The organism is Stenotrophomonas sp. 107298_Sma (assembly GCF_056480345.1).
Genome location: NZ_CM151094.1, coordinates 2419584 through 2871512, shown reverse-complemented (window position 1 = coordinate 2871512; position 451929 = coordinate 2419584). Strand labels below are relative to the sequence as shown.

The following is a 451929-nucleotide window of genomic DNA, read 5'->3' as shown; positions in this document are numbered from 1 at the left end:
GAGCTGCCTGGCGACGACGCGGATGCGGCCGAAGGCTGATCTCAGCCTGTGAGAGGACGCGCGCGAATACTGCGCGCACATCCACTCATGCAGGTGATCCCATGAAGGTCTGGAACCCGGTTGCGATGCGGGCCTACGCCCCGGCGATGGTTGGCTGGTGCCTTGCGCTGGCGGCCTGCCTGCGTCTGGAGGAAGTGCGCGACGATCTGCACGCGCAGGCATTGCTGCCGGTGCTGCAGGGCGGTGCCATCGCCCTGCTGGTGTTCACGCTGTCCTGTATCGGCGGGGCCAGCATCGTGTTGTGGCGGGCGGGCCGGAAGGAGGTACCGCCTCATACTCTTGATGCTCAGGCCCACGCTTCACGGGAAGGCGCAGAGATCACCTGAAGGCAAAGAGATGTTACCTGTCGATAGAACGCCTGCAACACCACCCTTTGCATTGATGCCGTTGCAGTTTCCAACACCCAAGCGACGATTCTGAATGAACCGGTTGGAGCGGAATGTGGCCGTAGTACCACCCGATGTCTCAAACACCGCCCCACCATAGTTCGCACCGCTTACAGCATTGTTTTCTGCAAGAAAGCGCTGTGAACCCTGTACGACGTCGATACCCCATTCACCAGGGCGTTCGATCACCGAGTTCTTGATGGTGCAGTCGATGCAGTTCACCAGATAGATGGCGCTGGCGCCGGAGTCGATGACGCGTGCGCCATCAATCATGACGTTGCTCGAGTTGTAGATGGCCATCTCGCCATCGCCCCCCGGGCCATCCTTTCGGCCGGTCAGCTGTCCATAGAGGATGGTGACGTCGCGGGAATCGGTGATCCACAGATTTGGGTCCGCCACATTGTTGCCTGCTATGCCGTTGGCACGCATGAAGGTGTCCCATATATCCACACCTTTCCCGCCCACGACACCAGTGCTGATCTGGAAGCCGACGATATCGAGGCTCCAAATGATGATGCGGTCCTGATGATAGGCCAGTACACCGAAGTTTCCGCCTGCACCGGTGGACAACGTGAAATTGTGCAGCATGGTGCCGCTGCCGAGCCCGATCGCCTTCTGTGGGGAGCCATGGGCGGAGATCAAGACGTCGGCCATGCTCGCACCCAATCCCTCGATGGTCGTGCCGGAGGGAACTTCCAGTGGTGCAGGGCCAGTGACGTAGGTGCCAGGCCGCAGGCAGATTTTCTTGCCAGGTGCGGTGGCCACTGCGGCAGCAAGGTTACCACCACTGTCGAGAGTGAGATCGCATGCCGAGGCCTGCGCGGCACCGGCCAGGCCTATGGCAAAGAGTACGGCGGAAATGCGTTGTTTCATTATGGGTTCCTTCCGTGGAGTGGTTGAAGTTGCATCCAAGATACCGCAGCCGACCGGCTTGACGTCAACGCAGCACTTCATCCGAACTGACCAGCTGTACGTCGTGCATCAGGTTGAGATAGGCCTCGTAGTAGCCCTTGTGAGAGGCACCGACGATGGTCAGCATGCGGGTGCCCGGCTGTTGGCCGAGTACGTCGCGCATGTTGGCGACCATGCGCAGGTTGCGGGTTTCCCAGTAGCCCACGTAGTTGCGGCCGAAGCCTTCTGGCGAGGGCTCGACCAGCGTCGCGCCGAAGTCGCCGTTGTAGGCCACCATCGCGGTCTCGGGTGTGTTGTAGGCGCGATACATCGCGAGCAGTCCGTCCGGTTGGGCAAGATTGGCTTCGAGCCGTTCATCAGCCGCCCTGCGTGCCTTGACGACGGGATTATCCCAGGCGCCCCGGATGGCCGCTGCATAGGCCTTCTGCTGGGATGCCGGCGTCGGCGAATCCGCAGTGTGGTCGTCGACCGACCACACGCGCTCCAGCCCCAGGCGTGCGGCAAGGACCCCGGCCACCAGGCCGGCCTCGTTGCGGCGGGCCATGCGCGTGTCGAGGAACTGCACCAGCTCCGGTGTCAGGCTGTCGGAGGCACGTCGCTCTTCCTTGGGCAGCCGCAGCCATTGGACGACTGCCGAACTGCTTTCGCCCGCGGCCAGGAACACTGCAGCCAATCGGCGCCGCTGGGCAGCGGTTGGCGCCTTCGGCCAATCTGCAAGCAGGCGTTCCATTTCCACGTTGGCGCTGGGAACGTCCAGGCCGGTGGCGGCCTGTGCCGGCGCCGGATCGACGCAGTAGTCCGCTACGCTCTCTGCGTATCGGGCCGGATTGCGGCGCATGAAATCGCACTGCAGGCCGGAGAGGTTCTCAACCGCGATCGCGGTGGGCTGCCAGGCCTCCAGCCGCTTCAGCAGTGGCTCCAGCATCGCCGGTTCGAAGGTCTTCGGCAGGCTGGACAGATGCGGGCTGCCCAACACCAGCACCTCGTTCGGGCGCCCGGCGGGTGGGCCCTTCAGCTGGTCGGGATGGAAGGTCGGCCGGTAGCTGGCATCGGCAGCCAGGGCGCCGGTACTGCACAGGCCCAGGAAGAGGTAGCTGGCCAAGCGTGGAAGCATGTTGATCTCCGTGTCCGTGAACGTCCTGCAGGTCACTGCATGCTGGCCGTTTCCCTGTATCCGGGGACCTCCCGTTGGTCATGTAAACCCTTTTGCCTTGCGCTGCATCAGTCTGCTGGGCGAGGCTGTGCTCAATGGACAGGTGGTGCATGACATGACATCCGGCAACTGGATGATAGATAGCGCGCGGTTGCGCCTTCGGCCTTTCACGGCCGCGGATGCGGATGAGGCATTCGCAGCGATCACGCCGGGGCTGACCCGTTACATGGCGTTCGAGCCGCCGCCGTCGAAGGAGGCCTTCGCTGTGGTCTGGCAGGCGTGGTTGCCAACCATCGCCTCGGGCACGGACATCACCTTCGTCATCCGCCGGCGTGACGATGGCGCCTTCCTTGGCTTGGCCGGCCTTCATCGCAGCAGAGACGCCGAGCCCGAACTCGGCATCTGGATCAGCGAGGCGATGCATGGGCAGGGCTACGGCCGGGAAGCCGTCTCGGCGGTGTGGTCGCGGGCCTCCGCGCATCTGCGATGCGCGGCATTCCGCTACCCGGTGGCGGAGCAGAACGCGCCGAGCCGGCGCCTGGTCGAATCGCTTGGCGGCGTGCCTGCCGGGCGTGAGCAGGGCGTGAAGTACACGGCGATTGTCTACCGCATTCCTGCGGCAAAGCATGGAGATGCGACGGGCGTCGCGGAATCCGGTTAAAGCCGCCGACTGCATCGCCGATATCCCCTCTGGATCCCGCTCCAGTCACCCGCTGCAGGACCCGGGCTGCCCCCGATGGGCGGCCTGCGCCGTGTGTTCCGCCGCTCCCAGATGCTGATCGCGCCCGCACCAGACGTTCTTGCCAGCCGCTCGAGGGGTGCCAGCCGGCACCTGTAGTCCCAGGCAACTGATGTTGCCGCCGGGCATCCCGCCCGTCGGATCGCAACCGCTTACCGGACACCGAGGATCAGACAATGCTCATTCCAGGCTTCACGGCGGGCGCGCAGGCGCCGGCCGAGCTGCATACCCGTTGGTCTCCCTGGCGCGCGCTGTTGGGTGCGTTGGCTCCCCGGCATCGGCCCAGTACCGAGCTGGCGGCGAACGACCGCGCCGAGCTTGAGGCGCAGGTCGCGGCGCTGCACCGCGTGCAGGCGGTCATCGAGTTCGGGCTCGACGGCACCATCCTGCAGGCCAACGACAACTTCCTGCAGGCAATGGGGTATCGGCTGGAAGAGATCCAGGGCAAGCATCATTCGTTGTTCGTCGATCCAGAGCACGCCGGCAGCACCGAGTACCGCGACTTCTGGGCGCGGCTGGGGCGCGGCGAGTATGACGCCGGGCAATACCGGCGCTTCGGCAAGGGCCAGCGTGAGATCTGGATCCAGGCCTCGTACAACCCGGTGCTGGACCGTCAGGGACGCCCCTACAAGGTGGTCAAGTTCGCCACCGACATCACCGCGCAGAAGCTGCAGGCGGCGGACTCCGCTGGGCAGCTGGCGGCGATCGGCAAGTCGCAGGCAGTGATCGAGTTCAGCATGGATGGTCGCATCCTCTCGGCCAACGACAATTTCCTCGCCACCACCGGTTACAGCCTGGACGAGGTGCGTGGGCAACATCACTCGTTGTTCGTCGAGCCCGACCACCGCAGCAGTGAAGCGTACCGGCAGTTCTGGCAGAAGCTCGGACGCGGCGAATACGATGCCGGGCAGTACCGGCGCCTGGGCAAGGGCGGGTGCGAGGTCTGGATCCAGGCGTCCTACAACCCGATCCTTGACCTCAACGGGAAGCCGTTCAAGGTCGTCAAATACGCTACGGACATCACCGCGCAGGTACATGAAAACCAGGCCATGCAGCGGGCGGTGGCGCAGACCCGTGAAGTGGTGGCGGCGGCCAAAGGCGGCGATCTGACCCAGCGCGTGGCCACGGCCGACAAGCGTGGCCCGATCGCTGAGCTGTGCGAGGGCGTGAACTCGCTGGTCGAGGCAATGGCGGCCATCATCGGCCAGATCAAGTTCGCCGCCGACACCATCGCGGTGGGCGCGACCGAGATCGCGCAGGGCAACAGCGACCTGTCGCAGCGTACCGAGCAGCAGGCGGCCTCGCTGGAGGAAACCGCGGTGTCGATGAAGGGGCTGGCCGAGACCGTGCAGCGCACTGCCACCAATGCGCGGCAGGCCAGCCAGCTTGCCGGTGGTGCTGCCGATGTCGCGGCGAAGGGCGGCAGCGTGGTGCATGAAGTAGTCGAGACCATGGCGGTGATCAACACCTCGTCGCGGCGCATCGTCGATATCATCGGCGTGATCGACGGGATCGCCTTCCAGACCAACATCCTGGCGCTCAATGCAGCGGTGGAGGCTGCACGTGCTGGCGAGCACGGCCGTGGCTTTGCCGTGGTCGCCACCGAGATCCGCGAGCTGTCGCAGCGTTCGGCCAGCGCGGCCAAGGAGATCAAGCACCTGATCGACGAGTCGGTCGCCAACGTCGGCGCTGGTACCGCCCAGGTCGAGAGTGCCGGCCGGACCATGGACGAGATCGTGGTCAACGTGCGTCGGGTCAGCGATCTGATGACCGAGATCAGTACCGCCGCGCAGCAGCAGAGCGACGACATCCAGCAGATGAACCATGCGGTCGACCTGATTGATCAGGGCACCCAGCAGAACGCAGCGCTGGTCGAGGAGGCGTCGGCGGCGGCGCGCAGCATGGAGGAGCAGTCGGCGCAGCTGCTGCACACCGTGGCCGGTTTCCGCGTGCAGGGCGCGGCCGGGCATCTGCACGGGGCAGCGGTGCTGCGCGCGGTCTAGGCGCGCCGGTCGGGCCGTTCGCTCCCGGCCGTGGCGGCCGGGGCGCCGTGCACACGGTTGCGCCCGGCGTGCTTGGCCCGGTACAGGGCCTGGTCGGCGCGGTCGACCAGGTCGCGCGGATCGCCGTTCTCGCCGGCGGCCTGCCAGGCCACGCCGATGCTGATGGTGACGACGGCTTCGGCCGCCGGCAGGCCAGCGGCTTCGACTGCCGCGCGCAACCGTTCACCCAGGCTCAGGGCATGAGCGATATCGGGCGAAGGCAGGGCGGCGATGAACTCTTCGCCGCCATAACGGGCCAGCAGGTCGTCACCGCGTTGCAGGCAGCCATCAAGGATCCCGGCCACCGCGCGCAGCCGGCGGTCACCTTCCGGGTGGCCATAGGTGTCATTGAGCCGCTTGAAATGGTCGATGTCGATCATCAGCACGGCCAGGCCCAGCCCTTGGCGGCGTGCGCGGCGATGGGCACTGCCGAGGGATTCGTCGAAGTTGCGCCGATTGCCCAACCCGGTCAATGGATCGCGCCGGGCCAGTGCTTCCAGTTCGTCACGCTGGCGCTGGATCTCGACCTGGGTCAGCACGCTGCGCAACGCGTAACCCAACATGGCGCCGATGAAGCCGACGATCGCCAGTGTTGGATGCAGGCGTGAGACCAGCAGTGCCACCATCATCAGCAACAGGGGCAGCATCAATGGAACACCAGCATCGACGACGCGGCGCAGATTGCGCGACACCACTACCGCAGGCGGCCGCCATGGGCTGCCTGCCATCACTGCCAGCAGTACGAACAGGCCACTGATCAGCAGGTCGCCCCAACCGCCGTCGGGCACCTGGGGCTGGTAGTGATTGATGTAGAACGCGAGCAGAAAATAGCCCAGCGCATAGGTCGTCAGGGTACGGAAGAAGTCACGCCGATCGGCATTGTCTTCGGCCAGGAAGCGGATCAGCGCGAAGCAGAATACGAGACCGTTCTGCACGGTGCTCATCGCGTTCAGACCCTGCATCCACAGGGCTGCATCCAGGTGCGCCAGCGCCCGCGTGTGTACGTAGTACAGCAGCCAGAGCAGGGCAATGATCGACAGGTCCACGGCGCGCACGTAGCGGTTGCCGCCCCCAGGGCTGGCCGCCACGTAGGTCAGCGGTATCCGGTAGAACACGTAGAGGATCAGTGACGACAGTGGCATCTGTGCCTGCCCGCCGCCATCCGCGATGCGATACAGCTGGGCCAGCAAGGCGATCGAGAACAGGCCGACGGCGAAGCCGAGCAGCCGCCACTTGCAGGCGGCCCGGCTGTCGCGGGCACGCCGCACACATGCCAGTGCCGCCAGCAGGGGAGCAGCCATCAACAGCAGGAAGGAACCTATCGGGTCCTGAGGGCCGATCAGAGCAATGACAAGCGCGTGCGTGACCAGAAAAAACAGTGCAGCACGCAACGTCATGCATTCCCCCGCCCCCAGGTCCGGCTGCCCTCAAGATAGGCAGATGCACGTGAGGCTTGCAAGAAAAGTGTGCGCTGCGTCCATTGGCAACGTTGTCAGTGGTTGCTGTTGTGTTTCAGCACGATGACGCGGTGTTCTCGATGTGCGCGTACATCCAGAAGTCAGCGGCCTGGCCGCGGACCTGGCGATAAGCGCGGAGCAGTCCCTCGCGCTGCATGCAGATGCGTTCCAGCACGGCGATCGAACGGGTATTGCTGTCCAGCACCGTGGCCTGGATGCGGACGAGCGCCAGTGTAGTGCGTCCCCAGGCCAGCACGGCACGCGCCGCGTTCGTGGCCAGTCCCTGGCCCTGCCAGCGGGGATCGAGATCGTACGCGAGCTCGGCGCGGCGATGCTGAAGATCGATTCCGTTCAGGCCTACGGTGCCGATCAGCAGGTTGTCTGCATCGACCAGTGCCCAGCGCCGGTCGACCGGCGAGGCTGCGTAGCTGTTGATCAGGTGGCGTAGTGCTTCTGGAGAAACGTCACCCCAGCTGGTGTGTTCGGTCACGCCGGGCAGCGAAAGATAGCGCGACCAGGCGACAGCATCATCCGGCTGCAACGAGCGCAGGCGCGTGGGCGGGGTGTCGGGAGGCGAGGGGTACAAAGGGGCGGGCATGGCTGCCAGTGTCGGCGTTCCAAACCCGGAAATGCAAAAAGGCCAGGTCGGAGACCTGGCCTTTGATGCAGTGGTGCCGGTGAAAGGACTCGAACCTTCATGGGGTCACCCCCGGCTGATTTTGAGTCAGCTGCGTATACCATTCCGCCACACCGGCAGGCAGCGTGCGAGTGTAACCGAGGTCGGCAGGGCTTTCATAGGGGGAGAGGCGATCAGGGCGCTTCCTGTCGGCTTCGACCCCATGGTGGCTATACTGCGGCGGCATGTATCCCTCCAGGAGCGGTAGCCGATGACAGTGTTGCAGGACCTGAGGGTGCTGGTGGTCGAGAACGACGAGATGAGTGCCGCCTTGCTGCAGATGCAGCTGGTGCATGCCGGCGCGACCGTGGTCGGGTTGGCGGCGGGCGTGGCCGAAGCGCTGCGCCTGCTGGAGGATTCGGCGCCGGACGTGGCCCTGCTCGATTATCGCCTTGCCCGCAATGAAACCAGCGAGCCGGTCGCAGCTGCGCTGTCGGCGCGTGGCGTACCGTTCGTGCTGGCCACGGGGATGCTGGCCGAGCAGCTGCCTGAGTCCATGCTGGCTGGTGTGCTGCTGGTCAAGCCGTACCTGTCGGCGGATCTGAGCCGGGCGCTGGCGCGCGCGGTGGGTCGTTCCAGCGCGAAGGCCTGATTGGTCCTGATGGAATCGGCGGGCGTATGCTGCCCGGGCCTGAATGCTCAGGCCTACAAGGAGAGTGGCATGAAGAAGTGGATCAAGCGCGTGGTTGCTGCGGGTGTCCTTTCGATGGCTGTCTTCGGTGGTACGGCCTCTGCCGCGTGGTGCGGCCAGCCTTGTTACCAGCTCTACAAGAGCTGCATTGCGCGGGGTGGCGAGGTTGAGCAGTGCCTGCAGGAGCAAGCGTTCTGCGAAGAGGCGATGTGCGGCGGCAACCCCTGATCCAGGAACCCCGCCCAGGCGGGGTTTTTCATTCGCGCGCCATGTTCAACCTGCTTCCTCATACACGTAGCGGATGTCCTCGCGGTCATCGAGAATTCGGTACTGCCGCGCCAGGTCGTCCGGATCGGGATTGAGCCAGGCATCGAGGTATTCCTTGCGGATAGGTACCACGCCGCGATCATGACCAGCCGCAGCAACGTCGCCGGGCGGTGTGTCGGTGATGGTGGCGAATGACAGCAGGCGGCCCTCCGGGCCCTCCCATTCCGCCCACAGGCAGGCCAGCAGCAGGTCGCGCGGTGGATCGGGACGGAACTCCAGCACCACGTCCTGTTCCTTTTCGTCTGCGCCGAGCGTGCGTCCCGCGATGGCATGGCGGGGCACGTGCTCGTAGAACGCCTGCACCACCACCACGCCATGGCGCAGGCCGAACGCACCACGCCAGTAGCCTTCCAGACTGTCGCGTCGTGCGTTGTAGGTGCCGGGATAAAGCACGTCGTTGCGTGCGGGCTTGTCAGGAAGCCGGCACTGGTAGCGCATCGGCTTGATCACCCGCTCACCGTTCTCGCTGATCATCACCGGCGCATAGGTGCCAGGGAAAATCCGGTTATCGCGTGGCAGCAACTGCACCCGGTGCAGGTCTTCAAGCCGGGCTTGCGCGCGCTCGATGCGGTTGCCGGCCACGCGCAGGTCATTGCGTGCTTTCTGGGTAGGGCGGGTCGCCAGCGTGGCGTTGGCGATATCACGCCGCTCGCACTGGCGGGCCAGGTCCGCTTCCAATTCGCGTTGCTCCTGCGCATGCCACTGCTGGATCTTCGCCACGATGTCGCGCCCCAGCTCGGTGCGTGCAGCAGCGAAGCCGTCATCCATCGCCTTGGGTGTCTTCGGTCGCTTCTTGCCCGGATCGTGCGCGTACAGCTCCGCGAAATCTTCCAGCGACAGGATGGCGCCGAACTCGCGCACCAGCTTGGCGTAGTCGGCGCGGATCAGGGCGGAATAGCACATGGTAAATCTGCCGGGATGGATCGCAGCAACTGCGACGGGGATGAGGCAGGATAGCTCGACCTATAGGGAGATACCGCATGAATGATTCCGCCACCTGCCAGTTCCGCGAGACTGTGCCAACCGTCGAGGGCTACTGCCGGTTGCGTGTGCTGGCCGGCCTGAGTGCCAAGACCGAGGAGGCCGCGGCGCGTGCACTGCCCAATACCTTGTTCGGCGTGTGTGCCTACCAGGGCAACGAACTTGTGGCGATGGGACGGATCGTTGGTGATGGCGGATGTCACCTTCAGGTCTGCGATATCGCGGTGTTGCCGCGCCTGCAGGGGCAGGGTCTGGGCAAGGAAGTGATGCGGCGCCTGAGCGAGTGGATGCAGGGCAACCTGCCGCCGTCGGCCTATGTGAGCCTGTTGGCCGATGGCGAGGCGCATCGGCTGTACGCGCAGTTCGGTTTTGCACCGACGGCACCGGCATCGATCGGGATGTATCGGCGGTTCTGAGGCGCGGTCCAGCGTTTTCCATCCACGCATGGCATGGATCTACTGCAGAGTCGGGGTAGATCCACGCCATGCGTGGATGCGTTCCACCAGCAGATCGCAGGCAAAGAAAAACCCCGGTCGAAACCGGGGTTTTCAAGAATTGGCGTCCCCACGGGGATTCGAACCCCGGTCGCCACCGTGAAAGGGTGATGTCCTAGGCCTCTAGACGATGGGGACGCACGAAAACTTCAAGTTGTAGATTCTTCGACGGCCTAATGTCGAAGTGGTGGAGCCAAGCGGGATCGAACCGCTGACCTCCTGCATGCCATGCAGGCGCTCTCCCAGCTGAGCTATGGCCCCATGAAACGTCGGAATTCTGCTGGGAGCAGAGTCCGTTTGAAACTGGCGTCCCCACGGGGATTCGAACCCCGGTCGCCACCGTGAAAGGGTGATGTCCTAGGCCTCTAGACGATGGGGACGCACGAAAAACTTCAAGTTGTAGAACCTTCGACGGCCTAATGTCGAAAGTGGTGGAGCCAAGCGGGATCGAACCGCTGACCTCCTGCATGCCATGCAGGCGCTCTCCCAGCTGAGCTATGGCCCCGTGTTACCGAGCCGCCCATCATACCTGCGTGTTCACATTTGTGGAAGCTTTTTTTTAAGCTTTTTTCGTTCCGGATCAACCGCAGCCATGAGGACAGGGGAACCGCAACGCCACAACCTGAATGCCGGTGGGCGGTGAACAAAAAAGACCCGGTTATCGGCCGGGTCCTCGTTGTTCATGATGAGTGGCGTCCCCACGGGGATTCGAACCCCGGTCGCCACCGTGAAAGGGTGATGTCCTAGGCCTCTAGACGATGGGGACGCAATTCTCATCAATGTTCTTTAGCGACCTTTCGACGGCCTAATGCCGAAAGATTGGTGGAGCCAAGCGGGATCGAACCGCTGACCTCCTGCATGCCATGCAGGCGCTCTCCCAGCTGAGCTATGGCCCCACGTCGCTGAGGAGCGAAATAATAGCCTTGCCCCAGGGGGTTGGCAAGCATTTGTTGCACTTTTCTTCACGTCGATTGCGAGGTGGATCTCGCTCGCCTGGGCTCATGCAGTGTCGTCGGTCAGCGCGGCCAGGATCGGGCATTGATCCAGCGTGCCGTGCCCCGGGCAGGCATCGACCAGTTGTGACAGCGCGTTGTGCATGCGCTGCAGTTCGGCCATCCGCTGCGAGATATCCAGCAGGCGTGCCTGGGCCGTGTCGCGGACGCTGCCCATGTCCTGCTGGTGGCGATCACTGAGCGCGAGCAGCTCGCCGATTTCTTCCAGGCTGAAGCCCAGTGATTTGGCCCGGCGGATGAAGCGCAGCCGGCGCAGGTCCCGCTCACCGAAGATGCGGTAGCCACCGGCCGAACGTGCGGCCGTGGGCAGCAGATGCTGGCGCTCGTAGTAGCGGACCGTATCGATGGGCACGCCAGCCTGGCGGGCCAGTTGTCCAATGTTCATGGCGGATTCCTGCGGATGCTGCCGCGCATTGTGAAGCCTTGAGTCTGGTCAAGAGTCAAGACTTTCTGCCGAGCCGCGTATTCAGCGCACTTTGCAACTTTCTTCATAGCCCTGCCGCTGGACCAGTTCCTACCCTTCGCCTGAACCGGCCATTCGATGGCCCGCAACGAACCGAGGAGGTGGTGTGTGGAAGGATTCAGGAACGAAGGATTCGTCGAGGTCGCGGTGGTCGAGTACCCGGGAGGCGATCCCTCGGCCGCCTCGGTGCTGGCAGAGATGGCGCACGTGGCCAATCGCCTGGCCCAGCAGCAGCGCCGGCCGTTCAAGCGCGTGTTGGTTACCCGCTGGATCGTGCCGGCCAGTCAGACCGGCGTGCATCGCATCGCCGGTGCGGAAATGCTCGATGCCGCCATTCCCGCAGTGATCGCGGTGCCGGGCCAGATCAGCCCCGGAGCCTGCCTGCGTGCCGACGAGATCCTGCTGGACTGGCTGCGGGCTCATTACGACGGCGGCAGCCTTCTGGCGGCCGCCAGTGATGGCGTAAGCGTACTGGCACGCGCCGGATTGCTGGCCGGGCGCACCGTCAGTGGACCTGATCTGGCGCGGCATCCCGGGCTGCAGGCACAGGCTGCCAGCTGGGTGCCGAGTGAACGCGCACTGGTCGATGACGGCGACCTGTTGACCGTTGGCGGTTCGCAGGCCTGGCGCTTCCTGGCGCTGCGCCTGCTGTACCGGTTGCACGGGCAGGGCGTGGCCAGCGCGGTGGCACAGCAGTTGGGAATCACCGTGCCGGCGACGATCCAGCAGGATCTGGAGCGTTTCAGCGCCAACTTCGCCCATGGCGATCGCGATGTGCTGAAAGCGCAGCGTTGGTTGCATACCACAGCAGCACGCGGCGCTACTCTCGCCGCGATCTGCGAGATTGCCGGGCTTGAGCCGCGGACGCTGCAGCGACGCTTCCTGCGGGCCACGGGGCTGCGCCCCATCGAGTACTGCCAGCGGCTGCGCATCGCCAAGGCGCAGACCCTGCTCCAGCAGGGGGCAGGCATCGATGAAGTGGCCTGGGGCGTGGGCTACGCGGATCAGAGTGCCTTCCGGCGTCTGTTCCTGCGCATTGTCGGCATGACGCCGGCCAATTATCGCCGCCATGTCAACAGCAAGCGGCGTGAACGGCCGTTGATGCCATCGGTGGCGGGCAGCCTGCGCGGTCTGCAGGTCCCCTCGGCACTGCAGTTGGGACGCAGTGCGGCCTAGCGCATGATCAGATGTCGCGCTTGCAACGTGGGCGTGACCCTTCGACCATGCAGCCAGTGAACGAATGAGGCAGGTGGGCTGATGTCGAGTGTTGGACCGGTGCCGATGCCGGTGGTATTGATTCTCGCGTGCGTGTTGCTGGCGATGGCCGTGGCCCATTTATGGCCACGTCGGAAGGACGGGGGGCCGTTACCCTCGGCGGCAAGCATGGTGCTGGACATGTTGCTGATCGGCCTGCTCTTTGGCCGCATCAGTTTCGTTGCCTTGAACCTTGCCTTGTATCGCGAGGCACCCTGGAGCATTCTGCAGATCGCAGACGGCGGCTACCACCTGCCGGTAGTGCTTGTTGCCGGGCTGGCGTGGGGGCTGTGGCGATTGCGGCGTTGGCGCCCACTGCGCGCGCCGGTACTGGTCGGCGCGTTGATTGGTATGTTGCTATGGGCAGGTGGCAGCCAGCTGCTGTCAGCCTGGCAGGAACGGCAGATGCCGCTGCCGACGTTGCAGGTGGCTGATCTGCAGGGCGGGAAGGTTGATCTGCAGCAGTTCAAGGGTAAACCGCTGGTACTGAATCTCTGGGCGACCTGGTGCGGGCCCTGCCGGCGCGAGATGCCGGTGCTGGCGGCGGCACAGCAGGCACACGCGGATGTGCAGTTCGTATTCCTCAACCAGGGCGAAACCCTGGGCGAGGTCCAGGGTTTCATCGCCGGCGAGCGGCTCATGCTCGGCAACGTGTTGCTCGACGATGACGCTGCAGCATCCACCGTGCTCGGCGTGCAGGCCTACCCGTCGACCCTCTTTTTCGATGCCGAAGGACGCCTGCGCGAACTGCACCTCGGCGAACTGACCGCAGCCGGTCTTGAACACAAACTGCGCCGGCTGCGGTAGCCTGCGCGGGCATCTCACTACGGAGTTCCCATGTTGTCGACTTCCCTGCGCACCGTCCCTGCGGTGCTGTTGCTGCCGGTCATGCTGGCATTGGCCGCCTGCAGCCAGGCACAGACACCGCCGGGCAAGGCTGCCGCGGCACCGGCAACAAGTGCTGCGGCCTCCGCCGCCAAGGGCGACCGCCCCGCTGTGCTGAAGGGCATCGAGAAGCATGGCTTCGAGGTTGTTGCCGAATTCGACGCCCCCGGTGGCCTGCGTGGCTTTGCCGGCGTGGTCGGTGGCCAGCAGCCGGCCGCGGCTTACGTCACTGCCGATGGCAAGCATGTACTGGTTGGCAGCCTGTTCGATGCCGAGGGCAACGACGTGGCCGCCGAGGCCGTTGAGAAACTGGTTGCGCAGCCGATGTCGGCCAAAATGTGGACCAAGCTGGAGGCCAGCGCGTGGGTGCGCGATGGCAAGGCCGACGCGCCGCGGGTGGTCTACACCTTCAGCGATGCCAACTGCCCGTACTGCCACAAGTTCTGGGAAGCGGCGCGTCCGTGGGTCGATGCGGGCAAGGTCCAGCTGCGTCACATCATGGTCGGTGTGATCCGCGAAGACAGTCCGGCCAAGGCGGCCGCCATCCTTGCTGCGCGTGATCCGAGTGCAGCGCTGCTGCAGAATGAGCATGAGTTCGATCGCGGTGGCATCAAAGCGCTGCCGAACATCAGTCGCGAGATCGCTGGCAAGCTCGACGCGAACCAGGTGCTGATGATCGAGATGGGCTTCCAGGGCACGCCAGGCATCCTGTTCCAGGATGCGCAGGGCCAGGTGCAGCGTCGCGCCGGCCTGCCGCAGGGTGCCGACCTGCAGACGGTGCTGGGCCCGCGCTGAGCCGCGACTCTCATCGTGAATGACCCACGGGCCCGCATGGCAGCATGCGGGCCTGTTGCTTTTCGTGATCAAAACCGACATTGCGGCCTGCGCATGACTTGTTCGTCATCACGTCTGAATAGTGACTGACATCAAGCCTCGCGCCTTGATTCCAATCAAGGCCAAAAACGACAGGTGAATTAGCCTGTGACGCATGGAATACAGCGTCAATGCGCGATGGATGCCGCGCTCGCCACGCCCTGATCAGGGTCGGCCGGCTCAGCCATTCACGACAACCTCACCCCGTGCTTGTTACCCAGACCGCTGCGGCCGCCACCTCTCTGGCAGCGCGGCCTTGTTGGCGTCGACATTGGTGTGGGCAGGACAGTGTCATCGTCCTGTGGCCTGCGATGTGCAGGCTGACTGGTGTCGTCAACGCAGTATCCGCATTTCCAACAACGGTAACGTGAGGCCGGAGCGGCGCATGCGTGCGTCCCGCCATCGCGCTGCGAGTGTTTTTCCAGGGAGGATGCAATGCGCTTGGCGGTAGTGAGTCTGGCCTGTTTGACCGCGTTGGTGATCACACCGGCGTATGCGCAGCAGGATGACCGGGAGGACGCGCAGGCCCTGCGCCGTGAGATCGCGGCCATGCGGCAGGCACTTGAAGGCATGCAGCAGCGCTTGGACCGTCTCGAGCGGCACGATGGGGCTGCTGTACCCGCCAGCGCATCGCTGCCAGCTCCCGTGATCGCACCCACCGGTACCGCCAACCTGCTGCACCCTACCCAGGTGCCGGGCGTGGCGCCGCCGGTGCTGCCACTGCGCGAATCGGTGGCCGATCCGTCCACCGCTGCGTCGCGTCCCGACAGTGCCGCTGGTCCGACCGATCCCGATCTGAAGGGCTTCTTCGCTATTCCAGGTACCGACACGGTGATCCGTATCGGCGGCTACGCCAAACTCGATGCCATCGCCGATTCGCGTGGAGCAGGTGACGAGGATCAGTTCATCCCCTCGTCGATGCCGGTGGGCGGCAATCATCGCGATGTCTCCAACTTCAACATCCACGCCAAGCAGACCCGTTTCAGCTTCGAGGCACGGCGTCCGACCACGCATGGCAACCTGCGCTTCTACCTGGAGAATGATTTCTTCGGCAGCAGCGATGGCTACGAATTCCGTCTGCGCCATGCCTATGGCCAGCTCGGCAATACCTACGCCGGCTATGGCTATTCCAGTTTCATGGATCCGGACAGCCTGCCCGATACGCTGGACTTTGCAGGGCCCGGCGGCGCCGGTTACCTGCTGGTGGCAGGCATCCATCACAGCTTTGCGATGGGCAAGGGCAACACCCTGACCGTCGCTGCAGAAGATCCGAAGACCGAACTTGCCGGTGCCAGCGATGAGCGCGCCGCCGTGAACCGGCTGCCGGATGTGACGGTGACCGCGCGCATGGAGCGCGATTGGGGCCACCTGCAGCTGGGCGCGGTGGCACGTAGCCTGGCCTACGACGGTGACGATGAGCGCGACCGGCGCATGGCCGGTGGCCTGCAGCTGAGCGGCTCGGCATCGGTAGGCGAACGCGACCTGCTGCTGTTCGGCGCTTTGGGTGGGCGCGGCCTCAGCCGCTACACCGCTGACCTGACCGGCTCCGGACTGGACGCGGTGGTCGGTGCCGATGGCCACCTCGATGCACTGGATCTGCACGGCGGCTTTGTGGGTTACACCCACTACTGGTCCGAGTTGTGGCGTTCGAACCTGATCTTCGGCCAGCTGACCCTGGAGCGTAATGCCGCACTGGCGGCCGACGCGTTCCGGCAGAGCCGTTACGGCGTGTTCAATCTGATCTGGAGCCCGGCGCCGTCGTGGACGATGGGCATGGAGCTGCTGTACGGACGTCTGGAACAACAGGGCGGTGCGCGCGGCGACACGGTCCGGGTGCAGGGCAGCCTGCAATACAACTTCATCAAATAGGCGCCAGCGGTCGTACGCCAGCGTAACCGTCCCCACGCCCGGTTGTACCGGGCTCATGCCAGTACAGGAGATTGTCATGGCAGAAGCAAAGAAAATCGGGGTGGTCGGAGCCACCTTCCTCGTCGCCGGCAACATGATGGGCTCAGGCGTGTTCCTGCTGCCATCCAGCCTGGCCAAGATTGGTACCGCCTCTATCTGGGGCTGGCTGATCACCACCGCGGGCGCGCTGCTGCTGGCCTTCGTGTTCGCCAAGCTGGGCAAGCTGGCACCCAAGGCGGGCGGCCCCTACGCCTATGCGCGTGACTGGTTCGGGCCCTACATGGGCTTCCAGACCAACACCATCTACTGGTTCGCCAACTGGATCGGCAACGTCGCCATCCCGATCGCGGCGGTCGGCTACTTCAGCTACTTCTTCCCGATCCTGTCCGAGCCGCTGGTGCGCTGCATCGCGGTGCTGGTGCTGGTGTGGGCGCTGAGCTTCGCCAACATGATCGGCCCGGCGTTCGTCAGCCGCGTGCAGACGGTCACCACCAGCTTCGCACTGGTGCCGATCCTGGGTATCGCCATCTTCGGCTGGTTCTTCTTCGATGCCGACATCTTCAAGGGCGCCTACAACGTGTCCGGTGAATCCAACTTCGGCGCGATCTCCAGTGCGGCGGCACTGACCCTGTGGGCCTTCATTGGCGTCGAATCCGCTTCGGTCACCGCCGGCGTGGTGGAGAATCCGGAAAAGAACGTGGCCCGCGCCACCCTGGCGGGTGTGTTCCTGGCTGCCATCGCCTACATCGCCAGTTCTTCGGTGATCATGGGCATGGTGCCCAACGGCGAGCTGCAGACCTCCGATGCTCCGTTCGCACTGGCGGCGGCCAAGGCCGTCGGTGGCTGGGGTGGTGCGCTGGTCAGCCTGTGCGCCTTCATCGGCGCTGCCGGTTCACTGGGCGGCTGGATCCTGCTGACCGCGCAGAGCGCCAAGGCGGCCTCCGACGATGGCCTGTTCCCGAGCATCTTCAGCAAGACCAACAAGGATGACGTGCCGGTCAAGGGCGTGCTGATCGTAGCGGTGCTGATGACCCTGGCGGTGCTGGTGACCTCCACCTCGAAGACCGCCTCGGCCCAGTTCGACGTGATCACTTCGGCGGCGGTGGTGCTGACGCTGCTGCCGTACATCTATTCGTGCGTGGCCTGCTACTTCGTGGTGGAGCGGTCGCACACGCTGGTGCACACCGGTGCGTTCTGGACCCTGACCAGCCTGACGGTCGTGTACTGCCTGTGGGCGATCTACGGCTCGTCGGGAACGATCGTGCAGTACGCCTTCCTGTTCGTGCTGTTCATCACCGTGTTCTATCCCTTCTTCAGCGAGGAGCGTCGCCAACAGCGGCAGCGTTCCCGCGAGGCGGCGGCAATTTCGTCCGGCGCCCAGCGTTCCTGAGTTAGACAAGGAGAATCAACGTGTATTTCAAGTCTCTGGATTATCCGGTCATCGTCATTGACGGTGACTACGACTCGCCGCGCATCGGCGGCATCCTCATCCGTGCGCTGGTGGAAGAGCTGCGCAGCAATGACCAGCGCGTGCTGTGCGGCCTGAACCTGGATGACGCCCGTGCCGGCGCCCGTACCTATGTGGCTGCTTCGGCGGTGCTGATCTCGATCGACGGCAGCGAGGAGGTCGATGGCGAGTTCCAGCGCCTGACCGCCTTCCTGCGCGAGCAGAGTGCGCGCCGGGCCAACCTGCCGGTATTCCTGTACGGCGAGCGCCGTACCATCGAGAAGGTGCCGAGCAAGCTGCTCAAGTACATCCATGGCTTCATCTTCCTGTTCGAAGACACCAAGAGCTTCATCTCGCGTCAGGTGATGCGTGCGGCCGAAGACTACATGCAGAACCTGCTGCCGCCGTTCTTCAAGGCGCTGATCCACCACGCGGCGGAGTCGAACTATTCCTGGCATACGCCTGGCCATGCCGGTGGCGTGGCCTTCACCAAGTCACCGGTCGGGCGCGCCTTCCACCAGTTCTACGGTGAGAACACGCTGCGCAGCGATCTGTCGATTTCGGTGCCGGAGCTGGGCTCGCTGCTGGACCACACCGGCCCGATCAAGGAGGCCGAGGACGAGGCCGCGCGCAACTTCGGCGCCGACCACACCTTCTTCGTCACCAACGGTACGTCGACGGCCAACAAGATCGTGTGGCACGGTACCGTGGCCCGTGGCGACGTGGTGTTCGTCGACCGCAACTGCCACAAGTCGCTGCTGCATTCGCTGATCATGACCGGCGCGGTACCGGTGTATTTCACGCCCAGCCGCAATGCGCACGGCATCATCGGCCCGATCAGCCTGGACCAATTCACCCCGGAATCCCTGCAGCAGAGCATCGCGGCCAATCCGCTGGCCAGCCAGGCCTACCAGGCCGGTTCCAAGCCGCGTATCGCGGTGGTGACCAACTCGACCTACGACGGCCTGTGCTACAACGCCGAGAAAATCGCGGAGGAGATCGGCAGCGCGGTCGACTTCCTGCATTTCGACGAGGCCTGGTACGCCTATGCCGCGTTCCATCCGTTCTACGAGAACCACTACGGCATGGCCAAGGGCAAGCCGCGCGAGCAGGATGCGATCATCTTCACCACTCATTCCACGCACAAGCTGTTGGCTGCGTTCTCGCAGGCCTCGATGATCCACGTGCGCAATTCGGCCAGCCGCGACCTGGACGCTGAACGCTTCAACGAATCGTTCATGATGCATACCTCGACCAGCCCGCATTACGGCGTGATCGCGGCGTGTGATGTTGCCTCGAAGATGATGGAAGGCGATGCGGGTCGTTCGCTGGTACAGGAAATGCACGACGAGGCCATCGCCTTCCGCCGCGCGATGCTGCACGTGCGCGATGACCTCGGTCGCGACGACTGGTGGTTCAGCGTGTGGCAGCCGACCCAGGTCGAGCGCAGCCTGGACAAGGGCGATACGCCGGCACCGCTGGTGGCCAAGCGCGAGGAGTGGTACCTGCAGCCGGACGCGCACTGGCACGGTTTCGAGAACCTGGTCGACGACTACGTGCTGATCGACCCGATCAAGGTGACCCTGCTGACCCCGGGCCTGGCGATGGACGGCAGCATGGGCAAGCTGGGCATCCCGGCGGCGGTGCTGAGCAAGTTCCTGTGGGGCCGCGGCATCACCGTGGAGAAGACCAACCTGTACTCGGTGCTGTTCCTGTTCTCGATGGGCATCACCAAGGGCAAGTGGAGCACCCTGGTCACCGAACTGATGGCGTTCAAGGAGCTGTACGACCGAAACGCGCCGCTGACCCAGGCGCTGCCGACGCTGGCCGCCGATTACCCGGTGGCTTACGCCGGCTGGGGCCTGCGCGACCTGTGCGATGCGCTGCATGCGTTCAACCAGGAGTTCGCGGTGGCTAAGGTGATGCGTGAGATGTACGTGGATCTGCCGACGCCGGTGATGACTCCGGCCGATGCCTACAACCACTTGGTGAAGGGCGAGATCGAGCGGGTCGACATCGAGCAGATCAGCGGCCGCATTGCCGCGACCATGCTCGTACCGTACCCGCCGGGCATTCCGACCATCATGCCGGGCGAGCGCTTCGGTGACAGCGACGAGCCGATCATCCAGTCGCTGCGCATCGCCCGCGAGCAGAACGCGCGCTTCCCCGGCTTCGAGTCGGACGTGCACGGGCTCATCATCGAGCAGGAGGATGGTGCGGTTTCGTACAAGGTGGAGGTGTTGAAGGCCTGACCGGCAACGGTCGTCCGTTCGGCGAACGATGGATACCGCGCGCGAGCAACGCATCCTGACGTTCTCGATCGGAGTCACCCTTGCGGTGAGTGCGGTCGGTTTCAGTGGCGGCCTGCTGGTGGGATCGCAGGCCATCCTGTTCGACGGCGTGTACAGCCTGGTCGACGTTGCCCTGACCCTGGTGTCGTTGTCGGTGTTGCGGCTGGTGGCGCGGGAACAGAGCCCACGCTTCCAGTACGGCTATTGGCACCTGGAGCCGATGGTCGAGGCGCTGGGCGGTGTGATCCTGTCGCTGGCCTGCGTGTACGCGCTGGCCAACGCCGTGATCGGCCTGACCACGGGCGGGCACGAAGTGAAATTCGGGCCCGCGCTGTGGTGGGCAGCGCTGCTGAGTGCCAGCAACCTGGCGATGGCGGCGTTCGTCGCGCAGCGGGCGCGGCATCTGCGCTCGGCGCTGCTGTGGCTGGACGTGCGTGGCTGGCTGTTGGGTGGGTTGATGAGCCTGGCGGTGGTACTGGCCTTCGTGCTGGCACTGGCGCTGCATGGCGGTGAGTGGCACCACTGGGTGCCGTACCTGGATTCGATCGTGCTGGCCTTGATCAGCCTGGCGGTGCTGCCGGTGCCGGCACGCAGTGCATGGAAGGCCATGCGCGAAGTGCTGCAGGTAGCGCCGGATGATCTGGACGGTCGCGTGCAGCAGGTGATGCAGGCCTTCGTGGCCGAACGTGGCTATACAGGCTTCACCAGCCACGTGGCGAAGATGGGGCGGATGCGCTTCATCGAGATCCATGTGCTGGCCGACCCGGCCACGCCATTGGGTTCGGTCGGTGATGTCGACGCGATGCGCGATGAGATCGCGGTGCGATTGGATGCCCGTGCCAGCACGTTCTGGCTGACCATTGATTTTACTGCCGACCCGGCGTGGACGTGACCCCGGAACTGTAGAGCCGGGCCCATGCTCGGCTGCTCCACGCGAACGGCAGCCGAGCATGGGCTCGGCTCTGCAGGTGGACGCAATCGTTGCGCATGGCGGACTACTCTGTTGCGCCAGTTCCATTTGACCTCAACCAGAGTTGAGGTTGCAGACTGCCTCGCAATCCCCGACATCAAGGCGGAGGCTTGGATCGTCTAGCGCAGGTAGTACTCCACTGGCACCACCAGTTCCTGCGGCGCCTTCAGCTCGGCGGGAATGGGCGGTAGCGGCTGCGCACGACGGAAGGTCTGCAGCGCGGCGTCATTCAGCATCGGCTGGCCACTGGACTGCTCCAGCCGCAGCGCCAGCAGGCGGCCCTCACGGTCGATGCTGGCCCTGACCCACGCCGTACCCTGCTGGCGACGCGAGCGCGCGGCGGCGGGGTAATAGCGGTAACGCTCGAGCCGCGCCATCAGGCGGGCTTCCCACTGGTCGCTGGCGGCGCCGGCCTGGAAGTCTGCCGGTGGCGCGTCCGGAGCGGGCGGCGCGGCCGTGATCGATGCCGGTGCGGGACTTGCATCGGTCGCGGCCGCAGGCGGGGCGACCGGCAGCGGTTGCCGGCCACGACCGCCGGTTTCACTGGCAGCCAGCTCGCCTTGGCGTGCGGCGGTGGGCGTGGGCGGCGGAGGCGACTTCGTGGCTTGTGACGCCCGTGCCTGTTGTGCCTGGCTGGGCGTATCGGCCTGGCGTTCCTCTACGGGCTGTGGCGGAGTGGCCGGTGCCAGCAGGCGCAGGCTGATGCGCACGTCCTGTTCCGGTGGCGGCAGCATGGGCGGCGTGGCGACCCAATGCACCAGCAGCAGCAAGGGCAGCAGGTGAAGCCCGATGGTGATCGCGATGGCCTGCCAGTGTTGGCCGCGCTCACTCATCGTCCAGCACCCACAGCAGATCGGCATCGGCGGCGTCGACGGATTCGCCGGGTGACGCGAGTGCGATCACCAGGGACGGCGCCTCTGGCGGCAGGTAGCCCGGCACGCCGGTCCCGCGCAGTACATGCCAGCGGCCGGCAACCAGCACCGCCGGTGCTGGTGCACGGGTCAGCACCTGCGCCATGCGGCTGTCGCGGGCCTGCTGCACGGCCAGCATGCCGTCCAGCATCGGCGCGGCCTCTGCATGCTGGGCCAGCACCACCGCCGAAAGGCGTTGCCGTGCAGTGGCAACCGGGAACCGGACTGCCTTGGTCGAAGCCAGCAGCGTGTTGACCTCGGCGCGCGACAGGTTGCCACCGAACAGGGCCGTACCCGCAGCGGTGGCGTCCTGTACCAGCCCGCCATAGGCCGTCCACGGCCAGCGCGCATCCCAGTCAAGCAACTCCTGCAGGCGCGTGCCGTCGGCGTGGTTGCCCTTGGCCAGCCAGCGCTGCACCCGCTGCAGGCGTGGCTGGCGCTCACTGGCGATCATCTCCAGCACCAGGGCAGCCTGCGGCCGCTGCTGCTGCAGGACCTGCAGCAACCAGCGCTGGGCGGCATGGTCGCCGGCCAGGTCATGGCGCTCGCCCAGCAGCATCCGTTGGGCCGTGGCCGCGCGCCTCACGAACGCGGCCTCGTCCAGGGGCTGGCCACTGGCCAGGTCGATCACCGTGCCGGGCATCGGCTGCGCGCTGGTCACTGTCGCCAGCGCGAGCAGGCACACGGGCAGCCAGCGACGGCTAGAACGCCACATTGATGCCCATCGAAACGGTGCGGCCACGGCCGTTGCCGCGGTCCAGGATCGGGCTGAAGATGCTGTCGATCGAGGCATTGTTGTCATAGGCCTTGTTCTGCAGGTTTTCGATGTTCAGCCACAGGGTGGTGTTGGCCTGGGGCTTGAAGCTGGCGTAGAAGTCCAGCAGCACGCCGGTGCCGCCGGTCTTGCGGGTCTGGAAGAAGTCGTAGCCTTCCTCGGTCGGCCCGGAGTACTCGGCACGCAGGCCGGCCTGCACGCGCTGCTGCCACCAGCGGCCACCCACGTCCAGCGTCCAGTAGCGGTCGGGCAGCGCGGTGATGTCTTCCAGGTTGACGAACTCGATGGCCGGCGCGCTGGTGCGCGAGCGGGTCCAGCTGAGCGTGGCGTGGTAGTGCTCGCTGGCGTAGTGCGCCTCAAGCTCGATGCCGCGCATGCGCACGATGCCTGGGTGGTTCATCCAGCGCGTGGTGGTGCTGAAGTCGTCCACGTCCAGTGCATCGGTCCAGGCGTTGAGCTGCGGATCGCTGTCGATCGGCACCACGAACGGTTCCACTTCCGGCGGATGCACGATCAGCAGGTACTGCGGCTTGATGTAGTCGCGGATGCGGTTGTCGAAGCGGGTGATCCGCAGCTGTGCCAGGTCACCCTCGACGAGCAGTGAGTCGGTGCTGAGGTTGGCGCCGAACTGCAGGTTGCGCGAGCGCTCGCGGTGCAGGAACGGATTGGCACCTACGCCGTCGGCATCGCTCATGCCCTCCAGCGGAATCTTCTCGAAGAACATCTCCTGCACCCGCGGCGGCCGCGAGGTGCGCGAGGCTTCGGCGAACAGCTGCAGCCAGTCGGTGGCCTGCAGCGAGACCGCCAGGCTGGGGCTGAGTGCACGCTCGGTGCGACGCACGTCGATGTCGCCGCCATTGATCTCCGTGCATTGGCCCGGCACATCCGAGCACACCGGAATATGGCCGCGGATGCCGTAGCGGTCCTGGCGCAGGCCGGCGGTCAGGGCATAGATGTCGTACTGCAGTTCCAGCGTACTGAAGACGCTGTCGAGCTGGCTGCGGCCCTGCGGATTGGCGCCGCGCAGGGTGGGAGTGTCGGCGACGTAGATGTCCGACTGGTGCTTGATGCCGGTATTCCAGCGCGCCCGCAGCGCACCGATGTCGAAGTGGCTGGTGTTGTCTACGGTCCAGCTGCTCAGGCTGCTGTGTGTGCGGCGGCCGATGTAGCTGGAATCCTCCACCGGCGGATAGAACAGCCGGGTCTTGTTGCTGGCGAAGGTCGCGCGCAGGTCGATCCACGGCGAATAGGGCGTGTAGTGGTAGCTGGCCCGCTGGTTGCGCGCGGAAATCTGCCACGGGTAGTTGTGGTAGAAGTCGTTTTCGTAATGCATGTGGCTCAGGTCGAGCCGATGCTGGTCACTCGGCTGCAGGCGCGCTTTCAACAGCCAGCTGCTGGGCTGCTGGCTGCCGGGGTCGGCACTGTTCTTCTGCCCGCGTGCGGTGGCGTACTCGTTGCTGCGGCTGCTGCTGGCAGCGGCCAGCAGGCCGAACTGGCGGTCACCGCCGTCCTCGCTGTGGCGCCACGCACCGGCGAAGGTGCGGCCGCTGCCATAGCCGTTGTTGCCATGGCGATAGCCCGCACGCAGGCCCCAGTCGCGGCCTTCGCCGAGCAGATCCTCGATATCCAGCGTGCGGAAATTGGCACTGCCGGTCAGCGTACCGGCGCCATCACCGCCGGCAACCGCGCCGCGCTGCACGTCCACGCCGGCCAGCAGGAACGGGTCGACATAGGCGAACGGGCCACCCGAGCCATGCCCGGCGTTGTTGCGGAAGGTCTGGGTGACTCCGTCGATCATGGTGTTGACCCGGCCGGCGCCGGTCATGCCGCGGATGTTGACCTGCAGGCCAGGTTGGCTGCGCGAATGGAAGCTGTGGGTGCCGGGCATCGAACGCAGCAGGCTGTTGCCTTCCTGGCGTTCGGCCATCGCCACACGCTCGCTGCCGACCGTGGGCGCGAAACCATCACGGGTGGCCGGTACGTACTGGCTGGCGCCGGCGCCCGGTGCATGGCCGTGCGCGGTATCGCCCTGCACCCGCAGCGGCCCGGTGCGGCGGCTGCCATCACCCCGTTCGGCGGGTGCCGGTTCCAGGGTGGCGCGGCGTGCATCGATGAAGCGCGGGCGCAGGCCGCTGCCTGTGAGCAGATGGGACAATGCCTGGGCGTCGTCGAAATCACCGCGCAGGGCAGGGGCGGCATGGCCGGCGGGCAGCGCCGCACCGATCACCAGATCGACGCCGCTCAGGCGGCTGTAGGCATCCAGTGCGGCAGCCAGTGGCTGTGCGGGCAGATCGTAGTGGCGGGTGGCCGCCTGCGCCTGCGCACTGGCAGGCAGCAGTGGAATCGCGCTGGCACAGGCCAGCGACAGGGCGAGGACAAGGGGGCGGTGGCACAGCATCGGGGGCTCCAGGAGGTGACGCAGAGCGTCGTCATCCTGGGTAGACGCGGCCGCGGACCGGATGTCAGGGTGCATCACGCTGTTCCCTGCGCGGCGGCAGCCACACCTGTATGCCTGCACCGAAGTGCAGCACGCGCACCTGCAGCTGGGTGGCCAGCTGGTCGCGGTTGCTGGCCGCACCATCGGCCCTGCCGAGCAGGGTGACCGGCTGCTGGCGCAGGCGCTCGCCGACGACCCATGTGTGCCCGCCATGCCAACGGTCCAGACCCTGGGCGACTTCAGCCAGGGGGGCCGACACCCAGTGCAGGCGCCGTTCGCGCCAGGCCAGGACACTGCTGTCTGCGTCTGTCGCGATCGCCGGTGTGTTTCCATTGAAGCGCAGCTGCTGACCCTCGCTGGCCTGCACGCTGCTGGCGCCGCTTTCCACGCGGACGCTGTGTTCGGTGACTGTGACCACGCTGCTGCCGCCCTGCACGGCCAGATCAAATGCGGTTCCCAGTGCGGTGACGGTGCCCTGTGGGGTGTGTACCTGGAATGGCCGGTCGGCATCGGCGGCGACCTTGAACCAGGCTTGCCCTCGCTGCAGCTGCAGCTGGCGGCGCTGTGCGTCGACGCGCACATGCACTTCGCTGCCCGGCGACAACAGCACATGCGAGCCGTCCGGCAGGGCTTCATCACGGATCTCGCCAGCGGCGGTGCGCAGTACCTGAGCAGCAGGCGGCGAGGCGTGGCGGCTGTACAGACCGAGCGCGCACAGCAAAAGGACCGCAATGCCGGCTTCGCGGAGGCGGCGGCGTTGCCTGCGTTGCTGGTGCCGCTGCAAGCTCGGCAACGCTGCACCGGCCTGCCACAGCTGCTGCAGATGCTGGTAATGCGCGGCATGTCGCGGATCGGCCTGGTACCACTGTTCGAACGCGCTCTCGTCGCGGTCACCGTCGTGCCCGTCCAGCCACCAGCGTGCGGCTTCGCGCGCGATCGCGTCCTGGCTCATGCGCCCGGTACCTGCTGCAGGGCGACCAGAGCACGCAGCAGATGGCCATGCGCGGTCTGCCGGCTGATGCCGAGCTGGCGGCCGATCTCGGCCAGTGCCAACTGCTCCACCCGGGCCAGCAGGAACACCTGGCGTGATCGCGGCGGCAGCGCGGCGATGATTGCATCGAGATGGCGCAGCTGTTCGGCGTCGAGCAGGCGTTGCTCCGGCAGCGGTGCAGGATCGGCGATGGCGTGCAGCTGCGCGTCATCCAGCGCCTCTTCGCGACGGCGCTGGCGTTGCCGGTAGTGGTCGGCGATCAGGTTGTGGGCAACGCGGTACAGATAGGCGCGGCCATTGTTCAGCAGGCCGCTGGTGGCGACCTTGACGACACGCAGCCAGGTTTCCTGGACGACGTCATCGGCGTCGCTGCGTTGCGGGAGTTTGCGGCGGACATGGGCGTGCAGCGGCCGGTAATGGGCCGCGCACAGATGCGCGACATCCGTCGGTTCGACAGGCGTGGACACGGGGCGGGCGACAACTGGGAAAGGGAACAGCCCGCGGCGGCAAGGGCAGCGGCTGCACCTTACAGCAAAAGAGAATCATTTGCATCAACGAGTGCGGGCGGTGAACGACGCACGGCCGCCGGTGGGGTTACCGTGGTGGGTAATCGCAGTGGATCTGCAACGATTCGGTCGGGTTGTGATGCAGCACGAATCCGCAGTGCTGCAGGCTGCGCTTCACCCGCGTGACCGCCTCGGCATGGCGGGCGACGCGACGGCGTTGCCAGCGCAGCGGAGTAAATACGCCCAGGGGCAGCAGTCGTAGCCGCTTGCCGCGCAGTACCAGTGAGACATCGACATGGCAGCCATCGATGTCGTGACCATTGGCCCCGAAGATAGCGTCGACCTCATCGTGACGCTGAGGGTAGCAGGTGCGGAAGAGGGTGATGCCGAACCGCCGCACGAGGCGGCGGAAACCACCGAGGCGGCTGTGGCTGGGTTCGAAGCCGCGGGTGAGCAGCAGGCGCAGTTCGGCAGGTAGCAGCGCCTGGGCATCGAGCAGGCGCTGCAGCACCTCTGTTTCGATCTGGATATGGGTAGAGGGCCAGCGCGGGGCGATGAGCAGCCCGTGGTGGCTGCCGCGTTGCAGGGTCAACATGGCGGAAGATTGGCATGCCGGAATGCCGTCGGGTAGTGCCGGCCGCTGGCCGGCACTACCATCGTCGGGTCAGAGATCGCGGTACTGGATCTGTGAAGCCAGCACGCGCAGGCCGTCAGCATTGCTGGACAGGATGCGTTCTTCGCCGACACCTTTCTGCCGCTTCAACTGGAAGCCCTGATCCGCAGGCAGCTGTGCGGCGATGGCGTCCATGCGTTGCAGGGCATCAGGGCCGCTGCAGTCGAAGTGGCCCCAGTGGGCGCCATCGCGGTGGATCTGCAATCGGTAGTTCATCGCGGCATCTCCGGCAGGTCCTGTAGCCAATGGTCGAACATCGCGGTGGCGGCAGCGGCCAGTGGTGCACCGTAGCGGCGTGCCTGCGCGCGCAGATCGTTCGGATCGATGCCGGCCTGGGCCAGCTCCAGGGTGTGGCCGATCAGCCAGCGCTCGAACTGGCGCGCGTCCAGTTCCGGATGGCATTGCAGGGCCAGTGCGTGGCTGCCGATGGCGAAGGCCTGGTGACGGCAGGCCGGCGTGCTGGCCAGGCGGCGTGCACCGGCCGGAAGTTCGAACGCCTCGCCATGCCAATGCAGTACCGGAATGCCCTGCAGGGCCTGCAGCGGGGAACGCTGGCCTTCATCGGTCAGCAGCAGCGGTGCAAAACCGATCTCTTTGCCACCACTGGGAGCGACGCTGGCACCAAGCGCGTGGGCCATCAACTGCGCGCCGAGGCAGATGCCCAGGGTCGGCCGCTGCTGCTGCAGGCGACGCTGCAGCACAGTGATACTCTCGGCCAGGAACGGATAGGTATCCACATCGTTGACACTGATCGGCCCACCAAGCACTACCAGCAGGTCGGCAGAGTCGACCGGATCGAGCGCATCGATACCGGCCTGCAGCACCTGCAACTGCCAACCCTGCGTCAGCAGCAGCGGCTGCAGGGTGCCGAGGTCTTCGAAGGCGACGTGTTGCAGAACGACTGCGTGCTTCATGCCGGGGCTCCGCTGTTCGGCCAGTAGAAGCTGTCCGGGGTGGCGCGGGCGCCGAAGATGGCTTGGCCGACACGAACCACGGTGGCGCCTTCCTCGATGGCGACTTCGAAATCGCCGGACATGCCCATCGACAGCTGCGACAGGTCGAGACCGGGCGGGGCGGTGTGTTGCAGTTGGTCGCGCAGTTCGCGCAGGCGCACAAAGCAGGCGCGCACGCGCTCGACGTCGGGGGTGAAGATGGCCAGGGTCATCAGGCCGCGCACGCGCAGGCGATCGAAGGCCGGCAACTGCTGCACGAAGGCCTCGACCGCGTCGGGTTCCAGTCCGTACTTGCTCGGCTCGGCCGAGGTGTTGACCTGCACGAACACATCCAGCGTGCGGTCTTCCAGCTGCAGGCGCTGCTGCAGGGCCTCGGCCACGCGCAGGCTGTCCAGCGCCTGGAACTCGCTGGCAAAGCGCGCCACGTAGCGCGCCTTGTTGGTCTGCAGATGGCCGATCACCGACCAGTGCACGCCAAGGTCGGCCATTGTTTCGGCCTTGCGCTGTGCTTCCTGCACCTTGTTCTCGCCCAGTTCCTGGCAGCCGGCGGCCACCGCCATGCGGATGCGGGCGTCATCGACGGTCTTGCTGACCGGAAGCAGGCGCACGCTGGCCGGATCCCGGCCGACACGCGCGCAGGCATTGGCGATGCGTTGGCGCACCGTGACCAGGTTGTCGGCGATCTGTTCAACGGACTGGGCGACGGGCCAGTCGGCAGCGGCAAGGGGCATGCGGGCACCTCCAATGCAGGGTGGCCAGGGTGGGATACACTGGCACAGGACAAGAGATATTTTGGCATAGGACAAAATGAAAATCACCGGGCATAGCGCCGAGTCGATCTTCGACAGCATCCGCGACGGCATCGGCAAGGGCCGCCTGCCGGCCGGCAGCGTGCTGCCGCCGGTGCGTGAATTGGCCGAGCAGCTGGGCGTGAACCGCAACACCGTGGCCGCTGCCTACAAGCGCCTGGATGCGGCGGGCCTGGCCAGCACGGCGGGCCGCCGTGGCACGGTGGTGCGCGGATTGCCGCCGACGCTGGCGCGCGAGGGCAGTACGCCGGGGCTGGCGCTGCAGGACCTGGCCGGCGGCAACCCGGATCCTCGCCTGTTGCCGAACCTGCGCCTGGCCCCGGCGGCGCCGCGCTTGTACGGCGTGGGCACGGTCGACCCGAGGTTACAGGCGCTGGCACGGGCCTCGCTGGATGCGGACTGCCCCGAAGGCTATGCGCTGGAGCTGACCCATGGCGCGGTCGATGGCATCGAGCGCCTGCTGGCGGCGTGGCTGCTGCCGGGCGATCGCATCGCGGTGGAGGATCCGTGTTTCCTCGGCAGCCTCAACGTGCTCAACGCGGTGGGTCACGCGCCGTTGCCGGTGGCGATGGACGCGCACGGCATGCAGATCGAATCGCTGCGGCAGGCGCTGGGGGCCGGTGCACGCGCGGTGCTGCTGACCCCGCGGGCACACAACCCGACCGGGGCCAGCCTGGATGCGAAGCGGGCGCGGGCGTTGCGCCAGCTGCTGGCGGCCTATCCGCAGGTGGCGGTGCTGATCGATGATCACTACGCGCTGCTCTCGCAGCAGGCCTATCACTCGGTGCTGCCGCTGGATGGTCGTCGCTGGGCTGTGCTGCGCTCGTTGTCCAAGCCACTCGGTCCCGATCTGCGGCTGGCGTGGTTGGCCTGCGATGAAGAGACCGCGTCGCGGTTACGGTTGCGGTTGGCGTCCGGTACCGGCTGGGTCAGCCACCTGCTGCAGGATGCGGCGACTTCGGTGCTGGCATCGGCGACGCAGCAGGCGAAGATCGCGTCGGCAGGTGAGCGCTACCAGCAGCGGTTGCAGTCGCTGCAGGAACTGCTGCGTGCACGTGGCGTGCCGACACCGCAGCCGATGGAAGGATTGAACCTGTGGCTGCCGTTGCTGGCGGACAGCCATCCGCAGGTGCTGGCGCTGGCTTCGCGCGGATGGCATGTGCGTGCGGGCGAAGTATTCGCGGTGGCGGCACCGGGCCATGGTCTGCGCATTACCTGCGCGGCGCTGGGGTCGGCGCAGTTGCGGCAGCTGGCCGATGATCTGGCGGCGGTGTGTGGTTTGTAGCGTCGAGCCATGCTCGACTGCCGTGCGCGTAAAGCAGTCGAGCATGGCTCGACGCTATAAAAGCAGATCAGGGCGCGGCGTTGGCACCCGGGCGCACGTAGTAGGACTGGCCGCTGTCATCGACGAACATCAGTTCCGGCTTGCCCTGCCAGGAGGTGAGCATGGCGCCAGTGTTGTTCTGGTGCTTGACCATCAGGCTGGCGCCACGGTCCGGATTGGCCACCACCTTGAACACTTCGGTGGTGCCGGTGGCATCGTCCAGGGTCAGCAGCGCTTCGCCGCCGCGGTCGCTGGTGCCGTAGCCGCCGCGTTCGGAGCCGTCGGGGCCGAGCAGGATCAGGCCGGACAGGGCGGTGGCGCGCGGCCCCTGGGTACGGCCCTGGCTGAGCGGATCGGGAACCGGTGCGCCGAGGATTACCCGCGGTTGGCCGCTTGCATCGTGGATGATCAGCCCGCGTGCCTCGATGATGCGCTGTGGCGATTGGCTGCGATGCAGGTTCCAGGCGGTCCAGCCGGAAACAAGCAGGGCGAGGGTCGAGACCACCAGTGTGGTCAGCAGCAGTGCACGGGGCATCGGGTCGTCCTTCCTTGGATGTGCCGACGATAGCGGATGCGGGCCGGCAATGGCCAGTTCGTTGTGTGACGTTGTGTATCGTCAGTGGAAATCGCGGCTGTGGCTGCGCAGTCCCTGCAGCAGTTCATCCAGGCAGTGCATGCGTTGCACGATGACATGCTGCACGCCATCGACGCGTTCCAGGCGGCCATCGATCTGCATCAGCTGGGTATCGACCAGCACCCGGTGCTGGCGATCGGCCAGGTGCCGCCAGACCACGGCGTTGACCATGCCGGTCTCATCTTCGAGCGTGAGGAAGGTGACGCCGCTGGCGGTCTGCGGGCGCTGGCGCATGCGCACCAGGCCGGCGACGCGCACGCGCCGACCATGGCCGTGGCCCGCCAGCTGTGCTGCGTCCAGGCAACCGCGACTGCGCAGCTGCGTACGGAGGAACCAGATCGGATGGCGGCCAAGGGTGGTACCGGTGCTGCGATAATCTGCCTGCATGTCCTCCCAGGCGCTGGGCAGGGGCAGTGGCACGCGGGCTTCGGCGGTGGCGCGGGCCTGGTCGAACAGTGGCAGCCGGTTTTCCACGCCGGAGATATCCCAGCGTGCACGATGGCGATGGCCGCTGATCCCGCGCAGTGCACCGGCATCGGCCAGCAGGCCCTGCTGGCGGCGGTCCAGTGCGGCGCGCTGACACAGGTCGCCCACATCGTCGAACGGGCGCCGCGCACGTTCGCGCATGATGGCCTGCACGGCGGGCTCGTTGCAGCCATCGACCAGGCGCAGTCCGAGGCGGATTGCCGCCGGCCCCTTGCTGAAGTCCAGGGTGCAGTCCCAGTCGCTGTGGCGCACGTCCACTGGCAGCACGCGAATGCCGTGTCGGCGCGCGTCCTGCAGCAGCTGGTCGGGGCTGTAGAAGCCCAGTGGCTGGCTGTTGATCAGGCTGGCAGTGAACGCGGCGGGGTGATGGCACTTCAGCCAGCAGCTGTTATAGGTCAGCAGGGCGAAGCTGGCAGCATGGCTTTCCGGGAAACCGTAATCACCGAAGCCCTTGATCTGCTCGAAGAGGTGTTCGCCGTACTCACGGCTGAAGCCATTCTTCAACATGCCGGCCAGCAACTTCTCGCGATGCGGTTCCAGGCCGCCACGACGCTTCCATGCTGCCATCGAGCGGCGCAGGGCATCGGCTTGGCCAGGTGTGTAACCTGCTGCTTCCACTGCCAGCTGCATCACCTGCTCCTGGAACAGTGGTATGCCCAACGTGCGTGCGAACACGCGCTCCAGTTGCGCTGGATAGAGCGGATTGTCAGGGTCGTTCAGTGCATCCGGGCCTTGCTCGCGCAGGATCCTCCGCCGTTCCAGATAGGGGTGCACCATGTCGCCCTGGATCGGGCCGGGGCGCACGATCGCCACTTCAATCACCAGATCGTAGAAGCTGCGCGGTTGCAGACGTGGCAGCATCGCCATCTGCGCACGCGATTCGATCTGGAACACGCCGATGGTGTCGGCGGCGCAGATCATGTCGTAGGTCTTCGTATCCTTGGCAGGGATCGCATCCATGCGCCCTTCGTGCAGGCCATGCTGTTTCAGCATCGCCAGGCACTTGCGGATGGCGGTGAGCATGCCCAGCGCCAGGCAGTCGACCTTCATCAGGCCGGTGGCATCCAGATCGTCCTTGTCCCATTGGATGACGGTGCGGTCGGCCATCGCCGCGTTTTCCACCGGTACCAGGGTCGACAGGGGATGCTCGGAGATCACGAAGCCGCCCGGGTGCTGCGACAGGTGGCGCGGGAAGTCGATCAGCTCGGCCGTCAGCGCCAGCAGCCGCCGCATCAGCGGGGTTTCCGGATCGAAGCCGCGCTCGCGCAGGGTTTCCGGCAGCGGTACGTGGCCACCCCAGTGGTCCATCGCCGCGCCCAGTTCGTTGACCTGGTCCATCGGCAGGCCGAGCGCACGGGCCACGTCGCGGATCGCGCTGCGACCGCGGTAGCTGATCGCTACCGCGGTCAACGCAGCGCGCTCGCGTCCGTAGCGGTTGAACACGTACTGCAGTACTTCCTCGCGGCGCTCGTGCTCGAAGTCGATGTCGATATCCGGTGGCTCGTCGCGCTCGGCGGAGATGAAGCGCTCGAACAGCAGGTTGCTGCGCGCCGGGTCGATCTCGGTCACGCCCAGCACGAAGCACACTGCCGAGTTGGCCGCCGAGCCGCGGCCCTGGCAGAGGATGTCCTGGCTGCGCGCGAAGCGCACGATGTCCTGCACGGTGAGGAAGTAGGAGGCGTAGTTCTTCTGCCTGATCAACGCCAGTTCGTGCTCGATCTGCGTGCGTTGCGCTGGTTCGATGCCGCCTTTCCAGCGCCACGGGATGCCACGCTCGACCAGCACGCGCAGCCAGCTGTCCGGATCGTGGCCCTCCGGCACCAGTTCGCGTGGATAGGTGTACTGCAACTGCTCCAGCGTGAAGTGGCAACGCTCGGCGATGCGCAGGGTCTCGGCCAGCAGTTCGGGCGGATACAGTTGGGCCAGTGCGGTACGCGGACGCAGGTGGCGCTCGCCGTTGGGGAACAGGCGCCAGCCGGCTTCGGCCACGCTGCAGCGGTGGCGGATCGCGGTCAGGGTGTCCTGCAGGGCGCGGCGGCGGCGCACGTGCATGTGCACATCACCACTGGCGACCAGCGGCAGGCAGTGGCGTTCGCCGAAGGCCTGCAGCAGCTGCAGGCGGCGCGCGTCGTCGTGTTCGTGGTGCAGTTCCACCGCCAACCACAGCCGATCATCGAAGCCGGCGCGCAGCAGTTCCAGATCGGTGGCCGCCGGTTGCCGGTCCAGCCACAGGCACAGCAGGCCGTCGGGCAGGCCGAGCAGGTCCTCGCGCAGGCAGCGGTATTCGCCCTTGGCCGCGCGCCGCCGGCAGGTGGTGATCAACTGGCACAAGCCGGCGTAGGCGGCCTGGTCGGAGCACAGCAGGGCCAGCTTCGGCCCGTCCTCGACCTGGAATTCGGCGCCGACGATCAGCGCCACACCATGCGTCTTGGCGGCCTGCCAGGCGCGCACGATGCCGGCCAGCGAGCATTCGTCGGTGATCGCCAATGCGCGGTAGCCCTGGCCAGCGGCGCGCGCGAACAGTTCTTCGGCGATCGAGGCGCCACGCTGGAAACTGAAGGCCGACAGGCAGTGCAGTTCGGCGTAGCCGGGCAGTTCGTTGTGCATGACGGCTCAGCCGAACCAGCCGTGCAGCATCCACGGCGCATGCGGATCATTGCGCTCACGGAAAGCCCAGCCGCGCTGGCCATGCGCGGTTTCCACCACGTAGTAGTCGCGGCGCGCGTCGGCCTGGTCCCACCAGCCCGATTCGATCCGCTCCGGCCCGGTGACGATGCGCAGGCGGGGATCACGCAGCGGTTGCGGCGTGTCCAGCAGCCAGCCCGGACGCAGCGGCCAGTACGACGGAGGCTTGACCGCAGGCTGGGTGCCACTGGCGCGTTCGGGGCGATGGTCGGCCTGTACCGCCAGCGGCTGCACGGCTTCATCGCCCAGCCGCGCGCGCAGGCGCTCGCGCAGCTGGTTCCAGGGCATTGCCTGTGCCGGCCGGGTGTCGAACAGGTCACGCGCGGCGGGCACGAACGGTGGCAACTGCTCGGCCTGCAGGCGCAGTGCGCGGCTGCCGGCCGGCAGGGCGAAGGCTTCCATGCGGTTGCGTGCGATCTCGAACAGCAGCGTGGGATCACGCTCGGGCGCCAGCAGGCCGATGGTCAGTACGCTGGCCGGCAGCAGGTCGTGCTCGAAATGCAGGTCGAAGCGCTGCACGCCGCCATCGCGCGAACACAGGAACGCAGCCAGATCCAACAGCAGCCGGCGCAGCGGGAACAGCAGGGCCTGGCTGGATTCGATCTCGTATTCGAATTCGATGCGCGCATCGAAACGATCCGGTGGCTGGTAGTAACGCAGTGGCGCAGTAGGCAGGCCACGCAATGCGTCCAGCTGCTGCAGCACCTCGGGGGCGAAGCGCCGGGCCAGACTGTCACGCGGCAGTTCGAGCACCGCACCCAACGTGCGCAGGCCGGAACGGCCGAGCACGGTCACCGCTTCGCTGGGCAGGCCGCAGCGCGGCAATGGCAGCTGTGCCAGCGCCGCCGGCAGCTGCTGCGCATCGATGCCGAGGCCGTCGTGGACGTTGGCCAGCACGCGTGCAGCATGCGCGGTGGGTGCAGCCACCAGGCGATGGCGGAAACCGAGTTCATGCAGTTCGTTGCGCAGGCGCTTTTCGATTGTCAGCCAGTCGCCGAACAGGGCGCGGCTGGCACCGATCTCCATGACCAGCGCATGCGGAAAATCGAGGCTGACCTGCGAGCTGTAGGCATAGGCCCAGCTGGCCAGCAGCTGCCGGGTGTGCTGTTCGGCGGTGGGTTCGTAGTCGTGCAGGTGCATGTCCTGCACCAGTACCTGCGCGGCCGACAGCAGCATGCCCGGGCGCAGTCCCACCGCACGGGCGGCCGGGCTGACCGCACGCAGCACGCGACGCTGTGCCGGCCCCTGCAGCAGAACCAGTGGCCGCTGCGGGTCCGGCTGCAGGCGCAGCACGCTGTCCAGCGCCAGCTGCGGCAACAACAGGCAGGCCCAATGCATGGCGCGGCCTCAGTGGGTGATGGCCAGTGGCAACGGCTGCGCGGGTGGCAGGCCGCCACGGCACTTCAGCACCCGTACCTGGCCGTGGTCGAGCTGCAGGCGCAGGCTGGCCGGGGAGGGGTTGCGCGCTGCCTGCGCCTCGCGGAACACGAAGCCCAGGCACTGGCCGCTGTCGGCAGCCACCTGCAGCCGGCGCAGGGCGCGATCGTCGGCCTGGTGCGGCCAGCACAGCACCGCCGCGCAGGCCGCAGAGCGCAGGCACTGTTCGGCGGCCCACAGCGCCTGTTTCGGTGCGGCGTGGATGATCTGCAGCTGGGCCAGGTCCAGTCCGGCGGCGGCCCAGGCCGGGGCATGCGGGCGATAGGGCGGGGCGACCAGTACGATCGGGCGTTCGCGCTGGCTCAGCCTGGCCAGTGCCGGCCAGACCAGCGCCAGCTCGCCGACGCCGGGCGCTGCCTGCAGCACCTCGCACAGCCCGCTGGCCGGCCAGCCGCCGCCGGGGAGGCGTGCGTCCAGTGCCGGGTGGCCGCTGGCCAGGTGGTCGCTGGCCGGGCCCTGGCGGGCCGGGCCGCGCCACAGCTGGCGCCCGTCCAGCAGCCGGTCGAGGGCGACGACGGCACCCATCAGCCGATCCTCCAAGAGAGGCGCCGGGTTGGCTTGAAGCGGCAGGAACGGGCGGAAACGGCAGGCATGGCGCGAGTATCGACGGGCCGGTATCAGGGGCTGAGACCGGACATGCTACTCGCCTTGTGAGTAGAATTACTAATGAAATTGGCGGGCCGGGTTTCAGGTTGCTGAAGGGGTAAAGGAGTGCCGACCAAGGTCGGCACCCTCCGGGTATGGGACGGAATGCCGACCAAGGTCGGCACCCTCCGGGTATGGGACGGAATGCCGACCAAGGTCGGCACCCACAGGCCCCGGTTACGGGCGGACCGGCAACGCCACCGGGCGCAGCGGCGCGGCATCGCCGCCGCGGATCTTCAGCGGGCCGCCGATGAAGGCGAACTCATAGACCTTGTCGCGGGCCAGTTCGTCCAGCGCCACCAGCTCGATGATCGGCGCGCCCTGCTGGGCCAGCAGGTAGGTGTGCAGCGGCACGTAGTCGTCGGACACCTCCGAGGGGAAGGTCTCGAAGCTGAGGTTGTCGGCGCCGACAATCATCGCGCCGCTGTCCTCGACCAGGAAGCGCGCGGCATCCAGGCCCATGCCCGGCGGGTTGGCCATGTAGGCCTTGGGCTGCTCGAACAGGCGCATGCGGCCGGTGCGGATCAGCACGATGTCACCCTGCTGCAGCTTCACCTGCTGGCGTGCCAGCGCATCCTTCAGGTCCTGGCGGGTGACGCGGTAGCTGTCCGGCAGCATGTCCACGCCCTTGGCGCCGGCCACGTCGATCAGCACGCCACGCGCGATCAGCGGTGGGAATTTCTCGATGCCGGTGACGTTCCAGCCACGGTCGCCGAGGTGCTTGTCGGCCTCGAAGCCGTTCCAGATCTTTCCGTGGATGCCGAAGTGGTTCAGTGCATCGATGTGGGTGCCGGTGTGGCTGTACATCGAGAACGCGGTGCCGGTGTAGCTGCGGGTGAGGTTCATGGTTTCACCCACGCCCATCGGATCATCCATCACCGTGCCGCGCGGGGTATGGGTCATCCAGAACTGGTAGTGCGGGTCACCGGCGTCCTGCCAGCTGGGCATGCCGACGTAGTACTCGGTGGCCAGGTCATAGGCCTTGCCGCCACTGACCCGCGACAGGATCGCTGCGCGCGAGGCGTCGGTGATCAGGTTGAGGCGGCCGATCTCGTCCTTCGGCCCCCAGGGGCTGGTACCGACCTGCTGGCCGGAGGGAACGCGTTCGTGTGCGGAAACGGCGGTGGAAGCGGCGGTGCCGGCCAGCAGCAGGGCCAGCGCGGTGGCCAGGGTACGTGAGGTCATGGGGAATCTCCTTGCAGGGTGGGGGACGGTGCGGCTCAGGCCGCGACCAGGTGCGCCAGGGCTTGGCGCAGTTGCGGCAGCGGCAGGGTCTGCAGGCGCAGGCCGTTGCCGCTGATTACGGTGGGAATGGAGCGGATGCCGAGGGCCGCGGCTTCGGCACGGTCGGCCTGCACGCGCTGGCGCACTGCGTCGCTCCGCATGTGGTCAGCGAAGGCGCCACGTGGATGCCCCAGCGACTCGGCGATATCCAGCAGTACTTCGGCGTCGCCGACGTTGCGGTGCTGGTGCAGGTGCGCCCACTGCACGGCATCGAACATCGCGCCATGGGCGTCGTTGCCGCCGAGCATGCCGGCAGCCTGGCAGGCCAGTGCACCGGGCCAGCCGGACGGATACTCGAAGTCCTGTGCGCGCATGCCTTCGATATCGATGCGCGCGGTGTCTTCATGCGCGGCGCAGTCGGTCCAGTGGCGCAGGATGATCGCTTTGGCGCGCTCCATCGAGCCGAACACCTCGACCATCTGCGCGCGCGAGTCCTGCAGCACGAAGCTGCGATGTCGCACCTGGATGCTGAGTTCGGCGGAGACCTGCTGCAGGCGCGGGGCGAGCACGAAGCACCAGCCGCAGACCACGTCGTGGAAGAAATCGACCACCGGCGCGGTGGTAGCGGGGGAAGGAACGGAAGACATCTGCCTGCCATCGGTGAGAGGGGAGGCGGCAGATTAGGCAGCGCGGCGCGTCTGAAACAGTACGCCGCGGGCAGCTCAGTTTTCGCTGGCGGTTACGAATCCAGGCCGGCGCAGCCTGGCAGTTCGGCGTGCAGGAAATCGATGAAGGCACGCACCTTGGGCTGCAGGTGGCGTGAGGTGGGATAGACCGCATGCACGAAGCGCGGTGGATAGCGGTGGTCGGGCAGCACCTGCTGTAGTTCGCCACGGGCCAGTGCCGGTGCGGCCAGGAACGAGGGCAGGGCGCCGATGCCCATGCCGGCTACCAGCAGATCGCGCAGCAGCAGGCTGTTGTTGACGGTAGCGCGCGCCGGCAGGGTGATCGTTACCTGCCCATCAGGGCCGAGCAGCGGCCAGCTGCCAGGCGAGTCAGACAGGCTGTAGGCCAGCACGCTGTGCGCCTGCAGATCGTCCACCGCCTGCGGTGCCGGATGCTGCCGCAGGTAGGACGGAGCCGCGCACAGCACCTGCTGCAGCGAGGCCAGGCGGCGCGCTACCAGTCGCGAGTCGTCCAGCTCGGCACGCAGCCGCAGCGACACATCGAAACCTTCGCCGACCGCATCGAGCAGGCGGTCTTCCATCACAAGGTCCAGCGACAGCTGCGGATGCTGCTGCAGGAAGCGTGGCAGCAGCGGCGACAGCGTGCTCAGCGCGAATGATTGCGGTGCATTGACGCGCAGGCGTCCGGCCACGTCGCCGCGCTGTTCGGCGATGCCGCGTTCCAGCGCCTCCAGCTCGTCGAGCAGGCGGCAGCATTCGCGGTAATAGGCGTGGCCGGTTTCGGTCAGGCTCATGCGCCGCGTGGTCCGCTGCAGCAGCACCACGCCCAGATGCGTTTCCAGCGTGCGCAGCTGCTTGCTCAGCCCGGCGGGCGACATGCCCAGATCTTCGGCGGCACGGGCCAGCCCGCCGCGTTCGACGATGCGGCGGAAGGCACGCATCAGGTTGAAGGAATCCATGCCGGTCTCGGGCGCGATGAGGCCGCCATTGTAGATCCACGCCATGCGTGGATGCGGGAAACGTGGTGCCGTCCACGGTGGTCATCCACCAGGGGCGCGCCGGGTTGCGCCGTTTGTTCAAGCCGGCCACCCGCATGCCGCGCCAGCATGCAGGCCCCTTACTTTCCGGATTGCCCATGAAGCACTGGATGCTCCGCCTGTATGCCCCGCTGTTCCTGCTGGGTTTCGTTGCCGCCGCCATCGTCTGGGTCGGCCACTGCCACGGTGACCCGTTGTGGCTGCTGGCCCTGCTCGCGGTTGCCATCGCGGTTTCGTTCGCTGCCGAACGTACCTGGCCGTATGACCCCACGTTCAACCACGACCAGGGCGACAGCCTGCGTGACACCCTGCATGCGCTGGTCAACGAAAGCCTGAACCTGCTGTCGATCGCTGCGGTTCCGCTGCTGGCAGCGCTCATTCCGTGGCAGCTGTGGCCACTGCAGTGGCCGTTCGCGCTGCAGGTGCTGATGGCCATCGTCTGCGCCGACCTTGGCATCACTCTGGTGCACTACGCCAGCCATCGCATTGGCTGGCTGTGGCGGCTGCATGCGGTTCATCACAGCGTGACCCGCATGTATGGTTTCAACGGTCTGATGAAACACCCGCTGCACCAGGCGGCCGAAGCGGTGGGTGGTGTGCTGCCGCTGCTGGTGCTGGGCCTGCCGATGCCGGTAGCCGCGGTGCTGGCGTTCGCCATTGCCATCCAGCTGCTGCTGCAGCATTCCAACGTGGACATGCGTCCCGGCGTGCTGGGTCGGGTGATGGCATGGGCACCACTGCATCGCTTCCACCACATGCGCTACGGCACCGCCGGCGATGTCAATTTCGGTTTGTTCCTGACCGTGTGGGACCACGTGCTGGGGACCGCCTTCGATGCACCGGGCTATCGCCTGGGCCGGCCTGACCTGGGCATCGGCAGCCAGCCGGACTATCCGCACGATTATCCCGGGCAGCTGATGGCACCGTTCCGTGAACTGCCGCATGGCGAGGTGCCGGAGCTGCCGGAAGGCCTGCGCAGGCGTGGGTGATCGAGCGTGTCAGGTCGCGTGCAGCTGCAGGCCCTGAAGCTGCGCGGCACCGATGCCGAACATGCGGCGCAGGCTGCGTGACAGATGGGCGAGGTCGGCAAAACCGGCCGCATGCGCGCTGTCGGTCAGGTTGTGTCCGCGCAGATGATGCATGAGCGCGTTGCGCAGCCGTTGCCACAGTACCCAGCCGCGAAGGGTCACCGCCAGCTCGGACTGGAAACGCCGGTGCAGCTGGCTGGTCGACAGGTGCGCCGCTTCGGCGATATCAGCAGCCGGCACCGGGCCGGGCAGGTGCTCGGCGATACGGGACAGCGCGGCCTGCACGCGGCGGTCCAACGGCTGCGGGCGACTCAGCCTTGGCAGCCAGTCGTGCAGCTCCAGCGCGTTGCCCGGCAGCGCGAGCAGGTGCTGCCGGATCTGGTTGGGATCGGCATGCGCCGGTTCCAGGAACACCGTGCAGCCCGCTTCCGGCGCCGACAGGATGGCGTGCGGCTGGAATGACGGCAGCCACAGCCGTTGGCCCTGCTGCCGTACGCCGTCGATCTCGACCTGCCAGGGAGCGGCTTCGCTCAGCAACAGTTGATGGGCGTAGTGCGCGTGCGTATCGCTGCCACCAGCGTGGCCTTGCAGCACAGCCACGTGAGCATCCAGCAGCAGCGTGCCATTCCAGGGCAGGGCGGGAGAGGACATGGAGGGATTGTAGATCCACGTCATACGTGGATGAATCTCCATCGAAATCGAATATTCCGACAGTTGAACGAAGAGCAGCCGAGCATGGGCTCGGCTCTACAGCAGGCTGTGCAGGGAATTGTCGAAGGCGGGGTGGGTCCGGTTGCGGGGGCGTGAGCGCCATGGATGGCGCGACCGAGGCTACATGGACGTACTTGCGCCGTCCCCCGCAACCGGACCCACCCCGCCACCCCACAGGAGCCCAGCTTTCGCTTCTGCTGTTGCTTCGGCCGTTGCCTCTGCGGGTGCCGGGCGCAGCCCGGCCGTGCGTACCCTCACCGCCCGTGCGGGTCGGGCCGGTGATGCACGTACTCGACCACGGTGCCATCAGGATGCACCGCGTTGAATGCCGCCCCGGTGGGCACCACCTGCAACGGGAAGATGATCTCGGCGCCGGCCGCCACCAGCTTGTCGTGATAGGGCCGAACGTCGTCGACCAGCAGCGTCCCCGTGGTCGAAGTGAACGGCGCCAGCGCCTCATCGCACCCTTCGATCAGCAGGAATGCACCGACCATCGCCAGGCGCAGGCCGGCATCGGGAAACGGAAAGCCCGCATCGGCCACCACGTCCTGCAGCTGCTCGTAGAAGGCCACGCTGCGCTCCAGCTCGCCCGGGGCAACGAATACCCGGATCAGCACGCGGGGACTGCGCTGGCTGGAGGTATCACAGCGGTCGCGCCAGAGGTGATCGAAGTCGCGGTGTATGTTCATGGGCGGGGTTCAAGGCCGGTGACAACCCATTATCGGCAGCCTCGCGCGGCGCGCTGATGACTGCCGGTGATGGCCTGATAACCGACCGTCGCGGTCGCCCTGTGACTTAGGTCCTGTTGACAGGTGTGAACGCCCTCGCACAATCTTCACATGATTGGGTCGCCCTGCGCGGCCCGGACAGGCAGGTTGTCACGCCGGGAGGAGGGTCCCAGGCGCAGACCGGCCCGTCCTTCGGCCTGCGGGACGTTGCCTGGCAACCCCTGCGCGGCATGAACGCTGCACCCTTCGGCGGCACTTTCCCTGGACCGATTGCCTTGGCAACGGAATTACGCCTGTCGATGAAAACGTTTACAAAGCCGCTTGCACTGTCCCTGGCCCTGTCTGCCGCACTGGCCGCCCCGGCCTGGGCCGACCCAGCCGCGTTCACTGTGTTGACCCTGGAACAGGCCCCGACCGCCGAGGCGATGCCGGCCCTGGCCGCCCAGCTGAAGACCCTGCAGGTGGACGCGGTGAGCGTGCGCCAGGTGCAGCGTGGCATCGGCCAGGTCGATCCGCTGCAGCTGCTGGCCGATGGGCTGGGCTATGAGTACCGCTTCATTTCCACCGGCAAGGATGACGGCCAGACCCAGCACGGGCAGGCGGTACTGACCCGGCTGCCGATCGCGGCCGAATCCGGTCCCGACCAGCCGGGCCTGAACTACCTGCGCCTGGACGATGGTCGCCACACCGTAGCCGTCTACACCGATGCTGGTGCAGGCGCCGCACAGCTTCCGGCACTGGTCACGCGTTCGCGGCTGGGCGCGCCGGCGGTGCTGCTCGGCGCGGTGGCCGGTGAATCGGCCAAGGCCGCAGGCTTCGATCCGGCGCGTGTCGCGTTGGAGGCCGATGCCAGCTACTTCAGCGATGGTTTCCAGGCCGCCAGCAGCGCGCCGTTCAAGGTGGAAGGCAGCGCCCTGCGTGCCACGTTGCTGACCCTGGCCTATGCCGCCGACAAGGGGGGTGAACGGCCATGGATGGACACTGCGCTCACCGCCGACGCGCGCGCTGCGCTGCTGCTGAAGGCGATGACCGAAGACGAGAAGTTCCAGATGCTGCACAGCTACTTCGGGCTGGGCAAGGATGGCGGCAAGCTGCCGGAAGGTGCGGTGGGTTCGGCCGGCTTCGTGCCGGAAGTAGCGCGCCTGGGCATTCCGTCGCAGCAGTCGGCCGATGCTGGCGTCGGCGTGACCAATCCGGGTGGCATCCGCCCGGGTGATTTCGCCACGGCAATGCCGTCGGGCCCGTCCACCGCCTCCACCTGGAACCGTGCGGTTGCCTTTGCCGGTGGCGCAACCATGGGCCGCGAAGCGTGGCAGCAGCGCTTCAACATCCTGCTGTCCGGCAGCGTCAACCTGCAGCGCGACCCGCGCAACGGCCGCAACTTCGAATATGCCGGTGAAGATCCGCTGCTGGCCGGTTCGATGGTCGGCGCGCTGATCCAGGGCGTGCAGAGCCAGCACGTGATCTCGTCGATGAAGCATTTCGCGCTGAACGACATGGAGACCCGCCGCAACTTCCACGACGTGCGCATCGGCGAACAGGCCATGCACGAGTCGGACCTGCTGGCCTTCGAGATCGCGCTGGAGGCTGGTCGCCCGGGCGTGGCGATGTGCTCGTACAACAAGATCAATGGCACCTACGGCTGCGAGAACGGTTACCTGATGAACCAGGTGCTGAAGCAGGAATGGAAGTTCCCCGGTTTCGTGATGTCCGACTGGGGCGGCGTGCACAGCGGCTCGAAGGCAGCGCTGGCCGGCCTGGACCAGCAGTCGGCCGGTGAAGTGTTCGATGCAGCGGTGTTCTTCGATGAGCCGCTGCGCCTGGCCGTGCACGGTGGCGTGGTGCCGCAGGCGCGCCTGAACGACATGGTGGCGCGCATCCTGCGCACGATGTTCCTGCACGGCAATTTCGACAACCCGCCGCAGCACCAGAAGGTGGATGCCGAGGCCGGTTTCGCCGTCGCCCAGCGCACGGTGGAAGAGGGAAGCGTGCTGTTGCGCAATGAAGGCAGCCTGCTGCCGCTGGCCGACAGCGTGAAGCGCATCGTCATCATCGGCGGCCACGCCGACAAGGGCGTGATCGGTGGCGGTGGTTCGTCGATGGTGGGTGTGACCGCCAAGGGCACCAACGCGGTGCCGGGCGTGCTGCCGACCACCTGGCCGGGGCCGGTGATCTTCCACCCGTCCTCGCCGCTGGAATCGCTGCGTGCGGCGCGTCCGGATGCAACCATCGAGTATGTGGATGGCACCAATGCCGCCGCTGCGGCCAAGGCAGCAGCACAGGCCGACGTGGCCATCGTGTTCGCCACCCAGTGGGCGGCCGAATCGGTGGACCTGCCGGACATGCAGTTGCCGGACAATCAGGATGCCCTGATCTCGGCCGTGGCCAAGGCCAACCCGAAGACCGTGCTGGTGCTGGAAACCAACGGCCCGGTGCGCACGCCGTGGCTGGCGCAGGTGCCGGCGATGCTGCAGGCCTGGTACCCGGGCATCCGCGGTGGCGAAGGCATTGCCGCGCTGTTGACCGGCCAGGTCAATCCGTCCGGCCGCCTGCCGGTGACCTGGGTGACGGATGAATCGCAGCTGCCTCGCCCGCACATCGACGGCCTCGGCTTCAAGCCGGCCAAGCCGTTCGGTGATGTGTTCGATTTCGATATCGAAGGCGCCAACGTCGGCTACAAGTGGATGGCGGCCAAGGGCCTGACCCCGACCTTCGCCTTTGGTCATGGCCTTTCCTACACCTCCTTCGCCTATGAAAACCTGAAGGTGAGCGTGGAAGGTTCGCGCTTGGTCGCCAGCGTGGACATCCGCAATACCGGCAAGCGCGCCGGTGCCGACGTGGCCCAGCTGTACCTGAAGCTGCCGGCCGGCAGCACCACGCCGATCCGCCTGATTGGCTATGACAAGGTGCAGCTGCAGCCGGGCGAACAGCGCCGCATCCGCATCGAAGCCGAGCCGAAGACCCTGGCCCACTACGATGCACAGGCCCGCCAGTGGAAGATCGACGGCGGTACCTACCAGGTGCAGCTGTCGCGCAACGCCGCCGAACCGCTGCAGACGGTGGACGTACAGCTGGTGGAGCAGGTGCTGCGCTGATACGCCGGGTTGTTGAAGCATGAAGACACGGCCCCACATGGGGCCGTTTCTGTTTGGGGGCTGCCAATCTCATCTACCTGACAAGTCAGGATGCGTGGATTGTAAAAAGTGTCACCGCATGCCAATTTTGCGGTACGCCGAGCAAGAGGCCACGTTCTTGTTGAATAGCCTGTTCTCGGGGGAGATTATGGAGTTGTGTGGATCCAGACTTGTGTTGCTTGAGGCTGGGCTGGAATGTTTAGGGTGCTTCTAGACGTGGGAAACTGATGCGCGGCGGGCGGGCGTGGAGAGTGGAGGTTGACGCTTTTGATTTGGTGTCAACTGGAGTGCGCAGGGTTTAGCGATTATGATCTAAAATTTTGTTAATAGTTTTTAATAAATTGCTACTTTTCAGTTTAGAGGGGGGTGTCGTGGATGATGTAATTGTTGAGCTTTCAAAGCCGGCGTGGTGGGTTAGTGTTGTTGTTTTTGGGGTGCTCGTAAATATTGCATCTTCTTATCTAAAAAAATCCTTGGATGGTTCGTTTAGTAGGGCCTCGGCCTGGTGGCGAGATAGATCCATCAAGCGCAAGGTCGCTTGGCAGCAGCGAGTTTTGGAGATTAAGTCTAGTGACAAGGTGCGGTTAAAGGTGGAGCGGCAGGAAATGCGGTGTAGGCTGCAGGCGATTCAGCTCGCAGTTATGTCGGTAATAATGATGCTGCTGCCAATTTATGTGGGATCTTTGGGTGCGCCGTTTGGCAAGGTGGTTGAGGTTACTGCTCTTGGCTTTGTTTTGATCATATTCCTTGCTTCTTTCTATGCATTTCGAGATGCGGCAAATTGTGCGGCGCTACTCCATGACGCTGCTGGAGATTAGTTGAAATTTTTGACTTTGATGTGTGGAGATCTGGCTGTTTCGTGTATTTGGTGGTGCGGGGAGTAGGAATCAGTGTCGGCAATGTGGTGACAATACCGAAGGGCCGCATTCGGGGTGGGTTGGGTAGTGGCAAGGCCGCTATATCTTTAATGCTAAATAATTTTGTTAATTATTTATTTTCAATTAAGGGGTTTCCCCGGATGCGGAGGCGTTAAGCCCAATGCGCAGGAAATCGATCAGCTGCCGCACCTTCGGCGAGGGCTGCGTGCTGTGCGGGTAGACGGCGTAGACGCTCTGATGCGGGAAGCGGTGTAGACGCAGGACCGTGCGAAGCCTGTCGTGGGCCAGATCGTCTTCGATCAGCCAGCGTGGCAGCACGGTGACCCCGGCACCGGCCACGGCAAACGCGCGCAGGCTGCTGGCGCCATCCACGCGCACCACGGCATTGGCCGGGTTGGTGGCAAACAGGGCGTCGCTGCCATCCGGTGCAACCACCGGCACGTCGGCCAGGCGCGGGTAGCCAAGGCGGGGCAGGGTGCCCAGCTGCACGGGGTCGTCGGCAGCATCGGCATAGGGCAGGCGTGCCAGCAGGGACGGAGCCGCCACCGCGCACAGCGGGTGCCGTTCCAGCTCGCTGGCGTGCAGGCCCGAATCGGGCAGGCGGCCGAGGCGGATGGCCAGATCGAAGCGTTCGGGAATCAGGTCGGCCGGTGCCGGTGAGGTCGACAGGTGCAGCTGCAGGGCCGGATGCTGGGTGCGGAACGCTTCCAGTGCCGGGATCAGACGCAGCTGCGCGTACTCCGGCGTGGTGGTCAGGCGCAGCACGCCCTGCAGCTGGTGCTGGTCGCGGCGCGCGGCATCGATCGCCGCTTGTGCGGCGTCCAGCGCTTGCACGCAGTGCTGCAGGAACTGCTCGCCGGCATCGGTCAGCGCAAGGTGGCGGGTACTGCGCAGCAGCAGGGTCACGCCCAGCTCCTGCTCCAGCCGCTTCAGGTTGAAGCTGACCACCGCGCGGCTCAGGCCGAGCCGATCAGCCGCGGCAGTCAGGCTGCCGGCCTCGACCACGGCACGGAAGATATCGAAGCGATCGAGGCTGACCATGATGATCGATTGTCAAAACAGGTTTGACAGTGTTGCAGCTGTCGTCGTGTTTTTCCAACAAGGCCCGGGCGGCATGCTGGCGGCTTCTCTGCTGGAGCGCCGCCGATGCCGTCCCCCCGCCTGCGCCATGAGGCGATCTTCCTGCTGGTGTTCGCCCTGGATCTGGTCAACATGTTCATCGCCACGGTGGCCTATCCGGCATTGGCAGCGGAGCTGCACGCCGATATCAGCACCCTGGCCTGGGTGGGCACCGCCTACATGTTGGGCCTGAGCGTGGTGATTCCGCTGGCGCCCTGGCTGGCCGCGCGCTGTGGTGAGCGTCGCCTGCTGCTGGTGGCGTTGCTGCTGTTCGCCACCGCAGCGGGCCTGGCCGGTGCAGCGCCCAGCATCGGCTGGCTGCTGGGTTGGCGCCTGCTGCAGGGCCTGGCCGGTGGCCTGCTGATTCCGGTGGCACAAGCGGCAGCGTACCGACAGTGCACGCCCGACCAGCGTGGTGCGCTGACCCGCCGCATCCTGCTGGTTGCGCTGCTGGTACCGGCACTGGCGCCCGCGCTCGGTGGGCTGCTGGTGCAGTGGTTGTCCTGGCGCGGCGTGCTCTGGGCCAGCCTGCCCTTGGCGGTGGTGGCGATCGGGCTGGTGCTGGCGTGGATGCCGGCCGATGGCGCGCGCAGTGCGCCGCGCCTGCAGGCCTATGCGCTGTCCACCGCGATGCTGGCGCTAGGCGCGCTGCTGCTGGCGCTTACATGGCTGGGCGAGTCCGGACACCGCGGCGCAGGTGCCGTATTGCTGCTGGTCGCGCTGCTGCTGGCGGCGGCCCACCTGCGGCATGCACGGCGGCAGGCGCAGCCACTGCTGCGCTGGTCGCTGCTGTCCCATCGTGGGCTGCGGCTGGCGATGCTGGTCTATCTGGCAGTGCCCGGTGTGTTCATCGGCAGCCAGCTGGTCAGTACCCTGCAGCTGCACCAGGCGGGTTACAGCGCGGCACGCATCGGTGGGTTGATGCTGCCGTGGGCGCTGGCCTCGGCCATTGCGATCACAGCCAGCAAGCGCCTGCTGGCCCGTTTCGGCGCAGCCAGGGTGTTGCGTGCAGGTATGGTCCTGCAGGCCAGCGGCCTGCTGTTGATGGCGCTGCTGCCGCAGCCGCACGTCGCCTTGGCCGGGCTGCTGTTCGCGCTGATGGGCGCCGGCGGCAGCCTGTGCAGCAGTACGGCGCAGACGCTGGCCTTCCATGGTGTGGAGGGTGAGGCGCTGGGTGACGCAAGTGCCCTCTGGAATCTCAATCGCCAGCTCAGCTTCTGCCTCGGTACTGCCGCCATTGCGCTGCTGCTGGCACTGGCCATGCAATGGCTGCCGTCCCACGCCACCGGCGTGGCGCTGGGTCTGGCCGCGGTACTGACACTGTTGCCGATGGCGCTGCTGCGCCGACCGCAGTTGCTCACTCTTTCACAACCGGAGAACACCTGATGGCTACCACCGCAGAACAAGAAGTCCACCTCCTGCACGACAAGCTGCAGACCTGGTTCCGTGCCGACGTCGGCAGCGACGCGCTGGAGGATCTGATGGCGCATTTCTGCGCGGACTTCAGCATGGTCGGCATCGCGGGTCGCAGGCTGGACCGGAATGCCGTGCAGGCGCTGTTCGCGGGCGGCCATGGCGCGCGTCCAGGGCTGCAGATTTCCATCGACGCCGTACAGGCGGTGGATGCGCCTTCGCCGCTGGCGGTGCTGCGCTATCGCGAAGGGCATTCGATCGATGGCAGCAAACCCGTATGGCGGGAATCGCTGGCGGTGCTGCGCCAGGAAGCAGGGCGCTGGCGCTGGCTGGCGCTGCATGAGGTTCAAGCGGGTTGATGGATCCGCCGGACATGGCCCGGCGAGCGCAGCGGCAGTGAGGGGCACATGTGCCATCAGTCCTGCCTGCATCCACCGCAGAATGCAAAGCCCGCCCACACTTCACGGCTCCAGGCAGGAGTAGGCTTGATGCTTTCCTGCCGGGAGGGGTTGTCCATGCGTGTGCGTGCCGTCGCTGTAGCCATTGCCCTTTGCCTGTCCAGCACCGTGCTGGCCACCGAAACCCCGCCGATGACCCCGGACATCAGCGGCAAGCCCTTCGTTGCCCCCGATGTCGGTCGTGACTACGACAAGCGCGTGGTGATGGTGCCGATGCGTGATGGCACCAAGCTGTATACGGTGATCGTGGTGCCCAAGGGTGCGCGCAATGCGCCAATCCTGCTCACCCGCACGCCCTACGACGCTGCCGGTCGCGCCAGCCGCAGTGATTCGCCGCGCGTGCGCGACCTGCTGCCGCAGGGCGACGAGGTGTTCGTCGACGGCGGCTATATCCGCGTGTTCCAGGACATCCGTGGCAAGTACGGCTCCGAAGGCGATTACGTGATGACCCGGCCGCTGCGCGGGCCGTTGAACAACACCAAGGTGGACCACTCCACCGATGCCTGGGACACCATCGACTGGCTGGTGAAGAACGTGCCGGAGAGCAATGGCAAGGTCGGCATGCTCGGCTCGTCGTACGAGGGCTTCACCGTGGTGATGGCGCTGACCGACCCGCACCCGGCGCTGAAGGTGGCTGCGCCGCAGAGCCCGATGGTCGATGGCTGGATGGGCGATGACTGGCTCAACTACGGCGCGTTCCGCCAGGTCAACTTCAACTACTTCGCGATGCAGACCGAGAAGCGCGGCAAGGGCACGCCGTTGCCCAGTCTCGGCTACGACGACTACAGCACCTTCCTGCGCATCGGTTCGGCCGGGGACTACGCGCGTTTCACCGGCGTGGACCAGCTGACCTGGTGGAAGAAGCTGGTCGAGCACCCGGCCTACGATGGCTTCTGGCAGGGCCAGGCGCTGGACGCGGTGATGGCGAAGACTCCGTTGAAGGTGCCGACCATGTGGCTGCAGGGCCTGTGGGACCAGGAAGACATGTGGGGTGCCAACCACGCCTACCAGGCAATGGAAGGACGCGACAGCGGCAACAACCGCAACTACCTGGTGATGGGCCCGTGGCGGCACAGCCAGGTGAACTACAGCGGCAGCGAGCTGGGCGCGCTGAAGTTCGATGGCGATACCGCGCTGCAGTTCCGCCGTGACGTGCTCAAGCCGTTCTTCGACCAGTACCTGGTGGACGGTGCGCCGAAGGCGGACACTCCGCCGGTGCTGATCTACAACACCGGCGAGAACCATTGGGATCGCCTCAAGGGTTGGCCGCGCAGCTGCGACAAGGGCTGTGCCGCCAGCAGCAAACCGCTGTACCTGCGTGCCGGCGGCAAGCTGGCGTTCCAGGCGCCGGCGGCGGGCGAGGGTGACTTCGAGGAATACGTGTCCGACCCGGCCAAGCCGGTGCCGTTCGTGCCGCGCCCGGTGCGTTTCGGTGACCGTGACATGTGGACCACCTGGCTGGTCAAGGATCAGCGTTTCGTCGATGGCCGCCCGGACGTGCTGACCTTCATCACCGAACCGCTGACCGCGCCGCTGCGCATCGGCGGCGCACCGGTGGTGCATCTGCAGGCGTCGACCAGTGGCACCGACAGCGACTGGGTGGTGAAGCTGATCGACGTGTATCCGGACCAGGAAGCGTCGACGCCGGAGATGGGCGGATACGAGCTGCCGGTGTCGCTGGCGATCTTCCGCGGCCGCTACCGCGAGAGCTTCAGCGATCCGAAGCCGCTGGCCGCCAACGAAGTGCTGCCGTATCGCTTCGACCTGCCCAACGCCAACCACACTTTCCAGAAGGGCCACCGGGTGATGGTGCAGGTGCAGTCCAGCCTGTTCCCGCTGTATGACCGCAATCCGCAGACCTACGTGCCGAACATCTACCTGGCCAAGCCGGGCGATTACCAGAAGGCCACGCAGCGGGTCTGGCACAGCGCGGCGCAGGCGAGCTACATCGATCTGCCGGTGTATTGAGGTTGATGAGGTACGCCGGGTGCGCGATGCCTGGCGGCTGCGGTAGGGCCGGCCGCTGGCCGGCATCCGCGGTGGTGTGAAAGCGTGTCGACCAAGGTCGACACCTGCCAGGGCACGGGCCTTCAGCCTACCTTCGACGGACCGGTGCGCCAGCGGCTGGGTACCAGTCCGAAACGCTTGCGGAACGCGGCAGCGAAGTTGCTGGGGTGGCGGTAACCACTGGCGGCCGCAGCCTGCTCGACGGTCCAACCGTCCTCGCGCAGGCCTTGTTCGGCGTGGCGCATGCGCTGCTCGTGCAGGTAGTCGAACACCGAGCAGCCATATTGCTGGGCAAAGTGGCGGCGCAGCGAGCTCGGGCTCATGCAGGCCAGCTGGGCCAGTTCGACAAGGCTGTGGGTGTGGCTCGGATCGTCATGCAGGTAGGCGCGTACGCGTTCCAGTCGCTCGCGCTGGCCCGCGCGCAATGCGCGCACCTGGTCGGTCTGCAGATCTTCGGCTTGCAGGCCAACGGCCAGCAGCTGCAGGGCCACGCCTTCGCGCCACAACGCGTCGATGCCGTCCTGCCAGGGGCTGTCGAACAACTGTCCCAGCACCGGCAACAGGGTGTGCGGAATCGCCCAATGACGGCACTCCAGGTGAGTGCTGAGCGCAGTCTCCAGCTGCGGCAGCTGGAACAGGTCCGGATCGATCTTGGCCGGCACCATGACGCTGACCCCGCGCATTCGTGTCTCACCCGGATGTGCACCGGTCATTTCGACCTGCTCGCGGTGGTGGGCAGTCATGGCGGTGCCGGCGCGCAGGGTAAATCCGGGGCGGCGCGGAACACGTACATCGACCTGGCCCTGCAACATCACGCGGATGGCCAGGCCGGGACTCTGCTGGGCGGTTGCCACATACGGGAAACGATTATGGACGTCGGAGGCGATCAGGCTCATGCCACCGCGCAGGAACTGTTCGTTGACCTCGCCGTGGCCGGCCCACTGGTCATCGCGCAGGTGTTCCGGATCGGCGCGGTAGTCGAAGCCGTGGCGGTGGCCGAAGCGGCGGTAATCGGCAAAGGTGAAGTATCGGGACATTGCTCGGCACTTGCATTGGAGGTGGACACTGGCAGCACCTGACCCATGCGCATCTGCAATGCAGATGCATTTCCGATCGATACCTGCGTGGACACGCTGCGACGCGTCGGAGGCGGTATCTGGAAGGGCTGGGGAAACGCCAGATTGGAATGAATGTGTCAAAGAAACTGGAAGCGTTTCCCATTGTCGCCGCGATTCACCCACATTTGATTTCGAGATGGTCAAAACCATTGATCAATACGGCCAAGTTGAATGCTTCGTAGAACATACGGCGGCGTTTTGCCTGCATATCCGTACGTAATTCCATACATCAACTTGGGTTGAGGTTTTATCGATGGAACGATCGCCTGTGGACACGCTGTCTGCTGGGCCATCACAGGCGGAGGCGTAGCGTGAGGGGTTAACGGCGACAGGCCGCACTGATCCCCCACAGATGGAGAGCACAGATGATTGATTACCAGCTCACCGGCAAGACCGCGATCGTGACCGGCGGTGTATCCGGCATCGGTCTGGCGGTCGCGCAGACCCTTGCCGCATCCGGTGCGCGTATTTCGGTATGGGACCTGAAGCAGGAGGCAGTTGATGCCACGGTGGCGCAATTGCAGGGCAGCGGCGTGCAGGCGATCGGCATCGCGCTGGACGTGACCGATGATGCGGCCGTCGAAGCGGCGGTGCAGCGTACGGTGAAGGAACTGGGCGGTGTGCACATCGCGGTCAACAATGCGGGCATCAGTGGGCCGGCTGCCAGCAGTGGTGACTATCCGGTGGAGGGATGGCAGCGCGTGATCGACGTCAACCTGACCAGCGTATTCCTGTGCCAGCGTGCGCAGATCCAGGCGATGCGTGCGGCAGGTTCCGGTGGCAGCATCATCAACATGGCCTCGATCCTGGGCCAGGTGGGCTATGCCGGTTCCACTGCGTACGTGGCGGCCAAGCACGGCGTGGTGGGGCTGACCCAGACCGCTGCCTGGGAACATGCCGCCGACGGCATCCGTGTCAACGCGGTCGGCCCGGGTTTCATCAGCACGCCGCTGCTGGACAAGATGGATGCCAAGGTGCGCGCGACGCTGGAAGGGCGCCATGCGTTGAAACGGCTGGGCACGGCCGAGGAAGTGGCGGCGCTGGTTGCCTGGCTGGCCAGCGACGATGCCTCGTTCGCGACCGGCGCGTACTACGCCATCGATGGTGGCTATCTGGCGCAATGATGCGGTGATCGCAGGCGACAGTGACGCCGGGCATGGCCCGGCGATACCGGGTGAACGGGCTGTGGTGTGGCCTTCACCGCTGTGCCACGGCTGCTGCGCAACGCTCCGGAAAACTCCCGGAGCTTGCCCATGGAACTCACCCAGGATGTCTCGATCCTGCTGCGCGTGGCCGCAGCGATGCTGTTCGGCGGGGTACTCGGCGTCGAGCGCGAAATGGGCAAGCACGCCGCCGGCCTGCGCACCCACATGTTGATTGCCGGTGCGGCCGCACTGATCGTCGGCCTCGGTGATTCGGTGGCCGAGCACTTCCAGCAGGAGCGCTACCGTGACCTGCTGCAGGTCGACCCGGTGCGCCTGATTGAAGCAGTGGTTGCCTGTGTGGGCTTCGTCGCCGCCGGCACCATCCTGCGCGGCTCACGCGAGGACCAGGTCAGCGGCCTGACCACTGCCAGCTCGCTGATCATGGCCGCGGCCATCGGGATTGCGGTGGGTATCGGCAAGTATGTGATTGCCATTGGAGTGAGCGTGCTGTGCGTGCTGGTGCTGGCGGTGATGCGGCGGCTGGAGAAGAAGATCTGACTGGCGAGGTGGTCTGGGGATGGACCAGAGCCCCTTCGGGGATCCGATCCCGGGTGCCTGGCAGGGTCGGATCCCCGAAGGGGCTCTGACCCTGATGTTGTGCTAATGGTAAGACCAATATGGCATCTAGCTCTATGGTCTAATAGGCGCATCGCCGGAGTGGCGGTTAAATCCGCTCCACGTGGTTCGCTGATATGACTTATTGGTACGACCAATAAGTATCGGCCACGGCGACCCACCGCCTGCGGTGGAGCACATCCCGCCCCAGTCGAGAGCCTTCATGCAGCCCTGGCAACACCTGTACGACCCCGCCGGCAACCTGTGGTTGTCCAGCCTGATCGCGCTGCTGCCGATCGCGTTCTTCTTCATCGCCCTGGCGGTGCTGCGCATGAAGGGCTGGCTCGCCGGCACGATTACCGTGGCCATCGCGCTGGGTGTGGCCCTGCTGTTCTATCGCATGCCGGTGGCGCAGGCGCTGGGCGCGGCCGGCTTCGGCTTCGTCTACGGCCTGTGGCCGATCGCCTGGATCATCATCGGCGCGGTGTTCCTGTACAAGGTTTCGGTCAAGACCGGCCAGTTCGACATCATCCGTGCCTCGATCCTGTCGGTCACCGAGGACCAGCGATTGCAGATGCTGATGGTCGGCTTTGCCTTCGGCGCCTTCCTGGAAGGTGCAGCCGGGTTTGGTGCGCCGGTGGCAATCACCGCCGCGCTGCTGGTCGGGCTGGGCTTCAAGCCGCTGTATGCGGCCGGCCTGTGCCTGATCGTCAACACCGCGCCAGTGGCGTTCGGCGCAATGGGCATCCCGATCATCGTGGCAGGGCAGGTGACCGGCCTGGATGCCTTCGAGATCGGCCAGATGGCCGGCCGCCAGCTGCCGTTCCTGACTGTCATCGTGCTGTTCTGGATCATGGCGATCATGGACGGCTGGCGCGGCATCAAGGAAACCTGGCCGGCGGTGCTGGTGGCCGGCGGTTCGTTCGCCATCGCCCAGTACCTGACCTCCAACTTCATCGGCCCGGAACTGCCGGACATCACCGCCTCGCTGGCGTCGCTGGTCTGCCTGACTCTGTTCCTGCGCCGCTGGAAGCCGGTACGGATCTTCCGCTTCGATACCGAAACCAGCGCTGAGGCGGCCGCACAGGCAATGGAGGCGCCGCGGCACAGCGTCGGCCAGATCGCCAAGGCATGGTCGCCGTTCCTGATCCTCACCGCGATGGTCACGCTGTGGAGCATCAAACCGTTCAAGTCGCTGTTCGCGGCGGGCGGCCCGCTGGAAAGCTGGGTGCTGAAGATCCCGGTGCCGGGCCTGGACCAGATGGTGCAGAAGATGCCGCCGATCGTGGATGCACCGCTCAGCTACGAGGCGGTGTACAAGTTTGATTGGTTCTCGGCCACCGGTACCTCGATCATCCTGGCCGCGGTGATCGCGATCATCGCGCTGCGCATGCCAGCCCGTTCGGCGCTGCAGACCTTCGGCGAAACCGTGCGTGAGCTGCGCATGCCGATCTACTCGATCGGCATGGTGCTGGCCTTTGCCTTCATCGCCAACTATTCGGGCCTGTCGGCAACGCTGGCGCTGGCATTGGCGCACACCGGCGACGCATTCCCGTTCTTCTCGCCGTTCCTGGGTTGGCTGGGCGTGTTCCTGACCGGTTCGGATACCTCGTCCAATGCGCTGTTCTCTGCACTGCAGGCCACCACCGCGCAGCAGATCGGCGTATCCGACGTGCTGCTGGTGGCCGCCAATACCACCGGCGGTGTCACCGGCAAGATGATCTCGCCGCAGTCGATCGCCATTGCCTGCGCGGCGGTCGGCCTGGCCGGCAAGGAATCGGACTTGTTCCGTTTCACGGTCAAGCACAGCCTGATCTTCACTACGATGGTTGGCCTGATCACCCTGGCCCAGGCCTACTGGCTGACCTGGATGATTCCCTGAGCCATGCCGCGTGGTCTGACCCTCTGTTACGCGCTTCGGGCCACAATGGCGCCATGAGCACGCAACGTATTTCGGACAAGGTGGCCGCGCAGCTGCGCGGCCTGGTGCAGGAACAACGGCTGCAACCGGGTGACCGGCTTCCGGCCGAGCGTACCCTGGCGGTGCAGCTGGGGGTCTCGCGCACGGCGTTGCGCGAGGCCATCGCGCAGCTGGCCAGCCAGGGCCTGCTGACCGCACGGGTTGGTGGCGGCACCTACGTGGCCGAACCCGCGGCACGCGCACGGCAGGCGCTGGATGAACCGCTGGCGCCCTATCTGCCGCTGTTCCAGGGCGACCCGGAATACCGTTTCGACGTGCTGGAGATCCGCCACGCGCTGGAAGGTGCCACCGCCTGGCATGCAGCGCTGCGTGCCACCGACGAGGACCGCACGCGTATCGCGCAGGCCTTCCAGACCATGATGGACGCGCACGGCAAGGACGACCCCACCGGTGAAGCGGAGGCTGACGCGGCCTTCCACCTGTCCATCGCTGAGGCCTCGCACAACCTGGTGCTGCTGCAGGTGATGCGCGGCCTGTTCGAGCTGCTGCAGACCAACATCTCGCAGAGCCGCGAAAAGCTCTACACCTCGGCGAGGACCTTCTCGCCGCTGTCCGACCAGCACCGCGAGATGATGGATGCGGTGCTGGCAGGTGATCCCGAACGCGCGCGCGCCGCGGCGCATGCCCACCTCGAGTTCGTGCACACCACGCTGCGCACCCTCGATGACAACGAAGCCCGGCGTGCGCGGGCCTCGCGTCTACCTTCCCCACACGGTTGACCCCATGATCATCTCCGCCTCCACCGATTACCGTGCCGCAGCGCAACGCCGGCTGCCGCCGTTCCTGTTCCACTACATCGATGGCGGCGCGTATGCCGAGCACACGCTGAAGCGCAATGTTTCCGACCTGTCCGACATCGCGCTGCGCCAGCGCATCCTGCGCAACATGTCCGACCTGAGCCTGGAAACCGAGTTGTTCGGCGAAAAGCTGGCGATGCCGGTGGCGCTGGCGCCTGTCGGCCTGACCGGCATGTATGCCCGACGCGGTGAAGTACAGGCGGCGCGCGCGGCCGACAGCCGCGGCATCCCGTTCACCCTGTCCACCGTGTCGGTGTGCCCGATCGAGGAAGTGGCACCGGCGATCCAGCGACCGATGTGGTTCCAGCTGTATGTGCTGCGCGACCGTGGCTTCATGCGTAACGCGCTGGAGCGCGCGCAGGCCGCCGGCGTGACTACCCTGGTGTTCACTGTGGACATGCCGGTGCCGGGCGCGCGCTATCGTGACGCGCACTCGGGCATGAGCGGCCCGAACGCCTCGCTGCGCCGTATCGGCCAGGCCATCACCCACCCGCACTGGGCGTGGGACGTGGGCCTGTTCGGCCGCCCGCACGACCTGGGAAACATCTCCACCTACCGTGGCAACCCGACCGGGCTGGAGGACTATATCGGCTGGCTGGGCAGCAACTTCGATCCCTCGATTTCGTGGAAGGACCTGGAGTGGATCCGCGAGTTCTGGAAGGGCCCGATGGTGATCAAGGGCATCCTTGACCCGGATGACGCGCGTGATGCGGTCAAGTTCGGGGCCGATGGCATCGTGGTTTCCAACCACGGTGGCCGCCAGCTCGATGGCGTGCTGTCCACCGCACGCGCACTGCCGGCCATCGCCGATGCGGTGCAGGGCGACCTGAAGATCCTCGCCGATTCCGGCATCCGTACCGGCTTGGACGTGGTGCGCATGCTGGCGCTCGGTGCCGACACCGTGCTGCTGGGCCGTGCCTTCGTCTACGCTCTTGCCGCGCAGGGCGAGGCCGGCGTGGCCAACCTGCTGGACCTGATCGCCAAGGAAATGCGCGTGGCGATGACCCTGACGGGCGCGCGCCGCATCGCCGATATCGGCCGCGATTCGCTGGTCAGCCTGCCATGAGTGGTCACGATGCCATGCTGGCGCAGTTGCGCGACGCAGTCGGCAGCGGCCACGTACTGACCGGCGACAAGGCCACGCGCCGTTTCCGCCGTGGCTATCGTTTCGGTGATGGCCCGGTGCTGGCGGTGGTGCGCCCGGGCACGCTGCTGGAACTGTGGCGTGTGCTGCAGGCGGCGGTGCAGGGCGGAGCGGCGATCATCCTGCAGGCAGCCAACACCGGCCTGACGGGTGGCTCAACCCCGGATGGCAACGACTACGGGCGGCCGATCGTGCTGGTCAGCACGCTGCGCCTGACCGGCATCCAGCTGTTGAACGAAGGCCGGCAGGTGCTGTGCCTGCCCGGCGCCACGCTGGACCGGCTGGAGCAGACGCTGGCGCCACTGGGCCGCGAACCGCATTCGGTGATCGGTTCGTCCTGCATCGGCGCCTCGGTGCTGGGCGGCATCTGCAACAACTCCGGTGGCGCGCTGGTGCGCCGTGGCCCGGCCTACACCGAGCTGGCGCTGTATGCGCAGGTCGATGCGCAGGGCCAGTTGCAGCTGGTCAATCATCTGGGTATCGCGCTGGGTGATACACCCGAGCAGATCCTGCAGCGCCTGCAGGCCGGCGACTATGCTGCTGCCGACGTGGGTGACGGCGACGGCCGCGCCGCCTCCGATCCACGCTACGCCGACGAAGTGCGGCGGGTCGATGCCGATACCCCGGCGCGCTTCAACGCCGATCCCAGCCGCCACTTCGAAGCTGCCGGTTCGGCCGGCAAGCTTGCGGTGTTCGCGGTGCGCCTGGATACCTTCGAGAAGGAGTCCGCCGAGGTCTTCTATATCGGAAGTAACCGCACCGACAGCCTCACCGCGATCCGGCGCCAGCTGCTGACCGGGTTCGAACGCCTGCCGATTGCCGGCGAATACATCCACCGCGATGCCTATGACATCGGCGAGCGCTACGGCAAGGACAGTTTCCTGCTGATCGACAAGCTCGGTACCGCGCGCGTTCCGGCCGCATTCGCACTGAAGAGCCGGGTTGATGGCTGGTTCGAACGGCTGGGCCTGCGCGGTATCACCGACCGCATGATGCAATTGCTGACCGGTCTGTTGCCCTCGCACCTGCCCAAGCGCATGGGCGAGTTCCGCCAGCGTTACGAGCATCATCTGTTGCTGAAGGTCTCCGCGCAGGACGCAGCGGAAACCGAGGCCTGGCTGCGCGGCTTCTTCGCCGACCATGAGGGCGGTTACTTCCACTGCACGGCCGAAGAGGGACGCAAGGCGTTCCTGCATCGCTTCGCCGTGGCCGGTGCCGCGGTGCGCTACCGCGAAGTGCATCGCGATCAGGTGCAGGACATCGTGGCGCTGGATATTGCCCTGCGCCGGGATGATGCCGACTGGTTCGAGCAGTTGCCGGCCGATATAGACGGCCGCCTGCTGCACAAGCTGTATTACGGGCACTTCCTGTGCCACGTGTTCCACCAGGACTACATCGCGCGCAAGGGCGAAGACCCGATGGCGATCGAGCATGCGATGTGGGCACTGCTGGACCAGCGCGGTGCCGAGTATCCGGCCGAGCACAACGTCGGCCACCTGTACCCGGCCAAGCCGGCGCTGGCGGGGTTCTACAAGCAGCTGGACCCGAGCAACACCTTCAATCCCGGCATCGGACAGACCTCGAAAGCGAAGGGCTGGGGTGGCTGCGACTGTAGTGGGCATTGACGGATACAACGTGGCTTTACTGTAGAGCCGAGCCTATGCTCGGCTGCTCTTCCCGACAGACAGCAGTCGAGCAAGCTCGACTCTACCGGAGCAGCGGTTACCATCTGGATTCCACGAGCAGGAATATCCTCCATGCCCACCATCGTTGCCCGCGCGACCCTGTGCGCCACACTGCTGGCTACTCCCGCGCTGGCGTTGGCGCAGGGCTCGATCCTGCCGCATCAGCGCGATGCCGTCGGCAATGTGATGGAGCCGCTGGGGCAGGTGCTGATCGCCAATGAGAAGGGACCGGCGGGGCTCTATGACTGCACGCGGGACGGCAGCTGGTGCGTGCGTGTGCAGCCGGTTGCCGAGGATGGTGATCGGCCGGCTGCGCTGGAAGTGCTTGAGAAGGTGCCGGGCCAGGGCACGCCGCACACCTACCACGTCAGCATCGACGTGCCGCAGGAAAGTGATCTGAAGCTGTGGCCTTGGATCGTGCGACTGGCTCCGGGTGTTGGCAGCGACGCGTCGGTGACCGATCCGCAGCAGCGCGACCGCCAGAACGTGCTGGTGGGCGGCATCGTCTCGTTCAGCAGCATGTATTCCGGCGGTGGTGCCGATGCATCTACGTTGCAGTTGGCACGCGTGCGCCACCTGCAGGACGACATCCAGGTGGACGACGACGTGCTGACCGTGCCATGGCTGGGCAACGCGATGATCCGCGCCTGTTTCAGCGAGCAGGACATCAAGCAGCGCGCAGGTGCCTGCCACGACGAATACGGCTTCTCGGCGAAGCTGGCGCTGGACACGGCTGCCGAGGGCATGCCGGTGCTGCGCTACCAGACCGTGGCGACACGGTTTCCTGCCGGTGTCTCACGCTTCGAGGATTCGCTGGCGAAGGGGCCGCTGAAGAAGAAGGATCTGCGCACCGAGCAGGATCCGGCGTGCAGCTACACGCGGCTGTTCCGCTTCGCGGAGGGGATGTTCCATCCTGACCAGGCGCTGCCGGACTGTGCCGGCTATACCGAACCCTGAACCCTGGACCCTGTAGAACCCAGCCTACGCTCGGCTGGCTTTCCGTGCGGCCTGACCGGAGAGCAGCCGAGCGTGGGCTCGGCTCTACAGAAACCTGCTGAGGCGCTTACTCGCAGCGCGTGGACGTGATGATGTTGTCCTTGTCCACGAACACGCGCAGGCGGTCCGGACGGATGTCCTTGGTGGTGATGGTGCTGGGGCCGATCGGGTTGACCAGACCGGCACCGCTCTCGCTGGACAGGCGGCGGATGTTGGGCTCATTGGCCGGTTGGCCGATCGCCCAGCCGAGCTGGCTGGCGTCGCAGCGGCCGCTGCCCTTGACTTCCGGGCCAGGCGTGCTGACACAGGCCGACAGCAGCAGGGCGGAGGCCGGCAGCAACAGGGACAGACGGAATGCAGACATGCGAGCGCTCCTGCGCAGGGGATGATGGCGGGAACGATAGCACCCGGCGTGCGAAAGACGTCAGCGTCCCGGTCATTGCCGGCACAGCGCGGCCATTGCATAGTGGGAGGGATGGCTGGCAGAACGCCGGCGGGCAGGCCGGGCCGTTCCGGTGCAGGTGCTGGACACGGTATGACGGCAGGCAGTTTCCGCGACAAGGGCAGAACGATGACGGCACTGGCGCTGTCCGTGCTGGGCGCAGCGTTTGCCGCCTCCGCCGCCGAACCGGTGCCAGAGGCGGCGGCCGAAGCACCGATGTTTGGTGCCTGGCGCAATCTGCAGACCGAATCCGGCTACGCGCCGGCCCAGCGCAACCTGGCCTTCGCCATGCTGCCGCAGGCCGCGACCCGCGGCGACCGTTTCGCCATCCTCGACCGCGAAGGCAGGCGCACAGTGTGCTGCCTGCAGGTGGCCAGTCCGTCGCTGGGCGTGGCCGCGCTGCGTGAGCAGTACCACCTGCCGCAGGCCTGGGTGACCGACCTGAGCAACGGTCGCAGCCCTGCACGGCCCTATGTGCCGCACGTCTATGCAATGCAGCGGGTGGACGAACTGGTCGACTACAGCTTTGCCGATGTGCCCGGTGCCTACAGCGACCTGGGCGGATTGTTGACCCCCGAAGGCGCCGCGCTGGAAGCCGATGGCAGCGCCGTGCGCCTGGGTGACAGCCGTTACCCGCTGCAGTTCCAGCGCCAGCCGCATGCCGATGACGATGGCGCGCTGGACCGCTATACCCTGCAGGCGGGCGAGGGCGCGGCCCCGTTCGTGGTTGAAGTTCCGTTCGGCACCTACTGATTGCAGCACTGCACTGGCTAGAATGCAGCGCGGCGCCATCTGCCGCGCCTGTTTCGTGAGCCGTTGCCGTGTCCCTGCGTCCCTTGCTGCTGCCGTCCCTGCTGCTGTTGTCCGCCTGTGCCAGTGCGCCTCCGCCGCCACCGGCCCACTCCGATGCGCTGTGGCGGTTGATCGAGCGTGACTGCCGTGGCACCGAAGGGCCGCGTGGCGACTGCCTGCGGGTGGAAACGGCGGCGGACCGCCGCGATGTGCTGGTCAAGGACGCGCACGGCGACTATCAGTTCCTGCTGATGCCGCTGGACAAGGTCAGCGGTATCGAAAGCCGCAGCCTGTACCAGCGCGGCGCACCCAATTACTTCGGCGCGGCCTGGCTGGCCCGCACCCACACCGAAAGGGCGCTGGGCCAACCGCTGCCACGCAACGTTGCCAGCCTGGCACTGAATTCACCGCATGGCCGCTCGCAGCATCAGCTGCATATCCATGTGGACTGCCTGCGTGCCGATGTACTGCAGGCACTGGATGCCCACGCCGGCGCGATGGGCAGCCGGTGGGCACCGCTGCCGGTGCCGCTGCGTGGCCATCAATACCAGGCACGCCTGCTGCCGGGTGCGGAACTGACCTCCAATCCGCTCAATCTGCTGGCCTACGACCTCGCAGGCGTGGACGACGTGGGCCAGTGGAGCCTGGTCGTGGTGGGCCGGGACGCAGTGCAGGGCGGCCCGGGCTTCATCCTGCTGGCCACCCGCGTGGACGCCGGCACCGGCAACGAGGCCAGCGGCGAAGAGTTGCAGGACCATGCCTGCTCGGTGCTGACCGGTGCCGGCAACGCGCTGGAGCGGGTGCGCTAGTCCAGCACCCTGTGCTGGCTCCGCCACATTGGCGCGGTCAGTGCCAGCAGCTGACGGTCCTGCCAGCCTTCCATATCCAGATGATGGTCGCGCAGCAGGCCTTCCTGCTCGAAGCCGAAGGCCCGCAGCGCGGTGGCGAACGGATCACTGCAGTCCGGTGGCAGCATCACGAACAGGCGATGCAGGCCGACGTCCTCGAACAGGAAAGGACACAGCGCCTGCAGTGCCGCGTCGGCATGCGGGTGCCAATGCTGCAGCGACAGCAGCTCGGCGCTGCGCGCGTGTAGTGATTGCAGGCGGACGTGCAGCTGGTCCAGCACGTTGCCGTGGTCGTCATCGAACACCCCCAGCAGCAGCTGGTCGTTGTCCTGTTCCAGGCGTGAGCGATGCATGTGGGCGAGGAAGCGCGCTTCCTCATCGATGACGGACGGATCGCGGCGGCCGCGCCGCCGGCGGTCATCGAACAGGCGCCAGCGTGGCAGATCGGTGCGTTGGAACGGGCGCAGGGTGACCGGGGCCACCTGCAGTTGCAGCAGATGGCGGCGCAGCACCGGGCGCAGCGGGGGGAGGGGGAAGGTCGGGTACGGGGTCATCATCCCAGCAACGATGGCCGTGCCTGCAGCCCTGCACCATTCAAAACATTGCAAAAGTGTGGTGGATGGCACTGCGGGTCTGATTCGGTTCAGGCATAAGGCCATCAGGCCTGGTCATTTCCGTTGAAACCGCCCATTCAGGACACTTTCGTTACGGGATCGTTATGCGTCGTACAGGCCGCTGCCCCCGTACCACCACCCGCCCAACTCCCCAGGAAGCCCATGTCCGCCTCCCACAAGGCGCTGCGCCCGCGTCCGCTGGTGCTCGCACTGTCGTCCCTGATGCTGGTCTCGCTGCCGGCCTTCGCGCAGGAAAGCGCACCCACCACACTGCAGGAAGTGAAGGTCACCGGCTCGCGCATTCCGCGCGCCAGCGTCGAGGGCCCGTCGCCGGTGACGGTGATCAGCCGCGAGCAGATCGATGCGCAGGGCTACCGCAATGCCTTCGATGCGTTGAGCGCGCTGACCGAAAACACCGGTAACGTGCAGGGCGAGGACTTCGGCAATACGTTCACGCCGGCCGCCAACACCATCAACCTGCGCGGGCTGGGTCCGAACCGCACGCTGGTGCTGGTCAACGGCCGCCGCCAGGCCGACTACCCGCTGGCCTACGAAGGGTCGGTGAACGTGGTCAACCTGGCCAACATTCCCAGCGCGCTGATCGAGCGTATCGAGGTGCTGGCCGCTGGCGCATCGGCGGTATACGGCTCCGACGCCATCGCCGGCGTGGTCAACATCATCCTCAAGGACCGCTTCCAGGGCGTGGACGTGAACGTGCGCGCCGGTGGCACCGAGCAGGGCGGTGGCGACAACCAGCGTGCGCAGGTGGTCGGCGGCAGTTCCGGCGAGCGTTGGGATGCGCTGTTCGGCTTCGAGTTCGATGTGCGCAAGGCGATCCACGCGCGCCAGCGCGACTTCATGGATTCGCTGGACGATGATCCGGCTGGCAAGGCACCGCAGGCGACCGCGATCGCCTATCGCCGCAATGCCGCCACCGGCCGCAACATCGACCCCGGCGTCAATGGCTGCGATGGGGCGTCGGAGATCTACGGTGGCAGCGTGTTCCGTGCCAACAACCCGAGGCAGGGTTGGTACTGCGGCAGCAACGAGGCCGCCGCCAGCTACTGGACCGTGCAGACCCAGAAGCGCAACCTCAACGGTTATGGCCTGCTGACCTTCCACGTCAACGAGACCACCGATCTGTTTGCCGATCTGGCCGTAGGCAGTGCACGGATCTACAACAACACCCGCGCGCCCACCTGGACCTCGGCGCGTAATTACTTCTACAACCAGTCCACCGGCAACCTGGAGAGCTGGTACCGCCGGTTCGCGCCGGAAGAAATCGGTGGCCTGCCGCGCAACGCGAACCGCTTCCTGGAAAACTCATGGTCGTTCAACGTCGGCGCGCGTGGCCAGATCGGCGACAGTGGCTGGGACTATGAGGCGGTCTACAGCCGCTCGCGTTACGAGAACCGCACCCGCCGCCCGGTACTGCTGGCTGGCATCAACGAGTACCTGCTCGGCCCGAAGCTGGGCGTGCGCAATGGCGTGGAGGTCTATGCGCCCGACCCGGCGCGCCTGTTCCAGCCGTTGACCCCGAACGAATACGAGGGTCTGTCGGGCTACCAGGAAAGCCGCAATGCGGCGTGGCTGCAGACCTTCAGTGCCAGTGTCAACGGGCGCCTGTTCGCGCTGCCCGGTGGCGACGCTGCATTGGCGGCGGTGGTTGAAGCCGGCAGCCAGGGCTACCGCAATCGCCCGGACCCGCGGCTGGGCACCGGTGAATTCTGGAACACCAGCGCCGGCATCGGTGCCGGTGGAGAGCGTGACCGCTATGCGGCCGGCGTGGAACTGCAGCTGCCGTTGCTGCAGTCGCTGACCACCACCCTGGCCGGTCGCTATGACCAGTACCGTGCCGGTGGCGAGCACATCGGCAAGGCCACCTGGAGTTTCGGCGTCGAGTTCCGGCCGATCGAGAGCCTGCTGATCCGTGGTACGGCGGCGACCAGCTTCCGTGCGCCGGACATGAACTACGTGTTCGCCACCGAGACCCGCGGCTACAATCCGGGCATGACCGACTACTGGCGCTGCCGCACGGCGGGCCAGTCGTACGACAACTGCGACTACAACGGCCTGTCGATCGACTACAGCAACCGTGCCAACGCACAGTTGCAGCCGGAGTCTGCGAAGTCGTATGGCTTCGGCGTGGTCTGGTCGCCGCTGGCCGGGCTGGATTTCAGCGCGGACTACTACGACATCCGCATCGACAACGAAGTGACCAGCCTCGATACCAGCCGCATCCTGCGTGATGAGGCCGATTGCCGGCTGGGAAAGACGCTGGGCGGCGAGGCGCGTGATATCGGTTCACCGCTGTGCCAGGACGCGCTGTCGCGTGTGATCCGCAACCCGTCCAACGCCACCGTGCAACCGGACCAGGTGACACGTGTGCTGATCAATCCGATCAACGCGGCCTCTGAATCGGTGCGTGGCCTGGACCTGAAGGGCAACTGGCGCTTCGATGCCGGCCGCTACGGCCGCTTCACCACGCGCCTGGCCTACACCGTGGTGCTGGAGCACACGTACCGGCAGTTCTCCGACGATCCGGAGCGTGACATCCGCAATTCGCTGGATGACTACCAGTGGCGCAGCAAGGCCAACGGCAGCATCACCTGGAACCAGGGTGACTGGACCACCACGCTGTATGGCAACCGCTTCGGTTCGCTGCCGAAGACCGATGGCAGTGGCCGCATCGCGCCGTACATGACCTACAACGCCAGCGTGTTCCGCCAGTTCGGCGAGAACCTGTCGGTGGGCGTGATCGTCAACAACCTGCGTGACAGCCGCCCGCCGGCGGACAAGAACGGAGGCGGCTGGCCGTTCTACCCGGTCGGCAACTACGACCCGTACGGCCGCCAGTACTGGGTGCAGCTGGACTACCGGTTCCGCTGATCCGACGGATGAACGAAAGGCCCGGCACTGCCGGGCTTTTCTTTGTGCAGTGCACCCGTGTTGCCGCTGCGCGCGTGGCATGCTGTGGCGCTACATGGAGGGCGATGCGCATGGATGTCAGGGTGTGGAGCGTGATTGCAGTGGTGGCTATTGCGGGTTGCAGTGGCAGGCAGGCGTCCAGCGTGGAGGAAGCCGCGGAGGTGGCCAATGCCGCGCCTGCGCAGTCTCACGCGCAACCAGCGGAGCATGCTGGGCCATCGCGCGCGGCAACGGCATCGAGTGCCACGACGGCTGCCCCTGGGCTCGCGCAACCGGAGGGGCACTTCCTCGAGGGCGAGCGCATGCTGCTGAGCGAGGAGGCCGTGTCCGTGCAGAAGAGCGAGGCGCTGCTGGGTTCCGACAAGGCTTTCGCGCAGGCGATCAGCCAGTTCGAGCGGGATGCCGCCGGCCACCCGGAAGTGCAGGACCTGACCCGGCTGTACAGGACGGCCGCGACCCGGCTCATCGGCAGCGACGGCTCGCTGGTGTCGTTCGCCTGTGGCTACAGCCTGTGTGTCGGCGAGATCCGAAGCCGTACCGATGAGGATTTCAGTGCCTGGTCCGAGGCGATCGGCATGGACAAGGCGGCCCCGGTCTACAGTCTGACCACCGCGCCGATGACACGGGGCAGGGAGCAGCGTGGTGGGCGCTTCGTGTTCTCGGTGGATCCGGCCGCCAACGGCATCACGGGCCCGTAGCGCCGGCGGATGCCCGGCGCCACGGCGCGTTACGGAAGCGCCTGCTGCAGGTACGACTCGATGACGTAGCTGAAAGGCTGCTGCTGGCGGTCGCGCAGCAGGGCACGCACTTCCAGGATCACGCCGTGATCGCCTTCGCCCCGCGGCGGCCAGAAAGTCTGGTCAGCCAGGGTCTGGCGCTGGAAGCCGAGCGGGCCGACCACGCGACCGAACGGTTCGTCGGTGCTGTCCAGCACCTGGTTCATGGCCGGGCTGAGATGCTCCGGTAGATACCAGTTGTCGGCCTCGGACAGCACGCGGCTGCCGCAGACCAGCTGCACGCGGCGATAGCGCAGGTCGGTACCCGGCTTCACGCCCAGCGCCTGCAGCACGTCTGCGGGGGCAGGCTTGTCCTGGCCGTGCACGCGCACCGCGCGGACCCGGGCTTGTTCGGCCAGCCCATGTTCGGCGCACCAGTGTTCCAGCGTAGCGGTGGCGCTCTGCCCGGACAGCACGCGCTGGTGCAGGCGCTCGACCAGTGCAGCCGGGGCGATCCGCTGCTGGCCCGGCGGCGAATGCAACGGCGCGGCGGCCGCAGCATCGGTGGCGGACAGGCTGGCGATCGGGGCGGCGGCAAGCAGGGACGCGGCCTGCCAGCGGCGGAGACGATCGTGGCGGTCGGACGGGCCCATGCGGCATCACAGCGGAAACAGGCGCCCATGTTACCCGTTCAGGGGTGTGCACGGCGTGGCTGCGACCCGTTGTCGCAGGGGGAATCATCGTTCTGGTGAATGCGTGCCATCCAGATATTTCGTTGGCCGATGGCTGTGTCGAGGCGCACGATGGCGCCAGTCTTGCCTTTCCGGGAGTTCCCGATGACCCTGCAGTTCATCCACGGCGGCGTCGACCGCAACGGTGCATCGCTGCACTTCCATATCCGTGATGGCCGTATCAGCGGGCTCAATGGCGATGCCAGGCCCGACGATGGGGCGGAATGCGTCGATCTGAAGGGCTTCGCGGTGCTGCCCGGGCTGGTCGACGGCCACATCCACCTGGACAAAAGCTTCGTCGGCGACCGTTGGCACCCGCATCAGCCGGTGAACAGCCTGCGTGAGCGGCTGGCGGTGGAAAAGGCGGCAGTGGCAGGTGCGGCGCCGATGGTCGATCGCGCGGAGGCGCTGATCCGCCAGTGCAGCGGCTTCGGCACAGTGGCGATGCGCTGTCATGTCGATATCGATGGCAGCACCGGCCTGGGCCACCTGGAAGCGGTGCGAGAGGCCGCGCTGCGCTGCGCCGACATCATGTGCATCCAGCTGGTGGCGTTCCCACAGGCGGGCGTGATGTCCTGCGCTGGTACCGCAGCGGTGCTTGAGCAGGCCCTTGCAGCGGGTGTGGACGTGCTGGGCGGCATCGATCCGACCACACTCGATGGCGATGCCGAAGGCCAGCTGGCGCTGCTGTTCGGCCTGGCCGAGCGCTACGGCGTGCAACTGGACATCCATCTGCATGAGCCCGGCGAAACCGGCCTGGCTCAGCTGCTGCGCATCGCTGCGCGGACCCGGGCCGCTGGCCTGCAGGGGCGTGTTGCGGTCAGCCATGCCTATTCGCTGGGTGAAGTGCCGCTGGCGCGCGCGCTGCAGATGGGCGAAGCATTGGCCACGGCCGGCGTAGCGATCATGAGCAACGCGCCGGGTGATCATCCGTTCCCGCCGCTGCGCGCGCTGCATGACGCCGGCGTGCGCGTGTTCGCCGGCAACGACAACATTCGTGACTGCTGGTGGCCGTATGGCAATGGCGACCTGCTGCAACGCGCGATGCTGCTGGGCTATCGCTCCGGCTTCCATACCGATGCCGACCTGATGCTGGCGCTGGACATGGTCACCAGCCAGGCCGCGCAGGTGATCGGGCTGCCGCAGTACGGTCTTGCGGAAGGGCATCCGGCCACTTTCGTGGCGGTGCGTGCCGACCACGGCCCGGCCGCCGTGGCCGGGGTGCCGGTGGAGCGCCGCGTGGTGGTCGACGGACGCTGGCTGTAGATCCACGCCGCGCGAACCCTTGTAGCGCCGAGCCATGCTCGGCAGTTTTTCAGACGTAATCGTCGGCGCGGGTGGCGACGAATTCCTCAAGCCACACCAGCAGATGGGCGATGTCGATGATCTCGCCCTGCTCGACGCGCTTGAGCAGCAGCGTGCTGGCGCCGATCTGCAGGCTGCTGTCGGCATAGCGCAGCACCGCGTCGATGCCCCACGCATCGGTGACCTGCATCCAGGCCAGGCCCGGCACGCGCTGTGCCAGGGTGTCACCGAACGCCACGCCCAGCGCTTCCCAGCCATCGCAGTCATCACGGTCGATCAGCTCGGCATCGACCACGCGCTGCAGCGTGGCGGCCGGCAGCGGCCATTGCACCGGCAGGGTGGGAAAGCCGGCGGCCACGCGCGCGGCGATCAGCGAGCGCTGGTGCTGCAGATGCGTCTGCAGTGCAGCGGGCAGGGGATCGAAGCGGGTGGGGATTTCGTCGGACATGGCAGAGCGCCGTGGGGCACGGAAACAGCGGTACTGTAACGGGAGGCCAATTGCCTTTGAGCGCTGGAATTGATCAGATTTCGATGATCAATGCGCGAGATCCACGCCGGACAATGTGGCTGTCGAGGTTGCCGGCCAGCGGCCGGCACTACCTCAGGTGCGGTGATCAATCCGGCTCGCGTTGCACCTGCCGCCACAGTTCGCTGGCCAGCGCGCGCACAGCATCATCTGCGTCGGCACGATGCAGCAGGCCGATCTCGTAATTGTCGATTACCGGCAGCTCGCGTTCGCCATCGATGATGCGGTGATCGCGGGTGACCGCGCGGCGTGGCAGCAGGCTGATGCCGATGCCGTCGGCCACCGCACCCTGGATGCCGCTGAGCGAGGAACTGGTGAAGGCGATGCGCCAGCGCAGGCCCAGCGCCTCCACGGCGTGGATCATCTCGTCGCGGTACAGCCCGCGCGGCGGGAAGGTCACCAGCGGCAGTGGGTCCTGCAGCAGGCAGCTGCTGCGCAGGCTGTCGATCCAGTGCATCGGCTCGCGTCGGCAGTGCACTGCCTGGCGGGTGTTGCGGCGTTGCTTGACCAGCACCAGGTCCAGTTCGCCGTGGTCGAAGCCGTGGGCCAGGTCGCGGCTGAGGCCGCTGCTGATCTCCAGTTTCACCTGTGGGTGGCGGCGGCTGAAGGCGGCCAGCATGCGCGTGGTCTGTGCGTTGACGAAGTCCTCGGGGACACCGATGCGCACCGCGGTTTCCACGGTAGCGCCGGCCAGCGCCTGTGCCATTTCTTCGTTCAGGTCGAGCATGCGCCGCGCGTAGCCAAGCAGGGTGTGACCGGCGTCGGTGGGGTGCACGTCGCGGTGGCCACGTTCGAGCAGGCGATGCCCGGCCAGTTCCTCCAGCCGGCGCACCTTCTGGCTGACCGTGGACTGCGTCGAATGCAGGCGTGTGGCCGCCGTGGTGAAGCTGCCGCAGTCGGCCACCATCACCAGCGCCCGCAGCAGGTCCAGTTCGAACAGCGTTCTATTCGATTTGGCACTGTCTTGCATTTGAACATTTCACTTCTGGATGCACGTGGCGACTTCTACCATGCAGGCGAGGGGGCAGCAAGCACCGCGCCCCGGTTGTACCGGCATCGCCCGCTGGGCTCGCCGCACAGGAGAACCGAAGATGCGAATCCATCGTTGCCATCGCTGGCCTGCTCCGGTGGGTCGCCTGTTGCTGCTGTGCCTGCTGGCGATGGTCATTCCAGCCTGTTCTGCCACCGTGTGCTCGGCCGATGCCCGCCTGCGCGATGCCGCCGCCCGCGGTGATGCCGAGGCAGTGCGTGGGGCGCTGGAAGACGGCGCCGATCTGGAGGCGCGTGATGACCAGGGCCGTACCCCGCTGCTGCTTGCCACGCATGGCAACAATGTAGACGCCGCGCGTGAACTGATCGAAGCCGGCGCCGACGTCAATGCCAAGGACGCCATGCAGGACAGCGCCTACCTGTACGCCGGCGCGCGTGGACTGGATGAGATCCTGGCGATGACCCTGGCGCATGGCGCCGATCTGGGCAGCACCAACCGCTATGGCGGCACCGCACTGATTCCTGCCGCCGAGCGCGGCCACGTGGCAACGGTGCGCACGCTGCTGCGCGCCGGTGTTGCGGTGGATCATGTCAACCGCCTGCACTGGACCGCGCTGCTGGAAGCGATCCTGCTAGGCGACGGTGGCGCGCGCCACGTGCAGATCGTGCAGCTGTTGCTGGATGCCGGCGCCGACCCCGAGCTGGCTGACGGCGACGGTGTGACGCCGCTGGCGCACGCGCGCAAGCGCGGCTACACCGAAATCGAGACCCAGCTGCGCCAGCATGGCGCGGCACGCTGAAGACCGTTCCCTTCCACTCCGCACGCTGCGCGTGCCCACCAGGATGCTGTCCATGTTCCGTTCCCGTCCGTTATCGCTTGCCATCCTCCTTGCGGCAGCACCTCTGTCGGCGTCTGCTGCCGAGCGCGCCGACCTGCTGATCCGCAATGCCACCGTGGTCGATGTCGAGAACGCCAGCACCCTGGCCGGGCAGAGCGTAGTGATCCGTGGCGATGACATCGTCGCAGTCGGCCCGGACGCCACGATGCGCAGCCAGTGGAGCGCGGCCCGCCAGATCGATGCCAAGGGCAAGTACCTTATCCCGGGCCTGTGGGACATGCATGTGCATTTCGGTGGTGGCCCGGCGCTGATCGAAGAGAACAAGGCGCTGCTGCCGCTGTATATCGCGCACGGCATCACCACCGTGCGCGACTGTTCCGGCGATCTGCCCGAGCAGGTGCTGCAGTGGCGCGGCGAGATCGCCAAGGGCACGCTGTTCGGTCCGCGTCTGCTCAGTTCGGGCGCGAAGATTGAAGGCATCAAGCCGGTCTGGAAGGGCACGATCGAAGTGGGCAGCGAGGCCGACGCCGACAAGGCGATCAGCCGCCTGCAGCACGACAAGGTTGATTTCGTGAAGATCACCGACAGCACGCTGAAGCCGGAACTATTCCTGTACTCGGCCAGTGCTGCGCGCAAGGCCGGCTTCAAGGCCTCGGGCCACATTCCGATGGCGCTGACCGTGGAACAGGCGGTCGATGCCGGCCTCGCCTCGATCGAGCATCTGGACTATGCATTCAAGGCCGGCAGCAAGGACGAGGCGCAGATTGCCGCCGACTTCGGTGCCGGCCGCATCGACCGTGCCGAAGCCAATCGTCGCCTCGATGCGAGCTTCGACCGTGATACCGCGATGCACGCCTACCGCGATTTCGCCAGGCGTGGCGTGTTCGTGACCCCGACCCTCAATGGTGGCCGCATCCTCGATTTCCTTGACCAGGATGACCACGCCAACGATCCGTACCTGGCCTACATCGGCCCGGGCCTGCGTGCGACCTACCAGTGGCGCGTGGACCGCGCGGCGAAGGCCACGCCGGCGCAGATCGAAGCGCGCCACGCGCAGTACCACCAGGTGGCCGCAGTGCTGCCGATGCTGCAGGAGGCCGGCGTGACGATCATCGCCGGCACGGACGCAGGCTTCCTCAATTCGTTCAACTTCCCGGGCATCGCCCTGCACCAGGAGCTGCAGCTGTTCGTGAAGGAAGGCCTGAGTGCTCCGCAGGCGCTGTCTGCCGCGACCCGTTCCGGCCCGGCCTGGTTCGGCCAGATGGACCGCTACGGTGGTGTTGCGCAGGGCAAGGCTGCCGATCTGGTGCTGCTGACCGCCAATCCGCTGCAGGACATTGCGGCGACCGAGAAAATCGACAGCGTGATCCTGCGTGGCACCGTGTATGACCGTGCAGCGCTGGACAGGATGCTGGCCGATACCAAGGCCAAGGTCGCAGCGTGGAATGCCGAGGCCGCAAAGGCGCAATGATCGGCGGGGTCAGAACCCTTCCGACCGGGAAGGGCTCTGACCCCAGCGTCGAACGGAATCCAGGCACGACGCGGATCCATGGCGGCGGACAGCCCCTTGCTTCCGGCACGGGAATGATTCGGTGCGGGGACCTAGCATGGTGTCCGTTTCCCGTTCGAATCCGTGCATGCTTGTTTCGCCTGCCTTGCTGCTGCCAGCCCATGAGGCGCCGCTTCCGCTGCCACCCCCACACTGGGTGATGCTGGCCCTGTGGGGGTTGTTGATCGCCACCGCTGTGCCGGCCGTGCACCTGAGCCAAGAACCGGGTGGTCTGCTGCCGGCAGCGTTGTTCATCCTTGGCGCAGAGCTGCCCTGGATGCTGGCGACGCCATTGTTGTGGGCTGCGTGCCGGCGCTGGCCACTGTCTGGACGCCGGCATCTGGGCGGATGGTTGGCGCTGTGCCTGCTGCTGACTCCGCTGTTGACGGCATTGGGATGGACCCTGGGCCATATGCTGCTGCAGCTCTGGCAGGGGCAACCCTGGCCAGCACTGCCGCAGGTGCTGCGTGCGATTGGTATCACCGCGCTGTTTGCGTTGCCGACCTTCATTGCGGTGGCGGGCGTGGGCCATGGCCTGGCCGGACTGCAGCGGTTGAGGGCGCAGTCGGAGGTGCTGCAGCAGGCTCGTGAAACAGCCCTGCGCCAGCATCTGCAGCACCACTTCCTGTTCAATGCGCTCAACGCCATCGGCGGCTTGGCGCTGCAACGTCCACGTGCAGCGGACGCGGCACTGGCGCAGCTGTCCTCGCTGCTGCGCGATACCCTGCAATGCCCATCGCAGCGCTGCTTTGCCGATGAACTGGGCGCAGCACAGGACTATGTCGCGTTGCAGTCGCTGCTGCACGATCAGGAGGTGCATCTGCATCTGCAGGCCAGCGCGGATGCATTGGCCTGTACGGTCCCTGGCCTGTTGCTGCAGCCGTTGATCGAGAACGCGGTGTTGCACAGTGGCTGGCAGCCGGATGATGGGCCATTGCGGATCGAACTGCGCGCCGGTGTGGAAGACGGCATGCTTGACGTCGTGCTGTTCAACCCCTGCCTGCGTCCACGCACGAGCGATGGCCTCGGCACCGGCCACGCTGCGACTCAGCGGCGGTTGGCGATGAAGGGCGGCAGGTTGCAGGCCGGAAGCGAGGGTGATGGCTATCGCGCGCGGCTGATCCTGCCGGAGGTCGCGTGACGCGTCCTTTGAGCGTGCTGCTGGTGGACGATGTAGCACTGGCACGTGCCCGCCTGCGCCATCTGCTGGCGGACATTCCGCAGGTCAGGGTAGACGCGGAAGCCGCCACTCTCTCGCAGGCGCGCGATCTGATGCGAGGACGCCGTTTCGATCTGTTGCTGCTGGATCTGGTCCTGCCCGACGGCCGCGGTTGGGAGCTTCCCGAGAAGCAGTCGTCGCTGGCCGCGCACACCATCTTCGTGACCGCGCTGCCGCAGCACGCTCTGCGTGCCTTTGAGCTGGGCGTGGCCGACTATCTGCTCAAACCAGTGGCGGCGCCGCGCCTGCTGGAAGCGATCGAGCGCGTGCGCCGCTTGGCAGGCCTGGCACCGCGTACGGAGGACCGTGCGCAGACACTGGCAGTGCCTGGTAGCGGTGGTGTCCAGTATGTACCGCTGGCGGAGATCGACTACATCGACATGGCGGGCCACTACGCCTGCATACATGTGGGACGCCAGCTGCATCTGCTGCGTGAGCCGCTGGGGCTTCTGGCCGAACGGCTGGCAGATGGAGGACTGTTGCGCGTGCACCGCTCGGCGCTGGTCAACCCGCTGCGGGTGCGATCACTGATCGAGCGGCACAACGGCGATGCGCTGCTTGAACTGGCCGACAGCGTGCAGCTGCCAGTCAGCCGCAGCCACAGGCCGGCGCTGGAGGCGGCGCTGGCTGCACGTACCTGACACACAGCTGGTGCCAGTAGCGGCACGGGTGGTGCCATCTTCGCCCAAGCACGCAATCCACGCTTAGCGACCCATGCACCCTACCGCTTTCCAGATCGAGACGGAGCATACGGATGCGTTGGGGCTTGGGGATGTTGCTGGGCGTGCTGGCGCTGCCTGCGTTGGCCGGTGTGAGGGTCAATGTCGATGACCATCTGGGGCGCGCTGATCGCGTTCCAGCCATTACGGTCGAGGGACTGGCGGCGGCCGAAGTAGTCCAGCTGAGGTTGTCGATGCAGGATGGCCGGGGCCAGCGCTGGCAGTCACAGGCTGCACTGCGCGCGGACCTTCAGGGAACGGTCGGCACCGCACGCAGCGGCTCGGAACAGGGCAGCTATCGGGGAATCGACGCCAATGGTCTGATCTGGTCGATGCAACCACAGGAGGGGAGAGCCAGCGCACTTCCCGTGCAGTGGCAGCGCGCCGATGACGGCTTGGGGTTCCAGTCACAGGCCTTCGAACTGGAGGTGGAGCGTGCAGGATCGGTGGTCGCACGGCGGACCTTGAAGCGCCATCTGATGCTGCCTGGGGTACAGGTGCAGCGGGTTGAGATCGACGGACGCGAAGCGCACCTGTACTTGCCAGCGGATCTGAAAAGCGACGCAATGGCACCTGCGTTGGTAGCACTGGGGGGAGCTGAAGGCGGGTTCGATGGTGGCGACCTCTATGCCGCGTGGCTGGCGAGCAACGGCTACATCGCGTTGTCGGTGGCGTGGTATCGCGGGCCGGGCGTGCCCAAGGACCTGATCGAGGTTCCGTTGGAAACCGTGCGCGACGCAGTGCACTGGCTGCAGCGCCATCCCCGGGTGGATCCACAGCGGGTAGGGCTGATGGGGGGATCCTGGGGTGGCATCGTGACCATGGCCACGGCGGTGCATCTGCCTGAGCTCCGCGTCGCCGTGTCCTGGGTAGGCAGTCCAGCCCCGTTTCGTGGCATCGCCCGTGACGTGGCCCCGGCCGACTTCCGCGCGGTGGACCGCTCGCCGTTGAGCTGGCAGGGCGAACCCCTGCCGTGGCTGCCGTATCGCGAGGATGTTGACTGGGGCAGGCCGGGACCGTACTGGGAACCGGCATTGCGTGCCGCGATGCTGCCCATCGAGAACATTGCCGCACGCACGTTGTGGATCGGAGGTGGTGGAGATCGGCTGGGTGACTCAGGCGTGATGCTGGCCGTTGCGCAGCGTCGGCTTGCAGCGGCAGGGCGTGGTGACCGCGACCGGTTCCTGTACTACTCAGATGCAGGGCATCTGATCACAGCGCTCCTGCAGCCGACCACCCATCGGCATGATGTAGGCCCGTTCATTGAAGTGGGGGGCACGTCCGTAGGTCATGCCCGTGCGGACCGTGAGGTTGGACCGGCAGTGCTGGCGTTCCTCGCCGAGGCTCTATAGCTGAAAGCGCGGACGCCTGTTCATCAGTTGAACTTCCCGATGTTGGATTCCGATCCGATTGAGCTTCATCCATGCATGGCGTGGATCTACCGTGTCGACCAAGGTCGACACCTACCAACAGCCACCGGAATCTGTCAGAGGTGGGGCGGTGTCGGAGTGCGGGGTGTCAGCCGCATGGGCCCGAGGCATGCCTCGGGCGGGTTGGGCAGGACGCCCAACCCCGGTCTTGCCGAGTGCGCAGGACAGCGCACACGAGCATGCGGCTGCCAAGCCTGAAAGGACGTACTTGTGGCGTCCCCGCAGTCCGACACCGCCCCGCCATCTCACGGAAAGCCCGTTTTTGCATTTGCTGTTGAGGTTGCCGGCCAGCGGCCGGCACTACCGAAGGAGCGGCGGCGCCGTGGGGTGCCGCCGCGGGACATCATTAGCGGCCAGCCGTGGGCGAACACGAGCGGCTGGCCGCTGCCCCAGTCCTTGTAGAAGATACGGGTGCCATCGGCGACGGTGACGTAGTTGCTCATTGCAGGTTCCTTGGCGGAAGGGAGGGAAGGCAGCGGCAGTTGTGCCTGTGCCTTCGGAAGAACAGCGCAGCGCACGCTGGGCGGCTTGCACGGCTGTGCTGGATTGCCCGGCTCTGACGCATATCGCTCTGGCGCAACGTGGTCGGCATGTCGACGATGGCCGCAGCCTGGTCGTGGAGCCCGCGATGCCGAGAGTGCGATGCAGCCCCCTGTTGTGCCTGCTGTTGGCCGCAGTGGTGCATGCGCAGACCAATGTCTACAAGTGCGTGGATGGACCGCATCCGGTCTACCAGCAGACGCCGTGCCAGGGGCGTGCGGAATGGCGATGGGAGGTGCCGGCAGAGGCGTCGCTGTCGCGTGGTCCGTTGCCGAAGGCAGCCAAGGCGGCCAGTGCAGTCCCGGCCCGACCACGCAGCGTGCGGTCGGGCCGGGCGCACGCCGCGCTGATACCCATCAGCACCGATCCCACAGCCTGTGAGCGCGCGCGGCAACAACGCGGAAAGGCGCTGGCCAAGGCCGAGCGCCTGGACTTCGTACAGCGGCGGCAGCTGGATGACGCGGTACATGACGCGTGTCGTTGAATCCAGGAGTGCCAGAAACGACAACGGCGCCCGAAGGCGCCGTTGTCAGCAAATGCCAGGTGTCTGACCTCAGCGTCCGTCGCTGGCCGCCGGTGCCGGCGAGGACACGCTGTCCGGCTTGGGCAGGCTCAGTTCCGGGTTGCCCTGTTCGGCCTGCAGGATCTGGATGCGGCGCTGCAGTGCATCCAGCTGGCTGTTGGTGCTCTGCACGTCGGTACTCAGGCTGACCGCCTGCTGCTGGGCCTGCTGCAGGGCCGCGCTGACCTGGGCCGACTGGGCCTGCTGCTGCTCCATTTCCTGCTGCAGGGTGCGCAGGCGTTCCTCGTTGTAGGCCACCAGGCGCTCGGTATAGCGCTTGCCGGCTTCCAGGCGGGTAGTGTCGATATAGACCTGTGCCAGCTGCTCGGACTGCTGCGCGAAGGTTCGGTAAACACGCTCGGCGTTGTCGACGGCGTCGGTCTTGATCACCCGCCAGAAATTCTTTTCCTGGAACAGGGCGACGTAGTAGGTCAGGGTGTTGGCGTTGAACAGCAGGCTGGCGCCATAGTTGCCGTTGTAGGTGGTGCGCAGCTCGGTCAGCTGGCGCGCATCCATCAGCTGCTTGAGTTCGTCAACGGTGTTGCGTACCACCGGTGCAGTGCGCGCGGCCGGCTCTGCGGCAGCTTCGCGGTCGCCTCGTGCAGCCATCGCCGCCGGTGCCACCAGCATCATGGCCACGGCCAGCATTGCCGCGCTGCGCGCGGGCCGGGCGAAGACCGCGCCCCCTGAAGTTTCTCGCATGTCTAGACCATCCACGGATGAGTGTGGGTTGAGATGAAGGTGGTTCCCCGCCGGGAGTCTAGCATGGGCGCGGGCGCCGCCAAGGGCGCCCGTCACGGGTCAGTAGACCAGTTGCGCCGCGCTGCACTGGATCGACTGCACGTTGACGTCGGTACGGCCCAGCTCCAGCCCCAGCACGCTGGCCAGCAGGTTGGTCAGCAGCGAGCCGACGCTGTTGAGCACCGGCCGCAGTGCGGCCAGGATCGGCTTCAGCAGCGTGCACAGCAGGCCGCTGCAGCTGACGCTGCCATCGGGGTTGGCGACGCCGCTGCCGCCGGTACCGTCGAGGAAACCGGCCGGCGCGGTCTGGATGTACGAGGCCAGGTTGTTGCGCACACAGCCGTTGTAGTCGAGCAGGTTGCCGAGCAGGCTGTCGCAGCGGTTGATCAGCAGGCCGCCGACCAGCGAGCCGAGCAGGCCATCGAGCACGCCCAGGCCCTGGCCGGTGACGGTGACCTTGAACGCATCCCAGACCTGGCCATCCTTGTGGCAGGTGGCAAGGTTCAGCAGGCCACAGGCATAGGGAAGGCCATCGGGTACTGTCCAGCTGTTGAGCGGGGCCAGCTGCCGGCTGGGGTCGCCATCGCGCAGCAACGGGATCAGCTTGTTCACGTCGTAGCGCGTGTTGGGTGGGAAGGTCGCCTGCAGGTAGCGGTCGGCGAGCGCCTTGGCAGTGTCGTTCGCGCTCATGCCCTGCTGCGGTGAACTGAGCATGCCCGCCAGCACGCGCAGCAGTTCACTGACCAGATCGGAAACGGCATTGCCCAGCGCCAGTGGATTGATCTGCGTGGAGCCACTCTCGCCGGCAGCCAGGGTCAGGTTCTGTGAGCTGGTCAGGGCGGGCAGGGCGATCTTGTTGGTGATCAGGGGCTTGCCCAGCAGCTTCAGCAGCTGCTCGTTCTGCAGGGTGTTGTCACAGACATTGTTCTTGGAGAAGCGTTGCGCAGGATCGACCTTGCCCACGCAGGCGCGCAGCACCGAGGAGTCGACCTGGATGGTCGCCTTGGGCGGACTGGCGCCGCACTGGATGCCGGTCAGCGTGCCCATCGCGTTGGCGACATCGACATGCAGCGGCAGGTGCAGCTGCGTCCCCAGCAGTTGCAGCAGGGGGCCAAGCGCGAACAGGTTGTTGCTGTCCACGTCCACCATCAGCCGGACCTGCGCGTTGTAGGCACGCGAGCCTACGCCGCCGATGGCGATCGACGGCGGTTCGACCACGCCCGCCTGTACGTTGATGCCGAGCAGGTTCAAGCCTTCGACCGCGATGCCATTGCCTTCATTGGCGATGGAGATGGCCGTGCTGATCAGGTTGAGCACGCTGATCTTCGACTCGAGTGCGCTGCCGGCGGTACCGTCTGGAGAAATGACCTCGGCGAACAGGCCACCGCCGCCGGACTCGCTGCCCAGTGCGATGTTGAGCTTGGTGATGTCCAGCCGGGTGGCGACCAGGTCCGACAGGGCCCGCAGCTGCACGCCAACGGTGGTGTTGCGGCCGACCACTGTGGCCGTGGCATCAACCAGCTGCGCCAGCGAGATCTTGTTGACCGCCAGCAGCCGGTTGAAATCGGCCACGCTCAGGTTGGCGCTGACCGGGATGTTGAGCGCCTTCAACAGGCCCGATGGGGTGATGTTGGCCTGCGCCAGGCCGTCATAGGAAAGCACCGTGGCATTGGTGACATCGAGGCCGATCAGGCGCAGGGTCGACATCAGCAGCGAGTCGCCCCGGGTCCGCAACAGCTGTGAGCCGACCGCGAACACCGCGGTGGGCTCCGAGCGGCGGGCAACGGCCTGCACGCTGACGGTCGGCAGGCTGGTGTTCTGGCCGAAGAACGGCAGCACGCTGCGCTCGGCGACCACCTGGACCGCGTTGCGGGGGTTGCTGGCGTCGACCGTGGTGACGAAACGGTTCACCGTGCCACGGCTGGCGCTCCAGTTGCCGCAGCGGATCTGCAGGCTCCCCGCAAACTTGTTCTGGGTCAGCGCACTCTGCCGCGCCGCACTGTTGTCGCTGTTGTCCGAGGTACACAGCTCCAGTCGTTGCGCGCCGGCCAGTGCGGCCAGGTCGGCGACCTTCTGCGCGTCACGCTTGGCCCAGAACAGATAGCCGATTTCGATCAGACCCAGCATCGCCAGCAATGCCAGCATGACCAGCATCATGGTGATCGACATGCCACCACGCGGGCGGCTGAAACTGAACTGGCGTGGGCGTTTCATGGCCTACCTCAGCGTCCGGATGAGGATGTTCCCTTGGACTTGGCGACATCGGTTTCAAAGAAGTCCGGGATCTCGTGTTCAAAGCTCTTGATGTAGCGGGCATAGCTCAGGGTGGCCTGGTCGCCGAGGATCGGTAGATGCTGCCCGGCCTGCTGTCCTGATGCCTGCAGGCGGAACAGGTTGCGTGCGGTATCACCGATCTGGCTGCGTACCGGGCGCGGTGCTGGAGCGATGCCGTCGGCGGCGACAACCGCCGTGGTAGCGGTTACCGGCGTCGGTGTGGCGGGCGCTGCCAGGTCGACCGTAGGCAGTGGCTCGGACTGCAGTGGCTGCGCTGCCGGGGTGGACGGACTGCCACCGCCGAGCATCTGCCCGGTCAACGGCTGTTGCTGCGCTTGCGCGGCTCCCGCAACCAGCAGGCAGGTCAATACGGGCAGCAGGCGTCGGGACAGGGGCTTCGCGGTCATGGTGTGTTCCCGTTCGGGCGGTCGGAGGCGCTGAAGCGTTCCAGCATCGAAGGCGGCAGGCGCTGCGGATCGCGCGCATCACGGGCATCGCGGCGCGGTTCGGCTGCCAGTCGTGTGCTGCCTGTTGTTTTGCTGCTGGCCATCGCCGTCGCCGTCGCTGGGGCGGGTGGCGCGACCGTTGCCGCAGCAGCGGCAGCAGCAGCGGCATGACGTTGCTGCAGGCGGGCGCGGATCTGTGCGGCCTGCTGTTGGATGCTGTTGCGGGTTTCTTCGTTGAGGTTGGCCTGCTGGGCAAGACGCTCGGCGGTGGCGGTATCGCCACGAAGCACCGCCCACAGCGCCAGGTTGGCGGTGGCCTTGGCGTTGCCTGGTGACAACTCCAGCGCCTTGGCCAGCGGTTCGCGCGCCTGCTCGAAGCGGCCCGCGCGCAGCCGTGCATAGCCGAGGTCACCCAGGTAGCTGGTATTCAATGGCTGCAGCTGGGTGGCCTGCGCCAACGCCTGCTCGCTGCCGGCATCGTCATCGCGCCGCGCAGCGATCAGGCCCAGGCCATGGGCGGCCGCGGCGGCCTGGGGGCCACTGGAAAGATCGCGGTACAGGGTGACCGCGGCATCGGCCTGTCCAGTCTCGCGCAATGCATCGGCCTGCAGCAGGCGCAACGCCGGCGGGTCCCCGTAACGCTGGCGGAAGGCATCGACATGCGCCAGCGAGGCATACCACGCCCCCTGCTGCTGCATGCGCTCGATCAGCTCCAGGTAGGCGTTGCGGCTGTCCTGCGGTGCCGGTTCGGGCGCGGCCAGGCTGGGCGCACGCAGATACTTCGGCGTGGTCGATGAGCAGCCGCCGGCGACGGCGACGAGAGCAAACAGCAGGCAGGTGTTGCGCAGGGCAGGCATCAGGGCGATCCCATCTTGGACATGGTTGTGGCCAGCGCGACCAGCGCGGGGCCGGCAAGGACCAGCATCAGCGCTGGCAGCAGGGTCAGCATCATCACCACGGTCATCTTGACCGAGAGCTTGCCGACCTTTTCCTTCAAGGTATTGCGGCGCTGTTCGCGCAGGCGGACGCTGAACTGCCGCAGCGGCTCCTGTACCGCACCGCCGTGCGCATGCACCTGCAGGATCAGCTGCATCAGGCTGCTCAGGTCGTCGTCGGCATAGACTTCGCTCAAGCGGCGCAGCGACTGCGCGCGGGTTCGGCCGTGGGTATAGGCCACGTTGGCTTCCTGTAGTTCGCCACCGAGTACCGGCAGCGCGTCACGCAGCTTGTCGCCCAGCGTCTGCAGGCTCTGGTCCATGCTGAATCCCACGCCCTGCAACAGCCGCAGCAGGTCGATCAGCAGAGGCAGCTCGTTGTCGACGGCCCGCCGCCGCCGTTTCACCCAGGAAGAGAGAACGAACTTTGGCAGCAGCAGGCCGGCGGCCAGCGCACCGATCACGACCATGATCCTGGCCAGTCCCGTGGCATCACTGAAGGCCAGCGCCAATGCCAGCACGAGCAGCGCCAGAAGCAAGCGCAGGCCGAGATAGATTGCGGTGCCGCGACGCGTGTTCCAGCTGGCCAGGTCCAGCAGCAGGCGATCTTCATTGGCCAGCAGCGCAGCTTCCAGGCGACCGCCACTGAGCGCGCGGCCGAATCGCTCCAGCCAGCCCAGTGAATCGCGTTGTGTGGTCTCGTTGTCACGCGCCTCTTCGCGCGGTTGCAGGGCGGTCTTCAACGTGGCCGAGGTTCGGTGTTCGCGATGGCTGCGCACCCAGCCGGCAATGCCGAGCAGGGCGATGCCAGCCGCAAGCAGCAGCAGGGAGAGGGCGAACCAGGCGCTGGCGCTCATCGGGCATCTCCGGGGTGGCTGCGGCGGTTCATAGTGATTTGGCCAGGCGATACAGCAGGAATGCTCCGAACAGCTCCAGCCCCAGTGCGATCAGCAGGATCTTGTGACCGAGTGGATCGTGCAGGACCGGCTGGAAAAACTCGGGGCTGGAGATTGCCATCAGCACGGCGCTGGCCGGTGGCAGCAGGCCCAGCACCCACGCCGACATGCGCGTCTCGGAGGTGGTCGCGGCCAGTTCCTGCTGCGCCTGTTCCAGGTCGCGCATGAAATCACCCATGCGCTGCAGGATCTGGTCGGAGCGGCCACCAATGCGCACGCTGACCCCGACCACCACCGACAGAACCTTCAGCACATCCATGCGATACGGCTGCGCCGCCAGTGCGAGCGCGCGGTCCAGGTCCATGCCGCTGCGCGCATAGCGCACCGTGGTATCCAGCAGGCCACGCAGCGGTGCGCTGGTCTGCATCGATGCCACCTGGAACGCTGCCTGCAGGCTGTTGCCCAGCGCGGTCAGACGCACAAGGTTGTCGAGGAAATCCGGCAGCTGGTGCAGCAGCTGCGCGCGCAGCTTCGATGTCCGCCGCATCACCCACAGCCAGCAACCCAGAAGGTACAGCAGCAGGGTCAGCGGAAACATCCATGCGGTGCCGAGCCGCAGCATCGCCACCACAGAAAGCACCAGCCCCGGCACCAGCAGCATGATGGGAAGCTTCCAGCCCGTCTGCAGGCCGGCGCGCTGCAGCAGGCCGTCCAATGGCAGCACGCGTCGCCCGCTGCTGGCCGGTCGCGGCGGATCGTTGGCCGCTGCAACGGAGGCGCCAGCGGGGGCGCCAGCACCGGCGCTGCCACGCGCAAGGCGCTGTTCGGCGTGCTGCATCGATGCCTGGCGCTGCTCGCGGCTGCTGGCTGTGCCCCACAGCCAGACCGCCAGAGCCAGCAGCACCGAGATGATGCTCAGTACGCCCAGCAGCAGCCCAGTGCCCATGCTCAGAAGTCCCCGTACAGGGATTCGCGCAGCTGCTGGCGGAATGGCTCCAGCTTGTGCGAATGCGGATGGAAGCCCAACCCGATCCAGCGATCGATTTCCCTGCCGTTGCCGTCGATCTGCAGCTCGTGGCGGAACATTTCCTGGGTGGTGATCAGGTTGTCGCTGACGCCGGTGATTTCTGTGATCGAGACCAGCACGCGGCGGCCACTGCCGAGGCGCGAGATCTGCACGATGAAGTCGATGGCGCTGGCGATCTGCCGCCGCAGGCTGTCCTCACTGCCCTGGAAGCCAGCGAAACCGGCAAGCATCTCGATGCGGTACAGGCAGTCACGCGGCGAGTTGGCGTGGATGGTGGCCATCGATCCGTCGTGGCCGGTATTCATCGCCTGCAACATTTCCAGTACCTCGGCGCCACGCACCTCGCCGACGACGATGCGATCGGGACGCATGCGCAGGCTGTTGCGCACCAGGTCGCGGATGCTGACCGCACCCTGGCCCTCGGCACCACCGATCCGGCTTTCCAGGCGTACGACGTGCGGATGGTTGAGTGATAGTTCGGCGGTGTCCTCAACTGTGATCACGCGTTCGTTGGCCGGCACGTAGCTGGCCAGTGCGTTCAGCAGCGAGGTCTTGCCGGAACTGGTGCCACCGGAGACCAGGATGTTGCAGCGGCCCAGCACCATCGCCTTCAGCAGCGCCTGCATGGGTGCATCGAAGGTGCCTTTGGCCAGCAGCTCATCGGGGGTGAACGGGTCCTTGCGGAACTTGCGGATGGACACCATCGGCCCGTCCACCGCCAGCGGCGAGATGATCGCGTTGAGGCGGCCGCCGTTGGGCAGTCGCGCATCGACCATCGGGTTGGAATCATCCAGGCGGCGCCCCAGCGGAGCGAGGATGCGGCGCAGGATGCGCAGCAGGTGGGTATCGTCGGTGAAGCGCTGGGTGGCGCGCTTGAGCTGGCCGCCCTGCGAGACGTGCACATCCTTGAAGCCGTTGATCAGGATGTCTTCGATGGATGGATCGTGCAGCAGGTCGTCCAGGGGGCCAAACCCGGTCAGCTCCTTGACCAGGCCTTCGGCAACCACCTGCATCTCTTCCTCGTTGATCGGGATGCGCCATTCCTGGATGAAGCCCACGGTCTGCACCTGCACCCAGCGGGCGATGGTGTCCGGGGCCCAGGAATCGATGTCGATGCGCTCGTCCTCGATGCTGTTGAGCAGGTGCTCGTGCGCAGCCGACAGCACCTTCTGGTACTGCTCGGTCTGTGCGAACGGCAGATGGCCGGCGGCGCTCTCGGGCAGCACCGGGCGGGCAGCGGCATGCGGGAACGGAGTTACCTTGTCTTCCATTGCGATCCACCCAGAGCAAGGGAGAGTCTTTCCCGCAGGCCCTGCGCCTGGACCGGGCACGCAGCCGGATCCAATCGCGGGACGAGCGGGGCGAGGGCACGCAGGTAGGGGTCGCGCGGCGCATCCTGCAGCAGCAGATGGCCCTGGCTGGCCGCCAGGCGTACGCGCGGTCGTTCGGGCAACGTTGCCAGCAGCGGCACCTCGAAGCGGCGCGCGATCTGCTCCGGGCTCATGCCGCTGCTGTCGTCGTGGCGGTTGATAACCAGCTGCAGGCGCTTCTCGCGTTCGCGCTGGCCAGCGAGGTGCTTCAGTGCCTGGTCCAGTGACACCAGCGTGGCGATCGAGGCGTCGGTGACCAGCCAGATCTCGTCGGCCTGGTCCAGCAGCAGCGGTGGCAACTGTCGCAGCGGGCAGCCGCCGGCATCGCACAGCACGCTGGCGAACACGCCGCGCAGCCGCTGCAGCAATGCGCCCGGGTCCGAGGGTGGCACCGCATCACTGCCACCTGCACGGTCCAGCAGCACCAGCCCGGACTCATGACGCGCCATCGCGGTGCGGGCAAGGGTAGCGTCGATGCGGCTGGCATTGCGCAGCGCATCCTCGTAGTGGAAGCGGCTGTCGAGATTGAGGTACAGCGCAAGGTCGCCCGAGGGCTGCGCCAGTTCCAGCAGCAGGCCGTCCTGCTGCAGCGCGTCGCCCTGGGCCAGCGCGCGGGTCTGCTGCGCCAGCACCGACAGATGCGCAGCAAGAGTGCTGGTACCGACGCCGGCGCGCACCCCCAGCAGCACGATCAGGCGTGCCTTGTGTGCCAGCTGCGCCGAAGGAGCCGGTCGTGGCGACAGTGCGCGGCGCAGCGCTGCTTCGATGCCGATGTTGTCGCTGTCCAGGTCCAGCACGTCACGCAGGCCCACGCGCAGCGCCATCACCACACCTTCCACCTGGCCGGCACTGGTGGAACCGACCGCGACCAGCATCAGCTCCGGCTCGGTCTGCTGCAATTGCTGTGCAAGCACGCTGGAGGCGGCCGCGTGCTCGGGACGGAAATCGAGAAGCACCAGGCTTTCCGGTCCGCGTTGCAGGTCCTGCGCGGAAGTCGGCATGCTGCTGTCCTGCCAATGCAGGGTGGTGGCCGGCGGCAACTTGGCGGCCAGCCGGGGCAGCAGTTCGCGATCCATGCCGTACAGGACCAGGTTCATCGGTGGTCCTTGTGGATGCAGCGGCTGGGCGGTGGCGTAGGGCATGGTCGTGGTATCGCAGGCATCATGGAGTCAACGCGAGAAGCCGGGCACCGGGTCCTGGCTGATCGGGCCGAGCAGCCACGAACCCCATTCCGGAAGGTTCGGCTTGGCCTCGCGTTCGCCGGGCAGCGGTAGTTCGGTGTTGCGCGCCAGCGGCTTCACCAGCCGCGGCGTGACGATGATCACCAGTTCCTTGTCCTGTCGTTTGTAGTCGAAGTTGCGGAAGAACGAGCCGATGATCGGCAGGTCGCCCAGCAACGGGATCTTGCCGACGCTGGACACCACGTTGGAGCTGACCAGGCCGCCGATCACGAAGCTCTCGCCGTCGCCGAGCTCGACGGTAGTGTCTGCGCGCCGGGTAGTGATCGAAGGGATCTGCACACCGTTGAGGGCGATGGCGTTGCTGTAGTCCAGGTCGCTGGCTTCCGGAGCCACCTTCAGCGCGATGCGATTGGGTGCCAGCACCGTCGGGGTCACGGTCAGGCCGATGCCGAACGGCTTGTAGGTGATGGTGGTGGTGCCCAGCCCCTGCGGTTCCAGGATCGGCAGTTCGCCACCTGCCAGGAAGCTGGCACTCTGGCCGGACAGCGCGACCAGCGTCGGTTCGGCCAGGACACGCGCCATGCCGTTGCTCTGCAGCAGGTCGACATCGGCGTTCCACAGGCCCTTGGTCGAGCCGAACACCAGGCGGAATGCAGAGGAAATGGGCGACTCGGCTTCGTTGCCGGAGTTGCCTTCCTTCATCCCGGGCAGGATGCCGGTGTTGCCAGGCAGCTGGCCGCCTGGACGGGCGAAGCCGTAGGCGAAGTTGCCATTGCGGTTCTGGAAACTGATGCCGATCTGCTTCAGCGCCGTCTTGTTGAATTCGACGACCTTGACCTCGACCTGGACCACGCCGCCGCTGCTGACCGTCGATGTATCAGCAAGCGTGCCGTCCTTGCCCAGCGCCATCGCCGCGGTGCGCTGTTCCTGCATGTGCGAGAGCACGCTGTCGGTACTTCCCTGCAGCAGGCCCTGGTTGTCCTGCTGGGTGAACACCAGCCCGCCCGAGCCAGTGGCGGCCGCACCCTGCACGGCGCTCTGCACCCGCACCTGCAGGCGCTGCGGTTCGGCCTGCCTGCGGTGCCACAGCAGCAGGGTCGTGATGCCTGGCGCCTTGCCGACCAGCAGTGCCTGGCGCTGGCCGCGCAGCATCACGATATCGGCCACGCCGGGGTCGGCGATGGCGACCCGCTCCAGGTCGGCCGGCAGCGTCCACGGCCGTTGCTCACGTGCCTGCAGTACCAGATCGTCGGCCGCCACGCTTGTTGCCGGTGCCAGCAGCACCAGCAGCAGGGCCAGCCAGCGCTGGCGGGGGGAGAGGCGTGGACTGCGGCGACGTTCGGTCATGGATGCGCTCGATGCAGGTCAAAGGGAACCACGGGGAGCAGAGCTGTCCCCGCGGATGATTTCGATGCCAGGCGCGCGCTGGGTCCTGTGGCGCGTCGCAGGTGCGCGTGCCGGCGGCTGTGGATTGGCGCGCGCCGGAGCGGTGCCGCGGCCAGCCAGCGCATCGTCATCGATGCCGGCGAAGGCATGGTTCTCCGGTCGTTGCAGCGCAAGCTGCTGTTCCGCATCCAGGCCGCGCAACGGATCGATCACCCCGCGCGACTGCGGGAACAGGGCGAGGTCGGGCAGGCCGGTATCAGCCGGATTGCGCAGGGCCAGGAACAGCTTGCCCTGCTGCGAACCCAGCAGCAGGCGATTGGCATCGGCCACCGGGACTGCCAGCACCGCACTGCGTGCCGGTTGGGTGGCTTCGTTGCCCGTGGTGTGGCTGCTGCCGCTTCCGGTGATGTCGGCGGCACGCGGGTCGTTGCGGTTGTCGCCGTCGTTGCTGGCGACAGCTTCGCTGGTGGCCGGGGCAATATCCTGCTGGCCATAGCTGAGTACGCGCAGGCGGGACAGCAGCAGGCGCGTCTGTGCAGCCTCGCCCGGGCCGCTGGCGTTGGGCTGGGCATTGCGCAGGTTGAGGAAGACGTCGACGAAGTCGCCGGGCAGGATGCGGTTGCCAGCGCCGACCAGTTCATCGACCGGCACCGCAAGGGCGCGCTCGCCCGGGCGCAGCTGCAGCGAGAATCCCTGCGCCAGTGCGCTGCTGCTGATGGCGGTGCCTTCGGCGATATCCTGCACCGGCACCTTGCCGACGACGGTAGCGATGCTGGTGGCGGCACCGGCGACCGGCGCGGTGCGCTGCGCAAGGCGCAGCCCGTTGGCGGTGATCGGTTCGCCGGCCGGCAGGCGCGCCACCGCTTCCACCACCGTGACCGTCTGGGCCTCGCTCTGCGCGACCGGAGCCGCTGAGGCCGGGGCGTCGGGCTTGCGCCCGATCATGAACGCGACCAGGGCCAGCAGCACGGCCAGCCCGATCAGGGCAACGGCGGCGATGCGGGTCAACTTGAGCATGAAACCGTCTCCTGTACCGATCGTCAGTTACCGCTGCCGAGGTCGAGCTGTGCGACCGCGACGCTGCGGATGGGGGCCTGCATCACCCACTTGTAGAGCGTGGCGGTGCCGGGCAGGAAGGGATGGCTGGCGTAGTCGTAGCTGACGGTCACGGTCATGCACTGGGCCGTGGCCAAGCCCGCGCAGGGCGCCTGCGGCGACACCACCACGGCGTTGCTGCCGCCATTGCTGCAGTCGACGGTCTGCGCCGAGAACTTCAACAGCCATTGCATCGAGTTGCGCGCCGCGACACATGCTGCTGTACGGCGCTCATTGGCATTGCCATAGCGCAACGATGCGCGCGCACCCTCGGCCGAGGCGGTGGCCAGGGTCTGTTGCGCAGCCATGATCATCACGCCGGAAAAGGTGAACATCAGCAGCGGCAACAGTCCAAGCATCAGCATCAGTGCGAACTCGATGCTGGCGACGCCACGCTGCCGGCGGGGGCTGCGGGAGTTCATGACACACCTCCGTAGGCGCTGATGAGGATCCAGCCGATGGCGGAAATCGCCAGGTAGGCTGCATAGGGAATGCCGTGGCGTCCCTGCCGGGCGCTCTGCATGTCACGGTGCGCAGGATGTGATTGCCAGTGCGAACTGGCGCGGTCTACCTGGGCCTGCAGCCCGAACGGCAACAATGAACTCAGTCGGCGCGACACCAGGACGATCGCCGCATGGGCACCGGCAGCGAGGCTGGCCGCGATCCAGATCGGCAGCAATGCCTGCCAGCCCAGCATCAGGCCCAGTACCGAGAAGAACTTGACGTCGCCCGCGCCCATCCAGCGCACTGCATGGAACGGCAGCAGCGCTACCAGGCCCAGCGCCGCGCCGGCGACGTGGGAACCCCACGGCAGGCGCGGCGCGTTGAACTGGCCGGCGATGATCAGGACAACCGTGATCGCGCACGCCGACAGCAGCCAGGTGTTGGGCACCCGGCGGGCATACAGGTCGCTGATCGCGATCCGCAGGCACACGCCGATGGCCAACAGTCCCAGCAGTGTCATCGCACACTCCATTGTCCGTCAGTGGACGGTAGGCAGTTGCTGTCCCTGGTCCAACCTGGAACGCCGCTCAGGTTGCGGGCGTGGAGCCTGATGCCTTGGTAGCAAGATCAGAGAGATTCTTGAACAGCGTCTCGAAGAACCCCTTGATCTCCTTGTTGCCGACCGCGATCAGGATGCCGGCAATCACAGCAGCCAGCAGCCCGTACTCGAGTGCGGTAACGCCGTCTTCTTCCTTCAGGAACCTGCGGATCGATGCGTTCATGACGTTTGTCTCCCTCTACCTGTCTACAACAGGACACCTGCGTTGGGCGGTGGCCCGGCTCCGCCGGGATCGTCCGTGGACCTCCGCCGATCCTGGCGGAGGAGGCATAGCGGGACGGGCCCACTGTGCTCAAGCAGGGTGATCGTTTCCAGGGAGGGCGCCGACTGCGCGGCTACGACCGCACGGCGCCAGGCCGGTGGTCGAAGTATCGTGCGATGCGTGCATGTTCATGCGTTCCCCCTGGATGCGGCCTCTTTATGAAGGACCGGATCACCTTGATATCGACTTTGCCTGAATGGCGGCCCGCTGCAACCGGAACCTATATGCAAATTCGGCAGAAAACACTCGGACCTTAAACTTTCAGATTGTTTCTGTGACGAATATCCGTTCGTGGGCAAAACGGTTCATCCACGTGCAGATAATGTGATTCCTCTAAACTTTCGCATGCGAAAACCGTGCCAAACACGACAACAAACTCTTCACTTGTGTATCGGTTTTCTTCAATGCATTCCGTGGGTTTACCCGCGAAGATTATCGGGCATACTCGCATTCAAGCTATGGAGTTTTTCCGGGTGGGCTGTGCGGCATTGACCGTTCCTCTCCCGGCAACGGCAGCGGTTCCTGTAACGGTGTGCGCCCTGTCAGGCAGTGGGGGCCGCATCGCATGACGGATCAACGGGGGGGACGACACTGTCATGGTCGATGGTGGGGTAGGAGACGGTGACGACAGCGGCCTGCGGTCGATCGACCTGGCGACGCTGAGCGGCGTGCTTCGTGTGTGTGATGTCGAATTGCTTCTGCTCGATGGCAACGGACCACGGGCGGCCTTCGCTTCGCGCGTGCACGAGGAAGCCCTGTTCTGCAGCATCAGCTGTGGTTTCCATTGCCGTGGGCGCTTCATGCTGCCTCCGGACTGGGCGATGCTGGGGTATATCCACGCCACCGATGAAACGCTGAGCTGGTGCCACGGAGTGCCACTCACGCCGGGAATGGCGTTGACCGTCATGCCCGAGGGTATCAGTGAGTTCACGCTGAGCCCCGGCACCCATATGACCCTGATGCTGGTACCGGTGGTACGCGTGCAGCGCAAGCTGACCGAGCTGAGCCTGCGCAGCACGCCGCCCGCAGGCCAGGCGCTGTCCTTGTTCAACCTGGCCAGTGATTCAGCGCCGCTGGTGGGGTATTACCAGCAACTTCACCAGCAGTTGGGACAGGGCATTGCACTGCAGCCAGATGAAACCGAACGCCTTCTGCATGGGCACGTGCAGGCGCTGCTGGGTGCCGGTGCGGCAGACCGCCCGGGATGCAGCCGTGCGCGCCGGACGCACTATCTGATTGCGCAGCGTGCGGAGAACTTCATGCGGCTCAACCTGCGCCGCAATATCTACATGAATGAAATCTGTGATGCCGCTGGCGTCAGCGAGCGCGGCCTGCGCTATGCCTTCGAGGACCTGTTCGGTACCTCGCCCAATCGTTACCTGTCGATGCTGCGCTTGTGCGCGGCCTGCCGCAGCCTGTCGATGGCCGATTCCAGCCGTCGCTCGGTGAAGGCCATCGCGCTCAGCTGCGGCCTGTGGGACCTGTCGCGCTTCGCCGACAATTACCGCAAGGTCTTCGGCGAACTGCCGCGCGATACCTTGATGCGCGCACCGGCGCAGATCGGCCAGCCGGCCTGACCCTGGCGGCACAAGGGTTTCCCCGTCGTTTCTGCCGGAATTGCATATCCGCTTGCCGATATGGTTGCCGCTTCTGCATAACCGGCTGCCGATTCCGACCGTGGATTTGCCGGAATGCGCGATTGCCGTGCCGGAATGAAGTGCGCAGCCACCGTTGCAAGCGCTGAAATGTCAGTCACCTGCCTAACGGCAAGTCCACTGACATTCCAGTTGTTCGCCTACGGGGGAAATGCTCATGAACCGCATCTACCGGCGTGTATGGAACCGCCAGCTCAATGCTCTGGTTGTGGCCTCGGAACTGGCCACCGGCGATAGCGGCGGCGGTGCCGCGCGCGATCCGCGCAGTGTCCTGCTGACGCCCTCTGTGCTAGCGCTGGCGCTGCTGTGTGCGCTGGCCAGCGGCCACGCAGGAGCATCAGAAACCAATCAATCGCTGCGCGACCTGCAGGCATTGGCCGCGAAGTATGCGCAGCCGATGCCGGTGAAGGTCGATGCCGAAGTGGCATTGGCCGCCGCCTCGCGCCAGGCGCAGAGCAGCCCTGCGATCAGCGCCGATGCACGTGTCGGCCTGCAGCTGAGCACTGCCTCGCTGCCGGTGGTGCGCGATGTGTTGCCGGCCAGCGTGCAGGTGAATCTGGCGGCGAACACCACGCCGAAGCAGGTTGCTGTTCCGGCGCTGGCTGCCGATGTCCGCGCCAATATCGGGCTGGGTCATGCAACCTCCAATGCAGCGAAGGTTGATGCATCGCTGGCGGCACAGGTTGCGCCGTCCGCGCATGCGCCGCTCGGCGTGGCTGCGGATGCGCGGGCGAAAGCCAACGTTGGCGTCGCCGGTGCGCAGGTGGCCTCGATCGATACCGGCGCCACGGCGGCGGCCGGCATCAGCAGTACCTCGGCGGGTTCGTTGCCTGGGCTGAAGACCTCGGTCGATGGCAAGGTCGATTCGCAGCTGAAGCTGGCTGGGCACCAGATCAATGGCCAAGGCCAGGTCAAAGCGACGGCAGCGGTCACGCTGCCGGCCAAGGAAGAGCTGCCGGGCGAAACCCATGACCGTGCGATTACTGCAGCCTTTGATACAGGCGTCGCCGGCAACGTGCGCCTGCAGGCGCCGGATGGGCAGGAAGTGGTGGCCGACCGCAATCTGAAGCTGGCCGGCCAGGCAACGGTCGCGGCACAGAACAGTGCGCTGGGTGTGGGTGGCCTGGTGGGCGGCGTGGTCGGCTCCGCGGGTAGTGCGGTGGGCGGCGCGCTCAACGGTGTGGTCGGCACGGCCGGCAGCGCGGTGGCGGGGGCACTTAACGGCACCGTCGGCACCGTTGGTGGCGTGGTTGGCGGCGCACTGAATGGCACCGTCGGCAACGTCGGCGGTGCAGTTGGCGGTGCGCTCAACGGCACCGTTGGTACAGTTGGCAGCGCGGTGGGCGGCACGCTCAACGGCGCGGTCGGTACCGTCGGTGCAGTCGGTAGTGCCGTGGGTGGCGCACTGAACGACACCGTTGGCGCGGTGGGCGGCACGCTCAACGGCGCGGTCGGCACCGTCGGTGCAGTCGGTGGTGCCGTGGGCGGTGCACTGAACGGCACCGTTGGCACGGTCGGCAGCGCGGTGGGCGGCACGCTCAACGGCGCGGTCGGTACCGTCGGCGCAGTCGGTGGTGCCGTAGGCGGTGCGCTCAACGGCACCGTTGGCACTGTTGGCAGCGCGGTGGGTGGCACGCTCAACGGAGCGGTCGGTACCGTCGGCGCAGTCGGTAGTGCCGTGGGTGGCGCACTGAACGGCACGGTTGGCTCCGTTGGTGGAGCAGTCGGCGGTGCGCTCAACGGCACTGTTGGTTCTGTCGGCAGTACGGTGGGCGGCACGCTCAACGGTGCCGTCGGCGCAGTTGGTGGAACCGTCAACGGCGCCGCTGGCGCGGTGGGTGCGGTGGGCGGCGCAGTGGGCGGTACGCTCAACAACACGGTTGGCGCGGTGGGCAGTACCGTTGGCGGTGTGCTCAACGGCGCGACCGGCGGCAGCACCGGTGGCCTCGGCGGCCTGCTGGGCAACACGTTGGGCAACGTCGGCGGTGCCGTGGGCAACCTGCTCAACGGCAACCTCAATGGCACCATCGGCAATCTCGGCAGTGCCGTGGGTGGCCTGGTCGGTGGCACGCTGAGCGGCCTCGGCCTGACCAAGCCCTCGGCGATTCCGCCGACCAGTCCGAAGGCGCCGGCACCGGCCGACCCGAATGCGGGTTTGATCATCGGCACCGGCGGCCTGGTTGGCAACGTCGGCCAGCTGATCGGCCCGACCACCACCAGCCTGTTCGGTGGCAACGGCTACCTGAGCAACGGCAACCTCAAGCTCAGCAACGCCAACGTGATGCAGACCTACTCGACGGTCAACGTGCTCGGCCTGCCGTTGGTCAACCTGTCGCCGGTCGGCAGCACCCTCAATGGCCTGGGTGGCGCCGTTACCGGCGGCAGCTCGCACCTGACCCTGATTGGTGGCGTCACCTCCGACAGCTACATCTACAACATCAACAACGGCAACCCCGGCGGCCTGCTTGGCCTGCTGCTGCCGAAGGATTCGCCGGCGTGGGCGGCCAAGTGCCTGGATATCGCCCTGGCCGACATCTCGTGCTGGGCAGTCAATGCGGCGCAGGACTACCAGGTGCTGATGGGCGACGGCGCCTTCGCCAACGGCTCGAAGGAGGTGGTGATCGGCGCCAATGCCCGCCACGAGCTGCCGAAGGTCGATGCCAACGTGGCCTTCCCGGGTGCCGGCACCAATGATCCGAGCAACCCGACCGGTGTGCCGACCGCTGACTACGCGGCACGCATGGGTCATTCGGTGATCGTCGGCGACAGTGCGGTGGGCACGGCCAACGGGCAGACCCTGCTCGGTGCCGAGGCCACCTCGAACCAGGCGAACTCGGTCGCACTGGGCTACCGCTCGGCCGCGCTGCGCGGCGCCCAGGCCAGCTACAGCGCGTACGGGCTCACCGCTCCGCAGGTTTCGGCCGGTGAAGTGTCGGTGGGCACCGCCGGTGGCGGCGAACGGCAGATCACCAACGTCGCCGCCGGTAGCGTCAACACTGATGCGGTCAACGTGGCGCAGTTGAAGGGCGCGATCAGCCTGATCGATGATGTGGCGGCCGCTGCGGTGACCTACGACCTGGACGGTGCCGGCAATCCGAACTATCGCCGGGTCACGCTCGGTGCCGGCACCGGCACCACCACCATCGGCAACCTGGCCGCTGGTGCGGTCACTGCCGGCAGCCTGGAAGCGGTCAATGGCGGCCAGCTTGCGGCGACCAACGCCGCCATCGCCGGCTTCTTCGGTGGTCGCGCGGCCTTCGATCCGGCCAGTGGTGCCTTCACTGCACCACTGTTCGAGATCAGCACCATCTCCACCGGCGGCGCCATTGCCAAGGGCTTGTATGAGAACGCCACCGATGCATTCGCCGCGGTGGACGGCTCGCTGGTCAACCTCAACACGCAGATCACCGACATCCGCAACGGCGGCACCAAGTACCTGCGGGTGAACTCGACCGGCACCGAAGCCCTGGCCAGCGGCACCGACTCGATCGCCGTCGGCACCAATGCCCGCGCCACCGCCGCCAACAGCATCGCGGTGGGCGCCGGCAGCCTGGCCGACCGTGCCAACTCGGTGTCGATCGGCGCGGCCGGAGCCGAGCGCCAGGTCACCAACCTGGCCGCGGGTACAGCCGCCACCGATGCGGTGAACGTCGGCCAGCTGCAGGCATCGGAGCAGGGAGCCCTGCGCTATGACCTCAACGGCGACGGCAGCGTCAACTATGCCAGCGCCACGCTGGGCCAGGCCGGCACCGCCACCACGCTGCGCAACCTCGGGCCGGGCCAGGTCAGTGCCACCAGCAGCGAGGCCATCAACGGTGCCCAGCTGTTCGCTGCCAACCAGGCCGTGGCTACCCACCTCGGTGGTGGCGCAGCGGTCAACGCCAGCGGTGTGCTGACTGCACCGACCTACTCGATCAACAACGTCGCCGCCAACGGCACCGTGACCAAGGGCAGCTACAACGACGTCGGCACCGCCTTCGACGCGGTCAGCAACTCGCTGGCCAATGTTGCCGACCAGACCGATGAGATCGACAAGCTTGCCGTGAAGTACGACGTCGATGGCAGTGGCAACGTGCTCAACAGCGTGACGCTGACGGGTACCGGCACCGGCGCGGTAAAGATCACCAACGTCGCCGCCGGTAGCATCCTGGCCGGCAGCAGTGATGCCATCACCGGCGACCAGCTGTTCAGCACGAACAGCACCGTCGCCAACTACTTCGGTGGCACCACCGCCTACAACGGCACCACCAACGTGTGGACCGCGCCGAAGTTCAGCATCTCCAGCATCGCCACCGACGGGACCTTCACCAGCGGCGACTACAACAATGTCACCGCCGCATTCACCGCAGTGGACGGCTCGCTGAAGGTCCTCAACCAGCGCATCACCAACGGCGGCGGCAGCGCCTACCTTGCGGTGAACTCGACCGCAGCGGCCGCTACGGCAGCAGGTGCGGAAGCGGTGGCAGTCGGCCCGCAGGCCAGTGCAGCGGGCGCCAACAGCGTAGCGGTCGGCAACGGTGCCAGCGCCAGTGCCGGCAACAGTGTCGCCCTGGGTGCCGGCTCGGTGGCCAGCGTCGGTGCACAGAGTGGCTACACCGGTGCGTACGGGCAGGCCGGTGCCAGCAACTCGGCCGGTGAGGTCTCGGTCGGCAGCACCGGCAGCGAGCGCAAGATCACCCATGTCGCCGACGGTTCCGATACGTACGACGCAACCAACGTCGGCCAGCTGAAGAACGGCGTGAACTACGCCATCGACGAGTCGAAGAAGTACACCGACCAGAAGATCCAGAACATCACCAACGTGGCCGGCAGCTTCCGCGCCAACAACACCAACAACCTGGCCGATCCTTCCGCCAGCGGAGCCAATTCCGCAGCGGGTGGTGCAGGCTCGACCGCAGCCGGTGCCAACTCCACCGCGCTCGGCAATGGTTCGCAGGCACAGGCCGACAACTCGGTGGCACTGGGTGCGGGTTCGGTGGCGAACCGGGCCAACACCGTTTCGGTGGGGGCCAGCGGTGCCGAACGCCAGGTGGTCAACGTGGCCGATGGCTCGCAGGCCACCGATGCGGTCAACGTGCGTCAGCTCCAGGCCTCGCAGCAGGGTACGATCCGCTACGACACCACGGTGAACGGCGCGACCAACTACAACAGCGTCACGCTGGGCAACACCAACAGCGGGCCGACCACGGTGCGCAACGTCGCCGCCGGCACCGCCGGTACCGACGCAGTCAATGTCGACCAGCTGAAGTCGGGCATGGCGCAGACCCTGGACTGGTCGAAGGCCTACACCGACGAGCGCATGGGCGGCTTCGAGCGTGACCTGCGCAAGACCGACAACCGCGCCTCGGCCGGTATTGCCTCGGCGATGGCCACCGCAGCACTGCCGCAGCCCAGTGAGGCGGGTCGCAGCATGGCCTCGGTCGCGGCCGGCAGCTACAACGGCGAATCCGGTGTTGCGGTCGGTATCTCCGGTGTTTCGGAAGGTGGCCGCTGGATCTACAAGTTCAGCGGTTCGACCAACAGCCGTGGCGAGGCCGGTGTGGCCGTCGGTGCCGGCATCCAGTGGTGATCCCCGCCGCCGGGCCGCAACCGCGGCCCGGCATCGCGGAAACGTCCATAGGGGGAATGACATGAAACAGCATCGCATCGCCTGCGCCGGCCAGCTGGCCGCCGCGCTGGGCCTGATCCTGGGGATGGGCCTGCTGGCCGCCTGCCGCAGCCATGCGCCGGCCGCCGAGGGTCCTGCCGAAGCCACCGCCGTGCACTTCCCGGAGGCCTCGAAGGCCTCGCTGAAGGAAGGGATCTATCCCGACGTCGCCGACCTGCGCCGTTTCGCACCGGGCATGAGCAAGCGCCAGTTGTACACGTTGCTGGGTACGCCGCACTTCAACGAAGGCATGTGGGGCGTGCGCGAGTGGAACTACCTGTTCAACTTCCGCACTGCGCAGGGTGCGGAGTACTTCACCTGCCAGTTCCAGGTGCGATTCGACAACAAGGGCATCGCCCAGGGCGGCTACTGGAAGCCTGAATCGTGTGCGGCGGTGCTGGAGCCGCCGCGGCCGCCGGCCCCGCCCGTACCGGCGCCGTTGCCGGAGCAGCCGCTGCGCCTGTCCGCCGACGCGCTGTTCGGTTTCGACAGCGCGGTGCTCAGCGCCGAGGGGCAGCAAGCAGTGCAGGGCGTGCTGGCACAGGTGCGCGAAGCCAGCCAGGTGCAGTCGATCCGGGTGACCGGCTACACCGATCGCATTGGCAGTGCCAGCTACAACCAGAACCTGTCGCAGCGACGTGCCGAAGCGGTACGCATGGCGCTTGTGCAGGGTGGAGTGCCGGCTACCAGCATCAGTGCCGAAGGACGTGGCGCGGCGGAGCCGGTCGTGCAGTGCGACCAGCGCAATCGTCGCGAGCTGATCGCGTGCCTGGCCCCGAACCGCCGCGTGCAGATCGCGGGCGTGGCACAGCCACGCTGAGAATCCTGCGCCGGGGCAGGGCCCCGGCATCCCGAGTCCCCCTGACCGCCGGCAGGACGTGGCCACGTCTCCCCCGTTGTCCCCGCCTGCCGGCGGCTCAGGTTTGCATACGGTGCACGATGAACGCCCAATTCCTGCCTCTTTCCATGAAGACGGAAACCACACTCAGTGTGTATGGCCAGCTCGGCAACCATGCCGTGGTGCGCATTCCCGGGCGTCGCCTGCCGGGGTTGATCCTGCAGGCCGATACCGTGGCCGGCTTCCTCGCCCAGCTGCAGGAAGCCCAGGCCTGCCTGCGCAGTGGCCGCGCCCAACGCACCGACGCCGAGCTGGACATGCTCATCGACGTTCTGCAGCAGTGGTATTCCTTGATCGAATCACGCCTGGCCGACGCCGGCGAGGCGCTGTAGAAGGAAAAGGGGACGGAGGGGATTAAGTCGTTTCCGGCACCGCAGGGGCAAGAACGACTTAATACCCTCCGTCCCCTATCTCTAGGCGCGGGCGCGGACCAGCCAGCAGGCGGCATCCACGCGTACCCGGTCGCCTTCGATGAAGGGCGCGAACGCGGCCAGCGCCTTGCTTCGAAGTGCGTCGGCGCGGTCTTCCGGCATCGCACGCAGGGCCAGTCCCAGCGGGCCAAGTTGGCCGACATAGGTCGGCAGCTCGTCGCGGGCGATCGAACAGGGCAGGTCGACCGCAACCACTTCGACGTCCTTCCAGCCGGCCGCCTGCAGAAGCCGCTGTACCCGGTCACCATCGGCAAAGGCGAACTGGCCCGGCGAGCCAGGCGCACGGGGTGGCAGCTCGAGTTCATCACCAATGGCGCGTTCGGCCGTGGTCATGAACGGGTTCTCGTCGGCACTGCGCCAGGCGATGAAACGCAGGCCCGCGCCTGGCGTTGCGGCACGATGAAGGTTGGCGAAGGCGGCCTGGCTGTCCTCGAAGAACATCACGCCCAGGCGTGACTGGATCCAGTCGAAGTGCGCGGAGGGCAGCGGATGCTGCTGCGCGTCGGCGACGATGAAGTCCGCGTCCAATCCCGCTGTTTCAGCGCGCTGCCGGGCCAGAGCCAACATCGGCGCGGAGATGTCCAGGCCGGTGCTGTGCGCGGCAGGGCGAGCCGCTGCGGCGGCCAGCAGGCTGGCGCCGGTGCAACAGCCGATATCGAGCAGTTGCGTGACGGTTTCCGGAAGTTCGGCCACCAGCAGGTCGGCCATCGGCTGGAACAGGCCATCGAGGATGGCCTGCTGGGCGACCCAGATCTGGCCACCGGGGCCATTCCAGAGCGCATTCTGATCAACGGGGGATGTGCTGGCCATGGCCTTGTCCTGCCGGGAAGTTGCCCATAGGTTGACGCTTGAAGGCGACTTGAGGTCAAGCCCATGCGTGAACTGGATATCGGCGAAGTGGTCAAGCGCAGTGGCGTGCCGGCCTCGACCCTGCGTTACTACGAACAGCTCGGGCTGTTGCAGTCGCTGGGCCGCCGTGGCCTGCGCCGGCAGTACGACGAGCAGGTGCTGGAACGGCTGGCGCTGATCGGTCTCGGTCAGGCGGCCGGGCTGTCACTGCAGCAGATCGGGGTGTCGCTGCCACCTCAACGCGGATGCATCACGCTGGATCGTGAGGCCCTGCTGGCGCAGGCTGACGTGCTGCAGCGGCAGATCAGCCAGCTGCAGCGGATACGCCGTCACCTGCAACGCGCTGCGGCCTGCCCGGAAGCGCAGGATGCACGCCAGTGCGGTTCATTCCGCAAGTTGTTGCGGGCCCAGCAGCGCGTGGCGGGTGGGTGAACCCGCGCAGCCCCCTCAATCGCGGGTACTGACTTCCCAGGTGGCATGCAGCACGCCCGGTACCTGTTCCATCCGTGCCAGCACCACGTCCAGCTCATCGGCACTCACGGCGGTACTGACCAGCACCGCGATCACATCGGTGGGCGCATCGGCATGCTCGACCACCTGCACATCACCGACCGGATACTGCGCAGCTTCCAGCGCATCGACCAGGCGCTCGCGCACGCGCGGCACGGCTTCTGCATCCACGCTCAGGCGCACCTCATAGGTGGCCTCGGTGGCGGTCTCGTTGATCGGGATGCGGTTGATCGCATTGACCAGCGGCCGCAACAGGGTATTGCCGGCGATGATCAGCACGGTCAGCAGGACGCCCTCGGCCAACATGTCCGCACCGGTGCAGCTGCCGACCGCCGCCGAGCACCACAACGTGGCAGCGGTGTTCAGCCCGCGCACGTTCATGCCTTCCTTCATGATCACGCCGGCACCGAGGAAGCCGACCCCGGAGACCACGTAGGAGATCACCCGCACCGCCTCGGCACTGCCGGCGATGCGCATGCCCAGGTCGACGAAGGCGGCGGCGCCGACTGCCACCAGCACGTTGGTGCGCAGGCCGGCGGTGCGTTGCCGGTACTGGCGCTCGGCGCCGATCAGCGTGCCGAGCACGAAGGCGGCCAGCAGGCTGACCACGGTGTCGGCGAAGGGACCGGCCTGGAAGGTTTCAATGAAGCGCATGGCCGCAGTCTACCCCGCCGAAGTGACAGTCTTTCCACGCCAACGCGTGGATATCCAGATGTGCCAGAAACGACTTGATCCCCTCCGTCCCTTTTTTGAAGATCAGTCGGTGTCCTCGACCCGCTCGCCCATCAGTTCGCGCTGGCGCTTGTCCAGTTCCTCGGCGTAGCGCTTGCGCACGAAGGCTTCGGAGACCACGCCCTGCACCTGGCCGTCGGTGCCGACCACGGCCAGTTCGTCGGCCTGGGTGTGGTCGAAGCGCTGCATCACGGTCACCACGTCCGCGCTCGGCAGCAGTGACACGTCGCGGTTCTCGGCCAGTTCGCCAATGGCGGTTTCCGGCTTCACGCCGTCGCCGTACACGCGCGGAATCTGCACGATGCCGGCGTAGTGGCCTTCGCTGTCGATCAGGATCACCCGGCTGCCCGAGCCCAGCGGGAAGCGCTGGCGGAAGGCGGCGGCGTCGAGGTCGGCCGGCGCGGTGGCCACGCCCTTGCGCATCAGCCGGCCGGCGTTGAGGTTCTGCACCCAGCCCACGTCGCGCGCGCTTTTGATGGTCTCGCCGCGCAGGTGCATGCGCCAGGTCGAGAACGAATATCCGAACCACTGCCGCACCAGCGTGCTGGAGACCAGCACCGCGCTCATCACCACGCTGGTCAGCAGGAAGTCGTGGGTGCCTTCCAGCACCAGCATGGCCATGGTCATCGGTGCGCCGACCACCGCAGCGGCCAGTGCGGCCATGCCGGCCAGCGCGGCCGAGGTGGCGTCGATCACCGGCACGCCGGTGGCCATGGCGAGCAGGCCGGCGAACAGGGCGCCGACCAGGGTGCCCATGAACAGCGAGGCGAAGAACAGGCCGCCGCGGAAGCCGAACCCGAGCGAGATGCCCGAGGCAAGGCACTTCAGCGTCAGCAGGCCGCCGATCCAGATCAGTGGCAGGTGCGTGGTCAGGTCCAGATGCAGTGCGCCATGGCCGGACGACAGCACCTGTGGGCTGGCCAGCGCCAGCGGGATCAGCAGCAGGCCACCGACCACCGGCCGGCCCCACAGCGGCAACGGACTGCGCTTGACCGTGCCTTCGATCGAAGCGATCAGCCGCATCACCGCGATGCCGACCATCGCGCAGCAGCACCCCAGCAGGCCATAGATGGCGTAGTCGGCGGCGCGCACATCAATGGTCGAGGCGGCGGGCAGCAGATAGGCCTCGATGCCGGCCTGGTCGGCGACGAATGCGCCAGCCAATGCAGCGACCGCCACTGGGGCCAGCGCGGCCGGGGTGTAGGCGCCGATGACGATCTCGAAGGCATAGAACGCGCCGGCCAGCGGCGCACCAAAGGCGGCGGCGATGGCACCGGCGGCACCGGCCCCGACCAGGATGCGCACATCGTTGCGGCGCAGGCGCATCACCCGCCCCAGCTGCGAGCCGCTGCCAGCGCCCATCTGCGTGTACGACGCTTCCAGTCCGACCGAGGCACCGCAGCCGTTGGACAGCAGAGTCTGGGTCAGCACGATCAGGTTGTCGCGCATCGACATGCGTCCGCCATGCAGGGCGTTGGCTTCCACCGCATCAAGCAGAGGCCGCTTGAGCCGGGTCGCGGCCAGGCTGACCAGCCCCACCAGCAGGCCACCCAGCGGCAGTACCAGCAGCGCAGTCCAGGTCAGCGAGGGCAGGGAGCTCAGGCGCATGCCTTCGTCCAGCCCGTACAGGGTGCCCTGCAGCCAGCGCGCGATGCCGGACTGCAGCAGGGTCAGGTAGCCGGCGATCAGGCCGACCAGCAGGGCCAGCGCGATGAACCACAGGTCGCTGCCGCGCAGCCGCAGGCGCAGGCCCTGGAAGGCCAGATGCAGGCGCGATGGCAAAGCAGACGGTGACATGGTGGCGGCATGATACGCCGCCACCGTGATCGCCACCGTCACTGCATCGGGCGGTTACCCGCTCAGAAGCGGTAGCGGCCCTGCACGTAGAACGTGCGCGGCGCGGCCACCATGCGACCGGCGTTGCCATCGACGTTGCGGGTATACCAGCGCTTGTCGGCCAGGTTGTTCACGCCCAGCGCGATCTCGCTGTCACCCAGTCCCGGCACCTGCCAGGCCACCTGCGCGTTCCACAGGCGCACGCCCGGCACGCGGCCCACGCGCGCATCGGCGCTCTCGGCCCAGGTGTTGGCGGCGTCGGAGAACTGGCCGCTCTGGTGGGTGCTGGAGACATTGAAGGTCCAGCCGGTCAGTGCGTAACGGGCGCCGACGCTGTCGGTGTCGCGCGAGTAGAACGGCACGTCCAGGCCGCGGTTGTCACCGGACTGCTGGATCGCCTTGGTCCAGGTGTAGTTGGCATACAGCTCCAGCCCGGCCAGAGCGCTGTCCTCGGCGAAGCGGTACTCCAGCGCGCTCTCCACGCCCTTGTGGTCGGTGGCGCCGATGTTCTGGAACGTCGGCGGGGTGATCCCCGGTACCTGCAGGATCTGGTTGTCGAAGCGCATCTTGAACACGGTCACTTCCGCGCGCAGCGCACCGTCCTGCCAGCGCGCACCGAGTTCGGTGGTCCTGGCGATTTCCGGGTTCAGCGGGTTGCTGGCGGTCTGCGAATTGAGCTGGATGTTCTGCACCGGCCCGAACGAGGTGGTGTAGTTGCCGAACACGGTCAGCTGCGGGGTCAGCAGGTAGGCGATGTTGAGCGAAGGCAGGGCCTTGTCGTTGCGGCTGCTGAAGGTCGCCGCACCCCCGGCCTGGCGGCGGTCCATGTCGATCCACTCCATGCGCACGCCCGGGGTGATCCGCCACTGGCCGATCGCGATGCGGTCGTCGATGTAGAAGGCATGTGCGTCGGTGGCGTTGTCGAAACGGTTGGTGGCGCTGGCCACGCCGGTACCGCGGGTGACGGTGTAGCTGCGGTCGTTGCCGCGCTCACGCAGGAAGCGGTAGCCGGCGGTGATGTCGTGCACGCTGGCGCCCCAGTGCAGGCGCTGGGTATAGCGCGGCTCGATGCCGAGCACACGGTAATCGCGCGGCTGCACGGTCAGCTGGGTATTGGCGGCGTTGATCAGCGAGCTGGCGCGGGTGCTTTCGTTGTAATAGGCCAACACCTCGAACTCGCTGTTGGCCGACAGCGTGTTGGTGTAGCCCAGGTCGATGCCGGTGCGGTGGCCTTTCCAGAAATCGGTGGGGCGCGTGTTCTGGAACGGGTCGGCTTCGTACTGGGTGCGGGTCAGGCCGCCCGGGGTGAGCGAGCGAACATCGTAGTAGGAGAGCTTGGCGCGCAGTTCCTGCTGTTCGTCGATGGCATAGGCGAACTTCAGCGCAAGGTCGTTGAAGCGGTCATCGCTGCCCTGGCGCCAGCCACGGCCGTCCTGGCCGGAGTACAGCAGGGCCGCGCCCAGGCCGTTGTCGCCGGTGCCGCCGAGGAAGGCGTTGTATTGGGTGCTGTCGCCGCCGCCGTGGTCGTAGGCGGTGTAGCGCATGCCGGCTTCGCCGTGCATGCCGGCTTCGGTGGGAATGGCGCGGGTGCTGAAGTTGATGATGCCGCCCACGTTCTGCGGCCCATAGCGCACCGCGCCGCCACCGCGCACCACGTCGATCGATTCGATGTTGGAAAGGCTGGTCGGTGCGAACGACAGCTGTGGCTGGCCATACGGCGCCACCGCCAGCGGCACACCATCGAGCAGTACGGTCGAGCGCGGCGAGTAGCGCCCGGTCAGGCCACGCACGCCGATGTTCAGCGACACCGAGCTGCCGGCAGTGCCGGAGTTGTCGGTGACCTGCACGCCCGGGATGCGGCGCATGGCATCGCCGATGCTGGCCGCGCCACTGGCCTCGATGCGCTGGCGGTCGACCACCGTGCGTGCGCCGGCAAAGCTCTTGACGCTGTCATGCAGGCCGGTGCCCAGCCAGCTGCCGGAGACCTGGATGCTGTCCAGCGTGGTGGCGCCGTCCTGGGCGAAGGCGTGGGTGGCCGGGAGCAGGCACAGGGCGAGGGCTGCGGCCAGGGGCAGGCGGGCCGGTTGCAGGGCGTGGATGGGCATCGGTGCGGGCTGTGGAAGGTCGTAAATGAGAATTATTGCTGATTCCATTCGCTATTGGAATGCGTCTGCAGTCCATGCCGAGGCCCCGGTGATAGAGTGTCTGATTGCTTCCTGACTCGCTGAGATCCGCCATGTCCCAAGCCGCTTTCTATCCCGTCGGAACCCCTGGCCAGCCGTGGGGAGCGGCGGAACGGGAGCTGTGGCGTGGCCGCCAGCAGCGCCTGCGTCGCTATGACGAGGAGGTGCTGCCGCGCATCGAGGCGCTGGCCTCGCGCTTTGACAAGGTGGCCTATGGCCAGCTCGACTACGCTGGCGAGACCTACACCCTGTTCGCCCTGCGCAGCCGCGACTGGAACCCGGCGCTGCCGGCTGCCCTGGTCACCGGTGGCGTGCACGGCTACGAGACCAGCGGTGTGATGGGCGCGCTGGAATTCCTCGAAAAGCACGCCGCCGACTACGCCGGCAAGGCCAACCTGCTGGTGGCGCCGTGCGTGAATCCGTGGGGCTTCGAGCGCATCAACCGCTGGAACTTCGATGCGATCGATCCGAACCGCAACTTCCGTGTCGACGGCCCGGCCCGCGAGTCGACCGCGTTGATCGAGCTGATCGCACCGATCAAGGGTCAGTTCGTGCTGCACATCGACCTGCACGAGACCACCGACAGCGACGAAAGCGAGTTCCGCCCGGCGCTGGCCGCGCGTGACGGCAAGCCGTTCGAGCCGGGCTTGATTCCCGATGGCTTCTACCTGGTGGACGACAGCGAGAACCCGCAGGCGGCCTTCCAGCAGGCGGTGATCGCTGCGGTGGAGAAGGTCACCCACATCGCGCCGGCCGACGATAAGGGCGAGATCATCGGTTCAGCGGTGGTGGCGCATGGCGTGATCGAGTACCCGCTGGTGAAGCTGGCGTTGTGTGCAGGCATCACTGGCGCGAAGTACACCACCACCACCGAGGTCTACCCGGACAGCCCGCGGGCGACCCCGCAGCAGTGCAATGACGCGCAGGTGGCAGCGGTGTGCTCGGCGCTGGATTACGCGCTCGCCCATCGTTGATCGCTAGTGCCGGCCGCTGGCCGGCAACCACGGGACACTGGGATTGCCGGCCAGCGGCCGGCACTACCTCACCCCAATGCGTCGGCCCACCATAGTGCGGCCGGTCCCGGCGGCGTATCACGGCGCCACAGCAGGTCGCTGTGGATGCGCCGTGGCCAGCCGGGCAGCACCAGTTCCACCAGCCGGCCACGGTCATAGCGCTGCACCAGCGCCCGCGGCAGCTCGGCCCAGCCGAGGCCGTCCTCGGCCATCTCCATCACCATCAGGTAGTCGGTGGCGGTCCAGGCCAGGCCGGTGACCACGCGGGATTGGTCGACTTCCGCGCTCAGGCGCACCTGTCTATGCCGCGCCAGTTGTGCGGCGGTGCGACGGCCGGCGCTGGCCAGTGGGTGCTCGCGCGCTACGTACACTGACACCTCGCTGTGGTGCGCCAACGGTCGGGCCACCAGCCCATCGGGATAGCGTTCCTGCCTGGGCAGCAGGCCCAGCCCGGCGCGACCACTGCCGACCAGATCCAGCACATCCTCGCCCTCGGCATCCAGCCATTCCAGCTCGATCTCCGGGAAGGCTTCGGCGAAGCGCTGCAGGATCCGCTGCTCGGGATCGAGCTGGTAGACATCGGAGAACACCACGGTCAGGCGCGGCTCGACCGGCGCGGCCAGGCGCACGCTCAACTGTTGCAGGCGGGCATCGGCAGCCAGGATTTCCTGCGCGTGCCCAAGTACCTGGCGCCCGGCCTCGGTCAGCTGCGGGTAGCGCCCGCTGCGATCGAACAGGCTCACGCCCAGATCGGCCTCCAGGTGGGCGATGGCGGTGCTGACCGTTGACTGGGTCTTGCGCAGGCGTCGCGCCGCTGCCGAGAACGAGCCCAGGGCTGCGGCTTCCACGAAAGCCTGCAGGGATTCAGGGGAGTAGGGCATTGATCCATCGCTCCTGTCGATGGGATCTATTTTGATACCACCGTAAAAAGCGATGATACTGGCTTCCATCGCCCCCGTCTGCGGGGCGTTCCGGACCCTCCACGCACGGCGTGGATCTATTGAAAAGGCGGCGCGGTCCCCGCCCGCCAAGGAGTTTCACATGTCCCGTACTGTTCCCGCCCGTGGCGCGCTGGTCGCCTGGGCCTGCCTGACCGTGGCGATCATCGCCGAAGTGGTCGGCACCTCGTTCATGGCCCATGCCGCCCGCGATGGCGGCTGGACCGGTTATCTGATCATGGCCGGCGCGCTGGCGCTGTCCTACTTCTTCCTCGCGCAATCGGTGCGCCGCATCGCCGTGGGCGTGGCCTACGCAGTGTGGGAAGGCCTCGGCCTGACCCTGCTGACCGTGGTCGGCCTCACCGTCTTCGGTGAAAGCCTGTCGCTGCAGCAGCTGGCCGGCCTGGTGCTGGCAGTGGTCGGCATCGTCTGCGTCACCCTCGGGGAGGCGCACTGATGAACACCCTGGCCCTGTTTTTCGTGATCTGTTCTGCGCTGATCGACGTCGCCGCCAACATGATGGTCGCCAAGTCGGAAGGTTTCCGTCGTTGGCGCTGGGGCGTCGGTGCGATCGTCCTCGTCTGGATCGCCTTCGCCCTGCTCGGCCAGGCGGTGCGCTACATGGACCTGGCCACCGCCTATGCAATGTGGGGAGCGATCGGCGTGATCGGTACCGCCACCTGCGGCCGCCTGTTGTTCGGCAACCGCCTGCGTCCAATCGGTTGGGTCGGCATCGCATTGGTCACCGTCGCGGTGCTGCTGCTGAGTACCGCGAAGTAACGCGAAGTAACGCGTCGCTGTGCCAACCCAGGTTGGTACCTGCCAGAACGTGAGCCGCCGCAAGCAAGCGCCCCGGGGAGGATAGCTCCGGGGCGTTGCTGTTTCTGTAGCAGTTAAAAACGTGCGGTGAAGTTCAGCCGCGTGGTGCGGCCCGGGCCCGGCATCAGGCTCATCGCCAGCGTGTCCATGTAGTAGGTGTTACGCAGGTTGCTGACCACCAGCTCCACTTCGCTGCGCGGGGTGAACTGCCAGCGCGCATAGAAGTCATAGATCGCGGTCGGCAGGTAGATGTTCTGCAGGCCGGTCGAACCGGTGGTGTTCCAGGGCTTGTCCAGTTCATGGGTGGGGCCGCTGTTGTAGGTGCGGCGGATGCCGGTATCCAGGCGGCGGTCGAACAGGCGGAAGCCCAGCGTGCTGTGGATCGAGTATTTCGGCGGATTCTGCGCGTTGACGAACGAGGTGCCGAAGCCGCCGTCCACGCAGTCCGGGGTGGCGTCCAGCTTGCTCCACTTCGCATACGGACCTTCGCGCAGGCGCTTGGCGGTAGCCGCATCGCAGGTGCGCGCGCGCTGGTAGTAGCTGGCCGACAGGTCCAGGTAGGCGATGCCGGCGTCATAGCCGGACTGCAGCTCGTAACCGGACACTGTGTAGTTGTCGACGTTGTCGACGTAGAAGGCCCAGTTGCTGGAATCGAAGCGGCGGGTGATGGCGTTGTCGATATCGTTCTTGAACCACGCCACCTTGAACGCCAGGCGGTCACCGTCGCGCCACAGGTCCTGCTTGAGCAGGCTGAAGCCGATGTCCCACGAGCGGTTCTTCTCCGGCTTCAGGTCGGCCACCGGTGCCGAGGTGCTGTTGCCCAGCGTCGACTCGAACAGGCTGGGCATCTTCCAGCCCTGCGCGTACTTCACGTAGAAGAACATGTCCTGGTCGAGGTTGAAGCGCGCCTCTGCATACGGCGCGAAGCCGTGGCCGGAACGGCGGATCGCCGGCTTGTAGCCCCAGGCGGTGGGAATCTGCTTGGTATAGAAACCGTTGGCGCCGCGCGGATCAGGAATGAATCCGTCGAAATCGTAGGCCTGGCCCAGCGTGCTGTCGCCATAGGGCGTGGCGCGCAGCGAGTCATAGGTGTAGTTGCCCTGGGCATCCGGGTACCACTCCTTGTACCAGCCCGGCAGCAGCTGGCCGCCCTTGCTCAGGCGCGCGAAGGTGTAGCGCAGGTCACGCGATTCGCTGACGAAGGCGACGCGGTTGCGGTCGCGGGTGCGGTAGTCGGTGAAGCGGCCGCCGGCAGTCAGCGACAGCCAGCCCCACGGGTGCCACTGCAGCGAGGCGACGACGCTGGCTTCGCGGCGCGTGCCCGAGCGCAGGTAGCGGTTGTTGTTGAAATCCACCGGCAGCACCGGCGAATTCGGCGCGGTGTCTTCATGCTGGAAGGCGGCGCCATAGCGCAGCGTCCAATCGCCCAGGCTGTTGCTGAAGCGAGTGGTGTTGCTGCTGTCCACGCCCCAACGCTGGGTCTTCACGTCCGACTGCAGGCCCGGGCCGTAGGTCTCGCCCAGCGTGTCGGGCATCTGGTCCGAGGGCACATCCTTGAACAGCGGCGTGTTGGCGATGTTGCTGTTGAACATGCGGCTGGTGGCGGTGGTGAGCCACAGCGTGCTGCTCAGGTCCAGCCACGGATGTGCCTCGGGCCGGTAGCGGTGGCGCAGCGAGGTGGCATTGACCCGCATTTTCCCCGGCTCGAACTGGAACATGGTGTTGGCCTTGTCCACGTAGGTCACCCATTCGTTGGACTCACCCACGCGTCCGATCGCCGACGGCATGATCTCGCCGAAACTCGAATTGAAGTAGCGGTGGCTCAGCTCCAGGCGCTGGTCGGGGTTGGGTGTCCAGGTGAATTTCAACAACGCCGATTCGTTGTCGGTATGCGTGTTGAGCACTTCATCGCCCGGATGGAAGAGCTTGGACACCGCCTGGCTGGACATGCCGGTGCCGCCGCTGGACAGGTGCTGGTTGTCATAGCGATGCGCACCGTTGCTGCCGGCGAAGAAGTTGCCTTGGCGGCGCCGCGCATAGGCCACGACCAGCTGCCAGTCTTCGCCGCGCTGGGCGAACGCCGCGCTGCCATTCCAGTCGCGCGGGTCGCGCAGGCTGTTGCGGTTGTCGCTGCCACGCGCGATCTGCTTGAAGTTGCGGGTGCGGTCGATGCTGTTGTCGGCCACGCCGCCGCGCACGCGCAGGCCCCAGGTCTGGCCATCATCGAGGATGTCATCGACGTTTAATGTTTCCATGTAGACCACCCCGCCGATCGCGCTGGCGGCGTTGGCGGCCAGGCTTGGCCCCTTCTCGATGCTGATCGCGCTGATCAGGTCCGGGTCGAGGTAGCTGCGCTGCTGCACGCCGGCGTAGCCGCGATAAACATCGATGGCCTGCTGGCCGCCGTCGATGATCACCGGCACCCGGTTCTGGCCTTGCAGGCCACGGATGTTGACGTCCAGCGCACCGCCGTTGCGAATGTCAGCGGTGTGCACGCCCACCGCACCGGCAAGCACGTCGCCGATCGACTGGCCGCGGAAGCGTTCCAGCTGCTGGCGGTCCAGATGCACGCGCGAGCCGCTGTCGCGGTAGACCGCATCGGCATCGGCGAGCCCCCACGGCGAAGCGCCTTCGCTGGCCTGGCCGGCCACGCGCAGGGTGCCGATCTGGCGTACGCCGGCTTCAGCGGCAGGCGCCGCCTGCAGCACCACGCCGCTGGCATCACGCTGGAAGGCCAGGCCGGTGCCGGCCAGCATCTGCGCCAATGCGGCGTCCGTGCCGAGCGTGGTCTGCACGCCTTTGCTGTGGCGGCCGCGGGTCAGGCGCGAATCGGCAGCGATGGACAGGCCCGACTGCTGGCCGAATGCGGTCAGGGCCTGGTCGAGCGGGCCAGCCGGGATCTGCCAGCGAATGGCGGCCGCAGTGTCCTGTGCATGGGCGGCGGCCGGCAGCAGGCACGGGGAGGCCAGGGCCAGGCACAGCGCGATGGTCAGGGGGCGAGGGGAGGGGCAGGGCAGTTTCATGGGGGCGGCAACATCCGCAATGGGTTCCCTTGTATTGCCCGGTGAGCGCACAGAAAGGGAACCGCGATTTCAAAGCGGACGCACGACGGTCCACCACGGCCAGCGCTGCTCGATGCGGATCGGCAGGGCGCGGGCCAACAGTTGCAGTGCCTGCATGCTGTCGAGTCGCGGCAGCACCGCCGTGGCTTTCAATGCAGCAAGCGCCGGATCACAACCGAGATAGCCCTGATGGTGACGGGCCAGCTCATCGATGATCCGTATCATGGGTGTGTCCTGCACCTGCAGGCGTCCCTCCTGCCAGTCACCGCGCAACGGATCCGCAGCCACCGGGGAGAGTCCACCCATCGGGCCGATCTGCACGGCACCGCCAGCACGTATGTTCAGCGCCGCGCCGAACAGCGGCAGGCAGCGCACGGCACCTTCAAATACATCCAAGCGGCTGCCCTGCGCCTCGCGACCGACCGCGAAGCGGGTGCCGATCGGCTGCAGGCGTGCGCCCGGCACATGCACGCTCAAGGGCATGTCGGCGAAGGCGGGGTGATGGCCGGTCTGCAGCAGCAGTTCGCCACGCAGCAGATGCAGGGCGCGGCGGTCGCTGCCGATGTCGATCGTGACTTCACTGTCGGCGTTGAGCCACAGCTGGCTGCCGTCTGCCAGTATCCAGTGCCCGGTATGTCCGGCGGCGGTGCGTTGTGTCTGCAGGCCACGTTGTGCCTGCAGGCCATGCAGGCCCAGCAGCGAGACCGCGCCGATGCCAAGTGCACCTCCGAGGCCGCGCAGAGCCTGCCGGCGGCGACGGCCTGCGGCATCCAGCGCTGTGGCAGCGGCTGCTGCTGACAGGGGGGCAAAGGACTGCCAGACCGACTCGACCCGACGCCACGCATCGGCGTGGCCGGCATCAGCCTGCAGCCATGCGCGCCAGCGGTACTGCTCGTCATCACTCCAGCCCTGCTCGCGCAGCGCGAACCATTCGGCGGCTTGCTCCAGTGCTGGGCTGGCCAGCGCGGTGCTCATGCTGTTGCGCCGCCGGACAGGCGCAGGCAATGCAGCATCGCCTGCGCCATGTATTTCTTGACCATGCGTTCGGACACGCCCAGCTGTTGGCCGATCTCCGCATAGCCCAGGCCGGACAGTCGTGCCATCAGGAACGCACGGCGTGGCCGCTCGGCCAGGTCGGACAGCATGTCGGCGATGGCATGCAGCAGTTGCAGTGCCTGCGTGCGTTCTTCGGCCGATGGATGCACCGGCTCTGGCTGCGCGGCCAAGGCCGTCAGGTAGGCGCGCTCCAGATCCGCGCGCTGCCAGTGGTTGACCAGCAGCGCGTGCGCGATGGTGCTGAGATAGGCACGCGGCAGGCGCAGTTCGGTCGGATCGACGCGACGGCTGAGCAGGCGCACGAAGGTGTCCTGGGTCAGGTCGGCGGCGCAATCGGCGTTGTGGGTGCGGCGCCGCAGCCAGCCCAGCAGCCAGCCATGGTGTTCGCGGTAGAACCCCGCCAGCGCGGTGCTGGAGGCGGCGGGCACGGCCATCGGCATCGATCATTAATGAGAATGATTCCTATTATAGTGTGATCGAGCGGTGTACGACAAACCCTGCGCAGGGGGCAATGGCCAGGGCGTTTGCGATGACCGCCGGGCTCGCCGACACTGCGGTCTTTCCGCAGGGAGTGCCCGCATGTTCAGCCACATCACCGTTGGAACCAACGACATGGACGTCGCCCATCGCTTTTACGATGCATTGTTCACCGCCTTGGGCGCACGACCGGGCGTCTTCGATGACAAGGGCCGGCTGGTGTACTTCAAGGATGGCCGCATGTTCATCGTCACCGCACCGATCGATGGCGAGCCGGCCTGCCACGCCAATGGCGGCACCATCGGCTTCACCCTGGACAGTGCCGATGCCGTGCGTGGCTGGCAGGACGCAGGCGTAAGCCACGGTGGCACCGCCATCGAAGACCCGGCCGGTATCCGCAACATGGCCGGGCGGCAGCTGTTCCTGGCCTACCTGCGCGATCCGGATGGCAACAAGCTGTGCGCGGTGCATGTGATGTCGTGATTGGACAGTACGCGCGTGGCCGCGATGCACGCGGTCCGCGCGCGGCTGCGCTTGCAGGCGCGCTTCGGCGCGCGCGTGATAGCACGGAATGGTGGACCGGGCCTGTGACCGCAGGCTGCAACTTCATGCTCTGTCCACTGCGGTTCAGCCACAATCGGTCGGCTAACCCCTTGATCTACCGGAGAACGCCGCCCCATGGAAGTACTGGAGCCGCAACAATCCCCGGTGCGCACCCTTCGACCTGTGTTCGCCTTCGCGGCGATCGTTGTCGTGGCGTTCGCGCTGTTCGTCAGCCTGTTCCCGCTCGGTGCGGGCCGCCTTCTGGTCAAGGCGCAGGACTGGGCCGCCCTCAATGTCGGCTGGTACTACCTGCTGGCAATGACCCTGTACCTGGTGTTCGTGGTCGGCGTGGCGCTGTCCAAGTATGGCGGCATCAAGCTCGGCGCGGACCATGACGAGCCGGAGTTCAGCTATCTCTCCTGGGCCGGCATGCTGTTTGCCGCCGGCATCAGCATTACGCTGTTCTTCTTCTGCGTCTCCGAACCTCTGACCCATTACATGCAGCCGCCGCAAGGCGATCCGGCGGCCGGTGAGGCCGGTGCGCGCCAGGCCATGCAGCTGCTGTTCCTGCACTGGGGCCTGCATGGCTGGGGCGTGTTCGCGCTGGCGGCGATGGCGATGGCCTACTTCGCCTACCGGCACAATCTGCCGCTGGCACTGCGTTCGGCCCTCTACCCGCTGATCGGCAAGCGCATCAATGGCCCGATCGGCTACACCGTGGACGCGCTGGGCATTGTCGCCACCGTGTTCGGCATTGGCGCCGACATGGGCTTCGGCGTGCTGCACCTCAACGCAGGCCTGTCGCACCTGTTCAACATCCCGCACTCCAACCTGGTGCAGATCATCCTGGTGGTCGCCATGATGGGCGCAGCGGTGGCGGTGGCCGTTTCCGGGGTGGAAAAGGGCGTGCGCTGGATGGCCAACATCAACATGCTGCTGGCGATCGCGCTGGTGCTGTTCATGCTGTGCGCCGGCCCCACCCAGTACCTGCTCAGCACGCTGATGCAGAACCTGGGCGACTACCTCGGTAGCGTGGTGGGCAAGAGTTTCGATGTGTACGCCTATGGCGGCCGTCCCGAATGGCTGGGCGGCTGGACGGTGTTCTACTGGGCCTGGTGGATCGGCTGGGCGCCGTTCGTCGGCCTGTTCATCGCCCGCATCTCGCGTGGCCGCACCATCCGCGAGTTCGTGTTCGGCGTGCTGCTGATCCCGCTCGGCTTCACCCTGGCGTGGCTGTCGATCTTCGGCAACAGTGCACTGGACCAGGTGCTGCACCATGGCCAGCAGCAGTTGGCACAGCTGGCGGTGGATGACCCACCCACCGTGCTGTATGCCCTGCTGGATGGGTATCCGTGGAGCAAGGCGGTGATCGCGGTGACCGTGCTGATCAGCTTCATCTTCTTCGTGACGTCGGCGGATTCGGGGGCGGTGGTGTTGTCCACGCTGTCCTCGCATGGCGGTGCGCCCGAGGACGATGGCCCACGCTGGCTGCGTGTGTTCTGGGGCACGGTGATCGCGGTGCTGACCGCTGGCCTGCTGTTGGCCGGCAGCATCGATGCATTGAAATCGGCGGTGGTGCTGGCGTCGCTGCCGTTCTCGGCGGTGCTGTTGCTGATGATGTGGGGCCTGACCCGCGCCTTCAGCGATGAGTCGCATCGCAAACGCGCGCAGCAATACCGGCCTTCGCCGCTGATCGGCGACGACCGCCACCACCAGGGCTGGCGCCAGCGCCTGACCCAGGCCATGCATTTCCCGGTGCGCGACCAGGTCTACCGCTTCATGGACGACACCGTGAAGCCGGCGATGGAGGCGGTGGCCGAGCAGCTGCGAGGGCAGGGTTGGGATGTGGCCACGCGCTTCGAGGCCGGTGACATGGAGCTGTCGGTGAATCACGGCGAGCAGCAGGATTTCCAGTACCGGGTAATCCTCAGTGGCTACCTGACCCCGTCGTTCGCCGCACAGCAGCTGCGCAACCAGCGCTATTACCGCGCCGAAGTGCATCTGTACGAAGGCAGCCAGGATTACGATCTGGTGGGCTACAGCCGCAAGCAGATCATCAACGACATCATCAGCCAGTACGAACGGCACCTGCAGTTCCTGCATCTGAGCCGCTGATGCGGTGGGTGCGGTGGTAGTGCCGGCCGCTGGCCGGCAACGCGAACGGGGCGGCGCATCACCGCCGCCCCGTTACCGCTTCAGAACCGGTAGCGAGCGCCGAGCGAGACGAACTGCCCGCGCAGGTTGTACTGGCTGATGTCGAAGCCATTGGAGCCGCCGGCCGGATCGAACGGCGGGTCCTTGTCGGTCAGGTTCAGCACCGACAGCGACAGCGTGGTGTTGGCAATGCCTTCGTACGCCACGTAAAGATCCAGTTGGTGATAGGGCTTGATGCGGTCGCGCAATCCCGGGTTGCTGGTCGCCGTCGCTACGCGCTGGTCGTAGCCGCTCACGTACTGCAGGCTCAGCGTACTGCTCCAGTCGCCCACCGCCCAGTTCAGCGAGGTCGTGCCGCGCGTACGCGGCAGTGCGCCGTGGCGGTTGTTGCCGGCCCCTTCGTACGGCGCCTGGCCGGCCACCAGCGGTTGCTTGAAGCTGAGCAGATGGGTCCAGCTGCCGGCCACGGTGAAGTTGCCCCAGCCGTCGGTGCGGAAGGTGCGGCTGGCGTCCAGGTCCAGCCCCGAGGTGGTCAGCTCACCCTGGTTGGCGTACTGGTTGGTGATGAACTGGATGCGGCCGTTCTCGCGCTGCACGCGGCCCGGGAACAACTCTGGGTGATCGACGATGTATTGCGCGCTGTCCGGCTTGACCAGGTTGTCCTGCTCGATGCGGTACCAGTCCAGGCCGATGCTGGTATCGCCATCCGGCGACCACACGGCACCCACGTTGAAATTGCGCGAGCGCTCGGCCTTCAGGTCCGGGTTGCCGGTGCGGATGTTGGTCACGCCACGGCTGCCGCCGGGCTGCAGCGGATCCAGCGGATCGATCACCGAGCCGTAGCTGACGGTCTGGCCCGGCGCGATCTCCGGCAGCGACGGCGCGCGGAAGCCGCGTGAGAACGAGCCGCGCAGCAGCAGGCTGTCCAGCGGCTGCCAGCGCAGCGCCACCTTCGGCGAGAACGCCTTGCCGAAGTCATCGTAGCGGTCGCCGCGACCGGCCAGCTGCAGTTCCAGCGTGCGGTGCAACGGCACGCTCAGTTCGGCGTAGGCGGCACTGACCTGGCGCTCGCCGTTGACCACGTTGATGGCCGGGCGCAGTTCGGTGCCCGACAGCACCTGCGCACTGGTACGCGCATCCAGCGATTCCTTGCGGAACTCGGCGCCCCAGGCGAAGCCGACTGCACCGGCCGGCAGCTCCCACAGCGAGGTCGAGGCCTTCACGTTCAACGCGTGCAGCTTGTACCAGCCCGGGCGCTTGGTCTGCAGGCGCAGTGCATCCAGCGCCCCCGGCGTGCTGGACGGGTTGAGGAAGTTGTAGCTGCCATCGCGCAGGATCTGCTCGAACGCGTAGCGGTTGACGAAGTTATCGACGTACTCGCGCTGCGCGCTCTGCGAGGTCAGCGCTGCCACTTCCCAGTCCCAGCGCTCGCCGCTGCCGCGCACGCCGGCCAGGGCACGGTAGAACACCTGGGTGTTGTCCTTCAGTCGCGGGCCGAGATCGAAGAAGGTGTACTCGAACGGCAGCGGCGTGTTGCCCGGATTGTTCGGATGACCGACCGGCAGCACCGCCGGAACGTCGATCAGGGTGCCGGTGGCCGGGTTGTAGGCGCGCAGGCCGGGGCCAACGGTCAGCGGCGCGCTGAAGATCTGGTCGGCCTTGTTGTGGCTGTACAGGACGTCGGCGAACGCTTCGATGCTGTCATTGAAGCGGTAGGTCGCGCTCAACGAAGCCTGCAGGCGCTCGGCGCCGGGCTGCAGGGTCTTGAACGGCTGGGCATTGAAGGCGCAGGCCTGGCCGGGCAGGGTGCTACCGAAGTCGCTGTACGGACGCAGCTGGCTGCCGTCGGGGCAGTTGGCGAACGGCTGCGGTGCACGGGGGTTGCTCAGCCAGTTGCCACCGGCAGTGGACCAGCCGGCCAGGCGGCCACCGGGCTTGTCGCGGAAGTCACCACTGCGGGTATAGGCGCGGTCATCGCCATCGAGGCGGTCGCGCTTGAGCAGGTCCAGCCCGAACAGCACGTTCCAGCCCTGCTGTTCCAGATCACCGAAGCCGGCCAGCAGGTTGGCCTTGCGCTCGTCCAGTCCACCCTGGGTGGCGGTACCGAAACCACCGCCGACTTCCACGCCCTGGAAGTTCTTTCGCAGGATGATGTTGATGACGCCAGCGATGGCATCTGAGCCGTACACTGCCGAAGCGCCATCCTTCAGCACTTCGATGCGCTCGACCGCGCTGATCGGCAGTGCGTTGAGGTCGACGAAGGTGTCCTGGGTATTGAGTGCAAAGCCGAAGTTGGAGACGCGATAGCCGTTGACCAGCACCAGCGTGTTCTTCGGCGACAGGCCGCGCAGGCCGATCGACGCCGAGCCCGCGGCGAAGCTGCCGGTGTACTGCTCGTCGAAACTGTTGCCGGCGTTGGCCGACAGGTTGCGCAGCACGTCGGTGAGGGTGGAGCGGCCGGTCTGCTCGATCTGTTCGCGGCTGACGATCTGCACCGGGTTGGGCCCAGCGGTATCGCTGCGCTTGATGTTGGAGCCGGTCACAAGCACGGTGCCTAGGGTGGTGCTGTCCTTGCCGGAGTCGGCGGTTTCAGCGGCGCCGGCAGCGCCGGCGATGAGGCCCAGCGCGATGGCGCTGGCAGGCAGGTTCAGGGTGGTGCGGTACATGGAAGCGACAACGCCGAACGGGGGAGGAGCCGTCAGTACCGCACGCAGCCACGTGCGCCTTCCAATGACGAAAGCGCATTCAGTTATACATCACAGGTTCTTAACGAAAGTCTGCACCCTCGATGGGGCGGTCTGCGCTTCGGTGGGTGAGGACCGCTCTTTGGTGGGTGCGGACCGTTGGTCCGCACTCCTCCCAGGGGTCAGATCCCTTTCCAACGGAAAGGGATCTGACCCCGGTTGTCCAGCCCATCAAGGCCGCAGCAACACCTTGCCGTTACGGCCCGAACCCGCGCCGGCCTTCGCTGCCTGGGTGATGTCGTCCAGCGCGAAGATCTGCTCCACCGGGAGGGTCAGTTCGCCGCTCGCCGCACGCTTCAGCAGTTCGCCAACCAACCGCCGCTTGTCTTCCACCGCCATTGCCTGGCTGACCTTGCTGCCCCAGAAGCCCTTCACCGTGGCTTCCTTGTAGATCAGGCCTCCGGCGGGAATGCGCATCGGTTCGCCGCTCATCACACCGAAAGAGACCAGGGTGCCGTGGTGGCCGAGCAGGTCGACCAGGTCGCCGCTGGCATCGCCACCGATGGAGTCGACTGCAGCAGCGGCCTGCGCTTCGCCGGTGGCTTCGCGCACGCGGTCCTTCCAGCCGTCCACCGAGGTATCGAACACGTGATCGATGCCCAGTGCCTGCAGTTGCGCCACGGCCTCGGCATTGCGCACCAGGTTGGCCACGTGCACGCCGCGCGCCTTTGCGAGCATCGCCAGCGATTTGCCGACGGCACCGTTGGCGGTGTTCTGCACGATCCACTGGCCCTGCTCGACGTGCAGGAATTCCAGCAGCATCAACGCGCTCAGCGGCATGGCGATCAGCTGTGCGGCCATTTCATCGGCGATCGCGTCCGGCATCGGGATCACCATCCGCGCCGGTGCGATGAACGCTTCGGCCCAGGTGCCGTGCACCGAGGCGGCGGCAACCCGCTGGCCGATCTGCAGGCCGTCGACGCCTTCGCCGAGCGCATCGACCACGCCCAGTGCTTCGCTGCCGCCGATCGCCGGCAGCGTCGGCTTGTAGCCATACAGGCCACGCACGGTCAGCAGATCGTGGTTGTGGATCGAGGCCAGCACGGTGCGGATGCGTACTTCGCCGGGACCGGGTTCGGGCAGGGGGGCATCGGCAACGGCGAGGACCTGGGCTGGATCGCCGAAGGAGGAGTACAGGGCAGCGCGCATGGGCGGTGTTCCAATGAAAGTTGAAGTTGTACCGAACTGGGGATGCGCTCAGCGTCGACAAGGCCGCGCACGTGCAACACGGCATCCTGCGACCGATGGTCGCGTTGGCGCGCGATCACCGCATCTTGTGTTGACGGCTCGGAACATCCCCACTATGTTGTGTCCGTCACTCCCGGTCAGCCGCCGCCGCCGGACATGCAGCAAACGTCCCGCGGCCCGCCCCTGAAGGCTTGCCGTGTCGACGCGGCCGCCACCGTGCGGACGCAGGTCGCCCCCACGGCCCGGATACCGGCCGCAGGCGCAGGCAGATGCCGACGACCTGTGTTCCCGCCCCTTGGCACTTCACCCGTTCGCCCCGTGCGCCGGTATCGCGTGCAGGGCCGCCATGGCATCGGGCGCCGACGCGCGCACGAGCCTGGAGTTCCACCACAATGACCGACAGTACCTTCCGCGTGGCCGACCTGGCCGGCGCCGGCGACGCCATGCGCGCCAGCGGCGACCGCGTGCCGACCTGGATCACCAAGGAAGCCGGCAATCGTCGCCTGCCGTTCGATGCGGCGCGCCTGCTGCGCAGCATCGATACCATCCACGCCGAGCTGCCGCAGCTGGATGTGGCCGACTATCGCCGCGTGGTGCTGGCGATGGTCGAACGCAAGCCCAGCATCAGTGCCGATGATCTGGTGGATCTGCTGATCCGCGAAGCGGAATCGCGCGTCGACCTTGTCGCGCCGCAGTGGGAACAGTTCGCTGCACGCCTGTACCTGCGCCGGCTGTACAAGCGCGCCAGCCGCAACCGCTTCTACGATGTCAGCCTGAAGTACGGTTCCTACGTGGGCCTGCAGGAAAGCCTGGCCGACCGCGGCATCTACAGCAATGACATCCTGCGCTGCTATTCGAAGGAAGAGCTGCAGCAGGCCGGCGAGATGATCGACCCCGAACGCGATCGTCTGTTCGCCTACAACGGGCTGTACCTGCTGGCCACGCGCTACCTGGCTACCGATCGCAGCCGCGAGGTGTATGAGCTGCCGCAGGAGCGTTGGCTGACCATTGCCCTGTACCTGATGCAGGAGGAAAAGCCGCGTGAGCGGCGCATGCAGTTGGTCGGCGAGGCGTATTGGGCGCTGTCCAATCTGTACATGACGGTAGCTACGCCGACGTTGGCCAATGCCGGCAAGGTGGGCGGGCAGCTGTCGAGCTGCTTCATCGACACGGTGGACGACAGCCTGCAGGGCATCTATGACTCCAATACCGATATCGCGCGCGTGTCCAAGCACGGCGGCGGCGTCGGCGCCTACCTGGGCTACGTACGCAGCAGCGGTGCGCCGATCCGTGGCGTGGCCAACTCCTCCGGCGGCGTGGTGCCGTGGATCAAGCAGCTCAACAACACGGCGGTGTCGGTCGACCAGCTCGGCCAGCGCAAGGGCGCGGTGGCGGTGTATCTGGACATCTGGCACCGCGACATTGAAGCGTTCATGGACCTGCGCCTCAACAACGGCGACCAGCGCCTGCGTGCGCATGATGTGTTCACCGCCATCTGCGTGCCGGATCTTTTCATGGAGGCCGTCGAGCGCCGTGCCGACTGGTACCTGTTCGATCCGCACGAGGTGAAGCAGGCCAAGGGCTGGTACCTGCAGGATTTCTACGACGAGAAGCGAGGGCAGGGCAGCTTCCGTGACCGCTACGCCGAGCTGGTGGCCGACGAGCGCATCAGCCGTCGCACGGTGAAAGCGATCGACCTGTTCAAGCGGATCATGCTCAGCCAGCTGGAAACCGGCAACCCGTTCCTGTTCTACCGCGACGAAGTGAACCGCAAGAACCCGAACAAGCATGCGGGCATGGTCTATTCCAGCAACCTGTGCACCGAGATCCTGCAGAACATGAGCCCGACGCGGATGATCCAGGAGATCGTCAGCGGCGACCAGATCGTCACGACGCGTCGTGCCGGTGACTTCGTGGTCTGCAACCTGTCTTCGATCAACCTCGGCCGTGCGATCAGTGCACCGGATGACCTGTTGGCCACCGACGTGCTGGAACGCCTGATCCCGATCCAGGTGCGCATGCTCGACAACGTGATCGACCTCAACGCACTGCCGGTGCCGCAGGCCACGATCACCAACCGCAAGTACCGCGCCATCGGCCTGGGTACGTTCGGCTGGCACCACCTGCTGGCGCAGCAGTCGATCCAGTGGGAGTCGCAGGATGCCGAAGAGCTGGCCGACCGCCTGTACGAGCGCATCAACTTCCTGACCATCCAGGCCAGCGCGCAGCTGGCCAAGGAGAAGGGCAGCTATCCGATGTTCGCCGGCAGCGACTGGCACAACGGCAACTATTTCCGTGACCGCGATTACAGTGGCGCGGCCTGGGACAGTCTTGCGCGCGAGGTGGCCACCAACGGCCTGCGCAACGGCTGGCTGCTGGCGGTGGCGCCGAACATGAGTACGGCACAGATCGCGGGTTCCACCGCCTCGATCGACCCGATCTACAGCGCGTTCTACTACGAGGAAAAGAAGGACTTCCGGCGTCCGGTGGCCGCACCGGGCCTGTCGCTGGAGACCTGGCCGTACTACGAGAAGGGTGCCTACAAGGTCGACCAGTTCGCCAGTGTTCGCCAGAACGCGCGCCGCCAGCGCCATGTCGATCAGTCGATCAGCTTCAACCTGTACGTGCCCAGCACCATCCGCGCCAGCACGCTGCTGGAGCTGCACCTGAGCGCCTGGCGCGAAGGCCTGAAGACCACCTACTACGTGCGCTCCAACGACATCGATATCAGCGAATGCGAGTGGTGCTCGAGCTGACCAGCCCGACCCCTCGGTGGTAGTGCCGGCCGCTGGCCGGCAACCCGTCAGCAACAGAACGAAGGCAGAAGACCATGGCAACACCCCTCGACCGCATCAAGATCCTCGAACCGCGCCACCCCAACCGCAGCACCGGCATCATCAACGGCCGCACCAGCGGCATCCTGAACTGGAACGACATTCCGTACCCGTCGTTCTATCGCGCCTACAAGGAGCTGTCGACCAACTTCTGGATCCCCGACGAAGTGGACATGAAGGTGGATGCACGCCAGTACGGCGAGCTCAACGCGCGCGAGAAGAACGCCTACGATTCCATCATCGGCCTGCTGGCCACGCTGGATTCGCCGCAGACGCGCTTCATCTACAACGTCGCCGAGTACATCACCGATCCGGCCGCGCACGCCAACGCGGCGATCATCGGCCAGCAGGAGGTGATCCACAACGAGAGCTACAGCTACGTGCTGGCCTCGATCACCGACCTGCCCAACCAGAACCGCATCTTCGAGATCGCCCGCACCCATCCCACCATCATCAAGCGCAACGCGCCGATCATGGGGGCCTATGACGATTTCATGCGCGAGAAGACTGCCGAAACGCTGCTGAAGTCGCTGATCCAGTCCTCGATCCTGGAAGGCATCAACTTCTATTCCGGGTTTGCGTACTTCTACAACATGGTGCGGCAGAACCGCATGAATGGCACCGGCAAGATCATCAGCTTCATCAACCGCGACGAGCTGGCGCATACCAAGTTCATCAGCGAGCTGATCCGCGCCATCATCGGTGAGAACCCGGAGCTGCAGACCAACGAGTTGACCGCCTACGTGCACCAGTCATTCGAGCATGCCATCGAGCTGGAGACGCAGTGGTCGTCGGAGGTGCTGGATGGTATTGATGGCATCGACGTGGACGAGATGGTGCGCTACGTGAAGTACCGCGCCAACAAGATGGCCGGCATGCTCGGCATCGAGCGCCTGTACAGCGACACCACCGACAACGTGATGCCGTGGATCAAGGCCTACGCCGACAACTTCACCGAGACCAAGACCGACTTCTTCGAGATGCGCAATGCAAGCTACAAGAAGACCAACGTCGACAACGGCTTCGACGACCTCTGAGGGCGGCCCGGCGCTGCGCATCCTGATCGTGGTGGCGTCGCTCAGCGGCAACACCCGTGAGCTCGGCCGCCACATCGCCGCGCGTTGCCGGGCCGCAGGCCACGCCGTGCACTGGCAGGAGGCCGACGACCTGCGCCAGGGCCCGCCGTTGCCGGTGGATGAGGCCGACCTGGTGCTGCTGGGCTGCTGGACCGACAACGCCGGGCGCACGCCATCGGAGATGAAGGCCTGGGTGGCAGGCATCGCCGAGCGCGGCCAGCGGCCGCGGCAGGTGGCGGTGTTCGGCACCGGTGAAACGCAGTGGGGGCAGGAGTACTACTGCGGTGCGGTGCACCGGCTGATCCGCTATTTCCACAGTGGCTACCCGCCGCTGGAGATCGAACAGATGCCACATGGCCGGCGGCATGCCGCGGCCATCGATACCTGGACCGATGCGGTCCTGGATCACTACTGGAGTACCACCGATGCAGATCATCGACGCCACCACGCCTGAGCAGTTCCAGCAGTTGCTGGCCGACCATCCACGCGTGCTGGTGGACTTCCACAAGGACCAGTGCCCGGGCTGCCGGATGCTGGACATGTCGCTGCAGCGGGTGGCCAGCGGCACTGCAGGCCAGGGCACGACCCTGCTGCGGGTGCAGCTGGAGGTGGTGGGCGAGGCGTTCTTCCGCGAGCTGGGCCTGCGGCAGACCCCTACGTTGTCGCTGTTCCTGGACGGTGACGAGCGCATGCGCATGCCGGGTTTCCAGTCGCCGCAGCAGATCGAAGCGGCCATCGCGGAGTTCCTGTAGCGCCGGTCATGCCACATCCACGCGTGGCGTGGATCTACTGCAGGTCGCCAGCGGTAGCGCCGGGCCATGCCCGGCGGATTCCCACCGCGCGGATCAACCAGCTGCGAACGTATCCACCAGCAGCTTCACGTTCAGCACCACGATCACCAGCGCGATCACCCACGCAATGCCGCCCAGCCAGCGCGGTGCCACCAGCGCGCCCATCGTCACTTTGTCGGTCACGATGCGTACCAGCGGGATGATCGCGAAGGGCAGCTGCATGGACAGCACCACCTGGCTCAGCACCAGCAGCTTCACCGCGCCCTGGTCGCCGAACAGCATGATGACCACCACCACCGGAATGATCGCCAGTGCGCGGGTGATCAGCCGCCGCAGCCACGGTGGCAGGCGCAGGCGCAGGAATCCTTCCATCACGATCTGCCCGGCCAGTGTCGCGGTCACCGTGGAGTTCAGGCCGGAGGCGAGCAGTGCCACCGCGAACAATGTCGAGGCCAGGCCGACGCCCAGCATCGGTGCCAGCAACTGGTGCGCCTGCTCGATGTCTTCCACGTCGAAACGGCCATTGGCATGGAACACCGCCGCTGCCAGGATCAGGATGCTGGCATTGATGAAGAGGGCCAGAGTCAGTGCAATGGTGCTGTCGGTAACCGCCCAGCGAAGCGCACTGCGGCGGCCCTCATCGGTGCGTGGGTAGGCGCGGGTCTGCACGATCGACGAATGCAGATACAGGTTATGCGGCATCACCGTGGCACCAATGATGCCGATGGCGATGTACAGCGCATGCGGATCGGTCACCACCTGCGCGCGCGGAATGAAGCCGCCCAGCACTGCCATCACCGGCGGCGCGGCCATCGCGATCTGCACCACGAAGCAGGCGAAGATCACCATCAGCAGCGCGATCACGAAGGCTTCCAGTGCACGGAAGCCGCGGTTCATCAGCAGCAGCACCAGCAGCGTGTCCAAGGCCGTGATCACCGCGCCCCACAGCAGCGGCAGGTCGAACAGCAGCTTCAGTGCGATCGCGGTGCCGATCACCTCGGCCAGATCGCAGGCGATGATCGCCGCCTCGCATAGCGCCCACAGCGCCAGGTTCACCGGCTTCGGGTAACGCGCGCGGCAGGCCTGCGCCAGGTCCATGCCGGTGGCGATGCCCAGCCGCGCCGACAGCGCCTGCAGGATCACCGCCATCAGGTTGGAAATGAGGATGACCGACAGCAGCAGGTAGCCGAAGCGCGAACCGCCGGCGAGGTCGGTGGCCCAGTTGCCCGGGTCCATGTAGCCGACCGAGATCATGTAGCCCGGGCCGAGGAAGGCCAGCAGGCGGAACCACCAGTGGCCCTTGTCGGGCACCGCCACCGAGGCGTTGAGCGCACCCAGGCTGGCCGCAGTGGAGGCCGAAGGGTCGCGGGGTGCCAGGGTGCTCATGGGTTCGAATATAGCTCCTGCTATAGTCATTAGCAATGTGAAACAATCGTCTTTATCGCGTTACTGGTCCAGAATTCAGGTTCAACACCGGAACTACCGGAAGGACAGGCGCAGGCGTGGGCAAGACCGACGATTCGACATCGCTGAAAAGCACCCCCTTGATCGAGGCCGAGCGCCAGGTCGAAAGCTTCCGGCAAGTGCGTGAGGCGCACCGTATGGAGCTGGTGGAGGACTATGTCGAGCTGATTTCGGACCTGCTGGCCGACGGCGGCGAGGCCCGCCAGGTCGACATCGCCACCCGCTTGGGAGTGGCTCAGCCCACCGTGGCGAAGATGCTGCGGCGCCTGGCCCGCGATGGCTGGGTGGTGCAGCGTCCGTATCGTGGCGTGTTCCTGACCCCGGAAGGCGAGGCGCTGGCGCATGCCAGTCGCCAGCGTCATCAGACCGTGGAGCGTTTCCTGCTGGCGCTGGGCGTGGACCCGGATACCGCCCGACGCGACGCCGAGGGTATCGAACACCATGTCAGCGAGCAGACGTTGGCGTTGTTCGAGGCGTTCGTGCGCAAGGCCGAGGGCGGGGCGCCGTAACGGCAGCGCCGGGCCATGCCTGGCGGCCGTAATGTGGCGTCACGCATTTCGCCGGGCATGGCCCGGCGCTACCGCGATTGGGTGCCGGCGTTGGGACAATGGGCCTGCTGCTGCGCGCACGCCCGGTTCGTCCATTCTTTCAACACAGGCTGCAGGCCTTGATAGCGTCGCCCGTGCCAGCCATTGGCCAGCACTTTGCCGTCGGCATCGATCAGCACCAGATTCGGCGGTGCCAGCCCGGCCAATGCCTGCAGTGCCGGCATGCGCGCGGCGCGGCGCGGGTCCAGCACCGGCCACGGCATGTCCTGCGCGTGCATGTAGCGGCGCAGCGCGCTGTCGCTCTCATCCAGGCTGACGTAGACCACTTCGGTATCGGCGCCGGCCTCGCGCAACGCGTCACGCACGCTGCGAAGGGTCGGTACGAAGGCATGGCAGGGCGCGCACCAGTCGGCACCGAAGTACAGCGCCACCAGTTTCGGCGGCGGTGACCACTGCATCGGCCGCAATGATCGCTGTTCCGGCCGCATCAACGAGGCCGAGACCTGAGCATGCAGGTCCGCGGCTATCGCCGGTGTGGCCAGCAGCACGGCACAGGCCAGCAACAGCGCTCGTAGTGGATCAGAACGCATAGCGCAGGTTGACGTACCACGAGCGCGCGAAACGCGGCCCGTAGACATAGTCGCTGTCACGCAGCGCGCCCACTTCCAGATCCTTCTGGCGCTGGTCGAATACGTTCTTGACGCCTGCGGCTACCGACACTTCCTGCTGCGCCTGCGCGCCCAGGTGACGGTGCCAACGCGCCCCGAGGTCGGTGACCAGGAACGAGCGCGTGCGGTGCAGTTCGCCCAGCCGGTTGTTCAGCACCGACATCGGGCCGGTGTGGCGCAGCGCGACGAAGGTTTCCCACGGTTCGGCCGGCATCCAGCTGAGCTGGGCCAGGCCGGTCCAGCGCGGCGTCTTCAGGTAGTCGCGGCTTTCGATGACGGTGTCGCCACCGTCGCCGGTGTCATCGAAGATGCGCTGCGGTTCGCGGAAGCGCGAGCGGTACCATGAGGCGCCTGCGGTCAGGCGCCACTGTGGCGATGGCTGCCAGCCGAGGTTGGTTTCCGCGCCCAGCACGTTGGAGCCGGAAGCGTTGTAGCGCAGCTGGCTCAATTGTCCGTCATCGCCGCGCTGGATCTCGCCCAGCGCGAAGGTGTCGCGGATGCGCGCATAGGAGGCAGTGGCATCCCAGCTCCAGACCGGATTCGCCGGGTCCGAGCGCCAGTCGAAGCCGAACAGCGTGGTCAACGCACGCTCTTCCTTCAAGCCGTCGGTATTGCGCACGCGCACCTGTTCCCCGCCAAGGGTATCGACATGCACGTCCTCGACGAAGATCTCCGGCGCACGGAAGCCGGTGGCAATGCCTGCCCGCCATTTCAGGTTCGGCGTGGCCTGCCAGGCCAGCGCGATGCGCGGCGAGAACACCGCGTTGTCCAGCTCCGAGCTCTTGTCCACGCGCGCACCCAATACCAGGTCGACGTTGTCGCGCAGGCTCCATTCGTCCTGGATGAAGGCCCCCAGGTTGTGGAAGGTAGCGTCCTCCAGAACCGCAAGGCGCTGGCCGTCACCGGTGCGGTTGTCGTCGCGCAGCGCCTCGTGCTTGTACTGCACGCCAAAGGCCAGCGCGTGCGCGCCCAAGCGCCAGTTCAACTGGCTGTCGATGTAGTGCAGCGGGTTGTGGGTGCGGCCGTACTGGCGCCACGAACGCGAGGCCGCGCTGCCGGTCACGTTCGGGTCCAGCTGCGACGGGTCATAGCCGGGCACCGACGGATCGGTGACGACGTCACCTAGACCGCCATAGAAACTGTCGCGGTCGATGTCGGCGAAGGCGTAGGCCAGGCGGAAATCGAGGTCGGCATTGATCTCCTGGTCCCACGACACGCTGCCTCGGCGGTACTTCGTATCCAGCGATTCGGCGATGTTGGCCAGATACTCGGGCTGGTCCAGGCGGTTGCCGCCGCGGCGGGTTTCATCGGTTACCTGCAGGTCCAGGCGCAGCCGCGTGCCCGGCGTGGGCGCGTACCAGGCCTGCAGCCCGCCGACCTTGAGGTTCTTGCGGGTGATTTCGGTATAGCCATCACCGTTGTAGTCGATGCCGCTGTTCCAGTTGCGCTGGGCAATCACCGATAGGCCGGCGTCTGCTTCCTTGGCCACCAGGTCCAGTCGCACGTCGGCATTCTTCTGCGGTGTGCCCTTCAGCACATCCACACCGGCCTGCACATGGCCACCGCTGCGCGCCGGCAGCGGGGGAATCAGGTTGATCACACCGGCCACCGCGCCCGGCCCATAGAGTGCCGAGCCGCCGCCCTTGACCACTTCGATGCGGTCGACGAAGCCGGCCGGAATCTGTTCCAGGCCGTACACGCTGCCCAGCGTGGACAGCAGCGGAATGCCATCGAACAACAGCTGGTTGTAGGCGCCGGGCAGGCCCAGCAGCTGTACTTCGCTGGTGTTGCAGTTCTGGCAGTTGCTCTCCACGCGCAGGCCGTTGATCAGCTCGGCGGCGCGCGAGAAGTCGGTAGCCGCGCGCAGCGCGATGTCTTCCTTGCGCAGCACCTCGGTGCGGATCGGCACGTCCGACAGCAGGCGTTCGCTGCGGGTGGCGGTGCTGACTTTGACCTGCACGCGGTCCAGCTCGGTCGGCTTCGGAGTGGCCGCCAGCGCGGGCAGGGGCAGGGGCAGGGAAATGGCGGCGGCCAGTGGCAAGCGGCGGAGGATGAGGGAAGCGGGCATGACGCGTCGTCCTTGGGGAGGGAGGGCGGCGAGGGCGGCCTGGCTGGCGCATATGAAAGCAGTGGCTTATAGATATAGCAAGTGCTATATAACGAAGTCGCAGCAAACCGGTGCGCCGCACAAGTCCAGAGGGATCATGGAGTTGTTATAACATTACATTCAACGCCTGCAACCCTGCCGGTGGTCATGCGCGGGGGATGGCGTTGCTGCGTGGGGCGGGGTGGCTGGGGTCAGAGTCCTTTCCTGAGGAAAGGGATCCGACCCCGGAGCCCTAACGTCAGCCGCGGCGGAATGCGGCCGGGGTGCGGGCGCCGACGATGATCATGCGGATCATCGTGGAGATCTGTTCGACCAGCTCCGGATCCTTTTCCGGCGGCAGGTCCATGGCGGTGGCGCCCATCGCGAACACCAGCCGGGTGATGGCCTTGGCCACCAGCTCCGGGGCGTGCAGCACCGCGCCATCCAATGCGGCCAGGCGCACCAGATCGTGCTGCAGCTCTTCCTCGAAGTAGTGCAGCTCGCGTTCGACCGCGTGCTTGAAGTCGTCCGAGCCGACCGCGCCTTCGCGCAGCAGCACATGCAGCAGCTTGTCGTCGGCGCGCAGCTGCTCCATGAAGGTCTCCACCGAGACCCGCACCACGCTGGTGGCGGTGGAGGTGGCGCGCTGCCGGGCCTCGCCGATGATGGTGCGCAGCGAACGGCCAGCCGCATCGATCAGCGCCACGGCCAGCTCGTCCATGTCGCGGAACTGCCGGTAGAAGCTGTTCGGGGCAATGCCGGCTTCACGTGCCACTTCGCGCAGGCTGAGCGTGGACAGGCTGCGGTGCGGCCCGATCAACTTCAGGGCGGCGGCCAGCAGATCCTCACGGCTCACCGTACGGCGGGCCGGGCTGTTGGCATCTTCGGGCGTCGACAAAGCGGTGGCGGCGGCCATGGGGGTTCCGGTGGGGCGAGGCTGAATCATACCCAATCCGGTTCAATATACACATGTATACACAGGTGTATGTGCGCCCGTATAGTGCGCCCATGAGCGCTGTCGTCCGTCCGTCCCTGTTCTCTCCATACCGCTGGGTCTCGCCGTCGCTGTTCGATTTCTGGGCGGGCCAGCTCAATCCCCTGTGGACCCTGCGCGAGCCGATGGCCCGCCTGGTCCGGCGCGAGCCGGCCGGCGAGGGCGCGGCGAACCTGGTCCTGCGCACCAACCGGCACTGGGCCGGCATGCGTGCCGGCCAGCACGTCACCCTGGGCGTCGAGATTGAAGGGCGCCTGTGGCAGCGCAGCTACAGCCCCACCGCACTGGGTCGGCGCGAGCTGGCGATCACCGTCAAGGCGATCGACGGTGGCCGGGTCAGCCAGCATCTGGTCAACCATGCGCAGCCGGGCGAACTGTTCCGCCTCGATGCCGCCTTCGGCGAGTTCCATATGCCGGCCGCGGCGCCGGTGCTGCTGCTGGCGGCCGGCAGTGGCATCACGCCGATGCGCAGCCTGTTGCGCGAGGCCTGCCAGCGCCCGCTGGCGGCGCCGGTGGACCTGTTCTACTGGGAGCGCACCGCTGCCCATCTGCAGTTCCGTGATGAACTGCAGGCGCTGGCCGCAGCGCATCCGAACCTGCGCGTGCATCTGCTGACCACCCGCGAGGGTGAAGCGCCGGCCGCGCGTATCGATACCCATGAACTGCAGGTGGCCGGCGATGACACGCCGTTGGTGCAGCGCCATGTGCTGGCCTGCGGCCCTGATGGCTTCGTTGCCGCCGCGCGTGAACGCCTGGCGCACCAGGTGGCCGGTTTCCAGGCCGAAGCCTTCACTCCGCCGGCGCCGCTGCGCGATGCCAGCAGCGAAGGCGAGGTGTCGCTGACCCTTGCGCGCAGTGGCCGCCAGCTGAGCGTGCCGCGTGGCCGCTCGCTGCTGGAAAGCCTCGAAGCCCACGGCATCAAGCCCAAGCATGGCTGCCGCATGGGTATCTGCAACAGTTGTAGTTGTGATCGCGTCAGTGGTGCCACCCGCCACCTGCGCACCGGCGACCTGCAGTCTGAATCGGCGCAGCCGGTGCGGATCTGCGTGAGCGCGCCGACCACCGACCTGACCCTGGATCTCTGAGGACCCGTTGCCATGACCCGCGCTACCGACCGTGCTCTGAGCACCACCGAGATGCAAGCCTTCGGCCAGGAACTCGATGCGATCCGCGACCGCGTGATCGGCAGCCTTGGCGCTTCCGATACCCGCTACATCCGCCGCGTGGCCGCCGCAGTGCGCTGGTTTGGCGTGGGTGGCCGTGGCCTGCTGTTCCTGGCGGCGTTCTCGCCGTTGTTCTGGATGCCGCTGCTGTGGCCGGCCGCGATCACTGGCACGCTGCTGCTGGCGCTGTCGAAGATCCTGGAGAACATGGAGCTGGGCCACAACGTCATGCACGGCCAGTTCGACTGGACCGGCGACCCCAAGCTCAACGGCAACACCTACGAGTGGGACATCGTTGCCACCGCCGACAACTGGCGCAAGACCCACAATTTCCGCCACCACACCTACACCAACGTGCGTGGCATGGACGATGACATCGGCTACGGCCTGCTGCGCATCTTCCCGGAACAGCGCTGGAAGCCGTTCTACCTGCTGCAGCCGATCATCGCGCCGATCTTCGCGCTGCTGTTCCAGTGGGGCGTGGCCGCGCAGGACCTGCGCCTGGGTCGTTGGCTGAAGGGCCGCATCAGTGGCCGTGCGATGTGGATGCAGACCCGCCCGGTGGCGCGGAAAATGGCCCGTCAGGTGCTGAAGGACTACGTGTTCTTCCCGCTGCTGGCCGGCCCGTTCTTCCTCACCGTGATGCTGGGCAACATGGTGGCCAACGGCCTGCGCAACATCTGGACCTACGTGATCATCTTCTGCGGCCACTTCACTGCCGAGTCGGAAACCTTCCCGAAGGAGTGCCTGCGCAATGAGTCGCGCGGCCATTGGTACCTGCGCCAGCTGCGCGGTTCTTCCAATATCAGCGGCGGCTTCCTGATCAACGTGCTCTCGGGCAACCTCAGCCACCAGATCGAGCACCACTTCTACCCCGACCTGCCGGCCAACCGCTATGCGGCCATCGCCAAGGAAGTGAAGGACATCTGCCGCCGTTACGGCCAGCACTACAACAACGGTTCGCTGCCGCGCCAGTTCGGCCAGGTGGTCTGGCGCATCCTGCGCCACGCGTTCCCGAGCAAGCCGCGCCGCCTGCCGATGTCGGACATCATGTCCGCACCGGCATCGGCCAACGCGGGCTGATCAACTCAGCCCGTTTTTGCCAGGGCCGCTTGATCGCGGTCCAGGCGCCGCAGGAACACCTGCATTTCCTTGCGTGCCTGCTGGTCGCCCTTGCTGCCGGCCACGCTCAAGCCGCGTTGCCATGCTTCGCGCGCCGCCTGCGGTTGGCCACTGGCCAGCCAGGCTTTGCCAAGCAGCTTCCAGGCCGCCGAGTACTGCGGATCAAGCACCACGCAGCGGCCCAGATGAGTCGCCGCACGCACCGGGTTGCCGGCATCCAGCCAGCCCTTGCCCAGGCCGAAGCGCAGCAGCGCGCCGTCCTTGCCGGTGGCGAGCATGCATTCCAGAGCCTCGATGTTCATCAGCGCACCTCTACCAGCAGCTCGGCCGGTCCCGGCTGGAAGCGGCCCCGATGGAACAGCAGCGGCGCACCACCATTCTCGTGTACCTCGATGATGCGGCCAGCCAGCAGCAGGTGATCGCCGACCGGCCACTGCGCGTGGCGGGTACAGGTGAGGTGCGCTACCGCACCGGCGATGCGCGGTGGGGCGTCCTCTTCGTCATCCAGCAATGCCAGACCGTCGAAGCGGTTGCGTACCTGCGGATCGGCAAAGCGCCGGGCCAGTGCTTCCTGGTCGGCCGCCAGCACGCTGATCGCAAAGCGGGTGGCGCGCTGGAAGGCGGACAGGCTCTGCGCGTGCAACGCCAGGTTCCACAGCACCAGTGGCGGCTGCAATGACACCGGCACGAACGAATTGATGGTCAGGCCGATGGGCTTGCCCTGCGCATCGCGCGCGCAGACGATGGCCACGCCGGTAGGAAAGTGGCCGAGCAGCCGACGCAGTGCCCGCGGCGGCATCTCGACCGACGGCACCGGGGCCGGGGCGGGGAAGACCCCCGCCCACGGCCCGGCGTACGGCAGTGTCTCGCCGCTCATGAGGCCCGGGCCTGGCGGTAGCGCCGGCCGACTTCGGCCCAGTTGATGATGTTGAAGAACGCACCGATGTAGTCCGGGCGACGGTTCTGGTAGTGCAGATAGTAGGCGTGCTCCCAGACGTCCAGCGCCAGGATCGGGGTATTGCCGGACAGGCCGACCGTAGCGCCCATCAAAGGGCTGTCCTGGTTGGCGCTGCTTTCAACCTTCAGGCGGCCGTCGCGATCACTGGTCAGCCAGGCCCAGCCACTGCCGAAGCGGGTCTGCGCGGCCTTGGTGAAGGCATCCTTGAAGGCGTCGAAGCCGCCGAGGTCGCGGTCGATGGCGGCGGCCAGTTCATCATCGGGTGCACCACCGTTGGCGCTGAGTACGGTCCAGAACAGGCTGTGGTTGGCATGGCCACCTCCGTTGTTGCGGACCGCGCCACGCTGCGCCTCGGGCACGGCATCGATGTTGGCGATCAGCGCCTCGACCGGCTGTTCGGCAAGGCCGGCCTGCTCGAGGGCGGCATTGAGGTTGTTGACGTAGGTCTGATGGTGCTTGCTGTGGTGGATCTCCATCGTGCGCGCATCGAAGTGCGGCTCGAGGGCGTCGTAGGCATAGGGGAGCGGGGGAAGCGAGTACGACATCGAAGCAATCTCCGTGGGGAAGGCCAGGTGGCTGGCCGTGGGGAGATCGTTATCGCACCTCAACATTGGTTTAGGTCAAGGGGCGGGATTGAAATGGGTGCGCTGACGGCGCCTTGATTCATTCCGTGTTGCAGGTGCGGAGACGGCGTCAAAGGCAAGCGCAGGAGCGACGTGGTAGTGCCGGCCGCTGGCCGGCAATCAGTGAAGGTCGGGTTGCCGGCCAGCGGCCGGCACTACCAGAACCCGCTTTTCGAACGCTCACCGGCGTGCTGATGTACTGCCCCCGCCCCCTCCCGCACGTATCAACAAAAGCGCCGGCAGGTGAACCAGCCGCCAGCGCTTTCATCAACTCAACTCAACCAATCCTTGCATGCACCATCCACCTGCTCGCCGCACGCCTGCTGCATCCGCTGCTGCAGTCGCGCCAGTGTCTCCGCGCCCTGGTGCTTGCCGCTCCACGCCTTCAACTGCCCGGCCAGGCGCTCGAAGCGCTGGCGGGTGCGCTGGTGGTAGCCCGAAGGCTGCGCCTCCAGCTCGGCGATCAATGAGGCGGTCGCCTGCTCGATGCGTGGCGCATCGTCCGGGGCCAGCCGCAGCAGGCCTTCCACGTACAGCACGCCCCACTGCACACGGGTCGCCGGGCCCTGCGCGCCATCGTAGGCACGCTTCAGCCACTCCAGCGCGCCGGCGGTGTCGCCGCGCTGCTCCGCCAGTTCAGCCAGCTCGGGCATGTAGTAGTACGGCTGCTCGCTGCGCTTCAGCTCGGCCAGCAGCAGCGCCTCGGCACCGGCATCATCGCCGACCTCGCGCAGTGCATAGACTGCGCTGCTGATCGTGGCCTGGCGCGCATGGGCATCGGTGGCGGCGGCATCGGCGGCGGCCGTGCGTTGCTTGACCCGCTCCACCAGCGCCGCCGGAAGCGCGCCCTTCGGCTGCTGCTGGCGGACCAGCGAAACTTCGGTCAGGGCCCGCGACAGGGCATCGTCGGCGCGGTCACCACGCTCGGCGTCGGCGCGTTCCAATGCCACCAGCAATTGCTGGCCCAGGGTGGTGGACGTGGCCGGCCCTGCGCTGGCCTGCTTCACCAGCTTGGCGCCTGCATAGCCCAGCAGCTCGCGGTTGCGGCGCACTTCGACAGGCTGTGCCAATACTGCCTGCAGCAGCTCGCGCACTTCGGTGGGTGCCGCGCTGGGCGTGTCGGTGGTGGCCAGCGCCAGCAGCGCGAAGCGGTGTTGCAGGGCCGCATCCGGTGCGGACCTGGACAGCTGGCGAAGAACGTCTTCACTCTTGCGCTCACCGGCCAGGCGGTTGGCATCCACCTCCCAACCGTAGTCGCCCAGCACCTGCCAGTCTTCCGCCGCCAACCTGTCCGGTGTGGCCAGGGCGGTGGCCAGCGTGGCGGCAACCGCACTGCGGCGGCCCGCCGCCACTGTCAGGGCGCGGGTCAGTTGGGCGGCATCGTTGCCACCGGCGACGCGGGTGATCTCGTTGCGTTGTGGGTCGAGCACGATCAGGGTCGGGTAGCCGCGCACGCCGAAGCGTTCGCCCCAGGCCTGCGCACCTTCCTCGTCGCCATCCAGGTAGACGGGAACGAACTTGCTGGTCAACGCGATGAAGGCCGGGTCCTTGAACAGGCCGGCCTTGAGCTGGTTGCATGGCGGGCACCAGACCGCACCCCAGTACAGCAGCACCGGCTTGCCGCTGTCGGCGGCTTCGGCAAAGGCGTCGTCGACGTCGCCCTGGCGCCAGGCAATGGCAGTGGCCGGCGCGGGCGCCTCGGCGGAGTTGGCGGTGGACACCGGGGCCGGGGAGCAGGCGCTCAGCGCCGAAGCCAGCAGCAACATGGAAAGCGCGACGCGCATCGGCACATCTCGAAGGACAGGGTGATGGACCATTGTAGGAACGACCGGGCCGCTGACTGATGCAGTTTGCTTATGACGGGCATGCGCGAGGGCATGACGCCTTTATTGCACTGCCAGGTAGCGACGGACCGTGCCCGGCGGATGCCGTCAGGGCGCTGCCCGCAGCATCTGCTGGTACACCAGTCCGTTGAACTCGCCGACCTCGCCGTCCAGCACGAAGCCGTAGCGCTCATAGACTGGCACGGCGTTGAGCGAGGCGCGCACGGTCAGCACCGGCTCGCGCACCCGCAGCAGCACTGCCTCGAACAAGGCATGGCCGATGCCCCGGCCCTGGCAGGCGGGGTCGACGAACAGCATGGCCAGATGGCGGCCTTCTTTCAGTTCAACAACGCCGACCACGCGCGCATCCTGCTCGGCCACCAGGATGTGGTTGTCACCTTGCAGGCGCGCGGCGAACGCATCGGCGGCGGCGACGCTGCCGAATGTGGCGATGCCGGCCGCGCTGAGCGAAGGCGCCACGGCTTCGTTGAAGGCGGCCATGCACAGCGCACTGATCGCAGGCACGTCGTCGATGTGGGCGGGGCGGATCTTCGGCATGCAGCGTTCTTTCCTTGGTGGGCGGCGCGTCATCGCAGCCGCATGCCTGCACGCTAAGCTGAGGGCATGAGTGATTTCAATCCCGCGTACGCTTCGTTGTTTCCGCAACAAGGGCTCAGCCTGGGCCTGATGACGCCTGTCGCCGCACATGGACTGGCCGATCCACGCGAAGCGCGGCGCATCGCGCGGCTGGCCGACGATCTCGGCTTTGCCGCGCTTTGGGCGCGCGATGTGCCGTTGATGGTGCCGCAGGGCCCGGATGCGACAGCGAGCGCGCTGGACGATCCGTTCCTGTGGCTGGGCATGCTTGCCGCAGCGACCGAGCGCATCGTGGTCGGCAGCGCGGCCATTGTGTTGCCGCTGCGGCAGCCGTTGCAGGTCGCGAAGTCCGCGTTGAGCCTGGACCGGATCAGCGACGGGCGTTTCGTGCTCGGCCTGGGTTCGGGTGACCGCCCGGAGGAATTCGCCGCGTTCGGTGAGGATCTGGAGGGCAGGGCGGCGACGTTCCGTGAGCGCTGGTCGCTACTGCGTGCCGCGTTGTCCCTCGACACCGACGAGCGCGCTGAGGTCCTGGATGCCACCGGCGGCTTCGAGGTGCTGCCGGCACCGTCCGCGCGCATTCCGATGCTGGTGGTGGGCACCGCGCGGCAGAGCCTGCAGTGGATCGCGCGCGAAGCCGAAGGTTGGGCTACCTATCACCGCGAGGAGGTCGCTCAGGAAGGGCGCATCGGCCTGTGGCAGCAAGCGCTGGCGCAGCGTGGTGGATCGGCAAAACCCTTCGTGCAGTCGATGCTGCTGGACCTGCAGGCGGATCCGCAGGCGCCGCCCGAGCCCTTGCCGTTGGGCCTGAAGGTTGGCCGCGATGGCCTGCGTGATTATCTGCTGCGTGTGCATGCGCAGGGTGTGGCGCACGTGATGTTCAATCTGGTCGAGAACGGGCGGGCAATGGATGAAGTGCTGCGCGAGATTGGTGAGCAGGTGTTGCCGCAGACGCTCCGGTAGGTGTCCACCTGGGTGGACACGCCATATCCCTGCCCCGCTGCGCGCGACGGGCATGGCCCGGCGCTACCCGCCGGTGTCCGGAACGTCCGCATCTGCGTATCATTCGCATTTGATATCCCGATGCCGGAGCTCCGCGTGACCGAACGTTCCCCCATGCACCCGACCGGACGCCTGTTCGCCGCAGTCGCTTTCATCGAGGCTGTGACCTGGGCCGGCCTGCTCATCGGCATGTGGATGAAGTACGGCCCGATGGCCAATGTGGCGCTGGTGAAGCTGTTTGGGCCGCTGCACGGCGTGGCGTTCCTGGTCTATGTGGCAGTCACCCTGTTTGCGGCAGTGCACCTGCGCTGGCCATGGTGGGCGAGCGCGCTGGCCTTGCTGGCAGCGATCCCGCCGCTGGTCACGCTGCCGCTGGAGTGGTGGTTCAAGCGCCGTGGTCTGCTGGGCCTGCGTGCAATGCGCTGAACCCACTGTTGCATGCCCATTCAAGAGAATGGGTATCAAATGCAAATACGAGCCGTTATCATTTAAGGGTGGCATCTGGTCCTGAGCAGGGTCGGTGCCGGGTGGGGCGTGTAGACGCGCCCGGCCATCCTTTCCTGTTACGGCTGGTGTTCCATGCACGCACGTCCCGTCGTTCCCGGCTTGCCGGCGCTGGTGTTGGCTGCCCTGATCGGCACCATGGCGATGATGTCCTTCGTCGCCGTGATCGGCCCGGTGGTTCGCATGCTCGGTTTGTCCGAGTGGCATGCCGGCCTGTCAGTCACCGCCGCCGGCGTGTTGTGGATGCTGGCCGCGCGCCCCTGGGGCCAGCTCAGCGACCGCGTCGGCCGCAAGCGCGTGCTGATGCTGGCGATGAGCGCCTACACCCTGGTCTACATCGCGCTGGCGGTGTTCATCGACGTTGCCCTGCAGGCAGTGCCGCCTGTGTTGGTATCGGTGCTGGTGCTGGTCGGCGCGCGTGGCCTGATCGGCCTGTTCTACGCCGCCGTGCCCCCTACCGCTGCCGCGCTGATCGCCGACAAGGCACCGACCGGCCAACGTGCCAAATTCCTCGCTCGCCTGGGCAGCGCCAACGCGCTGGGGATGGTGCTGGGGCCGGCGGCCGCTGGCTGGCTGGCCTATACGAATCTGTCACTGGCGCTGTATGTGGCCGCATTGTTGCCGCTGCTTGCGCTGGCATTGCTGGCCTGGCGGCTGCCGGCCACACCGCCAGTGGAGAGCGCCTCTGCACAACGCCGCCATCCGATGAGCCGTCTCGACCCGCGCCTGCGCCTGCCACAGCTGGCGGCGTTCATTGCGATGGTCTCGGTGACCATCGCGCAGGTGACGGTCGGCTTCTTCGCGATCGATCGCCTCGGCCTGGATGCAGCGGCGGGCGCACGCATGGCGGGTATCGCGCTCACTGCGGTCGGCGTCGGCCTGATTCTGGCGCAGGCGCTGGTGATGAAGCTGGAGGTGCATCCGCGGCGCTGGATCATCCTGGGTGCGTTGATTTCCGGCATCGGCTTCGCTTCGGTGGCCGGCGTTCAGCAGGCCTGGCAGTTGCCGGCAGCCTATGCGCTGGCCGCGTTCGGCATGGGTTTCGTGTTCCCCTCGTTCCAGGCGCTGGCTGCCGACGCGGTGGAAGCACACGAGCAGGGTGCTGCCGCCGGCACCGTTGCTGCCGCGCAGGGGCTGGGCATGGTGGCCGGACCGATGCTCGGCACGCTGTTGTATCGCGGTGGGCCCAGCCTGCCTTATCTGCTGGTGGGTGCGCTGCTGCTGTTGCTGTGCGCGTTGGCCGCCGCGTATCGGATGAAGGAGACCTCATGAACGATTCCCTGATGCAGGGCGCGTGGCCGGAGGCTGCGCCGCCGGCCCTGGATACCATCGACGACGCCGCACTGTTCCTGTTGCAGCATGCGGGTCAGCATGTGCATGCGCGCGGTTGCCGGGCCGCGCTGCCGAGTGGTGCGCTGGCAACCCTGGCTGAGCGTGTTGCGGATTTCTTCGCCCAGCAGCGTGGCGGCCCCGGCCTGCTGGTCGGCGCGGTGCCGTTCGAGCCGCGTGCTGATGATGCGCTGTACCAGCCCGAGCGGCTGCTGCCGCCATTGCCGTTGCAGCCGCAGGCGGCGCCGCCGCTGGAGGGTGAGCTGCGTGCAGAGCCCGCAGCGGTGGACTATGCCGCCGCCGTGGCCACTGCGGTGCAGGCCCTGCGCGCGCCCGAACAGGATCTGCATAAAGTGGTGCTGGCGCGCAGCCTGCTGGCCCGCACCCGGCAAGCGCTTTCGCCGGATGTACTGCTGGCACGGCTGGGTGCGGACCCCTCGGTGGCCACCTATGCGGTGCCGCTGCCGGTCGAACTGGGGCGGGCCCCGGCCTGGCTGGTTGGCGCAACGCCGGAGCTGTTGCTGCGCAAGCGTGGTGTGCAGCTGCTGTCGCACCCGCTGGCCGGGTCCGCACGCCGCAGCGCCGATGCCACCGAGGACGAGCGTGCCGCGCAGGCGCTGCTGGCCTCGCGCAAGGACCATGACGAGCATCGCCACGTGGTCGAAGCCATCGTCGATGGCCTGGCGCCGTACTGCAGCCACATCGATGCACAGCCGCGGCCGGCGCTGCATGCGACTGCCAGCATGTGGCATCTGGGAACCCGCATCCACGCCACCCTGAAGGATCCGCAGACGTCTGCAGCCGAACTGTTGGCACAGCTGCACCCCACGCCGGCAGTCTGCGGTACGCCACGGCTGGCGGCACTGCAGCGCATCCGTGAGCTGGAACCGGTGCCGCGCGGTTTCTATGCCGGTGCAGTCGGCTGGTTGGACGCGCAGGGGGATGGCGACTGGTACGTGGCGATCCGCTGCGCGCGACTGCAGGGCACGCAGCTGCGCCTGTACGCAGGCGCCGGCATCGTCGCCGATTCGCAGCCCGAGGCTGAAGTGGCTGAAACCGCAGCCAAGTTCGCTGCCCTGTTGAACGCGCTGGGTGTCCATGAATCGGCGCCCGCCATCGAGCCTGCCGCATGAATACCTCCGCTGATTCTTCCCGCCTGCCACTGCAGCAGGTATGGCCTGATGAACTGATGGCGCGCTATCGCGAGGCCGGTCACTGGCGTGGCGAGACCTTCCCGGCGTTCCTGCGCGAGCGCGCGGAACGCTATGCGGATGACATCGCGGTGGTGTCAGGTGACGTCCGCCTGAGCTATGCGCAGCTGTGGTACGAAGCCGGTCGCATCGGTGCCGGCCTGCTGGCACTCGGCCTGCAGCCCGGTGAGCGGGTGCTGGTGCAGCTGGGCAACACCGCTGGCTTCATCACTACGATCTGTGGCCTGTTCCGGGCCGGACTGGTGCCGGTGTACGCACTGCCTGCGCATCGCATCACCGAGCTGGTGCACTTCGCGAACAAGGCCGAGGCCAGTGCCTACATCACTGCCGACCTGCACGACGGCTTCGATCATCGCGGACTCGCGCGGGCGCTGCAGGCAGACGTACCTGCGGTGCGCCACGTGGTCATCGATGGCGATGCAGCGGAGTTCACCGCGCTGGAGTCGCTGCAGGGCGACCGCAGCCAGCTGCCGGCCGACCCGGATCCGCAGTCGGTGGCGTTCCTGCAGATCTCCGGTGGCAGCACCGGCCTGTCCAAGCTGATCCCGCGCACGCACGACGACTACATCTATTCGTTCCGCGCCAGCAATGACATCTGCGGCATCGACCGCGACAGCGTGTATCTGGTCGCGCTGCCGGCCGCGCACAACTTCCCGATGAGTTCGCCCGGCTTCTTCGGTGCGTTGTATGCCGGCGCCCGCGTGGTGCTCAGCCCCGGCCCCGGACCGGATGCGGCCTTCCCGCTGATCGCACGGGAGCGGGTGACCTGCTGTGGCCTGGTGCCGCCGCTGGCGTTGCTGTGGGCGCAGGCCGCCGCCACCAGCAAGCATGACCTGTCCAGCCTGCAGGTACTGCAGGTGGGCGGCGCCAAGCTGGTGCCGGAAGCCGCGCGGCGGGTGATCGACGGCCTCGGCTGTACCTTGCAGCAGGTATTCGGCATGGCCGAAGGGCTGGTGAACTACACCCGCCTGGACGATCCGGAAGAACTGATCGTGGCCTGCCAGGGGCGGCCGATCAGTCCGGATGATGAAGTGCGCGTGGTCGATGACCATGACCAGCTGGTGGCCGAGGGCGAGGTGGGGCATCTACTCACCCGTGGCCCGTACACCATCCGTGGCTACCACAACGATGCGGTGGCCAATGCGCGCTCGTTCACCGACGACGGCTTCTATCGCACCGGCGACCGTGTGCAGCAGCTGCCCGGTGGCTATCTGGTGGTACAGGGCCGTGCGGGTGACCACATCAACCGCGCTGGCGAGAAGATCTCCGCTGAGGAGATCGAGGACCACCTGCTGGCGCACCCGGGTGTGTTCGACGCCGCCGTTGTCTCCATTCCCGATGAGTACCTGGGCGAGCGCAGCTGCGCCTTCGTGATCCCGCAGGGCGAACCGTTCAAGGCCCCGGCACTGAAGGCCTGGATGCGCGGGCGTGGCCTGGCCGCGTTCAAGGTGCCCGACCAGATTGTGTTCGTCGACAGTTTCGATACCACTGCGGTCGGCAAGATCAGCCGCCGCGAACTGCGCGCGCAGCTGCGTGCGCGTCATCTGCAACAGACAGGAGGAACGCGCTGATGGCGCTGCCCCGTATTACCGACTATCCCTTGCCGACCGCCGCCGAACTGCCGCAGGCGCGTGGCCCGTGGCGCCCGCAGCGCGATCGTGTGGCTTTGCTGGTGCACGACATGCAGCGCTACTTCCTGGCGGCATTCGACGCCGGCAGCACGCCCTTGCGGCCGGCGGTGGACAACATCGTGCGCCTGCTGGCGCACTGCCGCGCGCACGGCATTCCGGTGTTCTACACCGCCCAGCATGGTGACCAGGATCGCCGCGACCGCGGCCTGCAGGCCGATCTGTGGGGGCCGGGCATGCGCCGCAGCGCCGACCACGAACCGATCATCGAGGCGCTGGCACCGCAGCCAGGCGAGCACGTGCTGGTGAAGCACCGCTACAGCGCCTTCCAGCGCAGCAACCTGGAGACGCTGATGCGGGTACGTGGGCGCGACCAGCTGCTGGTGACCGGCGTGTACGCCCATATCGGCTGCACCGCGACCGTGGTCGAGGCCTTCCAGCGTGACATCGAGGCCTTCATCGCCGCTGACGCGGTGGCGGACTTCTCGCGTGCCGATCACGATCAGGCGCTGCACTGGATCGCACGCACCAGCGGGGTGCCGATGACCACCGACCAGCTGCTGGAGGTGCTGTGATGGCCGCCACGGGTGAGGTGCTGGATCTGGAGCGGATGCGTGCCGATGTGGCGCGCGTGCTGGAGTGCACACCGGCCGAGATCGGTGACGACGACAACCTGATCGACCTGGACCTGGATTCGATGCGCATGCTCGGCCTGGTCCTGGCCTGGGGCAACACCGGCCTGCCGCTGGAGTTCTCGCAGTTGGCCGAACACACCACGCTGCGCCAGTGGTGGAACGTGGTGCAGACGCTGCAGGCCGCGCAGAGCGCATGAACGCCGTCGCGCTGGCCACGCCGGTGGCATTGACCGAGGCCCAGGCGGGACTGTGGTTCGCACAGCGGCTGGCACCGGACAACCCGTCATTCAATACCGCGCACGCGGTGTGGATCGATGGCCCGCTGGACGTGGCCGCGTTCGTCGCAGCGGCAGACCAGGCTGCAGGCGAGGCCCAGGCCTTAGCACTGCGCTTTGCCGAAGGGGCCGATGGCCAGCCGCTGCAGTGGCATGACCCCGCACACGTGCCGTTGCTTTCGGTGCGGGATGTGTCCACTGAGGCGGATCCCGCCGCTGCGGCACGCAACCTGATGCACGCCGACCGGCTGAGCCCGGTCGATCCCACCCGCGACCGGATCAGTCAGCAGGTGCTGCTTGAGCTGGGCGGGCAGCGCTGGGTCTGGTACCTGCGCGCGCATCATCTGGCGGCCGATGGTTACGGCATGGCGCTGTTCACTGACCGGGTGTGCGCGTTGTATGCCGGTCGTGCCGGTGAGTCACTACCAGGGCTGGCGGGCGTGCTGGCTGATGATGCCGCTTATCGTGCCGATCCGGGCCGGGCGCAGGCCGGGCAGTGGTGGCGCGCGCACATGCAGGGCGCCCCGGCGGGCGTCGGCCTGGCCGGTACGCTCGCTGCCAGTGAGGACGCGCTGCGCTGGGTACAGCCGCTCGATGCGGCATTCCGGGAACAGCTGCTGCAGGCGTCGGTTCGTTGGCTGCAGCCCTGGCCGGACGTGCTGGCCGCGTTGTCGGCCGAGTACCTGCGGCGGATGAGCGCTGCCGATGAAGTGGTGCTGGGCGTTCCTTACATGGGGCGGCTCGGCAACGCGTCGGCGCGGGTGCCTGCGATGGTGATGAATGTGTTGCCGCTGCGCGTGGCGGCCGCCGAGGGCAGCGTCGAGGCCTTTACCCGCGGGCTGGGCCGTCAGCTCAGCCAGGGGCGCAAGCACGGCCGTTACCGCGGCGAGCAACTGCGCCGGGACCTGGGCCTGGTGGGTGCGCAGCAGCGCCTGCACGGTCCGCTGGTGAATGTGCAGCCGTTCTACAAGCCGCTGGTGCTGACTGGCGTGCAGGCGGCGCTGGAGGTGCTGTGCACCGGGCCGGTGGATGACCTGACGCTGGGCTTCCGTGGCGATGGCCAGCGTCTGCTGGATCTGGAGATCGAGGCCAATCCCGCGCTGTACAGTCGCGAGGATGTCGAGGCACACGCGGCACGGTTGCTGCATTTTGTGTCGGCGGCACTGCAGGCTGACGATATCGCAGCCGTACCTCTGGCGACGACCGACGAGGTGCAGCAGGTGCTGCACGGTTTCAATGCCACCGCGCACGCGCTTCCTGAGACCACACTGGTTGAATTGCTGCAGCAGGGCATGGATCGGGATCCGCACACTCCAGCGCTGGTGTTCGGCGACACTACGCTGGACTACGTAACGCTGGAAGCGCGCAGTTTCGCGCTGGCGGCACAGCTGCGGGCGATGGATGTCGGCCCGGGCAGCGTGGTGGCGGTGGCATTGCCGCGCTCGCTGGAGCTGGTGATCGCTCTGGTCGCGGTGCTGCGAGCAGGCGCGGCCTACCTTCCGCTGGACCTGGCCCATCCCGATGAGCGGCTGGCACGTATTTTCGCGTCGGCACAGCCGGTGTGCGTACTGGCTGCGGCGGACGTATCGGCGCGCGTGGCCGGCGTACCGGTGCTCGCGCCGGAGCAGTGGACTGCGCTGAGTTTTGCCGCACCGTGGGCCGATCCGGCACCTGACGATGCGGCCTACGTGATCTATACCTCCGGCTCGACCGGCGAGCCCAAGGGCGTGGTCATCGAACACCGTGCCATCGTCAACCGTCTGCTGTGGATGCGCGAACACTACGGCATCCGTGCCGATGACCGTGTTCTGCAGAAGACTCCGGCCACGTTCGACGTCTCGGTCTGGGAGTTTTTCCTGCCGCTGCTGTGCGGCGCGACGCTGGTGGTGGCGGGCCCGGATGCGCATCGCGATCCGACCGAGCTGGCGCGGCTGATCCGCGCGCATGGCATCACCACCGCACATTTCGTGCCGTCGATGCTCGATGCGTTCCTTGCCGCGCCGGCCTCCGAAGGCCTGCAGCTGCGCCTCGTGTTCACCAGTGGCGAAGCGCTGGACGCGTCGTTGCGTGATCGTTTCCATGCGCGCGTGCAGGCCGAACTGCACAACCTGTATGGCCCGACCGAAGCGGCAGTGGACGTGAGCTACTGGCCGGCTTCGGCGCAGGATCGCTCACGGCCGGTACCGATCGGCTTCCCGGTCTGGAATACCCGCCTGTACGTGCTGGACGCGCGGATGCAGCCGCTGCCGGTGGGTGTGCCGGGCGACCTGTATCTGGGGGGCGTGCAGCTGGCGCGTGGCTACCTCGGCCGCGATGATCTGACCGCCGAGCGCTTCCTGGCCGATCCCTTCCTGCCAGGGGAGCGCATCTACCGCACCGGCGACGTGGCGCGCTGGCGGAGCGACGGCGCAGTCGAATACCTGGGCCGCAGCGACCATCAGGTAAAACTCCGCGGCCTGCGCATCGAACTGGGCGAGATCGAGGCGGCATTGCGCGAGCTGCCGGGCATGGATCGGGTGGAGGTGCTGCTGCGCCAGGACGCTCCTGGCGACGCCCGGCTGGTGGCCTATGTGCCTTCCGCCCTTGCCGAGGCGACGACGCTGCGCAGCCATCTGGCCACGCGCGTGCCGGACTACATGGTGCCGTCGGCCTTCGTCGGCGTGGAGCACTGGCCGGTGACCGCCAACGGCAAGCTCGACCGCAACGCGTTGCCTAAACCACCACAGCATGACGTCGCTGGATTGGCACCGCGCACGCCGCTGGAACAGGAGCTGGCGGTGCTGTTTGCCCAGGCACTCGGGCGTGAAGCGCCAGTGGCGGTGGATGCGGACTTCTTCAGTCTCGGCGGCGACTCGCTGTCGGCGGTGCACCTGCTGCTGGCGATCGAGCAGCGCTGGCGCTGTGACCTCGGCTTGGGTGCCTTGTTTGCGCAGCCCACCGTGGCCGCGCTGGCGATACGCATTGCCGAGCCGCCCGCGCTGGCTGATCACGCGCTGGGGCCGGTAATCGCGCTGGCCGCGACCGAAGCTGCCGGACCCACGCCTCTGTTCGTACTGCACCCGGCCGGTGGCATCGCCTGGAACTACCGCACCCTGGCCCGGGCACTGCAGCCGGCCCGCCCGGTGTACGGCCTGCAGTCGCCGGCACTGGACGCGCGGCAGCCGCTGCCGAGCAGCATCGAGGCGATGGCCAACGACTACGTACAGCGGGTGGTCGCATTGCATCCGAAGGGGCCGGTGCATCTGCTGGGCTGGTCGGTGGGTGGCATCCTCGCCCAGGCGATGGCGGTGCGCCTGCATGAGATCGGTCGCGAAGTCGGCGAGCTGGTGCTGCTGGATGCCTACCCCAGCGAATGCTGGCGCGCCGAGCCGGAACCCGATCCGATTGCGGCGCTGCGTGCGCTGCTGGCCATTGCCGGGCACGATCCGGATGCGCATCCGGAGCTGGACAGCCGTGAGCGCATCCTTGGTTTCCTGCGTCGTGGCGGCAGCGCGCTGGGCAGCCTGCCGGACGTGGTGCTGGATGGTGTAGTGCGTGCGGTGACCGGCACCAATCGCTTGATACGCGAGCATCATCATCGGCCGTTCGTGGGCACGCTGGTGCATGTGCGCGCGGGTCGAGACCATCAGGCACGGCCGCAGCTGCAATCGGCGTTGTGGCGTGCACACGCACTCACGGTGCAGGCACTTGAACTGCCGTTCCTGCATGCTGAGCTGACCGGCCGCGATGCGGTGGCGCAGCTGGCGCCATGGTTGTCGGCGCGCCTGCGCCATTGGGATGAGCAACAGGAGATCGCAACATGCAGTTGACCGGTTTTGAAGGCCGCGTGGCCCTGGTGACCGGCGCCGCCGGTGGCATCGGTGAGGCCCTGGTGCGGTTGCTGGCCGAGGCTGGCTGCACGGTGGTGGCGACCGATCGCGATGCGCCCGTGGTCGCGGATGCACGTGTGCAGGCGTTTGCCCTTGATGTGACCGACAGTGCGGCGGTGGATGCGCTGGTGGATCGTGTAGAAGCCAGCATCGGGCCGATCGGCCTCGCCGCCAGCGTGGCCGGGGTGCTGCACGTGGGCGAGGTGATCGGCACCACCGATGACGATTGGCGCCGGGTTTTCGCAGTCAATGCGGATGGCGTGTTCCATGTGGGGCGTGCGCTGGCGCGGGTGATGTCACCACGTCGGCAGGGTGCGATCGTCACCGTCAGCTCGAACGCGGCGGGCGTGCCTCGGCACGGCATGGCCGCCTACGCGGCATCCAAGGCAGCCGCTACGATGTTCACCCGCTGCCTTGGGTTGGAGCTGGCACCGCTCGGCATCCGTTGCAACATCGTCGCCCCGGGATCGACCCTGACCCCGATGCAGACCGGCATGTGGCAGGACGAGCATGGCGCAGAGCGGGTGATTGCTGGCAACCTGGAGACGTACAAGGCCGGCATCCCGATGCGCAAACTGGCCACCCCGGAGGACATCGCGCACTCGGTGATGTTCCTGCTCTCCGAGCAGGCCGGGCACGTGGCGATGAGCGATCTGTATGTAGACGGCGGCGCCACTCTGCGCGGGTGAGTCCTGCATATTCCGACCACCTGCCGGCAACCCATGGCCCCGGTAGTGCCGTCCGCCGGCCGGCAACCTCATTCAACTTCAGACATCTCCGAACATCCATCGAGGCATGGCCTGACGTTCAACGCCCAATGATCGCTCCACGATGAGGCATGAGCAGCCACCGCCTCCGCCTGGGCCGGCGTTCCATTGTCGGTCAGGTCTACGTTCTGACAACGACCACACATCAGCGCCGCCGGCTCTTTGAAAGCGAAGCTGCAGTGGCATGTGTAATCGACCCGTTTCATTACATCGAGCGGCGGGGGCTGGTGCAGTCACTCGCATGGGTCGTCATGCCGGATCACGTCCACTGGATGTTCGAGCTGCGTGCAGCTCACCTTCCAGACATTGCGCGCCGAATGAAGTCGTCGAGCGCGCTTGCCCTGAATCGCCTGGCGGGTCGTCGAAGTACGGTGTGGCAGCCTGGCTACTTCGACCACGCCGTGAGGGCTGAGGAGTCGCTGGCGCGGCCAGCCCTATACATCCAGGGGAACCCGGTACGCGCCGGTATTGCCGAGCAGATTGGCGAGTATCTGCATGCGTGGTCGGTCTGGGCGTGATGCCGGCCAGCGGCCGGCACTACCAGGCTTTCGAGCGAGACGGTTGCGGCACTACCCGTTGCGGTCAGGGAAGGGTCAGTCGGTACACCAGCACGCGGTTGTCGTTGTCGTACGGGCTATCGCAGCGCTGGCCCTGCATGCGGCAGTGACGGGCGATGAAGTCGTTGTCATTGCCGATCAACAACAGCACGTCGTTCGGATGCTGCGGGTCCAGCGCCGGCAGCACGTCCATGGCTTCCCACTTTTCCGAGAGCAGCCCGGCATGTGGGCCGCGCATCGTGTCCAGATCCAGCCCGGCACGCGCGAGCTGCGGGCGGTCGAGCAGGTTCAGCAGTTCGTCGCTGCGTGCGGGCACGATGCCTGCCTTCAACGTGGTACCGGTGGGATCAGCCAGTACCGAGGTCGTGCCGGTTTCGTAGGTGCTGCCGGCCAGATTGCTGGCATCGGCCACATCCACGAGCAACACCGACTTGTAGACGATCGGGTCGTCGACGTCCTTGCCCAGGCCATTGCCATCCCGGGCCAGCAGCAGGAAGCGATGGTCGTCCAGCACGCGGAGCTCGCTCTGCGCGGCGGTGCGGTCCAGTTTGCCCTTGCCGTCTTGCGCGTAGGCGGGCAGGGCCATCACGTAATGGCCGATAGGTTGCTGTGGCGTCGGCGAGGCCGTCACGTCGTAGACCAGTACGCGGGTGTTGATACGGCCCGCCGCGTTGCCCTGCGCGCTGTCCTGCAGTGTGGCGCTCTGCAGGGCGACGAACAGGCGGGTGCCGTCGGGTGACAGGCCCATGCCTTCCACGCCCTGGTTGTTGCGGCGGCCGGTCTGCGGTGGCGCCAGCGAGCCGAACGCCGGCTTGCCCTCGCGCTGCGGCCTGATCGCAGGGGGCGCCACGATCACGCCCTGCAGCTGACCCTGCGCATCGAAGTAATAGACGTTGGCGGTGTACTCGTCGCCGATGTAGAAATGGCCATCGGCGGTGAACTGCAGCGACTCCGCATCCAGCGAAACCTTGCCGGCGCCCGCGCCGCTGGCCGGCGAGGGCAGCACCACATCGCGTTGGGTGATCGTGTGCTCACCCGGGTCGGCACCGGTGAACGGCTGCCCGTTGAAGTCCTTCAGCACCACGCCCTTGTCCGGGACCATCGACAGCGTACCGAGCGCACCGGGCTTGCCTCGCGTAACGTCGATGCGCAGCTGCATGCGCTCCACGCGTCCAGTGTAGTCGTAGAACAGGCCGGCCTCGGGATCGTTGCGGCCGCGGTCGGGCAGTGTCCACAGCACGCCTTCGTAGCCGCTGGCGGTGCGCTTCCAGGTGCCAGGCTGTACCGCCAGCGACGAGAACGAGCCCAGCGTGTCGCCGAGGAAGTCCACCGTGCCTGCCGGCAGCCGCCCGGCGGCGACCAGGCCTTTATCCACGTAAGTACGACCGCCCAACTGCAGGGTGCGTGGCGGTGCGCCAGCGGCCTCGTGTGGAGCGGAGTATCCGCCGGCGGAGAGGGTGGCCAGCAGCAGGGCGGTCGCGAGCATCGGTGGACTCCGGGTGGTCGATCAGAAGCGAAGGTCGATCGTACCGAACACCTGGCGCGGTGCCGAAGCATGGAACACGTACAGCTTGCCGGCCGGGTCGCTCGGCGCGAATACGCTCGAATCCAGGTTGCTGGCGTAGCGCTTGTTGGTCAGGTTGGTCACGTTGAACGACAGGCGCATGCCCTTGGCGAAGCCAATCTGGCCGAAGTCGTAGCCGCCGGCCAGGTCGAACACGGTGAAGCCGCCGAAGCCCTGGTCGTTGGTGTAGGTGTAGAAGCGTTCGCCGGTGTACTTGCCGCGCAGGCTGGCGAACCAGCCGTTGTCACGCCAGGTGATCTCGGTGGCCAGCAGCTGCTTGGGTGTATCGGTCTGGATCTTGCCCTTGATCTGCTGCTCGACACCGGCCTGCACGTAGTTGGAGGCGTAGGTCGAACGGTTCAGCGAGGCCGAGGTGTACCAGCTGAAGTGCTCGTTCGGGGTCCACAGCACGGTCAGCTCGGCACCGCGGCTGTCGACGCCGCCGACGTTGTAGAAGCGGTTGCCGCAGGTCGGGCCGACCGGCTGCCGCGAATCGCAGGGATTGTACTGCAGCAGGCGGTTGTCGAAGCGCACGCTGTAGGCTGCGATCGAGGCCTGCAGGGTATCGGTGACGAAGCGGTAGCCGGCTTCCAGCGAGCGCGACTCTTCCGGCTTCAGGTTGCCCTGTGCATTCCAGGTGGCCTGGCTGACCGCCTGCGGACCGAGCTTGAAGCCGCCCTGGTACATGGCGATGTTCTCGGCGTAGCTGGCGAAGATCTCGTGGTGCTCGGCCAGGCGGAAGTTGGCGCCGATGCTGGGCAGGAAATTCCTGCTGGCCTTCAACGAGCCGGTGGCGAACTGGTTGTTGGAGGTCGGCGAGATCGGCGTCTTCGCATCGCCCGGCAGCGCCTGTGCATCGGAGGTGGCGTGCGGGCTCTTGGCGCCGAACTCCAGGGTCAGGCGGTCATCAAGCAGGCGCCAGGTGTCCTTCAGGAAGAACTGGTGGGTCTTCCAGCGCGTTCGCTGGGCGAACACGCCGACATCGGAGGGCAGGGTGTTCATGCCACTCAGGTCACGCGGGCCGTCCACGGCGGTCTGGTAGCGTTCGGCGCTGCTGGTGTTGCGTTCGTACCAGACGCCGCCTTCGATGCGATGTGCACCCAGCTCCCAGTCGAACGACAGCGTGCCGCCATCGCGGTCGATGGTGTAGATGGTGTTGCGGAAGATGATCGGAATCTCCTGCGCCGTACCCTTGTTCGACCAGGCGCCGCTGTTCCAGTTGTGGCCTTCGCCGCGGTCATCGTGGTGGTAGGCCAGGGCACGCAGGCTGAAGCCATCGGCCAGGAAGAAGTCGCCGGCCAGGTAGTAGAGGTTGTCATCGCGCAGGATCTGCCCGGCAGTGAATGCACCATCGGCGTCCTTGTCCGGGCCGCTGTTGTCGCACTTCTTCGCGTTGAGGCTGGCGGTATTGCAGTAGGCCTTGGCCACCGCCTTGTTCCAGTCCGGCGCATAGCCACCCCAGTCCCAACCAAGGCCGCGCGACATCTCGTCCTTGGACAGGTAGAAGTAGTCCGCCTGGGTGGTGCGCGAGGTATCGACGAAACCGGTGATCTGGCCGCGGCCGAAGTTCCACACGCCCTTGGCATTGAACTGCTTGGTGGTGGACGTGTTGTAGGCGGTCTGGTCGTTCCACAGATCAGAGACGGCGTTCATGCCGGAAACGTAGCCGGAGAAGCCGTTGTACTCGCCGCTGTCGACGCGCACGAAAGTGCGGCGGTTGGCATCGCTGCCGAAGGTCTGCACCACGCGGCCCCCCAGCTCCTGGGCTGGGCGGTCGGAGGTGTAGGAAATGGTGCCGCCGAGGTTGCTGGTGGACGGCGTGCCGAGGCTGCCGATGCCCACCGCCAGTTCGGCGCCGGCCATGTTCTCGCTGATCAGCGCACGGTTGATGGTCAGGCCGTTGTAGTTGTTGTACGCACCGTCGCCCAGCGGCACGCCGTCCAGCGTGTAGCCGAGGCGAGTGGAGTTGAAGCCGCGCAGGCCCAGGGTCATCGACTGTTCGTTGGTGCCCAGCGCATCGGCCGACTGCGCGTTGACGCCCGGCAGCAGGTTCAGGGTCTTCTGCAGGCTGGTGCCCGGCGGCAGGATGTCGAGGTTCTCGCGGGTGATGCGCTGCACCTGGCGCGCTTCACCGCTGCCGATCACCGAAACCGCATCGAGGTTGGTGGCGGAGGGCGTGCTGGAGGTCGGGGCAGCATCCTGCGCCCAGGCCGCGGGAGCGAGCGCCAGGGACAGCGCAGCGGCCAACAAAGTCTTCGTCATGTTACGGACACTCAGGCAGGCACGAGCCACCGCATGGGCGCGGAGCTCATGGAGTTCGAAAGGAGGGACAGCTGATGCGACCGCGGGCGCTGCGGATGCCGTGGGTCAACGTGAAAATGGTGCGCTAGACAGATGACTGTCTGGTGACACCGCTATGCGCGTGGCATGCCGATGCATGCATTGGTAGATGCCAACCTTGGTTGGCATGCGCGGCGTCGAACAGACGCTGCGCTGCTCTGTCGCAGGAGCGCCAACCAAGGTTGGCATCTACCGGGGCAGGTCAGGCTTGTCGGGTCAGGAGCGCCGAACGAGGTCGGCATCAATGTGCGATCAACCCGTGTTGCGCGGCTTGCGCGTGCGCTTTGGCTTTGCAGTATCACCGCCGCTGGCGGCGCCATCCTGCAGCGCCTGCAGCCAAGACAGGGTGTCCACGTAGTCGATGAAGTGGCGCAGGTAACCTGGGCTGGTCGACTGCATCGTGTCCAGCATGCGTTGCACCAGCACCGCCGAGTTCAACGGGCCGCCATCGGCCGGGGCCTCGGTGCGCAGCGAACGGCGTACCTGCAGTTCGCTGCGCAGCTCCGACCACTCGCGCTGCACCTGCTGCAGCATCGGCACCTGCGGGTAATGCGGCAGCGAACGCGATTCCGCATCGAGATCGCGCACCAGCGCGCGCAGCGCATCCAATGCTGGCGGCTTACTTGGCATCCGCGGCCTTGGGCTTGGGAATCGGTGCGATTTCCACGCGGCGGTTGCGCGCGCGGCCATCTTCGCTGGCATTGGAGCTGACCGGTTGCTCGCTGCCGAAGGCAGCGGCGAATACGGCGTCGGCCGGTACGCCGTCGGCGATCAGGGTGCGGGTCACCGTCAGCGAGCGCTGCGCGGACAGCTCCCAGTTGTCGGCGAAGCGGCGGTTGCCTTCCCGCACCGGTGCGTCATCGGTGAAACCGCTGACCATCAGGATCTCTTCGCGCGTGCCGAGATAGGCCGCCAGCGGCGCGGCCAGGCTGCGCAGCAGTTCCTGGCCTTCCGGCTGCAGCTGGTCGGAGTTCAGCGCGAACAGCACGCTGCCGCTGATGCCGATGCGGCCATTCACCAGCGTCACCCGGCCGGCGGCGAGCGGGCCAGCCAGCGCCTGCTCCAGCGTCTGCAGGCGCTTGGCTTCGGCCTGGCGCTGCTTGACCTCCTGGTCCAGGCGCTGCGACAACTCCAGCTGCACGGCGACCACGCCGACCAGGATCAACACGAACGCGCCCAGCAGCACCGACATCAGATCGCCGAATGCCGCCCAGATCGGGGCGTGTGAGCCGCCGTCGACCTCCAGCTCGTCGCTCATGCGCTGCCGGCCTTGCCGCGGCGCGCGGCCAGCTGCTGCAGTTCTTCCATCACCTGTTTCTGCGACAGCAGGCTGAGGTCGACCACCTCGCGCGCCTGTGCCACGTAGTACGCCAGCTGCTCATCGCTGCGCGCCAGCGAGGCATCCAGCGCACCGCGAATCTGCTCCAGGCGTCCGGAGAGCTCTGCCGAAGCGGTGCCGAACTGCTCGACGGCAGCGCCGAAGGTGCCGGCGAGCTGGCCTACTTCACCGGCACTGCCATTGAGCAACGTGGCGATGCCATCGAGCTTGCCGGTCTCGGCCGCGATATGGTCGCTGAAACGGTTACCGACGCGTTCAAGCAGTTCGGCCGAGCCTCCGACCAGTGCATCCACAGCGGTGCGCTGCTCGTGCGAGGCGTGGTTGATCGCGTCCAGCAGGGTCTGCACGGTGGCCAGCAGGTGGCCGCGTTCTTCCAGCATCTTGTTGTCGCGCACCAGGCTTTCGGACAGGGTGCTGCGCAGTTCGTTGATGACCTCGGCGGCTGCTTTCGGTGCCTCGGCCGCAGTCTGCAGCAGGGTGGACACTTCGGCCAGCGTGGCGCTGGCCTGGGCACGGCCGTTCTCGCCGATCTGCTGCGCGGTCTGTGCCAACGTGTCGCAGACCTGCTGCTGCTGTTCGGCAAGGCGCTGGCCATTGGCCTGCAGGCGCTCGGCCAGATCGGTCGAAACGCTCTGCAACGCATCGCTCCAGCGCTGCAGGCGCTGTTCGTCGCCTGCCAGCAGCTGGGCCTGCAACGCCGCGTGCGCCTGCTGCAGCTCGGTACTTACCGCGTCCCAACGCAGCTGGCGCTGCTGTTCACGTGCATCCAGGCCCGCCTGCAGTTCGGCATGCGCCGTGGCGGTGGCGGCCTGTGCGGCCTGCCAATCCTGCAGGCGCTGTTGTTCGTGTTCCTGCAGCAGCGACTGGCCGGCGGCGTGGCGCTCATCCAGTGCCTGCAGCAGGGCCTGCGCACGGTCATCCAGGTGGCTGCTGGCATGCTGCAGCGCCTGCTGCTGGCGCTCGACCAGTTCACTGTTCAATGCATGCTGCTGTTCGGCAGCAGCGCGCCAGGCCTCGGCGTTGCTGCTGGCATCGGCCTGCAGGCGCTCGCCGATGCGTGCCACCAGGGCTTCACCCTGCGTGCTCTGGCCTTCGCTGAAGAACTGCAGATGCTGGCGCAGTTCGGCAACCAGCGCCTGCTGCGCGCCGGTCTGCTCGGCCACTACCTTGGCCCAGCTCGCTTCGGTCGCCAGGCGGCTGCGCTCGAAGCCCTCGGCCAGACCATTCAACTGCTGCTGCACGGCCTGTTCGACACGCGAATGCAGCGCCTGGCCGTGGCTGGCCAGACCGGCCAAGGTGGTTTCGGCCATCGGTTGCAGCGCGCCACCAATGGCCGCAGCACTGGCTTCGGCCCCCTCGCGCAGCGACTGCTGCAGCGAGGTGGCCAGGCGTTCCTGCAACGCCTGGCTCTGCGTCAGGAACTCGGCCTGACCGGCCAGCAGGCGCTCATTGGCGGCCGCGCTGTGCTGTTCGAAGGTGCTGGTCATCGCCTGCAGGCGATCGATCAGCGTAGGCAGCGCCGCAGACTGCGACTGCAGCAGGCGCAGTGACTCGGCACGCTGCCAGGCCTGCGAATACGGATGCAGGTCAGTGGCGATGGCGCGGTCCAGCTGCTGCACCACCTGCAGGCGGTCGCGGCGCAGCAGTGCCGACAGCAGGCCCAGCATGGCCGAGCTGGCCACGCCGGCGATGGACGTGCCGAAGGCCACCGCCAGCCCCTGCACCGGCGAGGCCAGCGAGCCGCGGATGGCCGCCATGTCGGTGGCGCTCTGCAGCGCCAGGCCGGTGCCGCGCAGGGTGTCCATCATGCCCAGCAGCGTGCCGAGCATGCCCAGCAGCACCAGCAGGCCTACCAGATAGGGCGTCAGCACCGGCGAGGGCAGGGCGGTGCGTTCGCCTTCCACGCGCAGGCGCACGGCATTGCGCAGGCCCATCGGCACGCGCTCCAGCCAGGGGGCAAGGCTTTCCTTCGCGCTGGACAGGTCACTCAGTGCGCTGCGCAGGTCGTTGCTGGCCTGGCGGTAGCGGTACAGCTCCACGCCACCGGCGATGTAACAGGCCGCGATGATTGCCGCCACCGCTGCACCCAGCGGATGCACCGAAACGTAGCCAATGCCGATCCAGCACACGGCCAGCAGGCCGACAAGGAAAACAACGACATGGAAAGCAGTTCTGGACATGGTGTTCCGGTCAGTGGGAGCGCAGGGCGTCTTGCAGCCCTTCGATCGGGTGGAAGCGCAGCTGCAGCTCGGCAAGCAGCAGGGTGCGCATGTCATGGCGGAAGGCCGCGCGCCAGCCGGGCTGGCCGTGCACGCGTTCAAAACGGGCGCCGAGCACCGCCGGCGCGGTGGCCAGCAGGCTGTGCTCGCGCGGGGTGAGGGTCTGTTCCATCACCGCATCGACCTCGGCCAGTCGCGCCAGCTCAGGCGAAACCTGCACGAGTTGGTCGCGCAGGCGCCCACGCAGGCCCCCGGTGGCGGTCTGGATTGCCTGCTGCAGCACCCGGTAGCGCTGGCGCAGCGAGGCAAAGTTGGGCGCAGCGGCAGCTTCGGCCAGGTCCAGCAGACGCTCGGCCTCGGCATCCTCACTGATCGAGGCCAGCAGGCTGGCGTGGGCCTGGGCGCAGTCGGCCAGTACATCCTCGACTGCTTCGGCGGCCTCGCCGGGCTCGGGCAGGCGTCCGCCCAGCGCTCCGGACAGGGCCACGGCACGGCTCCAGTCCACCCACTGGCCGAGGCGATCGGTCAGGGCGGGACTGCTGGCCGGCATCGCGCCGTCGCTGAGACGGGCGAGCAGGCGGAGGAATTCCGGTCCACCCAGGACCGGCTGCGCTGCTTTCGCCATCAAGGGGTGAGGGGCCAAAAACCGTTGATTTTACAGCCAGATGACCCGGCCTGGATGAAGGCGGGGCGGGGGGAGGGAACCCGCAGGCGCGACAAGGCTTAGAATGACCGGCTGCACCCTTTCCGTTCGACCCTTGGAGTACCCAATGACTGTTGCGCAGTTCTACCCGATCGGCACCCCCGGACAGCCCTGGGGCGACGCGGAACGCGCACAGTGGCGGGCCCGCCAGCAGCGTCAGCGCAGCTACCACGACGACGTGGTGGCCGCCCTTGAGCGCCTGGACGACAGCTTCGACGTGATCCAGTACGGCCAACTCGACTACGCCCCGGACCATTACCCGCTGTTCGCCGTGGTCAACCACAACTGGAATCCGGCGCTGCCGACCGCGCTGATCACCGGCGGCGTGCATGGCTACGAGACCAGCGGCGTGCATGGCGCCCTGCAGTTCCTGGAACAGCAGGCCGAGCGTTACCTGGGCCGGCTGAACCTGATCGTGGCGCCGTGCGTCAGCCCGTGGGGCTACGAGCGCATCCAGCGCTGGAATCCGGATGCGATCGACCCGAACCGCAGCTTCCGTGACGGCGGCCAGATCGAGGAAGCCGCCGCGCTGATGCGCTGGGTGGCCGAGCGCAAGCCGAACCTGCTGGTGCACCTGGACCTGCACGAGACCACCGACAGCGACCTGCACGAGTTCGATCCGGCGCGCTGTGCCCGCGACGGCAAGTCGTTTGAGCGCGACACCATTCCGGATGGCTTCTACGTGATCGGCAACAGTGAAGATCCGCAGGCCGAGTTCCAGAAGGCGCTGATCGCTGCCGTCGCCCCGGTCACCCACATCGCCCCGGCCGACGCCGAAGGCAACCTGGTTGGCCTGCCGCTGCAGTCGCCGGGCGTGGTCTGGGGCGAGTCGCGCTCGATCGGCGCCTGCGCCGGTTTCACCGACGCACGCTTTGCCACCACCACCGAGGTCTACCCGGACAGCCCGCGCACCAACCCGCAGGAATGCAATGACGCCCAGGTGGCGGCGGTGTGCGCGGGTCTGGATTTCGCTCTGGCGGCGCAGTAACGCGCTACGTTCCGGGCAGCGACCGGCATCAGCCGGCGCTGCCTTGCTGGCGAGGGGCTCACAGCCGGCGAAGCCGACGCGCGGCAACCGGCGAACGCATCCAGATCGCGCTGGTAGACTGTGCTGTTGACCCCGAACAGGCCCAGCAGTGAGTGGAAGACGTTGTCGTGGCTGTGCGCCCGGTGCAGGGCATTCTCGCGCAGGCAGGCCAGGTCCAGGCCTGCGTTGCGGCTGAATTCCGGTGAGAACCACATCACCATAGGCACCTGGGTCTGCTCACGCGGTGCGATGAAGTACGGTGTGCCGTGCAGGTACATCCCGCGTTCGCCCAGCGACTCTCCATGGTCGGACACATAGATCAGTGCGACATCACGCTGGTCCGCATAGCCTTGCAGCAGGTCGATGGCCTTGCCCAGCATGTGGTCGGTATGGACCAGGGTGTTGTCGTAGGTGTTGACCAGCGCCTCGTTGCTGCAACGCTGGATCTGGTTGCTGTCGCAGGTCGGGCTGAAGGCGCGTGACGTGGCGGGATAGCGTTCGAAGTAGGTCGGGCCGTGGCTGCCCAGCTGGTGCAGCACGACCAGGGCGTCACCGTTCAGGGCGTCAATGCGGGTACCGAGCTGATGCAGCAGCACTTCGTCATAGCAGGTGTCGTCGGCGTTGACACACTGGCCGGGCACCTTCAGCGCGGGCATGTCCTCGGTCAGGACGCGTTCGCACACGCCCTTGCAACCACCATTGTTGTTGTTGCGCCAGAGCACGCCGATGCCGGTGCGCTGCAGGATGTCGAGCACGTTCTCCTCGGTCGCTGCGCGTACATTGTCGTACTGGCTGCGGGTCATCTGCGAGAACATGCACGGCAGCGAGATCGCCGTTGCGGTTCCGCATGAGGAGACGTCACTGAAGCTGATGACGCCTTCCTTGCGCGAGAGCCGGGGATTGGTCGCGCGTGGGTAGCCGTTGAGCTGGAAATTCTGCGCGCGCGCGGTCTCGCCGACGACCATGATCACCAGTTTCGGGCGCGGGCCCGGTATACGCCGTGCGTCCACGCCGATCGGGCGCAAGGGTTGCTGGCGGGTGCTGTATAGGCTTTTCAGGTAGCCGTGGGTGTGGCGCACAACGTTCAACGGCAGCACCTGGTCGCGGATGTAGCGGTTGTTGCGCAGCAGCGAGGAGTAGTCCTTGTAGAACGCGAAGCCGACTGCCAGCAGTACCAGCAATGACGCCAGAACGCTGGCCGGCCACACCAGCAGCGAACGTATCGAGCCCGCCCCGCTGGCGGTGCGCATCAGGACCAGCCCGGTAGCGGGCAGCACGCCCAGCGCCAGCAGCGTGAGCAGTAGCGGCAGCGAGATGTAGGCGTTCAGTTCGGCCTGGTTGGTCTCGAACACGTTCTGCACCATGCTGCGGTCGATCAGTACGTTGTAGTGCAGCATGAAATAGCTGCAGGCGGCGCTGACGACGACGAGCAGCACCAGCAGCGGCCTGCGCAGGAACGGAAGTGCCAGCAGTGGTGTCAGCATCAGGTTGAACAGGCAGAACAGCACCACCGGCAGGCTGGTCAGGAACAACGCGCTGCGCAGGCTGTTGAGGTCGATCAGCCCCCACAGCGTCTTCCAGAGGGCGATGTTTCCAATCGTGGTGAAGAACAGTGCGGCGGCCCAGACCAGAACGATCGGATGGGGCCGTGGAAAACGGAGGCATTGACGCACGAGCAGGTTCCGCGGAACGGGAGTGCGCGCAGTATCGAAACGGCTTTATCAGGAAGTTGTCAGGATTGCCGGACTAGCCCAGCAGGATCACGCCCCACACCGCACCGACCATCAACAACGCGGTGGTCTGCGCGGCGCTGCCCATGTCCTTGGCGTTCTTGGACAGCGGGTGCTGCTCCAGCGAGATGCGATCAACCACGGCCTCAATCGCGGAATTCAGCAGTTCCACCAGCAGGCTGATGAAACAGACCGCCAGCACCAGCGCCCGCTCGACCGCGCTGATGTCCAGCACGAACGCGGCCGCCATCAGCAGCGCGTGCAGCAGCAACAACTGGCGGAATGCAGCCTCGCCGCGAAAGGTGGCGATGAAGCCATCGCGCGAATGGATGAGGGTGTGGAAGACGCGGCTCAGTCCGGTCTTGCCGTGCGGGTACTTGCCGCTGTCCTTGGGGTGCTGCATGCCGTATCCAGAGCGGGGGAGCAACCCGGAGCATGTGCAGCCCGATGTCAGGAATCCGTCAGATGCGGGGGCGGGGCCAGCGTAGAGTGAACCGGCACCCCTGCTCGGAGGATTCCACGGTCATCGTCCAACCCAGGTGCTCGACGATGCGCTGCACGATCGACAGCCCCAGTCCTTCGCCACTGTGCAGGCTGCCGGACAGAAAGCGCTGGAACTGCTGTGGGTCGATACTGGACGGCAGGCCCGGCCCAGTGTCGGCGATGATGAGCGCGGTGTCGTGGAGGGTGACCCGTACTTCGCCCCGATCGGTGTACTGGCAGGCATTGCGCAGCAGGTTCCAGATCACGCTGTGGACTAGATCCTGATTGGCGTGCAGCGTGGCCTCCGGGCCGCGATCAAGGCTGATGCCGACCGGCTTGCCGGTGAGCCAGGGCTGGCAACGCTCGATGCAGGATTCGATCAACGGGCGCAGGGCCACCTCATTGCGCGGCACGGTGCCGGGGGCGCGCGAGAGCAGCAGCAGGCAGGACAGCTGGCGCTGCATCTCCTGGGTGGTGCGCAGGATGCGCTCGGCACTGGGAACCAGGTGGCTGTCGGCCGGAAGCTGGCAGGCGAGCGTCTCTGCGGCGCCTCCGATGATGGCCAGCGGCGTGCGCAGTTCGTGGCTGGCATCTCCACTGAAGCACTGTTCGCGATGCAGGAACCGTTCGAGCTCGTCACTGTGCCGGGCGAAGGCGCGGGCGAGTACACCGATCTCGTCGCGCGCGTCCTGGTAGGGAAAGGGCTTCTGGCCATCCTGCACCGCGTCCGCCAAGCGCGTGATGGGCGCGATGACGTGCGTCGCCACCTTGCGACCGATCAGGAAGGCGCCGAGCACGCAGATCGAGATGACCAGCGCCGCAAAGGCATTGATCAGATGTTCCAGGTAGCCATAGGGGGCAGCGTCCTGCAGCAGGTAGTAACGTCGGCCGCCACCGTCGAACACACGCAGGTGCCACTCGTTGGGTGCTGCTTCGCCGTGGTAGCCGAGGCCATACTGGCGCAGCACCACAGGTGCGCCGTGGTCATCGTACAGTGCGCTGCCGGAGGGCAGGTCGGGACGTCGACCACGGGCCAGTTCGTCCTGCAGGCGGCGTACTTCGCTGTTCTGGGTGCGTGCGACGACGGTGGCCCGCACCTGGTCGTAGTCCACCTGTTCGGCCAGAACGATGAAACCCATGGCACCGGCCATCAGCAGCACGAACGAAATCGTGATGCGGGTACGTAGGGTCAGGCGGCGGTAGAGGGCGGCGGGGCTCACGCCTGCATACGCCAGCCGACGCTGTGCACGGTGGTGATCAGCGCGGTGTCGAAGCTGCGGTCCACCTGCAGGCGCAGCTCATGGATGTGTGTTCGCAGCGCGCCGCTGTCCGGTGGCTCGTCGCCCCAGACCAGGTATTCCATCTCCTGCTTGCGCACCACGGCGGGCGCCGCACGCACCAGGCACATCAGCAGCTTGTGCGACGTGGGCGTCAGCGCAATGCAGCGGCCTTGTCGCCAGGCCTGTGGCGAGCGCGTGTCCACCTGCAGGTCCTTCCACGCCAGCACGCTCTGGACCTGGCGACCCTGTGCGCGACGCACCAGAGCCTTGATCCGCGCATCCAGTTCCATCAGCGAGAACGGTTTGACCAGGTAGTCATCCGCGCCCAGGGCCAAGCCCTGCACGCGGTCTTCGACCGGATCGCGTGCGGTCAGCATCAGGATCGGTACCGGGTTCTGGAACTCCTGGCGCAGCTTCTGGCACAGCGTCATGCCGTCCAGCCGCGGCAACATCAGGTCCAACAGGATGGCGTCGTAGTCGTGCTGCGTGGCCCGGCGCAGTCCGCTGGCGCCGTCGCGGGCGTCGTCCAGTACGTATCCCAGCGGTTCAAAGAAGGCATACAGATTGGCAACCAGCTCGGGGTTGTCTTCGATGATGAGCAGGCGGGTCATGGGGCAGGGCATCCTTGCGCGAGGCCGGGCGGTGGAGGTTCCGCCCGGACTACGGAAACGGGTGGGGCATGCTCAACAGCCCTGGCGCTGTGCCTGGATGGCCTGATCAAGCGCATCCAGATCGTCGGTCGGTGACGCCAGCCACGCCGGGTACGCGTCGGTCTCGACCAGATCGCTGGAGCGCAGTACGTCATCGAAGGCGGGATTGTCCTTCTCAGGATGGCGCAGCAGGCCGGACATCAACCCACAGATGCGGTGCGCGGCCTGGAAGGCCGCCTGCAGCGATCCGGCCGGCTCGGTGACCGTGTTGAGGAAGGCCGCATAGGCCGGCCCATCGAAGACGAAGTCCTCGCGCTGCTGGAAGGCATCGCCGTTGAGGTTGGCTTCGCCGGAGACGTGCCGGGAGAATCCCCACGACCAGATGTCGAGGAAGCGCAGGTTGTCGAGCATCTCGCGTGCCTCGTCGCTCAGCGGCACCGCACCCGACAGGGCGTGTTCCAAGGTCACCGCTGCGAACGGTTCGGTACCCTGGTGGGCGAGGAAATCACTCAGGCAGCGCAGCGCGCCCGGGTGGTCCGGGTCCAGCTGCAACGCGCGGTAGATCACGCGTGCGCCTTCCACGTGGCGGCCCTGGGCGATGAAGATGTTGAGCGCGTGGTGGGCGAGCTGGTCGGCGGTGAGATCGGCAATGCGGGTCATCGGGTTTGGCTGGCGTGGACGAACGGTGTGCACAAGTCTGCCAGATCACTCATCCGGCCGGGCTGCGTGAATCGCGCATGGAGTAGATCACCGAGAAGATTTTCCAACCCCGCTCGGTTCGGACCAGCTGCCACATTTCCTTCCCCCAGTTCGTCTTCATGCCATCGTCGTGGAAACTGTAGTCAAACGACACCGAGGCCACATCACCATCGGTCTCAATCTTCGTGTTGGAGAATTTCTCCTCCGTCGGTTTCGGCGAGGCAACGACGCCGTCGATCAGTGCAATGAAGTTGTTGGAGGGAATTTGCCGTGCCTTGATCGCATCGGGCTTGGTCCTGCGGATGTCCTGCAGGCGCACGTCCTCGGAAACGACCTGCCAGCCGATGTCTTCCGCCTTGTTCGAGAAGAACAGGCCCATGTAGGTCGGCTTGTCCTTGTTGATCAACGAGGTGCGGAAAGATTCGACGACCTGTTCGATGGCCTTGACGTCGGCGGGTGCTTTCTGTACGGCGTAGGCCGGTAGGCATGCAGGGAGGAAAAGGGCAAGGGCGGCGAAGCGTGCATGTGCGATGGACATCGGCGAATCCTGATGGGAAGAATGGCTGCGCAAGCGCATCAGCGCGGGTACGCCCGCCAGAAAAGCACGCGGTCTTCGTATCTGCTCACCGCCACGAAAACCGATTTTCCGAGATCTGGCGTGCAGCGAAAGATCCTGTATGACACGTTGAGTGTCCCCTCACCCGGCCACCAGTCTCGATCGAATGCAACGGGATCGCTGTCGCCGAATGCGGTCGCTTGGCAATCGGCAGGCAACTTCAGGGGCACCACACCGGGCTTGGTGAACGCCAGCGCGCTGGTGTTTGAATCCAAATCGTGCACCTCATGCAGGTCGGTCGCTTCGTGAGGCACCCAGTCGGGAATCCATCCCTTGTTCACCATGTCGGCGTCGATGGCCTGCTGCAGGGTGTCGAACGAACTGTCCATCACCAGTCCGCAGGCGATGAGCGTCGTGCAGACCGTCAATAGAAGGATGGATCGCATCCTGGTCCAGATGGCGAGTGAAAACATATTTCTTGCGGTCCGGTGGAATGCTGTCCGGTCTATCGGGTCAAGGCATCGAACAGGCGATTGCGGTCCGCATCGCTCATCGACCAGCTCTGTCCGAGCGGGGCCATGCGCACGGATTCGATCCGGCCGCAGCCCCGGTATTGCCAGGTTTCCGAGCCATCGGGCTGGGCTGCGACGTCGATGCCCTCCAGGCGCGCGCACTGCAGCCGGGCGAGCGCCATCGGTGCGAAGTGCAGCATGTAGTGCTGCACCCGGTCGGCCGGCATTGCCGTGCCCGCGGAAAGCGGAGGAGCCGGGCCATATTCGGCGAGCAGGCCCTTGCTGTTGGCATAGGCCTCGGCGGCCCGCGACTGCGCCGTGTCCAGCGTCGACAGCCAGTGCTTGCGGCCCTGCTGCAACTGCAGTTCCAGGCCGGGCAGTGTCTTCTGGCAGCGCGCCTCAATGGCCCGTGTCTGCACGAAGTCCTGGCTGCGATCACCAGGGGGTGCGGTGGGTGTCGCCGCCGTTGCAACTGCGGTCGTCGCAAGGGCCACGCAAGCCATGATCAGTCCAGTTCCTGCTCCGCTGCGCATCCATGCACTCCGTGAAGAGATTGTCGGCGCACGCTAGCACGGAGGCCTGGGCCGGAACAGTGCGGCTTCAATGGTGTCAGCACGTTGACGTTGACGTTGGGCGCGGCGTGCATGGATGATTGGTGGCTGTGGCGCAAGGAGGCAGCCGTCCAGGATGATGCGGGAGCTGGGTGCCCCCCTGTCGGCGGGTTGCCCCGTTGCGCTGCCTCTCACACCGGGAAACCGCGGCAAGCCCATGCGTATCCATCGACCTTTCATTTTCTTCGCATGCTTGGCCATGGCGGCGCTGGCGATCCTGTTGGGCGTACTGGTGCTTATCTATGGTCTGGGCCCGACCAGTACGCGGTGTGGAAGGCTCTGTGGAATGGGATTTGCCATCAGCCAGTACTTCGGTTGGCGGGCCTACGAAGTGGCTTCTGCGATGACGATGTTTGGTGGTGCATTGCTGGCCGGGCATACCGCCCTGACAGAAGGTCTGGGCGCGCAACCCGCCGCGAAGCGGGGGCGCAGGCGGCGCCGGAAGAAAAAGTCGCGGTCCTGATAATCCGTCCTGTGGCTATCGGGATGTGCGGGCTGCCTCTGCGATGGAGCGCGTCGATGATCAGCCCGGTGGCAATCGCCACGGGCAGACATTTGGTATCGGGTTGCTGGCCCCAAGGAACTGCTTGCGTGAACGCATTGCCGGGAAGAACAGCGCTCTGCAGCGAGCTGGGTCGCAGTCAGCAGCGCAACCGGCACGTCCGGCATCGTGCGCGGGGTCTCCGCACCGGGTGCATCCAGGTGTCCGGTCAGCACCGCGTAGTCGGCGGCCATCACCGGCGGCAGCTGCCTGCACGCGTGCACTGTCGGCCTGCTTGAACGCGTGGCGCTGTCCCATCGTGGTATGCATGGATACGTTCTGCACTTGTGGCCTGGCAACCCAGTGTGCAATTTGCGGGAATGTTCCATAAGCAGATCAGGGGGAAGACATGCAGTTGATCCTGGCGGTGGCTCTGGCTGTGCTGGCAATGCCGGCTGCTGCGCTGGAGGCGGCAACGCCTGCGCAGTTCGATAGCCATGTGGTACATGACCCGGCCCTGGGTGACATTGGCTGGCACATCGACAACCTCAACCCGGAGGAAAAGGGACCGCTCGTGGTATGGCTGCCAGGCTCAGGTGCCTTCCCGCACTTCCAGCGTTTCAGCGACGGCAGCCAGGGAACCAGTTTTCCCCGCGATCTCTTCGCATTTCGCGACCGCGCGCACTTCCTGCTGGTGGACAAGCCCGGGATCCCGTTCTCTGCTGATATGCGGCTGGACGAGGCAACAGGAAGACCTGTGCAGCTGGATGGGCCCATCTATCGAGCGGGGCTTGCGCGCGACAATCTGATCGCGCGCACGGTGAAGGCCATTGCAGCCGCACGCCGCACGCTGGGGGCCAGGGTCGATCAGGTCGTGATCATGGGCGGATCCGAGGGAGCGCAGTATGTCTTTGCTGTGGCAGGCCAGGCACACGCGGACAAGGCCATGGGATGGGGCGGACTGGCCTTGCCGCAGTACCACGACTTCATCATCGAGCAACGGCTGCGTGCCGAACGGGGCGAGATCACCCGCGCCGAAGCGCAGGCCGCCGTCGAGGAGGTCTTCGCGGCCATCAAGGCTATCCATGCCAATCCGCTCGGCCTGGAGCAACAGTTCATGGGCGAGACCAACCGGCGCTGGTCCGGGTTCGGTGCGCATGCCGTGGTGGACGACATGCTGGCACTGAAGATTCCGCTGCTGTTGGTGCAGGGCGGTGACGATGACAAGGCCCCAATCATCAACACCGATTTTGCGATGGTGGCGTTCCTGTCCCGTGGTCGTAGCAACCTTGACTACTGGGTCTATCCGGAGGCCGACCACGGGATGCGGGTGACTGATCCCGCGCGTCCGGGCAAGCGCATCTCGATCGCACCGGAGATTTGGACACGTGTCTGGGCGTGGGTGACGAAGCAGCCCTGAGCGGGTGATGGTGGCGGCTCCCTCACGGACAGTAGATGAACGGGGGACGAGGCAGCCTGACACTTCTGCCCGTCGACCGGCGCGTCGCACGACGTCACACGTCCACCTGCAGCCGCCCCACCGCCTGCGTGCACAACGACTGGCTGGCCAGTACCAACCCCTCCATCACCCGGTCGCCCACGTACTCTTCCGGTTCGCCGTTCTGGCGGGTGCGTTCGGCCGCCAGCAGCATTTCCAGCACCACCCGCAATCCATTCAACGCACAATCGGCATCGGCCAGGGCCAGGCAGCGCCCGGGCAGCTGGTGACGCTCCGGCCAGGGTTGCCCGTCAGCCGCCGCACCGGAGCCGATACGGTTGAGGTTGGCAATGAAGGTGTTCCTGTCCACTGCGGGCGCAGTCTGTGGCGAACCGTCGTCGTGGGCGGTGCTGCGGTAGGCGTGCAAGTGCGAGAAGTCCGATTCGTTCATGGCAAGGCTCCGTACAGGGCAATCGGTAGCCGCCACCCAAAAAAGTGGCGGACGGTACGTGGTTCGAACACCGGGTTGATGTCAGTCCGGCGGGCCCGAAAGCCCCCACGCACCGCCCGCCATAGCCGGCAGACGGATTGCCAGCCGGCGCCACGGTAAGGTGGCGCCGGCTGGCAAGCGCATACATCAACATCAACTCGGGTGTTCGAAGCCCGGCCACCCTTTTCCGGTGGCACGCCATCTGAGCCCCTGGCGCTGTGCAATGCCAATCAGAAGAGTTGCAAACATCACTCGATTGGAGACGCTTTCGGCATTCTCCCACGCTGTTAAGCACTGCCAGCGCTGGCTGGCGTGGTGATCCGCCCGCACCGTGCAATCTGCGACAGGTGTCGAGTTCGTCACCGTGAACGCGAGGGGCAGGGAGGGTCTATTACGACAGGTGGTGCCAATTCAGGTTGGGCACTTCCCGGGTTGACGCTTTCACCGCCCCAGCGCACTCTGCGCTCTGGGGTCGACAACCCGTTCAGGGGGAAGGCTGCAGGGTGGTATCAGGAGGTGGAACAGCCATGAGCCAACTCACCGACGGTTTCGGACGCAGCTTTCCGTACCTGCGCCTGTCGTTGACTGAAGCCTGCAACTTCCGTTGCAGTTACTGCCTGCCCGACGGCTACCAGGCCGATGGCCGCCCGCGCTTCCTGCAGGTGGATGAAATCGCGCGCCTGGTGCGCGCGTTCGCCGCGCTGGGCATGAGCAAGATCCGCCTGACTGGTGGCGAACCCAGCCTGCGCAAGGACCTGGACGAGATCATCGCCACCGTGGCGGCGGTACCGGGCATCCGCAAGGTGGCCATCACCACCAACGGCACGCTGCTGCCGCGTCGCCTGCCGGGTTGGCACCGGGCCGGCCTGACCGCGCTGAACGTGAGCATGGACAGCCTGCAGCGCGAACGCTTCAGGACCATCACCGGGCATGACCGCCTGCCGGAGATCGAACAGGGCCTGGCCCTGGCGCAGGCGTTGGGCCTGCCGGCGATCAAGCTCAACGCGGTGCTGCTGCGCGGCTTGAATGACGACGAGCTGCCGCAGTGGATGGATTACCTGCGCGACCGTCCCTTCAGCGTGCGCTTCATCGAACTGATGCGCACCGGCGACAACGAAGCCTATTTCCAGCGCCACCACCTGCGCGCCGACGTGGTGATCGAGCAGCTGCTCGCCGCTGGCTGGCACGAGCGTCCGCGCGCGGCCGATGCCGGCCCGGCGCGTGAGTTCGGTCACCCCGACCATCGCGGCAGCATCGGCATCATCGCCCCGTATTCGCGTGACTTCTGCAAGGGCTGCAACCGCCTGCGGGTGACCGCCAAGGGCGACCTGCGGCTGTGCCTGTTCGGCGAGTTCGGCGTGCCGCTGCGCCCGCTGCTGCAGAGCGACGATGACCACGACGCCCTGCTGGCACGCATCACCACACAGCTTGGCCTGAAAGCGGCCGGGCATGGACTGCACCAGGGCCAGACCGGGCTGACCCCGCACCTGGCCTCCATCGGAGGATGAGCAACACGATGAGTGGGGAATTGAATGCGGCCTTCCATATGGCCGATGTCCGCGACAAGCGCATCACCCGCCGCCGCGCGGTGGCGGTGGGCGAGCTGCATGCCGGGCCGGTGGCCTATCCGCTGATCGTCGAGCGCCGCCTGCCCAAGGGCGATGCGCTGGTGATGGCCGAGATTGCCGGCCTGCAGGGCGCCAAGATGGCCTCGATGCTGATGCCGCTGTGCCACCCGCTGCCGCTGGAACTGGTGCAGGTGTTCTGCGCGCCGGTGCCGGAGCGGCAGGCGATTCGCGTGTGGTGCGAGTGCGCCAGCGAGGCGCGCACCGGCGTGGAGATGGAGGCACTGGCTGGCGTCAACGCGGCGCTGCTGACCCTGTACGACCTGAGCAAGCCGGTGGAACCCGCGCTGCGCATCGAAGGCATCCGCCTGCTGTTCAAGGAAGGTGGCAAGCGCGGCGTGTGGCTGCACCCGGACGGCATGGATGATGCCGAGCGCGCGCGCTTCAAGCCGCGTGCGCCGAAGGGCCTGGAGGGCGCGGCCTGCGCGGTGATCACGCTGAGCGATCGCGCCAGCGACGGCACCTACGAAAATATCTCTGGCCCGACCCTGGTTGCCGGCGTGAAAAAGCTGGGCGGTGAGGTCGTGGCCGCCGAGGTGTTGCCCGATGGCATCGAGCCGTTGGCGGGCCGCCTGCAGGCCTTGGCTGCCGAAGGCGTGCGCCTGTGCCTGTGCACCGGTGGTACCGGGTTGGGCCCGCGTGACCTGACCCCGGAGGCGCTGCGTTCCTTGAACGCGCGGCCGGTGCATGGCCTGGCGCAGATGGTGCGGGCACTGAGCGCACAGCACACGCCGATGGCCTGGCTGAGCCGCGCCGAAGTAGTGCAGCTGGGCGGCATGCTGGTGTTCGCACTGCCGGGCAGCCCGAAGGCAGCGGCGCAGTGTCTGGATATTCTGGCGCCGGTCCTGGGTCACGCCCTGGCCATGGTCGATGGTGGTGGTCACGCATGATTACCTACAGCGAGGGCTTGCAGCACCTGCTGGACGCGGCCACGCCGCTGTCGGCCGAGCACCTGCCGCTGCATGAGGCCGGCGGACGCACCCTGGCCAGTGACATCATCAGTGGGCAGTCGCTGCCGCCGTTCGACAATTCGGCAATGGACGGCTTCTCGCTGCGTGCCAACGGCGCGACGTTCGAAGCCGGTACCGAATTCGCGGTGCAGGGTTGGCAGGCGGCCGGCGATGCTGGCGCCGAAGGCGGCGAGGGTGCCTGGGAAATCATGACCGGTGCGCGCATGCCGGTTGGGCTGGATACGGTGGTGCCGGTCGAGAACGTGGACATCCTCGCCAGCGAGGATGGACGCCCGACCCGCATCGCCTTGAAGGGCACGGTGAAGCCGGGCCAGAACGTGCGCCTGCGCGGCCAGGATGTGAGCGACGGGGAACGTGTGCTGCAGGCCGGGCAGGTGCTGGACATCAATGCGCGCACCCTGCTGCATGCCATCGGCGTGGGCCAGGTGGCGGTGGTGGCGCGGCCGAAGGCGGCGGTGATCGCCACCGGCAAGGAGCTGGTGACCGAGGCGGCGCAGACGCTGGAATCCGGCCAGATCCGTGACAGCAACCGGCCGTATCTGGTGGGTCGCCTGCAGGCCGCCGGTGCCGAAGTGGTCTGGCAGGGCACCGTGGGCGATGACGTGGCCGCGTTCAATGCGGTGCTGGATGATGCGCTGGCTGCCGGCGCGCAGCTGCTGATCAGCACCGGCGCGGTGTCGGCCGGCCGCTACGATTTCGTTCCCGATGCACTGCGTGGCCGTGGTGCGCGCATCGTCTTCCACAAGGTGGCGATCCGCCCGGGCAAGCCGCTGCTGTTCGCGGTGCTGCCCAATGGCGCGCTGTATTTCGGCCTGCCTGGCAACCCGGTCTCGGCCGCCGTGGGCCAGCGCTTCTTCGTGGAGCCGGTGCTGCGCCGCCTGCTGGGACTGGCACCGGAAGCCGTGTTGCAGCTGCCACTGCGGGCCGACGTGCGCAAGCCGCCGGGCCTGCGCTTCCACGCGCGGGCGCGGGTGGAAGTGGACGGTCAGGGGCGCCTGAGTGCGCGCGTGCTGTCCGGGCAGGAGTCGTTCCGTTTGATGTCCATGCTGCAGGCCAACGCCTGGGTGGTGCTGGAGGCCGAGGGCGACCTGGCCACCGCTGGCACGCCGGTGCGGGTACAGGGCTGGGGTCACCATGACCCGGTGCAGCTGGCGAGCCAGGAGTCATGATGAAACAGGTGAATCTGCAGTTGTTTGGCGCGTTTTCCGATCTGGATGCCAGCCGCGAGATCGCGGTGGAGGTGGCCGGTGGCACCGTGGCCGACCTGCGCCAGGCGCTGCGCGAGCTGCTGCCGCTGCGCTGGCCAGGTTTCCGCGCGGGCCTGCTGGACTACTCGGCATTTGCCGACCAGCAACGCGTGCTGCGTGACCACGAGGCGCTGCCCGACGATGGCCGGGTGGCGATCCTGCCGCCGGTGAGCGGGGGCTGAGCGATGAGCGAGAAGATCATCGCCAAGGTGGTGGACCGCGCGCAGGCGGCGATCGATCCGGCCGAGGGCATCGCGGCGGTGTCCGATCCGGGGTTCGGTGGCATCGATGTGTTCATCGGCAAGGTGCGTGATGTCAATATCGGTCGGCCGGTGAACGGGATCACCTACGACCTGTTCGAACCGTTGGTGCTGAACGAGTTCACGCGCTTGGCTGCCGAGGTCGAGGCCACGTTTGGTCCGAAGCTGAAGCTGTATGTGGCCCACGCCAAGGGCCGCCTGGGTATCGGCGATGTGGCGGTGGTGGTGGCGGCGGGCAGCCCGCACAGAGACGAAGCGTTCCGTGCCTGCCGCCAGTTGATCGAGGTGGTGAAGCACCAGTGCCCGATCTGGAAGCAGGAGCATTATGAGGACGGCGACAGCGAGTGGAGCGAGGGTTGCAGCCTCTGCCATGCGGAGAGCGAGCCCGCACATGCCCATGACCATGCGCACGACCACCACCATTGAGTCCGCTGCAGCCACGCATGGCGTGGCTCTACCATGAATGGAACCATCAACGGCATCGTGCTGGCCGGTGGCCTGTCCAGCCGGATGGGGCGCGACAAGGCGTTGCTGCCCTGGCAGGGCAGCACCCTGCTGGAACACATGCAGGGCCTGTTGAAGCAGGTCGGCGCGCGTGAGGTCTGGGTCAGCGGCAACTATCCGGCCTTCGGCGGCATCCCTGATCGTGTGCCCCAATGCGGCCCACTGGGCGGGCTCTACAGTGTCGCGATGCAGATGCCTGACGGGCCGGCATGGGTGGTGCCGGTGGACACGCCACGATTGAACGCCGCACTGCTGCAGCGGCTGTGCCTGGCAGAAGACACCGCTTGCGCGGTGTTTGCCGACGAACCATTGCCGATGCGGTTGCAGATCGATGATCATTGCCGCCGCGCGCTGCAGGAGCTGATTGAAGATCCGACGGCGCGTCGTTCGCTGCGCTCTCTGCAGGAACGCCTGGGCGTGACCCGGTTGCCACTGGCGCCAGGGGATCAGGCGTTGCTGCTCAATTGCAACACCCCGTCGGAGTGGGAGTCCATCACACCATGAAGGTCCAGCTGCAACAGCAATCGATGCGCCTGCGCGTGGATGAAGAAGAGCTGGCGCGACTGCTGGCCGGTGAGTCGGTGGAGAACCTGACCCGGTTTGGCGGTAGCGGTGGCTGGGGCGTAGCGCTTTCTCTGCACGCCGGTGATCAGGCCGTGCTGCTTGATGGCGGCACGTTCTGCCGGTTGGTATTGCCACGCGAAGCGGTTGCAGCATTGGCGGGGCGGCTGCCCTGCCGTGATGGCCTGGGCTTCGGTATCGCATTGGACGACGAAAGCATGTTGCAGCTGCAGTTCGACGTGGACGTGCGCGACAGCATGCGCCAGCGTGGCCCGCAGCGGCGTTCGGAGCCTGCGTCGGAGTAGGCGCCGGTTGCGCAGGGCCGGCTGGCACGCTGTCGTATGATGGACGCCTTCGTTCCTGCGTCGCCGCAATGCCCCTGAATCCTTCTGCTCCCTCTCCGCCGCGACCGGCCACGCCCAATCCTGCGGCGGCCGATGACGGTGATGCGCTGCATTTCTGCAGCACCTGCGCGTTCTCCGATGCCTGCATCTCGCAGGGCTACGACAAGACCGCGCTGGGCGAGCTGCATGTGCTGGTCGATCACGTGGGACCGTTCCAGGCCGGTGACTACCTGTTCCGTGCCGGCGATCCGTTCGACTCGATCGCAGCAGTGCGTGCCGGCATGGTCAAGACCTTTGTCGATGACAGCCAGGGCAACGAGCAGGTGCTGGGCTTCAGCCTGCCCGGTGAAGTGATCGGGCTCAATGCCATCCATGGTGCGCGCTTTCCCTGCAATGCAGTGGCGCTGGACACGGTCTATCTGTGCCGCATCTCCTTCCCGCGATTGAGCCTGCTGGCCACCCGCATGCCGGGGTTGCAGGCGCGGCTGTTCAGCCTGCTCAGTGCCGAGATCGGCAAGGTCGCGACGCTGGCCGCCAACCATCGCACCGAGGAGCGCATGGCGGCGTTCCTGCTGGATCTTTCCGAGCGCTATGCACGGCGCGGATTCTCCGCCACCCGTTTCAATCTGAGCATGGCCCGTACCGAGATCGCCAACTACCTGCGGATGGCGCCGGAGACGGTGAGCCGGGTGCTGCGCCGGTTGAGCGACGAGGGTGTGATTGCGGTGAACCAACGTGAGATGCTGTTGCTGCAACCCGAGCGGCTGGCGGAACTGGCCTTGACCCGGGAATCCGGACTGGACTGATCAGACAACCAAGGGGCCGACCATGAAGCGAACGGGGCTGTTGTTGCTGGGAATGCTGGCTGCAGTACCGGCCTGGGCGGCCGACCTGACGGTGTCGGCGGCGTCGAGCCTGACCGAGAGCTTCCGTGAACTAGGCGCGGCCTACGAGAAGGCGAACCCGGGCACCAAGGTCGATTTCAACTTCGCTGCGTCTGGCGTACTGCTGCAGCAGATCAGCCGCGGTGCACCGGTGGATGTATTCGCCTCGGCCGATGAAACCACGATGGACCAGGCGCAGCAGCAGGGTCTGCTCGCCGCCGGGACCCGCCAGGTGTTCGCGGTGAACGCGCTTTGGGTGGTGGTGCCACCGCAGGCCAAGGCGGCGCCGCGCACCCTCAAGGACCTGGCCGGTGCCGCCGTGCAACGCATCGCACTGGGCAACCCGGACAGTGTGCCGGTCGGGCGCTATGCCAAGGGCGCGCTGGAGGCGGCGGGCCTGTGGCCGTCGGTTCAGGGCAAGACCATCACCACGCAGAACGTACGCCAGTCGCTGGACTACGTGGCGCGCGGTGAAGTGGATGCCGGCTTCGTCTATGCCACCGATGCGCAGGCGATGCCTGACCGGGTGCGCCGTGCCTTCGCGGTGCCGGTGGCGGGGCGCATCGCCTATCCGCTGGCGGTGACCAGGGCCAGCGCGCAGCCGGCCGAGGCCAAACGATTCGCCACCTTCGTTCGTTCGACGCAGGGCCAGGCGATCCTGGCCAGGCACGGGTTCGGCAAGCCCTGAGGCATGGATCTCGACTGGAGCGCGCTCGGGTTGTCGCTGAAGGTGGCCGGCTGGGCCACCGCGATCAATCTGGTGCTGGGCGTTGGTCTGGGCGCGCTGCTGGCGCGTCGGCGCTTTCCCGGTCGCGAGCTTCTTGATTCGGTGTTGACCCTGCCGATGGTGCTGCCGCCGACCGTGCTGGGTTACTACCTGCTGGTGCTGATCGGCCGTAATGGGCCAATCGGTGCATGGCTGCAGTCGTGGTTCGGCATCAACCTGGTGTTCACCTGGCAGGCTGCAGTGATCGCCGCCGCAGTGGCCTCGCTGCCGCTGGTGTTCAAGCCGGCACGTGCGGCGTTCGAGGAAGTGGACGGACAACTGGAGCAGGCCGCGCGCACGCTCGGGGTATCCGAAGCGGCGGTGTTCTTCCGCATCACGCTGCCACTGGCCTGGCGTGGCATCCTCGCCGGCCTGCTGCTGGCATTCGCGCGCGCGATGGGTGAGTTCGGCGCCACGCTGATGGTGGCCGGCAGCATTCCGGGCCGCACGCAGACGCTGTCGATCGCCATCTACGAGGCGGTGCAGGCTGGGCAGGATGGCAAGGCCAATGTGCTGGTGATCCTGACCTCGGTGGTCTGCATCGTGATCCTGCTGCTGGCCGCACGGCTGGTGGGCGGGGGGCGCCGGGAGTTGCGTGATGTGGCTTGACCTGCAGGTGCGGCGCCGTCTGCAGGCGGCCGGCCAGGATTTCGTGTTGGACGTATCGCTGCAGTGCACGCAGCGGCAGGTGGTGCTGTTCGGCCCCTCGGGCGCCGGCAAGAGCCTGACCCTGAAGGCGGTGGCCGGGCTGCTGCGGCCGGGGCAGGGCCATGTGCGCCTGCAGGGACAGACCCTGTTCGATGCGGCCACCGGCGTGGATCTGCCGCCGCAGCGCCGCCGGTTGGGTTATGTCTTCCAGGATTACGCGTTGTTCCCGCACCTGAGCGTGCGCCAGAACGTGGCGTTCGGATTGCAGAAGGGGTGGTTGAATCCGCGGACTGGCCAGCGCTTCGATGCGGTGGAGCAGTGGTTGCACGCATTCCGCATCGATACGGTGGGCGATCTGCTGCCCTCGCAGGTATCCGGTGGACAGCGCCAGCGTACCGCGCTTGCACGCGCCTTGGTGACGCAGCCGCAGGCACTGCTGCTCGATGAGCCGTTCTCCGCGCTGGACCATGATCTTCGCCAGCACCTGCGGCAGGAACTTGAGACGGTACTGGACAAAACCGGCATTCCGCTGCTGCTGATCAGCCACGATCCCCAGGATGTGGCCATGTTCGGCCAGCAGGTAGCGCGCGTGGTGGACGGCCGTATCGTCGGCGATTGACCCGTGATGGACGCACTGGCGATGGTTGGCTACATCTGATGGTAGTGCCGGCCGCTGACCGGCAAGCATGGAATCCGGAGCAGCCGGCCAGCGGCCGGCTCTATCGAGCCGAGGTCCATGCAGTCCAGTGGTTGTGGATCAATACAACTCACAGTGCGTGCGGCCTTCGCCCCGCAGCGTGTCCCAGTGCCCCTCGCCACCGATCGCATCGATGGCCTCGCGCACCGCACCTTCCAGGTGGCTCTTGTTGCCGCACAGGTACAGATGCCCGCCACGGGCCAGCACATCGCGCACTTCGTCGGCGCGCTGCTGCAGCACATGCTGCACATAGACCTTTTCGGCGCCATCGCGCGAGAACGCGGTATGCAGGCCGGCCAGCACACCGCGCGCGTGCCAGTCCTGCAGCTGTTCGCGGTACAGGTAATCGTGCTGGCTGTGCTTCTCGCCGAACACCAGGTGCACTTCGCGTTCGCAGGCACCGGCCTGCAGCTCCTGCATCAGGCCCATCAACGGTGCGATGCCGGTGCCGGTGCCGACCAGCAGCAGCGGTGCCTCGCCGGTATCGGGCAGGTGGAAGCCAGGGTTGGAACGGCAGTACACACGGGCATGGTCGCCGCCGTGCAGCAGACTGCCGGTGGCAGTGCCGAAGCGCTCGCGACCGCGCAGGGTGTAGCGCACTTCGCGCACGCACAGGCTCAGCTGGTCGTCGCAGGGGTGCGATGCGATCGAATAGGCACGCGGCAGGCGTGGTGACAGCAGTTCGCGAAGGCGGGCCAGCGGAATGCTGTCCGGGGTGGCGTGGTCCTGCAGTACGTCCAGCAGGTCCAGGCCGTGCAGGTAGGCTTCCAGCTCGCGCTTCTGGCTGACCTTCAACAGGCCCTTCAGTACGTCGCTGCCACCGAGCTTGGCCAGTTCGCGCAGCACGCCCTTGCTCAGCAGGCGCAGCTCCCGATCATGCAGCGCGGCCACGGCGGCGGTGTCGCCGTACCAGGTGGCCAATGCCTGCAGCAGGGCAGGGTCGTTCTCGGGAACCACGTGCAGGGTGTCGCCGGCGCGGTAGGCCATGCCACTGCCGGCAATGCCCAGTTGCAGGTGCCAGGCAGCCGGGTCGCTGCTGTTCAAGCGGCGGCGTTCGAGAATCGGGGTGGCAAAGGCGTTATCTTCGCCATAGGCGGTGACCTGCAGGCGCAGGTCCTGGCCAGCGTTCACGTCGCCATCCAGCACCTGGCCCAGCACTGGCTGCCATTGCTGGAAGAACTGTTCGTAGCCCAGGTCGGCATCCACGCGGTGCAGCAGCGGCTGCGCCTGGCGATCGCTCAGCGCGGCATCCAGCGCCTTGGTGAAGCCGCAGAAGCTGGGGTAGCCGGTGTCGCCGAGGCCGAACACCGCATAGCGCAGGCCGCTCAGCGTCGGGGTCTGGCGCAGCGTTTCGAAGAACTGCTCGCCGTTGGCCGGCGGTTCGCCGTCACCGAACGAGCTGGAGATCGCCAGCAGCACATCGCCGTGGCCGAGGCTGGCCACGTCGATATCGTTGAACGGGAGCACCTGCGGCGCGTGCGGCTGCAGGTCCGCGCCCAGGCGCTGGGCCAGGGCGCGGGCATTGCCCGACTCGGACGCGAAACCCACCAGCAGGCGGCTGAAGGGCGTACTGGTCGGGAGAGCGTTCACGCGGCCTCGTAGAAGTCGTCGAACTTTTCCTTGCTGAACTCGACCAGGTCGTAGTTCTGCATCAGGTCGTTCACCACGCGGCGGATGCTGATGTACGAGGTGATGTTGCCGTCGGCGTCGAACAGCGGCTGCACGGTGGTGTCGACCACGTAGAGCACGCCACCCTTGCCAAGGTTGGGCACGATGCCGGTCCAGGTTTTGCCGGCTTTGATGGTGTCCCACATGTCCTTGTAGACCGCCTTGGGCACATCAGGATGGCGCACGATGCTGTGCGGCTGGCCGATAAGTTCCTCGCGCGCGAACCCGGTGAGCGTGCAGAACAGGTCGTTGGCGTAGTTGATGTTGCCCTGCAGGTCGGTGGTGGAGATCACCATGACGTTCTGCATGGCATTCAGCAGCTGGGCGTTGTCGGGGGTGTAGCTCATCGCAGGTCCTTTGGATGCCGGTGACGCCGGCGTATTGGGTTCCTGCATAGAAATAAGCCCGCGCGGCAGCGGGCGGATTGACATTGATCAAGCGGGTGGCGGGATGGCCTGCGACCGGGTGTCGCAGGGAGCGTTCACTGCTGCAGGGGAAAGCCGATCGTCTCGTGGCAATGCCGCATCAGGTGGCGGCCTCCCTCATTAATGTGCAAGGTGTCCGCGTCACCGAAGAACTGCAGCAGCGCTCCCCCGGTCGTACTGCCTGCATGCGCGGAGCGCCTGGCTGCCGATGGCAGAAACGGATCAGCTCGCGGATCGTGTCCGCCAGGCAGATCCGCACGTGCAACGGCGCCTTCGATCATCAGCTGGGCGCATGCGCCTGCCAGATAGGCGTCTGGCTCCCGCTGCCCACCGCGCCGATGCTGTCCTGCCAATGCGGTGGCGATATGCTGGAACTCATGGGCGGTGGTGGCGATCACGCGCCTGCGCAGCGAGTCGGTGTCGGGACCGGAGGGAAACCAGAAGCTGACCATCTGGCCCGGCGGCTCTGGTCCCGGCAGCTGTCGCCAGATGCCGCCTCCGTCACTTACGATCGTCAACTGATAGCGCATAGGCGTCCGTTCCTGCCCGTTGGCCTGGAGCGGCAGTCCAGCGGATCGTGCGGCGGCCTCGCAGAGCCGTGACGCCTGCATGGCCGAAAGCGCTCGATCTGCCCAGAGAACTCGAGTTGCGACGGATGACCACCCGCACTCGATGGACCGATTGGGGAACTCCGAGCTTTCCGGGCCGGGAAGCATCGACACTGTGCTGATCTTCAGATGTGAGGAAGGGCCTCGCAGCAGGGTGGCATACCCTCCATCGGTACTGACCAGGTTTCGGGGAGGCAGCTGGATGGATTGGCACGCACTTGTGGCCAGAAGGATTGCCGCCAGCCCAGCATCGAGCCCGAGGGGGAGGCCCGGTTGGGCACGCCTGGACTGACGGCGCTGCATCAGGGGGTCAGCCCGCATTGATACGGCGATGGATACTTCGTACAGACTTGAAAGTCCGAGACTGAGGCCGCCTTGGTGGCTCCGCCGTATCGTGAGGCCGCCGCGATGGTGTTTGGTCCAGGGGCTGCACTTACATCGAATGTTGCGAGGTCGTACCTCAACTCGGTCGCAGGACCGGACGAAGCTGCGGCCCATGCGTTCACTCCATCCGGATCGACAAGCCGGAGGATGGTTCCTGTTCGATGCCATTGGAACTGCTTGGCGGCGATGGTGGCTCCTTGCCGGCCATCAAACAGCAGCAGGGTTACAGACCCATTGGCCGGGAAGGCTACGGATGAACCCGAGACGTCGATTTCGAACTGCGCGGCGTCTGGTACTTCTGATGTCGACGCCAGCAGAATCCGCTCGAACCAAGGTAGGCCGTCGCGTTCGCCTCCGCCGATCTTGCCTCCAATCCTGCCTTCCATCCGGCACTTCTTGGTTTCTTCGCACGATGCGCTCAACTGCCACTCCATTGGCCCGCAGCCAGTAGAGGTGAGGGTGATACCGACAGCTGCCACGATAATTCGTAGATTGCTCATTGGTATCCTCCATGTTGGACTTCGATTGACCGATCAGCTCAACCTGCTGTTTCGGCAGTCAATCCGTATCGGCTCAGGCTCGATCAGGCAATCAGAATTGTTTCAAATACCTCCAGTAGTTGGTTCGGAGCCACATTTGACGCGCCAGACAAATGCACAGGTCGTGCCAATGGCGACACTTGTGTCTCCAGCCGCACCACGTGGTGGAGGCGCTTCTGCGTCAGCCCATCAGATAGCGCAGCACACCCGCCGAGACCACGCCGATCAGCACCGTCGGCAGCATCGACAACCGCGTGGCGGCCAGCAGGGTGATCGCCAGCGCGGCAAGATCGGCGGGCTTGTCGGCGACGAAGTCCGGGGCGATCACTGAGATCAGCACGCAGCCCGGCGCGGCTTCCATCACCGTCACCGCGCGCTTGCTCAGTGTGCGGTTGCGCAGCGCGAGGAAGCCGACGATGCGGGTCAGGTAGGTGGCAGCGGCCATCAGCACGATGGTCAGCACCGAGGTCCAGTGGATCAGTCCGTTGAAGATCATGCCGCGTCCTCCGCCAGCAGCCAGGCTGCCGCCAGGCCGGCCAATGCGCCGCTGGCCACGTACCATGCGCCCGGGATCAGCAGGTAGGTGGCCGCGGCCACCACCAGGCTGACCAGCCACGGACGCGCCGCTTTCATGCCCTGCCACATGCCGCGCAGCAGCACCAGGAACACGGCGGGGAAGGCCATGTCGAAACCATAAGCGTGGATGTCGCCCAGCATCGGGCCGACGATCGCGCCGAGTGCCGTACAGGCCACCCAGACCGTGTACAGGCCGGCCGAGACGCCCAGGTAGTAGGAAAGGCTGAAGCCGAGCGCACGGCGGCGGGCGTCGGCCACGCCCATCGCCCAGCTTTCGTCGCACATGAAGAACAGGGCCGGCAGCACGCGGCGGCGCGGCAGGTGCTGCAGCAACGGGGCCAGGCTGGCGCCCATCAGCAGGTGGCGGCTGTTGACCAGCGCGGTGATCGCCACGATCAGCGCGATGTGCGGCGGCGAGCTCCACAGTTCGACGGCGGCGAATTCCGAGCCACCGGCGAAGTTGAGGCCGGTCATCAGCGGCACTTCCAGTGCGCTCAGGCCCTTCTGTGCGGCCTGGGCGCCGAGCACCAGGGCGAACGGAATGAAGCCGATCATCACCGGCACGGCAGCGCGAAGGCCGCGCAGGAATTCGGCACGCGGCGCGGTATCGCAGGTGTCGGGCAGGGGGAGGGTGGTACGGGCGTCCATGGAACGGCACAACGAGGTGGGGGTGGCCCATGCTAGCGGCCCAATCGCGAAATCGGGTTGCGTTGATGCCATCCGATTCGGGAATATTGAGATTCCATGCGGCCAAGGTCGCCAAAGGTGAAATCCAATGCAGTACCAGCTCGACAACCTCGATCGCCGCATCCTCGACGCCCTGCAGCGTGACGGCCGCCTGCAGAACCTGGAGCTGGCACGGCAGGTGGGCCTTTCGCCCTCGGCCTGCCTGCGCCGGGTGCGATTGCTGGAGGAGGGCGGCTACATCGACCGCTACGTGGCCTTGTTGAACGAGGCCAAGGTGGGCCGTGGTTTTACGGTGTTCGTGCGGGTGTGGCTGCGCGGACAGGACGAGGACACCACCAATCACTTCATCAACAGCATCAAGTCTTTCCCGGAAGTGCTTGAATGCCATCTGATGGCGGGTGACTGCGACTTCCTGCTGCGGGTGGCGGTGGCCGATCTTGATGCCTACCGGCAGTTCCAGATGCAGCACCTGAACCGGATTGCCGGGGTGCAGAACACCAAGACCGAGATTCCGATGCAGCGGATCAAGCAGACCACCCAGCTGCCGCTTTGAGGAATGGGTGGTTCCCGGCCGGGTTGCACCCGGCACCCGCGGTAGTGCCGGTCGCTGGCCGGCAACCTCAGAAGCAACAGCCGAAGCAACAGCGTGTATTCCGTGGGATGGCGGGGCGGGTCCGGTTGCAGGGGACGCCGTAAACCCCCAGGCCGGCCCAACCGCTGGCGGCTGGGCGTTCGGGCGCTTGCGAAGCAGTGCTTCGCAAGCAAAGCGCCCTCACCCATGGGGGCTTGGCCGCGGCATCCATGCCGCGGACACCCCTGCAACCGGACCCACCCCGCCTTCGACAGTTCCCCGCGATCTTTCGGGGTCGGATCCCGTTGCTGCGCAACGGGCTCTGACCCCAGGAGCAGATGAAGCAGATGAAAATGTCTGTTCAATTCATTGATGCCTGATGCGTGACTGGCTTCTTGGAGCCCGGCCCGACGTTGGTCGGAGGCAGCAGTCATCGCAATGACATCTGGCACCGGTACGGTTTGAGCCCGCTTGCTGGTCGCGCGCGGGCCGGGGTTCCGGTCGTGGCGCGCGTCCACTGCAGCTGCTGTCGCTGCCGAGGGTCATGTGTTCTACGTCAGGGGGCTGAATGGACACCATGCGGTCAGAACTTGGAAGGTGGCCATCGCCGCATGGCTGCTGCTGTCCTTTGCCGCTGCCGGGCACGACGGTGTTCATGCCTACGACATCCCTGCGCAGCCGCTGGAACAGGCGGTCGAACGCTTCAGTGTCATCAGTGGGTGGTCGGTGATGTACCCGGGTGACCTTGCCGCCGGGCGCAGCAGCCACGCGCTGAGGGCCAACCTGCCGCCACTCCCCGCGTTGCAGGCGCTGCTGCAGGACACCGGCATCGAGGCCGAGATGATCGGCGAGCAGCGCGTGGTGCTGCGCCGGGGCACGCCCTCGGTCGCCGAACCAGGTGTTGGCACCGGCCTTCCCGAGGCCGAGCGTCGGCGTCGCTACGGTGGGCTGCAGCAGCGCCTGCGTGCGGCGTTCTGTGACGACCCCGAGATCGCGCCCGGCCGCTATGCCGCGACGCTGCGCTTCCACGTCGACAGCGAAGGCCAGGTGCATGCGCCCGAGCTGCTCTCAGGCAGTGGCAGCGCCCGCCGCGATGCACGCCTGTTGCAGGCGTTGCAGGGCCTGGTGCTAGCGGCCGAGGCCGCTGCGCTGCCGCAGCCGGTAACGCTGCAGATCCGACCTTCCGGTACCGACCACGACTGTGGCCGGCGCTCGCCCCTTCCATGACTTCAAGGATTCGAACATGAGCAACGGTACGGCTGGGGCAGTAGACCTGATGGACCACCTTCTGGGGGCCTACGACGAGCTGAAGCGCCGTCTGGTGCGCAAGCTCGGCTCGGAAGAACTGGCCGGTGACGCGCTGCAGGACACCTGGATGCGTCTAAGTGCTCGTCGTGACCGGTTGGATGCGGTGCAGAACCCGGCGGCCTACCTGTTGCGCATGGCGATGAACACGGTGATTGATCGCCAGCGGGCCGATCATCGCCTGCTGAGCCTGGAAGAAGTGGATACGCTGATGGACATGGCCGACCCAGGCCCGGGCCCGGCACAGGCCGCCGAGCTCGAGTTCGCGCTGGAGGACATGGTTGGCCTGCTGCAGCGCATGCCCGAGCGCCGCCGTCGCATCCTGCTGGCGATCCGCGTTGATGGCCTGCAGCAGCGTGATGTGGCCGATCACCTCGGCGTGTCGCTGCGGCTGGTGCAGCGTGAACTGAAGGCGGCACAGGACTACCTGGCCGATCGCAGCGGGCAGGGGCGCCAGGTGCGGTTCTGAGCGGCGGCATCCGTCTACACTTTGACGCCGAGCAGAACCCCGCAGCGTGCGGGTCCGGCATGAGCCCCCATGGATCCTGACGATCGCCCGCAACGCCCGCTGGATGCCGTCGAGCGTCAGGCCCACGCGTGGGTGGTGCGCCTGACCTCGGGCGAAGCCACTGCCGCCGACGGGCGCAGGTTCCGGGCGTGGTGCGAGGCCGATCCTCTCCATCGTGAAGCATTCGGCCGTGCGCGCCGGCAATGGGAGCAGGTGCGCCTGGCCGGCGAGCAGCTGCCCGCCGCTGCGCGCCAGCCAATTGCCGCGAGTCCGGCGCAGCGCTGGAGCCGTCGTGCCTTCCTCGGTGCAGCGATTGCCGCCCCGGCCAGTCTGGTAGTGGTGGCGGCGATCCGCCCACCGCTGGGGCTGTGGCCATCGGTGACGTCGATGGCGGCCGACTTCCATACCGGCACCGGTGAGCGGCTGCAGATCACGCCTTCGCCACAGCTGAAGATCGAGCTGGACACCCAGAGCAGCCTGCGCCGCCGTGCGGATGCGCAGGGCGAAGGCTTCGAGCTCGTACAGGGCCAGGCCGCGATCGAAACCCAGCCTGGCCTGCGCCTTGCATTGTTCGCTGGACCGGGCTGCGTGATCGCTGATGAAGGTGCGGTGCGCCTCGACGTACGCAACACCCATGGCCAGGTGCGGGTGACCTGCCTGCATGGCAGCGCCCGCATCGAGCATCCGCAGGGCCGGCTGCAGCTGCAGGCGGGCCAGCAGACCCAGTACGACGAGCGCCTCAGTGGCGTGGTGGCCGAGGCCGTGGCCTCGGACGTGAGCGCCTGGACCGAAGGCATGCTGGTGTTCCGCCGCGCGCCGCTGCGCGAGGTGGTGGACGAGATCAACCGCTATCGCCGTGGCAAGGTAATGCTGGGCGAATCGGCATTGGCCCGCGCGCCGGTCAGCGGCCGCTTCCGCATCGATGATCCCGATGCAGCGCTGGAGCAGCTGCGACTGACGATGTCACTGGATCTGCGTCGCTTTCCGGGTGGCATTGCCGTCCTTGGTTAGATGAAGACGCTGCCCGTGCGTGTCGCGCGGGGCTGTTGCAAGCAAGGAGAAGCCAAGGATGCGCAACGAGACCATCGGTGTGCTGGATCTGCGTCGCAACCTGTCGGCGTTGCTGGAAACCACGCAGCGGCGGCCGTTGATGGTGCATCGCTATGGATCGCCCTGGGTGTGCGTGGTGTCCGATGCGCACTGGCAACAACAAGCAGTGCTGCTGGAGTTCGATCCGCAGTCCCACCCGTTGGCGATGCTGCTGCGCCTGCAACAGCAGGCTGTGCCGTTGCCCGAAAGTGGCGTGTTGCCGCCGGCGGCGATCGCCCGTGCGCTGCTGCTGGCGCACATGCATGGCATCGATGATCTTCCGCAGCTGCACGAGCAGGTTCAGCAGCAGCGCCTGTGGCACTGGTTCGTGGCCGGCGGCCATGGCGTGATGGACGGCTGGCAGCTGCCAGCGCTGCGTGTCGCGATGGCGTCATGGCTGGATGACGCAGGCATGACCGATGTGCTGGCAGCGTTCGCGCAGCGCAGCGACGTGGCGGTGCTGGCGCGGCGATGCGGTGGCGACGCACCACGGCTGGACGGCGAAACCTGCAGGCGGATGACGTTGCTGTGACGCTGCGGATGAAGCGCCACCCAGTGCACAGAGATGCATTCGCGTTGTCGCTTCACCTGCCTTGTCGACGTCTTCTCCAGAGTACGACGCACCACGCGTCGCGGAGCACAGGCGGCGCTGATGGCAGACAGTCGCAGGATCAACATGCTGGAACTGGATCGCCACCTGAGCCAGTCGCTGGAACAGGCGCGGCATGCACCATTGAACGTGCAGCGCTACGGGCATTCATGGGTCTGGGTGCTGTCCAGCGACGCCTGGGCCGACGCCGCGCGCTGGGCTGCACTGGACAGTTCGTCGCATCCGCTGCTGGCATTGCGCAGGGCGCTCGACCCGCAACTGCGGCCCTGGCCCGAATGTGCGGCGGCGCTGCTGCCGCTTGAGGCCGGTGATGTACGCGTGCTGCAACGCGCGGCATTGCTGGTGGTGATGCGCGGCCTGAACAGCGCGCAGCGCGTGTACGACGACCTGCGCTACCACCAGGCCTACCGGCAGTTCATCGGCCTCGACCACGGCACGGCCTGGTCGCCGATGCAGTGCGTACGCCTGTTGCAGGCCTGCGCACATCCACTGCTGCGGGCCTGTATCGACGGCACGCTGGGCAGCCTTCCATCTCCGTTGCTTGAAGCGGCGTGTGCGCCAGCAGTACGTGCTGCACCGCTGCAGGCACAGCCGCAGCGAATAGCAGGCGGATGTTTATCGTACTGACACATGCACCGCTGACCATGGCGCAGCGGTCTCTTCCAGGATGATGAGGGCGGAACAATGGCAAGGCAGGTGGGTGGTCGCAGGGCTCGGCAGCAGGGTTTCAGCCTGATCGAGATCATGGTGGTGGTAGTGATCATCGGCATCCTTGCCGCATTGATCGTGCCGCGTTTGATGGATCGCCCGGACCAGGCGCGCGTGGTTGCGGCGCGCCAGGATATCGCCGCGCTGATGCAGGCCTTGAAGCTGTTCAAGCTGGACAATGGCCGCTACCCCAGTGCCGAGCAGGGCCTGCAGGCACTGGTGAAGCCACCGCAGGGCAGCGGCACGATGCCGGTCACGCCGTACCTGGACCGGCTGCCGAATGATCCGTGGGGTCACCCGTACCAGTACCAGATTCCCGGCACCCATGGCGACATCGATGTGTTCTCGCTGGGTGCGGACAGCAAGCCCGGCGGTGACGCCGGGAACGCGGACGTCGGTTCCTGGCAGCTCTGAGGCGCGCCGATGGCAGCCCGGAAGTGTTCGGTTTCGTGCGCCCGCCAGCGTGGCATGGCGGTGATCGTGGCGATGCTGGTGGTGGCGTTGGTGGCCGTGATCGCTACCGCGCTGCTGACCCGGCAGTCGGCGCAGCTGCGCGCGCTGCGTGGCGACCAGCTGCGCGCCCAGGTGCGCATTGCCGTGGATGCCACGCTGGAGCGTGCCGCGCAGCAGCTGCGTGAGGACGTGCGGGAACAGTTGACCACGGTCCGCAACGGGCGCTGGGCGCGGCCATTGCAGCTGCAGGCGCCGTTGCCAGTGCAGCTGCAGCTGGTCGATGCGCAGTCCATGTTCAACCTGCGCAACCTGCTGGCCTACGGCAAGCCGGACCCGGAAGCGCGGCGCGCGTTCATCGCGTTGTGCTCCGGACAGGGCCTGGGGCAGGGTGTCTGTGCGTCGGCGGCGGACCACATCCAGGCGCGCCTGCGCGATGGCGATGTCCAGGCGCAGGCCCCGCTGCCGCGTGAATCACTGATCGAGCAGGCCTTCGCGGGTTCCGATCCAATGGCCGTGCAGGCGTTGGCACGGCGCACCGTGGTGCTGCCTGCGCAGACCCTGGTCAACGCCAACACCAGCGATCTCAGCGTCCTGCAGGCGGTCGTACCCAGTGTCGAGCCCGGGCGCCTGCAGGCGCTGCTCGGTGAGCGCGATGGTGGCCATTGGCTGCTCAACCGCGGCGACATCGCCAATCGGCTTCAACTGAGCAACGCGCAGATGGCGGTGGTACCGCTTGGCATCCATAGCGAGTGGTTCCTCGCCGTCGGCCAGGTGCAGGCCGATGGCAGTGTGGTCGACTTCCGCGCGCTGATCTGGCGCGAGTACCGCGACGACAGTGTGCGCGTGCAGCGTGTGTGGACGAGGATCGGTGCATGAGCGTGCAGCTGAGGGTGCGCCTGCCGGCGCTGGAACGCCTGCGTGCCGACAGTGCGGTTGAGTGGGCGCAGTTGCACAAGGGTGTGGTGCTGGCCAAGGGCCGCGACGCATTGGCCGTGCTGGGTCAGCGTCATCCGCAGGCAGGGGTGCTGGCCTGCCTCGACCCGCAGGATCTGATCCTGCTGGAGCTGCAGCTGCCGCCGCTGTCGGGCCGCAGGCTGCAGGCCGCGCTGCAGGGTGAAGTGGAGGCGATGCTGCTGGATGACCTGCAGGAGGTCGCGCTGGCGCATGGTGCCCAGGCGGCCGATGGCAGCGTGCCGGTGGCCTGGCTCGGGCAGCAGGCGATCATGCAGGCGCAGCATCTGCTGGCGTCGTGCGGCCTGCAGCTGCAGGCGCTGTATCCGACGCCGCTGCTGCTGCCGTGGAAGGAGGCCCAGGCCACGCTGCAGGCCTGCGGCGAGCACCTGCTGGTGCGCAGCGGGCGCGATCGTGGCTTTGTGCAGTGGTGCGGTGGGCGCGACGTGGGGGCGGTGCTGCAGTCGCTCGCGGCGCGCCTGCAGCAATCCGGGGTGCAGGCCGTGCAATGGATCGACAGCGTGCCGTCGGCGTGGCCGGAGAGTCTGCCGGCAACCGTGGTCGCACATGAACTGCAGGCGTGCGGCCCCCTGCCAGCGTGGTCGTTGCCACTGCCGGGTCGCAGCAGGCAGGCACCGCGGTTGGCAATCGGCCTGGCAGTGGCGGCGCTGGTGCTGGCGGCGCTGGGCCTGCAGCTGCAGGTCTCGCGCTGGCGCAGCGAGGGCGAGGCGCTGCAGCAGGACATGGCGCGGCAGTTCAGTGCGCGCTTCCCGGAGATCACCGATGTGGTGGACCCGGTACTACAGGCGCGGCGCGCGCTGGCGGTGCCGTTGCCGGCGCCGCCGTTGCCACCGGTGCAGCGGCAGGTTGCCACCACTCTGCAGGCAGTGCCCGAGCTGGGTGGTCAGGTGCGTGGTCTGCGTTACACGCCGGGCCAGCTGGAACTGGAGCTGGATGACAACGCACGGATATTGGCCGATGACGCACAACGGCTGGAGCAATGGCAGCAGGCCGTACAGGCGCAGGGTCTGCAACTGGTGCGGGACGCGGGCGGACGCCTGCGCGTGAGCGGGGGCGGGCAGTGACTGCCAGGACGCTGCGCCTGGGCGAAGGTCTGGCCGGCCTGCAGCAGCGCTGGCAGCGCCTGCCGCCGCGCGACCGGCTGATGCTGTGGGTGATGGTGGTGGCGCTGCTGGCGGCGGGTCTGTGGATGTTGTGGCTGGAGCCACTGCTGAAGCAGCGCACGCATTGGCAGGCCGAACTGCCACGGCTGCAGGCGCAGGCGCGCGTATTGGCGCCGCTGCTGCATGCCCGCGAACGCCAGCAACTGGCGCAGGGGCATCAGCCGACGCTGGCTGGGCTGCGCGGACAGATCAAGACCGCCGGCCTTGCCGACGGACTGCATATCGACGCACGCGACGGGCGCTGGCACCTGCAGGTGCAGGCGGTGCCCGCTGACGCGCTGTGGAACTGGCTGCTGCCCGTGCTGGCCGATCCGGCCATCGAACTGCAGCAGCTGCAATTGACACGCACAGGGGACGCGAACATGCCGGCGGCACGGATTTCCGGAGACATCGTGATGGTACCCACCGTGGGTGACCATCCATGAGGGTGATGCACAGCCTTGCCTGCAGCACCGCGCTGGCCCTGGTGGTGGGCATGGCCCACGTTCCGGCGCCGGTGCTGGCGCAGGACGCCCGGGATGAGCCGGTGCAGTTGAATCTGGTGGAGACCGATATCGGTGGTGTACTGCGCATGGCGGCGCGCTTCACCGGTCGCCAGTTCCTGGTCGACCCGCGGGTGACCGGCAAGATGACCGTGGTCTCTGATGGCCCGGTCAGCCGTACCCAGGCGTACCAGTTGCTGCTGGGCGCACTGCGCATGCGTGGCTTTGCTGTGGTCGAGAACGGCGGTGTCAGCCGGGTGGTGCCGCAGGCCGACGCCAAGCTGCTCGGTGGCCGTGTGGGCGCCGGCGGGGCCGGCGGCGAGGTGGCCACGCGCACCTTCGCGCTGCGCTACGAGAATGCCGCCGCGCTGGTAGCGGTGCTGCGGCCGATGATCAGCCCGGACAATCCGATCACTGCCAACCCGGGCAACAACACCCTGGTGATCACCGACTACGCCGACAACCTGGAACGCATCGCGCGGGTGATTTCCAGCGTGGACACACCGGCAGGCATGGACACCGACGTGGTCAAGCTGCAGCAGGGCATCGCTGTCGACGTGGCGGCGATGGTCGCGCCGCTGCTGGATGCGCAGGGTGCCGAACCCAGCCAGAAGGTGGTGGTGATGGCCGACCCGCGCAGCAACAGCGTGCTGCTGCGCTCCAGCAGCCCCGGCCGTACCCGCCTGGCGCGGCAGCTGGTGGAGAAGCTGGACAAGGCGCAGGACGAGTCCGGCAATCTGCATGTGGTCTACCTGCGCAATGCCCAGGCCAACCAGCTGGCCGGTGTGCTGCGCGGTGTGGTGGCCGGGCAGAGCGATGCACCGGCAATGGGCAGCAACGAAGGCGTCACGCCGCTGCCCGGCGACGCCAACCGCGCCACGCCGGCGCAGCCATCGCAGCCACAGCAGGCCAAGACCGGTGGCAATGCACTGGAATCACAACGGCTGGATCCGAATCGCCGTGATCCAATCGACGCTGGCAGTACCGGTTTCAGCCAGAACGGCATCTCGGTGCAGGCCGACGTGGCGACCAACACGCTGCTGATCTCGGCGCCCGAGCCGGTGTACCGCAACCTGCGGCGGGTGATCGACCAGCTCGACCAGCGCCGTGCACAGGTGCTGGTGGAAAGCCTGATCGTGGAAGTCAACCAGACCGACGCGGCCGAGCTGGGCGTGCAGTGGATGTTGGGTAATGGCCGCACCTTCGGCGGCACCCATTTCGGTGGTACAACCGGCGGCAGCGGCCTGAACACCGCCGCGCGCACCACTCTGGACGTGCTGCCCAAGGACGGCCTGAAGATCGGCGTGATCGACGGCACCATCAACCTGCCCGGCGTCGGTCAGATCCTCAACATGAAGGCGCTGGCCAACGCGCTGCAGAGCAAGGGCGGTGCCAACATCCTGTCCACGCCGAACCTGATGACGCTGGACAACGAAGCGGCCAGCATCATGGTCGGCCAGACCGTACCGTTTGTCAGCGGGCGCTACGTGACCGACGGTGGTGGCGGCAGCAACAACCCGTTCCAGACCATCGTGCGCGAGGACGTGGGCCTGAAGCTGCGGGTGCGCCCGCAGATCTCCGAGGGCGGCACGGTAAAGCTGGACATCTACCAGGAAGTCAGCAGCATCGACGCGCAGAGTGCGAACAGCACGGCCGGCATCATCACCAACAAACGCGCCCTGGATACCAGCGTGCTGCTGGACGATGGCCAGATCATGGTGCTCGGTGGGCTGCTGGAAGACAGCGTCAGTCATGGCCGTGATGCGGTGCCGGGCCTGGGCAAGATTCCAGTGCTGGGCGCACTGTTCCGCAGTGACACCCGCAAGCGCGCCAAGACCAACCTGATGGTGTTCCTGCGCCCGCACGTGGTGCGTGACCCGGCTGCCGGCCAGCGCCTGACCCGCGACCGCTACGACTACATGCGCAATGCACAGGCCGGCGCGCAGCCGGTGCAGAGCTGGGCATTGCCGGCGCTGTCGGCGCCGCAGCTGCCACCTCAGGACCTGTCTGTGCTCGGCCAGGGCAATGCGCGCGATGGACAGGGCCAGCCGCTGCAGAACACCAGCCTGGCGGCGTTGTATCCGGCCGGTGAGGGCGATGCCCAGCTGGTGCAGTTCGCACAGGGGCTGGACCCGGCGCGTGCCAGCCAGGGCGTGGCGCAGGTGCGTGCACTGGGCCTGCAGGCCTATGCCGAAGCGGCGCCCGGCGAGAGCGGGCAACGCCTGCGCGTGGGATTGCCACGCGATCCGGCGACGCTGGACCCGGCACTGCAGCAGCTGCGCGGGCTGGGCTACACGCCGGAACTGGTGATCGGGCCGTGAGCGCCGCCGCACCGCTGCCGTATGCCTGGGTGCGCAGCCATGGCGTGATGCTGTCCGAGGCCAGCGGCGAACCCGTGTTGCTGGGCACCGCCGAAACTGCGGCGTGGGCCGTGGCAGAACTGCGGCGCCGGCATGGTCCGCTGCCGTTCCAGGCGCTGGATGCTGCGACCTGGCAGCAGCGGTTGGGTGAGCAGTACCGTGATGGCGGCGATGCCGCTGCCGTGGTCGGGGCTGCTGAAAGTGAAGTGGATCTGGACCGGCTGATGCAGGACATGCCGGAGGTCACCGATCTGCTGGATGCGCAGGACGATGCACCGGTGATCCGCATGATCAACGCGCTGCTGGCACAGGCCGCACGCGATGGCGCCAGCGATCTGCACATCGAGCCGTTCGAGACCCACTCGGTGGTGCGCTACCGGGTGGACGGCACCCTGCGCGACATGGTGCAGCCGCGGCGCGCACTGCACGCGGCGCTGGTATCGCGCATCAAGATCATGGCCCACCTGGATATCGCCGAGAAGCGCCTGCCGCAGGACGGGCGCATCGCGATCCGCGTGGGTGGGCGGCCGCTGGACATCCGCGTCTCCACCGTGCCGACCGGGCATGGCGAGCGCGCCGTGCTGCGACTGCTGGAGAAGGATGCCGGGCGCCTGCAGCTGCAGCGCCTGGGCATGGCCGATGACACCCTGGCCACGTTCACCGGATTGATCCGGCAGCCGCACGGCATCGTGCTGGTCACCGGGCCGACCGGCAGCGGCAAGACCACCTCGCTGTACGCGGCGCTGGGCCAGCTCGACAGCAGCACCAGCAACATCCTCACCGTGGAAGACCCGGTGGAGTACGACTTCGCTGGTATCGGCCAGATCCAGGTCAACGCGCGCATCGGCATGAGTTTCGGTACCGCGTTGCGTGCGATCCTGCGCCAGGATCCGGACACCATCATGATCGGTGAGATCCGCGATCTCGAGACCGCGCAGATTGCCGTGCAGTCGTCGCTGACCGGCCATGGCGTACTGGCCTCCCTGCACACCAACGACGCGATCTCGGCGGTGACCCGCCTGGCCGACATGGGCGTGGAACCGTTCCTGCTGGCCTCGTCGCTGCGCGGCGTGCTGGCGCAGCGGCTGGTGCGGCGGCTGTGCACGCAGTGCCGGCGCGCCGAGGTGGACGACGAGGGCCGTACCGTGTGGCTTGCAGTGGGCTGCGCGGCCTGCGCCAACAGCGGCTATCGCGGGCGAACCGGTATCCACGAACTGTTCGTGGTCGATGACCGGGTACGCGCGTTGATCCATGAAGGGCAGGGTGAGCCCCCGCTGCGCGAGGCGGCACGGCGTGCCGGCATGCGCACGTTGCGGCAGGATGGCCAGCGCTGGGTCGACAGCGGGGTGACCACGCTGGAAGAGATCCTGCGCGTTACCGGCGACGATTGAGGCCTGCATGGCACTGTTCGACTACCAGGCTGCCAACGCGCAGGGCCGCATCGAGAAGGGGCAGTTGGATGCCGACAGCCCGCGCGGTGCGCGCCAGCTGTTGCGCGGGCGCGGGCTGACCCCTGTGCAGGTAAGCGCCGCGCGCAGTGCCGGCAGTGGCTGGGGCGCTCGCCGGCTGTCTGCCAGCGAGCTGGCCTGGGCTACGCGCCAGCTGGCCAGCCTGCTGGCAGCCAGCCTGCCGTTGGAAGGCGCATTGAGTGCGGTGATCGAGCAGGCCGAACGCCCCCATGTTGCGCAGGCGCTCACCGCGGTACGCGCCGACGTGCGCGCCGGCCAGCGCCTGACCGTGGCGCTGGCAGCGCGGCCACGCGATTTTCCGCCGATCTATCGGGCGCTGGTAGGAGCAGGCGAAGACTCCGGCGATCTGGCACGGGTGATGGAGCGCCTGGCCGACTACATCGAAGAACGCAATGCGCTGCAGGCCAAGGTACTGACCGCCTTCATCTATCCAGCGGCGATCAGCCTGGTATCGGTGGCGATCGTGATCTTCCTGCTCAGCTACGTGGTGCCGCAGGTCGTGACTGCGTTCGTACAGGCGCGGCAGACGCTGCCGATGCTCACGCAAGTGATGCTGGCCGCCAGCGCGTTCGTACGCAGCTGGGGCGTGTGGGCGGGGCTGGGCATCGCTGCGCTGGTGGTGGCCTGGCGGTTGGCCCTGCGCAAGCCCGAGCTGCGCCTGCGATGGGACGCGATGCTGCTGCGGGTGCCGATGGTCGGGCGCTTCGTGCTGGGCGTGAACAGTGCGCGCTTCGCCTCGACATTGGCGATCCTGCTGGATGCTGGCGTGCCGCTGCTGCGTGCGCTTGAAGCTGCCCGGCAGACCCTGGGTAATGCGTTGCTGGCGCGTTGTGCAGATGATGTGTCCGCGCGAGTGCGCGAAGGTGCCGCGCTTGGCTCTGCGCTGAAGGTGCAGAAGGTGTATCCGCCGATCCTGGTGCACCTGGTGGCCAGTGGCGAGAAGACCGGTTCGCTGGCGCCTCTGCTGGATCGCGCCGCGCAGACGATCTCGCGCGAGATCGAGCGTCGCGCGATGGCACTGACTGCGTTGCTGGAGCCGACGATGATCCTGGTGATGGGCGGCGTGGTGTTGACGATCGTGCTGGCGGTGCTGATGCCGATCATGGAAATGAACCAATTGGTGCAGTGATGCGCGACGCCCATCACGGGTAGCACCGGGCCATGCCCGGCGGGCGCGCAGCGCGGGACGCTTTCGATTCTCCACACAATCCTCCACACCTTTTTTCGATCTTCCACAGGTTTCTTAAGCGGCCTGTCATCGGCGCAGACCAGCATGGACACGTCGCCGCAGAGTGGGCTGGGAGGCCCTCGGCGGCAGCAGGCGTGTAGTGACCGTTCCTCCCTTGGTGTTTCCCTTCGCAGTAAACCCTTCAGGAGAAGATCATGAACAAGTACAAGACCCTGGCCGCGCTGGTTGCTACCGCGCTGCTGGCCACCGCCGGTGCCGCTTCGGCGCAGACCGCCGTCACCGGTGGCGGTGCCTCGCTGCCGGCCGACCTCTACAAGGGTTCGGCTGACAGCATCCTGCCGGCCAACTTCAGCTACGCCGTGACCGGCTCGGGTACCGGCAAGAAGGCCTTCCTGGAAAACAACTCGGCGCTGTTCTCCACCACCGGCACCGTGCACTTCGCCGGTAGCGATTCGGTGCTGAGCAGCACCGAACTGAACACCTACAACAGCACTTACAACGTGTCCGGCGATGCCAACCGCTACGGCGCCCTGGTGCAGATTCCGTCGGTGGCCACCTCGGTCACGATTCCGTTCAACAAGGCCGGTTCGGCCGTTGACCTGTCGGTGACCCAGATCTGCGGCATCTTCTCCGGCAAGATCACCAGCTGGAGCCAGCTGGCGGGCCTGGGCCGTACCGGTGACATCCAGGTCGTCTACCGTGGCGAAAGCAGCGGCACCAGCGAACTGCTGACCCGCTTCCTGACCAGCGCCTGCCAGCCGGCTGACGTGTCGGGCAGCAACCTGAAGTTGACCAACGGCGTGCCGGCGTTCTCGGTGCAGTCGACCTTCGCCAACCTGTTCACCACCGTGCCGTCGAACTTCATCGCCGCACCGGCCACCGGTGGCACCGCGCTGTACAACGCCGTCTATGCCGTTGACGGCCGCGTTGGCTATGTCGGCCCGGACGTCATCCCGAGCCTGACCGACGCCACCAAGGTCGCCAAGGTCAAGGGCTTCTCGCCGGATGAAGTGAGCGTGCAGGCCACGCTGGAAACCGCTGCGCCGCCGACCGGTGCCGCTGCCGAGAACCCGGCGAACTGGGTGCCGGTGTTCGGCAACCCGAGCGCGGGCTATCCGATCGCTGGCTACACCAACTTCGTGTTCGGCCAGTGCTACAAGAACGCCACCGTCGGCGCCAACGTGCGCGGCTTCCTGACCCGCCATTACGGCAGCACCGTGGTCAACGGTGTCGAGCAGGGCCCGAACGACGTCGCCATCCGCGCGCACAAATTCATCCCGCTGACCAAGGCCTGGCGCGATGCGGTCCGTGCTCGCTTCGCCACCGCCACCAACGCCGGTGCGGTGAACAATCCGAGCACCTGCTCGGGCATCGGCCGTCCGCTGTAACTGCGACATAGAAGTGTTCTCCGCGTGCGCCGGCCGTCAGGCCGGCGCACTGCGGTATGAACGACCGTATCCAGACAAGGCATGGAGTTGCCAATCTCATGAACTTGCTATTGAAGGCTTTCTGGCTCGCCAGTTGCGTGTTGGTCGGAACGCTAGAAGCAGATGCCCAAATTCTTGTCCAGGGCGGTGGCGCGACAATGCCCGCAGCTCTGTACCAAGGCAGTCCGGACAGCATTCTTCCGACCTCGTTCAGCTACGTCCCTACCAGCTCGGGCGTCGGCAAGCGGGCATTCCTGAGCAATGAGCCATCACTGTTTTCGACGACGGGGACTGTCCACTTTGCTGGCAGCGATGCGGTACTGAGCAGCACCGAGTTGTACAGCTACAACAGCACCTTCAACCGGGCTGGTGATCCCACCCGTTATGGGGCATTGATCCAGATTCCGGTTGCGCTGGCTCCGGTGATTATTCCCTTCAACAAGCCTGGTTCAGCAATTGACCTGTCGGTCACCCGGATCTGCGGGATATTCTCCGGCAAGATCACCAACTGGTCGACCATCGACAGCGCCCGCACCGGCACCATTCGGGTTGTCTACCGTGGCGAGAGCAGCGGCGCCACTGAATTGCTGGCCCGTTTCCTGACCAGCGCCTGCCAGCCGGCCGATGTCTCAGGCACCACGCTGAAGCTGACCAACGGCGTGCCGGCGTTTTCGGTGCAGTCGACCTTCGCCAATCTGTTCACTAGTGTTCCCGAGAACTTTGTTGCAGCTCCGGCGTCCGGTGACGCGGCGGTGTACGCCGCCATTTTTACGACCGTCGGAACAATGGGATACACAGGTCCAGACCTGTCTCTTGATCTCTCGGATGCTACTCGAGTTGCACAGGTCAAGGGCTTCTCTCCAAAGGACGTGAGTACTCAAGCGGCACTGGACAACGTGCCACCGCCGGCCGGTGCCGCTGCCGAGAACCCAGCGAACTGGGTGCCGTGGTTCGGCAACCCGAGCTCAGGATATCCAATCGTGGGTACCACCAATCTCCTGTTTGGGCAGTGCTACAAGGATGTACTGTTGGCCGCAAGAGTCCGCGGAGCGCTTTCGCGACTCTACGGCAGTGTCGTGGTCAACGGCGTCGAGCAGGGCCCGAACGATGCCGCCATCGGCGCGCACAATTTCATTCCGCTTAACAAGGCCTGGCGTGATGCGATCCGTATGCGTTTCGTGGCCGCGAGCAACCCCGCTGCTTTGAACAATCCCGGCACCTGCTCGGGCATCGGCCGTCCGCTGTAACTGCAATTGCTTTGGTAGTTGCAGGAAGTGCACAAGGGCGCCGGCAGCAATGCCGGCGCCTTCTGCGTATGTCCGCTGCATGACCGTGATGCGCCTGTCGTCTTCACGCCGCCGCCACCGTCTATGAGGTGCAGGGCGTGCCTCGCGCAGGCCCATCCGTACACACGCCGCCGCCGACGCGGCCCATCAGGTTGACGAGGTCCCCGATGTCGCACCCGCATTCGCCCACCGCCCGTTTCCCTGCTGCCCTGTGGCGCAGCCACCCGATGGCCTGGGCCGTCGCCGTGGCCCTGGGCAGCGTGGTGGCTCCGGCCACTCAGGCCCAACAGGCGTTCAGCCCCGGCTGGTTCGCCGAGCGCGGTGCGGCGCAGGGCGCGGCGGCACAGAGCGGGCGCATGCCCAATGGCGTGCCGATCCAGTTCCAGCTACCCGCGCAGCAGCAGGATGCGGCACGGCAGAAGCTGCAGCAGTCGATCGACAACCTTGGTACGGCCGCGCAGGCCATCGCCCTGCAGCAGCGCCTGCAGGAACAGGCACGGCAGGCGCGCCGCGAGGCGGGCTTCGTGATCGCCGATGGGCTGGGCAAGGATGGCCTGAAGGTCGACGAGAATCCGCTGACCCGCGGCTGGATCAACGCCCGCGAGGCGATCCAGTCGCAGGCCGCCGACGGGCGGGTGCTGGTCAACATCGAGCAGACCGCCGACCGGGCGATCCTGAACTGGGAAACCTTCAACATTGGTGGCAACACCACACTGAATTTCCTGCAGAACCCCGACTGGGCCGTGTTGAACCGGGTCAATGATCCCGCCGCAAGGCCCAGCCAGATCCTTGGCCAGCTGAAGGCCAATGGCACGGTGTTCGTGGCCAACCGCAACGGTGTGGTGTTCGGCAACAACAGCCAGGTCAATGTCCGCAACCTGGTGGCGGCGGCCGCGCGCATCAGCGACGCGCAGTTCCGTGAGCAGGGTCTGTACAGTGCCGAGGCGAACACCTCGGCGCTGACCGACGCCGTAGGCAAAGTCATGGTCGAACGCGGTGCACGCATCACCACGCACGAACCGACCACGGCAACGCGGGGCGGTGGCTATGTGCTGCTGGCTGGGCACAGCGTGGAGAACGCGGGCCAGATCGAGACGCGCAAAGGTCAGACCCAGCTTGCCGCCGGCGACAGTTTCGTGATCCGCCGTGGCGTGGGCACGGCGCAGAACACTGCATCGACCACCCGTGGCAACGAGATCGCATCGCGCTTCGTCGCTGACAGCACGGCCGGCAGCGTTCGCAACAGCGGTCTGATCCAGGCACGCGAGGGCGACATCACCCTGGCCGGCCGCACGGTCGAACAGGCCGGCGTTGCGGTTGCGACCACCACGCTGAATCAGCGCGGCACCGTACACCTGCTGAATTCGGCGTCCGATGCGGCGGGCAGTGTGACCCTGGCCTCCGGCTCGACCACTGCAGTACTGCTGGAAGACGATGGCAAGAGCACGGCGCTGGACAGCCAGCGCGATGCCCTCATCAGGGAATCGGCCGAGCAGGACAAGCTTCGCGGTGGCAGCAACAGTGGCACCTTCGACAATCTCTCGCGCCTGCAGGACCGCCGCGAGCAATCGCGCATCGAAGTCGTCTCCGGCGGCGATGTGAACTTCCAGGCCGGCGCGCTGGCGGTAGCCACCGGCGGCCAGGTAATCGCCGACGCCAGCCGACGCAGCTATCTGGATGATGGCGCGCGCGTGGACGTCTCCGGTGCGGTGGGCGTGCAGGTGGCGATGGAAAGCAACAACGTCAAGGTGAAGGTGCAGGGTAACGAGCTGCGCGATTCACCGGACAACCGTGACAGCGGCAAGCTGATCAGTAGCGAGGTGTGGATCGACCGCCGCCAGTTGATCGAAGTCGCCGCCGGTACCGGCGGCTATGAAGGTACGCGCTGGTATGCCGGCGGCGGCCTGCTGGAAGTCGGGGGCTACCTGGACAATCAGGGGCATTCGATCAGCGAATGGGCAGCGCAGGGTGGAACCGTCCAGCTGGCAGGCAAGGAAGTCGTCAGCCACGTCGGTTCGCGCATCAATCTGGCCGGTGGCAGCCTGGATGTGCAGTCTGGCGTGGTGCAGCAGAGCTGGCTGCGTGGCCGCGACGGGCAGTTGTACCGGCTTGATGATGCACCGGCCGAGATGCTGTACGACGGTCTGTACCAGGGCTATGAAGTGAAGCAGGAGCGTTGGGGGGTCACCGAATCGTTCCGCAATCCGCTGGTGGCACCCACCCAGCGTTTCGACAATGGCTATACCGTGGGACGCGATGCCGGCCGTCTGCTGATCTCGGCGCCCACGGCTGTCCTGCAGGGCCAGGTGGATACGGTGGCCTTTCAGGGACTGCAGCAGACGCGCCGCCCCGACCAGGGGCAGGACGGGTACGCGCAGGCACAGACGGCGGCGGCCCGCAACGCGCAGCTCTGGCTCGGGCGTTTCGACAACAACGGCCGAAGTGCAGTGTTCGATTCGCAGATCCGCATCGGAGCGCTCCAGGCCGACACCCGGTCATGGACGTTGCAGGCGCCGATCGGGGAAACACAGCGCAATACCGTGTGGTTGGACAGTGAGGTCCTGAGCGCTCAGCGTTGGGGGCAGGTGGACCTCGCTTCTGCGGGCCGTATCGACCTGGATGGCACGCTCAGGTTGCAGGAGGGCGGTCGGCTTGGGCTCACTGCAAGCCGCGTCGGCTTCGGCGGAACGGTGCAGATTGCCGGCGGGCAGGTGGAGGCCGGCAACCTGCTTCCGGCGCTCGGCGGGCCCTCGGCCCTGCTGAGGTCCGGACGCGGCGCGGTGGATGTTGCGGCGGGCGCGCGGATCGATCTTGGCGGTGGCTGGAGCAACGCGCTTGCAGCGCCGGAGGGCGGTCCGGCACAGGCGTGGATCGACGGCGGGCAGGTGCGCTTCAACAGCAGCCACGACATCGCTGTGGGCGAGGGAGCGACGATTCTGGTCGATGCCGGCGGCGCGATCGATGCCAGTGGCAAAGGGCGCGTAGGCAAGGGCGGCAGTGTCAGCCTGCTCGCGGCCAGCACCGAGGTTGCCACCGACGGCAGCGGGCGGATCCGTATCGGCGATGGCGCACGCTTCAGCGCGCTCGGCAATGGCAGCGGCAACTTCACGTTGGCAACAGGCGGTGCGGTGTCTATCGGCGCGCCTGGCACGGATGCATCGGCGGCGTCGTTGCGACTGCAGCCAGCACTGTTCAGGAGTGGCTTCGCCGGCTATGACATCGCCGGGCACAACGGTTTGACGGTTGAAGAAGGTACCCGGCTGCAGGTGGAACGACCGGCGCTGCGCCTGGCCGAGGGCGCACAGCAGGCACTGGCCCGCGAGCAGGGCGTGCAGACCTGGACGCCATCGTTGTATGAGGCGGATCCGGCCAGCGGGCGTGTATCGCAGCGCGGCGGCGCGAGCCTGGCACTGCGCGCAGGGCATCTGCTGTCCACGGCCGATCTGCGTGTTGGCAAGGGCGCAAGGATCGAGGTCGATGCCGGCCAGTCGATCGAACTGTTCAGCGCCGGCAACCTGGACGTGGCTGGCAGTCTGAAGGCGGCCGGCGGCCGCATCCGCCTGGACGAGGCATTCGACCCGACCGGTGTGCGTGGCGATCAACGCCGCGAACGTCGCTGGACGATTGCCGAGGGAGCCCTGCTGGACGTGAGCGGCGATAGCGTTTCCCTGCCCGACGCGCGCGGGACATTGCGCGGACAGGTGCGCAAGGGCGGAACGATCGAGATCGGGGGGGCGTTGGACTGGGAAGACCAGGACAACGTACGCCACTTGCCGCCCGATACCTTCGTGGTGGTGGAGCGCGGTGCGCGGCTGGACGCGTCCGGTGCTTCGGCGCTGCTGGACATTGATGGCAGCGGGCGCACCCGGGTGGACAGCGACGGCGGCAGCATCGTGCTGCGCGCCGGCAATGCGCTGTACCTGCAGGGCGACCTGGACGCAGCAGCGGGCGGCGACGGCGCGCGCGGTGGCACCCTCGGCGTTGCCTTTGGTGGCGGCACCTACAGCAGAACGGCAGAAGGCAAGGACGTGCTGGCGCCGCGGGTTATCGCGCTGACCCAGCACGCCGCGCAGGCGGCGGACCTGCCTGCACGCCTTGAGTACGGCCATGCGGCATTGTCGGTGGAGCAGGTCGAGGCCGGTGGTTTCGATCATCTGGCCCTGTTCGGCGACATCCGCGCCCTGGGAGATGTCAATCTGCGCATGGACCAGAGCCTGCGCATCCAGGGCTTGAATGAGCGTTACCTCGGCCTCGTCCCGGGCAACAGCGAGGGCGGCCGCCTGCAACTGGCCGCGCCATATGTCCGCCTTGCGCAGGGGCGCTGGTGGCAGCCGGCCGGGGAAGGCACGTTGCGCCCACTGGAGGCAGCGTTCGACAGCGGCCGGCAGCATCGCCTGGACGTGAGCGCCGATCTGATCGATCTGCGAGACGTCACCTGGCTGGCGGGATTTGACCAGGTCGCGCTGCGCAGCCGCGGTGACATCCGCGTGCTGGCCCCGGTCGCCAGCAGTTCACTCGTCTCCACGCTGGCAAGCCCGGGTTCGATCGATATCAGCGCCGCACGTATGTATCCGGCGGCCCGGGCCAAGGGACGCATCGTGGCGGGCGTCCCCGACATCGGTCCTTCAGGCCTGTCCTGGCAGAACCCCGACGCCGTACTGCGCATCCATGGCATTGCAGGCGGCGCGCAACCGGCACCGGACTCTGCGTTCGGAAGCCTGGAGCTGGTGGCGGCGACGGTGGTGCAGGGCGGCAATGTGCAGGCGCCGTGGGGCCATGTACAGCTGGGTGGCAGGGAATTCAACGCCGATGCGGCCAGCCGCGTCGACCTGCTTGCAGGCAGCGTGACGTCGGTGAGCGGTGCCGGCCTGCAGCTGCCGTTTGGCGGCACCGTGGATGGTGTGGGCTGGCGCCGTAACGGTGCCGACTTCGATGTGCTGGGCCCCGGCTCGACCAACATCCCGATCGGTATCGACATCGTCGCCAACGCTTTCAATGGCGTGGCGGGCAGCGTGCTGGACGTCTCCGGCGGAGGCGAGCTGTCCGGTGCCGCATTCGTGGCGGGGCGCGGCGGCTCGGTGGACATCCTGAGGCACGCGCTGGCGGATGCGAACCCGCGCTACCGCTTCAGCGGCAGTGACAATGCGGTCTACGCGATCATGCCGGGACGCTCGGGCACGCAGGCGCCGCAGGCGGTCGCTGACGGCAGCGCCGATCCGCGCATCGGCCAGCAGATTGTCATTCCTGCCGGGGTTCCCGGCCTCCCGGCCGGAACCTACACGCTGCTGCCGGCAAGCTACGCACTGCAGAAGGGCGCATTCCGCGTCGAAGTCGGCGCCGAAAGCGCCGTCGGCAGCCGCCAGGCAGTGGCGACCGGCACGGGTTCCTGGCGCGTCAGTGGACACCAGGCGCAGAGCCTGGGCGGTGGAGTCTCATCGCTGCTCACCGATCTGGTGCTGACGCCGGCGGATGTGGTGCGCCGCCATGCCAGCTACAACGAGACCTCCTACAGCACTTTCGTACAGGGCGTGGCTGAGCGGCGTGGTGAAGCGCTGCGCTGGCGGCCAACCGACGCCGGCAACCTCAACCTGGTGTTGGGCGATGGCGCCGGACGTTCGAGCGTGCCAGCCGCGATCTTCCAGGGCGTGTCACGCTTCAACGCCGGCAGCAATGACGGACGCGGGGGCACGCTTTCAGTCAATCTGCTCGCCTCCAATGAGGCAACGCTGGAGATTGCCACCCAGGGCGGTAGTGCCGGCAGCGGTAGCGGCGCCACCGTCTTCGACTCGGCGCTCAATGCGTTCCGCCCGGAGACGATGCTGATCGGCGGCGTGCTGCGGCGTGACGCGACGACCCATTCGCTGGAGGGCAGGGCGCAGCACATCGTGGTGCGCAACGGCGTCAACCTGACGGCGCAGGAAGTGCTGCTGTCGGCCGCGTTCGGAGGCAAGGGAATCCTGGTGGAGCAGGGCGCTTCGATCGATACCTTGACCGGGGCAAATACCTCGCGCGTGGCACAGCCCACGGCGCCCTATCTGGTGTCGGGCGGCCTGCTTGCCGTGTCCAACCAGCGCTTGACGGCGCTCAGTGCGCAGGGCGGCAGTGCCGGCGGTCCGGTGGCGATCGACATCGGCGGATGCGTGGTGGACTGCAATGGCCAGACCCGGTTGCTGTCGGCAGGCAGCATCAACGTGGTCACCGACGGCGCGCTGAGCATTGGCGACGCGGTGAGCTACGGCACGCGCCAGCTCGGCCTGGGCATGTCGGCGCTCAATCTCGGCAGCGCCGAAGCCATTGCGGTGGCAGCGGCAGCCGGCGGCCTGCCGGCGGGCATGACCATGAACCAGGAGGTCCTGCAGCGATTGCTGCGTGGAAACACCGCCACCGGCGCGCCGGCGCTGGAGGCGCTGAGCCTGACCGCGCGCGATGCCATCAATGTGTTCGGCAGCGTGGACCTGGATACGCGTGACAGTGCGACCGGCCGCAGCAGTCTACGCAGTCTGGTGCTGGGTGCCCCTGCCATTCATGGTTACGGCACTGCGACCGACCGCGCCCGCATCTTCGCCGATACGCTGATCTGGGACGGTACGCTGGCCGGCACCACGTTGCCCGGCGGTGAGCAGACCCAGCCGGCCGGCGAGGCGATGGTGGGTCGGCTTGGCCAAGGGCAGCTGGAAATCAATACGCGGGTGCTGGAACTGGGGCGTGCGCCCTTCACCCGGCCCAGTTCGTCGGTGGCCGCGGATCGCCAGGTGCTTGGCTTCGCCGGCGTTACCCTGGCAGCGTCGGATCGCATGTTGTTCTCCGGCAAGGGCAGCCTGGATGTCTTCCAGCGCCAGGGCGACTACGTGGCAGGCAGCGGCTGGCAGTTCAGCGGCGGCGCGCTGGATATCGTTACCCCGCTGCTGACCGGCAGCGCGGGCGCGCAGCTGGCAATCCGCAATGGCGGTACGGTGCAGGTGCGCGGTGCTGCGGCAACCGCGGGCAGCGATGCGTTGGGTGCGGAGTTGTCCATCACGGCCGAACGCGTTGTGATCGACAGCCGGGTGGCGCTGGCGTCCGGCCGGTTCGAAGCCAATGCCCGCCAGGGCGTGGCGCTTGGCAGCAATGCAATGCTGGACATGGCGGGGCGGAAGGTAAGCCTGTTCGACGTGGACAAGTACAGTTGGGGCGGCGATGTAGCGCTGTCGAGCCGTGACGGTGACATCGTTGCCGACGCGGCGTCGCGCATCGATCTTTCCGCCCGCAACAACCGCGGCGGCCGCTTGACGGTCGCTGCGCTGGGCCCGCAGGGCGGCCGTGTAGATCTGGCAGGTACGTTGCTTGGCGGAGCCAGCGGCCGCTACGGCGCCGGTGGCACTGAAGTGCCCTACGACGGCGGCGAGCTGGTAGTGCGTGCACGCCAGTTGCAGGACTTCTCCGGCCTGAACACCCGGCTTACCGCCGGTGGCATTACCGGTGGCCGGACGTTCCAGTTGAGCGAAGGCGACCTGGTGATCGGCGATGAAGTGAAGGCGCGCAACGTTGATATCAGCGTCGATGGTGGCAGCCTGCTCGTCAATGGCCGCATTGATGCCAGTGGCGAACAGGTCGGCAGCATCCGCCTGTCCGCCCGCGATGTGTTGCGTATCGACGGAGCATTGGACGCGCATGGCAGCGCCTTGCGCGTCGATAGTTACGGCAAGATCATCGACAGCCCGAACCGGGCGATGATCGAACTGACCTCGGCCAGTGGCAGCCTGCAGCTGGGCGCGATCTCATCGATGGACCTGCGCGCCGGCACCTCGGTGGCCACGGGTAGCAGCCCGGGCCAGAACGATGGCCGCGCACGCGGCAGCGTCAAGCTCAACGTGCCACGCGTGGGCAGCAACGACGCCGCGATCGACGTGGCCAGCGGCATCCGTATCGCCGGTGCCGCCGACGTCCAGGTCAACGCCTTCCGCAGCTATGATTCGGCGCCATTGGCCAGCGCTCCGGACGTGCATGGCCATCGTCCGCAGGTGATCAACCAACACTGGCTGGACACGGTTGTGGACCCGGACAACAGCCAGTGGATGAACGCCGCGCTGACCAATACGGTACTGCAGCAGCGTACTGCCGCACTGGGCAGCTATCGCCTGCGCCCCGGCGTGCAGATCGTGGCGCGGACCAGCAGTGACAACCCGCGTGGCGATCTGGTCGTGGCCGGCGATATCGATCTGTCCGGCTACCGCTACGGACCGCAGTCGAACCGGACCGATCCAGCGCGCCGTGGCTTTGGTGAATCGGCAGCGCTGGTGCTGCGCGCCGAAGGCGATATCAACGTCTACGGCAGCATCAACGATGGATTCGCGCCGCCGCCTGCCAATCCCGATGAGGACGGCTGGGTGCTGCTGGAAGGGCGCAGTGCCGGTACGCCCAACACGGCGTTCGGTGGCGACCTGATCGTGCCCGGCGAAGGTGTACAGCTGCAGCGCGGCACCGAATTCCGTGCTGGCGCGACGCTGAACTATGCACTGCCCTTCGAGGCCGTGACCCTGCCGGCCGGAACCGTGCTGCCCGCGGAAATGCGGTTGTCGGGACCGCTGCTGCTGCCGGCCGGCACCGTGCTGGGCGCAGCAGTGACGACGGCGGGTGGCGAGGTGGTAGCGGCTGGAACCGTGCTGGCCCAGGCATTGACGTTGCAGGCGGGTGCGCGCCTGGGCGCCGGCTTCCGGCTGCGCGCGCCGGCGCCGGTGGCCGCACAGGTGTGGCCGGCCGGCGTCGCGCTGCCGATGGCGATGAAGCTGTCAGGCGCGCTGGACCTGCATGCCGGCGCGATCATCCCGTCGATGACCAAGGTGGAGCTGGCCGGCGATGCGCCGGTGAAACTGCGGCCTGCCGACGCCAGCGGGCGCCAGGGACGCAACTGGGCGCTGGCGGCGATGCTGCCCGAAGGGACCACCTCGTGGGATCTGACTGCAGTGGCCGGTGCCGATACGACCGCTGCCGATCCGCGTACCCGCAGCTGGGGAAGTGACGGCAGCATCGTGCTGGCCGACAGCCACTACAGCACCATCGGGACGGTGACCACGACGACGGAATGGAAGGGTGATCGCGTGATCACCCTGGACGGCTCGCTGAATCTGTGGGGTGACGAATCGTGGGTCGGGAAGCCCGTGGCTGATCTGGCCCGGGAGCTGGGTTTGACCGAGAACGAAGTCTGTGAGTCCGGACCCAATTGCGGCCCCGCCCCGCGACTGGTGGACAAGGAAGGCTCGCTGGCATGGTGGGGCGATGAATCCTGGGTCGGCCGCCCGGCTACGGAACTGGGTGCCGAGATGGGCATGTCGGAGGAAGAGATCTGCGCGGCAATGGGCTACTGCTACGGCGGCGGTACGCTTACCGAAGTCACCACCTACGGCAAGCGCCTTGGCTCGCCGGCTTGGAGCGTGCTGCGTACCGGCAAGGGTGATCTGGCACTGCTGGCCGCGCAGGACGTGCGCATGAAGTCCGGCTTCGGCGTGTACACCGCAGGTGCGCCGACGCTACTGGGCGATGGCAGCGACCCCCAGTTCAATCCGGTGCGTACGGCTGCGCCCTGGCACACCTCGCTGCTGGGCAGGAACCAGGTCTCGGGCAACTATGATGCGGCGCTGGCCAGTTACCGTGCGTGGTATCCCGACCATGGCGGCGATGTCAGGGTTGAAGCTGGACGCGACATCATCGGCGACGCCTGGACCGCCCGGTCCGAATCCGGTACGGCGCAGCGCGACCAGGCCGGGCATTCAAGCGCAGCCGTGGGCGGCTGGTTGTGGCGGCAGGGTACGGGCACCACCGAAGGCGTCCAGGCAACACCCACGAGCTGGTGGATCAACTTCGGCACGTACAGCACCGTGGGCGCCGAAGCGGACGCAGCTCCCCGCATGGTCGGGTTCACCGGCTTCGGCACGTTGGGAGGCGGCAATCTTTCACTGGAAGCGGGCCGCCACGCGGGCGTGCTCGACCCGATGGGCAATGCCCTGGGTCTGTTGACCGCGCCTCATTCCAGCGCGATTGTTGCTGCGGTCGGGTCGACCGGGCGCGTCAGCAACGGTGAGCTGCATCTGACCGGTGGCGGCGACCTGACGCTGCGAAGCGGCGGAGCGCTCAACCCCGGCCTGCGCGCCAGCGCGCAGCAGCCCGAAGGGTTCCTGCAGGATCTGGATCTCAATGGCGCGGTGACCAACCTGCGCGGCAGCACCCTGCTGCAGGCGGCGCGCATCGGTGGCCTCAGCGCGATACAGAGCAGCTACGGAATGCTGGGCCTGAAGGATCCGTTCGTGGCCGACGCCCCGGTGGCGATGGCGGGGCCCCTGCTCATTCTGGGTGATTCCACTGCCCGGCTGCAGGCCCGTGGTGACATTGTTCTCGGTGGCGCCGCAGATGCAGGGCGTGTGCCGACGGCCAACTACAACGACGTGGTTCTGGGCGATGGCCAGCATGCAGCTGGCACGACGTGGTTCTCGCTCTGGACCCGAGGCACGGCACTGGACCTGTTCTCGGTAGGCGGAAATCTCGCACCCAGCCTGGCCGGAAGTCTGCATGCAACCGGTAGCAACATGTTCGCTGAAGGCGTCGCGCTGCGCGAGCAATCCGTTCCCGCCAGCATCAATTACTGGCTGTATCCGTCCAGGTTCAGTGCGGTGGCTGCGAGTGGTGACATCATCAGCGCCACGCTTCGAGGCCTCGGACCGGGGGCGACCACGGGTGATGTGATCCTGCTCGCGCCTTCGGCCAGCGGCCGGCTCGATGTTCTGGCCGGGGGCTCGATCCATGCCGCGACCAATGCCACCGGCATTGCACGTTCCGGTAGCGACGCCCGCCTGCCTGGCCCGCTTGATCCTGCATTCATGGCCCAGCAGGGCGTCAGCCGGACCCGGGTCAGCCACAATCTATCGAACGATGGGGTGCAGGGTCCAGACCCGGCGGCGATGCTGCCATTGTTCGCGTTCGGCCCCAGTACCCCGACTACCGGTGCGCTGACGTCCCGGCCCACATCACCGAGCCGCTTCTATGCCGTTGCCGGTGACATCATCGGCTTGGGCAGCGGCGGGCGCAGGCAATTGAGGCGGAACATCGGCGAGGAGAGCAGGACACTGTTCGACTGGTACGAAGCGGGCTCGGCCGTACAGCTGCGCGCCGGTCGCGACGTGATCAATGCGAACGTCACAGCGCTCAACACCAGCGGTACCGATATCAGCGGGATCGAGGCGGGCCGGGACATCATCCGCAGCAACCTGACGGTGGCCGGCCCCGGCAACGTTGAAGTGAGTGCGGGCCGGCAGCTGCGCCAGGAAGAGGCCGGAAGCATCGTGAGCCTGGGTGGCGTCGTCCAGGGCGATGCCCGTCCCGGTGCCAGCATCGCAGTGACTGCCGGCAATCAGGGCATTGACTTCGATGCACTGCGCACGCGCTACCTGGATCCGGCCAACCTGGCCGATCCGGCGCAGTCGCTGGCATCGCAGCCCGGCAAGGCGGTGAAGATCTATGACCAGGAGTTGAAGCAGTGGCTGCAGCAGCGCTTCGGCCTGACCGTCGACGGCGCCGAGGCGCTGGCTGCGTTCGACCGGTTGCCGAGCGAACAGCAACGGATCTTCCTGCGCCAGGTCTACTACGCCGAACTGCGCGAAGGTGGCCGCGAGTACAACGATCGGAATGGGCCACGCGTTGGTTCTTACCTGCGCGGCCGCGAGGCCATCGCCACGCTGATGCCGGACAAGGATGCAGCGGGTGCGACGATCCAACGCACTGGCGATATCCTGATGTATGGCGGCTCCGGCGTGCGTACCGAAGCCGGCGGCAACATCGAGCTGATGGCACCGGGCGGACAGATCGTGGTGGGTGTGCAGGGCGTGGTGCCGCCGGCCAGTGCCGGGCTGGTGACCCAAGGGCAGGGTGACATCCGGCTGTTCAGCCAGGACAGCGTGCTGCTCGGCCTGTCGCGGGTGATGACGACGTTCGGCGGTGACATCCTGGCCTGGTCGGAGCAGGGTGACATCAATGCCGGACGCGGTTCGCAGACTACGCTGCTGTATACGCCACCGCGTCGCGTCTATGACGGCTGGGGCAATGTGATCCTGTCGCCGCAGGCTCCCGCCAGTGGCGCAGGCATCGCCACCTTGAACCCCATCGCCGAAGTGCCGCCGGGCGACGTCGACCTGATCGCGCCGCTGGGCACCATCGATGCAGGCGAGGCCGGTATTCGCGTCTCGGGCAACATCAACCTTGCCGCGCTGCAGGTGCTCAACGCGGCCAACATCCAGGTGCAGGGTGAGAGCAAGGGCCTGCCGGTGTTGGCCACGGTGAACGTCAATGCGCTGGCGTCGGCCAGTGCGGCAGCGAACAGTGCCAGCCAGGCCGCGCAGGATGTGATGCGCAAGAGCCAGGACGACGCACGGCGTAACCAGCCGTCGGTGATCAGCGTGCAGATCCTCGGTTTCGGCAGTGGCACCAGCAGCATTGCGCCGCCGGCGCGCGGCACGACCGCCAACAGCGGCTACGACGCCAACAGCGCCTTCCAGTTCCCGCAGGCAAGCCACGACGATGGCACGCAGCGCCGATAGGCATTGCATGCCCCGGTAGGTGCCGACCTTGGTCGGCACGCATTGCCCGATGCACCGCATCGGGCTGCAGCATCGGGCCAGCCGCCAGGGAGCGGTGGCGGCCCCAGCCAGGACGGCACGGAGGGCAGGGAGCGGCCATCAGCGGTGAGGACCACCGACACAGCGCCGCCGGGTGCAGGAGAGCACCCGGCGGCAGGAGGGTAGTAGACCCACGCCATGCGTGGATGCCTGGGCCAGCATCAGTGCCGACCAACGGTCGGCACCCACCAGAGGAGGCTCGGGGGTAGATCCCCGCCATCACCAGAGCAGGCTCAGCAGTAGATCCCAGCCACCAGCGGAGCAGGCTCTGCAGTAGATCTACGCCATGCGTGGATGCGGTGCCACGAACGAATCCTACAACTCCAGCACCCGCCGGTAGCTCAATGGCCCACGCCCATCGCGCAGGCCCAGCCGCAGCTCCAGTCCGGTGGCTGGCAGCACCTCGCCCTTGCTCGGCAACACGGCCCATCCCGCGCCGGGCTGCCACGCCCGCAGCTCGAACCGCTGCACATCGCGCGCCACCGCGATGCCCTTCGACTGTTCCGGCGCAGGCAATGGATACCGGTCCGTGGCCGCGCCGCTGGCCCGCCACAGTGTGCTGCCCTGACGCCACCAGCGCACCCGCTGCCAGTGCAGCCCATCGCTGCCCACGCTGCGGGTGATCTCCAGCGCGAAGCTTCCATCCGGGTGCCGTTCACTCACCAGCGACGGAGGCAGCAATCGCTGCGGACGATCAGCCGGACGCACCGCGCCATTCATCAGCGCATCATCCGCACGCATCTCGATATCCCGCTGGAACTGCTGCAGCACGCGCAGTGCGGTGGTGGTCTCGGCATCTGCCTGTCGCAGGCGCTGGTCGCTGCTGGCCACGCTGTCGAGCGCACGCCAGCAGATCAGCGCCAGCACGCCCATGATGGTGATCGCGATCATCACCTCGATCAGGGTGAAACCGCCCACGGCGCGCTTCATGGCGCGGCCGTCCACGGCAGCTGCATCCGCGCCAGCGACTGCCGCGGTGCATCCTCGGCGACCACGCTCAGTTCCAGCTGCGGCTGGCCGTCGCTGCCCGTGCCCAGGTGCTGCAGCACCAGGAAGGTTCCGCGTCCCTGCACGCAGCGTTGCCGTGCATCCTGGGGTGCCTGCCCGGCCAAACGAAGCTCCTGCCAGCGGTCCTGCGCGCACATCAGTGCCAAGCGGCGATCACGCAGCCGTGACTGATCGTCGGTGGCCACCGCCACCGAGCGCATCACCGCCGCCAGCGCAATCGAAACGATCGCCAGTGCGATCAGCACCTCGATCAAGGTGAATCCGCGCATGTTCCGCTTCACTGCACGACCTGCAATTGTCCGCTGCCATCATCACGAAGACGCAGTGTGCGGCCCTCCAGCGACAGCCCCAGCTCCCAGGCGGTACCGATCCATTCCGGGCTTAGTTCGATGGCATTGGCGGGCTGCACCGCGATACCCGTTGCCTGCCACCGCTGCGGCCGCAACAGGTCGTCGCGCTGTACGGTCACCCATTGGCTGCCCTCGCGGCGGCTGAAGCGATAGCCGCTGGCGTCGGCCTGCCAGCGGATGCTGCGGCCGTCGATGCGGGCCTCGTCCCGTGCCGCCTGCAGGCGCTGCGCCAGCCGCTCGGCTTCCTGCCGCAGCTGCCGGCCGGGGTCGAGCAGGCTGCCCAGGCCCAGGCCGATCCCGGCCGTGCAGATGCCGATGATGACCAGCACCACCATCAGTTCGATCAGGGTGAAGCCATGCGGAATGCGTTGCATCGACATCGCCTCCTGTCCTTGCCGATGCCTGCCAGCGTAAGCGCGGATGATGAAACAAAAGCGTCAGCGACGGCTGCTAGCGTGGGCGGACACGAACGTGGCAATGGTGCGGAACATGGATGGCAGGCGCTGGGATCGCAATCAGGTGTTGACCCTGCTGGCGGCGACGCTGCTGCTGGCGGTGGTGGCCTATTGGGGCGTGACCCTTGTCGGCCAAATACCCTCGGTGGCCGCCAGTGAGGCACAGCCGAATGTGCCTGTGCGGCCCGTGTTCGACGCAGCGGCGAGTCTGCCGCTGGTGCGGCTGCTTTCACCCGGTGCGGTGCAGACAGAAGTGGTCGTGCTGGGCGTGATGGCCGGTGACCACGCGCCACTGGCCCTGCTCTCGGTGGATGGCCGCCCGGCGGAAGCCTATGCCCCCGGTCAGCGGCTGGGTCCATCCACGGTACTGGCCGGCATCAGTGCCAGCGCGGTGGAGCTGCAGCAGGCAGGCCAGTCGCGCAGCCTGCCGGTGCCGGAGCTGCCACCGGTGCCGACCGATGGCATCGTGCCCGCCAACTCCCTGTAGAGCCGAGCCCACGCTCGGCGGTCTTTGCATTCATCGGCGATGCCACGCAGAAGCAGCCGAGCGTGGGCTCGGCTCTACAGCTGCGCAGGATCAGCGCGCCGGACGCTGGGGTACCACCGAACGACCAAAGGCATCGCCCATGCGCTGTCGCGTGCCTTCCAGGTTGTACTGCATCAGCTGGTTGCCGGGCTGCCGCATCAGCCGTTCGGCTTCGGGCAACGCCGGTGACTTCGCAGATTTCGCCGGCGGCGCCAGCTTGCGCTGCAGGCACTCCCAGGCGGGAATCCGTTCGCCGTTGACCTGTACTTCAATACACGGTGCAGCGTCCTCCTGTGTTTTTTGTTCGCCGGCCTGCACCGAGGGCAACACCAGCAACACGACGAAGGCGAGCGCCGGACGACGCCATGTGATCAACAGTCCGCTCATTTCCGATCTCCCGCAGCAGCAAGGGCTCTGCAATGCAGACGTATGGCGTGCGCAGTGTCCGCCTGCGCGCGTTGGCGGACCGTCAAAAGATGACAGTGCTGTCACAAAACTGTTGGCGGCTTTGACGCGACCTACACGTCCTGTTGGTAGACCCACGCGCCGCTCCATGGCCACTTCCTTCGATACGACGCGATGCTTTCGATGACTCCTGTTCCGTGCCGAGCCGTCCACCTTCCCTTGCGCCTGCATCCGCTGGTGCTGGCTCTGGCCGCGATGCCGCTGCCATTGTTCGCACAGGACGCGGCGCCTGCGCCCAGCGTGAACATCAATGAATACATCGTGCGCGGCAACACCGTGCTCGATCCGCGCCAGATCGAACGTGCGGTGGAGCCGTTCCTCGGCCCCGGCAAGACCCTGGCTGATGTCGAGAAGGCGCGCGATGCCGTCAATGCGCTGTACCAACAGGCAGGCTACCAGTCGGTCTACGTCGAGCTGCCCGAGCAGCAGGTCAGTGGCGGCGTGGTGCTGCTGAAGGTGCAGCAGACGCCGATCGGGCAGCTGCGGGTCGTAGGCACGAAGCACGAATCGCCCGAACGCATCCGCGAACGCGTGCCGGCACTTGCCGAGGGCAAGGTGCCGGACTTCGACCAGGCGCAGAAGGAACTGACCGCGCTGAATGAAGGCGGACGTCGCCAGGTGATGCCGCTGGTGCGAGAGGGCCAGGTGCCGGGCACGATGGATGTGGATCTGCAGGTCGAGGAGAAGTCGCCGTGGCGTGCCAGCGCGGCGCTCAACAACGACCACAGTGCCGACACCCAGAAGCTGCGCCTGAGTGCGTCGCTGGCCTACGACAACCTGTGGAAGCGCGGCCACAGCGCCAACATCGGCGTGTATCTGGCCCCGGAAGATACCAAGCAGGCCAAGGTGTTCTCGGCCTCGTACATGATGCCGTTCGAAGGCACGCCGTGGAGCCTGGAAGCGTCCGGCTACAAGTCCGACAGCCGCGTACTGAACGCAGGCGGACAGGTCGGTACCGGCACCGGTACCAACGTGATCGGCAACGGTCACTCGATCGGCGTCAAGCTCAACTATCGACTGACCGGCAGCAGCCAGTGGTGGCGCCAGCTCAGCCTCGGTGTGGACTTCAAGGACACCGAGGAAGACACGCAGATGGGCAAGGAGAGCCTGAAAACGCCGCTGAAGTACGCGCCGATCACCCTGGCATTCGTCGGAGTGCGCCAGGGTGAGCAGGACCAGCTGAGCATCAATACCCAGTTGGTCGCCGGCACCCGTCGCCTGTTCGGCTATGGCAGCGATGCCATCGGCTTCGGGCAGAAGCGCTACTGGGCCGATCCGAGTTTCGTGGCCTTCAAGGCCGATGTGGCCAACACCCACACCTTCGGCAGCGATTGGCAGTGGTACGCGCGCGGCTCGCTGCAGGTAACCGATGCGCCGCTGGTGTCGGCTGAGCAGTTCGCCGCCGGTGGCATGTACACCGTGCGCGGCTATCTCTCGGCCGAGGCGATCGGCGACTACGGCGGCCTGGCCAGCCTGGAGTGGCGTACCCCGGCATGGTCGCTGTGGAGCGGCACCGATCTGCGCGTCTACAGCTTTGCCGACGCGGCCTACCTGCGCCTGCGCCAGCCGCTGCCCGAGCAGCGTGACAAGTACAACCTGGCGTCGGTCGGCCTGGGTGCGCAGCTGCGCCTGGGCGAACACCTGCAACTGCGCCTGGACTACGCCTGGCCCTATGCCGATGGCCCGGTCACGCGCAAGGACGACCCGCGCCTGCATTTCAACATCAGCACCAGTTACTGATCCTTTCCTTGAACATGCGTTCTCCGGAGACCCTTCGCATGGACCGTTTGCTTTCCCGAGTGTTGCTGCTGCTGGCCGCGCTGGTTGCGTTGCCCGCCGCTGCGGCCGATGCCAATTGGTGGCAGGCCGAATGGAAGTACCGCAAGCCGATTACCGTCGACGCCGGCCCGCAGGGTGCGGGCCTGGCCGGTGACCCGGGCCGTACGCCGCTGCTGCTGCGCCTGCATACCGGCAACTTCGGTTTCGACGGCACCCAGGATGCGGGCAATGACCTGCGTTTCGTCTCGGGTGATGGCCGCACTGTGCTGGCCCACCAGATCGAGCAGTTCGATCCCAAGCTGGGCCTGGCCCTGGTCTGGGTGGACGTGCCAGCGGTCAGCGCCGCGGCGCCGCAGACGATCTGGATGTACTACGGCAACGAGAAGGCCCCGGCCAGCGGCAACGGTCAGCAGGTATTCGACCCGGACTACACGCTGGTCTACCACTTCGCCGAAGCCAATGCGCCGGCACGCGACACCACCGCCTACGGCAACAATGCCGGTGCTGTGGTGCCGCCGTCCGAAGGTTCGGTGATCGGCCGTGGCGTGCAGCTGGGCGCAGGCCCGTTGCCGTTGCCGGCCAGCGCCTCGCTGGCACAGGAAGCTGGCGCGCCGTTGACCCTCTCGGCCTGGATCAAGCCGGGCAGCAACAATGCGGCGCAGGCAATCTTTGCCCGTCGCGATGGCGCCTCCGAGCTGGTGCTGGGTATCGAGAACCGGGTGCCGTTCGTGCAGCTCAACGGCCAGCGCAGTACGCCTGCGCAACCAATTCCGGAAGGGCAGTGGGCGCACGTCGCGCTGACGGCGGAGAAGGGCGCGTTGCAGCTGTACCTCAACGGCCGTGTGGTGGCCCAGCTGAGCGGCGAGCTGCCGGCGCTGGGTACCGCCCCGGTAGTGGGCGCCGATGCACCGGGCGCGGTACAGCCTCTGGCCAACTTCGAAGGCGCACTGGATGAACTGCGCATCTCGCGTGTGGCACGTCCGGCGGCGCTGCTGCTGGCCGATGCCACTGCGCAGGGTGCCGACTCGCGCCTGATCAGCTACGGCGCCGATGAGCAGTCGGCCGGCCAGAGCCACTTCGGCTTCATTCTCAAGGCGATGCCGTTCGATGCCTGGGTGGTGGTCGCCATCCTCGGCCTGATGATGCTGATGTCATGGGCGATCATGATCGCCAAGAGCCGCCACTTCGGCCGCACCAGCAAGGCCAACGCGGTATTCACCGAAAGCTTCGGCAAGTTGTCCGGTGTGCCGCTGCGCACTCTGTCCGAGATGGACCGCCAGGGCAAGGCGCCGACCGCGATGCATGACGGCTCGCTGTGGCGCATCTACCAGGTGGCCATCGATGAAATGCAGCAGCGCCACCAGCGTGATGGCAACAGTGGCTACCTGAGCGGCGCCACCATCGCCGCGATCCGTGCCTCGATGGATGCGGTGATGGTGCGCGAGCAGGAAGCGATGGCACGGCGCATGAACTGGCTGTCGACAACCATCGAAGGTGCGCCCTACGTGGGCCTGTTCGGCACCGTGATCGGCATCATGCTGGTGTTCGTGGTGGCGGCGATGGCCGGCGCGGTGGACATCAACTCGGTGGCGCCGGGCATGGCTGCAGCGCTGCTGTGTACCGCAGCCGGCCTCGGCGTCGCGATCCCGGCGCTGTTCGGCTACAACTACCTGGGCGCACGCGCCGAGGCGATCGGCGCAGACATGGCGGTGTTCATCGACGAGTTCGCCGCGCGACTGGCCGAAGAGCAGGACGGGCGCGGCCCGGCCGCGGTCCAGGGCTGAGGGGCGCGCCATGGGCCAGAAGGCGAAGTTCGGCATCAAGAAGCGCGAGAAGGGCATCAACGTGACGCCCTTCGTGGACGTGCTGCTGGTGGTGCTGGTGATCTTCATCCTGACCAGCAACGCCTCCATTCCCGGCATCGAGGTCAACCTGCCGAAGGCCAGCAACAGCGTGGCCCTGGAAAAGCCGAAGACCAAGGCGATCACCATCGACCCCAGTGGCCAGGTGTTCCTGGATGCCTACCCGGTGACGATGGCCGAGCTGGAAGACCGGCTGCGTACCGAACGCGCGACCACGCCAGATTTTCCGGTGATCGTACGCGGTGATGCGCAGGTGCAGTACGCCCGCGTGGTCGAGGTGCTGGACCTGCTGCGGCGGCTGGAGCTGGCCCAGGTCGGCCTGGTCACCGGCAAGGCGCAGGGCTGAGGCATGACGGCCCATCAACCCCCTCGGCCGGAGCCCGGCATGCGCGGTCGCCAGTTGCTGGTGACCGTCGCGCTGGTGCTGGCCGCCTTGCTGGTGCTAGGCATCGCGGTGTGGTGGCTGCTGTTCAAGGACACCGCCAGCACCCGTCGGCCGGTGGTGCAGCCGCCGATGCTGGCACTGCCACCGCCGCCTCCGCCGCCACCCCCGCCGCCGGAAAAGCCGCCAGAGCCGGAAACGCCGCCGGAAGAAACGATGCCCGAGCCGGAGCCGCTGGATCAGCCGACGCCCGCTGAAGAGCCGACGCCGACCCCGGACAACGCTGACCCGGTGACGATGAATGCCGATGCCCAGGCTGGCGGTGACAACTTCGGCATCCAGTCCGGCAGTGGCGGTGGCTCGTCGGGCGTCGGCCGTGGCGGCGCCGGCAATGCCACCTACGGTCGCTACCTCGGCTACCTGATGCAGCAAGCGATCTCGCGCGACGACAAGGTCAAGCGCCTGGCGTTCCAGCTGCAGGTGAATGTGTGGCTGGCCACGGACGGTCGGCTGGAGAAGGTCGAGCTGGTGCGTGGCAGCGGTAACGAGGAGGCCGACGCGGCCGTGCTCGACGCGCTGCGACGCATCGGCAAGGTCGACCAGGCACCGCCGCCGTCACTCGATTTCCCCGCCCGCGTCCTGATCCAGGGCCGCCGGCCCGGGGCCTGATTCCCGACTTCCATGATTCCCCTTCTTTCGATGAGAACCGTGATGAACGACCACGTCCGCGCACGAACCGACTCCCGCCGCCCGCGGCCGGCCCGACGGGCGCTGCTGTGCTGCGCCGTGCTGCTCAGCCTGGCCGCACCGGCCGGTGCGATGGCCGCCGAAACCACCATGGTCAAGCTGATCAAGGGCCTGATCGCCAGTGGTGCACTGAAGCCCGAAGACGGCCAGGCGTTGTTGGTGCAGGCCGAAGCCGAAGCGGTGGCCGCACAACGCACCGCAGCCAGCGGCAGCACGGCCGCCAGCGGTGGCGTGGCCCTGGAAGCCGGCGACGTGCGCGTGCCCTACGTGCCGCAGAGCGTACGCGACGGCATTCGTGACGAGGTGCGCCAGGACGTGATGGCGCAGGCCAAGGCGGAAGGCTGGGCGGCACCCAACGAAGTGGCCGAATGGACCAAGCGCATCAAGGTCACCGGTGACATGCGCGTACGCAGCGAGTCGCGCTTCTACTCCGAGCGCAACAGCGACATCGTGAGCAACTGGGCATCGATCAATTCTGGCAACGGCTTCGATACGAACACCAACACCAACCTGCAGCTGCCGCCGCTGCTGAACACCCGACAGGACCGCCGCAACCTGTGGCGCATCCGTGCCCGCCTGGGCATCGAGGCCACCATTGGCCAGCACACCACGGCCGGCGTTCGCATGGCCAGCGGCAGCAGCAATGGCCCGGTGTCGACCACCGAGCAGCTGGGTGGCGGCCTGAGCAAGAAGGATGTATGGCTTGACCAGGCCTGGCTGGCCTACAGCCCGGCCGACTGGGTGACCGTGCGCGGTGGCCGCTTCGGCAACCCGTTCTGGACCAGTGACACGCTGTTCTCCAACGACCTCAACTTCGACGGCCTGGCCGCCAATCTGAAGTACGACCTCGATGGCGGCGACGTCGGTCTGTTCGCCAATCTGGCGGTGGTGCCGTTGGAATACACCTCCGACAGCTCGCCCAGCCAGAGCCGGGTCAAGACCCCGAACGAGAACAAGTGGCTGTCCGGTGCGCAGGTGGGTGTGAACTGGCACTTCAACGACGACAATGCGCTGCGCGCCGCGCTGGGCTACTACGATTTCAAGAACATCAGTGGTCGCCTGTCCTCACCGTGTGCGCTGTATGCGGGTGCGGTGGGCTGCGACACCGACTGGTCGCGCCCGGTGTTCATGCAGAAGGGCAACACCCTGATGCTGATCCGCGACATCGCCCGCAATCCGCTGGATCCGGCCAACACGCCAACCCCGCAGTATGTCGGCCTGGCGTCGGAATTCCGCCTGGCCACAATGAACCTGCGCTGGGATACGCAGCTGGCGCAGGACATCGGCATGCGCCTGGAAGGCGACTTCATCCGCAACCTGGCTTACGACAAGCAGGCGATGTTCCGCCGAGCCAACAGCGGCATCGTCAACAACTACGGCGCCGGCGGTACTGCCAGCATCGATACCTTCCGCAGCGGCGACACCGCCTGGATGCTGCAGGCCACCTTCGGTGCTACCGAGCTGAAGGAGAAGGGCCAGTGGCAGGCACTGCTGGGCTATAAGCATATCGAGGCCGACGCGCTGCCCGACGCCTACAACGATCCGAACTTCCACCTGGGTGGCAGCAATGCCCGCGGCTACTACGTGGGCGGTGCCTACGCGCTCGACGCGCGCAGCTGGATCAGCGGCAAGTGGATGGCGGCCAAGGAAGTGTCCGGCGCGCCGCTGTCGATCGACGTGTTTCAGCTGGAGTTCAACACCGGCTTCTAAGCGGATGGCGTGATGGGCATCACGCGAAGCGTGGCGGGGGCGCAGCGATGCACCCGTCTAAGGAAAGGAGACCACGCGTTGCACAAAGGAGGAATGGATGAGCCGTCGCAAGCTGTTCGAAAGTCCCGAACCGTCCAGCCAGATGCTGGGTGTTGGACCGGCCTATGTTTCAGTGGAGGGCCTGCGCCAGCACCTGGCCGAGTTCCTGCTGTACTCAGGCCGGCCGGTGGTGATCATGCGCGGGCGCAGCGAAGTGGGCTACTTCCTGCCGGCGCGCTGTTGGCGCCAGCGCGACGATGACCCGCTGGCGGCGGCTGCCGCCGACCAGCTGCTGGATGCGGCCGGTTTCCAGGCCGAGGACATCCAGCAGGTGGAGCAGGAGTTCAACGCCATGCGCCAGCGCACCGTGCTGCATTCGCGGCGCTGAGCCTTACGTAGAGCCGAGCCCATGCTCGGCTTTTCGGGTGGTTGCACGCGAGGTTGGCAACAGCCCCTGCCGTTGCCTTCGGCTCTACAGTAGATCCACGCGGTATGTGGATAGGCCACACCCGGCCGCAGCTACAACGCCAGCACCTGTCCCGGTTCCAGCGCCTGCAGAAACGCGTCGTCATGCGACACCACCACCAACGTGCCCGGGAACACCCGCAGCACCTGCATCAGGTGCATCCGCAGCGTCATGTCCAGGTTGTTGGTTGGTTCGTCCAGAACCAGCAGCGCTGGGGGCTTGGCCGCCATCAATGCCATTGAAAGGCGCGCCCGTTCGCCACCGGACAATGCGGACACGGGCGTCTGCGCCGTGGCATCGCCGCGGAACAGGAAGTCGGCCAGGTGCAGCCGGCACTGGGTCTGGCTCCAGTCCGGCATCTGGGCAGACAGCGCCTGGAGAGGCGTGGCCTGCATCGGCAGGTCCCGGTAGTGCTGGTCGAGCAGGGCGATCTGATCAGCTGGCGGCAGCAACCAGTCACCATCACGGTGGATGCTTGGGTCGCCGCACAGCGCGCGTGCCAGCGTGGACTTTCCGCTGCCGTTGTCACCGGTGATCGCCAGGCGATCGCCGACATCCAGGCGCAGATGCAGTCCACCCAGCACCGTTTCCGTGGCATGCGCCACGCTGGCGTCGGTCAGCTGCACCACCACTCCTTCACGTCGCCAGCCGGCCGGCAACGCGAAGGCAGGCTCGATGATGGTCTCCCGCTGCAGGTCATTGCGACGAGCCTCGATGTCTTCCTGCTGCTCACGGATCAGCAGTTGCTTGCTGCCGGCGGTGGTATTGCCACGGCCGAGCTTGGTGGCTGAACGCACGCCGCCCCACTTGCGCTGTTCCACCTTGCGCACACCGCGTTCCCGCGAGCTCGCGGCGCGCTGCTGTTCGCGCATCAACGCCTCATGGGCCTGGCCGCGCTCCTGATCCAGCTGGCGCAGCTGCCGGTCGCTGGCCTCGCGTCGCTGCTGCAGGTCCGCCTGATAGTCGCGGTAGCGGCCGCCGAAGTGGCTCACGCGCCCGCCACGTATGTGCCAGAGGTCATTACAGAGCGCATCGATCAGGGCTTCATCGTGGGTGGCCACCAACAGCGCGCCATGGAACTGGCGCAGGCGCGCGATCAGCGAGCGGCGTGCACTGCGGTCCAGGTGATTGCTGGGTTCATCCAGTAGCAGTACGTCGGGGTCGGCATCAAGCGCGCGGGCGAGCGCATGGCGCATCTGCTCGCCGCCGCTACGAGAGGAGTCATCGAGCACGTGCTGCGGCACGTAGGCGATGCGTGCGCCATTGCGCCGGATGATGGTCCCGCCACTGGGCACCAGAGTACCGGCCAACATCTGCAACAGGCAGCTCTTGCCGCTGCCGTTGTCGCCGATCAGGGCGATGCGGGCACCTGAGGGCAGGTGCAGGTTGATATCGGCCAGCAGGGTGCGGCCGTTGAAATCCAGATCCAAAGCATGGGCACGTAACATCGCGTGCGGTCCTCCTGTTGCTGCGCGCTCACTGCATCCGAACGCGGACGCGCAGCTTGGAACAGGGGCGAGGCCGGAACAAGCGAGGAACCGGCCAAGATCCGCCGCAGGTGGGCCAGACCTGCTTCAGCCGCGCTCGCTGGTGATCCGTGCGCCCTCGCGCATCACCAGGGTCACCGGGGTCTTCTCCACCACTTCCAGCAGACGCTGCCACTGTGCATCGCTCAGTTCAGCGCTGGCGTGCAGCACGCGATGTACGTGGAAGCGCCCATCCTCGTCACGCTCAGAGCGCAGCTCGGCATGAAACTCGCCCAGTTCCCAGCCCTTGCGTTGTGCATACATGCGCAGGGTGATGGCGGTGCAGGCCGCCAGCGAGGCAAGGTACAGATCGAACGGCGCGAAGCCCTTGCCCTGGCCGCCGAGCGATGCCGGCTCGTCCGCGTCCACATCAAAGCTGCCATTGCTGATGTGGTGCAGGTAGTTGTCGCCGGTCGAAACAATGCGTGCGTAGGCCATCGGAGTCTCCATCTGTCTATAGCGTCGAGCCATGCTCGACCAATCCACTGTAGAGTCGAGCCGTGCTCGACTGCTCCAAAAAGGCGGCGCCAGGCAAGGCCAGCGCCGCCACGAAATCACTCGGTACGATCGTACGAGAACTGAATACCCGCCGTACCACCGGTTTCGATGAAGAGGTTCATGAACGCCGGCACCGTTTCCGAACGGGCCCAGTCGCGCTGCAGCTCGCAGAACAGCTGCGGCACGCTGATCAGCTGGCCACCGGCCTGTTCGATGCGGCGCAGCGCGGCATCGTGTGCCGCCAGCGAAGTGCCACCGACGGCGTCGACCACCACATACACCTCATAGCCTTCCTTCAACGCATCCAGGGCCGGGAAAGTCAGGCAGGCCTCGGTCCACAGTGCGGTCATGATCAGCTTGCGGCGGCCGGTGGCTTCCACTGCCTTGCGGAACTCGACGTCCTCCCAGGAATTGATGGTGGTGCGGTCGTAGGTGGGGTAGTCGGTCAGAACCTTGCGCAGCTGCGGAATCGGCGGCTTGTTCAGGCCGGTCTTGACGTTGACCGTCGAATGCACGATCGGCAGCCCGTAGGCCACTGCGGCCTTGGCGGTGCCGACGATGTTGTTGACCAGCAGCTGGCGGTCCATCGAGGCGATGGAGTTCACCTGCACCGGCTGGTAGTCGATGATGATGAAGGCGGAATTCTGCGGGGTCAGCAGGTGGTCGCTGGCCGGGTCGCGGATGGGTTCACTGGACATGGTGGGTCTCCGGTTGGGAGGGGGCCGGCGGCTGGCCGGCACCCCGGGGGCAGCTCAGCTGCGCTGCGAATCCAGCTGCTCGTGGTTCTTCTGCACGTCCTGCGCCTTCAGGTAGCTCTCGATCAACAGCTGGTAGTTCGGGAAGATCTTCGTGTAGACCTCGGCCCACTGCTGGGCATCGTCGCGGTTCCAGGTGCGCTGGATCTCCGAGGCCACCGCGGCGGTGTCCATCGGCACCACGCCGGCCTGCACTACGCGGGCCAGGGTGATCTCTTCGGCCATCTTCGAATAGGTGCCCGAGGCATCGATCACAGCGAACACCTGGTAGCCATCGGCCACGGCGGCCATCGACGGGAAGGCCATGCACACGCTGGTGATGGTGCCGGCGATGATCAGCTGCTTGCGGCCGGTGGCCTTCACTGCAGCAACGAATTCCGGGTTGTCCCAGGCGTTGATCTCACCCTTGCGCGCCACGTACTGCGCATGCGGGGCCGCGTCGTGGATCTCCGGGATCAGCGGACCGTTCGGGCCCTGTGGAACCGAGGCGGTGGTGATCACCGGCATCTTCGCCAGCGTGGCCATCTTCGCTAGCGCAGTGGCGTGGGCGCGCACGCTGGTGAATGGCATGTCACCGATGGTCTGGAACAGGCCGCTCTGGTGGTCGATCAGCAGCATCGCGGCGTTGTCCGGATCGATCACCGGGCGGGCACCGTTGAAGTTGGCGGGGGTACTCATGGTCAGTCTCCTGGGGACGGTGGGCGATGGCCCGCTGGCGCGACGGGTCATCACCCGCCGCGCGGAAGCGCTCAGTGCGCGATCTGGCCGAAGCGGCCGCTGTTGAAATCGTTGACCGCCTGGCTGATCTCGGCCTGGCTGTTCATCACGAACGGGCCGTAGCCCACCACCGGCTCGTCGATCGGCTCGCCGCTGAGCAGCAGCAGGGTGGCGTCGCTGTCGGCGTCGACGAACACGTCCTCGCCGCTGCGGTCGAAGGTGACCAGCTGGGCTTCGCCGACCGGCTGGCCGCCGTTGACCCTGACCGAACCCTTCAGCACCACCAGCGCCAGCGTGCGGCCATCGGCCACCGGTAGTTCGGCGTGTTGGCCCTGCTGCAGGCGGATGTCCCAGACATCCATCGGCGTGTGGGTACGTGCTGGACCGGCGTGGCCGTCGAAGCGGCCGGCGATGACACGGACGCGGCCGGCGCCATCGGGCAGCTCCACCGAAGGGATCTGCGCATCGAGCAGGGTCTGGTAGCCCGGTGCGCCCATCTTGTCGCGGGCCGGCAGGTTCACCCACAGCTGCACCATGTCCAGGGTGCCGCCGCGCTTGCTGAATTCCGGCGTATGGAATTCCTCGTGGAGAATGCCGGAGGCAGCGGTCATCCACTGCACGTCGCCCGGGCCGATGGTGCCGCCGGCGCCAGTCGAGTCGCGGTGGGCGACCTCGCCCTCATAGACGATGGTGACGGTCTCGAAACCGCGATGCGGATGCTGGCCGACCCCGCGCGGGGTATCACTGGGGGCGAAGGTGTAGGGGCCGGCATAGTCCAGCAGCAGGAACGGGCTCAGGTGCTGGCCGTGGGTGTTGTAGGAAAACATCGAGCGGGCGGGGAATCCGTCGCCCACCCAGTGCGGGCGGGGCGCGCTGTAGGTACCGGTGACACGCTTCATGGCGATCTCCTGGCCGGGGCTGCCGGCCGCTGTTCTTCGTTGAGGGAGACGATATCGCCGCGACAATAGGGTCGGTAGACGCCAATATTTGCCGTCATAGTCCTATCTGGTGAACAATGGGTGCGCGCCTTGCGTCACAGGAGATCGCCCCGTGTTCATTGCTGATATCCGCCGCTGCGACCTCAACGACCTGTTCTACTTCGCGATGGTGGTCGAGCACGGTGGCTTCTCGCAGGCCGGCCGGGCGCTGGCCATGCCGAAGTCGAAACTGAGCCGGCGCATCGCGCTGCTGGAGGAGCGTCTGGGCGTGCGGCTGATCCAGCGTTCGACCCGGCGCTTTTCAGTCACCGAAGTCGGCCAGGACTACTACCGCCACTGCAAGGCGATGCTGGTCGAGGCCGAGGCCGCAGAAGAAGCCATCGCGATGTCACGCGCCGAGCCGCGCGGCACCATCCGCCTGGCGTGCCCGATCGCGATCCTGCATGCGCGCATCGGCGTGATGCTGGCTGACTTCCTCGCCCTGTATCCGCAGGTGACGGTGCAGTTGGATGCCACCAATCGCCGCGTGGATGTGGTGGGCGAGGGCGTGGATGTGGCGATAAGGGTGCGGCCGCCGCCGCTGGAGGACAGCGACCTGGTGGTGCGCGTGCTGGCACGCCGGGTCTGGTGTACCAGCGCCAGCCCGACACTGCTGGAACAGTTGGGCACACCGCAGGTGCCGGCCGATCTTGCGGTGATGCCGACGGTGGACCTCGCTTCGGCCAGCCAGCAGCACGCCTGGGAGTACACCGGGCCCGACGATGTGCTGGCCAGCGTGCACCATCGCCCGCGCCTGGTCAGCGATGACATGATCGCGCTGCGTGCGGCGGCGGTGGCCGGGGTCGGGTTGCTGATGCTGCCGCGGATGATGATCACCGATGAGCTGGACAGTGGCGCGCTGGTGCCGGTGTTGACGGAGTGGGTGCCGAAGCACGGCATCGTGCACGCGGTGTTTCCGTCGCGACGTGGCTTGTTGCCGGCGGTGCGAGCGTTGATCGATTACCTCGCCGAACGCTTCGAGGCGCTGGACGAACCGTAGGCCCTTCATCCACGCATGCACGCATGGCGTGGCTCTCCTGTAGAGCCGGGCCCATGCTCGGCTGCATCTGCGCCAAGGGCAGCCGAGCGAGGGCTCGGCTCTAAAAGGCTTTGCTTGCCGCCTGCGGCCGCGCGGCCCACAATCCACGTCCGGACCGTCGCCATCACGCCCATCATTCCCCGGTCCGGCCTTGGCACCTATGTCTCCCAATGCCCTGGCGCTGGTCGAGCTGTTGATCCGCGAGCGCCGTGCGTTGTCTCGCTTCATCGCGCGCTATCTCGACCCGGCCAGTACCGAGGACACCCTGCAGAACCTGTACCTGAAGGCCAGCAGCGTGCCCGGTGATCCACCGATCCTGGAGCCGCGTGGCTATCTGTACCGGATGGCCTATCACCATGCGCTCAACCGCAGCCAGGCCGACGCCCGCGAGCGGCGCGCGATGGCCGAGTACGCCGCCGACATGGCCGAGGCCGGCCACGATGGCGAGGCGCAGGCGTTGGACCAGGCACAACTGCGCGAGATCACCCAGACCATCCTCGCGCTGCCGGCGCAGGTACGCGAGTGCTTCGTGCTCAACCGCTACCTGGGCCTGAGCGAGCGGGAAATCGCCACTCGGCTCGGCATTTCCAAGAGCCTGGTCGGCAAGCATGTGCTGCGCGCGGCGCTGCTGATCCAGCAGCATCAACAGGGAACGCGCCGATGACCGGCGATTGCCGTGGGCAGATCGCGCCCGCCGTTGTCACAACAGGAAAGCGCACCCGTTCGCGGTGCGGCAGGCCACAACCATGACCACGTCCGAACCCTCGCCGCGTCAGGCCAGGCAGGCGTTGCGCTGGGTGATCCGGTGCAGTGCAGGCCCGCTGCCGGAACGCCAGCAACGAATTCTGCAGCGCTGGCTGCAGGCCGACCCCCGCCATGCGCTGGCCTGGCGCCAGCAGCAAGCCTTCTGGCAGGGGTTGGATGCCGCCGGGCCCGAAGTGCTGGCGGCGCTGCCTGAACTGACCGCCGACCGCCAGGGGTTGCGGCCGATCGCACCGCGTCGCCGCCTGCCTTGGCTGCTGGCCAGTGCAGCCGCAGTGGTGCTGATGGTTGCCGCTGCGCCGCACGCGCTGCTGCTGGCACGCAGTGACCTGCGTAGTGGCGATGCGCCACGCGTGGTGCAGCTGGAAGACGGCAGCATCGCCGTGCTCGATGCGGGCACCGCGCTGGCGCTCGAGTTCGACGGCCAGCAGCGTCGCCTGCGCCTGCTGCGCGGCCAGGCCTGGTTCCAGGTGGCGCACGAGGCTCGTCCGTTCCAGGTCGAGGCCGGGGGCGGCCGGGTCCGTGATATCGGCACCGCCTTCAGCGTGTCGATGCAGGACACCACGGTCACCACCCAGGTCAGCGAGGGTGCGGTCGACGTGCGTCCGGGCGATGGCAGCGTACAGCGCCTGCATGCGGGGCAGTCGCGGACGTTCCGTGACGGCCGCTGGCTGCAGCCGGTGCGGCTGGAAGATGCCGAGGCCATGGCGCCGTGGCGGCGTGGTGAGGTCGCGATCGACAATCTGCCGGCCGCGCAGGCCATCGCCGATCTGGCGCGCTATCGGCGTGCACCGGTGTGGGTACTGGGCGGGCAGGGCGCGAACGTGCGGGTCAGTGGCCTGTTCCACCTGCAGCAGCCGGAGACCGCTATTGATGCCGTGGCCACACAGGCGGGACTGCGCGTGCAGCGCTTGCCCGGTGGCGCGTTGGTGCTGTGGTGAGGTGCAGCCGGTTCATGGCGGAATACACGGCATGAAAAAAACATGAAAAAACCGTGGGCAGTCGCCACACGCGGCTGTCTATAGAGGTATAGCCAGAGCGAAACACCGTTTCTTCTCAAGCCAGACACACCACCGGCACCGGATGTGCCCGTGGTCCAGCCACGCTTGAGGAGTTCCTGTCCATGCCGTCCACGGCATCTGCCTGTCATCGCCGCGCCACCGTCCTGGCTCTGGCCATCTCTACTGCATTGCTGCCGCTGGCCTGGGTCCCGGTCGTGCAGGCGCAACCGGCGGTCGTCGCGCCGTTGCGCCAGTACACCATTCCGGAACAACCCCTGGCCGACGCCGTGCGTGCCTTTGGCCGCCAGGCCGATGTGCAGGTGGTGTTCCGCAGCGATCTGGTGGAAGGCCGGCGCTCCAGTGCTGTGCAGGGTGAGTACAGCCAGATGCAGGCCCTGCAGCAGCTGCTGCGCGGCAGCGGCGTACGTGCGCAGCGTGGCATGGACGGCACCTGGAGCCTGCGTGCCGCAGCGGAGGCGGGTGAGGGGGAAGGGGTACGGGTGACCGAAACACTGGATGTAACGGCGCGCGATAAATCGCCCGCCACACGTGAGATAAACGGTGGGGCGCTCATGTTGCGCCCACGGGAATGAAATTGCACGGGGCGGAAACCGCCCCGTGCCCCGGCCTGACTACCAGGTCGTGTAGATCAACTCCCGCCGCTGTACCGCCTGCCGGCCGATCGTGTAGCGAATCGGCACCACTCGGCACCTGAACTGGCCGAACACCTCCCGCATGGCCGGGTGGTCGTTGATCGTCAGGAGGGCAGCGCCGCGCTGCCCGGCCATCTGACGCGCCAGCTCTTGGTACTGCTCCATCCCAAAGGGAGTGCCATACCCCTCAGTCTCCCAGTACGGCGGGTCGAGGAAGAACAGGGTATCGGCGGCATCGTACTTAGCCATGCACTGCTGCCAGGCGAGGTGCTCGACGGTGACCTTGTGAAGCCGGAGGTGCGCAGCGCTCAGATCCTCTTCAATACGCAGCAGATTGAGGCCCTTGCCGCCCCGGCCGAAACCGGGGGTCTGGCCAGTCGCCTTGCCACCCCAAGCCAGTCGCTGCAGGTAGTAGAAGCGTGCAGCTCGCTGGATATCGGTGAGGGTTTCCGGATGCTGGAGCTGGCACCAGCGGAACATTTCCCGGCTCGTCAGGGCCCATTTGAACTGCCGGACGAACTCCTCAAGGTGGTTGGCCACCACCCGGTAGAGGCGCACCAGCTCACCGTGGCAGTCATTCAGTACCTCGGCCTTGGCCGGCTCTCTCGCGAACAGAAGAGCAGCGCCACCGGCGAAGGCCTCGACGTAGGTTCGGTGGGGGGCGTCGGCCACCGGGGGCAGCAAGTGGGGCAGCAGGCGGGTCTTCCCGCCCGGCCAGGGGAACAGCGTGGTCGTCTTCATTCTCAGCCTCTGCGATGGGTCTGGGCGAGGCTTGTCTCCCCCGCGCGGGGAGCAGGGCCTCGGCCAATAGCACGCGGGCTGTACGCGTGTGTTGCGGCGCCAGGCTGACAGTTGCAGCTGCCAGCCTGGCGCCCTGTTCTAATTGCCAGTGACGCCCGGCGGGGACACGCTGGCGGCGCCTGCCGGCAGGGTCGGCGGCACCGGCCAGCCGCAATCAGGAAATTCCGGCTGGGCGGGCAGATCGCGCAGCTTCTGGCGATACGCCGCCAGCGCCGCCTTTAGCTCAGGCGTCAGCTGACAGTCTTCCCCTTGGGTCCAGTCGCTGGCTCGCAGAAGGGCAACCCGCTGGCGCCGAGCCTCGTCGCCTCTGATCGTGACCAGCAGCTGCTGCGGGAGCTGTTGGACTCGCGTCTCGCCGGCGGCCAGGGGCATGCTCTCGTCAATGACGCGGAAGCTGTGGCTGGTGATGGCGTACATGATCAGCGCTCACACGCGAAGCCAACCACGTCGATGTACAGGCCGCCGTTGGGCGTAGCACCGTATATGTAATCAACCTGTTGGTTCGCGCTGGTGGGGAAGGTGATCAGGTTGCTGGACGCCGAGCCACCGGGCGGAACACCAATGATGCTATCCAAGGCAGCTCCAGGCACTGACAGGTTGCAGTAGTAGTCACTGGCGGTGTTGGAGACCTGCAGAATTGCATGGGTGGCGGTGACCGGCATGGCCGGTGCCAGAGAGACAGTGGTCCTGGCCGTTTGTTTGCCATTGCTGAGACAGCGCAAAGGCGGGCTCGGGTTGGAGACAAGCCAGCGCTGCTCTCCCAAGCTGTCGACGATGAACGGAATAAGGGCGGCAGTTGCGGGCAACGTCTTGACACTACCGAGATACCGTCTAGAAGGGTCACCGGTCTTGGCGCGTGCCGAGCCGCTGTATGGAGAAGCTGGGGCCGTGGCCACAGCCTCGATCGCGGGCGTCGCGCCATTGAGGTACAGATAGAGGTGGTACCAGGTGTTGGCCGCAAGCGTCATACCGCTGAGGGTCAGCGCGGCCGGAGCCTCAACCGCCCGCTGCAGCGAGGGAATCCAGGCACTGCCACTGGAAACGCGAATGGAAGCCGGCCCCACATACTCCATGCGCAGACCGAGGATGTGACCAGCCATCGTCCACAGGCCGGCCCCGGCCGCGACCGAGGCCGTACTGGCAGCGGCGAGTTGGGAGAATTTGACGTCAGGCATTGGGGTTACTCCAGGATGATCGGGTCGCCGGCTTCCGTGACGATGCGGTCGCCCGCTTCGGTCACCAGCTGTGCGCGGTAGAGGAAGGTGTGCTGCAAGCGCTGCCAGCTGGTGAAGCCGGCTCGTACGGCCTCAATCTCCACCCGCAGCGTCTTGCCTCCACTGCCGACCGGCGGCAGGAAGCTGTCGGTCGCGGATGTGATGTCCGTCTGAGTACGCACCAGGGTGTTCTCCAGATACCAGCGGGCGGTGTAGGTGGTGCCTGGCTCTGGGCCAATGCTGGATTGCTCGGAATCCACCAGCTGGTCAGCCTGCAGGATGCGATCGCGATGGGCCCAGGTGGCCACCACGGTGCCGTCCGTACCCCAGGCCTCGGCCGGATAGGTGTCGCCGTTGATGCGCAGCCTGCCCGGTGGATACGGCCGGATCTGGCGGCGCTGCAGCGTCAGCGAAATCGTTGTGGCGAGGCCGGGGTTCAGCTCGCCCTGGCTGGTGCGGGTGACCAGCTTTGCCTGGGGAGATTCGTTGGCCAGGTACTCGCGGCCATCGAATCCGACGTATTCGTCGGTGAACCACACCCGCGTGCCCACGGCATGGGGCACCGGCACGGTGTCCACGCAGCCACGGGCCACGGTCAGCGTCGCCGCCACCGGGTCGATCGATACCACCCGGACCAGTTCATCATCGATCAGCGCCTCGGTGCCGACCTCAACCATGTCCAGGCTGACGCCGGCGGACAGGGCGATGGCCGTGGTGGTGGCCGTCATTGCGGTGATCAGTAGGCCGGTGGGGGCGAAGTCGGCCGTACCCGCCTCGGCGAAAGCAGCGTTGCCCAGTCGGGTCTGCAGCGTGTAGCCGAATGCCACCGAGGAAGGCCGCACGCCGATCGAAGTCAGGTAGCCGACGTCCGGCGACAAGGCAGCGAGATCCGGCGCCCCGAGCGTAGTGGCCAGGTCGCGATAGCTGGCCTCCTGCAGGCGCTGCACCGTGACCGGCTTGGGTTTGGTGTCCGGCTCGACCCAGGCGCTATCTGAGGGCTGGATGTAACTGGCGGCGGCCATGCCGGCAACGTCCTGGCCAACAGTCAGCACCACGGCCGTCTCGGTCTGCGTGCCTTCGTCCACGTCCAGGATCCGCACCGGCATGCGCGCTACGCCGCGCCGTGGCCACGACAGGGCGCGCACCTGGCCACGCTTGAAGGGGCCAGCATCGCGCCGCACCCGGATCTTCACCCTGCAGGGCAGACTGCTCACCGCCGCCACCTCGCGCGCCGCGACGCGGCCGGCCAGCGTGGCGTTCCACAGGCCTGGGTAGTTCTTCCGGCTGCTGACCACTCTGCCCTGGGCCTGCACGCTGGCGAGATTCTGATAGGTGACCGCAGCGTCCTTATTGGTGGCGATATCGCGATAGACCACCGTGATCTCGTTGACGCTGTTGTCCAGCATCGGCTGTTGCCACTCCATCAGCTCGATGATCTGGCCAGGACCAATCTCTGCCAGTGCAGCCGGATCGTAGTCCGGGCGCACCAGGACCAGCTCGGTCAACCCCGTCAACGTGTCCTCGATGCGCATGCCGCCGATGTGGTCGCACACCATGTCCATGAACTCACCGGCAGGGACCGACTTGGACCACTTCAAGCACAGGCCAAACCCTTCAGCCTTCAGCACCTGGGCTGCGGCGAGGAAGCTGGCCTCGTTGATTACGTCGACCGGGTGGCCCATACCCTCGGTACGGACCTGATAGATGATGTGGGCCGGATTCATGCCCTCATCGATCTGCACCAGGTCGCCTCGCCATACACCGTTCTTCCACCCTTGCTTCCAGCGGGAGACCTTCTTGGTCCAGTTCTTGATGTAGGGGTTCATGGCCGACACCTGGCCATTGAACACGGTGGTGAACAGGCCGCGCGCCGCCGGCCAAGGCCCAGGCACCAATGACTGAAGGTAGGTGCTGGGCATCTGCGTGGGCTCGCCCATGCGCACCTCCAGCGTGCCGACAATCCCGCCTTCACCCTTGTCACCGCCGAACACCTCGGGGGCGAGAATCGTGATGGATCGCGAGGTGGTGATCGGGCCCGTGGCCGGCACCGTGCGGGGCACATTCATACCGAAGATCTTGGTCCACACCGTCTGTGCGCTGCCGTCCCAGACGGTGCGATCGCCGACGCGGATTTCCCGCAGCGCATCCACCGGACCCAGGCATTCGCCAAAGTAGATGCCCATGTAGTAGCGATAGCCGACGGTCTGCTTCTTGCCACTACCCACGGCTGGCCTCCTCGCGGGCGATCGCGGCCAGGCGCCGGGCGAAGGCATCGTCCAGGGCTTCGAACTGCTCTACCGGCAAGCCTTCGTCCAGGAACTGGCGCAGATCCAGTCCATGCCGGTCCATCCACGTACGGATGCCGGCAGCGCACAGCACCCCGCTGTGCTCGCCCAGCTTGGCGGCGCGCGCGTGCTCAACGGTGACCAGAACGGGGCCGCCCATTACTTCTTACCGCCCTTGACCTTGATCGGCGTAGTGCGCAGATCCCCGTAGAACAGCACGTTGGGGTCATCGATCCAGTTCGTGCCGAAGATCATTGCGCACTCGCGACCATCCTCGACGGTGGGCACGTTGAAGTCCTCCAGCGCCGCTGGCTTGGGCACGGCCGGCTTCGCACGGAACACCACGCTCACGACCAGCGAAACCACCAACGCGGCTATCTGAAACCACATGCTCTATCTCCTCAGAAAATGGGGGCCGGGCCGAAGGGATTCTTCTTCGGGATGGTGTGCTGACCGCCGTAGTTGAGCGCGTTGTTGAACTTCTCGTGGCACACCGATAGCGCGTGGCCGCAGCCGGGGTAAGCCGAAACCAGCTCGCCCGCAGCAAGCGGCGCGGCGGTCAGCAGGGTCAGTACGGGCCCGACATGACCGACGACAAAGCGGTACTCGGTAGCAGCGCCCCTTTTCCACTTGATGAAGCCGCCCACGAACCAGCCATCGGGCTTGGCAGCAAAGGCGTTGGAGGTGACCGTCTGCGTGGAGGCGGCTGATAGCACACCATCGACGCGGAACAGTTCCGGGTTGAGCCCACAGTCGACGTCGAACAGAGCAAACGGGCATGGGCCCTGCCAGCACCGGCGCAGGCCATTGGTGGCGGCTGCGCCGATGTTGCTCTGGCAGGTCAGCACCAGGTCGTTCTGTCGTTCGGTGAAATCGCTTAGCACGCCATTCCACGTGTCGCGGATGACGCCATCGCTCTTGCGCACCCTGCGCCAGCGCACCGTGATGCGCTCGGTCGGCGGGAACGGGCGAAGCACCGATGCCAGGGGCAGCGATAGCGGCACGGTCACCTCCAGATTCGACCGCGCCTCCTGCGCCGACTGCCCCAGGCGGCCACGCTTGATGGCCACGGCGGTGAACTGCTGCGAGTCGTAGACCTCTGCGCTGTCGCTGGAGGTGTAGCACCAGCGCTGAGATCCGCGGCCGAACTCGTACAGCTCTACATGGCGGGAAAACAGGCTCACGATTCACTTTCCTCGGCGCCGATGCCGGCAAAGGACACCTTGCAGCGGGCCAGCCCTTCGCCATCGGTTTCATGGGACAGCTCGACGGTGTCGGAGCTGAGGCGGGCCAGCACCATCCAACTGATCAGGCGAATGGCTGCAGGCTGCAGAGCGATACCGTGGGGCACGTCCAACTGCAGAAACTCGCGCTGCGGATCAAGTTCGGTGGCCTGGACCAGCTGGCGGTAGAGCACCTGGCCATTGAACAGCTCGATGCGCAGATAGCGACGGCCGGGCTGCGCGCGCCCGAAGCGCGACACGCCTGCCCATGCCACCACGATGCCACCGGCGGTGGCCAGGGCGGGCTCGATCAGCTCCAGATCATCGGCCCAGGACGGCAGCCACAGCGAGGACGCCCGACCCTGCAACCAGTACAGCAGGCTGCGCAGATTGACCTGCTCGGCGCGGCCCCACGTCTGCCAAGCATGGGACTGCACCGGCCAGGCCTTGCCGGTGAAGTCATCGACCGCGATCGGACCGATGTCCCCATCGATCACGACCAACTGCCGGCCGAACTCAGCGGTCGGCGATTGATCCAAGTCAGACCGCTGCTCCAGCACAGGTCGACCGCGATAGGTGGCCGCCGGTGCTACGGCTGGCCAGTCGCAGGTTTCCACAGCCGTCAGGCGCACGGTGGAGCGAATAGCCTGGTCGGTCAGGCGCTCCAGGCTGGGCGTCTCTGCAAGACGCGCCGTCCTGCAGGGCAACACCCGCGTGCCCGGCGCCCAGGCGTTGGCCGTGGGCCGAGCCAGTTGCAGGGCATTGCCGGCGATGCCGGCCACCTCGACCAGTTCATAGGTGGTGACGTCTTGCCACAGCATCGCCAGACCGCCCTGCCGGTAGTCCCGCTGTGTGGCGGCCGGTACCGGAATGGATTGCACGCCCAGTGCCAGGCGCGACTGCAGCCAGGACACGTCATTCCAGATGGGCAGTGCCCAGGTGCGCGCCGACCAGTCGAACAGCGCGTGTTCCAGCACCTGGCGCTCACGGCGATCGGCCAGAACGCTGAACTCCCAGGAGCGTCGCGGGGAGCCTCGCAGCGGGAAGCGGGCCTCAGCGCCATTTGCCGCCTGCTGCACATCGGTTGCCCACGCCAGAGTTTCCGACACCGGCCGGGACCAGTCTGGCGGCAGCATCCACGCCGACATGCGATTGCCGGTGATCGTGACGGTGCGCCGCCCCAGTGCCACGAAGTCGTAAGACAGCGTGGCCGCGATGACCGGCGGGCCCTCGGTTGTGATCGACAGCTGCCACCGCCGCAGCTGCAGGGGGGCGAAGGCCAACGGCGGCGCGCCTGGCCCTACCAGCTCGACGCCCTCGCCGTTCTCCAGCACCACCGAGGCCAGCGTCTGCGGCTGCAGGTAGGCATTCCAGACCTGGACGAATCGCACCTGGTTGGTCACCAGATTGCCGAGGTCGATGCGCAGCGGCAGGGTGTGGATCCGGTGGTACCAGTCATCGAACGAAGTGCGCAGCGCGGGCCCGGCCGAACGCTGTTCGGGCTCAACAATTGTGGACTCACGCGCCGGACCGGCCAGAAGGCGAGCGCTGGCCAGCGCGCCACGAAATGGCACGGGAATGCGGGTGCGCGCGATGCCCAGGTTCTGGCTTCGCCAGCTCGGGCCAGTGCTGATGGAGGTGGACAGGAGCAGCGCCATCAGGACTTCCGGATTGCCCAGCCATAGGCGTTGCTGGCCGGAGGCTGATCCGAACCGCTGGCCATCGTCAGCTTGCGCACCCAGGGAATCACCACCCAGGTCTCATCGCCGATAGTGATTTCCTGCTCGGGCTCCAGCTTCTCCAGGTAGCACGCCCGAAGGCCGATCACCTCGCCGATCGGAGACCGGTTGGGTGTCGTTCCAGCACGACGGACCCACAGCTGGATCGGGTGAAGGATGCTGCGGCCGGAGAATACATTCTCGTCTGCATTGCCCAGCGCCCGGCCCAACCATAGGTGGTCGCGCGTTTCGTCATTGGTCGATCCTTGATAGCTCGGACCCACACCGCTGCCGGCCTGGCCCTCAGTTCCGAGCGACCCGCCGTAGGTGTTGCAGATCATGTGGTAGCTGTTGCTACGCCCCTCCTCGACAGAGTCGGCCCTTACCTGTCCACAACCCAGCCCGTTAGTGTTGTATCCGAACAGCACCACCGTGGGGGCGCTGGTACTGATCACGCCGCTGGAGCTGCCGTTCAGTGGCCAGTACGTGCCATCGACATAGGTGCCGCCGTCGTAGGCGCCGGCCTTGGCAAGAACCCCGAACGCGTGATGGCGATACTCGCCTGCAGTGGCTTGGGCGATGGCGACGTGGATCGCGGTGCCATTGGCGAACAGCTTTACACGTGGGAACGGACCGATCAGCCCGAGCGTCGACACGCTCCGTGGAGACTGCAGCGGTTGCGAATTGGGATCGAGCGCGCCGTTGTATCCGATCGAGAGGCGCGACTGCAGGCTCAGCTGGTCAGTGTTGAATAGGTGAACGTAATCCGACACGCCGGGGATGCGAACGGTGGCTGTTCGATTGGCCCCGGCCAGGTTGTTGCGTTCAACGGTCCAGCCATTGGCCTGCGCAAACTGCACGACCAGGTCGATCAGGGTCTGCACGTTGGGAACGTTGCTGAATTCGGCGTAGGCCATCTCTACTTCACTCCAGGGAAAACGCGGCGAACTCGCCAGATCCAGTGCGGTACACGTTGGGCACCAGCAGATGGTCCACACCACCAACCGTTGCAAGCTGCTCAGCTGTTGCACCGAAGGACGGCGTGTAGAAGACGCCGTCGAAGCTGCCGTAGAACTGGCCCCTTTCGGGCATCTGGCTGTAGGGAGAACTCCTGTCGGTGAGGCTGCCCGGCCACGCGAAGCCCGCCAGCTGGCCGCGCTGTACCCATCGCTGACCGTCCAGAAGGTTGCGCACGTTCTGATTGCAGATCCCCTTCGCCCACGGCAGGGTCATGCGTCCTGTGGTCTGAGATCCGTTCAGTGCGAGGTTGCGAATCGGTACCCAAGCCTGTATGGGCGAGAACAGATACGCCTGGCTGCGATTGGTGTTGTCGGTGCCGTCGGCATTGGCGCTCCAAAAATTGGAGTGCTCGTAGCTATCGGAAGAGGCCAGGAAGTTCCTGTCCAGGCACGATCCGCCGATGAAGAGCGGGTAGCTCCAGTCGCCGGGCAGATGATCGGGCAGGATCAAGCCGGCATAGATAGCGTCGTAACGACCGTTGATTCGCGTGATGACCTTGAAGCAACGGCCATTCGCGACGAACCAATACTTGATCGGCGAGTTGACGCCCAGCAATGCGACGGGCTTTGAGTTGGAGCCGGGAGGATCCGGCCTCGGCTGAGCCGGGTTGTATCCGGTGTGACCGATGACCGCTATGTTGTAGTAAGCGCTGGCCGGAACCACCCATGCCTGCAGCGAGAGGTAGATCTCATCCTCGCCCGCAAGGCCTCGGCCCTTCAGGGACACGAAATCGTTGGCGGCGATCGGGCCGCTGGCCACGCCGCCCACCACCTGCCACTGCTGGTTCGCTGCTACCAAGGCAGCGTTGGTGGTCAGAAAGTCCCGCAGGCGGGCCATGAGGTCGGTGATGTTGGCGGCGGTGTCTGTTGCCCAGGCCATACTCAGAGTCCCAATACTTGGCGAATCGCCGCAGCGTTGCGGTCGATCTTGTTGATGATGGTTTTGTCGCTGCCCGGATCCTCCATGTAGTCCTCGAACAGCCCCGACGACACCTGATTGATCAGGCGTAGACCCAGCTGCGTAGGCGAGCTGGTGGGCGGGGCCGCCACTGTGCTGAACACCGGCGAGCGCTGCAGTGATGGCATCTGGCTGACCAGGCCGCCGTCGGCATAGGCGCCCCAGCGGCGCACTGCGTCCATGCCCATCGCGTTGAAGGCATGCAGGAACGCCAGTGCACCTGGCTGGGAGACGACCTTGGCACGGGCGACGAACTCACCATTTGAGAGCCAGGCAGGGATGCTGTCGCTGATGCCGGTGCCTGGACCCCAGACCGGACCGCCTTGCGCCTTCTTGATCGGAACGGGCGTGCCAACACTGACCTTTCCAACCTTGCCGACTGCTCCCAAGAGGCCGCCGGCGAAGTCGGCAACCGCGCCGGAGCTATTTGCCGCAGCCAGTGCGATCGCGGCTTGCTTCAGCTGGACTGCGGCGGCGACCAAAGCGCCAGCGCCGGTGACAAGGCCACCGCCCGCGCTGGCCAGCGCCGACGCGCTGCCGGTCACTGCGCTTGCACCTGCGGTGACAACACCGCCAGCAGAAGACAAGGCCGCCGCTGAGGCCTGAGTTGCGGTCGCGGCTGCTGCCTGCGAGCCCACCTCAGCACCCTTGCCGAACAGCTTGCCGGTCAGTGTCGACGCCAGCTTGGCCGAGAGCTCATCGGCAACGTACCCCGCCAGGCCGCTGGCGATGGACTGGAAGAAGCTGCGCACGATCTCGCCCAGCGTGGCATTGCCATTGGCCAGCGACATCAGGGCATCACGGAACGCGCTTTGGAACGTGGTGCGCACGTTCTGCTGCAGCAGGTTGGTGGTGGCGGCCATCTCCTTGAGCTTGACGGCCATCTGTTCGGCCGCCTGCAGCGCCTCGGGGTTCTTCAGCGCTTCAGCCGTTGCCCGCATGCGATCGGGAAGATCGCCCAGGGCGGACAGTTGCTGCCGGGACAGATCTACCAGCTTCTGGCGGGCCTGCGCCTCGGTGATCAGCCCCGCCTGCAGCTCAACCTGGATGCGCTGCTGGGCCAGGCCCATCTCGCCCATCGCGCGGTTGTAGGTTTCCTGCATTTTCTGCAGGTCCGCCGTCAGCCGCACCAGCTCCTTGGCACGGTCGACCTGAACCACGCCGTCTTGGTTGCCCGCTTCGACCATCTGCCGACGTGTGACCTCCAGCTCGCGCAAGCTCTTGGCCTGCTGCGCATCGGGGCCGCGGCCTTCTAGGTTGGCGATCTGATCCTGCACTTCCAGCAGCTTCTTTGCCGCCTCTACGCGAAGGCGATCGGAGTCCAGCTTCTTGGCAGTGTCCAGCAGCTCCTGCTTGGTCTTTGCCGATGCGTTCTGGAAGTTCCCTTCCTTGATGGCAGCCTCGATCTCTGCGGTCTTGGTGGCCTTCTTGCGGGTTTCATCCAGCGTGCCGACCAGCGCGATCTCTTGCTTCAGACGCTCCAGTTCGCGCTGTGCGGCCGCTTCGTCCGTCTGAGCCTCGGTCTTGGGGCCCTTGGGCTTCTTGGGAAGGCTCTCGGCATAGCGTGCGCGGGCCTCTGCCTCCAGGGCCTTGATCGCCTTATCGTCCAGACGGCCGGCCTTGCCCAGTGCCCGGATATTGGCGATCTCCTCTTCGAGCTTCTTCACCTTACTCAGGTTGCTGATGCGAAGCCGCTCGAACTCCTGCCTGGCCTTTTCTTCCTCCGGCGTGAGGGGGGCGTCGATGCCAGCCATCTGCACCTTCACAGGCGCGTTGGTTCCAGAGGCCGCCCGGATGCGCGCTGCCATCTTGCCGGTCAGGTCGGCAAAGGAGGGAAGCTCAAAGTTCTTGGCCAACGTGCTGCCGACTACACCCATGCCCAGCAGATCCGACAGGCGCGGCAGCTTGGCCAACACGCCCCATTCGCCAGCCAGCTGCACAACCGCGTTGGTGAAGTCGCCCAAAGCGCCCCAAGCGCCACTGACGTCCTTCTTGACGCCCTGCCAGCCGCGGGCGAGCGCCGGCATCGTTTCATCACTTTGTGCCGCGACCTCATCCAGGCGATCGGAATAGATCTTGATCGCCTCGGCCACGGCCTCCTGCTGGTTGCCCTCTTTCACCAGGGCGCGCACCCGCGCCAACTGGGCTTCGGTCAGGAAGTTCTCCGACTCGGTCAGTGCCAACAGGCCTTCGACCGGATCCTTCTTCAGGGTCAGGAACTTGGCGACGGTGGTGTCGATGGCCTGGCCGGCGGAGGCCTGCATCTTGGCAGCGCTGCGCGAGACCAGCTCGAACTGCTCGCCGGTGAAGCGGCCGGTCTGCGCCACCTTCGTCAGTGCCTCGGCGGCGGTGCCGCGGGAGACGCCCTGCAGGCCGGTGAGCTGATCGCGCCGGCCCTGCAGGTTGGCAGTGCTGGTGGCGGCATAGTTGTTGGTGACGATCAGCGCCCGCTGGAACGCCATCTCTTCATCAACCGCTTGCTTCCACGCCAGCGCCAGGCCGCCGACCGCCACGGCCAAGCCACCGACCACCGCCACGGTGGGGGTGATCGCACCGGCCAGCGCACGCGCGGCCGGCACCACGCCGCCGAAGGAATCCTTCAGCTGCCCGCCCTGCTGGATGGCCACCATCCAGATCGGCATGCCGCTGACGATGCTGGTGGTGATATCGGTGATCTGCGCCGGCAGCTGGCGCATGGCCATCTGGTACTGACCGGCCGAGATGGCGCCGGGTCCGCGCCCGCGACTGTTGGCCTCGGCCAGGTTGACGGCATTGCGCTGGATGTTGATGCCGGCCAGGGCGCGGTTGTACTGCTCACGGCTGATCCTGCCGGCGTCCACCGCCGCCTTGAGCTCGCGCTCGTCGCGCTCGAGCTTCTGCAGTTTGACTGAGGCACCATCGTAGCGGCCCAGTGCCCCTTCCACGGCGCGCTGGCGCTGTTGTTCAGTGCGGGTCAGCGCCGCTTCCTGCTTATCCAGGGTCTTGAGCGCGTTGTTGTAGTCCTCGTGGGTGATCAGTCCTCGCGCCATGACCCGATCGAGCATGGCCTCGGTATCGGCCAGCTCGGACATGCTGGCCGCGCCCTGCTGCAGGCGAGCATCCAGCTCGGAGATCGAGCGGATCTCATCGGCCACTGTCTGGCGCACAGCCCCACCGGCGGTGCGAACGCGATTGGCGGCCTCAGCACTGCTGCGGCTGGTCTGATCCAGTGCGCTGGCGGCCTTGTCGGCGCCTTTCGTGGCCGCCTCCAGACCGGCGCCAGCGGCAGTGCCCGCATCCTTGACCGAGGCCAGCCCGCGCTGCAGCACCGGCAGGGCTTTCTGGGCCTGCTCGATGTCCAGGGCGATGCGCATCGCCAGTTCAAGGTTGCGGGTGGCGGCCATTGTTACTCCAGTTCCTTCAGCAAGGTGGTCGCCGGATCACCCCCGGCATAGGCAGCGCTGGTGTCGGTAATGCGCTCCCGCCGCGCTCGCCGCTGCTGGGCTTGGACATGCTCCCAAGCGAGCAGGATCTGGCGCTGCGTCATCCGACCGATATCTGCAAAGCAGCGCCCGTAGCCAGCACAGATCAGGTCGGTGAAGACGCGTCCGTAGCCGACTGGCTCACCTTTTTGCCGACGGCGTTGCGCAGCAGCCGGCGCAGCAAAAAATTTCCATTGGCCTGCCACCACAGCAGCAGCATCTGCTCGCCATCGGTTTCATTGAGCGTTTCCAGCCACGCTTCCTGCGCCCGCACCTCGGCGGCAGCATCCTGGACCTCACCCGATGCAGGGGCGATGGCGCAGGCCAGAAGGTGCCGAATCAGGTCAGGGTGCGAGAGCAGCACATCGGTGACCTCCAGCATTGAAGGTGCGTCGCGCCCCTCGAAGAGCGGCTGCAGGTCGGCCAGCAGCGGCGCGGCGGCCGGCAGGATCCGGGCACCTTCGAAGAATCCGTACTCGCGCACGATGATGGTCTTGCCGCCGACCTGGCGCTGCTGCTGCGCGGCCAGGATGTCCAGTTCGTCGGCAATGCCCTCCGGTTCCGGCGCACCGGATCCGGAGGGCACCTCGGCCTGGTTACCGATTCGGGTGGCCATCAGGCCGCATCCACCAGCATGACGCGGGCGTACAGGCCGAATCGTGGATCGGACTGGCGGACCGGATCGATCTTGGCCTCGCCATTGAGCACGATCTCACCGAAGGTATCGTTGATCAGCGGCAGGGATTCAGCCGCCGGGAACGAAATGCGGTTCACGTCGGCGCGGACGCGCTGGGTGGCACCGTCGACACTGTTGACGGCGTCGAACAGCGCGTAGTACTCCGACTTGCTGCTCTCGAACACCTTGACCACGCTGTGGGCAGCATATTGGTAGGTTTTGGCCACCACCGCGGCCTTGGTGGTCAGGAAGGTGATGATGCCGGTGGCAAGATTGACGGTGTAGTCGGTGTCGAGCACCAGTGGTGCCGCCGGCGTGCCACCCTCCAGCACCAGCGTGCTGATCGCGGCGTACTCCAGTGCGACCACGTCGCCCGGCTTGACGGCACCGATGGCCTCGTTGGCAGCCGAGCCCGAAGCCAGATCCAGACGCGTGCCATCGGTGGCCAGCGCCAGATTTTCGTTGTTGATCTGACCCAACGTCAGCCTCACGCCTAGGTTGCGCTCGGTGGTCATGGTGGCGGCGACGCCGCGCACACCCGACCAGCTCTCCTTCTTGGTTTCACGGGTGCTGGACATAGCCAGCTCCAGGACGCTGCTGTCATACACCCAGCGCGCCGGCGCGCGGCTGCCGTCAGCATTACGCAGGCCCAGATACACGCGGCCCTGAAACGAGAAATATTCGGTCTTGGACATGGCTTACTTCGCCTCCTGGGCGCTGGCAATAGGCGCCTGGCCACCGGCCTTGCGCGATGTGTTGGGGGAAGAATCAGCCTCGGGGGCGTCGATGAACTCGTGCTCGACTGCCCAGGGCACCAGGTCGGCGGGAATGTCGACCGTTTCGCCGGCGGCAATGGGCTTGCGCGACAGCGTCAGGCCCGGCTTCTTGATGGTGTATTTCTGGGTGGTCATCGCGGGATCTCAGGTTGAAGAAGGGCTTGGGTCTTCCATACATCGACCCACAGCGCGATAGCGGCGTCGTAGTCCTCGAGGTTGCCCTCGATGAGCTGACAGGCACGGCCACCGGCAATGGGCGGCGTCCAGCCGAGCAATGGCTGGCGAACCTTGCCCAGCAGGATCCGGAGCTCATCGATCACCTGGGCGCCGCGCTGTTCGCGGTAATTGCGGCACACGGTCACCACCGCGAAGTTCACTTCGACCAGCTGCGCCAGGCGCGCCTGCTGGCCGGGGATCGAAGCGCCAGTCTTGGTCTCCAGCGGCATCTCGCGGGCCAGCAACACGTAGCAGCACGGCGCAGGGAAGTCGCGCAACGCCTGCACGGCGGCATAGTCGGCGCTGCCCTGGATCTGACGCAGGTCCCTGTCGCCGACGCCCTGACGGATGCGATCGCGTACCAGGCCAATGTCGAAGGGCTGCGTGCTCACCGGCCATAGTCCTGCAGGGTGCGGTGGCTGAACTCCCGCGGCGGTGCACAGATCTCGGGGGCGCCACCGCTCGGGGCCGGCAGCGGGTCATCGGCGCCGAGGCTGAACTTGCCATCGCGCACAAGCTCCAGAAAGCGCAGCGCTTCCTTGTAGTCGCGCACCACCGGATCGGTGCGCTCCTCGGTGTTGACCCGGTCCTTGTGCAGCAGGTAACGCGCAATCCACCGTCCCCAGGTGGACACAAGGCCCGGCACCGGCGCCGGCAGTGGCACCGTATAGGGCTTGGGCTTGCGCATGACCAGGTAGCCATTGATCACGCCATCGGCATCGTCCAGGGCACGCTGCACGTGCGCAGCTGCCTCATCGGCGATCGCCACGTCAGCCGGGTCGAAGGCGCTGCGATCGCTGCCGAGCAGCGTGGCATCCATCAGCGCATCGTCCACGATCGGATAGCGCTCCGGCGTGGCCACCTGCGCCAGTTCCTGGGCGAGCTTGGCCGCCGACAGCAGCGCGAGCGTGCAGTAGGACATGGCGGCCGGTTACTCCAGCTCTTCCGGGGTGGCCGGTTCATCACCGAGGACGCCTGCATCCTGGTAGTCCTCCGCATCGTCCCAGGTCATCTCGATCCATGCCGGCGGCTTGACGACCACGCCGTTGTGCTTGAACGGGCTGAGTACTTCGAAGCACCAGGCGCTCGGAGCATCATGGTCCCCAGCTGTGGAGGTGGCAGCCGCAGCGGCAGTCTCGATAGACGCCGCATCAGGCGAAGAAGCATCCGCTTCGGTGCCGGCGTCCTGGTCCGCTTCCGGACCGGCTGGCCGCAGCAGGCCGACGGCAGCACCATCGGCTGCAGAGGCAATGGCCTCGGCGGACTGCAGCTGACCATCGCTTTGCTCTGGTGCCGAGCCGCCCGTCGCCGGTGGCGTGTTGGAAGCCTTCTCTTCCGTGACGGCCAGCACGTCGGCCGGCTTGCCGTCCTGGACGGTCTTGGGTGCGCTGGGCGGCGCGGTGCGGGGCTTGGCCACGACAAGATCTCCGAATAGGTGTGGTGCCGTGCTCTCCGGCTGTCACGCATGGTTTTGCTGTGCTGCGCACGGCCAGGTCCCGCGTTCGCCTGGTGCTGCCGCTCGCTGGGTTGTACGGGTCAGCGGCAGCTGCGCCGGCGATCCTTCGCCGGCGCCCTTCATCACGCTGCGGGCGCGCCTGCGTTCTGGATCAGGTAGCCCGCGACCATGCCGCTAAGCACCGGAGTGCGGTTGTTGTTGACCGGGTGAATCCATGACTGGCGGTTTTCTTCGCGATAGGCCTGACGCACGTTCGGTTCGCCAGCCATGCTGTAGGTGTAGCCATAGCTCGGTCGCGCGCGGTTGCGGCGGTTGCCGCCGCTCGGCGGGGCCACGAACGCCAGGATCACGTCCTGCCCCCAGACATCGCCCAGGTCATCATCCTGACCAGTAGCCACCACCGCCTCACCAATGTAGATGTTCGGGATTTCCCACATCGACGCCAGGATCTGGGTGGTCAGCGCGTTGAAGCCGCGATGCTTGAGGTAGTCCTGGATCTTCGGATTGGCCTTGGCAGCTTCGAATGCCGCCGCCGACAGAATCGCGGTATTCGGCCGCATACCGATGCTGGAACGAATGGCTTCCTTGCCGACGCCAATATCAGCAGTCGGATCACCAGAGGCGCCGCGCCAACGATTGACGCCCACCAGAGCGACCTTGTGTTCGTTGTCGTAGTTGGCCGCGTTGCGCGCCACGTCAGCGCACTCACATTCGTGTTCCAGCTCCATGATGTCCAGGACGATATCCACCGCGTCCTGCGAAGCGTCCAGGCCGGGGCCGTTGGCCGCTTCATTGGCGGTTTCATCCGGAACCACCGCCTCCAGCGCTGCAGGAATGATGGCGTAGGGCTTGCCCTGGTAGCCGAACTGGACGCGCTTGGTGGCTTCGCCCGGTGCGCGCTTGGTGTTGTAGCGACGGAAGCCTTCCTTGCCGAACGTCAAGATCTGGCCGCCAAAGGTGGCCACATCAACGCGCGGGAAAAGGAACTGGCCAACGTTGCCGGGGCGGACGTAGCCGAGTGCATGGGTGGTCAGGATCGGATCGATGATGCGGGCCTGACGGAGAGTCTGCTGGGACATGGAAGGTCTCTCTGCGAGATGGTGAGAACGATGGGCGGCGACAGACGTGGCCGAGATCAGCCAGTGGTCGCCGGTGCGTTGGGGATCAGGAGTACTTCGACGCGGTCACCATCTGCCGTGGCGGGCTGCAGTGCCTGAGCAACGGCAACGCCAGTAGTGCGAGCAATGAGTTTTCCAGCAGACCCCACCTGCAGGTAGGCGCCGTCGGCAAACGTGCCGCCGGCAGTGGCGACGCTGGTACCAACCACATCAACGGGCACCCGGTCGCCCACCGCGCCACTGGTGTTGGTCACGCCGAAGGCGTTGCCACCGGCTGTTGCGTACTTTCCGTCACGGCCGACGATGCGCTCGGCTTCCAGGGCGGCGGCCGCGATGACAGCCAGGGTGAGCAGCGAGATTTTCTGAGTCATGGTTCTGCGCTCCAGCGCGAGGGATGAGTTGAGGAACTGCGTTCGGATGCGTCAGGAAACCGCTTTGACCGCCGTGAGGTAGTCCACCCCCGCGTGGGTACTCTGGTAGTCCAGAGCCTTGTTGTGCAGCGCAAGTCGTGCTGGGTCGACCTGGGTGCCAGCCGGTGCTGCGAAGTTGGCCGCGCCCGCTTCAACACCCTCACCAGCAGACTTCTCGCTGAAGTCCACCGCCTTGGGCAGGCTGGTCAGCAGCTCGCGCAGCACCGATTCGGCCGGCTTGGATACGGTCGTTTCACCCTCGGCGAAGTTCAGCGGCTCCTTGCCATTGGGCTGAGCCAACAGCAGTTCCACCACGGCCGGCTGCTGGCGCGGCAGCAGCTTGCCTTCCTTGACCAGGCCTTCAGCGAACGCAACCGCGTCTTCGCGTCGCGCGGTCTGTTCACGGGCGGCGAGGGCCTTCTCGCGAGCGTCCAGGGTAGAAGCCTGCTGGTCGAGCTGCTGCTGACGCTGCGCCTGTTCGGCGTTGTGCTGCTGGGACATGGGGTCGATCTCCGATTTGACCTGTTCACGTGTGGGAGGCGTTGCCTGGACGGGCGCAGGCGCATCCAGGGCGCTGCGCGGGGACTGGGTGAGCAATGGCGACGCGAAGAGGGCCGACGTGCGCGAGTTTTCGTCATCGCGTGTACTGCTCTCGATGCCGCGGATCTGCCAGTCCGGAATGACCTGGTCAGCCGTCTCCAGGCCCTGGGTATCGATCAGCCAGTCGCGGAAGCGACGGAACAGATCCGTCAGCGTCCAGCCCAACGGGGCCAGCGACATGGCAAAGCAGGCCGCGTCATCGCCGTCGGCGAACGAGGCCGACTTGAGCCCCTTCACTGCCGGCGGCTGTGCGCCCAGGAAGCCGATGTGGCGCAGGTAGTACTTGCCCGGTGTCGGGTTGCCCGGCGAATCGGGCATGAAGATCGACGCGCTGATCTTCTTGAAGCGGCCGTTGTTGGCCAGCTCCGCGAAGGCAGGGTCGACCTGGTGCGGTTCGGCCATCAGGAGGCCATCCTTGGCCAGAAGCGCTTTGCCCCAGCCATAGGCCGGATCGTCGGTCTTGGGATGGCCCACCACGATGGGCGCTTCGTGCAGCGCCGGATCGTAGCTGTCGGCGATCTGCTGCACATCCGCGTCGCTGAAGGTCAGCTCACGGCCGTCTTCGGCAACGTGCGTGCCGGCTTTGAAGATCTGCAGGGTGGCGGCGGGCTGGTTCATGCCGCCAGTTTTCCCGCACAGCCGTCTCATGTATTGGGACCGCGGTCCGCATGAAACTTCCCGCGCTGATGCACATTGCGCATGCAGTGATCGGCTCGCGCACAAACTCGCACCCACGCGGGCCGCTATGGCGTGTCAGACACCATGCGGGTGTGGGTGACGTCCGAGCGTGGCAGCGCGGCTGTAGCGGCGCGCAGAGCGCCGCTTATGCGCGCGCTATTTGAAGGCGCCGCCCACGTGGTCTTGGGCGATATCCAGCAGTTCTTTCTCATCTGCGCGACTGACACCAAGCCAAGGACGAGCCGGCATCGTGATCGTGTAGGCAGGCAGCGTTACCCAACGCCGATAGCGCTCGTTCCGTCGGCTGGCTTTGACGAAACGACCTCCGCCTTTCCCCTTCTTCAAATGCACGCGGGTCGAGCGCGCAGGACGACTGATCGTTCCGCCACCCTGATGGATGGCGCCATAGGGTGCGTTGGTGCCAACAAGGACCGCGTCATTCCCATCCAGCTGCCACGATGCCATGTCGCCGAGCATATGGAAGTCGAATTCCAGGATCGGCCTGCCTGGACGTTTGCGCTGTTTGTAGCGCTTGTATGACGGCGACAGCGCTCGCCACTTCCGACCTGATGGATCGACCTGCTGTTTCCCGCGGCGTCGCGTAGTGCCGAGCAGGTACTCGCCCCAGTCTTTCAGGATCAGCTGCCTCGCTTCGCCCTCCAGTTGGCGCAGTGCATCGGCCAGTGCGGGTGTTGCCGAATCCAGAGTTACTTCCAGACGCGCCATCAGAGCGCTCCCTGCAGCAGCTGCAGTGTGCCGTCGGCGACGCTGCGTTTGAGATCAGAAGGCATCAGCATCTGCAGCTGGGGTTGAATGATGCTGACGCCCGTTTCCGAGATGGCCACGTCGACCACCATGAAGGCCGCGCGCCCCACCGCCAGGACATAGCGCAGGCGACCTGCGGCCACGTCCAGCAGGATGGCCACCGCATCGAGCAGGCGGATCGGCAGCTCGGCCGCAGCGATGGCCACTGCACCAGGACGCGTGATGGGGAGCTGCTCGGCCAGCACAGCGAAGGCGGCCGTCGCTGGGCGAACGTTGGCACGCCGCAGCTGCGACACCAGTCCGGGAGCCAGCGCGCCGGCCAAGTAGCGGGCAGCATGTGCTGTGTCAGCATCAATGCTGGCCAACCAGCTGGCATAGCCGGCCTGCAAGGCATCCTTGGCGCGCGGCCGTGCCAAAGCTTGGGCGGCGCTGGCCGCAGCGGGTGCCGCTGGCAGCCGCGCGCCCGTCTCCAACGCGTTCTGCAGAGCGGCCGTCAGTTGCCCGGTCAGCGATGGAGGTGTTGCCGGACCGCCACGGCCACTGGGCCAGTGATCGGCCGTAGCACCTGGCGCGTAGCCGAAGCCAGGATCGACGCCTGCTGGCGTCAGCACGGTACGCGGCCCGCCCGGACTGCGCTGCCCGACCATCACCGACTGCATGACGATCTCGGGAGCCGTGTCGGGGCCGTCCTTGCCCAAGCGGCGCAGATCGCGCTCGTTGAGCGCATCGACATAGCACTGGCAGCCCCAGCCGTTGGCCGGATAGTGGTAACGCCACCACGGATCGTCGTGGCGCAGCACCAGGCCATTCCAGGACACGTGCAGCGGACGCGGATGTTCGACGGCATCGTTGTGGTTGTAACGCCAGAACGGCCGCACCTTGATCAGCTGCTGCAGCTGGGCCCACCGTCCGGCGTTGTAGCTCTGGCGCAGGTTGGTCTCGTAAATCACCCGCGAGCGCCAGTTCCGGCCGCCGTTGTAGTCCCAGCCATGCGTGGCCACGATGCGGTCGAAGTCCTCGCGGAACTGCTCCAGCGTGCGGCCTTCGGCGATGACCCGGTCAATAGACTGTCGGAAGTCGGCAAGCAGCGCGTCACGATTGGCGCCGGCCACCATGAAGCTGGTGTCGTGCTCGGACTCCCAAACGTCCAGGTAGCTCTCGGTGAGCACGTTCTTCTTGCGACGGAAGAACTCGATCTGCTCTTGGAATGGAAGTTGGGCGTAAGCAACCCCGGCCATTGGTCAGTCTCCTGCGCCCTGGACGTCGGTACGACCAGCCAGCGTCGCTGCCGTCATCGCATCGGCCATCACCGACGCGTAGTCGTCCAGGGTCATGTTCGGTTGCAGCTCGAACAGGCGGTCGCGCAGCTGCTCCAGCGAATCGACCTCATCGACCAGCTGGCGGATCTGCTCGACCCAGCCAGCACCAATGGGCGACAGCCGGCGATCGAGCTGCCGGCCCAGGTCGACAGCGGGATCCGGAGTCCTCGGCGCACCGTCGGCAAAGGCGGCTGGATAGTGCCTGCGCAGCAGGCTGGCCACAGTACCGCCGACATCAGCGAACTGGGCGCCATCGATCGCCGTCGGTAACGCAGGCGGCTGCTGCGGCGCCTGGACAGGCTCGTAGTTGTCGCCGTAGGTCTGATCCATGTAGACCTGCTTGGGCTTGTAGCCCAGGTCGAGGATCTTTTTGTCGCGACTGGCAGTGGCGTCCAGATCCTCCGGCTCTTCGGTGACGCGGTAGACCCGCGGGATGGCCGCGCCGGGGAAGTTCCATTCGGTGAGCCAGCGCGCTGGGCCCTTGTTGAAGGACTCGCACACCAGGTCGGCATCGGAGGTGATGATGTCGCGGCGCACTTCGCGCTGCAGCGCGTCGTTGCCGAGCTTGCCGGGGGTGCCCTGGGTGCTGGCGGTCTGGCCCAGCACCACCTTCTGGATGGTGGCGTCCATGTAGTCCTGCAGGGCCTTGTAATCGGCCGTGCCGCTACGCCCGGCCTCCAGTAGTCTCAGCGCCATGCCCTTGGGCATGATGATTCCGCTGTCGGTCTGGATCGCGCGCGTGGCCTGCAGCAGCTTGGCCTTCTCCGGATCGGTAGCATTTTCGTCGTATTCGCCCACCGCGGTGGGCATGCCGAACTTCTCCAGGAAGATCAGCCAGAACTTGAGTCCATTGCGCTTGAACAGCACCGGCCAATACAGCCAGTGCGCCAGGCCCAGGCCGTAGGGCTCATCGTCATGGTCGGCGCCGGAGCAGAAGTTCCAGAAGTACGGTGCGAGTGCGGGGACACCCTCCGTCATCTGCGTCTGGGTGAGCAGCCGCAGGTCACCTTCCTTGTCGTAACGGAAGCGCCGACGGTTGCGAACCTTGATGTCCTTCAGGCCGATGCGGGTGCCGTCGACCTTGTACAGGATCTCGGCCACACCGTAGCCGTAGAACACGCCAAACAGCATCTTGCGGGTGACGTTGTCCCAGCCGATGCCATGCAGCTGCTCCTTCAAGTACTCCGCAGCCTGGCGGTCGATGCGCTTCTCCCCGCCGGGCTCCACCTGCCATTCGCAGGCCACCACCGAGTCCTGGCGCGATCCGAAGGTGGTCTTCACTTCCGGATCGGACAGTACCTGCTCGTAGATCTGCAGGTCGTAGCCGCCTCGGTTTCGCAACACGCTGTCAAAGGGCAGCAGCAGCGGCCCGGTGTAGCCACGGGTGATGTCGATGCCATCGGCGGTGGTGGCAATCTCGCGGCCGATCTCTGGGCGGGCGATGGTCATGCGAATCCTCCAAAATCATTGCCGCCACTGACCGTGCCGAAGGCATCGTCAGTCACGACGGTGGCCATGCCGTCCGCCCGGCCATCGCCGATGTAGGCGCGGGCGCCAGCTGCCTGAAACTCGATGGGCACCGAGGTGACGTGGTTGAGCGCGGCAAACTGCATCAGCACGCCTGCGATCGCGCCGTCGCCGTGACGCACCAGCTCGGGATCCTGCAGGTCCTTGCGCTCCAGCCGCGGCACCATCGGGATGCCATCGACGTACTCCACGGCGCGGTGGTCATCCTCCAGCGACGCGTCCCCGGGCAGGGTGAGGAACCCGTCTTCGAACAGCGCGATGTACTTGGGCATCCATTCGCTGTACCACGGTCGCGACAGGGTGACCTCGTGGATCGGACCACCGATGTAGCGGCCCGTCTCGGCATCGAGCTCAGCGCGTCCGTAGCGGTCGCCGGTGTATTCCATCAGGGTTTGGCCGGGGCCGGTGGCATCGCCGGCGAACGACCAGCGGCCGGGGAATCCTTCCTTCAGCGCGTCCAGCAGCGCCCACAGGATCTGCTCCTGCTGGCGGGTGGGCGCGTTGGCCATCTCGATCAGGAACGGCACGTCGCGGCGCAGGTCCTGACCGACCTTGGCCGGCTTGATCACTGAGAAGTGGCGGTGGCGAGCGAAGTCCATGCCGATCGCCCAGCGGCCCGTGAAGCCGGCCACGGCAGTGCGCAGCACCGGCAGCAGCGTGGTGGCGATCCAGACCGCACACCAGATCTCGCGCTCCTTCTCAGAGCGCCTGGGGAAGTCATCATCGAAGACCAGGCGCAGAACCGGGCGGACCTCCGGCATGGCCCGATCTATCCAGACCGAGGGGATGGCCGAGCCATCGCCATCGCGCGGGATGACGTCCAGCTCCTCGCGCATAGCGGCCTTGCGCGGGCCATAGGCCGAGCGGATGGCGGTGTACCACTCCTTCTTGCCCTCGGCGGTGGCCACCTTGCCGCGCATGGCGCAGACCCGCTCGTAAAGGCCATTGGACACGGCATCATCGAAGCTGATGCGGATCACCCCGGCCTTCTTGCCGTAGCGACCGGCCTGGACGTCCTGCACCAGCTGGTTGAACGGATTCTTCTTGCCGCGGTGAGTGGACCACACGCGGATCCGGCCACCCCAGATCAGCAGTGCGGTGGCTGATTCGAGCACCTTGGCCACGTCCTTGTGCAGCGCCGCTTCGTCCAGGTCGACCACGCCCTGCAGGCCGTGGATGTTCTCAGGGCGCGAGGAAAGCGCGGTGACACGAAAGCCGCTGGCAAAGCGGACACGGAACGCCTGGATCTGCCGGCTGGTGCCGTCGGGCTGCTGGTCCTGGAAGATGTGCTGCTCGATGCGTGAGGCCTGGCCCTGGGCAATGATCGGTGCGAACTTGGCCACGTAGCCAATGAACTCCAGGCCCTTTTCCTTGGTGTCGGCCATGTACCACACGTTGTCGCCACCAGCGTCCTTGGCAGAGGCGGCGGTGATGGTGTCGCTCAGCGCCTGGGCGAAGGTGATGCCGGTACGACGCCCCTTCTCGCAGACCGCGATATCCAGCCCTTCCTGCATCCGGATCCATTCGGACTGATGGGCCATCAGCACGCCAGCCTTGCTCGGATCGAAGTTGGCCGAGATCGAGCGCACGCTCTCAGGCAGCTCATCCCAGTCCAGGACTCGCTCGGTATCCGGCAGGGAACCCAGTGCACTCACTTAGCCGACTCCATGCAGCACCTTGTTGCGCCAGAACTCCACGCCCTCGGCATCCAGGCCCTTGGCCCGTGCAGCCTCTTCAACCCGGCTGGCCGCGTCGACGAGCGCCTTCTGACGGATCTCGCCGGCAAACTTCTCGCGCACGATGGAAGAGCGGGTCAGCTCGGCAATGGCCTTGGCCGCCTTGCTGTACAACGCAATGCGATCGGCGGGGGAAATACTCTCATCGTCCTGGTCAGCTGCCTCCTGGAACTGCAGCAACGCTTCGAACAAGTCGGTCTGCAGCAGGCCCATCAGCGCACTTCCGCGCTCAGCGGCGCTATCTGGCGCCTGTTCGGCCACCAGCTTCATTGCCTCGGTGCTGGCACTGATCGAAGCCAGGCGGCGTTTGAGCCGCTTGGCCCGCTCGTTGACGGTGGTCTTGCTGATCTCGTAACCCTGCTCGCCCAGCCACTCGGACAGCGAGATGCTCCCGCCGAAGGCATTGGCGACCAGTCGCCGATCCAGTTCGTCGCGCACCTCTTCGGGCAACAGGTCGATCTTGCTCACGGGAGGCATGGCGTCACCAGTACTTGACCGGCCGGGCAATGCCCGGTCCGCAGTCAATGGCGTACTCCACAATGTCCACACCGTGACGGGTCAGCTCCGCCGACCACGGCCCGGAAGGGGATTTGGTCAGCTCGATCAGGCGACGGGTGTCCAGGTAATCCAGTTCCCGGCGCACTTCCAACGCGGTGGCATCCGGGTACATGTCCTGAGCGGCGCCGGCCAGAACCGATTCACCGATCGGATAGGGGCGAGAGCGATCCAGCACCAGCAGCATGAGCCAGCGCAGCTGCTCTCGACGCAACTTGCCCAGATCCGGGCCCTGATTTCCGTGACTCACGACTTGCTCCCCTTGTCCTTCATATTCATGATTTCCTTCGCCACCGCATCGATCTTGGCCTCGATCACGCTCTGCCCGCGGGCGTAGTCCTCACGCCGGACGTAGTCTTTGGCCACTTCGATCCGGAAGTTGTTGAGCTCGCCCTCGACGTCGCGCCAGCGCTTACTGTCGTTGAGCAGGATCGCCAGCTGCTGATCGGTGCGCTGTTGGAGCTGGGCAACGAGCCAGCGACCACCCGCGATCAGCCCGCCGAGCAGGCTGAGCCCGATACCGGCAAACCACACCAGGTAGATCGGCTGCATCTCAACGATCACGGGGCGACCTCGGCGGCTGGGCGTTGTCCGGTGAGGACACCGATGACGCGCTGGCAGGAGCGGACGTGGTCTTCGGCTTCGGTGACGATTTGAAGAGCAGCTCCCGCAATCTCTGGACGTAGTTGGGCGCTCGCATCACGTTCGATGGCGCCAGCGACGGCTTGGGACAGGCGAGCGGTGTGACAGGTGGCGAGGTCGTCGCGCAACTGGAGATCGCCAGCACGCACGCCAGCCACAACAGCAGCAGGGATGGACGCGGACGTCTCCCGTTCGGTTTCATGTTCGTCTCCGATCTGAGCCATTGCCTTGGCTTGGGTGTGCTCGGTGTCCCGAGCACTGCGCTCGCTGTCCAACTGCGATTGAAGCGTGGTCACGCGCTGCTGCGCCGTGGCGTCACGGGCCTTCGCGTCCAGGGCATTGCCTCGATAGAGAAGTGCTGCGGCAATGGCGACCAGTAGAAGCACCAGCAGCAGGGCGACCGCTGCGATCAGGGCGCGGATCATCAGTACCGGCCCTCGCACATTGCGCGCTCAGCCGTGCGCCGGCGCTCCAATCCCTTATAGGACTTGCCGCCGGCATTGGCCCAGTTGCTCAGCTGGGCACATGCGAGGTCCCAGCGGCCTTGATTGGCGTAGACACGGATCCGCGGCTGCTGACCGTTGCGCAGCGTGCACATGCCATCCTTGACCCCGGCGCCGCCGGGACCGACGTTGAAGGCGAACGACGTCAGGGCAGCTGCCTGGTAGTCCGTCATCGGCACCTTGATGCAGCTCTGCACGGTGTTCCAGGCAACACCGAGATCTGACTGGAGCAGGCGCTCGCACTCGGCACGGGTGTAGGTGCGCTGTTCGACCTTCGCCGTATGGCCGTAGCAGACCGTCAGCTTGCCGACGACATCACGATAGGGCTGGGCCGAGTAGCCCTCGAAGGGCTGTACCAGCCCGAGCAGCAACGCCAGCATGGTCGCCAGCATTCCGCCCGCGATGGGCAATGCCTTGTTACCGGGTTGCTCTGCTGCCATGCGCCATCTCCAGGGAAAGATGGCCGACGGGCAGACGAGGATGCCCGTCGGCCAGGTGCGCAACTGCGCGCCAAACCGATGGGCAGAGTTTCAATATCTATTGAGGCAGTGTCTTGGGACCGCGGTCCGGACAATCACCTCGGATCCTGGCGGCAGGCGTGGACCGCTACTCGCCTTTGGGTTTATGCGCCTCCCACCAACTATTGGCAGAGGAGGCCTGTGGCGCAATCACTTTGGCAGGTTGAGCGGCAGGCGCTGCCTCCGAAGGGGGATTCACCGTCGCTGGCGGGGCGTCAGCTCTGGGCACCTCCACGTCGCCGCAGCGCTTGGCAGAAAAAGCACCTTGCAGCTGAGATCGTCTTTCTACTGAAGTCCTCTTGGCTTCATTTCGCTCAATGACATTCCCGATCCCAAAGTCCCCCAGGAAGCTGGCGACGGACATACCACTGAACTTCGCCTGTTGCTCGACCTGACGATCAAAGGCGTCAACCTTCGATAGCTCAATACGAATCTGTTCACAAGAGTAGGTCAACGTCTCGTAACTAGTGATCGGCTGCAGGCGGCCATACCGCTTGGTGGCACAGCCACTGAAAACCAGAATCAGCAATGCGCCAGCAACAACGAATTTCTTTCCCCTCATATCCTTCCCCTGGTTGGTTTTCTCTCACGCCATCTCATTCTGATGAGCCGTACTTCTTCGCTCCGAGCTCCGATTTCGGCTGCGCGAATGCAGCGCTCGTTCTTTCAAGAGCCACCTTCGCGTCCTCAGGACTATTTCGATAGTTGCTCAGCAATATCGCCTCGCGACTTGTCAGCTGCACCCCCTCTCCTGACGTACCCGCGCCAGTGAGAAGCCAGAGCGGCTGAACGCCGAACAGCAGATTCAATTTCACCAGAAGTTCTACGTCTATTGGACGCGTACCTGCCTCGTATCGGATGAGAGTGGTTCGACCGATACCAAGCAACTCAGCGAAGTCCTTCTGGCTTCTATCCCCCCGAATCAACCTAAGCCTCTCGCCGGTGTCTCGCAGGCCGTCGTTCTCAGAGCTTCCTTTAGTCATTTGTTCCCGTCCGGGTATTGACAAGTGTTCCCGCACGGGAACATGATTACTTCCACTGGCAGCGCTTAGAGCAGCCAACCAATGGAACAAGGATCAAAGGATACACGCGATGAGCGAACCCGCCCCCAGCCTGGATCTTCACCTCAAGGTCCGCACCGCCTTCGTTGGCAAGGGCACCAGTCTTCGCGGCTGGTGCATGGAGAACGGCGTTCCGCCGCAGAACGCCCGAGACGTCCTCATCGGACGCTGGAATGGCCCGAAGGGTCAGGCCCTGCGGCGCAGGCTGCTGAAGGCCGCTGGCCTGAGTGCCTCCGCATGAACGCCTCCGGCCGCCCCCTGGACCAAGTGCCCACCCGTGAACTGGAACTGTTGCTCGCCTCGGCCCGCGACCAGTACGCCACCGCTGCGAACAACTGGCAGCGCGCCGTCGAGTCGGACGATCCGTTGGCGCTCACCCTGCCGCTGGCAGGCGCCGTCGACGCAGCCGACCGCCGCGCTGTCCGGATCCTGAAGGAGCTGGCGCGCCGCCAGCAGGGCGCGGCGGCATGAGCGAGCAGAGCATCTTCGCCCGCCTGCTGTTCGCTCTTGCCGGGCACAGCCGCACCGGCTTGCGCCTGAAGCCCATTGCCGATGGCATCGACGAATCACCCAGCACGACGCTGCGCAACCTGCAGCGCCTGGCCGAAGACGGCCTGGTCGAGCGCTCTCCCTTCGACCAGGACAACTGGCGCCTGTCCCCCCGAATTGTCCAGATCGCCTTGGCCCATCAAGCCGAGGTAGCCCGTGAAGAGCGGCAACTGGACGACTTCAAGAACCGCTACAGCCGTAGCCCCAACTGATGACGAGGATCGAAATGGCAGAGAAGCAACCCACCAAGCGCGGTGCCAAGCCGCTCGCACAGGCCGAGCCGGCAGGCACGGAGCTGGACACGGGCAAGTTGGTCGAGCGCAATCAGGAACTGCAGGTGATGGCGCAGGCCGAGGCACAGGTAAAGAGCCTGGCCACCACGCTGGGCTACACAGGCAGTCTGGACACCGACTCGCTGTGGAGCATGGTCGAGTACCGCCAGCGCCGTTCTGTCGAGGACATTCTGGAAATGGGCCGGGGCCTGCTGCTCATCAAAGAGCAGACCGCGCATGGTGAGTTCCAGGAACAGATTGCTACGCGAGGATTCAACTACCGTACGGCGGCGCGGCTGATGACCGTCGCCCTGAAGTTCTCCAAAAGTGACACGGTGTCACTTTTGAAGGCTGCCGGTACCCAGGCCAAGGTGCTGGAGCTGGCGGTACTGGACGACGAGGACCTGCAGGCACTGGAGTCAGGCGAGTCGGTCGCCGGCATCACCGTGGACGACGTGGAGCGCATGAGCGCCAGTCAATTGCGCCATGCGCTGCGTGAAACCCGCGCTGATGCCGACGCGAAAGATCAGCGCATCAACAAGTTGAGCGAGGATCTCAACAAAGAGTCTGAGAAGACCCTCAAGGCCCAGCGTCGCTGGAAGGCGGCCACCCCGGACGAGCAGCTGGTCACCCTCAAGCAGGCCGTCACCGAGGCCGAGCAGAATGTTCTGGCTGCCATCGGCAGCGAGGGCAGCGGCCTACGCGCCTCGTTCCAGGCACTGGCCGACTTTGCCTGCGATAACCACGTCGAGGAAGACGCTGTGCTCTTCCTGGGCGATGTGATCGGCCGTCTCCTCACCGCGGTACGCATCGCCCGCGACGTTGAGGATCTGGCCATCGCCATCCCCGTCACCAACGACGCGGGGATCTGACGTGTCCGAGGTCCTCATCCAGGCTGCGGCCAGCCAGTTGCTGGCGGCGCCGCACGGCAGCAAGGGGCGCATTGCCTCCACGCTGGCCGAGCAGCTGGGATGCTCGGTCCAGACGGCCTACCGTCACCTATCCAAGGTGACGGCAGCCCTCAAACCCCGCAAGCGCCGTTCCGACTCCGGCGATCTGGCCCTTTCCAGGGACGAGGCCGCGGCCATTGCAGCGACGGTCGAAGAAACCCGTCGTTTGACCGGTACCGGCGCACTGCCGGTCGAGGAAGCTGTGGATGCCTTGCGCGCCAACGGCAAGATCGAGGCCATGCGTGTGGACAAGGGCACCGGCGAGGTAGTGCAGCTGAGCACCTCGGCGATCTGCCGCGCAATCCGCTACTACGGCTTCCATCGTGATCAGCTGGCAGCGGCAACGCCAGCTGCACGCCTGTCTTCTCCGCACCCCAACCACCTGTGGCAGATCGATGCCTCGGTCAGCCGCCAGTTCTACCTGGCCGATGACGGCACTCGGGTGATGGACAAGCGCGAGTTCTACCGCGGCAAGCCAGGCAACTTCACCAAGATTGCCGAACGGCGGCTGTGGCGCTATGCCATCACCGACCATGCCAGCGGTGCCATCGAGCTGTTCTACGTGCTGGGCGCCGAGAGCAGCGCCAACCTGCTCTCGGCACTGATCCATGCGATGACCCGGCGCGAGATCGGCACGATGCACGGCGTTCCCAAGCTGCTGATGATGGATCCGGGCAGCGCCATGACGGCTACCAGCACCAAGAGTTTCCTGGCCGCGTGCGGCATCGAGCCGATCATCAACGAGGTGGGCAACGCGCGTGCCAAGGGCCAGGTCGAAAACGCCAATTACCTGATCGAAACGCATTTCGAGGCCCTACTCAAGCTGCGTGCCCCGGTCACCAGCCTGGAAGAAATCAACACCCTGGCCCAGCAGTGGGCGCATGCCTATAACGCCACTCGAACCCACAGCCGCACCGGATACACGCGCCGCGATGGGTGGCTGCGCATCACCCCTGACCAATTGCGCCTGGCTCCAGCCGTGGAAGTGCTGCGGCAGCTGGCCACCAGCGCGCCCAAGCCCTGCACTGTGCGCGATTGCATGATCCGCTTCCGCGCGCAGCAGTACGACGTGCGTGGCGTTCCGGGTCTCATCAACGGTCAGCGCGTGGACGTGGTGGTCAATGCGCTGGATCCGGACGGCAGCGTGCGCGTGCTGATGCGGGGCACGCAGGATTGCGCGCCTGTGCACTACATCGCTCCACGCATCGGACGCGACGATTGGGGCTTCCTGGACAGCGCCGCTGAGGTGGGCACCGAGTATCGGACTGCTCCCGAGACGCCGGCCGACGCAGCTCGCAAGGAACTGGACCGGCTGACCATGCAGGTGCAAACCGATGCCGAGGCAGCTGTGGCACGCAAAGCCAAGCGCGTGGCCTTTGGCGGTCAGGTGGATCCGATGAAGCACCTGCGCGAAGCCAACGTGACGCCGAGCCTGCCTCGCTCGGGCCGCATCGCTCAGGTCGAGGCGCCGCAGGTGCTGGCCGCCCAGCGCATTGAGCCCACGCCTATCCGGGCCGAGCTGCCGCCGCTGAACCACGTGGAAGCGGCCATGCGCCTGAAGCCCCTGCTGGAGGCGGCGGGTTCGGCTTGGACGGCTGACCACTATGCCCGCACCGCCCAGCGCTGGCCCGATGGTCTGCCGGTGGACCAGGTCGAATCCTGGGCACAGGCCTTGGCCACGCCGGAGCGTGGTGGCCTGCACCTGGTGGAAGGAGGTGCGGCATGACGCTGCGTCTGAAGCGCCTGCTCACCGATGCCGGCATCAAGCAGGGCGACTTGGCCAGCGCCGCTGGCCTGAGCCGTCCGGCCCTCAATGCCCTGATCAACCACGGCCAGTTGCCCACTGGCCGCGACCCGGCAGCGGTGCGCGCTGCCATCACTTCCTGCCTGACCCAGCACGGTGTGACCGACGCCGCCTGGCATGAACAGGAGGGGCCGACGTGCGGGAACACGCCGGCCCCGGTTTCCCCACCGCAAGACACCAATAACGACAACGACATCCACGACGAGGAAGATCCCATGCTACTGCGTTTCCAGGCATTGACCCCACAGGCCAAGCGTCACTTCGGCCTGACCACCAATCCTTTCGCTGACCCGGCCAGCGCCGAAGAGGTGTTTCTTTCGCCGGATATCCGCTATGTCCGCGAGAGCATGTACCAGGTAGCCCGTCACGGCGGCTTCGCTGCGGTGATCGGCGAGAGCGGTGCGGGCAAGAGCACCCTGCGCGAAGACCTGGTCGATCGCATCCAGCGCGAGGAGCAGGCGATCATTGTGATCCAGCCCTACGTGCTCGCCAGCGAAGGCAGCGATGCGGTGGGCAAGACCTTGCGCAGCCACCACATCGCCGAGGCGATCATGGCCGCCGTCGCACCGCTGGCCAAGCCCAAGAGCAGCCCAGAGGCCCGCTTCCGCCAGTTGCATGAATCGCTGCGTGACAGCGCTCGGTCCGGGCACAGTCACGTGCTGGTGATCGAAGAGGCCCACAGCCTGCCGCTGCCGACGCTGAAGCACCTCAAGCGCTTCCGCGAGCTGAAGGATGGCCTGCGCCCGCTGCTGTCGGTGATCCTGATCGGCCAGCCCGAGCTGGGCGTGAAGCTCTCCGAGCACAACCCGGAGGTACGAGAAGTAGTACAGCGCATCGAGATCATCACGCTGCCGCCGCTGGACAACGAGCTGGGCGCCTACCTGGCACACCGCTTCAAGCGTGCCCAGGTGCCGCTGGACAAGGTAGTGGAACAAAGTGCCATCGACGCGCTGCGCACGAAGCTGGTTCCTTCGCGCGGTGCTGGCTCGCTGCTGTACCCGCTGGCAGTGCAGAACGCGCTGACCGCCGCGATGAACCGCGCCGCCGACCTGGGCGTGCCGACCGTCACCGCAGACGTCGTGCGGGGGGTGTGACATGGCCGTTCGAACTGAGGGCTGGCCGGCCGTAGAAGGCATGGTGGTCGAGCCGATGACGGCGCAATGGCCGCTTGCAACGCGCGTTGTGGCGGTTCCCTTCGAGATGCAAGACCGTCCTGCACCGGTAAACGTGGACATCCTCCAGGTGGTGATCGTGCCGCGCGCCAACTGGGAGCGCATTACGGCCTACGTTCCGGCTGAAGTGCTTGAGCGCGAGGGGGTGGCTCGTGACTGATCGCACCGCCACCAATGGACTGCAGTACCTACGCGGCTTCGCGCATCAACTGCTGCGCGAGGCCGAGCTGCCCGATCGGCAGGTGACGGTCATGCACCGCGACCTGTTCCGCCGCGCCGGTATCGAGTGGCGCGACGGCCAGAACATGGCCTCGCTGCTGGACAGCCTCACCCTGCAGCAGCTGCGTGCACTGGTCGACCAGCTGCGCGACGGCGATGACGACGAGGAGGAATGATGGCCGTCCCGACCCTCAAGCGCTGCCGCGGTCAGGTACGCAACCGCAAGAGCCACAGCGCCCATCCCAAGCACCGCAGGCCTGTCGGCACGGTCGCATGCAAGCCGCTGTTTCTGGACGATGCTGCGGTGGCCACGCTGTACATGCTGGATCCGGTGACCAACTGCGAATACGGCATCGATCTGCTGCCCGGCTATGGCATTCAGGTCACCACCTCCAGCACCAGCAACCGTTGGTACCTGGATGCCGACGGGATCGTCGACCTGGCCATCGCCGCAGGCATTGATCGGAGGGTCGACTGACATGCAGCTGGCCCTGCTACCGCAAGAGCTGTCCCCACAGACGGTGCTTTTGCAGCTGCAGGGCCGTCGCGGCGCCGTCAACGGCATCACCGCACGCGACCTGGTGCAGCAGATCACCTCACGTACCAGCACTGCCGACGAGCGCCGCCTGCGCCAGATCATCGAGCAGCTGCGGCGCGAGGGGCACCCGATCTGCGCCCACCCGGCTCACGGCTACCACCTTGCCGCCAGTGCGGCCGAACTGGACCGCGCCTGCACCTTCCTGGTCGGGCGCGCCATGACCTCCCTGGAGCAGGTCAGCGCGATGAAGCGCGTTGCGCTCCCGGATCTGTACGGACAACTCGGGCTGGACAAGCCCGCTACCGACGAGGAATCCAACCATGAACCATGAACGCAATTCCGACGTGCTGTATGCCGCCGCCAACACCGCACGCGAGCTGGAGAACAGCGGCGTCGAGATCCTGGGCCTGCACAGCAATGGCCGTCGCGCGGTACTGATCCTGGACCGCCCGCCGACGATGGTGGGTGGCCACCTCAAGCGCCGCCAGCCCAACGGCAGCGGCGGCCAGGACCGCGTGATGGCCGCCGAGTACCAGGGCGTGCAGCTGGAGTGGACCCAGCGTCCGCCGATGCTGAAGGAGGTGGCACATGGCTGACCGTGGCCAGTTCCTGGTAGTCCCGGCCGAGTGGGTGGGCGGTGACGCCTTCACCGATCCGGCCCAGGCCATCGCGGATGCCGAGGCACGCAGCAAGGTCGACGGCAAGCACCGCGCCGTGGTCTGCGTCGTCGCCCGCACCACGCCCAACCCGGCGCCGGTTATCGTGCTGACCCGCTCCGAGGCCGGCGTCACCCAACCGCAGGTGGTTCAGCCATGAGCGCCATCCCCAGCCCCGCGCTGCAGCATGCTATCGCCCTGTCGCTGGGTGGCAGCGTGGTCCGGTCTGACGACCTGATCGACCGGGTGATGGAGCACGGCTTCCAGTACCGCGGCTACGTGTCCAACGCGGTCGCCAAGGCGGTGCGATGCGGAATGATCCTGCGCGTTGGCGAAGGGCTGGCCCGCAACTACCGCCTCAACCCCGACTGGAAGATCGACCCGACGGCGTTGGCCGCCGCGCTGGCACAGCGCGTGCGCGGCACTCGGCCGGGTACGACAGGGACGCAGAAGGCCCAATCCGCTGCTGGCGGCTACAAAGGCCCCGCCTTCGACAAGGGCCCCCTGACGCCGTCCATCGGCACCGTTTGCCAGTCCCTGGAGGATCTGGAAGGTGAGTTGCCGCCCTACCTCGGTGGCCGCCTGGTCGATTCGCTGCACAACCACTTCGATCGCATCTTCGGCGGGGTGGAGTGATGGCACGTACCGGCCGCCAGCGCTACGACCACCTTCGCGCGATGCGCTTTGCGCTGTGGGCCCGTACGCAGAACCCGCGCCAGCTCACCCCACAGCGCATTTCCGGCCTGCTCGGCATCTCACTGGATGCCGCCCGCCGCTGGCGCGCCGACTGGTTCACCGCCACCAGCCCGATCCACGTCGAAGGCGTCCCCGACGTCCTTCGACCCACTCAGCCGTTTGTCACCCCCGCCGCCCAAGGAGGCGCCCAATGACCCCATCCATTCCCGAAGGCTACCGCGAGGACCGTAACGGTCGGCTGGTGCCTGAGGCTCAGATCAAGCCGATCGATCTGGCCCGCGACCAGCTGGTGCAGGAGAAGATCGAGCGCGCCCTGCAGCTGCGCGAAGAACTGCGCACCTTCAAGGCGGACACCTTCGCTGACATTGCGGCCTTCGTGCAGCTCAGTGGCGAGCAGTACGGCGCCAAGATCGGCGGCGACAAGGGCAACGTGAGCCTGTACACCTACGACGGCCGCTACAAGATCCTGCGCGCCTGCCAGGACAGCATCCAGTTCGATGAGCGCCTGCAGGCGGCCAAGGCCCTGATCGATGAGTGCCTGAACGACTGGACGGAGGGCTCCCGTGCCGAACTGCGTACCCTGGTCAATAGCGCCTTCAAGGTGGGCCAGGACGGCAGCATCAAGACCGGCGAGGTGCTCTCGCTGCATCGCCTCAAGTTCGATGATCCGCGCTGGCAGCAGGCGATGAAGGCTATCAGCGATGCGGTCACGGTGGTGGGCAGCAAGACCTATGTGCGGTTCTACGAGCGCGACGCACGCGGCCAGTACCAGCCGATCTCTCTCGACGTGGCCGGGGTCTGACATGCCGAAGATCCGAGACACCTGCACCTTCCGATTCGACGGCGTTCGCGGCGCACTGAACGCCAACACCCTGGCGTTGGCAGTGGCGATCGCCGACCAGGCTGCACGGGCTGACGTGGAAATCCACGCGCCGGCGGTGGAGCTGGACGGGCTGCGCTTCTTCGACGCCAACTGCGGCAACATTCAGGGCGACGACGCGACCGCTGCTCGCTATGCGATCCGCCAGGCGGTGCGGTACATCGAGGCGCGCGGGGATGCACTCCCTTGGCGCCTGAAGCGTCATATCTCCCAGCCGGGCCTGCTGCACTTCGAAGAGCGTACCGAGGTCGAGGTGGCCACCTCCGGCCCGCGCCACGCGTGCGTCAACTGCGACATGCCCACTGGCACGCCGTCTTCGCCCATGTGCGGCCCCTGCGCCCAGCAGGCAGTGACTGAGATGGCTGCCGCGCTGGCCGCCGCCAACCAACGTCTGGATCTGATCCACCAGGTTCAGAAAGCCATCTGCGAGGTGCAATCGTGATCGCCTACTGCTGGGCCAATGGCCAGATCGGGTTCGGCAACAACGTGCCGGACGGTGCGATTTTCATCGCCGAAGGGAGCGACGCACAGCTACGCAAGGTGATCAGCGTCGTAGCCAGGCACGGAAAGGGACTGATGCAGGGGATGCTGGTAGTGCCAGGCGTGCCAGAGGCGCAGACGCAGCGGGAAAAGGGTGACGCACTGGGCCTCTGGTTGGCGTGGTGTTCCCAGCATCCGCGCCGCCTGCGTTGGGGTGCAATGAGCGCCGCCAACGGTGGCACCAACTCAGAGGAGAACCGCCATGTTCGTGCGTAACCTGGTGCTGTTCCGCTTCCCGACCAGCACCGACTTCTCCGAAGTGGAGACGGTGCTGCCGTATGGCGTGCTGAAGCCGGTCGGCCCTCTGGAAATGAACTCTCGCGGCTTCATTTCCCCCTTCGGCCGCGAGGAGCAGGAGCACCTGTCCTGCCGGCAGGGCGACTTCCTTTGGCTGACCGTGGGCGGCGAGGACAAGATCCTGCCCGGCGCGGTGGTCAACCGTGCGCTGGAGACCCGTCTGCAGGTCATGGAACAGGAACAGGGGCGTCGACCGGGTGGTCGTGAGCGCAAGCGCATGAAGGACGACATTCTGCACGAGCTGCTGCCCAAGGCCTTCGTCAAGAACAGCCGCCACGACGCCATCCTCGGACCTCGCCCACGGCTATGTGGCCGTGGATACCTCCAGCCGTAAGGTGGGCGAGGCCTTCGTGTCCGATATCCGAGGCCTGCTGGGCGGCTTCCCGGCGGTTCCGCTGAACGCCCGGTTGCACCGCGCTCGATCCTGACTGGCTGGATCGCTGGCGAGCCCCTGCCGGATGGCTTGTCCCTTGGGGAATCCGCAGAGCTGCGTGATCCGGTCGAGGGTGGCGCCAAGGTGCGCTGCAGCGACCAGGAACTGCGCAGCGACGAGATCGACAAGCACCTGGATGCCGGCAAGCAGGTCACCCGTCTGGCCCTGGTGCTGGATGACGCGCTGTCCTTCGAGCTGGGCGATGACCTGGTGGTCCGGAAGCTGAAGTTCCTGGACGGCGCGCTCTCCCAACTGGAGCAGGCCGATGCCGACGGCCGCCGCGCCGAGTTCGACGCCCGCTTTGCCCTGCAGAGCGGCGAGATTCGCCGCCTGTTCCTGGTGCTGGAACAGGCCTTTCACCTTTCAGCGACCCCGTGAGGACCGGCATGACCATCAAGCACTACAGAATCGAACGTAACTGGGGCGAAGGCCAGGTACAGCTGGAGATCGACCACAGCATCCTGACGCCGGAGCTGGCGACGGAAATCAACAAGTTCTGGACCGGTGCTGATGAGCGCCTCGACGAAGCCGATGGCGACGCAGTGCTCGCCGTCATCAAGATGGCGGGCGCCGAGTTCATGGGCTGGGTGCTGGACGTGAATTCCAGCTACTCGACCGAGGGTATGCAGCGTGAGTTCGATCAGCTGGAGGGCTGGCCGTCGCCCCACGGCATCCGCTTGGTCGATTGGGACGACCGGCCCGATCTCGATTCCTGCCTCATGCAGGTTGAGGAAGTGGAGGTGTCGCATGGCTGAGACCGTGTACGACGCCGCATGGCGGGCCTACAAGGCAGCGCCACGGGCCCTGGCCAATGGTCCCTCGCGCTCGGCAGTGAGGGCCGCGGTGGACGCGGTGCTGGCCTTTGCCCGCACCGAGGGCACGGTCCCTGCCTACTGGCTTGCCAGGTTTCGGCAGTACAAAGAGAACGCCTCCCTATGCCAAACGCTGGTCAAGGGAGACCTGTCCCCGACGTTGGACACCCTTGGTATTACTCCACGCCCATTCGAGCTCGTCAGCATCGAGCCGCTCTACGCTGCCTCGTCTGCGCAGGGATGGGTAGTCGCTGATGGGCAAGGCACCCGCTGGCGGAAGTGGGGCGACTTCGGTCCCGAGTGGACAGCCGACAGGGACGCAGCGCTGCACTTCGCTCGCCGCACCGACGCCGAGGCCTTCGCCAAGGAGGATGAAGACGCATGGCTGATTCAGCCGATCTTTGTGCCGACCAAGGCCCTGGAGCGGCATCACTGTGTACCGCCGATGTGGCTGAGCGAACAGATTGGAGGCCCGCTTGATGACCTGACGCCCGGTCAGGCATGGCGCGACGGCTTCAACGAGTGCCGCGCGAGGACGCTGTTGCTGATCCAGCAGGAGCTGACCGAAACCGGCAGCGAAGAGGAGACCACTGATGCACCGTGATCCGCTGACGAAGAAGAACCAGGTCGCGGAAGTGCTCAAGGCCGGTGGCCGTATCGTGCCTGGCACGCGTCCCGGCCTGCTGCAGCTGCGGGATCATGCCGGGCAGGACGTGCCGGCATGGCAGACCGCCCTCAGCGCCGCCCAGGGCGTACGGAGCAAGGCATGACCCGCACTCGCAAGTCCGGCGACGGCCGTAACCGCGTCCTGGCTGCGATCCATGCCGGCGCCAAGAAGCTCGGCCTCTCCGACGACGTCTACCGCGACCTGGTCGAGCGCGTATCCAAGGAGCACGGGGCTGCCCAGCGCAGCGCCGGCAAGTGCGATCGCCGGCAGCTCGATGCGATCGCCAACGAGCTGCGCCGCCTGGGGGGCATTCCAGCCAAGGCGGCATATGCGGCCAAGCGCTGGGCCGGTCGCCCCAAGGGTGACCTATCCCCTCAGCTGGCCAAGATCGAGGCTCTGCTGGCCGATTCGGGGCGTGAGTGGGAATATGCACATTCGGTGGCCCGCCACATGTTCAAGGTAGGACGCCTGGAATGGTGCAACCCGGATCAGCTGTCCAAAGTGATTGCCGCTCTTCAGATCGACGCCAATCGCCGCGCCCGGCGGGAGGCTCCTTCGGCATGAAGTCGATGGAGGCCCGCCGTCATGAGCTTCTCAGCGAAATCGCCGAAGTGGTGGCGGATCTGCTGAATCGTGAGCATGCCCTGCCAGACAAGGTTGCTGACTTGGTAGGAGCGGCGGTGGCCGACAGCTTGGCCGAACACTGGGGCGGACAGACCATCACATACCCGAAGGATGCACATTTTAAAGCTACTCAGCGCGAGCTCGAGATCCTACGCGCCTATCTGGCCGGTGCATCTACCGCTAAACTGGCCCATGAGACTGGAATGCACGAACGAAGCATTCGCCGGTTGATCCGCCGGGCTCAGGATCGAGCTGGCGGACTGGATCAGCTGGATCTATTCCGCACAGCACCCTGATTGCACCAGGCGCAATGGCCTTTCATATCGATCCGCCATTGCCAGCTTTCTTCCGGGGTCTTCCGGCTAGATATCTCGCATTCCCCCCTGATATATCCCACCCCTGAACAACTGGACGTGGCCGGTCGCCTGCAGTCGGAAGGGGGCGAGGCCCGCGATCGGCGCGGCTACGATGATGTGTTCGCGCTGGACCTGACCACGGCGTATTCGGGGCGCGACCGGGTGGAGCGCTATCGCGGTTCCAATCCGGCCGACGTGGTCAAGGATCTGGTCGGTGTGTTCAGTGGAGACGCCCGCAACAGCGGTGCGCTGGACGTCAACATCCGTGGCATCCAGGGGCCGGGGCGGGTGCCGGTCAGCATCGACGGTGGCGAACAGGCGCTTACGGTCTGGCGCGGCTACAACGGCGTCAGCAACCGCAACTACATCGATCCCAACCTGATTGGTGGCATCCAGGTCATCAAGGGGCCAGGGCTGGTGCGCGATGTGCACAGCGGGATCGGTGGCGCGCTGGTGATCAAGACCATCGACGTTGACGACATTGTTGCTGCCGGCGAACGCTTCGGCGGGGAGCTGAAGATCGAAGGCAGCAGCAATGCGGTGGCGCCACGCCTGCCTCGCCTGCACACCGGCGAGGACTACCGAACCGTAACGGGCTTCCCGCAGGGCTCGCCGAACTCGCCCTATGACGACCGCACCCTGATGGTGCCGGTGAAGTCGCGCAGTAGCAACAACCTCTTCGATGGCGAGGACCAGGCCTGGCGCCTGGCGCTGGGCGTGCGTGGCGACAACGTCGACCTGATGGCCGCCTACGCCTGGCGCAAGCGCGGCAACTACTTCTCCGGGAGCAACGGCAGCGCCTACTACGACCAGGACCGGCGCGAGCAGTACGAGTACCAGGGCATCGACTACATCACCACGCTGGCGCGCTATTTCAAGCCCGGCGATGAGGTGCCCAACACCTCCAGCGAACAGGAGTCGTGGCTGGTCAAGGGAACTTGGCAGATCAATGACGAGCAGCAGCTGAAGGCCACCTGGCGGCGCACGCTGTCGCACTATGGCGAGATCATGCCGTCGCGGATACTGTCCGCGCCGGACTACGGACGAATCCAGTGGCCGCTAAGTCGGGTTGCGTCCGATGCCTGGAACCTGGAGTACCGCTTCCAGCCGGCCGGCAGCCGCTGGCTGGACCTCTACGCCAACCTGTGGCGCACTGAGACGGACAGCGATACCTACACCGCAGGCGGCTTCCCGAACTTCGCTCCCGGCAATCCGGACTGGAATGCCGGGGCCAGCCCGATCCTGCGCAACACCGCGCTGGCGAATGCGAGCAACGACCGAACCGGCCTGACCCTGAGCAACCGCTTCGCCCTGCATTCCACGCTGGACCTGACCGTGGGCGGCAACTGGCAGTACGAGAAGCTGGGTTCGCGTGACCCGTATTTCGGCCCGTCCGATGGCTGGCGCATGTACCCGCGCGCTGGCCGTCGCCAGGAAGGCGAGGGCTACCTCAATCTGGAATGGCGTCCGGTCGACTTCCTTGCTTTCAACGCCGGCGTGCGCTACAGCCGCTACTGGGCCTTCGATGATTTCCTGCAGGCGCATCCGGAGCTGCTGACCAAGGGCGTGGGCAGCAAGGAGGCGACCTACCGGACGAATGAGCTGCCCGAGCGGCCGGCCAGCCTGCAAGCGCAGATCGATGCACTGGAGGCCGAACGCGAGTTCTGGGAGAGCATCGGCATGGGTTCGGTGGTTGACGATGCACTGCATGGTCTGCTGGCGTACTACGAGACGCCGCAGGCGGTGGAACATCGGCTTCCGTGGTTGCCCGATGGCAACGGCAACTATGCCCGTGCGACCAACCCCTGTCTCAACGGCCAGGTGGCGGTCATACCCGGCGTGCTGCCGATCTACCCAGGCAGCGACCTGGTCTGCAATATCGGCAACACCATGCAGTCGCGGCCGGTGGACGGGCGCAATGACCGCCGCCGCGATCACGCGTGGTTGCCTACTTTCTCGGCCACCGTGAACCTGTCCAAGGCCGCGCGCGTCTACCTGCGCTACAGCGAAGCAGTGCGCTTCCCCAGCATGTTCGAAAGCACCATCGCTTTCTCCAGCAGCCTCAACCCGCTGTACACGCTCAAGCCCGAGCATGCCTACAACTACGAGCTGGGCTACGTGCACAACCTGTCGGGCCTGTTCGGCAACACGGCCGATGCCGACGTCAAGCTGGCCTATTACGTGCACAAGACCCGCAACGTGATCGAGCGCGACGCCTACTTCCTGTTCGACAATATCGACAAGCAGACCATCCGCGGCATCGAGCTGCAGGCACGCTTCGACAACCGGCGCTTCTTCACCGACCTGGGTATTTCGCGCACGCTGGAAAACGAGGTGTGCGACGAAAGCACGGCAGTGCTGCTGGATGCCAACCGTGGCCTGGTTCCGAACTGCGTGCAGGACGGTTTCGTCAGCGGCTACCTGCTGACCCAGGCGATTCCGAAGTTGTCGGTGAACCTGTCGCTCGGTACGCGCCTGTTCGATGAACGGTTGGAACTGGGCAGCCGCATCGTGCACTACCAGCGCCACGAAAACCCCGATCTACAGGCCTATCGCGACCGGTTGCTGGCCGGTGGCAGCAGCCTGCTGTGGCAGAACGTGCCGTTCACCTGGGGCAACATCACCACCGTCGATGCATACGCGCGCTGGCGTTTCAACGAGCACGCCAGTGTCGAGCTGGTGGGCAGCAACCTCGGCAACCGCTACTACGTCGACCCGGCCACGCGCTCCACGCTGCCGGCGCCGGGCCGCACCCTCAAGCTCGGCTTCACCGCGCGCTTCTGACCTCCCGCTTTCAAGCGTTGTACCCGTAGTTCCCACAACCCAAGGAGCAATACCATGAAGATGATCTCCCGTTCGGTTCTCGCCGTTGCTGCCACCTTTGCCCTGGCCGGCGCCGCGCATGCCGCTGACATCGTCGGTGCGGCCAGCCCGGTGACCGACGCCGAACTGTACGTCGCCGTCGGCGAATCGCAGGTCAACGGTGGCCCGCACAAGGCAGGCAAGGCCGGTATCGGCGTCGGCACCGTCTCCAACGCCAAGCCGGTCGATTTCCAGGGCCTGAGCCTGTACTCGGGCACCACCACCGTCAATGGTACCGCTGTGCGCACGCTGGCCATGCCGATCACCGGCGCACCGGGCAGCCATGCCGGCATGGGCCACTTCAACTTCGTCAAGGTTGGCAGCGGCGATGTGTGGTTTGGCGAGTGGTCCAAGGATGGCGCCGCTGGTGGCTTCAACAACCGCCAGGTCTACTTCGTCGGTGACCGTGCCGGCACCACGCTTCCGGCCGGTGTGGCCACCTACAGCGTTGCGGGCCTGAACAAGTTCAACGGCAGCAACCTGCTGTCGGGCACCTTCCGTGCGGACTTCGGCAGCGGCAAGCTGCTCGGCGGCCTGACCGGTGGCGGCCTGGCGATCAACGTCAACGCCAACATCAACAGCGCCAATGCGTCGTTCGCCGGTTCGGCCACTGCCAACGGCAGCGTTGCTGGCACCACCCAGGGCCAGTTCTTCGGCGCCAACGCGGACGCCCTGGCCGGTATCGCCACCTTCAGTGGCAACAGCCAGTACGACACCGCCTTCGGCGGCAGCAAGAACTGATTGCCACGCCCCTGACGGGGCAGGGCAGGGGCAAGCCGCGATCCGCCAGTCCCTGCTTCGGCCCGCTGCATGCACCACCACGGATCGACCATGCGCCACTCCATCTTCCTTGTCGTTCTGCTGCTGGCGGCCGCCGATGTGCGCGCACAGCAGGACGATCTTCGCCGCGTGCTCGAACAGGGCACCGACCTGCGTCACCAGCAGCAGGACCAGCAGCGCCTGCAGCAGGCCGAGTCGGAGCGGCCGACCATCACCATCGACGGCCAGACGCTGCGCGTGGAGCGCACCGTCGATGATCTTGGCCAGGCTCTCTACCTGTCACTGCAGCATCAGCAATGGCAGGCCGCCGCTGCGTTCCTCGATGAGTACATCGAACTGCCCGGCCATGACCCACTGCTGCGCCACTATGCGCAAGGGGCGCTGGCGCGGGTGGCGGGCGACCATCGCCGCGCGGCGAAGGAGTACGAAGCACTGCTGGTGGCGCAGCCGGACTTCCTGCCGGCACGCCTTGAACTGGCGCGTGTCTACGCAGAAGACCAGCGCGATCGCGATGCGGTCGCGTTGTTCACGGCCATCGCTGCGGGCATCAATGCCGATGATCCGGCCACGGCCGGCGTCCGCGCTCGCGTGGACGGCTACCTGAGTGCCCTGCAGGCGCGCCAGCGCTGGAAAGGCGCGCTGTCCGCCGGCCCGGCATGGAGTGACAACATCAACCGCAGCTCGGCCAGTCGCACCTGCCTGTTCGGCGTGGGCGACGCCTGCATCATCGAACGGAAACTGCCCGACGCCCAGCGCGCGGCGGGCCTGGACTACGACGCCAGCCTGGAACGGCGCTGGGTGCTCGGCGGGCATCATGGGCTGTACGTGCGCGGTCTCGCCTTCGGTCAGACATGGCGCGGGCAAAGTGCGTACAACGAGCTCAATGCCAACGTGCAGGCGGGTTACAGCTGGCGTAGTGCACGGCAGACCGTGCTGCTTGCCCCCAGCTATGACTACCAGGGCCTGGGCAACCATGCGCTGCAGGGCGGCAGTGGCGTGCACGGGGAATGGCAGTACGCCCTGGATGCACGCAGCCTGCTCAAGCTGGAGGCCGACTGGAAGCGCCAGCGGTATCGACAGCAGGGCCTGGCCAGCAACTACGACGGCGAGCTGGCATCGTTGTATGCCACCTGGTTCCGCGCGCTCAACCCGCGCTGGACGGTTTTCGCCGGGCTGGATGTCACCGACAGCAGCGCAGCCGACCCGGCCAACGGCTACCGCCAGCGCGGCGTGCGGCTGGGCGCGGCGCGGCAGTGGATCGGCACCACGGCCACCGTATTCGTGTCGCTGCGCCATCGCGACTACGACACCTGGAGTCCGCTGCTGGAAGCACGGCGTGAGGACAGCGAACAGAACCTGATCGCCATCGTCCGCAGCGAGCGCCTGGCCGTGGCCGGGCTGGTGCCCAGCCTGAGCCTGCGTTATGCCCGCATCGACAGCAATGTCGACTGGCTGTACAGCCACGACCGCAGCCTGCTCAGCCTGAAGTGGGAGCGGGCCTTCTGAACGCGCCGCTGCAATGCCGCGGTGAACGCGCCGTGGCCGCGACCTTCATCCATCATCACGCGCCCTTGTAGCCCGGTTCGCGCATCCTGCGGGCGTTGCGGCAGAGGTGGGCCGCGTGTATCGAGGAGCGCCGGTCGTGCTGGAAGCGGGCAACAAACCAGAGGGCCTGAAAGGGCTGCGTGTACTGGTGGCGGAGGATGAATTCGCCATCGCGATGTTCCTGGTCGACTATCTGGAGCTGAAAGGCGCACAGGTGGTGGGGCCGGCGGGTAACCTGCAGGCGCTGGGGCAGCTGGTCGATGCCCATCCGATCGACGTGGCCCTTCTGGACATCAACCTCGGTGGCGAACAGGTCTATCCGTTGGCGGACCGCCTGGCCGAGGCCGGTACCCCGTTCCTGCTGACCTCCGGCTACGACGACAACCTGCCCAGCCGCTTCGCCAGCGCGCCGCGCTGTACCAAGCCTTATCACATCGAAGCCCTGGTGCAGCAGCTGGCCGGGCTGGTGGCGACGCCGCAGGTCCCTGCGGGCATCGCCTGATTGCGCGGCATGTCGCGCCGTCCTGAAGGCATTCACGCCGCCGAGCTGCGTGGCGGAATGCCACCCACGCCGCGCCCGCACGCGCGCCACGATGGCATGGCCGCGCGTATCGCCCGCCATGACTGGTCACGCAGCCCGTTGGGCGCGATCGAGCAATGGCCGCCGCACCTGCGCGCCACCGTAGATCTGATGCTGGCCCACGGCTTCCCGATGATCGTGTTGTGGGGCGAGCAGCTGGTACAGCTCTACAACGATGGTTACGCCGAGATCCTGGCCGACAAGCATCCTGGCGGGCTTGGGCAGCCGACCCGTGAATGCTGGCCAGAGGTCTGGCACATCAACGGTCCGCTCTACACCCGTGTATGGCAGGGCGAGACGCTCACCTTCGAAGACAAACTGTACCCGCTGGTCCGCCATGGGCGCCTGGAAGACGTCTGGTTCACCATCACCTACAGCCCCATCCGTGGCGAAGAGGGGCGGATCAACGGGGTGCTGGTGACCATGTTCGAGACCACCGCGGCACACATGGCGCTGGCCGCGCGTGAGCGTGAGGAGCTGCGGCGGCGCGAGAGCGAACGGCGCCTGGAACTGGCCTTCAGGATGCTGCCGGTGGGCCTGTGCATCGTCGATCTGCAGGGCCGCATGCTGCTGTCCAATGATCAGATGCGCGCCTACCTGCCCACCGGCAAGGTGCCTTCCAGGGACGCGGACAACCAGCATCGCTGGCACGGCTGCCATTCCGATGGCACCCCCATTGCGCCGGACGACTTCGCCATTGCGCGGGCGATGCGCGGCGAGACCGTGGTGCCGGGGCTGGAATTCCAGTACCTGCACGATGATGGCCGCGCACGCTGGACGCGGGTCGCGGCCGCTCCGTTGCGTGACGCCGACGGTGAGGTCAGCGGCGTGTTCGCCATCGCCGTGGACATCGATGATCTCAAGCGTGCGACCGAGCGCCAATCGGTGCTGTTGGCCGAACTGCAGCACCGGGTGCGCAACATCATGTCGACCATCCATGCCATCGCCTGGCGTACCCGCGAGTCGGTCGGTAGCGTGGATGAATATGCCGAACGCCTGTGCGGGCGGCTGATGTCACTGGCGCGCACGCAGAGCCTGCTGACCCGTGGTGCCAACGCGGGGGTGTGCCTGCGCGGCATGCTGGATGAGGAGATCGCGGCGCAATCCCCGCCTGCTGCGGTCTACCGCCTGCAGGGCGAGGACGTGCTACTGCCACCGAAGGCCGCTGAAGTGTTGTCGCTGGCCATCCATGAGTTGGCCACCAATGCGCTGCGGCATGGTGCGCTGACCCATGAGGATGGGCATATCGACGTGTCCTGGCACCTGCAGGTGCAGGAAGGGCAGCCGTGGCTGGGTCTGCACTGGTGCGAGCGCCATGCCGAGGTGGAGGACTGGGAGTTGCCCCGGCAGCGGGGCCTGGGCCGGTCCCTGATCGAGCAGCGCGTGCCCTATGAACTGGCCGGCAGTGGCGAGCTGCGCTTTGGCGCACAGGGCCTGGACGCCTGGATCCGCTTCCCGCTGCGCGAGCGCGACAGCCTGTTGCAGACCGACGCTCCCCAGGCTGGAACAGGCAGGTGAATGCCATTAATCCCCAATTTGGCCAAATTGGGTATAGTGGCCATAGTCCACTTCTGTCTGGAGCCGTGCCATGACCCTGCCGCTGGATCTGCCTGGCCTTGAGAAGGCCCCGGCCTCGTCGGTGAAGACCCGGGGCTGGCCGAGCCTGATGCGCACCGTGCGCGAGAAGCAGGCACTGGTCATCACCAACCATAATCATCCCGAAGCGGTGATCGTGGATATCCGCACGTATCAGGAGCTGCTGGCCAAGGCCGCCGGCGGTGATGCGGGTGAGCGCAGCGAGGAGCTGCTGCGCCTGCGCGGTGAGTTTGACCAGACCCTGGCCAGCCTGCAGCGCGGCGAAGGGCTGGGCAAGGTGCTGGGCCAGCCGATCCGTCGCGGCCGCAAGGTCACCCTCGGCCGTCCGCTCTGATCTATGGGGCGGATCCTGGTGCTGGCCGGCGTCAACGGCGCCGGCAAGAGTTCGTTGTTGGGAACCTGGCTGGAAGCGGAGGGCCTGGGCTGGTTCAATCCCGATTCTTTCACCCGGCGCCTGGTCGAGGCCGGCTGGCCGCTGCCCGAGGCCAATGCCGAGGCCTGGCAGGAAGGTACCCGCCGGTTGCGCCAGGCCATGGCCGACGGCACGGACTTCGCCTTCGAGACCACGCTGGGTGGCAACACCATTCCACGCCTGCTGCGTGAGGCCTGCGAACACCATCACGTTGCGATCTGGTTCTGTGGCTTGGCCACGGTCGAGCTGCATATCGCCCGCGTTGCGGCGCGGGTGGCGGCTGGTGGTCACGACATTCCAGTGGAGAAGATCCACGCCCGTTTCGATTCGGCACGCGAGAACCTGCTGGAACTGCTGCCACACCTGGCCGAGCTGCATGTCTACGACAACAGCGCACCGGCTGATGCCGAGGGCTGCGTCGAGCCGCTGCCGGTGCTGGCGATGGAGCGCGGCCAGCTGCAATACCCGGTCTCGGTGGCCGAACTGCTGCATACGCCTGACTGGGCCAAGCCGATCGTGATGCGTGCGATGGAGTTGAACGGATAGGGCCAGTACTTCCTGGCAGAGGGTCACAACAGGGCTGGTACGATTTCGCTACGCTGTTCGCACATTCAAGGAGGGTGTCATGCAGGGATCCGCAACGTTCCGCTCGACCCCGATCCGCCTGACGCTTGCAGCGCTGGCGCTGTCCTGCATGCCGGCGATGGCCGCGTCGCCCGCCGCCAAGCGACCATCGCCGCCCAGCCTGGTGCAGGCCTTCCACGCCGCCGAAGCCAACTTGCGGCTGATTCCCGGCGACGACATTGAATCCGATTTCCGTCCGGTGTGGAGCGCTGTTGCCGACCTCGATGGCGATGGCCGTGCCGAGGTCGTGTATTTCTACACGTCCGACTACAGTGGCGGCAGCTTCGCGCAACGCAATGTGGTGGCGGTGATGACGGTGCTGACGGCGAACGATCCGCGCGGCCAGGAGAACCCGAACAGCCTGTCGCCGGTGGAAGCAGAGGACTATGCCGCCATCCGCAGGTATGGCTATGGTGACGACGCGGCTGAACAGATTCCAGGCGCCATCCGCGCGATCCGCATCCAGGGTGATCGCATCATTGTCGATTTCACCGTCAGTGCCGGGGCGACGGTCTGCGAATGGAAGAGCCCGAATCGCCACGTCTGTCCGCCGGATGGAAACTACACATGGACGCTGCGTTGGACGCCGGGGAAGCTGACCCGCATCAAGAAGTAGCGCCAGGTAGCGCCGGGTGTACGCGCCCGGCGCCACTGGCCCCTTAGATCCACGCCAAGCGAGGATCGCGTTCTGCGCCCAGCCTCAGGCCGGTTTTACCTGCTCAGGCTCTGCAGACTCCGGCAGCGGCGGCAAGGTCGGGTCCACCGTCACCGGCACATCGCTCTTCAGCAGCGCAGCTGCTTCGCTATCGCTGCCCACCGCCGGCGGTGAGCCGCGCAGCGGCAGGCCGGCGGTTTCCTTCACGAACAGCATCGTGATCAGGCCGATCACCGCCGCGCCCATCAGGTAGTAGGCCGGCACCAGCGGGTCGCCGGTACGTTCCACCAGCCATGCGGTGACCAACGGCGTGGTGCCGCCGAACAGCGACACCGAGACGTTGAAGGCGATCGACAGCGCGCTGTAGCGCACCGGTGTGTAGAACAGTGCCGGCAGCGTGGACGGCATCGAGCTGGTGAAGCACACCAAGGCCAGGCCCAGCAGCATCAGGCCGAGGAAGATCATCCAGTCGTTGCCGCTGCCGACCAGCAGCAGGCACGGAATGGCCAGCACCAGCAGCGCGATGCAGGCGCCGATGATCATCGGCCGGCGGCCGAGCCTGTCACTGAACAATCCGCCGACGATGTTCAGCGGCATCATCACCAGCATCACGATGATGATCAGCAGCAGGCCTTTGCTCTCGGCGTAGCCCATGGTCACGCTGAGGTAGCTGGGCATGTAGGTCAGCAGCATGTAGTCGGTGACGTTGAACACCAGCACCAGGCCCATGCACACCAGCAGCTGGCGGCCGTGTACCTGGAACAGTGCAGCCAGCCCGGGGCGATCATGCTCGCGTTTCTCGGCTTCCTCGGCAAAGGCGCGGAACGCCGGGGTCTCTTCCAGCTTCATGCGCATGTACAGGCCGAGCAGGCCCAGCGGGCCAGCCACCAGGAACGGAATGCGCCAGCCCCAGTCCAGCATCTGTGTGTTGCTCAACAGCATGTGCAGTGCGGTGACCGTACCGGCGCCGGCGATGTAGCCGCCCAGCGTGCCGAACTCCAGCCAGCTGCCCATCAACCCGCGGTTGCGGTCGGTGGAATACTCGGCGATGAAGGTGGCCGCGCCGCCATATTCGCCACCGGTGGAAAAGCCCTGCACCACGCGCGCCAGCAGCAACAGCACCGGCGCCCAGATGCCGATGCGCTCATAGGAGGGAATCAGGCCGATCGAGAACGTGCCCAGCGCCATCAGGATCATGGTGAACGCCAGCACTCTCTGGCGCCCGTAGCGGTCGCCGAGCGGGCCGAACACCAGGCCGCCCAGCGGGCGCACCAGGAACGCCACGGTGAAGGTGGCGAACGCGGCGATTACCTGTGCGGTGGGGTTGCTGGACGGGAAGAACACCTGGCCGATGGTGACGGCCAGATAGCCGTAGACACCGAAGTCGAACCATTCCATCGCGTTGCCGAGTGCGGCGGCACCGACGGCACGCTTGAGCATGGGCTTGTCGACGACGGTGATCTCATCGACCTTGAGGTGGCGGCGGCGTTTGAACCAGCCAAAATGGGCATGGGAATCAGGCGTGTCCTGCATGGGGGCTCCCTTGTAGGTATGGAATAGGGGATGGGCGATGTGATGTGTCCCGGAAATCGGAAACGGCGATGCAGGCGCAAGTGGCGCAGGGGCATCGGAGCGCGGCGTGGGGGCCGGGGAATGTGTGCAGGCACAACGCCACGCGCACGGCAAAGCACCGCCGCAGGGGCGGAAACGCAGCAACGGGATCACACCGGCAGCGCAGTCAGCGGCCGGGTGTCACAGCAGCGTGGGGGATGCAGGCAGGGGGCCTGCGGGCGTCAGCCGCCGGGATCCAGCGCGAGGCGATGGAAATTCAGGGCGGGAGCAATCGTGGCAAGCGAAACGCCGGTCGGCAGTGCTTTCCACGTAACAGGTTCGCCCGTCACGTAGTGGGTCGTGTCGATCATCCGTTCATGATAGCGGCATCGGCGTGAGCGTGCAGCGAAGCGGGCTGATCTGCACGCTGTGTTCCACGTCGCCTGTTCAGATGGCTCAGGCCGACTTTGCCATCAATCCAAGCACAGTGCAGACCACCGCCACCGCACCCGGCAACGCCAGCCGCCGCGTAATCAGTGCGGCACCAACCACCGTCAACACCGAGAACATGATGGCGAGTGAGAACAGCGGTTGGCCCTGCAGGAACTGATGGATGCACCCTGCGCAGCCGAGGATGGCCAGGCTGGTGGCGAAGTAGACGTGGAACAGTGAGCCAGCGTGCACAGAGGTTCCTCGCGATGATGGAGGCCATAGCGGCAGGCCGCTGGACAAATTTAGGGGGGATTGCAGATTGCGATGACCGGATCACATCCTGTAGGCGCGCCGGTGACATCGATGTGCATAGGGTGGAGCACACAGCAACTTTTTCTGACTGATGGAGGGTGCAATGGCGCGTACGATTCCCGAAGGAACGTTGATCGTGGTGGCCGATGGTGGTTCGGCAAGGGTGTTCACCAACGTGGGTAGCGCGCACCAGCTTGCGTTGAAGCAGGAAGGCGAGCTGCGCCTGCAGGACATCAGCGAGCAGGGCGTGTCCGGGCAGGGCCCGGCCGGTGCTGTGCCCAAGGACATGTCGATCTCGCAGCTCAATGAAGCGACGTTTGCCAAGCAGGTGGCCGAACAGCTCAACGAAGATGCGTTGAAGAACCGGTATGCGCACCTGGTGTTGATCGCCGACCCGACCACGCTGGGCCGCATCCGCCCGCTGCTGCACAAGGAAGTCCAGGCGCGATTGCTGGGCGACATCGCCAAGGATCTGACCAACGCGCCGCTGGAAGACATCCAGAAGGTACTGGCGGCGTAGCGCTCATGCCGTTCATGCGTGATCACCTGCTGACCGAGCCCACCTCTGCGGAGGTGGAGGCGCAGGCGGGCTGGCAGCTGCTGGAATTCGGGACGGCCTGGTGCGGTCATTGCCAGGCTGCACAGCCGGCGTTGCGAGCCTTCGTCGAGGCGAACGATCTTCCGCACCGGAAGATCGAAGATGGCAAGGGCAAGCCATTGGGCCGCGCGTTCAAGGTGAAGCTGTGGCCGACGGTGATGCTGTTGCGCGATGGCCTGGAAGTGGCGCGGGTGGTGCGCCCGGTCGACAGCACAGATCTGGCAACGTTGCAGGGCGTGCTGCCGGACTGACGCCTATGTAGCGTTGAGACGGCCGATGGACGCCCGCACTGCAACATGCAGCGCAGCAAACCCGGTGCTAGCATCCGGCAACCATCTGAATCGATCCAAACGCCGATGCCCACGCTGGACCGTCGTCTCCTGATCGCCGTCGCCGCCACGGCGATGCTCGCCTCCGGCCTGGCGTCGGCCGCTCCTGCCAGAACGGCCGCCGACAAGGCCTACGCTTCGGTTGACCCCTTCATTGGTACCGGCGGCGAAGGCCACACCTATCCCGGTGCGACGGTACCGTTCGGCATGGTCCAGCTCAGCCCGGATACGCGCATCCAGCCGCGTGAGAAGGCCTACGGCTGGGCGGCCGGCTATCGCTACGACGACAGCAGCATCGTCGGCTTCTCGCACACCCATTTTTCCGGCACCGGCCATTCGGATCTGGGCGACATCCTGCTGATGCCGTTCACCGGCAATCCGGGCCTGGAGCGTGGCGATCCCGAGAAGCCGCGCAGCGGCTACGCCTCGCGCTTCCGTCACGACGACGAGAAGGCCGAGCCGGGCTACTACGCGGTCACCCTGGACGATTACAAGGTACGCGCCGAGCTGACCACCAGTGCGCGCGTGGGCGTGCACCGCTATGCCTTCCCCAAGGGCGCCGAAGCCAAGGTGCTGCTGGACATGCGCACCAGCATGTACGACTACCCGGGCAAGGTACTGTGGTCGCGGGTGCGGGTGCGTGCCGATGGCACGGTGACCGGCTTCCGCGAAACGCGTGGATGGGCGCCCGGCCGCCAGGTGTTCTTCGCGATGCGCTTCTCGCGGCCGCTGGCTGGCCACGAACTGCACAACACCGAGAAGGACATCGCCTACAAGGGCTTCCCGCCGCCGGGCGAGAAGGATCCCGCGCAGCGCGCCCAGATCGAAGGCAAGCAGCTGGTCGGCACCTTCGCCTTCGGCAAGCTGGACGCGCCGCTGGTGGTGAAGGTGGCCATTTCTCCGGTCAGTGAGGCCGGCGCCATCGCCAACCTCGACGCGGAAGTGGCCGATTTCGATTTCGATGGCGTGCGTGCGCAGGCCAAGCAGGAGTGGACGCAGGCGCTGTCGGTGCTGGATATCGAAGCCCCCGAGCATGCCCGCCGCAGCGCCTACACCGCGCTGTACCACACCCTGCTGGGGCCGACACTGTTCATGGATGCAGATGGCCAGTACCGCGGCTCGGACAATGCCGTGCACCAGGCCAAGGGCTATACCAACTACTCCACCTTCTCGTTGTGGGATACCTATCGCGCGCTGCATCCGTTGCTGACCCTGGTGCAGCCTGAGAAGCGCAACAGCGATTTCGTCAATTCCATGCTGGCACACCATGAGCACAGCCCCTACGGCATGCTGCCGGTGTGGTCGTTCCATGGCCTGGAAGACTGGTGCATGATCGGCTACCACGCCGTGCCTGTGATCGCCGACGCCTACGTGAAGGGCATTCGTGGCTTCGACGCCGACAAGGCGCTGAAGGCGATGGTCGAGACCGCCAACTACGGCCCGTACGATGGCATCGCGCAGTACCGCGAACTGGGCTACGTGCCGATCGACGAGGAAGGCGAGGCCGCCAGCAAGACGGTGGAGTACGCCTTCGATGATTGGACCATCGCTCGCATGGCGCAGGCCATGGGCAAGGCTGATGTTGCCGCTACCTTCGACAAGCGCGCCGGCAACTGGCGCAATGCTTTCGACAAGGACACCGGCTTCATGCGCGCGCGCAAGCGTGATGGCAGCTTCCGCACCCCGTTCGATCCCAGCGCCAGCGGCTATGGCACTGACTACACCGAAGGCAACGCCTGGCAATACTCCTGGTACGTGCCGCAGGACGTGGCCGGACTGGCCGCAGCGCACGGTGGCAGTGACAAGCTGCTCGCGCGCCTTGACGAGGTGTTCAACGCCAAGGTCGATCCGTCCATCTTCGAGCACATGGAAGACATCACCGGCCTGATCGGCTGGTATGCGCATGGCAACGAGCCCAGCCACCACGTCGCCTACCTGTATTCGTACGCCGGCCAGCCGTGGCGCACCCAGGCACGCCTGAAGCAGATCATGGACACTCAGTATGCCGACCGCCCCGATGGCCTGGCCGGCAATGATGACGTCGGCCAGATGTCGGCCTGGTACGTGTTCACCGCGTTGGGCTTCTACCCGGTTGCACCGGGCTCGGGCGAGTACATCCTGGGCCGTCCGTTCCTGCCGAAAACCGCGATGCGCCTGCCCAACGGCAAGACCTTCACCATCGTGGCTGATGGTCTGGACGACAAGCACACCTACGTCGGCAGCGTGAGCCTCAACGGCAAGCCGTTGCAGCGCACCTTCCTGCGCCATGACGAGATCCTGGCCGGCGGCGAGCTGCGCTTCAGCATGCAGGCCGAGCCGAACAAGGACTGGCCGGGGCAGGGCGCGCAGGCGCCGTATTCGATGAGTAGATGACGATTGGTAGGTGCCGACCTTGGTCGGCACGCGGAAGGTCAACGGCGCCCACCAAGGTGGGCGACTACCGGATGGCGTGACTGGTAGGTGCCAACCTTGGTTGGTACGCAGGACGTCAGCGGGAACGAAACCGCAGCCCCACCCGCGCGCCACCGATCGGGGCGGTATCGATCACCAGCGCCGCATCATGCCGCTGCGCGATCTCGGCCACGATCGCCAGCCCCAGCCCGCAGCCGTCGCCTTCTGTGCTGGCTCGGTAGAAGCGTTCCGTGACGCGCGCGCGCTCGGCTTCGGCGATGCCGGCGCCGTTATCGTCCACCCACACCCGCACGCCACCGGCATCGTGCTGCAGACCCAGGGTGATCACGCCGCGCACGCCGCCATAGCGCAGCGCGTTGTCCAGAAGGTTGCCCAGTGCCTCGCGCAGCAGCTGCGGATCGCCCTGTACCTGCAGGCCATCGTCGGGCCCGTCATAGCCAAGATCGACGCCTGCAGTCAATGCACGGTCGGCATAGCGCTCCACCACGCCGCGCGCCAACGCGGCCAGGTCCACAGGCTGCAGCGGCAGTGCGCTGCCATGCGGATCTTCGGAGCGGCTGAGCATCAGCAGCTGGTTGACCAGATGCTGCAAGCGGGCCAGCCCGGCCAGCGTGCCGGACAATGCCAGCTGCTGGGCCTGCGGATCATGCTGGCGCAATGAACTCTCCAGCTCCACCTGCATCGCTGCCAACGGTGTGCGCAGCTGATGTGCAGCGTTGCTGACGAAGCGGCGCTGCGCGGCCTGCATCGCGTCCAGCCGCTGCAGCAGCGCGTTGTACGCCTCCACCGCCGGCCACAGTTCGCGCGGCGCTTCCTGCGCAGGATCCAGCGGTGCCAAAGGATCCGGCCGCGGGCTGGCCAGCTTCCGCGCGACCAGGTTGGCATGGCGTGCAGCAGAGCCAGTGCCGGACCAGGCCAGCCACGCTGCCAGTGCCAGGATTGCGGCCTGGAACGGCACGCTGGTCAGCAGCAGCTTGCGCTCCAGCCGGTGGCGCTTGCGCAGTGTCTCGGCCACGCGCAGCCGGATGTCATGGCCCGGGCCGGCGCTGACCACCACTTCAACCATGCGCACGGCCTGCCCGCGTAGCCGCGCGTCGTAGTACACCGCGTCGTCATTCCCAGCGGCGGCCATGGGGCGAGGCAATGCCTCGGGCAGGTCGCCATACAGGCGCCCACCCGCGGCGTCGACCACTTCGCCATGCACTTCGTCGGCGGTGTCCCAGGTGAACATGCGTGATACCGCCGGGGTGATTTCGATGGATGCGCGGCCGTCCTGCACCGTCACCAGTTCGGACAACGACATCGCCGAATCCAGCAGCCAGCGGTCGTAGACCTGGCCGGCATAGAAGCGCGCCAAGGCGAATGAACCCACCGCACTGCACAGCAGCAGCACCAGCAGAGGCAGCCACAGGCGCCGCAGCAGCAGGCCACGCAGGCTGTGCACGCGCTCAGTCATCCATGGCCTCCAACCGGTAGCCGAGGCCGCGCAGCATGCGGATGCCGACGCCGGCGCGGGCCTGTTCCAGCTTGCGGCGCAGGCGGCTGACGTGGACCTCGATCACCGACAGGTTGGCCTCGTGGTCCCAGCTGTACAGCGCGTCGAACAGGCGCTGCTTGGTCACGGTACGCCCGGGGTGCTGCATCAATGCCTCGACCAGCGACAGCTCGCGCGCGGTCAGTTCGATACGCTGGCCGTCCACCTGCACTTCGTTGCGGATGCTGTCGAAGCACAGGCGGCCCAATCGCTTCTGTGCTGGTGCGTCACTGCGGCGGCGCGACAACGCACGCAGGCGCGCTTCCAGCTCTCCCAGCGCGAATGGTTTTGCCAGATAGTCGTCACCGCCACGGTCGAGGCCGAGGATGCGGTCCTCCACGCCATCGCGCGCAGTGAGAATCAGCACCGGCAGGGTGGCGCCATCGTTGCGCAGGCGCGACAGCAGGTCGAGGCCATCCACGTCCGGCAATGAAAGGTCCAGCACCATCACGTCATAGGGTGCACTGGCCAGCGCCGCAGGTGCGTGCAGCCCGCGCGAAAGGTGGTCGCACAGATGGCCGGCGCCCTGCAGGGCGCGGATCAGTCCATCGGCCAGGGCAGCATCGTCTTCGATCAGCAGGATTCGCATTGCAAGCTTCGTGCAAGGTTCGGGCAAGTTTGGCGCAAGTGCATCACCTTACCGTGACGTGCATGAATTTCTCCCCTCGTCATGCGGCCGTGCTGGCCGCTCTATTGTGCGCGCCTGCGGCTTCGGCGCTGTCCCTTGTAGAAGCGCAGCGTGCAATGGAAGCGCACAACCCGGACCTGCGCGCGGCGGCACTGGAACTGCGCGGGGTACAGGGTGATGCGCAGATGGCGGCGTTGCGGCCGGCCACCGAGTTGTCGATCGGCACCAGCAAGATCAGCCCCAAACATGGCATCGGCCCGGGGCGCTGGCAGGACAGGCGCGTGGACAGCACCGTGGGCCTGGGCTGGACCTGGGAACGCGGTGGCAAGCGTGCATTGCGCATCCGACAGGCCGACGCGCTGCTGGAAGTGGCCGGGCTGGAGATGCTCGATACCCGGCGCCGCCAGCAGGTGGCGCTGCATGAAGCCTATTTCGGCCTGAAGGGCGCACAGGAGCGGGCGCAGATTGCCGACGCCAACCGGCAGAGCTCGGCCGAGCAGATGGCGGCGGCGGACAAGCAGGTTGCGACAGGGGCGATGGCGCCGGTGGATCGCGCGCGGCTGGCGGTGGACGACCTCGCTGTGGCGGACGCGGCGCGCGAGGCAGCATTGGATCTGCGTGACGCGCGGCATGCGCTGGGCCTGCTGCTTGGACGTGACGACAGCCATGACCTCAGCGCCGATGATCCGTGGCCAGACCCCGCGGGCAGGGCCGATGAGCGCGCGTTCGATCCGCAGCAGCGTGCCGATCTGCGTGCCGCGCGTTCGCGCCTGGCTGCCGCCGATGCCGGCGTGGCACTGGCACGCAGCGAGCGCCACCGCGACGTTCAACTGGGTGTGGAAGCAGAGCGTGAGCCGACCGACATCAGCGGTGTCACCTGGGGTGTGTCGTTGACCATTCCGCTGGGTGGGCCGTCGCGGGCGCGCGGCGCGATCCAGCGTGCCGAGGCCGACCGCGACAGCGCCGCACTGGAAATTCAGGTGCTGCAGCGCGAAGCACGCGCCGAACTGGACCAGCTGCAGGCCAGTGCGCAGTCCGCCGCACAGCGTCGCACCGAGTACGAGGGGCTGCAGTCAGACGCCGCACGCAAGGCCGTGCAGGGCATCGAGCTGGCCTACCGGCGTGGTGCTGCCAGCCTGACCGATCTGCTGGATGCGCGCCGCAGCTGGCGCGAGTTCGAGGCCGCGCTGATTGAAGCGCGTGCCGACCATGCCATTGCCCTGGCGCGCTGGGAAGCGGCCACATCCGTTGCTGAAGGAGAGTCCCGATGAAGTCCACCGTCACTTATCGCCCGCAGGCGCGACACGCCGTGCTGCCGGCCTTGCTGGCGCTGGCCCTGCTGGGCGGCTGCGGTCGAGAGCCAGCATCCTATCTTGAGGATACGCCGCAGGTCAGCGCCGGCCAGATCCAGTTTCCCGCCGACAGCCGCCAGCTGGACGTGCTGCGCAGCGAGGCGGTGAGTGTCGGCGCAAGCGCCAGCCTGCAGTTGCCGGGCCGGGTGGTCTGGGATGAGACGCGCTCCAGCGCACTCCACACGCCGCTGCCGGGGCAGGTGGCGCGCATCGAGGCACAGCCGGGGCAGAAGGTGAAGGCTGGCCAGGTGATCGCCTGGATCACCTCGCCCGAGTTCGGCCAGGCCCAGGCTGAAGGTGCGCGTGGCCGCGCCGAGCTGCAGCAGGCACGCAAGGAACTGGACCGTACCCGCGAACTGCATGCGGCGGGAGTGGCGTCGGGTCGTGAACTGGACGAGGCCGAGGCCAACTTCGCTGGCAGCCAGGCCGATCATGCGCGCACGACTGCCTTCGCCAAGGCCTATGGCAACGGCCAGCGCGTCGATCAGCGCCTGCCGCTGCGCGCGCCCATCGATGGCGTGCTGGTGGAGCGGCGAATGAGCCCGGGAATGTCGGTCAGCCCGGACAGTGAACAGCCGTTGGCAGTGATCGGTGATCCGGACCGCCTGTGGCTGTTGCTGGACATCCCCGAAAGCCTCGCCGGACGCTTGAAGGCGGGCATGCAGGTGAGCGTGCCCGGCGCCGATGGGCAACCACTGCAGGCGACCCTCCAGCACGTGGATGACTTCGTCGATAGCGAACGCCGCGTGGTGCAGGCACGCGCCGAGCTGGACAATCGTGCACGCGGCTTCAAGGCCGGACAATATGTGCGCGCCCAGGTGGCGTTGCCGGCCGAGGGCGGTGTCTCGTTGCCCGATGCGGCGGTGCTGCTGATCGACGGCAAGCAGGTGGTGTTCGTGGAAGAGGGCAAGGGCCGCTTCGTGCGTCGCGCCGTGCACGCGGAGGAGCTGGGTGACGGCCGGCTGTGGGTACGTGAGGGCCTCGCCGCCGGCAGCCGGGTGGTGGTCGAAGGCGGCCTGCTGCTGCAGCAGCTGGTCGACAGCGCGCCGGCAGCCGTCAGCACCGGTAGCGGGCACGCTGCGCCATGATCGATCGCCTGATTGCCTACTGCCTGCGCCAGCCATTGATGGTGATGCTGGCACTGCTGCTGTTCATCGGCGCTGGCATTGCCGCGTTCCGCGTACTGCCGGTGGAAGCCTTCCCAGATGTGTCGGACACCCAGGTAACGGTGGTGTCGCTGCACCCGGGCCGCGCCGCCGAAGAGGTGGAGCGCGAAGTGACAATGCCGCTGGAAGTGGCGCTGTCCGGCATCCCGCATTCGGTGCGGGTGTTCTCGCATACCCAGTTCGGCCTGTCGATGATCATCCTGACCTTCGACGACAAGGCCGACGACTATTTCGCGCGCCAGCAGGTGCTGGAGCGCTTGCAGGGTGTGAAGCTGCCAGAAGGTGTGACCCCGGAGCTGGAGGCGATGAGCTCTGCGGTGGGCGAGATCTACCGCTACGTGCTCAAGGGCCCGCACATGACGCCGGCCCAGCTGCGCACCGTGCAGGAATGGACGATGGAGCGCAGCTTGCGCACCGTGCCGGGCGTGGCCGATGTGATCAGCTTCGGTGGCTTCGCGCGCACCTTCCAGGTCAAGCCGGACCTGGACAAGCTGCGTGACCGCGGCATCAGCCTGGGTGAGTTCGCTGAGGCACTGGAAAAGGGCAGCTCCAACGCCGGCGGCGGCTACGTGGAGCGCGGGCAGCAGCAGTTCCTGATCCGCGGCGTGGGCCTGATGCGTTCGCCGGCCGACATCGGCAACGTGGTGGTGGCGCAGCGTGGGGGCACGCCGATCCTGGTGCGCGACCTCGCCGGCATCGCCGATACCGGCCTGCCACGGCAGGGCCTGGTCGGCCAGGACGACAATGACGATGCGGTGTTCGGCATGGTGCTGATGCGCAAGGGCGAGAATCCGTCCGACGTGCTCGACGCTCTGCATGCGCGCATCGCCGAGATCGAGGCGAACCAGCTGCCGGCTGGGGTCAGCATCGAGCCGTTCTACGACCGCTCGTGGCTGGTCACGACCACGCTGAAGACGGTCTTCCGCAACCTGCTGGAAGGTGCGGTGCTGGTGTTCCTGGTGCTGTGGCTGTTCCTGTACAACGCCCGCGCCGCGCTGATCGTGGCGGCGATGATGCCGCTGGCGCTGCTGTCGACCTTCCTCGGCCTGCACCTGTGGGGCGTGCCGGCCAACCTGCTGTCCTTGGGTGCGATGGACTTCGGCATCATCATCGATGGCGCGGTGATCGTCACCGAGCACATCGTCTCGCGATTGTCGAAGCTGCCACCTACGGCTGATCGGAAGACGCGGTTCTCGACCATTCTTTCGGCCGCATCGGAAGTGGGCCGACCGACGTTCTTCTCGATGCTGATCATCATCGCCGCGCACATCCCGATCTTCACCCTGCAGCGCCAGGAAGGCCGCATGTTCGCGCCGATGGCGTACTCGGTGACCTCTGCGCTGATCGGTGCGTTGATCCTGGCGCTGACCGTGGTGCCGCTGCTCTGCTACTGGTGGCTGCGACGGGACCGCATGCGCGATGGCAACCCGCTGATGGACCGCCTGACCGACTGGTACCGGCCGATCCTGGAGCGCGCACTGGCCCGGCCACGTGCGGTGGTGCTGACCGCAGTTGCGTTGCTGGTGGGTACGTTGGCACTGGGCACTCGCCTGGGCTCGGAGTTCCTGCCCGAGCTGGACGAAGGGTCGATCTGGCTGACCGCCACACTCGACCCCAGCACCAGCCTGGCCGAAGCGCAGCAACAGTCGCGGCGCATCCGTGAGCTGGTCGGCAGCTTCCCGCAGGTGTCGACGGTGGTGGCCAAGCTGGGGCGCCCGGAAGACGGGTCCGATGCCAAGGGTGCCAACCAGATCGAGGCGCTGGTGGCGTTGAAGCCGGAGAAGGAATGGCCGAAGGGCGTGGACAAGCGGCAGCTGGTGAGCGACCTGCAGCGCACGCTGGAGCAGCGCATTCCGGGGCCGGAGTTCTCGATCTCGCAGCCGGTGCGCGACAACATCCTGGAGAGCATCTCGCAGATCAAGGGCCAGGTGGTGATCAAGGTCAGCGGTTCGGATCTGGACGTGCTGAACCAGCACGCACAGGCCATCCTGGGCCAGGTGCGCGGGGTGGAGGGCGTGGAGAGCGCCTTCATCGACCGCGATGGTTCGTTGCCGCAGCTGCAGATCGAGATCGACCGCGACCGTGCAGCACGCTATGGCCTGAACGTGCGCGACATCGACGAAGTGATCGAGACCGCGCTGGGCGGGCGCCAGGTAGGCGAGCTGTGGGAGGGCGATCGCAAGTTCCCGATCTCGCTGCGCCTGGACGATGCCGACCGCGACCTGCAACGGCTGCGCACGGTGCCAGTGGGTATCGGCGATGGCCACACGGTGACGCTGTCCGACGTGGCCGACTTCCGCATGGCCAGCGGCGCGATCAACATCTCGCGCGAGAACGCGCAGCGGGTGAAGGCGGTCAGCATCTTCATCGCAGGGCGTGACATGGGCAGCGTGGTGGCCGACATGCGCAAGCGCGTGGATGCCAGTGTGCAGCTGCCGGAAGGCTACCGGTTGGAATGGTCCGGCGAGTTCGAGAACCAGCAGCGTGCGATGAAGCGGCTGGGCTGGGTGATTCCGCTGTCGGTGCTGCTCATCTTCGTACTGCTGTTCGATGCCTTCAAGGACATCAGCAGCGCGGCGCTGATCCTGGCCAACGTACCGCTGGCGATGATCGGCGGCATCCTGGCCCTGTGGTTGACCGGCATTCCTCTATCGGTGTCGGCGGCGATCGGATTCATTGCGTTGTTCGGACAAGCGGTGCTGAACGGGGTGGTGATGCTCAGTCGCTTCGCCCAGCTGCGCGAGCAGGGCATGGACCTGCTGCAGTCGGTGGTGCAGGGCTCGCTACAGCGCCTGCGCACGGTGCTGATGACCGCGCTGCTGGCGATGTTCGGCCTGCTGCCGATGGCGACCTCGCATGCGATCGGTGCCGAGACCCAGAAGCCGCTGGCGGTGGTGGTGATCGGTGGCCTGCTGTCGGCGATGCTGCTGACCCTGCTGGTGCTACCGACGCTGTACTACTGGGTGCACCGGCGCCGCGAGGCCCGCGCCGGCTGACGGCGTGTAGGGCCGAGCCATGCTCGGCTGCTTCTGGCCATTGCGCGAAGAGCAGCCGGGCATGGGCTCGGCTCTACAGGGCTCCACGTCTTGCGTGGAGTTGGCAAGCTCACCACGCCGACCCCTGCCAGGCGATCATCATCGGTACGATCAACATGCCCAGGCAGCTCAGGCACAGCACTGTGGTGGAGATGTGGCAGAGCCAGAAAATGCGCGGCCTGTCGGCGCGCCAGACTTTCCTGCCGTGGCTGACGCCCCATATCGTGAAGCCATCGGTGATGCCACCCAGAAAGAAGCAAAGGGTGGCCAGTGCCCAAAGCACCCAGATCAGCGCCATCGCCAGGTTGCGTACGTCGCCACGCAGCGAGGCCCACAGCACGAGCGTCGCCAGCGCCAACAGGCCTCCCAGCAGAAACGTGATCATCCAGAGCCGATACCAGATGCCCGGCCTTTCCATGCGCGTGCCCCCCTCCGTTTGGCCGAGCATAGCCAGTCCGGTGGTCCTTACACCATCCCGCCATTGGCGCGCAGCACCTGGCCGTTGATCCACCCGCCATCGGCACCGGCCAGGAAGGCCACCGCTCCGGCGATGTCCTCCGGCGTGCCCAGTCGCTCCAGGGGATTCATCTTTGCCAGCCGCTCGATCAGCTCCGGTGCCTTGCCATCCAGGAACAGGTCGGTGGCGGTCGGGCCAGGCGCCACCGCGTTCACGGTGATGTTGCGCCCGCGCAGCTCCTTGCTGAGGATCGCGCCCATCGTCTCCACCGCGGCCTTGCTGGCCGCGTACACGCTGTAGTTCTCCAGCTTGATGCCGACCACGCTGGTGGACAGGCTGATCAGGCGGCCGCCGTCACTCACCCGTCGCGCGCTCTCGCGCAGCACGTTGAAGGCGCCCTTCAGGTTGATGCCGATGACCCGCTCGAACAGTGCGTCGTCACTGTCGGCCAGCGTCGCCAGCTGCAGTACGCCAGCACTGTTCACCACCACGTCGATGCCGCCGAAGCGGGCTTCGATGGCGTCGAACAGCTGGCGCACCGCCTGCGGGTCGGCCACATCGGCCTGCAGCGCGATGGCCTGCGCACCAGTGGCCGTGAGTTCGGCTGCCAGTGCCTCGGCATCATCGCGGCGGCCGGCGTAGTTGATCGCCACGGCATGGCCGTTGGCGGCGAGGCGGCGCGAAATGGCAGCGCCGATGCCACGGGAACCACCGGTGACCAGGGCGACGCGGCGGGCGGAAGATGTGGGCATGGTCGGTTCCAGCAGGGCGCGCCGGACTGGCGCAGTGCCATCTTCGCCATCTCATCGATCCGGATAATCATGCATAATCCGTCAACATAATCCGGGTAGCCGAACAATGGACCGTTTCACGGCCATGCGCGCCTTCGTCCGTATCGTCGAGCGCCGCAGCTTCACCCGTGCCTCCGGGGACCTCGGCTTGCCGCGGGCCACGGTGACCGATGCGATCAAGGCGCTGGAGAATCGGCTGGGCGTGCGCCTGCTGCACCGGACCACGCGGCTGGTGGTGCCGACGCTGGAAGGCGAGGCCTTCTATGGCCGTTGCCTGCGCCTGATCGCCGACATGGACGACGCTGAAGCCGCGTTCCGTGACGTGCCACCACGCGGCCCGCTGCGGATTGAAGTGCATGGCACGCTGGGCCGGCACCTGCTGTTTCCGCACCTTCCAGACTTTCTGCAGCGCTACCCTGAGATCGAACTGGAGGTCAGCGAGGGCGATCGCTATGTCGATCTTCTGCGCGAAGGCGTGGATGCGGCGATGCGGGTGGGGACGCTGGCCGACAGCGATCTGGCGGCGCGCCGGTTGACGATGCTGCGCGAGGTCACGGCGGCCTCGCCAAGCTACGTGCAGGCCAGAGGCGTGCCGGGCAGCATCGATGCCCTGCAGGACGGCCACCAGATGGTCGGTTACCGCTCAAGTGCCACCGGCCAGCTGATACCACTGGAGTTCCAGCAGGCTGGCCAGATCCGCTATGTCCCGCTGCCCGCGCGGGTGACGGTTTCCGGCGCCGATGCCTTCCTCGGTGCCGCGCTGGCAGGGCTGGGCATCATCCAGGCGCCGCGCTACCGGATGGCCCCCTACATTGCGCGCGGGCAGCTGGTCGAGCTGTTGCCGGACGCACCGCCGACGCCGAGCCCGTTGAATCTGGTCTACCCGCGCAACCGCACGCCGTCGCCGCGGCTGCGGGTGTTCATCGATTGGGTAGCCGGGATGTTCGACCCGGCCGGGGTTGCCGGCCAGCGGCCGGCACTACCAACCGCTGGCCATGCTGGGTAGTGCCGGCCGCTGGCCGGCAACTGCAATACGCTGGGTGTGCCAAGGCTGCCGGCCAGCGGCCGGTATTACGGCGCTGCGGCGCTCGGCAGCACCAGCTCGAACACGGTGCCGGTTTCATCGGAGGTCACGCTTACCGTTCCGCCATGGGCCTGTGCAATTGCGCGGGTGATCGCCAGGCCCAGTCCAGCACCTTCGTGGCGGCCACGCTCGCCGCGATAGAAGCGATCGAACAGGCGCGGCAGTGCTGCTTCGGCAATCGGCGGGCCGAGGTTGTGCACGCTGACCCTGCACATGCCATCGCCCTCGACCAGCTCCACCCGCACCTCGCTGCCCACGGCTGCGTGCTTCAACGCGTTGGACAGCAGATTGGCGATCGCCCGGTGCAGCATCAAACGGTTGCCTTCCACGCTCGCCACGCCGTCGCGGCACAGGGTCAATTGCCGGTCCTCAGCCAGCAGTTCGTAAAACTCCAGCAGCGAATCCACCACCGCATCCAGCGCCACCGGCTCGCGCGAAGGCAGTGCCCCCGGCGCCTCGGCCTGCGCCAGGTACAGCAGGTCACCCACGGTCTGCGCCAACTGCTGCAGTTCTTCGGCGCACGAGGCCAGCGTCTCGCGATAGGCCTCGTTGCTGCGCGGGTGGGCCAGCACCACCTGTACCTGGGTCAGCATGTTGGTGATCGGCGTGCGCAGCTCGTGGGCCAGATCACCGGAGAATTCGGTCAGGCGCGCGAAGTCCTGCTGCAATCGCGCCAGCATGCCGTTGAGGGTCTGCGCCAACTGTTCCAGCTCGGCCGGCGCACTGCGTGCGTTCAAACGCCGCTGCAGGCGCCCTGCGGTGATCTGACGGGCTTCATCGGCCAGCGTCCGCAGCGGTCGCAGCGTGCGTCGTACCACATAGCCACCCAGCAGGCTGCTGGCCACGGCGGCACCGATGATGGCGATCGCCAGCAGGTGGCGGAAGCGCTGCAGGAAGTCGGCATGGCGGGCATCGTCGATGGCCAGCAGGATCAGCAGCTGGCTGCCGTCGGCCAGGGTCTGGCGCAGGTGCAGCGCATGCATGCACGTTCCGTCGGCAAGGATCCAGTCGTGCCGCCGGAAGGCACTATCGATAGGCTGGCTGCGTGCGTGTTCGCGCAGCAGCGCCGGCGCGGTGGAGAACAGCACGGTGCCGCGCGCATCCACAATATGGAAGGCGATGTCGGGATGGTGGCTCAGCGCCTCTGCCAGTCGTTGCCCGCGAACGGACGCAGGCCCATTGCCGGCCAGGTCACTGATCAACGCGACCTTGTTCTCCAGCTCGGTGAAATCCTGTGCGACCAGATCGTGACGGGCGCTGATATAGATCGCCACGCCGAGTGCCGCCAGCACCAGCGTTGCCACGGTGGCGAACAGCAGCGTCAGCCGCACCGCGATGGAGCGGCGCAGGCTCATCCGTTGCGCGCGGCGCCGTCGTCCGGCGCCTCCAGCACATAGCCCATGCCGCGCACGGTGACGATCAGCTTCTCGGCGAAATCATCGTCGATCTTCGCGCGCAGGCGGCGGATCGCCACGTCGATCACATTGGTGTCGCTGTCGAAGTTCATGTCCCACACCTGCGAGGCGATCAGCGAGCGCGGCAGCACTTCGCCACGGCGCCGTGCCAGCAGCTCCAGCAGGGTGTACTCCTTCTGGCTGAGCGCGATGCGCTGGCCGCCACGCTCCACCCGGCGGCGCAGGGTATCCACCACCAGGTCGGCAATGACGATGCGTTCAACCTGCGGCACGGCCTGGCCACGGCGCAGCAGCGTGCGCACGCGCGCCAGCAGCTCGGCGAAAGCGAAGGGCTTGGCCAGGTAGTCATCGGCGCCCAGCTCCAGGCCCTGCACGCGGTCGGCGATGCTGCTGCGCGCGGTCAGGAACAGCACCGGCAGCGGCCAGCCGGCTCCACGCAGCCGCGACAGCACGGTCCAGCCATCCAGGCCGGGCAGCATCACATCGAGGATGACCAGCTGGTACTCGCCGCTCTCGGCCAGGTGCAGCCCGTCGATGCCGTTGCTGGCGAGATCGACCACATAGCCGGCCTCGATCAGGCCCTGGCGCAGGTAGTTGCCGGTCTTGGGTTCGTCTTCGACGATCAGCAGTTTCATGGTGCGGCCATCATCGCAGCTTGCGGGTGGGTCGGCAGCGGCGGTTCATGCCACCGGGTCCAGGGTGCCGAGTACCGCTACACAGGCCAGCACCAGCAGCGCCAGCACCGCTTCGCAGGCCAGGCTGTGGCGCAGCGAACGCAGTGGCCTGGGTTGCCAGCCGCCGCGGATGGAAACGGCCAGCGCCGGTACCAGCCGCCAGCGATGCAGCGCGGCCAGCCCCAGCATGCCGCCGACCAGGGCCAGTTTGAGCAGCAGCCAGCGCCCATGTGCGGTTTCGGCCAAGGTGTGCAGCGAGCCGCCGAGATCGACATAGGTATAGGTGCCGGTCATCGCCAGCAGGGCGACGATGATCGTGCCGGGCACAGCGAAGCTGTGCGCGGCCTGCCACAGCTCGCGGGTGCGTTCGCGCAGACGCAGGCCCTGCGGTCGCAGCGCCAGCTGCAGGATGGCGGCGATCGCCCCGACCCAGGCGCCGGCGGCCAGCAGATGCAGCATGCCGGCGCCGAGCCGAAGCGTGCCGCCGAACCCGTCGCCGGCGGCGGCATGGCCATTCCAGGAAAGGCTGGCCAATGCGCTGGCAGACAGTGCCAGCAGTGCGAGGCGGCGCAGGCCCTGTACGGGGCGGTTGATGGCCAGCAGCGGCAACATTGCCAGTACGGCCAGGAGGCGCAGCAGGCCCGCTTCCCCCACTGGCGTACCGGCAAGAAACCAGCGCGCGGTCTCGCCGTCGATGTCGGCCGGCGATATGCCAAGCACGCCGGACAACCGGGTCACCGCGTCGGTGATGACCAGTACCAACGCGATCACGGTGAGCGTCAGCGAGACGCCGTGCGGCAGCCCGGGCCGGACGAACAGCATCCGCCCGAACAGCAGCATCAACACGGCATACAGCGAAAGCCGCAGCGCATACGGCGAAAGCTCGGCCACAGCAGCGGCCTTACTTCACGGTGAAGCGGTAGTTGCCGGTGATCGGATGGCTGTCCTGGCCGACCGCGCGCCACTGCAGGGCGTAAGTGCCGGCAGGCAGCGGCTTGGCGAAGCGCGCGCGCAGGGTGTGGCCGTCCTCGGAGATCTGCTGCGCAGTGGTCGGCATCGCCATCTTCATGCGGCCATGGTCCATGCTCAGTTCGATGCGGGTGGCACGCGGCATCACCTTTTCACTGAACTGCAGTTCGATCTGGCTGGCCAGGGCCACGGTGGCGTCGGCGGCCGGCGTTGCACGCACCAGGCTGGGATGGGCCAGCGCCAGCGGTGCGACCGCAAGGCCGGACAGCAGCAGGGCGAGCGAGGTGGGGCGGAGCAGGGCGCGGGTCATGTGCGGGAACGCCTGTCGGGAAGTTGCGCTCAGGGTGGTGCAGCGCGCCTTTCGCTGCCCTGACGCGAACATTACCGGTCTGTAATGTTGGCTGCCGGCCCGCGGCCGGCGCTACCGGGCCCGTGACTGCGCGATCCAGGCCGAAGGCGAACAACCGACCACACGCCGGAAGGCTGCGCTGAACTTGCTGGGATTGGCGTAGCCACTGGCCAGCGCAACCTCGGTGACGCTGCATCCCTGGGCCAGTGCCCCGCGCGCCCATTGCATGCGGCGTCGGGTCAGGAACGCATAGGGCGGCAGACCGGTGGCGGCGCGCAGCGCACGACCGAACGTGGACGGGTCCATCTGCACCGCAGCGGCCAACTGTGCGACTTCAAGAGGCTGGCCGTGCTGTGCATCGATGTAGGCCTCCAGCTGCTGCAGCCGCCGCGTGGACAGTGCCGTGTCCCTGCCGCGTTCCGTGCAGGCAAGCCCGGCAAGCTGGCCCAGGCGGTGGAGCAGGACCTGGGCGCCATGCTCCAGGAAGCCTGGCAGGCAGACATCGGCCTGCGCGCTGCACCACAACGCCTGCAGTACCGAAGTGATCACCGGGTCGTGGTGCAGCCGCGCCGCCAGCGGCTGCAGGTGTTGCAACCGCTGCGGATCCTGCGGATGCAGGCGGGTATCGATGGCGATGCCGAGCAGATCGACTGCGGGGCTGGCATAGGTGCCGGTGTCTCCCGGCAGCACCAGATTGAACTGGCCGGGCCGCCACGGCGCCTGCAGCAGGCCGTTGAGGGTGCGCTGCTGCAGCCGTCCGCCGCCGCCCACGGCCAGGCCCAGGCGAAGCTGGTGCGGATGGCCCATCTCGCCTTCGCTGGCCTCGAAGCGATGGCGCAGCAGCACCACCGCCCCGTCATCGCTGGCGTAGGCAGCAGGGGCCTGCGACCGGGTTTCCTGCAGCAACTGGTCGGTGAGGGCGGGCATCACGGATCCGGGAATGGAGCGGCGCTGCCGGAAATGGAGTGGCGGCAGGGCGCGAATGTTACAGGATAACACTCTTGCCCGCGCTGCCGCCGCCCGCGCGTCCGTCACTCCATCCGTCGAGGTTCCCGCTTTGAAGTCGTCCACGCCTGCTGCCGCGCTCATCGCAGCATCCCTGCTCGTTCCTGCCTTGCCCGCCCTTGCCCAGCAGGCCGACCCGACCACGCTCGACGGTGTCCGCGTCACCGGTTCCAAGCGCGATACGCCTTACCTGAAGAGCGATCTGTCGGTGACGGTGCTCGACAGGCAGGCCCTGAAGGAAGCGGGCGTCACCGAGTTCCGTGACCTCGACAAGCTCGCGCCGAACGTCAAGTTCAATGCGATGGGCCAGCTCAGCAACATGTTCATCTCGATCCGCGGCATCGAGTCCAATCCATTCCTGGTCAACCGCGCCTCGGTCTACATCGACGGCATTCCGTTCCGCGAACTGAGCAATGCCGTGCTCAACCAGGTCGAGTCGGTGGAGGTGCTGCGCGGTCCGCAGGGCACGTTGTATGGCGCCAACAGCGAATCCGGCCTGGTGCTGGTGCGTACGCGTGGTCCTGCGGACAAGCGCGAAGGCGAGGTCAACCTGCGCAGCACCTGGTTCGGCAACGGCAATGGCACCGCTCTCGATGGCTTCCTGGCAGGGCCGCTGAACAAGACGGGCAGCCTGTCCGGCTCGGTGGCGTTCATGGGCTCCGATGAGGACGCCTACCTGAAGAACCTCACGCCTTCCGGTGCGCGCGGCAAGGTCGGCGAAGGCTACCTCCAGGGCAAGCTGCGCTGGCGGCCGAGCGACTACGTTTCGGTGAACGCGCTGGCCTATCACCTGCGCACCCGCGCGCCGGGCATGTTCGAGTATGAATACCTGCCGCTGGATACCGGCCTCTACAACCGCACCTACGGCACATCGCTCAATGGCGGCCGCCGTGCCGGTGACTTCACCTACATCAACGACGCGCCCAAGCGCACCGAAAAGGACGAAACGGTGGCCGGCCTCAGTGCGCAATGGCAGTTGCAGGCCGGCACGCTGGACGTGGCCGCTTCCTGGCGGGACGAGGAGGTGACCTCGGCCGGCTACGACTTCGACATGACCAACAGCCCGGCATTGGCTGGTCGCATCTACGACAGGAAGAAGGAATGGACGGCCGAGGCGCGCTTCAGCTCGCCCAGCGACCAGGCGCTGACCTGGATGGCCGGTGTGTCGACCTACCGCAACAGCAAGGATTCGATCCTCGGCACCTTCGTCGGCCCGGCGCTGCATGGGCTGGACAGCTACAACCTGGCGCCGCGGCAGACCTCCAAGGGCGAGGACTACAGCGTCTTCGCCACCGCAAGCTACACCTTCCCGGCGGTGCCGAAGCTGACCGCCAGCGCCGGCCTGCGCCATGAGCAGGCACGGCGCTCCACCGAACAGCGTGCCGGTGCGCTGGATCTGGGCGCCGGTGGCCGCGTGCTGTACCGCGATGCCGCGCTGGCGCATACCTTCTCGGCCACGCTGCCGCGGGTGTCGCTGCGCTACGACGCCACTGACGACCTTTCCTTCTACGCGGCCTCGGCCAAGGGCTACATTCCGGGTGGCTTCAATCTGGCTGCGGCGCAGAGCGATGTGGTCAACGACAAGGTGCTGCGCTACGAGTCCGAACGCATGTGGAGCCATGAGCTGGGCTTCAAGATGAACCTGGCCGGCGGTCGTGGCCACATCGGTGGTGCGCTGTTCCACATCACCTCGGACAACTGGCAGGAGATCCAGGTGGCCACCGATGCCAACGGCCGCCCGATTTCGTCGGACTACGTAGGTTCGGATGCCTCGATCCGTTCGCGTGGTGCCGAGCTGGAGGGCGTGTTCGAAGTGCTGCCGGGCTTCACCCTGATGGCGAATGTGGGCTACGTCGATGCGAAGTACACCAAGCTGTGGGTCAGCGTGGACCAGAACCTGGATGGCAAGCGGGTCAAGCTGACCCCTCACTACACTGGCTATCTGGCGGCGCGCTATCAGTTCGACTCGGGCATCCATGCACGGCTGGAATCGCAGTTCACCGGCTCCAGTGCACTGGATGAACGCAACCGCGCGTTCCAGCCGGCAGTGGCCGTGCTCGGTGCTCAGCTGGGCTATGAGACCGGGCCGTGGAGCGCGCGGGTGTTCGTGCAGAACCTGACCAACAAGCGGCGCATCAATGGCCTGATCTTCGACAATCTGGCCTTCGGCCGCGACGGCAACTACTACGGCCCGGTCGACAGCCCGCGCATCTTCGGCGCGGAAGTGGGTTACCGCTTCTGAGCAAAGGTAGTGCCGGCCGCTGGCCGGCATCTGCGGGGCGCCGGCCAGTGGCCGGCGCTACCGGTGGACGTGCAACGCCCGCCGGTTGCCGATGTGCGCGCATGCCAGCAGCACGCCACCGCAGGCGGTAGCCACGCCATGCCAGAGCAGCGATTCCTTCAACGGCAGGTACAGCGACGCTGACACCAGCAGGATCGCGCCAACCACGGCCAGCCGCACCGGCAGCCAGCGCCCATGCCGATACAGCCCGGCCGTGGTACTCGCCAGCGCCAGTGCCGAGGCCATCAATGCGAACAACCATTCCCAGCGCGACATCATCAACAGCAGCGTCATCACGCCGTGGCCGGGGTGCTGGAACGAGCGCAGCGCCATCATTGCCGCCGGCACGAAGGCCAGCAGCAGGGGCAGGGCGATGCAATGGGCGGCGCAGGCCAGCGACAGCCAGGCACCGGCCAGATCGAAACGGGGATGCCAGCGTGCCGAAGTTGGCGGCTGGGCCAGAGCCCTTGCGGGGGTCGGGGGGATGTGGTCCATTATGTTACATAGTAACAATTGGAGTCTCCCCCATGAAGCTTCCTGCTGCTCTTTTCCTGCTGCTGGCTGCCAACGCGGCGCAGGCACACGATGTCCGCCAGCACGCGCCACACGTGCACGGCCAGGCCACCGTCGATCTCGCACTCGACCAGGGAACGCTGGAGTTCGCCCTGCAGGCGCCGGGTATCGGCATTCTTGATTTCGAGCGACCGCCCGCCAACGCGACCGAGCAGGCGGCACTGTCGCGCGCCACGGCATTGCTGAAGGGCGGCAGCTGGGTCACCCTGCCCACCGCCGCCAACTGCCGCCTGGCCAGCAGTGACGCCAGTGCCGAAGGCTTCGCTGCGACCGCCGCTGTGCCAGCGGCCGGGCAACATCGCCACGCCGGTTTCAGTGCCAACCTGCAGTATCGCTGCACGAATCCGAGTGCACTGCGCGCCCTGGTCGTGCGCCTGCCGGTGCTGTTCCCCGGGTTGCACGAAGTCATCGTCAACAGTGCGACCGCCAACGGCCAGGACCGCAGCGTGCTGAGTGCCGACAACCTGCGCGTGGTGCTGGCGCCGTGAGCACGCCAGCGGTGATCGCCCTGGAGGATGTGCAGTTCGGCTACGCAACACGCCTGGTGCTGGATATCCCGCAGCTGCTGATAGAGCAGGGCAGCAGCGTGCTGTTGCGTGGAGTGAGCGGTGGCGGCAAGAGCACCTTGCTCGGCCTGCTGGCCGGCGTCCTGCTTCCCGGCAGGGGGCGCGTCGAAGTGGCCGGTCACGCGCTGCAGATGATGCGGGGTGCCGCGCGTGATCGCTTCCGTGCCGATCAGCTGGGCGTGATCTTCCAGCAGTTCAACCTGCTGCCGTTCCTCAGCGTGCGCGACAACATCGCGCTGGGCCTGCGCTTTTCTCCGGTGCGCAGTGAGCGCATCAGCGGGCCGCTGGACGACGAGATCCTGCGTCTGCTGGAAGCGCTGCAGCTGGATCCGGCGTTGTCCAAGCGTGCGGCCGGTACCCTGAGTGTCGGCCAGCAGCAACGCGTGGCCGCCGCACGCGCCCTGATCGGCCGCCCCGCAGTACTGCTGGCCGACGAGCCGACCTCGGCGCTGGATCGCCAAGCCGCGACCGCCTTCCTGCAGCTGATGTCCGCACAGTGCCGGGCCGCCGGTACCACGGTTCTGGTGGTCAGCCACGATGAAAGCCTGCAGCCCTTGTTCGACCGCACCATCGCGTTGTCGCAGATCAATCACGCAGGTGGCACTCATGCTTGAACTTTCATGGGCCAGCCTGCGCAGCCGCGCATTGAGCGTCAGCCTCACCGTGCTGGTGATCGCCCTCAGCGTGGTGCTGCTGCTCGGTGTTGAGCGCGTGCGCACGCAGGCGCACGAAGGTTTCGCCAGCACCGTCTCAGGCACTGACCTGATCGTCGGTGCCCGCTCCGGGCCGGTGAACCTGCTGCTGTATTCGGTGTTCCACATCGGTGACCCGACCAACAACGTGTCCTGGCAGTCCTACCAGGAGCTGTCCTCGCTGCCGCAGGTGAAGTGGGCGGTGCCATTGTCGCTGGGCGATTCGTGGCGCGGCTACCGGGTGGTCGGCACCAGTGGCGGCTACTTCGAGCACTACCGCTACGGCGCGGGGCATGCGCTGGCGTTTGCACAGGGGCGGCCGTTCGACGACCTGTACGACGCCGTGATCGGCGCAGAGGTGGCGCGCGCGCAGAAGGTCGGCCTCGGCGACGAGATCGTGCTGGCCCATGGCACCGGCGCGGTCACGTTGGCCACGCATGCCGACAAGCCGTTCCGTGTGGCTGGCATCCTGCAGCGCACCGGCACGCCGGTTGATTCCTCGGTGCTGGTCTCGCTGCCGGCCATCGAGGCGATCCATGTCGACTGGCGCTCCGGCGTGCAGCTGCGCAGCCAGAGTGTCAGCGCCGAGCAGGCGCGCCATCTGGACCTGACCCCGACCAGCATCACCGCTTTCATGCTCGGGCTGAACTCGCGCATTGCCACGTTCTCGGTACAGCGCAGGATCAACGAGTATCCGGACGAAGCGATGCTGGCGATCCTGCCCGGCGTAACCCTGCAGCAGCTGTGGCAATCACTGGGCACCGCCGAGCGGGCACTGCAGCTGATCAGTGCGATGGTGGTGCTGCTGGGCATGGTCTCGCTGGTGGCGCTGCTGGTCTCGACCCTGCAGGAGCGCCGGCGCGAGATGGCGGTGCTGCGTGCCATCGGTGCACGCCCGGGCTATATCGCCAGCCTGCTGGTGGTGGAGGCGGTGGCGACCAGCGCGCTTGCCTGCGTGCTCGCACTGGCCGCACTGGTGGTGGCCAGCCTGGCCGGGCGTGGCTGGGCGCTGGCCAGCTTCGGCCTGTCGATCACCCACATCTGGCTGGATGGCCGCGAACTGGCGTGGGTCGCGGGTGTGCTGGCGATCAGCGCGGTGGCCGGCCTGGTGCCGGCGCTGCTGGCCTATCGGCGCACGCTGGCCGATGGCCTGTCACCCGGGGGCTGAGCATGCGCTGGTTGCCACTGTTGCCAATGTTACTGGTGCTGACCGCCTGCGAACGCCCGGTCGATACCGGCGTGCAGGCGCTGCCACCGTCACCGGTGGTCGATCGCGATGTCCCGGCAGCTGCCGAGGAACAGGAACTGGACTGGTTGCAGATGATGCCGAAGGAAGAACTGGCGGCGCTGGAGCGCGGCGAGGGCCCGGAGGTCGAGCACAACGGCAACCGGCGCATGCCGCAGTTCGGTACGTTCCGCACCGTGGAGACCGTACTGCAGCGGCCGGTGCGCTTGCCGGGCTACGTGGTGCCGCTGGCCAACGCGCAGGACGGGCGGCTGACCGAATTCCTGTTCGTGCCGTACTACGGCGCCTGCATCCATGTGCCGCCGCCACCGCCGAACCAGATCGTGCACGTGGTGCTGCCGCGCCCGATCGAGATGCCGGACATGTATTCGCCGTTCTTCCTGGCCGGTACCCTGCGCGCCGAACGGCTGGACGATGATCTGGCCGGCTCCGCCTACACCATGCGCGATGCGCAGCTGAGGCCGTATGAACCGTAGCGTCCTGATTGGATTGGCGTGTTGCCTGGGCTTGCTGGGGTGTACGCAGGCGGGTGGGGGCGCCACCACCGTCGCCGCAGCACCGGCAGCGGCGCAGCCGGCCACGACCGAAGCGCCCATCGACCGTTGGGATGCACTGCGGCCCGACGAAGTGACCTACCAGCGTCCGCCGCCGCAGATCGGCCTGTCACGCAATGGCATGGACGGGGTGGGCGGGCTGATCGACGACACAGGCTCGGGCACGCCACCGGGGCAGGAGATCGACCATTCCAGCCCGGACCGCGCCAAGCAGTTCGGTTCATCGCAGGTGGTCGAAACTGCCGATGGCCGCGCCGTTGACCTGGATGGCTACGTGGTGCCGCTGGGCACCAACGACGCAGGACTGGTCGACGAACTGTTGTTCGTGCCGTTCTACGGGGCCTGCATCCATGTGCCGCCACCGCCGCCGAACCAGATCATCCATGTGACCCTGGCCACGCCGATCGCGCTGGGCGACCTGTGGGATCCGTACCGGTTGGCCGGTCGCCTGCAGGTCAAGCGCTTCGATGCGGATATCGCCAGCGCGTCCTACGACGCCGCAGCGGCGTCGCTGACGGCGATCCACAACTGATGCGCGCGCGCTGGATCATCGCTGCGGTGGTGTTGGCGGGAGCAGGCGTAGCGTTGGCGGTGTGCTGGCAGCGGCGCGCCGTAGTCCCAGAGCCTCCGGCGGTCGCGTTTCCGGCACCGGCAGCCGATGCCAGCCAGCGCATCGAGCAACGCCTGGGCGAAGACCACGCCTTTCGCAATGATGTGCTGTTCCTGCTGGCGGCCACGTTGCGCGACCGCTGCCAGCCGGCACAGACGGGGCTGCTGGCGCGCATGGCCAATCGTGCATCGTTGCCGGTGCTGGCGGCGGTCAGTGCGGTGACCCAGCAGGATCCAACGCTGGACCGGCCGATCTACCAGTACATCCAGCATCGTGCAGACGCCACGCGTTGTGGCCAGCCGCTGCAGATGCCGTTGGCCGGTGGGCGCAGCATGCAGGTGGACATCGAACAGTACGCGCGCACCTTCCCGGACAGCTATTTCGATCCGCAGCGCAGCAGCGAACCGCGTGATTTCGGCGGCCTGTCGCTGCAGCAGCGGGCAGGCAACGCCTGCAACAGCGTGGTGTATTCGGTGCTGCCGCTGGGGGGCACCGATTGGCGTTGCAGCAGCCTGCGCGCCAATGCGCGTGCGCGGGTGCGCGGCCTGTGCGAGGACGAACTGCGGCGCCAACATGGGGCAACGGGCGGGGAGCTGGACATGGCCGTGGGGCAGGGCATGCAGGCAGCGGTGGTGTCGGCGATCGTCGCGTTGCCGGAAGACTGCCGGTAGAGCGGGGCCATACCCGGCGGCCTTGTTGCGGGTACCCCGTTCGCCGGACACGGCCCGGCGCTACCGTTCTCCGGAACATGAACATTACCCGGGACGAAATCTGAACGTCTGGCGACCTTCTCATAACTATACAGGACATCCTGTATAGTTATGATGGTACTCCACCCCCATCAGGTTTCCCCATGGCTTTGTCCCAGCCCTTGGCCGGCGCTCCGGCCCTGTCGCGTGCCCGTCGCTGGGCACTGTTGTTCACTGTCGCCGCCGGCCTGCTGCTGGTCACCCTCGACAACTCCGTGCTGTACACCGCACTGCCCACCCTCACCGAGGAACTCTCGGCCAGTGCCGGCCAGGCGCTGTGGATCATCAACGCCTATCCGCTGGTGATGGCCGGCCTGCTTCTGGGCGCCGGTACGCTTGGTGACCGCATCGGTCACCGCCGCATGTTCCTGATCGGCCTGGTGGTGTTCGGCACCGCCTCGCTGGCGGCGGCCTTCGCTGACAGCGCCGCGCAGCTGATCGCCGCCCGTGCGTTCCTGGCGGTCGGTGCGGCGGCGATGATGCCGGCCACGCTGGCGCTGATCGGCCTGAGCTTCCACGAAGAGCGCGAGCGCAACATTGCCATCGCCATCTGGGGCTCGGTGGCCATCGTCGGTGCGGGACTGGGTCCGATCATCGGCGGCTGGCTGCTGCAGCACTTCTGGTGGGGCTCGGTGTTCCTGATCAACGTGCCGGTGGTGGTGGTGGCCTTCGTTGCAACCCTGCTGCTGGCACCGGAAGGCCAGCGCGATACCTCGCGGCCGTGGGACCTGGTGTCTTCGTTGCTGGCATTGGCGGCGCTGTCCGGTCTGGTGCTGGCCATCAAGTCGCTGATCGCCACGCCGCCGTCGTATGCGCTGGGTGCCGGTGCACTGCTGCTGGCCGTCATCAGCGCCGCGGCGTTTGCACGTCGCCAGCGGCAGTTGCCGTACCCGTTGCTGGACTTCGCGATCTTCCGCAATCCGGCGTTCCTGGCCGGCACGCTGTCGGCGGTATTCACCTTGTTCGCGATGGCTGGCCTGCAGCTGGTTACCACCCAGCGTTTCCAGCTGGTGGCGGGCTTCACGCCGCTGCAGGCAGGCCTGCTGGTATCGGTGGCGGCGCTGGGCAGCCTGCCCAGTGCGCTGCTGGGTGGCAGCATCCTGCACCGCGTGGGCCTGCGCCCGCTGATCTGCGGTGGCCTGGCGGCTGGCGCCGTGGGTGTCGGTGTTGTGGCGTTCGGCTTCCCGCACGGCCTCGGCTGGGTGGTGGCCGGCATGGCGATCACCGGTTTCGGCATGGGCTCGGCCATCTCGGTGGCATCCACTGCCATCCTCAACAATGTGCCGGCACACCGCGCGGGCATGGCCTCGTCGGTGGAAGAGGTGTCCTACGAGTTTGGTGGCCTGCTCGCGGTGGCGATGCTGGGCAGCCTGAGTGCGGCAATGTACGGCGCCTTCCTGCCGGTCTCGGCGGACATGCCCGAGCTTGCCCGTCACGGCTTCACCCAGGCGCTGCATGCCGCACGCGAAAGCGGGCAGGGCGAGTGGTTCGCGCTGGCTGCGGCCGCATATGACCGTGGCTACCAGATCGTGCTGCTGGTGATCACGGTGGTGCTGGCAGTGGGCGCGGCGATCATCGCGCGCCTGTTGCGGGGGCGCGTCGGTGGCCGCGAGGGTGCGGCCGATCGCGTAAAATGACGCGATGAGAACCAGCAAGCGCGACCGCATCCTCGACGCCGCCGTCAACGTGATCAATCGTGACGGCGTGCGCGCGGTGACCTTCGAGTCGGTGGCCGCCGAGGCCAAGCTGACCCGTGGCGGCCTGCTGTACCACTTCCCGTCGCGCGAAGCGCTGCTGCGCGGCATCGACGAGCATCTGGTGCAGGCCTGGGAAGCGTCGATGGAGTCGCTGCTGGGCAAGACCGCAGGTGAGGCCACGGCGCTGGAGCGCTACCAGACCTTCGTGCGTGTGTCGGCGCAGAGCGCCACCCGTGCCGAGTTGATGTTCATGCTTGAATCGGCTGACCCGGACGCCGACGAGCGTCCGTGGGGACCGGCAGTGCGGCGCTGGGCGCCGTTGCCGCCGTCGGCCGCGGAACAGGATCCGGCCGCGCTCGACAATTTCGTAGCGCGGCTGGCGGCCGATGGCCTGTGGATCTACGAAGCGATGTACGAAGGGCAGCTGGATGAAAGTGTGCGCGCCCAGGTAGCGGAGCGGATCGCCGGGCTGCTGGCAAAGAACGACGGACTGTCCAGCTGAGCCGTCGACCGACGCGCGGATATCGCTCTTGGTAGAGCCGACCGCTGGTCGGCTGCTCACGAAAATCCCGCGCTTCGCGCGATAGTCGACTCTACCCAGCCTGCGCTGCGCTCGCGGCCAGCCATGCCCGCGGCGACGCTCCCAACCGCTTGCGGAACGTCTTCGACAATGACGCGGTATCGGCAAACCCGACTTCGATTGCCACCTGCTTGACCGCCACGCCCGCACGCAGCTGCGCGCAGGCCAGGCTCAGCCGCCAATCCAGCAGATAACTGGCCGGCGTCGCCTGCATCACCTCCTTGAACACCGCTGCGAACGCACTGCGCGACATGCCAGCGGTGGCGGCCATGCGCGGCAGCGTCCATTCGTCCTGCGGCGCCTGGTGCATCGCCACCAGCGTACGTGCCAGCCGCGCATCGGACAGCCCGCACATCAGCCCGTGGCTGACCCCGGCCGCATCGGGATGATCCACCACCCAGCGCAGGATCTGGATCAACGCCACCTCGAACAGGCGGTTGGTCAGCAGCCGCGAACCGCAGCGTTGGCGGTCGGCCTCGGTGAACAGCAGATGCAGGGTGTCGTCCAGTTCGCTGATCGCGGACAGCGGCACCACCATCACCGGCGGCAGCGATTGCACGATGGGATTGCGCGCGCCGCCATCGAAGTCGAGCGTCGCGCAGGTGAAGTCGGGGCCATCCAGCGGCGCATTGAAGAACACGTGGTGCAGCGGTTGCGGATACAGCAGCAGGCTGGGCGCGTCGATCTTCAAGCGGGGAAGCGCGATATCGCCGTCGGGATGACGGACCTCCATTTCACCCTGGCGCAGGATGTGCAGGAACGCCCGACCGGGCTGCGGCTCGAAGACATGGCGCCCGCACAGCGGACCGCTGTGGAACAGCGCGGCCTGCACTCGGAAGCGTTCCAGAAGGGAGGACAGGCGGTCAGGTGCGGAGGTGTCGGCAGGCATGCTCATGGACGAATGGACAATAGATGCGGCTTATTACGACCAATGCGTCCGTCGAGTCTACCTAGGATGAGCAGGTCGTCCAATCCCGGGCGCTTTCCCAAGGAGATCCACCATGTCCCGTGTCCCCCTGATCGATGCCTCCGCCACCACTGCGGAGCGCCAGGCCCTGCTGGGCCAGGTCCACGCCGCTTTCGGCGCCACCCCAGCCATGTTCCGCGCCGTGGCCAACTCGCCGGCCGCCCTGCAGAGCATGTGGGGTTCGTTCGGCGCGCTGGGCGGCGGTCGGCTGTCGCCGTTGCTGGGCGAGCAGATCGCCGTCGCCATCGCCAATCGCAACGCCTGCGAGTACTGCCTGGCGGCGCACACGGCGTTGGGTCGAAAGGCCGGCGCCAGCAGCGAACAGATGGCTGCCGCGCAGATCGGCCAGTCCAGTGATCCGGCCACCTCGGCGGCGCTCGACTTCGCGCTGAAGGTGGTTGAACAGCGTGCACAGATCACCGACGGTGATGTGCAGGCGCTGCGCGCAGCCGGCTTCGATGACGAGCAGATCGTCGAGATCCTCGCCCATGTGGCGCTCAACCTGTTCACCAACTACATCAACGTGGCGTTCGACGTGCCGGTGGACTTCCCCAAGGTGGCGCTGCGCTGAGGTCCATCAGGCCGGGGGCGTCTTGCTCCCGGCCGTTCTCAGTTATCGTGGCTGTCGTCCGCCTGCAGCCGTTCGGGATGGGTATACACATTGAACCCGCTCTCCCGCGCGAACCCGACCAGGCACAGTCCGGCACTGCGGGCCAGGTCGATCGCCAGCGCGGTCGGCGCCGACACCGCTGCCAGCACGCTGGCACCCGCACGTATCGCCTTGCTGACCATCTCATAGCTGGCCCGGCTGGAAATCACCAGCAACCCGCCGTCGATGGCGTGCTCGTTGTGATGCAGGGCGCCGATCAGTTTGTCCAACGCATTGTGACGGCCGACGTCTTCGCGCACCCAGCCGATCCGCCCGCTGGCATCGGCCCAGGCCGCGGCGTGCGTCGATCCACTCACCGCATTCATCGGCTGATGCTGCGCCAGCGTGGCCAGCGCCCGCAGCAATGCGGCATGCGGATAGGTGCGGCGCTCGCGGATCTGCGGCAGCGGGCGCAGCACATCCTCCAGCTGGCGCGTGCCGCACAGGCCACATCCACCGCGACCGGGCAGCAGGCGGCCATTGGCCGGATCCAGATCGGCACCGGGTGCGTCTTCAGAAACGGTCATCTGCAGCTCGATGCCCTCCAGCTGCGGGCGGACCTCGATCGACAGCAGTTGCGAGGGCGTAGTGATCAGCCCCTCGCTAAGCGAAAAACCCAGCGCGAAGTCTTCCAGGTCGCAGGGCGTGGCCATCATCACCGCGAAGGCGGCGCCGTTGTAGCGCAGTGCAACCGGCACTTCCTCGGCCACCACGTCGACCTGCTGCTGGTGCCCCTCGCTGCGCCAGCGCTGCAACGGGCGCTGGGCCGTGCCGGCAGGCGGGATGTGCGGCGGGGTCGAGTCAGGCATGCAGCGCGTCCGGGCAAGGGAAATACGCAGGTGGTGGACCACCCACGGCTTCGAGAATAGCGCAGTGGCCGGGCGCTGACGCGGGTGTAACCGTTGTCATGGCACGCTGCGCTGAAAACAGCGTCTGCCTCTGGCGAAGCGGCCTTGTCCGTGCTTGACTGCGGGGCTGGCCGCGCTGCAGAAGCCGCATCGGGCCCGTCTCGTGCCGTTGATTGTTGTGTTCCTCCCGCCAGGTTCCCGAACATGTCCGAGCAGAAGCCGCCGCGTTACAAGCCCTACAACCAGCCGGCCGGTGGCTGGGGTGCCGCTGGTGCCACGGCCAAGGTGCTGTTGCAGCAGAGTGTGATCGGCAAGGGCTCGAAGGCGCTGCTGGCGATGAACCAGCCCGGTGGCTTCAAGTGCCCCAGCTGTGCGTTCCCCGATGCCGACGAACGCAAGAAGCTGGAATTCTGCGAGAACGGTGCCAAGGCGCTGGCCTGGGAAGCCACCCAGTTCCGTGCCGGCCGCGAGCTGTTCGCCCAGCACACGGTCACCGAGCTGATGGCGCAGACCGACTACTGGCTGGAAATGCAGGGCCGGCTGACCGAGCCGATGCGCTACGACGCGTCCACCGATCATTACGTTCCCTGCAGCTGGGACGAGGCGTTTGCCTTGATCGGCCGTCATCTGCAGGCGCTGGACAGCCCGCACCAGGCCGAGTTCTACACCTCCGGCCGTACACCCAACGAAGCCGCGTTCCTGTATTCGATCTTCGTGCGCGAGTTCGGCACCAACAATTTCCCGGACTGCTCGAACATGTGCCACGAGCCGACCAGCCGCGGCCTGCCGCCGGCCATCGGCGTGGGCAAGGGCACCATCGTGCTGCAGGATTTCGAGCACGCCGAGGCGATCTTCGTGATCGGCCAGAACACCGGCACCAATTCGCCGCGGATGATGAGCAACCTGGTCGAGGCGCGCAAACGCGGCATCCCGATCGTGGCGGTCAATCCGATGCCAGAGCGCGCGCTGATCCGCTTCGCCGAGCCGCAGGACATGGTGCAGATGGCCACGTTCGGTTCGACCGAGATCACCAGCGAGTTCGTGCACATCCGCATCGGCGGCGACCTGGCCCTGATCAAGGGCATGATGAAGGTAATGTTCGAGCGCGAAGCGCAGGGCGAGCGCGTGCTTGACCACGATTTCCTGGCCGAGCACACGGTGGGCCTGGACGCACTGCGCAAAGATGTGATGGCGCAGGACTGGGACGAGATCGTGCAGGTCTCCGGCATCACGCAGGCGCAGATCCGCCGCTGCGCCGAGATCTACATCCGCTCCAAGGCCACGGTGATCTGCTACGGCATGGGCCTGACCCAGCATCAGTATGGTTCGACCCTGCTGCAGCAGGTGGCCAATCTGCTGTTGCTGCGTGGCAACTTCGGCAAGCCCGGCGCAGGCATCGGGCCGATCCGTGGCCATTCCAACGTGCAGGGCGACCGTACCGTCGGCATCGACGAGAAACCCAAGCCAGCCTATCTGGACCGCGTGCAGCAGGTGTTCGGCTTCGATCCGCCGCGCGAGCACGGTCATCACGTGGTCGAATCGATCGAGGCGATGCTGGACGGCAGCGCCAAGGTGTTCATCGGTATGGGGGGCAACTTCATCCACGCCGTGCCCGATACACCGCGCGCGTATGAGGCCATGCGTGGCCTGGAGTTGACGGTCGGCATCGCCACCAAACTCAATCGGGGTCACCTGGTGCATGGCCGCGATTCCTTGATCCTGCCGGTAGTCGCGCGTTCGGAGCGCATCGTTACGCCTGCCGGCGAGCAGTTCGTCACCATCGAAGACGCGATGTCGAACGTGACCGCTTCGCGCGGCGTGCTCGAGCCGGTCAGCACGGACGTGCTCCCGGAGGTCGAGATCGTCTGCCGCATGGCGATGGCAACACTGCCGCACAGCAAGGTTGACTGGGCCGGGTGCATGCATGACTACGCACCCATCCGCGAGCTGATCGCGGCGGTGTACCCGGATATCTACACCGGCTTCAACGAGCGCATCCAGCAGCCGCACGGCTTCCATCTGGACATTCCACCGCGCCGTCGCGTGTGGCCCACGCCCAACGGCAAGGCCAACATCCTGGTGATGCCGGGGCTGGACGTGGACGCGCCCGTGGATGACCCCGAGATGCTGCGGTTGGCCACAGTGCGCTCGCACGACCAGTACAACACCACCATCTACAGCTACAACGACCGCTATCGCGGCGTCTACAACGACCGCATGGTGTTGTTCATGAACATCGAGGACCGGCTGGCACGCGGGCTGGAGAAGGAAGCACTGGTCAGCCTGGAGACGATCAGCGGCGACGGCGTGAACCGACGCATCGAGGGCCTGACCGTGCTGGACTACCCGATGCCGCGCGGCGCGTTGGCCGGTTACTACCCCGAGTTGAACCCGCTGCTACCGCTGGACTATTACGATCGGGTCAGCGGCACCCCGGCGGCCAAGTCGATTCCGGTGCGGATGCAGGCGATGGCAGCGGCGATTGCGTGATGCGTTCATCGGCTATCATCAACGGGTGAACCTGCCTGGCCTGCTGCTGAGATGGATGCTTCTCCTTGCCCTGGTGCTGAATGCACCGGCGCTTGCGGTTGCCTCATCCTCGTACGCGGCGCAGTCCAGCGCGGACCATTGCGCCGCACCGCATTCCGCTGCCATGCCCGGATGCTGCGACGAGGCAGCATCAACGGTCTGCCAGAGCAATGAGTGCGAATGCCCGCCGGCCAGCCTCGGCATGCTGGCCACCCTGAGCGGAACCCCGGCGTCACCTTGGCGTGAGGCGCCTTTGCCCGCCAGCACCCAGCAACGCGCACCGCCTCCGTTGCCGGATCCGCTACGCCCTCCCATCGTGTGATTCCCTGCAGGCCTCAAGCGCCTGCCGTAGCTGCTCGACTCACTCTCGACTCTGCCTGTGCCTTCGACGCGCAGGCAGCGGGCCGCGTTGCCCGCATCTGCAAAGGAATCAACACCATGAACCGTTCTCTCTCCCTCAGCCTGTTGCTGGGCACCGTGCTGGCCACTACCGCCTGCGCGCGTGCTGCTGAAGAATCGTCTGCCGCGCCGGTTGCCACCGAAGCCCCGGCGGCACCGATCAAGGCCGGCCCGTCGCAGGTGGATCCGGCACTGCCCATCGCCATCGTGCACAAGACCGCCAGCTGCGGCTGCTGCGGCATCTGGGTCGACCACCTGAAGGCCGAAGGCTTCCAGGTGGATGTGCGCAATACTGATGACATGAACCCGATCAAGGTCCGGCTGGGTGTACCGGTCGGCAAGGCCTCCTGCCACACCGCCGAGATCGGTGGTTACGTGGTTGAAGGCCACATCCCGGCCGAGGACATCAAGCGACTGCTGGCCGAGCGGCCGGCCGCGCGCGGCCTGGTGCTGCCGGGCATGCCAGCCGGCTCGCCTGGCATGGAAATGCCGGATGGCTACGTGCAGCCGTACACCGTTGAACTGGTGCGCAACGATGGCACCACCGAGCCGTTTGCCCAGCACGGGCAGGGCGGCTGACAGGCGGCGGTGCCGGTCGTCCTGACCGGCACCCTTCGGCGCGCCCAATGTAGAGCCGAGCCCACCCTCGGCTTGCTCTTTGTGGCGTCGAGCCATGCTCGACTGCTCTGCTTCGGTCGAGCAAGCTCGACAGAATCAGCGGGCGCCGGCTGTTTCCTTGGCCAGCTGTGCGTCGAACTTCTGTTCTGCCGCATCCGCGTAGGCCTTGCAGGTCAGTGCCTTGGCACCGGCCCTGGCACCCGCAGCGTAGTCCCAGTTGCTCGCGCCCGGATGAGGGGTCAGCAACACGTCGCAGGGCAACGCCCGCACCGTCGCGAAGCTGCGCTTGTAGTCCTCGACCAGGCGCGGATAACGGGGGTTGCCCTTCAGCTGGTAGCCCGGTGCACTCAGGCTGTCGGCATAGGCGATGCGCACCGGCTTGCCCTCGCGGGTATCGGTCCAGGTCCAGGTGGTGCTGCCCGGGGTGTGTCCCGGCATGAAGTGCGCGGTGAATTCGATGCCGCCCACCTCGACCACCTCGCCATCCATCACGATGCGGTCTGCATTGGCAGGCGGGTAGGTGATGCCATCGCCGAAGTGCAGGTCATCGCTGCCGCCACGCGCCAGCAGCACTGCCGATTCCGCGTTGGCGACCACGTGCGCGCCGCTGCGGCGCTTCAGTTCCGCCACTGGGCCTGCATGGTCGGCATGCGCATGGCTGAGCAGGATCAGACGCAGGTCCTGCGGGGCCACGCCGCGCGCCTTCATGTTGTCCAGCAGGTGGCCGGCCATCTGTGGCATGCCGCCGTCCAGCAGCACTGCGCCCTCGGCGGTCTGCACCAGCAGTGCGGTCAGGTTCTCGGTGCCGATCTGCCAAGTGTGGTCAGCAATCTGCAGCGGTGCCATCGGCTGCAGCCAGGAAGCATCCACGGTGTAGGCCCGCAACTGCGGCAGTGGTGCCTCGGCGGCGCTGGCGCAGGCGATCGGGAGTACTGCTGCAAGCGAGAGGGCGAGCATGTGCGGGCGCATGTGAAAGGTATATCGGGAAGGTGGATCGAGGCTAGCACGGCGCTTTCCGGTGCCGTTTCTATGATTCCTCATGCCTGCCATAAGCCGGCGTTGCGGGTGCCGGAATATTGGCGCGACAACTGCCGTGAAAGGGCGATGCAGTTCGCAACGTGTTCGCATCGCGCAGGGTAGCCTGCAGCGACCACAAGGAAGGAGCAGGCGCATGTGCATTGTGTGCAATCCAGGAGCCGCAGCATTCCTGCAGGCACGTCGCGAGTTTCTGGGCGGGATGGTCGGATTGGGTGCGGCGGCGCTGGTCGGGTCGGCCGTACCGCTGGCAGCGTTCTCTGCTACGCCGCCGCCGAATCTGGCAGGGCCGGCAGATAGGATCTTCCATGGCGGTCCGATCCATACGCTCGGGCCAAAGGGCAAGGTGCAGGCCATCGCGGTTCGCCAGGGACGCATTCTGGCCACGGGCAGCCGCGAGGAAGTCATGTTGCATCGAGGGCGCCAGACCGACGTGGTCGACCTGCACGGCCGGGCGCTGCTGCCAGGCTTCATCGACCCGCATATGCACTCGGCGATGGCGATGCTGTCCGATTGGGTGGATGTGACGCCGTTCAGTACCCGCACGTTGGCCGAGGCGCTGTCGAAGATTGGTGCCGCCGCAAGTGCGAGCAAACCCGGCGAATGGGTGGTTGCGCAGGGCATTGACCCTTCGCTGATGCCGGGTGAGCCGATCACCATGAAGGCGCTGGATGCGGTCGCTGCGGATAATCCGGTGTTCGTCCTTGAATCCAACGGACACGTCGCCTACAGCAACAGCAAGGGCTTCGCCGCTGCCGGAGTAACCGATGCGACGCCCGATCCGGAGCAGGGGCGTTACGATCGCGAGGGTGGGAAGCTGACGGGCCGGATGCAGGAGTCTCCCGCGATGAAGCCGTTCATGGCGGCGATGCCGGTCCCCGACGAGGATCGCTACGTCGCGTTGATCCAGCAACTGTTCTCGGACGCGGCCAGGGCCGGCTGCACCGGCCTGCATGATGCCGGCATCGGGACCGGAGGCGTGACCGATCTCAAGGTACTCAATCGCGTGATGGCGAAGAATCCGCCGATCCGCTATTCAGGCTTTCTCACCTCGGACCTGATGGACGACTGGGTCGAACTGGGGCTGAAGCCCGGCCACGGTGATGACCGCTTCCGCCTGACGGGTATAAAGTTCTGGTCCGATGGCTCCAACCAGGCGCAGACCGGCTATCAGCGCGAGAACTACCTCGGCTCGGACAAGCGGGGTTCGCTGAACTACACGCAGGAGCAGCTGACGAAAGGTGTGCAGCGCGCCCACGATCTCGGTTGGCAGGTCGGCATCCATGCCAATGGCGATGCGGCCATCGATACCACCCTGAAGGTCTACAAGACCGTACTGGCCAACACGCCACGTGCCGATCATCGCCATCGCATCGAGCATTGCAGCGTGCTGCATGGGGACCAGATCACACAGCTTGCCGAGCTGCAGGTGTCGCCTTCGTTCCTGATCGGGCACGTGTACTACTGGGGAAAGGCGTTCCGCGACAACATCCTGGGTCCGCAGCGCGCCGATCTGTACGATCCATGCCGGTCGGCGCTGGCGGGCGGGCTTCGCATCTCGCTGCACTCGGACTTCAACGTCACCACCATCGAACCGTTGCGCTACATCGACAACGCAGTGAACCGGCGCATGCGTGATGGCGGCGAAGTGTTGAACCCTGAAGAGTGCATCAGTGTCGAACAGGCGCTGCGCGCAGTGACCATCGATGCGGCATGGCAATGCCGGGTGGACGACATTGTCGGAAGCCTGGAGTACGGAAAGTATGCGGACATGGTCATTCTTGATCGCGATCCGCTGACGATCGATCCGGCAAGAGTCCTCGAGCTGAAGGTGATGGAGACCTGGCTGCAGGGTGAGCGACGCTACGCCGCGTGATCCGAGGCTTGAAGCACGGCCCGAGGCAGCTGCGCCCCGGGCCCTGTGCAGGCTTAGTACTGGTACTGCCACCCCAGCGTCAGCACTCGGCCACGGCCCGAGAAATAGCTCGGGTTCGACGGCGTGGTCTGCGAGTAGTAGCTGATGTACTGCTTGTTCGCCAGGTTCTGCACGCCCAGGGTGAAGCTGTGCTTGTCCAGTACATAGCGGGCCACCAGGTCCATCGTGGTGTAACCCTTGAACTCCGCCACCTGCGCGCCACGCAGATCGAAGTCGCGGTCGAAGGCGTGGCTGGCCTGCAGGCGGGTGCTCAGCTGTGGTGTCCAGCTCTGTTCCCAGAACGCGGTCAGCCGGTTCGGCGCGATGTTGACGCCGGCCAGGTCGCTGTCGAGGCGGCCGTCGACGTCGGCATCGTAGCGGCCATTGGCGCGTGCATAACCCAGGCCCAGCCGGCTGTCGCCCAAGCGCAGGCGCAGGTTGCTTTCAAAACCTTCCACGCGGGTGGCCTGGCGCTGCACCGCATAGGCGTCGATGCCCGGATCGTAGATCAGCACCGAGCCCAGCTTGGATTCGGAGGTGTAGTACGCAATATCGCCACTGAAACGGCCATCGTCGTACTCCAGCCCGATCTCGCGGTTGTCCGAAACCACCGGTGACAGGTCAATCAGATTGTCCACGCGCTGGCCGTCGCGGTTGATCGCACGTAGCACGCGGCCGACGTCGGCCACGGTGTAGCCTTCCGAATACGAGGCGTAGGCGTTGAGGCGATCGTTGATGTACCAGACCGCGCCGAAGTTGGGCAGGGTCTCGCTCATGGTCGGCTTGCCGCCTGCCACCTTGCGCGCGCCGTAGCGGGGCAGGGTGGTGTAGTCGCCTACTTCCAGCTCGCCCTTTTCGTAGCGCAGGCCGCCGGAGAGCATCAGGTGGTCGGTTGGCCACCAGTGCAGCTGCAGCAGCGGCGACAGGCTCTGGTAGGTGGTCTGCGGCACCCAGTTCATGCCACTGGCCAGCAGTACCTGGTGGGTGCGGTCGCGCAGGCCGTCCAGGCCCAGGGTTACGTCCAGCGTGGTATCGGCGATGCGGGTCCAGCTCTGGGTCAGCTTGAAGCCACGCTTGTCCGATTCGTTCTGGGTCTGGTCCCAGGCGGCGTTCGCGCCGGTGTTGCCCCACGGATCCCACTGGCTGGCACCATAACGGCCTTCGAAGTCCACCGCGAAGGCCTGCGCCTGGAAGTGGCCACCGAGCAGGTCGGCGGCGCTGTAGTCCAGCGTCAGCGAGCGCGAGCGGTTCATCGGCGGATCGAGCGGGGTATCGCCGGGGACCGAAATGGTCGGGCGACCGGTGCGGTAGTCACCGTTCACCGCCAGGTAGTTGTCCAGCCCGCGCAGCTCGTAGCGGTTGGCCATCAGTTGCAGGCGGTGGCCCTCGGCAATGTTCCAGCCCAGCTTGGCGAACACGTTCGACGATGTCGAATCCATCAGTTCGCCCTGCGCGTTGGTACCGATCGAACGGCCCTCGCCGTCGTGGTACAGGCCCTGCTTCTCATAGGCCAGGCCGGCCACCAGATCGAACCGCTCACCGCGTACGCCGACCAGTGCCGAGCCGCGCTGGCCATTGTCATCGTGGCGGCTGGGCAGGGCCGAACTGTAGGTGACGTTGGTGTCGAGCAGGAAGGCGCCCGGCTCGCTGGGCGCGCTGCGGGTGATGATGTTGACGATGCCACCGGTACCGCCGATGCCCTGCAGTGCGTTGGCGCCGTGGATGACCTCGATGCGCTCGATCATCGCCGGATCGATGGTGTGCGAATCACGTGAGCCATCGCGCAGCGGCGTCGACTGCGGCACGCCGTCGACCATGTACAGGATGCCGCGGCCACGCATGGTTTCGCCGTAGTTGGACATCTTCTCGCGCGCCGGGGCAAACGCCGGGATCTGCGCCGACAGCACGCGCGAGACATCCGAGCCCAGCGCCAGCTGCTGCGCGATGTTCTCGCGGGTCAGCACGGTGATGGTGTTGGGCATCGCGGTCTCGCCCTGCGGCATACGCGCGGTCGAGGCCGATACCGTGACGCGGGCCAGCGAAGTGGTCGTGCCCGGGGACGCTGCCGATGACGAGGCCCGGGCCGGAGCGCGGGCCTTGGAGGATGCCGGCGCGGCACTCACCACGAACACCCCCGGCGAGCGCTCCTGCATCGCCAGGTCTTGCCCGGCCAGCAGGCGCTGCAGGGCGTCGTGCGGGGTGTGGCGGCCGTCGAGGGCCGGCGCGTTGCGGCCACTTACGCTATCGGCAGCGAACAGCAGCTGGATGCCACTCTGCCGCGCCAGTGTCGTGAGCGAAGCCTGCAGCGGGCCGGCCGGCAGGTGTAGTTCGACAGGTGCGGACGCAGCGGTCTGCGCGGTGGCGGGCAGCGCCGCACACAGGCAGGCGGCAAGCAGGGTGGGGGCCAGCCGGCGCAGCGCGGCAGGCGGAACAGGGCGGATCATGCGGGGGTCCTTCGGAAGGGTTCAAGCACTTGCCGGATGGGACGGCGCGCAACCCACCCTCGGCGTGGCAATCAATCGCGGGCACGCAGATGCAGGCTGCCGTCGGCGGCGGTATGCACCTGGACCGGCAGGATCTCCGGCAACAGGGCGACCGCCGTCTCGGCACGGTCGGCATCGAACACGCCCGACACCTGCAGTGGTCCCAGTGCCGGGTCGTCCAGCACGATCGGACGGTCGTGATAGCGCTGCAGGATGCGCAGCACCTCGGCCAGCGGCATGCGGTCGAACTGCAGCCGGCCGGTGGTCCAGTCGGCCCGGTCCGGATCCACTGCTTCCGGCGGAGACAGGGACCCCGGCTGGGCCAGCAGGCGCTGCCCCGGCTTCAGCCGCTGCTCGGTGCCGCCGCCATCCACGCTGACACCGACCTCGCCGCGCCAAAGCGTGACCTCGCTGAGATCGCCCTGGCGGTCAACATCGAACACCGTGCCGTAGTTGCGTACCTGTACCGGCCCGGCATCGACCTGGAAGCGGCGCCACGCCGAATGCTGCACCTCGAAGCGCGCATGGCCCTGCGCCAGCAGCACCCGCCGCGAACGCAGGTGGCGACGGACCTGCAGGTGGGTCCCCGCGTCGAGCAGCACGCGGCTGCCGTCCGGCAGCTCGATGTCGCGGCGCTCGCCGACGGCGGTCTGGTAGTCACGCATTTGCCAGGCCGGGTCGGCCAGCAGCAGCGCGGCGGCCGCCAGCAACAGCACCGGCAGTACCCGTTTCGCGCCAGATCCGCCGCGCCGCCGCTGCAGCTGCTCCGGGCCTGGCAACGGGAAACGCTCCTTCAGTGCCTCCCGGTGCTGATCGAGCGTGTCCTCGGCGGACGGTTCGGCGGGCGGCGACGGCGGTACCGGATCGGGTGATGCAGGGCTCACCGCAGCGCACCGTGCAGCCGACAGTCGGCCATGGCCAGGCGCAGGTGACGTTCCACCGCCTTCAGGCCGATGCCCATCCGCTGCGCCACTTCGGTCTGGGGCAGCTCGTGGATCTTGTGCAGGATGAACACCTGCTGCCGCCGGCAGGGCATGCGCTCGATGCTGGCGGTCAGCCGCTGCAGCGCCTGCTGGCCCTGCGCCTGGCGCTCGGGTCCGGGGCGCTCGCAGGCGCCTTCGGGAAGCTCGGCGCGGGGCTCCACCCAGTGCCGGCGCAGGTCCTCGGCGCGGCAGCGGTCGACCGCTGCGTCGTGGGCGATCCTGCGCAGCAGCGCGATCGGTTGGCGGGCGTCATGCACGGCCGGACGTTCCAGCAGGCGTACACAGATATCGTGTACCACTTCGCGGGCCAGCCCGGGCGAGCGGAACCGGCGATGCAGGTAGTCCACCAGTTCCTCGTAGTGGCGCACCAGCGAGGTCACCAGCGGCAGCGCAGGTGGGCGGGGAAGTGTCGGCTGGGACATCCGGACGGGCAGCAAGGGTGAAAGGCGGGTGCCGGGAGGTCATCCCTGCGTAATGACGCAATACTAATGGGAACTGTTCTCGTTTGCCATGCCGCGATCGCCAGGGCGATTGTTCGCCGCGCCTGGAAAGTGAATCCACGATCATCGGCTGGAGCGCAGAATCGCCCACGGCTAGCCTGCCTGCAGGCTCAAGGAGGTGGACCATGCATGTGCTTCTGGTGATGGTGGGCGGCATTGTGCTGTTGGGAGTGTTCCTGTTGTTCGGACGGCTGTGGAGCGTAGGCACCTCACAGCTGCCCACGGCCCTGATCGCGTTCATTGCCACCTGGCTGTTGGTGACGGTGGCCAACCTGTGGGTGGGTGTCAGCAAGGCCGGCTACGGGATGCGCGAAGAACTGCCGATCCTGCTGCTGGTGTTCGCGGTGCCGGCCCTGCTGGCCGGCCTGCTCTACTGGCGCCTGGCGCGCTGAAGGAAAGCCATGAGTACACGACTGCGATTGCCGGCCCTGCGCCAGCGCGACGGCCACCACGCCCGCGTGACCTACGAAGAACTGTTCTTCGACCTGGTCTATGTGTTCGCGGTCACCCAGCTGAGCCACCACCTGTTGCATCACCTGGACCTGGCCGGCGTGCTGCAGACCCTGGTGCTGTGGTTTGCGGTGTGGCTGGGCTGGCAGTACGCCTGCTGGGTCAGCAACTGGTTCGATCCGGAGGCACCGCGCATTCGTGGCCTGCTGTTTGCCACCATGCTGTTGGCCTTGCTGATGTCGTCGTCCATTCCCGAGGCGTTCGCCGACCGTGCCTGGGTGTTCGCCGGGGCCTACGCCACCATGCAGGTCGGGCGTACCGCCTTTGTGCTGTTCGAGGTCGGCCACACACACCCGCTGGCGCCGAACTTCCGCCGCATGCTGGCGTGGGTGAGCGTATCGGCCTGCTTCTGGCTGGCAGGTGCGGCAGCCGAGGGGAATACGCGGCTGGCGCTGTGGGCGGTGGCGGTGGCGTGCGAATACGTCTCACCGATGTTCGGCTTCGCGTTCCCGGGGCTGGGTCGTTCGCACACCCGCGAGTGGACCATCGAGGGCGGGCACCTGGCCGAGCGCTGCCAGCTGTTCGTCATCGTTGCACTGGGCGAGACGTTGCTGGCCACCGGTGGTGTGCTCAGCGAGGTCGAACAGTGGAGTGGGGCGGTGGTGTCGGCGGTGCTTGCCACCTTCGCCGGCACGATCGCCATGTGGTGGCTGTATTTCGGCATCTCCAGCCGCGACGCCACCGAGGCCATCAGCCATGCTGAAGACCCCGGGCGGATGGGGGCCAACTTCCACTATGTGCACGCGCTGCTGATCGCCGGGATCATCGCTACGGCGGTGGGCAATGACCTGGTCATGGACCACCCGCACGCTGCGGTGACGCCGGTGTATGCGGCCGTGCTGGTTGCAGGGCCATTGATCTACCTGCTGGGCAGCGCGCTGTACAAGCGCGTGGTATACGGGCGCGCACCGTACTCGCATCTGATCGGTGCGGTGGCACTGGTCCTGCTGGGCGTGGTGTTGCCGCAGACCCATCTGCTGGCCGCCGGTTGGCTGACCAGTGCGGTGCTGCTGGCGGTGGGGTTGATGGATACGCGGTTGAAGCACCGTCTGCAACGCGCCTGATCCACACGGCGGCTCGCACTGCTTGCGCAGGCGGGCAATGGGAGTAGCGTTGGCGGTGGGTGCTCTTGGAGCCGGGAGTGGCGCAACATGCAGAGCGTTCCGCAATGGCTCGTCTGGGCCGGGTTGTCAGCCTGCTTCGCCGCTCTGACCGCGCTGTTCGCCAAGGTTGGGGTCAAGGGCGTCGACTCGGATCTGGCCATGGCCATCCGCACCCTGGTGGTGGCGGCGGTGATCCTGCCGCTGGTGGTGATCAGCGGCAAGTGGTCGAATCCATTGCTGCTGCCGGGGCGCACGCAGCTGTTCCTGGTGCTGTCGGCACTGGCCACCGGCGCCTCGTGGCTGTTCTACTTCCGCGCGCTGCAGAGTGGTGAACTGGCCAAGGTGGCGGTGGTCGACAAGTTCAGCGTGGTGCTGGTGATCGTGCTGGCTTACCTGCTGCTGGGCGAACGACCGAGCCTGCGGGAGTGGAGCGGCATCGGCCTGGTGGTTGCCGGGGTGATCGTGCTGGCGACGAAGAAGTAGCGGGATTCAACCATCACACGGAAGTGCAGGATGCAGGGCGAAGCACACGGTAGAGTCGACTCTACCGTCTCCCTCTACCGCCTGGGGTGGCCTGGCCAAGCGCGGCGGCCATTGCCGCAAGTTTGCCGACCGTGTTGAGGTTGCGGGCGGTGCATTGCTGGGCATAGGGAATCCGCAGGCGTGAGTCGGCCATGCCGTCGCCATAGTGGACGAAGATCTCGCGTGTACCCAGCACCAGCTGCTCATCGCGCAGGCCGGTCACCCCGGTCAAGGGATCCGTGGGCAGTGCCTCATCCACGAACAGCGCGACCACACGATTGCCGGCGGCGTGCGGGAACGGATTGCCGGCGGCAACCGCCGCGATCTCGGCTGCCGAGCGCACCAGCACACCCACCGGTTTTCCGGCATAGGCCTGCAGCCGTTGGCCAAGGGCTTTCCGCACGCCGGCTTCGTCAAGTCCGCTGCGGAACACCACGTTGCCGCTGGCGATATAGGTGCGGACGTCGGTGAAGCCTGCGTCCTCGCACATCGCCACCAGTTCAACCATCGGCAGCTTGCCGGTGCCGCCGACGTTGACTGCGCGTAGCAGCGCGACATGCACGCTCATGGGGTGCCCGCCTGCAAGCGGTCGTACATGCGCACCAGGTCGACCAGCGTACGCGCGCCCATCTTGCGCATCACCTGTGCGCGGCGCACCTTCACGGTGATCTCGCTCACCCCGAGGTCGCCGGCGATCTGCTTGTTGAGGCGGCCGCGCACCACGCCGTCGACCACCTCGCGCTCGCCGGGGTTGAGGGTATTCCAGCGCTGCTGCAGGGCGTCCAGTGCCTCGCCGTCACGGCGGCGCTGGCGGTCGATGTCGATCCCCTTGTGGATTGCATCCAGCAGCTCCTGGTCACGGAACGGCTTGGTCAGGAACTCGATGGCACCGTCCTTGATCGCGTTGACACCCATCGCGATGTCGCCGTGGCCGGTGATGAACACCACCGGCAGCTGCAGGCCGTGGCTGCCCATCGTGCGATGGAACTCCAGCCCACTCTGGCCGGGCATGCGCACATCCAGCACCAGGCAGGCCGGTGCATCTTCCAGTTCGTGCTCGAGGAATGCCTGGGTGGAGGCGAAGGCCCGTACCTGCAGGCCCATCGAGGCGAGCAGGTCTTCCAGCGCGGCGCGCACCGACGGATCGTCATCGATCACATAGACGATGGGCGCTGGATCGGCGGCGGGTGCAGCGGGCTTACGCATGAGGAAGTTCCGTGGCGATGGGCAGGTCAAACACAAAGCAGGCACCCCCGCCGCTGGGGCGCTCGGCTCGGATCCTGCCTTCGTTGGCTTCGATCATCGAACGGCTCAGGCTGAGACCGAGCCCCAGCCCGTGTGATTTGGTGGTCCAGAAGGCATCGAACACGCGCTCAGGATGGTCGATTGGCAGGCCGACACCGCGGTCGCGCACGCTGAGGCTGATCCGCTGTCCGTCGCGTTGGGTCAACAGGGACAGGCGTCGATCAGCGGCGGGCACGGCCTCCATTGCGTCCACCGCATTGAGGATCAGGTTGCCGATCACCTGCTGCACCTGCACGCGATCGGCCTGTACCAGCGGCAGGTCGGCATCGAGCAGCAGGGCCACGGCCACGCCGTGCTGGTCCAGCTCGCTGCGCGACAGCGCCAGCATTTCCTCCACCGCCTGGTTCAGGTCGAAGGCGCGTCGTTCCGGTGCCGCACCCTGGGTCAGGCCGCGAATGCGGGCGATCACGTCACCGGCGCGATGTGCATCGTCCAGGATGCGGGACACGGTCTGCCGGGCCTTGTCGACGTTCGGTGGGTCCTGTGCCAGCCAGCGCTGGCAGGCCTCGGCGCTGCTGGCAATGGCCGCCAGCGGCTGGTTGACTTCATGTGCGATGGAGGTGGTCAGCTCGCCCACGGTCGACGCGCGCGCCACCCGCAGCAACCGGCCCTGCGCTTCCTGCACTGCGGCCTTGGCCGCTTCCATCTTCAACGCGAGGTAGGTGGTGATGCCGATCACCAGCATGCCGATCACCGAATTGACCAGGCCGATGCGATAGGTGCCGAAGCGGGTGAGGAAGAAGCTCAGGGCGGTGAGTGCGATGCAGGCGATGGCCAGGCTGATCAGCCCGCGCGCACTCAGCACTCGTGATGCGGCGAGGATGACCGCTGCATAGAAGCAGGCCGCAGCCACGGCGTAGTCGGTGACGGTATCGACCAGGAAGATCGCCGCCATCACAACGATCAGGGCCAGCAGCACCAGCGGGCGGCGGGGCGACAGCGATGGCATCGGGACGTCTCCCTGGCGTGGGGGGGAAGGATAGCAAAGCCGGATTTGGTAGATGCCGACCTTGGTGGGTGCCGACCGTTGGTCGGCACGAACGCCTGGGGCCGGGATTCTGTGGTTTGTGCCGACCAACGGTCGGCACCCACCAGAGCAATGCACGGTTTTTCCGGCGTCCATGAGGTTGCCGGCCAGCGGCCGGCACTACCGAGCGGCTACTCCTCCAGGCTGGCGTTCCAGAACCCCTGCAGCACGCCGGGGGTGGTCGCCAGCGTGGCCAGTACTGCATCCAGTTCGCCGGCATCGACCGTGGTGGCGTACAGCACCGCTTCTATCTCCACGTCGCGCTCGCCGAACGGGCGCTGGTCCACCGCGCGTACCGGGTAGTGCGCCTGTTCCAGCAGCAGCAACAGCTGGTCCAGCACCTCGGCCTGCTGCTCACGTTGGCAGACCACGTTGATCGCATAGGTCGCCTCGCTGAATGCCTCCGGCAACGGCTGCCGCTGGATGCGGTTCACCACCGGCCGCAGCAGGGTGTTGGCGGCCAGCACGAACACGGCCGCCAGTACCGCTTCGGGCAGCAGCTTGATACCCGCACAGGCGCCAACCGCCGCCGAGCCCCAGAGGGTGGCCGCGGTGTTCAGGCCGGACACCTGCGCGCCGTCCTTCATGATCGCGCCGGCGCCGAGGAAGCCGACACCGGAGATCACATAGGCCACCACGTGCAGTGGCGACGGCGGGCCGCCGTACAGGTCGTGGAAGCGCACGGCCAGGTCCACGAACACTGCCGCACCCACCGCCACCAGTGTATTGGTGCGCAGACCGGCGGTGCGTTGGCGCAGCTGTCGCTCCAGGCCGATGACGGTGCCAAGCACGAAGGCCACCGAGAGGCTGATCAACGAGCTCAGGGTCGCGCCGGCGTTGAACGCCGGCAGGTTCGGATTGATGTCCATTGTGCTTCTCCCTGGACCAGGCGGCGGGCGCTTACTGCCAGCCGTAGCGACGGATGTAGATCTTCTTCAGCAGGGTGGTCAGCACCGCGTAGCCGAACAGGATCGCCACCAGGAACGGCCAGTAGCCGGTCGGCAGGGCCTGCAGCTTGAAGTAGCCAGCCAGCGGACTCATCGGCAGGGCCACGCCGATGGCCATGATCAGGCCGGTCATCACCAGCAGCGGCGGCGCGGCGATGCTCTGCAGGAACGGCACCTTCGGTGTACGGATCATGTGCACAATCAGCGTCTGGGTCAGCAGGCCCACCACGAACCAGCCGGACTGGAACAGGCCCTGGTCGGCTGGTGTGCGCGCATCGAACACGTACCACATCAGGGCAAAGCAGCTCAGGTCGAAGATCGAGCTGATCGGTCCGAAGAACACCATGAAGCGTCCAATGTCTGCCGGGTTCCACTTCAGCGGCTTGCGCACCAGCTCCTCGTCCACGTTGTCGAACGGAATGGCGATCTGCGAGATGTCGTACAGCAGGTTCTGCACCAGCAGCTGCAGTGGCAGCATCGGCAGGAACGGCAGGAAGGCCGAGGCCACCAGCACCGAGAACACGTTGCCGAAGTTGGAGCTGGCAGTCATGCGGATGTACTTCAGCATGTTGTTGAAGGTGCGCCGGCCCTGGATCACACCTTCCTCCAGCACCATCAGGTTCTTTTCCAGCAGGATGATGTCGGCCGCCTCCTTGGCGATGTCCACCGCACTGTCCACGCTGATGCCGATGTCCGCCGCACGCAGCGCCGGTGCATCGTTGATGCCATCGCCGAGGAAACCGACCACCTTGCCCTGCGCACGCAGCTCGCGCACCAGGCGCTCCTTGTGCAGCGGGGTCAGGCGAGCGAACACGCGGTGGTGGTGCAGCGCCCGCGACAGCGCGCCGTCATCCATGCGCTCGATCTGCGGACCGGTCAGAATGGTGTCTGCCTCCAGCCCGACCTGCGCGCAGACGCGGGCGGTCACCAGTTCGTTGTCACCGGTGAATACCTTCACCTCCACGCCATGCGCGGCCAGCGCCTGCAATGCCTGCGCAGCCGATTCCTTGGGCGGGTCGAGGAAGGCCACGTAGCCGACCAGGGTCAGGCCGCACTCGTCAGCCTGCGAATACACGGTCTGGCTGGCAGCAGTTTCCTTCATCGCCACTGCCACCACGCGCAGGCCCTGTTCGTTCAGTTCCTCCGTGGTCTGCCGCACGCGCGCCAGCCGCTGCTCATCCAACGCCTTGTCCTCGCCGTTCTCGCGCACGGTGCTGCACACCGCCAGCATTTCTTCCACTGCTCCCTTGCAGATCAGCTCATGGTGGTCCTCGCGTTCGGACACCACCACCGACATGCGGCGGCGCTCGAAGTCGAACGGAATCTCATCCACCTTGTGGTAGTCCTGCGACAGCCGCAGCGAGCTCTGCAGCTCCACGTGCTCCAGCACCGCACGGTCCAGCAGGTTGATCAGCCCGGTCTGGAAATGGCTGTTGAGGTAGGCAAACTTCAGCACATCCTCCGAATCGTGACCGAACACATCGGTGTGCCGTTCCAGCGCGATCTTGTCCTGGGTGAGGGTGCCGGTCTTGTCGGTGCACAGCACTTCCATCGCACCGAAGTTCTGGATCGCATCCAGACGCTTGACGATCACCTTGCGCCGCGACAGCAGCACCGCACCCTTGGCCAGGGTGGAGGTGACGATCATCGGCAGCATTTCCGGGGTCAGGCCCACCGCCACCGACAGCGCGAACAGGAATGCCTCGGTCCAGTCGCCCTTGGTCCAGCCATTGATCAGTAGCACGAACGGCACCATCACCAACGCGAAGCGGATCAGCAGCCAGCTGACACTGTTGACGCCGGCCTGGAACGCAGTCGGCGCGCGGTCGGTGGCGGTGCTGCGCTGGGCCAGGGTGCCGAAGTAGGTACGGTTGCCGGTGGCCAGCACCACGGCGGTGGCGGTGCCGGACACCACATTGGTGCCCATGAACAGCAGGTTGTGCTGCTCCAGCAGACCAGCCAGGCCATCGCCCGGGTGCGCGAACTTCTCCACCGGCAGCGACTCGCCGGTCATCGCTGCCTGCGCCACGAAAAGGTCCTTGGCGGTCAGCACGCGGCAATCGGCCGGAATCATGTCGCCGGCCGACAGCACGATGTGGTCACCGGGCACCAGCTCACGGATCGGCAGGTCCAGCAACCGCGCCGGGCGACGGCTGTGCAGGTGGGCACCGAAATACTGGTCGGCAACGTCTGCCGCCTCGGTGCCCGGATTGCGGCGCAGCACGCGCGCGGTGTTGCCGACCAGTGCCTTCAACCGCTCGGCGGCACGGTTGGAACGGCCTTCCTGCACGAAGCGGATCAGCGTGGACAGCAGCACCATCGCACCAATCACCACGGTGGCCTTGATGTCCTCGGTCAGCCAGGACACCGCCGCCAGCACGGTCAGCAGCAGGTTGAACGGATTGCGGTAGCACTGCCACAGATGGCGCCACCACGGAAGCGGTTTTTCGTGATCGACCTCGTTGGGGCCGAGCGTGGCCAGCCGCTCCTGGGCCTCATGCGGGCTGAGGCCATCGACGTGCGAGTCGAGCGCGGCCAGCAGGCGCGGCTCGTCCAGCTGCGACAGGGTCACCAGGCCGGTGGTGAGCGCGAACGGTGCGGCTTCGGCGCTGCCCGGGCCGAAGCCGGCTTCGGGCATGGCGCGACGGCCGAACAGGTTGCCTGCGCGACGGCTGCGCAGGAAGGCATTGAACCAGGCGTTGAGCAGGCTCATGGGAACTCCTTGAATGTCAGAGCCGGCCGCGGCCGGATTACGAACGGAATGGATGCAACGGATCAGGCGTGGCGCATCGCCAGTACCGCCGGTGACCACGGCTGCATATGCAGGCGCTGGCTGCCACCGATGCACAGCGGCTTCATCGCATCGCGAAGGGGGTAGGGCAGATGGCGCAGCACGTTGATGCGCTCGCTGATCGGCAGCAGCGACAGTGCGTCGGCGACCACGCGCGGCGAACCGAGCGACAGCGAACGGGCGAAAACCACGGGGCCGTGCTGCAGCAGTTGGCTGCGCAGGGCGGCAACATCGCGCTCGCCGATCAGGCGGCGCAGGGTGATGTAGAGGATCTTGTAGGACATGGGGGCGATCTCCAGGCAGGCGGTGCCTGACGATCCCCCGTCACTCAGGCAGGCGGGGACCGGCGGGCGGGCGCCAGGAACAGGCAACAGGCGGGCATACGGGGCGCGGGGCGCCCGGCAGGGTCGGGGTCCATCTGCGTCTCCATGAAGGGAGGGAGCCAGCCAGGGTTGCCCTGGCCAGTGGCGCTATTGTCCGCCCCTGAATGGGGTAGTCCTAGAGGCTCGTGGGTTAGCCCGGCTATACCTTGGTATAGCCGGGCGAGCATCGCGCCAATCGATGGCGCATCAAGGAATCAATGCGAGGTGCTGGTCTGCTTGCACACGTCGTACTCGCCGCGGCTCAACGTCTTGTTGCGATCGGTATCGCAGGCGTGCAGTCGTTCGGCCCAGTCTGGCGCCACCGCATCCACTTCGGCCAGGGTGACGATGCCGTCCTTGTCCTTGTCCAGCGATTCATAGGCAGGGATGAGCTTCACTTCGGTTACGTCCTCGGCTGCGGTGGCCTTGCTGGCTTCCTGGGTCTTGGAACAGGCGCCCAGCAGCAGGCCCAAGGAGATGGCGAGGACAACAGGAACGTAGCGAATACCGGTCATGACAGGCTCCAGGAGTGGGGGCGCGGGCCACGCTTGTGGATGGCCACGGCTGGATCTTCGGTCGGGGTCTGTAAGCGAGCTGCGAAGAACCGGCCCGGTGGACATGTGCCGGTGGGCCGCCATTCACCGGGCCGCATAGCGGCGATCGCGCAGAGATGCCCGGGGAGGCGGTTGGACGGAGTTGGATCGACGGAGTCGGCTCGGTAGAGTCGACTGCTAGTTGACTATCACGCGAAGCGCAGGGTTCTCAGCTTCCCCCCAGCAGTCGACTCTGCCCTCGAACGGTGGGATGCCGGCCAGCGGCCGGCACAACCATTTCCTCAGAAGCGGTCGGCGAACGCATCCGTGGCGCGCACCAGCGCATCGACCGTCGCCGGCTCGTTCGCGCTATGTCCCGAGGTCACCATCTCCAGCTTTGCCTCCGGCCAGGCCTTGGCCAGGTCCCAGGCGCTGCGCGGCGGGCAGATAATGTCGTAGCGGCCCTGCACGATCACGCCGGGCAGATGGCGGATGCGATCTATATCGCGCAACAGCTGGTTCGGTTCCAGGAAGATACCGTTGCGGAAGTAATGCGCTTCGATGCGGGCCTTGGCCAGAGTGTCCAGCGGGTCATCCGTGGAAACAGCATCCACGTCGTGCTGCAGGGTGGCGGCGTTGTCTTCCCAGCCCAGCCAGGCCTGCGCGGCTGCGATGCGGGTGGCCTCATCGGCGCTGTCCATGCGCGTCCAGTAGGCCGCAATCATGTCGCCACGCTCGCCTTCTGGAATGTAGGCCTCGTAGCGATCCCAGCGCTCCGGGAAGATCCAGCGCGCACCGCCGTTGGCCTCGGCGAACCAGCGGTTTTCCATCTCGCGGCCCAAGAAAACGCCACGCACGATCAGGCCGGTGGCACGCTCGGGATGTGCCTGCGCGTAGGCCAGCGACAGGGTCGAGCCCCAGGAACCGCCATAGACCAGCCAACGCTCAATGCCGAGGTGCTCGCGCACCTTCTCGATGTCGGCCACCAGTTCCTGCGTGGTGTTGTCGCGCAGCTCGCCGAACGGCGTGGAGCGACCGCTGCCGCGCTGGTCGATCAGCACGATGCGGTAGCGCGCCGGGTCGAAGAAACGGCGATGGGTGGGCGAAATACCCGCACCCGGTCCGCCATGCAGGTACACCACCGGAATGCCCTCCGGCGTGCCGCACTCTTCGATGTGCAGCGTGTGCAGATCGCTTACCGGCAGAGTGAACTCGCGGTACGGCTCGATGGTTGGGTACAGAGTGCGCATGGCGGGTGTCTCACAAGCAGGGGCGGCCAGCATAGCGCCTCGCGCCGACCGAGGCAGGGGGTGTTGCTTGCGGGACGCTGGAAATGGGCTTGCCGATGCGCATAAGCTTCTGGGATGCACGCGACCACGACAAGGACGTCCACGTTCAGCATCAGCCTCGGCAGTGGCGCCCGCGAGCTGCTGAAGTGGATCGCATTGCTGGCCATGACCGGCGACCACGTGGCCAAGGTGGTGTTCGGTGGCTACGTGCCGGTGGTCACTGAACTGGGGCGCATCGCCTTTCCGCTGTTCGCACTGGTGATGGCCTGCAACCTGGCCCAACCGGGCGCCGACCTTCGCAAGTCGATGCGTCGCCTGGCCCTGTGGGGCGTCATCGCCCAACCGCTGCATGCCTTGGTCTTTGGCTCCTGGCTGCCGCTCAACATCCTACTCACGTTCGCCCTGGCTGCCGTGGCGGTGCACGCGCTGGCCAACAACCGGCCCCTGTTGCTGTTGTTGGCGGCGGGTGTACTGCCGATGCTGGTGGACTACCAGTGGGCCGGAGTCGGCAGTGTCCTGCTGGCCTGGATCGCGTTCCGCCATCGCGCGTGGTGGACGCTGCTGATTGCCTTGGCGGCGGTGTGCTGGGCCAACCGGAACGGCTGGGCCGTGCTGGCAGTTCCCGTGGTGCTGCTGGCCGCACGGGTGCAGTGGCAACTGCCACGCTGGCGCTGGATGTTCTATGGGTACTACGTGGGGCATCTGCTGGTACTGGCGGTGGTGGCGCGCGTGCTTTCTTGATCAATACATGGGTGGTCGTGCCTTGTGTCGGTAGATCCACGCCATACGTGGATGCTTCTGGCGGATTGCCTGGCATTCTGTAGAGCCGAGCCCATGCTCGGCTCATCAAAGGAAACGGAGCCGAGCATGGCTCGGCTCTACAGTACGCCCACGCCGCCCATGGATGCCTTTCAGAAATCCATCGTGGCCGACAACAACACCGTTCTCGGTGCCCCCAGCGCCAGGCTGGAAAGCAACGGCATGCCCCAATACGCCTTGTTGGTCACGTTGTTCACGCTCGCTCTCAGGGCAAGCGGTCGTCCGGCCACGGTGGTGCTGTAGCGCGCACCCACATCGAACAAAGTGCGCCCAGGTACCGACAGGCTATTGTCTGCGCTGATGTACTGCTTCGACATGGCGGTGGCATTGCCGGTCAGGGTAAAGCCCTCCAGTGCAGGCACATCCCATTCCACGCCCAGCTTGGCCTGCCGCTGCGCAACCGCCGTGGCCATGCGGCCTTCATTCACGCCACCGGCCGTGCGGGTCAGCTTGGGCTGCACATAGGCCATGCCACCCAGCAGGCGCACGCCATCCAGCGGTGAGCCGAAGAAACCCCATTCCACGCCGCGGTTCCGTTGTTCACCACCGAACGAGAAGACATTCGTGACCGGGTCGGTGTAGCTGCTCGGGCGCTTGATCTCGTACACGCTGAAGGTGTGCGTGAAGCTGCCAAGGTCCAGTTTCAGGCCGAGCTCCTTCTGCTTGGTGCGGAAAGGCGCGAACACATCGCCGGCGTTGGCAGCAGTCATCGGCGCGGTGGCGCCCTGGCTGAGGCCTTCGATGTAGTTGGTGTAGATCGAAAGCTTATCGGTGGCCTTCACCAGCAACGCGGCGGCAGGGGTGGTGGCGCTCTCGTCATAGCGTGAGGTGCGCGCACCGCTGGCCACGTTGAAGGTCTCGCTGACCACCTGCTGGCGACGCACGCCCAGCGTCAGTTGCGCGCGGTCATCGGCGAAGGACAAGGTGTCGGCGAAGCCGAGGCTGTCCAGCCGCAGCTCGGTGTGCGAGATATGCGGCGCCACGAACGGCGCGGCCGGGCCCCACACCGGGTTGTACAGGTTGGTGGTCCAGTCCCAGCCCGGCACGCTGCGGCGGCCGTAGTCGTTCTGGGTGTGCTGGTAATGGGTCACGTTGGCAGCCCACTGGTGGCCGACGCTGCCGGTACGGAAGCTGCCGCGCAGGCCAGCATCACCGGACTGCTTCTTGATGTCGAACGCCAGCTGGCCGATCACGGTAGTGAAGTCACCGGCTGGGTTGAGGATCTGCGCGCTGATCGATCCGTTGTAGCGGTAGTCGGTCTTGCTGGTGCCGTAGGCCAGGTAGGCCATCAGGTTGTCGATGATATCCAGCTCGCCACGCAGCATCGCGCCCTTGTCCTGGCTGTCCACGTAGGCCCAGTCCGGGTTGATCAGTGTGTCGCCTCGCGGCGGGCGGGGAATGGCGACGCCCGGTGCCAGGCCGACACCACGGGCCGGGCCGTCGACGCGGTCGTCGGCGCTGTACAGATCGGCCGACAGGCGGGCGCGCTCGCCGCGCCAATCCAGCGCCAGCGAGCCCAGCTGCACCTTCTTGCTCTGCTTGCCCACTGCACCGTCGCCATCACGGTAAGCGCCGTTGAAGCGGATGCCGAACTGCTTGTCGGCGCCCAGACGGCGGCCCACATCCACATGGGTGCCGAACTGCGCATCGGAGGCGAAGTTGGCGCTGATCCGCAGCAATGGCTGGTCATCCGCACGCTTGGGCACCAAGTTGACGCTGCCACCGACCGAGCCGCCCGGCGGCATGCCGTTGAGCAGGGCGGACGGGCCCTTCAACACCTCGATGCGCTCGAACATTTCCGGTGAGGTGCGGTAGTACGGCGCGATGCCGCTGAGGCCGTTGAAGGTGGTGTCGCTGCTGCTGGAGGCGAAGCCGCGGATGGCGTAGTTCTCGCTCCAGGAACCGGTGACGCCGTTACTGAACACCGTGGGGTCGGTGGCGGCGATGACGTCGGTGAGGTCCTTGGCCTGGCGGTCGCGGATGAAGGCTTCGGTGTAGCTGACCGTACTGAACGGCGTATCCATGAAGTCCTTGTCGCCGAGCAGGCCGACGCGGCTGCCAGAGGCCACCTGTCCGCCGGCATAGTCGCCGGTCACCCGGCGCTGTTCCTGCACCTGCACCGAAGGCAGGGTGGACGGCGTCGACTCGGCCAGCGCGGCGAACGAGGCCAGCAGGCCCAGCGCCAGGACCGACACCCGGATGCCCAGCGCCTGCGTCTGGCCGCTACGCGCATTGGGGGTGCTCTGGTAGCGCCGGGCCATGCCCGGCGGGAGCATCACCAGGCGGGTCGGATCAGCAGCTGCGCGCTGCAGCAGAGAGGAAAGGTCGTACACGGTCATGCCAGATTCCTGTGAATCGCAGGTGCGAACGCGCCTGGCGCGCTGCCGACGGCAAGCACGGGGGTGGGCGCAGCGCAGGGTTGTCGGCTGGGTGGGAACCTGGCGGGAAGTGAGCCATGGGCTCGATTGCGGACGGCGGCGGGGTTGCGAACCAGACGCATTCCGAATTAGTTGAGTAAATTAAACTAAATTACATGAAGCGGACAAGAGGGTCCCTTTGCTGGCACCCTCGCTACGGTATGAGCATGCAACCTGAGATCCCGGCGCCGGCCCGTGGCCGCCCGCCTACCATCACCCCAGATCGGCTGGCCGACATCGGCATCACGCTGGGCCTGCCGAACCTGACCATGGCCAATGTGGCCGCCGAGCTGGCGGTGACCCAGGCCGCGCTCTACAAGCGCGTGGCCAATCTGGAGGCCTTGAAGCGGCTGGTTGCCGATACGGTGTTCCAGCGCTGGCAGATTCCGCGTGCGTCTGCCGATGCGCCGGGTGGGTTGCAGGCCTACCTGCTGGGGTTCGTGGAATCACTGTGCGAGGTGGTGAAAGCGCACCCGGGGTTGCCGCCTTACCTGCTGCGCCGTTCGGTGGCGACCACGCCGATGCTGGAGAAGATCGCCTCGCACCAGGCGCATGTGGCCGAGGTGTTCGGCCTGCCGCTGGACAAGGCGCGCTGGTTGCTGGCCACGATAGCGTTCTACTGCATTGCCGGTGCGGATACGGTGTACGGGCTGGTGGATGACGAAACCGAAGTGTTGACCGGCCGCCGCGTGCAGGACGAGGAAGTGATCGCCGAATTCAAGCAGGGCATGCGTGCGCTGGTGATAGGTTCGCTGGAGGTATTGGAGCTTCGGTAGATCCACTCCATGCGTGGATGCCGTCGCACGGTTGGCCAAGGCAGCATCCAGGCATGGCGTGGATCTACAATGCGGCCATGCCTGCCACGCCCACCCTCGATGATCTGCGCCGCCATGCGGTGGCGCGCACGCTGTTCAAACCCACCACGCTGATGACCGCGATCCGGCGCCTGGGCTTCGTGCAGGCCGACCCGATCCGCGCGCCGGCACGTGCGCAGGACCTGACCTTGCGCCACCGGGTGAAGGACTATCGCGCCGGTGATCTGGAGCGGCGTTATACGCGTCTGCCGGTGGAAGAAGATTGCCTGGTGAACTACGGCTTCCTGCCACGCGAGCATTTGGCGCTGATGCACCCGCGCGTGTGCAAGCGCGAGTGGGACGCCGAGACCCATCGCCGCGCGGCCGACGTGCTGGCCTTCGTGCGCGAGCGCGGCAGCGTGCACCCGCGGGAGGTGGATCAGGCGTTCGCGCATGGGCGGGTGACCAACTACTGGGGCGGCACCAGCAATGCCAGCACGCACCTGCTGGATGGCATGCATTACCGTGGCCTGCTGCGCGTGCAGCGGCGCGACAGCGGCACCCGCATCTACGCCGTGGCCGACCACGCCGAGGCAGATGCCAGCGAGCAGGCGCAGATTGAACGCGCCGCCGCCCTGATCGATCTGGTGGTGCGCAAGTACGCGCCACTGCCGTCGGCCAGCCTGACCTATCTGGTGCGCCTACTGGGCTATGGCGCACCGCATCTGGCCGAGCAGACCCGGCAGGCGTTGATGCTGGCAAAGCACCAGCTGGCCAGCTGCACGCTGGACGGCACCACCTGGTACTGGCCGGCGGACGAGAACCCGCGCTCGCACCGGCATGCGCCGGACGAACAGGTGCGCCTGCTGGCGCCGTTCGACCCGGTGGTGTGGGACCGCCGCCGCTTCGAGCTGCTTTGGGGCTGGGTGTACAAGTTCGAGGCCTACACGCCTGCGCCGAAGCGCCAATACGGCTACTACGCGTTGCCGATGCTGTGGCGCGACCAGGTGGTGGGCTGGGCCAATCTCAGCGTGCGCGACGGTGAACTGGCGTCCAGCGTGGGCTATGCCGGCAAGTCGCTGGCTCGCGACCGCGTGTTTCGTTCCGCGCTTGAAGACGAACTGCAGCGCATGGCGGCTTTTCTGTAGCAACTGTCTTGTCAGGCGGAGGCCATCTGGGCCTCCGCATCCCTTTTGCGGGCGTTGAGGATCACCAGCATCTTGCGCATCACCGCGACCAAAGCCACCTTGCCCGGCTTGCCCTGCTTGACGAGGGATTCAAAAAATTCCTTGAGCCGAGGCTCATAGCGTTTGGCCGTCAGCGCCGCCATGTAGAGCGCTTCGCGTACAACGGCGCGGCCTCCGGTGATGCATCGTCGCCCTTTCCAGGTTCCGCTTTCGCGGTTCATGGGGGCAACCCCTACCAAGGCCGAGATGGCTTTCCCGCTGAGCTTGCCCAGCTCCGGGAGCTCGCAGGCCAGGGTTGCCATCAACACCGGGCCGGCACCTTTGAGCTTGGCAAAGTCACGCCATCCTTCCTGTTCGGCCAGCAGCGCTGCGATGGTGGCGTCGAGCTGCTTGATGCTTTTCTGGATCTCGCCCAGGTGCTGATTCAGCATGGAAATCAGGCTGGGTTCGCTGAACGCGCGCATGCGCTGATGCTCGCTCACCCGCATCTGGACCAGGTGGCGACGTCGCTGGCACAGCTCACCCAGGCGGCGCTGCCAAGCCGCTGGCGGTACGTAGCGGGTCAGTTTTAGGGCATCGGCCATGTGGGCCAGCACCATGGCATCAATACGATCGGTCTTGGCCTGCTTTCCCGTGGCTGAGGCAAAGCTGCGGCCACGGCCAGGATTGATTCGTACCATCGGCAGGCCTGCTTCATGCAGCGCATCCAGTGCCTTTTGCTCGTAGCCGCCACTGGCCTCGAGCACGACCTGCTTGGCTGGCCACTGCTGCAACCACCGGATCAGGCTATTCCAGCCACGTTTGCTGTTCTTGAACTGGCGAAAGGCCTGTTCATGGACGGCAACATCCAGATTCTCACCACTGACATCGATCCCGATCCCAAACATGAGATAACTCCGCTAGGCTGACAGGGCCGAGAGCTCCCCCCGCTTGCCCAGTCTTATCAGTGCGAGCGCCAACTCGATCAACTGTTCGGGCGGATCAGGGAGAAACCGGCGCGGAGATCCTTGCTACAGAGCGATCGAGAAGACCTAGAGCCGAACGGTCGCCCGCGCCGGGCTCTCGGCACCTAAGGTGCCAGAGTCGCAAGAGATAAGAGCCGAGCGACGCATTGATGCCTGTCGGTCTAGGTAGTCGCCAACCTTGGTTGGCGTCGCTTTCACCGGTGCCCACCAAGGTGGGCATCTACCGATCCCGCCGCCCATGCGCCACCATCGCCACCACCACAACACCTGCGGCCACGCTGGTGTGCCCGGACAACGCGGCCAGACCGAAACCCACTCCCAGCCCGCGCATGGCGAACACGGCACTGAACACCAGCAGCGCCCAGCCGACCGCGCGCAGTTTCTCGGTCGCCTGCGCGCTCAACACACGGCGCAGCACATCGCGCTGATGGCGCTCCATCGCCAGCGCCAGACAACCGAACGCGGCCAGTGACAGCACGAACAGAATGACGTGGATCATGCGCTGGCCTCGGAAACCGCATTGCGTGACGCTGCAGACGGCCGTGTGCGCTTCACCTTCGGTGCATGCCGCCAGGTGCGCCAGGCCAGCAGCGTGTGCAGGGCGGCCAATGCCAGCAGGGTCAGGTCGGTCCCGGCAAAGGCCCAATCGCCTGCGGCCAGCGTGCGCCACAACGGATGTGCCGTAGTCATCGCCGTCAGCACCGGCAGCAGTGCAAGCAGCAACGCCGCCAGCAGGAACTGTTCGATCCACGCTCGCTTGGGTGTCCGCAGCGTGGCGTGCACGAACATGGTCGCCCAAGCCAGGAAGAACACATGCACCTCCCACGCCGCGCGCCCGTCCATGGCAGTGGGCAACAGGCGGTTCGCCCACAGATAGGCCGCCATCGCCACCGACAGGCCGGCGACGGTGGCGATGTTGAGACGCTCGACCAGGCGGAAGCCGAAGTAGGGGCGCTGCGGATCGGGCAGCTGCGCACGGCGTTTGACCGTCCACAGGACCAGCCCGGTGCCGACCATGGCGGTGCCGGCCAGGCTGACGATGAAGTACAGCCAGCGCAGGGCGGCATCGGCGAAGCGGCCCAGGTGCAGGCCATACAGCACGCCCTGTGTATCGGCGGCGACGCCCGAGTGCTCCTTGACCTGCAGCAACTGCCCGCCGCTGCCGTCGAACAGCAGATAGTTCGGGGTGGTCGAAACGCGGCTGGACTGCGCACGCACCACGGCCACGCGTGCGTTCTGGTCGCCGGGGTTCTGCACCTGCACGCTGCCCACCGATCCGGTTCCCCAGCGCTGCTCGGCCTGTTGCACCAGTGCGCCGACGTCGGTGAGCGGGGCAGGCTGGCCCGCGGCTTTCTGCGGTGGCAGGAACAGGCGCATCTCGCTGACCACCTCGGCCTGCTGGCGCTTGTCCGGCAGCTTGGCCAGGCCCCACGGCATGTACAGCACCGCCAGCATCACCAACCCGCTCCAGGTGATCATGAAATGGAACGGCAGGCCGAGCACCGAGAGTGCCGCGTGACCATCCAGCCACGAGCGCTGGCCCTTGCCCCAGCGGAAGGTGAAGAAGTCAGCGAAGATCTTCTTGTGGGTGATCACGCCGCTGACGATGGCCACCAGCATGAACATCGCGCACAGGCCGACGATCCAGCGACCCCACATCGCAGGCATGTAATGCAGGTTGAAATGGAAGGCATAGAAGAAGTCGCCGCCGCCGGTGTCGCGTGCCTGCAGCGGCGCGCCGGTGTTGGCATCGAACAGGCCCGAGTCGAAGCCATGCCGGCCACGCCCACCCGGGCTGGCCCACATCGCCGACACCCATGGCATGCGCGTGCTCGGCAGGCCGAGGTTGATCTGGCTGGCCGCTGGCGTGTCGGCCATGATCGTGGCGACGGTGCGCTTCGTGACGATAGCGGCATCCGGCAATATAGACGGCGTGGCGATTTCCGGGCGGGTATAGCGCGAGAGCTCGTCGCGGAAGTAGCTGGCGGTGCCGGTGAGGAACATCGCGTACAGGATCCAGCCGGCCAGCAGCCCGACCCATATATGCAGGTCGGACATGGTCTGGCGGATGCCGCGTGGCTTCGGGGGGCGATCGACCTTGCTCATGCAGTGCCTCCGTTGCCGACCGTCTGTGCAATCAGCCACAGTGGCAACGCGGCGACGATCAGGCCCAGCCATGCGCGCCATGCCGAGCGCACCGCGAACACCCAGACTACGGCGCCCGCGTACAACAGGAAGCTGGCCAGCATGCCGGTGAACACGGCCTGGCGGCCATCGATGGGCAGCGCCAGTGCGGCGATGCTGCACAGCGCGGCCAGCACATAGCCGCCGAACAACGCGGCGAGGATGCGTGAGACCAGCGGCAGCCAGGCCAGTACGGCGGTGGTACGGGGAACGCTCACATCACTTCTCCGGGGCGCCACGCGCGATGGCGTGGCGCCCGTGCATCAGGCATCAGAAATCGACGGTGGCCGACAGCACGGCGGTGCGCGGCGTGCCCAGCCCGGAGCCGAGGCTGCCTGCCCAGTACGCCTTGTTGGTGAGGTTCTGCACGGTGGCGCGCAGCACCAACGGGTGACCGGCGGCCTGCAGTGCATAGCGGGCACCGAGGTCGAACACGGTGCGGCCGGCTACCCATTGGCTGTTGTCGGCATTGATGTAGCCCTTGGACAGGCTGACTGCATTGCCGGTGAGGGTGAGGCCCGGCACGGCCTGCACGTCCCATTCCACGCCGAGCTTGCCCTGCCATTGCGGGGTGGCGGTGGCCAGGCGGCCCTGATTGATGCCGCCCTGGGTACGGGTCAGCTTCGGCTGCAGCCAGCCGATGCCACCCAGCACGCGCAGCTGTTCGGTGGCCTGGCCGAACACGGTCCATTCCACGCCACGGTTGCGCTGCTGGCCGCCGAACGAGAACACGTTGGTGGCCGGGTCGGTGTAGGAACCGGGCTTCTCGATCTCGTACACGCTCAGCGCACTGGCCAGGCGACCGAAGTCGAACTTGGCGCCGACTTCGCGCTGGCGGGTCTTGTACGGCGGGAACACTTCGCCGGCGTTGGCTGCGTTGACCGGTGCGGTGCTGCCCTGGCTGAGCCCTTCGATGTAGTTGGCGTACAGCGACAGGCGGTCACTGGCCTTGAACAGCAGCGCGCCGGCCGGGGTGTTGGCGCTGGTGTCGTAGCGCGACGTGCGCTTGCCACTGCTGCCGTCGATGGTATCGCTGAGCACGGTCTGGCGGCGGATGCCAAGGGTCAGCTGCACGCGGTCATCGATGAAGGACAGCGTGTCGGCGATACCGAAACTGGTGGTGCGGACTTCGCCGGTCTTCGGCAGCGACGCATTGCTGAAGCTGCGGTCGATGGCCGGGCCCCATTGCGGATTGTAGATATTGGTCACCCAGTCGCGGGCCAGCAGGTTGCGTTGGAAGCCGAACTTGTAATCGTGCTGGTACCAGGCGGCGCTGATGGCCAGTGCATGATCGACCGGGCCCGTGCGGAAGCGTGCCGACACCCCGGCTTCGGCGGTGTCCTTGCTGTAGATGAAACGCTGGTGGGCGAAGTTGTTGCGGAAGTCGCCGGCGGCATTGGTGATCAGCGTGGTGCCGCTGGCGATGGAATCGAAATCGGTATGGCCGTGACCGTAGCTGGCGTGCGCCTGCAGGTGATCATTGATGTCGAACGACCAGCGCAGCGCGGCGGCCTGGTCCTTGACGGTGCTGAAGGTCCAGCCCGGTGCGAACAGCGTGCTGGCCTTCGGCGGGCGCGGCACGGCCAGGCCAGGTGCCAGCGAGACACCACGGTTGAGGCCATCCACGTGGTCGCGGCTGCTGAACAGGTCCAGCGATACCTGCGAGCGCTCGCCGCGCCAGTCCAGGCCGAGCGATGCCAGCTGCGCCTTGTGCTGCTGGTGGTCGGTGGCGGTGTCGCCATCGCGGTGCACGGCATTGAGGCGCATGCCGAACTGCTTGTCCGCGCCGAAGCGGCGGCCGATATCCAGATGGCCACCGAACTGTGCGTCGCTGCCGTAGCTGGCGGTGAAGCGGGTCAACGGCGTGTCGCCGGCACGCTTCGGTACAAGGTTGACGCTGCCGCCGACCGAGCCGCCCGGCGGCATGCCGTTGAGCAGCGCGGACGGACCCTTCAGCACCTCGATGTTCTCGGCCAGTTCCGGGGTGACCCGGTAGTAGGGAATCAGCCCGTACAGGCCGCCGAAGCCGATGTCCGAGGAGGCCACGCCGAAGCCACGGATGTTGAAGTAATCGGTGATGCCGCCACTGGAACCGCTGTTGTAGACGCTCGGGTCGGTCAGCGCGATCACCCGTACCAGATCCGGTGCCTGGATGTTCTCGATGAATTCGGCGGTGTAGCGGGTGGTGTTGAACGGTGTGTCCATGAAATCGAGGTCGCCGAGCAGGCCGACACGGCTGCCGCGCGTCACCTGACCACCGGCGTAGGCATCGGTAGGCGCGGTCTTGTCGGCGCGTACGTTCACCGTGGGCAGCTGGCGGGCGCCATCGGGCGCGTCGTTGGCGTGGGCGGCAGTGGCGATCAGCAGCGCAGGCAGCATTGCCGCGCGCGCGGCGAGGGACAGCGCGGTACGGCGCGGGAGGGGCAGGGTTCGGGCGGGGAGGGACATGGCGGTTCTCGTCGTGGTGGGTCGTGCGATCGGCCAGCACGGCGCCGTCGATGACCTGCACGGGCAGGACGACGCGGGCTGTGGAGTGGCTGGCAGAGGGCACGGCGCTGCCGCTGGGGCAGTGCTGCACGCGAGGTGCGTGGGCGATCTGTGGCTGGGTGGAGCGAAGCGCGGAGCGCGGGTGCTGCGGGGTGGATCAGATATCGTCGGCGAGGTCGTCGAGGTCCTGCAGGCCACCGCCGCGGGCCAGCACGCGCTCGTAGTTGCGGCGGCGGCGCTGGTCGGTGTCGGTGGTGGTCTCGCCACGTTTCCAGTAGCCGGCAACGGCGACGTCGGTCCGTGCCAGGCCGACCGCTTCGATGAAGTGGCGGCGCAGGGCGCGCATTTCCTCGCGCTCGCCGGCCGCCCAGACGGTGTTGTTGGCGTCCGGGTGCAGTCTGCGTGCCTGCTGCAGCAAGGGCGCATCACCGGTGGCCAGGCGCTGCACGCAGACACCATTGATGCGGGGCAGCTCGTCTACCGGGAAGGGATCATTCGAGGCGATCCAGGCCTGCGCATGCAGACCGGCCGGCCATTGCTGCAGCAACGCAGACAGGGCTGGGATGGCGCTCTGATCAGCGAACAGGAGAGCGCTGGCACCTTCACGCTGCGGCACCTGCAGATGCGGGCGCGGGCCGGTCAGATCGAAGGCATCACCGGGGCGCAGCGCACGTACCCAGGCCAGCATCGGTCCTGGTGCTTCGTGCAGCACCACATCCAGCGTGAATCGGCGCGTGTGCGCGTCGACGCAGCGCACGGTGTAGATCCGTGACACATCGCCGAAGGCGGCGCCGAGCTGGATGCGCACGGCAGTGTTTGCGCGCTGCCACGGCGCGAGGGCTGCCTGCTCCGGCAACTGGACCACGAGGCGCAGCAGGCTGGCGCATGGCTGTACAACCGCGACCACCTGGACCTGCAGCGCCTGCAGGCCGCGATCATGGTCGGCACTGCGTAGCGGACCGGGCGGGGTGATTGAAGTGGGGGACGCGGACATCGACAACGATCCTGGGCACTGCGAATGCGAATTAGTTACATCATAGTAAACTAAATTGATCAAGTCGTAACCCAGGCCTGTCCAGCGGCCACGGGATGCGTTGACCACCGCGTCGCTGCGGACCACCATGGCAGCCCTTGCCCGCGCATCGCGCAGGAGCCGTTACCGCATGGCTGCACCGAAAAAGACCGCCACCCGTGGGCGACCGCCCACCATCACCCGCGACCGCATCGCCGACGCCGGCATTGCAATGACGCTGCCGGCGCTGAGCTTCGTGGGCGTGGCGGCGGCGCTGGGGGTGAGCCACATCGCGCTGTACAAGCATGTGGCGAATCTGGCGGCGCTGCGCGAGCTGGTGGCCGAGGCGATCTTCGAGCGTTGGCAGGCGCCGGCGCTGGATGCCGCTGGCCGGCGCAGCATCGAGGAGGACCTGCGCGCATTCCAGCGTTCACTGCGGGCGCTGGTGGATGCCAATCCGGGCCTGGCGCCATTCCTGGTCAGCCACGGCGCGAAGACGCCGGAGATGCTGGCCCGCATCCAGCGCCATCATGCCGAGTTCAGTCGTGCACATGGCCTCCCGCTGGAGCAGGCAGCGTGGTTGCTGTCGACCGTGGCGTATCACGCCGTGGCGTTGGCCGACACCGTGTACTCGCGGAATGCGGTGGTCGATACGTCGCGGCGGCCACTGGATAGGAAGGCACAGCAGGCCGAGTTCGACCGCAGCATGGAGGCATTGATCATCGGTGCGTTGGCGATGTGCGGACGCACGGCAGCCTCTGGGTAACCCCTCAATCCTGGTTGGCACCGTTGCCCCGGTAGTCGCCAACCTTGGTTGGCGCCGCGATACATCGTTGCCCACCAAGGTGGGCATTTACCGGTCAAGCGGCATCCTTGCGCTCCGCATCGTTCATCCCCGGGCTGACGCGGCGGCCGATGTCCTTCAAGCGCGCCAGCTGATCCACCATCGACGGTGCATCGTCCAGGCTGCCGACGAACGTCCACAGGTAGGTCATCACCGCGTACACATGACCCGGGGTAACACCGTCGGTGGTGGCGAGACGGCCGATGGTCACCGCGAACAACACCGCCGCCGCCGCGCCCACCACCACGAAGGCCCCAGCTTCGCGATCAGATAGCAGGATACGCAGCCGCGACAGCGTGGTGTAGTGGCGACGCAGCACCGAGGGGCTGACCCGGTCAACCAGTCGGATTTCATGTTCCAGCCGGTTGTTCAGGCGCCCATGCAGCTGCTCGTTGCGGCGTGCGAACGACGGCATCAGCAACACTGCGCCAAGCAGTGCGATCAGGCTCGCGGCGCCCACCAGCGGTTCGATCACCAGCAGCATCACCGCCGCACCGAACATCGATACCAGCGCGGTGGCGATGATCGGCACGTGCTTCTCGAAGAAGTCGACGAACTCGCGGGCCAGCACCACGCGTGCGGCCGAGGTGGAGGTGGCGTGGCCCAGCCTGCGCTGTGCCTGCACCACATTCACCGCCAGGTCGGCATAGATGCGGGTGAAGGTACGGGTATCGACCGCACGGCGGGCGGCACCGACCAGCCAGAACAACAGCACGACGCCGGCGTACGAGATGGCGTGGCCGATGTCGCCGCGGATGATCGCGTCCACCGCGAAGCCGGCAAACAGCGGATACGCCAGCAGCAGCGCGTTCTCCAGCGCCACCAGCGAGAACGTGCCGGTGAGCTGCCACGGGTAGGTGCGCAGGATGGCCTTGAGGGTGGCGGCCGCGTTTTGCTGGCCGATGCTACCGGCGGCGGCCGCCGGATCGTGAGGGTGTTTCATGGGGATGCCTGGGCAAGGTGGAGACAGGGCAGGGGGTGGATACCTGCCGCCTCCCTGGTCACGCCCAGTATCGGCAGCCCTTTGGAGCGGGCATGGAGGGACGATGGAGATTGCGTGGAGAAATCGGCGCCGTTCAGTGATGCGAATGCCCACCAAGGTGGGCCGCTACCAGAGCAGCGTCTGCCGCAACGTTGCGCCCTCAACGACGTGCATGTACCGGCCAGCGGATCTCGAACGAACTGCCGCCACGTTCGGTAGCCCGGCACTGCGCGGTTCCGTGATGGGCCACGGCAATCGCACGTACTACCGCCAGGCCTAGCCCGGAGCCACCGCTCTGCCGCGAACGCGAGACATCGGTGCGCTGGAAGGCCTCGAAGATGCTGTCGCACAGCTCGTCCGGCACGCCGGGGCCGCCATCCTCCACGGCCACGGTGCAATGGCCCTCGGCCAGGGTGACGGCCACCCGCAGCGGACACGGAATGGCATGCCGCCGCGCGTTCTCCAGCAGCGCCAGCACCGCCTGGCGGATGCGTGCGGGATCGCAGTCGGCCAGTGACGGGCGCGCATCCAGGGTCACCGAGAAGCCACTTTCGGTCAGCGCTTCGGACATCGCTTCCACCACTGCCGCCACCTGTACGCTGACATCGCTGCGCTGCAGACGAAGATCCAGATGACCACTCTCGGCCAGGCTGACCACGCGCAGGTCCTCGATGATCCGGGTCAGGCCTTCCAGCTGGGTGAGCATGCTGTTGAACTGTTCCGGGCCCGGTTCGAATACCCCTTCGGCAATGCCCTGCAGGCGGCCGCGCAGGATGGTCATCGGCGTGCGCAGTTCGTGCGCGATCGCGGCGTTCCAGAACACCCGGTTCTCGGACATCCGGCTGAGCCGCTCGGCCATGGAGTTGAAATCGCTGACCAGCGTGGCCGCTTCGGTCATCGAGGTGTCGCCGCCGCGTGCACGTGCCTCCAGATCACCGCTGGCGACCCGGCGCAGGCTTTCGGCCACCGAGTTCAATGGCGTGATGATGCGGCGGGTCAGGCGCGAGGCGACCAGCGTGGCGAAGATGACGACAACGGAGGCGGTCAAGCCGATCCACAGCCACTCCAGCCCCGATGGCATGATGGTTTCCGGCTCGTCGTACCAACGCGGATAGAACACTTCCATCAGGTAGTAGAACAGGTAGAAGCCGCTGATCGACAGCACCGTCGAGCACAGCGAGGCGACCGTGATGGACAGCGTGATCTGGCGGCCGATGCTCTTGCCTTTGGGGTTCATCATTCAGTCCAGGAAACGGTAGCCAACGCCACGGATGGTGGCCGGAATGCCGATGACGCCGACGTCTTCCAGCTTGCGGCGCAGTTTGCTGACGTGGCTGTCCACCGTCCGTTCCTGCGCATCGCCCTCGGGCAGGCAGTTGTGCAGCAGATCCAGCCGGCTGTGCACCTGGCGCGGTGCGCGCGCCATGTGTACCAGCAGGCGGAACTCGGTGAGCGTGAAGGTCAGTGCGTGCAGTTGCTCATCTGTGCGCACTGTCACCTCATGGCTGCGCAGGTCGATCTCGAACGGTCCCTGGCGGATCACCCCGCTGGGCGCATCGCTGGGTTCTCTGGCACTCCGCCGCAGCACCGCCTGGATACGGGCGACGATCTCGGCCGGATTGAATGGCTTGGCTACATAGTCGTCGGCGCCGACGCGCAGGCCGGTCAACTTGTCCACGTCCTGGTCGAGTGCGGTGAGCATGATCACCGGCGTATTGCCACGCCTGCGCAGTTCGCTCAGCACCTGCCATCCATCCATTCTCGGCATCTGCACATCCAGCAGCACCAGATCCGGGCGTAGCTGGCGATGACTGGCCAGGGCCGCCTCGCCATCGACCGCGCGGACGCTGCGCAGGCCGGAACGCGCCAGGTACGCACCAAGGATGTCGGCGATCTCGCCTTCGTCTTCGGCAATCAGGACCAGGGGCGCCTGGCGCATGCGGGTATCGGGTTTCATTGCGTGATGCGGCTTTGGAAAGTGAGCAGGTGAGGGCGATGTCAGTGGAGAGGTCATCGTCGGCGTTCCATGGCCTGTGCTTCCTCGTTGGCGGCCCAGGCCAGCGTGGCCAGCACCAGCGTGCGACGCAGCGACGGCGCCAGCGGTCGCCCTTCACGCAGATCCCGCGCAGCCAGGGCGGATACCGCTGCCGACAATCGGGCCCAGCGCGATGCCATGTCGGCTGCATCCACCCGTGCCTGCAGGCGGGTGGCCATGCGCAGGATGGCGCGCAGGCGGAGCGTCATCTGGGTGGCGACCAGCAGGGTTGCGAGGGCGAGCAGCAGATGCAGCGTGGCACCGGCGGCGGTTGGCTTCGTCTCCGACCAGACCGCCAGGCCGATCAGCGCCAGCGAAGCGGGCGATCCGAGGCGGCTCGCGTGGCCTGGCCCATCGCTGCGGAACCACAGCAGGGCGGTAGCACCGAAGCCTGCCAGCAGGGGCGCTAGCACATGGGGACTGGCCAGCGTCCAGGCCGTGGTCGATGCCAGCACCAGGGCGAGCAGCCACGGCGAAGGCGCGCACCAGGCCAGGTAGGCGCGGCGCACATCGATCGACGGCAGGTCTGGATGGGGACGGAGCACGGTGGGCAGGCAGTCGGCAAGTTGCCGAGGCTAGCCGCCATTGATGGAGACTCGGTCGAGATTGTGTCGAGATTGCGTGGACACGGATCGCCTGGTTCAGCCGCCGGCGGCGTGCCTGAACGGCTGCCGGATCTCCATGCAATCTCCACAGTGGCTCCAAGAAACGTCCACCCCTCGCTTGCAGACTGCGGCCTCAGCGGTCGCACTGGGTGGCCGCCCGCAGCCGGGCGTTTCGATGAACAACCGCAGGATCTGGACCATCGCCGCAGCCGTGGCTCTCATTGCGGGTGCCGCAGGCTGGTGGGCCTTCGCAGACAGCGATGATGCCGCGTTGATCACCGCGCCGGCAAGAGTGGCGGATCTGGAAAAGACCGTGCAGGCGGTGGGCCGGGTCAACCCGAAGGAGCTGGTGGCGGTGGGCGCGCAGGTGTCCGGCCAGGTCAAGCGCCTGCATGTGGTGCTGGGCCAGCGCGTACAGGCCGGCGACCTGATTGCCGAGGTCGACTCGCAGCCGCAGCGCATCGCCCTGCGCAGCGCTGAAGCGGCCACCAACACGTTGCGTGCCCAGCATGCGGCCAGCCAGGCCCGTTACGCCCAGTCCAGCCGTGTCTACGAGCGGCAGTCGCAGCTGGTGGCGTCACGCCTGGTGTCACAGGAAGGTTTCGAGGCCGCGCGGGTGGCACGTGATACGGCGCGCTCGGAGATGGCCGCGCTGCAGGCGCAGATCGACCAGGCCGTGACCCAGGTCGAAACCGCACGTATCAACCTCGGCTATTCCCGCATCGTCTCGCCCAGCGACGGGTACATCGTCGCTATCGTGACCAAGGCCGGGCAGACGTTGAACTCGATGCAGACCACGCCGACCATCGTGATGCTGGCGCAGATGGATACGATGACCGTGCGCGCCGAGATCGCAGAGGCCGATGTGGAGCTGGTCGCGCCCGGCCAGCCGCTGTGGTTTTCGACACTGGGCCCGAGTGGCCGCCGCTACGAATCCCATCTGCAGCAGCTGGAGCCTGCGCCGTCGACGATTGCCGATATGGCCGGCAGCAGTGCGGGTGGCTCGGCGCAGACGCCCAAGGCGGTGTACTACGCCGGCCTGTTCGATGTGGCCAATCCGGGCCTGAAGCTGAAACCGTCGATGACGGTGAAGGTCACCCTGCAACTGGCACGCGCTGCCAACGCACTGCAGGTGCCGTTGACCGCATTGACCGAATCCGAAGGCAAGGACAGCAACCGCGGCACGGTGCAGGTGGTCGATGCAAAGGGCCGCGTCACCGAGCGTGAGGTCAGCACGGGTTTGCGCACCGCGACGGCGGTGCAGATCCTGTCCGGGCTGAAGGCAGGCGAGAACGTGGTGGTCGGCCAGGCGCCAAGCGGCTCTGAGCCGGAAGCTGCCAGCCTGTTGGGGATCTGAGCATGGCCGATGCTCTGCTGGAACTGCATGGCGTATCGCGCGCCTATCGCTCGGCCGCCGGTGAAGTGGTGGTGCTGAAGGATGTCTCGCTGCGTATCGACGCCGGTGAGTTCATCGCCATCATCGGCCCGTCCGGTTCGGGAAAATCAACGTTGATGAACATCCTCGGCTGCCTGGACCGGCCAACCGAAGGCAGCTATCGCGTGAACGGCGAGGCCACCGAGCAGATGGCGCCGGATGCGATGGCCCGGCTGCGCCGCGAGCACTTCGGCTTCATCTTCCAGCGCTACAACCTGATGGAGAACCTGAGCGCTACCGAGAACGTGGCATTGCCGGCGGTCTATGCGGGCGTGGATGCAGAGACGCGTACCGCGCGTGCCCGCGGGCTGCTGGAAACGCTGGGCCTCGGCGAACGCACCGCAAACCGGCCGAGCCAGCTGTCCGGCGGCCAGCAGCAGCGCGTGTCGATCGCGCGTTCGCTGATGAACGGCGGCGCCATCGTACTGGCCGACGAGCCGACCGGCGCGCTCGATCACGCCAGTGGCCAGCAGGTGATGGCCGAACTGAAGCGCCTGCATGGGCAAGGCCATACGGTGATCCTGGTGACCCATGACGCTGCAATTGCCGCGCATGCCGGCCGGGTGATAGAGATTGCCGACGGACGTGTGGTCGCCGATCGTGGTGACAGGGCGCCGGTGTTGACGCCCGCTGCGTCCATCGCCGAACGCGGTCCGTCCCTGACTGCCGAGCGCCGGGCGCGCCTGGACGCGGTACGCGAGGCCGCCCGGATGGCGGTGCGTTCGATGCTGGCCCATCGACTGCGGACCTTGTTGACGATGCTCGGCATCATCATCGGCGTGGCCGCCGTGGTGAGCGTGGTCGCGCTAGGCAAGGGCGCGCAGGCGCAGGTGGAATCACAGATCAATGAACTGGGCGCCAGCACACTGGAGATATTCCCCGGCGCCGATTTCGGTGACCCGCGCTCGGCGGAGATCGAAACGCTGGTGGTGGGGGATGCCGACCATCTGGCCGCGCTCAGCTACGTGGACAGCGTCAGCCCCAATCTGACGGGTTCGGTGGCAGCACTGCAGGGCAGCCGTCGTGCCAACACCCAGGTGCAGGGCGTGGGCGCGGACTTGCCGCGCGTGCGCGGGCTGCAGCTGAAGGCTGGGCGCTTCTTCACCGATGCTGAAGTAGATGCGCATCGTGCCGTGGGCGTGGTCGATCAGAAGGCGGCCAAGGCGCTGTTCACCGGCAACCCGATCGGCAGTACGGTGCTGTTGGGCGGCATGCCGGTGGAGGTGATCGGTGTGGTCGGCGCCAGCGCCTTTGCCGGCGGTGCGACGCCCACGGTCTACGTGCCGTATACCTCGGCGGCCTCGCGGCTGCTGGGCAGCCAACGGCTGGAGAGCATCACCGTGCGGGTGCGCGACAACGTGCCGACCACCGCCGCCGAAGCCTCGCTGGCTGCCGAACTGCAACGGTTGCATGGGCGGCGGGATTTCTTCATCTACAACGCCGATCAGATCCGCAAGGCGGTGATGAAGTCCAGCCAGACCATGGCGGCCCTGGTCTCCGCCATTGCCGCGGTGGCGCTGGTGGTGGGTGGAGTTGGGGTGATGAACATCATGCTGGTGTCGGTGAAGGAGCGCGTGCGCGAGATCGGCGTGCGTCTGGCAGTGGGTGCGCGGCAGGGTGACATCCTGCGCCAGTTCCTGATCGAAGCGGTGCTGATCTGCCTGCTCGGTGGTGTGCTGGGCGTACTGTTCGCGTTCGGTGCGGGAGCGCTGTCCAGCCTGCTGTCGCTGGGCGTGCCGTTCCTGTTCACGCCGGGGCCGGTGCTGGCTGCATTGGCGTGTTCGTCGGCGATCGGGCTTGGCTTCGGCTACTTCCCGGCACGCAGCGCCGCGCAGCTGGACCCGATCCAGGCACTGGCGGCGGAGTAGGGCCGCACCCGCTGCAGGACATTGTAGAGCCGAGCCTACGCTCGGCTGTTCTCCGGCCAGACCAGGATGAACCCTGCGCTGCGCGCAGCAAGCCGAGCGTGGGCAGGAGCATTCCCGGCAGCAGAGTGGGTGTGTCAGCGCGGCGGAAAGGCAATGACGATGTCGTTCAGCGGCAACTGGTTGTCGCGCGGCACGGTCACGCCGGGTTTCCAGGCGTCACCTTGGCCGAACAGTTGTGCCTCGCTTTCAGGGCCGAAATCGTCGAAGGACTGGAAGACATAGGGAATGCCTTCGGACCCTTCGAACGTGGGCTTGTTGGAAAGCTGGAAATGCAGGTGTGGCGCAGCGGAATTGCCCGACTGTCCCAGCTGCGCCAGCACCTGTCCCCGTTGGATGCGTTGCCCGGGTCTGACCTTGACGCTGCCTGCGCGCAGGTGGGCGTAGCTGGCGAAGACATCCGGCGCGATTTCCACCACCACGTAGTTGCCGAACAAGCCGTCGGCGGTCAGTGACGATGGCTCCGGTTGTGCGGTCAGTGGGGCATGCTCCGGCTGTCCGTCGCGGGTGGCGCGGACGATGCCATCGGCCACGGCCAGCACCGGTGCCGCATAGCCCACCCAGTCCGAGTGGCGGGTGTGCTGCAGATCCTTTGTACCGGGCCGCAACGCGCGGCCTTGTGCGTTCACGCCGACCAGATCGAGGGCGAAGCGCTGTGGAATGGTCAGCTCACCATTGACCGCAACCAGGCTGCCCCAATGGTGCGACTGCGCCGCGCCCGGTCCTTCATGCGCGAGCCAGCGGCCACCCTGCAGCGGCGGTCCCACGGCCAGCACTGGCGCAGGATTGACCTGCACGCTGGCGCCATCCAGCAGCACGTTGCCGTGGTGCTCGGTGCCCAGCAGCATGTGGTGACGGAGGGTGTGTGGAACGGGCGCGCCGGGTGGCAATGACAGCCACAGGAAAACCACCAGCCGCTTGCCGGGCGCAATGCTGAGGGCCACATCCTCGGCCGGCATCGGCCGAACCCAGCCGCGCAGGGCGGGGCCGTCCAGCGTCAGCAGCGATGTTGCAGCGTTGTCGGCGAACACCTGCAGCGACTGCGGCTGCAGCGCGCCGGTATCGCCGTAGAAATTGGTGATGTGCAGTTCATAGGCCAGATGGCGCAGGCCGTCGCTGCCGATGAAGGGCGCTGGCGCGAAGGGCACCCTCGCTTCGACCGGTGCAGGGGCTGGCGCCGCCAGTGCGAGCGAAGGAAGCAGCAACAGCAGTAGCAGGACGAAGCGGATGCTGCGGGTCATGCGGGTTCCCCAGGGGGCCGTTGGTGCCCGCTGACGAGCATAGCGCTACACCGGGGCCACAGACGTACGGGCAGGTTCGGCAAGCCGGCAGCTGCGGCCGATATCAGGCCGACGGCCGGGGATGCCTGCGCACACGTGCCCGCTCGCGGTACAGCCGGCTGTCGGCGCGCTGCAGGGTGTCGGCCACCGTCTCGCCAGGTGCATGGTGGGTCGCGCCCAGCGAGAAGGGCGTGGGTGACTGCCCGGCGTGCTCCGCATACCACTGTTCCAGTGCGGTCAGCCTCCCCGGTTCCGGGCCGGTCAGCACCACCATGAACTCGTCGCCCCCCATCCGTACCACGTTCTCCGCCGCACCCAGCGGAGAGCGCAGGAAGGCGGCGAACTCCACCAGCACCGTGTCACCTCGCGCATGGCCCTGGCTGTCGTTGATCTGCTTGAAATGATCAAGATCGAACATCAGGCAGGCCCATGGCCGCTCGCCCAGTTCGTCCAGGCGGGGCAGGAAGCGGCGGTTGTAGCTCAGGGTGAGCGGGTCCTTGAAGGACATTTCACGCAACTGCTGTTCCTGCATCCGCAATGCGGTGACGTCCTGTGCATGGCCGAGCACGTAGGGTGGATTGGCTTCGCTGTCGAGCACGTTGTGGTAGGCCCAATAGTGCCGGGTTCCATCGGCAGCGATCAGTTCGATGACGCCGGCATCGGTGTGGTTGACCGTGATGCGCTCGAGATAGGCCTTGAAGGCGGCGCGCTTCTCCGGCGGCATCAGGTCACACAGGCTGCGCCCGATCATCTGGCCTTCGTCGAAACCCAACGACTGCACTGCCGCCGGGTTCACCGACGTCAGCGTGCCATCCAGCGTATGCGTACAGATCAAACCCAGGCTGTAGTGGAACAGACGCCGGTAGCGGGTTTCGCTAGCTTCCAGCGCATCCAGTGCGGCGCGCTCCTCAGTGATGTCCTGGATGGCGCCGACCAGCCGAGGGTGACCATCAACCTGCTGCCGGCCACCGACGACCCTCGTCCAGATGGCGCGTCCATCGGCGGTCGTCATCGGCAATTGAACCTCCCACGACGTGCCTTCCTCGATGCAGCGCTGTACCGCTGTGCGGATGATGCTGCGGCTGTCCTCGCGGTAGAACGAAAGCGCGGTGTCGAGCGTGGGCTCGAAGTTGCTGCGCACGCCATGGATCTGTTTGGTTTCGCGCGTCCAGCGCACTTCGTTATTGACCAGGTCCATCTCCCAGCCGCCTACCCGCGCTGCGCGGTTGGTGCGTTCCAGGAAATCCTCACTGCGTTTCAACTCGCGGTGCAGAGCCTTGGCCTGGCCGACCTGGGCCATCAAGGTGCTGCGCTGTTCCAGTACCTGGGTGGTGACCCGCGCCAGATGCACCATCAGTTCGCGCTGTGAGGGCGACAGTACGCCCGGCATCGGATCGAGCAGGCACAGTGTTCCAATGCGAGCGCCGTGCGCCGAGCCCAGCGAGATGCCGGCGTAGTGGCGGATGCGTGGGCCGCCGGTCACCAGCGGGTTGGTGGAGAATCGCGGATCCTGGCGCGCGTCCGGAACTTCGAACAGCTCATCCTGCTGGATCGCATGCGTGCAGAAAGAAATCTCGCGTGCGGTCTCGCTGACACCTTCCAGCCCAATGTTGGCCTTGAACCACTGGCGCTCGTCGGCTACCACCGAAATCAGTGCCATGGTCATGCCGGTGGCGGCACGCGCGGCGGCGACGATCGCATCGAAAACCGGCTCTGGCGGAGTGTCGAGCAGATGCAGACGGTCGAGTTCAAGCAGTCGTTCGGCTTCGTCCATGGCGCGTTTCAGGGCTGGGGTGGCGAGGGCGGCTTCGGCGGCTGTCAGGCACTACGCTAGTGCGTAGCGCGTTATGTATCGCCAGCGTCGGGTGATGCCGATGTGACGCGCCTCGGTCAGCGTTTGCGAAGCGCGCGCGAGGGGCGTACCGAAACGTGACGGTGGTCGCGAACGTGCCAGCGCCAGGGAAAGTCCACCGCACGTGTGATACCGATGCGGGGCCCGACGACCGGGTCGAGCGGCGGTGCGGTGCCGTCGCTGGCAATGATGATCCCTTGGTTCCCGGTCACCAGATCCGCGCCATCGAAGCCGCGGTCCAGTCCGAAAGCCTGCGAGAGCTTGCCGGGGCCGCTGGCCAGATCGTGATCACGCCTGGCCGCCGGGCGCAGTTCGTGCATCCGCTCCAGCCCCGCCAATGGCTCGGCGGCGCGCAGCAGGACGGCGACACCTTCGCCGATTTCACCGCAGACAACGTTGCTGCCCCAGTGCATGCCGTAGGTGAAGTAGACATAGAGATGGCCGGCCTCACCAAACATGCTGGCCGTGCGTGGGGTCTGCCCACGATAGGAGTGCGCGGCTGGATCCACACTGCCGGCATAGGCCTCGACCTCGACGATGCGCGCCGCGCGGCCATCGTCGCGGACCAGCAGCTTGTTGAGCAGCTCAGGGGCAACGTCGGTGGACGGGCGCTGGTAGAAGCGGCGGGGAAGGATCTTCCAGTGATCGGGCAACCAGTCCAGCACGGCGGTGGCAAGCTCTGCAGGAGGAGTCTGCAGTGTGGCGGCGATCAGGTGAAGCCGTTGCGGACGCTGCGTCAATCCTGCCGGGGAGATGCTGCCAACGCCGCACGACGGGCGGCATGAACCTCCGGTGTCTGCGGCTTGATGAACAGAGCTACCAGCTCCGGGTACTCGCGCTTCACGGCGGTCTCGATACGGGTGATGCAGGCCTCGATCTGCGGCGTACGGCGGTCATCCTCGAACTCTGCACTGAGCATGGCCACGACCTGCTCTGGTCCCATCTGCATGGTGGTCACGCCGTTGGCACGGCGCAGGTCCGGATCGGCTTCGGCCACGGCCATGATCCGCTCCGCGACCGCGGGATGGGCAGGCTCACCTACCAGCAGCCCTTTGGTTTCGCGTGCGAGTAGGAAGGCCGTAGCCGCCAGCACGCCAGCAATACACAGGGACGCCACACCATCGAGAACGGGCAGGTCCAGCAACTGGGCGGCGACCAGACCGATCAGCGCAAAGCCAAGGCCGAGCAGCGCGGCGCTGTCCTCCAGCAGCACGGTGAATGTGGAAGGATCCTTGCTGCGGCGGAAGGCTTCGAAGTACCCGAGCGTGCCCTTGGTCCGGCGGAACTCACGCAGCGCCACCCACCACGATGCACCTTCGAACAGCATGGAAATGCCGAGAACGCTGTAGCTCAGCGCATGGTTGGTGGCGGGTTCCGGTCGGCGGATATGCTGGATGCCCTCGTAGGCGGAGACGCCAGCGCCGGCAGCGAACACCAGCAGGGCAACGATGAAGCTCCAGAAGTACAGTTCGCGCCCGTAGCCGAACGGGTGCACCGGGTCCGGCGACTTGCTGGCGCGATGCAGGCCATAGAGCAGCAGCAGCTCATTGGCGGTGTCGACCAGCGAATGCACACCCTCGCTGAGCATGGCCGAGCTGCCGGAGATGCCCGCAGCGATGAACTTGGCTACAGCGATAGCCAGGTTGCCGGCCAGGGCGGCGTAGATGACAAGACGGGAACCGGTGGGGGCGGACATCGCGCAGGCGGTAACGGGCGGTGCGGATCATCTTCCGCGCCCACCCGTGCCCACGGTGTGCAGGGCTGGCGCGCCAGCGTCCTGTGGGGTGGAGATACAGCCGCGTGCCGTCCGATTTCAGCGCGCCCGACCAGCGGCCGCCACCTGATGTGTGAAAGCGGCCGAACACAGTATTGCTGGTGTCGGTCAGCAGCAGCTCATCGCCGGACAGCACCCATCGATTGGCCGGGAAGAAGCCATCCCGACAGCCAGCCGGAACATAGGCGCTGTAGCCGCCGAACCATTCACTGTTCCGCAGTTCGATGGTACAGGTGCTGCCGTTTTCCTGACCCAGGGTCCAGCGGCCGAACAGGTCGTCGTCGCGGACGTCGCGATTGCGATGGCGGCGGTTCTCTCGCCACCACTGGTCGCTATCGTCGTGGGAACTGAACGAGACCTCTGTCTGCGAGCGTTGCCGACGAGGTGAGGGATCGTGTGAGGATCGGCGGTACGCCTCAATTCCCCATCACCCGCCCGATGGCGTCGGCCAACAGGGTGCGAACCCGTGCCGCAGGCAAGTCCGGATCGCGCACGGCACGCATCGCCAGTCCTTCCACCAGAAGCCGCAGCAGCAGGGTTCGGCTGGCAATCCGCTCTTCGTCCACGACGCGGCCCAGGCTGACGTCGCGCTGCCGCAACCACGCGTGGATGGCAGCGCTGGTCTGCCTGTCATGGGTACGCAGTACCTCGGCCAGCATCGGGTCGCGATGCGCCTCGGCATTGATCTCCGCATACAGTGCCACGCTGGCGATGGCGTTGCCGTGGATCGGCAGCACTTCGCCGCGTGCCCATTGCTGGTAGCACTCCAGCAGGCCGTCCACCAGGTCCGATGCTGCCGGCATCTCGCTGATCGAGGCCTGGTCGTGGCGCAGCTGGCGCTCGATCAGCGCCAGGATCAAGGCCCGCTTGTTGGCGAAGTAGCGGTACATCAGCCCTTGGCTGATCTCAGCTTCGGCGGCGATGTCGCCGATCGAGCCGGCATGGAATCCGCGGGTGATGAAGCACTTCTGGGCGGCATCGAGGATGCGCCGGCGCTGGGCTTCGGCATGGGCGACAGCAGGGTCGTTGGCGGATACGGCTACGGCGGCTTTCGGCGTCATTGCGAGAGGTAGGAGCGTCCAGGGGCGGGATAGTACGTCATAAAAGGTGTGAATGAACGGTCATTCATTTGTAATTGCCGCCTTCCAGACTGCGCCGGCCTCCTCCTTCCGCGAATGAGTCCGATGCGCTACCTCCCGCTGCACCGTCCGTTGCTCACCCTCGCCATCGCCGCCGCGCTGCCGGTGCTGGCCCATGCAGAAGACAATCCCAGCGCCGATGCTGCCGCCTCCGCCGAGGTCGCGCGTACTGTCGCCCTCGACCAGGTGATGGTGACCGCGCAGAAACGCGCCACCAACCTGCAGGAGACGCCGATCTCGGTGTCGGTGGTCGATGCTGAAACGCTGAAGGACCGCAGCGCGATTTCGCTGGGCAGCCTGTCTGATGGTTCCATTCCTTCGCTGCGGGTCACGCCGTTTGCCACCCGCAGTTCGGCGCTGAACATCGGTATCCGTGGCATTGGCGCCTCCGGTGACGCAAACCAGCCGGCCCGCGACGCCGGCGTCGGTATCTATGTCGATGGAGTGTTCATGGGCCGTGCGCAGGGCCTGGGCAGCATGCTCTACGACGTGGAGCGCATCGAAGTGCTGAAGGGGCCGCAGGGCACGCTGTTCGGCCGCAACACCGAAGGCGGCGCAGTGAGCATCGTGACCAAGCAACCGACCGGCGAATTCGGCGGCAGCGTCAGTGCCGGTGTGTCCAACTTCAGCGGCTACAACAGCGCGCTGCACCTGGACCTGCCCAAGGTGGGCGATGTCAGCTTCAAGGTCGATGCAGTGCAGGCCAGGCGTGGCGGCACCACCGACAATCCGATGCGTGGCGAGCGTGACTTCAACAGCTACGACAAGCGTGGCGCGCGCTTGAGTGCGCTGTGGCAGCCGAGTGATGACTTCTCGCTGCTGTACGCGTTCGATCGTTCCTACGATGCCACCACGCCGTACCACACCCAGGTGCTGATGCCGGGCGCCTACCTGAGCCCACTGCAGAAGGCCGGCGCCAGCCAGGATCGCCGCGACAGCGCCATCCTCGGCGGCCCGCAGGAAGACAACATCGGGCGGACCAGTGGCCATCTGTTGAACCTGTCGTGGACGCTGAACGACAACCTGGAACTGAAGTCGATCAGTTCATACCGCGAACTCACCCAGGGCCAGTTCGACATGGGCCTGGTCGATGCAATCTCGGCCTATGGTGGCGCAGGCACACCCTTCGGGCGTTACAGCCTGGCGCAGGTCTACCAGCACCAGTACAGCCAGGAGTTCCAGCTGATCGGCAATACCTCGCAGGTGCAGTTCCTCGGCGGTGCGTTCTACTACCACGAGACCGCCGGTGACAATGCGCAGACCCCGAACATGCTGGTCTGGGGCCCAGGCGGCAACAGCTACACGGTGAATGCGGCGACCAACCCGTTGGATCTCTCGCGGGTACGCATCGACCGCGCCAGCAAAGCGTGGACCGACAGTCTGGGTGTGTTCGGCCAAGCCACGTGGACCCCGGAGGCGCTGCAGCGCCTGCACCTGACCGCCGGTGGCCGCTATACCCGCGATGACAAGAAGGGCAGCCTGTACATCGTCAATGGTGCGGCGACCAACCTCGCGTTCAAGGACCGCTGGAGCCGCTTCGACCCGATGGTCAACATCGCCTACGACCTTGGCGGGCACGCGATGCTTTATGCCAAGTACAGCACGGGATTCAAGGCCGGCGGTGCCAACTCGCGCTCGACCAACTACAGCGCGTTCGGTCCTGAAGAAGTGACGGCCTATGAGCTGGGCTTCAAATCGCAGTTCTGGGACAACCGCGCCCGCCTGAACCTCGCCGTGTTCGATTCGACCATCGCCCACAAGCAGATGGACTTCTCGCTGCCGTTCGACCCGAACAGTGGCGAGACCCGCACTACCATGGTCACCACCAATGCATTGAGCGATGGCAAATCGCGCGGCGCGGAGCTGGAGTTCAATGTGATGCCGGTGGACAACCTGACGCTCGGCCTCAACTACGCCTATACGAAGATCGACGCGCAGACCGCGACGGACCCATTCGGTGCGGGGGTGCAGGTAACGGTCCAGCCGCTGCTGGCGCCGAAGAACGCCGGCAGCCTGTCTGCCGACTACCTGGTGCCGTTCGCCAATTTCTCGGCACTGAAGTTCCATGTGGACGGCAACTGGTCCGATGGCTACTACACCAGCGAGTACGACCAGATGCTCACCGACAGCTCGTTCGTGGTGAACGCTCGGGTGGCGCTGGTGGATGTACCGGTCAACAGCACCGGCACCACGATGTCGTTCTCGCTGTGGGCGCGCAATCTTCTGGATGAACAGCATCTGTTCTACAAGATCAACAGCGCAGCGCTGGGCCAGAGCGGCATCTTCAACGACCCGCGCACCTTCGGCCTGGATGTGGCCGTCAACTTCTGATTCGACTGGAGATTCCAATGAAGATCGCTCGTACCGAACTCGCTCTGGCCCTGATGCTGGCTCTTCCGATGGCTGCCGCAGCGGTTGCCGCTGATACGCCGCAGGCCGTCGCTGCCAAACAGGTAGCTACCGCCAACACAAAGCCCGCCGCCGCCGATGCGCAGCGGGTGATCCCGCTGCAGGGTGCCTGGAATGTGCGTACCTTCGCTGGCCTGCAGGGCAGCAAAGGGCCGATTCCAGCCGATGCCTTCGTGCGCACCGCCGACCTTGGCCGCCTGACCGATGCCGACCGTGATGCCCTCGTCGCCGCCGGTGTGAAGCTCGACATCGATCTGCGCACCGCCGATGAGGAAGCACAGTCACCGGATCTGCTGGCCCGCGACGATCGCTTCGACTATCAGCGCATTTCGCTGATGGGCACTGAGAAGATGGACCTGCAGAAGATGATGACCAGCTTCCCGGATACGCTGGGCGAGGCCTATGTGCAGTGGTTGGGCCACAGCCAGCCGCAGTTCAAGCAGGTGTTCCAGCGTATCGCCGCGCAGCAGGATGGCGCGGTGCTGTTCCATTGCACCGCAGGCAAGGACCGCACCGGTATCATCGCCGGCCTGCTGCTGGACCTGGCGGGCGTGCCCAAGGCCGAGATCGTGCACAACTACGCGATCTCGGCGCACTACCTGGAAGGGCAGCCGAAGGACAGCGCGATGAACGCGCAGATCATGGCGTTGATCAAGCAGAATCCGGAGATCGGTCGCAGGATGGCCGGCATGTCCGGTACCGCGCCGGACAACATGGTGCAGTTCCTGGCGGCACTGCACAGCCAGTATGGTGGAGCAGAGGGTTACCTGAAGTCGATCGGGGTCAGCGAACAGGAGATCCAGCAGTTGAAGGTACGGCTGGGGCAGGCAGGCTGAAAACTGCATGCCGAAGGCAGGTGCCGGACAGTGCCGGCACCTGCAGTGCGTCATCACGGCTGCAGCGGCGCAACCAGAATGGCGGCGTCGAGCACCGGGAACGTCTGCGGTGCCTGGCCGGACGATGCAACCAGACGGATCTCCAGCGTGGTCGTTCCACCATCGGCTGCATAGAGTGCCTGCAGGGCCCCCAGTTTCTGAGGCAGCGGCACCGCGAACGTGGTGGGATGGCTGTGATCCATCCCGGCCATGGTGGGCCCGAAGAACGATACGGTGCCGGCGTAGTACGGGCTGTCGGCATCCACGGACGAGGTGCCGGCGGGTGCGTTGATCAGCACGTCGAACTCGCGGGTGTTGTTCAAGCCGCGTGGTCGCTCCAGAGTCACTTCCGCAATCAACTGTCGTGGGCCCGATGCGGCCAGGTGCGCGCGCACCGCCTCATTGGGGACAGCCACGCGGAAAGTGCCATCGGAACGTGTGCCGCGCACCAGCCGCACCGCACCGGCAGCTGCGGGCAGTGCGGCCGCCGTCAGCAGGTCGTTGCGGCCCCCATAGACGTAGTCGTAGTCGAAGGCCGTGGTGGAGAAGAAGGCGCTGGCAGGACGCTCGCCAACGGGCTTGCCCTGTGAATTGACGAAGAACCGGAACGGTTCGTTCATGAACTGACGCCGCTGGTCGACGTTGATGGGCATGATCGGCTTGCCGCGGGATTGCTGCAGCTGGTTCCACACGTCCCACAGGCGGTCCATGTTGGCGTGGTGCAGGTAGAAGATCGGATCGAGCGGCGACAGGAAGTTGGTCATGTTGCCATAGGGGCCGGGGTCGACCGCGCCGACGCCACCGATGCAGTTGTGCACCTTGTTGTGCGGGAAGCCTTCGAGTACCGAGAATTTCGTGGCGCCGTCGGGTTGCACCACGTGTGAGGCCGTACGCGAGCTGGTGAAGCTGCGACTCACATCATCGTTGTAGAAATCGACCGGCGAAAGCCCTGCGTGAATGGTATCGGGAGACACGGCCGAAGCGGTCTTTGCATCGAAGCCGGGATTCTCGCGCCAGAGATAACGGGCGCCGCAGGTGATCGCATAGGCCGCATTGCCCGAGATACCGGTCTTCTCCGCGGCGCTGTAGCCGGTCACATCGTTCCAAACATCGTCCGCAGTGAGATAGCCACGGAGCTTGAGCTGATCGCGTTGGCCTGCATCCAGCGTTTCCCAGTAACGCTGCAGGGCTGGCCGCATGAACCGGGTGAAGACCGCCAGGTTGCGTGTATACGGCGCATAGGCGCTGTCAGTGGGTGTCAGCACGCCGTCGAACATCGCCGGGGGAATCCGTGGCAGCTCGGTCCAGTCCCAGTAGGGCATGGCGAACTGCGGATCGCCGCTGAGCGTGCGGATGGTCTGCTCGAAGTAGCCGACATAGCCACGGTGCCAGACGTAGAACCACCAGTTGCCGTGCGGGCAGTCCATCAGGTGCACGAAGGCGTTGCGGAACCAGTTGCGTGGATCATCCGCCGGCAATGCCAGCATGGCCTTGATGCCGCGTGCGTAGCTGGCCAGCATGCGCTGGCCTTCGGGGCTGGTGACGTTGTAGCGGTGGTAGCGTGCCTGCGCGGCCTTGTCGGCCGGTGCGGCGCCGCTGGCCCAGGCACCGGACGCGACCAGTGACGCCAATGAAGCGCTGGCGGTGGTGGCAAGAAAATCACGACGTGTGTAGCGCATAGCCTTCCCCCTGGTGATTGGTTGAACCGCATTGGGTTACAAATCACTGGCAGGACCGGCGGCAGCGTGGCGGCCGGTCCGACGGGGACATCCAGCCCCGCCGCTTCCACCGGCAGGTGCAACGATGGCCGGGGTGGAAGCGGCGGTAGTATAGGCATGGCAAACAGAGCTGATCTGCGAAGCAGGCCACAGTCGCAGGCGCATACACATCTGCCCGGCTGAAGCTGTTCACCGTCGTCGTCGCTGCGTTGTCGATCAGCCAGGCGTGGCCTGGCTCTACTGATCGGGCTTCACTCTTACCACCCGTTTCCGGTACTCGTACACGTTGTCACCGCGAATGCGCTTCTCCTCGGTGCCGGTGACCCGGCCCACCTGCTGGTCCGAGCCGGTCACCGGCTGGGCTTCGATCTCGGTTTCGTGTTCGAAGGAATGCGATTTGTCGGTGTTGCGGTAATAGCGGTACAGCGCCCAGTACAGCGCGGTTGCGCCGGCCGGGCCTGCCGCCAACAGCCAGAGACCACTGTCATCACTCATGTCGATGCCACCAGGAAGGCAATTGCGAGGGCTTCAATGACGGTGCCGGTGGCCAGTGCCGCCAACAGCATCTTCCACTGTTGCACGGGCACGCTGCCCATGGTTTCGCCGGTGCGGCCGTTCACTGCGATGTAGTGCAGCATGCCGCCGTTCTTGCCGGGCTGGTGGTACGAATACAGCCACACCGGCAGGTACATCGACACCCAGCGGGTGCCATGCACCTCCAGCTGCTCCTGCTCCCAGCGTACGCCGCGGTTGTAGCGCTTCACCGAGCCCTCCACCTGCGCGCGCGCGATCGACAGCAGCTGATCTTCCAGGCGTGGGCGTAGCTTCTCCACGTCCAGGTTGCGCTTCTCCGAGGTGAAGCCGGCCAGGTACGAGGCGTTCCACTTGACCGCGTTCTTGGTATCGAACGGCAGGATGGTGTTGATGATGTTGTTGGTGTTGGCGCGGGTGTCCAGGTTGCCGCGTTCGGCCGAGGATTCCAGCGGCAGGTCATCGACGGTGAAATCCACCTGGCGCTCGACCTGGTAGACGTCGGCGTCGTAGAGGGTGCGCTTGTTCTTCTCGCTGCCGACCGTGTATTCGCGGGTCTTGATCTCGCCCTTGCCGATCACGGCAGCGCTGACATTGCTGTCGACGATCATGTACGGAAGGAACACGCCCACCACGTTCTCCGGGGTGAACTGATCCTTGAACGCCTTCAGCGCGAACATCCGGCGCTTGTCGACGAACTGGCGGATGCGTGCGACCGCATCGTTCTTCTTGATGTGGAAGGGCAGGACGGCATCGGGCACCGCGCCGTTGGCGATCTGCTCGTTGACACCGAACACATGGCGGCACCAGTGGCAGCGCGCCGTCATCGTACTCTCGGTGTTGACCGTGACTTCAGCGCCGCAGCCGGTGCACTTGAACGTCATCAACGCCGAGGTGTCGGCATCGATGTCACGGGCGCCTGAGGCGATGACGGTACCGCGCAGCTGGTCGATGGCTTCGCCCAGCCCGAATTCCTCCTCGACCCGCGCGCCATGCCATTCGTGACGGCAGTAGAGGCAGACCAGGATATCGGTACCGGCCTTGGGCCGGATGTCGGTGGCGCCGCACCTGGGGCAGCGGTTGAGGCCGTCCTTCAGCTCGCTGGCCGAGGTGTCGATGGCCACAGGATCGGGTGCTTCCACTTCTTCACGGATGGCCTGCGGCAGTTTCGAGGTGTCCAGCGGGAAGCTGCCGGGCAGGGGAGGGACGTCCTGCGGCGAACCCGGCCCATCCAACGACGCCGCCGGCAAGGGCGGCGGCGTCGAGGGCGCGGATCCGGGCAGCGGCGGTGGGCCGTTTCGGGGATCGGACATGGTGGTTGTACGTCCTGCCGGTTACAGGCCCAGTGCCTTGGCCTTGAGCGCGTCGTAGTCGCTCTGGGTGATCAGGCCCAGGTCGAGCATTTCCTTGGCCTTCTTCAGCTTGGCCACCGGATCATCGGCAGCCGGCGCGGTCGGCTGCTGCATGCCACCGACACCAAACATGCCCGAAGCCATGCCGACACCGACCAGGCCTGCCGCGCCGCCGTTCTCGCCGGCCGACTGGATGCCCTGGGCAACGCTGGCCTGCAGGTTGGAATTGCCGCGCGAACCGGACAGCGCATCGGCGCGCTGCACGGTCTTCAGCAGCTCGCGGGTGTTGGCGTCGTACTCGATGGAGACGATGGCGGTCTTGACGATGGCCAGGCCGCGATCGGACTTCCACTGGTAACCATGCTCAACTGCCGCCGACAGGCTTTGCGCGAAGCCCAGCGAATCCTGCTGCAGCTTGGTGATGCGGTTGCCCTTGCTCGGATCGTTCGTGTACAGGCTGAAGGCGGGAGCCAGCGAACCGACCACCTCATTGAACAGCTGGCTGGCGGCGGCGTTGTCCAGATCGGTGAAGTCGAACACCTGGCCCGGCTGCAGATAGCGGGCGGGCACGAAGTTCTTCACGAACAGGATCGGATCGACGATCTTCAGCGTGTACGAGCCACGCGTGACCGCACCCACCTGGGTGTTGAGGAAGCCGTCGTCCCAGTAGATTTCCGACTGGGTGCCGAAGCGGTTGTCCGGCAGTTCCTTCAGCGACACGAAGTAAGCCGCCTGCTGCGAGCCCGGCTGGCCGCCGAACTTGAAGCGCTCCCAGCTCTGCTTGATGAAGGTGCTGACCAGGCCGTCGCCGGCGAAGATCGACTGCGAGTTCAGATCGTCCGAGCGCCATTCGTAGCCACCGGGCTCGGCGACGAAGGCGGTGATCGCGCCGTCCTGGAACAGCAGCAGGCCGTAGCCTTCCGGCACCACGATCTTCGAGCCGTTGCTGATGATGTTGGACGAGCCGCTGGTGTTGGAGCCGCGGCCGGCATTGGTGCCCTGCGGCACCGCCGCGAACAGGGCCGCCGTGGACGGCAGGCCCGCCGGCACGGTGTAGAAGTCCTTCCACTGGTCGGCCAGCACACCGCCTACCGCACCCTTGACCGCCTGTATAAGACCCATGTCCAACTCCCTGTGATTCGAGGACAGGCACCATGCCTGCCGAGCTGGACTGAATATAGCAGCGGGCAGGGACTGCTGTGGTGCCGGAAGATGATTCCAGTTCAGGCTCCGCAGGTGGCCTGTGGGCCGCCCCGGATCGCCTGGAGTACCGCGGCCATGTCCAGCCCTCCCAGCCCCATCCGCTGCGCCCGCGCGAACAGTGCATCGCTGGCGTCGATCAGGGGCGCCTGCATGCCCGCCTCGTGCGCGGCACCGGCCACCAGGCCGCTGTTTTTCAGAACATCGGTGATCGAGGCCTGGACCGCGAAGTCCTCGCGGATCATCTTGTCCAGCTTGATCCTCGATACCTCGCTGGCCATCGGCCCGGCGTTGAGTACTTCGGCGAAGCGCTCCAGGGCAATGCCGTGGACCTTGGCGAAGTGGACGGCCTCGCCCAGTGCGGTGACCAGCGTGATCAGATACAGGTTCACTGCCAGCTTCATGCGTAACGCCGCTGGCACCTGACCGCACGCGACGCACTGCCGGCCGAGGGGCGCAAGCAGGTGCGAGGCTTCTGCCACGTCAGCGGCGTCGCCGGCCAGCATGATGACCAGTTGCGCGGCTTCCGCCTGCACCCGCGAGCCGGAGACCGGCGCTTCCACGTAGCGCCCGCCTGCCGCGCGGATCTGTTCGCCCAACGCTTGGGAATAGGCTGCCGAGCTGGTGCCCATGTTGATCACCAGGCGGCCTTTGACGCGGGCAGGGAAGGTCGGCGTGTTCCGATCCAGCACGCTGTCGATGGCCTCGTCGTTGGCCAGCATGAGCAGGATCGTCCCGCACGCGTCGAACACGTCCTGCCGTTGCGTGATGGGCTGCACGCCGGCGGTGCGTGCAGCCTCGTGGTTTCGGCCGGAGCGGGACCAGCCCAGCACGGCGTGCCCGGCCCGTGCGAGGTGGCCCGCCATCGGCGTGCCCATCACGCCCAGGCCGATGAATCCCAATGGCATGGGAGGCTCCCGATCATGGCAAGGCGTCGATCATGCCGCAGATCGGCAAAGGGCGCGCAGGCCGTGCAGGTCGACATTCCCCCGCGTTGCATTGCTGGCAAAGATAATCACCGATATTCACGTGATTATCATCACGATTTTCTCGAAACTCGCTTTCGATAATCCCGGGGCCGAATGCGCGTATCTGCGTTTGAGGCGCCGGGATCCGTCCGACGTCCGCATCGTCGACCTACCGACGGCAACCTCCTGGGGGCATGGGGGCGGACAGTGTGCAGGTTCACCTGCGTGTGCTGCGGCTGGCGCGAGGCGCGGCGGGGGCGTCGCAGCATCACGCAATGAAGCCGCACGGTACCCATTGCGCGATCACCCGCTGCAACGGCAGCGGGTTGCCATTCGAAAGGGGAGTTTCAATGCACAGGCAAGTCAGTGAGATGTTGCAGCGCGCCTATCGACCCCACCGGTCCTTGCCAGACCTGTTGGGCGCGTTCGTGAAGGAGTTCTCGCAACACCATGCATTGCGTGGCGGCAGCGTCCATCTGCGCGGTTCCAGTGCTGGCCATACGGACGTGACTGCGGTGGCGGTAACGGACGACAACACCGCTGCCCGCCAGCGCTTGCCGATCCGCTATGGCAGCGAGGTACTGGGTGAGCTGCATCTGGAAAGTGAAGAGGGCCGGCTGGACGGTAGTGCCCTGGCGCTGGGTGAACAGTTTGCCCAGCGCTGTGCACACCTGATCAAGCGCTACGAGGCCAAGGCCTGGGCCGAACAGGCGCTGAGCCGACCGCTGCTGCTGGTCGGCGCCGGTGAGGCGCTGAAGCAGATGGACGAGTTCGTCGAACGCGCGGCGGCCAGTCCGCTGCCGGTACTGCTGCGTGGCGAGTTCGGTACCGAGAAAATGGAACTGGCCGCCGCCCTGCACAGTGGTGGCCGATACCGGCAAGGCCCGTTTGTCGAGGTGAACTGTGTCCATCCACAGGGCGAAGCCTGCGACTGGTTCGCGCGCGCGCAGGGCGGAACGCTGTACTTCCATGAAGTCGACGAACTGCCGGTGTCGCTGCAGGGCCAGCTGTCACATCGCATGCGTGGGCTGCCCGCCGCGCATGCCGATGCGCAGGCGACCGGTCCGGCACGGGTGATCGCCTCGACCAGCGCGGACCTTGAACAACGGGTGAGGGAGAAGCAGTTCTCGCGCGCCCTGCTGGCCGGACTGGAGTTCCTGACCGTGGATATTCCGCCGCTGCGCGAACGGGTGGAGGACATCGCCGCGCTGGCGGCACGTTCACTGGAGCTGCATGGGTTCAATCCCCATGTGCTGGGTGACGATGTGCTGGAAGTACTGTGTGCGCATGACTGGCCCGGCAACCTGCTGGAGATGGAGCGGGTGGTAGTGCGGTTGGCGGTGATGACCGGTGGCCGCTGCATCCGTCGCGACGATCTGGCACGCCACGCGCCGGATCTGGCAGCGGGCAATGTCGCCATCGATGCCGGGCGCGCGCCGCAACTACCGCCCGGGGTTGAGGAAGCTGCCGCTCCCGAGCCTGGGCAGCAGGACGCGCCGAGGGCTGCGCATGAAGGCCTGCACGATGGCCTGAAGCGTGCCCTGGCCTATCTGAAGGACCACGCTGCCGAGCCGCTCACACTGGGTGACCTCGCCCGCCAGGCCCATGTCAGCCAGTCTCACCTGGGATTCCTGTTTCGCAGCGAGCTGGGTACGACGTTCAAGCTGCTTCTGCAGCAACTGCGCATCGAGCATGCCAAGCAGCTGCTGCGGGATGTGCAACGCCTGCGCATTACCGATGTCGCACTGCAGGTTGGCTTCGGTGACCTGAGCCACTTCGAAAAGAGCTTCCGACGCGCGGTGGGGGTCAGCCCGCGCAGCTACCGTCGAACGCCGGATCAGTAAAGCAAACGCCCCGGTGCAGGCGCGGGCCTGCCCGGGGTGCTGGGATGGCAGATCAGGCGTTACCGTGCGTTTGCTTCAGCAGCGCGCTGCACGGCCTGCTCGGCGGCTTCGTCCGCGCGGCGTGCCGCTTCGGCGGCGGCCTCGACAGCGCGTTGCGAAACCTCCATCGCGGCGCGGATGCCTTCTTCACTGGCAGCCATCGCGGCGTCCGCCAGCTCCTGGGCGATTTCCATCGGGGTTTTGCCCGCCGGATGGGCGGGAGTAGGCTTACCGGGAAGCGGGGTCGGGAAGGTCATCGTCGGTGCTCCTGCTGGGGATGAGGGGAGAACACCGTCGCTGCGTTCCCCCAGGATGTGGCGCAATGCCGCCTGGGCATCGGCCAGGATCTTCTGCGCTTGTTGCCGGGCCGCCATGCGTCCGGCAGCAACGGCCGTGCCTGCCGCCGAAGCGAGGGCCTCCGTCGCTGCCTGCACGCCATCGCCACCCGGCGCCGGAAGCGGGTTCACACCGTATCCGCCTGATAGCCAACCTGTGCTTCATCGCCTAGGTAGCGGCGGGTTCGGCGGTAGTCCTGCAGGGTGATCACATTGTCCTCCACCTGCACCAGCGCCTGCGCCCTGGAGCCATCGATCGCGAACTGGACGCTGGCACCATCCTGGCCGAGCTGGCCACGGGAGACCGGATGCTCGTTGAGGAACTCCTGCGCATCGCGCAACTGCCAACGCGCGGCCTCGCGCAGCCGGCTGTCGTCCAGCAGCAAGTCGGGATCGTTGTCGAAGCATGCGGCCATCTGCTGGGCGGCCAGCGAGATGCGGGCGTAGCCGATCTGCCGGTTCGCGGCCAGGCTTGCGGCGATCGCCTCGCGCACCTGCTCCGGCGACGGCAGCTGTGGCAACTGCGGCCCGTCCAGGAAGCCGAACAGGATCGGCAGCACCTGCTGCAACGCCCGGGTGGCACGCGTCAGCCGATGCTCGCGGCCGCCGCCACCTGCGCTCACCCGCTGGTAGAAGCGGAAGTAGTCGGCAAACTCGATGGGCCTGCGCGCGTGCAGCAGCGCGAAGCTGGCGGCGTCGGCCAGGTCCTCGCGCCCTGCGGCGGACATTCCCACCTCACCGGCGAGCTGGTGGAGCGCCACCGATTCACGAAAATCCAGTTGCTGCAGCAGCGGAGCATCGGCTGCGCCAATCGAGGCCAGGAACGCACGCGAGGCGCCGAGTTCGGTATTGGTCAGCAGCCGATGTCTTGCCAGTACTCCCTGTGCCTCGCTGTGCGACAGGCGCGTGTCATCGCCAAACTCGATGTCGCGCAGGGCACCGAGGTCACTGGTACCGAGACTGAGCAGCTTGATCGGGCCGATCTGCAACCCGATGCGCGGCAACCATGTCATGCGCGAACCGTGCAGACCCTGCTGCACCCCATCGAGCATCGTACCCTCGTCGGAGAAGGCGTAACGGTGCTCATGCGATTCCATGGCCCACTTCAGCCAGTGCTCGCCGCCGTCGATGAACTGAAGGACATGCCTGCAGGATTGACTGATCTGGTTGGCCTGGGGGATGGAACGACCGGCAATGAAAACGCTCATGCGTGGCTCTCCTGGCGGCCTCACTGGGCCGGAAAATCCTTGAGGACGGTCGCAGCGGCACTGCCGACCCGGGTGAAGTCGTTGGTGGCCCCCTGCATCATGGTCTGCGCCTGCGTGAGCACCCTCGCATACTTTTCGTCCCCCGTCGCCAGGTACTGGGCCATTGCCACGCCGGCTGCGGTGGTCGCGATGGTTGAGACATTGCGCAGTGCGTCGGCGGCATCCTGCACGGCGATCGCTGCAGACTGGGCTACCGACTGGTAGGCCTTGCCGGCGCCACTGGTCTTCACCACGGTCGCGGACATGGTGGCCGTCTGCACCTGGTTGATCACATCGATGACCTGGGCGTTGACGTTGCTCGGGTCCATACGGGCTCCTTGATGGGCGGGTGCGGCCGCAGGCGGCCTGTGTAGTGTCAGGCCCCGGCGTCAGTGTTGCCTGTGGCCGGGGAAGAGGGGGATTCTGGCGCGGAATCCTGGGCGGGACCTGCGGCCGGATCCGGACCGGACGAGGGGTCGGGCGCAGGACCGGGCGCGGGCGCTGCCGCATTGCCTGCGAGCGTTTCGAGTGCATGCAGGCTGCTGGTAGCGGCCGCAGCGTCGGCAGTGGCACCGTGGGTCTGTGCCTGCAGGACGCTGATGGCGGTCTTTCCTTCTGCGGTGGCCGCGGCGATCACTGCCGCAGGCGAAGGGGGCGCCGGCACCGGGCCGGGCAGGGGGATGACCTGCGGCGGTGGCGGCGGAGGAGGTTCCGGAGCGGGCGGCGGCACCGGCCAGGGGGCATTGATCATCTTCGCGCAGGTCGCGGTGACCGCTGCGTTGCTGACCATGCCCGCACCCTGCTGGCGCGCGACGGCGTTGTGCATGGCGGTGCCCAACGTCTCCAGCATCACCATGTCCAGCATGCTGAAGGACTGCGCCGGCCCCTGGGCCACCAGCAGGGTCGAGGCGGCGCTGACGCTGTCGACGATCTGGCTGTTGACGGTGTTCTCACTGCTCATGACGGAACGGCTCCCTTCTGGATGATCAGGGCCAGGACCTGGGCCAGGCTTGCCCCGGCGGTCACCTGGCCGCGTTGCTGGTTGGCCACCGCGTTCTGCATTGCCAGGCCAAGACTGTCGGCCATCGCCAGGTACGTGGCGGACATCGCGAACGAGGGGGCGAGGGCGATCGCCATCCCGGAGCCAGTGCTGGTTGCAGCCAGCAGGTAGCCGGTGGCAGGCGATCCGGCCATCGATCAGGGGCCCGACGTGACGCCGCCCTGAGCGGGGGCGCGGCGGTTGGCGTCACGCCGGGCCGACACGTCAGCGCAGACCCAGGATTTCGCGGGTGGCCACGCCGTTGGAGGCGGTGTCGATCGCATACAGCGTGGACACCCCCTGGGTGGTCGACGCCTGCATGGTCACGTAGGACTGCTGCTGGTTGTTGGTGGCGTTGTGCGCCGCGTTGGACAGTGCCTGGCTGGTGGCTACGAACAGGTTGCCCATTGCGATGGCCGGCGCATCACCAAGCACCTTGGTGTTGACCTGCGAGACCGAATCGGTGATCTGGCTGTTGACGGCGGTGGGAAATGCCATGGTGGAAGCTCCTAGGGTGGACAGCACTACAGGAACGGAGATTGCCGGCACTCAATGGAATCAGCCGAGAATCTTCCGGGTGGCGGCGCCGGTGGCGCCGGTATCGACGGCGTAGAGCAGCGCGACGCCCATCGTGGTTGCGGCCTGTGCCGTGACATACATCTGCTGCTGGGCGAGCGTCGCGTTGTGGGCGGCATTGGCCAGCGCCTGCGCGGTGGCCTGGTACAGCGTGCCCATTGCCGTGGCAGGCGCCACGCCCAGCACCTGCAGGTTGGCCTGGCTGACCGAGTCGGTGATCTGGACGTTGACGGCCGTGGGAAATGCCATGGCTCAGCTCCTTGCCTTCCGGCGCATTACGCGCCGAGGATCTGCTTGGTGGCCACGCCGGTGGTGGCAGTATCGATCGCGTACAGGGTGGCCACGCCCATGGTGGTGGCTGCCTGCGCCGTCACATAGGACTGCTGTTGGGCGTTGGTGGCGTTGTGGGCGGCGTTGGCCAGCGCCTGCGCGGTGGCCTGGTAGAGGTTGCCCATGGCCACGGCGGGGCCGTCGCCCAGCACTTTGGTATTGACCTGGGTGACTGAATCGGTGATCTGGTCGTTTACAGCGGTTGGGAATGCCATGTCTATCTCCTTGAGGTTGGCGGGTCAGCTACGGAACGACAGATCAGGAACCCAGGCCGCGGACGCGGGTGCTGAGGATTTCCTTGCTCGCTACCGCCGTGGTGGCGGTATCGATCGAGTACAGCGTGGCCACACCCATGGTGGTGGCCGACTGCGCGGTCACGTAGGACTGCTGCTGTGCGTTGGTGGCGTTGTGCGCGGCGTTGGCCAGTGCCTGGGCGGTGGCCTGGTACAGATTGCCCACCGCCACGGCGGGCGCGTCGCCCAGCACCTTGGTGTTGGCCTGGGTGACCGAATCGGTGATCTGGTCGTTTACCGCGGTTGGAAATGCCATGTCCTGCTCCTGCGAAAAGGTGGAAGTGCGTGGTATCCAGTGTCACGGTGCGTTGCCTGCAGCGGCCTGGGCTTCACCGTGGGGCCAGAGTAGGAAATGGCGTCGCCGCCGGATTGGCGGAATCGACGGAGAATGCGGGGGGATCACCGTGAAGGTGCGACGTGAATGCGGCGGAACTGATGATCAGCGCCGTCATCGCTAGCGCTGGCGCGTTGCCCGGGAGGACACACAGGGCAACGCACGCGGCTGCCGCGATTCGGCGGCGACGGGCAGCGGCCACGTCGTCGCCGAATCGGGCGGGTCAGAGCATGTACGGGATCTTGAACGCCAGGGTGAAGTCCGGCGCATCCGGGGTCAGGCCGATGCCGAGCAGGGTCACCAGGGTGGTGTGCTGGTTCAGCGCATAGGTCACGCCCAGATTCAGTGACGCTGCATTGGCGTCACTGCCGATCACCTTCATCCACTTGCCGCCCTCGAATCGGGTGGAGGCACGGGCGCTGATGCGGTCACTGAAGGACAGGCTGAGGCTGGTGCGCTCGTTGAACGCGAACGCCACGCCCGCGCCGAAGTACACCGAGCCGCCCAGCTTCACGTCACCGGGATTGACCGTGTCCGGATTGCTGTCGATGTCGTTGAACCCGCGCGGAATCGAGTGCACGTAGCCGATGTTGGCGAACAGGATCGCCGGGTCGGCGGTCTTGACCATCGACAGGCCGACATTGGCCTGCCACACGCCATTGCCAGTGGGTTGCTCGCGTGGCACGGCGAAACGGATGTAGTCATCGTCGTCGCGCTCGATGACCTTCCAGTCCAGGCCGTAGGGCGCTCGCCCGGTCGGCGCGGTCACGCCGGCAGTGAGCACGGTTTCCGGGCGCCAGCCGCGCTCGCCGAACAGGCGGTAGTTCGCACTCAGACCGATATCACCCAGGCCGTTGCCATTGGTTTCCTCCTGCGCGATGGCCGCCGCTGCGCCACCGGCACCACCCTTCTGGTAGACCGTGCGTCGCGCCAGGTAAGGCACATCCAGATTCAGCGTCAGGTTGGGGCTGACGCCCCAGCGAGCCGCAACGTTGTAGGTCAACGAATCGGATTCGACGTTCTCGATGGCGATGTTGCCGAGGAAGATCGCGTCCAGGGCAAGGAAGCCGTTGAGGGTGAGCTGCTTGCGGTCGTAGCGGGCGTAGGTAAGGCTGTTCTCGATGGTGAAGCGCCGCGAGAACAGCGCGGATTGCTGCTGCTTGACATCATCCACGCTGCGCCTCGACTCCTGCTTGGCCTGCTGCGCCTCGGCGGCGGTGCTGGCGTAGCCTTCGCTGCTGGGTGGAACGGCTGCGGCGGCTGCCGCGGCCAGCGGCGCGGCGGGCGTCGCTGTGGCTGGGCCCACCCGGCCACTCAATCGTGCCTGCATCGCCTGCACCTGCATATCCAGTTCGCGCAGCCGCCGCACTTCCTGTGCGTAGTTGGCCTTCAGCTGTTCCAACTGGTTGGCCAGCGCCTGCACGTCGGCGCCGTCGTCCCCTGTGGGCGGTGCGGCGAGCGCGGTGCCCGCCAGCGCCGCCAGCGCCAGCGGGGTGATCCTCAGAAGGGTGTGCATGTTCGTGTCCTGCGTTGTGAAGCGCTTCCCCCAATGCCGCGCCGCGCTACTGGCCCGGCCCCATGCCGCGGTTCAACGCAATCGCCTGGGCCACGTTCTGGCTCAACGGCAGGTTGCCGCCCACGGTGTTGCGAACCAGCTCCAGCCGCAGTTGGTTGCTGGCGATCTGGCCATCACCGGCCAGGGCAATGCCCTGGCCGACGCTGCCATTGCGGATCCACTGTTGCACCAGGCCCTGGCCATCCACCTGCAGGAGCAGGCGGGCCTGGTTGCCATCGAGCACCGCGGTCGCGGTTGCGCCGGACTGCTGCGCGCTGACCGAACGCGCACCCTCGCTCGCTGCAGAAGGCACCTCGCCATCACGCACGCTCAGCGTGGTGACATTGCGAGCGGCGTTGCCATCGCCGGCCACCTGTACGCTCTGCACCAGGCCGCTGGCGTTGGCCAGGCCGCTGCTGTCGATGCTGCGGCCGCGGGTGTCCGGCAGTGGCGCATCAGCAGCGGTCACATGCACGCTGGGCTGGAAGCTCAGCTTCGGCGCACCGCCGCCGCGGAAGTCCATGGCCAGGGTCAATGCGCCCTGCAGGGTGGCACCGTTGCCGGCCTGCCACTGCGAAACCATGGTCACCCCGAACCAGGCCACGTTGTTGCCGCCCACGGTGTAGCGGCCTCGCATCAGGCTCAGTTCCGGGTCCGGAATTTCCTTCAGGCCGCGACCGGGCGTGCCCTCTGCCGCCTGCAGGGGCAGGGCAGGGAAGGCCAGCAGCAGGGCCATCATCAGCGGTTGGCGGAACATGGTCGAACCTCCTTCAGAACAGGTCGGCATGGCTGAAGCCGAAGTCGACCAGTTCGGCATCGGTGATCGGCCCCTGCCGCGCATACAGCGCGCGCGCACTGGGCCGTTCGCTGGGTTGCAGCAGGGCGGTGTTGCGGTCGAAGTCGCTGCCGATCACCACGAACACTGCGCGTGATGGCCAGGCCGCAAGGAATTCAGGCAGCGCCAGGCTGCGGTTGCCAAGGATCGGGTCGGCCACCTCGACGATGCCGTTGCGGACCTGCTTGAGCACCACGAAATGGCGGAAGCCGCGCACGTCCATCAGCACCAGGCCGGGGACGCGCAAGGTGCGCAGACGGGATTCGTCGATACGGTAGCCGCGGCCGCGCATGCCCAGCGATTCCACGTAGCGCTTGATGTCGAGCAGCGAAAAACCGCGCTCGGCCACCAGTGCGGGATCGGAGACCCCCATCATCCCCTCGATCACCGTCGCCTCGTCGGTATCCAGGTGGTAGGCGTGGCGCAGGATGGTGGCCAGTGCGGCGGCCCCGCAGCTGTAATCGGTGTGCTGGCGCACCACGTTGCGGTAGCGCCGCTCCTGCATGCTCTCCACCTTCTGCTGCAGCAACGCGCCATTGGGCAGTACGCCGCTGAAGCGCACCTCGCCCGCCCACGCGGAGGCGGTACCCAGCAGCAACAGCATCGCCAGCAGGCGCATCGAGAGGCGGCAACGGATCATCACGTTCTCCGGCAGCAGGGGGGAGCCCCTGTCCCAAGGGGGAGGAGGAACAGGGGCTCCCGGGAACCCGGCCATTGGCGGACGGCCGGGGTGTTGCGCTTACTCGCCGCTGCCACCACCGCCGCCGGTGCTGGGCTGGGCGACAGCCAGGGCCAGGCTGTTGGCCTGGAGGTTGCCGGTACCCGCCGCCACGTTCACGCCGATGTTGCCGGAGGCGCCAGAGAAGGCACTGCCGGACAACGCCGAGGTGTTGGTCGCGTTGACGTTCACCCAGCGCGTGGTGCTGACCGTGCCGCTGAGGCTGGCGTACAGATCGGCCACGCCCAGTTCGACGAACTGGCTGGTACCGCTCTCACGCGTATCGAAGCCCAGGCCGCCCACCCCCGGCCGGTTGGGGTTCATCGTGGCGTTCTGGATCTCGTTGTCCAGGTCGATGTGGCCGGTGCTGTTGCCACCCGGGTGCGGCAGCTCGCCATTCCACGTATCCAGGTAGTAGTTGGCCATCTGGTAGGCGTTGCCGGTGCCGCGGTAGGTGCCCGCGCCATAGGCCAGGGTCAGGCCGCTGACGCCGCCACGCATGCCGACCTGCACGGTGTCCGTGTAGGACTGCACGAAGCCGGCGTTGCTGACCGTGTTGCCGGTGGAGACCTGGTTGGAGCTGATGCTCGACTGCGCCACAGCGGTGGTCGCCACCGAGGCCGCGAGCGCGTTCTTCTGCTCGTTGTTGTTGCCCGAGGCGATGTTCACGCCGATGTTGCCCGAAGCACCACCGAAGGCGTTGCCGCCGAGGCCTGCGGCGTTGGTGACGCCGGAGTTCATGGTGGCGTTGCCGAAACCGGCCTGGTTCACGAACACTTCGGCATCGGCCATGCCGAAGCTGAAGGATGCATCGGCCGCGGACAGCGACGCGGCGTTGTCCTGGGCGTTGTTGTCGCCGGACACCACGTTGAAGCCGAGGTTGCCCGAAGCGCCGGCACCGACACTGTCGCCGATGGAGGCACTATTGGTGACCAGGCTGTTGCTGGTGGCGTTGTTGCTGATCGACTGCCGGTTGTCGATCACCGCGATGGCGGCGGAGTCGAGATCGATGTCGCCGGTGATGTTCGGGTCACCGGAGAAGTTGATGTCGGTGCTCAGGCGCAGGTCCTTCTCCAGGTTCACGTCGACGCCGTGGTTGTTCTTTTCCTTGCGTTCGTCGGCCTGGATGTTGCTGTGCTTCTGCACATTGACGTTGACGGTGCGGTTGCGTACGTCGTTGTCGGTATGGTTGTGGGTGTCGTTGCGGGTTTCGCTGACGGTGTGGTTGTGGTTGATGTTCGCATTGGCGTTCTGGTTGTCCCAGCCATTGGCCGCAGCGGCGGTCGAGGCAGTGGCAATCGCCATGGCGAGCATGGTCTGTTTGACGGTCGCTTTCATGGTGCCCTCTCTCTCATCAGGTGGTGCATCGGTTGGGTGGTTGTCACGGGCGGTCCTGCACGACCAGGCCAAGCACGTTGGCTGTCTCGTTGCCGCTGCCCGCGATCTGATTGAGTTGCAGGACCCCGTCGAATCCCCGTAGTGCGGTGCTGGCTACACCGGCGCTGCGGGTCCCCGTCGCAACGCCGCGACCGGCGTCGTCCCGCCCCCCTGCCAACGCGGAACCTTCGGCGGCCAGGGCCGTGTCGTCGGATTCGCGTATGCCCTGTCGAGCCAGCGTCGCGCTGACGACGTTGAGCGTCGTGTTGGCGATGCCGCTGGCCTGGTTGATCGAAGCGATGCCGCTGGCACCGGCCAACGCGTTGCCGCCGATGAGCGCGGACGCCTCCATCGGCGCCGACAGCACCCGGTTGCCGCGCTGCAGCTGCTGGGCGCTGATGGCTACGTCGGCGAGTCCGCTGTGGGCAATGCCGCGCAGATTGGCCTGCAGGTTGAGGTCGCCGGCGGCCTGGTTCACGGCGATGGCACCGCTGGCGCCGGCCAGTGCGTTGCCGTCGATGCGGGCGACGTCGAGGTAGGCGAGCATGCCGCTGTAGTCATCGGCCAGTGCGCCCAGCGGCGTCGCGCCGAGCAACAGCAGCAGCCAGAGCAGGCGTTTCATTTTCCACCTGCCGGGGCAGTGCCCTGCAGCGGGAACTGGGCCAGTGCGCCGCGCACGGTATCGGCGATACCGCGGGTACTGCTGCCGACCGCGCCCAGCGGGCCGCTCATGGCACCGCCCAGGCTGCTGCCGACCATGCCATCGCCGCCTCGCCCCAGGGTGCCGCCCAGGGCCTGTTGGGTCACGCGCTCTACCGTTGTGCCGCCAGGCGCCGCGACCATGGCCGTGTGGCCTGCACCCATCCCGGCATAGTCGTCGTCGCTGAGCTCGTCCATGCCAGGCGAGGAGCCACCGCTGCCGAGCGCTGCGGCAATCTCGCGCTGCGGCTTCGGGTCGGCAATCAACGCCATCCCCGGTGGCGCCATGCGATAGGCCGGACGTGCCGATACGTCGCGCAACAGGACGATTTCGCCCGGTTGCGGCTTCACCCCTTGGCGGGCGCCCGATGCTGCCGCAACTCCCGGCAGCAGCAACAGCAGGACGGCCACTGAAGGGGCGAGTCTGCGAAGAACTGGGGTGACACCGTCCATGCCGATCTCCCGCGATGGGTGCGGCGGAACCACGCATCAACCGTGCCAACTGCAGAACGCCCACCAGGCAACACGGGGTGGACCCGGTGCCAGGCTTCGCTGCTGCCAGGGTGTTACAGGCACGTCGAAGAAATGTTGCGATTGCGCCGTGCCAAGCGCCGCAGGGCAAGGCGCCCGGTGGACTGTCGCATTGTTGTTACAGGTGTCGGTGCGGACTGCAACGGTGCGGCTTCAGCCGAGCATTCCTTGACGCGGCGCTCATTGCGCTGCCGTTTAGCGAAGCGCTAGGATCCGCCTAACAAAGGCCGCCGCGGTGGCCGTAGAGGTCTCGGCGGAGGGTGGCACGCCGGTGATTGGCTGACAGTCCGCCGACGGTGTCCGGATGCTGGGGGAAGCATGGCAGCGGTCCCGGAAGCTTCTACATCACGTTGCGTGCTGTGGTTTGGTGAGCCGTCGGCCAGCGAGCGCAGTGCGCTGGCTGCGGCAGGCTGGTATGTGCGCAGCATCCATCCTGATCCGGCCATGGCGATCGGCCTGCGCGGACGCGATCGTCTGCTCGCCGTGCTTGATCTACGGCACCTGGATGCAGCCGCGCTGCAACTGCTGCTGCCCTGGATCGAGCAACATCAGCACCTGCCCTGGCTGGCGGTAATGCCGCCGAGTCCAGGTGCCGTTCCGCCCGCGTGGTTGCCGTTGCTGCAGCGCTGCCTGGCACGTTTTACGTTGCCGTTCGGGTTGCAGGACATGGTCAGCGCAATGCGCCAGCAGTTCGATGCTGACGACCCGCCGCCGGATGAAGCGTGCAATGGCAGCACGCCACGTGCACTGATCGGCGAGAGCCCGGCACTGCACGCGGTGCGTACCGTCCTGCACAAGTTCGCACCGGTGGAGTTGCCGGTGCTGGTCACCGGCGAGACCGGCACCGGCAAGGAGCTGGCAGCGCATGCACTGCACGCGCTGTCAGGTCGCGCCGGCAAGCGGTTCATTGCGGTCAACTGCGGTGCGATCCCGGCCAACCTGGTGCAATCGGAACTGTTCGGGCACGAGCGCGGTTCCTTCACCGGTGCCGACAAGCGCCAGATTGGCGTGTTCGAGTCGGCCCATGGTGGCACCGTCTTCCTCGATGAGGTGGGCGACCTGCCCGCCGAAGCACAGACCAGCCTGCTGCGGGTGCTGCAGGAGGGCACCTTCGAGCGTGTCGGCAGCAGCCAGCCCCTGCGCGCCGATGTGCGGGTGCTTGCCGCGACCCATGTCGAGCTGGAGCAGGCGGTGGCGCAGGGGCGGTTCCGCAGTGATCTTTACTACCGGCTCAACGTGTTGCGGCTGCCGATGCCGCCGCTGCGCGAGCGCGGAGGCGACGTGCAGCTGTTGGCCGAGCACTTCCTGCGCTGCTTCCGCCTGCGCCATGCGGTGCGCGCACGTGGCTTCGCCCCGGCAGCGTTGCAGGCCCTGCGGCGCTTCGACTGGCCCGGCAACGTACGCGAACTGCTCAATCGCGTGCAGCGGGCGGCGATCATGGCCGAGGGCGAGCTGATCAGCGAGCGCGATCTGGAACTGGGCGCACCGGCCCCGAGCTTGCCGGGTGCAATGCTGCACGACGCACGCGGCCAGGCCGAGCGCGATGTGCTGCTGCAGACCCTGCGCCAGACCGGCTACAACGTCTCCGAATGCGCGCGGCAGATGCAGATCTCGCGGGTCACGGTGTATCGGCTGTGCCGCAAGCACCGGCTGGAACTGCCTGCGCAGCGCTGATCAGCCGGCCGGCAGGTGCTTGAACAGGCGCAACGGCTTGCCCGCGACGCGCTCGATCACGCCCTTGGCTTCCAGGTCCAGCTGCACCGCCTTCAACCACCAACCGGCGGTGGCCCCAGCAGGGAACAGGGAGGCGGGCAGGTGCGGCAACAGCGCCTGTTTCGCCTGCGCAACCGTCAGGCCCGGCGGTTGCGCAGGCAAGCTCCAGAGCAAGGCGTGGCGCATGGCGAGATACTTAGCGCGATCCACGCGCTGGATGTGACCGGGCGTGGTGATGCTTTCGATCTCGATCCGCTCGGGCTCAGACATGGCTGTCTCCGGCGACGTCGATGCGTGGGCTGCGGAAGCCCATGGCGATCCACGCCTTCATCAACCGGGCATAGAACCGCAGTGACCGGGTTTTCAGGTTCGGCACATCGTCGGGAAGGACAGACGCATCAGGAAGATCACTGACCATCGTCCGCATCTCCACGGCGGGTCTTGTCGATGCTGGCCACAACAGGCCATACAGACTCAGCCAATGGCCGCCGCTGAACTCCAGGAAAAGCGGCGTATTGCAGCAGCTCGCCAGGACGCGGCGGCTGCCGCCCCTGCTGGACAACCGCAACGCGCGCAGCAAGGGATGTCCTGCATCGATGCTGACGCGATCCTTGCGATGCATTACGAAAAGCGTCTGGCCATGCGGGCCCAGTACGTCCGGTGCTCGAGGCATCGACTGCAGCATGGCGCCGACCTTGCGGCAGCTGTCGCAGCAGCATTCGACGGTGGCAATGGGTTGGCCCGTGGCGGTCAGGCGGACCTGGCCGCAGGCGCAGGCGCAGGCGAGGGACTGATGGGAGGGCATCTGCATTTTCTCCTGGGGTGTTCATTCTCTCGACGAACCGGGGCTGCGAAAATCGACAACATCCACCGTCAAGGGCGCTTCATCTGGTAGCGGATGCGGTACAGATCCAGCCCTGTGCCGTCCGCGCGCCGCGCCGAATAGGTCAACGAGCCGGGTTGCGAGCCATCGAGCATTGCGCCGTAACTGTCGCCGGAGGCCTCGTTCAAGGGGGCCGGCAACGCATGGCCCGCGTCATAACGGCCCCCACGAGCGTAGGCAATGAACTGGCGCACCGGTGCATTGCCGAAGTCCAGAGCGCGGGCAAACACTACCGTTCGGCCGTCGCCCAGGAAGGTGGCATCGAACTCCTGTGCCGCGGTGTTGAGGTCGCCGGGCAGCGGCCGCGCGGGCTGCGCCACGCCACGGACCATCGCTGCGACGTAGAGGTCATGGCCGCCCGCACCGCCTGCACGATCGCTGGAGAACAGCAGTGTGCCTGCGTCCGGCGAGAGCATTGGCGCGAACTCATCGGCCGCGCTGTTCACTGCGGGGCCAAGATTGACCGGCTCCCCGAATCGACCCTCGCTACCCATGCTGACCCGATACAGATCGTCGCCGCCCTGGCCGCCTGCACGATCCGAACAGAAGTACACCACACGGCCATTGGCGGAGAACGCGGGATCGAACTCACGTCCCGGCGTGTTGAACGAGACCGGCGTCGCCGGTCGCCAGCGCTGCCCGTCGTGGCGCGAGACCCAGATGTCATACCCACCCGGACCTCCGGGCCGGTTGCGGCTGAACCACAGTGCGGTTTTTCCGTCCGGGCTCAAGGTCAGTCGAATCTCGTCGTACTGCGTGGAGGCAACGCCCGGGGCAAAGCGTTCGCCGGGGCCGACGATCTGCAGCACCCTTGATGGAGACGCGGGAGGCGACGCAGAAACCAGCAGCATCACGGCCAGTAGCGCCTTCATGCCTGTCGCTCGAAATCGCTGACCCAGTTGGTTTCCCAACTGCGCCCACCATCGGTCGAGGCCGCCTGTTCCCAGCGCGCCGAACGCGGTGTGATGCGTGACCAGATCACCCGCGTCTGGATCGCTCGCCCGTCGTGCTGGTCTTCGCCCAAGAAGCAGCCGACTCCGGCCTCGAAACCACCGCGCAGTGGCGCGCCGATCCGCGTCGGCTCCCGGCCATCCAGCCACCAGCTCAGCCAGTGCCGCTCAGCCGCATCCCAGGCGCGGATGCCCATGCCGCGCAGCGGCGCTCCAGGTACGTCCATCAGATTGTCACCGACGTTGCCGAAGCCTCCCAGTACCGGCCAGTTGTGCAGGGTGCCGTTGAACGCGTCCCAAGCATCGCTGCCTGTCAGCCGAGCGCGCAGGCGACGATGGCGCACGTTCCAATGGCCCACCAGGAAATCAAAATCACCCGGTGCATCCGGCAGCCTCGGAAGTGGAGAGGGGGTCGCAGCAGTGCGGCGGAACCAGTTGCGCCAGTTCACTTCCCAATGCGCACCGGCATCGTCGGAGAACGCCTGTTCCCACCACGGCTCCTCGCCGTGGATGTCATGCCAGCGGAACCACACGTCGATCGGGCGCCCGTCGACCCGGTCGGTGCCGCGGAAGCTGCCGGCATCGCCCTCGAAAGCGCCGCGCACAGGGGCTTCGATATGGGCAGGGTTGCGGCCATCGATCCACCAGATCGACCACGTGGAAGACACCGGATCAAACGCACGCACGCCCAGGCCCCTGTAGGGGCCCGAAGGCAGCGCCATGACGTTGTCATCGATGGTGCCGAGTCCGCCCAGGGTCAGCCATACCGCGCTTGAGCCGGTGAAGGACTCCCAACGGGTATCGCCGGCCAGGCGCTCCTTGAGGCGTTGGTGCCGGACCTGCCAGTTGCCCAGCAGCCATTTCCAGTCTTCGCTGTGGCTGGGCAGGGCCCACCCGGAGGGCAGGGCGCTGGACGCCGCCGCAGCGGTCAGGGTAGCCAGGAACTGCCGTCGATCCATGTGCGTGATCCCCTACCGAAGGTGCCTCCATCGTTGCGGGTGCGCGGGGTATTGACCACGCAGATATCGGGGCTCAGGCTAAGTCACACTTATGGTCACCCAACGCCAGCTGCCATCGCTTGCCGCCATCCGCGCCTTCGAGGCGGCGGCGCGGCTGGGCAGCTTCGCGCGTGCCGCCGAAGAGCTCGACACCACTGCGGCATCAGTGAGCTACCACGTGCAGCGTCTGGAGGCCCAGACTGGTACCCGCCTGTTCCTGCGCCACGCACAGCATGTGGAACTGACGGTTGCCGGTGCCAGCATCGCGCAGGAGGCCACACGGGCGTTCGATGCACTTCGTGCCAGTTTCATGCGCGCTGGGGACATGGATGCAGCGCGACTGCGCCTGTCCGTATTGCCAACGCTGGGCACCAGTTGGTTGACGCCGCGACTGGGCGGCTTCCGCGCGCGTCACCGGGAGCTTGTGCTGGAGCTGGATCTATCGGCGGAACCGCAGGACCTGGCAGCGGGTCGCTTCGACGCGGCCATCCGCAACGGGCATGGGGACTGGCCCGGCTTGCAGGCCACGCCCCTGTTTCCCAGCGTATTCACACCGCTGTGCGCACCGTCGCTGCTGCCGGCCGCACGTGACCTGGGTCGTGGCGGGCTGGATGTCGCGCTGCTCGGGCGACCAGACTGGTGGGCAGTGTGGTTCTCCGCTCATGGACAGATTGCACCGCCGGCGCGGGAGAATTTTGTTGCACCATTTGCTGTCGAGCACCTGGACATCGGTGCGGCGATTGCGGGGCAGGGGATCGCCATTGGTTCGCCGATCCTGTTCCAGGCAGAGCTGGACAGCGGGCGACTGGTACAGGCTCATCCAGGTGTGGCCAGTGACGGCCGCAGTTTCTGGTTCGTGGCACCAACTGCGCGCAGCGGCAGCATCAAGGTCAGCGCGTTCCGTGATTGGCTTGGCGAGCAGGCGGCTGAGGCACGGCGTGCAGCACGCCATCATCTGGCCCAAGCGGTGACACCGTGAACCAGAGCCCCGAACTACTGCGACGCCTGCTGCGTGCCAAGGACCGGATGGACCGCGCCAGCCACGAAGAGTGGTCAGTCGCGCGCTTGGCCGAGGTCAGTGCGGTATCGCCGGCGCACTTCGCGCGCTCGTTCAAGCAGGCCTTCGGGCTGCCGCCACACCGCTACCTGCTCAGCCGCCGCATCGAGCGGGCGGTGGCCATGCTGCGCGACACCGATCTGCCGGTGACCGAGATTGCCGCCCAGACCGGCTGGTCCAGCCTGGGTACGTTCGGCCGCATCTTCCGTGACATCACCGGCGATAGTCCGGGCAATGTGCGGGAGCGCGAGCGCGCCGGCCAATCGATACCCGCCACTGTGCCGGAATGCCACGCACGTGCCGCGCAGCGCCCGGACCTCAACATCGCAGTTTTGGAGAAGCGCCGCCGCCAGGCCGTTGCTAACGTGGATCCCACCTGAGGGAGGTCCCATGACAAACACTGTGAACACGGTCGGCCTGTATGTGCGCGACCAGGACGAAGCGCTTGCGTTCTACGTCGACACGCTTGGCTTTGAGGTGCACACCGACGTACGCAATGGCAGCTATCGCTGGCTTACCATACGCAGCCCCGGCCAGGACGGTTTCCAGCTGGGTCTGTTCGTGCCGGGTCCGCCTACCCATGACGCGGCCACGGCTCTGGCGCTGCAGCAGCTGGTGGCCAAGGGCGCGATGCCGCCGCTGGTACTGGCGGTTGAGGACTGCCGGGCACGCCATGTGGAATGGCAGGCGAAGGGTGTCGAGTTCACCCAGGAGCCTATTGAACGCTATGGTGCGGTGGATGCGGGATTCCGTGATCCATCCGGCAATGGCTGGAAAATGATCGAAGCGCACTCCGAGGCGAGGCGCCAGCAATGAATCGCGGCCACTGGGCACGGCCTGTGCACCGCTGGACATCGATCGTTTTCACGCTGGCGGTGATCGCCAATTTCGTGGCGCGCGCGATGGGGCAGGGCGAGCCACCGGCGTGGATTACCTATGCGCCGCTGCCACCCTTGTTCCTGCAGCTGTTGACCGGCCTGTATCTGTTTGCCCTGCATTACGCAGGCAAGCGCCGCAGCGCCTCGCTGGGCGCTGCGGGCTGAGAACGGATCAGGCGACTGCGTCGACCGCGTGGGCGGCAAGCAGGGCGGGCAGGTCTTCCATGCGCTGGAAGATCACCTGCGCACCCGCGGCACGCAGGGCCTCCGGCGTACTGTGGTGCGGACCGCCTTCGCTGAAGCCGAACACGGTGGCGCCGGCGGCCACACCGGCCGTTGCACCGGTAACGGTGTCCTCGATCACCGCGCAGCGTTTCGGGTCCACGCCCAGCGCAGCGGCGGCGGCCAGATAGACATCCGGATGGGGTTTGGTGTGCGGCATGTCCTGGCCGCTGAACACGTGGGCACCGAAGGCGTCGAGGATGCCAACCTTGCCCAGTTGCAGCTTCACCTTGTGCAGGTCCGCACCGGACGCACAGGCAATCCTTCCGCCGGTGGCGACGGCGATCGCACGCACCGCCTCGGGTGCACCCTGGATTGCAACCAGGTCGCGTTCCAGTGCCCGGTTGCGCTGCTGGCGGAATGCTTCCAGCCATTCTTCGGTGAACGGCTTGCCGGTGCGTTCTTCGATCAGTCCGGCCAGGTGGGCCACGGACTGGCCCAGGAACACCTCACCGGCCTGCGCCGGGGTCAGCGGCCAGCCGCGCTCGGTCAGCATCTCCGAGAGCACGCGGGCTACCAGCGGCTCGGAATCAACCAGTACGCCATCGCAGTCGAACAGCACGGCATCGAAGGGGAAACGGGACATCTACAACTCCTGGGGCAATGCAGCGGGGCAATCACCCGTCATTTTCCCACAGCCGCGCAAGCGGGGCACGCGTGGCCATGCCGAGCACCCCGCGTCCTTCCAACAGGATGATCAGCCCAGATCACAGCCCGTCGGCTGCGGCCAGGTGGTGGCCGGCAGCATGTTCTTGAGCGAAGCCGGCGCATTGATGGCCACGTAGCTGGCGCCGAGCAGCTCTTCCAGGTCGGCGATGGTCACCAGATAGTTGTCCAGGCTGCCGAGGTTGGCCTCATTGGGGATGATCCAGCTGATCGCCTTGGCGGTACCGGTTTTCGGGTCACGGGTGATGACGGTCTTCCAGAAGAACTCCGGCGTGGGAATACCGTGGCTGGCCAGGAAGTAGTCATTGGAGGCATCGCCATAGACCACGCCGCCATAGACATCCACCGGCGCGATGTCGCGGTAGCATTCGGCCACGTTCTCGGCCTTCACCCAGATGCCCTGGTTGAAGCTGGACACCTGCGGGACGATGTTGGTCATGTAGTTGGCGCGTCGGATGTAGGTCGCGTCGTAGTCCATGTGGTTGGAGGTCACCAGATGGCCGCGGTCATAGCCGCTGCGGATGCTGGCATACGACGCAGTGCTGTTCTGGCCGAGGCAACCGGCCGGCAGGTCCGGGTCCTTGTAGAAACTGGAAGGGCGCGCGGCGGAGCCGGTGTCGGCGGTGAGCGTGTACTCGTAGCGGGTTGCGCTGTGGATGCTGCAGTCGTAGGTCAGCACGAAGCCGCCCTTGTTGAGAGTAACGACCTGGGCCTGGGCAGCGCCGGCGAAGGCGCTGAGGATGAACACGAAGAAGAAGCTTGCAAGGCGCATTGCGGTTCTCCAGCAGAAGTTCAGGGCGCAGCCGTCCGCCACGACCGTGCCGGGGCGAGGTCATGTGAGGACACTGCGGAGTCGGGTAGTGCGGAATGCGTGGGGCGTAACCGCGATGACAGGGCCGCAGAGGCCGTGCGGTGTCGTAAGCGTCACAAGCTGTCGCCTTTCGGTCAACGACGAAAGGGCGAAGCTGTGACCGCGCGCATGCACCGGACCTGTGTCAGATTTCGTGGCACGTGGATGAAACGCGCGCGTGCTAGGGCATTTCAGCGGTGCAGCGCCGCACTGCTGCTCATGGCATCACCCATACCAGTGCGTATCGAAGGGCGTCATCGCCGTGTCATCAAAAACTGTGCACCACGTCAAATTTTAAGGTAGTGTCGATTCCGCTACCGGGGGGTAGCGGGGTGCACGGCGTCGGGGACTACTCGTCGCACCTGCAATTGAAGCACCAGACATCACAGCGCCGGCGCTGACGCCGGCGTGCATCTCGGGCTTTCAATGGAAGGGGTATTCGATGCGCAATGCATGGATCAAACGAAACAAGTGGATCGCACTAGGCCTGGTCGCAGGTGCGGCATTGGCTGCGGCGGCGGTGAGTGTAGGCGGCATGGCCCCGTCCACGCCGTCAAAGACGGGCAACCCCTCGCTGGATGCGCGCGCCGGTGGTCCTGCTGCGCCCGCTGCCGCCGGGCCAGGAAGCGGACTGGGCGAGCTCTCGCACCGCTACATCGTGGTGTACCGCGAAGAGCCATTGGCCACCTACAAGGGTGACATCCAGGGTCTTCCCGCACCGGAACGCAAACGTCCCTCCGCCAGTGCCGCGCGCGCAGCGGCAGCCACCGGCAGCGTTGCCACCGACCGTATCGCGGTGCAGGGTGCCCGCTCACGTGACTACGTACGGTTTCTGGCTGACCGCCAGAGCCAGCACGAAGCGCGCATCAACTCGGCACTCGGTCGCAGCGTGAAGGTGGAGCGCCGCATGCAGCACGCGATCAATGCATCGGTGCTGCAGATGAATCCGCAGGAAGCCGAGCGCGTACGTGCATTGCCGGACGTGCAGTTGGTGGAAGAGTACCGCGAGTATGAGCAGGACACCGACGTCGGACCGGGCCTGATCGGCGCGTCGGCACTGTGGAGCGCCTCACCCACGCCATTCCGTGGCGAGGGCGTCGTCATCGGCGTCATCGATTCGGGTATCAATTTCGGTAGTCCTGCGTTCACTGCCCGCGCCGAAGACGGCTACGAGCACATCAACCCGCTGGGCGCGGGCAATTACCTGGGCACCTGTGCGCCTGGTGGCGCCGATGAGGGCCGCTGCAACAGCAAGCTGATCGGCGGCTACGACTTTGTCTGCGCCGCACCGGGTAACCAGTGCGGCGTGGCCGATGTCCGCGAGGAACCCGGTTTCGGCGATACCAATGGTCATGGCAGCCACACCGCATCGACTGCGGCTGGCAATCCGCACATGGCGTCGTACCGCGGCAACCAGATCCATATTTCCGGTGTTGCGCCGCGCGCCAACATCATCGCCTACGACACCTGCTACACCGAGATCTCCACAGGCCGCGGCCTGTGCCCGAATACGTCGACACTGGCGGCGGTGAACCAGGCGCTGGCCGATGGCGTGGTCGATGTCATCAACTACTCCATTGCCGGCGGCACTGCACCGTGGGGTGAAGCGGTGTCGCTGGCGTTCCTCAACGCGTCGGACGCAGGCATCTACGTCGCGACCTCGGCCGGCAACTCCGGTCCGGGCCCGAACACGATGGGCCATCTGGAACCGTGGACCGGCAGCACGGCCGCCGCCACCCATGGCCGTGGTGACATCGAACTGTATGCGGCGGTCAGTGGCCCGGGCAGCGTACCGCCCGCACTGGGCGTCATTCTGCTGACCGAAGGTTCGGGTGGCGTACCGTTCAGTACGCCGATTGCAGCGACCACGCCGCTACGCGTCAGTGCCGGCATCGACAGCGCCAACGATGGTTGTACGGCCTTCCCGGCCAGCACCTTCCAGGGTGCGATTGCGGTGATCCGTCGCGGCTCGTGCAACTTCAGCGACAAGGTCAACAATGCCGCCGCCGCGGGTGCGATCGCGGTACTGATCGGCAACAACCAGCCGACGCCGATCCTGCCGAACGTTGCCGGGGCCTCGATTCCGGCCTTCGCCATCGATCAGGCCGACGCCGACGCGCTGCGGACCTTTGCCAGCAGCGTCGGCAACACCGCCACCGCTGGCATCGCCTATCCGGCGACCAAGGTCAGCAACACGCCGGACGTACTGGGCGATTTCAGCTCGCGTGGTCCCGCCGGCATCTTCGATCTGGTGAAGCCAGACGTCACTGCGCCGGGCGTGCGCGTGCTCGCCGTGGTCGCTGGCAATGAAGTGACCGGTTCGGAAAATGCCGTTGGCCTGATGGACGGAACCTCGATGGCCTCGCCGCACCATGCCGGCGCCGCTGCCCTGTTGCGCCAGGCCCGTCCGGGCTGGACCGTGCAGGAAGTACGTTCGGCATTGATGATGACCGCACGCCAGGAAGTGCTGAAGGAGGACGGCCTGACACCGGCCGATGCGTTTGCGATGGGTGCCGGTCGTATCCAGGTCGACCAGGCGCTGCGCGCGGGGTTGGTGCTGAATGAAACCAAGGCCAACTTCTTCGCTGCCGATCCAGGCAACGGTGGCAACGTGGCTTCGCTCAACATCGCCAGCATGGGCAAGCGCACCTGCACCGACAGTTGCACCTTCACCCGCGTGTTCCGCAACGTGCTGCCGACCCGGCAGACCTGGACGGCGAAGGTACAGGGCTTGACCGCCGTTGTCTCGCCGTCGGTCTTCACCCTTGCGCCGGGCGAGAGCAAGGCGGTGCGGGTGATCGTTACCACCGGATCGGTACCCAACGATGGCAGCTGGCGCTTCGCCAGGCTGACTCTGGCACCGCAGGGCGGCGATACCAGTCAGCCGCTGCTGCGCTTGCCGATTGCGGTTTCGGTACCGCCGCCGCAGATCGCAGCCACGCCGCCGTCGAACACGCTGAGCCTGCCGGCCGGTGGCAACGGCCTGTTGAACCTGCAGATCGCCAACACGGGAGGCTCGCCGCTGGAATGGCAGATCGACAACACCGGGTTGGGTACGCGCACCCTGGTCGCACAGGCACCGAACAATGCCAATGGCCGCCGCTCCACGCGTTTCACCGACGCTGCCACGGTCGGCGCACGCGCGCAGCTGTCTGCAGATGACTTCACCCTCGGCGAGGCAACCGGCATCAGGCGCATCGTCGCCGATGGTTTCGTCAACGGTGGCAGCCTGGCCACTTCGACCAACATCAACTGGTCGATCTACCGCGATGTCGCCGGCAATCCGGAAGGCAATCCGGAATCCAGCCCGCAACTGGCGGTGTGGTCATACACCTCATCGGCAACCGGTGTTGGTGTAAGCACGTCCGGCTTTGCCAGCATCAACCTGGACCTGGCGGCAGCGGGACAGAACGTGAACCTGGCGGCAGGGCGCTACTGGCTGGTGGTTTCGGTGCGTGCGCCGCTGGCAACCAGCTGGTTCTGGTTCAATGCCACCAGCGGCGACAACGTCTACCGAAGCGCGATCATCAACCCTGATGGCAGCGGTGCGTGGTCGGCCACCAGTGGTGCACCTGGCCTGGCGTTCGGCCTCGGCGGCAGCAATTCCTGCGGTGCCACCTGGATCGGCGCACCGACCCGTGCCCTGGGCCGCATCGTGGCCGGTGGCAACCAGGCCACGCAGGTATCGATCAGCGCCGCCGGGCTTGCACCCGGCAGCTACTCCGGCTTCGTCTGCGTGGGCAGCAACGACCCGATCACGCCGAAGACCGCCGTACGCGTGGCGTTGACCGTGACGCCGTAGGGCGACGCGGGCACCCGGACCGGCCCTGCGCAGGGGCCGGCCCGGATCCAACTGTTTCCGGCGCTGGCCGGGAACCTTCCTTGATGGACCTTGGGGGTACCGTGAAGACGATGCACAAGCACATCCTTGCCGTGGCGCTGGCCATGGCAACCGCGCCGGCGTGGGCCGGCGATACCTGCCAGCTGGACGATGGTTTCGGCGGCGTGTCCAACGGCGGCGCCAGTGCCGGCGGTGCCGCCTCGATGGCCTGCGGCAATGGTGCCGATGCCAGCGGCGATCTCTCGGCCGCTGTGGGTACCGGTGCCAGTGCCAGCGGCACCGGAAGCACCGCCATCGGCGCTGCCAGCAGTGCCTCGGGCAACCAGAGCGCTGCAGTGGGCGTAGGCGCATCGGCCACGGGTGCCAACAGCAGTGCGATCGGCGACAGTTCGACCGCCAGCGGCGACTTCAGCAGCGCCAGCGGCTCGGGCAGCTCCGCCACCGGCTCGTTCGCCACGGCATCGGGTGCCGGCAGCAATGCCACCGGCGAGAACAGCACGGCCGTGGGCAGCCTGTCCGAAGCCAGCGGCGCCAACAGCAGCGCCGTTGGCAACGGCGCGGTGGCCACCGCCAACGACAGCGTCGCACTCGGTAATGGATCAGTGGCTGACCGTGCCAATTCCGTATCCGTTGGCAGTGCCGGCAACGAACGCCAGTTGACCAACGTTGCTGCCGCCACCCAGGGCACCGATGCGGTCAACCTCAACCAGATGAACACCGCCAACGCCAGTACGCTGTCGTCGGCCAACAGCTATGCCGATGCCCGCGCCACCGCCACGGTCAATTCGGTCAACGCGTATACCGATGCGAGCAGCGCGGCAACGCTCTCTTCAGCCAATGGCTACGCAGATACGAAGGCTGCAGCTGCGGTGACCACCTCCAAGGCCTACACGGACGCCAGCAGCGCCAGCACGCTTTCATCGGCCAACACCTACACCGATACCAAGTCCGCGCAGGCGGTAACCACTGCCAATGCCTACACCGATCAGCGCCTGGCCCAGTTCTCGCTGGACAACAACGGCCTGCGGCAGGAGATGGAGCGTCGCCTGCGCCACCAGGACCAGCGCATCGACCGCATGGGTGCGATGAGTTCGGCGATGTTGAACATGGCCATCAACGCCGCTGGTTCGCAGAGTCCGCGCGGCCGCATCGCCGTCGGCGCCGGCTTCCAGGGCGGTGAGCAGGCGCTGTCGGTCGGTTACGGCAAGCGCATCGGCGAGCGCGCCTCGTTCTCCCTGGGCGGTGCCTTCAGCAACGGCGAGAAGTCGGCCGGCATGGGCTTCGGCGTGGATCTGTAAGCGCACGGTCGGGCAGGGGGCAGGTATCGCCCCCTGTTCAGCCTGCAACCGCGCGCAACATGCCGCGAACGTCATGTTGCGTCGCAAGGTGCCAGTCACCATTCGCACTGGTACGGTCCGACCCGTTGCACCACCAACGACGGGGACAGACGACGATGCGCAAGATATTGCTGCTGTTGATCCTGCTGACAGGGCTGGCGCCCACCGCCTGGGCGGCCACGGTCAAGACTACCCACCGCACCATTCCCAGCTGGGATGGAACGCCTCTCGGGGCCTTCGTCATCGAACCGCAGGACGCGGGCAGCGGCCGCTATCCGCTGCTGGTGATGCCCAGCAGCTGGGCAGTTCCGAGCGTGGAATATGTGGGCGTGGCCCAGTCATTGGCGCGACGTGGCTACGTGGTCATCAGCTACAGTTCGCGCGGCTTCTGGGAATCGGGCGGCGCCATCGACATTGCCGGACCGGCCACGGTCGAAGATGTCAGCGCCCTGATCGACTGGGCGCTGGACAACACCCAGGCTGATCCGGCGCGGATCGGCGTCTCCGGCATCTCCTACGGCGCCGGCACCAGCCTGCTGGCGGCGGCGCGCGACCCGCGGATCAAGGCGGTAGCGGCCCTGAGCGGTTGGGCTGACCTGCAGGCGTCGCTGTACAGCAACGACACCCCCAGCGCACAGGGCATCGCCCTGCTGGTGGCGGCCGGGCTGGCCACGGGGCGCCCAGGTGCGGAGCTGGCCACCATCAACCGCAGCGTGCTGCTCGGCAACTACCAGGGTGCGGTGGATTCGCTGTTGCCGGTTGCGGCTCAGCGCAGCCCCGGCGCCAGCATCGACGAGATCAACGCAAACCAGCCAGCCATTTTCCTGGCCAACGCGTTCAACGACAGCCTGTTCCCGCCGGGCCAGCTGGTGGATTTCTTCAATCGCCTGAAGGGGCCCAAGCAGCTGCAGCTGCGCCACGGCGACCACGCACTCAACGAGGCCTTCGGTGCGCTGGGAATTCCCAATGAGGTCTATGACCAGGTGGGGGCGTGGTTCGATCACTACCTGAAAGGCACGCCCAATGGGATCGAGCGCCAGGCGGCGGTGCAACTGAAGTCGCAGAAGGGCAGCTGGAGCCGCTATCCGGACTGGCAGGCCACCAACAGTGGCGCCGTCAGCTACGGACTGACCGCACCGGGCGGGCTGCTGCTGCCCACCGGTGGCCTGGCAGAGAACGGGCGTACCACGGGCTGGAACTATCGCATCGGCAGTGGCCTGCTGACGGCCGCCAACTCCGGCATCGTGATGGCGTCTGGCGCGCTGCAGATGATCAATCTGCCACCGGGGGCCTACGTGCCGTTCGTCGGACGCAATGCCGCCGGTGTCTGGCAGGGGCCGATCTACTGGAGCGCACAGCGCCTGGATGGTGCCCCCGAAGTGCGCGTAACCGTCACCCCCAGCCGCGCCAACACCACGCTGTATGCGTACCTGTACGCGGAAGATGTGCTGGGCAATGGCCAGCTGATCAGCCACAAGCCCTACACGCTACGCGGTGCCACGCCGGGCCAGCCGAAGACGCTCGACCTGCGCCTGGAGGCGAGCAGCTGGAACATTCCGGCCGGCAGCCGCCTGACCCTGGTGGTCGATACGGTGGATCTGCGCTATGCGGGCATCAGCCAGCTCGGTGGTGCGGTGACCTTCAGTTCGCCGGCCAATGCACCTTCGGTACTGAAGGTGCCGTTGCATTGATGGGGTGCCGCGCCCGTTGCGGCGGGCTCGGCATAGCAGGCCGGAAAGCTGCCAGACTGCAGATTGATCCAGGGCAGGGTTGAATCGATGACGATCACGGGGCTGCTGATGGGTGCGCTGCTTGCCGCTCCGGGCGCGCAGGATGCACCGACCGACTGGTCGGCCACACTGATGAAGGATCTGGATGCCGCCGACGCGGCCATGCGCGGCAGTCATCCAGGCATGGTTGACCGGCAGAATCCCGGTTTCGTTGCACAGCTGGACGATGCGTTGGCGCTTGCACGCTCACGTACGGGCCGTGTCGGCAGTTTCGCCGGGTACTGGTGGGCGATGAAGGGCTATGCGGCGGCGTTCAATGATGGCCATGTCAGCCTCAATGCACTTGCCGGTGCGCCCGAGCTGCCGACACGTTGGCCCGGCTTCCTGACCGGCTTCGACGGCGACAGGCAGGTGGTCATGACCGTGGAGGGTGGCCCGGGCCATCCGCCACTGGGCGCGCGATTGCTGTCGTGTGATGGCATTGATGCACAGACACTGGCTGCACGCCGGGTGGGTGACTTCAGCGGGCGCTGGAATCTGCAGGCCAGCCGCATCCTGACCGGCGGCGAAGTGATGCTGGACCAGGGCAATCCGTTCGTGACTACGCTGCACTCCTGCATTTTCGGAGCGGGTGGGCATGAGAAGGCCTATGCGCTGCAGTGGAAGCCGCTTGACCTGGAAACCCGCAAGCAGCGCCTGGCCGACACCCGCCGCAGTTTCCGCCCGGCCAATGATTGGCACACGATGCCCGATGGCGGCTACTGGATCACTACCAGCAGCTTCAACGCCGACCCGACCGAGCAGAACTTCAGGGAACTGACCGGCCTGCTTGAGCAGCTTTCGCTGAAAACCGAAGCGCTTCAGCAGGCGCCGCTGGTGGTGCTCGACGTACGTGGCAACAGTGGCGGTGCTTCGCAATGGAGCATTGAACTGTCACGATTGATCTGGGGGCGTACCGCCGTGGATGCGCTGCCTGACCACAGCTGGGTCGAATGGCGGACGTCCGATGCCAACATCGCCCAGCTCCGCGGGTTCCTGCAGAAGTTGAAGCAGGCGCCCGACGCATCGCCCGAGCTGCTGCGCATGCTGGAAACCGTGACGGCGGGAATGACGCAGGCGGCTGAGAGAGGGGAGGCGCTGTGGCATGACCCTTCCAGCATCCCGGCGGGTGAGGCATCGAAGCCGGTCCGTGCCGGATCAACGCGCAGCGGCAGGGTGGTGGTGCTGACCGACGCCTCCTGTGGCTCGGCCTGCCTGGATGCACTGGACCTGTGGAAGCAGCTGGGTGCAGAGCAGGTAGGCGTGGAGACCTCGGCCGACAGCCTTTACATGGATGTACGGCCGGAACGGTTGCCCAGCGGGCTGGCCAGGATCTCGGTGCCGATGAAGGTTTTTCGGGGACGGGTGCGTGGTTCGAATCAACCGCATGTTCCCCATCGCCGGTATGAGGGCGACATGAGAGACACTGCGGCACTGGAAGCATGGATATCGGGCAAATGATCCGGGCCTGGCGGCTCGGCAATCAATTGGACCAGAGCGTTAAACCTTTTTATCGGCATCTGCATCCAAGTCGCGATGAGCACAGCGCCCGCTGCGCCACGCTTTGGGAAGGAGCCTTTCAATGCATGCAATTCCCCGCGCAGCATTCCGATGCATGGTGATGATCCTGCTGGGGCCGCTCACGGCCAGCGCTGCGGTCACCGAGATCCCCTTCGAGCTGGGCAAAGACCATCGGATCTACGTCGAAGGCGCAATCAACGGTTCGCGCCCGCTTCGCCTCCTCGTCGATACCGGCGCATCGGCGCTGGCGGTTGCCAGGCACGTTCAACAGGATGCAAAGCTGGTCATTGACGACCAGAGCGAGAATACCGGCTCCGACGGAGTGACTTTTCTCGACTACAGCACGCATAACTCCGTCCAGATCGGCGCCATGCGGCGACCGATGGGAGCCGTAGTGATCGACTACCAGGGGAGACCCTTCGATGCGGTGCTGGGCTGGACCTTCTTCCTGGGAAGGGTTCTGGAGATCGACTACGACCGCAGCGTGCTGCGCGTGCATGACGATCTACCCGAACTCGTCGGGTATGTCAGGGCCAACGTGCGCTGGATCGACAATACCCCGGCCATCCAGGTCGCGCTCAGCAACGGCAGTCGTACCTTCATGCCCTGGCTTGCACTGGACACGGGCAGCAATGGCAGCATCGATCTGGCCTATGCATTCGGTGCTACCCATGATCTGCAGGCGGCGTTCCCGGAGCGGTTGGGAACATCACAGTTCAGCGGCAGCGCGGGCCGCAGGATCAGGGCGGTGGACGTGCGCGTGCCTGTGGCGACCATTTCAAGCCTGCAGCTGAAAGATGCCAAGGCCTCGATCACCCTTGATGACGATGGCTCCGGCGGTGAAGGAATCCTTGGCAGTGAGGCGCTGCAGCAGTTCAATCTCCTGCTCGATACCCGCACCGGCAGCGTCTACCTTCGGCTCAATCAGGGCACTGCGGCGCGGACTGCAGAGTAATCGGGCAACCGGTCCGATCAGCGCCGGACGTCGAACTGCTCGCTTTCCAGCAGCGCCCAGACCTCGGCCTCGCGCACGGGACTGAAGTCCCCGGGAATGGAGTGCTTCAATGCGCCTGCGGCCAGACCGAAACGGACGGTGTTCTCTGCATCAAACCCGGACACCAGGCCATGCAGGATGCCGGCCGCAAATGCATCGCCGCCACCAATCCGGTCAACGATGCCGGGCAGTGGTCGCGAGGGTGCCTGTGCGCGGGTGCCGTCGCGCCCGAGCAGCAGCGCACCCAGTACGTGATGATCGGCGCTGACCACCTCGCGCTGGGTACAGGCCAGCCACTGCAGTTGCGGGAAGCTGGCGAAGGCGGCAGCTGCGGCGGCTTCAACGCGGGCAACTACATCGTCCTGGGCAAAGCGCAGCCCAAGCACCAGTTCGATATCGCGATGATCGGCAAAGATGATATCCGCTTCGGCGAACAGCTCCCGCAGGATGGCGGCAGCGTTGCCACCCCAGCGCTGCCAGAGCGAAGGGCGGTAGTTGCCGTCGAAAGACACACGCACGCCTGCCTTGCGTGCGGCCCGTGCAGCGCTCAATACGGATTCTGCAACATTGGCGCCCAGGGCCGGACTGACGCCGGAAAGGTGCAGCCACTGCGTATCACGTAGCAGCGTCGGCCAGTCATGGTCGGCAAGGGTACCGTTGGCGAATGCCGAACCCGCCCGGTCATAGACCACCTCACTGGCGCGCTGCAGTGCGCCGGTGGCCAGGAAATACAGGCCCATGCGGTCGCGGTCGACTTCGCGCACACCTGCCACGCCCACGCCATGCCGTCGCAGCTCGGCCACCGCATGCCGGCCCAGCGCGTTGCCGGGTACCGCACTGACCATCTGCACATCGTGGCCGAGACAGGCCAGTGAGACAGCTACATTGGCCTCGGCGCCCCCCACGTGGACCTGCAGCAGCGGTGTCTGCAGCAGCAGTTCACGACCGGGTGCGCCCAGGCGCAGCAGCAATTCACCGAAACAAACGACGCGGCTCATCGGTTCTCTCTCACTCGGTAGGGGTGCAGCCCAGCATGCCCAGGTCGATGGCATCGGCCATGCGCCGGTAGCCCTCGTCATTGGGATGCAGGTGATCGCGGGTGATGTCGACCGGCAGTGATTCGGGCGCCTTCCTATCACGCAGTGCGGCATCGAAATCGATGATGCCATCGAACCCGGTCTTCCCGCCGCGTGCCCACTGGTTGATCGCATTCCGGGTCGCTGCGGAGACCGGCTCATAGCGTTCGGAGCCGCCGAATGGCGTCAACGTACCCAACCAGGCGCGGATGGCATGTGCCTGCAATCGCGTCGCCGCCTGCTGGTAACCCAGCAGCATGTCTGCCGCAGTGCGGCCCGGCACCGGCTGCGCACCGCCGCCATGGCGGATATCGTTGATGCCTTCGAACAGGATTACCTGGTCGGCGTCGGCCACCGCGATCACATCGCGGTCCAAACGTGACAGGGCGCTGTGGCTGCGGCCATGGTCGAGCAGTTTGTTGCCGCTGATGCCCTGGTTGAGCACCACGAAGCGATCCGGGCAGGCCTGCTGCAGGCGCTGCGCCAGGCGCTCCGGCCACTGGTTGAAGGTGCCACGGCGGGCGGTGGCACCTTCCGTGATGGAATCACCGAGTGCCACGATCACCTGGGGACGATCAGCGCGCTGCACCATCACTGCCGAGAACACGTTCTGCTGGTAGCTCAGCCGCACGCTGTCAGCAACCGATGTCTGCCTGCCGTCCGCTACCCGCACTTCGGTGCGGCGCACGGCGGGATGGGTAGGCTGCGGGAAGTAGGCCGTCACGCTGATCTCCTGCAGCGGCGCCACCGGCATCGGTACCGGGTCGCTCAGCAGCGCGGCACCCACCGGCACCTCGATGACCGCGCGGCCATCCACCGTTACCGGCAGAGGAGCGGACTTGCCGTTCTTCACTCCTACGCGCAGGTCCTCGACCCGTAACGGCGCAGTGCCGAGTTCGTTGCTGATGCGCAGCCGCAACGCGTCGCCACGGCTGCCGATCCGCATGTCCTGGCGCACGGTCTGCGCGGCGAACTGTACCGGTGCCTCGGGCATTCCGTCCTTGCGGTCGGGTGCCGGTGACGCGGTCCATGCGGTGACCCAGACCGGCGCCGCCCATGCGGCGGGGGCGGTCATGGCGGAACAGAGTGTCAATGAAAGTAGAAGTGTCCAGCGCTGCATGGGCAGGAGTCCGGTCAGGTATCAGGAGAAGTAGGTGCCGCCGTTGACGTCCAGGTTCGCGCCGGTGATGAAGGCCGCCGCATCCGAGGCCAGGTAGACCGCCGCATCCGCCGCTTCTTCCGGCAGGCCCTGCCGGCGCAGCGGAGTGGCGCCCGCCACCGCAGTGCGCACTTCCGGCTTGGTGAACTGGTCATGGAAGCGGGTGGCGATCATGCCGCAGCACAGCGCGTTCACGCGGATGCCCTTCGGACCCAGCTCCTTGGCCATGGCGCGAGTGAAAGTCATCACCGCCGCCTTGGCGGTGGCATAGATCGACGCGCCAGGGCCACCACCATCACGGCCGGCCTGCGAGGCGAAATTGACGATGGCCGCGCCTTCGCGCATGTGCGGCACCACCGCGTGCGTGGTCAGGTAGGTCGAGGTCAGGTTCAGGTCCATCACGGTGTGGAAGAACGCCGGGTCGATCTCGGCCAGCGGTCGACGCTGCACCATGCCACCGGCCACGTTCACCAGCAGGTCAATGCGCTCGCCGAACGCGGCCTGTGCCGAAGCGACCAGGCCGGCCACGGCAGCGGCATCCGTGACGTCGGCGCGATGGGCGATAGCCTGGCCGCCGGCCGCCTCGATGATCGCCAGCGTCTCCAGTGCACTGGCTTCGTCATTGGCGTAATTGAGGCAGACACGGGCGCCTGCAGCGGCCAGCTTGATCGAGACGGCGCGGCCGATATCGCGGCCACCGCCGGTGACAATGGCCACCTTGTCCTGGAACGACATGCGGAAAACTCCTTGGTTTGCGGGGGAATGGATGTACTTGGAAGAGAAGGAGACCCAGGCTCAGCCGCCGCGACGGTCAAGCTTGTGGATCGGCCCGGTCCACCACCACAGTGCAGCCAGCGACAGCGGCACCAGCGCGGCGACGAGGATGAAGATCGGGGCATAGGAGTGCCGGGTCAGCACCGGTACCAGCCAGGTGGTGATCAAGGTGCCGGCGACCGCCGCCAGGCCACCCAGGCCGGCCAGCGTGCCAACCGAGCGACCGTCGAACAGATCGCCGGGCAGGGTCTGGATGTTGCCGATGGCCACCTGGAATCCGAACAGCACCGCAGCGATCGCCAGCACGGCCAGCAGTGGCTGGTTGGCCAGCACCGCGCCCAGCAGGGCGGGGGCCATGATCACGCAGCCCACCGTGATGGCCAGCTTGCGTGCACGGTCCACGCTGTGCCCGGCGCGGATCATGCGACCCGACAGCCAGCCGCCGCTGAGGCTGCCCAGCATTGCGCCGACAAACGGCACCCAGGCGAACAGGCCGATCTGCTTGATGTCGAAGCCGAAGGTTTCAGCCAGGTAGATCGGCAGCCAGGACACGAACAACCACCAGATAGGGTCCAGCAGGAACCGACAGGCGAGCATGCCCCAGCTCTGGCGATGGGCCAGCAGCTCGCGCACGCTGGCCTTCGGCGCCGCCTCTGTCTGTTGCCCGGCCTGGTCTTCCATGATCAAGCGGCGTTCGGCATCGCTCACCCACGGATGCTTGTCTGGCCCGGCTCGGTACACGAACAGCCACGGCAGCAACCACAGGAAGCCGATCGCACCAACCAGCACGAAGGTGCCGCGCCAACCCAGCCACAGGTACAGGCCGGCGATGGCCGGTGCGGAGACGATCGCGCCGATCGACGCACCTGCGTTGAACACGCCTTGCGCCAACGCGCGTTCGCGCGCCGGGAACCACTCGGCATTGGCCTTCACCGCGCCGGGCCACGCGCCTGCCTCGCTGATGCCGAGCATTGCCCTCACCAGGCTGAAGGACAGCATCGAATGGGTGATCGAGTGCAGAGCGATGGAGATCGACCACACGCTGATCGACAGGGCGAAACCCAGCCGAGTGCCGATCATGTCGAACAGGCGCCCGAACAGGAACTGGCCGGCGGCGTAGAACAGCATGAACACCGTTACCAGCAGGGCATAGTCGTCCTTGGTCGCGCCTACTTCCTTGGCGATTTCCGGCCACATCACCGCCAGCGCGTTGCGGTCGATGTAGTTGATGACCGTAGCCACGGCGATCAGGCCAACGATCAGCCAGCGTACGGCCGACCGCACCGGCACCTTGCGCAGATTGGCCACCACCGCAGGGCCGTTCATTTTTCATCACCCTTGCTGCGGTCGATGCGCGCGTGGCTGCCGCTCCAGCGGTAGGCATGGCCGTCCACGGTCACGCTGTGCTCGCCCTTGGCGCTGCTGTCGTCGGCCACGCCCAGCGCGATGCGTGCACCGCTGGCCAGGCGCAGCTCGATCACTTCTGCGTCGCTGCCACGGGTGCGCACCACCTCGCGGATGCGGCTGTCGGCACCGTGCACGTACTCGGCGGTGCCGTTGTACTCGCCGTGGGGTTCCAGCACGCTGAAGAAAGTCACATCCTTCTGTCCTTCCACGCGCTGCAGCAGTGCAGGTTCACGGCGCAGGTTGAATTCGGGATCGTTGGCGCCGCTTTCCACCAGCAGTGCCTGCGATGGTGCGCTGCTGCCGAAACGATAGGTGTAGAAGCGACCATCCAGCAGCCAAGCCAGCGAGCGCGGTTCGCTGCCAGGCTTGCTGCGGGCATCCAGCCACAGGTGCTGGTAACCGTTGTCCGCACCCAGCACCGGGCGCTGTGCGGGGAAATGTTCGGCCTCGAAGCCGGTGCTGACGATATGCCCGTTGAAGTGCAGCGGCAGGTCGTAGCGCGCGGTCTTGTCACCGTGTACCTGCATCAGGTCCAGCACCACCGGAAGGGCAAGGTCCGGGTGGCGCAGCAGTGCCTGGGTACGGGTGAAGACCACGCCAGGGTAGGCGTCGCGCATCATTGCCGAGGCTATCTGGGTATCGGCATCGGCCTGGAAGAAACGCACCTGCGGCGCATGTTCCTCGCCGCGCTTCCAGTCGCCCTTGAAGTGGCTCTGCTCGTCCACCACCAGGGTGTTGTGGGCCACGGTCTGCTTGGCCCAGCTGCGGTTCTCGGCCAGGTAGATGCCGCCGCGCTTGGCTTCCACGTTGAGGAAGCGGGCGGCGCCGTAGTCGGTCACCACCGGGTTGCCTTTGTCGTAGAACAGCCAGTTGAGCTTGTCGAAGTGGCCATGGCCCATGCCCTGCATGGTGTCCTTCTGCACCAGCGCCTGGCCGCGTTCGCCGTTCATGCGCAGGATCGCCAGGCCGCCGCGATCGCCGTCGGGCCCGTCGCGCAGCAGCATCGGTCGATAATCGAAGGGCTTGGCCTTGTTGGCGGCCAGTGCCTGCGCCACTTGCAGGCCTTCGGGCGACAGCAGCAGGCGCTTCTGCTGCTGTGCCACCGACAGCAGGCGATCGTCGCCGGTGCGTGCATAGGCGATGCCGATGCCAGCCACCAGCTCCTCGGTATCGATGCCTTTGTCGAGGATGGCGTCGTTGATCGGGAAGAACAGGCCGCCGTAGCTGGTCTGCACCAACACGTCCACTGCCTTCAGCAGTACGCCATCGCGACGCTGGAAGATCTTCCGCTGCGGCTCGTTGCGCTCGATGGCGTTGGCGAACAGCAGGAACGGCGCCAACGCATAGCGCTGGTAGTAGGGGCCTTCCTCGTAATAGCCATCGGGCGAGAACAGCAGGTCGATCTGGCGCAGGAAGCCAAACTGGTCGTTCTTCTGGCTGCCACGCAGGGATTTCTCCACCAGCTCCGGGTCGCGCAGCACGTAGCCGGTCATGCCGGTCGCAGCCACCGCCCAGGTCGCATGGTTGTGGATCTGGTCGTAGTTCTTCGGCTCGCTCACCAGGAACTCCGCCATCGGTCGCAACACCTTCGATTCGATGGTGTTGCGATCCTCGGTGGACAATGCATCACGGATCGCGTCGTAACCCTGGATGGCGTTGACCAGCCACACCGAATCGTTCAGTACCTGCCAGAACACGCGGCCGGGAATCTGCCCGCGGCCTTCCGGGTGCGGCCCAAGCGTGGGGTAGAGCTTCGCGTAGTGCAGCAGCATGTCGCGCGCGTAATCAACATAGGCCTTGTCGCCGGTCAGCCGGTACAGCGTACCGGCCGCAAGCAGCGCCTGGTAGTTGCGCTTGTGCTGTTCATGGGTGCGGCCACCGCCTTTGTCCCTGGGCACCGGCACGTCGATACCGGCTTTCATCATCTTCTGCAGAGTCTTCTGCGAGCGTGCCTGTTCCTTGGCAAACCACGGGTAACGGCTGCCTTCGCTGGCCATCTGCTGCCATTGCGCGGCAGTCACCAGCACTGGTGCGGCATCGGCCTGGCGCGCTGATGCCGAAGGTGCCGCCAGCAGCGGCGCAGCGGGAAGCAGGGCGAACGGAACGGTCAAGGCCAGGACCAGGGAAACGGACAACGGTTGCAACCTCATCGATCAACTCCGGTGCTGGTGCGTGACAGGGCAACCTCGCCCACCTTGGGATACCAGTCCACGCCGGTCGCCTCGCGCGCGGTCATTGCGAGGCCGGGATCGGCGCCGGCAGTGGGCAGGGCGGGCGCGGGTACCCATAAGTCTTTGGCGGACTGCTGCAGGGTGATCGTGCGGCCTTCGACACCGCCGGGAAACACCGGGCTGGCCTGCGGTGACTGCACGTTGCCGCTGAAGCTGATGCCGGCCAGCGAACTGGCGGCGTTGGGCGGGTTCCTGCTGGTGCGGTTGACGATCAGGTTGCCGGTGAAGCGACTGTTGCTGGCGGCCACCACGATGCCCTTGGCCTCGTCATGGCCCACGCCGAAACTGATCTTCGCCACATCCACGAAGGTGTTGCGGCTGATCGCGGCGTTGACCACCGGCGCATAACCGGACAGCGGCGAATCGGCCTGCGCATCCATCACCGCCAGCGCGGAACGGTTGCTGGAACCGGCCAGCCGTTCGAAGTAGTTGTTGCTGACGGTCTGGTCGGCATTGATGATGCGCACGCCGCCGGTGCCGGCCTTGTCGTCGCCCAGGAACACGTTGTCGATCACGCGGTTGCCGTTGCCATGGCGTAGCGTGAGCGCGCCGGCCGAGCGGTAGAACACGTTGCCACGATAGGTGTTGCCCCCCGACTTGTTGCTGACGATTTCGGTTTCGCCGTCGCATCCCTCGAACCAGTTGTTCTCCACGGTGCTGTTGGAGTCGCTCAGTGAGGTATCGCTGGTGCCGACGCGTATCGTTTCGCCACCGTTGACGCCCAGTGCCGGGCGCGGCCCGAACCAGTTGTGGTCGATACGGTGCTGGTTGTCCAGGCCTTGGGTTGCATCGCGCACCACCACCACGGTGGGGCCGGCATTGGTCTTGCCGCGCAGCTGGCTGTGGTCGAGGCGGTTGTGGCTGCCATAGAAGGAAATCCAGTAGTCCTGGTCGCTGGCATCGGGGTTGGTGTAGTCGTCGATCACCAGGCCGGTGACGCGGCTGTTGCTGGCGACCGCCTTGCTGGATTCGCGGAACGCCACCACCGCGTCGCCGGGTGCGTAGCCGTTGCGGAACACCAGATTGGACACCTGCAGGTAGCTACCCGCCAGGCGCAGGTCCGAGCGTCCGCTGAGGACGACCTTGCCGGCCGTCTGCGCGCGCAACACGATCGGTGCTGCGTCCGTTCCTTGGCCTTTCAGCAGGAGGCGGGCGTCGGTCCAGGTGCCATCCGCCAGCACGATTTCATCCCCTGGCTGCAGGGATGCCGAAGCCGTCGCAAATTCGGCCATGTCGTGAACCAGCCAGCTTGCCGCAGACGCTGTCTGAGTGGTCAGGCAAAGTGCCAGGCCAGTGGTCAGGCACTTTGCGATGAAATAACTGGATCCTGGCTGGTGAGTCGAGCGAATGCGCATGAAATCCTTCCAGAGGCGGCCTTGCCGTCGTTTCAGGGTGGGCTTGCATACCACTTCGGGGTCCTTTGTAAGCCGGATTTGGCGCAAAGTCATGCTGCACAAGCACATTAAATGGCGACCAAGTGGTATGAACCAAAGGCATTTGAACATTCACATACCAATTGGTTGACATTTTCATGTCGCCGTGCCGAAGCTGCGTCCCACGCCTGGCATGCAGGCGATCCTTTGGGAGGAGGAAACCATGCGGCGACCCGCCGGAGCAGTGCATAGCATCTCGTTGTCCCCCACACCGCTGATCGTGGCGCTGCTCGCCGCATTGGCGGGCATACCCACTGCCCAGGCGCAGTCAGGCAAGGACGGGGCGGGGCAGGATCCCACCACGCTGGACCAGGTGCAGGTCACCGGCATCCGCGAGTCCATGCAGAGTTCGATCAACAAGAAGCGCGACGACACCGTCATTGCCGACGTGCTCTCGGCCGACGACATCGGCGACCTGCCGGCGCCGTCGCTGGCCGATGCCATCGAGACCCTGACCGGTGCCGCCTCGACCCGCGACAAGACCGGTGCCTCGGAGATCTCGATCCGTGGCCTGGGCGCCTTCCTCAGCAGCACCAACTTCAACGGTCGCGAGATCACCAACGGCAGTGGCGACCGCTCGGTCAACTTCAACATGTTCCCGGCCGAGCTGATCAACACGGTGGCCATCTACAAGACCCAGCGCGCCGACATCATCGAAGGTGGCGTGGCCGGCACCATCGGCCTGGAAACGGTACGGCCATTGGAGTACGGCAAGCGCTCGGCGCAGATCGATATGCGTGGCAGCTGGGCCGAGTATGACAAGAAGTACCGCGACGACGACGGCATCGGCTACCGCGGCACCGCCAGCTACATCGACCAGTTCGAGTTCGGCAATGGGCAGAAGCTGGGTATATCGCTGGGCTTCCAGCGCCTGGAAGGTTCCGATCCGGAAGAGAGCATCACCAGCGGTTCCACCTGGTATGCCTGCGATGGCATGCAGAACGTGGCCAATGCCAACTGTGGCGAAGTCAGTGCGCAGGCCATCGCCAACGGCGCGCCGTATTACCTGGTGCCGAGCAGTCGCATCTATCGCCTCAAGCAGGAGCGCAACGATCGGCAGAGCGAGTTTGCCGCACTGCAGTGGCGGCCCAATGACGTGGTCGAATTGAATGTCGACTTCGAACACACCCAGCGCAACTGGTACGAGAACCGCAGCGACCTGAGCCTGTCCAATGCGCGCCGCGGCATCACCCAGCGCGAGGTGGACGACGAGGGTATCGTGAGACACCTGCATGGCAGCACTTCGATCGATTCCACCTCCAATCGCTATTGGCGCGGAGAGGAATACACCGGCGGCGGCCTGAATCTGATCCTGCGGCCAAGCGCGGCGTGGGAACTGTCCACCGATCTTTCCTACTCGCACACCAATCGTCTCGACAGCGAGCGCATGACCCGGCTGCGCGCGAACCAGCGCGACGTCAACAACGCTATCGTGCCCGGCATCAGCAGTGGCGCCACCGGGTACGTGGACTACGACTGGGACTGGCATGGCGAAGTGCCCAGTGTTGCCCTGGCGCCGAACTTCGACCCCAACAACTGGGACGCCTACACCGGCGCGGCGCGCGTCACTTCCAGCGCAACGGAGAACGACCACAAGATCAAGGCCGGCCGCTTCGATGCCAGCTTCATGCCGGAATCGGGCTTCTTCACCCGCATCAAGGGCGGCGTGCGCGCCAGCCAGGCCGACTACCGCCTGCGAGACAACACCCTGGTGACCGACTACGACCAGCGCGTGGCGGCCGACAAGGCGAAGATCATCGCCGCCAGCCAGGCCTGCCGCGCGCCGTTCCCGCAGGATGACTTCATGGATGCCGCCAGCGGCAACACGATTTCGTCCTGGGCCTACTTCGATCCGAACTGCCTGTACCAGTCGTTCCGTGGCAGCCTGGACAGCGGCCTCGATCCGGGCTTCCAGGATCCGAACAATGTCGATATCACCGAGAAGACCCGCGCGCTCTACCTGATGGGCGAGTTCAGCAGCTCGTTGTTCGGGCTGCCGGTGACCGGCAACCTGGGCCTGCGCTGGGTGAAGACCGATGTGCGTTCCGAAGGGGTACGTACCGGCCTGCGCATTGAAGACAACGGAGACGGTACGATCCGTCTGCAGCCCACCGGCGACTACAGCACCCAGGTGTTCAAGGCGGGCAACGACAAGCTGCTGCCCAGCCTGAACGCGGCTTTCGAACTGCGGCCGGACCTGTTGCTGCGGGTCGGCGCCTACCGCGCGATGTCGCGGCCGGATATCGCCGCGCTGGGCGCAGGGCGCACCATCAACGTCAGCAGCGATGCCACCTACGGCAATCTGGCCGATGCGCTGGACGACATCAGCGCCAGTGGCAACCCGGCTGCACAACCCCTGATGTCCTGGAACGGGGACCTGTCGCTGGAGTGGTACCCGAACCCGGACACCCTGCTGGCCGGTGCGGTGTACTGGAAAAAGTTCAACGGCGGCACCGCCACGGCGCTGGTGCCGGAGACCTACACCATCGATGGACAGAGCGTGACCGTGCCGGTGCGGCAGCAGGTGACCACCGACGAAGACAGCACGCTGACCGGCTTCGAGCTGGGCGCTACCCATCGACTGTCGTACCTGCCCAAGCCTTTCGACGGGCTGGGCTTCAAGGTCAGCTACAACTACGCCGATGCCGACTACCAGACCCAGGATTCGCGGCTGGGCGAGCAGCTGGCCAGTGATGGCACGATCATTCCGGCCATCGTGCCACCGGCGGGTCTGAGCGGTTTCTCGCGGCACGTGCTGTCCGGTTCGATCTACTGGGACGTTGGGCGCTTCAACATCCAGGCCATCGGCAAGTTCCGCTCGCACTATTACCAGGACTTCACTGGCAATACCGCTCAGCAGAACCGCTACTACGACGACAACACCAGCGTCGACCTGCGCCTGCGCTACCGGGTAAACAAGCAGTTGTCGCTGTCGCTGGAACTGATGAACCTGACCAACGAGCCGCGCGTGGCCTACCAGCCGCTTTATGGGAACTTCCGCGAAGTGGTGACCTACGGGCGGCGTGCGTATTTCGGTGTACGATACAAGTTCTGAACAGGGCGGCGCGGCCAGTGGTCGCGCCGTCGCTCCAACCGGACCCTTGCCGGCCGCGGTGGCAGGGCAGGGACCCGGAAGGAATCGCCAAGGGTCAGCCGCATGTCCGCCAACCGCCTTTACCAGACCATCGCCGCCAAGCTACGCAAGCTGATCGAGGACGGCGAATTTCCGCCGGGCTCGCGCCTGCCGGGCGAACGTGAGCTGGCCGAACGGTTCGGCGTCAGCCGGGTGACCATCCGCGAGGCCGAGATCGCACTGGAAGCACAGGGTTGGATCGCCATCCGCATCGGCTCCGGCGTGCATGTGAAGCCGCGGCCGACGCAGGTCCCGGGTGGGTTGCCGGATGTCAGTGCCTTCGACCTCACCGCTGCCCGCGCGGTATTCGAGGCCGAGGCTGCCGCGCTGGCCGCCAGCAACCTGGATGATGCCGGTATCGCCGAACTGCAGGTGTTGGCCGAAGCGCTGTGCCGTCGCGACCTGAGTGACGAGGAAGCCGGCGAGTACGATCGCCGTTTCCATCTGACCATTGCGCGCCTGTCAGGCAATCCGGTGGTGGAGTACTTCGTGCATCAGATCTGGCGCATGCGCAGCGAGCTGCCGCGCGTCACCGAGGTCTATTCGCGGGTCTGCCATGACGATGGCGCCAGCCGAGCCGACGAGCACATGGCGATCTTCGAAGCCTTGCGTGCGCGTGATCCGGTGGCCGCGCGCAATGCGATGCGCCATCACTTCCAGCGCCTGTTCGAAGCGATGCTGCAGGCCACCGAGAGCCAGGCGCTGGAAGAGATCCGCCGCCGCACGCAGCAGGATCGCGAGCGGTTCATGGCGACGACGCGGATTTGAGTGGCGATTCTTCGCGGGACCGGCAACGACCAGCTGATCAGCCACAAGCCGTACACGCTGCGTGGCGCCACGCCGAGCCGGCGGAAGATGGCGGGCCTGCGCCTGGAAGCGAGCAGCTGGAAAATTCCAACCAGCAGCCGCTTGACGCTAATGGTTGATACGGTGGACCTGCGGTATGCGGGCATCAGCCAGTTGGGTGGCACGGTGACGTTCAGTTCACCGGCAAATGCGCCTTCGGTGTTGAAGGTGCAGTTGTATTGAAGTGGAGAGGTGCGAAATCTCTGAAAGATTTCGTACCTCTTCGCCCGGCAGAACTATTTCCTGATTTCCGCGATGACGGGCGCGATGTCAGCCACCGATACCAATCCGGTTGTAAATACCTGATGGAAGACGCCATTGGTAGTGTCTTCGTGCTTTTCCTGCTTGCTGACAATGCCAGCCAAGCACCCGGTCGCCTCGTCAAATACTGACGCGCCGCTTGTTCCAGGAGCCAGATACGTCGTAACTGAGTGTGATGTCACGACGCCGCGATAAATGCTTGATCTATCAAACGAGCCATGGGTGGGAATTACAACAGCCAGGCCGGATTGATTTGCAGCAGCGACGCTGACTTTCTGTCCTGGTTGCAGAGGCGTCGAGCATAGCTTGAGGGGGGCTGCGCTCCTGCGGGCACTTGCGTTCGCGCTGGGGTCAACTGCAAGTACAGCGAGATCAAGTTCGGAAGGGTGCGAGGCCGTTACCACCTTGGCTGGCAGGTTGCCAAGCGGGGTCACAATCTCGATGGTCAAACGTTCATTTTCCCGAAGATCGTCCGGGAAGAGATGTGACGCAGTGATTACAGTGTTGCCATCCAGCCAGGCCCCGGTTCCAGACACCTCGCCTGAGCGCTCCGGCAGGGCGATCTTGATGTGGACGGCCCGTTGGAATGCTGCCTCCGGTCCTGACTCCTGTGCGTGGCTATGGACAGGCGCCAGCAGGGACGCTGACAGTATGCCTCCATACAGAATGCTGATTTTGCTCACCACTTTCACTCCATTGATCAAGGAAGCGCTGGGTCCATAATGGGCGCAGTCGCAATACTTTATCGGCAGCATGTGTCATTCGTTTAGGCCCAATGTGCACGGCATCAAGAGAATGCCGCGAACTTCGAATCTATTGTCCATGGCGATCAATATGCATAGGTGGCTGATGCGTGGAGGAGTATTCGGAGAACGGGGGAACATCATGAAGGTTCAATCTCCGAGCTCATCCATCTGCTCGCCAGTCAGCGACAGTATACAGGTGGTTACTTTCCGGCAATGGTCAGTCAGGGCGAGAGCGTCGGGCGTCAACTGCGATCGATTGGCGAAAGTGGAGTCGACCGGACAATGGACGACTTCCGGCATCGACCCGCCTTGCACGGCAACGGACGTCGCCCGCGTTCCAGTGAATGCGCTTCGATCAGATGATGCTTGGATCAGACCCCACATCATGCAGCCCCCGCAGCTTCTTCTTATTGATCTTGCCCACGCTGGTGCGCTCGATCGAATCCACGAAACTGACCCGCTCCGGAATCGCATAACGTGAGATATCCCCGGCGCGGCTACGGGCTGCGATCAGTTCGATGATCTCTGTCTCGCTTACTTCACTGCCCGGCTGCCTGACCACCAGCGGCAACGGCCGCTCGCCCCATTTCGTGTCGGCGATACCGATCACCGCGACCTCGCTGACCGCCGGATGCAGCGCGATGATGTCCTCCAGCGCAAGCGATGAGATCCACTCGCCACCGGTCTTGATCACATCCTTGATGCGGTCGGTCACGCGCAGGTAGCCGCCGCTGTCGATGTTGCCGATGTCCCCGGTGTGCAGGTAGCCGCCTGCCCACAATGTCGCCGATGCATCCGGATTGTGCAGGTAGCCCTGGGTGAGCCAGGGCGCCCGCACCACGACCTCGCCGGTGGCGATGCCATCGTGGGCGACATCGTTCATATCCGGATCGACAATGCGCAGGTCCACCAGCGGTACCGGAATGCCGGCTTTGGTGCGCAGCGAAAGAACCTCATCCGTATCGGTCACGGCATCCGCATCGATCTGCGCCAGGGTCAGAAGCGGGCAGGTCTCGGACATGCCGTAGCCACCGAAGATGTCGATGCCGCGTGCCAGTGCCCGCTGCGCCAATGCCCGCGGCAGGGCCGCGCCGCCGATGATCACCTTCCAGTTGCCCAGGTCCGTCTCCGCCGCGAGCGGGTGTTCCAGCAGCATGTGCAGGATGGTTGGTACGCAGTGCGAGAAGGTCACTTTCTCGCGGGCAATCAATGCCAGCAGGTTGGCTGGCAGATAACGGCCGGGGTAGACCTGCTTGATGCCCAGCAGTGTCGCCACATACGGCAGGCCCCAAGCGTGCACGTGGAACATGGGGGTGATCGGCATGTAGACATCGCCGCGGTGCAGGCGTCCCTGGTTGGCCGCGCTGCCCAGCGCCGCCATCCCCGTCAGCGAGTGCAGGACCAGCTGCCGATGGCTGAAGTAGACACCTTTTGGCAGGCCGGTGGTGCCGGTCGTGTAGAACACCGTTGCGCGGGTGTTTTCGTCGAAGTCCGGGAAATGGGTGGTCGCAGTGGCAGCCCGCAGACCGGCCTCGTACTCGGTCACGAAACCGTCTGGCAACGGGCCGCCGGCATCGTCCAGCAGGATGCGCGTGCGCAGGTCCGGCAATTGTCCGTCGATGCCTTCCAGTATCGCCAGGAACTCACGGTTGGCGAGGATAACCCGTGCACCGCTGTGGTTCAGCGTATAGGCGATCTGCTCGGGCGCCAGGCGCACGTTCACCATCATCAGCACCGCGCCGATCATCGGCACGGCGAAGTACGCTTCCAGGTAGCGGTTGCTGTCCCAGTCCATCACCGCAACTGTATCGCCGTGCTTCACCCCCAGCGAAGTCAGCAATCCGGCCAACTGGCCGATGCGCGCCTGCAGGGTGCGGTAGTCGAAGCGGACCGAATCGCCATAGACGATCTCCTGGTCAGGATTGACCGCAAGCGGCGTGTGCAGCAGTTGCTTGATCAGCAGCGGATAGGCAGAGGCATCGGGAGCGAATGGCATGGGGTGACCTCGTGGGCGGCCTGTCAGTGGCCGGTCTTCATTCGTCCACACTAGCAATCCCGCCTGAGCGCGCCAGCGTACCTAGGTACCCCTGTCCAACGGCAGACGATTTGCTACTCTCGCCTTGCCATGCCGACCCTGCTCATCGCCGATGACCATCCCTTGTTCCGCGCGGCACTGCATCGCGCGGCCGAAGAGGCGGTCGCCGATCTGCAGATCAGCGAGGCCGACTCGCTGGACAGCGTGCTCGAGGTCCTGGAACACCAGCAGATCGACCTGATGCTGCTGGACCTGCACATGCCCGGCAACCATGGGCTTGCCGGCCTTGCGACCATCCGTGCATTGCAGCCGGGACTGGCGATCATCATCGTCTCGGCCAACGAAGAGCCGCAGGTGATCCGCCGCGCAGTTGACCTGGGCGCGGCCGGCTACCTGCCCAAAAGTTCCGGACTGAACGAGCTGCAGTCCGCGCTGCGGTCGGTACTGGAGGGCGAACGCTGGATTCCTGCACTGCTGCGTGAGCCAGTGGCGCGGGTGGCGCCCTTCAGCAAGGATGCCGACCTGGCCGCGCGCCTGGCCAGCCTGTCCGCACATCAGTACAAGGTGCTGAGCCTGGTGGCCGAAGGACTGCTCAACAAGCAGATCGCCGACCGGTTGGGTGTACAGCTGCGCACCGTCAAGGCGCACATGACGCGTATCATGGAGCGACTGGGAGTCCGCAACCGTGCACAGGCGATCCGCGTGCTGCACGAAATGGGACTGGCCGATCCGTCCCGGCAGATTGAAGGTACCCAGGACACCTGATCTCTCAGGATGTTGCTGTGCCAGGTGCTGTCAGCAGATGGTTGATCGCCCAGCGCAGCGCCAGTGGCTTGAAGGGCTTGTTCAACAGTGAAAGCCCTGCCGCACGCACCGCCTCGCGCGTGTCGCTGCCGGTATCGGCGCTGAGAATGACCGTTGGCCGCTGCCCATGCTCGGCTTGCAGCCGCTGCCAGAGCGCCACGCCGGTATCGCCATCATCCAGGTGGTAGTCGAACAGCCACAACGCGGCCGCATGCGCTGACGCGCCGACCTCGCTGGCGGCACGCACCGCGACCACTTCGCAGCCCCAGGCCAGCAGCATCTGCCGCATCGCCTCCAGCGCGTCCGCGTCGTTGTCGACCACCAGCACGCGGATGCCCTTGACGGTGCTGGTACCCGCTGCGGCGGGCTCCGTGGGCGGGGCAGCCGGCGGTGCTGCCCGCACCACGCTGATCGAGAACGTCGAGCCGTGATCGAGCACGCTGCGCAACTGCAGCGGCGCATGGAGCAGCTCGGCGATGCGCTGCGCGATGGTCAGGCCCAGTCCCAGTCCCTGGCCGTTGCTGCGGTCGCCGCGATGGAATTCCTCGAACACGATCGCCTGCTGCTCGGGCGCGATGCCGGGGCCACTGTCATGCACGCCAACCAACAGTGCATGGCCATGGCGGCGCACGCCCAGCAGCACTCCACCATGGCGCGTGTAACGGATGGCATTGGCCAGGAAATTCTGCAGCACCCGGCGCAGCAGCAGCGGATCGGTGTGGACCCAGGCACGGGTCCGCAGGTAGCGGAACTGCAGCCCGCGCGCCGCCGCCAGCACCGCGAACTCCTGCGCGAGCGGATCGAGCACGGTCGACAGCGCGAACGCGCGTGGATCGGCCACCAGACCACCGCCTTCCAGCCGGGAGATATCCAGAAGTCCGGATAGCAGGTCATCGGTGGAATCCAGCGCACCGCGGATCTGGCGCAGGAAGCTGTCGAGGAACTCCGATTCGATGTGCTGCGACATCGCATCGGTCAGCAGCTGCGCCGCATGCAGTGGCTGGATAAGGTCGTGACCGACCGCAGTCAGGAAGCGGGTCTTGGCAACGTTCGCGCGCTCGGCTTCGTGCACCGCCTGTTCCAGCCGTGCGGTGCGGTCCTGCACGCGGCGCTCCAGGGTTTCGTTGCTGCGCTTGAGTGCTTCCTCGGCCCGGCGGAACGCAGTGACGTCGGTGAAGGTGGCCACGTAACCGCCGCCCGGCATTGGATTGCCACGGATCTCGACGATGGTGTTGTCGGGGAAAATCCGTTCGGACAGATGCGGCGTGCCGCGCTGCATGTGTGCCACGCGGCGCTGCAAGGCCTTGTCGCGGGAGTCACCGGGTCCTTCGCCGATCTTCAGTTCGTCCAGCGCCCAAGCCGTAAGGTTGATCACCGGCTGTCCTACTTGTAGCAGCTCGGGCGGAAACTTGAACAACGCGGCGTACTGACTGTTCCAAGCCACCAACTGCAGCTGCGCGTCGACCACGCTGATGCCCTGGCTCATGTTCTCCAGCGCCGCCTCCAGCAGGCGCTGGTTGAAGCGCAGCACCTGGGTTGCTTCGCCGACTGCACGGGTCACCGCATCCAGTGGCGCTGCACCGCCGTCGCGAGCGGCCTCCACCAGCAGCCTCGCCATGCCCGCACCGACCACAGCGGTCAGTTCGCGTTCGATGGTGATGACCCGGTCGTCATCCAGCAGCTGTCCGGCATGCCCGTCCATCAGTTGCCGCGCCCGCTCCTGGCCGAGAAAGCGTCCGGCCGTCTTGCGCAGCGAGGCTGCCGCCACCGCATCCCGTCGTCGCGGCAACGAAGGGCGCACCGCGCGCGACACCAGCGCAACCGTCAGCAGGTTCACCGCCAGGCTGGCGCCCATGCTGATGGCGATATGGCCCGGCTGCATGCGCAGCGAGACCACGGCCAGCCAATGCAGTCCGTCGCGGGCGGCCGACGCCGGCGCGGCGGGGATCAGCATCGGCAACAGCACCAGCCACAACCAGGCCAGCGAACCCAGCACGATGCCGGCAATGATGGCCGGGGAGGGCGTGCGTGGGCGATACACCGCAAGCAGCACCGCCGGTGCCAGCTGCGAGAGAGCGGTGAATGACATCAGGCCGAAATCGCTGAGTGCCTCGGTGCCGCTCATCGCGCGGCTGTACAGCCACGACATCAGGAACACGGCAAGGATGCCGGCACGGCGGAAGGCGAGCACGCGCGGACGCAGGTCAGCTGCCGCCGCGCCGCCGGCGATGCCGTCCAGCAGCCTCGAACCGAAGCCATGGTTGCCGAGCATGATCGACAGGGTCAGCCCGGACAGGATCATCATGCCGGTGGCGGCGCTCAGGCTGCCCAGGTAGGCCAGCAAGGCCAGCAGGTGGTGGCCACCGGCCTGCGGCAGCGCCAGCACGTACAGGTCGGGCGACACCGATGCGGGCAGCTGCGCGGCACCGGCCAGCGCCATCGGCACCGACGGCAGCCCGATCAGCAACAGGTAGACCGGGAACATCCAGCGCGCCGTCTTCAGGTCCGAGGTCTGGCGCAGCTCGACCACGCCGACATGGAACTGGTGAGGCAGGGTGAACGCGGAGATCGCTCCCAGCGCGACCATGGTGAGGTAGTCCGGCATGATGGCCGGTGGTGGAAGCTGCGCCATCTTTTCCAGCAGTGGCGTGCCCGCCTGGCGCACCGACAGCGCCGCGTAGAGGCCAATGGCCAGCAGCGCCACCAGCTTCAATAATGACTCCAGCCCCAGCGCGACCACGATGCCACGATTGGGTTCGGTGGCCGACGCCTTGCGTGCGCCGAACAGCAGCGTGAACGCGGCCATGGTCAACGCGAACCAGAACGACATGTCCAGCTGCGCGCCAGCAGGCGCGAAGCGATCACCGAGCAGGGCGCCCAGGCCCTGGCTGACAGCCTTCAGCTGCAGGGCGATATAGGGAATGATGCCGAACAGCGCGACCAGAGTGATGGTGAACCCGAGTCCCCGATCCGCACGCAGCCGCGCGACCACCAGGTCGGCGATGGTGGCGCTGTTATGCTGCTTGGCCAGCCTCCCCAGGCGGAGCAGGAACGGCAGGCCGAAGGCAAATATCAGCGCCATGCCCGCCAGGGTCGGAGGAATCGGGAAGCCCCATTGCAGGCCCTGTGACGCCGCGCCGTAATAGGTCCACGCGGTGCAGTGCACTGCCAGCGACAGCGCATAGATGAGCGGCCACACCTTCGAAAGCCGATGCCCCCGGCGCTCGCCCCAGAGGGCCACGCCGAACAGCAGTACGGTCCACGCAATACAGGCGAACAGAACGACGGAGGGCGTCAACATCGCTCCAGTGTAGGCAGAGGACCGGGCAGGGTGGTGCTAGGGGGCGAGCACGATCAGTGACAGATGCTCAGCGACCAGTGCCAGCTCGCCATCGGCAACGCGTTCGACAGCCTTGCGCTGGGTAAGCAACCATTGCCCGGGCTGCCGCGCCTCCAGTGCCACCAGCTGCGAGCGCACCCGCACCTCGGAGCCGCTGGGCACTGGCGCCAGGAAGCGGACCTTGTTCAAGCCGTAGTTGAGCACGTGGGCGATGCCGGAAAAGCCGGCCAGGGCTGCAACATCGTCTTCCACGGTGAGCGAAAGCAGCAGGAAGCCATGCGCGATGGTCTGCCCGCCGGGCAGCTCGGCCTGTGCCCGAAGCGGATCGACGTGGATCCAGTTGTGGTCACCGGTGGCGTCGGCGAAAGTGTCGATGCGCGATTGCGTGATGGGTGTGCCGGCGCCCAGGCGCTCGCTGGCTGCCCATTGCCGCAGTGCCTGCAAGGCAGCGGGTAGCGCGTCGATCGGAGCGCCGGCACTCACCGCAGACGCTCCAGCAGCGCCAGGATCGCGTCTCGCGCCTCGGGTTCGGACAGCATCGGCGCATGACCGACATCCGGCACTTCGACCAGGCGGGCGCTTTCCGAGGTCGCGGCCATCTGCCGCGCGACATCGGCCGGCAGGATGTCCGACAGCGCACCCCGGACTACCAGTACCGGCACCCGTGCGGTCAGCCCGCGAACCGCACGCCACAGCACCGGCCGCAGCAACCACAGCAGCCACGGCCGCGTGGTACGGATCACCGCCGGGTCATAGTCCAGCTCCAGCAGGCCATCGCTGCGTGGGCGGAAGGTGCGCACCGCCATTGCCCGCCAGTCATCACTGCTGAAACGGGGGAAGGCGGCCTTGCCGATCGACGCTACGTACGCCGTGGCCTGCTCCAGATCCATCGGCGGCACCGGCTTGCCTGCGTATTTGCCAATCCGTGCCAGCGCCTCGCGCGGCACCTTGGGGCCGGCATCGTTGAGCACTGCACCAGCGATCCGCTCGGGCGCGCGCGAGGCGAGGGTGATGGTGACCAGCACGCCCAGTGAGGTGCCGATGAACACTGCCTTGTCGATGTTCTGCGCGCGCAGCAGCGCGACCATGTCGTCGGCATAGGTGCGCGGGTTGTAGCTGGACGGATCATGCGCACGCTCCGAACCGGCGCGACCGCGCAGATCGACCGCGATCACGCGCCAGCCCACGGCGGCAAGCGAACCGGCAAGCACGTCGAAGTCGGCGCCATTGCGTGTCAGGCCGGGAATGCACACCACCGTGCCGCGGGGCGCCTGCCCTGCCTCGGGTGCATGGTCGCGTGCGTGCAGGCGCAGGCCATCGTCGCTGTTCCAATACAGATCTACGTAAGACTGCATCATGCAGGGGCTTCCTGGAAATCGAATCGGATGCTCTAGAAATCGTAACGGACGCTGAGGCTATATTGGCGCGGCGGACCGTAGAAACCAATCAGCGTGCCCACTGCTGGAATGTTGTAGCCAGTGGTGCGGTATTCCTTGTCGGCCAGGTTGGTGCCCTGCAGCGAGAAGGTCCACGCATCATCCAGCCGCCAGATCACGCCGGCATTGACCAGCCCGTAGCCCTGCTGGCGGATCACCGGGCTCAGGTCGGTGGTCGGCCAGACTTCGCTCTGGTAGCTGTAGCTCACCCGTGCCGACAGGTTGCTGCCCTTGGCCAGCTCGGTGCGGTACTCCACGTTGAACGCGCCCGAGAACTCCGGCGCATTGGTGAACTTCATCTGCTTGGCCACATTCATGCCACGGTCCATGTACTCGTCGTACTTGGTGTCCAGCCAGGCGAGGTTGCCGGAGATCAGCCAGTGCTGGCTGGGCAGGTACTGGTACTCGACCTCCAGGCCCTTGACGGTACCCGCGCCGGCATTGGTGAAATCGCCGAAGAAGGAATCGTCGATGCCATCACCATTGGTATCCAGGCCGGTGAACACCGACAGCTGGATGTCCTTGTACTTGTTGTAGAAGGCCGAAAGATTCAGGAACAGGCGCTGGTCAAGGAAGGCCATCTTGCTGCCAACCTCGTAGCTGTCCACGGTCTCGTCGTCGAAGGGCTCAGCTGAGCGCGGCACCGCCACGGCGTTGGCACGGATGTTGTAGCCGCCGGACTTGAAGCCACGCGTGGCCAGACCGTAGACCATGATGTCCGGGGTGATCTGGTAGTCCAGCGAGACCTTGGGCGAGACGTTCTTGAAATTGGTCTTCTTGTCGAAGTCCGCGGTCACCGCCACCGGCCGGCTGAAGCCGGGATCGGCGTAGAGGCGGTTCAGCACGATCGCGCGCTTGTCCTCGTCGGTGTAGCGGGCGCCCACATCCAGTTTCAGCTTGCTGGTCAGGTCGAAGGTCCAGTCCGCATACAGCGCGATGCTGTCGGTCAGCACCTTGCCCTGGTTGTCGGCGAACTGCGCGCTGAAGTAGTTGTTCTGGATCTGCCCACCGGCTTCGCCGCTGAACTGGTACAGGCCGACCACACCGCGCACGCGGCCGCCGGCATCGTAGTTCAGCTGCACCTCGTTGCTGACCTGGTTGTCGCTGTAGGTGCCGCCGACGTCGGCCAGCTTGACCGGGGTGGTGTCGAAGTCGATGTTGGCCTCGCTGTCCGATTCGCGCTTGGCCACCACGTACTTCACGGCGATGTCTTCGTTGGGACGCCAGTTGACCGTGGCCGAGGCACCCTTGGTTTCCACACTGTTGAGGTTGCGCATGCCCGAGCGGATATCGTAGCGGCTGTCCATCGGCGGGTAGGCGCGCAGGAACGGGTTGGGCGCCAGCATCTTCGAACCGCGCATGCCGGACTGGTCATCGATCCAGTCCAGCGCGAACTGCACGTCGAAATCATCGCCCGCATACGCGCCCAGGTTCAGGCGCGCCGCATTGATCTGCTTGTCGCTGACCGGCTGGCCATTGAATGTGTTCTCGCCGAAGCCATCGTTGTTCATGCTGGCAACTGCCACGCGGGCACGCAGGCCGCTGTCGGCACCGCCGATCGGGCCACCGATGGCCGCCTTGGCATCGAGCTGGCTGTAGTTGCCCACGGTGATCTGGGCGAACCCTTCGGTCTGGGTCGGCAGGCCGCGCGAGATGTACTTGATCGCACCGCCGATGGTGTTCTTGCCGTACAGCGTGCCCTGCGGGCCACGCAGCACCTCGATGCGCGAGACGTCGAACACATCCAGCAGCGCACCCTGCGGACGTGCGATGTAGACATCGTCCAGATAGATGCCGACGCCCGGATCCGCGCCCCAGGTGGGATCGGACTGGCCGACGCCACGGATGTAGGCGGTAACCGTGCTGCTGGCGCCGCGTGCGGCGTAGATGGTCAGGTTGGGCACCTGTGCATCGAGGTCGCTGAGATCCTGGACGTTCATCCTGTCCAGCGCTTCGGAGGTAAACGCGGTGACCGCCACCGGTACTTCCTGCAGGGTTTCCTCGCGCTTGCGTGCGGTGACCTTGATGCTGTCCAGATTGGTGGGTGAAGCCGTCCTGCCTGTCGCTGGCGCTGGCTGTGGCGCCTCCTGTGCCAGTACCGGCCCGGTGGCCAGCAGCGCACCGATCATCAGACTCAGACCATTCCGATTCATCCGTTCCTCCCCCAGGGCATGTCCATTGCGGATGGCCCTCTGCCACCCCTGCAGCCAAGGCTAGCGGTGTCACCGGACGCCGGCGAGTGGACCTAGGTCCAGTCGGCAGCGGCACCGGGATGCGGATACTGGGCGCGCCCCCACCTGCAAGCGCTACCGGTACTCCTTCATCCACGAACCACGCATGAGGATCTGGCCATGAAATCCGGAATCGATTCAATCAAGGCACTCGCACTGCTGCTGTGCAGCTGGCTGGCAACGGCGGGCAGTGCCTACGCCGCAGGCCCCGCCGGGCATTGGGACATCGGCCTGTACGGCAATCTGTTCGGCGCCCGCGAGTACCAGGTGTGGGTGCCGGCCGGCTACGACGAAACCCGGCCACTGCCGCTGCTGCTGGTGCTGCATGGCTGCGTGACCGGGCCGAACCTGATGGGCGAGGCGTCCGGCTTCAATGACGTTGCCGACAGTGAGGGGTTCATCGTGGTCTACCCCCGGCAGAACGTCACCTCCAACCCGGCACGCTGCTGGAACTGGCAATTGCCGATCAACCAGGCGCGCGACAGCGGTGAGGCCTCGATCCTGGCTGGCATTGTGGACAAGGTGAAGTCCGGTTACAGCATCGATCCACATCGGGTCTACGTCACCGGCATTTCCGCGGGCGGTGCGATGACCTCGATCATGCTGGCCTGCTACTCGGATGTGTTCGCCGCCGGTGCCATCCATTCCGGCGGCATGTTCAAGGGCGCGACCACGATTTCCGGTAGTGCCTACGCGTTGCTGGCCGGCAGCATCTACTCGCCGGACAGCAATGGGCGGCTGGCCTGGCAGTGTTCGGGCTCGCCATCGCCGCGTCCGATCCCGGTGCTGGTGTTCCATGGCAGCGCCGATCTCACTGTCAATCCGGTGAACGGGCAGCAGGCCGTGCGCCAGTTCCTGCAGACCAATGACCTGGCCGACGATGGCCTGGACAACGATTCGGTGAAGTACCTGCCGACCAGCACCTACCAGGGGCAGGTGCCGGGTGGGCGCGCTTACACCGTGGATACCTATGCCTATGGCGGCAGGACGCTGGTGCAGCACTACGTGGTGCAGGGCATGGGGCATGCCTGGAGCGGCAGCCAGTCCGGCCTGCCGTTCACCGACCCGATGGGACCGGATGCCACGCTGATCACGTGGTTGTTCCTGAAGGACTACCAGCGCTGAAGGGAAGGGCAGTCCTCGCCGGTGCGGGAGCCATGCGCTCCCGCATCCGTCAGCGTGGCTCCTGTGGCCGCTGATCGTCGGCGTCCGATGCCTGCTGCCGAGTGCCTCGTTCCGCCAGGAAGCGTTTGGGGGGCGCGCCCACGGTTTTGCGGAACATGGTCACGAACGCCCCGGCACTGTCGTAGCCCAGGTCATCGGCGATGGCCTGCACCGTCCGGCCCTTGGCCAGCAGCGGCAGCGCGACCACCACATGCAGCTGCCTGCGCCATCGTCTCACGCTCAGGCCGGTTTCGCCGGAGAACAGGCGCGACATGTTGCGCTCGCTCATGCCGATCCGGCTCGCCCAGACCTCAAGCGTTGCTCGTTCGGCTGGCGTGTCCAGCATCGCATTGGCCAGCCGGCGCAACCTTGCATCGGATGGCATGGGTAGATGGAGCCACTCCGGCGGCGCAGCAATCAGCTCATCCAGGAACACGCCCATCAGGCGGTCCTGCGCGCTGCCGGACGCATACTGCTGGGGAAGGTTGGACGCGCGCTCCAGCAGGGCCTGCATGAACGGAGTGATCGCCATCGCAGCGCATTGCGTTGGCAGTTCCGGAGCCGCCCCGGGTTCCACGAACACCACGAAGCCGTGCGGCCGTCCACTGCTGCTGGCGCGATGGGACAACCCACCGGGGATCCAGATCGCGCCCTGTGGCGGAACCACCCACAGGCCAGCCGCGGTCTCCAGCATGATCAAGCCACGCGTGGCGACCAGCAGCTGCGCCTTCCGATGCGCATGGAAGGGCATCTGCCAGGCATCTGGAATGGGGTCCAGCCCAAGCACCATCACCGGAAGATCGACACGGTCCGGATAGTCGGGCCCAACCTCGCTCAGCCCCGCAATCGAAATCTCCACGCTGGTACCTACGCCCCAAAGCCACGCCGGGCAGCACGGTGGCGCTTACTCGTCATCGCGTGCCGATCCCGGTTCGCGCCTGTGCCAGACACAGATCAGCCCCATCAGGACATGGATGATGGGTGGATCCGTCCTTCCTGCTTCGGCAGCCAGTGCTTTCTCGCTCACGTTGGCATCCTCTCTGTTCGAGGATCGGTAGCGTAGGCGGCAAGCCGAAGGGCGTCATTCGACAGTTCCGCCAGGTGATTCACCAATCCAGCCATATCCGCAGCCGGGCCAGGCAATCACCACGTGGGCGCCCGCTACAACGCCGGAACCGTGATCCTTTGCAGGTCGAGCTTGGCCCGCAGGGCGTAGTGCTTGCGGGTAACCGGTACCACGCAGGTCAGGCGCGGGTCGGCATAATCCTTGAACAGCGGCGGCCGCGGCGAAGACAGATAGAACGCGCGATCCTGCTTGACCGCTGCCGGCAGCAGAACCTCGCTGAGATCGCTGTCGGTGGCATCGGTCACGAGGCAGGGTGCTTGCCGGAAGCCGAGCTTGCGCAGCAGGTACAAGCGATGGGAACCGTTGGTCAGGATGATACGGCTGCCAAAGCGCGTCGCACTGATCAGGTTGTCGCTGAAACCCAGATAGATGACGACGGCGTGGCTGGCTGCGCCGAATGGTTCATAGTTGGCGATGCCAGCCGGATCGAGGGTCGCCACGTCGAGGAAGCGCAGGTCGTTCGAGGTGGACGCGAAGGTGTAGCTGCCATCGGACTGGGTGAACCGCACTTCCGGATGTGCATGGCTGCCGCTGCGAGCGACAAGCTGCATGATCTCCTGCGCGGTGGGTGAGGCAGTCACTGCAGCCGCCAACTGGTCGATGTGGCGAAGATTGATGCATTCCTGGAAGATCACCAGTCGATCGATCTCGACCATCTGCCAACGGCGCGGCAGGACACTCGTCATCCGGTGCATCGAGGGTTGTCGCAGCGCCTGCTCAGCCAGCGGCAGCATTTCTTCCGGCAGCGCATGGATACCGATCGCGTCTGCCGCATCGCCTTCCTCCCGCTGCAGCCGCAGCACCTCGGCGCGGGCCGTCCGCCAATCCTCCACGAGCGCGGCCTCGTCGAAGCTTGCCGGTGGGCAGCGCTCCCTGGCGAAGCGGATGAACTTCGGCAGAGGAAACACTCCCTTCAACAGAAGCGTGGGATCCAGGCTGTCGTCACTGATCTCGGTGTTCATCCCTCTTGCCTCTCATGGGTCGTATCGACAACGGGCCGGTGGCGTCGTTCATCACGCCAAAATAATATGTTATATCGTAACATTTGAGTGCCTTGGCGGCAATCGCTGTGCAATATGCGGCGATGGTGGCTTGGCTGCTCCGTATCCAATGCAACGCGATCCAATGCAACGCGTGGATACATCCACTGACTAGAGGAGATGTTCATGAACGAGCTGATTGAGCTGGGTGTAGTGGCAGGACAGCAGAACCCTGAAGAACAGGGCGTGGGTGGTGAACTGATCGAGCTGGGCTCGGTGGTTTCGGAAACCAAGGCGCACAACCACGGCACGTTGTGGGATGGCGTGTTCCCGACCACGTCGCCCTGATCTGCCGCGCAACGTAGTACCTGCGGTGCATGCCCTGCATGCACCGCTTCTCCGGTTCCGGCGCAGGAGCGCATGATGGAGCAGGCTGCCGCCCCTTACTTCCTGTCAAAGCACGCCCACGTCTGCGTCACCGGCGATGCCATGGTGATCCTGGATCAGGCCACGGGTAGGTATCTTTCCCTTGAAAGACGCGGCGCCGCAGGCCTTGGCAACCTCATTCTCGATTGGCCGCTGCGGTCCGATGGCGCAAGCATTCCCACGCTTCTGCAGGCCCTGATCGACCGCCGTTTGATCACAGCAGACCCGCTGCAGGGCAAATCCGCCGCCAGCCCTGCCATTACGCTGCCACGGCATTGGGTGCGCGAGGGCGCGCCTCGTGGCCGTCCACCGATCATGGCGCGGGACCTGCGTCGTTTCATTGTCTCGTGTGCCTATGCCGCCTGCAGCAGAACATTCCTTCCTTTCAGTGCCACGGTGTCTGCCGCGCGCCGTCGAACGGATCACGACCACGACACGCACGTGAGCATCGAAGAACTGGCGTCGCGGGTTCGGGTGTTCGACTGGCTTCGACCCTTGGCCTTCAGGAAGACCGATGAGTGCTTTCTCTACTGCCTGGCGATGCGCGAGTTCCTGTCGAAGTACGGCATCGTTCCGCGCTGGGTGTTCGCGGTCAGAACCCAGCCGTTCGCCGCGCATTGCTGGCTGCAGCATGGCGATCAGGTGCTGACCGACATTCCCTTCAACCTGCGCCGGATGGTTCCCATCCTAGTGCTGTAACGAAACCTGCCATGTACCGATACATCGCCGTGCTCTGGAACACCCACTCGGAATCCGCGACGGCGCAGGCGGAACGAATCGTGGAGAGGATCGGCGCCAGGCTGCCCGGCATTGCCTGCGTGATGAATGGCAATGGCGCAGCGATCCATGCGCAGAGTGACAACCACGGCTATTTCGAATGCCGTCGTGCGAACTCCCTGGTAGTACTCGGCAAGCTGTTCCACAAGGATTTCGGCGCAGGCACCGTGCCTGGTTGCGTGAACCTGGATGCCGAGACAGCGGACGACGCCTGCAGCAGCCAGGGGCGCAGCATCGTCGAACGGTGCTGGGGCCGCTACGTGGCGCTGGGCTTCCAGCAGGAAACTTCGAGCTGGTTCGTCCTGCGCGATCCCACTGCTGAGATCCCGTGCTACATGACCACAGTGGGCCAGCTGACGGTGGTCTTCTCCAACATGGAAGACTGCCTGCTGCTGGGCCTGCGCGATTTCAGCGTCGACTGGTCGTTCCTGTCCTATTCGCTGCTGTATCCGTTCCGTGATGGCCTGCAGACCGGCTTTGAGGAAGTCACTGCCGTCGAAGCCGGTGAGGCGATTTCGATCCGGAACGGCGAACCGGTGGGCCGGCAGTGCCAGTGGGACGTGGTGCGGATGGCCCGCGATGAACCGATCGAGGACATTGAGGAGGCCGTGCAGCTGGCCCGTTCGACGCTGCTGGGCTGTATCGGCGCGCTGGCCAGCCAGCACCGGCGCATCCAGCTGCAGCTCTCGGGCGGACTGGACTCCTCGATCATCCTGGCCGGCCTGTTGCACGCGCCCTCGGCGCCCGAGGTGACCTGCATCCATCATTACGATGACGGCATCGGTGCCGATGAACGGCTGTTCGCACGCATGGCCGTGGCAGGGGTCCGTGAATCGTCGGGCAGGAACTGCGAATTCATCGAGTACCGGCGGCAGCCACACTGCGCGTTGGAAGAGATCATGGCCTTCCCGCGCACGGCCCGGCCGGCGCATTGTTCCGGCTATCTGCTCCATCGCCGTGACGTGGACTTCGACGGCAACACCGTGCAGTTCACCGGCGTCGGCGGCGACGCGGTGTTCCTGCGCTTCAAGGGCAACGCCGCTGCGATCGACTACGCCTGGCGACGTGGCATCGACCGGACGTTCTTTCGCGTGGCGTTCGAAACCGCGCAATCCGGCGATTCTCTGTACGGCGTACTCAAGGATTCGGTCGTGCATGGCCTGCTGAAGCGGCCGGGCAGCATCAATGGCCGTTGGGGCAAGCCCTGCCCATGGGTGCGGGTGGACCGCGCCGAACAGGATGGCATGCAGCCGGCCTGGTTGCGGCATGCGCAGGCGCAGGGCCATCGCGTATCACCCTACAAGCTGGCCCATATCGGCCGGATGGTATTCCCGACCAGCGTCCTTGATCCGTTCGAAGGCGCCGGCCACTGGCATGGTGTATCGCCGATCAGTGCGCAGCCGCTTGTTGAACTGTTCGCGCGCATCCCGCTGCACCTGCTCATCGCGGATGCAGAAGACCGCACCATCGCGCGGCGTGCAATGAAGGGACTGTTGCCGAAAGCGCTGCTGTCGCGGAAGGTGAAATCCTATCTGGATGATCACTCCGTGGCGGTCACCCAGGGGCACCAGCGGTTCATCAGGAGTCTGCTGGTTGACGGCATGCTGGCCAAGCGCGGCTATCTCGACAGCGCGCTCGCCGATACAGGTATCCAGCAGGTCAGTCCGGATCACTCGTCGCAGGTGCTGGGCATCTTCGGCCCTCAGATCAACATCGAGGCGTGGCTGCGGCGCTGGTCCGGCCACGCAGGCGAGCCGGTTGCCGGAGCCGCCTAGGCGCTCCGGCTCATCTCTTCCAGATAGAGATTCTCAAGATCGTTCGCGGTGATCGCGCTGGCATCCAGCGTCCTGCGCAGGCGCCCGGCCTGCATCAGGCCAATCGTGGTCGCGACTTCACGGGCGCGGAACAGATCGTGGGTGGCCATCAGGATCGCCGTGCCGCTATCGCGCTGCCGCACGATCAGCTCATGGAACTCTGCTGACGCCGCAGGATCCAGGCCCGATGTGGGTTCATCGAGAAGCAGTGCCCTGGCTTCCTTGACGATGGCCAGTGCGATGCCGACCTTCTGCCGCATGCCCTTGGAATAGAGACCCACGCGTCGCCCGAATGCGTCGGTTGCCAGGCCGGCGGACCTGAGTGCGTCCTTCAGCCGCGCAGGCGAGCGTTCCTCGACACCGGCCAGGCGGGCGAAATAGTCCAGATTCTCGTAGCCGGTCAGCTCGTCGTACAGCGCCACGGTCTCGGGGATGTACAGCAGCCGTCGGCGTACCTCCTGCGGCCGCTGCTGCGCACTGAGACCGTCCACTTCGGCCGCACCGGAGGTGGGTTTCAGAAAGCCAAGGAACAGCTTGATGGTCGTCGACTTGCCGGCGCCGTTGGCGCCCAGCAGGCAGAAGATCTCGCCGGGCCGCACCTCGAAGCTGACATCAACCAGCGCCCGATGTGCACCGTGTTCCATGACCAGGCTTTTTGCAGACAGCATGTGGACGTCTCCTCAGGGCGTTGCCAGCCGGCTGCGCAGTGCTCCGGCCGCAAGCAGGACAAGCAGGGTGGCGATGATCAAGGCAGCAAGATCGGCCAGGACACCGGACCGGACGACGCCCACGTGCTCGCGGTATTGGAAGCGGGGCAGTGCGTCGTACTCTTCAAGGGTCTGCGGCGCGTCACGGTCCAGATAGGCCTTGTGCAACAGCCTTCGTGCCTGCCAGAAGGTGTGGACCTGATGCTGGAAGTCGAGCGCGCGGTCGGCATCCGAGCCTGCGATTCGGTCAAGCGCGTCCTGCGTTGCCACGGCCGGCAGCAGCAGCCGCAGCCGGTCCAGAAGCTGGCGGTGTGCGGCCTCGGCCTGCGCATGCGAGGCCATCAAACGGGCCAGTTCCCGGTCGGCCGCAACGCGGTCGGCATAGGCCTGGCGCACTGTATCGGGGATGAGGGATGACGAAGAAGCCAGTGGCACCGAGTTCGCATGCTCACGTTGCTGGCGCTTGGCGATATCGGACTGCATCGCTTTCACTTCGGTGGCGAACTGCATCTGTGACGGCGGCGGCGCGATCAGGTTCACCGTGGCCAGGGTCAGCGACGGTGCCATGACCACGATCAGCAGCCACAGCGCGCCAGCGGCGATGGCCGCCTCGGTGGTGCGCCGGGCAAGGCAACCGATCAGCAGTGCAAGGGCCAGCCAGAACGCGCCGTAGAGGAGGACGGTCAGCGCCAGCACGGCCAGGCCCGCAGGACTGTGCGCGCCGGCCCCGATCGCCACCGCGAGGATGATGGCCAGTGCGGGCAGCAGCACCGCCAGGCCACGGGCCAGCAATTTGACCACCAGAAGCCGTGTTGCTGACACCGGCTGCGACAGCACCAGCGCAGCGATGCCACGCTCGCGCTCGCGGGACCACAGATCATGGGTGACGACGAGAATGACCAGCGGCAGCAGGAAGACGATGACGAACGCCAGGTCGAACCGCCCCGCAGCCCGTGCTGCCGGATTGCCGATGTCGGCCCAGACGTGCTTGAGCAGCTGAGTCGGATCGCCCAGCGCGACCACATCGGCGGTGTACGGATAGGCGTCTGCCTGGCCGATCGACAGCGCTGCCATGGCGCCGGGCGGAAGCACCGGCTGGGCGCGGGGCAGCACCGAGGGCGCCTTGCCGACGAATGCCCGGCTGCGCTCCTTCGTCTGTTGCTCTTCCTGCTTGATCAGGGCGATGGCCGCCTCACGCTGGTCCACCCATGCGCGGCCGTTCCACGCGGCGTAGGCACCCAGCCCGAGCAGCAGGACAAGCAGCACCGGCAGCGCTAGATCACGCAGCAATCGGCGGATCTCGTAGCGTGCAATCGACGCAACGCTCATGGCGATCTCCCCAGCCGCCGCGCCGAGAGGGCGACCACCGCGCAACCCAGCAGCAGCCAGGCCAGCAGAATGGCGAGATTCACGCCTTGCGCGGCAGCGATGCCAGCCAGGATCTGCTGTGGTGGCCGGTACTGCACCGACCGGGTGATGCCGGCGATGTCGGCCACGTGCTTCCCGCCCTGTGGTGCCTTGTGCAGCTTTACTTCCTGGTTGAGTGCCTGGATCAACCGATAGCGGTAGTCCTCCACGCCGCGCAGGAATACCAGATGCGCCGGGAAATCCGTGCCGGCGATGGCGCGCGACCAGGACTGCAGCGCCAGTGTCGGCGAGGCAAGGCCAAACAGGCGCTGGATGGCGTCCTGCTGCTGGTAGGTGGCATGCAGGCGTTCGAAATGGCGATTGTAGACGCGCGTCGAGTTGGCCTCGGCAAACTCAAGCGCCACGCCGCGGAAGTTCAGCGGCAGGTCGTCAACGCTGTCGACCCGGTAGCGTGCCATCAACGCTGCGCGCAGGGCATCAAGGCGTTTGTCGGCCGGGTCATGGCCATCCGCGCCGTTCTCCGCTTCCTCGGTCACGCCGGTCCTGAACGTCGGTGCCGAAGGGGTCGGGTACAGGGATTCGGCGACCGCAGGCGCCACCCTCGGCAGCAGCAGTGTGGACACCATCCAGAAGCCCAGCAGCACAACCAGTGACGTTCGTGCCGAGCCGGCAAGTGCCGACACCCCCACGGTTAGTGCACAGAACACCAGCAGATAGAGCAGGTAGGCGGTAGCCAGTGCGAGCAGGGCGGCAAGATCCGTGGCGCCGCCGTACTGGATGGACAGCCCCGGAAGACTGATCAGCAGCATGGCCATCACCAGCAGCAGCGAGGCGGCCGCCAGGGCAATCAAGCGTCCACAGATCAGCACGCCGGTCGAGGCGCCGGTACCGAGTTCCTGGCGCAGCGTCTCGCGGGCCACATCGCCGGACAGTGTGGCGAACCCGGCCAGGATGATCAGCAGCGGCGACACGACCTGCAGCGCCCACGCCGCAGAGAAACCCTCGAAGCGGCTGAGTGCGGTGCCGCCATCCACGGCGCGGTGCCTGGCCGGGTTCCGTGCGTGGCCCTCGATGAACACCGAGGTTCCCAGGTAATCCGTCAGCCCCGGGTCCAGTGCAGCCAGGGGCCGCACCGGGGCAGCAATGGCACGCCCCACATGTGCTGCGCTATGCGGGTCGATCGTGCCCTGGCTGTCCCAGAGCCGCGCCTCTTCCTCGCTCATTGCCTGGCGCTCCTGCGCCTGCAGGGTAAGGCGTGCAGCACCGCTGAGCACCGACGCACCTGCAATGAACAAGAGGGCGAGGGCGAGCCACAGCACGCGCCGCTCTCGCCACATCAGCGTGAGCTGGGTTGCCGCGACAGCGAACGCCTGCTGGATGGCGACTACGAGCCGCGACTGGGCAGGGGAGTCGGCGCGCATGCGGGGCCTACCAGCGGTGGGTCAGCGACATGGACAGGAAGCGGCCCAGCGCTGTCGCATTGGTGGGGTCGTAGCCGGTATTGATGCTGTTGACGACGAACGGCGGATCCCGGTCGAACAGGTTCTGCACGTTGAACGCAAGCGAGGTGCCACGCTGCGGGTCCGCCGATGCACCGAAGTGGTAGGCGAGGTTCAGATCGACCGTCGTCCAGGAGCTGACGTGGGGCCGGGCGACATTGGCGGGGTCGCGGTAACTGTCCACGTAGTTCACGAAGATCCCCGCCGCGGCCTGCTGCCGGCTCAGCGCGACACCGCCACGCATCTTCAGGTCCACCGGGTAGTACACCGAATTCACCGCATCCACCTCGGGTGACGTACTGGTCACACGACGCTTTGATTCGATGATGTACTGCCCGGCCAGGCTCGTCGCGATGTGGATCTGGCCGGCGTCGAACCCATAGGATCCGCTGAAGTCGACACCACGCTGCTGGGTAAAGGCGTTGTTGCGGAAGCGGTTGTCGAGGATCACCTGGCTGTTGGTTTCGTCCATGCCTGGCGGCAACGCGTACGGCCCCACGCGCGAGACGAACAGGCCCAGGCCAGACACGCCCAGCTGGCGTGCCTGCTGGATCTGCTGTTGCGTGGGATTGGTGGTCAGGATGTCTGCATAAGGTGCGGTTGACTGCTGGAACAGCGACGGGAAGCTGCCGCCGAAACCACTGCCGATGCGGTCAGCGTATTCAATGTGGTAGTAGTTCGCGTCGATCTTGAGGCCGGGCACGGACGGCGGCGCGAACGAGAAGCCGCCGGTCCAGGTCTTGGCACGCTCAGGCCCCAGATCCGGATTGCCGTTGGACAGCATCATCAGGATCGTATTGCCACCGGGCGCGCCTGGGTTGGGCACGTTCGCCACCACCACGGTGTTGTTCAGCTGCATGTCCTGGTACACCGGCGCCCGGTAGGAACGGCCATAGCTGGTGCGGAACGAAAGCCCCTGGGTCGCCTCCCACAGCAGGCCGAACTTGGGATTCAGCGTGGAACCGAAATCGCTGTAGTCGTCGTAGCGCGCTGCCGCGGTCAGGGACAGGCTGCGCACGCCCGGCAGATCCTTCAGCAGCGGAACGTTGAGCTCGGCAAAGGCGGACCTCACGGTGCGCTGCAGGTCGAGTGGCTTTTCCAGGCCGCGGTGATCGATCAGTTCATAGCCGTCGCGGCGGTAACCCGCGCCGAATGCCGCGCGGACCCCACCGGCGGGCAGGGTGAACAGCTCGCCGTCGGCGACCAGGTCCAGGTAGCGCGATTCGGAGTTGGTATTGGTGGGCGGTGCGGTACTGGCCGAGCTGCCGGTGATGGTCGTGCGCTGGTAGGACACATCGCTCCTGCCGAACCCCGAATCCAGGCGCGCCTGCCACCCGCGCGGAAGATCCAGCGTGAGTCCGGCGAACAGGTCGAACTGCCGCGTGTGCGGGAACAACCGGGTTTCGTCGGCGGTGCCGGAAATGGTGGTATCCATCTCGCGCTTGGCGAACGAGCCGGTCATGTTCAGGGTCAGCACATCGCTGAGCTGCTGCACACCGTCCACATACAGGCTGTGGCGCTTGGATCCCGGGTTGAGGTCGTACGGCTTGACCCGCACGTTCTTCGAGAAATCCTTGTCGACTGCCGGCAGGTTGCTCTGCTTCAGGAACTCGTAGCTGGCCAGCACATGGCCGCCATCCCATGACCAGCCTGCCGACTGCGATGCCTGGTACTCTTCCATGCCGCCGGCGGTGACGGCGCCATAGCGCACAGCAGTTTCGTACCCGGTGAAGTCGCGGCGCAGGACGATGTTGACCACGCCGCCGACCGCATCGGTGCCATAGATGGCCGAGGCACCATCGGTGAGGATCTCAACGCGTTCCACCGCGCTCAACGGTATCAGCGAGACATCCACGTACTGGTAGCGGTTCGACGAGGTCACGCGATGGCCGTTGATCAGGGTCAACGTGGTGCCGGTTCCCAGGCCGCGCAGGTTGATGGCGGTGCCCTGGCCGAAGTTGTTGCCGGTATCGCGGTCGACGCCAAGGTTGGCGACGTTGGCACCATTGGCGCCACCGCCGAAGTTCTGCGGCAGTTTCTCGAACAGCTGCTGCACGGTAGCCACGCCGGTGCGGTCGATGGCCTCCTTGTCGATCACGATGATCGGGGATGCGCCGCCGCCAATGGCATCGCGGATGTTGCTGCCGACCACCAGCACCTGGTCCAGGGTCGCAGTCGGTGCCTGGGGCGCTGCGCCTGCCGCTTTCGAACCGCGGTCATTGCCGGAGTTCTGGGCCAGTGCGGGCAGGCTGGCCAGCAGTGCAGCGGCAATGCTGAGGGCCATGAGTGCGCGTGGCGCGGCAGCGGATACGTTCGTCATTCCCCGATCCATCGATCCCATCCGAAAGTGGCCTGCGACGTGGCTACGCCGTTCCTGAAGAGATATGTTATAGCATATCATTCAAGGGTTGAATCCACGCCGGAACAAGGCCGATGAAGAAGACTGCTGTCCCGCCACCCGTCGCTGAGATCCTGGGCGCGTACTGGAAGGCTGACCGCAGGCTGCTGCTGCTCATCGCCGGCAGTGTCCTGCTGTCCAGCCTGGCCAGCGTTGCTGCGCCGTACCTTTTCTCGCGCCTGATCGACCGGTTGCCCCTCGACGGGGCCAGCGCCCTGGCGGGGGGATTCCTGCTCTACGCCATCATCCTGGGCGCGGCCAGCGCCCTGCAGAACACGGTGCAGTACCTGTCGTTCCTCAGCGGCGAGAACCTCGGCTTCATCACCAGTACCCGCTACTTCGCCCGTCTGCTGAAGAAGACCAACAGCTTCTTCCTGGACTACAACGCCGCCGAGCTGCAAGTAGCAGGGGAGAAAGGCCGTGGCGCGCTGAAGATCGTGGTGCAGCTGGGGTTGGTGGCCTTCATTCCCAGTGCGCTGCAGATTGTGCTGACCCTGATCACGCTGGGCGCGCTGATCAACCTGCAGGTGGTGCTGATCGTGCTGGTCTACGGCACGGTGGCTGTCACCGTTTCCGCGATTGCTACCCGGCGTGCCCGCATCCATCGCGAAGCGGCGGTCGAGGCCGGGCAGCAGAACGCGCGCTTCGTCGGCAATGCCATGAATGCCATGGAGACGCTGCGCCAGTTCGGCGGCAGCGCCTGGATGGTGCAGCGCTTCGAGCAGAAGGCCCAGGAGGTGCGCGACAGCTGGCGCGCCTATGTACTGCAGCGGATCGGCTTCATTGCGCTGCTGGGCATCGGCCTGGCGGTCGAGTTCATCGTTACCTTCCACCTGTTGCTGCCGCGCTACCAGAGCGGCGGCCTGAGCGTCGGCGACATCGTCCTGTTCAACCTGCTGCTGCTCCAGCTCAACATGCCGTTCGAGATGATCGCCCGTTCGATCGATGACGTCGCGCGCTCGTGGAGCATGCTGGCCCCGCTTTCCACCCTGTGGGCAGCGCCCGAGGAGCGACAGGCAGCCGATGCCCAGCGCTTTGCGGGTGAAAGCGGCCGGCTGGCGTTCGAGCGGGTCAGCTACCGCTATGGCAACGGTCGCGGGGTAAGCGATGTCTCCTTCGAGGCCGGACGTGGCGGCATCAATTTCCTGATCGGGCCGACCGGGGCAGGGAAGTCGACGCTGTTCAAGCTTGCCCTGAATTCGATCGATCCCCAGCGTGGCCGGATCCTGGTCGATGGTGTTGACCTGTCCCGGATCGACCGTGCGGCGTGGCATGCCGCCGTCGCAGTGGTTCCGCAGGATGTCATCCTGCTCAACGAAAGCCTGGCCGACAACATCCTGCTGGGGCGCGCGCGTGACGATGATCGGCTGCGGCATGCCGCACGCAAGGCCTCGATCCTGCCGCTGATCGAGGCGCTGCCCGAGGGCCTTGAAACGACGGTGGGCGAGCGTGGCCTGAAGTTGTCCGGCGGCGAGCGCCAGCGCATCGCGATAGCCCGTGCACTGTATGGCGAGCCAGCGATCCTGTTCCTGGACGAGGCAAGCTCCGCGCTGGATGAAGCCACCGAGCGCGAGATCATGGACCACATCCGCGCACTTGCGAATGATGTAACCGTGGTGGCCATCACCCATCGGCGAGGCATCGTGAGCCCGACTGACCGGGTGATTGATCTCGAGGGTGATCGCTGAGCGGCTTGGTCATGGCGACCGACCCGCGCCTGACCTAGAGCAGCAACAGCGCCCCGATCAGCGCCGGCGGCATCACCAGCGCACCGACGCGCAGGAAGTCGAGCGCGCTGACATGCTCGCCCTCGCGGCGCAGCGCTACCAGCCACAGCATCGTGGCCAGCGAGCCGGTTACCGACAGGTTCGGCCCCAGGTCCACGCCCACCAGCAGCGCGGCGCGGGTCTGCGCCGGCAGGTCGGCCATCTGGCCAAGCGAGCCTGCCGCCAAGCCGACCGGCAGATTGTTGGCCACGTTGCTCAGCAGCGCAGCCGCACCACCGGCCAGCCAGCTGGCCTGGTGCGGGGAAGCCTGCGCAACGGCCTGCAGTGCGCTCGCTGCAGTCTGGATGGCGCCGGTATGGGCCACCGCTTCCACCAGTACGAACAGGCCGGCCACCAGCGGCAGCACGCCCCAGGACACATGGCGCAGCAGCGGCAGCGGGCTGCTGCGCTGACGGATCGCCACCACCGCCACGCTCAGTGTGCCTGCGCAGAACGTGGCCAGGCCGAGCGGGCCATTCAGCGCGGAGGTCACCAGCAGCACGGTGCCGGTGAACAGCACGCCCAGTGCGCTGAGCCGGCCGCCTTCGGTCAGCGGGCGATATTCCGGGGCTGCCACCAGTGGCTGCGCGATCTCGCGCCGATGCACCCAGCGCAGCACCAGGTAGGTGGCACCGATGGCGGCCAGCGACGGCAGCGCGAACTGTGCCAGCCATTGCGTCAACGGGGGCATGTGCTGGCCGTACACCACCAGGTTGGCCGGGTTGGAAATGGGCAGCACGAAGCTGGCCGCGTTGGCGATGAACGCACAGACGAACAGATAGGGCAGGGGGTTGGCGCGGGCGGCCTTGCAGGCGGCGTAGACCGCCGGGGTCAGCACCACCGCCGTGGCATCGTTGGAAAGGAACACGGTCACCAGCGTGCCGACCAGGAACACCAGGTCGAACAGGCGTCGTCCCGAGCCACCCGCATGGCGGACCGCGTACAACGCCAGCCAGTCGAACAGGCCTTCGCGGCGGGCCAGCTCGGCCAGCACCATCATGCCGACCAGGAACAGATAGACATCGCGCCCCTCGGCCACCGCGTGCAAGGTCGTGCCGAACGACACCGCTCCCAGCAGTGGAAGCAGAAGGGCAGCCCCCAGTGCCCACACGTACTCCGGAATGCGGAATGGCCGGAACAGCAGGCCGACGGTGGCCATGGCCACGGCCACCCAGATGAGGAAAGAGGAGTAGGAAGCGAGCATCGGGCGGGGTGTCTAAACGGCGCCGACGCGTACCTCGCAGGAACGCGCCCGCTGCAATCACGGCAGTTCGGGGAAGGCGGCATCATACTCCGTGAGCTGCACCCGAGCTGTAGAGCCGAACCCATGCTCGGCAGCTTGCCGCGCGCCCCTGGCACCGACGCTCCGCGAACGTTCTCTTCGGGCGCTCTTCACCGCCGCTCCGCTTAGAGTGAAAGCCACTCATGGCGCCAAGCGTGGAATCAACGATGTCCGAGTACCGGGACTGGATCTTCAATGCCAACGGCCGAACCCTGGTGGCCCGGGTGGAGCTGGATGACGACGGCGGCGGCACCATCAACCGCTACCAGTTGACTCCGGGTCCCGCGCAGTCCGGGCTGTGCATCAAGGTGGCCTCGCAGGCCGAAGCCGCAAAGAAGCTCGAAACCGAGGTGGCGAAGCTGCTAGGGCCACAGTGGTGAAGAGGCCGTAGCTGGGAGCTGAAGCTGCAGCGTTGCTTCGGCCACCCGCAATCTCAGTCCGTGCGACGGCCAATCGTATTCTTCCGGCCATGCATTCGCCTTCCGACCCTGCAGATTTCATGACGGCCACCAGGCCCTCCGGCTGGGTGCAAAGCGGTGACCGCTGGGATCTGTGGTGGAACGGCCGCTCCGTGGCCATCATCGTGCCGCATGCCGTGTTGGGTTTCCGCCTGCTCCTGGACGTGCGGAAATCACCCCAGCCCAAGGTGGTGGCCGCCGCGAATGCTCGGCAGGCCAAGCGCTACGCCGAGCGCTGGTGCGCCGCCCGGCTCTGCCCGCAGTTGCGGTTGCGCGATGCGGTGGCGCGGCTGGTAGATGCCGTTACTCCACTTCCAATGACGTCCACGCGGCAGCAGCGGCAGCAGGCGCGGCGCCTGGCCGAGGCTGGGTCGCACGAGATGGGCCGGATCAAGGAGGCGCTGGCGTCGAGGCCCTCAGCGATGCTGACCAAGGCCGAGGTGCCGGGGCGGGGTGGAGCCTGGCCGATACCAGGCCAGGCTCCGTCAACCCGACGCCCGGATGGGAGGGTGTTCCCGGCCGGGGCTACGCCGAGAGCTCCTCGCGCACGATCTTCGCCCCTGCGCTGAGCGCCTGCAGCTTGCCCCGTGCCACCTCGCGCGCCAGTGGTGCCATGCCACAGTTGGTACTCGGGTAGAGCTTGTCGGCATCCACGAACTGCAGCGCCTTGCGCAGGGTATTGGCCACTTCCTCAGCCGTCTCCACCTTGCTGGAGGCCACGTCGATGGCGCCGACCATCACCTTCTTGCCGCGTACCAGCTCGATCAGATCGATCGGTACGTGCGAGTTGTGGCATTCCAGCGAGATGATGTCGAGGTTGGAGGTCTGCAGCTTCGGGAAAGACTCCTCGTACTGGCGCCATTCCGATCCCAGGGTCTGCTTCCAGTCGGTGTTGGCCTTGATGCCGTAGCCATAACAGATGTGCACGGCGGTCTCGCACTTCAGCCCTTCGATCGCGCGTTCCAGCGCGGCCACGCCCCAGTCGTTCACTTCGTCGAAGAACACGTTGAAGGCGGGCTCGTCGAACTGGATGATGTCGACGCCAGCGGCTTCCAGCTCCTTCGCTTCCTCGTTGAGGATCTTCGCGAATTCCCAGGCCAGCTTCTCGCGGCTCTTGTAGTGCGCATCGTACAGGGTGTCGATCATGGTCATCGGGCCGGGCAGGGCCCACTTGATCGGTTGCGTGGTCTGCCGGCGCAGGAACTTCGCATCCTCCACGAACACCGGCTTCGGGCGGCTCACGGCGCCGACTACGGTTGGTACGCTGGCGTCGTAACGGTTGCGGATGCGCACGGTTTCGCGTTTCTCGAAATCGACGCCGTTCAGGTGCTCGATGAAGGTCGTGACGAAGTGCTGGCGGGTCTGCTCACCGTCGCTGACGATATCGATGCCGGCGTGCTGCTGCTCCTGCAGGGACAGGCGCAGGGCATCCTGCTTGCCTTCGGTCAGGCCTTCGTCCTGCAGCTTCCAGGGCGACCAGAGCTTTTCGGGCTCTGCCAACCAGGAGGGCTTGGGCAGGCTGCCGGCGGTGGAGGTGGGGAGCAGTTTCTTCGTCGACATTGCGTCTTGTGTCCTGAGGGGCGAATGGGAAATCGATGGATCAGCGGGCAGCCCACTGCTCAAGCACGGCGCGGTACGGCTTGATGAAGTGTTCTTCGGTGAACTTGCCCTGTTTGACCGCCAGCTGGCTGCGCTCTTCGCGGTCGTAGACGATGCGGGTGGACGAATAGTCCTGGTGCTTCAGGCTGGGCTGGTAGACCTTGCCGGCCACGGAATTGGCGTTGTAGATCTCCGGGCGATAGATCTTCTGGAACGCCTCCATCGTGCTGATGGTGCCGATCAGTTCCAGGTTCGAGTAATCCCCCAGCAGGTCGCCCTGGAAGTAGAACGCCAGCGGCGCGACGCTGCCCGGCGGCATGAAGTAGCGCACCTGCAGGCCCATCTTGTCGAAGTACTGGTCGGTGGGGGAGAACTCGCCCTGGCGGTACTCCACGCCCAGGATCGGATGGTGGTTCTCGGTACGATGGTAGGTCTTGCTGCTGGAGACGCTGATGCAGATCACCGGCCCCTTGCTGAAGTTGGCACGGTAGGCCTCCGATTCCAGGAAGTGCTGGAACAGCTTGCCGTGCAGGTCGCCGAAGCCTTCCGGAATGCCGAAGGTGGCCTTGCCCTCGTTGCTGGCCGGCAGCACCACGCTGAAATCGTAGTCACGCACATAGGACGAGAAGTTGTTGCCGACGATGCCCGCGGTGCGAGCGCCGGTACGCGTGTCGACAATGGTCGGGCGCAGCACTTCGATCAGCGGGAACGGATCGCTGCCATCACCGCCATCGATGTGCATCTCCACCGAGATGATGTCCAGCTCAACAGCGTAACGGTCTGCACTCGGGTTGTCCCAGTGCGCCAGATCGTTGAAGCGGTTGTTGATCATGCTGATCGTGTTGCGCAGGTTTTCCCGGCGGGACTCGCCGCGAGCCAGGTTGGCGAAGTTGGTGGTGATGCGCGTGCCGTCAGCGGGCTGGTAGTCCTCGTTGAAGGGGATGCGCGTGATGCTGAAGGTGAAGTTCTCGGTCGTCATGGGCGGCGTTCCGGGTTGCGGGGGTGACATCCGAATGCGGGTCGCTGGCATTCGGCATTCAAAGGACTGCAGCGGCCTCGGCATTGGCAGGCGCTGCGCGATGGGACAGGGCAAGCAGGGGCATCGCCCGCTGCACCGCCAGCCGTGCGCGCTGGATCAGGGCGTCGTTGTGCACGCGGCCATCAGCGAAATCACGGTCGGTGGCGTACACGCCCAGGGGCAGGGTGCGGGCCTGGAAGAAGCTGAAGAGCGGCCGCAGCTGGTGGTCGATCACCAGTGCGTGGCGCTCGCTGCCGCCGGTGGCGGCCAGCAGGATGGGGGTGTCGACCAGCGCATCCTGGTGGATGAAGTCGAAGAAGTGCTTGAACAGGCCGGTGTACGAGCCGCGGTAGACCGGCGTGGCAACCACCAGTACGTCTGCCTGTTCAACGGCCACCAGCTGCCGCTCGACACCCTCGGGCAGCTGCGAGCGCCATAGCGCACCGGCCAGCTGCGGCGCCAGTTCGCCCAGCTCGATCAGGTGCGGCTCGCAGGCAACGTCCTCGCCGATCAGGTCCAGCAGGTGCTCAGCCAGGGTCGCAGCCCTGGAGGGGCGCTGCAGCCCGCCGGAAACGGCGACGATACGGAGGGGGCGGGTCATCTGTTCGCTTTCAGCAGGGGGAGGGAGCTCCTTCGGGCGATCTGCGGGGGCGCAGTCCTGCAGGCCGGCGAGGTGACCGGGCTGGCAGGCAACCGAAGGCATGACCCGATCCTAGTCACGCCCTTCCATGACGTAAAATGGTATTACTTCACCAATCCATGAGCGGTATTCATCGTCATGCTGGAACGGATCCACCTCAGCATCGTGCAGCAGGTCGAGCAGCAGGGCTCGCTCACCGCCGCGGCCGGTGTACTCAACCTGACCCAGTCGGCGCTCAGCCACAGCATGAAGAAGCTGGAGCAGCAGCTGGGCACCGATGTCTGGCTGCGCGAAGGCCGCAGCCTGCGCCTGACCCAGGCCGGGCAATACCTGCTGGCGGTGGCCAATCGGGTGCTGCCGCAGCTGGACCTGGCCGAGGAGCGGCTGGGCCAGTTCGCCCAGGGCGAGCGCGGTGCACTGCGCATCGGCATGGAATGCCATCCCTGCTACCAGTGGTTGCTGAAGATCGTCTCGCCGTACCTGGCCGCGTGGCCGGACGTGGATGTGGACGTCAAGCAGAAGTTCCAGTTCGGCGGCATCGGCGCGCTGTTCGGCTACGAGATCGACCTGCTGGTCACGCCGGACCCGCTGCTGAAGCCGGGGCTGAAGTTCGTGCCGGTGTTCGACTACGAGCAGGTTCTGGTGGTGGCCAGGAACCACGCCCTGGCCAAGGTGGATCACGTAAAACCACGCCAGCTTGGCCAGGAAGTGCTGATCAGCTACCCGGTGCCGTTCGAGCGCCTGGACATCTACAACCAGTTCCTGCTGCCGGCGGGCATCACACCGCGGCGCCACAAGACCATCGAAACCACCGACATCATGATGCAGATGGTGGCCAGCGGTCGCGGCGTGGCTGCCATGCCGCGCTGGCTGGTGGAGGAGTATGCCGCGCGCATGGACGTGGTGCCGGTGCGCCTGGGTGCGAAAGGCATCCCCAAGCAGATCTACCTGGGCGCACGTGAGGCCGATACGGGTATCGACTACCTGCAGGCCTTCGTCGAACTGGCGCGTAACAGCACGCCGGTTGCCAGCAACGCGCGCGGGGGCGGTTGATGTCTGCACGCACGCCTGACCGGGCGGAGGCCTTCATCAACGCGTTTTCGCTGGAAGTGAGCGCGAAGACCATGCCGGCACTGCGCGCCGAGGCGGCCCGCATCGCCCCCGGAACGACGATCTCGATCCCCTATCTGGCGAGCGAGGACGACGATGCCCGGCTGGCGGCGGCACGCACGGTGCGCGAGCTTGGCTTCGAGCCGATGCCACATCTCTCTGCCCGCCGCATCGGGTCGCGTGCAGCGCTTGAGCGGTTCATGGAGCGTGCCGCCAGCGAAGCCGGGGTAGCGAAGTGCCTGCTGATCGCGGGTGATCTTTCCACGCCCGCCGGGCCGTATGCCGACAGTACTTCGATCATCGAAACCGGTCTTCTTGAGCGTTGCGGCATCAAGGTTGTTGCCATGGGCGGGCATCCGGAAGGGCATCCGGTGATGAACGCCGAGGATCGGTGGCGCGTGCTGGAACGCAAGTGCCAGGCCATCGAGGCGCGGGGCATGGCGCCGCTGATCATCTCCCAGTTCGGCTTCGATGCCGGTGTCGTTCTGGCCTGGCTGGATGCGCTGCGTGCCCGCGGCATCACCGCTCCGGTGCTGGTCGGCGTGCCGGGGCCGGCGAGTATCGCGCGGCTGCTGCGCTACGCCGCGATGTGCGGCGTGGGGGCCAGCGCATCGATGCTGGCCCGGTACGGCATCTCGATCGGCCGGCTGCTGGGAACGGCAGGACCAGAGGTTTTCGTTGATAGGCTGGTAAATGGGTTGGAGAACACCCATGGCCAGGTCAGCCCGCATCTGTTCCCTTTTGGTGGCATTGTGCCGTCGCTGGAGTGGATTGAGCAGTACCGGCGGCGTGCCTCTGTCACCGGCCGCTGATGCCGTGCACATGGTTCCGCAACCAGTTTCCCTGTGTTCGTCGTCCAGTACGGGGCCTTGGTCACATGGCCTGCTGAGCATCCACGTGTTCAACTAGGCTTGCAGCAACTGACCGCAAGGACGAGGCTCCCATGGTTCGCTGGCTGTTCCTGGCGCTTGCCGCGCTGCCGTTCGCTGCTGGAGCGGTGGTCATCCGTCACGATGTGGACGATGCCCGATACCGGATCGATGGAACCGAGTTTCCTGCCCTGGCCGACATGCCGGGCGAAGGGCAGGGCGTTCTGATCGCGTCGCAGTGGGTGCTGACGGCAGCGCATGCCGCACCGATGGAGGGGATGGGGCAGACCATCGCCATCAATGGCAAGGACTACAGCGTGGAGCGCGTGGTCGTGCATCCCGGCTACAGGAGAATGCCCGACGCATTGGGCAAGGAGGCGCTGGCGACAGGGAGCCCGGCGAAGATACACGCGTTCCTGGCCACATCGGATGACATTGCACTGATCCGGCTCGCAGCGCCCGTGAACGATGTGCAGCCCGTCGTGCTGTATCGCGGCAGTGCCGAGGTCGCGCAGGTCGCCGCTTTGATCGGAAAGGGCGCCACCGGCAACGGTGCGATGGGACTGGTACCGGGCGGACCGCACCGCACCAAGCTGCGTCGGGCATACAACGCGATTACCGGTGGCAATGATCGTTATCTCTGGTATCGGTTCGATGCCCCGCCGCAAGGTCTGCCACTTGAAGGCGTGTTGGGCAGCGGCGATAGCGGCGGTCCACTGGTGATCGAGGATCACGGCGTCTGGCAACTGGTTGGCCTGGGCTCCTGGATCACCGCTGTTCCCGAGCATGCCCTTGAAGCCGGCTTCTATGGCCAGGTGGTGCACAACGTCCGGGTATCGCGTTATGTGGATTGGATCGAGAGCACCCTCGGTGCGCCCGGTCACCGCCCAGCAACCCCCAATGACTGACAGCTGCCACTGGCTGCAGGGCGCGTGAGTGCGAATAGTGAGCGCCATGGCGATGACGCCGCACCGCCACTTACCAAGGGGACTGGCCGTGAACATGCTGCAGCAACTCGCCTCGCAGACGCCGACCTGGGTCTGGCTGCTTCCCGCCATTCTTGTCACGCGCGGCATCGCCGCCATGAAGCCGGGGGAAGTGTTATTGGCAAGTACTGCCGCATTGGTGCATGGACGAGGGGGATGAACCGTTCACTCCGAGGGCCTACCTGGCAGGCACCACTTGGCGGATACTCAGGATGATCAACCAGAGGGCCGACGCTTGAGCGCCTCGATGCTTCCCAGAATCATCGGCTTCGATGTGCCACAACTACGTGAGCATGTGAACTTGTCCGCGGACGAAGCAATTACCGCTCTGCTGGATCTGGAGCCCGGTGCGCGATGGACGGAGCTGTTCGTCATGAAGTGCGAAGCCCTGGCATCTCAACTCTCACTGGCCGAAGTCCGTGTCGAGGGCTCGAAGATCTTCTTCTATGGGTCAATCAGCGACGCCCGCGGACTGGCAAGCGCAGTCATGTCCATTGTGCACGTACTGAACGACCAGCTGATGCGAGAAGGAAATGATGTGGCTAGTCGACAGGGCGATGCCTGAGGTTGCCATTTCGATTGGAAGGCTCGGTTACGGACAGAAGCATCCAGCATCCAGTGGCGATTTCTGCCGCGCCGGGATTACCGCGCAGGCTTGAACGCTTGGCGAGCCGTTCCTGCAGATCCTCGAGCCATGCTGAGCGTGTTCCATGAGGGTTCCTGACATAGATATCACACGCCAGCCGAATGACCGGGGCAACCTCGTGCCGGAAATTGACTGCGGGTAGCGCGCCCAGGTTGAACGCGGTTTCCCAGTGGGTGAGTTCACGGTCTACGTCGACGTAGTGCCTGCTTCTTGTGCGTTCCATTGCTGTTCTCCTTCAGGGAGATCACTGTACACCCCTTCGCAGGCCAGGCCTGTTCATGGCGCTCGTTCATCCGGGAGGGATCTGCGCACGTCGAAATAACGGATGGATGGGCACTGTCAACCGCAGCAGGGTGACAATGAGCATGACAAGTCAAGTTCCGGGCATGAGAAACCGAGTGATCCCGGCCGTGACATCCGTCACTAAGGCATAGGAAGAGGTCGCGCTCGGCGCGGCTACTTCCGCATTCATTGGGGAATGGCATGTCCTCCCGGTCCCAGGCTGTGAGTCTGATGACGAAGATCATGTTCCAGTGTCGTCCAGAGAAGACGACGACCATGGCGTGTTGCCGATTCTGTTGTGCGCCCAGCCATGGCGGAATGGAGTGTGCACGGTGCTTGACTGAGAAGCTTGGTGCAGCCATCGGGAATCGAGGGGTAGCGTTCAGTTGGTTGGAATCGTTCAGGGCTGTCCAGGAAGAAGAGATGCACGTTTTTCTATGTGCGAGGAAAGTCGACGGGTCAGCGTGGTAGGCGTCGCATTCGGAGCTGACATTGCCTGAGCGTATGCTTGAGGCTTCCAAGGGCACGGATCTACTGTGCTCCTCCAAAGCCGCGCACACTTGTCTGGACCCTGAGTTCTCAGTGATCCATGCAGAGGAATCCGGGAATCGCAATGGCCAGACTGGATCAAGCTCGACCGCCAGGGGTGCGCTGGCTGTTCTTTCGCCTTCGCAGCGGGCAGTCGATCAGTCCCGCAAGGCTGATGTCCGTCTGGTGCGAAGCTGCTGAATCGAACGAGTGCGCTGTACGCCGCGAGACCATTGACGGTGCTGGCTACGTGTATGCCCTTTATGCACCGAACGGTCTGCGCTCACCCCGCGGGGTTGAGCTGCGCATGAGGGCGCTTCTGGAGCAGGCAGGTTACGCCTTTACGATGGGGTCGCTGGCTGGAAGGCATCCGGGCGACGGGTAGATCATTGGCGCCGGCATTGCTCGAGCCAGTGGTGCCATATCTCCATTTCATCCATCAGCCCTGTAGCCCCGCAAGCCGGGCACGTCAGTGTCGTGCCTGTCGGGCCCGCTCTGAGCCCGGCGCTCTCGGTCATTGAGGACCGCAGCCCACAGTTCTTGCATGTTGATCGCACCTGCTCGAGGTGGACGATTGCATCATTGCGCGCGAGAAGAAGTTGGATCGTGTGGATCCTGAAGGCATTGGGAGGATGCATGTGCCGAGCCGTCTGGGGGCTGGACTTGGGGGCGAAGCATTTCGCGCCTGGGAAGAGCCGTGAGACAGGAGTGTGGCACCTGCAGGTTAACGGTTGATCAAACCACGTCCGGCGACCTGCATTGCCAGGCATGCCACTCGGATTGCCATCACATGGATGCATTGGAGCTTTGGCGGCGACGGGGTGTTCATGCGGGGTGTTCATTTTCCGCTCTGAAAGCGACCTGTGAACAACAGGGGTGGGCGCATGCTGCTCATGCGGTGAATCCATCGCGATGGAGTAGACCATGAATGACTTTAAACGTGACGCCTCGAACTCGAACAAGCCCGCGGTTGCCGAACCGGACGCTGGGAAGCAGAAGCAGCAGCAGGCACAGCAACTTCAGGACAAGGAGTCCAAGGACCGCCATGCCAACAAGGATGGATCGCACAAGCCGAACAAGTAATCTCGGCTGCAGGTAGTTGGAGGAGGGCGGCGCAGGCCTGCGTTGCCCCCTTTCTGTGGAAGGAGTAACGGGTGTGAGCAGGTTGAATGACAGAAGCACGGACGCGGAGGCCCTGATGGTACGCATTGCCTATCAGCTCCGAAGTCCCTCGGAGACCACATTGCTGCCTTGCAAGAGATGCCGCAGGCCGAGCCCTGGAGGCTACCTTTGTGCGAACTGTCTGTGTGACGATCTTGCGAGGGCTATCGAGAATCAGGGCGCAGCCAGCAGGTGGCTGTCTTCGGCGAAGATTGCCATGCAGGATGAGGAAACGGTTCTGCGCTACGCACGGAAGGTTTCTACGAGGTAGTTGTTGCCGCCCGCAGCGCTTTGCCAGCATCGCAGGCGGCCTCGAACAGCTGGCATCGCCGCCTGGAGATGAGCAGGTACATCAGGCTGCAACTGCATTTCGGGGCGAACGTTCATCCTGGCGCCGCCCCCAGGTCAAGCGCGATGCGGTAGTGATGACCGTCGTCGCGGAGCAGCACGCTGAGATCCGGTTGCAGCGCGCCATCCACATGCAGCGTCGGCCGGCCCTGCGCACTGCGGGTCACCACGAATTCATAGAAGCTGCGGCCGAAGCGGTAGCTCAATTCGAATGACGGCCAATGATCGGGTAGACACGGTTCAAGCGACAGACGATCCCCCTCGCGACGTATGCCGAGCAGGGATTCGACCAACAGGCGATACATCCAGCCGGCCGACCCGGTATACCATGTCCAGCCGCCTCGCCCGACGTGCGGAGGCACGGCGTATACATCCGCCGCCAGCACATAGGGTTCGACGCGGTAGGTCTGGATCGCCTCCGGGTCCAGCGTGTGACTGAGCGGGTTGATCATGCCGGCCAGCTCCCAGGCACGTACCGCATCGCCCTGCTGTGCGAATGCCATCGCCGCCCACACGGCCGCGTGGGTGTACTGGCCGCCATTCTCGCGCACGCCCGGCACGTATCCACGAATGTAGCCGGGGTCCTCCGGGGTCTGGTCGAAGGGCGGATCGAGCAGCTGGATCAGCTTGGCGTCCTTTCGCACCAGGTGCGTGTACAGCGAATCCAGCGCCTGCGAGGCGCGCTCGGGCGCGGCGACGCCTGACAGCACCGACCAGCTCTGCGAGATCGAATCGATGCGGCACTCTTCGTTCTGTGACGAGCCCAGCGGGGTCCCGTTGTCGAACCAGGCGCGGCGATACCACGCCCCGTCCCAGGCATGGTGTTCGAGGTTCCGTCGCAGGCGTTCGGCCTGCTCCTGGCACCACTGCGCACGGGCTGCATCGCCGCGGGCATTGGCCAGCATGATGAAGCGACGAAGCGTGTCATGCAGGAAGAATCCCAGCCACACACTTTCTCCGCGCTGCTGGTCGCCAACGCGGTTCATGCCGTCGTTCCAATCACCGGTTCCCATCAACGGAAGGCCGCGCTCGCCGAGCAACCGGCAACCACGCTCGAGCGCAACGATGCAGTGGTCGTACAGTGTGCCGCGCTGCGTCGAGGGTGTGGGCATGTCGTAATACCCTTCCTCTTCCGCGGTCACCGCACGCCCCTCGATGAAACCGACCACTTCGTCCAGCACGCTGGAGTCGCCGGTGACTTCCAGATAGCGGCACGCGCCCTGGGGCAACCAGAGATAATCGTCCGAGCAGCGGGTGCGCACGCCGCGCCCTTGCGGTGGGTGCCACCAGTGCATCACATCACCTTCGGTGAACTGGTGTGCAGCGCATAGCAGCAGGTGATCGCGGGTCAGGTCCGGGCGGGCGTGTACCAGGGCGAGCGCGTCCTGCAGCTGGTCGCGGAAGCCGAATGCTCCGCCTGACTGATAGTAGCCACTGCGCGCCAGGTAGCGGCAACCCAGTGTCTGGTAGACCAGCCAGCCATTGGCCAATGCGTCCAACGCCGGGTCCGGTGTACGCACCTGCACCGTGGCCAGCACATTGCGCCAGTGGATGCGTACCGCGTCCAGCGCGTCGATGGCTTCCTGAGCCCCCTGGCGGCTTCGTGCCAGCGCCAGCGCTTCCTCGCGGTCGCGCCCCGCGCCAAGGCGGAATGTTGTTTCACTGCGATCGCCCGGGGCCAGCTCCAGCGGTACCTGGATCGCCGCGCAGGGATCCAGGCCCGCACCCAGCCGTCCATCCAGGCGTTCGCGCCGCAGCGCCGCAGGTGCTTGCAGGCTGCCGTTGCGGCCGATGAACTCCAGGCGATCACAGGTCCAGCCGCAGCCGTCTGCATCGGTGTCGAAGAAGGCCATCCGGCCGCCGAAATCGGTGTTGTAGGCGTTGCGCGCCAGCAGCGCCCCGCTCTGGTGGTCGCGCTCGGTCGCCACGTGCATGCGCGACTTCGCCCGCAGGTCACCCATCACCCATTCGACGTAGCCGATGGCCGACAGCCGCCGTGTACTGCCCGACAGGTTGTGCAAGCGCAGGACCGAGAACTTCAGCGGCGCGGTGACGTCGACAAATACCCACAGCTCGCTGGCGATGCCGTCCTCGACATGCTCGTAGACCGTGTAGCCGAATCCGTGCCGTGTCCGGTACGCCCCGCTGCCCCTTCGCGGCAGCGGCATCGGCGACCAGACATGACCGGTCTCCTCGTCGCGCAGGTAGAACGCCTCGCCGCCCGTGTCCGACACCGGATCATTGAGCCAGGGCGTCAAGCGGAATTCGTGTGCATTCTCGAACCACGTATAACCCGGCGCACTCTCGCTGACGACCGTGCCCAGGCGGGCGTTTGCGATCACGTTTGCCCAGGGCGCTGGCGTCGGCGTCCCTTCCCGCAGCACTACGACGTACTCGCGACCGTCCTCGCTGAAGCTGCCGGTACCGTTGTCGAACTGGCCGGTGCCGCGATGGGGAAGGAAAGGCCACGGGTCGTCCATCTCTTCATCGTGCCCGGCGCCCGGGGGCAAACCGACGTCGGGGCCCGAGTCGGCGACGATGGGCAACCCGGGAGCCGACTCCATCGAGAGCGCAAGTTCCTCCTGCACTGCCTGCGGCAACAGGGGCGGGATCCTTCGCGGGGGCAGCGGTTGTCGGCCGACCTGCGCGGCAAGGGTGCCGTCCTCGTCGCTGATCACCGCCCGCGCCACCGCCTGCAACAGGATGCGGTCCTCGTGGGTCATGTTCTGCACCGGCCGCACGAAAATGCCGCCGGGGCGATCAAGCAGGCCTGTCTCCGAACTGGCGGCCACCATGCCCAGGATCTGGTCCTGCAGTTCCTGCCGATAGCCGGCCTTGCTGTCGTTCCAGATGACCAGGTCGGTGTTGAGTCCCTTCTGGCGCCAATAGGCGTGAGCCTGCACCAGTTGCCTGACCAGTTCCACATTGTCCGCATCGGTGACCTTGAGAAGCACGATGGGCAGGTCGCCCGAGATGGCATGGCTCCACAGCCCGGATTGTCCGCGCTGGTTCTGCAGGAGGACGCCGGCACCCGCGCGCAGCAGGGGGCCTGCATACAGCACGTGGCTGGCAAGGCGCTCGTACAGCGCCGCCTCGGCCTGGCTGGCGTTGATCTGCCGACGCACCACCTGGCTGTGCGTCCAGGCCAGATCGAAGACGCGGTCCGCCAGACGGCGGTCACGGTATTTGTCCACCAGCACCTCGCAACCGGGGCGGTCAGCGCCGACGCCATACACCATGTCCAGCTGCACGGTCTGCTCTGGCTCAAGCACCACGCGGACGCGGATGGACACGATCGGGTCGAGCACCGAGCCATCGGTGCCGGAAAGCTCGGCATCGGAAGTCAATGCCTGCGGCGTCCGCGGTGTGTTGCCACGGCCCAGGAATTGTGCGCGGTCGGTTTCGTATGAGATAGACACCACCTCCGCGTCATGCACCGCGACCAGATGGAACATCCACGGCGGCACCTCGTCGTGCGAACGGGGCCGACGCGTGCACAGCACCGCCTGCTTGGCCGCCAGGATTTCGCTCTGCACGAAGAGGTTGCTGAAGGCCGGATGCGCATCGTCGGCCGCCGCAGGTGCCAGCACCACTTCGGCATAGGTGGTGATCTCCACCGTGCGCGGGCGACGGCTGCGGTTGGTCAGGCTCAGGCGCCTGAGCTCGATGTCGTCCTCGGCGGAGATGGCGACCTGCAGGTGGCTCTCGCAGCCGCGGCGCGAACCACGGAATTCCGCCTTGGCGTCCGAGAAGATCGCCTCGTAATTGTCCACCGCCACGCACGTCGGCTGGTACGCGGCAGACCAGAACTCGCCGCTGTCGACGTCACGCAGGTAGCAGAACGCCCCCCAGGCATCGGTGGTGCCGTCCTCGCGCCAGCGGGTAAGCGACAGGTCGCCGTGGCGGCTGTAGCCGCCGCCGGCGTGGGTCAGCATGCCGTGGTAGCGTCCATTGGACAGCAGTTGCACTTCCGGGCGCGGGCCACCCGGGTCCCGCAGCACGCGCAGCGACGTCTCGTGCTCGGCCACGGTGGAGTGCTCGCCCAGCGCTTCCACTTCGTGCGGATGGAAGACGCCGATGCGCGGGATACGCTCCTGCAGCAACAGCAGGGTGGCCTGGAACTCGGCGTCGGCAAGGAAGCGGCGCTGCATCGGCTGGTCGCGCAACAGGTAATCCAGCGACAGCAGGCCCATGCCCTGGTGGTGGGCCATGAACGAACGCAACAGCACGTGATCCTGCCCGGGTGGCAGGCGGGCAGGGGTGTAGTCGATCGCCTCGTACATGCCGAAGCGCCCGGCGAACCCCAATCCTTCCAGCACCTGAAGGTTCTGGCACGCCGCTTCCGGCGCCACCATCAGCGCCATCATGCTGGCATAGGGCGCGATGACACGGTCCTGGCCCAGACCGCGCTTCAGCCCCAACCCCGGCACACCAAACGCCCGGTACTGGTAGTTCAGGCGCGCATCGACAGCGTTGTAGCCGGACTCGGACACGCCCCACGGCAGGTTCAGGGTGCGGCCGTAGACGATCTGGGCCTCGACCGCATGCCGCGCGGTCTGGTCCAGCAGCGTGTCCGGATAGCTGGGCATCACCAGCTGCGGCATGAGGTACTCGAACATCGAGCCGCTCCATGACAGCAGCGTCGGCATGCCGTTGACCTCGGTGAGCATCCGGCCGAGCGCAAACCAGCTCTCCTGCGCCAACTGGCCTTGGGCGATGGCGACGAAGGCGCACAGTCGTGCTTCGGATGCCAGCAGGTCGTAAAAGCTGTTGTCGAGGCGATGGTCGTCGACGTTGTAACCGATCGAGAGCAGGTTGCGGGTGCGGTAGAACAGGAACCCGTATTCCATCATCGAGAACTGCCCGGCACGGTGCGCCAGGGCATGCATCTGCTGGATGCGCGCGCGTGCATCCGCGCCGGCCTTGCCGGACAGGGCAGCCAGCTGGCGCAGGCTGGGCACCGGCGCTTCGTCGTCTGCAATTACATCGGCAGGGAGATCGGCAAGCGACGCGTGGGCGGCATGGCATTCGGCGGCGAGCAGGGCCGGCCAATGCAGTTCGCCTTCCTCGGGCGATGGCGGTGCCGGCCACAGTGCCAGCACGATGTCTGCCAAGCCGGCCAGCTCCTGCAAGCGGGCGAGAGTCTCCGCCGTTCCGACGGGGCGGTCGATGCGCGTTGACGCCAGACGCTGGCGAAGGTGGTTGAGCGCCCCGACCAGTGGTGCATCGCCGGGGCGATGACGCTGCCGTTCCTCTTCCAGCACGCCGATCGTATCGGCCAGGCCGTCGAACGTGTGCGGTGCCAGCACTGGCGCGTCCACCAGCGCGATCAGGCCCTGGCGCAGTGTCAGCAGATGGCCGGCCAGGTTGCCGCTGTCCACGGTGGAGACATAGCGCGGCGGCAGCGGCGCCAGGGTTTCGGTGTCGTACCAGTTCAGGAAGTGACCGCGATGGCGCGGCAGCTGGTCCAGCGTATCGAAGGTGAGGGCGGTACGTTCAGCAACCGCGTCCCTCTGCAGATAACCTAAATCCCACGCCGACAGATTTGCCAGCAGCGACAGGCCGATGTTGGTCGGCGAGGTGCGCCGCGCCACCACCAGCGACGGATGCTCCTGGATGTTGTCCGGCGGCAGCCAATGATCCTGCTCGCGCACCCAGGCCTGGAAGAATGACCAGGTGCGCCGCGCCAGCTGGCCCAGGAACGCCCGCTGCGTAACGGAAAGCTCCGCCACGCTCGCGGCCGGCGGCCGGCCCAGCCATGCCATCAACGCCGGCGCGAAGGTCCACGCCAACAGCAAGGGCAGGGCGAGCGGCAGCGCCTGCGGACGCACGCTGGCCACCACAGCCACCAGTGCGAGTGCCAGCAGAGAGGCCGGTGCCATCACCCGCCATTCCGCGCCGCGGTCACTACCAAGCCGGCGCTCGACTTCGCTGGAGGGGTTCCACTGCAGCAGATGGCGGCGTGTGACCGCCATGCGCCAGAGCGTGCGCAGCACCGCGTCACCAGCCAGCAATGCTTCGAAGGGCAGGCATGCTACCTGGGTGGACGCGCGCAGCAACGACTGCAGCGTACCGCGCCCGACCTTGATGTAATGCGCCTCCAGCGGCGTGTCGTCGGGCACGCTCAGGGCATCGCGCAGCATTCCTATCAGCGGTGGCGCGAACCACAGCGCCAGCACCCACGCCGTCCATGCGGCGGGGTCTGCGGAATACAGCCAACCCACCAACAGCAAAGCCAGGGCAGCGATCGGCACCAGGCTGCGGCGCAGATTGTCCAGCAGCTTGCCGCGTGACAGCAGACTGAGCCGGTTGCGTTCCCATCCCAGGCCCGGACGCGGGGTCCACGGCATCAACCAGGGCAGCAACTGCCAGTCGCCGCGTATCCAGCGTGCACGGCGCTTGGCGTCGGCGGCGTAGCGCTCGGGATAGTCCTCGTACAGTCGCACATCGCTGACCAGACCGGCGCGCGCATAGCAGCCTTCCAGCAGATCGTGGCTGAGGATGCGGTTTTCGGGCAGGCGCCCCTCCAGTGCATGCTCGAAGGCGTCGACGTCATAGATGCCCTTGCCCACGAACGAGCCTTCGTCGAACAGGTCCTGGTAGACGTCCGATACCATGCGCGTATACGGATCGATGCCGGGCTCGCTGCCGAACATCCGGGCAAAACGCGAGGTGCGGCGCCGGCCCAGGCTGGTGCCGACGCTGGGCTGCAGGATGCCGTAACCCTCCACCACGCGTTGCAGCGTCGAATCGAAGCGCGGGCGGTTGAGCGGGTGCGCCAGGGTGGCGACAAACGCGCGTGCCGCATCCCGCGGAAGTTGCGTGTCCGAATCCAGCGTGATGACGTAGCGGACACCGATCAGCGCAGCCGCGTCACCGACGATGCGCATGAACGCGGCTGCATCGCCCAGACGGAGCAGGGCATTGAGCGCCGCCAGCTTGCCACGCTTGCGCTCGTGTCCCATCCACACGCCTTCACCCGGGTTCCATTGCCTGGGACGGTGCAGCAGGTAGAAGCGATCGCCGCGCTCGGGCGCGTAACGCCCGTTCAATTCCTCGATCCGCGCAACGGCGTGTGCAAGCAGAGTGTCGTCCATCGGCGTCGTGGCTGCCGATGCGTCGAGAAAGTCCGTCAGCAGCACGAAGCGCAGCTGAGGATCGCGGTTGGCCAGGAAGCGGACTTCCAGCGCTTCGACCAGTATGTCGATTCCCTCGATGCTGGACAGCATCGAGGGAACCGCGACCACGGTGGCGCAGGCGGCAGGAATGCCCTCGCCGAAGTCGAGCCTGGGCAGCGGCCTGGGTGCGACCAGCACCGTCGCGGTCCAGTTCACCAGCACGATGCCCAGCTCACTGAACACCAGCAGCCCAAGCAGCGCGGCCAACCAGAGGGGGGCCGAACCACTGCCGGTTGCCAACAGGCCAGCGGTGGCCAGCACCGCCAGCAGGGCGATCGGCAGCAGGTACAGTGCAAGCGGCACGCGATGCGCCAGTTGCCGTGCCTTGCGGTGGCGCGGTGCTGCCTCGGCCACCGCTTCAATAGTCGCGTGCAGGCCTTCGCCGACAAGCCAGTAGCCAACGTGCGTGCGTTGCCCATCCGGCGGCGTAGCCGCCCGTGCCAGGTCCAGCGCGATGGTTGCAACGCGCTCCTCTGCCATGCGGCTCCCGCGGGCGATCTTCTCCACCACGTGGCGATAGGCGTCGCGGGTGGCGAAATCCATCTGGGCATAGACGCCCATCGGGTCTTCCAGCAGCCGCCGCTCCACCACACTCATGTCTTCAACAAAGGTGCGCCAATCCATGGTGGAGAGAAAGCGCAGGCTGCCGATGCTGTTGCCGATGGATACCTGATCGGCCGCCTGCTGCTGCCCTTCAGCGGCGACCAGCTCGTCGACGCGCTGCCCGGCCGCCGCCGCCCACTGTTCCAGCCAGGCGATGGGCATGGCCCACGCGCCGCCGCGCCCCTGCAGCGAGCGCGTCAGCTCGGCGATGAACGCGCCGGTCAGGGGCGGCGCGGACCGTGCCATGTCGGCAACCACCAACACCACATCCGTAGGGGTGTCGGAGGCCGCGAGATTGAGATTGTCAGCCCATTGTGCAGCCAGGCTTCGGTCCGTGCCATCGCGCATCACCCGGGCGGCCATACGCCGCAGATTCTCAAGCAGCGCCAGCCGCAGCATGATGGGTACGGCCCACAGTTCGCCCAGGCTCAGCGGCGCGAGCGACTGGTACGAGGCGATGAACCGGCCCAGCGTGTCGGCGTCAATGCGGCCGTCGCCGTGCGCGATGGCCTGCATCGACAGTTCGTACACACGCGGCAATCCAGCCGAGGGGCCGGAGGCAAGTGACGGCAACTGCCGGCTGTAGCCGCGTGGCAGGTGGCGCCGTGCGGTCTGGATCTGTTCTTCGATCAGGTAGTAGTTGTCGAGCAGCCATTCCCCGGCCGGGGTGACCGGCCGCTGCTCACGCACCACGCTGCTGAGCAGCGTGTTGGCGTCTTCCAGCACACGCTCGTTGGCCTGCAGGCGATCGAGCAGGCGCTCCGCGCCAGGTCGCATCCGTACCCGATGCTGGCGCGCAAGCGCGCGGCCGTACACTTCCATCTGTTCAACGCTGTACAGCGCCGCACGCAGGGGGCCCTCGGTGGCCTCGATGGCCGGTGCTGAAGCCTGGCGCTCACGCCAACGCCAACGCACGCGACGACGCAGGCGCAGCCAGCGGCCAAACAGACGGCGAAGGTGGGTCATGGTTTACCGAGGGGAGGGAGGGCGCGTCCTGCATAGTTGCATTGCAGGTGCCGTGGTAGCCGTGAAGGCCGGGCTGTCGGCCCGTGAGGCCGGAGTTGAGCCCCGAGGACGGAACTCCCTCACCACATTCACCTCGCAGCAGCGAGAATGCATCCCTCGGTTCGCTCTGAGGCGCACCGCTCACTGCCTGCAGGAACGTAACGATGTCCAACAACCCTTTCGGTGAATCCTCATGCGCGGCCGCAGCCAGCGGTTGCGTGGAGGTGCGCGGCGCGCGCGAGCACAACCTCAAGAATGTCGATGTCTCCATTCCGCGCAATGCACTGGTGGTGTTCTCCGGGGTGTCGGGTTCGGGCAAGTCGTCGTTGGCCTTCGGTACGGTCTTTGCTGAGGCGCAGCGGCGTTACTTCGAGTCCGTAGCGCCATACGCGCGGCGCCTGATCGACCAGGCGGGCGTGCCCGATGTGGATGCCATCGACGGGCTGCCGCCTGCGGTTGCCCTGCAGCAGCAGCGCGGCGCCAGCAATGCACGGTCCTCGGTGGGCAGCGTGACCACGCTGTCCAGCCTGGTGCGCATGATGTACTCGCGCGCCGGGGCCTACCCGGCCAACCAGCCCATGCTGTACGCCGAGGACTTCTCGCCCAATACACCGCAGGGCGCCTGCAGCACCTGCCACGGCCTGGGACATGTGTACGAGGTGACCGAAGCGCTGATGGTTCCGGACCCGTCGCTGAGCATTCGTGAACGCGCCATCGCCTCGTGGCCGCCGGCATGGCATGGCCAGAACCTGCGCGACATCCTGGTCACGCTGGGCTACGACATCGATGTGCCGTGGAAGAAGCTTCCGAAGAAGGACCGCGACTGGATCCTGTTCACCGAGGAAACGCCAACCGTGCCGGTCTATGCCGGCTTCACGCCCGCAGAGACCCGTGCCGCACTGAAGCGCAAGCTGGAACCCAGCTACATGGGCACCTATACCGGTGCGCGCCGCTACGTGCTGCACACCTTTGCCAACACCCAGAGCGCACTGATGCGCAAGCGCGTTTCGCGCTACATGGAAGGCAAGCTGTGCCCGGCCTGCCACGGAAAACGCCTGAAGCCGGAGGCGCTTTCGGTCACCTTTGCCGGTGTGGATATCGGCGAGTTCATGCGGTTGCCGCTGGATCAACTGGCGGACCTGCTGGGGCCCATCGCGCAGGGTAATTTCAGCGCGCACAGCCGCGGCGCGCGTACCAGCGGTAGCGCCACGAAACGCGATCGCACGCAGCGGGCTGCAAGCGGCCGCCCTGTCCATGCGGGAGCCCCCGACGTGCGGCTGACCTCGGCCCTGTCGGAGGAGAAGCGCTTGGCCGCACAGCGGCTGGCAGGCGGTGTGATGGCGCGGGTACGCCAGCTGCGTGACCTGGGCCTGGGGTACCTCTCGCTGGATCGCGCCACGCCCACACTGTCGGCCGGCGAACTGCAGCGCCTGCGGCTGGCCACGCAGCTCAGCTCGTTGCTTTTTGGCGTACTGTACGTGCTCGACGAGCCCTCGGCCGGCCTGCACCCTGCTGACAGCCAGGCGCTGTACGACGCGCTGGAGCGGCTGCGCGACGGCGGAAACTCGGTGTTCGTTGTTGAACACGATCTGGAGCTGATGCGCCGCGCGCAGTGGCTGGTGGATGTGGGCCCGCAGGCGGGTGAGCACGGCGGGCGCATTCTCTACAGTGGCGAGCCCGACGGCCTGCGAAAGATCCAGGAGTCGCGCACGGCCCTGTATCTGTTCGAGCAGGTGCCGGCACCCGCCAGCCGGCAGCGCAGCGCCAGCAGCTGGCTGGAACTGAAGGGCATCCACCGCCACAACCTTCAGGGTGTCGACGCGCAGGTACCACTGGGGCTGCTGACAGCCGTGACCGGCATTTCCGGCTCAGGCAAGTCCAGCCTGATGGCGCAGGCGCTGCCCGAGCTGTTGCTGCTGCACCTCGGGCATGAGCCCATGGACGACAGCGCCGACAGCGCGCCCACGGATGGGCCGACCGTGATCGAAACCACGCGGGGCAAGTTGGCAGGCGATGTGGACGCCATCCAGCGGGTGGTGCAGGTCGACCAGAAGCCCATCGGCCGCACGCCACGCTCCAACCTCGCCACCTATACCGGGCTGTTCGACCACGTGCGCAAGCTGTTCGCCGCGACACCCACCGCGCGCCGCCGCCGATTCGATGCGGGCCGCTTCTCGTTCAACGTGGCCAAGGGCCGGTGCGAGACCTGCGAGGGCGAGGGTTTCGTCAGCGTCGAACTGCTGTTCATGCCCAGCGTCTATGCACCGTGCCCTACCTGCCACGGCGCGCGATACAACGAGGCCACGCTGGAGGTGCAGTGGAATGACCGCAACATCGCCGAGGTCCTGCAGATGACGGTCGACCAGGCGCATGCGTTCTTCAGCGAGGAAGATGCCATTGCCCGGCCGCTGCACTTGCTGCAGGAGATCGGTCTGGGCTACCTGAGGCTGGGCCAGCCGGCCACCGAACTTTCAGGCGGTGAGGCACAGCGCATCAAACTGGCAACCGAGCTGCAGCGCAGCCAGCGCGGCCGCACGCTGTACGTGCTGGATGAGCCCACCACCGGCCTGCATGCATCGGACGCGGACAGGCTGCTTGTGCAACTGCAGCGCCTGGTGGACGCGGGCAATACGGTGGTGATGATTGAGCACGACATGCGCGCGGTTGTGCAGGCGGACTGGGTGATTGATGTAGGCCCCGGAGCTGGCGGGGCAGGGGGCACCATCGTGGCGATAGGAACGCCGCAACAGGTGGCGCGCGCCAAAGGCAGCAGGACGGCGCCGTTCCTGGCGCGGGAGCTGGCTTCTCTGTAGAGCCGAGCCATGCTCGGCTATCGATTTCCCGCGCCGGACGGCCAGCCGGTCAACCGATGACTGAAGGCATCGAGTATCGAGATGCAACTGCTTCCGCGGGAATCAGAGTGACGTTATAGGCATGCATATATATCCTCCATGCATTGGTCATATGCACCCCCGCGCTTCTTCCAGGATGGCCCCGAGGGTAGATTTCCCTGACAATCTGTCACGGAGTGACCCATGCAGACTCGCACGCGCCTTCGCACTCTGGTGCCCAGCTTCCCCTCCACACTGCTCTGGATAGCGGTTTCCCTCTGCGCCACGACCGCCATGGCCAACGAGCCACTGCAGATCGATTCGCAAGGCAGCTTCCTCGCTGGGGGCACGACCAAGAAGGAGTCTGGCACGTTCGATCCGTTGAAGCCCTCCAATCCGGATGGCCAGAGCTATCACGGCGATCACGTCTATGCCTTCTACCAGAAGCCGGTGAACGCGCGCACGTTGCCCATCGTGATGTGGCACGGTGCGGGCCAGTCTTCGAAGAGCTGGGAGACGACGGCCGATGGGCGTGAGGGCTTCCAGAACCTGTTCCTGCGTCGTCGTTTCGCTACCTACCTGATCGATCAGCCACGGCGCGGCAAGGCCGGCCGAAGCATGGTCGAGGCGACGCTGAAGCCCGTGGCAGACGATCAGATGTGGTTCAACCAGTTCCGGATCGGCCTCTGGCCGAACTACTTCGCTGGCGGCCAGTTTCCGAAAGGGGAGGCCGCGCTTGACCAGTTCTTCCGCTCGGTCACGCCCAACACCGGCCCCTTCGACCTCGGCATAGTCTCGGACGGGGTAGCCGCCGTGCTGCAGAAGACAGGGCCTGCGATCCTGTTTACCCATTCGCAGGCGGGTGGTCCTGGCTGGATGACGGCCATAAAAAGCCCCAACGTCCGCGCAATCGTCGCGTTCGAGCCTGGCAGCAGCTTCGTGTTCGCAAAGAACGATGCGCCGGCACCCATTCCCAGCGCGTTCGATACCGTCGCCCCGGCGCTGGTTTCGCCCGCGGAATTCAAGGCGCTGACCCGAATTCCGATTCTGGTGCTGTATGGCGACAACATCCCTGACAGGCCCGTTGACCTGCCGGCGCAGGACAGTTGGCGGGCCCGGTTGGAAATGGCCCACGCCTGGCGTGATGCCGTCAATCGGCAGGGCGGTGATGTCAGCCTGATCCATCTGCCGGAGATGGGAATCCGTGGCAACAGCCACTTCCTGTTCTCGGACCTCAACAACGTCCAGATCGCCGATCTGGTGAGTGAGTTCCTGCGGAAGAAGCACCTGGATCGTTGATCCGGACCGTCCCGTGCATCATTCATATCATGCATGCATGAGTGATATCCAGCTCATACCCTGTTTCCATGAGTGCACGGGCGTTAGGTTTACTCCTGCCCCCCCCCAATGTCGGCCCGCAACTCGCGCCGGCAGGGGTACCGTACAAACCCGGAGCACTTGAATGAAGCACATCGTGCGCGCCACGCTGTTGGCGATGTCTCTCGGATTGGCAGCAGGCAACGCGTCCGCTGCCGACTACACGCTCAACCCCTTCAAACTGGCCTACGAAGGTGCGATCACGCGCAATGTGCCCAGTGAGGTCAACATTCACTCGGTGTCCTATCCGCTGAATGGAATCGAGATCGCGGCAAACTTCTACACGCCCGCCAATTTTGATGCCTCGCGGAAGTACCCGACCATCGTGGTTGCCCACCCCAATGGCGGGGTCAAAGAGCAGGTCGCCGGCCTGTACGCGCAACGCCTGGCCCAGCAGGGCTACATCGCCATTACCGCCGATGCGGCCTATCAGGGGGCAAGTGGTGGCCAGCCGCGCAGCGTGGACATGCCTTCCCACCGCATCGAAGACATCCACGGCATGGCGGATTTCATCAGTCGATTCCCCTGGGTAGACACCTCGCGCCTGGGCTTGCTCGGTATCTGTGGTGGCGGCGGCTACTCGCTGGCGGCCGCGCAGACCGACAAGCGCTTCAAGGCCGTCGCCACGATCAGCATGTTCAACTCTGGCCGAGTGCGCCGCAACGGTTATGCGGACTCGCAGCTGGACACCGTCCAGCAGCGCCTGCAGCAGGCTTCGCAGGCGCGCGCACAGCAAGCTGCCGGCGGCGAAGTGCTGTACTCCGGCGATGCCAATCTCAGCGACGAGCAGATCGCCAAGCTCCCCTTCGATCTGTATCGGCAGGGCTATGAGTACTACTGGAAGACCCATGCCCATCCCAATTCCACCTTCCGCTACACGACCAGCAGCCTGCTGGACCTGATGCGCTGGGATGCCACCAACCAGATCGAGCTGATCAACCAACCGCTGCTGATGATTGCCGGCAGCAAGGCGGACAGCCTTTACATGACCCAGGATGCCTTCGCCAAAGCAACCGGTACCATCGACAAGCAGTTGGTGCTGCTGGAGGGGGCCACGCACATCGAGACCTACTGGGTGCCGAAGTACGTGGATGCTGCCGTCGCCTCGCTCACCACGTTCTACGCCCGGACGCTTGCACCATGACCACGCCTCGTAAATCACCGGCGCAGACGGCGCTGCTGGGCGCTGCATTTAGCGTGGTGGCACCGTTCGCCGGCGCCGGCGAAATGCCCATGCAGCAGATCACCAGGCCGGGAACACAATCGTCCGTTGCCGGTCCAGCAGAGACCTTCGTTGGCAACGTGCGCGTGGATCCGCTGTTCCCAGCGGACAAGGACGTGCAGGTCTCATCCGCATACGTCAGCTTCGAGCCGGGCGCGCGTTCGGCCTGGCACACCCATCCCGCCGGGCAGCGATTGGTGGTTACCTCCGGCGTTGGGCTGACCCAGGAATGGGGCAAGCCGGTGCAGCAGATACACGCCGGGGATGTGGTGGTGTGTCCGGCCGGGGTCAAGCATTGGCACGGCGCCGCGCCGCACAGCGCGATGACCCATCTCGCGGTAACCGGTGTGGCAGAGGGAAAATCGGTGGCCTGGCTGGAGCAGGTGAGTGATGACCAGTACCGCCAAGCGTCAGCAGGCATCGAGGCGCCTGTTGCCGGGCCGCTTTCGCCCAGGCAGCAGGCGATCCCGCTGATTGCGGCCGCCGCAGCCAGCAGTGACATGCCCCAGCTCAACGCCGCGTTGGGCCGGGGGCTGGATGCCGGCCTCACCGTGAGCGAGGCAAAGGAAGTGCTCG

At 66.3% G+C, this 451929-nt stretch carries 415 protein-coding genes, 7 tRNA genes and 9 pseudogenes (2 of these 431 running past the window's edge); 203 read left to right on the top strand and 228 right to left on the bottom strand.

What is annotated here, in order from left to right; genetic code table 11:
* Positions 1 to 39 carry the end of a PAS domain S-box protein gene (locus ACZK2G_RS13515; protein ID WP_046986761.1) on the top strand. The gene continues 2151 nt to the left of window position 1, outside the view, so the window shows 39 of its 2190 coding nt (coding positions 2152-2190); the start codon falls outside the window, past its left edge; its stop codon occupies positions 37 to 39.
* Positions 40 to 101: 62 nt separating this feature from the next.
* Complete coding sequence (locus ACZK2G_RS13510; protein ID WP_046986760.1) at positions 102 to 386, top strand: hypothetical protein; 285 nt, start codon at positions 102 to 104, stop codon at positions 384 to 386.
* Here ACZK2G_RS13510 and ACZK2G_RS13505 read toward each other — a convergent pair.
* Entirely contained in the window at positions 360 to 1319 is a 960-nt protein-coding gene (locus ACZK2G_RS13505; protein WP_337302710.1) for a right-handed parallel beta-helix repeat-containing protein, read from the bottom strand. The genes ACZK2G_RS13510 and ACZK2G_RS13505 overlap by 27 nt on opposite strands.
* 64 nt (positions 1320 to 1383) lie before the next feature.
* Positions 1384 to 2472: a DUF5694 domain-containing protein gene (locus ACZK2G_RS13500; protein ID WP_478473588.1), complete on the bottom strand. Its 1089-nt coding sequence runs from the start codon at positions 2470 to 2472 to the stop codon at positions 1384 to 1386.
* On the opposite strand from ACZK2G_RS13500, the gene ACZK2G_RS13495 reads away from it, so the two are divergent.
* On the top strand, positions 2471 to 3172 hold the full coding sequence (locus ACZK2G_RS13495) for a GNAT family N-acetyltransferase (protein ID WP_248298420.1): 702 nt from the start codon (positions 2471 to 2473) through the stop codon (positions 3170 to 3172). The two genes, ACZK2G_RS13500 and ACZK2G_RS13495, sit on opposite strands and share 2 nt — an antisense overlap.
* Before the next feature lie 254 nt (positions 3173 to 3426).
* Entirely contained in the window at positions 3427 to 5253 is a 1827-nt protein-coding gene (locus tag ACZK2G_RS13490; RefSeq protein WP_478473586.1) for a methyl-accepting chemotaxis protein, read from the top strand.
* On the opposite strand, the gene ACZK2G_RS13485 is transcribed toward ACZK2G_RS13490, so the two are convergent.
* The 3 genes from ACZK2G_RS13485 to ACZK2G_RS13475 form a co-directional block, all read right to left on the bottom strand.
* A complete protein-coding gene (locus ACZK2G_RS13485; protein WP_136638187.1) occupies positions 5250 to 6689 on the bottom strand; it encodes a GGDEF domain-containing protein in 1440 nt (479 codons plus the stop codon). The two genes, ACZK2G_RS13490 and ACZK2G_RS13485, sit on opposite strands and share 4 nt — an antisense overlap.
* Before the next feature lie 115 nt (positions 6690 to 6804).
* Complete coding sequence (locus ACZK2G_RS13480; RefSeq protein ID WP_295380415.1) at positions 6805 to 7347, bottom strand: GNAT family N-acetyltransferase; 543 nt, start codon at positions 7345 to 7347, stop codon at positions 6805 to 6807.
* 71 nt (positions 7348 to 7418) lie between these two features.
* Positions 7419 to 7504: transfer RNA gene (locus tag ACZK2G_RS13475), tRNA-Leu, on the bottom strand.
* Between the two features lie 132 nt (positions 7505 to 7636).
* Between ACZK2G_RS13475 and ACZK2G_RS13470 the strand changes: the two genes are divergently transcribed.
* Both ACZK2G_RS13470 and ACZK2G_RS13465 read left to right on the top strand, forming a co-directional pair.
* Entirely contained in the window at positions 7637 to 8017 is a 381-nt protein-coding gene (locus tag ACZK2G_RS13470; RefSeq protein ID WP_046987588.1) for a response regulator, read from the top strand.
* Positions 8018 to 8086: 69 nt separating this feature from the next.
* A complete protein-coding gene (locus ACZK2G_RS13465) occupies positions 8087 to 8284 on the top strand; it encodes a hypothetical protein (RefSeq protein ID WP_046987587.1) in 198 nt (65 codons plus the stop codon).
* A gap of 45 nt (positions 8285 to 8329) precedes the next feature.
* Here ACZK2G_RS13465 and ACZK2G_RS13460 read toward each other — a convergent pair whose 3' ends face one another.
* A complete protein-coding gene (locus ACZK2G_RS13460) occupies positions 8330 to 9286 on the bottom strand; it encodes an SOS response-associated peptidase family protein (protein ID WP_428710398.1) in 957 nt (318 codons plus the stop codon).
* Between the two features lie 77 nt (positions 9287 to 9363).
* Here ACZK2G_RS13460 and ACZK2G_RS13455 point away from each other — a divergent pair, with 77 nt between their 5' ends.
* Complete coding sequence (locus ACZK2G_RS13455; protein ID WP_046987585.1) at positions 9364 to 9780, top strand: GNAT family N-acetyltransferase; 417 nt, start codon at positions 9364 to 9366, stop codon at positions 9778 to 9780.
* Positions 9781 to 9920: 140 nt separating this feature from the next.
* Here the strand turns inward: ACZK2G_RS13455 and ACZK2G_RS13450 are convergent.
* The 7 genes from ACZK2G_RS13450 to ACZK2G_RS13420 all read right to left on the bottom strand — a co-directional run bounded on the left by ACZK2G_RS13450 (position 9921) and on the right by ACZK2G_RS13420 (position 11256).
* A tRNA-Glu gene (locus ACZK2G_RS13450) sits at positions 9921 to 9996 on the bottom strand.
* Positions 9997 to 10043: 47 nt separating this feature from the next.
* Positions 10044 to 10119: transfer RNA gene (locus ACZK2G_RS13445), tRNA-Ala, on the bottom strand.
* A gap of 43 nt (positions 10120 to 10162) precedes the next feature.
* Positions 10163 to 10238: transfer RNA gene (locus tag ACZK2G_RS13440), tRNA-Glu, on the bottom strand.
* A 49-nt stretch (positions 10239 to 10287) separates the two neighbouring features.
* Positions 10288 to 10363: transfer RNA gene (locus ACZK2G_RS13435), tRNA-Ala, on the bottom strand.
* A 185-nt stretch (positions 10364 to 10548) separates the two neighbouring features.
* Positions 10549 to 10624, bottom strand: a tRNA-Glu gene (locus ACZK2G_RS13430).
* Positions 10625 to 10678: 54 nt separating this feature from the next.
* Positions 10679 to 10754, bottom strand: a tRNA-Ala gene (locus tag ACZK2G_RS13425).
* 103 nt (positions 10755 to 10857) lie between these two features.
* Positions 10858 to 11256, bottom strand: coding sequence for a heavy metal-responsive transcriptional regulator (locus tag ACZK2G_RS13420; protein WP_478473583.1), 399 nt, complete (start codon positions 11254 to 11256; stop codon positions 10858 to 10860).
* Between the two features lie 186 nt (positions 11257 to 11442).
* Here ACZK2G_RS13420 and ACZK2G_RS13415 point away from each other — a divergent pair, with 186 nt between their 5' ends.
* From ACZK2G_RS13415 to ACZK2G_RS13385, 7 genes are all read left to right on the top strand, one after another.
* Positions 11443 to 12510: a GlxA family transcriptional regulator gene (locus ACZK2G_RS13415; RefSeq protein ID WP_046984683.1), complete on the top strand. Its 1068-nt coding sequence runs from the start codon at positions 11443 to 11445 to the stop codon at positions 12508 to 12510.
* A gap of 81 nt (positions 12511 to 12591) precedes the next feature.
* Complete coding sequence (locus ACZK2G_RS13410; RefSeq protein WP_046984682.1) at positions 12592 to 13395, top strand: redoxin family protein; 804 nt, start codon at positions 12592 to 12594, stop codon at positions 13393 to 13395.
* Between the two features lie 30 nt (positions 13396 to 13425).
* Complete coding sequence (gene dsbG, locus ACZK2G_RS13405) at positions 13426 to 14268, top strand: thiol:disulfide interchange protein DsbG (protein WP_046984681.1); 843 nt, start codon at positions 13426 to 13428, stop codon at positions 14266 to 14268.
* Positions 14269 to 14781: 513 nt separating this feature from the next.
* Positions 14782 to 16215, top strand: coding sequence for a DcaP family trimeric outer membrane transporter (locus ACZK2G_RS13400; protein WP_478473582.1), 1434 nt, complete (start codon positions 14782 to 14784; stop codon positions 16213 to 16215).
* A gap of 76 nt (positions 16216 to 16291) precedes the next feature.
* A complete protein-coding gene (gene adiC, locus ACZK2G_RS13395; protein WP_426355685.1) occupies positions 16292 to 17644 on the top strand; it encodes an arginine/agmatine antiporter in 1353 nt (450 codons plus the stop codon).
* A 20-nt stretch (positions 17645 to 17664) separates the two neighbouring features.
* Positions 17665 to 19953 carry an Orn/Lys/Arg family decarboxylase gene (locus ACZK2G_RS13390; RefSeq protein WP_046984678.1) on the top strand — a complete coding sequence of 763 codons (2289 nt, stop codon included), beginning with the start codon at positions 17665 to 17667 and terminating at the stop codon, positions 19951 to 19953.
* Positions 19954 to 19981: 28 nt separating this feature from the next.
* Complete coding sequence (locus ACZK2G_RS13385; protein ID WP_046984677.1) at positions 19982 to 20884, top strand: cation diffusion facilitator family transporter; 903 nt, start codon at positions 19982 to 19984, stop codon at positions 20882 to 20884.
* A 197-nt stretch (positions 20885 to 21081) separates the two neighbouring features.
* Here the strand turns inward: ACZK2G_RS13385 and ACZK2G_RS13380 are convergent, their stop codons facing one another.
* The 9 genes from ACZK2G_RS13380 to ACZK2G_RS13340 form a co-directional block, all read right to left on the bottom strand.
* Positions 21082 to 21795 carry an energy transducer TonB family protein gene (locus ACZK2G_RS13380; protein ID WP_478473580.1) on the bottom strand — a complete coding sequence of 238 codons (714 nt, stop codon included), beginning with the start codon at positions 21793 to 21795 and terminating at the stop codon, positions 21082 to 21084.
* A complete protein-coding gene (locus ACZK2G_RS13375) occupies positions 21788 to 22588 on the bottom strand; it encodes a ChaN family lipoprotein (protein WP_046984675.1) in 801 nt (266 codons plus the stop codon). The genes ACZK2G_RS13380 and ACZK2G_RS13375 overlap by 8 nt, the downstream gene beginning before the upstream one ends.
* Entirely contained in the window at positions 22575 to 25046 is a 2472-nt protein-coding gene (locus tag ACZK2G_RS13370; RefSeq protein WP_478473578.1) for a TonB-dependent receptor, read from the bottom strand. The genes ACZK2G_RS13375 and ACZK2G_RS13370 overlap by 14 nt, the downstream gene beginning before the upstream one ends.
* A gap of 64 nt (positions 25047 to 25110) precedes the next feature.
* On the bottom strand, positions 25111 to 26037 hold the full coding sequence (locus ACZK2G_RS13365; protein WP_478473576.1) for a FecR family protein: 927 nt from the start codon (positions 26035 to 26037) through the stop codon (positions 25111 to 25113).
* Positions 26034 to 26543, bottom strand: coding sequence for an RNA polymerase sigma factor (locus ACZK2G_RS13360; protein ID WP_046984672.1), 510 nt, complete (start codon positions 26541 to 26543; stop codon positions 26034 to 26036). The genes ACZK2G_RS13365 and ACZK2G_RS13360 overlap by 4 nt, the downstream gene beginning before the upstream one ends.
* A gap of 127 nt (positions 26544 to 26670) precedes the next feature.
* Positions 26671 to 27177 (bottom strand): hypothetical protein, encoded by a 507-nt coding sequence (locus tag ACZK2G_RS13355; RefSeq protein ID WP_478473575.1) that lies wholly within the window; start codon positions 27175 to 27177, stop codon positions 26671 to 26673.
* Positions 27178 to 27246: 69 nt separating this feature from the next.
* Positions 27247 to 27471, bottom strand: a complete 225-nt coding sequence (locus tag ACZK2G_RS13350) for a hypothetical protein (RefSeq protein ID WP_046984670.1) — start codon at positions 27469 to 27471, stop codon at positions 27247 to 27249.
* Positions 27468 to 28169, bottom strand: a complete 702-nt coding sequence (locus ACZK2G_RS13345) for a glutamine amidotransferase (protein ID WP_478473574.1) — start codon at positions 28167 to 28169, stop codon at positions 27468 to 27470. The genes ACZK2G_RS13350 and ACZK2G_RS13345 overlap by 4 nt, the downstream gene beginning before the upstream one ends.
* The gene (locus ACZK2G_RS13340; protein WP_046984668.1) at positions 28166 to 28939 is read right to left on the bottom strand and encodes a YggS family pyridoxal phosphate-dependent enzyme; all 774 of its coding nucleotides are present in this window, start codon (positions 28937 to 28939) and stop codon (positions 28166 to 28168) included. The genes ACZK2G_RS13345 and ACZK2G_RS13340 overlap by 4 nt, the downstream gene beginning before the upstream one ends.
* A gap of 76 nt (positions 28940 to 29015) precedes the next feature.
* Between ACZK2G_RS13340 and ptsJ the strand changes: the two genes are divergently transcribed.
* The gene (gene ptsJ, locus ACZK2G_RS13335; protein WP_253079081.1) at positions 29016 to 30302 is read left to right on the top strand and encodes a MocR-like B6 salvage transcription factor PtsJ; all 1287 of its coding nucleotides are present in this window, start codon (positions 29016 to 29018) and stop codon (positions 30300 to 30302) included.
* A 67-nt stretch (positions 30303 to 30369) separates the two neighbouring features.
* Here ptsJ and ACZK2G_RS13330 read toward each other — a convergent pair whose 3' ends face one another.
* The 7 genes from ACZK2G_RS13330 to ACZK2G_RS13300 form a co-directional block, all read right to left on the bottom strand.
* Positions 30370 to 30876, bottom strand: coding sequence for a hypothetical protein (locus ACZK2G_RS13330; RefSeq protein WP_046984666.1), 507 nt, complete (start codon positions 30874 to 30876; stop codon positions 30370 to 30372).
* A gap of 81 nt (positions 30877 to 30957) precedes the next feature.
* Positions 30958 to 34068 carry an error-prone DNA polymerase gene (locus ACZK2G_RS13325; protein WP_046984665.1) on the bottom strand — a complete coding sequence of 1037 codons (3111 nt, stop codon included), beginning with the start codon at positions 34066 to 34068 and terminating at the stop codon, positions 30958 to 30960.
* Positions 34069 to 34074: 6 nt separating this feature from the next.
* Complete coding sequence (locus tag ACZK2G_RS13320) at positions 34075 to 35484, bottom strand: Y-family DNA polymerase (protein WP_478473573.1); 1410 nt, start codon at positions 35482 to 35484, stop codon at positions 34075 to 34077.
* A 9-nt stretch (positions 35485 to 35493) separates the two neighbouring features.
* Positions 35494 to 36108: a translesion DNA synthesis-associated protein ImuA gene (gene imuA, locus ACZK2G_RS13315; RefSeq protein WP_046984663.1), complete on the bottom strand. Its 615-nt coding sequence runs from the start codon at positions 36106 to 36108 to the stop codon at positions 35494 to 35496.
* 297 nt (positions 36109 to 36405) lie between these two features.
* Positions 36406 to 37413, bottom strand: coding sequence for a cyclase family protein (locus ACZK2G_RS13310; RefSeq protein WP_478473572.1), 1008 nt, complete (start codon positions 37411 to 37413; stop codon positions 36406 to 36408).
* Positions 37414 to 37448: 35 nt separating this feature from the next.
* Entirely contained in the window at positions 37449 to 38099 is a 651-nt protein-coding gene (locus tag ACZK2G_RS13305; protein ID WP_478473571.1) for a DsbA family oxidoreductase, read from the bottom strand.
* A gap of 92 nt (positions 38100 to 38191) precedes the next feature.
* The gene (locus ACZK2G_RS13300; RefSeq protein WP_295381929.1) at positions 38192 to 39142 is read right to left on the bottom strand and encodes a LysR family transcriptional regulator; all 951 of its coding nucleotides are present in this window, start codon (positions 39140 to 39142) and stop codon (positions 38192 to 38194) included.
* A gap of 131 nt (positions 39143 to 39273) precedes the next feature.
* On the opposite strand from ACZK2G_RS13300, the gene ACZK2G_RS13295 reads away from it, so the two are divergent.
* Positions 39274 to 40164, top strand: a complete 891-nt coding sequence (locus ACZK2G_RS13295) for a sterol desaturase family protein (protein ID WP_478473570.1) — start codon at positions 39274 to 39276, stop codon at positions 40162 to 40164.
* Positions 40165 to 40173: 9 nt separating this feature from the next.
* Here the strand turns inward: ACZK2G_RS13295 and ACZK2G_RS13290 are convergent, their stop codons facing one another.
* Both ACZK2G_RS13290 and ACZK2G_RS13285 read right to left on the bottom strand, forming a co-directional pair.
* Positions 40174 to 40878: an AraC family transcriptional regulator gene (locus ACZK2G_RS13290; protein WP_046984660.1), complete on the bottom strand. Its 705-nt coding sequence runs from the start codon at positions 40876 to 40878 to the stop codon at positions 40174 to 40176.
* A 290-nt stretch (positions 40879 to 41168) separates the two neighbouring features.
* Positions 41169 to 41603: a VOC family protein gene (locus ACZK2G_RS13285; protein WP_295380692.1), complete on the bottom strand. Its 435-nt coding sequence runs from the start codon at positions 41601 to 41603 to the stop codon at positions 41169 to 41171.
* 338 nt (positions 41604 to 41941) lie between these two features.
* Here ACZK2G_RS13285 and ACZK2G_RS13280 point away from each other — a divergent pair, with 338 nt between their 5' ends.
* Positions 41942 to 44737: a beta-glucosidase family protein gene (locus ACZK2G_RS13280; RefSeq protein WP_478473569.1), complete on the top strand. Its 2796-nt coding sequence runs from the start codon at positions 41942 to 41944 to the stop codon at positions 44735 to 44737.
* 410 nt (positions 44738 to 45147) lie between these two features.
* Positions 45148 to 45594, top strand: coding sequence for a hypothetical protein (locus tag ACZK2G_RS13275; protein WP_478473568.1), 447 nt, complete (start codon positions 45148 to 45150; stop codon positions 45592 to 45594).
* 183 nt (positions 45595 to 45777) lie between these two features.
* Here ACZK2G_RS13275 and ACZK2G_RS13270 read toward each other — a convergent pair whose 3' ends face one another.
* Complete coding sequence (locus tag ACZK2G_RS13270; protein WP_478473567.1) at positions 45778 to 46695, bottom strand: LysR family transcriptional regulator; 918 nt, start codon at positions 46693 to 46695, stop codon at positions 45778 to 45780.
* Between the two features lie 105 nt (positions 46696 to 46800).
* Here ACZK2G_RS13270 and ACZK2G_RS13265 point away from each other — a divergent pair, with 105 nt between their 5' ends.
* The 3 genes from ACZK2G_RS13265 to ACZK2G_RS13255 all read left to right on the top strand — a co-directional run bounded on the left by ACZK2G_RS13265 (position 46801) and on the right by ACZK2G_RS13255 (position 50612).
* Positions 46801 to 48159, top strand: a complete 1359-nt coding sequence (locus tag ACZK2G_RS13265; protein WP_046986514.1) for an MFS transporter — start codon at positions 46801 to 46803, stop codon at positions 48157 to 48159.
* Complete coding sequence (locus ACZK2G_RS13260; protein WP_337302727.1) at positions 48159 to 48545, top strand: DUF4440 domain-containing protein; 387 nt, start codon at positions 48159 to 48161, stop codon at positions 48543 to 48545. The genes ACZK2G_RS13265 and ACZK2G_RS13260 overlap by 1 nt, the downstream gene beginning before the upstream one ends.
* A gap of 156 nt (positions 48546 to 48701) precedes the next feature.
* Positions 48702 to 50612, top strand: coding sequence for a CocE/NonD family hydrolase (locus tag ACZK2G_RS13255; protein ID WP_478473566.1), 1911 nt, complete (start codon positions 48702 to 48704; stop codon positions 50610 to 50612).
* A gap of 122 nt (positions 50613 to 50734) precedes the next feature.
* Here ACZK2G_RS13255 and ACZK2G_RS13250 read toward each other — a convergent pair whose 3' ends face one another.
* On the bottom strand, positions 50735 to 51688 hold the full coding sequence (locus ACZK2G_RS13250) for a helix-turn-helix transcriptional regulator (protein WP_046986516.1): 954 nt from the start codon (positions 51686 to 51688) through the stop codon (positions 50735 to 50737).
* 446 nt (positions 51689 to 52134) lie between these two features.
* Here ACZK2G_RS13250 and ACZK2G_RS13245 point away from each other — a divergent pair, with 446 nt between their 5' ends.
* The 7 genes from ACZK2G_RS13245 to ACZK2G_RS13215 all read left to right on the top strand — a co-directional run bounded on the left by ACZK2G_RS13245 (position 52135) and on the right by ACZK2G_RS13215 (position 60093).
* Positions 52135 to 52893, top strand: a complete 759-nt coding sequence (locus ACZK2G_RS13245) for an SDR family NAD(P)-dependent oxidoreductase (protein ID WP_046986517.1) — start codon at positions 52135 to 52137, stop codon at positions 52891 to 52893.
* A gap of 129 nt (positions 52894 to 53022) precedes the next feature.
* Positions 53023 to 53472: an MgtC/SapB family protein gene (locus ACZK2G_RS13240; protein ID WP_032129616.1), complete on the top strand. Its 450-nt coding sequence runs from the start codon at positions 53023 to 53025 to the stop codon at positions 53470 to 53472.
* Between the two features lie 280 nt (positions 53473 to 53752).
* Positions 53753 to 55411, top strand: coding sequence for an L-lactate permease (gene lldP / locus ACZK2G_RS13235; RefSeq protein ID WP_046986518.1), 1659 nt, complete (start codon positions 53753 to 53755; stop codon positions 55409 to 55411).
* Between the two features lie 53 nt (positions 55412 to 55464).
* A complete protein-coding gene (gene lldR / locus ACZK2G_RS13230; protein ID WP_012480578.1) occupies positions 55465 to 56229 on the top strand; it encodes a transcriptional regulator LldR in 765 nt (254 codons plus the stop codon).
* 4 nt (positions 56230 to 56233) lie between these two features.
* On the top strand, positions 56234 to 57373 hold the full coding sequence (lldD, locus tag ACZK2G_RS13225; RefSeq protein ID WP_010485059.1) for an FMN-dependent L-lactate dehydrogenase LldD: 1140 nt from the start codon (positions 56234 to 56236) through the stop codon (positions 57371 to 57373).
* Complete coding sequence (gene dld, locus ACZK2G_RS13220; protein WP_136638108.1) at positions 57370 to 59076, top strand: D-lactate dehydrogenase; 1707 nt, start codon at positions 57370 to 57372, stop codon at positions 59074 to 59076. Before lldD ends, dld begins: the two co-directional genes overlap by 4 nt.
* Before the next feature lie 132 nt (positions 59077 to 59208).
* Positions 59209 to 60093: a hypothetical protein gene (locus ACZK2G_RS13215; RefSeq protein WP_136638107.1), complete on the top strand. Its 885-nt coding sequence runs from the start codon at positions 59209 to 59211 to the stop codon at positions 60091 to 60093.
* 106 nt (positions 60094 to 60199) lie between these two features.
* Here ACZK2G_RS13215 and ACZK2G_RS13210 read toward each other — a convergent pair whose 3' ends face one another.
* Positions 60200 to 60496, bottom strand: coding sequence for a hypothetical protein (locus ACZK2G_RS13210; protein WP_046986524.1), 297 nt, complete (start codon positions 60494 to 60496; stop codon positions 60200 to 60202).
* A 171-nt stretch (positions 60497 to 60667) separates the two neighbouring features.
* Between ACZK2G_RS13210 and ACZK2G_RS13205 the strand changes: the two genes are divergently transcribed.
* Positions 60668 to 61327 carry a decarboxylase gene (locus tag ACZK2G_RS13205; RefSeq protein WP_253079065.1) on the top strand — a complete coding sequence of 220 codons (660 nt, stop codon included), beginning with the start codon at positions 60668 to 60670 and terminating at the stop codon, positions 61325 to 61327.
* 68 nt (positions 61328 to 61395) lie between these two features.
* A complete protein-coding gene (locus tag ACZK2G_RS13200) occupies positions 61396 to 62175 on the top strand; it encodes a CDP-diacylglycerol diphosphatase (RefSeq protein ID WP_478473563.1) in 780 nt (259 codons plus the stop codon).
* On the opposite strand, the gene ACZK2G_RS13195 is transcribed toward ACZK2G_RS13200, so the two are convergent.
* Entirely contained in the window at positions 62172 to 62771 is a 600-nt protein-coding gene (locus ACZK2G_RS13195) for a GNAT family N-acetyltransferase (protein WP_253079063.1), read from the bottom strand. The two genes, ACZK2G_RS13200 and ACZK2G_RS13195, sit on opposite strands and share 4 nt — an antisense overlap.
* Positions 62772 to 62990: 219 nt before the next feature.
* On the opposite strand from ACZK2G_RS13195, the gene ACZK2G_RS13190 reads away from it, so the two are divergent.
* Complete coding sequence (locus tag ACZK2G_RS13190) at positions 62991 to 65717, top strand: TonB-dependent receptor plug domain-containing protein (RefSeq protein ID WP_295376332.1); 2727 nt, start codon at positions 62991 to 62993, stop codon at positions 65715 to 65717.
* A gap of 110 nt (positions 65718 to 65827) precedes the next feature.
* The gene (locus ACZK2G_RS13185; RefSeq protein ID WP_478473561.1) at positions 65828 to 66454 is read left to right on the top strand and encodes a hypothetical protein; all 627 of its coding nucleotides are present in this window, start codon (positions 65828 to 65830) and stop codon (positions 66452 to 66454) included.
* A 29-nt stretch (positions 66455 to 66483) separates the two neighbouring features.
* On the opposite strand, the gene ACZK2G_RS13180 is transcribed toward ACZK2G_RS13185, so the two are convergent.
* Complete coding sequence (locus tag ACZK2G_RS13180) at positions 66484 to 67125, bottom strand: hypothetical protein (protein WP_253079060.1); 642 nt, start codon at positions 67123 to 67125, stop codon at positions 66484 to 66486.
* A 183-nt stretch (positions 67126 to 67308) separates the two neighbouring features.
* Here ACZK2G_RS13180 and ACZK2G_RS13175 point away from each other — a divergent pair, with 183 nt between their 5' ends.
* Complete coding sequence (locus ACZK2G_RS13175; protein ID WP_478473559.1) at positions 67309 to 68469, top strand: amidohydrolase family protein; 1161 nt, start codon at positions 67309 to 67311, stop codon at positions 68467 to 68469.
* A 49-nt stretch (positions 68470 to 68518) separates the two neighbouring features.
* Here ACZK2G_RS13175 and ACZK2G_RS13170 read toward each other — a convergent pair whose 3' ends face one another.
* The gene (locus ACZK2G_RS13170) at positions 68519 to 68956 is read right to left on the bottom strand and encodes a DUF3806 domain-containing protein (RefSeq protein ID WP_136638100.1); all 438 of its coding nucleotides are present in this window, start codon (positions 68954 to 68956) and stop codon (positions 68519 to 68521) included.
* Positions 68957 to 69122: 166 nt separating this feature from the next.
* Positions 69123 to 70004, bottom strand: a complete 882-nt coding sequence (locus tag ACZK2G_RS13165) for a LysR substrate-binding domain-containing protein (protein WP_100434859.1) — start codon at positions 70002 to 70004, stop codon at positions 69123 to 69125.
* 121 nt (positions 70005 to 70125) lie between these two features.
* Between ACZK2G_RS13165 and ACZK2G_RS13160 the strand changes: the two genes are divergently transcribed.
* The 5 genes from ACZK2G_RS13160 (at position 70126) to ACZK2G_RS13140 (ending at position 75702) form a co-directional block, all read left to right on the top strand.
* The gene (locus ACZK2G_RS13160; protein WP_478473558.1) at positions 70126 to 70824 is read left to right on the top strand and encodes an ankyrin repeat domain-containing protein; all 699 of its coding nucleotides are present in this window, start codon (positions 70126 to 70128) and stop codon (positions 70822 to 70824) included.
* A 52-nt stretch (positions 70825 to 70876) separates the two neighbouring features.
* Positions 70877 to 72334 carry an amidohydrolase family protein gene (locus tag ACZK2G_RS13155; RefSeq protein WP_136638097.1) on the top strand — a complete coding sequence of 486 codons (1458 nt, stop codon included), beginning with the start codon at positions 70877 to 70879 and terminating at the stop codon, positions 72332 to 72334.
* 166 nt (positions 72335 to 72500) lie between these two features.
* Positions 72501 to 73553, top strand: a complete 1053-nt coding sequence (locus ACZK2G_RS13150) for a sensor histidine kinase (protein WP_248298414.1) — start codon at positions 72501 to 72503, stop codon at positions 73551 to 73553.
* Entirely contained in the window at positions 73550 to 74272 is a 723-nt protein-coding gene (locus ACZK2G_RS13145; RefSeq protein WP_295376353.1) for a LytR/AlgR family response regulator transcription factor, read from the top strand. Before ACZK2G_RS13150 ends, ACZK2G_RS13145 begins: the two co-directional genes overlap by 4 nt.
* A gap of 113 nt (positions 74273 to 74385) precedes the next feature.
* Positions 74386 to 75702, top strand: a complete 1317-nt coding sequence (locus ACZK2G_RS13140; RefSeq protein ID WP_478473556.1) for an acyl-CoA thioesterase/bile acid-CoA:amino acid N-acyltransferase family protein — start codon at positions 74386 to 74388, stop codon at positions 75700 to 75702.
* A 425-nt stretch (positions 75703 to 76127) separates the two neighbouring features.
* Here ACZK2G_RS13140 and ACZK2G_RS13135 read toward each other — a convergent pair.
* A pseudogene (locus tag ACZK2G_RS13135) lies at positions 76128 to 76223 on the bottom strand (alpha/beta fold hydrolase); the annotation flags it as partial.
* A 185-nt stretch (positions 76224 to 76408) separates the two neighbouring features.
* Between ACZK2G_RS13135 and ACZK2G_RS13130 the strand changes: the two are divergent.
* Positions 76409 to 76804 (top strand): hypothetical protein, encoded by a 396-nt coding sequence (locus tag ACZK2G_RS13130; protein ID WP_337302736.1) that lies wholly within the window; start codon positions 76409 to 76411, stop codon positions 76802 to 76804.
* A gap of 69 nt (positions 76805 to 76873) precedes the next feature.
* Here ACZK2G_RS13130 and ACZK2G_RS13125 read toward each other — a convergent pair whose 3' ends face one another.
* The 13 genes from ACZK2G_RS13125 to ACZK2G_RS13065 all read right to left on the bottom strand — a co-directional run bounded on the left by ACZK2G_RS13125 (position 76874) and on the right by ACZK2G_RS13065 (position 89459).
* Entirely contained in the window at positions 76874 to 77584 is a 711-nt protein-coding gene (locus tag ACZK2G_RS13125) for a DUF2968 domain-containing protein (RefSeq protein ID WP_478473555.1), read from the bottom strand.
* A gap of 99 nt (positions 77585 to 77683) precedes the next feature.
* Positions 77684 to 79837, bottom strand: coding sequence for a TadG family pilus assembly protein (locus ACZK2G_RS13120; protein ID WP_478473553.1), 2154 nt, complete (start codon positions 79835 to 79837; stop codon positions 77684 to 77686).
* Positions 79838 to 79845: 8 nt separating this feature from the next.
* Positions 79846 to 80304, bottom strand: coding sequence for a DUF3613 domain-containing protein (locus ACZK2G_RS13115; protein WP_337302738.1), 459 nt, complete (start codon positions 80302 to 80304; stop codon positions 79846 to 79848).
* Positions 80301 to 81200: a tetratricopeptide repeat protein gene (locus tag ACZK2G_RS13110; protein WP_426355709.1), complete on the bottom strand. Its 900-nt coding sequence runs from the start codon at positions 81198 to 81200 to the stop codon at positions 80301 to 80303. Before ACZK2G_RS13110 ends, ACZK2G_RS13115 begins: the two co-directional genes overlap by 4 nt.
* Positions 81200 to 82135: a type II secretion system F family protein gene (locus tag ACZK2G_RS13105; RefSeq protein ID WP_136638088.1), complete on the bottom strand. Its 936-nt coding sequence runs from the start codon at positions 82133 to 82135 to the stop codon at positions 81200 to 81202. Before ACZK2G_RS13105 ends, ACZK2G_RS13110 begins: the two co-directional genes overlap by 1 nt.
* Before the next feature lie 28 nt (positions 82136 to 82163).
* Positions 82164 to 83120: a type II secretion system F family protein gene (locus ACZK2G_RS13100; protein ID WP_136638087.1), complete on the bottom strand. Its 957-nt coding sequence runs from the start codon at positions 83118 to 83120 to the stop codon at positions 82164 to 82166.
* 2 nt (positions 83121 to 83122) lie between these two features.
* Positions 83123 to 84472, bottom strand: coding sequence for a TadA family conjugal transfer-associated ATPase (locus ACZK2G_RS13095; RefSeq protein ID WP_136638086.1), 1350 nt, complete (start codon positions 84470 to 84472; stop codon positions 83123 to 83125).
* Positions 84457 to 85713, bottom strand: a complete 1257-nt coding sequence (locus ACZK2G_RS13090; RefSeq protein ID WP_136638085.1) for a CpaE/TadZ family protein — start codon at positions 85711 to 85713, stop codon at positions 84457 to 84459. The genes ACZK2G_RS13095 and ACZK2G_RS13090 overlap by 16 nt, the downstream gene beginning before the upstream one ends.
* A 27-nt stretch (positions 85714 to 85740) precedes the next feature.
* Positions 85741 to 87099, bottom strand: coding sequence for a type II and III secretion system protein family protein (locus ACZK2G_RS13085; protein ID WP_478473551.1), 1359 nt, complete (start codon positions 87097 to 87099; stop codon positions 85741 to 85743).
* Between the two features lie 18 nt (positions 87100 to 87117).
* Positions 87118 to 88155, bottom strand: coding sequence for a Flp pilus assembly protein CpaB (gene cpaB / locus ACZK2G_RS13080; RefSeq protein WP_478473550.1), 1038 nt, complete (start codon positions 88153 to 88155; stop codon positions 87118 to 87120).
* Between the two features lie 23 nt (positions 88156 to 88178).
* Positions 88179 to 88655 (bottom strand): TadE/TadG family type IV pilus assembly protein, encoded by a 477-nt coding sequence (locus tag ACZK2G_RS13075; RefSeq protein WP_136638082.1) that lies wholly within the window; start codon positions 88653 to 88655, stop codon positions 88179 to 88181.
* Positions 88652 to 89197, bottom strand: a complete 546-nt coding sequence (locus ACZK2G_RS13070) for an A24 family peptidase (protein WP_295381496.1) — start codon at positions 89195 to 89197, stop codon at positions 88652 to 88654. The genes ACZK2G_RS13075 and ACZK2G_RS13070 overlap by 4 nt, the downstream gene beginning before the upstream one ends.
* A 67-nt stretch (positions 89198 to 89264) precedes the next feature.
* Positions 89265 to 89459, bottom strand: coding sequence for a Flp family type IVb pilin (locus tag ACZK2G_RS13065; RefSeq protein ID WP_136638080.1), 195 nt, complete (start codon positions 89457 to 89459; stop codon positions 89265 to 89267).
* Positions 89460 to 90154: 695 nt separating this feature from the next.
* Here ACZK2G_RS13065 and ACZK2G_RS13060 point away from each other — a divergent pair.
* The 4 genes from ACZK2G_RS13060 (at position 90155) to ACZK2G_RS13045 (ending at position 98090) form a co-directional block, all read left to right on the top strand.
* On the top strand, positions 90155 to 91135 hold the full coding sequence (locus ACZK2G_RS13060; protein WP_478473549.1) for an AraC family transcriptional regulator: 981 nt from the start codon (positions 90155 to 90157) through the stop codon (positions 91133 to 91135).
* 235 nt (positions 91136 to 91370) lie between these two features.
* The gene (locus tag ACZK2G_RS13055; RefSeq protein WP_478473547.1) at positions 91371 to 96782 is read left to right on the top strand and encodes an ESPR-type extended signal peptide-containing protein; all 5412 of its coding nucleotides are present in this window, start codon (positions 91371 to 91373) and stop codon (positions 96780 to 96782) included.
* Positions 96783 to 96843: 61 nt separating this feature from the next.
* A complete protein-coding gene (locus tag ACZK2G_RS13050) occupies positions 96844 to 97680 on the top strand; it encodes an OmpA family protein (RefSeq protein WP_295379864.1) in 837 nt (278 codons plus the stop codon).
* 146 nt (positions 97681 to 97826) lie between these two features.
* Positions 97827 to 98090, top strand: a complete 264-nt coding sequence (locus tag ACZK2G_RS13045) for a DUF6959 family protein (protein ID WP_248298412.1) — start codon at positions 97827 to 97829, stop codon at positions 98088 to 98090.
* 81 nt (positions 98091 to 98171) lie between these two features.
* On the opposite strand, the gene ACZK2G_RS13040 is transcribed toward ACZK2G_RS13045, so the two are convergent.
* Positions 98172 to 98999: a class I SAM-dependent methyltransferase gene (locus ACZK2G_RS13040; protein WP_478473545.1), complete on the bottom strand. Its 828-nt coding sequence runs from the start codon at positions 98997 to 98999 to the stop codon at positions 98172 to 98174.
* A 63-nt stretch (positions 99000 to 99062) separates the two neighbouring features.
* On the opposite strand from ACZK2G_RS13040, the gene ACZK2G_RS13035 reads away from it, so the two are divergent.
* Positions 99063 to 99470 (top strand): MerR family transcriptional regulator, encoded by a 408-nt coding sequence (locus ACZK2G_RS13035; protein ID WP_478473543.1) that lies wholly within the window; start codon positions 99063 to 99065, stop codon positions 99468 to 99470.
* A 15-nt stretch (positions 99471 to 99485) separates the two neighbouring features.
* Here the strand turns inward: ACZK2G_RS13035 and ACZK2G_RS13030 are convergent, their stop codons facing one another.
* From ACZK2G_RS13030 to ACZK2G_RS13020, 3 genes are all read right to left on the bottom strand, one after another.
* Positions 99486 to 100202: an MgtC/SapB family protein gene (locus ACZK2G_RS13030; protein WP_046986984.1), complete on the bottom strand. Its 717-nt coding sequence runs from the start codon at positions 100200 to 100202 to the stop codon at positions 99486 to 99488.
* Positions 100203 to 100304: 102 nt separating this feature from the next.
* Positions 100305 to 102077, bottom strand: a complete 1773-nt coding sequence (locus ACZK2G_RS13025; protein ID WP_253079516.1) for a chloride channel protein — start codon at positions 102075 to 102077, stop codon at positions 100305 to 100307.
* 62 nt (positions 102078 to 102139) lie between these two features.
* Positions 102140 to 104221 (bottom strand): TonB-dependent receptor family protein, encoded by a 2082-nt coding sequence (locus ACZK2G_RS13020; RefSeq protein ID WP_478473541.1) that lies wholly within the window; start codon positions 104219 to 104221, stop codon positions 102140 to 102142.
* A gap of 131 nt (positions 104222 to 104352) precedes the next feature.
* Here ACZK2G_RS13020 and ACZK2G_RS13015 point away from each other — a divergent pair, with 131 nt between their 5' ends.
* The gene (locus ACZK2G_RS13015; protein WP_136638072.1) at positions 104353 to 105273 is read left to right on the top strand and encodes a M14 family metallopeptidase; all 921 of its coding nucleotides are present in this window, start codon (positions 104353 to 104355) and stop codon (positions 105271 to 105273) included.
* A gap of 68 nt (positions 105274 to 105341) precedes the next feature.
* On the opposite strand, the gene ACZK2G_RS13010 is transcribed toward ACZK2G_RS13015, so the two are convergent.
* Positions 105342 to 106193 carry a LysR family transcriptional regulator gene (locus tag ACZK2G_RS13010; RefSeq protein ID WP_136638071.1) on the bottom strand — a complete coding sequence of 284 codons (852 nt, stop codon included), beginning with the start codon at positions 106191 to 106193 and terminating at the stop codon, positions 105342 to 105344.
* A 160-nt stretch (positions 106194 to 106353) separates the two neighbouring features.
* Here ACZK2G_RS13010 and ACZK2G_RS13005 point away from each other — a divergent pair, with 160 nt between their 5' ends.
* Positions 106354 to 106707 carry an SMR family transporter gene (locus ACZK2G_RS13005; protein WP_136638070.1) on the top strand — a complete coding sequence of 118 codons (354 nt, stop codon included), beginning with the start codon at positions 106354 to 106356 and terminating at the stop codon, positions 106705 to 106707.
* Positions 106707 to 107030 carry a DMT family transporter gene (locus ACZK2G_RS13000; protein WP_136638069.1) on the top strand — a complete coding sequence of 108 codons (324 nt, stop codon included), beginning with the start codon at positions 106707 to 106709 and terminating at the stop codon, positions 107028 to 107030. Before ACZK2G_RS13005 ends, ACZK2G_RS13000 begins: the two co-directional genes overlap by 1 nt.
* A gap of 113 nt (positions 107031 to 107143) precedes the next feature.
* Here the strand turns inward: ACZK2G_RS13000 and ACZK2G_RS12995 are convergent, their stop codons facing one another.
* From ACZK2G_RS12995 to ACZK2G_RS12985, 3 genes are all read right to left on the bottom strand, one after another.
* Positions 107144 to 110092 (bottom strand): TonB-dependent receptor, encoded by a 2949-nt coding sequence (locus ACZK2G_RS12995; protein WP_478473540.1) that lies wholly within the window; start codon positions 110090 to 110092, stop codon positions 107144 to 107146.
* Positions 110093 to 110161: 69 nt separating this feature from the next.
* Positions 110162 to 111106 carry a FecR family protein gene (locus ACZK2G_RS12990; RefSeq protein ID WP_136637853.1) on the bottom strand — a complete coding sequence of 315 codons (945 nt, stop codon included), beginning with the start codon at positions 111104 to 111106 and terminating at the stop codon, positions 110162 to 110164.
* Entirely contained in the window at positions 111103 to 111621 is a 519-nt protein-coding gene (locus ACZK2G_RS12985; RefSeq protein WP_478473538.1) for a sigma-70 family RNA polymerase sigma factor, read from the bottom strand. Before ACZK2G_RS12985 ends, ACZK2G_RS12990 begins: the two co-directional genes overlap by 4 nt.
* Before the next feature lie 145 nt (positions 111622 to 111766).
* Between ACZK2G_RS12985 and ACZK2G_RS12980 the strand changes: the two genes are divergently transcribed.
* Both ACZK2G_RS12980 and betT read left to right on the top strand, forming a co-directional pair.
* Entirely contained in the window at positions 111767 to 112147 is a 381-nt protein-coding gene (locus ACZK2G_RS12980) for a VOC family protein (RefSeq protein WP_006372781.1), read from the top strand.
* A 195-nt stretch (positions 112148 to 112342) separates the two neighbouring features.
* Positions 112343 to 114322 carry a choline BCCT transporter BetT gene (gene betT / locus ACZK2G_RS12975; RefSeq protein ID WP_046987060.1) on the top strand — a complete coding sequence of 660 codons (1980 nt, stop codon included), beginning with the start codon at positions 112343 to 112345 and terminating at the stop codon, positions 114320 to 114322.
* 80 nt (positions 114323 to 114402) lie between these two features.
* On the opposite strand, the gene ACZK2G_RS12970 is transcribed toward betT, so the two are convergent.
* Positions 114403 to 117027, bottom strand: a complete 2625-nt coding sequence (locus ACZK2G_RS12970; protein WP_478473537.1) for a TonB-dependent receptor — start codon at positions 117025 to 117027, stop codon at positions 114403 to 114405.
* A gap of 249 nt (positions 117028 to 117276) precedes the next feature.
* Positions 117277 to 118254: a zinc-binding dehydrogenase gene (locus ACZK2G_RS12965; RefSeq protein WP_046987062.1), complete on the bottom strand. Its 978-nt coding sequence runs from the start codon at positions 118252 to 118254 to the stop codon at positions 117277 to 117279.
* Positions 118255 to 118736: 482 nt separating this feature from the next.
* Here ACZK2G_RS12965 and ACZK2G_RS12960 point away from each other — a divergent pair, with 482 nt between their 5' ends.
* The 4 genes from ACZK2G_RS12960 (at position 118737) to ACZK2G_RS12945 (ending at position 122955) form a co-directional block, all read left to right on the top strand.
* Entirely contained in the window at positions 118737 to 121049 is a 2313-nt protein-coding gene (locus tag ACZK2G_RS12960; protein WP_295381366.1) for a ribonucleoside-diphosphate reductase subunit alpha, read from the top strand.
* Between the two features lie 74 nt (positions 121050 to 121123).
* Positions 121124 to 122164: a ribonucleotide-diphosphate reductase subunit beta gene (locus tag ACZK2G_RS12955; protein WP_046987064.1), complete on the top strand. Its 1041-nt coding sequence runs from the start codon at positions 121124 to 121126 to the stop codon at positions 122162 to 122164.
* 13 nt (positions 122165 to 122177) lie between these two features.
* Positions 122178 to 122657, top strand: a complete 480-nt coding sequence (locus tag ACZK2G_RS12950) for a flavodoxin (protein WP_046987068.1) — start codon at positions 122178 to 122180, stop codon at positions 122655 to 122657.
* On the top strand, positions 122629 to 122955 hold the full coding sequence (locus tag ACZK2G_RS12945) for a thioredoxin family protein (protein WP_032975313.1): 327 nt from the start codon (positions 122629 to 122631) through the stop codon (positions 122953 to 122955). The genes ACZK2G_RS12950 and ACZK2G_RS12945 overlap by 29 nt, the downstream gene beginning before the upstream one ends.
* A gap of 93 nt (positions 122956 to 123048) precedes the next feature.
* Here the strand turns inward: ACZK2G_RS12945 and ACZK2G_RS12940 are convergent, their stop codons facing one another.
* A complete protein-coding gene (locus ACZK2G_RS12940; protein WP_046987065.1) occupies positions 123049 to 124380 on the bottom strand; it encodes an Nramp family divalent metal transporter in 1332 nt (443 codons plus the stop codon).
* Between the two features lie 116 nt (positions 124381 to 124496).
* On the opposite strand from ACZK2G_RS12940, the gene mntR reads away from it, so the two are divergent.
* Entirely contained in the window at positions 124497 to 124967 is a 471-nt protein-coding gene (gene mntR, locus ACZK2G_RS12935; RefSeq protein WP_014037494.1) for a manganese-binding transcriptional regulator MntR, read from the top strand.
* Between the two features lie 68 nt (positions 124968 to 125035).
* Here mntR and ACZK2G_RS12930 read toward each other — a convergent pair whose 3' ends face one another.
* From ACZK2G_RS12930 to fabR, 3 genes are all read right to left on the bottom strand, one after another.
* Positions 125036 to 125596 carry a thioredoxin-like domain-containing protein gene (locus ACZK2G_RS12930; RefSeq protein ID WP_136637858.1) on the bottom strand — a complete coding sequence of 187 codons (561 nt, stop codon included), beginning with the start codon at positions 125594 to 125596 and terminating at the stop codon, positions 125036 to 125038.
* Positions 125586 to 127742: a TonB-dependent receptor plug domain-containing protein gene (locus ACZK2G_RS12925; protein WP_046987067.1), complete on the bottom strand. Its 2157-nt coding sequence runs from the start codon at positions 127740 to 127742 to the stop codon at positions 125586 to 125588. Before ACZK2G_RS12925 ends, ACZK2G_RS12930 begins: the two co-directional genes overlap by 11 nt.
* 277 nt (positions 127743 to 128019) lie before the next feature.
* Positions 128020 to 128676 (bottom strand): HTH-type transcriptional repressor FabR, encoded by a 657-nt coding sequence (gene fabR, locus ACZK2G_RS12920; protein WP_005409961.1) that lies wholly within the window; start codon positions 128674 to 128676, stop codon positions 128020 to 128022.
* Positions 128677 to 128768: 92 nt separating this feature from the next.
* Here fabR and ACZK2G_RS12915 point away from each other — a divergent pair, with 92 nt between their 5' ends.
* Both ACZK2G_RS12915 and ACZK2G_RS12910 read left to right on the top strand, forming a co-directional pair.
* Positions 128769 to 129839, top strand: a complete 1071-nt coding sequence (locus tag ACZK2G_RS12915; RefSeq protein ID WP_478473534.1) for a ferredoxin reductase — start codon at positions 128769 to 128771, stop codon at positions 129837 to 129839.
* 12 nt (positions 129840 to 129851) lie between these two features.
* Entirely contained in the window at positions 129852 to 131000 is a 1149-nt protein-coding gene (locus ACZK2G_RS12910) for a fatty acid desaturase family protein (protein WP_046986157.1), read from the top strand.
* 5 nt (positions 131001 to 131005) lie between these two features.
* Here ACZK2G_RS12910 and ACZK2G_RS12905 read toward each other — a convergent pair whose 3' ends face one another.
* The 5 genes from ACZK2G_RS12905 to ACZK2G_RS12885 all read right to left on the bottom strand — a co-directional run bounded on the left by ACZK2G_RS12905 (position 131006) and on the right by ACZK2G_RS12885 (position 135001).
* Positions 131006 to 131341, bottom strand: a complete 336-nt coding sequence (locus ACZK2G_RS12905; RefSeq protein WP_046986158.1) for a tetratricopeptide repeat protein — start codon at positions 131339 to 131341, stop codon at positions 131006 to 131008.
* On the bottom strand, positions 131341 to 131916 hold the full coding sequence (locus ACZK2G_RS12900) for a flavin reductase family protein (RefSeq protein WP_295381218.1): 576 nt from the start codon (positions 131914 to 131916) through the stop codon (positions 131341 to 131343). Before ACZK2G_RS12900 ends, ACZK2G_RS12905 begins: the two co-directional genes overlap by 1 nt.
* On the bottom strand, positions 131913 to 132542 hold the full coding sequence (locus tag ACZK2G_RS12895) for a superoxide dismutase (RefSeq protein ID WP_337302751.1): 630 nt from the start codon (positions 132540 to 132542) through the stop codon (positions 131913 to 131915). The genes ACZK2G_RS12900 and ACZK2G_RS12895 overlap by 4 nt, the downstream gene beginning before the upstream one ends.
* Before the next feature lie 350 nt (positions 132543 to 132892).
* On the bottom strand, positions 132893 to 134404 hold the full coding sequence (locus ACZK2G_RS12890) for a thioredoxin family protein (protein ID WP_136637863.1): 1512 nt from the start codon (positions 134402 to 134404) through the stop codon (positions 132893 to 132895).
* A 147-nt stretch (positions 134405 to 134551) separates the two neighbouring features.
* On the bottom strand, positions 134552 to 135001 hold the full coding sequence (locus ACZK2G_RS12885; protein WP_046986162.1) for a GNAT family N-acetyltransferase: 450 nt from the start codon (positions 134999 to 135001) through the stop codon (positions 134552 to 134554).
* 66 nt (positions 135002 to 135067) lie between these two features.
* Between ACZK2G_RS12885 and ACZK2G_RS12880 the strand changes: the two genes are divergently transcribed.
* From ACZK2G_RS12880 to ACZK2G_RS12835, 10 genes are all read left to right on the top strand, one after another.
* Positions 135068 to 136003 carry a TIGR03571 family LLM class oxidoreductase gene (locus ACZK2G_RS12880; RefSeq protein WP_136637864.1) on the top strand — a complete coding sequence of 312 codons (936 nt, stop codon included), beginning with the start codon at positions 135068 to 135070 and terminating at the stop codon, positions 136001 to 136003.
* A 153-nt stretch (positions 136004 to 136156) separates the two neighbouring features.
* Positions 136157 to 136468 (top strand): DUF3817 domain-containing protein, encoded by a 312-nt coding sequence (locus ACZK2G_RS12875; RefSeq protein ID WP_136638053.1) that lies wholly within the window; start codon positions 136157 to 136159, stop codon positions 136466 to 136468.
* Positions 136469 to 136621: 153 nt separating this feature from the next.
* Entirely contained in the window at positions 136622 to 137818 is a 1197-nt protein-coding gene (locus tag ACZK2G_RS12870) for an MFS transporter (RefSeq protein WP_426355724.1), read from the top strand.
* Entirely contained in the window at positions 137815 to 139008 is a 1194-nt protein-coding gene (locus ACZK2G_RS12865; RefSeq protein ID WP_046986166.1) for an isochorismate synthase, read from the top strand. The genes ACZK2G_RS12870 and ACZK2G_RS12865 overlap by 4 nt, the downstream gene beginning before the upstream one ends.
* Complete coding sequence (locus ACZK2G_RS12860; protein WP_478473533.1) at positions 139005 to 140657, top strand: (2,3-dihydroxybenzoyl)adenylate synthase; 1653 nt, start codon at positions 139005 to 139007, stop codon at positions 140655 to 140657. Before ACZK2G_RS12865 ends, ACZK2G_RS12860 begins: the two co-directional genes overlap by 4 nt.
* A complete protein-coding gene (locus ACZK2G_RS12855) occupies positions 140657 to 141289 on the top strand; it encodes an isochorismatase family protein (protein WP_241888130.1) in 633 nt (210 codons plus the stop codon). The genes ACZK2G_RS12860 and ACZK2G_RS12855 overlap by 1 nt, the downstream gene beginning before the upstream one ends.
* Positions 141289 to 141546 (top strand): phosphopantetheine-binding protein, encoded by a 258-nt coding sequence (locus ACZK2G_RS12850; protein WP_010485231.1) that lies wholly within the window; start codon positions 141289 to 141291, stop codon positions 141544 to 141546. Before ACZK2G_RS12855 ends, ACZK2G_RS12850 begins: the two co-directional genes overlap by 1 nt.
* Entirely contained in the window at positions 141543 to 145433 is a 3891-nt protein-coding gene (locus ACZK2G_RS12845; RefSeq protein WP_478473532.1) for an enterobactin synthase subunit F, read from the top strand. The genes ACZK2G_RS12850 and ACZK2G_RS12845 overlap by 4 nt, the downstream gene beginning before the upstream one ends.
* Positions 145424 to 146182 (top strand): 2,3-dihydro-2,3-dihydroxybenzoate dehydrogenase, encoded by a 759-nt coding sequence (locus ACZK2G_RS12840; RefSeq protein WP_478473531.1) that lies wholly within the window; start codon positions 145424 to 145426, stop codon positions 146180 to 146182. The genes ACZK2G_RS12845 and ACZK2G_RS12840 overlap by 10 nt, the downstream gene beginning before the upstream one ends.
* Positions 146183 to 146331: 149 nt before the next feature.
* On the top strand, positions 146332 to 146778 hold the full coding sequence (locus ACZK2G_RS12835) for an REP-associated tyrosine transposase (RefSeq protein WP_046986172.1): 447 nt from the start codon (positions 146332 to 146334) through the stop codon (positions 146776 to 146778).
* Positions 146779 to 146842: 64 nt separating this feature from the next.
* On the opposite strand, the gene ACZK2G_RS12830 is transcribed toward ACZK2G_RS12835, so the two are convergent.
* The 6 genes from ACZK2G_RS12830 to ACZK2G_RS12805 form a co-directional block, all read right to left on the bottom strand.
* Positions 146843 to 148303, bottom strand: a complete 1461-nt coding sequence (locus ACZK2G_RS12830) for an esterase-like activity of phytase family protein (protein ID WP_478473529.1) — start codon at positions 148301 to 148303, stop codon at positions 146843 to 146845.
* A gap of 21 nt (positions 148304 to 148324) precedes the next feature.
* The gene (locus ACZK2G_RS12825; protein ID WP_478473527.1) at positions 148325 to 150643 is read right to left on the bottom strand and encodes a TonB-dependent receptor; all 2319 of its coding nucleotides are present in this window, start codon (positions 150641 to 150643) and stop codon (positions 148325 to 148327) included.
* A 330-nt stretch (positions 150644 to 150973) separates the two neighbouring features.
* The gene (locus ACZK2G_RS12820) at positions 150974 to 151411 is read right to left on the bottom strand and encodes a DUF2894 domain-containing protein (RefSeq protein WP_136637872.1); all 438 of its coding nucleotides are present in this window, start codon (positions 151409 to 151411) and stop codon (positions 150974 to 150976) included.
* Positions 151341 to 151979: an OmpA family protein gene (locus tag ACZK2G_RS12815; RefSeq protein WP_478473525.1), complete on the bottom strand. Its 639-nt coding sequence runs from the start codon at positions 151977 to 151979 to the stop codon at positions 151341 to 151343. The genes ACZK2G_RS12820 and ACZK2G_RS12815 overlap by 71 nt, the downstream gene beginning before the upstream one ends.
* Positions 151976 to 154240 (bottom strand): DUF802 domain-containing protein, encoded by a 2265-nt coding sequence (locus ACZK2G_RS12810; RefSeq protein WP_478473523.1) that lies wholly within the window; start codon positions 154238 to 154240, stop codon positions 151976 to 151978. The genes ACZK2G_RS12815 and ACZK2G_RS12810 overlap by 4 nt, the downstream gene beginning before the upstream one ends.
* 10 nt (positions 154241 to 154250) lie before the next feature.
* Complete coding sequence (locus ACZK2G_RS12805) at positions 154251 to 154904, bottom strand: DUF3348 family protein (RefSeq protein WP_046986178.1); 654 nt, start codon at positions 154902 to 154904, stop codon at positions 154251 to 154253.
* Between the two features lie 145 nt (positions 154905 to 155049).
* On the opposite strand from ACZK2G_RS12805, the gene ACZK2G_RS12800 reads away from it, so the two are divergent.
* Entirely contained in the window at positions 155050 to 155970 is a 921-nt protein-coding gene (locus ACZK2G_RS12800) for a M14 family metallopeptidase (RefSeq protein ID WP_046986179.1), read from the top strand.
* Here the strand turns inward: ACZK2G_RS12800 and ACZK2G_RS12795 are convergent.
* From ACZK2G_RS12795 to ACZK2G_RS12760, 8 genes are all read right to left on the bottom strand, one after another.
* Entirely contained in the window at positions 155874 to 157682 is a 1809-nt protein-coding gene (locus ACZK2G_RS12795; protein WP_478473522.1) for a phosphoethanolamine transferase, read from the bottom strand. The genes ACZK2G_RS12800 and ACZK2G_RS12795 overlap by 97 nt on opposite strands.
* Before the next feature lie 73 nt (positions 157683 to 157755).
* Complete coding sequence (locus tag ACZK2G_RS12790; RefSeq protein ID WP_478473520.1) at positions 157756 to 158142, bottom strand: diacylglycerol kinase; 387 nt, start codon at positions 158140 to 158142, stop codon at positions 157756 to 157758.
* A gap of 58 nt (positions 158143 to 158200) precedes the next feature.
* Positions 158201 to 159442 (bottom strand): sensor histidine kinase, encoded by a 1242-nt coding sequence (locus ACZK2G_RS12785; protein ID WP_478473519.1) that lies wholly within the window; start codon positions 159440 to 159442, stop codon positions 158201 to 158203.
* Complete coding sequence (locus ACZK2G_RS12780; protein ID WP_142806147.1) at positions 159439 to 160113, bottom strand: response regulator transcription factor; 675 nt, start codon at positions 160111 to 160113, stop codon at positions 159439 to 159441. The genes ACZK2G_RS12785 and ACZK2G_RS12780 overlap by 4 nt, the downstream gene beginning before the upstream one ends.
* Before the next feature lie 72 nt (positions 160114 to 160185).
* Positions 160186 to 160812, bottom strand: a complete 627-nt coding sequence (locus ACZK2G_RS12775) for a hypothetical protein (RefSeq protein WP_478473517.1) — start codon at positions 160810 to 160812, stop codon at positions 160186 to 160188.
* A 49-nt stretch (positions 160813 to 160861) separates the two neighbouring features.
* Positions 160862 to 161389, bottom strand: a complete 528-nt coding sequence (locus ACZK2G_RS12770; protein WP_478473515.1) for a Cif family virulence factor — start codon at positions 161387 to 161389, stop codon at positions 160862 to 160864.
* Between the two features lie 38 nt (positions 161390 to 161427).
* Positions 161428 to 161853, bottom strand: a complete 426-nt coding sequence (locus ACZK2G_RS12765; RefSeq protein WP_478473514.1) for a YbbD-related protein — start codon at positions 161851 to 161853, stop codon at positions 161428 to 161430.
* 59 nt (positions 161854 to 161912) lie between these two features.
* On the bottom strand, positions 161913 to 162422 hold the full coding sequence (locus ACZK2G_RS12760; RefSeq protein ID WP_478473512.1) for a hypothetical protein: 510 nt from the start codon (positions 162420 to 162422) through the stop codon (positions 161913 to 161915).
* Between the two features lie 265 nt (positions 162423 to 162687).
* Here ACZK2G_RS12760 and ACZK2G_RS12755 point away from each other — a divergent pair, with 265 nt between their 5' ends.
* Entirely contained in the window at positions 162688 to 162993 is a 306-nt protein-coding gene (locus ACZK2G_RS12755; RefSeq protein WP_478475587.1) for a hypothetical protein, read from the top strand.
* 155 nt (positions 162994 to 163148) lie between these two features.
* Here the strand turns inward: ACZK2G_RS12755 and ACZK2G_RS12750 are convergent.
* Positions 163149 to 163332, bottom strand: a pseudogene (locus ACZK2G_RS12750) (alpha/beta fold hydrolase); the annotation flags it as partial.
* An 88-nt stretch (positions 163333 to 163420) separates the two neighbouring features.
* Between ACZK2G_RS12750 and ACZK2G_RS12745 the strand changes: the two are divergent.
* The gene (locus ACZK2G_RS12745; protein ID WP_136637886.1) at positions 163421 to 164431 is read left to right on the top strand and encodes an alpha/beta hydrolase family protein; all 1011 of its coding nucleotides are present in this window, start codon (positions 163421 to 163423) and stop codon (positions 164429 to 164431) included.
* Between the two features lie 94 nt (positions 164432 to 164525).
* Here ACZK2G_RS12745 and ACZK2G_RS12740 read toward each other — a convergent pair whose 3' ends face one another.
* A complete protein-coding gene (locus ACZK2G_RS12740; protein ID WP_478473510.1) occupies positions 164526 to 164900 on the bottom strand; it encodes a hypothetical protein in 375 nt (124 codons plus the stop codon).
* 566 nt (positions 164901 to 165466) lie between these two features.
* On the opposite strand from ACZK2G_RS12740, the gene moaA reads away from it, so the two are divergent.
* The 11 genes from moaA (at position 165467) to ACZK2G_RS12685 (ending at position 173368) form a co-directional block, all read left to right on the top strand.
* Positions 165467 to 166447: a GTP 3',8-cyclase MoaA gene (gene moaA / locus ACZK2G_RS12735; protein WP_008265266.1), complete on the top strand. Its 981-nt coding sequence runs from the start codon at positions 165467 to 165469 to the stop codon at positions 166445 to 166447.
* 8 nt (positions 166448 to 166455) lie between these two features.
* Positions 166456 to 167454: a bifunctional molybdenum cofactor biosynthesis protein MoaC/MoaB gene (gene moaCB / locus ACZK2G_RS12730; RefSeq protein ID WP_046986189.1), complete on the top strand. Its 999-nt coding sequence runs from the start codon at positions 166456 to 166458 to the stop codon at positions 167452 to 167454.
* Positions 167451 to 168704: a molybdopterin molybdotransferase MoeA gene (locus tag ACZK2G_RS12725; RefSeq protein ID WP_478473508.1), complete on the top strand. Its 1254-nt coding sequence runs from the start codon at positions 167451 to 167453 to the stop codon at positions 168702 to 168704. Before moaCB ends, ACZK2G_RS12725 begins: the two co-directional genes overlap by 4 nt.
* Complete coding sequence (locus tag ACZK2G_RS12720) at positions 168704 to 168964, top strand: MoaD/ThiS family protein (protein ID WP_005416856.1); 261 nt, start codon at positions 168704 to 168706, stop codon at positions 168962 to 168964. Before ACZK2G_RS12725 ends, ACZK2G_RS12720 begins: the two co-directional genes overlap by 1 nt.
* Before the next feature lie 3 nt (positions 168965 to 168967).
* Positions 168968 to 169468 (top strand): molybdenum cofactor biosynthesis protein MoaE, encoded by a 501-nt coding sequence (locus tag ACZK2G_RS12715; protein ID WP_478473507.1) that lies wholly within the window; start codon positions 168968 to 168970, stop codon positions 169466 to 169468.
* Between the two features lie 33 nt (positions 169469 to 169501).
* Entirely contained in the window at positions 169502 to 170050 is a 549-nt protein-coding gene (gene mobA / locus ACZK2G_RS12710; RefSeq protein WP_478473506.1) for a molybdenum cofactor guanylyltransferase, read from the top strand.
* On the top strand, positions 170047 to 170412 hold the full coding sequence (locus ACZK2G_RS12705) for a hypothetical protein (RefSeq protein ID WP_428708755.1): 366 nt from the start codon (positions 170047 to 170049) through the stop codon (positions 170410 to 170412). Before mobA ends, ACZK2G_RS12705 begins: the two co-directional genes overlap by 4 nt.
* Positions 170413 to 170480: 68 nt before the next feature.
* Entirely contained in the window at positions 170481 to 171257 is a 777-nt protein-coding gene (locus ACZK2G_RS12700; RefSeq protein WP_428708757.1) for a helix-turn-helix domain-containing protein, read from the top strand.
* Positions 171258 to 171279: 22 nt separating this feature from the next.
* Positions 171280 to 172023 carry a molybdate ABC transporter substrate-binding protein gene (gene modA, locus ACZK2G_RS12695; protein ID WP_478473504.1) on the top strand — a complete coding sequence of 248 codons (744 nt, stop codon included), beginning with the start codon at positions 171280 to 171282 and terminating at the stop codon, positions 172021 to 172023.
* 3 nt (positions 172024 to 172026) lie between these two features.
* The gene (modB, locus tag ACZK2G_RS12690; RefSeq protein ID WP_253077772.1) at positions 172027 to 172710 is read left to right on the top strand and encodes a molybdate ABC transporter permease subunit; all 684 of its coding nucleotides are present in this window, start codon (positions 172027 to 172029) and stop codon (positions 172708 to 172710) included.
* The gene (locus ACZK2G_RS12685) at positions 172700 to 173368 is read left to right on the top strand and encodes a sulfate/molybdate ABC transporter ATP-binding protein (protein ID WP_046986198.1); all 669 of its coding nucleotides are present in this window, start codon (positions 172700 to 172702) and stop codon (positions 173366 to 173368) included. Before modB ends, ACZK2G_RS12685 begins: the two co-directional genes overlap by 11 nt.
* Before the next feature lie 138 nt (positions 173369 to 173506).
* Here the strand turns inward: ACZK2G_RS12685 and ACZK2G_RS12680 are convergent, their stop codons facing one another.
* The 6 genes from ACZK2G_RS12680 to ACZK2G_RS12655 form a co-directional block, all read right to left on the bottom strand.
* On the bottom strand, positions 173507 to 175036 hold the full coding sequence (locus ACZK2G_RS12680; protein ID WP_478473503.1) for a diflavin oxidoreductase: 1530 nt from the start codon (positions 175034 to 175036) through the stop codon (positions 173507 to 173509).
* A complete protein-coding gene (locus ACZK2G_RS12675) occupies positions 175033 to 175461 on the bottom strand; it encodes a PAS domain-containing protein (RefSeq protein ID WP_478473501.1) in 429 nt (142 codons plus the stop codon). Before ACZK2G_RS12675 ends, ACZK2G_RS12680 begins: the two co-directional genes overlap by 4 nt.
* A gap of 134 nt (positions 175462 to 175595) precedes the next feature.
* The gene (locus ACZK2G_RS12670) at positions 175596 to 176069 is read right to left on the bottom strand and encodes a hypothetical protein (RefSeq protein ID WP_253077768.1); all 474 of its coding nucleotides are present in this window, start codon (positions 176067 to 176069) and stop codon (positions 175596 to 175598) included.
* 380 nt (positions 176070 to 176449) lie between these two features.
* A complete protein-coding gene (locus ACZK2G_RS12665) occupies positions 176450 to 177031 on the bottom strand; it encodes a hypothetical protein (RefSeq protein WP_478473500.1) in 582 nt (193 codons plus the stop codon).
* 220 nt (positions 177032 to 177251) lie between these two features.
* Positions 177252 to 177566: an AzlD family protein gene (locus ACZK2G_RS12660; protein ID WP_005409898.1), complete on the bottom strand. Its 315-nt coding sequence runs from the start codon at positions 177564 to 177566 to the stop codon at positions 177252 to 177254.
* Positions 177563 to 178294 (bottom strand): AzlC family ABC transporter permease, encoded by a 732-nt coding sequence (locus ACZK2G_RS12655; protein ID WP_136637903.1) that lies wholly within the window; start codon positions 178292 to 178294, stop codon positions 177563 to 177565. Before ACZK2G_RS12655 ends, ACZK2G_RS12660 begins: the two co-directional genes overlap by 4 nt.
* A gap of 127 nt (positions 178295 to 178421) precedes the next feature.
* Here ACZK2G_RS12655 and ACZK2G_RS12650 point away from each other — a divergent pair, with 127 nt between their 5' ends.
* From ACZK2G_RS12650 to ACZK2G_RS12575, 16 genes are all read left to right on the top strand, one after another.
* The gene (locus tag ACZK2G_RS12650; RefSeq protein ID WP_005409896.1) at positions 178422 to 178886 is read left to right on the top strand and encodes an Lrp/AsnC family transcriptional regulator; all 465 of its coding nucleotides are present in this window, start codon (positions 178422 to 178424) and stop codon (positions 178884 to 178886) included.
* 564 nt (positions 178887 to 179450) lie between these two features.
* A complete protein-coding gene (locus ACZK2G_RS12645) occupies positions 179451 to 180131 on the top strand; it encodes an STN domain-containing protein (protein ID WP_136637904.1) in 681 nt (226 codons plus the stop codon).
* Positions 180132 to 180147: 16 nt separating this feature from the next.
* A complete protein-coding gene (locus ACZK2G_RS12640) occupies positions 180148 to 180678 on the top strand; it encodes an RNA polymerase sigma factor (RefSeq protein ID WP_478473497.1) in 531 nt (176 codons plus the stop codon).
* Positions 180679 to 180747: 69 nt separating this feature from the next.
* Positions 180748 to 181728: a FecR family protein gene (locus ACZK2G_RS12635; protein ID WP_337302773.1), complete on the top strand. Its 981-nt coding sequence runs from the start codon at positions 180748 to 180750 to the stop codon at positions 181726 to 181728.
* 58 nt (positions 181729 to 181786) lie between these two features.
* Positions 181787 to 182338, top strand: coding sequence for a hypothetical protein (locus ACZK2G_RS12630; RefSeq protein WP_295381342.1), 552 nt, complete (start codon positions 181787 to 181789; stop codon positions 182336 to 182338).
* Between the two features lie 120 nt (positions 182339 to 182458).
* Entirely contained in the window at positions 182459 to 183043 is a 585-nt protein-coding gene (locus ACZK2G_RS12625) for a hypothetical protein (RefSeq protein WP_136637907.1), read from the top strand.
* A 57-nt stretch (positions 183044 to 183100) separates the two neighbouring features.
* Positions 183101 to 183538 (top strand): type II secretion system major pseudopilin GspG, encoded by a 438-nt coding sequence (gene gspG, locus ACZK2G_RS12620; protein ID WP_006370834.1) that lies wholly within the window; start codon positions 183101 to 183103, stop codon positions 183536 to 183538.
* A gap of 9 nt (positions 183539 to 183547) precedes the next feature.
* The gene (gene gspK, locus ACZK2G_RS12615; protein ID WP_337302774.1) at positions 183548 to 184453 is read left to right on the top strand and encodes a type II secretion system minor pseudopilin GspK; all 906 of its coding nucleotides are present in this window, start codon (positions 183548 to 183550) and stop codon (positions 184451 to 184453) included.
* Positions 184450 to 185613 (top strand): type II secretion system protein GspL, encoded by a 1164-nt coding sequence (gene gspL / locus ACZK2G_RS12610; protein ID WP_136637910.1) that lies wholly within the window; start codon positions 184450 to 184452, stop codon positions 185611 to 185613. Before gspK ends, gspL begins: the two co-directional genes overlap by 4 nt.
* A complete protein-coding gene (gspM, locus tag ACZK2G_RS12605) occupies positions 185610 to 186137 on the top strand; it encodes a type II secretion system protein M (protein WP_136637911.1) in 528 nt (175 codons plus the stop codon). The genes gspL and gspM overlap by 4 nt, the downstream gene beginning before the upstream one ends.
* Positions 186134 to 188515: a type II secretion system secretin GspD gene (gene gspD, locus ACZK2G_RS12600; protein ID WP_478473493.1), complete on the top strand. Its 2382-nt coding sequence runs from the start codon at positions 186134 to 186136 to the stop codon at positions 188513 to 188515. Before gspM ends, gspD begins: the two co-directional genes overlap by 4 nt.
* Positions 188512 to 189945 carry a type II secretion system ATPase GspE gene (gene gspE, locus ACZK2G_RS12595; protein ID WP_136637913.1) on the top strand — a complete coding sequence of 478 codons (1434 nt, stop codon included), beginning with the start codon at positions 188512 to 188514 and terminating at the stop codon, positions 189943 to 189945. Before gspD ends, gspE begins: the two co-directional genes overlap by 4 nt.
* Before the next feature lie 7 nt (positions 189946 to 189952).
* Positions 189953 to 191152, top strand: a complete 1200-nt coding sequence (gene gspF / locus ACZK2G_RS12590; protein ID WP_107379712.1) for a type II secretion system inner membrane protein GspF — start codon at positions 189953 to 189955, stop codon at positions 191150 to 191152.
* Positions 191153 to 191406: 254 nt separating this feature from the next.
* Positions 191407 to 192600, top strand: a complete 1194-nt coding sequence (locus ACZK2G_RS12585) for a substrate-binding domain-containing protein (RefSeq protein WP_049403384.1) — start codon at positions 191407 to 191409, stop codon at positions 192598 to 192600.
* A gap of 98 nt (positions 192601 to 192698) precedes the next feature.
* Positions 192699 to 193886 carry a substrate-binding domain-containing protein gene (locus ACZK2G_RS12580; RefSeq protein ID WP_478475586.1) on the top strand — a complete coding sequence of 396 codons (1188 nt, stop codon included), beginning with the start codon at positions 192699 to 192701 and terminating at the stop codon, positions 193884 to 193886.
* A 206-nt stretch (positions 193887 to 194092) separates the two neighbouring features.
* Positions 194093 to 206488, top strand: a complete 12396-nt coding sequence (locus ACZK2G_RS12575) for a filamentous hemagglutinin family protein (protein ID WP_478473491.1) — start codon at positions 194093 to 194095, stop codon at positions 206486 to 206488.
* 393 nt (positions 206489 to 206881) lie between these two features.
* Here the strand turns inward: ACZK2G_RS12575 and ACZK2G_RS12570 are convergent, their stop codons facing one another.
* The 3 genes from ACZK2G_RS12570 to gspH are packed head-to-tail and all read right to left on the bottom strand — an operon-like array spanning position 206882 to position 208298.
* On the bottom strand, positions 206882 to 207496 hold the full coding sequence (locus tag ACZK2G_RS12570; RefSeq protein ID WP_426353388.1) for a prepilin-type N-terminal cleavage/methylation domain-containing protein: 615 nt from the start codon (positions 207494 to 207496) through the stop codon (positions 206882 to 206884).
* Positions 207493 to 207843, bottom strand: a complete 351-nt coding sequence (gene gspI / locus ACZK2G_RS12565) for a type II secretion system minor pseudopilin GspI (RefSeq protein ID WP_248298391.1) — start codon at positions 207841 to 207843, stop codon at positions 207493 to 207495. Before gspI ends, ACZK2G_RS12570 begins: the two co-directional genes overlap by 4 nt.
* A gap of 8 nt (positions 207844 to 207851) precedes the next feature.
* Positions 207852 to 208298 carry a type II secretion system minor pseudopilin GspH gene (gene gspH, locus ACZK2G_RS12560; RefSeq protein WP_136638057.1) on the bottom strand — a complete coding sequence of 149 codons (447 nt, stop codon included), beginning with the start codon at positions 208296 to 208298 and terminating at the stop codon, positions 207852 to 207854.
* A gap of 115 nt (positions 208299 to 208413) precedes the next feature.
* Between gspH and ACZK2G_RS12555 the strand changes: the two genes are divergently transcribed.
* Positions 208414 to 208866 (top strand): general secretion pathway protein, encoded by a 453-nt coding sequence (locus ACZK2G_RS12555; RefSeq protein WP_295377827.1) that lies wholly within the window; start codon positions 208414 to 208416, stop codon positions 208864 to 208866.
* A gap of 90 nt (positions 208867 to 208956) precedes the next feature.
* Here the strand turns inward: ACZK2G_RS12555 and ACZK2G_RS12550 are convergent, their stop codons facing one another.
* Positions 208957 to 209292, bottom strand: coding sequence for a hypothetical protein (locus ACZK2G_RS12550; RefSeq protein WP_012511246.1), 336 nt, complete (start codon positions 209290 to 209292; stop codon positions 208957 to 208959).
* Between the two features lie 201 nt (positions 209293 to 209493).
* Between ACZK2G_RS12550 and ACZK2G_RS12545 the strand changes: the two genes are divergently transcribed.
* The 6 genes from ACZK2G_RS12545 to ACZK2G_RS12520 all read left to right on the top strand — a co-directional run bounded on the left by ACZK2G_RS12545 (position 209494) and on the right by ACZK2G_RS12520 (position 216277).
* Positions 209494 to 211110, top strand: coding sequence for a ShlB/FhaC/HecB family hemolysin secretion/activation protein (locus ACZK2G_RS12545; RefSeq protein ID WP_478473488.1), 1617 nt, complete (start codon positions 209494 to 209496; stop codon positions 211108 to 211110).
* 38 nt (positions 211111 to 211148) lie between these two features.
* The gene (locus tag ACZK2G_RS12540; RefSeq protein WP_295377834.1) at positions 211149 to 212933 is read left to right on the top strand and encodes a DUF2341 domain-containing protein; all 1785 of its coding nucleotides are present in this window, start codon (positions 211149 to 211151) and stop codon (positions 212931 to 212933) included.
* A gap of 10 nt (positions 212934 to 212943) precedes the next feature.
* On the top strand, positions 212944 to 213357 hold the full coding sequence (locus ACZK2G_RS12535; protein WP_005409874.1) for an ExbD/TolR family protein: 414 nt from the start codon (positions 212944 to 212946) through the stop codon (positions 213355 to 213357).
* A gap of 39 nt (positions 213358 to 213396) precedes the next feature.
* Positions 213397 to 214062, top strand: a complete 666-nt coding sequence (locus tag ACZK2G_RS12530) for a TonB family protein (protein ID WP_136637921.1) — start codon at positions 213397 to 213399, stop codon at positions 214060 to 214062.
* 42 nt (positions 214063 to 214104) lie between these two features.
* Positions 214105 to 215850 (top strand): putative porin, encoded by a 1746-nt coding sequence (locus ACZK2G_RS12525; RefSeq protein ID WP_478473487.1) that lies wholly within the window; start codon positions 214105 to 214107, stop codon positions 215848 to 215850.
* Between the two features lie 97 nt (positions 215851 to 215947).
* On the top strand, positions 215948 to 216277 hold the full coding sequence (locus ACZK2G_RS12520) for a hypothetical protein (RefSeq protein ID WP_046986976.1): 330 nt from the start codon (positions 215948 to 215950) through the stop codon (positions 216275 to 216277).
* 131 nt (positions 216278 to 216408) lie between these two features.
* On the opposite strand, the gene ACZK2G_RS12515 is transcribed toward ACZK2G_RS12520, so the two are convergent.
* The 5 genes from ACZK2G_RS12515 to ACZK2G_RS12495 all read right to left on the bottom strand — a co-directional run bounded on the left by ACZK2G_RS12515 (position 216409) and on the right by ACZK2G_RS12495 (position 220750).
* The gene (locus tag ACZK2G_RS12515; RefSeq protein ID WP_136637923.1) at positions 216409 to 217803 is read right to left on the bottom strand and encodes an ABC-F family ATP-binding cassette domain-containing protein; all 1395 of its coding nucleotides are present in this window, start codon (positions 217801 to 217803) and stop codon (positions 216409 to 216411) included.
* A gap of 126 nt (positions 217804 to 217929) precedes the next feature.
* Positions 217930 to 218319 carry an OsmC family protein gene (locus ACZK2G_RS12510; protein ID WP_032129425.1) on the bottom strand — a complete coding sequence of 130 codons (390 nt, stop codon included), beginning with the start codon at positions 218317 to 218319 and terminating at the stop codon, positions 217930 to 217932.
* Between the two features lie 116 nt (positions 218320 to 218435).
* A complete protein-coding gene (locus ACZK2G_RS12505; protein ID WP_046986975.1) occupies positions 218436 to 219077 on the bottom strand; it encodes a hydrolase in 642 nt (213 codons plus the stop codon).
* A gap of 54 nt (positions 219078 to 219131) precedes the next feature.
* Positions 219132 to 219812 carry a hydrolase gene (locus ACZK2G_RS12500; RefSeq protein WP_478473485.1) on the bottom strand — a complete coding sequence of 227 codons (681 nt, stop codon included), beginning with the start codon at positions 219810 to 219812 and terminating at the stop codon, positions 219132 to 219134.
* 71 nt (positions 219813 to 219883) lie between these two features.
* Positions 219884 to 220750, bottom strand: a complete 867-nt coding sequence (locus ACZK2G_RS12495; RefSeq protein ID WP_046986974.1) for a pirin family protein — start codon at positions 220748 to 220750, stop codon at positions 219884 to 219886.
* 151 nt (positions 220751 to 220901) lie between these two features.
* Between ACZK2G_RS12495 and ACZK2G_RS12490 the strand changes: the two genes are divergently transcribed.
* The 4 genes and pseudogenes from ACZK2G_RS12490 to ACZK2G_RS12475 all read left to right on the top strand — a co-directional run.
* Entirely contained in the window at positions 220902 to 221828 is a 927-nt protein-coding gene (locus tag ACZK2G_RS12490; protein WP_046986973.1) for a LysR family transcriptional regulator, read from the top strand.
* Between the two features lie 199 nt (positions 221829 to 222027).
* Positions 222028 to 222531, top strand: coding sequence for an RNA polymerase sigma factor (locus ACZK2G_RS12485; protein ID WP_006370408.1), 504 nt, complete (start codon positions 222028 to 222030; stop codon positions 222529 to 222531).
* An 82-nt stretch (positions 222532 to 222613) separates the two neighbouring features.
* Positions 222614 to 223570, top strand: a complete 957-nt coding sequence (locus tag ACZK2G_RS12480) for a FecR family protein (protein WP_478473484.1) — start codon at positions 222614 to 222616, stop codon at positions 223568 to 223570.
* A 182-nt stretch (positions 223571 to 223752) separates the two neighbouring features.
* Positions 223753 to 224169 (top strand): annotated as a pseudogene (locus tag ACZK2G_RS12475) (STN domain-containing protein); the annotation flags it as partial.
* A gap of 93 nt (positions 224170 to 224262) precedes the next feature.
* Here ACZK2G_RS12475 and ACZK2G_RS12470 read toward each other — a convergent pair.
* The 33 genes and pseudogenes from ACZK2G_RS12470 to ACZK2G_RS12310 all read right to left on the bottom strand — a co-directional run.
* Entirely contained in the window at positions 224263 to 225024 is a 762-nt protein-coding gene (locus tag ACZK2G_RS12470; RefSeq protein ID WP_478473483.1) for a DNA adenine methylase, read from the bottom strand.
* A 138-nt stretch (positions 225025 to 225162) separates the two neighbouring features.
* Entirely contained in the window at positions 225163 to 225501 is a 339-nt protein-coding gene (locus tag ACZK2G_RS12465; protein WP_478473481.1) for a tail fiber assembly protein, read from the bottom strand.
* A 2-nt stretch (positions 225502 to 225503) separates the two neighbouring features.
* A complete protein-coding gene (locus tag ACZK2G_RS12460; RefSeq protein ID WP_478473479.1) occupies positions 225504 to 226259 on the bottom strand; it encodes a hypothetical protein in 756 nt (251 codons plus the stop codon).
* 5 nt (positions 226260 to 226264) lie between these two features.
* On the bottom strand, positions 226265 to 228523 hold the full coding sequence (locus ACZK2G_RS12455) for a hypothetical protein (protein WP_478473478.1): 2259 nt from the start codon (positions 228521 to 228523) through the stop codon (positions 226265 to 226267).
* Positions 228516 to 228743: a hypothetical protein gene (locus ACZK2G_RS12450; protein WP_478473477.1), complete on the bottom strand. Its 228-nt coding sequence runs from the start codon at positions 228741 to 228743 to the stop codon at positions 228516 to 228518. Before ACZK2G_RS12450 ends, ACZK2G_RS12455 begins: the two co-directional genes overlap by 8 nt.
* Positions 228743 to 228973 carry a hypothetical protein gene (locus ACZK2G_RS12445; protein WP_478473475.1) on the bottom strand — a complete coding sequence of 77 codons (231 nt, stop codon included), beginning with the start codon at positions 228971 to 228973 and terminating at the stop codon, positions 228743 to 228745. The genes ACZK2G_RS12450 and ACZK2G_RS12445 overlap by 1 nt, the downstream gene beginning before the upstream one ends.
* An 11-nt stretch (positions 228974 to 228984) precedes the next feature.
* Positions 228985 to 229767 carry a phage BR0599 family protein gene (locus ACZK2G_RS12440; RefSeq protein ID WP_478473474.1) on the bottom strand — a complete coding sequence of 261 codons (783 nt, stop codon included), beginning with the start codon at positions 229765 to 229767 and terminating at the stop codon, positions 228985 to 228987.
* Entirely contained in the window at positions 229764 to 231464 is a 1701-nt protein-coding gene (locus ACZK2G_RS12435) for a hypothetical protein (protein ID WP_478473473.1), read from the bottom strand. The genes ACZK2G_RS12440 and ACZK2G_RS12435 overlap by 4 nt, the downstream gene beginning before the upstream one ends.
* A complete protein-coding gene (locus tag ACZK2G_RS12430) occupies positions 231464 to 232441 on the bottom strand; it encodes a hypothetical protein (RefSeq protein WP_135273065.1) in 978 nt (325 codons plus the stop codon). Before ACZK2G_RS12430 ends, ACZK2G_RS12435 begins: the two co-directional genes overlap by 1 nt.
* A gap of 7 nt (positions 232442 to 232448) precedes the next feature.
* Positions 232449 to 233423, bottom strand: coding sequence for a hypothetical protein (locus ACZK2G_RS12425; RefSeq protein WP_478473471.1), 975 nt, complete (start codon positions 233421 to 233423; stop codon positions 232449 to 232451).
* A gap of 2 nt (positions 233424 to 233425) precedes the next feature.
* Positions 233426 to 236884 (bottom strand): phage tail length tape measure family protein, encoded by a 3459-nt coding sequence (locus ACZK2G_RS12420; protein ID WP_478473469.1) that lies wholly within the window; start codon positions 236882 to 236884, stop codon positions 233426 to 233428.
* Positions 236885 to 236886: 2 nt separating this feature from the next.
* The gene (locus ACZK2G_RS12415) at positions 236887 to 237027 is read right to left on the bottom strand and encodes a hypothetical protein (RefSeq protein ID WP_447384212.1); all 141 of its coding nucleotides are present in this window, start codon (positions 237025 to 237027) and stop codon (positions 236887 to 236889) included.
* 41 nt (positions 237028 to 237068) lie between these two features.
* A complete protein-coding gene (locus ACZK2G_RS12410; RefSeq protein ID WP_478473467.1) occupies positions 237069 to 237578 on the bottom strand; it encodes a DUF6631 family protein in 510 nt (169 codons plus the stop codon).
* The gene (locus ACZK2G_RS12405) at positions 237578 to 238333 is read right to left on the bottom strand and encodes a phage tail tube protein (protein WP_478473466.1); all 756 of its coding nucleotides are present in this window, start codon (positions 238331 to 238333) and stop codon (positions 237578 to 237580) included. Before ACZK2G_RS12405 ends, ACZK2G_RS12410 begins: the two co-directional genes overlap by 1 nt.
* A gap of 3 nt (positions 238334 to 238336) precedes the next feature.
* Positions 238337 to 238549, bottom strand: a complete 213-nt coding sequence (locus ACZK2G_RS12400) for a hypothetical protein (protein WP_099605493.1) — start codon at positions 238547 to 238549, stop codon at positions 238337 to 238339.
* The gene (locus tag ACZK2G_RS12395) at positions 238546 to 239022 is read right to left on the bottom strand and encodes a phage tail terminator protein (RefSeq protein WP_478473464.1); all 477 of its coding nucleotides are present in this window, start codon (positions 239020 to 239022) and stop codon (positions 238546 to 238548) included. Before ACZK2G_RS12395 ends, ACZK2G_RS12400 begins: the two co-directional genes overlap by 4 nt.
* The gene (locus tag ACZK2G_RS12390) at positions 239019 to 239552 is read right to left on the bottom strand and encodes a gp436 family protein (RefSeq protein ID WP_478473462.1); all 534 of its coding nucleotides are present in this window, start codon (positions 239550 to 239552) and stop codon (positions 239019 to 239021) included. Before ACZK2G_RS12390 ends, ACZK2G_RS12395 begins: the two co-directional genes overlap by 4 nt.
* Positions 239553 to 239561: 9 nt before the next feature.
* Entirely contained in the window at positions 239562 to 240047 is a 486-nt protein-coding gene (locus ACZK2G_RS12385) for a hypothetical protein (protein ID WP_099605495.1), read from the bottom strand.
* Positions 240048 to 240208: 161 nt separating this feature from the next.
* A complete protein-coding gene (locus ACZK2G_RS12380) occupies positions 240209 to 241165 on the bottom strand; it encodes a hypothetical protein (protein ID WP_478473461.1) in 957 nt (318 codons plus the stop codon).
* 56 nt (positions 241166 to 241221) lie between these two features.
* Positions 241222 to 241575 (bottom strand): capsid cement protein, encoded by a 354-nt coding sequence (locus tag ACZK2G_RS12375; RefSeq protein ID WP_478473459.1) that lies wholly within the window; start codon positions 241573 to 241575, stop codon positions 241222 to 241224.
* 51 nt (positions 241576 to 241626) lie between these two features.
* Positions 241627 to 242832, bottom strand: coding sequence for a hypothetical protein (locus ACZK2G_RS12370; RefSeq protein WP_478473457.1), 1206 nt, complete (start codon positions 242830 to 242832; stop codon positions 241627 to 241629).
* A gap of 216 nt (positions 242833 to 243048) precedes the next feature.
* The gene (locus tag ACZK2G_RS12365) at positions 243049 to 243618 is read right to left on the bottom strand and encodes a phage virion morphogenesis protein (protein WP_478473456.1); all 570 of its coding nucleotides are present in this window, start codon (positions 243616 to 243618) and stop codon (positions 243049 to 243051) included.
* A complete protein-coding gene (locus tag ACZK2G_RS12360; protein ID WP_478473454.1) occupies positions 243618 to 244895 on the bottom strand; it encodes a phage head morphogenesis protein in 1278 nt (425 codons plus the stop codon). Before ACZK2G_RS12360 ends, ACZK2G_RS12365 begins: the two co-directional genes overlap by 1 nt.
* Before the next feature lie 3 nt (positions 244896 to 244898).
* Positions 244899 to 246425, bottom strand: coding sequence for a DUF935 domain-containing protein (locus tag ACZK2G_RS12355; RefSeq protein WP_478473453.1), 1527 nt, complete (start codon positions 246423 to 246425; stop codon positions 244899 to 244901).
* Positions 246422 to 248158: a hypothetical protein gene (locus ACZK2G_RS12350; RefSeq protein ID WP_478473452.1), complete on the bottom strand. Its 1737-nt coding sequence runs from the start codon at positions 248156 to 248158 to the stop codon at positions 246422 to 246424. Before ACZK2G_RS12350 ends, ACZK2G_RS12355 begins: the two co-directional genes overlap by 4 nt.
* A complete protein-coding gene (locus ACZK2G_RS12345; protein ID WP_478473451.1) occupies positions 248159 to 248716 on the bottom strand; it encodes a DUF3486 family protein in 558 nt (185 codons plus the stop codon).
* A 4-nt stretch (positions 248717 to 248720) separates the two neighbouring features.
* Complete coding sequence (locus tag ACZK2G_RS12340) at positions 248721 to 249044, bottom strand: hypothetical protein (RefSeq protein WP_478473449.1); 324 nt, start codon at positions 249042 to 249044, stop codon at positions 248721 to 248723.
* Entirely contained in the window at positions 249041 to 249346 is a 306-nt protein-coding gene (locus ACZK2G_RS12335) for a hypothetical protein (protein ID WP_478473448.1), read from the bottom strand. The genes ACZK2G_RS12340 and ACZK2G_RS12335 overlap by 4 nt, the downstream gene beginning before the upstream one ends.
* Positions 249347 to 249354: 8 nt before the next feature.
* Positions 249355 to 249861, bottom strand: coding sequence for a lysis system i-spanin subunit Rz (locus tag ACZK2G_RS12330; RefSeq protein ID WP_478473446.1), 507 nt, complete (start codon positions 249859 to 249861; stop codon positions 249355 to 249357).
* The gene (locus ACZK2G_RS12325) at positions 249861 to 250379 is read right to left on the bottom strand and encodes a lysozyme (RefSeq protein ID WP_478473445.1); all 519 of its coding nucleotides are present in this window, start codon (positions 250377 to 250379) and stop codon (positions 249861 to 249863) included. Before ACZK2G_RS12325 ends, ACZK2G_RS12330 begins: the two co-directional genes overlap by 1 nt.
* Positions 250380 to 250545: 166 nt before the next feature.
* On the bottom strand, positions 250546 to 251019 hold the full coding sequence (locus ACZK2G_RS12320; protein ID WP_478473443.1) for a hypothetical protein: 474 nt from the start codon (positions 251017 to 251019) through the stop codon (positions 250546 to 250548).
* A gap of 34 nt (positions 251020 to 251053) precedes the next feature.
* A complete protein-coding gene (locus tag ACZK2G_RS12315; RefSeq protein ID WP_478475617.1) occupies positions 251054 to 251272 on the bottom strand; it encodes a hypothetical protein in 219 nt (72 codons plus the stop codon).
* Between the two features lie 3 nt (positions 251273 to 251275).
* Positions 251276 to 251440: pseudogene (locus tag ACZK2G_RS12310) on the bottom strand (helix-turn-helix domain-containing protein); the annotation flags it as partial.
* 109 nt (positions 251441 to 251549) lie between these two features.
* Here ACZK2G_RS12310 and ACZK2G_RS12305 point away from each other — a divergent pair.
* The 31 genes and pseudogenes from ACZK2G_RS12305 to ACZK2G_RS12155 all read left to right on the top strand — a co-directional run bounded on the left by ACZK2G_RS12305 (position 251550) and on the right by ACZK2G_RS12155 (position 271998).
* Positions 251550 to 251759 carry a hypothetical protein gene (locus ACZK2G_RS12305; RefSeq protein ID WP_024957605.1) on the top strand — a complete coding sequence of 70 codons (210 nt, stop codon included), beginning with the start codon at positions 251550 to 251552 and terminating at the stop codon, positions 251757 to 251759.
* Positions 251760 to 251785: 26 nt separating this feature from the next.
* The gene (locus tag ACZK2G_RS12300) at positions 251786 to 251989 is read left to right on the top strand and encodes a hypothetical protein (RefSeq protein WP_478473442.1); all 204 of its coding nucleotides are present in this window, start codon (positions 251786 to 251788) and stop codon (positions 251987 to 251989) included.
* Positions 251986 to 252279: a helix-turn-helix domain-containing protein gene (locus ACZK2G_RS12295; protein WP_478473441.1), complete on the top strand. Its 294-nt coding sequence runs from the start codon at positions 251986 to 251988 to the stop codon at positions 252277 to 252279. Before ACZK2G_RS12300 ends, ACZK2G_RS12295 begins: the two co-directional genes overlap by 4 nt.
* A complete protein-coding gene (locus ACZK2G_RS12290) occupies positions 252279 to 253211 on the top strand; it encodes a hypothetical protein (RefSeq protein ID WP_478473439.1) in 933 nt (310 codons plus the stop codon). The genes ACZK2G_RS12295 and ACZK2G_RS12290 overlap by 1 nt, the downstream gene beginning before the upstream one ends.
* Before the next feature lies 1 nt (position 253212).
* On the top strand, positions 253213 to 255015 hold the full coding sequence (locus tag ACZK2G_RS12285) for a hypothetical protein (protein WP_478473437.1): 1803 nt from the start codon (positions 253213 to 253215) through the stop codon (positions 255013 to 255015).
* Complete coding sequence (locus tag ACZK2G_RS12280) at positions 255012 to 256187, top strand: AAA family ATPase (RefSeq protein WP_099605511.1); 1176 nt, start codon at positions 255012 to 255014, stop codon at positions 256185 to 256187. The genes ACZK2G_RS12285 and ACZK2G_RS12280 overlap by 4 nt, the downstream gene beginning before the upstream one ends.
* A gap of 1 nt (position 256188) precedes the next feature.
* On the top strand, positions 256189 to 256425 hold the full coding sequence (locus tag ACZK2G_RS12275) for a hypothetical protein (protein WP_478473435.1): 237 nt from the start codon (positions 256189 to 256191) through the stop codon (positions 256423 to 256425).
* Positions 256418 to 256660, top strand: a complete 243-nt coding sequence (locus ACZK2G_RS12270) for a hypothetical protein (RefSeq protein WP_099605513.1) — start codon at positions 256418 to 256420, stop codon at positions 256658 to 256660. Before ACZK2G_RS12275 ends, ACZK2G_RS12270 begins: the two co-directional genes overlap by 8 nt.
* A complete protein-coding gene (locus tag ACZK2G_RS12265) occupies positions 256660 to 256962 on the top strand; it encodes a hypothetical protein (RefSeq protein WP_478473434.1) in 303 nt (100 codons plus the stop codon). Before ACZK2G_RS12270 ends, ACZK2G_RS12265 begins: the two co-directional genes overlap by 1 nt.
* 1 nt (position 256963) lies before the next feature.
* Positions 256964 to 257353: a hypothetical protein gene (locus ACZK2G_RS12260; protein WP_024957596.1), complete on the top strand. Its 390-nt coding sequence runs from the start codon at positions 256964 to 256966 to the stop codon at positions 257351 to 257353.
* The gene (locus ACZK2G_RS12255) at positions 257343 to 257618 is read left to right on the top strand and encodes a hypothetical protein (protein ID WP_111111857.1); all 276 of its coding nucleotides are present in this window, start codon (positions 257343 to 257345) and stop codon (positions 257616 to 257618) included. The genes ACZK2G_RS12260 and ACZK2G_RS12255 overlap by 11 nt, the downstream gene beginning before the upstream one ends.
* Entirely contained in the window at positions 257611 to 257838 is a 228-nt protein-coding gene (locus ACZK2G_RS12250) for a hypothetical protein (protein ID WP_088611135.1), read from the top strand. The genes ACZK2G_RS12255 and ACZK2G_RS12250 overlap by 8 nt, the downstream gene beginning before the upstream one ends.
* Positions 257835 to 258314: a hypothetical protein gene (locus tag ACZK2G_RS12245; RefSeq protein WP_478473431.1), complete on the top strand. Its 480-nt coding sequence runs from the start codon at positions 257835 to 257837 to the stop codon at positions 258312 to 258314. Before ACZK2G_RS12250 ends, ACZK2G_RS12245 begins: the two co-directional genes overlap by 4 nt.
* A complete protein-coding gene (locus ACZK2G_RS12240) occupies positions 258314 to 258568 on the top strand; it encodes a hypothetical protein (protein ID WP_049397737.1) in 255 nt (84 codons plus the stop codon). The genes ACZK2G_RS12245 and ACZK2G_RS12240 overlap by 1 nt, the downstream gene beginning before the upstream one ends.
* Positions 258565 to 259176: a DUF3164 family protein gene (locus ACZK2G_RS12235; RefSeq protein ID WP_111113888.1), complete on the top strand. Its 612-nt coding sequence runs from the start codon at positions 258565 to 258567 to the stop codon at positions 259174 to 259176. Before ACZK2G_RS12240 ends, ACZK2G_RS12235 begins: the two co-directional genes overlap by 4 nt.
* Before the next feature lies 1 nt (position 259177).
* Positions 259178 to 259696, top strand: a complete 519-nt coding sequence (locus ACZK2G_RS12230; RefSeq protein WP_478473429.1) for a hypothetical protein — start codon at positions 259178 to 259180, stop codon at positions 259694 to 259696.
* Positions 259693 to 260010 (top strand): hypothetical protein, encoded by a 318-nt coding sequence (locus ACZK2G_RS12225; RefSeq protein WP_478473428.1) that lies wholly within the window; start codon positions 259693 to 259695, stop codon positions 260008 to 260010. Before ACZK2G_RS12230 ends, ACZK2G_RS12225 begins: the two co-directional genes overlap by 4 nt.
* Positions 259997 to 260902: pseudogene (locus ACZK2G_RS12220) on the top strand (recombination-associated protein RdgC). The gene ACZK2G_RS12225 and the pseudogene ACZK2G_RS12220 overlap by 14 nt, the downstream one beginning before the upstream one ends.
* 8 nt (positions 260903 to 260910) lie before the next feature.
* A complete protein-coding gene (locus ACZK2G_RS12215; protein ID WP_478473426.1) occupies positions 260911 to 261279 on the top strand; it encodes a DUF2528 family protein in 369 nt (122 codons plus the stop codon).
* Entirely contained in the window at positions 261272 to 261940 is a 669-nt protein-coding gene (locus tag ACZK2G_RS12210) for a hypothetical protein (protein ID WP_478473424.1), read from the top strand. Before ACZK2G_RS12215 ends, ACZK2G_RS12210 begins: the two co-directional genes overlap by 8 nt.
* On the top strand, positions 261930 to 262106 hold the full coding sequence (locus tag ACZK2G_RS12205) for a hypothetical protein (RefSeq protein WP_478473423.1): 177 nt from the start codon (positions 261930 to 261932) through the stop codon (positions 262104 to 262106). The genes ACZK2G_RS12210 and ACZK2G_RS12205 overlap by 11 nt, the downstream gene beginning before the upstream one ends.
* Positions 262103 to 262567 carry a phage protein GemA/Gp16 family protein gene (locus ACZK2G_RS12200; RefSeq protein ID WP_478473421.1) on the top strand — a complete coding sequence of 155 codons (465 nt, stop codon included), beginning with the start codon at positions 262103 to 262105 and terminating at the stop codon, positions 262565 to 262567. The genes ACZK2G_RS12205 and ACZK2G_RS12200 overlap by 4 nt, the downstream gene beginning before the upstream one ends.
* Positions 262564 to 262923 (top strand): Mor transcription activator family protein, encoded by a 360-nt coding sequence (locus tag ACZK2G_RS12195; protein ID WP_478473420.1) that lies wholly within the window; start codon positions 262564 to 262566, stop codon positions 262921 to 262923. The genes ACZK2G_RS12200 and ACZK2G_RS12195 overlap by 4 nt, the downstream gene beginning before the upstream one ends.
* A gap of 105 nt (positions 262924 to 263028) precedes the next feature.
* Positions 263029 to 265767, top strand: a pseudogene (locus ACZK2G_RS12190) (TonB-dependent receptor domain-containing protein); the annotation flags it as partial.
* Positions 265768 to 265821: 54 nt separating this feature from the next.
* Positions 265822 to 266586 carry a Slam-dependent surface lipoprotein gene (locus tag ACZK2G_RS12185; RefSeq protein ID WP_478473419.1) on the top strand — a complete coding sequence of 255 codons (765 nt, stop codon included), beginning with the start codon at positions 265822 to 265824 and terminating at the stop codon, positions 266584 to 266586.
* A 90-nt stretch (positions 266587 to 266676) separates the two neighbouring features.
* Positions 266677 to 268131 (top strand): surface lipoprotein assembly modifier, encoded by a 1455-nt coding sequence (locus tag ACZK2G_RS12180; RefSeq protein ID WP_136637928.1) that lies wholly within the window; start codon positions 266677 to 266679, stop codon positions 268129 to 268131.
* A gap of 136 nt (positions 268132 to 268267) precedes the next feature.
* Complete coding sequence (locus tag ACZK2G_RS12175; protein ID WP_046984629.1) at positions 268268 to 268672, top strand: response regulator; 405 nt, start codon at positions 268268 to 268270, stop codon at positions 268670 to 268672.
* A gap of 9 nt (positions 268673 to 268681) precedes the next feature.
* Positions 268682 to 270268: a sensor histidine kinase gene (locus ACZK2G_RS12170; RefSeq protein WP_046984630.1), complete on the top strand. Its 1587-nt coding sequence runs from the start codon at positions 268682 to 268684 to the stop codon at positions 270266 to 270268.
* A 70-nt stretch (positions 270269 to 270338) separates the two neighbouring features.
* Positions 270339 to 270680, top strand: a complete 342-nt coding sequence (locus ACZK2G_RS12165; protein ID WP_005413623.1) for a type II toxin-antitoxin system prevent-host-death family antitoxin — start codon at positions 270339 to 270341, stop codon at positions 270678 to 270680.
* Between the two features lie 3 nt (positions 270681 to 270683).
* Complete coding sequence (locus ACZK2G_RS12160) at positions 270684 to 271304, top strand: ATPase (RefSeq protein ID WP_136637931.1); 621 nt, start codon at positions 270684 to 270686, stop codon at positions 271302 to 271304.
* A 79-nt stretch (positions 271305 to 271383) separates the two neighbouring features.
* The gene (locus tag ACZK2G_RS12155; RefSeq protein ID WP_478473417.1) at positions 271384 to 271998 is read left to right on the top strand and encodes a hypothetical protein; all 615 of its coding nucleotides are present in this window, start codon (positions 271384 to 271386) and stop codon (positions 271996 to 271998) included.
* Positions 271999 to 272082: 84 nt separating this feature from the next.
* Here the strand turns inward: ACZK2G_RS12155 and proP are convergent, their stop codons facing one another.
* From proP to ACZK2G_RS12140, 3 genes are all read right to left on the bottom strand, one after another.
* Positions 272083 to 273570 (bottom strand): glycine betaine/L-proline transporter ProP, encoded by a 1488-nt coding sequence (proP, locus tag ACZK2G_RS12150; protein WP_478473416.1) that lies wholly within the window; start codon positions 273568 to 273570, stop codon positions 272083 to 272085.
* A 260-nt stretch (positions 273571 to 273830) separates the two neighbouring features.
* Entirely contained in the window at positions 273831 to 273959 is a 129-nt protein-coding gene (locus ACZK2G_RS12145) for a hypothetical protein (RefSeq protein ID WP_282567735.1), read from the bottom strand.
* Positions 273960 to 274044: 85 nt separating this feature from the next.
* Positions 274045 to 274272 (bottom strand): hypothetical protein, encoded by a 228-nt coding sequence (locus ACZK2G_RS12140; RefSeq protein WP_046984635.1) that lies wholly within the window; start codon positions 274270 to 274272, stop codon positions 274045 to 274047.
* A gap of 163 nt (positions 274273 to 274435) precedes the next feature.
* Here ACZK2G_RS12140 and ACZK2G_RS12135 point away from each other — a divergent pair, with 163 nt between their 5' ends.
* From ACZK2G_RS12135 to ACZK2G_RS12125, 3 genes are all read left to right on the top strand, one after another.
* Positions 274436 to 274852 carry a baeRF12 domain-containing protein gene (locus ACZK2G_RS12135; RefSeq protein WP_136637933.1) on the top strand — a complete coding sequence of 139 codons (417 nt, stop codon included), beginning with the start codon at positions 274436 to 274438 and terminating at the stop codon, positions 274850 to 274852.
* Between the two features lie 5 nt (positions 274853 to 274857).
* On the top strand, positions 274858 to 275181 hold the full coding sequence (locus ACZK2G_RS12130; protein WP_295381417.1) for a thioredoxin family protein: 324 nt from the start codon (positions 274858 to 274860) through the stop codon (positions 275179 to 275181).
* A 105-nt stretch (positions 275182 to 275286) separates the two neighbouring features.
* The gene (locus ACZK2G_RS12125; protein ID WP_478473413.1) at positions 275287 to 277632 is read left to right on the top strand and encodes a GH92 family glycosyl hydrolase; all 2346 of its coding nucleotides are present in this window, start codon (positions 275287 to 275289) and stop codon (positions 277630 to 277632) included.
* Positions 277633 to 277747: 115 nt separating this feature from the next.
* Here ACZK2G_RS12125 and ACZK2G_RS12120 read toward each other — a convergent pair whose 3' ends face one another.
* Both ACZK2G_RS12120 and ACZK2G_RS12115 read right to left on the bottom strand, forming a co-directional pair.
* The gene (locus tag ACZK2G_RS12120; protein ID WP_046984639.1) at positions 277748 to 279127 is read right to left on the bottom strand and encodes a sensor histidine kinase; all 1380 of its coding nucleotides are present in this window, start codon (positions 279125 to 279127) and stop codon (positions 277748 to 277750) included.
* Positions 279120 to 279794 (bottom strand): response regulator, encoded by a 675-nt coding sequence (locus tag ACZK2G_RS12115; RefSeq protein ID WP_426353397.1) that lies wholly within the window; start codon positions 279792 to 279794, stop codon positions 279120 to 279122. The genes ACZK2G_RS12120 and ACZK2G_RS12115 overlap by 8 nt, the downstream gene beginning before the upstream one ends.
* 62 nt (positions 279795 to 279856) lie before the next feature.
* Between ACZK2G_RS12115 and ACZK2G_RS12110 the strand changes: the two genes are divergently transcribed.
* The 3 genes from ACZK2G_RS12110 to ACZK2G_RS12100 are packed head-to-tail and all read left to right on the top strand — an operon-like array spanning position 279857 to position 285347.
* Complete coding sequence (locus tag ACZK2G_RS12110; RefSeq protein ID WP_478473411.1) at positions 279857 to 281104, top strand: TolC family protein; 1248 nt, start codon at positions 279857 to 279859, stop codon at positions 281102 to 281104.
* Positions 281101 to 282273, top strand: a complete 1173-nt coding sequence (locus tag ACZK2G_RS12105; RefSeq protein WP_478473409.1) for an efflux RND transporter periplasmic adaptor subunit — start codon at positions 281101 to 281103, stop codon at positions 282271 to 282273. The genes ACZK2G_RS12110 and ACZK2G_RS12105 overlap by 4 nt, the downstream gene beginning before the upstream one ends.
* A complete protein-coding gene (locus tag ACZK2G_RS12100) occupies positions 282270 to 285347 on the top strand; it encodes an efflux RND transporter permease subunit (protein ID WP_478473407.1) in 3078 nt (1025 codons plus the stop codon). The genes ACZK2G_RS12105 and ACZK2G_RS12100 overlap by 4 nt, the downstream gene beginning before the upstream one ends.
* Positions 285348 to 285456: 109 nt before the next feature.
* On the opposite strand, the gene ACZK2G_RS12095 is transcribed toward ACZK2G_RS12100, so the two are convergent.
* Positions 285457 to 285834, bottom strand: coding sequence for a hypothetical protein (locus tag ACZK2G_RS12095; protein ID WP_478473406.1), 378 nt, complete (start codon positions 285832 to 285834; stop codon positions 285457 to 285459).
* A gap of 17 nt (positions 285835 to 285851) precedes the next feature.
* Entirely contained in the window at positions 285852 to 286595 is a 744-nt protein-coding gene (locus ACZK2G_RS12090; RefSeq protein ID WP_046984644.1) for an SDR family oxidoreductase, read from the bottom strand.
* 106 nt (positions 286596 to 286701) lie between these two features.
* Here ACZK2G_RS12090 and ACZK2G_RS12085 point away from each other — a divergent pair, with 106 nt between their 5' ends.
* Positions 286702 to 287640: a LysR family transcriptional regulator gene (locus tag ACZK2G_RS12085; RefSeq protein WP_136637940.1), complete on the top strand. Its 939-nt coding sequence runs from the start codon at positions 286702 to 286704 to the stop codon at positions 287638 to 287640.
* Between the two features lie 65 nt (positions 287641 to 287705).
* On the opposite strand, the gene ACZK2G_RS12080 is transcribed toward ACZK2G_RS12085, so the two are convergent.
* The 5 genes from ACZK2G_RS12080 to ACZK2G_RS12060 all read right to left on the bottom strand — a co-directional run bounded on the left by ACZK2G_RS12080 (position 287706) and on the right by ACZK2G_RS12060 (position 292052).
* Positions 287706 to 289073 (bottom strand): heavy metal sensor histidine kinase, encoded by a 1368-nt coding sequence (locus tag ACZK2G_RS12080; protein ID WP_046982525.1) that lies wholly within the window; start codon positions 289071 to 289073, stop codon positions 287706 to 287708.
* On the bottom strand, positions 289070 to 289768 hold the full coding sequence (locus tag ACZK2G_RS12075; RefSeq protein WP_046982526.1) for a heavy metal response regulator transcription factor: 699 nt from the start codon (positions 289766 to 289768) through the stop codon (positions 289070 to 289072). The genes ACZK2G_RS12080 and ACZK2G_RS12075 overlap by 4 nt, the downstream gene beginning before the upstream one ends.
* Before the next feature lie 45 nt (positions 289769 to 289813).
* The gene (copD, locus tag ACZK2G_RS12070) at positions 289814 to 290698 is read right to left on the bottom strand and encodes a copper homeostasis membrane protein CopD (RefSeq protein ID WP_337302791.1); all 885 of its coding nucleotides are present in this window, start codon (positions 290696 to 290698) and stop codon (positions 289814 to 289816) included.
* Between the two features lie 10 nt (positions 290699 to 290708).
* Positions 290709 to 291086 carry a copper homeostasis periplasmic binding protein CopC gene (gene copC / locus ACZK2G_RS12065; protein ID WP_478473405.1) on the bottom strand — a complete coding sequence of 126 codons (378 nt, stop codon included), beginning with the start codon at positions 291084 to 291086 and terminating at the stop codon, positions 290709 to 290711.
* A gap of 111 nt (positions 291087 to 291197) precedes the next feature.
* Positions 291198 to 292052 (bottom strand): helix-turn-helix domain-containing protein, encoded by an 855-nt coding sequence (locus ACZK2G_RS12060; RefSeq protein WP_046982529.1) that lies wholly within the window; start codon positions 292050 to 292052, stop codon positions 291198 to 291200.
* Between the two features lie 187 nt (positions 292053 to 292239).
* Between ACZK2G_RS12060 and ACZK2G_RS12055 the strand changes: the two genes are divergently transcribed.
* Positions 292240 to 294372 (top strand): TonB-dependent receptor, encoded by a 2133-nt coding sequence (locus ACZK2G_RS12055; RefSeq protein ID WP_478473404.1) that lies wholly within the window; start codon positions 292240 to 292242, stop codon positions 294370 to 294372.
* A 57-nt stretch (positions 294373 to 294429) separates the two neighbouring features.
* Here ACZK2G_RS12055 and ACZK2G_RS12050 read toward each other — a convergent pair whose 3' ends face one another.
* On the bottom strand, positions 294430 to 294906 hold the full coding sequence (locus tag ACZK2G_RS12050; protein ID WP_154354749.1) for a MerC domain-containing protein: 477 nt from the start codon (positions 294904 to 294906) through the stop codon (positions 294430 to 294432).
* Positions 294907 to 294938: 32 nt separating this feature from the next.
* Here ACZK2G_RS12050 and ACZK2G_RS12045 point away from each other — a divergent pair, with 32 nt between their 5' ends.
* The 8 genes from ACZK2G_RS12045 (at position 294939) to ACZK2G_RS12010 (ending at position 301600) form a co-directional block, all read left to right on the top strand.
* Entirely contained in the window at positions 294939 to 295472 is a 534-nt protein-coding gene (locus ACZK2G_RS12045) for a ZrgA family zinc uptake protein (protein WP_049462652.1), read from the top strand.
* A complete protein-coding gene (locus ACZK2G_RS12040) occupies positions 295469 to 296164 on the top strand; it encodes an ATP-binding cassette domain-containing protein (RefSeq protein ID WP_046982533.1) in 696 nt (231 codons plus the stop codon). Before ACZK2G_RS12045 ends, ACZK2G_RS12040 begins: the two co-directional genes overlap by 4 nt.
* Positions 296157 to 297410, top strand: a complete 1254-nt coding sequence (locus ACZK2G_RS12035; protein ID WP_478473402.1) for an ABC transporter permease — start codon at positions 296157 to 296159, stop codon at positions 297408 to 297410. Before ACZK2G_RS12040 ends, ACZK2G_RS12035 begins: the two co-directional genes overlap by 8 nt.
* A gap of 2 nt (positions 297411 to 297412) precedes the next feature.
* Entirely contained in the window at positions 297413 to 297964 is a 552-nt protein-coding gene (locus ACZK2G_RS12030; protein WP_295381386.1) for a DUF3299 domain-containing protein, read from the top strand.
* A complete protein-coding gene (locus ACZK2G_RS12025; RefSeq protein WP_136637946.1) occupies positions 297954 to 298574 on the top strand; it encodes a DUF3299 domain-containing protein in 621 nt (206 codons plus the stop codon). The genes ACZK2G_RS12030 and ACZK2G_RS12025 overlap by 11 nt, the downstream gene beginning before the upstream one ends.
* Positions 298574 to 299323, top strand: a complete 750-nt coding sequence (locus ACZK2G_RS12020; RefSeq protein WP_032970599.1) for a hypothetical protein — start codon at positions 298574 to 298576, stop codon at positions 299321 to 299323. Before ACZK2G_RS12025 ends, ACZK2G_RS12020 begins: the two co-directional genes overlap by 1 nt.
* Before the next feature lie 182 nt (positions 299324 to 299505).
* Positions 299506 to 301038 carry an MFS transporter gene (locus ACZK2G_RS12015; RefSeq protein ID WP_478473400.1) on the top strand — a complete coding sequence of 511 codons (1533 nt, stop codon included), beginning with the start codon at positions 299506 to 299508 and terminating at the stop codon, positions 301036 to 301038.
* Positions 301039 to 301042: 4 nt separating this feature from the next.
* Entirely contained in the window at positions 301043 to 301600 is a 558-nt protein-coding gene (locus tag ACZK2G_RS12010; RefSeq protein WP_046982539.1) for a TetR/AcrR family transcriptional regulator, read from the top strand.
* Between the two features lie 91 nt (positions 301601 to 301691).
* Here the strand turns inward: ACZK2G_RS12010 and ACZK2G_RS12005 are convergent, their stop codons facing one another.
* The gene (locus ACZK2G_RS12005) at positions 301692 to 302573 is read right to left on the bottom strand and encodes an AraC family transcriptional regulator (protein ID WP_478473398.1); all 882 of its coding nucleotides are present in this window, start codon (positions 302571 to 302573) and stop codon (positions 301692 to 301694) included.
* 106 nt (positions 302574 to 302679) lie between these two features.
* On the opposite strand from ACZK2G_RS12005, the gene ACZK2G_RS12000 reads away from it, so the two are divergent.
* Positions 302680 to 303216, top strand: a complete 537-nt coding sequence (locus tag ACZK2G_RS12000; protein WP_046982541.1) for a carboxymuconolactone decarboxylase family protein — start codon at positions 302680 to 302682, stop codon at positions 303214 to 303216.
* A gap of 38 nt (positions 303217 to 303254) precedes the next feature.
* On the opposite strand, the gene fdhD is transcribed toward ACZK2G_RS12000, so the two are convergent.
* Positions 303255 to 304103 (bottom strand): formate dehydrogenase accessory sulfurtransferase FdhD, encoded by an 849-nt coding sequence (fdhD, locus tag ACZK2G_RS11995; RefSeq protein WP_046982542.1) that lies wholly within the window; start codon positions 304101 to 304103, stop codon positions 303255 to 303257.
* 243 nt (positions 304104 to 304346) lie between these two features.
* On the opposite strand from fdhD, the gene ACZK2G_RS11990 reads away from it, so the two are divergent.
* Both ACZK2G_RS11990 and ACZK2G_RS11985 read left to right on the top strand, forming a co-directional pair.
* Entirely contained in the window at positions 304347 to 306632 is a 2286-nt protein-coding gene (locus ACZK2G_RS11990) for an FdhF/YdeP family oxidoreductase (RefSeq protein ID WP_295381511.1), read from the top strand.
* A gap of 477 nt (positions 306633 to 307109) precedes the next feature.
* Positions 307110 to 307649, top strand: coding sequence for a DUF411 domain-containing protein (locus ACZK2G_RS11985; protein ID WP_295381509.1), 540 nt, complete (start codon positions 307110 to 307112; stop codon positions 307647 to 307649).
* A 135-nt stretch (positions 307650 to 307784) separates the two neighbouring features.
* Here the strand turns inward: ACZK2G_RS11985 and blaL1 are convergent, their stop codons facing one another.
* Complete coding sequence (blaL1, locus tag ACZK2G_RS11980) at positions 307785 to 308657, bottom strand: L1 family subclass B3 metallo-beta-lactamase (RefSeq protein WP_478473396.1); 873 nt, start codon at positions 308655 to 308657, stop codon at positions 307785 to 307787.
* Positions 308658 to 308727: 70 nt separating this feature from the next.
* Between blaL1 and ACZK2G_RS11975 the strand changes: the two genes are divergently transcribed.
* Complete coding sequence (locus ACZK2G_RS11975; RefSeq protein ID WP_478473395.1) at positions 308728 to 310599, top strand: amidohydrolase; 1872 nt, start codon at positions 308728 to 308730, stop codon at positions 310597 to 310599.
* 53 nt (positions 310600 to 310652) lie between these two features.
* On the opposite strand, the gene ACZK2G_RS11970 is transcribed toward ACZK2G_RS11975, so the two are convergent.
* The 3 genes from ACZK2G_RS11970 to ACZK2G_RS11960 all read right to left on the bottom strand — a co-directional run bounded on the left by ACZK2G_RS11970 (position 310653) and on the right by ACZK2G_RS11960 (position 314526).
* Positions 310653 to 313082 (bottom strand): TonB-dependent receptor, encoded by a 2430-nt coding sequence (locus ACZK2G_RS11970; protein ID WP_478473394.1) that lies wholly within the window; start codon positions 313080 to 313082, stop codon positions 310653 to 310655.
* Positions 313083 to 313153: 71 nt separating this feature from the next.
* Complete coding sequence (locus tag ACZK2G_RS11965; RefSeq protein ID WP_478473393.1) at positions 313154 to 314005, bottom strand: FecR family protein; 852 nt, start codon at positions 314003 to 314005, stop codon at positions 313154 to 313156.
* Entirely contained in the window at positions 314002 to 314526 is a 525-nt protein-coding gene (locus ACZK2G_RS11960; protein ID WP_136637954.1) for an RNA polymerase sigma factor, read from the bottom strand. Before ACZK2G_RS11960 ends, ACZK2G_RS11965 begins: the two co-directional genes overlap by 4 nt.
* A gap of 203 nt (positions 314527 to 314729) precedes the next feature.
* Here ACZK2G_RS11960 and ACZK2G_RS11955 point away from each other — a divergent pair, with 203 nt between their 5' ends.
* From ACZK2G_RS11955 to ACZK2G_RS11945, 3 genes are all read left to right on the top strand, one after another.
* Positions 314730 to 314996 (top strand): hypothetical protein, encoded by a 267-nt coding sequence (locus tag ACZK2G_RS11955; protein WP_006369821.1) that lies wholly within the window; start codon positions 314730 to 314732, stop codon positions 314994 to 314996.
* 9 nt (positions 314997 to 315005) lie between these two features.
* The gene (locus tag ACZK2G_RS11950; RefSeq protein ID WP_253078053.1) at positions 315006 to 316178 is read left to right on the top strand and encodes a low temperature requirement protein A; all 1173 of its coding nucleotides are present in this window, start codon (positions 315006 to 315008) and stop codon (positions 316176 to 316178) included.
* Between the two features lie 87 nt (positions 316179 to 316265).
* Positions 316266 to 316700 (top strand): EamA family transporter, encoded by a 435-nt coding sequence (locus ACZK2G_RS11945; RefSeq protein ID WP_136637956.1) that lies wholly within the window; start codon positions 316266 to 316268, stop codon positions 316698 to 316700.
* A 61-nt stretch (positions 316701 to 316761) separates the two neighbouring features.
* Here ACZK2G_RS11945 and ACZK2G_RS11940 read toward each other — a convergent pair whose 3' ends face one another.
* The 8 genes from ACZK2G_RS11940 to pip form a co-directional block, all read right to left on the bottom strand.
* On the bottom strand, positions 316762 to 317307 hold the full coding sequence (locus ACZK2G_RS11940; RefSeq protein ID WP_478473392.1) for a DUF1697 domain-containing protein: 546 nt from the start codon (positions 317305 to 317307) through the stop codon (positions 316762 to 316764).
* Positions 317304 to 317945, bottom strand: coding sequence for a response regulator transcription factor (locus ACZK2G_RS11935; RefSeq protein ID WP_046982553.1), 642 nt, complete (start codon positions 317943 to 317945; stop codon positions 317304 to 317306). Before ACZK2G_RS11935 ends, ACZK2G_RS11940 begins: the two co-directional genes overlap by 4 nt.
* A complete protein-coding gene (locus tag ACZK2G_RS11930) occupies positions 317938 to 318993 on the bottom strand; it encodes a sensor histidine kinase (RefSeq protein WP_046982554.1) in 1056 nt (351 codons plus the stop codon). Before ACZK2G_RS11930 ends, ACZK2G_RS11935 begins: the two co-directional genes overlap by 8 nt.
* 209 nt (positions 318994 to 319202) lie before the next feature.
* Positions 319203 to 319940 carry an MgtC/SapB family protein gene (locus ACZK2G_RS11925; protein WP_012511185.1) on the bottom strand — a complete coding sequence of 246 codons (738 nt, stop codon included), beginning with the start codon at positions 319938 to 319940 and terminating at the stop codon, positions 319203 to 319205.
* A 31-nt stretch (positions 319941 to 319971) separates the two neighbouring features.
* A complete protein-coding gene (mgtA, locus tag ACZK2G_RS11920; RefSeq protein WP_478473390.1) occupies positions 319972 to 322731 on the bottom strand; it encodes a magnesium-translocating P-type ATPase in 2760 nt (919 codons plus the stop codon).
* Positions 322732 to 322793: 62 nt separating this feature from the next.
* Positions 322794 to 323093 (bottom strand): hypothetical protein, encoded by a 300-nt coding sequence (locus ACZK2G_RS11915; protein WP_046982556.1) that lies wholly within the window; start codon positions 323091 to 323093, stop codon positions 322794 to 322796.
* Positions 323094 to 323386: 293 nt separating this feature from the next.
* Positions 323387 to 323686, bottom strand: coding sequence for an EF-hand domain-containing protein (locus ACZK2G_RS11910; RefSeq protein ID WP_337302803.1), 300 nt, complete (start codon positions 323684 to 323686; stop codon positions 323387 to 323389).
* A gap of 320 nt (positions 323687 to 324006) precedes the next feature.
* Positions 324007 to 324954, bottom strand: a complete 948-nt coding sequence (pip, locus tag ACZK2G_RS11905; protein ID WP_426353412.1) for a prolyl aminopeptidase — start codon at positions 324952 to 324954, stop codon at positions 324007 to 324009.
* Positions 324955 to 325068: 114 nt separating this feature from the next.
* Here pip and ACZK2G_RS11900 point away from each other — a divergent pair, with 114 nt between their 5' ends.
* On the top strand, positions 325069 to 325734 hold the full coding sequence (locus tag ACZK2G_RS11900) for a TraX family protein (RefSeq protein ID WP_046982558.1): 666 nt from the start codon (positions 325069 to 325071) through the stop codon (positions 325732 to 325734).
* A gap of 170 nt (positions 325735 to 325904) precedes the next feature.
* Here ACZK2G_RS11900 and ACZK2G_RS11895 read toward each other — a convergent pair whose 3' ends face one another.
* On the bottom strand, positions 325905 to 328151 hold the full coding sequence (locus ACZK2G_RS11895; protein WP_208043482.1) for a TonB-dependent receptor: 2247 nt from the start codon (positions 328149 to 328151) through the stop codon (positions 325905 to 325907).
* Between the two features lie 239 nt (positions 328152 to 328390).
* On the opposite strand from ACZK2G_RS11895, the gene ACZK2G_RS11890 reads away from it, so the two are divergent.
* Positions 328391 to 329005: a TetR/AcrR family transcriptional regulator gene (locus tag ACZK2G_RS11890; protein ID WP_046986479.1), complete on the top strand. Its 615-nt coding sequence runs from the start codon at positions 328391 to 328393 to the stop codon at positions 329003 to 329005.
* A gap of 53 nt (positions 329006 to 329058) precedes the next feature.
* Positions 329059 to 330171, top strand: coding sequence for a DNA glycosylase AlkZ-like family protein (locus ACZK2G_RS11885; protein ID WP_478473388.1), 1113 nt, complete (start codon positions 329059 to 329061; stop codon positions 330169 to 330171).
* An 11-nt stretch (positions 330172 to 330182) separates the two neighbouring features.
* Here the strand turns inward: ACZK2G_RS11885 and ACZK2G_RS11880 are convergent, their stop codons facing one another.
* From ACZK2G_RS11880 to ACZK2G_RS11855, 6 genes are all read right to left on the bottom strand, one after another.
* The gene (locus ACZK2G_RS11880) at positions 330183 to 331097 is read right to left on the bottom strand and encodes an IS110 family transposase (protein WP_478473386.1); all 915 of its coding nucleotides are present in this window, start codon (positions 331095 to 331097) and stop codon (positions 330183 to 330185) included.
* 298 nt (positions 331098 to 331395) lie between these two features.
* Positions 331396 to 331674: a DUF3325 domain-containing protein gene (locus ACZK2G_RS11875; protein ID WP_046986480.1), complete on the bottom strand. Its 279-nt coding sequence runs from the start codon at positions 331672 to 331674 to the stop codon at positions 331396 to 331398.
* The gene (locus ACZK2G_RS11870; RefSeq protein WP_478473384.1) at positions 331671 to 333281 is read right to left on the bottom strand and encodes a PepSY-associated TM helix domain-containing protein; all 1611 of its coding nucleotides are present in this window, start codon (positions 333279 to 333281) and stop codon (positions 331671 to 331673) included. The genes ACZK2G_RS11875 and ACZK2G_RS11870 overlap by 4 nt, the downstream gene beginning before the upstream one ends.
* Positions 333278 to 333577, bottom strand: coding sequence for a DUF3649 domain-containing protein (locus tag ACZK2G_RS11865; protein ID WP_478473382.1), 300 nt, complete (start codon positions 333575 to 333577; stop codon positions 333278 to 333280). Before ACZK2G_RS11865 ends, ACZK2G_RS11870 begins: the two co-directional genes overlap by 4 nt.
* A 52-nt stretch (positions 333578 to 333629) precedes the next feature.
* Positions 333630 to 335807 carry a TonB-dependent receptor gene (locus ACZK2G_RS11860; protein ID WP_478473380.1) on the bottom strand — a complete coding sequence of 726 codons (2178 nt, stop codon included), beginning with the start codon at positions 335805 to 335807 and terminating at the stop codon, positions 333630 to 333632.
* A gap of 196 nt (positions 335808 to 336003) precedes the next feature.
* Positions 336004 to 336840, bottom strand: a complete 837-nt coding sequence (locus ACZK2G_RS11855; RefSeq protein ID WP_430766107.1) for a siderophore-interacting protein — start codon at positions 336838 to 336840, stop codon at positions 336004 to 336006.
* 169 nt (positions 336841 to 337009) lie between these two features.
* Here ACZK2G_RS11855 and ACZK2G_RS11850 point away from each other — a divergent pair, with 169 nt between their 5' ends.
* On the top strand, positions 337010 to 337624 hold the full coding sequence (locus ACZK2G_RS11850) for a TetR/AcrR family transcriptional regulator (protein ID WP_208043486.1): 615 nt from the start codon (positions 337010 to 337012) through the stop codon (positions 337622 to 337624).
* 94 nt (positions 337625 to 337718) lie between these two features.
* Here ACZK2G_RS11850 and ACZK2G_RS11845 read toward each other — a convergent pair whose 3' ends face one another.
* The 4 genes from ACZK2G_RS11845 to ACZK2G_RS11830 form a co-directional block, all read right to left on the bottom strand.
* Positions 337719 to 338645 carry an ABC transporter six-transmembrane domain-containing protein gene (locus ACZK2G_RS11845; protein ID WP_046983356.1) on the bottom strand — a complete coding sequence of 309 codons (927 nt, stop codon included), beginning with the start codon at positions 338643 to 338645 and terminating at the stop codon, positions 337719 to 337721.
* A 199-nt stretch (positions 338646 to 338844) separates the two neighbouring features.
* Positions 338845 to 339921: an ATP-binding protein gene (locus tag ACZK2G_RS11840; protein ID WP_208043488.1), complete on the bottom strand. Its 1077-nt coding sequence runs from the start codon at positions 339919 to 339921 to the stop codon at positions 338845 to 338847.
* Between the two features lie 3 nt (positions 339922 to 339924).
* Positions 339925 to 340641: a response regulator gene (locus tag ACZK2G_RS11835; protein ID WP_208043489.1), complete on the bottom strand. Its 717-nt coding sequence runs from the start codon at positions 340639 to 340641 to the stop codon at positions 339925 to 339927.
* A 53-nt stretch (positions 340642 to 340694) separates the two neighbouring features.
* Entirely contained in the window at positions 340695 to 341264 is a 570-nt protein-coding gene (locus ACZK2G_RS11830) for a hypothetical protein (protein WP_248298395.1), read from the bottom strand.
* Positions 341265 to 341499: 235 nt separating this feature from the next.
* On the opposite strand from ACZK2G_RS11830, the gene ACZK2G_RS11825 reads away from it, so the two are divergent.
* Positions 341500 to 342681, top strand: a complete 1182-nt coding sequence (locus ACZK2G_RS11825; protein ID WP_478473377.1) for an efflux RND transporter periplasmic adaptor subunit — start codon at positions 341500 to 341502, stop codon at positions 342679 to 342681.
* 2 nt (positions 342682 to 342683) lie between these two features.
* On the top strand, positions 342684 to 344627 hold the full coding sequence (locus tag ACZK2G_RS11820; RefSeq protein WP_478473375.1) for a MacB family efflux pump subunit: 1944 nt from the start codon (positions 342684 to 342686) through the stop codon (positions 344625 to 344627).
* Between the two features lie 134 nt (positions 344628 to 344761).
* On the opposite strand, the gene ACZK2G_RS11815 is transcribed toward ACZK2G_RS11820, so the two are convergent.
* The 6 genes from ACZK2G_RS11815 to ACZK2G_RS11790 all read right to left on the bottom strand — a co-directional run bounded on the left by ACZK2G_RS11815 (position 344762) and on the right by ACZK2G_RS11790 (position 350651).
* A complete protein-coding gene (locus tag ACZK2G_RS11815; RefSeq protein ID WP_136637972.1) occupies positions 344762 to 345925 on the bottom strand; it encodes a M23 family metallopeptidase in 1164 nt (387 codons plus the stop codon).
* 103 nt (positions 345926 to 346028) lie between these two features.
* A complete protein-coding gene (locus tag ACZK2G_RS11810) occupies positions 346029 to 347738 on the bottom strand; it encodes a sensor domain-containing diguanylate cyclase (RefSeq protein WP_478473373.1) in 1710 nt (569 codons plus the stop codon).
* A 116-nt stretch (positions 347739 to 347854) separates the two neighbouring features.
* A complete protein-coding gene (locus ACZK2G_RS11805; RefSeq protein WP_136638063.1) occupies positions 347855 to 348481 on the bottom strand; it encodes a DNA-3-methyladenine glycosylase in 627 nt (208 codons plus the stop codon).
* A 71-nt stretch (positions 348482 to 348552) separates the two neighbouring features.
* Positions 348553 to 349452 carry a cation diffusion facilitator family transporter gene (locus tag ACZK2G_RS11800; protein WP_478475585.1) on the bottom strand — a complete coding sequence of 300 codons (900 nt, stop codon included), beginning with the start codon at positions 349450 to 349452 and terminating at the stop codon, positions 348553 to 348555.
* Positions 349361 to 349846 carry an AprI/Inh family metalloprotease inhibitor gene (locus tag ACZK2G_RS11795; protein WP_478475583.1) on the bottom strand — a complete coding sequence of 162 codons (486 nt, stop codon included), beginning with the start codon at positions 349844 to 349846 and terminating at the stop codon, positions 349361 to 349363. Before ACZK2G_RS11795 ends, ACZK2G_RS11800 begins: the two co-directional genes overlap by 92 nt.
* A 160-nt stretch (positions 349847 to 350006) precedes the next feature.
* Entirely contained in the window at positions 350007 to 350651 is a 645-nt protein-coding gene (locus ACZK2G_RS11790; protein WP_478473371.1) for a TetR/AcrR family transcriptional regulator, read from the bottom strand.
* A gap of 123 nt (positions 350652 to 350774) precedes the next feature.
* Between ACZK2G_RS11790 and ACZK2G_RS11785 the strand changes: the two genes are divergently transcribed.
* Positions 350775 to 353060: a TonB-dependent receptor gene (locus ACZK2G_RS11785; protein ID WP_478473369.1), complete on the top strand. Its 2286-nt coding sequence runs from the start codon at positions 350775 to 350777 to the stop codon at positions 353058 to 353060.
* Positions 353061 to 353077: 17 nt separating this feature from the next.
* Positions 353078 to 353974, top strand: a complete 897-nt coding sequence (locus ACZK2G_RS11780) for a tyrosine-protein phosphatase (RefSeq protein ID WP_046983347.1) — start codon at positions 353078 to 353080, stop codon at positions 353972 to 353974.
* A gap of 53 nt (positions 353975 to 354027) precedes the next feature.
* Here ACZK2G_RS11780 and ACZK2G_RS11775 read toward each other — a convergent pair whose 3' ends face one another.
* From ACZK2G_RS11775 to ACZK2G_RS11755, 5 genes are all read right to left on the bottom strand, one after another.
* A complete protein-coding gene (locus tag ACZK2G_RS11775; RefSeq protein WP_478473367.1) occupies positions 354028 to 355692 on the bottom strand; it encodes a tyrosinase family protein in 1665 nt (554 codons plus the stop codon).
* A 276-nt stretch (positions 355693 to 355968) separates the two neighbouring features.
* The gene (locus ACZK2G_RS11770) at positions 355969 to 356226 is read right to left on the bottom strand and encodes a hypothetical protein (RefSeq protein ID WP_046983345.1); all 258 of its coding nucleotides are present in this window, start codon (positions 356224 to 356226) and stop codon (positions 355969 to 355971) included.
* Positions 356223 to 357575, bottom strand: a complete 1353-nt coding sequence (locus ACZK2G_RS11765; RefSeq protein WP_478473366.1) for a TFIIB-type zinc ribbon-containing protein — start codon at positions 357573 to 357575, stop codon at positions 356223 to 356225. Before ACZK2G_RS11765 ends, ACZK2G_RS11770 begins: the two co-directional genes overlap by 4 nt.
* A gap of 21 nt (positions 357576 to 357596) precedes the next feature.
* On the bottom strand, positions 357597 to 358736 hold the full coding sequence (locus ACZK2G_RS11760) for an SPFH domain-containing protein (protein WP_478473364.1): 1140 nt from the start codon (positions 358734 to 358736) through the stop codon (positions 357597 to 357599).
* 101 nt (positions 358737 to 358837) lie between these two features.
* A complete protein-coding gene (locus tag ACZK2G_RS11755; protein ID WP_478473363.1) occupies positions 358838 to 359722 on the bottom strand; it encodes an NAD(P)-dependent oxidoreductase in 885 nt (294 codons plus the stop codon).
* Positions 359723 to 360132: 410 nt separating this feature from the next.
* Here ACZK2G_RS11755 and ACZK2G_RS11750 point away from each other — a divergent pair, with 410 nt between their 5' ends.
* Positions 360133 to 361626 (top strand): helix-turn-helix domain-containing protein, encoded by a 1494-nt coding sequence (locus tag ACZK2G_RS11750; RefSeq protein WP_478473361.1) that lies wholly within the window; start codon positions 360133 to 360135, stop codon positions 361624 to 361626.
* A gap of 59 nt (positions 361627 to 361685) precedes the next feature.
* Here ACZK2G_RS11750 and ACZK2G_RS11745 read toward each other — a convergent pair whose 3' ends face one another.
* The 15 genes from ACZK2G_RS11745 to ACZK2G_RS11675 all read right to left on the bottom strand — a co-directional run bounded on the left by ACZK2G_RS11745 (position 361686) and on the right by ACZK2G_RS11675 (position 371456).
* A complete protein-coding gene (locus ACZK2G_RS11745) occupies positions 361686 to 362132 on the bottom strand; it encodes a hypothetical protein (RefSeq protein WP_248298397.1) in 447 nt (148 codons plus the stop codon).
* Positions 362129 to 363208 carry a hypothetical protein gene (locus ACZK2G_RS11740; RefSeq protein ID WP_136637978.1) on the bottom strand — a complete coding sequence of 360 codons (1080 nt, stop codon included), beginning with the start codon at positions 363206 to 363208 and terminating at the stop codon, positions 362129 to 362131. Before ACZK2G_RS11740 ends, ACZK2G_RS11745 begins: the two co-directional genes overlap by 4 nt.
* A 20-nt stretch (positions 363209 to 363228) precedes the next feature.
* Complete coding sequence (locus tag ACZK2G_RS11735; RefSeq protein ID WP_136637979.1) at positions 363229 to 363576, bottom strand: hypothetical protein; 348 nt, start codon at positions 363574 to 363576, stop codon at positions 363229 to 363231.
* A 47-nt stretch (positions 363577 to 363623) separates the two neighbouring features.
* Positions 363624 to 364208: a RebB family R body protein gene (locus ACZK2G_RS11730; protein ID WP_136637980.1), complete on the bottom strand. Its 585-nt coding sequence runs from the start codon at positions 364206 to 364208 to the stop codon at positions 363624 to 363626.
* A complete protein-coding gene (locus ACZK2G_RS11725) occupies positions 364205 to 364441 on the bottom strand; it encodes a RebB family R body protein (RefSeq protein ID WP_046985584.1) in 237 nt (78 codons plus the stop codon). Before ACZK2G_RS11725 ends, ACZK2G_RS11730 begins: the two co-directional genes overlap by 4 nt.
* Positions 364442 to 364511: 70 nt before the next feature.
* Entirely contained in the window at positions 364512 to 364784 is a 273-nt protein-coding gene (locus ACZK2G_RS11720; RefSeq protein WP_005416651.1) for a RebB family R body protein, read from the bottom strand.
* A gap of 60 nt (positions 364785 to 364844) precedes the next feature.
* The gene (locus ACZK2G_RS11715) at positions 364845 to 365111 is read right to left on the bottom strand and encodes a RebB family R body protein (protein WP_478473358.1); all 267 of its coding nucleotides are present in this window, start codon (positions 365109 to 365111) and stop codon (positions 364845 to 364847) included.
* A gap of 26 nt (positions 365112 to 365137) precedes the next feature.
* Positions 365138 to 365407, bottom strand: a complete 270-nt coding sequence (locus ACZK2G_RS11710; protein ID WP_046985582.1) for a RebB family R body protein — start codon at positions 365405 to 365407, stop codon at positions 365138 to 365140.
* Between the two features lie 43 nt (positions 365408 to 365450).
* A complete protein-coding gene (locus ACZK2G_RS11705; RefSeq protein WP_005416648.1) occupies positions 365451 to 365741 on the bottom strand; it encodes a RebB family R body protein in 291 nt (96 codons plus the stop codon).
* A 301-nt stretch (positions 365742 to 366042) separates the two neighbouring features.
* The gene (locus ACZK2G_RS11700) at positions 366043 to 367335 is read right to left on the bottom strand and encodes a transporter (RefSeq protein ID WP_430766119.1); all 1293 of its coding nucleotides are present in this window, start codon (positions 367333 to 367335) and stop codon (positions 366043 to 366045) included.
* A 46-nt stretch (positions 367336 to 367381) separates the two neighbouring features.
* On the bottom strand, positions 367382 to 368131 hold the full coding sequence (locus tag ACZK2G_RS11695) for a hypothetical protein (protein WP_478473357.1): 750 nt from the start codon (positions 368129 to 368131) through the stop codon (positions 367382 to 367384).
* 13 nt (positions 368132 to 368144) lie between these two features.
* A complete protein-coding gene (locus ACZK2G_RS11690; protein ID WP_046985579.1) occupies positions 368145 to 368849 on the bottom strand; it encodes a C39 family peptidase in 705 nt (234 codons plus the stop codon).
* 99 nt (positions 368850 to 368948) lie between these two features.
* Positions 368949 to 370265, bottom strand: coding sequence for a hypothetical protein (locus ACZK2G_RS11685; protein ID WP_012511147.1), 1317 nt, complete (start codon positions 370263 to 370265; stop codon positions 368949 to 368951).
* 43 nt (positions 370266 to 370308) lie between these two features.
* Positions 370309 to 370926, bottom strand: a complete 618-nt coding sequence (locus tag ACZK2G_RS11680) for a hypothetical protein (protein ID WP_478473355.1) — start codon at positions 370924 to 370926, stop codon at positions 370309 to 370311.
* Positions 370923 to 371456, bottom strand: a complete 534-nt coding sequence (locus ACZK2G_RS11675) for a hypothetical protein (RefSeq protein ID WP_478473354.1) — start codon at positions 371454 to 371456, stop codon at positions 370923 to 370925. Before ACZK2G_RS11675 ends, ACZK2G_RS11680 begins: the two co-directional genes overlap by 4 nt.
* A gap of 396 nt (positions 371457 to 371852) precedes the next feature.
* Here ACZK2G_RS11675 and ACZK2G_RS11670 point away from each other — a divergent pair, with 396 nt between their 5' ends.
* Positions 371853 to 373208, top strand: coding sequence for a sigma-54 interaction domain-containing protein (locus tag ACZK2G_RS11670; RefSeq protein WP_136637986.1), 1356 nt, complete (start codon positions 371853 to 371855; stop codon positions 373206 to 373208).
* Here ACZK2G_RS11670 and ACZK2G_RS11665 read toward each other — a convergent pair whose 3' ends face one another.
* The 4 genes from ACZK2G_RS11665 to ACZK2G_RS11650 all read right to left on the bottom strand — a co-directional run bounded on the left by ACZK2G_RS11665 (position 373209) and on the right by ACZK2G_RS11650 (position 376039).
* Positions 373209 to 373517 (bottom strand): DUF6958 family protein, encoded by a 309-nt coding sequence (locus ACZK2G_RS11665; RefSeq protein ID WP_136637987.1) that lies wholly within the window; start codon positions 373515 to 373517, stop codon positions 373209 to 373211. It lies immediately after the preceding gene.
* Positions 373510 to 374058 (bottom strand): GFA family protein, encoded by a 549-nt coding sequence (locus ACZK2G_RS11660; protein WP_478473351.1) that lies wholly within the window; start codon positions 374056 to 374058, stop codon positions 373510 to 373512. Before ACZK2G_RS11660 ends, ACZK2G_RS11665 begins: the two co-directional genes overlap by 8 nt.
* Positions 374059 to 374120: 62 nt before the next feature.
* Positions 374121 to 375002 carry a TolB family protein gene (locus ACZK2G_RS11655; RefSeq protein ID WP_136637989.1) on the bottom strand — a complete coding sequence of 294 codons (882 nt, stop codon included), beginning with the start codon at positions 375000 to 375002 and terminating at the stop codon, positions 374121 to 374123.
* On the bottom strand, positions 374999 to 376039 hold the full coding sequence (locus tag ACZK2G_RS11650; protein ID WP_478473349.1) for a hypothetical protein: 1041 nt from the start codon (positions 376037 to 376039) through the stop codon (positions 374999 to 375001). Before ACZK2G_RS11650 ends, ACZK2G_RS11655 begins: the two co-directional genes overlap by 4 nt.
* A 91-nt stretch (positions 376040 to 376130) precedes the next feature.
* On the opposite strand from ACZK2G_RS11650, the gene ACZK2G_RS11645 reads away from it, so the two are divergent.
* Genes ACZK2G_RS11645 through ACZK2G_RS11630 form a run of 4 tightly spaced genes read left to right on the top strand, consistent with a single transcriptional unit; the run spans position 376131 to position 378178 of the window.
* A complete protein-coding gene (locus tag ACZK2G_RS11645; protein WP_478473348.1) occupies positions 376131 to 377057 on the top strand; it encodes a LysR substrate-binding domain-containing protein in 927 nt (308 codons plus the stop codon).
* On the top strand, positions 377054 to 377515 hold the full coding sequence (locus tag ACZK2G_RS11640) for a helix-turn-helix domain-containing protein (protein ID WP_478473347.1): 462 nt from the start codon (positions 377054 to 377056) through the stop codon (positions 377513 to 377515). Before ACZK2G_RS11645 ends, ACZK2G_RS11640 begins: the two co-directional genes overlap by 4 nt.
* 10 nt (positions 377516 to 377525) lie before the next feature.
* Complete coding sequence (locus tag ACZK2G_RS11635; RefSeq protein WP_046985573.1) at positions 377526 to 377951, top strand: VOC family protein; 426 nt, start codon at positions 377526 to 377528, stop codon at positions 377949 to 377951.
* Positions 377948 to 378178 (top strand): hypothetical protein, encoded by a 231-nt coding sequence (locus tag ACZK2G_RS11630; protein WP_046985572.1) that lies wholly within the window; start codon positions 377948 to 377950, stop codon positions 378176 to 378178. Before ACZK2G_RS11635 ends, ACZK2G_RS11630 begins: the two co-directional genes overlap by 4 nt.
* A gap of 7 nt (positions 378179 to 378185) precedes the next feature.
* Here ACZK2G_RS11630 and ACZK2G_RS11625 read toward each other — a convergent pair whose 3' ends face one another.
* Both ACZK2G_RS11625 and ACZK2G_RS11620 read right to left on the bottom strand, forming a co-directional pair.
* Positions 378186 to 378881 carry an HAD family hydrolase gene (locus tag ACZK2G_RS11625; protein WP_046985571.1) on the bottom strand — a complete coding sequence of 232 codons (696 nt, stop codon included), beginning with the start codon at positions 378879 to 378881 and terminating at the stop codon, positions 378186 to 378188.
* Between the two features lie 111 nt (positions 378882 to 378992).
* Positions 378993 to 379733 carry a DNA/RNA non-specific endonuclease gene (locus ACZK2G_RS11620; protein ID WP_478473346.1) on the bottom strand — a complete coding sequence of 247 codons (741 nt, stop codon included), beginning with the start codon at positions 379731 to 379733 and terminating at the stop codon, positions 378993 to 378995.
* A 520-nt stretch (positions 379734 to 380253) separates the two neighbouring features.
* Here ACZK2G_RS11620 and ACZK2G_RS11615 point away from each other — a divergent pair.
* From ACZK2G_RS11615 to ACZK2G_RS11590, 6 genes and pseudogenes are all read left to right on the top strand, one after another.
* Positions 380254 to 383613, top strand: coding sequence for a S8 family serine peptidase (locus ACZK2G_RS11615; RefSeq protein WP_478473344.1), 3360 nt, complete (start codon positions 380254 to 380256; stop codon positions 383611 to 383613).
* An 83-nt stretch (positions 383614 to 383696) separates the two neighbouring features.
* Positions 383697 to 384257, top strand: a pseudogene (locus ACZK2G_RS11610) (YadA-like family protein); the annotation flags it as partial.
* A gap of 432 nt (positions 384258 to 384689) precedes the next feature.
* Positions 384690 to 384950: pseudogene (locus ACZK2G_RS11605) on the top strand (YadA C-terminal domain-containing protein); the annotation flags it as partial.
* 155 nt (positions 384951 to 385105) lie between these two features.
* A complete protein-coding gene (locus ACZK2G_RS11600) occupies positions 385106 to 386680 on the top strand; it encodes a S15 peptidase family protein (protein WP_136637997.1) in 1575 nt (524 codons plus the stop codon).
* Positions 386681 to 386767: 87 nt separating this feature from the next.
* Positions 386768 to 388219, top strand: a complete 1452-nt coding sequence (locus ACZK2G_RS11595; RefSeq protein WP_136637998.1) for a S41 family peptidase — start codon at positions 386768 to 386770, stop codon at positions 388217 to 388219.
* Positions 388220 to 388373: 154 nt separating this feature from the next.
* A complete protein-coding gene (locus ACZK2G_RS11590) occupies positions 388374 to 389234 on the top strand; it encodes a retropepsin-like aspartic protease (RefSeq protein ID WP_478473342.1) in 861 nt (286 codons plus the stop codon).
* A 17-nt stretch (positions 389235 to 389251) separates the two neighbouring features.
* Here ACZK2G_RS11590 and ACZK2G_RS11585 read toward each other — a convergent pair whose 3' ends face one another.
* Genes ACZK2G_RS11585 through ACZK2G_RS11560 form a run of 6 tightly spaced genes read right to left on the bottom strand, consistent with a single transcriptional unit; the run spans position 389252 to position 397152 of the window.
* A complete protein-coding gene (locus ACZK2G_RS11585) occupies positions 389252 to 390271 on the bottom strand; it encodes a sugar kinase (protein ID WP_426353433.1) in 1020 nt (339 codons plus the stop codon).
* 10 nt (positions 390272 to 390281) lie between these two features.
* The gene (locus ACZK2G_RS11580) at positions 390282 to 391469 is read right to left on the bottom strand and encodes a GDSL-type esterase/lipase family protein (protein ID WP_478473340.1); all 1188 of its coding nucleotides are present in this window, start codon (positions 391467 to 391469) and stop codon (positions 390282 to 390284) included.
* 21 nt (positions 391470 to 391490) lie between these two features.
* Complete coding sequence (locus ACZK2G_RS11575; RefSeq protein WP_136638001.1) at positions 391491 to 392243, bottom strand: SDR family NAD(P)-dependent oxidoreductase; 753 nt, start codon at positions 392241 to 392243, stop codon at positions 391491 to 391493.
* A 60-nt stretch (positions 392244 to 392303) separates the two neighbouring features.
* Positions 392304 to 393608: an MFS transporter gene (locus tag ACZK2G_RS11570; RefSeq protein ID WP_295380669.1), complete on the bottom strand. Its 1305-nt coding sequence runs from the start codon at positions 393606 to 393608 to the stop codon at positions 392304 to 392306.
* Positions 393605 to 395839 (bottom strand): oligoalginate lyase, encoded by a 2235-nt coding sequence (locus ACZK2G_RS11565; RefSeq protein ID WP_478473338.1) that lies wholly within the window; start codon positions 395837 to 395839, stop codon positions 393605 to 393607. The genes ACZK2G_RS11570 and ACZK2G_RS11565 overlap by 4 nt, the downstream gene beginning before the upstream one ends.
* Complete coding sequence (locus tag ACZK2G_RS11560; RefSeq protein WP_478473337.1) at positions 395836 to 397152, bottom strand: polysaccharide lyase 6 family protein; 1317 nt, start codon at positions 397150 to 397152, stop codon at positions 395836 to 395838. Before ACZK2G_RS11560 ends, ACZK2G_RS11565 begins: the two co-directional genes overlap by 4 nt.
* A gap of 364 nt (positions 397153 to 397516) precedes the next feature.
* Between ACZK2G_RS11560 and ACZK2G_RS11555 the strand changes: the two genes are divergently transcribed.
* The 3 genes from ACZK2G_RS11555 to ACZK2G_RS11545 all read left to right on the top strand — a co-directional run bounded on the left by ACZK2G_RS11555 (position 397517) and on the right by ACZK2G_RS11545 (position 401515).
* Complete coding sequence (locus tag ACZK2G_RS11555; protein ID WP_478473336.1) at positions 397517 to 400408, top strand: TonB-dependent receptor; 2892 nt, start codon at positions 397517 to 397519, stop codon at positions 400406 to 400408.
* 102 nt (positions 400409 to 400510) lie between these two features.
* Positions 400511 to 401254, top strand: a complete 744-nt coding sequence (locus ACZK2G_RS11550; RefSeq protein ID WP_478473334.1) for a FadR/GntR family transcriptional regulator — start codon at positions 400511 to 400513, stop codon at positions 401252 to 401254.
* Positions 401255 to 401515, top strand: coding sequence for a hypothetical protein (locus tag ACZK2G_RS11545; protein WP_478473332.1), 261 nt, complete (start codon positions 401255 to 401257; stop codon positions 401513 to 401515).
* A gap of 53 nt (positions 401516 to 401568) precedes the next feature.
* On the opposite strand, the gene ACZK2G_RS11540 is transcribed toward ACZK2G_RS11545, so the two are convergent.
* Positions 401569 to 402348 (bottom strand): S1 family peptidase, encoded by a 780-nt coding sequence (locus tag ACZK2G_RS11540; protein WP_478473330.1) that lies wholly within the window; start codon positions 402346 to 402348, stop codon positions 401569 to 401571.
* A 346-nt stretch (positions 402349 to 402694) separates the two neighbouring features.
* Complete coding sequence (locus tag ACZK2G_RS11535) at positions 402695 to 404335, bottom strand: fatty acid--CoA ligase (RefSeq protein WP_478473328.1); 1641 nt, start codon at positions 404333 to 404335, stop codon at positions 402695 to 402697.
* Positions 404336 to 404464: 129 nt separating this feature from the next.
* On the opposite strand from ACZK2G_RS11535, the gene ACZK2G_RS11530 reads away from it, so the two are divergent.
* Positions 404465 to 405139, top strand: a complete 675-nt coding sequence (locus ACZK2G_RS11530) for a response regulator transcription factor (protein WP_046985556.1) — start codon at positions 404465 to 404467, stop codon at positions 405137 to 405139.
* A 4-nt stretch (positions 405140 to 405143) separates the two neighbouring features.
* On the opposite strand, the gene ACZK2G_RS11525 is transcribed toward ACZK2G_RS11530, so the two are convergent.
* Genes ACZK2G_RS11525 through ACZK2G_RS11510 form a run of 4 tightly spaced genes read right to left on the bottom strand, consistent with a single transcriptional unit; the run spans position 405144 to position 412107 of the window.
* Complete coding sequence (locus ACZK2G_RS11525; protein ID WP_478473326.1) at positions 405144 to 408479, bottom strand: hybrid sensor histidine kinase/response regulator; 3336 nt, start codon at positions 408477 to 408479, stop codon at positions 405144 to 405146.
* Between the two features lie 36 nt (positions 408480 to 408515).
* The gene (locus tag ACZK2G_RS11520; RefSeq protein ID WP_136638008.1) at positions 408516 to 409001 is read right to left on the bottom strand and encodes a MaoC family dehydratase; all 486 of its coding nucleotides are present in this window, start codon (positions 408999 to 409001) and stop codon (positions 408516 to 408518) included.
* Positions 408998 to 409876, bottom strand: coding sequence for an alpha/beta fold hydrolase (locus ACZK2G_RS11515; RefSeq protein ID WP_478473324.1), 879 nt, complete (start codon positions 409874 to 409876; stop codon positions 408998 to 409000). The genes ACZK2G_RS11520 and ACZK2G_RS11515 overlap by 4 nt, the downstream gene beginning before the upstream one ends.
* Before the next feature lie 32 nt (positions 409877 to 409908).
* Positions 409909 to 412107: a TonB-dependent receptor gene (locus tag ACZK2G_RS11510; RefSeq protein WP_253077995.1), complete on the bottom strand. Its 2199-nt coding sequence runs from the start codon at positions 412105 to 412107 to the stop codon at positions 409909 to 409911.
* Positions 412108 to 412305: 198 nt separating this feature from the next.
* Between ACZK2G_RS11510 and ACZK2G_RS11505 the strand changes: the two genes are divergently transcribed.
* Positions 412306 to 413310, top strand: a complete 1005-nt coding sequence (locus ACZK2G_RS11505; RefSeq protein ID WP_478473322.1) for an extracellular catalytic domain type 1 short-chain-length polyhydroxyalkanoate depolymerase — start codon at positions 412306 to 412308, stop codon at positions 413308 to 413310.
* Positions 413311 to 413359: 49 nt separating this feature from the next.
* Here ACZK2G_RS11505 and ACZK2G_RS11500 read toward each other — a convergent pair whose 3' ends face one another.
* Both ACZK2G_RS11500 and ACZK2G_RS11495 read right to left on the bottom strand, forming a co-directional pair.
* Positions 413360 to 414208 (bottom strand): AraC family transcriptional regulator, encoded by an 849-nt coding sequence (locus tag ACZK2G_RS11500; RefSeq protein WP_046985550.1) that lies wholly within the window; start codon positions 414206 to 414208, stop codon positions 413360 to 413362.
* 302 nt (positions 414209 to 414510) lie between these two features.
* Positions 414511 to 415437, bottom strand: coding sequence for a hypothetical protein (locus tag ACZK2G_RS11495; RefSeq protein WP_478473320.1), 927 nt, complete (start codon positions 415435 to 415437; stop codon positions 414511 to 414513).
* Positions 415438 to 415641: 204 nt separating this feature from the next.
* On the opposite strand from ACZK2G_RS11495, the gene ACZK2G_RS11490 reads away from it, so the two are divergent.
* From ACZK2G_RS11490 to ACZK2G_RS11480, 3 genes are all read left to right on the top strand, one after another.
* Entirely contained in the window at positions 415642 to 415803 is a 162-nt protein-coding gene (locus ACZK2G_RS11490; RefSeq protein ID WP_169050313.1) for a hypothetical protein, read from the top strand.
* Positions 415804 to 415878: 75 nt separating this feature from the next.
* Positions 415879 to 416580: a lasso peptide biosynthesis B2 protein gene (locus tag ACZK2G_RS11485; RefSeq protein ID WP_478473318.1), complete on the top strand. Its 702-nt coding sequence runs from the start codon at positions 415879 to 415881 to the stop codon at positions 416578 to 416580.
* A gap of 11 nt (positions 416581 to 416591) precedes the next feature.
* Positions 416592 to 418433: an asparagine synthase-related protein gene (locus ACZK2G_RS11480; protein WP_478473316.1), complete on the top strand. Its 1842-nt coding sequence runs from the start codon at positions 416592 to 416594 to the stop codon at positions 418431 to 418433.
* Here ACZK2G_RS11480 and ACZK2G_RS11475 read toward each other — a convergent pair.
* From ACZK2G_RS11475 to ACZK2G_RS11460, 4 genes are read right to left on the bottom strand one after another with little or no spacing between them, the layout of a single operon-like run.
* Positions 418430 to 419140: an ABC transporter ATP-binding protein gene (locus tag ACZK2G_RS11475; RefSeq protein WP_478473315.1), complete on the bottom strand. Its 711-nt coding sequence runs from the start codon at positions 419138 to 419140 to the stop codon at positions 418430 to 418432. The genes ACZK2G_RS11480 and ACZK2G_RS11475 overlap by 4 nt on opposite strands.
* 12 nt (positions 419141 to 419152) lie before the next feature.
* Entirely contained in the window at positions 419153 to 420553 is a 1401-nt protein-coding gene (locus ACZK2G_RS11470; protein ID WP_478473314.1) for an ABC transporter permease subunit, read from the bottom strand.
* Positions 420505 to 421968 (bottom strand): DUF3526 domain-containing protein, encoded by a 1464-nt coding sequence (locus tag ACZK2G_RS11465; RefSeq protein ID WP_478473312.1) that lies wholly within the window; start codon positions 421966 to 421968, stop codon positions 420505 to 420507. Before ACZK2G_RS11465 ends, ACZK2G_RS11470 begins: the two co-directional genes overlap by 49 nt.
* Before the next feature lie 7 nt (positions 421969 to 421975).
* Positions 421976 to 424366, bottom strand: coding sequence for a TonB-dependent receptor plug domain-containing protein (locus tag ACZK2G_RS11460; RefSeq protein ID WP_478473310.1), 2391 nt, complete (start codon positions 424364 to 424366; stop codon positions 421976 to 421978).
* 113 nt (positions 424367 to 424479) lie between these two features.
* Between ACZK2G_RS11460 and ACZK2G_RS11455 the strand changes: the two genes are divergently transcribed.
* Positions 424480 to 426132 (top strand): ABC transporter ATP-binding protein, encoded by a 1653-nt coding sequence (locus ACZK2G_RS11455; protein ID WP_478473309.1) that lies wholly within the window; start codon positions 424480 to 424482, stop codon positions 426130 to 426132.
* Positions 426133 to 426166: 34 nt separating this feature from the next.
* Here the strand turns inward: ACZK2G_RS11455 and ACZK2G_RS11450 are convergent, their stop codons facing one another.
* Positions 426167 to 427414, bottom strand: a complete 1248-nt coding sequence (locus ACZK2G_RS11450) for an arsenic transporter (RefSeq protein ID WP_478473307.1) — start codon at positions 427412 to 427414, stop codon at positions 426167 to 426169.
* A gap of 245 nt (positions 427415 to 427659) precedes the next feature.
* On the opposite strand from ACZK2G_RS11450, the gene ACZK2G_RS11445 reads away from it, so the two are divergent.
* Both ACZK2G_RS11445 and ACZK2G_RS11440 read left to right on the top strand, forming a co-directional pair.
* Positions 427660 to 427872, top strand: coding sequence for a hypothetical protein (locus ACZK2G_RS11445; protein ID WP_447781542.1), 213 nt, complete (start codon positions 427660 to 427662; stop codon positions 427870 to 427872).
* Between the two features lie 89 nt (positions 427873 to 427961).
* Positions 427962 to 428519 carry a hypothetical protein gene (locus tag ACZK2G_RS11440; RefSeq protein ID WP_478473305.1) on the top strand — a complete coding sequence of 186 codons (558 nt, stop codon included), beginning with the start codon at positions 427962 to 427964 and terminating at the stop codon, positions 428517 to 428519.
* On the opposite strand, the gene ACZK2G_RS11435 is transcribed toward ACZK2G_RS11440, so the two are convergent.
* Genes ACZK2G_RS11435 through msuE form a run of 3 tightly spaced genes read right to left on the bottom strand, consistent with a single transcriptional unit; the run spans position 428476 to position 431168 of the window.
* Positions 428476 to 429510 (bottom strand): methionine synthase, encoded by a 1035-nt coding sequence (locus ACZK2G_RS11435; protein WP_253077984.1) that lies wholly within the window; start codon positions 429508 to 429510, stop codon positions 428476 to 428478. The genes ACZK2G_RS11440 and ACZK2G_RS11435 overlap by 44 nt on opposite strands.
* A gap of 40 nt (positions 429511 to 429550) precedes the next feature.
* Complete coding sequence (locus ACZK2G_RS11430) at positions 429551 to 430528, bottom strand: DUF1852 domain-containing protein (RefSeq protein WP_426353446.1); 978 nt, start codon at positions 430526 to 430528, stop codon at positions 429551 to 429553.
* 58 nt (positions 430529 to 430586) lie between these two features.
* Positions 430587 to 431168, bottom strand: coding sequence for an FMN reductase (gene msuE / locus ACZK2G_RS11425; RefSeq protein ID WP_046985537.1), 582 nt, complete (start codon positions 431166 to 431168; stop codon positions 430587 to 430589).
* 177 nt (positions 431169 to 431345) lie between these two features.
* On the opposite strand from msuE, the gene ACZK2G_RS11420 reads away from it, so the two are divergent.
* The 6 genes from ACZK2G_RS11420 to ACZK2G_RS11395 all read left to right on the top strand — a co-directional run bounded on the left by ACZK2G_RS11420 (position 431346) and on the right by ACZK2G_RS11395 (position 436711).
* The gene (locus tag ACZK2G_RS11420; RefSeq protein WP_046985536.1) at positions 431346 to 432260 is read left to right on the top strand and encodes a LysR family transcriptional regulator; all 915 of its coding nucleotides are present in this window, start codon (positions 431346 to 431348) and stop codon (positions 432258 to 432260) included.
* Complete coding sequence (locus tag ACZK2G_RS11415) at positions 432260 to 433129, top strand: methylenetetrahydrofolate reductase (protein WP_136638024.1); 870 nt, start codon at positions 432260 to 432262, stop codon at positions 433127 to 433129. The genes ACZK2G_RS11420 and ACZK2G_RS11415 overlap by 1 nt, the downstream gene beginning before the upstream one ends.
* A gap of 131 nt (positions 433130 to 433260) precedes the next feature.
* Entirely contained in the window at positions 433261 to 434094 is an 834-nt protein-coding gene (locus ACZK2G_RS11410; protein ID WP_136638025.1) for a S1 family peptidase, read from the top strand.
* Between the two features lie 88 nt (positions 434095 to 434182).
* On the top strand, positions 434183 to 434332 hold the full coding sequence (locus tag ACZK2G_RS11405) for a hypothetical protein (protein WP_253077979.1): 150 nt from the start codon (positions 434183 to 434185) through the stop codon (positions 434330 to 434332).
* A 75-nt stretch (positions 434333 to 434407) separates the two neighbouring features.
* Positions 434408 to 434737 (top strand): hypothetical protein, encoded by a 330-nt coding sequence (locus tag ACZK2G_RS11400; protein ID WP_248298404.1) that lies wholly within the window; start codon positions 434408 to 434410, stop codon positions 434735 to 434737.
* A 1815-nt stretch (positions 434738 to 436552) separates the two neighbouring features.
* Positions 436553 to 436711, top strand: coding sequence for a hypothetical protein (locus ACZK2G_RS11395; protein WP_169050314.1), 159 nt, complete (start codon positions 436553 to 436555; stop codon positions 436709 to 436711).
* A 461-nt stretch (positions 436712 to 437172) separates the two neighbouring features.
* On the opposite strand, the gene ACZK2G_RS11390 is transcribed toward ACZK2G_RS11395, so the two are convergent.
* Positions 437173 to 445884: a glycoside hydrolase family 94 protein gene (locus ACZK2G_RS11390; RefSeq protein WP_478473301.1), complete on the bottom strand. Its 8712-nt coding sequence runs from the start codon at positions 445882 to 445884 to the stop codon at positions 437173 to 437175.
* Between the two features lie 203 nt (positions 445885 to 446087).
* On the opposite strand from ACZK2G_RS11390, the gene ACZK2G_RS11385 reads away from it, so the two are divergent.
* The 5 genes and pseudogenes from ACZK2G_RS11385 to ACZK2G_RS11365 form a co-directional block, all read left to right on the top strand.
* Positions 446088 to 448736: an excinuclease ABC subunit UvrA gene (locus tag ACZK2G_RS11385; protein ID WP_478473300.1), complete on the top strand. Its 2649-nt coding sequence runs from the start codon at positions 446088 to 446090 to the stop codon at positions 448734 to 448736.
* Positions 448737 to 448958: 222 nt separating this feature from the next.
* Positions 448959 to 450053: an alpha/beta hydrolase gene (locus ACZK2G_RS11380; RefSeq protein ID WP_088479179.1), complete on the top strand. Its 1095-nt coding sequence runs from the start codon at positions 448959 to 448961 to the stop codon at positions 450051 to 450053.
* A 163-nt stretch (positions 450054 to 450216) separates the two neighbouring features.
* On the top strand, positions 450217 to 451275 hold the full coding sequence (locus tag ACZK2G_RS11375; RefSeq protein ID WP_088479178.1) for an alpha/beta hydrolase: 1059 nt from the start codon (positions 450217 to 450219) through the stop codon (positions 451273 to 451275).
* A gap of 83 nt (positions 451276 to 451358) precedes the next feature.
* Positions 451359 to 451760, top strand: a pseudogene (locus tag ACZK2G_RS11370) ((R)-mandelonitrile lyase); the annotation flags it as partial.
* Positions 451737 to 451929 carry the 5' end (the start) of a carboxymuconolactone decarboxylase family protein gene (locus tag ACZK2G_RS11365; RefSeq protein ID WP_478475581.1) on the top strand. It continues 497 nt past the right edge of the window, so only the first 193 of its 690 coding nucleotides appear in the window; it begins with the start codon at positions 451737 to 451739; its stop codon lies beyond the right edge, outside the window. The pseudogene ACZK2G_RS11370 and the gene ACZK2G_RS11365, both read left to right, overlap by 24 nt.

Excerpts from the sequence above, each read along its gene's own strand:
- ACZK2G_RS12775 (WP_478473517.1), bottom strand. The coding sequence starts at position 160,812 with ATGACCCGCATTGCCGATCTCACCGCCGACCAGCTCGCCCACCACGCG.
- ACZK2G_RS11440 (WP_478473305.1), top strand. The coding sequence starts at position 427,962 with ATGCATTCGCCTTCCGACCCTGCAGATTTCATGACGGCCACCAGGCCC.
- ACZK2G_RS13120 (WP_478473553.1), bottom strand. The coding sequence starts at position 79,837 with ATGAAACGCCCACGCCAGTTCAGTTTCAGCCGCCCGCGTGGTGGCATG.
- ACZK2G_RS13110 (WP_426355709.1), bottom strand. The coding sequence starts at position 81,200 with ATGCCTGCCCTGCGCAACACCTGCCTGCTGTTTGCTCTCGTCGCCGTC.
- ACZK2G_RS13295 (WP_478473570.1), top strand. The coding sequence starts at position 39,274 with ATGAAGCACTGGATGCTCCGCCTGTATGCCCCGCTGTTCCTGCTGGGT.
- ACZK2G_RS11810 (WP_478473373.1), bottom strand. The coding sequence starts at position 347,738 with ATGGACGAAGCCGAACGACTGCTTGAACTCGACCGTCTGCATCTGCTC.
- ACZK2G_RS11730 (WP_136637980.1), bottom strand. The coding sequence starts at position 364,208 with ATGAGCAGTGAGAACACCGTCAACAGCCAGATCGTCGACAGCGTCAGC.
- ACZK2G_RS12865 (WP_046986166.1), top strand. The coding sequence starts at position 137,815 with ATGAACGATTCCCTGATGCAGGGCGCGTGGCCGGAGGCTGCGCCGCCG.
- ACZK2G_RS12480 (WP_478473484.1), top strand. The coding sequence starts at position 222,614 with ATGACCACGTCCGAACCCTCGCCGCGTCAGGCCAGGCAGGCGTTGCGC.
- ACZK2G_RS12665 (WP_478473500.1), bottom strand. The coding sequence starts at position 177,031 with ATGAGCAATCTACGAATTATCGTGGCAGCTGTCGGTATCACCCTCACC.
- ACZK2G_RS12705 (WP_428708755.1), top strand. The coding sequence starts at position 170,047 with ATGAAGGTCCAGCTGCAACAGCAATCGATGCGCCTGCGCGTGGATGAA.
- adiC (WP_426355685.1), top strand. The coding sequence starts at position 16,292 with ATGGCAGAAGCAAAGAAAATCGGGGTGGTCGGAGCCACCTTCCTCGTC.
- ACZK2G_RS12080 (WP_046982525.1), bottom strand. The coding sequence starts at position 289,073 with ATGAGCCTGCGCCGCTCCATCGCGGTGCGGCTGACGCTGCTGTTCGCC.
- ACZK2G_RS12515 (WP_136637923.1), bottom strand. The coding sequence starts at position 217,803 with ATGTTACGTGCCCATGCTTTGGATCTGGATTTCAACGGCCGCACCCTG.
- ACZK2G_RS11750 (WP_478473361.1), top strand. The coding sequence starts at position 360,133 with ATGCACAGGCAAGTCAGTGAGATGTTGCAGCGCGCCTATCGACCCCAC.
- ACZK2G_RS12800 (WP_046986179.1), top strand. The coding sequence starts at position 155,050 with ATGACTGTTGCGCAGTTCTACCCGATCGGCACCCCCGGACAGCCCTGG.
- ACZK2G_RS13190 (WP_295376332.1), top strand. The coding sequence starts at position 62,991 with ATGTCCGCCTCCCACAAGGCGCTGCGCCCGCGTCCGCTGGTGCTCGCA.
- gspF (WP_107379712.1), top strand. The coding sequence starts at position 189,953 with ATGGCACTGTTCGACTACCAGGCTGCCAACGCGCAGGGCCGCATCGAG.
- ACZK2G_RS12715 (WP_478473507.1), top strand. The coding sequence starts at position 168,968 with ATGAGCGAGAAGATCATCGCCAAGGTGGTGGACCGCGCGCAGGCGGCG.
- ACZK2G_RS13070 (WP_295381496.1), bottom strand. The coding sequence starts at position 89,197 with ATGACACTGCTGGGACTGTTGGCCATCGGCGTGTGCCTGCGGATCGCG.
- modB (WP_253077772.1), top strand. The coding sequence starts at position 172,027 with ATGGATCTCGACTGGAGCGCGCTCGGGTTGTCGCTGAAGGTGGCCGGC.
- ACZK2G_RS12555 (WP_295377827.1), top strand. The coding sequence starts at position 208,414 with ATGGATGGCAGGCGCTGGGATCGCAATCAGGTGTTGACCCTGCTGGCG.
- ACZK2G_RS11485 (WP_478473318.1), top strand. The coding sequence starts at position 415,879 with ATGGAGCAGGCTGCCGCCCCTTACTTCCTGTCAAAGCACGCCCACGTC.
- ACZK2G_RS12660 (WP_005409898.1), bottom strand. The coding sequence starts at position 177,566 with ATGATCTTCAACGGACTGATCCACTGGACCTCGGTGCTGACCATCGTG.
- ACZK2G_RS13130 (WP_337302736.1), top strand. The coding sequence starts at position 76,409 with ATGCCGAGAGTGCGATGCAGCCCCCTGTTGTGCCTGCTGTTGGCCGCA.
- ACZK2G_RS12015 (WP_478473400.1), top strand. The coding sequence starts at position 299,506 with ATGGCTTTGTCCCAGCCCTTGGCCGGCGCTCCGGCCCTGTCGCGTGCC.
- ACZK2G_RS12235 (WP_111113888.1), top strand. The coding sequence starts at position 258,565 with ATGACCCCATCCATTCCCGAAGGCTACCGCGAGGACCGTAACGGTCGG.
- ACZK2G_RS11565 (WP_478473338.1), bottom strand. The coding sequence starts at position 395,839 with ATGAGGTTGCAACCGTTGTCCGTTTCCCTGGTCCTGGCCTTGACCGTT.
- ACZK2G_RS11950 (WP_253078053.1), top strand. The coding sequence starts at position 315,006 with ATGAGTACACGACTGCGATTGCCGGCCCTGCGCCAGCGCGACGGCCAC.
- ACZK2G_RS12980 (WP_006372781.1), top strand. The coding sequence starts at position 111,767 with ATGTTCAGCCACATCACCGTTGGAACCAACGACATGGACGTCGCCCAT.
- ACZK2G_RS11395 (WP_169050314.1), top strand. The coding sequence starts at position 436,553 with ATGAATGACTTTAAACGTGACGCCTCGAACTCGAACAAGCCCGCGGTT.
- ACZK2G_RS11375 (WP_088479178.1), top strand. The coding sequence starts at position 450,217 with ATGAAGCACATCGTGCGCGCCACGCTGTTGGCGATGTCTCTCGGATTG.
- ACZK2G_RS12195 (WP_478473420.1), top strand. The coding sequence starts at position 262,564 with ATGAAGTCGATGGAGGCCCGCCGTCATGAGCTTCTCAGCGAAATCGCC.
- ACZK2G_RS11650 (WP_478473349.1), bottom strand. The coding sequence starts at position 376,039 with ATGGATCGACGGCAGTTCCTGGCTACCCTGACCGCTGCGGCGGCGTCC.
- ACZK2G_RS12575 (WP_478473491.1), top strand. The coding sequence starts at position 194,093 with ATGTCGCACCCGCATTCGCCCACCGCCCGTTTCCCTGCTGCCCTGTGG.
- modA (WP_478473504.1), top strand. The coding sequence starts at position 171,280 with ATGAAGCGAACGGGGCTGTTGTTGCTGGGAATGCTGGCTGCAGTACCG.
- ACZK2G_RS11460 (WP_478473310.1), bottom strand. The coding sequence starts at position 424,366 with ATGACGAACGTATCCGCTGCCGCGCCACGCGCACTCATGGCCCTCAGC.
- ACZK2G_RS12450 (WP_478473477.1), bottom strand. The coding sequence starts at position 228,743 with ATGGGCGGCCCCGTTCTGGTCACCGTTGAGCACGCGCGCGCCGCCAAG.
- ACZK2G_RS11945 (WP_136637956.1), top strand. The coding sequence starts at position 316,266 with ATGCAGAGCGTTCCGCAATGGCTCGTCTGGGCCGGGTTGTCAGCCTGC.
- ACZK2G_RS12530 (WP_136637921.1), top strand. The coding sequence starts at position 213,397 with ATGCGCGGTCGCCAGTTGCTGGTGACCGTCGCGCTGGTGCTGGCCGCC.
- ACZK2G_RS12360 (WP_478473454.1), bottom strand. The coding sequence starts at position 244,895 with ATGGCCGGGGTTGCTTACGCCCAACTTCCATTCCAAGAGCAGATCGAG.
- ACZK2G_RS11580 (WP_478473340.1), bottom strand. The coding sequence starts at position 391,469 with ATGCAGCGCTGGACACTTCTACTTTCATTGACACTCTGTTCCGCCATG.
- ACZK2G_RS13205 (WP_253079065.1), top strand. The coding sequence starts at position 60,668 with ATGACGGCAGGCAGTTTCCGCGACAAGGGCAGAACGATGACGGCACTG.
- ACZK2G_RS13330 (WP_046984666.1), bottom strand. The coding sequence starts at position 30,876 with ATGCCCCGTGCACTGCTGCTGACCACACTGGTGGTCTCGACCCTCGCC.
- ACZK2G_RS12105 (WP_478473409.1), top strand. The coding sequence starts at position 281,101 with ATGAAGTCCACCGTCACTTATCGCCCGCAGGCGCGACACGCCGTGCTG.
- ACZK2G_RS13035 (WP_478473543.1), top strand. The coding sequence starts at position 99,063 with ATGCGTGAACTGGATATCGGCGAAGTGGTCAAGCGCAGTGGCGTGCCG.
- ACZK2G_RS13460 (WP_428710398.1), bottom strand. The coding sequence starts at position 9,286 with ATGTGCTATTCCGCCCTGATCCGCGCCGACTACGCCAAGCTGGTGCGC.
- ACZK2G_RS12210 (WP_478473424.1), top strand. The coding sequence starts at position 261,272 with ATGGCTGAGACCGTGTACGACGCCGCATGGCGGGCCTACAAGGCAGCG.
- ACZK2G_RS11570 (WP_295380669.1), bottom strand. The coding sequence starts at position 393,608 with ATGAACGGCCCTGCGGTGGTGGCCAATCTGCGCAAGGTGCCGGTGCGG.
- ACZK2G_RS11825 (WP_478473377.1), top strand. The coding sequence starts at position 341,500 with ATGAACAACCGCAGGATCTGGACCATCGCCGCAGCCGTGGCTCTCATT.
- ACZK2G_RS13085 (WP_478473551.1), bottom strand. The coding sequence starts at position 87,099 with ATGACCGAACGTCGCCGCAGTCCACGCCTCTCCCCCCGCCAGCGCTGG.
- fabR (WP_005409961.1), bottom strand. The coding sequence starts at position 128,676 with ATGGCCGCCGCCACCGCTTTGTCGACGCCCGAAGATGCCAACAGCCCG.
- ACZK2G_RS13300 (WP_295381929.1), bottom strand. The coding sequence starts at position 39,142 with ATGGCGTGGATCTACAATGGCGGCCTCATCGCGCCCGAGACCGGCATG.
- ACZK2G_RS11645 (WP_478473348.1), top strand. The coding sequence starts at position 376,131 with ATGGTCACCCAACGCCAGCTGCCATCGCTTGCCGCCATCCGCGCCTTC.
- ACZK2G_RS11430 (WP_426353446.1), bottom strand. The coding sequence starts at position 430,528 with ATGACGACCGAGAACTTCACCTTCAGCATCACGCGCATCCCCTTCAAC.
- gspH (WP_136638057.1), bottom strand. The coding sequence starts at position 208,298 with ATGCAACGCATTCCGCATGGCTTCACCCTGATCGAACTGATGGTGGTG.
- ACZK2G_RS13095 (WP_136638086.1), bottom strand. The coding sequence starts at position 84,472 with ATGGAAGACAAGGTAACTCCGTTCCCGCATGCCGCTGCCCGCCCGGTG.
- lldD (WP_010485059.1), top strand. The coding sequence starts at position 56,234 with ATGATCATCTCCGCCTCCACCGATTACCGTGCCGCAGCGCAACGCCGG.
- ACZK2G_RS13040 (WP_478473545.1), bottom strand. The coding sequence starts at position 98,999 with ATGGCCAGCACATCCCCCGTTGATCAGAATGCGCTCTGGAATGGCCCC.
- ACZK2G_RS11785 (WP_478473369.1), top strand. The coding sequence starts at position 350,775 with ATGCGCTACCTCCCGCTGCACCGTCCGTTGCTCACCCTCGCCATCGCC.
- ACZK2G_RS11675 (WP_478473354.1), bottom strand. The coding sequence starts at position 371,456 with ATGGACGGTGTCACCCCAGTTCTTCGCAGACTCGCCCCTTCAGTGGCC.
- ACZK2G_RS12670 (WP_253077768.1), bottom strand. The coding sequence starts at position 176,069 with ATGCGCTATCAGTTGACGATCGTAAGTGACGGAGGCGGCATCTGGCGA.
- ACZK2G_RS13480 (WP_295380415.1), bottom strand. The coding sequence starts at position 7,347 with ATGCCCGCCCCTTTGTACCCCTCGCCTCCCGACACCCCGCCCACGCGC.
- ACZK2G_RS12550 (WP_012511246.1), bottom strand. The coding sequence starts at position 209,292 with ATGAGCGGACTGTTGATCACATGGCGTCGTCCGGCGCTCGCCTTCGTC.
- ACZK2G_RS12720 (WP_005416856.1), top strand. The coding sequence starts at position 168,704 with ATGAAACAGGTGAATCTGCAGTTGTTTGGCGCGTTTTCCGATCTGGAT.
- ACZK2G_RS12930 (WP_136637858.1), bottom strand. The coding sequence starts at position 125,596 with ATGCGTTCTGATCCACTACGAGCGCTGTTGCTGGCCTGTGCCGTGCTG.
- ACZK2G_RS11475 (WP_478473315.1), bottom strand. The coding sequence starts at position 419,140 with ATGCTGTCTGCAAAAAGCCTGGTCATGGAACACGGTGCACATCGGGCG.
- ACZK2G_RS12760 (WP_478473512.1), bottom strand. The coding sequence starts at position 162,422 with ATGGCTTGCGTGGCCCTTGCGACGACCGCAGTTGCAACGGCGGCGACA.
- ACZK2G_RS12260 (WP_024957596.1), top strand. The coding sequence starts at position 256,964 with ATGCAGCTGGCCCTGCTACCGCAAGAGCTGTCCCCACAGACGGTGCTT.
- ACZK2G_RS12090 (WP_046984644.1), bottom strand. The coding sequence starts at position 286,595 with ATGCCCACATCTTCCGCCCGCCGCGTCGCCCTGGTCACCGGTGGTTCC.
- ACZK2G_RS11850 (WP_208043486.1), top strand. The coding sequence starts at position 337,010 with ATGGCTGCACCGAAAAAGACCGCCACCCGTGGGCGACCGCCCACCATC.
- ACZK2G_RS11530 (WP_046985556.1), top strand. The coding sequence starts at position 404,465 with ATGCCGACCCTGCTCATCGCCGATGACCATCCCTTGTTCCGCGCGGCA.
- pip (WP_426353412.1), bottom strand. The coding sequence starts at position 324,954 with ATGCGCACTCTGTACCCAACCATCGAGCCGTACCGCGAGTTCACTCTG.
- ACZK2G_RS12970 (WP_478473537.1), bottom strand. The coding sequence starts at position 117,027 with ATGTACCGCACCACCCTGAACCTGCCTGCCAGCGCCATCGCGCTGGGC.
- ACZK2G_RS11445 (WP_447781542.1), top strand. The coding sequence starts at position 427,660 with ATGTCCGAGTACCGGGACTGGATCTTCAATGCCAACGGCCGAACCCTG.
- ACZK2G_RS12230 (WP_478473429.1), top strand. The coding sequence starts at position 259,178 with ATGCCGAAGATCCGAGACACCTGCACCTTCCGATTCGACGGCGTTCGC.
- ACZK2G_RS13030 (WP_046986984.1), bottom strand. The coding sequence starts at position 100,202 with ATGCGCTTCATTGAAACCTTCCAGGCCGGTCCCTTCGCCGACACCGTG.
- ACZK2G_RS13250 (WP_046986516.1), bottom strand. The coding sequence starts at position 51,688 with ATGTCCCGATACTTCACCTTTGCCGATTACCGCCGCTTCGGCCACCGC.
- ACZK2G_RS12650 (WP_005409896.1), top strand. The coding sequence starts at position 178,422 with ATGCAGTACCAGCTCGACAACCTCGATCGCCGCATCCTCGACGCCCTG.
- ACZK2G_RS11990 (WP_295381511.1), top strand. The coding sequence starts at position 304,347 with ATGTCCGAGCAGAAGCCGCCGCGTTACAAGCCCTACAACCAGCCGGCC.
- ACZK2G_RS11510 (WP_253077995.1), bottom strand. The coding sequence starts at position 412,107 with ATGAATCGGAATGGTCTGAGTCTGATGATCGGTGCGCTGCTGGCCACC.
- ACZK2G_RS11600 (WP_136637997.1), top strand. The coding sequence starts at position 385,106 with ATGCGCAAGATATTGCTGCTGTTGATCCTGCTGACAGGGCTGGCGCCC.
- ACZK2G_RS13510 (WP_046986760.1), top strand. The coding sequence starts at position 102 with ATGAAGGTCTGGAACCCGGTTGCGATGCGGGCCTACGCCCCGGCGATG.
- ACZK2G_RS11855 (WP_430766107.1), bottom strand. The coding sequence starts at position 336,840 with ATGTCCGCGTCCCCCACTTCAATCACCCCGCCCGGTCCGCTACGCAGT.
- ACZK2G_RS12510 (WP_032129425.1), bottom strand. The coding sequence starts at position 218,319 with ATGGCCTACGCACGCATTGTTTCGACCGGCGACAACTACCTGCACCAC.
- ACZK2G_RS12370 (WP_478473457.1), bottom strand. The coding sequence starts at position 242,832 with ATGAACCAGCCCGCCGCCACCCTGCAGATCTTCAAAGCCGGCACGCAC.
- ACZK2G_RS11540 (WP_478473330.1), bottom strand. The coding sequence starts at position 402,348 with ATGCTGCCGATAAAGTATTGCGACTGCGCCCATTATGGACCCAGCGCT.
- ACZK2G_RS12495 (WP_046986974.1), bottom strand. The coding sequence starts at position 220,750 with ATGAAGCGTGTCACCGGTACCTACAGCGCGCCCCGCCCGCACTGGGTG.
- ACZK2G_RS11685 (WP_012511147.1), bottom strand. The coding sequence starts at position 370,265 with ATGAAAGCGACCGTCAAACAGACCATGCTCGCCATGGCGATTGCCACT.
- ACZK2G_RS11885 (WP_478473388.1), top strand. The coding sequence starts at position 329,059 with ATGGCGTGGATCTACAATGCGGCCATGCCTGCCACGCCCACCCTCGAT.
- ACZK2G_RS12420 (WP_478473469.1), bottom strand. The coding sequence starts at position 236,884 with ATGGCCGCCACCCGCAACCTTGAACTGGCGATGCGCATCGCCCTGGAC.
- ACZK2G_RS13485 (WP_136638187.1), bottom strand. The coding sequence starts at position 6,689 with ATGACGTTGCGTGCTGCACTGTTTTTTCTGGTCACGCACGCGCTTGTC.
- gspG (WP_006370834.1), top strand. The coding sequence starts at position 183,101 with ATGGCAAGGCAGGTGGGTGGTCGCAGGGCTCGGCAGCAGGGTTTCAGC.
- ACZK2G_RS12160 (WP_136637931.1), top strand. The coding sequence starts at position 270,684 with ATGGGGCGGATCCTGGTGCTGGCCGGCGTCAACGGCGCCGGCAAGAGT.
- ACZK2G_RS11840 (WP_208043488.1), bottom strand. The coding sequence starts at position 339,921 with ATGAACCCCAAAGGCAAGAGCATCGGCCGCCAGATCACGCTGTCCATC.
- ACZK2G_RS12400 (WP_099605493.1), bottom strand. The coding sequence starts at position 238,549 with ATGACCACCCAGAAATACACCATCAAGAAGCCGGGCCTGACGCTGTCG.
- ACZK2G_RS12380 (WP_478473461.1), bottom strand. The coding sequence starts at position 241,165 with ATGTCCCAGCAGACTCTCCGTCAGGCCCGCATCATCGATCCGATCCTG.
- ACZK2G_RS12215 (WP_478473426.1), top strand. The coding sequence starts at position 260,911 with ATGACCATCAAGCACTACAGAATCGAACGTAACTGGGGCGAAGGCCAG.
- ACZK2G_RS11630 (WP_046985572.1), top strand. The coding sequence starts at position 377,948 with ATGAATCGCGGCCACTGGGCACGGCCTGTGCACCGCTGGACATCGATC.
- ACZK2G_RS11465 (WP_478473312.1), bottom strand. The coding sequence starts at position 421,968 with ATGCGCGCCGACTCCCCTGCCCAGTCGCGGCTCGTAGTCGCCATCCAG.
- ACZK2G_RS13100 (WP_136638087.1), bottom strand. The coding sequence starts at position 83,120 with ATGGGCACTGGGCTGCTGCTGGGCGTACTGAGCATCATCTCGGTGCTG.
- ACZK2G_RS12255 (WP_111111857.1), top strand. The coding sequence starts at position 257,343 with ATGAACCATGAACGCAATTCCGACGTGCTGTATGCCGCCGCCAACACC.
- lldP (WP_046986518.1), top strand. The coding sequence starts at position 53,753 with ATGCAGCCCTGGCAACACCTGTACGACCCCGCCGGCAACCTGTGGTTG.
- ACZK2G_RS12910 (WP_046986157.1), top strand. The coding sequence starts at position 129,852 with ATGACCCGCGCTACCGACCGTGCTCTGAGCACCACCGAGATGCAAGCC.
- ACZK2G_RS12580 (WP_478475586.1), top strand. The coding sequence starts at position 192,699 with ATGAACTTGCTATTGAAGGCTTTCTGGCTCGCCAGTTGCGTGTTGGTC.
- ACZK2G_RS11780 (WP_046983347.1), top strand. The coding sequence starts at position 353,078 with ATGAAGATCGCTCGTACCGAACTCGCTCTGGCCCTGATGCTGGCTCTT.
- ACZK2G_RS11815 (WP_136637972.1), bottom strand. The coding sequence starts at position 345,925 with ATGACCCGCAGCATCCGCTTCGTCCTGCTACTGCTGTTGCTGCTTCCT.
- ACZK2G_RS13375 (WP_046984675.1), bottom strand. The coding sequence starts at position 22,588 with ATGTGGCGTTCTAGCCGTCGCTGGCTGCCCGTGTGCCTGCTCGCGCTG.
- ACZK2G_RS12945 (WP_032975313.1), top strand. The coding sequence starts at position 122,629 with ATGCAGATCATCGACGCCACCACGCCTGAGCAGTTCCAGCAGTTGCTG.
- ACZK2G_RS11935 (WP_046982553.1), bottom strand. The coding sequence starts at position 317,945 with ATGCGTAAGCCCGCTGCACCCGCCGCCGATCCAGCGCCCATCGTCTAT.
- ACZK2G_RS13010 (WP_136638071.1), bottom strand. The coding sequence starts at position 106,193 with ATGCCCTACTCCCCTGAATCCCTGCAGGCTTTCGTGGAAGCCGCAGCC.
- ACZK2G_RS11590 (WP_478473342.1), top strand. The coding sequence starts at position 388,374 with ATGGTGATGATCCTGCTGGGGCCGCTCACGGCCAGCGCTGCGGTCACC.
- ACZK2G_RS12325 (WP_478473445.1), bottom strand. The coding sequence starts at position 250,379 with ATGGCAGCAGAGCAACCCGGTAACAAGGCATTGCCCATCGCGGGCGGA.
- ACZK2G_RS12115 (WP_426353397.1), bottom strand. The coding sequence starts at position 279,794 with ATGCGAATCCTGCTGATCGAAGACGATGCTGCCCTGGCCGATGGACTG.
- ACZK2G_RS12470 (WP_478473483.1), bottom strand. The coding sequence starts at position 225,024 with ATGAAGACGACCACGCTGTTCCCCTGGCCGGGCGGGAAGACCCGCCTG.
- ACZK2G_RS13005 (WP_136638070.1), top strand. The coding sequence starts at position 106,354 with ATGTCCCGTACTGTTCCCGCCCGTGGCGCGCTGGTCGCCTGGGCCTGC.
- ACZK2G_RS12330 (WP_478473446.1), bottom strand. The coding sequence starts at position 249,861 with ATGATCCGCGCCCTGATCGCAGCGGTCGCCCTGCTGCTGGTGCTTCTA.
- ACZK2G_RS11635 (WP_046985573.1), top strand. The coding sequence starts at position 377,526 with ATGACAAACACTGTGAACACGGTCGGCCTGTATGTGCGCGACCAGGAC.
- ACZK2G_RS11765 (WP_478473366.1), bottom strand. The coding sequence starts at position 357,575 with ATGTCCGATCCCCGAAACGGCCCACCGCCGCTGCCCGGATCCGCGCCC.
- ACZK2G_RS12500 (WP_478473485.1), bottom strand. The coding sequence starts at position 219,812 with ATGAGTACCCCCGCCAACTTCAACGGTGCCCGCCCGGTGATCGATCCG.
- ACZK2G_RS12125 (WP_478473413.1), top strand. The coding sequence starts at position 275,287 with ATGCCCACGCTGGACCGTCGTCTCCTGATCGCCGTCGCCGCCACGGCG.
- ACZK2G_RS12905 (WP_046986158.1), bottom strand. The coding sequence starts at position 131,341 with ATGAACATCGAGGCTCTGGAATGCATGCTCGCCACCGGCAAGGACGGC.
- ACZK2G_RS11585 (WP_426353433.1), bottom strand. The coding sequence starts at position 390,271 with ATGAGCCGCGTCGTTTGTTTCGGTGAATTGCTGCTGCGCCTGGGCGCA.
- ACZK2G_RS12965 (WP_046987062.1), bottom strand. The coding sequence starts at position 118,254 with ATGCGCGCTGCCCTGTACTCCTCCTTCGGCGATCCAGCCCAGGTCCTC.
- ACZK2G_RS12885 (WP_046986162.1), bottom strand. The coding sequence starts at position 135,001 with ATGCCGAAGATCCGCCCCGCCCACATCGACGACGTGCCTGCGATCAGT.
- dsbG (WP_046984681.1), top strand. The coding sequence starts at position 13,426 with ATGTTGTCGACTTCCCTGCGCACCGTCCCTGCGGTGCTGTTGCTGCCG.
- ACZK2G_RS13075 (WP_136638082.1), bottom strand. The coding sequence starts at position 88,655 with ATGAACTCCCGCAGCCCCCGCCGGCAGCGTGGCGTCGCCAGCATCGAG.
- ACZK2G_RS12275 (WP_478473435.1), top strand. The coding sequence starts at position 256,189 with ATGGCCGTTCGAACTGAGGGCTGGCCGGCCGTAGAAGGCATGGTGGTC.
- ACZK2G_RS12135 (WP_136637933.1), top strand. The coding sequence starts at position 274,436 with ATGGCGCGTACGATTCCCGAAGGAACGTTGATCGTGGTGGCCGATGGT.
- proP (WP_478473416.1), bottom strand. The coding sequence starts at position 273,570 with ATGCAGGACACGCCTGATTCCCATGCCCATTTTGGCTGGTTCAAACGC.
- ACZK2G_RS13055 (WP_478473547.1), top strand. The coding sequence starts at position 91,371 with ATGAACCGCATCTACCGGCGTGTATGGAACCGCCAGCTCAATGCTCTG.
- ACZK2G_RS11930 (WP_046982554.1), bottom strand. The coding sequence starts at position 318,993 with ATGCCATCGCTGTCGCCCCGCCGCCCGCTGGTGCTGCTGGCCCTGATC.
- ACZK2G_RS12200 (WP_478473421.1), top strand. The coding sequence starts at position 262,103 with ATGACCCGCACTCGCAAGTCCGGCGACGGCCGTAACCGCGTCCTGGCT.
- ACZK2G_RS12390 (WP_478473462.1), bottom strand. The coding sequence starts at position 239,552 with ATGTCCTACTGCACGCTCGCGCTGCTGTCGGCGGCCAAGCTCGCCCAG.
- ACZK2G_RS13345 (WP_478473574.1), bottom strand. The coding sequence starts at position 28,169 with ATGAAGCACGCAGTCGTTCTGCAACACGTCGCCTTCGAAGACCTCGGC.
- ACZK2G_RS13500 (WP_478473588.1), bottom strand. The coding sequence starts at position 2,472 with ATGCTTCCACGCTTGGCCAGCTACCTCTTCCTGGGCCTGTGCAGTACC.
- ACZK2G_RS12355 (WP_478473453.1), bottom strand. The coding sequence starts at position 246,425 with ATGACCATCGCCCGCCCAGAGATCGGCCGCGAGATTGCCACCACCGCC.
- ACZK2G_RS13090 (WP_136638085.1), bottom strand. The coding sequence starts at position 85,713 with ATGCCCTACGCCACCGCCCAGCCGCTGCATCCACAAGGACCACCGATG.
- mobA (WP_478473506.1), top strand. The coding sequence starts at position 169,502 with ATGAATGGAACCATCAACGGCATCGTGCTGGCCGGTGGCCTGTCCAGC.
- gspK (WP_337302774.1), top strand. The coding sequence starts at position 183,548 with ATGGCAGCCCGGAAGTGTTCGGTTTCGTGCGCCCGCCAGCGTGGCATG.
- ACZK2G_RS12820 (WP_136637872.1), bottom strand. The coding sequence starts at position 151,411 with ATGGCCGCGCGCGCAACCGCCGCGTGGAAATCGCACCGATTCCCAAGC.
- ACZK2G_RS11835 (WP_208043489.1), bottom strand. The coding sequence starts at position 340,641 with ATGAAACCCGATACCCGCATGCGCCAGGCGCCCCTGGTCCTGATTGCC.
- ACZK2G_RS11705 (WP_005416648.1), bottom strand. The coding sequence starts at position 365,741 with ATGGCATTTCCAACCGCGGTAAACGACCAGATCACCGATTCGGTCACC.
- ACZK2G_RS11550 (WP_478473334.1), top strand. The coding sequence starts at position 400,511 with ATGTCCGCCAACCGCCTTTACCAGACCATCGCCGCCAAGCTACGCAAG.
- ACZK2G_RS11560 (WP_478473337.1), bottom strand. The coding sequence starts at position 397,152 with ATGGCCGAATTTGCGACGGCTTCGGCATCCCTGCAGCCAGGGGATGAA.
- ACZK2G_RS12740 (WP_478473510.1), bottom strand. The coding sequence starts at position 164,900 with ATGAACGAATCGGACTTCTCGCACTTGCACGCCTACCGCAGCACCGCC.
- ACZK2G_RS12060 (WP_046982529.1), bottom strand. The coding sequence starts at position 292,052 with ATGCCCGCCCTCACCGACCAGTTGCTGCAGGAAACCCGGTCGCAGGCC.
- ACZK2G_RS11925 (WP_012511185.1), bottom strand. The coding sequence starts at position 319,940 with ATGGACATCAATCCGAACCTGCCGGCGTTCAACGCCGGCGCGACCCTG.
- ACZK2G_RS12185 (WP_478473419.1), top strand. The coding sequence starts at position 265,822 with ATGAAGATGATCTCCCGTTCGGTTCTCGCCGTTGCTGCCACCTTTGCC.
- ACZK2G_RS11380 (WP_088479179.1), top strand. The coding sequence starts at position 448,959 with ATGCAGACTCGCACGCGCCTTCGCACTCTGGTGCCCAGCTTCCCCTCC.
- ACZK2G_RS11450 (WP_478473307.1), bottom strand. The coding sequence starts at position 427,414 with ATGCTCGCTTCCTACTCCTCTTTCCTCATCTGGGTGGCCGTGGCCATG.
- cpaB (WP_478473550.1), bottom strand. The coding sequence starts at position 88,155 with ATGCTCAAGTTGACCCGCATCGCCGCCGTTGCCCTGATCGGGCTGGCC.
- ACZK2G_RS13370 (WP_478473578.1), bottom strand. The coding sequence starts at position 25,046 with ATGCTGTGCCACCGCCCCCTTGTCCTCGCCCTGTCGCTGGCCTGTGCC.
- ACZK2G_RS12845 (WP_478473532.1), top strand. The coding sequence starts at position 141,543 with ATGAACGCCGTCGCGCTGGCCACGCCGGTGGCATTGACCGAGGCCCAG.
- ACZK2G_RS13160 (WP_478473558.1), top strand. The coding sequence starts at position 70,126 with ATGCGAATCCATCGTTGCCATCGCTGGCCTGCTCCGGTGGGTCGCCTG.
- ACZK2G_RS12335 (WP_478473448.1), bottom strand. The coding sequence starts at position 249,346 with ATGCAGCCGATCTACCTGGTGTGGTTTGCCGGTATCGGGCTCAGCCTG.
- ACZK2G_RS12880 (WP_136637864.1), top strand. The coding sequence starts at position 135,068 with ATGAGTGATTTCAATCCCGCGTACGCTTCGTTGTTTCCGCAACAAGGG.
- ACZK2G_RS13350 (WP_046984670.1), bottom strand. The coding sequence starts at position 27,471 with ATGAACTACCGATTGCAGATCCACCGCGATGGCGCCCACTGGGGCCAC.
- ACZK2G_RS12410 (WP_478473467.1), bottom strand. The coding sequence starts at position 237,578 with ATGGCCACCCGAATCGGTAACCAGGCCGAGGTGCCCTCCGGATCCGGT.
- ACZK2G_RS11390 (WP_478473301.1), bottom strand. The coding sequence starts at position 445,884 with ATGACCCACCTTCGCCGTCTGTTTGGCCGCTGGCTGCGCCTGCGTCGT.
- ACZK2G_RS12375 (WP_478473459.1), bottom strand. The coding sequence starts at position 241,575 with ATGACTCAGAAAATCTCGCTGCTCACCCTGGCTGTCATCGCGGCCGCC.
- ACZK2G_RS12655 (WP_136637903.1), bottom strand. The coding sequence starts at position 178,294 with ATGGACGCCCGTACCACCCTCCCCCTGCCCGACACCTGCGATACCGCG.
- ACZK2G_RS12430 (WP_135273065.1), bottom strand. The coding sequence starts at position 232,441 with ATGGCCTACGCCGAATTCAGCAACGTTCCCAACGTGCAGACCCTGATC.
- ACZK2G_RS12465 (WP_478473481.1), bottom strand. The coding sequence starts at position 225,501 with ATGTACGCCATCACCAGCCACAGCTTCCGCGTCATTGACGAGAGCATG.
- ACZK2G_RS12010 (WP_046982539.1), top strand. The coding sequence starts at position 301,043 with ATGAGAACCAGCAAGCGCGACCGCATCCTCGACGCCGCCGTCAACGTG.
- ACZK2G_RS12990 (WP_136637853.1), bottom strand. The coding sequence starts at position 111,106 with ATGAGCACCGCGCTGGCCAGCCCAGCACTGGAGCAAGCCGCCGAATGG.
- ACZK2G_RS12675 (WP_478473501.1), bottom strand. The coding sequence starts at position 175,461 with ATGAGCTACACCCCCGACAACGCCCAGCTGCTGAATGCCATGCAGAAC.
- ACZK2G_RS13025 (WP_253079516.1), bottom strand. The coding sequence starts at position 102,077 with ATGTCACCGTCTGCTTTGCCATCGCGCCTGCATCTGGCCTTCCAGGGC.
- gspI (WP_248298391.1), bottom strand. The coding sequence starts at position 207,843 with ATGCGCGGATTCACCTTGATCGAGGTGCTGATCGCACTGGCGATCGTT.
- ACZK2G_RS11955 (WP_006369821.1), top strand. The coding sequence starts at position 314,730 with ATGCATGTGCTTCTGGTGATGGTGGGCGGCATTGTGCTGTTGGGAGTG.
- ACZK2G_RS13340 (WP_046984668.1), bottom strand. The coding sequence starts at position 28,939 with ATGCCCCTTGCCGCTGCCGACTGGCCCGTCGCCCAGTCCGTTGAACAG.
- ptsJ (WP_253079081.1), top strand. The coding sequence starts at position 29,016 with ATGAAAATCACCGGGCATAGCGCCGAGTCGATCTTCGACAGCATCCGC.
- ACZK2G_RS11975 (WP_478473395.1), top strand. The coding sequence starts at position 308,728 with ATGCCTGCCATAAGCCGGCGTTGCGGGTGCCGGAATATTGGCGCGACA.
- betT (WP_046987060.1), top strand. The coding sequence starts at position 112,343 with ATGGAAGTACTGGAGCCGCAACAATCCCCGGTGCGCACCCTTCGACCT.
- ACZK2G_RS12145 (WP_282567735.1), bottom strand. The coding sequence starts at position 273,959 with ATGATCGACACGACCCACTACGTGACGGGCGAACCTGTTACGTGGAAA.
- ACZK2G_RS12870 (WP_426355724.1), top strand. The coding sequence starts at position 136,622 with ATGCACGCACGTCCCGTCGTTCCCGGCTTGCCGGCGCTGGTGTTGGCT.
- ACZK2G_RS13065 (WP_136638080.1), bottom strand. The coding sequence starts at position 89,459 with ATGAACGCATCGATCCGCAGGTTCCTGAAGGAAGAAGACGGCGTTACC.
- ACZK2G_RS13505 (WP_337302710.1), bottom strand. The coding sequence starts at position 1,319 with ATGAAACAACGCATTTCCGCCGTACTCTTTGCCATAGGCCTGGCCGGT.
- ACZK2G_RS13105 (WP_136638088.1), bottom strand. The coding sequence starts at position 82,135 with ATGAGCGCCAGCGCCTGGTTCGCCCTCTCCCTGCTGCTGCTTGCGGCT.
- ACZK2G_RS11900 (WP_046982558.1), top strand. The coding sequence starts at position 325,069 with ATGCACGCGACCACGACAAGGACGTCCACGTTCAGCATCAGCCTCGGC.
- ACZK2G_RS11725 (WP_046985584.1), bottom strand. The coding sequence starts at position 364,441 with ATGGCCGGATCGCCTGCCACCGGCTACCTGCTGGCTGCAACCAGCACT.
- ACZK2G_RS12985 (WP_478473538.1), bottom strand. The coding sequence starts at position 111,621 with ATGGCCGTGCCCGCCGCCTCCAGCACCGCGCTGGCGGGGTTCTACCGC.
- ACZK2G_RS12805 (WP_046986178.1), bottom strand. The coding sequence starts at position 154,904 with ATGGCGAAAGCAGCGCAGCCGGTCCTGGGTGGACCGGAATTCCTCCGC.
- ACZK2G_RS12485 (WP_006370408.1), top strand. The coding sequence starts at position 222,028 with ATGTCTCCCAATGCCCTGGCGCTGGTCGAGCTGTTGATCCGCGAGCGC.
- ACZK2G_RS12535 (WP_005409874.1), top strand. The coding sequence starts at position 212,944 with ATGGGCCAGAAGGCGAAGTTCGGCATCAAGAAGCGCGAGAAGGGCATC.
- ACZK2G_RS13045 (WP_248298412.1), top strand. The coding sequence starts at position 97,827 with ATGAAGACGGAAACCACACTCAGTGTGTATGGCCAGCTCGGCAACCAT.
- ACZK2G_RS13270 (WP_478473567.1), bottom strand. The coding sequence starts at position 46,695 with ATGGTCAGCCTCGATCGCTTCGATATCTTCCGTGCCGTGGTCGAGGCC.
- ACZK2G_RS11495 (WP_478473320.1), bottom strand. The coding sequence starts at position 415,437 with ATGAACACCGAGATCAGTGACGACAGCCTGGATCCCACGCTTCTGTTG.
- ACZK2G_RS11970 (WP_478473394.1), bottom strand. The coding sequence starts at position 313,082 with ATGATCCGCCCTGTTCCGCCTGCCGCGCTGCGCCGGCTGGCCCCCACC.
- ACZK2G_RS12045 (WP_049462652.1), top strand. The coding sequence starts at position 294,939 with ATGAAGCTTCCTGCTGCTCTTTTCCTGCTGCTGGCTGCCAACGCGGCG.
- ACZK2G_RS12030 (WP_295381386.1), top strand. The coding sequence starts at position 297,413 with ATGCGCTGGTTGCCACTGTTGCCAATGTTACTGGTGCTGACCGCCTGC.
- ACZK2G_RS12810 (WP_478473523.1), bottom strand. The coding sequence starts at position 154,240 with ATGTCCAGAACTGCTTTCCATGTCGTTGTTTTCCTTGTCGGCCTGCTG.
- lldR (WP_012480578.1), top strand. The coding sequence starts at position 55,465 with ATGAGCACGCAACGTATTTCGGACAAGGTGGCCGCGCAGCTGCGCGGC.
- moaCB (WP_046986189.1), top strand. The coding sequence starts at position 166,456 with ATGAGTGGGGAATTGAATGCGGCCTTCCATATGGCCGATGTCCGCGAC.
- ACZK2G_RS11665 (WP_136637987.1), bottom strand. The coding sequence starts at position 373,517 with ATGTCTGAGCCCGAGCGGATCGAGATCGAAAGCATCACCACGCCCGGT.
- ACZK2G_RS12525 (WP_478473487.1), top strand. The coding sequence starts at position 214,105 with ATGAACGACCACGTCCGCGCACGAACCGACTCCCGCCGCCCGCGGCCG.
- ACZK2G_RS12250 (WP_088611135.1), top strand. The coding sequence starts at position 257,611 with ATGGCTGACCGTGGCCAGTTCCTGGTAGTCCCGGCCGAGTGGGTGGGC.
- ACZK2G_RS12545 (WP_478473488.1), top strand. The coding sequence starts at position 209,494 with ATGACTCCTGTTCCGTGCCGAGCCGTCCACCTTCCCTTGCGCCTGCAT.
- ACZK2G_RS12925 (WP_046987067.1), bottom strand. The coding sequence starts at position 127,742 with ATGCCCGCTTCCCTCATCCTCCGCCGCTTGCCACTGGCCGCCGCCATT.
- ACZK2G_RS12085 (WP_136637940.1), top strand. The coding sequence starts at position 286,702 with ATGGACCGTTTCACGGCCATGCGCGCCTTCGTCCGTATCGTCGAGCGC.
- ACZK2G_RS13245 (WP_046986517.1), top strand. The coding sequence starts at position 52,135 with ATGATTGATTACCAGCTCACCGGCAAGACCGCGATCGTGACCGGCGGT.
- ACZK2G_RS11715 (WP_478473358.1), bottom strand. The coding sequence starts at position 365,111 with ATGGCATTTCCCACGGCCGTCAACGTCCAGATCACCGACTCGGTCAGC.
- ACZK2G_RS11700 (WP_430766119.1), bottom strand. The coding sequence starts at position 367,335 with ATGCACACCCTTCTGAGGATCACCCCGCTGGCGCTGGCGGCGCTGGCG.
- ACZK2G_RS12700 (WP_428708757.1), top strand. The coding sequence starts at position 170,481 with ATGCCCCTGAATCCTTCTGCTCCCTCTCCGCCGCGACCGGCCACGCCC.
- ACZK2G_RS11880 (WP_478473386.1), bottom strand. The coding sequence starts at position 331,097 with ATGTTTGGGATCGGGATCGATGTCAGTGGTGAGAATCTGGATGTTGCC.
- ACZK2G_RS11410 (WP_136638025.1), top strand. The coding sequence starts at position 433,261 with ATGGTTCGCTGGCTGTTCCTGGCGCTTGCCGCGCTGCCGTTCGCTGCT.
- ACZK2G_RS13265 (WP_046986514.1), top strand. The coding sequence starts at position 46,801 with ATGCCGTCCCCCCGCCTGCGCCATGAGGCGATCTTCCTGCTGGTGTTC.
- ACZK2G_RS12075 (WP_046982526.1), bottom strand. The coding sequence starts at position 289,768 with ATGAAACTGCTGATCGTCGAAGACGAACCCAAGACCGGCAACTACCTG.
- ACZK2G_RS12405 (WP_478473466.1), bottom strand. The coding sequence starts at position 238,333 with ATGTCCAAGACCGAATATTTCTCGTTTCAGGGCCGCGTGTATCTGGGC.
- ACZK2G_RS12290 (WP_478473439.1), top strand. The coding sequence starts at position 252,279 with ATGACGAGGATCGAAATGGCAGAGAAGCAACCCACCAAGCGCGGTGCC.
- ACZK2G_RS13210 (WP_046986524.1), bottom strand. The coding sequence starts at position 60,496 with ATGTCTGCATTCCGTCTGTCCCTGTTGCTGCCGGCCTCCGCCCTGCTG.
- ACZK2G_RS12020 (WP_032970599.1), top strand. The coding sequence starts at position 298,574 with ATGCGCGCGCGCTGGATCATCGCTGCGGTGGTGTTGGCGGGAGCAGGC.
- ACZK2G_RS12005 (WP_478473398.1), bottom strand. The coding sequence starts at position 302,573 with ATGAGCATGCCTGCCGACACCTCCGCACCTGACCGCCTGTCCTCCCTT.
- ACZK2G_RS12745 (WP_136637886.1), top strand. The coding sequence starts at position 163,421 with ATGCAGTTGATCCTGGCGGTGGCTCTGGCTGTGCTGGCAATGCCGGCT.
- ACZK2G_RS12790 (WP_478473520.1), bottom strand. The coding sequence starts at position 158,142 with ATGCAGCACCCCAAGGACAGCGGCAAGTACCCGCACGGCAAGACCGGA.
- gspL (WP_136637910.1), top strand. The coding sequence starts at position 184,450 with ATGAGCGTGCAGCTGAGGGTGCGCCTGCCGGCGCTGGAACGCCTGCGT.
- ACZK2G_RS12305 (WP_024957605.1), top strand. The coding sequence starts at position 251,550 with ATGAGCGAACCCGCCCCCAGCCTGGATCTTCACCTCAAGGTCCGCACC.
- ACZK2G_RS11895 (WP_208043482.1), bottom strand. The coding sequence starts at position 328,151 with ATGACCGTGTACGACCTTTCCTCTCTGCTGCAGCGCGCAGCTGCTGAT.
- ACZK2G_RS12100 (WP_478473407.1), top strand. The coding sequence starts at position 282,270 with ATGATCGATCGCCTGATTGCCTACTGCCTGCGCCAGCCATTGATGGTG.
- ACZK2G_RS13180 (WP_253079060.1), bottom strand. The coding sequence starts at position 67,125 with ATGGGCCCGTCCGACCGCCACGATCGTCTCCGCCGCTGGCAGGCCGCG.
- ACZK2G_RS12890 (WP_136637863.1), bottom strand. The coding sequence starts at position 134,404 with ATGCGCGTCGCGCTTTCCATGTTGCTGCTGGCTTCGGCGCTGAGCGCC.
- ACZK2G_RS11820 (WP_478473375.1), top strand. The coding sequence starts at position 342,684 with ATGGCCGATGCTCTGCTGGAACTGCATGGCGTATCGCGCGCCTATCGC.
- ACZK2G_RS11770 (WP_046983345.1), bottom strand. The coding sequence starts at position 356,226 with ATGAGTGATGACAGTGGTCTCTGGCTGTTGGCGGCAGGCCCGGCCGGC.
- ACZK2G_RS13280 (WP_478473569.1), top strand. The coding sequence starts at position 41,942 with ATGAAAACGTTTACAAAGCCGCTTGCACTGTCCCTGGCCCTGTCTGCC.
- ACZK2G_RS13365 (WP_478473576.1), bottom strand. The coding sequence starts at position 26,037 with ATGAGCCAGGACGCGATCGCGCGCGAAGCCGCACGCTGGTGGCTGGAC.
- copC (WP_478473405.1), bottom strand. The coding sequence starts at position 291,086 with ATGACCCGCGCCCTGCTCCGCCCCACCTCGCTCGCCCTGCTGCTGTCC.
- ACZK2G_RS12445 (WP_478473475.1), bottom strand. The coding sequence starts at position 228,973 with ATGTGGTTTCAGATAGCCGCGTTGGTGGTTTCGCTGGTCGTGAGCGTG.
- ACZK2G_RS12000 (WP_046982541.1), top strand. The coding sequence starts at position 302,680 with ATGTCCCGTGTCCCCCTGATCGATGCCTCCGCCACCACTGCGGAGCGC.
- ACZK2G_RS13465 (WP_046987587.1), top strand. The coding sequence starts at position 8,087 with ATGAAGAAGTGGATCAAGCGCGTGGTTGCTGCGGGTGTCCTTTCGATG.
- ACZK2G_RS11505 (WP_478473322.1), top strand. The coding sequence starts at position 412,306 with ATGAAATCCGGAATCGATTCAATCAAGGCACTCGCACTGCTGCTGTGC.
- ACZK2G_RS12815 (WP_478473525.1), bottom strand. The coding sequence starts at position 151,979 with ATGAGCGACGAGCTGGAGGTCGACGGCGGCTCACACGCCCCGATCTGG.
- ACZK2G_RS13060 (WP_478473549.1), top strand. The coding sequence starts at position 90,155 with ATGGTCGATGGTGGGGTAGGAGACGGTGACGACAGCGGCCTGCGGTCG.
- ACZK2G_RS13410 (WP_046984682.1), top strand. The coding sequence starts at position 12,592 with ATGTCGAGTGTTGGACCGGTGCCGATGCCGGTGGTATTGATTCTCGCG.
- ACZK2G_RS12130 (WP_295381417.1), top strand. The coding sequence starts at position 274,858 with ATGCCGTTCATGCGTGATCACCTGCTGACCGAGCCCACCTCTGCGGAG.
- ACZK2G_RS11385 (WP_478473300.1), top strand. The coding sequence starts at position 446,088 with ATGTCCAACAACCCTTTCGGTGAATCCTCATGCGCGGCCGCAGCCAGC.
- ACZK2G_RS13290 (WP_046984660.1), bottom strand. The coding sequence starts at position 40,878 with ATGACGTGGATCTACAATCCCTCCATGTCCTCTCCCGCCCTGCCCTGG.
- ACZK2G_RS12295 (WP_478473441.1), top strand. The coding sequence starts at position 251,986 with ATGAGCGAGCAGAGCATCTTCGCCCGCCTGCTGTTCGCTCTTGCCGGG.
- ACZK2G_RS11860 (WP_478473380.1), bottom strand. The coding sequence starts at position 335,807 with ATGTCCCTCCCCGCCCGAACCCTGCCCCTCCCGCGCCGTACCGCGCTG.
- ACZK2G_RS13000 (WP_136638069.1), top strand. The coding sequence starts at position 106,707 with ATGAACACCCTGGCCCTGTTTTTCGTGATCTGTTCTGCGCTGATCGAC.
- ACZK2G_RS12155 (WP_478473417.1), top strand. The coding sequence starts at position 271,384 with ATGCAGGGATCCGCAACGTTCCGCTCGACCCCGATCCGCCTGACGCTT.
- ACZK2G_RS12960 (WP_295381366.1), top strand. The coding sequence starts at position 118,737 with ATGCGCGCCAGCGGCGACCGCGTGCCGACCTGGATCACCAAGGAAGCC.
- ACZK2G_RS11915 (WP_046982556.1), bottom strand. The coding sequence starts at position 323,093 with ATGTCCTACAAGATCCTCTACATCACCCTGCGCCGCCTGATCGGCGAG.
- ACZK2G_RS13125 (WP_478473555.1), bottom strand. The coding sequence starts at position 77,584 with ATGCGAGAAACTTCAGGGGGCGCGGTCTTCGCCCGGCCCGCGCGCAGC.
- ACZK2G_RS12245 (WP_478473431.1), top strand. The coding sequence starts at position 257,835 with ATGAGCGCCATCCCCAGCCCCGCGCTGCAGCATGCTATCGCCCTGTCG.
- ACZK2G_RS12860 (WP_478473533.1), top strand. The coding sequence starts at position 139,005 with ATGAATACCTCCGCTGATTCTTCCCGCCTGCCACTGCAGCAGGTATGG.
- ACZK2G_RS12725 (WP_478473508.1), top strand. The coding sequence starts at position 167,451 with ATGATTACCTACAGCGAGGGCTTGCAGCACCTGCTGGACGCGGCCACG.
- ACZK2G_RS13320 (WP_478473573.1), bottom strand. The coding sequence starts at position 35,484 with ATGCATTGGGCCTGCCTGTTGTTGCCGCAGCTGGCGCTGGACAGCGTG.
- ACZK2G_RS12825 (WP_478473527.1), bottom strand. The coding sequence starts at position 150,643 with ATGACGAAGACTTTGTTGGCCGCTGCGCTGTCCCTGGCGCTCGCTCCC.
- ACZK2G_RS12540 (WP_295377834.1), top strand. The coding sequence starts at position 211,149 with ATGGACCGTTTGCTTTCCCGAGTGTTGCTGCTGCTGGCCGCGCTGGTT.
- ACZK2G_RS11455 (WP_478473309.1), top strand. The coding sequence starts at position 424,480 with ATGAAGAAGACTGCTGTCCCGCCACCCGTCGCTGAGATCCTGGGCGCG.
- ACZK2G_RS13195 (WP_253079063.1), bottom strand. The coding sequence starts at position 62,771 with ATGATGACCCCGTACCCGACCTTCCCCCTCCCCCCGCTGCGCCCGGTG.
- moaA (WP_008265266.1), top strand. The coding sequence starts at position 165,467 with ATGAGCCAACTCACCGACGGTTTCGGACGCAGCTTTCCGTACCTGCGC.
- ACZK2G_RS12050 (WP_154354749.1), bottom strand. The coding sequence starts at position 294,906 with ATGGACCACATCCCCCCGACCCCCGCAAGGGCTCTGGCCCAGCCGCCA.
- ACZK2G_RS11690 (WP_046985579.1), bottom strand. The coding sequence starts at position 368,849 with ATGATCCGTTGCCGCCTCTCGATGCGCCTGCTGGCGATGCTGTTGCTG.
- ACZK2G_RS12780 (WP_142806147.1), bottom strand. The coding sequence starts at position 160,113 with ATGACCCGCCTGCTCATCATCGAAGACAACCCCGAGCTGGTTGCCAAT.
- ACZK2G_RS13255 (WP_478473566.1), top strand. The coding sequence starts at position 48,702 with ATGCGTGTGCGTGCCGTCGCTGTAGCCATTGCCCTTTGCCTGTCCAGC.
- ACZK2G_RS11720 (WP_005416651.1), bottom strand. The coding sequence starts at position 364,784 with ATGGCATTTCCCACCGCCGTCAACAGCCAGATCACCGATTCGGTCTCG.
- ACZK2G_RS12180 (WP_136637928.1), top strand. The coding sequence starts at position 266,677 with ATGCGCCACTCCATCTTCCTTGTCGTTCTGCTGCTGGCGGCCGCCGAT.
- ACZK2G_RS13470 (WP_046987588.1), top strand. The coding sequence starts at position 7,637 with ATGACAGTGTTGCAGGACCTGAGGGTGCTGGTGGTCGAGAACGACGAG.
- ACZK2G_RS11985 (WP_295381509.1), top strand. The coding sequence starts at position 307,110 with ATGAACCGTTCTCTCTCCCTCAGCCTGTTGCTGGGCACCGTGCTGGCC.
- ACZK2G_RS12095 (WP_478473406.1), bottom strand. The coding sequence starts at position 285,834 with ATGCTCGGCCAAACGGAGGGGGGCACGCGCATGGAAAGGCCGGGCATC.
- msuE (WP_046985537.1), bottom strand. The coding sequence starts at position 431,168 with ATGACCCGCCCCCTCCGTATCGTCGCCGTTTCCGGCGGGCTGCAGCGC.
- ACZK2G_RS12120 (WP_046984639.1), bottom strand. The coding sequence starts at position 279,127 with ATGACTGAGCGCGTGCACAGCCTGCGTGGCCTGCTGCTGCGGCGCCTG.
- ACZK2G_RS13260 (WP_337302727.1), top strand. The coding sequence starts at position 48,159 with ATGGCTACCACCGCAGAACAAGAAGTCCACCTCCTGCACGACAAGCTG.
- ACZK2G_RS12630 (WP_295381342.1), top strand. The coding sequence starts at position 181,787 with ATGCGCAACGAGACCATCGGTGTGCTGGATCTGCGTCGCAACCTGTCG.
- ACZK2G_RS13240 (WP_032129616.1), top strand. The coding sequence starts at position 53,023 with ATGGAACTCACCCAGGATGTCTCGATCCTGCTGCGCGTGGCCGCAGCG.
- ACZK2G_RS11655 (WP_136637989.1), bottom strand. The coding sequence starts at position 375,002 with ATGAAGGCGCTACTGGCCGTGATGCTGCTGGTTTCTGCGTCGCCTCCC.
- ACZK2G_RS12915 (WP_478473534.1), top strand. The coding sequence starts at position 128,769 with ATGAGCGCTGTCGTCCGTCCGTCCCTGTTCTCTCCATACCGCTGGGTC.
- ACZK2G_RS13495 (WP_248298420.1), top strand. The coding sequence starts at position 2,471 with ATGTTGATCTCCGTGTCCGTGAACGTCCTGCAGGTCACTGCATGCTGG.
- ACZK2G_RS13310 (WP_478473572.1), bottom strand. The coding sequence starts at position 37,413 with ATGACCTCACGTACCCTGGCCACCGCGCTGGCCCTGCTGCTGGCCGGC.
- ACZK2G_RS12035 (WP_478473402.1), top strand. The coding sequence starts at position 296,157 with ATGCTTGAACTTTCATGGGCCAGCCTGCGCAGCCGCGCATTGAGCGTC.
- ACZK2G_RS11740 (WP_136637978.1), bottom strand. The coding sequence starts at position 363,208 with ATGAGCGTTTTCATTGCCGGTCGTTCCATCCCCCAGGCCAACCAGATC.
- gspD (WP_478473493.1), top strand. The coding sequence starts at position 186,134 with ATGAGGGTGATGCACAGCCTTGCCTGCAGCACCGCGCTGGCCCTGGTG.
- blaL1 (WP_478473396.1), bottom strand. The coding sequence starts at position 308,657 with ATGCGCCCGCACATGCTCGCCCTCTCGCTTGCAGCAGTACTCCCGATC.
- ACZK2G_RS12520 (WP_046986976.1), top strand. The coding sequence starts at position 215,948 with ATGAGCCGTCGCAAGCTGTTCGAAAGTCCCGAACCGTCCAGCCAGATG.
- ACZK2G_RS12840 (WP_478473531.1), top strand. The coding sequence starts at position 145,424 with ATGCAGTTGACCGGTTTTGAAGGCCGCGTGGCCCTGGTGACCGGCGCC.
- ACZK2G_RS12435 (WP_478473473.1), bottom strand. The coding sequence starts at position 231,464 with ATGGCGCTGCTCCTGTCCACCTCCATCAGCACTGGCCCGAGCTGGCGA.
- ACZK2G_RS11515 (WP_478473324.1), bottom strand. The coding sequence starts at position 409,876 with ATGATGCAGTCTTACGTAGATCTGTATTGGAACAGCGACGATGGCCTG.
- ACZK2G_RS12265 (WP_478473434.1), top strand. The coding sequence starts at position 256,660 with ATGGCCGTCCCGACCCTCAAGCGCTGCCGCGGTCAGGTACGCAACCGC.
- ACZK2G_RS12855 (WP_241888130.1), top strand. The coding sequence starts at position 140,657 with ATGGCGCTGCCCCGTATTACCGACTATCCCTTGCCGACCGCCGCCGAA.
- ACZK2G_RS13050 (WP_295379864.1), top strand. The coding sequence starts at position 96,844 with ATGAAACAGCATCGCATCGCCTGCGCCGGCCAGCTGGCCGCCGCGCTG.
- ACZK2G_RS12345 (WP_478473451.1), bottom strand. The coding sequence starts at position 248,716 with ATGCCTCCCGTGAGCAAGATCGACCTGTTGCCCGAAGAGGTGCGCGAC.
- ACZK2G_RS12170 (WP_046984630.1), top strand. The coding sequence starts at position 268,682 with ATGTCGCGCCGTCCTGAAGGCATTCACGCCGCCGAGCTGCGTGGCGGA.
- ACZK2G_RS11435 (WP_253077984.1), bottom strand. The coding sequence starts at position 429,510 with ATGTCGACGAAGAAACTGCTCCCCACCTCCACCGCCGGCAGCCTGCCC.
- ACZK2G_RS11735 (WP_136637979.1), bottom strand. The coding sequence starts at position 363,576 with ATGGACCCGAGCAACGTCAACGCCCAGGTCATCGATGTGATCAACCAG.
- ACZK2G_RS13165 (WP_100434859.1), bottom strand. The coding sequence starts at position 70,004 with ATGCAAGACAGTGCCAAATCGAATAGAACGCTGTTCGAACTGGACCTG.
- ACZK2G_RS11870 (WP_478473384.1), bottom strand. The coding sequence starts at position 333,281 with ATGAGCAAGGTCGATCGCCCCCCGAAGCCACGCGGCATCCGCCAGACC.
- ACZK2G_RS12835 (WP_046986172.1), top strand. The coding sequence starts at position 146,332 with ATGAGCAGCCACCGCCTCCGCCTGGGCCGGCGTTCCATTGTCGGTCAG.
- ACZK2G_RS11490 (WP_169050313.1), top strand. The coding sequence starts at position 415,642 with ATGAACGAGCTGATTGAGCTGGGTGTAGTGGCAGGACAGCAGAACCCT.
- ACZK2G_RS13490 (WP_478473586.1), top strand. The coding sequence starts at position 3,427 with ATGCTCATTCCAGGCTTCACGGCGGGCGCGCAGGCGCCGGCCGAGCTG.
- ACZK2G_RS12640 (WP_478473497.1), top strand. The coding sequence starts at position 180,148 with ATGAGCAACGGTACGGCTGGGGCAGTAGACCTGATGGACCACCTTCTG.
- ACZK2G_RS11680 (WP_478473355.1), bottom strand. The coding sequence starts at position 370,926 with ATGAAACGCCTGCTCTGGCTGCTGCTGTTGCTCGGCGCGACGCCGCTG.
- ACZK2G_RS13140 (WP_478473556.1), top strand. The coding sequence starts at position 74,386 with ATGCGTTGGGGCTTGGGGATGTTGCTGGGCGTGCTGGCGCTGCCTGCG.
- ACZK2G_RS11660 (WP_478473351.1), bottom strand. The coding sequence starts at position 374,058 with ATGCAGATGCCCTCCCATCAGTCCCTCGCCTGCGCCTGCGCCTGCGGC.
- ACZK2G_RS13175 (WP_478473559.1), top strand. The coding sequence starts at position 67,309 with ATGACCCTGCAGTTCATCCACGGCGGCGTCGACCGCAACGGTGCATCG.
- ACZK2G_RS13015 (WP_136638072.1), top strand. The coding sequence starts at position 104,353 with ATGTCCCAAGCCGCTTTCTATCCCGTCGGAACCCCTGGCCAGCCGTGG.
- ACZK2G_RS13155 (WP_136638097.1), top strand. The coding sequence starts at position 70,877 with ATGTTCCGTTCCCGTCCGTTATCGCTTGCCATCCTCCTTGCGGCAGCA.
- ACZK2G_RS11890 (WP_046986479.1), top strand. The coding sequence starts at position 328,391 with ATGAGCATGCAACCTGAGATCCCGGCGCCGGCCCGTGGCCGCCCGCCT.
- imuA (WP_046984663.1), bottom strand. The coding sequence starts at position 36,108 with ATGGGTGCCGTCGTCGCCCTCGACCGGCTGCTGGACGGGCGCCAGCTG.
- ACZK2G_RS12850 (WP_010485231.1), top strand. The coding sequence starts at position 141,289 with ATGGCCGCCACGGGTGAGGTGCTGGATCTGGAGCGGATGCGTGCCGAT.
- ACZK2G_RS13215 (WP_136638107.1), top strand. The coding sequence starts at position 59,209 with ATGCCCACCATCGTTGCCCGCGCGACCCTGTGCGCCACACTGCTGGCT.
- ACZK2G_RS13385 (WP_046984677.1), top strand. The coding sequence starts at position 19,982 with ATGGATACCGCGCGCGAGCAACGCATCCTGACGTTCTCGATCGGAGTC.
- ACZK2G_RS12955 (WP_046987064.1), top strand. The coding sequence starts at position 121,124 with ATGGCAACACCCCTCGACCGCATCAAGATCCTCGAACCGCGCCACCCC.
- ACZK2G_RS11960 (WP_136637954.1), bottom strand. The coding sequence starts at position 314,526 with ATGTCCCAGCCGACACTTCCCCGCCCACCTGCGCTGCCGCTGGTGACC.
- ACZK2G_RS11420 (WP_046985536.1), top strand. The coding sequence starts at position 431,346 with ATGCTGGAACGGATCCACCTCAGCATCGTGCAGCAGGTCGAGCAGCAG.
- ACZK2G_RS12025 (WP_136637946.1), top strand. The coding sequence starts at position 297,954 with ATGAACCGTAGCGTCCTGATTGGATTGGCGTGTTGCCTGGGCTTGCTG.
- mgtA (WP_478473390.1), bottom strand. The coding sequence starts at position 322,731 with ATGAGCCTGCTCAACGCCTGGTTCAATGCCTTCCTGCGCAGCCGTCGC.
- ACZK2G_RS13170 (WP_136638100.1), bottom strand. The coding sequence starts at position 68,956 with ATGTCCGACGAAATCCCCACCCGCTTCGATCCCCTGCCCGCTGCACTG.
- ACZK2G_RS11910 (WP_337302803.1), bottom strand. The coding sequence starts at position 323,686 with ATGACCGGTATTCGCTACGTTCCTGTTGTCCTCGCCATCTCCTTGGGC.
- ACZK2G_RS13305 (WP_478473571.1), bottom strand. The coding sequence starts at position 38,099 with ATGTCTTCCGTTCCTTCCCCCGCTACCACCGCGCCGGTGGTCGATTTC.
- ACZK2G_RS12240 (WP_049397737.1), top strand. The coding sequence starts at position 258,314 with ATGGCACGTACCGGCCGCCAGCGCTACGACCACCTTCGCGCGATGCGC.
- ACZK2G_RS13420 (WP_478473583.1), bottom strand. The coding sequence starts at position 11,256 with ATGAACATTGGACAACTGGCCCGCCAGGCTGGCGTGCCCATCGATACG.
- ACZK2G_RS13150 (WP_248298414.1), top strand. The coding sequence starts at position 72,501 with ATGCTTGTTTCGCCTGCCTTGCTGCTGCCAGCCCATGAGGCGCCGCTT.
- ACZK2G_RS11415 (WP_136638024.1), top strand. The coding sequence starts at position 432,260 with ATGTCTGCACGCACGCCTGACCGGGCGGAGGCCTTCATCAACGCGTTT.
- ACZK2G_RS12635 (WP_337302773.1), top strand. The coding sequence starts at position 180,748 with ATGGATCCTGACGATCGCCCGCAACGCCCGCTGGATGCCGTCGAGCGT.
- fdhD (WP_046982542.1), bottom strand. The coding sequence starts at position 304,103 with ATGCCTGACTCGACCCCGCCGCACATCCCGCCTGCCGGCACGGCCCAG.
- ACZK2G_RS12995 (WP_478473540.1), bottom strand. The coding sequence starts at position 110,092 with ATGAAACTGCCCTGCCCCTCCCCTCGCCCCCTGACCATCGCGCTGTGC.
- ACZK2G_RS11710 (WP_046985582.1), bottom strand. The coding sequence starts at position 365,407 with ATGGCATTCCCAACCGCTGTAAACGACCAGATCACCGATTCAGTCACC.
- ACZK2G_RS11760 (WP_478473364.1), bottom strand. The coding sequence starts at position 358,736 with ATGGGTCTTATACAGGCGGTCAAGGGTGCGGTAGGCGGTGTGCTGGCC.
- ACZK2G_RS12365 (WP_478473456.1), bottom strand. The coding sequence starts at position 243,618 with ATGGCGCGTCTGGAAGTAACTCTGGATTCGGCAACACCCGCACTGGCC.
- ACZK2G_RS12505 (WP_046986975.1), bottom strand. The coding sequence starts at position 219,077 with ATGTCCAGTGAACCCATCCGCGACCCGGCCAGCGACCACCTGCTGACC.
- ACZK2G_RS11625 (WP_046985571.1), bottom strand. The coding sequence starts at position 378,881 with ATGTCCCGTTTCCCCTTCGATGCCGTGCTGTTCGACTGCGATGGCGTA.
- ACZK2G_RS11875 (WP_046986480.1), bottom strand. The coding sequence starts at position 331,674 with ATGATCCACGTCATTCTGTTCGTGCTGTCACTGGCCGCGTTCGGTTGT.
- ACZK2G_RS12570 (WP_426353388.1), bottom strand. The coding sequence starts at position 207,496 with ATGAAGCGCGCCGTGGGCGGTTTCACCCTGATCGAGGTGATGATCGCG.
- ACZK2G_RS12205 (WP_478473423.1), top strand. The coding sequence starts at position 261,930 with ATGCACCGTGATCCGCTGACGAAGAAGAACCAGGTCGCGGAAGTGCTC.
- ACZK2G_RS12165 (WP_005413623.1), top strand. The coding sequence starts at position 270,339 with ATGACCCTGCCGCTGGATCTGCCTGGCCTTGAGAAGGCCCCGGCCTCG.
- ACZK2G_RS12585 (WP_049403384.1), top strand. The coding sequence starts at position 191,407 with ATGAACAAGTACAAGACCCTGGCCGCGCTGGTTGCTACCGCGCTGCTG.
- ACZK2G_RS13355 (WP_478473575.1), bottom strand. The coding sequence starts at position 27,177 with ATGTTGACCCTGCAACGCGGCAGCCACCACGGGCTGCTCATCGCCCCG.
- ACZK2G_RS13185 (WP_478473561.1), top strand. The coding sequence starts at position 65,828 with ATGGATGTCAGGGTGTGGAGCGTGATTGCAGTGGTGGCTATTGCGGGT.
- ACZK2G_RS11595 (WP_136637998.1), top strand. The coding sequence starts at position 386,768 with ATGACGATCACGGGGCTGCTGATGGGTGCGCTGCTTGCCGCTCCGGGC.
- dld (WP_136638108.1), top strand. The coding sequence starts at position 57,370 with ATGAGTGGTCACGATGCCATGCTGGCGCAGTTGCGCGACGCAGTCGGC.
- ACZK2G_RS13400 (WP_478473582.1), top strand. The coding sequence starts at position 14,782 with ATGCGCTTGGCGGTAGTGAGTCTGGCCTGTTTGACCGCGTTGGTGATC.
- ACZK2G_RS13325 (WP_046984665.1), bottom strand. The coding sequence starts at position 34,068 with ATGCACAACGAACTGCCCGGCTACGCCGAACTGCACTGCCTGTCGGCC.
- ACZK2G_RS12460 (WP_478473479.1), bottom strand. The coding sequence starts at position 226,259 with ATGCCTGACGTCAAATTCTCCCAACTCGCCGCTGCCAGTACGGCCTCG.
- ACZK2G_RS12830 (WP_478473529.1), bottom strand. The coding sequence starts at position 148,303 with ATGCTCGCGACCGCCCTGCTGCTGGCCACCCTCTCCGCCGGCGGATAC.
- ACZK2G_RS12685 (WP_046986198.1), top strand. The coding sequence starts at position 172,700 with ATGTGGCTTGACCTGCAGGTGCGGCGCCGTCTGCAGGCGGCCGGCCAG.
- ACZK2G_RS11775 (WP_478473367.1), bottom strand. The coding sequence starts at position 355,692 with ATGCGCTACACACGTCGTGATTTTCTTGCCACCACCGCCAGCGCTTCA.
- ACZK2G_RS11555 (WP_478473336.1), top strand. The coding sequence starts at position 397,517 with ATGCGGCGACCCGCCGGAGCAGTGCATAGCATCTCGTTGTCCCCCACA.
- ACZK2G_RS13115 (WP_337302738.1), bottom strand. The coding sequence starts at position 80,304 with ATGACCGCGAAGCCCCTGTCCCGACGCCTGCTGCCCGTATTGACCTGC.
- ACZK2G_RS11755 (WP_478473363.1), bottom strand. The coding sequence starts at position 359,722 with ATGCCATTGGGATTCATCGGCCTGGGCGTGATGGGCACGCCGATGGCG.
- ACZK2G_RS11695 (WP_478473357.1), bottom strand. The coding sequence starts at position 368,131 with ATGTTCCGCCAACCGCTGATGATGGCCCTGCTGCTGGCCTTCCCTGCC.
- ACZK2G_RS12625 (WP_136637907.1), top strand. The coding sequence starts at position 182,459 with ATGGCAGACAGTCGCAGGATCAACATGCTGGAACTGGATCGCCACCTG.
- ACZK2G_RS11535 (WP_478473328.1), bottom strand. The coding sequence starts at position 404,335 with ATGCCATTCGCTCCCGATGCCTCTGCCTATCCGCTGCTGATCAAGCAA.
- ACZK2G_RS12110 (WP_478473411.1), top strand. The coding sequence starts at position 279,857 with ATGAATTTCTCCCCTCGTCATGCGGCCGTGCTGGCCGCTCTATTGTGC.
- ACZK2G_RS11940 (WP_478473392.1), bottom strand. The coding sequence starts at position 317,307 with ATGAGCGTGCATGTCGCGCTGCTACGCGCAGTCAACGTCGGCGGCACC.
- ACZK2G_RS11670 (WP_136637986.1), top strand. The coding sequence starts at position 371,853 with ATGGCAGCGGTCCCGGAAGCTTCTACATCACGTTGCGTGCTGTGGTTT.
- ACZK2G_RS11615 (WP_478473344.1), top strand. The coding sequence starts at position 380,254 with ATGCGCAATGCATGGATCAAACGAAACAAGTGGATCGCACTAGGCCTG.
- ACZK2G_RS12320 (WP_478473443.1), bottom strand. The coding sequence starts at position 251,019 with ATGAGGGGAAAGAAATTCGTTGTTGCTGGCGCATTGCTGATTCTGGTT.
- ACZK2G_RS11525 (WP_478473326.1), bottom strand. The coding sequence starts at position 408,479 with ATGTTGACGCCCTCCGTCGTTCTGTTCGCCTGTATTGCGTGGACCGTA.
- ACZK2G_RS12940 (WP_046987065.1), bottom strand. The coding sequence starts at position 124,380 with ATGAGCACCCTGGCACCCCGCGACCCTTCGGCCTCCACTGCGGCCAGC.
- ACZK2G_RS12900 (WP_295381218.1), bottom strand. The coding sequence starts at position 131,916 with ATGAGCGGCGAGACACTGCCGTACGCCGGGCCGTGGGCGGGGGTCTTC.
- ACZK2G_RS11790 (WP_478473371.1), bottom strand. The coding sequence starts at position 350,651 with ATGACGCCGAAAGCCGCCGTAGCCGTATCCGCCAACGACCCTGCTGTC.
- ACZK2G_RS12425 (WP_478473471.1), bottom strand. The coding sequence starts at position 233,423 with ATGGCCTGGGCAACAGACACCGCCGCCAACATCACCGACCTCATGGCC.
- ACZK2G_RS12765 (WP_478473514.1), bottom strand. The coding sequence starts at position 161,853 with ATGCGATCCATCCTTCTATTGACGGTCTGCACGACGCTCATCGCCTGC.
- ACZK2G_RS11845 (WP_046983356.1), bottom strand. The coding sequence starts at position 338,645 with ATGAAACACCCTCACGATCCGGCGGCCGCCGCCGGTAGCATCGGCCAG.
- ACZK2G_RS13380 (WP_478473580.1), bottom strand. The coding sequence starts at position 21,795 with ATGAGTGAGCGCGGCCAACACTGGCAGGCCATCGCGATCACCATCGGG.
- ACZK2G_RS12875 (WP_136638053.1), top strand. The coding sequence starts at position 136,157 with ATGCACCCGACCGGACGCCTGTTCGCCGCAGTCGCTTTCATCGAGGCT.
- ACZK2G_RS12895 (WP_337302751.1), bottom strand. The coding sequence starts at position 132,542 with ATGTCGTACTCGCTTCCCCCGCTCCCCTATGCCTACGACGCCCTCGAG.
- ACZK2G_RS13020 (WP_478473541.1), bottom strand. The coding sequence starts at position 104,221 with ATGCCCATCCACGCCCTGCAACCGGCCCGCCTGCCCCTGGCCGCAGCC.
- ACZK2G_RS12770 (WP_478473515.1), bottom strand. The coding sequence starts at position 161,389 with ATGTCCATCGCACATGCACGCTTCGCCGCCCTTGCCCTTTTCCTCCCT.
- ACZK2G_RS11620 (WP_478473346.1), bottom strand. The coding sequence starts at position 379,733 with ATGCGCCTTGCAAGCTTCTTCTTCGTGTTCATCCTCAGCGCCTTCGCC.
- ACZK2G_RS13285 (WP_295380692.1), bottom strand. The coding sequence starts at position 41,603 with ATGAACATACACCGCGACTTCGATCACCTCTGGCGCGACCGCTGTGAT.
- ACZK2G_RS12755 (WP_478475587.1), top strand. The coding sequence starts at position 162,688 with ATGCGTATCCATCGACCTTTCATTTTCTTCGCATGCTTGGCCATGGCG.
- ACZK2G_RS12415 (WP_447384212.1), bottom strand. The coding sequence starts at position 237,027 with ATGACGCAGCGCCAGATCCTGCTCGCTTGGGAGCATGTCCAAGCCCAG.
- ACZK2G_RS12280 (WP_099605511.1), top strand. The coding sequence starts at position 255,012 with ATGACGCTGCGTCTGAAGCGCCTGCTCACCGATGCCGGCATCAAGCAG.
- ACZK2G_RS11480 (WP_478473316.1), top strand. The coding sequence starts at position 416,592 with ATGTACCGATACATCGCCGTGCTCTGGAACACCCACTCGGAATCCGCG.
- ACZK2G_RS11575 (WP_136638001.1), bottom strand. The coding sequence starts at position 392,243 with ATGTCGTTCCAGGACAAGGTGGCCATTGTCACCGGCGGTGGCCGCGAT.
- ACZK2G_RS13455 (WP_046987585.1), top strand. The coding sequence starts at position 9,364 with ATGAATGATTCCGCCACCTGCCAGTTCCGCGAGACTGTGCCAACCGTC.